Consider the following 415,268-nt stretch of genomic DNA (forward strand, 5'->3'; position numbering starts at 1 on the left):
GCTCACGCTGGCGGTGTCCAAGCAGCTCATGCCCGTCTACGACAAGCCGATGATTTACTACCCCTTGTCGATTCTGATGATGGCTGGCATTAAGGACATCCTCATCATCACTACCCCCCACGACCAGGCTCAATTCCAGAAGCTGCTCGGCGACGGGAAAAATCTGGGGTGCAACTTCCAGTACACCATTCAGGAAGTGCCCAACGGGCTGGCTCAGGCTTTTGTGCTGGGTGCTGATTTCATTGGGGATGACAAGGTAGCCCTCGTATTGGGCGACAATATCTTCCACGGAGAAGGCATGGAGGAACTGCTCAAGGCGAACAACGACCCCGAGGGCGGTGTAGTGTACGCTTACCACGTGCACGACCCGGAGCGCTATGGCGTGGTAGAGTTCGACCAGAACAATAAGGCTCTTAGCATTGAAGAAAAGCCCAAGCAGCCCAAGAGCAACTACGCGGTGCCTGGCCTCTACTTCTACGATAATGAGGTAGTAGAAATTGCCCGCAACCTGCAGCCCTCGGCCCGCGGTGAGTACGAAATCACCGACGTAAACCAGGAGTACCTGCGGCGCGGCAAGCTCAAGGTGGGCATTCTGGGCCGCGGCACGGCCTGGCTGGATACGGGCACGTTCGAGAGCCTGATGCAAGCCGGCGAGTTTGTGCGCGTGATTGAGCAGCGCCAGGGCCTGAAGGTGGGCTCCATCGAGGAAATTGCGTACCGCCAGGGCTTTATCGACGCGGATCAGCTACGTAAAATTGCCGAGCCGCTCCGCAAGAGTGGCTACGGCGACTACCTGCTTCACTTGCCCGAACAGTTGGTAGTAAAAGGATAGCCCTGCTACCAGTAAATACTCGCTGCCCACAGAAAACGCCCGGCTTTCCCTCAGGGAAAGCCGGGCGTTTTCTGTGGGCACGGTGTTTTAGAATAAGATTCCCGCCAGCAAGGCAGTCAGCACAATGAGATAGGACGGAATCTTGTCCCAAAGTAGCACGAGAAAGGTAGCAGCAATAAGCCCCAGATTCACGGGCGTATCCGGCAAGGGATGATACAGCAAAAAGGTGGCCGCACACACCAACCCTGCCGATACAGCATTAATGCCCTCAAGTGAGGCCTTGATAACCCGGTAGCGCTTCAGCTGGTCCCAGAAGCGGATCAGAAAGAAGATAAGCAGTGTGCCTGGCATAAAGATGCCTGCGGCGCCCACTACTGCTCCCAACAGTTGCCCATCCAGCCCATTGCCCTCCCGGCGCATGGCCAGGGCCCCGATATAGGAAGCAAACGAGAAGTTCGGGCCGGGTAGGGCCTGCACCATGCCCAACCCCGAGAGAAACTCCTCGGGTGAGAGGTAGTGCTTAAACTCTACGAACTCCGTGTAGAACAGAGGAGCCAGCACCTGCCCACCCCCGAACACGAGGCTGCCATTGCGGTAAAAGTTCTCGAACAGGCGTACGGGTAGCAGCTGGGTATACTGCCCCAGTACGGCTGCCCCCACAAACACGCCCAGCCACAGCAGAAAGTTCGACCACTCAATGCGCAGGGGTACCTTGGTTTCCTGGGGTAGCTTCCGGTAACGAAACGTGGTTACCAGGCCCCCCAGCAGCAGTAGCAGGGGCATCAGCCAGGGTACCTGAAACTGGTACACCAGCATGGCGGCACTCACCATCAGGGCCACGGACGTTTTAGTGTGAATCACCTTCTCGGCAATCTTGTACGCTGAGTAAGCTACAAAGCCAATGGCCACCGGCTGCACATACTGCACCAGTCGGGCCACCTGAGCCTTGTCCAGGTAGCTGATAGTCAGGCCGGCGCTTGTCATGATGCACACGGCCGGTAGCATCCAGATCAGCAGGGTAAGGTAGGCTAGGTTGGGCCCGCCCAATCGGAACCCGATGGCCGTAATGGTTTGGGTAGAGGTAGGGCCGGGCAGAATCTGACACAGGGCAGTAAGCTCCAGCAGCTCGGCCGCCGTGAGGTAGCGGCGCTTGTCTACCAGCAGGCGCAGCATCATGGCCATGTGCGCCTGCGGCCCCCCAAAGGCCGACAAGCCAAGGGCCGCCACGTCCTTAAGGAAAATAAAGTTGCGCACCCGTTTTACCCGGGCCGAGCGACGCGGGGGCGGGGCCAGCGTAATATCTTCTTGCGGAGTCAAGGGCGAAAGTAAAAGCGGTGGCTACCAGACAAGGACGCGGAAAGTCGGCGAAAAAGCAACCGGCCCCAGCTACACAAGGCAGCCGGGGCCGGAAACACAGTAGCCATAGTATCTTGGCGGCTCAGCAGAACGTTGGGTGGCCCGCAGCTGCGTAACCGGATTCCTGCTGCTGCAAGTAGAAGCGTGAGGAAAGTTACTTCTTCAGCCCTAGCTCAACCAAGCGCTCATTCAGGAACTCGCCAGCGGTAATGTCAGCTTCTTTCTTGGGATTGTCAGGGGTAACGCAGCTTTCCAGCGCGGCCAAGCTCATTTCGGAGCGGGGGTGCATGAAGAAAGGAATGCTGTAGCGCGAGGAGTTCATTTTCTCGCGGGGCGGGTTCACTACGCGGTGAATGGTGCTCTTGAGCACACCGTTGGTCAGGCGCTGGAGCATGTCGCCCACGTTTACCACAATCTGGTCGGGTAGGGCCGTAATCGGAATCCATTTTCCGTCGCGGCGCAGCACTTGCAGGCCATCAGCCGAGGCACCCATCAGCAAGGTAATCAGGTTAATATCCCCGTGCTCGGCGGCGCGCACGGCATCGGCCGGCACCTCATCGGGGTTTTCGATGGGGTAGTAGTGAATGGGCCGCAGGATGCTGTTGCCGTTGCGCACCTTCTCGTCGAAGTAGTTCTCGGGCAACTCCAGGTACAGAGCAATGGCGCGCAGCACGTCCTTGCCAGCTGCCTCCAGCGTTTTGTACGTCGTCAGGGAGGTGTCCTGGAAGCTACCCACTTCCGCGGGCCAGATATTGTCGGGGTACTCCGACTTGATGGGGTCGTTCTGGTCGTCAACCTCCTGGCCCACGTGGTAAAACTCCTTCAAGTCGCCGGTGTTGCGGCCCTTGGCGTGCTCCTTGCCCTTGCTTACGTAGCCGCGCTGGCCCGCCAGCTCCGGCTTTTCGTACTGGCGCTTTACGTCGTCGGGCAGGGCAAAGAAAGACTTAACGTCGGAGTACAGCTTCTCGGTTTGCTCGTCGGTGAGGCCGTGGTTTTTGAGGGCTACAAAGCCGATATTCTGATAGGCTTCGCCGAGTTGTTGAACAAAACGGGCTTTGCGCTCCGGGTCACCAGAGCGGAAGTCAGCCAAATCGAGGGAGGGAATTGCCTCCAGCAGTTTTTCTTCCATCATGAAGAGAAATGTACGTGTGGGGGGACGAGGTACGGAGCTGCAAGGTACTTAAAAATTGCCCGCCATACTTAGCAGCAGGGGCTGAACGGCAGCTGGCAACGCTACGTTTCGGCCGGCGGGCGTTGCCAAAAAAAACAGCAAGCTGGCGGCTTGGAGCCGCTATGACGGATGAATTGAGAGGAAAAGGGCCAGTGGTAATTTTGGCTTTTTTAACTTGCACGTAATGAATGGGCAGCCCAATAGGCGGTACTTTTAGGACGGCTTTTACACGGCCCCGAAACTTACGGCCGGTTCAGGACGTCTTGACAGTTCTGAACTTCCCTTTCGAGAGAAGGTGCCCTCCCAAAAGCTTTAGTTTTGGCCTTGATTGTATGAACGTTACAAAGTTACTGTTGTCGCTGGGGTTGGTAGTAGGGGCAAGTACGCTTGCGAAGGCACAACACGCCGTATGGGCAGCCAAAATCGTGGCCGTGTCGTCGCAGAAGGCAGAGGGCAAAGAGGCCTTCTCACCCGAAAAGGTGTTGGGTGAACCCAATGCTACCCCGCTCGGGCAAGCCAGTAACGAGGCTTGGATTCCGAAAAAGGAAGGGACCAACGAGTTTATCGAAGTGCGCTTTGGTAAGTCGCTCGTAGCTAAGCAGGTGACGGTAGTGGAGAACTTCAACCCTGGCTCCGTCACGAAGATTGAGTTGGTGGACACCCGCGGAGCCAAGCACCAGGTGTATACCAACGACAGCCCCGGCCCGGTGCCGGAGCAGTTTCGCTCCCTGCAGGTAACCTTCTCTCCCGCTACGTACCGCACCATTGGGGTTGTAGTGACGCTGAATACCAAGGCCGTGAACGGTGTCAACCAGATTGACGCCATTGGCATTGCCGACGTGGCCGAAACCATGGTGAAAAAGGAGTTCAAGAACGAGCAGCCCGGCGTCACCTTCGACTCGGCCATGGTAAACCTCGGGCCCAACGTCAACTCCAAGTACGTGGATACCCACCCGGTTATTTCCCCCGACGGCCGCACCCTGTTTTTTGCCCGCCAGGAAAGCCCGCAAAACGTGGGCGGTGCCAAGGATGTGCAGGACGTGTGGTACAGCAACCTAACGAACGCCCAGAAGAAAACCTGGAATCAGGCCAAAAACATCGGTAGCCCCATTAATACGCCCGGCCCCAACGGGTTGGCCTCTGTGTCGTCGGATGGCAATACGGCCGTGCTCATCAATGTGTATAACCCTGATGGCTCTCTGGACCCTAAGGGTCTGAGCTTGGCGCGGCGCACAAAAACGGGGTGGAGCCAGCCGGTGAAGATTGAAATCGAGGATTTCTATAACAACGACGAAGAAAACGTAGACTACTACCTCGCCACTTCGGGCAAAGTGCTGCTCATGGCCGTGGACCGCCGCGACGGGCAGGGGGAGCAGGACATCTTCGTGAGCTTCCTGAAGGCCGACGGCAAAACCTGGAGCAAGCCTAAAAACCTTGGGGCCAACATCAACACCAAGAAGCCGGAGTTTGCGCCCTTTCTGGCGGCCGATGGTAAAACCTTGTATTTCGCCTCGGAGGGTCACGGCGGCTACGGTAAGAGCGACGTATTCTACTCCAAGCGCCTCGACGATACCTGGACCAACTGGAGCAAGCCCCGCAACCTGGGCGCCAGTGTCAACTCCCCCGATTTCGATGCCTACTACACCGTATCGGCGGCGGGTGAGGATGCCTATCTCGTGTCGGCGCGTAACGGCATTGGCGGCTCCAAGGATATTTTCCGCATCAGCCTGACGCCTACCTTCCGGCCGGAAGTAGTAACCCTGGTGCGCGGCAAGGTGCTGGACGCGGCCTCCAAGAAGCCGGTAGCGGCCACCATTCGCTACGAAAACCTGCTGACCGGCGAGGAAATTGGGGTAGCTGAAACTAGCCCCATCGACGGTTCTTATACTATTGTGCTGCCCTCGGGGGCTCACTACGGCTACCGGGCCGAAGCCAAAGACTACTTGGCCGAATCCGACAACCTCGACGTGACGGACCGCCAGAAGTACTCGGAGGTAAACCAGGACTTGTTTCTGGTACCTTTCGCAGTGGGCCAAAGCATCAAGCTCAACAACATCTTCTTTGCCCAGAGCAAGTACTACCTGCGCGAAAATTCCTACCCCGAGCTGCTGCGTCTGGTTCGGATTCTGAAAGATTACCCTCAAGTGGAAATCAAGCTGGAAGGCCACACCGACAACCAGGGCGACCCCCAACTGAACGTGAAGCTTAGCCAGGACCGCGTGAACGAGGTAAAGAAGTACCTGGTAAGCAAAGGCATCAGTGGCAACCGGATTACCACCGAAGGCTTCGGGGGGAGCAAGCCCATTGCCAGCAACGAGCAGGAGGAAACCCGCAAGCTGAACCGCCGCGTAGAGTTCCGGATTACCAAGAAGTAACGCAGTACGCGCGTTACCTATGCCAAAACAAGAGAGCCGGTTTCAGGACGAAACCGGCTCTCTTGTTTTGGCATAGGTAACGTAATGATGCAACTACGATAGTCGGGCTTCGTCGCGGCCGGGCTTGGTGCTGCTGCTTTGGCCGCCGGGGTTGGCAATGGAGTCGCGCATATCGGTGTCGGCCTGCACGTTGCGCATTTTATAGTAGTCCATCACGCCCAGGTTGCCGGAGCGGAAGGCCTCCGCAATGGCCCTGGGAATTTCGGCTTCGGCTTCTACTACCCGTGATTTGGCTTCCTGGGTTTTGGCGCGGTTCTCCTGCTCCATAGCCACGGCCATGGCCCGGCGTTCCTCGGCGCGGGCCTCGGCTACGCGCAGGTCTGCGGAGGCCTGGTCGGTTTGGAGCTTGGCCCCGATGTTTTCCCCAATGTCGACGTCGGCAATGTCAATGGAGAGAATTTCGAATGCCGTGCCGGCATCGAGGCCCTTGCTTAGTACCAGCTTGGAAATTTTGTCGGGGTTTTCGAGCACCTCTTTGTGGGAGCGAGACGAGCCAATGCTGGTTACAATGCCTTCGCCCACGCGGGCCAGAATGGTTTCCTCGCCGGCTCCACCCACCAGCTGGGCAATGTTAGCGCGGACGGTAATACGGGCCTTGGCAATGAGCTGAATGCCATCCTGGGCCACGGCGGCCACGTTGGGGGTGTTAATTACCTTGGGGTTTACGGAGGTAGTCACGGCCTCGAACACGTCGCGCCCGGCCAGGTCAATAGCCGTAGCCTGTTTGAAGCTAAGCGGGATGTTGGCTTTATCGGCCGAAATCAGGGCTTTGATGACGCTGGGAATGTTGCCGCCCGCCAGGTAGTGCGTTTCCAGGTCGTTGGCCGTTAGTTCCAGGCCCGCTTTCGTGGAGGTAATCAGGGAGTTGACAATTAGGGACGGCGGCACCTTGCGCACCCGCATAAACGCCAGCTGAAACAGGCTTACCCGCACCCCCGAGAACAGCGCCGTAATCCAGAGGCTGATGGGGAAAAAGTACAGAAACACCAGCAGCACAATGCCACCGACGATAATCGGGAAAAGGGGGAAGGGAAGATCCATGCAGGAGGTTAAAAAGGATAAAGGGGGTAGGGACAGGGGCGTACGGCCGGCAACTAACAACAAAAAACGAGAACTGCGCCGCTGCTCAGGCCACGCCTTCCACCACAATGCGGTTGTGCTCAATGCCCAGCACCCGCACCTGCGAGCCAGCCGCCACAAACTCGCCCCGCGTCGTTACTTCGCGGCGGTCGTCATCGAAAAGCACAGTGCCGGCCGGGCGCAGGGCCGAGAGGGCGCGGCCCGTGGTGCCGGGCTGCACATCGGGGTGGCGCACATCGTGCACGCGGGCATGGTTGACGTTGGTGAGGGCCACCCGGTTGATGGCCCGGGGCCGCAGCCCCAGGTACACCAGCAGCCCAATAGCCACCGCGGAGCTACCCAGCAGGATATGCCCCGTAGTAGCGCCTAAGTCGCGGTAGCTAAACCAGATGCCGGCCACCAGCAAGCCAAAGCCCACCAGCCCCACCACGGTAGTACCGGGAATAAAAATCACTTCGGCCACCAGGAATAGCAGGCCAAATACAAGCAGCAGCGCAATCGTGAGCCAGTCCATAAGGGTAGGAGGGTTAGTTGAGAAAAGATACGCAGAAGCTGGCTCAGTAGCGCGGGAAGTTCCGGCTCCCGGTTCCCTGACTACCGCAACCCCACCCTGACGGGTGCGTTAGCAGTAGCTATGAGCCGAGCTTTTACCAAGGAAGATGATTCGCTGGAGGCCCCCATTATTCCGCCCCGCGCTGCCCTACCCCCGGGCACACCCAACTACGTTACGCCGGAGGGCCTGGAGCTGCTGCGCCTGGAGTTAGCTGCCCTGGAAGCCGAGCGTACCCAGGCCGAAGCAAACCGGGAAAACGAGGCCGACCGTACCCGCCGCCTGACGGTGCTAAACGGCCAGCTCAGCGCCCTTAACTCGCGCCTGGCCAGCGCCAAAGTGGTGGACCCCCGCAGCCAGCCGGCCAAGGAGGTGCGCTTCGGGGCTACCGTTACGTTGCGGCCGGTGGGAGGGGTAGGGGCCGAGCGCCGCTTTACTATTGTGGGCGTAGATGAAGCCTCGGTGGCCGCGGGCAAGGTAGCGTTTGTGGCTCCTATTGCCCGCGCCGTGCAGGGCGCCAAGCTGGGTCAGCGCGTGCAGGTGAAGCTGGGCCCCAAGGCGGAAGAACTGGAAGTAGCCGCCATTCACTACGACGGGGAGTAGCCGACCGCCAGAGGGAACTTGGCCGCTGCTCCGGCGTACTACCTGGCATGATGACACAACGCGAAGTAACCGACTCTCATAACACCACTTGGACCTGCGTGCAAGCCTATGCCGGCGTAGAAACTGCCGCCACTGCCGAAGCCGTAGAGCGCAGCACCACCGACCAAAGCGGCGTAACCGTAGTATGTACCCCCACTGGCGGCGCCCAAACCGTACGCCTGGAGCTAGCCCCCGACTGGCAGGAAAACCTTTCCGATGAGGAGCTGAAACAGGCCATTGCCGCGGCTCAGTAAAAGTAAAAGCCCGTCATCCTGAGCAGAGCAAAGGATGACGGGCTTTTTAGCTCCCGCTTCAGTACGCCCTAGTAGGCGCGGGCAAAATGGGCGCGACGGGTAGAGGGCTTGCCCGTCACGATGCAGATACCTTCTTCCTCCGGCTCGGCCAGAGCCAGGCAGCGGATGGTAGCCTTAGTTTCCTCTTTGATGCGCTCCTCGGTTTCGGAAGTGCCATCGTAGTGAGCCACCACGAAGCCGCCTTTGCCATCAAGCACCTGCTTGAACTCCTCGTAGCTTTCCACGCGGGTGGTGTGCTCCTCGCGGAAGGTCAGGGCGCGGCGGTAGATGTTCTGCTGAATGTCCTGCAGCAGCTGATCCACGCTGTTCACGATGTCCGAGAGGGGGAGGGTCAGCTTCTCTTTGGTGTCGCGGCGGGCTACTTCCAGGGTGCCATTTTCCAGGTCGCGCATGCCCACGGCAATGCGTACGGGCACACCTTTCAGCTCCCACTCGGCAAACTTGAAGCCGGGGCGCTCCGTGTCCCGGTCGTCTACCTTCACGGAAATGCCGCGCTCAATCAGGCCCATCTGCATGGGCCGGATGCGCTCCATCAGCTCCTCAAGCTGGCCGGTTTTGTAGATGGGCACAATCACTACCTGGATTGGAGCCAGCTTGGGGGGTAGCACTAGGCCTTCATCATCCGAGTGGGCCATCACCAGCGCACCCATCAGGCGGGTGCTTACGCCCCAGCTCGTGCCCCATACATGCTCCAGCTGCCCGGTTTTGTTGGTGAATTGCACATCGAAAGCCTTGGCAAAGTTCTGCCCCAGGAAGTGCGAGGTACCGGCCTGCAAGGCTTTGCCATCCTGCATCAAGCCTTCGATGCAGTAGGTTTCTACGGCCCCGGCAAACCGCTCATTTTCCGTCTTCACACCCTTTACCACGGGTAGAGCCAACCACTCCTCCGCAAACTGGGCGTACACTTCCAGCATCTGACGAGTTTCGGCCAGGGCTTCCTCGGCGGTAGCGTGGGCCGTATGGCCTTCCTGCCACAGGAATTCAGCGGTGCGCAGAAACAGGCGGGTGCGCATCTCCCAGCGTACCACGTTGGCCCACTGGTTGATGAGCAGGGGCAGGTCGCGGTAGCTTTGAATCCAGTTTTTGTAGGTGCTCCAGATAATGGCTTCCGAAGTAGGGCGCACAATCAGCTCCTCTTCGAGCTTGGCATTTGGGTCTACGCGCAACTTGCCCGGCTTATCGGGGTCGTTCTGCAGGCGGTAGTGGGTTACTACGGCGCATTCCTTGGCGAAGCCCTCGGCGTTTTTCTCCTCAGCCTCGAACAAGCTTTTGGGCACGAACAGGGGAAAATACGCGTTCTGGTGTCCCGTGCGCTTGAACATATCGTCGAGGGTGCGCTGCATCTTTTCCCAGATGGCGTAGCCGTAGGGCTTAATCACCATACAGCCCCGCACGGAAGAGTTTTCAGCTAAACCAGCGCGCTTTACCAACTCGTTGTACCACAGCGAGTAATCTTCACTGCGCTTGGGCAAACTTTTGCTCATATTCAGAGTATCTTAGAGGTAGTGAAAAAGTTCCCCTTTTTGGTACAAGATTTGTCGCACAAAATAGGGCACCGTTTCGGGTCCAAATTACGTTATTAAATCCGGAGGTTCAGGCTCGTAGTAGTCCTGGGGCCTCGGCTTACATTCGCTCTTCATCTTCCGAATCATTCCTTACGCGTAAGCAGCCATGAAAAAATTATTTCCATCCGTATTTCCCGCCGTGGCCCTGCTTACGCTAGGAGGCTGCGCCGGCACGTCGGCCCTCACCCAGACTACGGAGAGTGACGGCGTATACTATTCCTCGCAAGATCGGGTAACGGCTCCGGCTGTGGAAACTGCCTCGACAGCCAGCCCCGAAGGCACTACCGAAGACACCGGCGACGTCGCTAACCCGGACTACGCAGGCACCAGCGGCTCCCAGGCCACGGGCAGCCCTGAGTACTATGACGATGACTACTACGCGGCCCGCTTGCGGCGCTTTCACCAGCCCGCCTACCGGGGCTTAGGTCTGGGCTACTACGATTTCGCCTATACGGACCCCTTCTGGTACGGCGGACCGGCTTATTCCTCCTGGGGACCTGCCGCGTATTATGACCCCTTCTATAGCCCATACTGGGGCTTGGGTACTTACGTGAACATTAACATCGGCTTCGGGCGGCCGTGGTACCGGCCGTGGCGTGGCTATTACGGCTATGGCTACAGCCCCTTTGATTATGGTTACGGTTATAGCCCGTACGGCTATGGCAGCCCCTGGGGCGGCTACTATGGCGGCTTAGGTGGCTACTACAGTGGCCTGGGCGGCTACTACGGAGGGGGCTACTATGGTGGCCGCTACACCATTGCCCGACCCCAGCCTTCAGTTGTAACCGGCACGCGCAGCCGCTTGGCGGGCACTTCTGGCAGCTACCCCGAGAATACTCCGCGTGCCGTCACGGGCAGCCGCAGCCGGGGTGTAGTAGAAGGTGGCTTGGTTGCTCCGAGCGGTACCGCTAGTTCCAACGCTACTGTCGTGCCGTCGCCCACGGGCGGTCGGGGCCGTTTCCGCGAGGCTACGCCCGGCGGCGTTCAGCCCGGCACAACTACCACCGGGGAGAGCCGGGTAGCCGAGGCGGTGCCCACTACCCAGCCGGTGCGCCGCTGGCGCGTGCTGAGCGAATCAGGAACGGGTGCGGCTACGGAAGCCGGAGCCGAGCCCACCCGCAGCCGTCGTACCTGGGATAATACCAGTGGCAGCCGCAGTGCGGCTGCCGAAAGCGGCACCACCGCTCAGCCGCGCCGGGAACGGGTGTACGAGCAGCCTACCCGTTCATCCTCCGAGTCTTCAGAGCCTGCCCGTTCGTATTCGCAACCATCCCGCACATACTCGGAGCCTTCCCGCACGTACTCGGCACCTAGCCGTAGCTTTGATGGGGGTGGCAGCAGTGGCGGCGGAGGTGGCAGCCGCAGCAGCAGCGGCGGCGGACGCGGCCGGGGTAATTAATCAGCCTACTCTGGAGTAGGTACTACCTGTTCTATGTGCATCGCCGGCTCTGCCAGGAGCCGGCGCTCCTTTCCCCCTATGAAAAACCTGAAATATTACCTGGCTGCGGCTTTTTTAAGCCCGGCTAGCTACGGCTTTGCCCAAACCGCCGCCGACGCGCTCCGTTTTTCGCAAACCAGCCCGGCCGGTACGGCCCGCTCCCTGGGCATTGGCGGTGCTACCTCCGCCGTGGGGGCCGATTTTGGCGGCCTCGTAACCAACCCCGCCGGACTAGGGCTGTTTCAGCGCTCCGAAATAAGCTTTTCCCCCGGGCTGGGCATCAGCAATACCACCAGTCAGGCCTTTGGCACCAGCACTACCGATTCCCGCAACAACCTACAGGTAAGTAGCCTGGGGGTAGTTTTTTCGGCTCGGCGGCCTGACAGTGACCAGGCTGACTGGCGTGGGGGTACGTTTGCCCTGGGCGTAAACCGGCTCAGTAATTTCAACCAGAATTTCCGCTACTCTGCTACCCCGCGGCTGGAGCAGGATATTCTGCAGCGCCTAAGCGAAGGCCAGGGTAACATTCTGGACGACTTGGCCTACGAGGCTTACCTGACTGAGCGAGATGCCCAGGGTACGTATATCCCGGCTGACTACGAGAATACCGGCCAGCTAACCCAGCGCGAAACCATTCAGCGCAGCGGCGGCCAAACCCAGTTCGACTTTGGCTACGCTAACAACTACCGCGACAAAATCTACATTGGCGGGGCCATCGGCATTGTCTCAACGCGCTATGATGTAGTGTCGACTTTAACGGCCACCGACCCGGCCGCGCCGAGCGGCAATCCGGGTACGGCCTTCGGTAGCCTTACGCTGCGGGAGAATACCCAAACCCGCGGCACCGGCGTGAATGCGCGACTGGGGGTAATTTACCGGCCCGTAGACGTTCTTCGCCTGGGAGCTTCCATCCAAAGCCCTACCTATTCGCAGGTGGTGGAAACCTACAGTGCCTCGCTGAATACGACCTATGACTCGCCGATTACTGTGGATGGCAGCACGCTCAGCTCAGGCGACGCCAACTACCCGGCCGAAGACCTGGCTTATACTATCACCTCTCCGTTTCGAGCGACGGGTGGCGTGGCGGTAGTAGTAGGCAAAAACGGCTTTTTCAGCGCCGATGCGGAGTACGTGAACTACGGACAGGCCCGGCTGGGCTACGACGACAGCAACTCAACGGCTGTGTCGCCCGACGATTTGGGGCCTGCCAACGACAATATCCGGCAGCAATACCAGTCGACGGTGAACCTGCGGGCGGGTGGCGAACTGCGCCTCGACATCTTCCGGGTGCGAGCAGGCTATGCGCGCTATGGCAGTCCATACAAAGTGAGCAGCAGCACCTCTACCAACACCCGCAACTTTTACACGGCCGGGCTGGGCCTGCGGCAGAACAACTTTTTCCTGGATGTAGCCGGCGTTTATTCTTCCGGGCAGCAGGTGTACACGCCCTACGAGTTGGCTTCCCCACAGAATACCCCACGCGTTAGCGTGGATGACAACCGCTTCACCACGACCATCACGGCGGGCTTCCAGTTCTAATATTCCATTTGTGCAGCTACTAACCCAATGGGGCGTCTCAGGCAGAGGCGCCCCGTTGAGTTACTGGGTACTGTCAACGCCATGAGTGCCGCGCGGGTAGCTTATTTGGCTACCCGCACTTGTAGCACCAAGGTGCGGATGCCCGTAGTAATAACGTCCTGCACCAAAATTAACCCGTACCTGCTATCCGGGGCGGGGGTTTGAAAGGCAATAACCTGACCCTTGGTGAGCGGCCCGGTGCTGGTAGCGCGAGGCGTGAATAGATTGCCTTGGGTGAAAGCCGCCGCGAAGCCAGCCTCAGTGGCTACCGCCGCAAACGTAGTAGCATTTAAGGTTGTGGAGCGGATAACCGTAGCCCGCCGCGTCGGCCATTTCAGGGCCAGCGTATCGTCCTGGGCCGTGGCCAGGGTAGGAGCCCCCGTAGCGCGCTGGGGCAGGTATACCACATCAACCAACGCCTGATTTTCGGGAAGGTTATGCACGGAGAACTTCGGGAATACGAGCCCTTCGCGTAAGGCCAGGAAGCTGCGGAGCCCGGGTCCTTGTGGGCTCCGCGCCGAGTCGGGCCGCTGCACGGGCACGGTGTAGCTATGGTAAGCCTGGACAGAATCGGTCCGGCCCAGGCGGAGGCGGAAGCTGCGTACTCCGGTGCGGCCTTCCTCATCAGTAGCCTGGTAGCGCCACACCTCCAGGCCCGCCGTGGTGCGCGCCCCCAGCACATGCTGAAAAGCTATGCGCTCAGCATCAGCGGCGGTCAGGCTGGAGTCCAGGTAGGTGTAGGTGCGCCGGGGCGGATCGTCGAGGTCGTAGGGCGGGTCGTAGAAGACGGGTTCCGGAATGGGTACGTACTCGGTCGTGATGGTCAGGCGCTGCAGGGGGCTGTCGTCGGCTTCGGCATACACTTTGGCCGCCACGGTATCGCCGGGAGTGGTCAGGCGGCGGTCGGCGGTAGTGAAGCGGCTGCTGCCCACCAGCTCAACACGGGGCCCCGACTGCAGGCTGGGCTCACAGGAAGTCAGAAAAAGGATAGGCGAGAAGGCCGGAACAAGAAAACGGAAACGCATAGCCACGTAAAGGTCGGGATATTAGCCGTGATTCATCTAGGAGAATAAACCGCCACCAAGGCCCCGGTAATTATAGGGTTGTGCCGGGCTGGCGGCTGCCGCGTGCAACCATGCTGCCTGCATTTCCTACCTTAACGGTTGATTTCCGCCGACATTTTACTTCCACCTGCATGAATTTTCGCTTCCTGGGCCTGGCCCTGTTTCTGACTACGGCCAGTCCGGCCTTGCTCCCCGGTACCGCTCCGGCTGCTTTTGCCCAGCAAAAGCAAAACATTACCCTCGAAGACATCTGGCAGAAAGGCACCTTCGCGGCCCGCTCCGTGCCGGGCTTCAACTGGATGAAGGATGGCCGCTACTATTCCTCGCTCAGCCAGGGCAACCTGGTGCAGAACGACGTAACCACCGGCCAGCCCGTGCAAACTCTGGTGAGCGGCCAGGATCTGAAGCTGCCCGGCCAAAGCCAGCCTCTGGCGGTGGATGGCTACAGCTTCAATGCCGACGAAACGAAAATCCTGTTCAGCACCGACACCGAGCCGATTTATCGGCGCAGCAGCAAGTCGTACTTTTTCGTGTATGACCGGGGAAGCAAGCAGCTGGTGCCCCTGAGCAAAACGGCCGGCAAGCAGCTCTACGCCACCTTCTCGCCCGATGGCAAGCGCGTAGCCTTCGTGCGCGACAACAACCTGTTTGTGGTGGACCTGGCTACTATGCAGGAAACCGCCGTGACCACCGACGGCGCCCAGAACCGCATCATCAACGGCGGCACCGACTGGGTGTACGAGGAAGAGTTCGAGTTTGCCCAGGGCTTTCAATGGTCGCCCGACTCGCGGCAGGTGGCCTACTACACCTTCGACGAGACGGAAGTGCCCGAGTACAACATGCAGGAGTGGGGCCCGCTCTACCCCAAAGACTACCGCTATAAGTACCCCAAAGCCGGCGAGAAGAACTCCGTAGTGAGCATCTCGACCTACGATGTGGCCGCCGGCAAGAACACCAAGATGGACGTGGGCCCGGAGCGCGACCAGTACATTCCGCGCATCATCTGGACCCAGACGCCCAACCTGCTCAGCATCAGGCGCATGAACCGCCTGCAGAACAAGCTGGAGATTCTGCACGCCGATGCCCGCACCGGCAAAACCCAGGTAGTGCTGACCGACACCGACCCGGCCTACGTAGAGGTGAACGACGATTTGCGCTACCTGGAAGGCGGCAAGGAGTTCCTGTTCAGCAGCGAAAAGGACGGCTACCGCCACCTCTACCTCTACAACCTGAACGGCAAGCTGGTACGCCAGCTCACCAAAGGCAACTGGGAAATTACCAGCATTGATGGCTTCGACGAGAAGAAGGGGGTAGTGTATTTCACCAGCACCGAGGCCTCGCCCCTGGAGCGCCACCTTTACCGCATCGACCTGAAAGGCAAGGGTAAAACCCGCCTCAGCGAAGCCGGCCCCGGCAACGACGTGGTGAACATGAGCGCCGATACCCGTTACTTCCTCAACTACCACTCGCAGGCTGGTGAGCCCCAGGTGGTAAGTCTGCGCAACGGTCAGGATGGCAAGCTGGTGAAAGTGCTGGAAGACAACGCCAAGCTCCGCGAGAAGCTGACGCAGTACAACCTGGGCAAGCTGGAGTTCATCAAGTTCAAAACTGCAGAAGGGGTAGAGCTGAACGCCTCGGTGCTCAAGCCCGCTAACTTCGATGCCAGCAAGAAATACCCCGTGCTGATGTACGTGTACGGTGGCCCCGGCTCCCAGACCGTGAAAGACGACGCGGGTGGGGGAATTGCCTTCACCAACTACCTCTGGCACCAGCTGCTAGCCGAGCAGGGCTACATCATTGTGAGTGTGGATAACCGCGGCACGGGTGCACGTGGGGCAGCGTTCAAGAAAAGCACCTACGCCAACCTGGGCAAGCTGGAAACCATTGACCAAGGCGAAAGCGCCAAATACTTCGCTACCCTGCCCTACGTGGACAAGTCGCGCATTGGCATCTGGGGCTGGAGCTTCGGGGGCTACATGACGGCCCTGGCCCTGACCAAAAACGCCGATGTCTTCAAGATGGGTGTATCGGTGGCGCCCGTCACTAACTGGCGTTACTACGACTCCGTGTACACCGAGCGGTTCCTGAAAACGCCCCAGCAGAACCCCCAGGGCTACGACGACAACTCGCCGGTGCAGTACGCCGATAAGCTGAAAGGCAAGCTCCTGCTGGTGCACGGCACCGGCGACGACAACGTGCACTTCCAGAACTCGGTGGCTTTCACGGAAGCCATGATCAAGGCCAATAAGGACTACGAGACGCTGTACTACCCCAACCGCAACCACGGCATCTACGGGGGCAACACCCGCCTGCACCTCTACCGCCAGATGACCAATTTCGTGCTCCAGAATCTGTAATCGACTTACCCTACAAAAAAGCCCCAACCACTGCGGTTGGGGCCTTTTGTTTTTTATGACAAGGCCTGCGGCGGGGGCGAGCCGGTACCGGCGGGGCGGGTTTTGTCCTGGGGCAGGGGCACGAATTCCGCGTTATCGGTAGGAGGTAGCAGAATCCGGCCGGCTTGCCAGTCGGCCTTGGCTTGCTCAATCCGGTCCTTGCGCGACGACACGAAGTTCCACCAGATGTACCGCTCGCCCAGCGGCTCGCCGCCCAGCAGCATAAGCGTGCTGGCCTCGCGGGCCACCAGCACCGGGTCGAGGCCGGGCGTGAACACCAGCAGCTGGCCGGGGCCGTACATGCGGCCATTTACTTCCACTAGGCCCTTGGCTACGTAGGCCCCGCGCTCAGGGTAGCCCCGGGGTAGGCCGAAGCGGGCGCCCGGCTGCAGAATAACATGCAGATAAAACAGGGGCGAGTGGGTTTTTACCTCATTGCGCAGCCCGAAGGCGTCGCCGGCAATCAGGCGCATCCACACACCGGCATCAGTAAAAATAGGCAGCTCGTGGGGCTGGTAGTTGCTGAAGGCGGGGGCACTTTCCTCGTCCTTCTCGGGTAGGGCCACCCAGGTCTGAATCATTTCCAGCGCGCCGCCGGCCAGCGCGGCCGGGTCCTCGAACCGCTCGGAGTGGGCAATGCCCGAGCCGGCCGTCATCCAGTTTACCTCGCCCGGCCGGATAATCTGCTCCACGCCCAAACTGTCGCGGTGGGTTACCTGCCCGCCGAACAGGTAGCTGACTGTAGAAAGGCCGATGTGCGGATGCGGCAGCACATCCAGTTCCGAAAGTTTTTCCGGTACAGAGCTAACCGGCCCGGCGTGGTCCATGAAAATAAAAGGGCCCAGCATCCGCCGCAGGCGGTAGGGCAGAATGCGGCGCACTTCAAAACCAGGACTGAGGGCCGCCTGTCGGGCGTCTATTACTTGGTCGAGCATAGGCAGAAAGTAGTGGTGGGCAAGGTAGATAAAACCAGGTGACTGGCCGTGACAAACAGCCACCTGGGGAGGGGGAATAGAACTAAATTGATTTTTACTCAACTATTTAGCAGAAAAACGTAACCTTGGGTCAATAAATCTGGTGTTTCCCGCGTAGAGTGGTCCTATGCCAACGTTTACCCCCATTCGTTTTCTGCTTGTAGGCGTAGCTGGTGCGCTGGTGGCTGCCTGCCAACCCGAGCGCGCTGCCCAACAGCCCGAACCATCTGCTACGGCTCCTGCCCTGGCCGACAGCCTTGCGTATGACTCCCTGGCCCAGCCCACGGCCGCTACCCCCGTGCGCCGCGACTGGCACCGGCTGGAGCAGCCTACTAGCCGCCGGGCCCCATTGGTGGTGTACCGGGGAAGCACCCGCCGCCCCGCCAGTTTGGGTGGCGCTACCCCTCCGGCCGAAGCCAGCCTGCAGGACCTCACCTTAAAAGCCAGCGAGTACTTCCAGATTGACCCCACGAAGGCGGCCGAAGTGCGCGGCCGGGAAGGAACCGTGGTGCGGATTCCGGCCGGTTCTTTGGTTGATGAGCAGCAGCGCGTGGCCACCGGCGCAGTATGGGTAGAGCTGAAGGAGTGCTACGCCGCTTCCGATATGCTGCTCTCCAATCTGCTAACCGAAACGCTGGCTGGCGCGCCCCTGGAGCTAACCGGCGCGGTACTCGTGCGAGCTACGGCTGGGGGGCAACAGCTACTGCTGGCGGCTGGCCGTAGCCTGCAGCTGGAGTTGGCCGGCAGCCACACGCCCAAGCCGCTGTTCTATGGCCAGGTGCCTCAGCCGGGCGCGCCCGTGCGGTGGCTGGAAGGAGAGGCCAGCACGGCCGCCTCGGAGCAGGTGTACACTACGGCCCAGCAAATGCCCCGTTACGGCCAGGGCCCTGCCGACATTAACCGCCTGATTCGCTACCCCCGCCAGGCCCAGGAACACCAGACGCAGGGGTTGGTTTTTGCCTCTTTCGTGGTAGATGAAGCCGGCCGTGTGCAAAGTCCCCGTATCCTGCGTGGCCTCGGCGACGGGTGCGACGACGAAGTACTACGCGTGCTGCGCCAAACCTCGGGCCACTGGACGCCCGGCCAGCAGGATGGACGTTTTGTAAAGGTAAAAATGGTGCTGCCCATTCGGTTTAACTTCCAGCCCGGCCTTGCCTCCGCCCCCGACCCGGCTCCGGAATCCGAGCCTGTAGTAGCTTCTGAATCGGGACCAGACGAATTAGCGCCGGCCCCCAACGCGCTGCAACCTACCAAGCTGGGGTGGCTGGCCGTGGGGCAAGCCTGGGCTGGTTCGGCGGCGGCGCTCTACATACCGGCTGCTACCCCTTCCGAGGCTGACCATACGGCAGTACGCCTGCTGGTGCCAGGCCGCCGGATGGTACTGGCCGGCACCCCGCACGCTACGGGCTACCACTTTGCCACTGCTCCTACCGGCGCGGCTGTAGTCGTGCTGGGCTTGCGCTACGAAAACGGTACGCCTTTCCTGGCCCGGCGCGAAGCCACCACCAGCACCCCCTCTGACACCCTGCGCTTCCAGGAAACCACCCTTTCCGACTTAGAAGCGACCCTGGCCCGGCTGGACTAGCTCGGACGAGTAGCTGAATGACTTCTTTTCGGGCCCTCGGACAAGGCCAGGTTGTGCGTGAGGACCTAGCCTAGGGGCACGCTTAGGTTAGCTCCGCCGAGGCTTGAAACCGGCCAGCGGTAAACTCCCTGCCGGATGGGAGTATTGGCCCTGCCGGAGCGGCAACAGACAGGGCCTGGTGCTCCGTTAGCCGAAGTCCGGGCTATAGCGCAAGGTTTTTACCCCGGAGCTGTACCTTTGGTAGGCGAGCTCAACGATACCCGCCTACTAACCCCGTAGGAGGAATAGCTTACTCTAGACTTTCCTCTTAGCACGGCCACAAGAATAGAAGCCTACCGGTACAAGAATACGGTAGTCTACTTCCTGCATCTGCCCGATGGGGGCTCGATGGAAGAGGTTTAGCGCGCGGCCGGTATCAGAGCCTGAAACAGCTACAGGAGACGGCCCTACCCCTGACTACCCTGAACGGAGGAAACTCCTCCCTGTCGGGTTAGGATGTAAATTTCTGGCAAATGACCCTACAGCCAAACGCACACATTCTGCGGCTCGGTGAAGAAGCGTAGAGCTTCCAGCCCACCCTCCCGTCCCAGGCCCGAATTCTTCATCCCGCCGAAGGGCGTGCGCAGGTCGCGGTGCAGCCAGGTATTCACCCATACTACCCCGGCCTGCAGCTGGTGAGCCACCCGGTGGGCGCGGGCCAGGTCGCGGGTCCAGATGGTGGCGGAGAGGCCGTAGTCGGTGCCGTTGGCCCAGACCAGGGCCTGCGCTTCGTCATCGAAGGGCGTGAGCGTAACCACGGGGCCAAAGATTTCTTCCTGGTTTACACGGCAGTCGGGGGCCAGACCTTCAAACACGGTGGGCTGCAGAAAATATCCTTCTGCGCAGCGCCCCGGCAGCTGCACCTGCTCGCCGCCAATCAGCAAACGACCACCTTCCTGGTGTGCCAACTTAATGTAGCCCAGAATTTTGCGTAGGTGCGCCTCGCTAACAATGGCTCCTTGCTGCGTGCCAGCCTCCAGCGGGTCGCCGACGGTCAGCTCCCGGACTTTCGTCAGGAAGGCAGCCTTGAACGGCTCGTAAATAGAGCGCTCCACCAAGATACGGGAACCGCAGAGGCAAATCTGGCCCTGGTTGGCAAAGGAGCTGCGGAGGCTGGTTTGCACGGCCTCCGCCAGGTCGCAGTCGGCGAAGATGATATTGGGATTCTTGCCGCCTAGCTCCAGGGAAAGTTTTTTGAACTGCGGAGCCGCCGTGCGGGCAATGTGGGCTCCGGTGGCCGTACCCCCGGTAAAGCTGATGGCCTTGATGCCCGGGTGCTCTACCAGCGCCTGGCCGGCGCCAGGGCCGGTGCCGTGCACAATGTTGAGCACGCCCGGCGGCAAACCCGCCTCCCGGCTTAACTCGCTGAGCAGATAGGCCGTGTACGGGGTTACTTCCGAAGGCTTGGCCACCACGCAGCAGCCGGCGGCCAGCGCGGGCGCTATCTTCCAGGTGAAGAGGTAGAGCGGCAGGTTCCAGGGCGAAATGCACGCTACTACGCCCAGCGGGTGGCGCACCGTGTAATTAAGCGCCACCCCTTCCTGCAAGTGAGTTTCGGTGGCGAAGTGCTGGGCTGCCGTGCCAAAGAAGGCAAAGTTGCTGGCTGCCCGCGGAATATCCAGGGTGCGGGCCAGGCTCAGGGGCTTGCCGTTATCCTGACTTTCGGCCCGGGCCAGGGTTTCCAGGTTCTGGTCGATCAGCTCCGAGAGCCGAACCAGCCGCCGGCCCCGCTCCTCGGCCGGTACGGCCCGCCACGCGGGGAAGGCCGCCGTGGCTGCCTGCACGGCCAGGTTTACGTCCGCGGCCGCGGAGTCCGGCACTTGCCCAAATACCCGGCCGGTAGCCGGGTTCAGCAGGGGGAGGTAGCAACCCGCGACGGGCGCCCGGAATTCGCCGTTGATGAAGTTCTGCAGCTGTACCATAGGCCGGGGAAGGGGGTGCCCGGCTGCTGGCTTACCGCTGGGGCTGGGCCGGGGGCTCGGGTAGGTTGGAATCTGACACAATATACAAGGGCCGCTGCCGCACGTTGGCGGAAAGGCGGGCAATGTATTCGCCGATGATGCCCACGGCTATCAGCTGCACGCCCCCCAGAAACAGGATGCTTACCATCAGGGAAGGCCAGCCCGGCTCGTACTTCTCCGTTACGAAGCGGGAGTAGAGCGTGTAAAGCATCACTAAAAAGGCAATGCCCGATACGATAAAGCCGCTCACGGTAGCCGCCTTCAGGGGCACGTCGGAAAAGGCCGTGATGCCATCGAGGGCCAGCTTGAGCATTTTGCGGTAGGTGTAGCCGGTAGCCCCGCCCGCCCGCTCGGCCCGGTCGTACTCCAGGTACGTCTGGCGGTAGCCAATCCAGGAAATCTGGCCCCGGATAAATTTGTTCTGTTCCGGCATGCGGCGCAGGGCTTCCACCACCTTGCGGGAAATCACGCGGAAGTCGCCGGTATCCACGGGGATGGAAATGTGCGTAATACTGGCCAGAATGCGGTAGAAGAGCTTAGCCGTGAGCTTTTTGGCGGCGCTTTCGCCCTGGCGGGAGCGGCGTTTGGCGTATACTACCTCGTAGCCTTCCTGGAGCTTTTGCAACAGCTGCGGAATCAGCTCCGGCGGGTCCTGCAAATCGGCATCGATAATGCAGACAGCCTGGCCTTCGGCCCGGTCGAGGCCGGCCGTCACGGCAATCTGGTGCCCGAAGTTGCGGCTGAAATCCAGGTAGCGCACCCGCGGGTCGCGCAGGGCCAGGGTCTGAATCAGGGCCAGCGACTGGTCGCGGGAACCGTCATTGATAAAGATAAACTCGTAGCCACCCGGCAACTGCATGGGGTCCAGAACTCCGCGCAGGCGTTCGTAGAGCGCCGGAATGTTGGCTTCCTCGTTGTAAATCGGGATGATAACGGACAGGTCCACGGGGCGAACGGGTGGAAAAGCGGCCGGCTGCATCAGGCGGCTGGCTTACGGGCCAGGGCGAAAACGCTCACGCCCACTGGCAGGTTGATGTGGCGCAGCAAGCGGTTCTCGGCCTGCAGCAGCCAGATGAGGGAGCGGTTTAGGGGCTGGGGCAGGGCTGCCAGGTCGCCGGTGCCGGCCTCGTCGGCGGGCTTGCTGCCACTGGTTAAGCGCTGGGCCTGCCGAATCAGGTAGGTGGGGAAAAACAGGGCGAAGTTCCAGTACGACTGGCGCAGTACCTGCAGCTGGCTAGCTTGCAGAGCCTGTTTTAGGGTAGCGCCAGTGTAGCGGCGGAAGTGGCGGTTTACCACATCGTGCTGGCTCCAGAGCTGGGGATAGGCTGGTACGTACACCAGCAGCTGTCCGCCGGGGCGCAGCACCCGCCGCCACTCGCGCAGGGCCTGCTGCTCGTCCTCGATGTGCTCCAGCACGTCAGAGGCTACCACTAGGTCAAAAGAAGCATCCGGGAAGTCCAGCCGGGCCCCGTCCATCACCGATACGTTCGGAATCTGGCGCTGGTGAGCCAGGGCAATAGCCGTTTCGCTGATGTCGATGCCCGTCAGGTGGTGAAAGCCCGCTTGGCGTAGCTGCTGCTGCAAGGGGCCACCGGAACACCCAATTTCCAGAATAGCCGCAGTAGTGGGCAGGCGTAGCTGCTTGATCTGATCAAACACACTGTCGCGCCGGCCCCGAAACCACCAGTGATTTTCTTCTAATTGATGGTAGAGTGCTTCGTATTGAACTTGCATACGGCGAAAGTACGGAATGAGAAAACACCATACCTAGTACTTGCGGCCCAGCTAAGCCAGAAGGAGAATAATTGGCTCCGAACACGGGGTTGCCGGAAGCAGTGAACCATGTACTTTTGCGCCAACTGAGCCCGGAAGTCCGGCGCACTCGCCTACGTATGCCATTTCTTTCGGTGCTAAGGGCTCGTCCCTTTCATATTGCAGCCTTATTGTTATTTATTGGGGTAGGGCTGGCTTTCTACGTGCCCTTTCTGGGTACGCTGCCCGTAGGGCCCCACGCCTGGGCCCAAGCCGACCGGCTGGCGCTGGCCGTGAACTTCTACGACTACGGCTTCAACTTTTTCAAACCCCGGACTTCGTCCTTGAATTCTATCGGCGGCATTACGGGGGTAGAGTTTCCGCTCCCGTCCTACCTGGCGGCCCTGTGCGGGCTGGTAGTTGGGCGCGAGAATATCAACGGCGCCTTCCGGGCTATTGATGCGGCCGTAGCCGTGGTCGGGTTTTACTACCTGTTCCGGCTGATTTACGAGCGCACGGGGCACTTTGTGGCGGCGCTGGTGCCGGGGGCGTTTCTGCTGTCCTCTCCGTTTTTTGCGTTTTATGCCGTTAGCTACCTACCCGACCCCGTTAGCCTGAGCCTGAGCTTTGTGGGCTACTACTACTGGCTGCGGTTTTTCGAGCAGCGCACTTTCCGCGACTTGCTGGTGGCCGTGGCCGTACTGACGCTGGCGGGCCTGATCAAAACTACTACCAGTCTGCACTTGGCGGCGCTGGTGGGCCTCACGCTGGGCTGGGAGTATTTGGCCGCTGAGCCCCTGCTTACAGTGCGGCAGCGGCGGCAGCTGCTGGGGGCTGTGTTGGCGGGGGTGGGGCTGATTGTGGCCTTTTTCGTGCACAACCAACACCTGAACGCCACCTACCAGTCGGGGCAGTTTCTGGCCGAAGCCCGGCCCATCACCGATGACGACGTGCGCCAGCAGGTGTGGTTTTACATCCGCCGCGACTGGCTGGCTGAGTATGCCACCAACACTCAGTACCGCGTGCTGGCCGTGTGCGGGGCGCTGCTGCTGGTGTTTGCCTGGCCCAACCTGCGGCGCCACCTGCCCCTCACGCTGCTGCTGCTGGCGACGGCCGCCATCAGCTACCTGTTTTTTCAGCTGATGGGTGCCCAAATGGGCGTGCACGACTACTACTTTATCTGCTCGTTTATTCCGCCGGCGGTGCTGTTGCTGGTGTTGGCCCTGCTCAATATTGCCCGCTACACCGGCTGGGTGCGCTACGCTACCACGGCCGGGCTGGCCGGGCTGGCGGTGGTGTTCGTGGTCCAGGGCTACACCCGCCTGCAGCGCCGCATGAGCGACGAGTACCCACCCTTCAGCCCGTATGCCTACGAGTGGATGCGCGGCGGGGCCGACTTACTGCGCCGTGCCGGCGTGCCGCCGCAGGCCCAAGTGCTTCTCTTTAACGACCCGGCCCCCAACCTCGGGCTGGTGTACTTTGACCGGCGCGGCCGAAACTGGCAGTACGAGGTCGATAAGCTAACGCCCGATAATCTGCTGGATGAAATGGCCACCGACAGCCTGGAATACGTGCTCATGGCCCCGGCCGTGTACGAAAAGCTGGCGCCCCAGCAGGAGGCGCTGAACGCTGCCTTCGAACCCCTGGCCCTGCAGCCGGCTGTGGTACTGCGGCGTCGGGACATGCGGCGGACCTGGTAGCGCTACGGCAAGTAACATCCTGAAATAGAAGGTAGCTAGAGGTATATGGTACGAATGATGCGCGGCGGAATGTGGGTAATGAGCAGTGCGCTAGCTGCCCTGAGTAGCTGCACCGGCGCGCCCGCCCGGCCAGAAGTGCGCGAGCGGGTAATGGTTAGCAGCAGTTTTGAGAATATTCTGGGCTTTGCTGAGCAGGTGCCCCCCTCGCTAACCACCGAAAAAGCGCACACCGGCCGCTACGCCGTGCGCGTCGATGCGCAAAATCAGTACTCGCTTACCTACCACGGCACCCTGGGGCAGCTGTGCACCACCAAGCCCCGCAAGTTCATCTTCAGCGCCTGGGTGTGGGTGCCCCGGCCCGAAGACGAAGCCACCCTCATTCTGGCCCTTACCTCGCCCGACGACCCGGAGCACCCCTTGCTGCACAAAAACGTGTACCTGACCGACCGTGGACCCTACGGCAAGTGGAAACAGGTGCGCCGCGAGATTGATGTACCCGGCACCGTGAACCGCAACACCCGCTTGGCCCTCTACCTCTGGAACGGCACGGCCCAGCAACCCGTGTACGCCGATGACTGGCAGCTGGCAGAGTTAAAATAAGGGTAACGGAGGCCCGCGAAATACCATTACTTTTACATTCTGAACCCCTTAGCACTTCTTTCGCGTGATGAAAAAACTACCCTGGGCCCTGCTGCTGCTGAGCCTGGCCGGCTGTGGTGAAAAGACCCCGGCCAACAGTCCTGACACCCTGGTATCAAATGATTTTGAAAGCTTGGACGGGTGGCTGGGTGACCAAAACACCGCTTCCGTAACGCGCGAGAAAGCGCACTCCGGGCGGTACTCGTTGAAGGTAGACGGTAGCACCGAGTATAGCCGCACGTACTCCAACCTGCTGGGTAAGATGCACGATACGCGCGTCAAGAAAATCAAAGTCAACGCCTGGGTGTTCGTGCCGAGCGCGCAGGCTGGTGCCAAGCTGGTAACGGTTATCAGCGACACGGCCCCCGATGCTAAGCCCGCCGTGTGGGACGGCCTCGACCTGGGCCCGGCCGTGAAAGGCCAGTACGGCAAGTGGATAGAAATTAACAACGAGCTGGCCGTGCCCGAAAATGTGTCGCCGACCAGCAAGTTTGTGATGTACCTGTGGCGCACCGGCGGCCCCCTGCCCGTATACCTCGACGACCTGAACGTGACGGCGGCCGAGTAACTCAACTACTTGTTAGCCCTGGAATAAGAAAAGCGGCTGCTCCGGATAGGGGCAGCCGCTTTTGCTACATGATTTGACCTTGTTTAGCGGGCCAGCGGAAAGCCATCCAGCACAGGCTGCTGACGGGCATCCAGCCAGTACACGTGAGTAGTGCGGGGCCGAATCAGCAGGTCATCGACCACAATATCGTCGCCACCCATTTCCACCACAATGCGGTTGGCGCGGTTCTGCAGGCGGATGGGTAGGGTAAAGCGGACCCAGTCGCCGTGAATTTCCGTGGATTCTTTCAAAGAGCGCTCTACCCGTTCCACCTCTTGGCCGGTAGGGCTAAGCTGGCGGTAGCTGAGGTAGGGCATCCAGTCGGTGGTTTTGGCGTAGGCCCAGATGCTGAGCTCGTAGGAGGTAGTGTCGGCGGCGCCGGGTAGCACCCCGTCAAAAACCGGAAGCATACCCTTGTCGGCGTGGGCCGCCCCGGGGCGGGTAAAGCTGACGCTGCCGGGCGCGGTAGCATCTTGGAAAGTGCGCCACACCACGCCCGGCCCGGCCACCGTGCGCCAGAGCTGCCCTTGGCGGAGCAACTCGTTTTGGTGCGCGGCAAACCAGGCCCGCTCCGCGGCCGGCCGGCTGGTGGCAAAGGCGCGGAGCGGCAGCTCATAGAGCTTTACCAGCGGCGTAGTAGTCAGCAAAACAGCCCCGCGCTGAAGCAGAGCCTTCTCCGCGGGCCGCAGCGAGTCGAGGCGGGAGGCCACTACTAGCAGAGGCTGGCGGGAGGGTAGGCGGCCGGGCCAGGATTTGGGCGTGAGGTCGGAGGAAAACAGCTCCAGTAGCCGCAGCGTCTGCTCCGTGGACGTGCGCGACATCATGGTGGCGGCAATAGGCCGCTGCAGGCTCAGGGCCGCCCGGAAGCTTTCGGCCGTGCCTACCCCTCCGCCGCCCAGGTCAAACTTCTCCGACCCCAGCGAGTAGTAGGGCAGGGGCAGAATAGCCTGGTACTGATCGGGGTAGTGGCCGGCGCGGGCCAGGGTTTCGGCGTAGTTGCCGCCCGGCTGCAAAAAGGTATCGGCCACGCGGTTGGGCAGCAGCGGGGCAGTCAGCTCCTTGAGCTGGTACTTGGCTTCCAGCAACCACACGCCCGCCACAGCCACCAGCAGCAGCTGGCCCAGGCGTGCGGCCCGGCGCTGGCGCAGGAAGCGGTACAGCTGCCAGTACTGCACGGCGGCCAGCACGGCCGCCACGTAATAGAAAATCCAGGCGAAGCGGCCCAGGGAACGAAACTGCTTAAGCGCCGGCAGCCAGTCCAGCAGCCGGTCGAAGCCGGGCAGAATGAACGGCAGGCACATGGAAAATGCCAGCACCAGCCACGCGGCCCACACCGTAGGCTGCAACATCGCAGGCAGGGCCGGGCGCAGCACCCCGCGCCAGCGGCGGTGCACCAGGTGCCAGCCCACGCGCAGCAGCCACAGCCCTACCCCCAGCCCTACCACCAGCCCCACGTAGGCCTTGCCCTCCATAATGGGGTCGGAGGTGTGGAAGATAAACTTGAACACGGCGGCAAACGGCTCAATGGAAGGCCCAAACACGCCCGCCACGTTCGTGTGGTAGACAAAGAAGCCGTAGGGGTTGATGGGCCGGTCGGTGATGGGGTCGAGCAAGCCAATCCAAGTTTGGAACAGCACCGGCGGCAGCAGGCCCGCCGCCAGCAGCCAGGCCGGCTGGGCCCACCACTGGCCCTGGCGGGCTGCCAGGCGCTGCGCGGCCAGCACCAGAGCCGTAGCGGCCGGCAGCAGCAGGGCGTGCAGCAGGTAATACGGGTGTACCAGCGTGACCAGCAGGGTAGTTACCACGTAGAGCACCAGCCACTGCAGGCGGGCTGCCCGGGTTGCGGCCTCCAGCAGCCGCAGCTGCAGGTACCAGAGCAAGGGCACTACAAACGGCAGGGCCAGGGTGTAGTGCCCCGCGCCGATGCGGTGAAACTGCGGGGCCAGAAAGACAATGGCCAGGGTAGCGGCGGCGCCAAACCAGCGCCCCACGCCCCCGCGCCGGAGCAGGGCGAATACCAGCGGCGTGGTGGGTACGGAGGAAAGCAGCACCGTAAGGTTAAAGGCCGCTACTGCTTGGGAAAGAGTAATTCCAAAGGCGTTTTTCCAAGCTTTAAGCGCCCAGGCCAGCAGCGGAAATCCATCGGTAAAAGTCAGCAGCTCGCCGTAGGGGTAGTGCATGCCGGTAAACTGCACCCCGGCATCGGCCTGCAAATAGTAGAGCAGGGCAAAGTACGACTTGATACCGTCGCCGCCGGTGGTGAACAAATACTCGGAAGGGTGGAGCAGAATGGGTCCCACGCGGAACCACAGCACCAGTACGTGCAGCGCCACCAGCCCCAGCAGCCAATACAGGTCGGAGGAAAAGGCGGAGCGGCGGGCCAGCGGCCGGGGCGAAATCATAGGGAAGCGTCAGAAGGAGAGAAAGGAGTACGAGGACGCGGGGCACCGGCGGGGGCCGGCAGTCCGGAGTCCGTTTCGCTGACCAGGTAGGGCGGGCGCTGCTTGGCCTGGATGAAAAGCTTGCCCAGGTATTCGCCCATAATGCCCAGCACGAGCAGCTGAATGCCACCAATGAACAGCACGCTGATCAGCACCGAGGCCCAGCCGGGTACCGCGTCATCAGTGAAAATCAGGATAAACAGCGCGTAGAGGGCGTAGAGAAACGCCAGCCCCGAAACGCCCACGCCGGCCAGGGTGGCAAAATGCAGGGGCCGCACGCTAAAGGACGTAATACCGTTGAGGGCCAGCTTTACCATTTTGCGCACCGTGTACTTGGTGGTGCCCCGGAAGCGGGCATCGGGGGTGTAGGCCACGCGCTTCTGCCGGAAGCCTGCCCAGTGCACGAAGCCCCGCAGAAACAAGTCTACATCGGGGCTGGAGCGCACCACGTCGGCCACGCGCCGGTCGATGAGGCGGTAGTCGGCCGTGCCCGGCTCAAAGTCGACGCTGGACAAGCCGTTCATTACCCGGTAAAAGGCGCTGGAGGTCTGGCGCTTAAGCCAGGGTAGGCGCTCGTCGTCCTGGCGCTGGGTGTACACAATATCGTAGCCGTCCAGCCAGTGGCCCAGCAACTCGGGTAGCAGGCGGGGGGGGTGCTGCAGGTCGGCATCGAGGGAAATAACACAGTCGCCGGTGGCGTAGTCGATACCGGCGCGCAGGGCGCTCTGGTGGCCGAAGTTGCGGGAGAGCAGCACGTAGTGAATTTCCGGGTCCTGGGCGCGCAGCTCGCGCAGCACGCGCTGGGTGCCGTCGCGGCTGCCGTCGTCCACGAAAATTAACTCCCGCTCGTAGCGTCCGGCCAGGTGCTCTTTCACGCGGGCGGCCACTTCTGGCAAGTTCTCCTCTTCATTATAAGCCGGAATAACAACGGATATCTTCATGCAAGGGGAGGGGCCCGGTGGGCGGCTCAGTGGAGTAACGGGCGGAAGGTCTCCGCCCCGGGGCCGCAGCCCCGCCAAAGTTGGCCAAAACTACGGTATTCCAAAAAAGGACGATGGTCAATGGGCGGGTCGCGCGAAATGGATTGGGCAGCTGCGGGTAGCTTCTATCTTTGTCCGGGCTTCTTTCCGAAGCTCACCGACTTCTTATGCTGCCACTTTCTGTTTTCCGGCCGGCCGGTGCCGCGCTGCTGTTAGGGCTCACCGCCTGCTCTACTGCTCCCGCCACCGAAGAAACGGGCCACCGCGTAACCTACAACGACTTCGAGGCCGTGGATGGCTGGGGCCCCGCCGTTCCGTCGCTGACTACCGAGAAAGCGCACTCGGGCCGGTTTGCCGTGAAGGTCGACAACGCCGTGGAGTACAGTTTGGGGTACGCCAACCTGCTGGGGAAGGCCAGCACTGCCCGCATGCGCAAGCTCACGGTACGGGGCTGGGCCCGCCGGGAGGGCCCCGACGGCTCGGCCACGCTGGTTGTGCAGGTCACGGACCCCGCCCAGGGCAACCAGCAGCTGTACTGGGAGCCACTGCACTTCGCCGAGCAGGTGAAAACGCCGGGGCAGTGGGAGCAGATTAGCAAGGAATACACCCTGCCCGCCGGCCTGCAAGCCAGCCACGAGCTAAAGGTGTACCTCTGGCGCAACAGCGCCGCCCAACCTGCCTACCTCGACGACCTAACCATTACGGCTGAGTAAAGCGGGCTACGCGGCTGCGCTACAGGCTGCTGGTGCGCCCCCCATCCACGGGCACGTTGATGCCCGTGATGTAGGCAGCGGCTTCCGAGGCCAGAAAGGCCACGGCCGCCGCTACCTCCCGGGCCTGCCCGAAGCGGCCGGCCGGAATGCCGCGCAGCATGGCCGCCTCCACTTCCTCGGTGGTCTGCCCGGTTTCTTCTACTTTCTTGGCAATGAGGGAGGTATGGCGCTGCGTGACGGTGGCACCGGGCAGCACGTTATTGACGGTGATGCCGTCGGTGGCCAGCTCGTTGGCCAGGGTTTTGGCCCAGTTGCCCACGGCCCCCCGAATGGTGTTCGACACGCCCAGCCCCGGCAGCGGCTGCTTTACGGAGGTGCTGATAATGTTGATAATGCGCCCCCACCGGCGCTGGCGCATGCCCGGCACCAAGGCTTGGGCCAGCAGGTGGTTGCATACCACGTGCTGCTCAAACGCGGCCCGAAATGCTTCCACCGGCGCCTCCACTAGGGGGCCGCCAGCCGGGCCGCCCGTGTTGTTGACCAGAATATCGAAGCCAGATGCATTCTGCTCCAGATACTGCTGCACCCGTTGGGCCAGGGTGGCAGGGGAGCTGAAATCGGCCACAATGAAATCGTGCGGCTGTTGGGCGGGGGTAGGCAGGGCGGCGGCTACCGCGCGCAGGGCATCTTCGTTGCGGGCTACCAGCGTGAGGGTGGCCCCGCGCCGGGCCAGCTCCTCGGCCACGGCCCGGCCAATTCCTTGGGTGCTGCCGCCCACCAGGGCGCGACGAGAAAGTAAGTCCATCGGTGAATAAGGTAAGGGAAGAAGGGAAAGCCGTGAGCTACCGGCCAAATATGCAGGTAAAGTCGGTGGCCCCGATACGCGGGAATGTCGTTATTTGCCGTGAGGCACCCGTTGCCTACCCATGTCTTCACCCCAGCGCCTCGCTTTATGATTCGGCCTTTCAACTTTCAGCAGTGGATTGAGGAGCACCGCCACCTGCTCAAGCCCCCCGTTGGTAACCAGCAGGTATTCAAGGATAACAAGGATTTCATTGTGATGGTAGTGGGCGGCCCCAACGCCCGCAAAGACTACCACGTGGACGAGGGCGAGGAGCTGTTCCTGCAGCTAGAGGGCGACATCGTGGTAAAGGTTATCGAAGACGGTAAGCCGGTCGATATTGAGATTAAAGCCGGCAGCATGTTCCTGCTCCCGGCCGGGGTGCCCCACTCGCCGCGCCGCCCGGCCGGCTCGGTGGGGCTGGTGCTGGAGCGCTACCGCACCCCCGGCGAGCTGGACGGTTTTCAGTGGTACTGCGAGAACTGCGGCCACAAGCTTCACGAGGAGTTTGCCGAAATCACCGACATCGTGGCTCAGCTGCCCCCCATCATGAACCGGTTCTGGGCCTCTGATGCGCTACGCACCTGCTCTGTGTGCGGCACCTACATGGAAGCCCCGCCCCTGTAGTGAAGAATGAGGAATGAAGAGTGAGGAATAGGCTTGCCCAGATGCCGACCACCTATGGACGCTGAAAATACTGTTGCCGTCAAGTCGTTTGCCTTTGCCGTTAGAATCGTGCGATTGTGCCGGCATTTGCGGACCGACCAGCACGAGTATGTTTTGGCTAAACAACTGCTGCGCTCCGGTACCTCCATTGGAGCTAATGTGGAAGAAGCTGTTGGGGCCATTTCCAAAGCTGATTTCTCTCATAAAATCAGTATTGCCTACAAAGAAGCCCGCGAAACAAACTATTGGTTGAAGCTGCTGGCAGCCACCGAAACCCTGACCCCCGTGGCATTCACTAGCATTCAAACGGACTGCGAAGAGCTCTGCCGTATCCTACGCGCCATTCTGAACACCACCCGCATCAAAAAGGAGAAAGACCAGGATACCGAACCATCCTGAGCCCGCTTGCCCAGCACCACTAGCTATGAATCCGCAGCAGAATTCTTCTCTCCTCATTCCTCATTCCTCATTAACAATAGACATTCACACCCACATTCTGCCCGAGCGGTGGCCCGACCTGCGGGAGCGGTACGGGTACGGCGGCTTTATCCGGCTGGAACACCACCGGCCCTGCTGCGCCCGCATGATGCAGGACGACCGGTTTTTTCGCGAAGTTCAGGATAACTGCTGGGACCCCGAGGTACGCCTGCGCGAGTACGACCAGCTAGGTACCCAGGTGCAGGTGCTCAGCACGGTGCCCGTGATGTTCAGCTACTGGGCCCGCCCCCTGGATACGCTGGATTTAAGCCAGCTGCTGAACGACCACCTGGCCGACGTGGTGCGGCGCTACCCTACCCGCTTCGTGGGCTTGGGCACGCTACCCCTGCAAGCCCCCGACCTGGCCGTGCAGGAGCTGGAGCGCTGCATGAAACTGGGACTGGCCGGCGTGCAAATCGGCTCCCACGTCAACGACTGGAACCTGGATGCGCCGGAGCTGTTCCCCGTGTTTCAGGCCGCCGAGGAGCTGGGCGCCTGCGTGTTCATTCATCCCTGGGACATGATGGGCCAGCAGCAGATGCCCAAGTACTGGCTGCCCTGGCTGGTGGGCATGCCCGCCGAAAGCACCCGCGCCCTGTGCTCCCTCATTTTTGGGGGCGTACTGGAGCGGCTGCCGCGCCTGCGGGTGGCCGTGGCCCACGGCGGCGGCACGTTTGCCACTACCATCGGGCGCATTGGCCACGGCTTCGAGGTGCGGCCCGATCTGTGTGCCGTCGATAACCCGGTGCACCCCAGCCACTACCTCGGCCGCTTCTGGGTGGATTCCCTGGTTCACGACCCGCGCCTGCTCGACTACCTGGCCCAAACCATCGGACCCGATAAAATCACGCTCGGCACCGACTACCCCTTCCCCCTGGGCGAGGCCGTGCCCGGCGAGCTGATTCGTTCCCTACCGTACCCCGACGACGTGAAAGCCCGGATGCTGGGCCAGAATGCCCTGGACTGGTTGGGGCTGGAAGCCAGCCGGTTCGGGCCGGGCCTCTCCTTGTAATATTCTCTGCTTGGTACTACCTCTATATGCCATTACGTTCTTTTCAGGGGCTGCTCTGCTTGCTGCTGGGGCTGCTGCCGGGCTGCCAGCCACCCGCCAACGAAGCCTGCGTGCTTATTCAATCTGATTTCGAACAGTTTGAAGGCTGGTTTGATCCTCTGCCGGGCTTCCTGAACGCCGAGCAGGCTCACTCGGGCCGCTACTCCTACCGCCTGGGCAACGGCGCCGAGTACGGCAGCGTCTACCGCACCACCCTGGCTAACACCCGGTGCGAGGGACTACCCCGCCGCCTGCGCCTGAGTGCCTGGGTGTACCTGCCCAGCGGCCGGATTCGCAAAACCAAGCTGGTCGTGCAGGTTGACTGCCACGGCCGGCGTCCCAACATCTGGCGGGCCCTGGAAGTGTCGGAAGTGGTGCGGCGCTACCAGCAGTGGGAGCGAGTGCAGAAAAACATTGCCCTGCCCGCTGACCTCGACCCCTCCGATGAGCTGCAGTTTTACGTGTGGCACGCCGAAGCCAACGGAGAGCCCACCTGGGTTGACGACCTGCTGGTGGAAGGGTGGCAGTAGCTGCGCAATATTCTGATTTGTAGTACTTTACTTTTATTTCGTGGCCGAAACTAGTTTGCCCCCCGGAGGCCTTACCCGCTCGCAAAGCGTCCTGCTCACGGCCCTGCACGTGCTGCTGCTCACGGCGCTGGGCTCTGCCCTCTACAACTTTGGCATCATCCGCTACCTGCCTTCTGCCGCTACCCTCGACCGCTGGGACGTGTACTGGTACGAGCAGATTGCCCGGGAAGGCTACTCCTACTCCACTACCAGCACCAGCAACGTAGCCTTCTTCCCCCTGTTTCCGTACTTCTGGCGCCTCAGCGGGCTTGACCGGCTGGGCATCGGCCTGGTTAACGCCGGGCTCTTTCTGGCCGCGTTTACCTGGCTGACTCACCAGCTGCAGGTACCCGCCCGGCTTAGGCTGCTGCTGGCCTCCACGCCCTCCCTGCTGTTCATGCTCGTGCCCTACACCGAGGCCCTGTTCTTCGTGTTTGCCACCCTGCTGGTGCTAGGGCTGCGGCAGCAGCGGCTGGGCTGGTGGTTTTTGGGTTTGCTGGGCTGCGGGCTGACTCGCTCGGCCAGCACCATGTTCACCCCGGCCCTGCTCTTTATGGTGCTGCTCTGGGCCGCCCAGCCCGGCCAGGCCCGCACGGCCTTGCGCTGGGGCGCGGTGGGGCTGCTGGCCCTCGGGCTGTCGGTGGGGGTGGTGGCTACCGTGCAGTGGCAGCAGGTAGGCGAGCCGTTTGCCTTTGCCCTGGCGCAGCGCTTCTGGGGCCACTTTCTACAGATGCCCGTCTTCCCGCTCACCGACCCCTCCGGCATCAACGTGCTCTGGCTCGATGCCCTGGCCCTGTGGCTGGGCGTGGCGGCGGTGGGCGTGTGCTGCGGACTGGCCTGGCGCTGGCTGCAGCAGGTGCGCGGCGGTGCCGTGGCAGCGGCGCTGCCCCCGGAGGTGGTGTTTGCTCTGGGCTACTGCGTAAGTGTGTTCCTGTTCATTCTGCTTTACCAGGCCGGCAGCGTCTGGAACATCGGGCGCTACATTTTTACTACGCCGTTTTTTGTGGTGCTGGTGGCCTATTTGAGTTCCCGGCCGGCCTGGCCCTGGCGGCGCTACCTGCTGCTAGCAGCCGCCTCTATGCTGCTCTGGCAGGCATTTGGGGCGTACACCCTCGACTTCGATACCTACACTACTGCGCAGGCCCTCTGGTACTTTGGCCTCGTGACGGCCTACTTGCTGGCCTACCTGGCGTGGCGGCAGCTGCGCTGGCAGGCTGAAGTAACGATGCTGCTCTACGTCTTCAACATGGTGATGCTGTTCCACCTGCTAGAAGGGTTTCTCCAGTTCTACGTGGTGCAGTAGGGGAAACGGTGAATGAGTGATGGAGGGAAATGTGTCAGGGCGAGCATGTGGCGCATTAAGCCGGTATCGACACCATTCTTCCGTTGTGCCCAAGCTTGCTACCCCGACAAGCCCTTACCCAGCACGGATGGAAAGAAGCTAGTCACCCTCGAAGGGGTAGCCTGGGGTCGGGAAGGATGGCGTCGTCGTGCTTTCCCGCCCTGATACGCCTCGCTCCTTTACTCAAGCACTCATTCACTATTTTTGCTACCCATGACCTTCGAACCCACCCTCGATTTTGCCCGCCAGCTGGATGCCCAGGACCCACTGCGCGACTTCCGCCAGCAGTTCCTGATTCCGCCCGCCCCGAATGGGCAGGAAAGCCTCTATTTCTGCGGTAACTCCCTGGGCCTGCAGCCCCGCACGGCCCGCGCCGCGGCCGAGCAGCAGTTTCAGAACTGGCAGGAACTGGCCGTTGAGGGGCATTTCCGCGGCGAGACGCCCTGGATGCACTTTCACCAGCGCCTGGAGGCGGCCTCGGCCCGCATTGTGGGAGCCAAGCCCGTGGAGGTGGTCGTGATGAACAACCTCACTACCAACCTGCACCTGCTGCTCATTTCCTTCTACCAGCCCACTGCTACCCGCTACAAGGTGCTGATGGAAGGCGGCGCTTTCCCCTCCGACCAGTATGCCCTGGAAACTCAGGTGCGCATGCGCGGCCTCGACCCCGACGAGGCCCTGGTGGAGCTGACGCCCCGCCCCGGTGAGCATACCCTGCGCACCGAGGACATTCTGGCTAAAATTGAGGAGCTGGGCGACTCGCTCTGCACCGTGCTCATGGGCGGCATCAACTACTACACCGGGCAAGTGTACGATATGGCCGCTATTACCCAAGCGGGGCACGCCGTAGGTGCTATGGTGGGCTTCGACCTGGCCCACGCTGCTGGCAATATCCCGCTGCACCTGCACGACTGGGACGTGGATTTTGCCTGCTGGTGTTCCTATAAATACCTGAACTCCGGCCCCGGCGGCGTATCCGGCGCTTTCGTGCACGAGCGGTTTGCTGACCGGCCCGACTTGGTGCGCCTGGCCGGCTGGTGGGGCTACGACGATAAGGAGCGCTTCAAGATGAAAAAAGGCTTCCGGCCCATGCGCGGGGCCGCCGGCTGGCAGCTTTCCAACGGTGCCATCCTGACCATGGCCGTGCACGAGGCAGCGCTGGCCATCCACGAAGCCGCTGGCGGCATGGCGGCCCTGCGCCAGAAAAGCGAGCGGCTGACGGGCTACCTGGAGTTTCTCATCACCCGCCTGGCGCTGCCCAAAACGCGCCTCGAAATCATTACGCCGGCCGACCCCACCCAGCGCGGGTGCCAGCTGTCCTTGCTGGTGCACCAGCAAGGGCGCGAGTTGTTCGAGCACCTGATGAGCGTGGGCGTTATCGGCGACTGGCGGGAGCCCAACGTGATTCGGCTGGCTCCCGTGCCCCTCTACAACACCTTCGAGGACGTGTACCGGGTCGGGGAGGTGCTGGCCGAGTGGGCCGGCCGGCAGGGGTAGGAGCTAATAGAATATTGGCCCCGGCGGAAAGTTTTTCGCTGGCCGGGGCTGTTCTGCGTAAAGAAAAACAGCGGCGTAGCTGTTTCTTGTTTCTGACTTACCTATCTGTTACTCATGGCCGAAGACTTCGCGGCAAAAATGGGCCGTAAAACCGACGCCGAACTGCTTCTCTACCTGCAGAACCGCGCCGAATACCAGGAGCAGGCCGTGCTGGCTGCCCTGGAGGAGGCGGAGCGCCGGCAGGTGCTGCCCGCGGGCCTGGATGCGGCCCGGCTGCGGGCCGAGCTGGGGCCGGTAGTAGCGCAGCAGCAAGCCGATGAGGCCCAGCGGTACACGGAAGCTCAGGCCGCCGAGGTAACCGCCGACGAGCCGGGCCCCCGCCTGTATTCGCCCGTTACCATCACCCTGTTTTCAGTTTTTTTCTCGATGCTGGCGGGTGGAGCCTTGCTGGCTATCAACTTCCGGACGCTGCACCGGAAAGGAGCCATTGGGCGGCTTATTCTGTTTATCATCGGCTATCTGGTGCTGGTGGGCCTGCTCATGGGACCCCTCGTGCGGGCCGGCATGGTCATGCTGCTGCTGTTTGCCGAGTTGCCCGCCATTATCGCCTACAACTTGTGGTTCTGGCCGCGCTACGTGGGCGTGTACCACTACCAGAGCCGGGGCTGGCTGCTGCCCTTCCTGATTTGCTCCGTCCTGCGCTTTGGGCTGATGTTGCTGCTGGCACCCTTCCTGTCCCAGCAGCTGGAGGCCCTGAAACAGGCCATGTAACGCGGTATGAGCCAAGGTGCTCTTGGTTCCGCGGGCCTACCCTGAGGTAGGCCAGAAGCGTAGGAATGTATGCCTCTACTACCTATTCTGTTGCCGGATGCGGAACTGCTCTTCGATCCGGAGTTTCTGCCCCTTGCCGAAGCGCAGGAACTGCTCGAGGAGTTGACCAATTCACTTGCCTGGCAGCAGGAGGCCATTAAATTGTTCGGGCGCTCCGTGCTGCAGCCCCGCCTCACGGCCTGGTATGGCGACCCAGGGGCCAGCTACCAGTACTCCGGCCTGCGGCTGGAGCCGCTGCCCTGGACGCCTGCGCTGCTCCGCCTGCGCCAGCGGGTAGAAGAGGCCACTGGCACATTCTTCAATAGCGTACTGCTCAACCTCTACCGCACAGGTCAGGATAGCATGGGCTGGCACGCCGACGATGAGCCGGAACTCGGACCCGCTCCCGTTATTGCTTCCGTTACGCTGGGCGCAACTCGCAATTTTCGCCTCAAGCCCCGCGACCCCCACCGCCTGCCACACGCCCCCTTCAGCCTGCCCCTGACGGCTGGCAGCCTGCTGCTCATGCGGGGGGCCACCCAACAGCACTGGCTGCACGCCCTGCCCAAAACGGCGCGGCCTGTTGGCCCTCGTCTTAACCTTACCTTCCGGCAAATAACTAGGTAGCCAGCCCGGTATTGCGCTTTCCTGGCTGCCCCTAAACACGACGAGCCCTTCACCTCCGGGGCGGAGGGAAGGGCTCGTCTGGGTAGTGAGTTTTCCTACCAGAAGGAAAGGCGGCAGAATTCCTTCCGGCTCTGTTAACTCACAAAGCGCAGGCTTTATTGTGGGGCTACTTCACATCTACCCGCAAGCCCAGGTAGGCGAGGCGGCCAATCTGGGGCCCACCGAATACCTGCACGTTGTTGGCGTTGAAGGCGTAGGATACGCCCGCCTGGAAGGTACTGCCCAACTTCGGCACAGCGTAGCCCAGGTAGGCATCGGTGGTGCTGTAGTCGCGGATGGTACCCACGGCGAAGGGCATTTCCTGCAGGTGGCCTTGCACCCAGCGGTAGGTTACGGAGTAGCTCAGGTTGCCGGCCTGGCCGTTGGCGCCTATGTTGTACTTGTGCTTGGGGGTGTTGAAGTAGGTGTGGAAGCCGTCGGGCAAGTAAAAGGGTGACAAACCTACCACTGCGCTACGCACTACTGTGGAGCTTTTCGCTGAACCGCGTATTCTTCAGTATCAACGGCCAGCCTGGCAAAGCCAGTGCTACCAGATAGTGCCCCAGAGAAAAAATATTCCGATAATGGGATAATCGTTCAGGCTTGGTTTGCGCCCGCTGGGTAGGCATTATGGGGTAGGCTGCTGCCTCTTTGCCGGCCGGCAATTTGGCCACGAGGGGAAGTTAGTACCGTATATCGGACGGACCGTAGAGAAAAAGACAATCCTCATCGCCCAGCAGATACCCGCCGTACTTCAGGGTGGGTAGTACGGTGCGCGCTACCGTGCTGGTAGCCGGGGGGCTAGCTGAGTGGTACGTACTTTTGGGCCGCGTGTGGGAATGAGTAGGTACGAAGCGTACCCAACGCCGCGCGGGTGCCCGGTGGTGGCAACGGGGGGAGCAAGACATGAGAAGAGCGGAAAGCCAGCGCGAAAGGCTGGTCAGTTGGGCCAAGAAAATCGTTTAATAGTCCAAATAAAGAGCGGGGTCAGCGTCTATGCTGGGTATTCCGTTCAACTACTACCTGCTGCCAGTTCAACCAATTCCTTTTGCCGGTCAATCGATGCCAACGGAATCGGTTACTTTCGCTGCTTGCTCTGCTGTTTTCTCACCGCCTTTCCTCGCGCGCCCCTATGGCCACTGCTGCTGCTGCTCTCATTTCTGAATCCGAAACGCTTACTGTCATGGGAGGCGGGCTAGTAGGGTCCCTGCTAGCGCTGTACCTGGCCCGGCACGGCCATTCCGTTGAGATGTTCGAGCGCCGCCCCGACATCCGGCAGGCCGGTCCGGTGGAGGCCCGCTCTATCAATCTGGCGTTGTCGGACCGCGGCTGGCGAGCCCTGGAAGGAGTCGGTATTGCCGATTCCGTGCGCGACGTAGCCATTGCCATGCACGGCCGCATGATGCACGACGCGCAGGGCCAACTGACCTACCAAGCCTACGGGCAGGCGGGGCAGTCCATCTATTCCGTGTCACGGGCTGGCCTCAACCGGCGGATGCTGGATCTGGTGGAACAAAGCTCCCGGATTCGGGTAGCATTCAACCAGCACTGCCAGCGCGTACACCTGCGTGAGCAAACGGTGGAAGTGCTGGATACCGAATCGGGCCAGGTGCGCACCGTGCCGTTTCAGCGCCTGTTTGGGGTCGATGGCGCCTACTCGGCTGTGCGTGGGGCCCTGCAGCGCACTGACCGGTTCAACTATTCTCAGCACTACCTCAACTATGGGTACAAAGAGCTGACCATTGCGGCGGCCCCCGGCGGGCAATGGGCCCTGGAGAAACACGCCCTGCACATCTGGCCCCGGGGCCAGTACATGATGATTGCCCTGCCCAACCTCGACGGCTCGTTTAACTGCACCTTATTCTTCCCCTTCGAAGGCCCCGTATCATTCGAGGCCCTGCAGACCCCAGCGCAGGTACGGGCTTTCTTCGAGGAAGTATTCCCGGATGCCGTGCCCCTGATGCCCGAGCTGGAAACCGAGTTTTTCGAGAACCCCACCAGCTCCCTGGTTACGGTGCGCTGCTACCCCTGGACCTATCAGGATGCGGTGCTGCTGCTCGGCGACGCGGCCCACGCTATTGTGCCATTTTACGGACAGGGCATGAACGCGGGCTTCGAGGACTGCACCGTCCTCCACGAGCTGCTCACCCGCCACGGCCACGACTGGACGGCCATCTTTCAGGAGTTTCAGCGGGTGCGCAAGCCTAACGCGGATGCCATGGCCGATCTGGCGGTGTACAACTTCGAGGAAATGCGCGACCGGGTGGCTGACCCCCGGTTTCTGCTCCAGAAGAAAATCGAAAGTAAAATCTCGGCTCAGTACCCCGATAAGTGGCTACCTCTGTACTCCCAGGTAACGTTTTCGCACTTGCCCTACGCCGAGGCCTGGGCCAACGGGCAGCAGCAGGACCAGATTATGCAGCGCCTGATGCCGCATATTCATTCCGAAGCCGACTATCAGCTCCCGAAAGTGCAACGGCTGGTGGCCGAGGAGATGGCCCGCCGCGCTTGAGTAGGACCATTTTGTAGCTTTTGGGAGAGTTCCGAAGCTATTCGGTGGGAAAAGAGCTGTCCTAAAATGAGAAAAGCTATGGGTACCCCGAGCGGAGGTAGCTCGAAAAGCAAAGCGCCCGGCGTGCGCCCGGTTTGGTAACCCGCGGTTTGTCCAAAAACGGGACAATAGGTTTTGTACAATATAATTAACTTGATTACCTACCATAAGTACAGTAGCTTAGCTACTCGGTAAGCCGCCAAATTCCTTGTTCAGTAGGTAGATAGTTGCCATTCTGGCGGGGCTGCGGCTCACGTTCTTCTTTCTTTCCCCGCTCTGTATGGCTACTGCCCCTGTTCTGACTTGTGCTATCATTGATGACGAAGAAATCAATCGGCTGACGCTGGAACACTATATTTCCCTCACGGACTCTCTGCAATTGGTGACCTCTCTGGACGATGCCCTCCAGGGGCTGAACTACTTCCGAGCCGGTAACCGGGTAGATGTGTTGTTCCTGGATGTGCAGATGCCCCAGCTCAACGGGCTGGACCTGCTGCGCGTACTCTCCGATCCGCCCATCGTTATCCTGACCACGGCTCACGAGGATTTTGCCGTCGATGCCTTCGACCTGCGCGTGACCGACTACCTGGTGAAGCCTTTTGACTACGCGCGCTTCAGCCGGGCGGTGCAGCGGGCCTTGCAGCAGCACACGGCTCCCGTAGCCGCGGCTGCCGGGCCGGCTGCGGCCCCCGCTCCACCGGATAACGACTTGTTTGTCAAGGTAAACAACAAGATGGTGCGCATCAACTTCGATGAGGTGCTCTACATCGAAGCGTTGTCGGACTACGTTATCATCGTTACCGATAAGCAGAAGTACATCGTGTATACCACCATGAAGGCCCTGGACGCGCGCCTGCCCTTCGACCACTTCGTGCGCGTGCACCGTTCCTACATCCTGAACATGCGCCGCATTGAGGCCATTGAGGACGGTGCCGCCGTAGTACCTGGCGGCCACCACGTGCCCATCGGCAAATCGTACCAAGAGGCCTTTTTTCGCAAGCTGAACCGTATTTAGGTACTTGGCTCCCACGCTACGCGCCTGCCTAACATCTTGCTTCCTAGTCTAGGCAAGGTGTTGGGCAGGCGCGTGGCGTAGAAGCGTTACTCAATGTGCGCGTTGCCAAGCTGCTCCACGGCCGTTTCCAGCAGGTCCGCCAGCTGTAGGGTCAGCGCGGGCAGGTCGTCGGGAGCCGGGGGCAGGGAGCCGGGGGAGAGGCGAGACAGGGGTTCCAGCGCGGCCACGGCCTGTTGTGTGCCTTGAATGCCAAGTAGTTGCAGGGAGGGCCTCAGCTTATGTACGACCATGCCGATGGTGAGCCAGTCGGCGGCCGCAGCGGCTTCCCGCAGCTGGGCCGTAGCCAGGGGCGTGTGCGTCCGGAAGGAGCCGATGACTTTTTGCATAAAGATGGTGCTGCCGTGAGCCGTGTCGCGGAGCCGGGCCAGGTCGAACACTGGCGGGCAGGTAGGCTCCGCCGGACTGGCTGCCGCAGAAGCTCCGGCGGCAGCCGGGGTAGGGCTTCCTTCACGCCGGGCCTCCAGCTCGTCGGCGGCCACGGGTCGTAGGTTGGCCTCCAGCTTCCGGAACATGTCATCCTCCTCGAAGGGTTTGGAGAGGTAATCCAGCCCGGCGGCGCGGTATATTTCGTCATCGGAGCGCATTACGTTGGCTGTCAGAGCAATAACAGGGGTAGCAGCCCGCAGCGGATCGGGGTGCTGGCGCAGGCGGCGGGTTACGTCGAGGCCGCTCATGCCCGGCATCTGGATGTCCATCAGCACGACATCGTAGAGGCGGGCCTCCAGCTGGGCAAGGGCTTCGTTGCCGTCGGAAGCCACGTGGGTTTCCACCTCCCAGCCTTCCAGAATCAGCATAGCCAGCTGCTGATTTACGGGGTGGTCTTCTACCAGCAGCACCCGCTTGCCGCGCAGCCGGCAGTAGTCGGGCGGCGGGAGTTGGGTGGGCTCGGGCAGGTGGGCCTGCTGGGCCTTGGGCAACGTGAGAGAGAAAAAGAACGAACTGCCCTTGTCCAGCTCACTTTCCACCCACATTTGTCCGCCCAGCTGCTGCACCAAGCTACGGCTGATGGTCAGCCCCAGGCCGGTACCCCCGAAACGGCGGGAAATATCGGCGTAAGCCTGGGAAAAGCTCTCGAAGATAGTTTCCTGCTTGTCGGGCGGAATGCCAATACCGGTGTCGAGCACCTGAAACTCCAGGGTCAGCTCCGTGCTGGTTTCGTGCAGCAGGCGTGAGGTAAGCGCTACCTCGCCGTGGGTAGTAAACTTTACGGCGTTGCTGAGCAGATTTAGTAGGATTTGGTTGATACGGCCCGGGTCGCCGATAACGGCGGGATGCGCCAGCGGCATCAGCTCCAGCCGGAAGCCGATACCTTTCTCCTCGGCCCGGAACGCCAGGCTTTGCACCGCATCCTGAATGGACTGGTTCAGGTCGAAGGCTACCTGTTCCAACTCCAGCTTGCCGGCCTCAATTTTGGCCACGTCCAGCACGTCGTTGATAACGGTAAGCAAGTGGCGGCCCGAGTTGCGCAGAATGCGCAGGTGCTCCTGCTGCGTGGGGGCCAGCGGCGTTTTGGCTAGCAGTCCGGCCATGCCCAGAATGCCATTGATGGGCGTGCGGATTTCGTGGCTCATATTGGCCAGGAAGTTTTCCTTGGCTCGGGCGGTGTTTTCGGCTTCCTCCTTGGCCCGGAGCAGTTCCCGCTCGGCCTGAATCCGCTCCGTAATTTCCTGGCCGTAGGCAATTACGTAGGGCAGCTCGCCGGGCTCCTCCACGCGGTAGTTGTTGTACATTAGATGGTGAGGCCGGCCATCAGGGCCACGTAGGGTCATCAGGCCGGTGAGTTCCTGCTGGTGGCGGGCCTGGTGAAGGTAGGTAGTTAGCTGCGGGTGCAGGTCCGGGGTGAGCACCTCGTGCAGCCGGCGCCCCACCAGTAGCTCAGGCACTACCCCCACCAGCTGGGAGGCGGCCGGGTTCACCGAGAGCAGTACGCCGTCCAGGTCATGGGTACAGATCAGCGCCTGCGAATAGTGCATCAGGTCGCGGTACTGCTTGGCCGTGCGCTCCAGCGTGTCGCCAGCCTGCTTTATCTCCGTGATGTCGGTGCTTACGCCCATCACGTTGATGCTGCCGTCGGCGCGGGGGAGGGGCCGCACCACCGTCTGGAACCAGCGCACGGTGCCGCTGAGCTGGGTGAACGAGCTTTCGTAGGCCAGCTCCTGGCCCGTGCGCAACACCTGCTGAATGCTTTGTTCGTGGGCCCAATTCTCCGTTGATACCGGGTCATCAGGGCTGGAGGAATCGGTAAAGCGGTGGCGGCCGGTGGCTATCAGCTCCTCAAAAGCCCGGTTGGAAAACTGAATGCGGCCCTGCGCATCACACACCCAGATAACAATGGGTGTAGTGTTCACGACCTGCTGCACAAAGTCCTGCTGCTCCTGTAGGCGGGCCTCGCTGCGCCGCACTTGCTCCTCGGCCTCGTGCCGCTCGGTAATGTCCAGGCCATACCCGATAACCATGCGCAGGCTGCCCTCGGGACCGAAGACAGGTTGCATGTGGCGGAGCGAGAGACGCGGGCCTTCGGAAGTAGTCAGGGTTTCTTCCCAGGCTACTACCCGGCGCTGCTGCACGGCCTGCTCGAAAATAGCCCGGCGGGTATGGGCCAGGTCCAGGGGACGCCCCCGGTGTTCGAGGTACTCGAAATCAGTGCGGCCAATAATCCATTCGCGCAGGCTCGCGTCGCGGATGGCCGCCGGGTTCACGAACTGGTAGCGGTGCTCGGTGTCGAAGACGGCCACGTCGGCGGGCAGCTGGTTGAGTACGGTTTCGTAGAATTCCTGCTGCTCCACCAGGCGCTTCTCCGCATCTTTCACCTGGGTAATGTCGGTGAAGTACAGGTTTACGTACTGATCGTGCACGAAGGGCACAATGGCCAGCTGAAAGCAGTGGTGGGCAAAGCCGATTTCGCTTTGGGTGGGCGTTCCGGCCGTCAGAGCCTGGGTAGCGGCCTGGTACAGCTGCTGGGCAAACTCCGGCTCAGTCCGCGGATCAAGGTATTCCTGACGCAGCTCTTCGGCGGCAGGGTTGGCGTAGAGCAGGCGCCCGTTGGCGTGCACTCGCAGCACGGGATTAGGGTTCTGCCCGGGTATGCGCGAGAGAGAATTCAGGTACTGTTCGGCCCGGCGGTTCTGGGTAACGTCGCGGAAGGAAAGCATGTAGCCGGCTGGCACCAAATCCTGGGGGCCACTAAGCGGAATAAAGTCCATTTCCAGCACCGTGCTGTCGCCGAGTTCCAGGTCTTCGCCCAGGGTCCGCTGGTTGGCCGAGCGCATGCTCTCCAGCCGCTGCCGGGTAACGTCCGGCCGGGCCGACTGGTTAATCAGGGCCTCCAGCACTGGCTCGGCTGGCTGCTCCTGCATACCAATAGCGCTTTCTTCCAGCCCGAACAGGTCGCAGAACTCCTGGTTGAGCAGCACTACGTTGCCGTTCTGGTGGGCCACCAGAACCGCTACCCGCAGGTTCTGGGTCAGGCGCGTGATGCTGCCCGTCAGGCGGCCCACTACCCGCTGGGTAGCGGCCAAGTGGCGGCGCAGGGCCTGAACTTGCTGTTCAGCAGCCAGTCGTTCCTGGCGCTCCTGAGCCAGCTGGTCGGCTAGGGCAGTCAGGTCGGGAGTAGGGGTGGGAGAAGACATAAAGCGGCAAAGTCAGAGCGAGTTGTAAAAGAACTACCTATCTGGCTGACAAGAGAGTACAGCCAACCGGCGGGAGTGCGGGTTGGTATAGGAAAGATAGGTAGGAATCGGGCTAGCTCAAGGCTACGCCGGCGCTCAATCCCAGCACCAGGCCTGCGCCCAGGGCCAGCCCAGCCCATACCTGCCCCGAGGTGTGTGCGTTCAGAGCTAGCCGGGCGCTACCCACGGCTCCAGCCAGCACAATTGTGCCCGCCAGCCACCACACGGTTTCCGGCTCAGCTTTCTGGCCCAGGTGCAACACGGCCAGCAGCCCCACGGCCCCGCCCATGCCCACGCCGTGAGCCGAAATTTTCCAGCGCAGGGTAATCAGAAAAGTAAGCCCCACGGCCAGCGTCATGCCGGTCATCATCTGCGGGAGCAACGGATCAAACAGCCCGGGGCGGCGCAACAGCCACGCTGCTGCCCCAAAGCTGACGGCGGCCAGTAGCAAAGGCCAGGCTCGTTGCTGGCGCAGCGGCATTTCCAACGAATCAACCACGCCAAACTTCAGGAGCACAATGGAGCCCAGGGTTGGCAGTATAAATGTGAAGCCCCCTACTACGGCCAGCACCAGCCACCGGTCGGGTGTGGGAGGAAGTACTACCACGCCAGGCAGCTGGTAGCACACCAGATAAAACAAATAAAATGGCACCAGCAGCGGATGGAATAGCGCTGAAAGGGCCATGGCGGGGCCACGCGTCACGAGTAAGCTTAAGAAAAGAGCAGGAGCAAAACGAAGGTATGGCAGCCCTGGGGTGGCAGGGGGCAGCTGCTGCTACTCCCCCGTAAAACCAGCAGAGCCCCCGAAGCTACGCTACGGGAGGCTCTGCTGGTTTTACGGGGGGCTGACAAGCTTATAACTCCTTTCGTAGGCGGGCTACCGGAATGTTGAGCTGCTCCCGGTATTTGGCCACTGTGCGGCGGGCAATGTTGTAGCCGCGGGCGTTGAGCATCTTCTCCAGCTTGTCATCGGAAAGCGGCTTATTTTTCTGCTCTCCCTCAATAATTTCCTTTAGAATGTGCTTTACCTCCCGGCTGGAGGCATCCTCGCCCGAGTCGGTGGCAATGCCCTCCGAGAAAAAGTACTTGAGCGGATAAATACCGAACTCCGTCTGCACCGATTTCGAGTTAGCTACCCGGCTGACGGTACTGATATCCATGCCGATTTCCTGGGCAATGTCCTTCAGAATCATGGGCCGCAGCTTGCTTTCGTCGCCCTCCTGGAAAAACTCGCTCTGGTAGCGGACAATAGCATCCATGGTGCGCAGCAGCGTGTTCTGCCGCTGCCGGATGGCATCAATAAACCACTTGGCCGAGTCCAGCTTCTGCTTCACGAAGGTCACGGCTTCCTTCATCTTTTTGTCTTTCTTCGAAGCCTTATCGTAGGCCCGGAACATTTCCGTGTAAGCCGGTGATACCCGCAGGTCCGGGGCGTTGCGCGAATTCAGGGTGAGGTTGAACTGGCCGTTGTCGTGGGTCAGAATAAAGTCCGGCACGATGTACTGCACCTTGCCCATGCCCACCGGTCCCGTGCCGCCGGGCTTAGGATTGAGCTTGAGGATCAGGGCAATAGCTTCTTTTAGCTCGTCGTCCTCCAGGTCCAGCTTCTGCTGAATACGGGGGTAGTGCTTCTTGGTAAATTCGTCGAAGGTTTCGGTCAGGATCTGCTCGGCGTGCTCGGTGGCCTCATCCTGGGGGCGGCGCTCCAGCTGCAGCAACAGGCACTCCTGCAGGTCGCGGGCCCCAATTCCGGGCGGGTCAAAGCTTTGAATGACGTGCAGCACGCCTTCAATCTCGGCCACCGATGCCTCAATGTTCTGCGAAAACGCCAGGTCGTTGGCAATGGCCGACAGGTCGCGGCGAATGTAGCCGTCCCCGTCAATAGAGCCAATCAGCTGGCGGCCAATGGCTTCCTGTTTTTCGTCGAGGCTGGCGAAGCCCAGCTGGTCGAGCAGGTTGTCCATCAGCGAGCCGCTGGTATCGGCCAGGGGCATTTCCCGGTCGTCCTCTTCCTCGCCGGGCCCGTCGCCCTGCATTTTATAGCCCGCTATTTCGTCGTCGTGGAGGTAGTCGCTCAAATCCAGGTCGTCACTTTCCGACGAGGATTCCTTGCTGTCGGCGGGCTCTTCCTTGGTGGGTAGCTCTATTTCGGGCTGCTCCTCGCTCTGGCCGGTATCGAAGTCCTCATCAAGGGTATTATCCGGGTTGTCAAACTCCGCGTCGGGGTCGTTGTCGAAGTCCTCGTCGCCGTCGTCGCCGGAGTCCTCGTCGCGGTCCTGCTCAAACTCGTCCTCGGGCTCGTCGCCTTCCTCCAGGGCCGGGTTTACTTCCAACTCTTCCTTAATGCGCGCCTCCAGCTCTGCCGTCGGAATTTGCAGCAGCTTAATAAATTGAATCTGTTGGGGCGACAGCTTCTGCGAGAGAAGCTGTTTCATGTCCAGTCGTTGCATACTCTAAAAACGCGTACGCCCCGCCGGTTTGGTAACGGGGTGGTTAGGCCAAATATAGACCTTTCTGTACTGGAGTTGAGGGGAAAATGTTGGGAGTTGCTCCGCCCGTCCTGGCGTCTTACTGCTGAGGAGCAACCGGCAGTACGAGTCCGGAAATCCTGCCCTGCCTACCCCAGTCAGGGCCTTCGGTACCCGGGCTGAGGCAGGGGCCGGCCAAGCGACGGCGGTAGGGTAAGGCCGCAGCCCTCAAAACCTCTACCTTTGCGCTTCTTAACGATTTACTTTTCAGAAGAACAACCTCCCGATGTCCGACCTCCGAAAAACCAGCGTGCAGGACCTGCTCCGCAGCACTGAGCTGGACCGCGAAGTGCTGGTGAAAGGCTGGGTGCGCACCCGCCGCGGCAACAAGTACGTGCAGTTTATTGCCGTGAATGACGGCTCCGGCTTTAATTCCATTCAGGTAGTTGCCAACGCTGAGCAGTTTCCGGAGGAGAAGTTGAAGGCGGACGGGGTGGAAAACGGCGCCGCCGTGCAAGTGCGCGGCCAGCTGGTAGCCTCCCAGGGCAAAGGGCAGTCGGTGGAAATTCAGGCCACCGAAATTACCGTGTACGGCTCGGCCGACCCGGCTACCTACCCCCTGCAAAAGAAAGGGCACTCCCTGGAGTTTCTGCGCGAAATTGCCCACCTGCGCCCGCGCACCAATACCTTCGGGGCAGTGCTGCGCATCCGGCATGCCATGGCTTTTGCCGTGCACCAGTTCTTCAACGACCGGGGCTTCTACTACGTGCACACGCCCATCATCACGGGTTCCGACGCTGAGGGTGCGGGGCAGATGTTCCGGGTAACCACGCTGCCCGACCAGAACCCGCCCCTGACCGAGGATAAGTCGACGGTGGACTACAAGCAGGATTTCTTCGGCAAGCAAACCAACCTAACGGTATCGGGGCAGCTGGAAGGCGAAATAGCCGCCATGGCCCTGGGTAAGGTGTATACCTTTGGCCCCACGTTTCGGGCCGAAAACTCCAACACGGCCCGTCACCTGGCCGAGTTCTGGATGATTGAGCCCGAGGTAGCCTTCAACGACTTGCAGGACAACATGGACCTGGCCGAGGACTTCCTCCGCTACTTGGTGCGCTATGCCCTCGATAATTGCCAGGACGACCTCCGCTTCCTCAACGACCAGTACGACAAGGAGCTTTTGAGCCGCCTGCAATTTGTAGTCGACAATGACTTTCAGCGCCTGAATTACACCGAGGCGGTGGAAATTCTGAAAGTGGCCAAGCAGAAGTTTGAGTTTCCCGTGGACTGGGGCACCGACTTGCAAAGTGAGCATGAGCGCTACCTCGTGGAAAAGCACTTCAAGAAGCCAGTTATCCTGACCAACTACCCCAAGGATATCAAGGCCTTCTACATGAAGCTCAACGACGACGATAAAACCGTACGGGCCATGGACGTGCTCTTCCCCGGCATCGGCGAAATTATCGGCGGCTCAGAGCGGGAGGAAAGCCTGGAGAAGCTCACCAAGCGCATGGCCGAAATGAACGTGCCCGAGCATGAGCTGTGGTGGTACCTGGAGCTACGCAAGTACGGCACCGCCCCCCACTCGGGCTTTGGCCTGGGCTTTGAGCGCCTCATCCTGTTCGTGACCGGCATGGCCAACATCCGCGACGTAATTCCTTTCCCCCGCTTCCCCAAAAGCGCCGAGTTTTAACCAGAATCTGCTTGGCTTTCAAGCACCAAGAGCGGCTCCTTCCCGGAGCCGCTCTTGCTTTATGCGGAGTCTGCACGCCCGGCTGACCTGGCAGCTAAGCTGGCTTTAGAAGCGGAAGTAGATGAAGGGGTTAAAGGAGCTGCCCACAATGTAGCCCATGCTCAAGAGCAGTAGCAGGGCCGTGACGGCGGTGAGCCCGGCGGCGGCCCGGGTGGAGAAATGCGAGGCGGCCAGCGTCCGGATTTCCCACCGCTCGATGCGGGGTAGCGCGGCCATGAAGGAGAAAAGGGCCGCGGCCGCCAACGTAAACCAGAACTCGCGGGTGTAGTAGGGCAGGCCCGCGGCAACATCGGCCCCCAGGCCCAGCATGCGGCTGACATATGCTAATGCGCCCGCCAGTGTCTCGGCCCGGAACAGCACCCAGCCAACTACCGTGATAAGGAAAGTAGGAATTATACTCAGGGCGCCCGCTCTGCGGTAAAGTCGCAGCAGAAACAGCCGGTCCAGCACCAGAAACAGGCCGTGGTAGGCTCCCCAGGCAATAAAATTCCAGGCTGCACCGTGCCAGAAGCCCGAGAGGATAAACACCGTCCAGAGGTTGACGTAGAGACGGGCGGGCTTCACGCGGTTACCGCCCAGCGGAATGTAAAGGTAGTCGCGCATCCAGCGGCCCAGCGTAATGTGCCACCGCTGCCAAAACTCCGTAATGCTGCGCGAGATATAGGGGTTATTAAAGTTTTCGGGAAACTGAAAGCCCATCAGCCGCCCCAGCCCGATGGCCATATCGGAGTAGCCAGAGAAGTCGAAATAAATCTGGAAAGTGTAGGCCACGGCCCCAAGCCAGGCCTGGGCTACCGGCAGTTGCTCGGGCGGCAGGTTGAAAATAGCATCGGCCTGCTCTCCTAGCAGGTTGGCAATGAGCACTTTCTTGGCTAGGCCCACCATAAACCGGAACAAGCCGGCCAGCTTCTGATCCACCGTGTCGAAGGCGGTGCGGTCGGTGAGCTGGTCAGCTATTTCGTGGAAGCGCACAATGGGCCCTGCTATCATCTTGGGAAACAGCATGATGTAGAGCAGGAAGTCCCAGAAACTGCGCAGCGGCTTGTTCACGCCGCGGTACACGTCGATGGTGTAGGTAAGCTTTTCAAAGGTGAAAAACGAAATGCCGATGGGCAGCACCACCTTCTCCCAAGTGAGGGCCGGACCGCCCACGGCCTGCCCCACGGCACTCACGTTTTCGAGAAAGAAGTTGGCATACTTGAAATAAAATAGCATTGCCACGTTCAGGACAATGCTCATAATCAAATAGATGCGCTTCTGCCAGTTCTGGGCCCGATCCATGAACCGAATCAGGACGAAGTTGATGACCACAGAGGCCAGAAACAGGGCTAAAAAGTTGAGCCCGCCCCACGCGTAAAACAGCAGGCTGGCTACCAGGGCTACGGCGTTTTTCAGCCGGGTAGGGGCCAGGAAGTAGGCTAGCAGAAAACCCGGCAGAAAATAAAATAGAAACAGCGTACTGCTAAAAACCATGCGCGGCAACGTAAGAATTCAGCACAAGGTAGTAAGCCGGCCAGTATTCTCGTAAGCACCAGATGCGCAAGCTCCGCACGTTGTTCCAAGACCAGTGCTGAAGCAAACCGGTGAGCAGTAGCCGGGCTAGCAGTAGTTGCGCAGCTCTTTGTCGTCTACGGCCACCAGGGCGTCGAGGCGCAGCTCAAAGCCGTCGGAGAGGCGCAGGTATTCTACTTTGTCCCGGATGAAAAGGTCTTGGATGGTGCCCCGGTACGTGCTCGGGGGCGTGTCCGGCTGGGTGCGGTACGTAAGGGTGCAGGGCTGGCCGGTAGTGGCCCGGGCTTCCAGCTCGTCGTAGAAGGAGCAGCTGATGGGGCGGTAGGCGGAGTCTGACATGGAGTAGGAAAAAGATGCCTTCTTCTTACGGCAAAACCGCCCGGACAGGTTAATGACCAGGGACGCTACGCCGCCAGGCGGTGCCCGTTTACGGCTACCAGCCAGTCGAGGCGCAACTCGCAGCCGCTGGCCAGGCATAGGTAGTCGACCTGCGCCCGCCGGAGTACACCCACTAGGCTGCCGCACACGCTGAACTCGGCGGAGGTGCCGGGCATCCGGTACACCAGCCGGCAATGCTGGTCGGGCCCAATCAGCTCTTGAAGCTCGGTGGGCAACCTGCAGGAAGCAAGGGGCTGAAAGGCAGACATAGCAGGCTGAACGAATTGAGCAGTAAAAAGATGTGCTAGTTCCTATGTTCTTACGATAAGACAATACAGTCTGGTTTGGCTACCGTAACTGCGGTGGGTTGCTTCCCTGCTCACCGCCGCCAGCCCGCGGCACCGGCTGGCTGGCAAAAGATGTCGTAGGCGCTGGCGCTGAAGCCACTATCAAAGGTGCGCAGGTTGTGCTGGGCAAAGAGCAGGAGCACTACCTGCTGCTGCAGTATCTCAGCGCGGCGGTCCAGGGGGCGCTCCACCGGCGGCCCTCCCGGCTGGGTGGGGTTGCCAGGGACCACGGCCTTGTTGTAGTACCAGTAGGGTACCGGACTGCTAAACAAACTGGGCAGGTAGGGGTAAAACCCGATCAGGCTCCAGCCAAAGCTATCGGCCACCAGCAGCAGCCGGGGCTTGCGTTGGCCGGGGGCCGGCGGGGCAAAGCGTACGCGGGGGTAAGCCATCTGAAAGGGAGCTGGCTGCACCAGCAGATTCAGGGCGCTGGCAATATCGGCGTCGGTGACGCGGGCGGTAGGCAGCACGTCGCGGCCTGTTACTGTGTAGGTAGGCAAGTGCAGGTGGCCGCGCTGGGCAATGTAGCGCAGCAGCGTGTCGGCGGCCAGGGTAATACCATAGCCGCTCCAGTGAATACCGCCCCGCGGGAACAGGGGGTAGGCGGCCGTGTCTTTCCACTGCTGAAAGAGGGCGGCCAAATCAACCAGGTTGATGCCCTGAGCGTGCATTTCGCGGGCGTAGGCGGCGTAGTTAGTTTGGCCGCGGGGCTGCTGCCGGAAATAGGCGGGGAGGTAGTCGGGGTAGAAACTGGCTTTATCGGGCGCAATGGCAAACACCAGCAAAATACGCCGGTGGGCCAGCGTATCCTGCACGGCCCGGAGCCGGCGCACGTTGCGGCGCACCTCGGGCCAGCCCCGAAAATCCTGCCCCAGATACGCACGGATGGGCTCCTGGGCAAACAGCATCCCTTCTTCTCCCACCAGCACGTCGCGGGCGTGCCCCGTGCGGAAAAGCGAGTACGCCAGCTGGTTGCGCAGCCGGATAAAGGCCCCCCGAAAGCCCACGTGCCCCGCCGCGTACTGCTCCAGGGCCGGTTGGTAACTGCCCCGCAGCAGGCTGTCAACCGTGAAAATAGGCCGGGGCGGCCTCACCCCGTAGCCCGCCAGCCCAGGAATAGGCACAAGCGTAAAGGCTGTTTGCAGCGCGGGCAGCACCAGGGCCGCCAGCAGCAGCCCCAGTAGTACGCGCTTAAGCGACGGAAAAGCAGCGGGCGTCACGGGCTAGGGGGTAAGGGGTAGGGCCACGGGCGCGGCCAAGGCGCCAGCTAGCTTACCGTTGCCGGTCGTATTCGGCGGCGGCTTGCTCGTGCAGGCGCTGGGTAAAGTGCTCCGGGTCCTTGGCCATTTCCTCCCAGTTAGCGTGCTCCGCTTTCTTTTTAGCCAGCGAATCGATGCGGGCGTTATCCAGGGCCGTGAGCGGGTGGTAGAGGTTGAACACCTGCTCCGTGAAGCCAAACTCCCGGGCCGTAAGGTTGTGCTCCGTCAGCAGCAGCACCACCACCTGGCGGGATTCCAGCTGCTGCCGCAGGTCGAGCTGCTCGCGCTTCACCCCGGGCTCCTCGTGCTGGTAAGAGTCGGGCAGAAACACGGTTTTGTTGTAGTACCAGAACCGGGAGGCCGGGGCAAAGGCGTGCTGCAGAAAGGGGGAGAAAAACATCAGACCCCACGCAAAACTGTCGCCTACCAGCAAGAGGTTCGGGCGCTTTTCGCCGGGCCGGGCGGGGGCAGGCCTCAGCCGCGGGTACACCGAAGCCGCCCCTTCCGGCGGGCTGAGCAGGTTCATGGGCTTGCTCAGGTCATCGTCAAAGCCGATCAGCGAGTCGGTGGTGATGCGCGGCGGCCCAATGGGGCGCAGGCGCGGCACGGGCGCGTGCACGAGGGCTTCCACCCGGCCCAGCAGGGTGTCGGCGGCGAGCTGGGCTCCGTAGGCGCTCCAGTGCGTGCCCCCCCACGGAAACAGGGGGTAGCGGGCCGTGTCTTTCCAGGCGAGAAACAGCGGGGTACAGTTGAGCAGTGCTACCTGCTGGCGCTGCATTTCGGCCATAAACCGCTCGTAGTTAGAGCCGCCCGGGCGCGGGCGCGGTAAATAGTCGGGCAGCAGTTCGGGCAGGTGGCGGGCCTTGTTGGGGGCCATAACAAATAACAGGGGAATGCCCCGGGCCGCTAAGTCTTGCTGCACCTGCCGCAGGCGCCGCACCCGAAAGGCTACCTCTTCCCGGCTGATGGTATCTACGCCGAGGTACGTATTTACCGGCTCGGGCTGAAAAATCATGCCCTGCCGGCCAATCATGGCGTAAGAGTAATGGGAAACCTGAAACAGGGAGTAGGCCAGCTGGTTGCGCACCTGAATAGCCCAGGTTCGTAGGCCCAGCCGGTCTTCCAGGTAACGCTCCAGCTCCGGTTGATAGCTGTTGGCTAGTAAGTTACCCGTACTGAAATTGGGATGAGGCGAGAGGCTGTAATTGCCTGCCAGCGCCGGCTCCGGCAGCACCCTGAATTTAGCCTGCAGGGCCGGCACGAGTAGGAGAAGCAGCAGCGTCCCCAGCAGTAGCAGCTTTACTTGGCGCATAGCAGCAAACGAGAAGCAGCGGGAAAAGCAGGCTGGCACCGGCCGCCCAGGTTTTGCCGCCGACAGGCCAGTAGGAAGCGAGGCGGAAGTAACAGATGGCTGAAAACCATGTAGTGCAACGTAAGCAGGCGGAATAAACGTCCCGAAAATACGGGTTTACCGGCTTACACAACGCGCACTGCCCCCGGCTTCCGGAGTCAGGAAACCGGGGGCAGTACCAGTTGGCCCTACGCGAGGCTACTGCTTGCCGTGGCCGTGGCCCTTGCCGTTGCCCTTGCCGGGGCCGCCGTAGCCCAGCTTTTTGGCCTGGCCGGGGGGTAAGCCCTTGCCATTTTCCAGGCGCTTTACTTGGCCCGGCGGCAGGCTGGCCGGGTATAACTGCCGGTGGCGGCCGATAAGCGTCCAGGGTTGGGCCCCCACGTAATCAATGACTACCGGGTGGAAGGAGTTGGTAGAATACCCGTTGAGCGTAGTTAGCCGCGCCCACTTACCGTCGCGCTGCACCAGGTAGCGCTGGTCGCGCAGGTCGTAGTAGCCCCCCACTTCCGGGATGTAGTAGTACCGGGTGCCAGCGGGGACGGCCGGACCCCAGGAGGGCGGGTTTACGTTGATGGTAACCTGCGCCTCAGCGGAAGGGGCAAGGCCCAGGAGGGAAAGCGCTAGCAAACCCGATAAAGCGAATTTGGGGAGAAGCGTCATGGGGTATGAAAGTTGGTGAACAGGGTAGGAACAGGAACTGCGTGGCAAGAACGGAGCCAAAGCGCGGAGCTACCGGGGCAACTGGTCTGGTGAGGCGTGCACGGGATGCCCCTGTGCGAGGGTGAAGCACCAGCAAAAAGGCCTTCTACGGTAAGTAGAAGGCCTTGTGTTGTACCTCAGAAGCGCTACATCGTCCGACCCCGGCCGCGTCCCCCACCGTTGGGGTTTCCCGCCCCCGGGCTTTGGATGTTACCCGGGCTGGCGGGGCCGTTGTATCCACCCCGATTATCGTTTCGGTCGTAGCCGCCGCGGTTGTCGTTGCGCTCATCCCGGCCGCCGTAGTTGCCCTGGTTGGGGCGGTTGTCGTCGCGGCGACCATCATAGCCACCACCGTAGCTGCCGCGGTAGTCCCGGTTATCCCGGTAGTCGCCGCGGGCGTAGCCCCCGTTGGGATACGGGTGGTTATAGTAGCCGCCGGGGCCGTAGGTGGGGCGGGGCGCTACCACGTACCCGCGACCGGGCCAGTTCGCTCCGTAGTAGCGGCCGGGCTGCACACCCCACCGGTCGCAGTAGGCGCGGTGGTCGCGCAGGTAGCCCCAGGGCTGCCGGCCGATGTACTGCACCACTACGGGGTGGAAGAAGCGCGGGTCGTAGCCAGCGTACATGCGCGGCAACACCGGCGAGCTAACCCAGGCCCCGTACATAGGGTCGAAGAACAAGTACGTCTGGGAGTACAGGTCGTAGTAGCCGTCTATTTCCGGGATATAGTAGTACTGCACGTTAGGGCCCACGGCAGGCCCCCAGGACGGTACGTTCACGTTGATCTGCACTTGCGCCTGCGCGCTGCCACTGTGTAGCAGCAGCCCCAGAGCCAAGACCAGACCCGATTTGAGCAAGGTTTTCATACGAGCAAAAAGCAAAAGGGAGATGCACAGCACTAACGCAAAAGCCGCACCACAATTCACGGCTTAGACGGAAATCGGGCCATTGGTTTAAAAAGAAGTTTCGCCCCGTACGGGACATTTCGCCAGGGGTGCGTGTTATAGCCCATCTGCCTGCTTTTCAGCATCAGCTGCTCCCCACTCATCTGGTTACCAGATCAACTACCCGGGGTAGCCGTTGGGGCCTGATTTGCGTACCTTTGCAGACTTATCCGCTTCGCTGCTGCATGGCTAAAAAAACAACTGCTGCTTCTCTTTCTCCTTCCTCTGCCGCAAACGCTTCGGGGGCTCCTAAAGCTGCCCGCCCGGCCAAAACGGCGAAGGCCCCGGCAGCCTCGGAAGCTCCGGCGGCCAAGCCTAAGAAAGCACCCCGCTCTGCGGCTGCAGCCGTAGCCGATAACGCTGACCGCCACACTACCGCCGCCGTGCAGGCCGTAGCCCTTCTGGGGGAGGTAGCCGAAGCCGTGGTAGAAAGCCGGGTGACTGGCCAGCTCACCGGTCCCGCCGACCTGGAGGCGCCGTATATTGAGGTGTACGGGGCCCGGGAGCATAACCTCAAGAACGTATCCATCCAGATTCCGCGCGGACGGTTGGTGGTATTCACTGGCATTTCCGGCTCGGGCAAGTCGTCGCTGGCGTTTGATACAATTTACGCCGAGGGCCAGCGCCGCTACATGGAGACGTTTTCGGCCTACGCCCGCTCCTTTATGGGCGGGCTGGAGCGCCCCGACGTGGACAAGATTGAGGGCTTGTCGCCGGTAATCAGCATCGAGCAGAAGACCACCTCGCGCAACCCCCGCTCCACCGTCGGCACTATCACCGAGATTTACGACTTCCTGCGCCTGCTCTACGCCCGCACCGCCGAGGCCTTCAGCTACGCCACAGGCCAGAAGATGATCCGGCAGAGCGACGACCAGATCATTAACTACATCCTCAAGGAGTACGACAACCGCAAGCTTATTGTGCTGGCCCCGGTAGTGAAGGGCCGCAAGGGCCACTACCGCGAACTGTTCCAGCAGATTGCCAAGCTGGGCTTTACCAAGGTGCGCGTGGATGGGGAGCTGCTCGACATCACGCCCAAGATGCAGGTGGACCGCTACAAAATCCACGACATCGAAATTGTAATTGACCGGCTGGTGGTGAAGGAGGAAGACCGGTTCCGCCTCTCGGGCTCGGTGCAAAATGCCCTGACCCAGGGCAAAGGCACCATGCTGGTGCTCGACCCCGACAAGAAAAAGGACAACACCCAGTTCTTCTCCCGTTTCCTGATGGACCCGGCTACCGGCATTGCTTACGACGACCCGGCGCCGAATACTTTCTCCTTCAACTCGCCCTACGGGGCTTGCCCTACCTGCAACGGCCTGGGCGAAGTGCAGGAAATCACCGAGGAATCGGTGATGCCGGACAAGAAGTTGAGCATCAGCCGGGGCGGCATTGCACCCCTGGGCGAGTACCGCGACATCTGGATTTTCCAGCAGCTCAGCCTTATCGTGAAAAAGCACAAGGCCAGCCTGAGCACGCCCATTGAGAAGCTGCCCGCCGAGCTGGTGGAGCGCCTGCTCCATGGCGTACCCGAGGACGAGGATGCTGACCCCAAGAAGGCCAACTACGTGGAGCCTTTCGAAGGCATCATCCCCTTCCTGCGCCGCCAGATGGAGTCCGACTCCGAGAACATTCGGGAGTGGATTCAGCAGTATACCCAGGCTCAGGAGTGCCCGGAGTGCCACGGCTACCGCCTCAAAAAGGAGAGCCTGCACTTCAAAATAGATGATAAGCATATCGGAGAGCTGTCGGTGCTGGATTTGAACGAGCTGGCCGGCTGGTTTGAGGGCCTGGAAGACCGCCTCTCGGAGCGCCAAAACCTGATTGCGCGTGAGCTGCTCAAGGAAATTCGCAAGCGCATTGGCTTCCTGCTGGAAGTAGGCCTCGACTACCTCAACTTGCACCGCTCGGTGCGCACGCTCTCGGGCGGCGAGTCGCAGCGCATCCGCCTGGCTACCCAGATTGGTACCCAGCTGGTGGGCGTGCTCTATATCATGGACGAGCCCAGCATAGGCCTGCACCAGCGCGACAATGAGCGGCTGATTAAGGCTTTGCAACACCTGCGCGACCTGGGCAATTCCGTGATTGTGGTGGAGCACGACAAGGATATGATTCTGCACGCCGACTACGTGCTGGACATCGGCCCCGGCGCCGGCATTCACGGCGGTACTATTGTGGCCGAGGGCACACCCACCGAAATTTTTAATTCTGGCTCCCTCACCTCCCAGTACCTCAGCGGGCAGAAGCACATTGAGCTGCGCAAGAAAAAGCGGGCCGGCGAGGGCAACGAGCTGGTGCTCAAGGGTGCTAAGGGGCACAACCTCAAGAACGTTACGGCCAAGTTCCCGCTGGGCAAGCTCATTGCCGTAACGGGCGTGTCAGGTTCGGGCAAGTCCTCGCTCATTCACGATACGCTCTACCCCATCCTGAACCAGCACTTCTTTAACGCCAAGCGCGAGCCGTTGCCCTACGGCACCATCGAAGGTCTGGAGTTTATCGACAAGGTAATCGAGGTGGACCAGTCGCCGATTGGGCGCACGCCGCGCTCCAACCCGGCCACCTACACCGGCGTGTTTACCGAAATCCGCCAGCTGTTTTCGTCCCTGCCCGAGGCCAAAATCCGGGGGTACGGGCCGGGGCGCTTCTCCTTCAACGTGAAGGGCGGGCGCTGCGAAACCTGCGAAGGCGCTGGCATGCGCACCATCGAAATGAACTTCCTGCCCGACGTGCACGTGCCCTGCGAAACCTGCAAAGGCCGCCGCTACAACCGCGAAACGCTGGAGGTGCGCTTTAAAGGCAAGTCCATTACCGATGTGCTGGACATGACGGTGGAAAAGGCCGTGGAGTTCTTCGAGTTCCAGCCCCGCATCCTGCGCAAGATTCAGACTCTGAACGAGGTAGGGCTGGGCTACCTCACCCTGGGCCAGCAAGCTACTACCCTCTCGGGCGGTGAAGCACAGCGGGTGAAGCTGGCTACGGAGCTGAGCAAGAAAGACACGGGCAAGACGTTCTACATCCTCGATGAGCCAACCACCGGACTGCATTTCGAGGACATCAACCACCTGGCCGTGGTGCTGCACAAGCTCGCCGACAAGGGCAACACTGTTCTTATCATTGAGCATAACCTGGACCTGATCAAGGTGGCTGACCACGTCATCGATATCGGGCCCGAGGGTGGGGCCGGCGGCGGTACCATTGTGGCCCAGGGCACGCCGGAGCAGGTCGCTAAGTCGGGCAAAGGCCACACCAGCCGCTTCCTGGCCGAGGAACTGCGCACCAGTAAGTACGCCGAGGAAAAGCCCGGTAAGGCCGAAGCCGCGTAGCCCCGGTGCGCCAGCCAGAACCGCATACATACTAAGAGGCCGCCCCAGCAGTGGGGCGGCCTCTTACCTTATAAAGGAAATGCAGTGTCGCTTACATCGAGCCAGCACCGCCGCCGGCGTGCTGCTTGAACATGGCCAGGTGCGCCTGTACTACGGGGGTAGTTTTGGTGATGAACCCTTGCAGATCAGCATCCTGGGTCATTTGCTTGTGCGCCACCATGGTGTTTACCGTTTTCTGGTGGTCCAGCAGCATTTGCGCCATGTACTTGGTTTCAAACTCCTTGCCCGACAGATTCTGCATCTGGGCAGCAATGGCTTTGTGCTCCGCGTCCATATCAGTAGGCAGCGTCACGCCTTTCTTTTGGGCAATGGGCTTCAGGTCAGCCGTTGACTTGGTGTGGTCGGTAATCATTTTGTTAGCGTGGTCTTTTACCATGCCCGTCACACCTTTTTCCAGCGCCAGCTTGCTCAGCTGAATCTCGTTCTGGTCGCTGTGGGCAGCCGACATCATGAACTCAGGATCAGTGGAGTGCGGCGCCGTAGGGCCGTCCGTGGCCATAGCAGCCGAAGTGTCAGACGAGGGCATGGTAGCCGATGAGGCCATAGCCGTGTCGGACGTGGTGCTGGTGGAGCTTTCGGTGCTGGAGGTAGCGCCTTCCGTGCTTGTGGTTTCGGTGCCGGAGTTGCTGCAGGCTCCCAGGCTTAGCAAGCCAATGCAGGAGGCGGATAACAGAATACGTTTCATCGGAGAAGGGTTGTGAGAGTGGAACAAGTAGGGGAAGGGCTAGTGGGTAGCGCCAGTGGAGTCGGCAGCAGCGGCCGAGTCGGCGTTGGCCGTAACGGTTGGGCCGGCATTGTTGTCGATAACTACGGCATCAGCCTGTACCCCAGCTTCATCGGCGGCTTTGTCCATGTCGCTTACGGCCTCGCCAGCAGTGCCATCGGTGCGTTTTTCGGCGTTGTTACAGCTGGCCAGCAGCAAGCCGGCGCCCAGAGTCAGGAAAGGAAGAAATCGGGTTTTCATCAGTGGTAGGAAAGAATGGAAAGAATAGAGCCGGAACGCTTAGGGCTTAAGCTTGTCTTGCAGCGTTTCCCCGGCATCGTGTTGGGTTTTGAGGATGGAGAGCTGGCGGGCCGCCAAGGCCCGCACGTCGCCGTCGTAAGCATCTTCGCTCATATCGTCGTAGGCCTCGGTATCCTGGTTGAGCAGGTTGCCAAACAGCTCAGTGAATTGCTGATCGAAGGCCGCCCCATTAAGCGCCGTCAGCTCCCCCACTTGCTTGGCTTGGTCTTCCCCGAGGCCGGTAGGCAGCACCAGGTTTTTTTGCTGCGCCAGCGTTTTCAGCTCCTGCAGCAGGGTAGTAAGCTGCGAGGTGGCGTTCTGGGCCAGGTAACGGATGTCGGGAGAGGCGGCTTTCCGCTGGGCAATCTGGCTGATTTCCAGCAGGGCCATCTTACGGCTGGCGGCATCTACCAGAAATTCGGCGTCCTGAAGCTGGCGTTTGGTAATGGCCTCTTCCTGAATCCGTTTCTCGTTCTGAAACTTGGCGCTGAAGATGGGGTCTTTGTTGCTTTCACCCGAGGAGCAAGCGGCTATCAGCGGGAAAAATAGCAGCGCGTACAAACGAGGGGAAAATAGCATAAGATCAGATAATTGGCCCTAAAGGCGGAGGTTTGTAGCCTATACGCGCGTTCATAGTCTAGGTTGGGATTCCCGTTTTAGAAAAAAGTTCCTGACCTGATTAAACTATTTTTCAGCCAGAGTTTCCAAGGGTCGAAATCATCTTCCCATCCTTACTCCCTACTTCCATGAAAGCTTCTCTACGTCGTGCCCTGCGCGTGGTGCTGGTAACCAGTACTGCCTTGTGGTTGAGTGCCTGCGCCAAAACCGCCGACGCGCCGGCCGCGCCTGATGTAACCGTATCGGCGGAGGATCAAAGTCTGGTCGAAGACGAAAGCGCCGTTATTACCGATTTAGTGGAGGCCGCTGCTCCTGCCGATGCCGCCCTTACGGGCAGCGCCACAGCTGAGCCAGCCGACCTGGCTCGGGTAGCCGGCTCCTGCTTTACCCGCACCTACGACGCCGCTACCCGCACCCTTACCCTGGACTTCGGCGCAACTAATTGCCTGGGGCCGAATGGGGTAGCGCGGCGTGGTAAAATTGTGGCTGTCTTCAGTGGCCCCTACCGGCAGGCCGGCGCCCTCACCACCATTACTCTGGTGGACTACTACCGCAACGACAACCGGCATACCGGCACTCGCACCATCACAACCCTGGGCGGGGGCTCTTGGAGGCTGGACGTGCAGAACGCCAGCGTCACCACAGCTGCTGGCACGCACACTTGGGTTTCCCAGCGGCACTATACCCGCACGGCCGGCGCCGCCACCCGCACCATCCTCGATGACGAATACAGCGTAACGGGGGAGGCCAGCGGCACCAACCGTAAGGGCAGCCACTACACGGCTGTCATTCAGCAGCCTTTGCATAAAAAGCTACAGGCCGGCTGTGTCCGCACGTTTGTAGCGGGCACCGTCCAGATCCTGACTTCTAAGGGGAAGGAGCTGCTGCTCAACTACGACCCCACGGGCACCCAGGCCTGCGACAACCTGGCTTCCATCACCGTCAACGGCAGCACCCGTACCATGCGCGTAGGGCGAGGGCTGTAACTGGCGCCGCTCTACGTTACTTAAAAAAACAACAAAGCAAGAGGCGCCGCTGACAGTAGCGGCGCCTCTTGCTTGCTATAAGTGCCTGAGCTAACCTGCGGCCCGGGCCAGAATGGCCTCGGCTAGCAGCAGGTCTTCGGGAGTAGTAATCTTAAGGTTGGTGTAGTCGCCCTCTACCAGATGGATAGGGTGCAGGTCTTCTACCACGCTGGCGTCGTCAGTAAAGGTTGACAGCTCGGGCAACTGGTAGGCGCGGCGTAGCAGGCCAATTTCAAAGCACTGCGGGGTTTGCACCAGCCGCAGTCGGGCACGGTTCAGGGCATAGGAGCCCTGCTGATTAAGGCCCCGCACGGAGTCTTTGGGCACCACGGCGGCCACAGCGGCGCCGTGGTTATGCGCGGCCTGATAGGTAGCCTCCAGCACACTGAGCGGGGTAAGCGGACGGACACCGTCGTGCACGGCTACTACCCCGGTGGTCTGCTCGGCCAAGCTGGCCAGTCCGTTGCGCACCGATGCCCAACGGGTAGCTCCCCCGGCCACCACCGTGTGTGGCAGCGTTACGGTGTATTCCACGCACAACTGCTGCCAAGTTTCAAACTGATCGGGGGGGAGCACCAGCACGCACTGCTGCACGCCCAGCGCCGGCTCTGCAAACCGGCGGAGCGTGTGCAGCAGCACCGGCTGGCCCGCCAGCGGCAGAAACTGCTTGGGCCGGTCGGCACCCATGCGCGTGCCGTTTCCGCCCGCCACCAGAATAGCAAACCGGGGTGGGAGCGAAGAGGGTTGGGGGGGCAGGAGGTGGGCTTCGGTAGGCGAAAGCATCGTGGGTCAGCAAGCAAAGGCTGCAAGTATAACCGAATAAAAAACGCCGGATGCTCCTCGAAAAGAACATCCGGCGTTTTCTCTGTCTAGAAAGGCAGCGGAGCCTCAACGCTTTCCTACAGGATAAGCATGGCGTCGCCGTAGCTGAAGAACTTATATTTCTCTTTGATGGCCGTCTGATAGGCTTCAATCAGCAACTCGTGGCCAGCGAAGGCCGAAGCCATCATCATCAGCGTGCTTTCCGGGGTGTGGAAGTTGGTGAGCAGCGCGTTAGAGATTTTAAAGTCGTAGGGAGGGAAGATAAACTTATCCGTCCAGCCCTCGGTTGGCTTCAGGCGCGAGTGAGCCGAAACCGACGACTCCATGGCGCGCATGGAGGTAGTACCTACGGCGCACACCCGCTTCTTAGCATCCAGAGCCCGGTTTACTACCGTCGCCGATTCGGCCGGCACGATAAAGTTCTCCGAGTCCATTTTGTGTTTGGTCAGGTCCTCTACGTCTACCGGGCGGAAGGTGCCCAGGCCTACGTGCAGGGTTACCGGCACTACATCTACACCTTTGATTTCCAGGCGCTTCAGTACCTCGCGGGTAAAGTGCAGGCCAGCCGAGGGAGCCGCTACAGCGCCGGTGTGCTTGGCGTAGATAGTCTGGTAGCGTTCCTTGTCAGCGGCTTCGGTTTCGCGGGAAATAAACTCCTTCGGAATCGGGGTTTCGCCCAGGTCGTGCAGGGCCTTGTAAAACTCCTCGTCGGAGCCGTCGAACAGAAACTTGATGGTCCGGCCGCGTGAGGTAGTGTTGTCAATCACCTCCGCTACCATATCCGACTCGCCGAAGTACAGCTTGTTACCCACCCGGATTTTGCGCGCCGGGTCCACGAGTACGTCCCAGAGGTGGATTTCCTTATTCAGCTCACGCAGCAGGAATACTTCAATCTGCGCGCCGGTTTTCTCCTTGTTGCCGTAGAGGCGGGCGGGAAACACTTTGGTATCGTTGACCACGAATACGTCGCCGTCATTGAAATACTCAATGATATCCTTGAACACGCGGTGCTCAATCTTGCCACTGTCGCGGTGCAGCACCATCAGGCGCGACTCGTCGCGGTTTTTGGCAGGATGCTGTGCCAGCAGGCTTTCGGGCAAGTCAAATTTGAACTCAGACAGTTTCATGGGCCGGACAGGGCAATAGGAGGGGAACCTAGTGTAAAAAATCGAACCGCAAAAGTACGGAGTTATGCCGGATTAATTGGTATTTTTCGCCCGAAATCTGCTAATTGCCCCCGCTACGCCCTTCGCCGAACCCCCCGCTGCATGAAAGCTCTGCGTCTGACCCTGGAGAGTTTCCGCTTCGCGTGGCAAGCCCTGAAAGCCAACCTCCTCCGTACGGTTCTCTCCCTGCTCGGGGTGACAGTGGGCATCTTCGCCATCATTGCCGTGTTTACCGTCGTCGACTCGCTGGAGGCCAACGTGCGCCAGAGCATGAGCTTCGTGGGCGACAAGGTGATTTACGTGATGAAGATGCCTTGGACCTTCGACCAGCCGGACTACCCGTGGTGGAAGTACTTCGGGCGGCCCGTACCCACTGTGCGCGAGTATTATGCCCTGCGCAAAAGCCTGAGCGACAATAACAAAGGGGTGGCCGTGTTTGCCAGCGCCGGTGGAAACACGCTGCGGGCCGGTAACAACAGCATTGAAAGCGTGGCCTTGCAAGGGGTAAGCTATGATTTCCGTAGCGTTGCGGACCTACCCATTGCCGAGGGCCGCTACTTCACCCAGCGCGAGGTGGAGTCGGCGCGTACCGTGGCTATTGTGGGGGCCGATATTGCCGCCAACCTGTTTCCCAACAGCTCAGCCGTTGGGCGCGAGTTCAAGGCCAAGGGGCAGCGCTTCACCATCATTGGGGTAGTGCAAAAAGAAGGCAAAAAGCTGATTGACACGCCCAGCAACGACAACAACGTGGTGATTCCCTTCGGGGCCTTTACCAAGATATTCACCCTAAACACCGGCAACGGCTTTGGCATCACGCCTACCATTGCCGTTAAGGGCCGCGAAGAAGACCAGGGCCTGCTGGACCTGGAGTATGAGATGCGCGGCCTTATGCGCAATATCCGCAGCCTGCGCCCCCGCGAGGAGGACAATTTCGCCCTCAACCGCCCCGAAATGTTCGCCAACATGATTGGCAAGCTGTTTTCCGTTATTGGCTTTGCCGGTGCCGTTATTGGCTCCTTTGCCATGCTGGTAGGCGGCTTTGGCATTGCCAACATCATGTTCGTGTCGGTGAAGGAGCGCACCAATATCATCGGCATTCAGAAGTCCTTGGGGGCCAAGAACTACTTCGTGCTGTTTCAGTTTCTGTTCGAGGCGGTGTTTCTGTGCTTGCTGGGCGGAGCGGCCGGCATTTTCCTGGTGTGGCTCATTACCCTGATTCCGCAGGATACGCTGCCACTGTTGCTCTCCTGGGGCAACATTACCCTGGGCCTGACGGTATCGGTGGTAATTGGGGTGCTGGCTGGCATTATCCCGGCCGTGCTGGCGGCCAACCTCGACCCGGTTATTGCCATCCGGGCCAAGTAGTGGGCGGGGAATCGGGGTAGCAGCCCGAGCGTGTTACCACTTTACAGCCGGAAAAGCCGGTGCAGAGCACTAACATTCAGGTAGCGTAATGTTAACAAATTGTTAACTTGCCGGTCGCTACCTTGGGTCGCCCTTCCGGAGGGCGGCTTTCTTTTTGTCCTTTTCTTAATTTTTTACCTCGGGTCCGGATTCATTCCCACCTCGGTCGGCGGCCCGTGCGCCAGCCGGCTATCCGCGACCCTTTTTAGCGTAGCTTGTCATGTCGAAGCTCAAAAAAACCAGCAGAACCAAAGCAGCCGATCAGGTGCTGAACGCCGGCAGCGGCCAAACCATCGTTCAGCCCAACGTTAACGATAACAAGGTTAAAACCATTAGTGATATCCGGGAGCAAACCCACGGTGAGCGGACCGTGCAGCTGGATGATGAGCAGCGCATCCGCAAAGCCTTTGTGGATAAGGACTGGAACGAGATTAAGATTGCTGACTCCTGGCAGATCTTCAAGGTAATGGCCGAGTTTGTAGAGGGCTTCGAGAAAATGACCAAGATTGGGCCCTGCGTGTCCATCTTCGGCTCGGCCCGCACCAAGCCCGACAACCCCTACTATCAGATGGCCGAAGAAATTGCAGCCAAGCTGGTACGTCACGGCTACGGCGTAATTACGGGTGGTGGCCCCGGTATTATGGAAGCCGGCAATAAAGGTGCTCACTCCGAAGGTGGCAAATCGGTAGGCCTAAACATTGAACTGCCCTTCGAGCAGTTCCACAACGCCTACATTGACCCCGACAAGGTGATTAACTTCGACTACTTCTTCGTGCGCAAGGTGATGTTCGTGAAGTACGCCCAGGGCTTCATTGGCATGCCCGGCGGCTTCGGCACCCTCGACGAGCTGTTCGAGGCTATTACCCTGATTCAGACCAAGAAAATCGGCCGTTTCCCCATTGTGCTGGTAGGCACGCGCTACTGGCAGGGCATGTTCGACTGGATCAAGCAGGTGATGCTGGAAGACGAGCACAACATCTCGCCCGAGGACATGAACCTGGTGCAGCTGGTTGACGACGCCGAATCGGCGGTGAAAATCATCGACGATTTCTACAGCAAGTACCTGCTCTCACCGAACTTCTAGGCCCTAGGCAGTACCCAGTTCGCCCCTGGTGTCTTCCCCAAGAAGATGCCAGGGGCTTTTTTTATGTAGTAGCTTGAAAAAAGAGTCTTATAATCACTGATAAATACAAATCATGGTGCTTATATTACAGAACTGTTCATTTCAACCGTAGTAGCCCAATACATGCCCGACCTCTCTACCACTCCCACCCGTAAAGACATCCTGATTGTACCACGCTGGGCAGGTGCCCCGCACCACGACTGGTATCCCTGGCTGGAAGAACAGTTGCGCGCCGTGGCTCCCGAAGACGGCGTCGATTATAACGTGCGGACCTTAGCCATGCCGGCCTGGGACCTGCCCGTAATTGAGCAGGCTGTAGACTACCTGATGACCGTGTTGCCACCCGAGAAAGTAGGGCCGCACGTGTACCTGGTAGGCCACAGCGTAGGGTGCCTGGCCATCCTGCACTACTTGGCTCGCCTGGCCGAGCAGTATCCGGAAACCCAGCCGGTAGGCGGCGTGCTGTGCGTAGCAGGCTGGTTTTCCGTGGACAGCCCCTGGCAGGATATCCTGAACTGGATGCAGGCGCCCATCAACTACGAAGCGGCGCGGGCACTGATTCCCGACGACAAGCTCATCGTGCTGCTCTCCGACGATGACCCCTACACCTCCGGCTACCAGGACAATGAGCGGCTGTGGGTAGAGCGCCTGCATTCCCGCGTGAGTATCCTGCACGGCAGGCAGCATTTCAGCGCCCAACTGGATTTCGACGTGCGCGACGCGGTGCGGGATTTAGCCGGTGCCCTGACTTCCTTGCCCAGCTAGCCGGCCTGAAATCAAGCTTTCCGGTTTATCTTGGCGCGGCGGCTCTTCTGAGCCGCCGCTTTGGTATGGATGCACCTTTTGATTTCGACTACCTCATTGTAGGCGGTGGGGCGGCGGGCCTGAGCCTGGCATATCACCTCAGCCAGGAGCCCCGGCTAGCCAGCAAACGGGTGCTGGTGCTGGAACCCGACACCAAAGAACAGAACGATAGAACCTGGTCGTTCTGGGCCGATGAGCCGCTGGCGTTTGATCAGATAGTGGCCCACGAATGGGAGCGGCTGGCTTTCCGGAGCCCAACCTTCGAGAAAGTCTTTCCGCTGCGGCGGCACCGATACAAAATGATTCGGGGGCTGGATTTCTACCAGTTTGTGGGAAGCGCGCTGGCGAAAAACCCGCAGTTCAGCCGGGTGGCTACCGCCGTCGCTACCCTCGAAAACCTGCCGAATGGAGGAGTGCGCGCCATAACCACGGCCGGCGAGCAGTTCACCGGCCGCTACGCCTTCGATAGCCGGCCGCCGGCACTGCGCGAGTTACAGCAGCCCAGCCGCTACCGCTACCTGTTGCAGCACTTTGTGGGGTGGGAGGTAGAAACCGACCACGATGCGTTCGACCCCACCACGCAGGAGTTCATGGACTTTCGAGGGGAGCAGCGCCAGGAGCCTCGCTTTATGTACGTGCTGCCCTTCAGCAAGCGCCAAGCCTTGGTGGAATACACCCTCTTTTCAGCGCAGATACTACCGAAACCCGAATACGAGGCCGAAATTAGGCGCTACCTGCGAGAGCGGGTGGGGATAAGCTCATTTCGCATAACTGCCGAGGAGGTAGGTGCCATTCCGATGACGGACCACCCACTGCCCGCACGTAACGGGCCAGGCATCGTTCATCTGGGCGTTAGGGCTGGGAGGGCCAAGCCCAGTACCGGCTACGCGTTCAAGCGCATTCAGGCCCATTCTGCCCGGCTGGTAACAGGCCTGGCTACCACCGGCCGCCCGCCCCGGGACCTCACCGGCGACAAGTGGCAATTTCGCCTGTTTGACACCCTGCTGCTGGATATTATGCAGCGCCGGGGCGAAATCACGCGCGACATCTTTGCTGACCTGTTCCGGAAAAACCCAGTGGAGCGCATCTTCGATTTTCTGGACGAGCGGACTTCCGCCTGGGAAAATCTCCAGATTATGCATTCCGTCACACCCTGGCCCTTCCTGCGCTCCATTTGGCATGTGCTCCGCGGCCGGCCAGGCAAGCGGGAATAATGTTGAGGCGGTGACGTGATGCAGGAGGGAGCTTTATCATGACCAAGACAAAAAACGAAGCAACCCGTTTGGCACGAAGTCCTAGCCCTGTGGCAATGTGACAAGCGCTTGATACGTGCGTGTCAAGAGCTTATCACATCAGCAAGCTGATCAGGCGGAGAGGGCGGATTGCCTCGCTCACTTACTTATCTACCCCCCGTCTCCCTTCCAGGCTTTCCTCACTTTCCAGGTACTCGCGGGCGGCGCGGATGGTGGCAGAAGTAAGTGGCTCCAGGGTGGGGGTAGGCGCCGAGAGGTTCAGCAGGTAGCCGGCAAGCGACGGTAGGTTGTCCAGGTCGTGGGTGATACAGAGAATGGTTTTCTGCTGCTCCCTTACCCAGGACTGCAGCAGGTCGAAGACGCGGCGACGGTAGTACACGTCGAGCTGTTGGGTGGGCTCGTCGAGCAGGTAGAGGGTAGCGTCCTGAAGGCTAAGCTGAGCCAGCCATACCAGCTGCTGCTCCCCGCCCGAGAGCAGCGTGAAGTCTTGCCGGGCCAGGTGGGCGGCTCCCACGCGGGCCAGGGCTGCGTCGGCCAGGGCGTAGTCCTGGGTGGAGTAGGCGCCCAGAAACTGGTGGTGCCGAAAGCGCCCCATCACTACCAGCTCCCGCACCGGAATAGAAAACTCCACACTACCGCGCTGCGGCAGGTGAGCCAGTAGGCCGCGGGCGGCGGGCTGGCGCAGAGTAGACAGGTCCTGGCCTTGTACCTGCACGGTGCCCTGGTACGGAATCTGACCCGTCAGGACTCGAAACAGGGTGGTTTTGCCGCAGCCGTTGTGGCCGACAACTGCCACAAACGCCGGCCCCGGCACCGTAAAACACAAATTGCGGAGCAGGACGCGCTGTCCATACCCCGCAATCAGGTTTTGAATGGTTAGAATTGAGATGTCAGACATGAGAACTTAGACCCTTTTCATAGGGATTCACCCACTAAGAATGAAGAACACAGTCTGAGTTCTGAACTCTGCTGATCTAGGTGCTACTAGTACTCGTCTTCGTTAAACATGAAGTCCTCCTTGGTCGGGTAGTCCGGCCATACTTCTTCGATGTTCTCGTAGGGCTGACCATCGTCTTCCAGAGCCTGCAGGTTTTCCACTACCTCCATCGGGGCCCCCGAGCGGATAGAATAGTCAATGAGTTCATCCTTGGTGGCCGGCCAGGGGGCATCTTCCAGGTACGAAGCAAGTTCCAGGGTCCAATACATAGTCGTAGGTGCTACTAAAAAAGGTGGTCAAAAAGTAAGTTTCTGTCAGCAAAAACCTAACCGATGGTAAAGGCATGACACCTTTACCGGTCCGGAGTTGCATTTCGCTGTCGACAACGTAAAATACTCAGTAAAGTTGGCCTAACCCGTCACGCGCTGCTGAAACATGGCAATCAGCTCGTTCTTGGTGCGGATTTTCCGGTCGAAGGCTCTGATTTTGCCTTGCAGCATGGTCCGGAAGGCCTCGTTGCCGGGCGAGTCGTTGAGCTTGCCCAAATTTTCTTCCAGCACTTCCTGCTCCTGCTTGTCGAATTTGATAAAGTCGCGCAGGGCTTGAATACGCAGGTTGGCTTGGTCACGGGGCGAACTGCTCTCGGCCGGCGCCCCGGGCTGGCGCTTGCGAATGTAGTGTTCCAGGGCGCTCATCTCAAACACTTTGTCACAGGCCAGAATAAACTGCTCCCATACCCTGTCCGATTCTTCGCCGCGCACGGGGCCGACCTTTTTCCAGGCCGCTTGCAGCTCCTTGGCCCTAGCTACTGCCTGCGACATAGGCTGATTGAGCAGGGCCTGGGCTTCGGCTACCAGGGCGCGCTTGCGGCTGAGGTTGTCCTCGCCGCCCGGCGCTACTACCTGCTGCTCCTGGCGCTTGCTTTCAATGTGCACCTTCAGGCGTTCGAAGAAGTGGTTGTGCGCCGCCCGGAACCGAGTCCACAGGTCGTTGGCTTGCTTGCGGGGTAGCGTGCCGTCGATGTCCTTCCAGGCCTGCTGCAACTGCTTGAGCTTGCGGGTGGTTTCCTCGAAATCGGTGGAATTCTGCAGGGCCTCCGACTTATGGATCAGGTCTTTGTACTGGTCGTACACCCGGTTGGTCATGGCCTTCTTCTCGGCCAGGAATTCCTTTTTGCGGGCAAAAAACGCATCCACGGCGGCTTGAAAGCGGGTTTCCAGCTCGTCGGTGAGGTGCTTTTCCACGGGGCCGGTTTTAATCCAGCCCTGGCGTAGGTCCTTCAGCTTTTCGCTACCTCCCTGCCAGTCAACGGTATCGTGCAGGGATTCCGCTTCCTGAATCAGGCTGATCTTGGTCGCCAGATTCTTCTCGCGGTTGCGGTTAATGGTGACTTTAATGGATTCCTCGGCCTCGGTGAGGCGGCGGTGCAGGCTCTCAAAGTCGCCGAGGGCATCGTAGGAAGCTACCTGCTCCTTGAGGTGCAGGGCCTTCATCAGAAACGAGCCCTTGTTGTCCGACTCCTCAATCTTCTGGAGCAGGTCTTCTACCTTGGTGCGAAAGAGGGTGAAGCGTTGGGCGAAATAAATCAGGGAAGCATCAGCGGATTCCTTTACCTGCCCTACCTGGCGGGCGGGCAAGTCTAATAGGGGGCGAAGCCACACCTGGTCGCCCTCAATGTAGCCATAACGGCGGGCTTCGGCCAGCAAGTGGTCTTGTTGTTCCATAATCAGATAGCGGGGGAGCGAATAGGTGGACAGGTCGGGGATTGAGGCCAAAAAGCTGTACAAGTTTACACGTTGTCGGGTAATTCCGCTGCCTGGCCCCGGCCGCGGAATGTTTGCGTGGGCTGCCTACCTTTGGGATTCCGGCCGCCTACGCAGAAGTTGGCGGTTGGAGCCAGGTGGTAGCAACTCATCGGGAGAAGCTACGAACGGACAGCCAGTGTGGTTATTACGCGTGGAAAATCAGCCGGTAGCCGGGCCCTGAAGGCCCAGGCCGCCGATACGGCCCGCTGCCGTATTGCGGCGCAAAATAGAAACCTCCGCTGAACTCGCAAGCTGCCCAGTGCCCGGCTACCCGAAGTACTTCTGCCCGCCCTTTATAATTGCGCACTTTCTTAACTCTACTATGAGCGACCAACCCACCATTATTTTCTCCATGGCGGGGGTAAGCAAGATCTTCCCTCCCCAGAAGCAGGTTCTTAAAAACATCTACCTCTCGTTTTTCTACGGGGCCAAAATCGGCGTACTCGGCCTCAACGGCTCGGGTAAGTCTTCCTTGCTAAAGATTATTGCCGGGGTAGACAAGCAGATTCAGGGCGACGTGGTATGGTCGCCGGGCTACTCGGTGGGCTACCTCGAACAGGAGCCCCAGCTCGACCCAACCAAAACGGTGCTGGAAGTAGTGCAGGAAGGCACCGCCGAAACCGTGGCTCTGCTGAAGGAATTTGATGAAATCAACGAGGCCTTCGGGGCCGAGGATGCTGACTTCGACAAGCTGCTGGAGCGCCAGGGCACCGTGCAGGAGCGCCTCGACCAGCTCGACGCCTGGAACCTCGACAGCAAGCTGGAGCGCGCCATGGACGCCCTGCGCACGCCCCCGGCCGATGCCATCATCGGCAACCTCTCGGGCGGGGAAAAGCGCCGCGTGGCCCTGTGCCGCCTGCTCCTGCAAGAGCCCGACGTGCTGCTGCTGGACGAACCGACCAACCACCTGGATGCCGAGAGCGTGCTGTGGCTGGAGCAGCACCTGCAGCAGTACAAAGGCACCGTAATAGCCGTAACCCACGACCGGTACTTCCTTGATAACGTGGCCGGCTGGATTCTGGAGCTGGACCGCGGCGAGGGTATTCCGTGGAAGGGCAACTACAGCAGCTGGCTGGAGCAAAAAGCTTCGCGCCTAGCCCAGGAAGAGAAAACCGAGAGCAAGCGCCAGAAAACTCTGCAGCGCGAGCTGGAGTGGGTGCGTATGGCCCCGAAAGCCCGCCAGGCCAAGAGCAAGGCCCGCCTGGCCGGCTACGACAAGCTGGTAAACGAGGATTCCCGCGAGAAAGAGCAGAAGCTGGAGCTGTTCATTCCGGACGGTCCGCGCCTGGGTTCCCAGGTAATTGAGGCCGAGGGGCTGACCAAAGCCTTCGGCGACAAGCTGCTGTTCGAGAACCTCTCGTTCAACCTGCCCCAGGGCGGTATTGTGGGCATCATCGGCCCGAACGGCGCCGGTAAAACCACCCTGTTCCGCCTCATCACCGACCAGGTGCAGCCCGATGCCGGTACGTTCGTGGTGGGCCCCACGGTGCAAACCGCCTACGTGGATCAGCAGCATGATACCCTGGACCCCAACAAATCGGTATTTGAGACGATTTCGGGCGGCACGGAAACCATGCTGCTGGCCGGCCGGCAGGTGAACTCCCGCGCCTATGTGAGCAACTTCAACTTCCGCGGCGGCGACCAGGAAAAGAAAGTTGGCAGCCTGTCGGGTGGGGAGCGGAACCGCGTGCACCTGGCCACTACCCTCAAGCAGGGCGCCAACCTGCTGCTGCTCGACGAACCAACCAACGACCTGGACGTAAATGCCATCCGGGCCCTGGAAGATGCGCTGGAGAACTTCGCCGGTTGTGCCGTTATCATCAGCCACGACCGTTGGTTCCTCGACCGCCTCGCTACCCACATCCTGGCCTTCGAGGGCGACTCGCAGGTAGTGTGGTTTGAAGGCAACTTCTCTGACTACGAAGAAGCCAAGCGCAAGCGCCTCGGCGACGTGGAGCCCAAGCGGGTTCGGTACCGGAGCCTAGGGTAAGCTGCATTTCTCTTTGCATAAACGGGCCGTTGGAAGTACTTCCGGCGGCCCGTTTGTTAGTTAAAAAAGACGAACAGTTATGCATTGGAAAGTGCAAGGCAGCTTATACATTTAGCGCTTATATATCGTTCAATTACTAATCAAAGCAATGAAGGTTTTACTCGATACCAACATTGTCATTCACAGAGAGACTAGCGTTATCATGAAAAATGATATCGGACACTTATTCAAATGGCTGGATGACCTGAAGTATACCAAGTGCATACATCCGGCGACACTGGATGAAATAAAGCGCCACAAAGACCCTCAGGTCGTGAAAACGATGGCGGTAAAGCTATCCAGCTACCACATCCTAAAAACGGTAGCGCCGATGGGGCAGGAAGTACAAGCTGTAAGCGCCAAGTACGATAAAACACCCAATGACACGATTGACACAGCCATTCTAAATGAGGTGTTTAGCGACCGAGTTGACTTGCTGATTACGGAAGACAAGAATATTCACAAAAAGGCCAAGGTGCTTGGCTGTACGGATAAAGTCTTCACGATTACTCAGTTTTTAGAGAAAGTAGTTGCGGAGAATCCAGAGTTAGCTGATTACAAAGTGCTATCGGTTAAAAAGGAGCACTTCGGCAACATTGATGTGACTGACCCCTTCTTTGACAGCTTCCGGGAGGATTATCCTGGCTTTGATAAGTGGTTTAATAAGAAGGCAGACGAATGGGCGTACATCTGCTCGGTGGACGCGGATATCGTAGCCTTCCTCTACCTTAAACAGGAAGGACCGGATGAAAATTACAACGACATCACGCCGCCAATGGGGCGAGCGAAACGGCTTAAAATCGGCACATTTAAGGTCGTCCACAATGGCTATAAGATTGGAGAGCGGTTCCTAAAAATCATCTTCGACAACGCAATGCAGTTCGGCGTTGGGGAGATTTACGTTACCATTTTCGACAAGACGTTGGAGCAAAAGCTGCTTATCAGCATGCTCCAGGAGTGGGGCTTCAAGTACCACGGCCTAAAGGCCAGCGCTACCGGCAACGAGCACGTGTATATCCGCGACTTCCACCCGATGGTCGACAAGGCCAATCCCAAGCTCACTTTTCCCTACGTGGATGCCGACGCGAACGTGTATTTAGTGCCAATCTACCAGGCATACCATACCGAGTTGCTACCCGATTCCATTCTCAATAACGAGTCGCCGGCCGACTTTGTGGAGCATGAGCCGCACCGTAACGCTATCAGCAAGGTGTACATCTCGCGCTCCTTCGAGCGCAGCATGAAGCCGGGCGACCTTATTGTCTTCTACCGGACAGGGGGGTACTATGCCGGAGTGGTGACAACAATCGGGGTGGTGGAGAACGTGACGGTGAATATCCCCGACGAGCAGACGTTTATCAAGCTATGCCGCAAACGAAGTGTATTCGATGATACGGAACTGTCGAAGCACTGGCACCACAAGCGCAGCCCACCGTTCATCGTCAATTTCCTCTCGGTCTACTCCTTTCCGAAGCGGCCTAATCTAGCTGAGTTGATTCGGCTGGGGGTAGTAGCCGACGTGCATTCGGTACCGCAGGGCTTTGCCCGAATCAGCAAAGAAGCACTGAACCTGATTCTGACAGCTAGCCGGTCAGACCGTCGCTTTCTGGTTACAAAGCCAGTGGAAACGGTATGAACACGGCACCCATCCAGCCCAAGACAATTGCTATCTGGTACGAGTCGAGCCAGGGGGGAACAGGTCAAAGCAGCCTCGACCTACACCTGAACCTGTGGAAGTTGCCCATTGGTAGCGGTAGCCGCTACGAGCGGTTCTTAGACATCGGCATCAAGCTGCACGACCCGGCAGAAGTAAGCCAACTGTGCTTATACTTTCCATTTGAAGTACCGGCTGACTGCTTCGTGGACATCGTTGGTAAATTCATCAACGACTCTAGTTTGGTAAGCGCCATCTTCAACGAGAACTACACCGTGTCGTCGAAGGCCGGCTCCAAGTCGCATCTGGTGACTGGGACGAAGGGAGAGCAGTTCGACATTTATGAGACCAGTGGGAAGAACGTGCAGCGCGCGCGCGAGTTTGGGGGTACGGTATTTCGGGTGAGCTTCGAGCATAACGGCCTACCGCTATACCTGCGCTTCCGAGTGAGCGGAAACTACCCAGCCTCGCTTAGCATCACCCAGGAGCCCACCAACACCATCCTACAAAGTGGGTTCTCGCAAACCGAGATGACTGACTTTCGGGTAAACGAGGCACGAGACCTGAACCGTGACTTGCTGGTGGAGATGCGCAAGCAGTCCAGCTTCCAGCTGGCTAAGGTGCATTTCTTCTTTGTCTGCTCCTATGGTGAAGATATCGTGGGGGCACACGAGCGGTATAACAAGTGCCGCAACTTGGAGAACTACCGATGGGCCAGCTATGTGGGCAATGAGAAGCTGAAAGACCAGATTTACTTAGCCTACCAATGGCGAAAATTCAACGGAGAGGACTTCGGTGTGCTATTGCGTACCAAATTTGAGCGTAATAACTGGCGCGTCTTAGGCAAGTACCTGCTCGTACTGTTGGTTATTACGGTGCTGTTCAACGTTATCAGCTCCTATATCTTCAGTTTCCTCCCTTCCCCCACTAGCTCTCCTTCACCGCCATGCGCGTCCTCCTCTCCATCAAGCCCGAGTTTGCCACCAAAATCTTTGACGGCACCAAGAAGTTCGAGTTCCGGCGCTCCATCTTCAAAAACGCCGCCGTCAAAAGCGTTGTAGTCTACGCCTCCTCGCCCATGCAGAAGGTGATTGGCGAGTTCGAAATCAAGCGCATCATCAACGCCGATGTAGAGGCGCTGTGGCACGAAACGAAGGAGCACTCTGGCATCACGGAGGATTACTTCATGGAGTACTTCACAGGCAAAGAGCAAGGCTTTGCGATTGAGATAAAAAAAGTGAAGCTGTACAAGGAGCCTATGTGCATTAAGACTGACTTTCAAGCGACTCCGCCGCAGTCTTTTATCTACATTGATTAAAGCTAGAGCAGGGGGCTTCAATTAGATTGAAGCCCTTTTTTAATATTTAATTTATATGAACTGCTTATTCTGCAAACAGGACAGTAGCGCTTCAAAGAGCGTGGAACATGTCATTCCGGAAAGTTTGGGCAATAAAGAACATGTATTGGCAAAAGGCCTTGTCTGCGACAAATGCAACCAGTATTTTGCTATTAAGGTAGAGAAGCCGCTACTTGAACAACCTTATTTCAGATTTGTAAGAAATAGATTAGGAATAGAAAATAAAAAACAAACTATTCCAGTAGTAGAAATAATTAGTCTGAGTCCAGGCCCCAAGAAGGTTGAACTCATGAATGATGGGGATGGACAATTTAGTATTATTATCCCAGACGGTAAAAGCCCTAGCGAGTATTTCGGTGCCACCTCAGGCCGGCTCATTATTCCCGTTTTAGATGGGCCCGCTAGTGACAATATTGTAATCTCGCGGTTCCTAGCAAAGGCTTCGATTGAAGCATTGATGCTAAAGGTTTATCCAGACGCAGATTTAATGAATGAAGTACTGAACAAACCTGACTTGGAACCAATTAAACAGTACGCCAGATTTGGCAAAATTACTGCCTACTGGCCTTACCACCAGCGTAGGTTATACTCGGAAACATCTCGTTTCAACAATGCGAAACTGGGCGTGGCCAATTATGAGATACTTCATGAATGGCGCTTTCTGTACACTGACGAGTTGCACCTTTATTTCGTTCTGTGCATTCTGGGTATTGAATACGCCATAAACATGGGTGGACCAGGTACTGAAAGTTATAAGAAGTGGCTTAATGAGCACAACCATAAATCAATACTTGACGACTCGGACGAAATACCGGTTTCTTAGTGGGTGTTTGCGCTTACGCTAAGGGAGGCTATAATTTTGGTAATTGCTTCTTTTTTCTTTCGTAGCTCGTCACGAATCTCACGCCCACAAGTCAGGCATAAGTAATCTTCCCAAATCACGGTTCCTGCACAACCCTCTATTGGGCAAGAAACTCTTGATACTTGATTATCATTCGTGCAGTTTATGCATCGTATTAGGCTTGCATTCTTCCCCTCTGGGAATAGGAAAGCCCACTTATAATCATATTTTTTCAACAGGGCTTTATCTTCAGGCAAACAATAAGGGCAGAAGTAGCTTCTTTCTTTTGTGTTAACTGAGAAATGTTTTGAAAATGATGACTTTCCAATTTTTTTCCAGGCATAAGTTAGTCTTTCAATAAAAACAACTGTTTCTAGTTCCCCCTGGTCCATGCCAGCATTAAATGGATGTTCAAAGTAGTAATTTCTTAGACTATCCCACCAAGCATCCAGGCCATCAAAGAATGTGTAGGTATCAAGTATATATGAAATCAAGTCGCGAGCAGTGAGCCTGTTTCTTGATATGCCGTGTACTATTTGATTCCGAAGCTTACGGATGTACTCGATGTGGTCGGCTATTTTATCATCGTAACTATCTCTAGCAGTAGCAAAAAAAACATAAACTAGCGACTCAGAACTAATGGAAAAAAATTCATCGAATCTCTTGTTACCCTGATTTGGAAGGACAGGCCACTCATTCTTCTTGCCCTCAATCAATAGATACGGGCTTGTCGAACAAACAACAGATTTCATGTTTGCTTCAATAGCCTGATGGATAAGCACTACTGATGCGTTGAGCTTATCCTGCAAGTACTCCCATACTATTTCTTCGTCTAACTTTTTTTGATGATTGTCGATGATTTTATCTGTTTCAAAAATGATGTCAAAAGCTTGCGTTAGGCAGCTATCTGCTAATGATTTATAATCGCGCGGTGTAGGTTGATTGGTTATCATAGACTGTCTTGGTGACGGTAGGAGGCAATTAGCTGAGTAAGGTAATATGTCCTGATATAGAGTTCCACATTCTTGTCAATCCCATTTCCCTTCACTCTTCGCATCACATAGAGCTGCTCCTCGCGCTATAGCCTCCACCGCCCCATCAAAACACCCACAGATGGTGCTTCTGGTGTTACTGCGGGGACTTCAAAGCCACCAATCAGCGCCCGCACCTAACCACCGTCGGCAAAATGGACCGGGCTTACCAGGGCCATTTTGCCGACGGGCTGCTCGCCCGCGGCGTGCGTCAAGAAGTAAGCGGCTGGCCGCCTTCCGCCCGGGGCTTCGTCCCGGTGGGCTGCCGCTGGGTAGTGGAACGCACCTTTGCTTGGCTGGACTTCTTCCCCCGCCTCGTGATGGATTATGAGTACACGCCCGAAAGCCACGCGGCGTGGATCCTCTGGGTCAACGTGACACTCTGCCTCAACCGCCTATCTTGATTCCCCAACGGGCTCTAATAACTACTTTCCTTGCCTACCGCTCCCAATTCCTATCTCCACCGCTTTACCCACCTGCGGGTGGCGCGCAGCCGCCAACACGGCGAGGCTCCTTACAAGCCCGCTCTGCTGCTGGCTGTGCTCGATGGTATTGAAGACGGCAGCATTCAGGACAACCGCATTTATATTACTCCGGAACTGCTGGCCGCCTTCCGCAGCCTCTGCCACGACCTGAGCACCTCAGCGCTATTTCGGGCCAACGATTTTTCCCTACCCTTCTACCACCTCACCGGCGACGGGTTCTGGCACCTGCGCACCTTGCCCGGTATGGAGATGGTGCTGACGGCTTCCCGCTCCGTGAAAAGCCTGCGGAGTCTGCGCGAAACTGTGGAGTATGCTACCCTTGATGCCGAACTGTGGGTGCTGCTGCAGGAGCCAGTGGCCCGCGAGGAGCTGCGCCAGGCCCTGCTGCGCCGCTACTTCCCGCAGACGCGTTTCCGCTACCAGCCCCGTGCCGGTACCGAGGTCGTGCAGCAGCTCCGGCGGCAGATGCTGGAGGAACCGGCCGCCACTTACGCGCCCCCGGCCGCCGCTACCGATGAGCTGGATGCAGCCGTGCGAAGCGGACTGTTTAAGCGCGTGGTGCTGGAAACCTACGACCATACATGCGCCATATCAGGTCTGAAGCTGGTCAGCACGAACACGGCGGCGCTTAATCCGCTGCTGGATGCCTGTCACATTGTGCCCTGGGCCCTTACCCACGACGATACCATCGGCAACGGCTTGGCGCTGTGCCCCAACCTGCACCGGGCCTTTGATCGGCACCTCTTCTGGATAGATGAGCAGTACACTGTGCGGTGCAGCACGGGCTTTGCCGAAGCTGCCGGGTCCGCCTACGGTATCCGGCAGTTTGAAGGCCAGCGCCTACAGTTGCCCACGGAACGGGCATGGTGGCCACGGCCGGAAAATCTGCGCGCGAAGCGGGAGGTTTGCTAAAGTAGAAGGGGTAGTGAATTGTGTTGGTAACGCCCAAAACAGAACGTCATGTCGAGCTAGTCGAGACATCTTGCGTGCTGATGTTGTGATAGTAGCTCAACGTCAGCACGCAAAATGTCTCGACCAGCTCGACATGATGTTCTATTTAGGGTCAGTGAGTCCTCTTACACCAGCGCCTGCCCCAGTAAAGCGTGGGCCTTTTTGGAGCCTACCCGGTGCAGCACGGTAATCTCGCCGCCTTTCACGGAGTTGTAGGAGCTGAAAAAGTGCTCTATTTCGTGGAGCATTTCCCGAGAGAGGTCCGTGATTTCGTGTAGGCCTTTGTGCTGACGCGAGTTAGCAGCTACGGCCAGTAGCCGGTCGTTGCGGACGCGGGAGCCGTCATCCTCCAGCTGTTCAATTTCCAGAGCCCCAATGAGGCGGGCTTCTACCACGCAGCCGGCAAAAGTGGGCGCGTCCAGCAGCAAAAGCACATCGAGCGGGTCGCCGTCTTCGGCTTTGGTGGAAGGGATAAAGCCAAAGTCGTAGGGGAAGCTGTGGCCTTCAGGCAGCACGCCTTTCAGCATGAACACGCCCAGGTCGGGCTCGTAGGCCACTTTATTTCGTTCGCCCTTGGGCGTTTCTACTACTACGTGCACATGGGTGCGGGAGTGGGCCGCGTGGGCCGGCAACTTATCGAGGGGAGTGGGCATGAGCGGAGTGCAAGGTTCATCCTGCTTACGGCCCAGGGGAGGGGTAGCGTTATAGTCGGGGTTAAGGAAGCAGAGGCCCAAGGCCACGCTGGTAGGCTCCTGATAAGCTGCTGGCCTCAGTAGCCCGGCTCACCAGGAGCAGTGGAGTTACGCATCTTCGGGCAGCACTTCGGCCTGAAAACCCGCTTCCTGCAGCAGATGAATCAGGCCAAAGGGATGCACCGAGCCCTGGGCGTTTTCCACTCGCAGAATTCGGTCACAGTCCTCCAGGTCAAAGCTGGCCCGATAAGCCCGGAAGGTTTTATGAATCCGGGTGAGGAGCCGCCGGGCGTGGCGCTGGCCCTGCACATTGGTCTTGAAAACTTCTACCATGGCAAACGTGAGCGGAGTAAAGGGATTAGTCATCGCACAGCTGATGAATAGCCAAAGGCGGTCATGCAGAGCAGATGAGAACCATCTCGCGTGCTGACGTTGAACGACTATCCAACGACTCGCACAGGATGTCCAGACCAACTCGACATGACCGTCCTTTGAGAGCAACTGGTAACATCTTGAGCACTAGACCAGGGTAGGAGACCCGCCCATTGCCTCTCTTATGGCCTTGTCCTCGGGGCAAGGGGTAGGCAGAACAGCAAATCAGGCGATGCTAGGAGCGGCGGGGACTGCATCGGTAGCTTCTACCCGCCGACGGTTGAGCTGGTAGGAAGCTGCAATCAGCAGGAAGCCAATCGTCATGGGCAGCCACACGCTGGCCGGTTCGCCCACCGAAATCAGCGAGTACATAGCCCCGCTTAAGTCGAATACGAAGCCGGCGTAGGCCCAATCCCGCAGGCGCGGAAAGCCCGGCACCAGAATGGCCGCTACCCCCAGCAGCTTGGCAATACCAAGAAAGGAAAGCAAATACACCGGATAGCCCAGGTGGCGGAAGGCTTCCACGGATGCGGCGTCTACCATCACGTTCGAAATGCCCGACATCAGCATCAGGGCGGCCAGCAGGCCGGTAGAAATCCAATAGAATATGTTAGTCTTTTTCATAGCGGTGGCGCTTCGCATGGGTTTAGTGGGGTAGTGGGGGAGGAGCGTCAGGACTGAGCTGGCTTGTCGTAGTTCACCATCCAGTCAATGCCGAACCGATCGGTGAACATGCCGAAGAGGGCGCCCCAGAAGGTATCGGCCAGGGGCATGGTCACGGTGCCGCCCTCCGAGAGGACCATGAAGTAGCGCGTAATTTCCTCCTCACTTTTGCAGTCGAGGGACAAGGACACCATGTTGCCTTTCGTGATTTTCTGCATGCCCGCGTCGGAGGCCATCAGGGTAAAACGGTCGGTGCTGAGCACGGAATGCAGCACGCCGTTTTGGGCTTCGGGGGCTACGTGCTCGGCGGCTGGCGTACCGGCGAAGTGTTGCACCATCAACTCGCCGCCCAGGCATTGCTGATAAAAGGTCATGGCTTCCTGGCAGGTGCCATCGAAACAGAGGTAGGGAGTGAGCATGGGCATGTTCATATACAGGATAAAATGAAAGTGGAAAAGACGGAAGAGGAACAGGTTTTAAGCTGAGCTAACATGGGTAGTATTAACGCCCGCTTTTTTGTTACTTGATGCCAACAAAATTAGTATTAGTGCGTTGATATATAGAGGGGCAATTCCGACTAATTCGGGGTTATTTGCGACATCGCACCACGTAAGCGTTACGCCATGAAACATATATCCATTCTGGTGCCCAAGGGCGCTATTCTGGGGAGCATTGAAGGGCCCCGACTGGTGTTTTCGGAAGTGAATGCCCTGCTGCAGCGTATGGGCAAGCCGGCGTTGTTCACCATTCAGCTGGTAGGCCTCGACCACGCCACAGCAGTGTGCGGCGGCCGCTACACCGTAGCCCCCGATGCGCTCCTGCCAGAGGTTACTAACACTGACTTAGTGATTATCCCGGCCGTGGATGGCGACTTGGCGCAGGCGCTGGAAAGCAATCAGGCGTTTCTGCCCTGGATAGTAAAGCAGTACAGAGAAGGGGCCGAAGTAGCCAGCCTGTGTGTAGGAGCTTTCCTACTGGCCGCTACGGGCCTGATAACCGGCCGACAGTGCACCACCCATTGGGCCGCCGCCTCCGATTTTCGCCGGATGTTTCCGGAGGTAGAGCTGCTGGAGGACCGGGTTATCACGGACGAGCACGGCATCTACTCCAGCGGAGGTGCTTTTTCCTACCTCAACCTGGTGCTCTACCTCATTGAGAAGTACGTGAACCGGGAAATGGCTGTGTTCTGCGCCAAAGTATTCCAGATAGATATGGAACGGGTCAGCCAGTCGGCGTTTGTGGTGTTCAACGGGCAGAAAGCGCACGAAGACGAGCCCATTAAAAAGGCTCAGGCCTACATCGAGGAAAACTACCGCGAGAAAATAACCGTGGACCAGCTGGCCTCCATGCTGGCCCTGGGCCGCCGCAACCTGGAGCGGCGCTTCAAAAAAGCTACCTCCAACTCGGTGGTCGAGTACATTCAGCGGGTGAAGATGGAAGTGGCCAAAAGCAGCCTCGAATCGACCCGGGAAAATGTGAATGAGGTGATGTACAACGTGGGCTACACCGACCCCAAAGCCTTCCGCCTCACCTTCAAGCGCGTCACGGGCCTCTCGCCCAAGCAGTACCGCAGCAAGTACCAGCGCGAGGCCGTAGCGGCGGGGTAGTGGCATTGCCTAGCGGGCAGATACATACAACCCACTGTACCTACTTAGCAGTAGATACTACGCAAAAAGCCCCGCAGCTATGTGCAGCGGGGCTTTTGCTTTACGCTCAAGCGGGTTAGGCAGGATTATCCGCGTCGCCGATTTTGCCGCCGTCGTTGGCGGCGCTGGGAGCGGCGTTGCCGGTGCCGTAGTCGGAGCGGTCGGCGGTGGTGTTCTTGGTCTGGTTTTTCCGCTCGTTGTCGGAGCCGCCGCCCGTGTTTTCTGATTCGGCATTGGGCTCGTCGCCGCGGTGGCTGCTGCCTTTCGCGTCGCGGGTGGGCTGGCCGCCGTCGTTGCCGTGGTTGCCCCCGTGCCGGCCGCTGCTGTCGGCTCCTTCCGGGGTTTGCGAGGCTTGCCCCTGCTGCTGGCTGGCCGCGCCGCGGGCGTTTTCGGGGCGGGGCGTATCGGTACCGTCGTTGGCGGCCTGGGCCTGGGTGCGGTTATGCTCGTTTGAACTCATAGCGGGGTGGTTGAAGTGGCGAAAAGAAACTTTCCAGGCTATACGTGCTGTAGCCGAGGTAGTTAATCCGCCAGTATCTGGCGCTGCCCTGCCGTTGAGCTGTAGGGCAGGTCCCGCGGCCCGGCCCAGCGGCTACTGCCCTCCACTACGCTGTACGCCGCCTCGCCAAACACAACGGAGTGCGAGGAGTAAGGCCGCAATGCGTACAGATGCGGACGAGAGATTAGTGCGGCATGTGGCTGATTTTGGCCTCGTCGAGGTCGAGCTGGGCTTCCTGGTGGCGCAGCATTTCCTCCTCGAACACGTCCTCACGGCGGAGCACAAACAGCTCCTCGCGCTGCACGTGCAACACATCCAGCAGCACCTGGTGGTAGCGCTGCAGGGCCCGGCGCTTGGATTCATCGTAGTCCAGGGCTTCAAGCAGATTGCCGGTGCGCTGGGCCTCCGCCTGCATCCGGTGCTGAAGGGCGCTAATCAGCTCATTGGTTTCAATGTCGGCGGCGTACTCCTGAGCCAGGTGAGCCAAGGCCACTCGGCGCAGGCGCAGCCGAATACCGGCTTCCTGCTCCTCGGCCGGCATGCGCTCCTCCAGGCCGGCAATACCCGTAAGGCGGATAAGGGCGGGCAGCGTAAGGCCCTGGAACACCAGCGTGACGAGAATCACCACGAAGGTGATAAACAGAATCAGGTTGCGCTGGGGAAAGGCCTGCCCGTTCTCCAGGAGCAGCGGCACCGACAAGGCCGAAGCCAGGGACACCACCCCGCGCATACCGGCCCAGCCAATAATAACCGGCCCCTGCCAGCCGGGGCTGGTTTCGGTGGTGCGGATGCGGCGGCTCAGCCAGCGCGGCACAAAGGCGGCCGGAAACATCCAGAGCAGCCGAATCAGAATCACGAGGGCGCTGATAACCAGGCCATAGGTAATGGCCTGCCGGAGCGAGTACGTGCCCAGGCCCTGTACCGCTACGGGCAGCTCCAACCCAATCAGAATAAACACCAGCCCGTTCAGGGCAAAGCCCACGCTCGTCCACACGCTGATGGCTTGCAGGCGGGTATCTGCATCGAAAACCCGGTGGGAGAGGTGGGAAAGCAGCAGCCCCCCGCTCACGACGGCCAGCACCCCCGAAAAGTGAAATTCCTCGGCCAGCAGGTACATCACGTAGGGCGCCAGAAACGTGAGCACCGTGTTGATGCTGGGCGTAGTGGGCAGGAAGCGGTGAATGAGGTAGAACCCGTAAGCGACTCCCAGCCCTACCACCAGCCCCATGGCGCTAACCAGCAAAAAGCTGGTCGCGGCTGCGTGCCAGGTAAACGTGCCCGATACTACCGCCGCCAGGGCAAACCGGAAGACGATAAGGCTGCTGGCGTCGTTGATGAGGCTTTCCCCTTCCAGGATGCTCGTCACGCGGCGCGGCACCTTCACGCCCCGCAGCACGGAAGTGGCCGCTACCGCGTCGGGCGGGGAGATGATGCCGCCGAGTAGAAACCCCAGCGCCAGGGTGAAGCCCGGAATCATGGCCCTGGACACGTAGGCTACCAGCGTGGAAGTAAAGAACACCAGCCCGAAGGCCAGCAGGCCAATAGGGCGCTTCCACCGCCAGAAATCCTGCCACGAGGTATCCCAGGCTGCCTGGTAGAGCAGGGGCGGCAGGAAAATCAGAAAGATCAGGTCGGGGTTGATGGTGATGGGTGGCAGCCCCGGCACAAAGCTCAGGGCCAGCCCGGCCAGCACCAGAAAAATAGGGTAGGAGATGCGCAGCTTCTGGCCCAGCATCACGAGCAACAGCATGGCAAATAGCAGCCCTAAAACCAGTAGAATATTTCCGTGTAAGGTGTTTTCGTGCATGAACCGGTATGCTGGGTGAGGTAGCCAAGCCGGATGGCCCGGGGGCGGAAGGTAGGATCTGCCCGGCAAAAAGGCTACCCCCATCCTAGCATGAGCTACCCATACCTCCTGCCTCTACATGGCTTCACCTACCTGCGCGTAGCGCGCAGCCACCAGCCTGGCGAGGCTCCGCGTACAAGCCTGACTGCGCTTGATGGCATCGCAGACGGCAACATGCAGGATACCCCCCTACATTCCCCGGAGCTGCTGGCCGCCTTCCGTGGCCTCGGCCGCGACCTAAGCACCTCAGTGCTGTTCCGGGCCACTGACTTCTCGCTGCACCGGTGCCGGGTTCTGGCACCCGCGCACCGTGCGGGGTAACGTGTTTAGGTGCGTGGCGCTGGAAGCCTACGCCCACACCTGCGCCATTTCCGGGCGCAACGCGGGTAGGCCCCAGCGACCTGTATAGGCCACAGGAGCAAATGCCCTTAAACATAGGGCTTGTGTAGCACTCCTGCTTATACAGAATGGGCAGTGTAGTCAGCTATGCGTAAAGCGAATGGGTAACGGCACTTTGCCTGCGGTGTGGCTATGTTTCGTCAGCACCGGGGCGTGCCACCGCAGCTCCTGCTGGGAGGGCTATAATAGAGCTTCTGAATAGCGGATAAGTTTTATGGAGAAATTTACGTCGTTGGCCAACTACTAGTACCTGGATAATGTAGGCTGTATCACGTTTTACAGTGGTGTACGCACTAAAGCAAGTTGTTTCTGTGGCGGCCAATGAATATTTGTCATCCTTATCAATGTCAGTAATATAGGCAGTATGTGAGTCTTTTAAATTTCCCCTCTGATCATACTGATTAGTGTAAAGCTTAGCAAATCCAGTTGCATGCACTACTTTGTAATGACCGCTTGTCTGAGTGTTGTGTACGTATATTTTTATATCCTCGATTTTCATAGAGGTAGTGGAGCCCTTTGTCAAGTTTATTTTTATTGCTAAATGATCGTTGCTGCTGTCGGGAATAGGCACCCTCGAATACTCAGGCCTTAGCTGCAGGTCTGTAATATCCAGATTGCCAAAGATTTTGTAGAAGAAGTACATGCCAGCAAATATCAGAGCGAATATCTCTATAAAAGTATTTGTAAAAGATAACCTGCTGGGAGTTGATTCCTGGCTAATTAAGTTTATCGGAAAGAACTTGGTGAGCCGGATAAAGAAAAATACAATGAGTAGAGCGGTGGCAGTGTATATAATTATTAAGTTGTTTTTGAATATTCCAATGGCTATAGCAATAAACAATATGCCGTAAATACTAACTGTAGCTTTGCTGCTTAAATTCTGTATAGAGAAAGAAAAACTAGAAGGCTGCTTTTCCATATACATGAATTATTTAAGTGTATTTTGCTGAGCGTATCCAGTGCAAAAGGGGGTAGCAGCTGCCTCCTGCCGCGAGGCATTATTTTAACAAGCCAGCTGTTTCCAGCTCCTGCCGGATTTTGTGAAGTATCTTTTTGTGGACCGTGTCCAGCACTTGGTCTTTGGCCAGCCAGTAGTTGATTCGGCACCACCATTTGGCAGCGCCTTTCCCGGGAAACTCCTTGGGCACCATCCGCAGCAGCCGGTCCAGGCGAGCCCGTAGCAGGCGACCAATTTCCTGATCCAGCACTTGCCGGTCGAGTTGGGCCTTTTCCCACAAATCATTGTCGCCTCCGTGTCAGCACTGAATTTTACGGAAGCTCGCCAGCTTGTGGGGGCGCCCCGTGGGCAATGTAAGCACGGAGCTAAACCAACTCCGGCTGCTGGCCAGAACGTCAAAAAAGACACCCCGGCCCGGAGTGGCTTTTTGGCTGCTTGCAGCAATGCGTGTTCGTTTTGCAGGGCGCTACTGGCGGTAGGCCTGGCCGAAACGTACAATTTGGCCGGCGCGCTTGCCGCTGCGCTTGATGCGGGTACCCTCGGCAAGCTCCAACCCAATGATAGGCGCCTCGCAGCTGGTCATTGGAAGCTCGCGGTCTACGTAGCCAGCGGCAGCAACGCGCAGCTTCTGTCCGCGGTATACTGGCTCGGTGATGATGTACTTGCCTTCGGAGTTTGTGATGTAGGGAATACGGCCGCCCACCAGCGTAACGGTGGCTCCTACCAGCGGCTGCCCTTCGGCGTTGAGTACCTGACCTGTAAAGCGGGAGCATTCCAGCCGGGCAGCAGCCGAAGCCGGTGGGGCCGCTAATGCCAGCCGTTCCGTGGCGGGCACCGGCCGTGCTGATTGGGCGACCCCGGTAAAAGGCAGGGCAAACAGGGCAGAGCAGATAGCAGGTAGTAGTAATGAGTGCATACGCGGTGGGGAAAAGTGTGGGATAGATCGGCTTGCTTTAAACGCAATACATTGCATCTAGTTAATAAATAATATAATCTATGTAAAATAATATGCTTATAAATTGCTGGACCGCCATTACCGGGCTTCACAATTGCCTGCTCCCACCAGAAAACTACCCTTTGCGGCCGTTATACCCAAACCTGAGGCGTACCAATATATTTCTTAGGCGGGGAAGCCCACCGGAGGTATAGCCCAGGGCGTAAGCAACTTAAGCGCTGGTTTCTTCCTCCGCCTGGAGCAGCGCCTACCTCACTAGGGGCCGGCCACGCGGGTAGCAGCGGCCCCACCAGCACTGGCAACAGCATACCGCGCGCCGCCGGTCCGGGCCAAGCGCTGGCGCCCGGCACCGAATCCGGAGAATAGATGGGGATGAAGGAGAAGGCTGGCTGAACTGTTCGCTACGCGGTTAATTTTCTGCCTGCTAGTGTCGTGGCCGGCAGGAGCCAGCGGGTACAGCAGGTGCTTTTTACCGGGCAGAACGCGCCATTGGCTGGGAGGTAGGGAGCGTTGGTCCAATAAAGCTGCGCAGGCCTGGGCTGGTGCCCTACCTTTGACTCAATAAGTATTCAGCGCGTGTAGGGTTTATGGAAAGGAAGGCTCGTACCGCGAAGTGTTGACCACCGGCAAAAGGAGTAGGGTGGATGAATGATATTTGCCGGCCAACGCGACGGAAAAGACCGCTGCCTCGGGCAGCGGTTTTTTTTTGTGCCTACTCCAAGTCAGATCGAATAGATTTCCTACCGGCCGAGACTTGCCCGTTGGAGGGCGCTCGGGGCCCACACAAACGCCCTGCCACGAACCAGGACGCAATACTAAGGCTTTGTGTCAGATTATGATATGGATAATAAATTGACACAGAATGGTGTCAATTTATTCTATGAATTGATATTTGACACAATTCAGACCCGTTGCTCGTTACAGGAGCATGACTGCTCACCCAACTCCTCATCTGCTACTGGCTTTGCGCACCCGCTACGGCCTATCTCAGGCGCAATTAGCGGAATATCTATCGGTTTCCCGCGCGCAGGTTTCTATGGCCGAGCAAGGCCGCCGGGTTCTGCCTACCACCGCCTGGAGCAAGCTGCTGCCGTTGCTGCACGTACTGGAAGCGCCGGCTACCAGCGCGGGCACCCCGACTGCCCTCGACGATGCCAGCCGCACGGCCTTGCAGCGCCGCCTGCGCGACTGCACACACGAGGCTACCCGGCTGCGGCAGGAGCTGGCGCACATGCGCGCAAAGGCCAGCCAGTGTCAAGCCGTGCTCCGCGAGCTGGTACCCCTGTTACGCCCCTTGGCTACTGCCGGGGCGGCGCGGAAAGAGGAGGCGTGGCTGGCCCTGCGCGAGGAAGAAGCGCAGCAGGAAGTAGCCCGGAGCGGCCCGGCCGCGCAGGCCCTGCTGGAGCTGCGCATCGATGCCCTCGACTACGAGGCCGGGCAGGCAGCCCTTCGGCTGGCCCGGGCTCTGGGTTAGCCCCAGCTGACGGAGTTTCTGCTGAAAGAGCACTGGTTGGCTGTTACGGGGCAGTTGCGTGCTTTTGCCTCGCTAGCAATGCCTTATACCTATTTGTTTAGTTATCACGTACCTTTTATTCAGTAGTATGCCTATTCTGTTACCTTACTACCACGGCCGCTGAGTGCGATGCGCTGTTGAGCATGGCCGAAAAAGAGCGGAGCGCCTTGGCTTTTCGCTAGGCTTCCCTTTTCCAGGCGGCTGGACGTGCAGCAGCGTCAATACTGAGGTAGCGCATTCCCGGAGCTATTGTGCACCCTTTACCCGCATCGGCACGGTGTATATGCCCTGGGAGGCAGTAATAAATAAGGTGCGGCGGTCTTTCCCCGCGAAGCATACATTGCCGGTCCATTCTTCAGGAATAGCAATGTGCTCCAGCTGCTGGCCGGTGGGGCTATATACCGTTACACCCTTGCCCGTCAGGTACACGTTGCCTGCACTGTCCAGCGTCATCCCGTCGGAGCCCTGCTCCACGAACAGCTGCCGGTTAGTAAGCTGGCCCCCAGGGCCAATCTGGTAGCGGTAGGTTTTGTTGGCTTCGATGTCGGCAACGTAGAGCAGTCGCCCGTCGGGTGTGCCAATGATGCCATTGGGCTTGCGCAACTGGTCAGCCGCTACAACGGGAGTTGCTTGCCCGTCGGCCAGGTAGTACACATACTGGCCCCTCAGGCCGGGGTCGGGGGCAGTGCGGGTCCAATAGTCACGCTGGTAGTACGGATCCGTGAAATATATGCCTCCAGTCTTGGGGTTGATCCACAGGTCATTGGGTCCGTTGAGGCGGTGGCCCTGCACCTCTTTCACCAGCACCGTAACCCGGCCCCGCGCATCAATAGACCAGAGTTGATTGTCCTCGTCGGCGCAGGCCAGCAGGTTTCCTTTCTTGTCGAAGTACAGGCCATTGGCCCGGCCGGCCTTATCCAGAAAAACCGAGAGTTGCCCATCAGTGCTATACCGCCAGATGTTGTTGTTGGGCTGATCGGTAAAGAATACGTTGCCCGCCTTGTCCACTGCCGGGCCTTCCGTGAACGTAAACTGCCGGGTCACCAGCTTGGGCGTCGCGTGCGGGGCCAGAACGGAGCGAATGGGGCGGTCTTGGGGCGGGGCGGCAAGAGCTTTCCAGCCGAACAGGGTGCCGGCCAGCGCGGCGGCCACGCCCACCACAACCAGACGGCGGAAGGTTACATAATTTTTCATCCTGGTAACAACACGGAAAACATACGCTAGCTGCTCGGGGCAGTCAGCTGATTTAGTACGGAACAAGAGGGTGCCGCGGCTAGCCAAGGAAGGGGGCCGCGAGTCAGCTACCAGAAATTGGGATGCCCGGCGGCGGCCACCCAGCGAGGAGCCCCGTACACCCGAACACGCATCGTCGGTGCCTTGCGTTGCCGGGCCCGCTTCATCTTATGCCTGCTGTTCCGTGTCAAACCCCGTTTCTACTACCGCGCCCGCGCCGCCCTCCTCCAAACTGGCTATTGTGGCTGCGCTGGCAGCCAACCTGGCCATTGCCGTTATTAAGTTTGTGGCGGCCGCTTTCACGGGCAGCTCGGCTATGGTAGCCGAGGGCATTCACTCCGTGGTGGACACGGCCAACGAGTGGTTGCTGCTGCTGGGGCTGCGCCGAAGCCAGCAGCCCGCCTCGGAAACTCGACCCTTTGGCTACGGCAAAGAACTGTACTTCTGGTCGTTTATCGTCTCAATCTGCATCTTTGCCATCGGGGGGGGCATTTCCATGTATGAGGGAATCGAGCACCTGCGCCACCCCGTACCGCCCGGCGACCCGACCTGGAACTACGTGGTGCTGGGGGTGGCCTTCCTCTTTGATGGAGCGTCGTTTCTGGTGGCCCGCCGCACCTTTAATGCGCAGCGGGGTAGCCGCTCCTTTTGGCGGGCGTTCCGCGGCAGCAAAGACCCGTCGACGTTCGTAGTGCTGTTCGAGGATGCGGCCGATTTGCTCGGGTTACTGGTTGCCTTTCTGGGAGTTTTTCTGAGTCATCAGCTGCAAAACCCTTACCTCGACGGAGTAGCTTCCCTGCTTATCGGGGTGATTCTGGTGGTAGTGGCTGGGCTGCTGCTGCGCGAAAACAAGAGCCTGCTGCTTGGCGAGCCGGCTGAGCCGGAGCTACTGGCCGAGGTGGTTCGCCTTGTGCGGGCCAATGCCGCCGTGGTAGCCACTGCCCCACCTCTCTCCTCCTACCTTAGCCCGCATGATATTCTGCTGGTGCTGCCCGTAGAGTTTCAGGACCATCTGGCAGCTGCCCAGCTCAGTGATGTTATCCGCCACTTACAGACAACCATTCAGCAGCAATATCCCGATATCCAGCACCTGTTTATTCAGCCTACTGCTTCGCTGGCGGCACAGGGGGCTCGTGAACTACCCACTTCTCTTCCCTAATGCGCCCAGGATACGCCGGTACCCAGGTGCGCACAACTGGTCTGGCTTCGGGGCGGGCAACGCACACGAGAGCGACTGGCAGCACTTGCCGGTTTCTTTACTGCCCAATAATCAATAGGTTACACGTAGCCTAACGCCTGCTGGGGTCTTACGTATGTATGCATACTATCTCTGTTTTTATGCTTGATTTCGCCACTCTATTTCGCCCGCTGGCCGACCGTAGCCAAGTACTTTACTTTGCGTATCGCTTAGAAACGGGGCAGGTGGAGTACGTCAGTCCGGCTTACGAAGCAGTTATAAAGCGGGCACCGGAAGCAGTCAATGAAGACTTGCCGGAATTGCTGGCCCGCCTGCACCCCGAGGACCAAGAGTTTGCCTCCGCCCGGCTTAATCATGTGCTGCAGGGCAAGTTTGTGGAAGACGTGGAGCTGCGTCTGCTGCCGCCCCGGGGGGTACTGCAGCGTATTCAGTGGCTGTGCCTGACGGTGGGCCGGGTAGAGCAGGCGCCGGGCTACACCTACCTTACTGGCACCGTGCACGATATTACCCGGGCCCGGGAGTACATAGATAATGCTAATCGCTTCAATAAAAAGAAGAATATAACGCTGGAGGTCCTTTCTCACGATTTGGCGGGACCCTTCATTATGATTAAGCAGGTGGCAGGCTATGTGAGCGAGCGGATAGAAAAGCTGCAGGATACTCAACTCACGGAGCTGCTCCTAACTATGCAGACAACTTGCCAGGACAGCGTGAACCTGATTCGGGATTTTGTAGACCACGAGTTTCTGGAATCGTCGAATGTGGAGTTGAAGCTGGAGCGCCTGGATCTGGCCACGGAGTTGCGCACGTTGGTGGCAGAGTACGAGAAATCGGGTGATGAAATTCAGAAGCGCTTTACGTTTGACGGACCGCCTACCTGCTACCTCTACCTCGACGAGAATAAGTTTATGCAGGTGGTTAACAATCTGGTTAGCAACTCTATCAAGTTTACTCCGGATGGCGGCCACATTCACGTCAGTGTGCAGGACTCGGGGGAGCAGGTACTGGTAGCCGTGGCCGATAATGGCATTGGAATTTCTAAAAAGTACGAGAACACGCTTTTTGAACGATTTACGCCCGCCCGCCGCCCGGGTCTGCGGGGCGAAAAAAGTACTGGTCTGGGTATGTCCATTATTAAGGTCATCGTGGAACTGCACCAGGGGACCATCAGCTACGAAAGCGAAGAGGGCCAGGGCACTACCTTCTATATTCGGCTACCCCGACTGCAGCCCGCCTAGCTGGTACGCCGGGGCCCGCCTCTCAGCTACGAGCTATACCACGTAGCGGGCTGGACAGTAGGCCAGGGTGCTTAGAACTAGCAGCTACGCGGTAGTCACCAGGTTTTTATGGCCGTGCCGCCAAAAGATGCGTAAAAGGAGCAGTACTACTTCTGTTTTCTTATGTGCGGCCGATACACCGTTACGCCGCCTGCTGCCGCGCTGGAAGCCCGTTTCGAGGCTTCCTTCGCGGAGTCGCCGGCTCCTCCTACCTATAATGCGGCACCCTCGCAACGGCTGCCCGTCATTCTGAATACCGACCCCGGCCGTATTCGGCTGGTGCAGTGGGGACTGGTGCCCGGGTGGGTGCGCGACCTGCAGAAAGCACCCCGGCCCATTAATGCCCGCGCCGAAACTTTAAGCGAAAAGCCCTCTTTCCGGACGTTGCTGCAGCGTCGGCGGGCTCTGGTACTAGCCGATAGTTTCTATGAGTGGCAAGCTACTGACCACGGCAAGGTGCCGCATCGGATTCTGCTGGCCTCCGAAGAGCCATTTGCCTTTGCGGGTCTTTGGGATGAGTGGCTGGACCGAGAAACGGGAGAAGTGAAACCTACCTTCACCATCATTACCACAGCACCTAACAGCCTGATGGCTCCCATCCATAACCGCATGCCCGTGCTGTTACCGGATCGGGCAGCGGAGTTGGCGTGGCTGGATGATGCCGTAGGAGCCGCCGCCCATCAGCAGTTATTGCAGCCACATACCGCCCGTACCATGCGGGAGTATGTGGTAAGTCCGCTGGTAAATTCCCCAGCCCATAACGACCCGAGCGTACTTGTGCCCGCCGCCTAGTTTGCCCCAGAGCCTTCCGTGCCCTAAGCTAAGTTCCGCACTACCTGTCCGGCGTCAGGTCCTGCTCGGCGCAGGCCTAACTGGCTGTGGTCTGAAGCCTATACTGCTGCTTGTCTATTGTACGGCGGGCCAAGGTGCTCTAAGACCGAAACAACTCGTTGCGGCGTAGGGCTCGTTCGTAGGGCAGCACAGGAGGACGCCGCTTTTTCAGGTGACGGCTAAGCCAGCCATTTTTGGCCCGAGCCCGGCCACTAGGAGCGGGAGCGGCTGCCGCCGTGTCAGGCAGGATGATGGTGCAAGTAACCAGAAGTAGAAAAGCCGGGAGCAGGTGTTTCATGGTATTATAATCACATATAATTAAATTCGAAGGCAAGTATAACTGGTTAGTTTGACTTATCATATATAGGATATTACAATACTATGTCTTGTTGCAGCAATAAGCTTGCTGGTTGCTTACGTAATACTATACACGCCCAAAAGCAGCCCAGCCGACTTCTGCAACGGAGCTGCAGGGAAACCGGCTGGGCTGTTTTTGGGTGCTCAACAAGATAAAAGCGTGCTACCGGTGCCGCATGAGGCGGCGGTAAGCTGGTACAACACGGCGCTTCTTGCGCTTAACCCAGCCACCGTGCTTGTGAGGACGGCTGGCACTCAGAATCGGCACAGCCACAGAAGTTGCCTCCGTTGTTTCGTGGGTGGCGGCAGCGGCATCAACTCCAAGAAATAGCAGGATGCCGAGCAAGGCAGCAGTAGATATTTTCATAACGCAAGTGAGTTTCGTTTGACTACTTGCAAGTATATGATAAATTATTTATTAAAAAAACCATATCAAATATGCCCACAAAAAAAGCTCCCTGGGTCACAGGGAGCTTTCAGTAATACAATGAACAGTGTTATGCCGCTTCGTGCTCAGAGTCGGTAGCCTTCGCTACGGCGAAAACGGCAATACTGGCTACTACTGCAATACCGATAATCAGTTGGGTAGGAGTGAAACGCTGGGAAGCTTTACGGAGTAACTGACCGCTGCTCTTCAGCAGGTCGTCTAGGTGATCATGCTCCCCTTTGAACACCTTGTAGGCACTCTGCAGGGTATCAATGATTTCTTCCGGAGCAATTTTTTCGACTTCTTTTGGCAATTGAGTGCTCATAGCGGGCAAATAAGGACAAGTGAAGGAAGAGGGCTTAGAAACTGATGGCTTAACCACCGAGAGCCTGTACGGAAGATGCTTCCTTTTTGATATGGCTGAGATGGGGTTTGTCGGTCAGCACTGGTTAGCTAGGTTGCTGACTGCTCATGCAATTACGCGGCACAGGAATTTAATCAGCATCGGGGCAAGTAGTTACGCAGTAACAGTGCTTAGCCACAAAAAGCCCCTCCGGGGGAGGGGCTTTTTGTGGCTAAGCACTAACCCGGCATGCCAGCCGGTTAGTCAGGCGTTGTTGTGAGCAACTAAACGGCTTACTCGTATACCTTCACCACGAACACGTAGTCCTGTAGCTTCCGAATCTGCTGGGGTCGGGAAGTGCCGGTGAGCTGGTTGGAGCGGGGCAGGTTGTAGGGCTGACCTGCCCCCGCAGAGCCCAGGGAGTCAACCAGCCGCATCAGGTAGGACGATTTAGTAGCGAAGGCAGCGCTCTGTACATCCATCTGTCGGCCGCTGATTACCCCAATCAGGTTGCCCTTGTCGTCGAGCAGGGGGCCACCGGAGTTGCCGGGGTTAACCGGAATGCTGATCTGGTAGAAGCCCGTGTCGCCCTCGAAGCCGGAGCGGGCGCTGAGCGAGCCATCATTAAACACCAAGTCTTCGCGCGGATAGCCCAGGGTGTATACTTTCTCCCCCAAATCTGACTGTCCGCGCTTGAAGGAGTAGGGCAGACGGCCAAAGCCCTTGAATGCTTTGTCCTTAATTTGGAGAATGGCTAGGTCATGGGCCACATCTGTGAAGACAGGCTCAGCGCGCAGGCGCTGCCGGTCACGGCCTTCAATCAGCAAAGAATCAGCACCTTGAATAACGTGGTAGCTGGTTACCAGGTAGCCATCGGCAGTAAGAGCAAAGCCTGTGCCGCTGAATTTGCCAGGGTTGCTCTTTTCCGGCGCCGACTCAATCTGGTTTAGGGTACGGTTCATGGAGCGCTGGGTCTGCTTAATTCGCTCTACTTCCCGGCGCAGCACCGTGTAGCCGTACAGGGAAGGTCTCTGGGAAGCGCGCCACCATTCCAGACCCAAGAGGGTAGTAAATACGGCCATCACGGCCACGGAGGCTGCCACCATCATGGTGGCGCGGTGGCTGTTCCAGAAGGCGCGCAGTTTTTCTTCGGTGCGCGAGATGCGCAGCAGCGGACGCGGAGCCTGGCCCGTGGCAAACCGCTCGTGGCGCTCGTCTTCCTCGGCTACTTTCGCCAGCGGGGTAAGGCGCACAGCCTGCTCGGCCTCCATATCGGCATGAATGGCGTGGAGCTTGCGCCGCAGGGCCAGACGCCGGCCGTAGGCCGTGAGGGTGCCCGTTAGCTCCTCGAACTCCTGGAGGCGTCGGGCCAGGTCGGCGTCGGCGGCCAGCCGGAGTTCCAGGCCCGCGCGTTCGTCGGCTGGCAGCGTACCAGCGCGGTAGGCATCGAATAAAGCAAAATAGTCAGCTTCGGTTTTCATTTCCGGGGGTGGCGGTAGAGGCCGGAACTAGGCGTGAGCCCATGTTTCCATACTAACCGCCGGGGCTAGGGTTCATGTTCCTGGTACTGACTGAAAAACAGTTTTTTAAGCCGGACCAGGCACTTGTATTTCTGATTCTTGGCGTTGTCGGCGTTGGTATAGCCAAACTCAGCCGTGAGCTGCTGCATCGATTTGTCGAGCAGGTAAAATCCTTCCAAAAGCGAACGGCAAGGCTCCCCAATCCGCTCCAGCGCCTGGCTCATGGTGCCTAGCTGCCGGTCGCGCTCCTCAGCTACCTCCAAATCGGCTTCGGCGCCGGTTTCGAGGTAGGGCTCGTGGTCGTCGAGGCGGCCGCTGAAGCGGGTTTTCTCGGTGAGCCGTTTCAGCCAGAGGCGGCGGCACACGGCGTAGAGGTAGGTTTTGATCTGGCAGCTTAGCTCCAGGGAGCCGTCGCGGACCTTTTCATAGAATACCATCACGCCCTCCTGGTACACGTCCTTGGCCTCGTCGTCGGTGCCGCTGTTTTGCAGCACGTAGTGCGAAATCATGGGAAAGTGTAGCCGGTAGAGCTGCGCCAGCGCCCGGTCGTCGTCGCGGCGAATAGCCGCCACAAATTCCTCGTCGGTGTAGGCAGGTTGTCCCTTACCCATTCGCTTTGTTGCTTAATACATTGAACTCCGCTTCGTAACCCAGGGAAAAAATATTTTCTACAGTTGGGTTACTATTCGCCTTTGCCAGTATGAAGGGCGTTTTTCGGACAAAATTTTTCAAACCTACCAAAAATGAACAACCTCCTGAAGGTATCTGCTCTGGCCGTTGTATTCGCTGCTACCCTCGTATCGTGCGAGTCGAAGAAAGCTGAAGAAACCACCACGTCGACCGAAGCTACGTCGGTAGAAGCTACCGCTCCGGCTACCACCGATTCTACGGCTGCTACCACCGACACCACGGCGGCTGCTACTACCGATGCTGCTACCACGGCTGCTCCCGCTACCACGGAAGCTACCACCACGACTACCACCACCGAGCAGAAGTAATTACGCGCCGGTTTGGCCGGTACGTTATTCCTGGGGCCCGAGTTCCGCACGGCGGAGCCCGGGCCTTTTCGTTGTTATCCCTCTGGGGCGTATAGTAGATGGGGCCAGGCGTTTTACAGCTTTTCCTCCAGCCACAGCAGGCCGGCACCCAGCAGAAACAATAGGTAGCCCCACCAGCGTGGCCAGGCCGTACGGTGAAGCTCTGCCACAGCTGCAGAATGAACGACGGCCTGCGGGCCCAAAGCCGCTGCGGCCTGCTGCCACTGTTGGTAGGCTGGCCCGCGCCACTCGGTGCTGCGGAACACATAAAACCAGTGCCGGGCCGCCCCGCTTTGGGCCTCGTGCCAGCCCGGTGCCGCGGGCCAATAGGGAGCCGTCGCCCACTCGGGAACGTACTCATCCTGGCGTAGCGCCACAGCTTCAGGCGTAGTAGCTGTAGCCGTGGCCGGGCGCACCTGCAGCAAAGAGGCGGGCGACCCGGTCACGCGCAGCAGCAGGGGAGTGTTGGGCCGGGGCCAGAGCGCCAGAGGCTGAATAGTAGCTGCTGCTCCGGTTGTAGGCACCACGGCCGTCAGCAGGTAACTCCAGTACGCATCGTATGCCGCCGCGTGGTTCTGCAGAAGCCAGGGAAACGTTTCGGTGAGTGTGGTTACCGCAACTCGGCCCAGGCCAACGCGGCGGTGGGCCGCTACCAGCTGCTGATGGGCAGTGGTTACCAGGGGCCGGAGGCCGGTAGCCGGCCGAAGCACCGCGGTGAGTGGCGCGCCCAGGCGGGCCGGCGCCTCGGGCCAGGACAGCAGTTGCGGGGCTATAGCGGCAGCAGGTAGGGCCTGTACCTGAAAGGTGCTGCTGGCGGGCAGATTGCGAGGCACGCTGGGCGCGTCTGCCAGCAGGAGCAGGCCACACGTGCCGGCTCGTACGCTTTGCCCTAGGGCTGTCGTTTCGGGGGGCGCCAGACCAGCCAAGGAAGCGGCATCTGCTACTACTACCTCAAACCGGGCCAGCAAGGCCGGTGTGAGACGGGTAAGGTCGGGAGGAGAAGTAGCTACGTTCAAAAACTCTGTTTGAGCTACCCCCTGGCTTACCCCCGTGCGCACGGCCACGGCGTGCTGATGAGAAGCCAGGTAATTCTTTAGAAAGCGAGTTTCAAAAGAAGGGGCTGCCGCCAACAACAGTACCCGCAAGGGCCGGGCCGGCTGAACCTCCAGCGGAATGGGCTCCTGTGCCACCACGCCGCCCGCCTGCCGGGCCACCAGCGTGTAGATTGCCCGCCCTTCAGTGCGCGGAGTAAAGCGCAGCCTGAACCCGCCGCTGCCAGCAGGCAGCCGCACGGAGTCGCGGCCCGCGCCGGCGGCGTATAGGCTAACCCAGGTGGGGCCGCTGATGCCAGTAAGCAATCCTTCTACAAACCAGGGCTTCCCCAGTTCAGGCCGCCGGTGCCAGGCCGCCGCCTGAAAGCCCCCGACTGAGAAATCTTGGTGGGCCACTACGCGCAGGCCGTGCAAGGCAGCCACATCTGCCGCCGCCAAACCTTGTCCTAGCACGTGCAAGGTTTGTAGCTGGGGTAGGCGCTGCCGTAGGGCAGGTAGGTTGGTTAGGGTAGGCGTATCGGCGGCGGGTGTTGCGTAACGCCACACCAGGGTAGCGGCACCCAGCCGGCCTAGCACTTGGCGCAGGGTGTCGGCAGAGTAAGCATCCGTCAGCAGCACGGCCGTGGAAGAGGCAGGTAGCCGCTTGGTGCGAACCGGCGGGAATGCCACCAGCCAGAGCCCGCCAACAGCCGCCAGCCCCGCGCCTATCCGCCACGCCAGCCGCCGCGGGCCGGGCCGGCGCCACGCGGCAAACGTTAGCACCATCGCCAGCAGCAGACAGAAACCAAGAAAGTAAAGCATGCAAAAAATAAGCTGACGGGCGAAGAATAGCAGACAGGTGACTTACCGGGAAAGCTCTTGGAAGTAACGCTGAGCCAAGCGGTTTGCCGGGGCGGGCGCGTGAGTAGGAGACGCTGCCGGAAGCGGGAGCAGGCTGGTGAGGGCGCGCTCCAGCGACGTGGAGGCCAAGGTGGTAACCGGTTGTTGCTGCCGCAGGGCAGCAGTGAGCCGCCGCAGCTCACGCAGGGCGCTCAGATAAGCGCCGGGCTGCTGAAGGGCGGCCCGGGACAGCTCAGGCCCGGCCTGTTCCAGCGTGGCCGCTGCACCCGGCGGCCGCTCCCCGGCGCGTAGTTGCGTGAGCACCCGCAGGGCGGCACGCACCACGGGCTGGCGGGCAGGAGCGGGTAGCTGCTGCTGGCGGCGCGGGGCTGCCGCGCCGGTAAGGTCGCCGGTTAAGCGGGTAGTAGCTTCTGGCATAGGAGGAGGCGTAAAACCGGCTTTTTTAACGTAGGCCCGGGTTTGTTGCTGCACTTGCTTGAGCAGGCGGAGGGCGCGGTACTCAAACGGCAGCGCCTCGCGCGGCCGGCCGGTGCGTAGGCGCAGCTCGGCTTCCCACATCTGACCAAGCACGGCTTGCAGCTTGGCTTTGACGGCCGGCTCCAGGAAATCGGCCGTTTCGGAGTCGTCGTGGTGGTGGATGTACGGGTCCATCAGCTCGGCGGTCAGGGCGGCACCGGGCGCGGCATCGGCCGCAGCTCCGGCGTGCTCGTGGCTGTGGTCGTGTCCATCGGTGGGGGAGTGCTCTTCGGCAGCCGGGGTAGGCGCTTCGGTGTGGTCCTCGGCTACTACGGAGCCGAGACCAGGCGCTTCGGGCGGGGAATCGGCGGCGGGCGCCTGGGGCGCGGCCCCGATGGTCTCATCCGCTTCTTCGCCCAAAAACTTGCCGTAGCGCATCCGCAAGATCTTCTGATCGAAGCCAATGCCGTTGGAACGCTCCAGCAGCGTAGCGGCCGCCAGACTTTTCTGTTCTGCCAGCAGCTTTTCGGTATCAATGATAATCTGGCGCTGGCTGCGGAAGTAGGCGGGTTTGGCACTCACCCCCAACGACACATCCAGGGCACTTTCCTGCACGGTGGTATCTTCCCACTGCACCAGGTAGGTATCGGAACGGGTGAACTGCTGGTGCGTATCCCAGGCCTGCAAGTAGAAATACACCTCGTCGCCGTAGGTCAGCCCCAGGGCGGGCAGGCGCAGCAAGTGCTGCACGCTCACTGTTGCGGGCTGCCCCCGTAGCACGGCGCTCAAGTCGGTAACTACCTCCCGGAACTTTACAGCCTCGCCCTGGCCCTGGGCAATGGTAGCTACCAGGCGGGCCCGGGTCAGGCCGAAGTCGTCGTGGAGCTGCGCACGCACCGCTACCTGTGGTGGCCGCCCGAATTCGACTAAGGTATAGGCTTTCGGGGTAAGCAGGCGGATAGTTGGGGCACGGTCGGGGTACACGTCGATGGCGTATTCGTCGGAAACCTGCTGGCCCAACCGCAGACGGTAGAGGGCAGCGGTGTTCAGCGTCGTTTCGGCAATAAACTCCGTTGGCTGGCCGGCTACCGGGCGCAGGCTCAGCCGGCGGCCCCCCAGTTCCAGCACGGGTGCCGGCTGCCCGGCTCGGCTTACCCGCACCGTCCAGCGTACCTGGCTCCCGCGCAGGCAGCGAAACGAAGCAGCGGAGGGGGAAAAGGCCCCCTGGTGGGTGTAAGCCGGCGGTGCTACCCGCAGGCGGGTTTCCAGAATGCGGGCTGCGGATGGGGGTTGGGTAGCCGGTTGCGTAAACCGCAGCTGAACCGGCTTTCCGGCTGGGGTGCTAGCCGCCTCAGCCGTGGGCCGCAGCCAGTATACGGCCCCCGCGACCAGCAGCAGCAGGCCGCTCAGCAGCAGGGGGCGCCGAAAATCTACGGGTAGCAAGGGCCCGGCCGCGGCCAGCTCCGGCAGGCGCGCGCGCAGGCGCTGCTGCTGGAGCTGCTCCAGCAGGTTCAGGCGCTCCGGGGCGCGGAGCAGCAGGCCGGCACTGTCTTCGAGAATGGGATGCTGGCGGTTAAGACGCCGGGCCAGCTCAGGCAGCGCGACCCGCCAGATGCGCCAGAGCAGCACGGCCAGCCCACCCAGGGCGAGGCAGGCCGCAACTACTACCGTTGGGCGTGCTGCCGGCCACCCGGCGTACCCTGCGGCCAGCAGCACGCCGCCCGCCAGGGCCGGTAGCAGCAGGGCGGCCGTGCGGCGCCGGGCCCACGAGCCCTGCGCTTCCCGCAAAGCGGCATCGGGGGCGGCAACGGTAGCAGTGAGTAAACTCATTTCGGGAGAAATACGAGAAGTCAGGAAGGGTTTAGGCAGCGGGAAGTCTGCCGGGTAAGCGCCGGGCCGCCAGCAGCCGCTCCAGGGCAAAAAGGAGGCCCGCCGCCGCTACCAGCCACGGAGTCAGGTCACGGAGAGGTACTTTATCTTCGGCGGCCGGGGTAGCAGTCTGTGTTGGGAAAGGGTTGCTCAACTGGCGCAAAGGCATAGGGCGCGGGTCGGAGCCCGGGGCAGCCAGGGAAGCGGGCAGGAGCAGGGGCAGGAGCAGAGCTGGCAGCTCGGGGCTGTCGGCCAGCTCGCTCCACTGTGGATCAGGGCGGGTGTGCAGGTAGTAGCGGCTGCCACGACCTTCCGTGCGGGCGGTCAGCAGGGGCCGGTTGGTAGCCGATGCCCAGCGGGGTATCCCGGCCCGGCGGGCGGTATCGAGGCGCAGAAGCCGGATAGGAGCTGTGCTGCCTGGGGGCAGGTAGCTGTCCGCTGCATCCTGCCCCCGACCCCGGGCTTCCTCCCAAATCTGCAGGCCGGCCGAAACCCGCCGGGCCCACTCGGCAGGCAGGGGTGCTTCGCGCAGCCAAAAAAGCCAGTCCAGCGAGTCGGGAATGGTAGAAGTAGTCGTTACCCGGAGCCGGGGGGGCAGGGGCAGCACAGAGCCGGCCGCCCGCAGCGCCGCCGTAAGTGCCTCGGCGGCGGGGGCGTGGGTGGCATCGGTGCTTACGGCCAGGCGAAGCGGCCGGGTCAGTAAGGGAAGCGCCCGGCGGGCGCCGCCGGGTGCCAGGGTCGTGAGCTGCTGGCGCTGCGCGTCGAAATCAACTGTTACGCCCGTTCCCAGGCCAGAAACCAAGCCGCTCGTGGTCGGCCACGCCCGCCGGATACGCCGGAAAACGGTGCTCCTCTCGGCGCCGGCCGCCAGCAGGAGCACGAGGCTATCGGGGTGGGGGCGCCAGGCGGCCACGGGCCACGTCACGGAGTCGGCGGGCGGGAGCGGTACCCAGCGGACAGTGGCCGGCAGGGCCGGACGGCTGCCCCGGAATGCCTCCAGGGTAAGCGGGGCTACCACTACCAGGGGGCGTCCGGGAAGGGAGTCGGCGGCCTGCTGCACGCTGCTCCATAAAGAGAGGGGCGTGGTAGCAGGAGTATGGGCTAGGCTGACCGCGGTAGTATCGGCCGTGCGGGCATCCGCCAGCCCCACTGCGGCCCAGGACGTGGGCAAGCCTGGCCGCGGGCTGCCCAGGTAGCGCAGCTCATAGCCGCGGCGGCGCAGCGAGTCCAGCAGGGGGCGTACAGTGGCCAACTGCGCCGGCGAAGCGGCCGGACTTAGCAGCACCTGTCCTCGCCGGGGCAGCGGGAGCCGGCGTTGGGCTGGGCCGGCTAGGGCCAACGCCAGTAGGCCAAGGATGCCAGCGCGCAGCAGCAGCAGCAGCACTTGTTCGGGCTTAATGCTGCGCAGGCGTTGGTTGGCCGCCGCTTCCAGCCACCGCAGGCTGCCTACTGGCACTACCCGCCCCGGCCGCCGGTTCCAGAGGTAAATAGCCAGCGGCACGGCCAGCCCCAGCAGGGCCAGCCATCCGGCGGAGGCATGGAGGAAAAACAACGAAGGCAAGCAGCGAATCTGGTTTCTGGTGACGAAGTATACGCAACTTCTGCAAGCTACCTCCCGCCGGAAAGTAGGCAAAACAGAAACACAGACACAACTTCAGGTGTCGGCGTTGCGGCTCCTGCGGGAACTACTCCGTAAATTCAGCAGCTGCCGGCTCTTCGCTCACTAACGCGGTCCGACCTGCTCCGGAAGCTCCCCGCCAATTCCGTCCGTTGTTTTTCCTTACGGGTGTGGGCTAGTGAGCTGCTGACCCAGCGAAGCCAGTAGCGTAGTCATGGCCTCCTCAATGCCCTGGCATTGCTGGAGCATGCGCGGTTTGGGCGCTCCTTTCTCCGTGTACTGATCGTAGTTGCGCAGAACTGGCTCCACAGGCTGCCGGTAAGTTTGAGTGGCCGTGGTGCCCAGGCGGGAAAACTCATCCTGGCGGAGCCACCCCACCAAGCCATCGGCCGCCAACCCGCTGCCGGCATCGGCGGCGGCCACCGTAACCGGGTAGCTTGGGTAGCTGATGTCGGTCAGCTCGTAGCGCAACGCCCCGTTCTGCACCCGGAAGCAGAAGCGAAAAAGCACGTTGAACTTACGGGCATCCTGGTTTTTCTGGGCCGGCGCATGGGCCTGCACAATGGCCCGACCTATCAGCACGCCGCGGGTGGCATCGGCAAACTGTACCACCGACCTGTAGTCTTCAAACTGCCGGGCCAGCCACTCCTGCGCACGGCCGTACAGCTCAGCGGCCGGCAGGGTAGGAACCGGCAGGGTCCCGCGGTAGCTGATAAGCTGGGTAGTACTATCGATAGGCACTACTGGTAGCGCCCGGGCGTACTGTGCCCAGCTGGCGTGAGACAAACAACTAAGAGCTGCAGCGAGAAAATAGTGCTTCATAACCAAAGGAATACGGTAGAATATCAGGTAAAGCAACTATTCAGCCGGACTCCCGGATAGCGGCCTATGCCAGACTACGCCGCCGCAGGAACTCGCGCAGGGCGCTGGTTAGGGCCTCTGCGGTGCTGAGCTGGTAGTAATCGAAGCTGTGGGTGCGGGCGCGTTGGGCCGTGTCGCGGAGCCACTGCTGCAGGTGTTGCTGCCAGGTGCGGCGCTGCTGATCGGCATTGAGCTGCAAGGTGCGCCCGGTTTCCAGGTCCTCGAAGGTTATGGCTCCGCGGAAAGTGAATTCCAGCTCATTGCGGGCCAGCAGCTGGAGCAGCAGTACTTCGCCGGAGGCAGCGCGCAGCCGGGTCAGGAGCCGCTCAATCTCCCCGTTTTCCTCGTACAAATCACTCACGCAAATGGTCAGGGCCGGTTGGCGGCGGGCCGTGAGCGGGGCCAGGGTAGCCGCATCGGGGAAAGAGCCGGTGGCTTCGGTAGTTTCCAGGGCGTGGTAGAGGCGCGGCAACTGGCGGGCATCGGCGCGGGGCGGCAGGTGGCGCAGGCCGGCCGGGTGCAGAATGGTAAGCGCCACGGCGTCGCCCTGCTGGCTGGCTACGTAGGCCAGGGCCGCGCACAGCAGCCGGCCATAGTCGAGCTTGGTGAGGCCATTATCGTCGCGGTGGTTCATGCTGGCGGTGGCATCCAGCACCAGGTGTACCACCAGGCTGGTATCTACCTCCGATTCGCGCAGGTAGTACCGGTCGGAACGGGCCGCCAGGCGCCAATCAAGGCGGCGCAGGTCGTCGCCGGGCTGGTAGGGGCGGTACTGGCTGAACTCCAACCCTGCCCCGCGCCGCCGGCTGGCGTGCGCCCCGTGCAGCAGGCCTTCGGCGGCACGCTTGGCGGCTAACGGCAGGTTGTGCAGGGCGTGGAGGTGTTCGGGCGTTAGCATGCTTGTATAGGGTAGGAGGGTGTGAGGGTAGGGGTTAGAGAGGTAGGACAATACAAATACAATAGAGAAGCGCAGTAGAAAGGCCGGTATGCGTCCCGACCCCTGCCCTCACACCTTCCTACCCGCGCACCCTATAAGGAAACTGCCTTCAGTAGCTCCCGCACGGCATCGTCGGGCGTCAGGTTTTCGGCTTCGGCGTTAAAGTTGAGCAGCACGCGGTGGCGCAGTACGGCCGGGGCCAGGGCCTGAATATCTTCCAGGGTAGCAGCAAAGCGGCCGTGAATGAGGGCCCGGGCCTTGGCGCACAGAATCAGGGCCTGACCCGCGCGCGGACCCGCACCCCAGCGGCCATAGTCGCGGATAAACTTCACCTCCGACGTTGCCGGGCGGGTAGCGCGCACCAGCCGGTTTACCAGGCTCAGCAGCTCCTCGCTGATGCTCACCTGGCGCGTAAGCTGCTGCAACTGCCGTACTTCCTCGCCGCCCAGCACCGGCTGCACCTGCTGGCGACTGGTGCCCGTGGTGCCGCTCAGCACAGCCAGTTCCTCCTGCTCGGTGGGGTAGCCAATGCGAACGTAGAGCAGAAATCGGTCGAGTTGGGCCTCGGGTAAGGGGTAGGTGCCGCTCTGCTCAATGGGGTTCTGGGTGGCCAGCAGAAAGAACGGCTTGGGCAGGGCGTGCTCCTGGCCGGCGTACGTTACGTGCCCTTCCTGCATAGCCTCCAGCAAAGCTGCCTGGGTTTTGGGCGGCGTCCGGTTGATTTCATCGGCCAAGACGAGGCTGGCGAAAATAGGCCCCTCATTGAACTTGAACGAGCGGTGCCCGGTGCCGTGGTCTTCCTCCAGAATTTCAGTGCCCAGAATGTCGGTGGGCATCAGGTCAGGGGTGAACTGAATGCGGCGGAAGGGCAGGTCGGTGGCCTGGGCCAGGGTGCGCACTAGCAGGGTTTTGGCCAGGCCGGGCACGCCTTCCAGCAGGGCGTGGCCCCCGGCCAGCAGGGCTACCAGCACTTCATCCAGCACTTGCTGCTGGCCCACAATCACCTTCCCGATTTCCTGTTTAAGCTGCGGTATTTTCTGAAGTAGGCGAGTTACGTCTTGTTCGGTCACGGAAAAGCAAGGTTGAGAAGTCGGGAGAGAAGCTGGGGCACTAGCATAAAGTCAGCTATAGTACCGCAAGGATGCTTGATAAATGAGTTTTGCCTTGTTTTTTATTGGCTTGATAAAGTCTGATTGGGTAGCCGACTGGTTTGCGGGCCCCAGTTGCAAGTATCTATTTCGGCCCATGATACACAACTACCTCCGCAATTTTCAACTGGCCCAACGGGTTTCCCTGGTATTTGTGCCGGGCCTCGTCAGCGGTGCCCTGCCCGCCCAAGCACCCACGGGTTCCCTACTCCCACGTAAGGCTCCAGCCTTTTGTCACGTCCTGCGGCTAGCTATAGGCGGCATTCTGATCCGGAATTATAAGAGCGGTGCGGTATTCGACGGCCGCCGCATCAGCCTGGGGTACCGGGTTTAAGCTCGCTCAATTATTCTTTACTCTATAGCTCTGTTTCGCTTATGCACCATTGCGGCCTTCTTCTCCTGACTACTACGCTTGCTCTAATAGTAAAGGCGTCTCCCTGCCAAGCGCAAGGCCAAGTGCTACTTCCTGCCGACTCTGTTGGGGGTTGCAGCGTAATCCGGCTTGATATAGGGGGGCCGCTTGGGTTTACCGCTGACTATAATTTCATGCGGCGCTATTTCAAGCCAATTGTACCCGTACTGCTGTCCTATGAGCGAGTTGTTGACCCCCACAAAAGCGTAGGAGTTGAGGTATTACTCTGGGGCGGTCGGCCGCAGGATGTCAGGTGGGGCGGTGGCATACAAGGGCGGTACTATTTAGTAAGTCAGCTGCGTCCGGCAGAAGGACTATACCTAGCTGGGGCAGTGCGCTACCGAGCGGTTCGCACCGATTTGGGATACCGCGACTGGTGGCAGCACTGGGCTGGGCCGGGCCTGTCGGTTGGGTGGCAACTGTTTAATCGGAAAGGCCATTGGGGCGTTGATGTGGCCTTAGGAGTGAATTACTGGGGCCCACTTTCCTCTGACGTTCCGCTTGGTAGCTTAACTAATCTCGATGAAAGTATGTACCAGAAAAGCCGCCTGCTACCTGATGGCCGCCTGGGAGTAGCATACCGCTGGGGTAAACTAGGCCGTTAGCGCATACAGGATGATGTTGACCCCGAACTTGGTGTTGTCCTCGGCCAGGAAGCGCTTGTTGCGGAAGTCGTAGTCCCACTCGCAGCCATAATCCTTGTTGGAGTAGAGCACGGCCAGGCGCCCGTTCATCTCGATTCCCTTCAGGTAGTCGTGCACCAGGTCGTCGCCCCAGCCGTTAAGCTCGAAGCCGGTGTTGGGCGGACCTTCCGGAAACTTGAAAAACTGCGAATAGATGGGGTGGGTTTTGGGAAGCTTCTTCAGCGCCCCGGCGCCAAAGCATACGCGCATCTGCTCCTCAAAGGAGCGGGCAAATAGCCCGTCGATATCGTGGTTGCAGTCGTCGACGAACACGAAGCCGCCCCCGCGGACGTACTGCTCGAAGTTCTTTTTTTCCGCCGCCGAGAATTGCACCAGCCGGTGCCCTGAGAGGTAGCAGAAGGGGTAGCGAAACAGCTCCGGCGAGTCGAGAGCCACTACTTTCTCCTTGGCATTGACGGGCACTTTCGTGTATTGGACCAGGGAGTGGAGCAAGTTGGCGGGCATCCGTTCGTCCACGGCATCCCAGTCGCCGGAGCGGTATTGTAGGCGCACAAAGGTGAAGGGAGCAGGCATGCGGAGAGCTAAAAAGAGAAGATGCGGGGCAAAGACACCAGGTATAGAGCCGAGGTGGCTTGCAAGAAGCGAGAAAGTTGGGAAGTTTCGGCGTGCCCAGGGCGCAAGTTCTGCCGAAAATAAAGCGGAGTTTGGCAGGCTCGGGTGTCTGCTGGAAAGCAGCTCGGCAAGTCGTAATTCCGAAAGTCGACCATACCTCAGGCAGAAGGTTTTACGTTACTACCCAGCACCTGCTCGTATAACCACTTCACTACCTGCGCTATGAAACGTACTCTGCTCCTGTTGCTAGTCTTGCTGCTAGCCGCCACCGCCCATGCTCAGCTGGGCCTTAAAGCCGGTATCAACGCGGCTGTTCTCGATGGAGACAACCTCGGGTCTACCTCCACCAAGTACAAAACCTACTACCACGCCGGCATTTTCTACGAAGCCGACCTGATTGGCCCGATTTCGATTCAGCCGGAGTTGCTGTATTCTTTGCAGGGTAGCTCATTTAAGGATGCGCTCGGAAACTACAACGCCAAGCTACACTACCTCAACCTACCGGTGCTGGCGAAGGTAACCGTCGGGCCAGTATTCGTAGAGGCCGGACCGCAGTTTGGGTTTCTGCTCTCCAAAGATGCCAGCGGCGACCTGAGCGTTTCATCCTCCGGAACGGGCCCCTACAGCAGCTACAAGCGCGGCGACCTGAGCCTGTGCGCCGGTGCGGGTCTGAAACTGAGCAACCTTCTGATAGGAGCGCGCTTCAACGCTGGGGTCAACGACATCAACGACGTGCGTAACGTCAGTGGCACCAACGACCCGCGGCTGCGCAACCGCGTGATTCAGGGATACGTGGCCCTACAGCTGGGCAAGTAAACCGACCCAGTGGCCGCTGCTGGATATGTTGCTTTTGTAGCGGTTATAATTGGTTACAATCCTGATTAAATCTTGCGGCTACCTGAGGTTGTAGCTGCCGGCCTGGGCTCAGCTATTGGAACAGCTACTTGTGCCGAGGCAAGAAGGGGAGCTGGCAGAATAGTAGGCAACAGAAGGTATTTCATGCACTACAAAAAAGTGGCTTCTCCCGGCACCCGGGAGAAGCCACAATGCTCTACAGCCCACTTCGCAGGCCTACACCGCGTCGGAGAGGCTGGTGAAGGTAAAGTCGCGGATTTTAAGCGGGGGCACCAGGTTGCCGCCCAGCCGCACGGGCTTACCAATGGCCTCGATGTTGTTGAGCATAATCACCGGGCTTTCGTTGAAGCGGAAGTTTTTCACCGGGTGCTTGATTTTGCCGTTCTCGATGTAAAACGTTCCGTCGCGGGTCAGGCCAGTAAAGAGTAGGGTCTGCGGGTCCACGTCGCGGATGTACCACAGGCGCGTGACCAGAATGCCCTTGGCCGTGCTCTTGATCAGGTCCTGCACGCTTTGGGTGCCGCCTTCCATGATGAAGTTGCCGGAGAAGGCCGTAGGCTGCTTGCCGGTTTTCTGGGCCCAGTAGCGGGTGTAGTACAGGTTCTTTACTACCCCCTTCTCCACCCAATTCATGCGCTTAACCGGCAGCCCTTCCCCATCGAACACGCCGCCGGGCGCCTGAGGATTCAGCGGGTCGGAGTAGATGGTGATGCGCGGGTCAAAGAGCTTTTCGCCGGTGCGGTTGCCGCCCCCTTTCTTGCTCAGGAAGGAGCGGCCCTCGTCGGCCTCGCGGGCCCCGAAGTTGTACACGAGGTTGTTGAGCAACCCTTCGTCGGAAACCAGGGCCGCAGGTTCCAGAATCACGGTGTACTTGCCGGGTTCCAGGGCTTTGGCGTTGCGCGAGCCGGCGGCTTTGTCGGCCGCAATCTGCGTCAGGGCCTTGGCGTTGAACTTGCTGACATCCGTAAAGTCAGCTACGGCATAGCCCGAGCCGGTGCCGTCGGGCGTGCGCACCGTCACCGAGAAATCGAGGGTAGTGCTTTGCTGGTAGGCTTCGAGGCCTTTATTGTTGCGCAGGGCCAGGAAAGAAGCACCGTCTTCGAGGTAGCCAGCGCCGGTCAGCTGCTTGGCAGTACACAAGGCTATACTGTCGCCGGCCGCCTGGGCCCGGAAATCCGGGGTAATGGCGGCCGTGCTGGCGGCGTAGCTTACGGGCGTGAGGTATTGCTGCGGACCCAGCAAGGGCATGTACTCGGGGTCTTCGGGAGCGAGGCGGGCAATTTCCTCGGCTCGCTGCACGCAGCGGCGCAGGGTGGCGTCGTCAAACTGATTGCAGGTGGCTACCCCCGCCCGCTTGCCAAACCGTGCCTCCACTACCAACGACACGTTATCGGCCGCGCCGGCGGTGCTTACAGAGTTGCGGGCGTAGCGCACGTTGCCGCTGGTGCGGCCCTGCAGGGTAGCCTGACATTCGTCGGCGGTAGTGAAACCTACCACTTTCTTCAGGATAGCCTGCGACTCGTCTTTGGAAAGAATGGCCATAGCTTATCCGATTTTGCGGGCGGTGTTGATAACGTTCACGCCGTTGAAACGGGTAGTGCTGGAACCGTGACTTACCGCCGAGCTTTGGCTGGGCTGGCCTTTGCCATCGTTGAAGAAGCCCGCGAACCGGTAATCCGACTGGTCGCAGACGGCCGCGCAGCTGTTCCAGAATTCCAGGGTATTGGTCTGGTAGGCCACGTCTTCGAGCATACCGGCAATTTTGCCTTTCTCAATGGCGTAGAACACCTGGCCGCCGAACTGCGAGTTATAGCGCTGCTGGTCGATGGAGAACGAGCCGTTGCCGGCAATGTAAATGCCCTTATCTACGCCCGCAATCATCTGATCTACGCTCAGCTTCTCCTTGCCGGGCCGCAAGCTCACGTTGGGCATGCGCTGGAACTGCACATCCTGCCACGACTGGGAGTAGCAGCAGCCGTCCGACTCGTTCTGGCCCACGATGTGCGCCTGGTCCCGAATTTTCTCGTAGTCTACCAGCTTGCCCTGGTCAATCAGCATCCACTCCTTCGTTTTCACGCCTTCGTCGTCGTAACCCACGGCACCCAGGGAGCCGGGCTGCAGCTTGTCGGCCACAATGTTGACGTGCTTGGAACCGTAAGGCTGACCCTTGGCCTTCCACTCCAGGGTAGCGAAGGAGGTGCCGGCATAGTTGGCCTCGTAGCCCAGCACGCGGTCCAGCTCCAGCGGGTGACCTACCGACTCGTGAATGGTGAGGCCCAGGTGGTGCGGGTCGAGCACCAGGTCGTACTTGCCCGGCGTTACCGACTTCGCCGTGATTTTCTCCTTGGCTTGTCGGGCGGCGCGGGCGGCATCTTCCAGCATATCGTAGCTGTACTTATAGCCTACCACGTCGGAGCCTTGGGGGCCAGCTACTTTATCCTCGGCCTTGGGCGTGAGGTACTCGTAGCCCATACCCATGGGCGAGCTAAGCGCCTGCCGGCTGCGGAATTTCCCTGAGGCCCGGTCTACTACCGTTACCCCAAACGTGGGGTAGATGCGGTGGATGTCCTGGTCGATGTAGGAACCGTCGGTGGAGGCAAAGTACTTCTGCTCATTCACCTGAAATAGCACCGAATTCACGAAGCTGGCGCCGTTTTCCAGGGCCTTGGCATTGGTGGCCAGCAGCAGGTCTACCTTATCCTTAATGGGAACTTCAAAGGCATTCTGCTTGATGGGGGCCTTCCACGAAACCTCGCCGTAGCCTTTCTGGGGCGCTAGTTTCACTTGCTCTTTCTGCACCTTGGAGTTGGCCTTGGCAATCTGCACGGCCAGCTGCGCCGCCTTGGCCATGCCCGCTTCCGTCACTTGGTTGGTAGCCGCGAAACCCCAGGTACCGTTGGCAATAACGCGCACACCGGCCCCGTAGCTCTCGGAGTTCACAATGTTCTGCACCTGCTTCTCGCGGGTAAACACGCCCTGGTTAAGGTAGCGCCCGATGCGCACATCGGCGTAGGTAGCACCGGCCGATTTAGCCGCGTTCAGGGCTGCGTCGGAAAGGCGTTTTTTCACCGCTACGTCTACCCCTTCCAGAAAGCGGGCCGGGTCAACGGGGTTGCCGCCAAAGCTGGGCAGCGACGGTAGCCAGAGCGCCCCGGCCGCCAGGCCAGTAACGCCCACAAAATCACGTCTGTTCAAAGGAGTAGAGGTTGGAAGTAAGAAGCTTGTTAAGAAAGCACCCAAGAGCGAAACCTAGTAGGTCACCATCAGAGCACTCAGCTGTGTGAAATGAGAAAGCAAAACCCGCCCGGCAAGGGCCAAGCGGGTTTGCACGAACACCGCGGCAGGCGCTAGGCTACACCGCGTCGGAGAGGCTGGTGAAGGTGAAGTCGCGGATTTTGAGCGGGGGCACCAGGTTGCCACCTACCCGTACCGGCTTGCCGATGGCCTCCAGGTTGTTGAGCATGATAATCGGCGACTCGTTGAAGCGGAAGTTCTTCACCGGGTGCTTAATCTTGCCGTTCTCGATATAGAAGGTTCCGTCGCGGGTGAGGCCCGTGTAAAGCAGGGTCTGGGGGTCAACGGGGCGGATGTACCACAGGCGCGTAACCAGGATACCACGCTGGGTGCCTTTGATAAGGTCGGCGGTGCTTTGGGTGCCACCTTCCATAATCCAGCCGCCGGGGCGCGGAATATCTGGAATGCCGGCTTTCTGGGCCCAGTAGCGCGAGGTGTACAGGTTTTTTACTACCCCCTTCTCAATCCAGGTCATTTTCTGCTGAGGACGGCCGTCACCCGAGAAGGTGAGGTCGGCAATTTCGGGGTGGGTAGGGTCGGAGTAGATGGTTACCCGCTCGTCGAACAGCTTTTCGCCCTTGCGGTTACCACCGCCTTTTTTGCTCAGGAAGGAGCGGCCTTCATCGGCGTTGCGGGCGTCGAGGGCACCCATCAGGGCTGCTAGCAGCGAGGCGTCGGTATTAGCCACCAGGGCGGCGGGCTCCAGAATAACGGTGTACTTGCCAGGCTCCAGGGCCTGGGCGTTGCGCGAGCCAGCGGCTTTGTCGGCCGCAATCTGGGTCAGGCGGCGGGCGTCGAACTTGCTGGCGTCGTTATAATCCGCGGTGGCGTAGCCCGAGCCGGTACCATCCGGCGTGCGCACCGTGATGCTAAACTCCAGGCCCGATACCTGCTGGTAGGCTTCGAGGCCCTTGCTGTTGCGCTTGGCCACGAAACCAGCCGAGTCGTTCAGGAAGGCCGCCGAGGTCAGTTTCTTTTCGTCACAGAGCTTCATGCTGGCGCCCACCTGGGTAGCGCGGTAGTCGGGCGTGATGTCGGCGGTAGCTTTGGCGAAGCTCTGAGGCGAAGCCAAGTACTTCTGGGGCCCCAGCAAGGGCATGTACTCGGGGCTTTCCGGGGCGAGGCGGGCAATTTCTTCGGCCCGCTGCACGCAGTTGCGCAGGGTTGCGTCGTCGAACTGGTTGCAGGTGGCTACCCCCGAGCGTTTGCCAAAGCGCGACTCCACGGTGAGGGCCACGTTATCGATGCCGCCGCTGGTGCTGATGGCGTTGCGCGCCGAGCGCACGTTGCCGCCCGTCTGGCCGTTGAGCGTGGCTTCGCACTCGTCGGCTTTGCTGAAGCTCAGCACCTTTTTCAGGATGGCCTGGGCTTCGGTTTGAGAAAGAATTGCCATATGGGTTGATATGCTGATGGTGGGCCAGCCCCCGCGAAGGAGCTAGTGAAGCCACCGTTTATCCAATTTTGCGGGCAGTATTGATGACGTTCACGGCGTTGAAGCGGGTAGTGCTGGAGCCGTGGCTCACGGCCGATACCTGCGGGGGCTGGCCCTTGCCATCGAAGAAGGAGCCGAACAGGCGGTAGTCCGACTGGTCGCAGATGGCGGAGCAGCTATTCCAGAACTCAACTGTGTTAGTCTGGTAGGCCACGTCTTCGAGCATGCCGGCAATCTTGCCTTTCTCGATGGCGTAGAACACCGTGCCGCCGAACTGGGAATTGTAGCGCTGCTGGTCAATAGAGAAAGAGCCGCGGCCAGCAATGTAGATGCCTTTATCCACGTTGCTGATCATCTGATCCACGCTCATTTTCTCGGTGCCAGGCTTGAGGCTGATGTTAGCCATGCGCTGGAACTGCACATCTTCCCACGACTGGGAGTAGCAGCAGCCATCCGATTCGTTCTGGCCCACAATATGGGCTTGGTCCCGAATCTTCTGGTAGTCTACCAGCTTACCATCTTTGATGATGTCCCACTGCTTGGTTTTCACGCCTTCGTCGTCGTAGCCCACCGCGCCCAACGAGCCGGGCTGGGTTTTATCGGCAATGATGTTGACGAGCTTCGAGCCGTAGGGCTGGTTTTTGGCTTTCCATTCCTGAGTCGCGAAGGAGGTACCGGCGTAGTTGGCTTCGTAGCCCAGTACGCGGTCCAGCTCGGTGGCGTGGCCGATGCTTTCGTGAATCGTCAGGCCCAAGTGGTTAGGGTCGAGCACGAGGTCGTACTTGCCCGGCGTTACCGATTTGGCCGTGATTTTCTCCTTGGCTTGCTTGGCGGCCAGGGTGGCATCTTCCAGCATGTCGTAGCTGTACTTGTAACCCACCAGACCGGTGCCGGCGGGGCCGGCGATTTTGTCCTGGGCTTTGGGCTGCATGTACTCGTAGCCCATGCCCATGGGCGAGCTGAGGGCCTCGCGGGTGCGGAACTTGCCGCTGGCCCGGTCAATGGCCGTTACCCCCAGCGTCGGCCAGATGCGGTGAATGTCCTGGTCGATGTAGGAGCCGTCGGTAGAGGCAAAGTACTTCTGCTCGTTGATCTGAAACAGGGCCGAATTCACGAAGTTGGCGCCGTTGTCGAGGGCCTTGGCGTTGGCGGCCAGCAGCAAATCCACCTTGTCTTTGATGGGAACCTCGAAGGCGTTTACCTGAATCGGGGTTTTCCAGGTCACCTCGCCGTAGCCTTTCTGCGGAGCCAGCTTTACGGGCTCTTTCTGCACCTTGGAGTTGGCCTTGGCAATCTGCACGGCCAGTTGGGCGGCCTTCGCCATACCGGCTTCCGTAACGGTATTGGTAGCGGCAAAGCCCCAGGTGCCATTGGCAATAACCCGGATGCCAGCGCCGTAGCTTTCCCCGTTGGCAATGTTCTGCACCTGCTTTTCGCGGGTGAAGATGCTCTGGTTGAGGTAGCGCCCAATGCGCACATCGGCGTAGGTAGCCCCCGCCGATTTGGCCGCGTTCAGGGCCGAGTCGGCCAGGCGCTTTTTGATGGCCGGATCCACTTGCTCCAGCAAGCGGGCGGGGTCTATCAGCTCGCCGCCGAAGCCCGGAACCGAGGGCAGAAACATGGCCCCGGTAGCAAGGCCAGTCAGCCCCACGAAGTCGCGTCGTTTCAAGAAGGTAAAAGTTTGGGTGATGGAGGAATGGAAATCGAAGGAAAGTATTGGCCGGCAGTCCGCCAATTGTAACCAATTGACGCAACTATCGTAGCGAGGCTGCATTATAGGCAAAGAACCTCGGAATTCGTTGCCAATCCCTTAATCAATCAACCGCAAAAGCTCAGCGGCTATCTGTTGCCAGGGCAGGCTCAGGTCCAGCGTAACGATGCGCACCGGGTGCCCGCCCAGGCTGTAGCGCACGTCCAGGGCCTGGGCGGCGGCCGGGTACAGCAGGATGCCCTCCAGCTGCTGCTCAGGGGCTAGGGGCTGGTTTTGCAGGTAGGCGTACAGCTGGTAGAGGTGGGGCGAAATCAGCTTTTGCTGGTTGTAGCGGGGCTTGAGAGCCGCCGCGTAGTACTTGGTATCCAGAATAATTTTGCGCTCCGGGCTTTCCAGCGACGTGTCGGTAATCATGGCGGGCAGCAGGCCGAGCGCGTCAGGCATTTCAGCTTCGGCCTGCCACTGAATCGTCTCGCTCAACACCCGAAACCGGCGCTGCTCCAGGCGGTAAAAGTTGCGCACAAACTGCTCGAAAATGCGGGCCATTAGCGCCTCGTCGCGCCGGAAGTCGCGGAAGCGGGTCGCCCCGGCCGCATCCGGGCTTGGCAGGGCGCTTTGATAAATCAGCTCGCACACGCTTAGTAAGAAGCCGCCCGGGCCGGTGGGCCGCCGCCGGCGTACGGCCCGCAATGTAGCCGCAGTAGGTAGCTCAGGCGCTACCGCCGCCGGGAAGCGGCGCAGCACTACCCGTACTTCCTGACGCAAGGCCGCCGGCAGGCTGCGGGTACGACTGAGCTGCTGCAAAGTGCCCAGCAGCAGGCGCGTAAGCGGCGTGTCGGGGCCCAGTTCATCGAACGCGCACACCACCCGCCCACGGCGGAGCAAGTCGCGGCTGAGGGTAGGAGCCAGCTGCACCCGGCCCCGCAATTCCGGCAGCTCCTCAGTCCGCTCAGCATAGGCTACCGGCAAGCCCTGGCGCAACTGTCGGCGGGTAGCCGAAAGCAGCACGTGGGTGAGCAGCTCCAGGGGGCGATGAAACGCAGTAGCTTCCGTGGCCAGCAATTCTTCCCGCTCCGGCAGCCGGTTCCAGGCGTAGCACAGCAGGTAGTAGAGGTTCTGGATGGGAATCATCGGGCGGGCTACCGGGCCAGTAGCTTTTTCTTTTGCTGTGCAGCTTTAGCCGGCTGGTCGAGCCAGTAGTCGTCCAGCAAGGGCACAATTTCCTGCTCCAGAACCAGCTGCAGCCACTCTGAGGCTGCGGCAGGGGTAGGGGGCGGCTGGCAGAAGTAGCTGTGGCCGAGGCAGAAATCGGGGCCCAGCTCGGGGTCGTCGGCAATAACCTGGTTTAGCTCCGTAAGGCGGGTAGTAAGGCGACTGATGACAGCGGCCGGTACCTGCCGGGTAGCCAGAAACTCCTGCAAGGGCACGCCAAACTCGGGTTCCAGGTTCACGAAGGCAAACCGACGTCGCAGGGCGTAATCCAACGGGGCCAGGCTGCGGTCGGCCAGGTTCATGGTGCCAATCAGGTGCACGTTTTCGGGCACGAAGAAGGGGGGGCTGCCAGCCGGGGCGTAGGGGAGGCGCACGGCGTTGCGGGGTCCGCGCTTGTCGGCTTCCAGCAGGAGCAGCAGCTCCCCAAAAATGCGGGCTACGTTGCCGCGGTTCAGCTCATCAATCAGCAGGAAATAGGGCTGCTCCGGCTCCTGGGCCGCCCGCTGGCAAAAATCCACCAGAATGCCATCCTGAAGCCGAAAGTTGCCGGTCCCATCGGGCCGAAAACCCTGCACGAAGTCCTCGTAGCTGTAGCTTGGGTGAAACTGCACCAGCTCTACCCGCTGAGCATCGGTAGCACCCAGCTCCAGCCAGGCCAGGCGGCGGGCCAGAAACGTTTTACCCGTGCCGGGTGGCCCCTGCAGAATCAGGTTGCGGCGGCGGCGCAAAGCAGCAAGAGTTGTGTCCAGCTTTTCTTCGGAAAGAAAGAGCTCATTCAGCGCCTGCTGCCGGTTGTAGGGCTCTGGTGCGGGCCGCTGATACGTTGGCGCGGGTTCGTGTACTTCAGAGGGGGCAGGCGTTGCTTCCAGCTCGTTTGCGGCATCGGGAGGGGTAGGGCGCCCTTGCTTCTTGCCCTTGGCTGGTGGGGTTTCGCGGGCAGCACCAATGTAAAGCTCTTGCATCTGCTCCTGAGCCGCCACATCGCCATCTAACAAAGGCGAGTTTTCGAGGGTAGGGCGCTTGGTAGCAATGGTGAAATCGAGCTGCTCCAGCACGCGGTTGGTCGGCGCGCCGGCGGGTAGGGGCCAGGGCGCATCAGCAACGCCGGTAGCCAACCGAAACGCCAGCTGCGCCACAGCCCGCGGCGCGTAGCGCTTACCTTTGAAAACCAGGTCGTAGACAGTGCTCAGGGGCATGCGGGGGCCCTCGTGGTCCATCTGACGAAGGGCCGCAATAACCTGGTCGCGGGTAAGGTGGGTAGGGTCGAGGTCGGGAGTCGGCATCCGGTTCTAAAGTACGTTAAAACGCATTCGCCGCCATGTTTGCTCCCTCGGTGGTAAAATAGTACACGGGTGAGGTTGCCCTCTAAACCGGACCCGTTGGGCCGCGAGAAGGTCACCCTCACTTGGTCACGCTCTTACTACTTTACTTCTACCGTCCGCTGAATGCCCAGCTTTTTCATGCGGGCTTCCAGGGTTTTGGGGTTGATGTCGAGCAGCACGGCCGCACCGTTGGGACCACTCACGCGGCCGCCCGTGCGGCGCAGGGCCGCCAGAATATGGTCGCGCTCCTGGTCTTTGAGGGTTTTGAGGGGGCCACCGGCTTCGGGCGCGGCGGGTGCTACCTGCGCAGCGGCCGAGAAGCCGGCAAACTCCAGAAACGGCCCCTGACTGACAATAACGGCTTGCTCCAGTACGTGCTCCAGCTCGCGCACATTGCCGGGCCAGCCGTACTGGCGCAGGGCTTTCAGGTCCCGTTCGCGCAGGCCGCGTACGGGTTTGCCCATTTGCTTGGTAAAGCGTTCCAGGAAGTGCCGCATGAGGGGCTCAATGTCCTCGGGCCGTTCGCGCAGGGGCGGTAGCTTAATTGGAAACACGTTGAGACGGTAGTACAAATCGGCCCGGAAATGGCCGGCGGCTACCTCATCTTCCAACACCCGGTTGGTAGCGGCAATAACCCGCACGTCGGTATGAATAACGCGGCGGCCCCCGATGCGCTCAAACTCCTTTTCCTGCAGCACCCGCAGCAGCTTGGCTTGCAAATCGAGGGGTAGCTCGCCCACTTCGTCCAGGAAAATCGTGCCCCCATCTGCCAGCTCAAACTTGCCAATGCGCCGGTCGTGGGCTCCGGTAAAGGCGCCCTTTTCGTGGCCGAACAGCTCGCTTTCGATGAGTTGGGCGGGTAGAGCGGCGCAGTTAATTTTGATAAGTGCCCGCTCCTTGCGGGGCGAGAGGTTGTGCAGGGCCCGGGCCACTAGCTCCTTACCCGTTCCGGTTTCGCCGGTGATAAGCACGGTAGTATCGGTGGGGGCTACCTGGGCCAGGCGGGTGTACACCTGCTGCATCACGGCGCTACCCCCCACAAAGTCGTCGAGGCGGGCGGCGGCGGTGGTATTGATTTCGTCAATGAGGTAGGTCCGCTCCCGTTCCAACTGGGTACGCAGGGCATCAATCTGCTCGAAAGCCAGCACGTTCTGGATGGCCAGCCGGATTTGGGGCACCAGGGTCTGAATCAGCTCCAGGGTTTCTTCGGTGAAGGCCAGCGGCTGGTGGCTTGCCAGAATCAGGGCCGCGGCGGGCTCCCCGTTCGCATCCAGAGGAGCGCACAGGATGGATTGCGTGCCCCGCTGCTCACGGATGTAGCGCAGCAAATCATACTGCCGCGACAACGATTCAAAATCGGCTCCCACGTACACGGCGGGCTTTGAAAACAGCTCTACCACGGCTTCTTTATTCTGCACCGGATGGGGAAGGTCGTCGTAGCGGTTTTCATCCAACGGAGCGAAGGTGCCATCGGACTGCTTGTTGAATTCAGCCAGCGCCCGCACCGGTGAGTTTGGCTCCCGAACCCGGACCCCAAAGTAGTCGCAAGGCACTACGTGGTTGATTTCGGTGGCAATGGTCCGGAACAGCTCGCCGCGCTCCTTAATACTCAGCAGCGCATTGTTGAGGGCCAGCTGCATGGATTTTTCCTGCTCCCGCCGGGCCATATCCTCAAAAGCAAGGGTATTGGTAACCGCTACCGCCACCAAGCTGCCAATCTTTTCCAGCAGGTCTATATCGTTGGGCGAGAAGTCCGGATGACGGCGGGCTACCAGGGACAGCAACCCAATCAGGTGCCCGCTTGTGCGAAGCGGCACTACCGTGAAATACCGCATGCCGCGCTCCAAGAGTGCGCCGAATGGCTGGTACTGGGGGTAAGTATCGAGCAGCTCGGTCAGATCATATTGGTGTAGGTGGGGCTGACGTACGAACAGCTCGATAGGGGTTCCCTCGATGGGCGTGCGGCCCAGAGGCTTTCGGCCAATCTGGTCGGGTAGGAGCATCTCCCCCAGGTAGTCGCGCAGGAATACGCGGCGGTACTGGTGCTCGGCGTCGAGCGTCAGGATGGTAATAGCATCGAAAGGGAAAATCAGGCGCAGCTTCTCCGTTACGCTCCGAAACAAGTCTTCCTTATTCCGGGTCGTGGCAATGGCATCGTTCAGATACAAAAGTAACGAGTCATCTTGATCTGGCATGGCGGTTCAGTAAAGCTCAGGTGTAACGGAGAAGCAGTAAATAGTCCTTAAATATCAGGAACAATAGTGAGGATATCCTTATATATAAGGAAAAATTAACCCTATCAAGAAAGTGTGCTACTACACCACGGAAAAATATTTTATGCGTTTTCAGGGCTTAAACGGAGTTTCGAGGTCGGATTAAAATGATTTTAACGGATTGGCACGTGGTTAGGTAAGTGGCAGGCATCCATAAGCTGTTTTAGATATGCTTTTCCGACCACATTATACCGCACCACTGCTAGCCACCTTAGGGTTGCTGGTAGGAAATGCGGCCCATGCGCAGGTACCAATTGCCACTGCCACGGCGGGCGACTCCCTGACGCTGGAAACCACTGTCCGCTCAGTGTTGGATGCCAACCCGGCCATCAATGCCCTGCAGGAGGAAGTAAACCAAGCGCAGAGCCGCCTCGACGAATCTCGGACGGCCTTGCGTCCTATCGTGGATGGCACGGCCAGCTACACCCGCGTCGACCCGCAGGTGAAGCTGCAGCTCAGCCCCGACGCACCGGCTTTTCAGCTGGCACCCAATAATAACTACGACGCTCACGTAACGGCCCGCTACACCGTGCTGGATTTCGGGCGGGTAAATGCGGCCATTGAGGCGGCGCGCACCCGCTCCATCACGGCGGCCGACCAAATCAACGTAACCCGCCGCGACCTGGCCTACGCCGCCGCGCAGAGCTACTACAGCATTCTGTTCGCCCGCGAAGCCATTCGGGTGCAGGATGCCCAGATTGCTTCCCTTAAGCAGCACCAGCGCGAAATGGAGAAGCGCGTGCAAGGTGGGGTAAGCACCAATTTTGACGTGACAACCACTCAGGTGCGCATTGCTCAGGCCCAGGACCGCAAAATTGACCTGCAAAACCAGCTGCGCAACCAGGAAATCCAGCTGGCCCGCCTGCTGCACCGTCCCGAATCGGAGGTTGTGCCCGTGCGAGGCCGGTTTGAGTACAATCCGCAGTCGATAGACGTAGCTGCTGCCCTGACGAGAGGCGCCGAAAACCGCCCCGAGGTGAAGCTGGCGAAAGATGCCGAGGCTACGGCCGCCGCCCAGCTGCGGGTAGCCGAAACCAGCAACAAGCCTTCCCTGAGCGTACTGGCCCAGGCCGGGGGCAAAAACGGCTACATCGTGCCTAACCTGGAGCGTTTCCGCTTCAACACGGTAGCGGGCGCCCAGCTCTCTATTCCGATTTACGACGGCGACCGGAACAAGTACCAGCGCGCCGCGGCTCAATCGGCTATTAAAGGAGCCCAGGCCCGCACTCAGGATACCCAGGAGCAAGTACGCGCCGACGTGCTGCAAGCCGTGAACAACATGCAGTCCAGCACCGCCCGCTACGACAACTCCCAGGTGCAGATTACCCAGGCTGCGGACGCCCTCACCCGCGCCCAGGCCCGCTACCGCTACGGCGTCGGCTCGAACCTTGACGTGCTGGATGCGGAAACCCAACTGGCGCAGTCGCGCCTCTCGCGCCTGCAGGCCATCTACAACTATACCCTCGGCCAATACCAGCTCCGCCGGGCCACCGGCGAGCAGATTTGGTAACGGTGAATGAGTAGCTGAGTGAATGAGTGAGTCGTCTCTTCCGGCTGCCTGTTCACTCCATCACTTCGCTCATTCACTCACTTACTCATTCCCCAACATGACCATCCTGTGTCCGATTGATTTTTCTGCCGTGACGGAGGCGGTGGTAAAGTACTCGGCTGCTCTGGCGGCGGGTACGGGCGCGGAGCTGCGGCTGCTACACGTGTTGGAGCCGGAGCCCCGGGCTACCACGGCCCCCCACGATGATGTAGAGCTAGCCCGGCAGCTTGCTCAGCAGCGGGAGGCGGCGCTGGCAGCTGGTGCTCAGGTAACTACCGCCATTATTTCCGGCAATGCAGCCCGTGAAATCGTAGAAGAAGCGCGCCGCCACCCGGCCGACATTATTGTAATTGGAGCGCATGGCCAAACGGGCCTGACGCGCTTTTTGATGGGTAGCACCGCCGAAACTGTCGTGCGAACCGCTCCGTGCGTGACGCTGTTAGTGAAACCCGGCTGCCCGAATGCGTACCGCCAATCGGCGTAATATTTAGAGAGGAGGCGACCCGCTCGCCTGCTCTTCTCAACTCTCGACAACGACAACCAAGTACCCAACATGGCAACTCCCGTTCAACACGATTCGGCCGTAGCGCCTACCCAATCTGCCGCTTACGAGCCGGTAGTGGAGGAACAAGAAGGTCGCTCGAAGCGCCCGATTATTTTTATCATTCTGGCCCTGTTACTGCTCGTAGGGGGGTACTTCGGCTGGCAGCGTTACCAGTTTGGCCAGACCCACGAGGAAACCGACGATGCCCAGGTAGAAGGCGACGTGTACCCCATTCTGCCCCGCGTTTCGGGCCCGGTGCTGGAAGTGAAGGTAGAAGACAACCAGCCGGTGAAAAAAGGCGACGTGCTGGTGACCGTAGACCCGGCCGACTACCAGCAGCGTGTGAATGCCGCTGAAGCCGCCCTGGCCGCCGCCCAGGCCAACGTAGTGGCCGCGCGCGCCGCCGTAGGCACTGCCCAAGCCAACGTAAGCACGGCGCAGGCTACCATCGGGGTAAGCGACGCTAACCGTTCCCGCCTGGAGAAAGACCTGAAGCGCAGCCAGTTCCTGCGCAAGGAAGACATCATTCCGCAAAGCGAGTACGACGCCGTACAAGCCAACCTGAAATCGACGACGGCCCAGCGGGCTACGGCCCAGCAGCAGGTGCGCGTGGCCCAGCAGCAGGTAGAAGCCGCGCGCCAGCAGGTAGCCGTAGCCGAAGCCGTAGTAAAGCAGCGCCAGGCCGACCTCGATAACGCGCGTCTGCAGCTAAGCTATACCACCATCACGGCGCCCGCCAACGGCATCGTGAGCAAGAAAAGTGTGCAGCCCGGCCAGCTCGTGAGCCCTAATCAGCAGCTTATGGGGTTGGTAGCCAGCGGCAACACCTGGATTATCGCCAACTTCAAGGAAACTCAGCTGGAGAATATGAAAATAGGCCAGCCGGTGCAGATTGAGGTAGACGCCTACCCGAACGAAGAATTCTCCGGCCACATCGAGTCGCTGTCAGCGGCTACGGGCGCCCGTTTTGCCCTGCTGCCTCCTGATAATGCCTCGGGCAACTTCGTGAAAGTAACTCAGCGCGTGCCCGTCAAAATTGTGCTCGATAAAGTTGACCCCGAGCACCCCCTCCGCGCCGGTATGAGCGTGGTAGCGACGGTGAAAACCAAGTAATTTTTAGACTGGAGAACCAAGAAGTGAGAACCTAGACTTTTTCGTGAAGCCTCCGCCTAACCAAAAGTCTTCGTTCTCACTTCTCTTTCTCACTTCTCAGCACCTAATGGAAACCGGATTTACCAAGTGGATCATCGTCATTACGGTGGTGATGTGCTGCTTGCTGGAGCTTATCGATACCAGTATTGTAAACGTGGCCCTGACCCAGATGATGGGCAACCTTTCAGCCACGCAGCAGGAAGTAACCTGGGTAGTAGCTTCGTATGGCATTGCCAACGTTATCGTGATTCCGATGACGGGCTTCCTGGCCGAGCAGTTTGGCCGCAAAAACTACTACCTCTTCTCCGTGGTGCTATTCACGCTGGCCTCCATGGCTTGCGGGCAGAGCACGAACATTTGGGAGCTGGTGGCCTTCCGCTTTATCCAGGGGGTAGGCGGCGGGGCGCTGATGGCTACCTCCCAGGCCATTCTGATTGACACCTTCCCGCCCAAGCAGCTGGCTCTGGGTCAGGCCTTGTTCGGCATGGGGGTTATTATTGGGCCCACCATTGGTCCGACGCTGGGCGGCTACATTGTGGATAACTACGACTGGCCCTGGATTTTCTACGTGAACGTACCGGTAGGCGTACTGGCCAGCATCTTCACCATGCTGTTTATCCGCGACCCGGAGCGCATCAAGAATGCCGTCCGCCGGCCGCTTGGTCAGATTGACTGGGCCGGTATCTTCCTGCTGATTCTGGGGGTAGGCTCACTGCAGCTGGTGCTGGAGCAGGGTGAAACCGAGGACTGGTTTGAAAGTGCTTACATCCTGTTTTTCACCACCCTGGCTGTAGTCGGGTTGGTAGGCTTCATTGTGCGGGAGCTGACGGCCAAGGACCCGATTGTGGATTTGCGCGTGCTTACTCGCAGCCGCAACCTGTCCATCGGGGCCTTCCTGTCCTTCGTGCTGGGCTTCGGGCTGTTTGCCTCCGTGTTCGTATTCCCGATTTTCTGTCAGCGCATTCTGGGCTTTACCGCCGCTCAAACCGGGTTTATCCTGCTACCCAGTGCGTTGCTTTCGGGCATGATGATGCCCATTGTGGGTAAGATGATTCAGGCAGGCGTACCGCAGAAATTTATGCTGCCGGTAGGCTTCGGCATCTTCTTCATCTTCTCCTACTGGATGAGCACGCAGCTCTCGCCCACCGCCGGTGAGCACGACTTCTTCTGGCCCCTGATGCTGCGCGGCTTCGGGTTGGCCCTGCTCTTCCTGCCCATCACCACCATGTCGCTTTCCGGCATCAGCGGGAAAGATGCGGGGCAGGCCGCTGGCCTCACCGGCATGATCCGTCAGTTGGGTGGCTCGTTCGGGGTAGCGCTGGTAGGCACTTACCTGGAGCGCTCATTGGCTAAAAACCGGGTGGCCCTGCTGCCTAACATCTCCCTCTACGACCCGGAAACGCAGCAGCGCCTGCAAGCCTTCACGGCTAACTTTATGTCGAAGGGCGCCAGCTTCGTACAGGCCCAGCAGCAGGCCTACGCGGCTCTGGAAGGCACCCTGATGAAGCAGGTATCAATCATTACCTACGGTCAGATCTTCCTGATGATTGGCACCTTCTTCCTGATTTGCGTGCCCTTGGTGCTCATCATTAAGCGTCCTAAACCCGGCGAGAAAGTAGACCTCAACGCTGCTCACTAGCGCAGAGCTACGGAGTTGATGTTTTGTCAGCTCCTGTGAGCTTGCTTCCCAAAACAAACGGCCCCGGCAACTGTAGTTGCCGGGGCCGTTTGTCTTTTAAAAAGGTTGATGACCTCAATGAAATAAGAGCCGTCTGAACGTCGAACTCGCTATTTCACTAACTCATTAGCTCCGCGCTATTGGTACTGAATGTACAGGGGCTTGGGAGTAAGCTCAGCCAACACTTCCTTGGCCGTCATCATGTGGTGAGGAGCCGGCCGGGGGTCGTACTCGTAAAACAGCTTGAAGCCGGTGTACTGCACGGGCTGGGTCTGGATGTAGTCGCGGTACGAGTCCTTCTTCAGCACCGGGTTGCCCCAGCCATCCATGTGCATTACTACCTGCACCCGCGGGTCGAGCTTGATGTTTTTGTAGTTGGTAATCATGCCCTGGGTGAAGCGGTGCACCGTCAGTACCTTGGGCGGGAGCTTGTTTTCGCTCACGATGCGGGCCAGGAAGTTGATGGCGTAGTTCACATCCTTGGCATCGTAGGTCCCGATTTTCTTACCCGGACGCACGCCTTTGGTTTTCATGGCAAACTCCGGGTCGATGCCCATGTGCACGATGGGGTCTTTCAGCCAGGGTTCCAGCTTGTGCAGCTCGTGCTCCAGGTCCGAAAGGCCTACCTGCACGTCCAGAAACACAATGCAGCCGTTGTCCTTGGCCCACTGTATTGTCTCGTCGATAGTGGCCTTGGAGTTCATCAGGCGGTACTTACCGTCTTTGCCGGCCGCCGCCTGGGCCGTAATGGTTACGCTGTGCAGGGCGGGCTGAATGGGGAGCGAGGGGTCGGCGTCCTGCCACTCCTTCTGCACTTTCCGGAACTTAGCCAGCATCTGCTCCTTGGGCTCCCGGCCCAGAATACCCATGCCTTTCGCCCGGATGTTGCCATAGAACGCCACAATGCGGTGGCCCGGCAGGATGGCGCCCGGCAGCTGCCCGTTTTTCTTGGCGATGGAATCGGCCTTGAGCGAGTCGCGCATCATGGCCTGGCGCTTGAGGGCCACGGTGTCAATTACCGCGGGCTTGGCCGTGTCGGCCACGGCCGCGGTATTTTCAGATTCGGTGCCGGAGCGGGAGCCGCAGCCGGGCAAGGTAACCAGGGAAAAAGCGAGGCCCAGGGCGGTAAGGCCAGCGCCAACAAGTGAAAAATGCCGCACGGATGAACGTAAATAAGAGAGAGTTGCCGGAAAGTTACGGTTTTCCCGGTGCAGCTACGGCGGGGCTACCCGTAATTTTTGCGGAGCGTGCTAGCGGCCCGCTTCCCCCTCGGACCTTTCGCAAGTCCCTTGCTTTCCGGCGCGGTAGTCGTTTTCGGCTATTGATACTGAATGTAAAGGGGAGCGGGGGTGAGGGCTACTACCTCGCGCGGAGTCATCAGGCGCGACTCGCCTTTGCGGTCGTTGCGGTAGAAAATCTTGAAGCCGGTGTATTCCACGGGCTCTTTCTTGATAAACTTTCGGTAGGAGCTGCGCTTAATGCGCGGCGTGCCCCAGCCGTCCATGTGCATCACAATCTGCACGCGCGGATCGAGCTTGATGTCCTGGTAGTTCGTGACCATGTCCTGGCGGAAGCGGTGTACTACCAGCACTTTGGGCGGCAAGTGGTTTTCGCTGACCAGGCGGGCCAGAAACTGCCGGGCGTAGTTGATGTCCACGGCATCGAACTCGCCTACCTCCGTGCCCGGCCGTCGCCCCGACTTCATGGAAAATTCCGGGTCGATGCCGAGGTGAACGAAAGGAAGGCGCAGGTAGGGAGCAAGTTTGGGTAGTTCGTGCTGTAGGTCGCTGAGGCCTACCTGCACATCCAGAAACACCAGCGTCTGATGCTCTTGCCCCCAGCGGATAACCCGGCGAATGGTGGTGTCGGGCAGAGCCATGCGGTACTTACCATCGGAGCCGGAGTCGCGCTGGGCAATTACGGCAATCAGGTGCAGGGCCGGGCGCACGGGTAGAGAATCGGCCCGCTGCCACTCGGCGGCCTGCTTGGTAAGGCGCCTGAGCATCTCGTCTTTGGGCAGCTCGCCTAAAATGCCCATGGCTTTGTGCAGGGGGTTGCCATAAAAGGCCACAATGCGGTTGCCGGGCAGAATGGCACCCGGCAACTGTCCGCCCGCCCGTGCCACCGAATCGGCCCGCAATGAGTCGTGGTGCAGCAACTCCCGCCTCTGATAAGCAACCTCGGCAATGCTCAGGTGAGTGGAGCGGGAGGAAGTAGAATCGCAGCTCAGCAGGCAAAAGCCAGGCAACATAAGGCCCAGCAGAATAAGCAGAGAGCTTAAGCGGCCGTAGACAGCAGAGTAGGATACCTTCAGAAATAGACGCATTACAACTCCACAAACAGCTAAACAACAGGGCTTTCTTCTTGCACAACCGGGGTGGCGTGGCGTTAGTTGCCGAGAAGATTAGGCGGCAAGGTACAGTCAGAAGCTAAAAACGCTACCCAGAGTGCTCAGGGTAGCGTTTTTTCATGGTAATGAAAGCTTTATTTCAACGAGAATGAAATAGGCGCCGTGTACATCACGGCTACTGCTTGCCCATCCTGGCGGCCGGGAGTCCATTTGCCGGGCAGGCTGCGGATAGCATTCAGCGCGGCTTCGTTCAAGGCTTGCGCTCCTGGCGTACTGATTTTTGTGGACATCTGCTTTCCGGAGTTGCCCGGATATTTGACGGAGAATTCAATTCCTTTTTTTAGGTGAATCCCCTGAATGGTCCCATCAGCAGCTACTACAAAGCCTACAAATACCCGCCCGCTTAGCTTTTCGGCCTTTGCCGCTGCCGGATACTTTGCCAGTTTACTCAGGTCAGCCACTAATTGCTCTTGCCCTCCGGCATACTCGGGCATCTGCTCAACATAGAAATAGGCAGGCGGCGGCGGGGGCGGCGGTGCGGGAGCTTCTTCAGCTGGGGGTGGAGGTGGTGGGGGAGCCACCAGCTCGTCGTGGGTAGTAGCTGCTGGCGCATTAGGCTCAGCGGCTTTTTCGCAGGCCATGGTCAGCAGCAGCACTGCTCCCAGAGGCAGCGCCAGCCACTGCTTCCAGCGCCGAACGGGTGATTGGGAGGTAAGCATACGGATACGGGTAAGGGTGAAGGATTGCGTAAAAGAATGCCTAAGCGGTAAATCAGGGTGAAGCTGGCGCAGGGCCATGCGAGCCAGCAGCGTAGTATAAGATTCAGCCGTGGCGTGTGCCGAGGAAGGAGCTTGTTCTATGGCTTGGAAGTCGGCCAACAACTCGTGGGTAAGCGCCAGCGCGCGCGGGAACAGGTGCACGAAGGGGCAGGCCCAGAGCAGGGCCCGCACAACTTCCAGCAGTAGCCGCTCCCAGGAGTGACCCTGCTGCACATGCGCTACCTCGTGGGCAAAAATCAACTCTGCTTCGGCTGGCGCGAGAGGAGCTGTTTCGTCCCAGAAGATCCAGCGCCCAAAGGAGCTGACGGGCCGCTGACCAGTGGTGTAGAGTACGGTATAGCCAGCGCGCACCTGGCGGGGCCAGCGGCGGGCCGTAAGCCACAGCTGCAGGAGCTGTCCGGCCAAGCGGGCCAGCAGCAGCAGTACTACCCCCGCGTAAAGCATCGGCAGCAATGCCAGCGCATCCGGCAGGGCGCTGCCTCCAGCCGAGCCGGACGCTACTACCTGCACACTAGGCAATAGTAGGCTACCCCCAAGCAAGCTGCTACCGGCCGGCCTACCCCAGGCCGGTAAAACCGACAAGAGCAGCGGACTCAGGGCCTCCAGCACCGGTGGAAGCACCAGCGCCAGCCAGGGAGCCAGCAGCAGAAAGCAGCGGTTATAATGAAAGCACCGTTCATGGCGCAGCACCAGGTAGTACATCAGCCACCCAGCCCCAAGTAGCAAAGAGCTATGCAGCAGCCAGCTAAGCAGGGTGGCTAGGGTCATGGTCGGGGGCAGCAGGGTTAGCATCGGCGGGTGGGGGTGGAGGTGAGGCCTGCGCGTGACGCAGCAGCTCATCGAGCTGGGCTGCATCGAGGTTTTCTTCTTTGGCGAAAAAGGAAACCAAGCGCGTAAACGAGCCGCCGAAGTAGCCACCCAGCAGCTTGCGCAAGGAAAACCGGCGGTACTCATCCTGGGCAATCAGGGCGTGGTAGCGGTGGGTGCGCCCAAAGGCCTCATGGCTCACAAAGCCCTTTTGCTCCAGAATGCGGATGATGGTAGAAACCGTGGTGTACGCCGGGGTAGGCGGCGGCAGCTCGGGCACCACATCCTTCACGAAGGAAGGGCCGCGCTGCCACAGCACTTGCATTACCTGTTCTTCGGCACGGGTGAGCTCAGGAAAAGAAGGATCAGACATAAGAGAAAGGCGTAAGGTGAAATGAAGATATAACTAATTATTTAGTTTAACAACTATAAAATTAGTAAAGAGAAAAAATGTCAGCAAAAGCACTGCCTGACAATGGTAAAAGGTTGCCGGGCGGAACGGGGGTAGTAAGGAGAGTGTTAAACCACCAGACGCTTTTATTTCCAAAACTTCTTCCTGTGACGTTATCTAACTTCCGCCGCGCATCGGCTGGCTGGGCACTTGGGCTGCTGACGTTGCTTGTGTCGGCGCCCGGCTGCAAAAGCAACTCGCCCGAGCCGACGGCTCCTGCTCCTGCTACTACCCCGGCCCCGGAGCCGACCTCCGTGCTGGTGGGCAGCACTCTCATTGGGGAGTACAGCACCTCCGCACTGGCCGGACGGGTAGCCGATATTCCGCTGGTAGGCTCCTTGGCCCGTTTTTCGATTAAGGTGTATCGGCTCACGTACACTACCCGTAATACCGATGGCAACGCTATTACCGCCTCCGGTGCGCTGCTCGTGCCCGTAACTACGCAGGCGTTGCCCGTTATCAGCTACCAGCACGGCACGCTGCGGCCCGATGATGAGGACCGGGCTCCTTCGCACTATAGCTCGGGTAGCGAATTGTGGTCGGCGGTATCGGTGCTGGCCTCCACGGGCTACGTGGTGTCGGCCCCCGATTACATTGGCTACGGCGCTTCCAAAGCATATCCGCACCCGTATGAGCACGGGCCTTCGCTGGCCTCGGCCTCGGCCGATATGTTGCGGGCGGCCCGCGAGTTCTGTAAAAAGGAAAACGTGGCCGTAAATCAGAAAAACTTCCTGTTGGGTTATTCTGAAGGCGGCTACGCCACTATGTCGCTGCACAAGCTGCTCGAGGAAAAGTACGCCACCGAGTTACCCGTAACGGCCAGTGCTCCCGGCGCCGGTGCTTACCACAAAACGGCTTTCGCTCAGTACATCACGAAATCGGAGCAGCCGCTCAACTTCCTGAGTACTTACGTGTGGGTGCTGAGCACGTATAACCGCGTGTACAACCTGAACCGGCCCCTATCGGCGTACTTTAAGGAGCCATACGCTACCCGCCTGCAGGCTGATCCGTTCAGCTCAGTGCCTAATAAAGCCTCAGAGCTTTTTGCCGAGCCGTTCCGCCAGGCCGTACTTAATAATACGGATGCCGCTCTCACGGCTGCCTTTAAGGATAACGACGTGTACGACTGGAAGCCAACCGCACCCGTGGCCCTGTTCCACGGCACCGCCGACGATTACGTGCCCTACTTCAACTCCCAGGATGCCTACAACGCCATGCGCGCCCGTGGCGCTACGCAAGTGCAGCTGAAGCCCATTCAGGGCGGCAACCACTTCAGCTCGGTGGCTACTTATACGTTGCAGGCTTTTGCCTTCATTTCGCAGTACTAGCCTCCGCTGATTATACGTACACCAAAGTCCCGCTTGCTCCTGGTAGGCGGGACTTTGGCGTTCTAGGAAGCAGGGCTTAGAGGGTGGAGGTGCCCTCTGGGCTTCGGGGCCGCGCGGCCTGCCGAACCCAGGCCCCGCTAAGTGCCGCCAGCCCCCCTACTACCCCGGCCACCAGTCCGCTTACCAGCGCCAGCGTCCAGCCGCTTCCGCCCAACGGCAGCAGGGTTGCCAGCCGGTCGGCCAGGCGGGCGGCCCCGTGGGTGTGCAGCCACAGGGCGGGCAGCCACCAACTCAGGCCTACACCCAGCAGCCCGGCCAGGAAAGCGCGCCCTCCGGTAGCGCCCCACCCTGCCGCTACGGCAAAGGCAACGGGTACTACCACCCACCACGGCAGCAACAGCTGGGCTAATGATGACAAAACAGCAATCAGCAGGGCGAGACGCCAAAACCGGGGCATGGTAGTAGGGATGGAGGTAAGAAGGAAAACAGGCGGTTACTGGTGCGGGGCTTCCAGCCGCCAGGCAACCTGCAGGCGCGGGTGGTTTTCATCGGCGGCGCGCAGAAACACCAACTCATCCAGCTGGCCTACCCGCCAAGTATCAATCATGTCGTCGTAGTAGGCGGAGGCGGGGTTGCCACTCTGACCGCCGGGGAAGATGCCGTAGGCCTTCACCTGCGGCCCCAGGGCCACCACCATGCGCCAGGAGGGGCCGTTGCGCGGGCCGGTGGCATTCACCGAGCCGGGGCTACCCCCGCAGTCAATATCCTGGCGTCCGAAGCCAGCCAGGTTGGCCAGGTGGTTGATGTCGGTGCTTTTCTGGTTGGCCCAGGCCCACTTCGGTCCCAGCGGCCCAAATTTGCGGGTTAGCGAATCCACAGCGAAGTGCAGGGAGGCGGCCACCAGGTCGTGCACGGTTTCGCGCCGGGGAGTGGTGCGGTCATCAATCCAGGCAGATGTCGCCGCTTCCTGCAGCAGTAGTTGATTGGTGCGGGCCCGGGAGGGGTAGCGCATTTCCGCCCCTGTAGCCGGGCCGAAATCATCTTCCCACAGGCGCTTCACCAGGTCAGTGTACCACAGCTCAAAAATGCTGGCGGCCACGGCGGGAGCTTCGTAGCGGTAGTTCCAGGCGGCAAGCACCCGCTGGGCGGCCTGCTCTGGTGCACCGGGCGCAGTGGGGTGAGGGGCACTGTCCGGAGGTAGACTGCCGGCCAGTACACGTAGCATCCAGGGCAGCATCAGCCGGGCATTCACGCCCAGGTTATCGTTCTGGAGTTGGCGCAGGCTGTCGGGGGTGGCGCGCTGCATGCCGGCCAGCCGCTCGTTGATGCGGTGGCCCCGGTCGGAAGGGGCGTAGTCCCAGCCCAGGTAGTAGGGATAGTCGAGGCCGGCGGAGGGCTGGTTGGCCGACGAGACGAAGCCGCGGGCCGGGTTGCGCACGTGGGGGTTCTGGTCCATCGGAATCCAGCCCTGCCAGTCGTGGCGCGCATCGGTGCCATCCAGGATAAACTTGCCCTGGTCGGGCCACTTCAGCGGGAAGCGGCCGTTGGGCTGAATGGTAATGTCGTTGCGGCGGTCGGCGAAGATAAAGTTCTGGGCCGGAGAGGCGTAGGTGCGCAGGGCCTGGCGGTACTCGGGGTAGGAATGAGTGCGGTTGAGACGGTAGAAGGCCAGCACCTCGTTGCCCCCGTCGTGGGCAGTCCAGCGCAGGGCGTGCCGGATGGGCGTCTGCTTGTTGAATACGGTTTCGTTGCGGTCGTACACGATGGGGCCGTGGTGGGTGTAGAGCACCGTATCGAGGCGGTCGGGCTGACCCCGCACCGGAATGCGCTCCACTACCCGGCGCACCGGCTTCCAGCGGCCCGCGTGCCAGTACTCGCGCTGGCTGGCATCCCGGAACCGGAGCTGGTACCAGTCCAGTACGTCGCCGCCCACGTTGGTTACGCCCCAGGCCGCGTCCTCATTAAACCCGATGATGATGGTAGGCGCTCCGGGAATAGTGACGCCGTATACGTTCACGCCGGGCGCGTGCAGCTGGGCCTGGTACCAGATGCTGGGCAGGTTCAGCTGCAAGTGCGGGTCATTGGCCAGCAGGGGCAGGCCCGAGGCGGAGCGGCTGCCCGCCACGGCGAAATTGTTGGAGCCCAGCTCCGGGTCGGGCTGCCGCTGCCACGAGCCTCCCGCCAGGGCCGCGGCAAAGGCTGGCGGAGTAGGCGGCACGGGCACCGGCCGGAAGTCGGGGGCCGTGCCAGGGGGCACAATAGCGTCGGTGCGGTTGGGGTAGTCGGGGAACAAGTCGCGCACGACGGCCGGACCATACTTGCGCAGGATATTGCTCAGGCGCACATCGTCGGAGCGGCCGCTTAAATCCCAGGCCATCAGCTTGAGCAGTAGGGCGCTTTTAAGCGGCTGCCAGGGCTCGGGGGCGTAGTCCAGCAGCTTGTACTCAAAAGGATACTCTGCGGGCGAAAGGCGGCTGATATAGGCATTTACCCCCTGGGAGTAGGCCTCCAGCACCAGCCGGGTAGTATCATTGCGCAGCATAACGCGCAATGAGTTTTCGGCCCCGTAGGGCAGGCCCATGCGCCGCTGAAACCGGTCGTACTCCAGAGCCTTGGGTCCCACTACCTCCGAAATGCGGCCAGCCGCCACCCGGGTCATAAACTCCATCTGCCAGAGCCGGTCGCGGGCCGTGAGGTAGCCCTGGGCGTAGTACAGATCGTGCTCGTTCTGGGCGAAGATGTGGGGTACGCGCCTATCATCGAAGCGCACGCGCACGGGCTGCTGCAGGCCGGGGAGCTGTAAGGTTTGCTGCGGGGCCTGCTCCGGCTCAGCATTTCGCCAGATTCCCCGGTACGGACTCAGCAGGCTGGCCACCGGTGGTACGTCGCCCAACTTTGTGTTCAGAGCCCAGGTAAGGGTAAGCGTAACGAGGAGCACGAGCGTGCCCGGAAGAAATCGAAGCATTGGCTAACCAGTTTCGCGGAGGTGGAAGGTAGCAAATGCTTCGATTTCCAGGACTTGCCTACGTATGGTTTAATTGCCTAAATAAGCGCGCAGTCCGATGTCAACACCAAGGTTGCCTGTGTTAGAAAAGCCTCCCTGGTGGTAAAGCAGCAAGGCTTCTACGCCAACGTTGGGCGTAAGAAAGTACGAATAGCCCGCCCCCAAGCCGGCCAGGTAGCCGAAGTCGGTGTTGCGATATGGCTGTATAGTAGAGTCGAACCCATCATATACAGCTCGTTGGCCCCACGAAGCATCTAAGATGGCTCCTGCTTGTGCTTGCGCAAATACCCGGTGGCGACTTTCTGACGGCAGGTAATAACGCAACCACGGCACAACTCCTACTGCCAGCCCACGGCTACGGTTCCCCGTCTGCTTGGTCTTGGTTGAAGCATAGGCTAGTGGAACTGCCAACCCGACGGCCCAATTGTCGGCGAAAAACTTGCCTACCGATGGAGCAACGGAAATACGCAGGCTGGTAGAGTAATCAGTAGTACTAAAGTAGCTTTGGTCAGTGGCGGCTACGCCCAACGTGCGGGTGCCTTTTGTCGTGAGGCTCTGCGCGTGAGCGGAAAAGAGGGGTAGCAAGCAAGCTACCACCGCTGCGTAGGAGAGTTTCTTCATATAAAAGGAATAGGTGGACTGTTGCCGGATAAAAAAGCGGTAGCCCCTTCGGTCTACTTCTTACTGATGAGTATACAACAGGTCACAAAGACTATACCATAAATATAATAACGCAGCTATATAGAAAAGGCCCACCTTATAGACAAGGTGGGCCTTACGCTTCTGAACGAAAGGTAACTACAGATTCTCGCCCTGCCGCACCAATCCGCTGATGCCTAGCCGGGCCAAACGCTGGCGCACAGCGTCGGCTTCGGCCTGGGTAGCAAACCGGCCTACTACTACCCGGCTGAGGGCCCGGCCTTCGGCGGAGGTAGTAGCTACCGTGGTTACCAGTAGCTTAGGTTCGGTGCTCTGAATTTTGTCCATCACGGCGCGGGCGTTGCGGGCGTCGCCGAAGGTACCGGCCTGAATAACGTAGGTAGCGGTGGGCTCCGGGGTAAGCGTCACGTCCTCAGCCTCGGAAGAACCCGCCCGCACATCGGTTAGCAGGCCCACCGCCACCGTTGAGTCGGCGGCCAGCGTAGCCAGGTCGGCGGGAGCAGCGGTGGGGCCCAGGGGGGTTTCCGGGTTCACGACCTCTGCCACTACCGATACGGCGCCGTGGGTAACAATGCCCAGGGGGCGGGCCGCTACTTCCGATAAATCGAGGATGCGCTGGTGGCGGAAAGGGCCGCGGTCCGTGACGCGCACCACTACCGATTCCCCATTTTCAGGGTTAGAAACGCGCAGCTTGGTGCCGAATGGCAGGGTTTTGTGGGCGCAGGTGTATTTGTTGCGGTCAAACCGCTCGCCGTTGCTGGTGCGGTGGCCTTGATGTTCGCGGCCGTACCAGGAGGCGCGGCCACGCAGTACCGTTGCCTTTTTAGCAGCAGCGGCGGGGGCTTTTTCATCTTCACGTATGCGCAGGGCGCGGGCTGAGGCGGAGAAGGCCGTCAGCAGCACAAGGAGCATGGCCATCATCAAGCCCGAGACATGCAGTCGTAGATGCAACTTCATTCATTCTCTTGGTTGGTGAGTGCGACAAAACTAGGCGCGCCTCCCAAACCCGCCGGCCCAGCAGCCTCGTACACAGCCAGGTGCTGACCCATAAATTGTTCTTTTTGAAGAAATATTGCATTTAAATAATCAGATGCAACGAGGTTAAATTCACGATTGTGTTTCCTTAAGAAGAGTTTTGCACTCTTTTTAGGGTATTACCGGTAGTTACATGAAATAAGACTATCCGCGGGTTAAAAAATTTTGGCCTTCCCGGTGGAAGTTATCCGAAAGGCAGGTTGCAAAAGTCCCGGAAATATGCTAAGCCTAGTAAGCTACACACCGCGGTCAGTCAGCTGCCTGGCTGTGGCAGTAACCCCACTTTCGCCGTACCTTCGGGTATGGATTTTGGCCGTCTTTCCGACCTGCGCTACGTTAACTTTCGCCTCCCCGCCGACCACCCCGAAACGGCGGGTGTGCTGGCGCGGGCCCTGCCTACTCAGCCTGCCCCGCCGGACGTGCGCGTGGGCTGCCCCATCTGGACAAACAAGGCCTGGCTGGGCAACTACTTTCCCCTGGGTATCAGGGAAGCCGACTACCTGCACCATTATGGCCGGCAGTTTAACAGCATTGAGCTGAATACCACCCACTACCGCATTCCCGACGCGTCCACGGTGCGGCGCTGGCGCGAGGCCGTACCGACTACCTTCCGGTTCTGCCCCAAGCTCCCCCAGAGTATCAGCCACGACCGAGCCCTCTACAATGCCGATGAGCTGACGCTGAGCTTTTGCCGGGCCATTGAAGGGCTGGGGCCCACGCTGGGGCACGCTTTCCTGCAACTGCCGCCTACCTTCGGGCCGGAACACCTGCCCCGGCTGGAACGCTACCTACTCGACTTTCCCTCCTACGTGCCCCTGGCCGTGGAGCTACGGCATCCCGCCTGGTTTACCGATAAGGAGCTGCTGGCCTCGGTGACGGCCATGCTGGAAGCCTTGGGCAAGCCGCTGGTGCTCAGCGACGTGGCCGGCCGGCGCGATGTGCTGCACATGCGTCTGACGACGCCCACGGCGTTTATACGCATCAACGGCCACGGCCTCATCGACTCTGACTTCCGCCGGGCCGATGACTGGGCCGCCCGCATCGCCGGCTGGCTGGAAGCCGGCCTGCATACGGCCTACGTGTTCATTCATCAGAAGGACATTATGCACTCCCCCCTGTGGGCCGAGCACTTGCTGCGTCGCCTGCACGAGCTAACGGGAATGGCCGTGCAGCCACCCCGCGTGATTCCGCAGCCCGTGCAGGGTAGTCTGTTTTAGCGCTTTGTACACTCTGTTAATCAGGTGCTTGAAGCGAAATGCTTCGCGGCGTTTAGAGGCAATGCAGAAGCCTTTGCTGCCCACTCTAAGCTCATACCACCCAGGATGCAGCGAGGATAGGGGCGTATTCTCCAATGACTAGGCGTAGGCAGCAGGAAACGGCCCGAGAAAATAATAGACGGAAAGAGACTCGCCTTATAGGCCAGTTGCACGTAGCAGGAGAAAGTAAAAAAAGAGGGTTCCACCTCAACTGTTCGCTTGCCAAAACCACTACCTTGAAACGTGTCCCGCCGGGCCTTTCCTACCCTATGAAATTTCTACCCTTCCTGTGGCTGACTTCAGGGCTGGCTTTCTCCGCCGCTGCTCAGTCGCTGCCTGCTCCTGCTGCCCCAGGCTCTGAGGCGGAAACCCACTGCCTGCTCCTGCCCCTGGACCCTGCCGCGCGTGCGGCCCACGTTCCGCTTATTGTAGAAGCCGAGGTGCTGGATGCGCAGGGGTTCCGGGTGGGCAACGGTCGCATTTACACGCGCCACCGGCTACGAGTGTACAAGAGCCTGAAAGGCAGTGCGGCCGCGGAGCTGACCGTGCTAACGGAAGGCGGCACCGTGGGCCTCGACCGGCAGGAGTTAACCAATACGCTCCGCCTAACCCCAGGGCAGCAAGGAGTTTTCTTTCTGGAGGCGGCAGCCTTTCCCGGAGTTGCAACGGGTAGCGGCTGGGCCGTCTACGCCAGTCAGCAGGGCTTTGTCGGCTATGATTTAAGCAGCGCCACTGCGGCGGAGCCGTTTCGCCGCTACGCCGTCCTCGGCGACGAATTGTATCGGACCCTGGGTGCCACCGGACTGCGGGAGGTAGCGCCCAACGTCGCGTTGCGCGCCGCTCTGGCCCGACGGGCTGCCCCGGCCGTTGCGGCCAAAGGGCAGGCTCCGCTTGTTTCGAGCCTGTCGCCGAGTAGCCTGACGGCCGGCACCGGCGCTGTGCTAACAATTAACGGCTCGGGCTTCGGGGCCGCGCGCGGGAGCGGGTCAGTGCAGTTTCGCAACGCCGACGATGGGGGGGCTACCTACACCCGGGTAAACGATGACGACTACGTCAGCTGGAGCGACACCCGCATTCAGGTGCGTGTGCCCTCTACCAGCGCCACCGGCAACCCCGCCGGTACGGGCCCCGTGCGCGTAACCTCGGCGGATCAACTGGTAGTAACCAGCCTGGCAACAGTGCAGATTATATACGCCGCGACCAACGTGCAGGACTCGCGTACGAGTCAGCGCGGCGTGCCCGGCCACCGCAATCAAAACAGCTCCGGCGGCGTCTCTTTTCGGTTCGAGCCCAACTTTAGCGCCAACGCCGCCGCGAGTGCCGCCTGGCAGCGGGCCCTGGCCACCTGGCGCTGCCAAACGGGCATCAATTGGGAAGTGGGTACTCCCCGCACGGGCCGCGGGGCCGCCGACGACGACGAAAACGCCGTGGGTTTCGACAATGGCGCGGAGCTGCCCACCAACGTGCTGGGCCGCACTACCAGCTACTACCGGGGCTGCTATCTGCCTTCCGGGGGCGTTTCGTTTTACGTGGATGAAATCGACATGCAGTTTGACGACGCCACCAACTGGCAGTTCGGGCCTGCTAACCCCACGGCCTCTCAACTCGATTTTGAATCAGTGGCGGTGCACGAGCTGGGGCATGCCCAGCAACTGTCCCACCTGATTCTGCCCTCGGCCGTGATGCACTACGCCATTGCCCGGGGGCAGCGCAGCCGCACCCTGGCCGCGGCCAGCGACATTGCTGGGGGGCGGTACGTGCTGCGGACCCGCAGCTTTGCCGTGCCCATCTGCAGCATCGAGCCTATGCTTCCAGCCCCACTAACTGGGCAGAGCGCCAGCTTTTTGGCCGGCGCCGGCACTACCGTGCAGTGGACCACCCGCGACGAGTGTTTCGTGAGTGGCTTTGTGGTGGAGCGTGCCTCGGGTGATACTACGGCGGGCTGGCAGGCGGTAGGCACCATGCCAGCCGGCGCTACGGCGGGCCAGTATCGCCTGCTGGACGCTCAGGCCCCGGCCGGCCTCAACTACTACCGCGTGCGGGTGCGCCGCCCCGACAACAGCCTCGACAATGCCCCGCCCGTAGGCGTCACCGACGATGCCAGCGCCCTGAACACGTTGCAGGTATTTCCTAATCCAGTAACAGGCAATGGCGCGCCCCTTGGGCTGCAGTACGTGAGTTCTACCCCCGGCACGCTTACGGTTCGCTTTTTCGATGCCATTGGCCGCTACCTAGGCGGAACGCTAGTGCCGTACCAGGAGGGCTTTAACCGACTGACAGTGGTACCTCCCGTGCTACGGGCCGGCTACTATCTGCTGCGCTGGACGGACTCCAATGGTCCCAAAGGCACTACCCCGTTCGTACGAACTGAGTAGCCTGTAACCCCGCTCGAGCGGAGTAAGTGGCACTTTACGTTATCTGAGAAAGAAGCTACCGCTCTAGCAGCATGGCCCCGTACGAGTAGCCGCCGCCGAATACGGTAACTACTACTTTGTTGCCAGGCTGCAGCCGGTCCCAGGTATCAGCCAGGGCAATGGCGGCTCCGGCGCAGCCCGTGTTGCCTAATTCCTCAATGTTAGAGACGGCGCGGTCGTCGGAGAGGCCTAGCTGCTGAAGCACATTCTTGGTAATGCGCAGGTTGGCCTGGTGGGGAATGAGGTAGCTAATGTCGGCCACCGACAGGGCATTTCGCTCCATCACCTGCTGCGTTACGCGCGTCATGTAGGTGCAGGCATGCAGAAACACGTCTTTGCCGTGGGGCATTACAATACCTTTGGCCACGGGCTTGAGCGTCACGGCGTGGTCGGCCTTGCCCACGTTGCCGGCCCCGCCAGTCAGTACGGTGCGTACGTGCAGGTCGGTAGGAGCCAAGCGCTCCTGGGTGAGCAGCAGGGCCGCGGCTCCGTCGCCCCAAAGATGGCCGGCTACCGTGTCCTGCTCGTTATTGTAGGCCGTGTTATGCTCACTTACCACTACCAGCGCCCGGCGGGCCTTGCCTAACGCAAAGTAGCCTTCCACAATTTCCACGGCATTCAGCAACGATGAGCAGGCCGAGGAAATACTGACCACCGGAATGTCGGATACGTTCAGTTCCCGCTGCACGGCGTGGGCCACGGTGTAAATCGTGTCATGGGGCGTATAGGTGCCGCCCACAATCAAGTCAACTTCCCCTGGCTGTACGGCGCTGGTTTGGGCCAGCACCCGCCGGGTTACTTCCAGGGCCATGGTATTGGTATTCTCTTCGGAAGCCGCTTTGCGGCGGGTCTGAATGCCTGTCCGCTCTGTAATCCACTCGTGCGAAAGGCCATTCAGCCGCGTGAAATGCTCGTTGGTAATGATTTCGGCGGGCAGGTAGGCCGCCACCTGATGAATGTACACGGGAGAAAATACAGAGTGAAGCGAAGCAGAAACAGGGCAGCAAGGTACGCCCTTGCCCGGCAACTTATGGCCTTTTCAGTATGCGAACCGTACTTTGCACTGGCCCTGCTCGTTCAACGCGCTTACGTTGCGCAAGTTCAGCCGGCCTTCTACAAGATTATGACGTTCCGCCTTTCCCCATATTCCCGCCCCTGGGCCGCCCTTTTTGCCCTTGGGGTCCTGCTACTACCCCAAACCGCTCAGGCCCAGAAATACCGTACGGCCGCGGGACTACGCCTCGGAAAAAACAACTATGGGCTCACGGTGCAACAAAAAATCCTCGACAAAACCACCCTGGAGGGCCTCGCCCTGGTGGGCTCGCGCGAGGTGAGTGCTACGGTGCTGGCTGAGCGGCACTTTGGTATTCTGGGGCCCAGCCTGAACTACTATTTCGGGGCCGGAGGCCACCTGGGTACCCACAAAGACAACGGCGGCTTTGGCGGGCTCGACGCGCTGGCCGGGGTGGAATATAAAGTAGCTTTTACGCCTATCGTGCTCAGTCTGGATTTTAAGCCGACTGTAGAATTTAACTCCGAAGACTGGGCGCGCTTTCCTACCGCCTTTTCCGTGCGCTACATCTTTATTAAGGAGAAAAACACTGGGCTATTCGATGGTTTGTTCGGCGACGGGAAGAGTAAGAAGAAGGAAAAGACCAAAACCAAGAGCAATTCCCGGCCCGGCCTGTTCGATTTCTAACGCCCCCGGCTTTTCTTAAAAGCGCCGCTTCTAAGCCGACACCTACCGACTGCCAAGCCCTGCTGTTGCTTCCCTTGCGGGAGTGACAGCAGGGCGTTTCGTTATGCTTGGGCCAGATGTACAGGCCGGGTAACAGCCAGTATAAGTAGTAAAGTTATATATAGTCCGGGGCAAGGAAAGATGTAGGAATTGTAATCTGTTCTTAGGTAATAAAATTTTGGCTTTTATTAAGATCAGAGAAGGTGTTATAGCGTCTGTAGCGCATTTGAAAAGCATTGGTTCGTACGGCTGGCTTAGAATAGTGAAATACGTCTTGCATAATTAATACAATATTAAATAAGAATTCTACAATTAAGAGTTTTGTGTGTACTTTTATCCCTTGAAGTAAGTCAGCTTTGTTATATAAAATCTGCAAATGATGAAAAACTTCTCCGCTTTCAAACGGTGGTGTTGGGTATGGATGTTCCTGTGGATTGCAGGGGGGGCGTCGAGTTATGGAGCGTACGCCCAAGCGGCCTGCTCAGGTACCAGTCCGGATGGGCAGCCTGCTACGAATGGCTTATATGCCGAGTATTTCAGCGGCTATTTCGCCGATGACCCGGGCTTCTTTTCCGATAATGCCAACCCGGCCAGTATCCGCCGGGTGGAGGCCCAGGTAAACTTCCCCAATGCTGCCAGCTTCGGGGAGTTGCGCCCCACCTCCGAAGGTACCGCCCAGGACCCCGACCGCTACAGCCTGCGGTTGCGCGGCAGCCTGAACATTGCCACCGCCGGTACCTACACCTTCTACCTCACGGCCGACGACGCCGCCTACCTCTGGCTGGATAACGCTGCTCTGGCTCTTCCTCCGGACCCCGCCGCAGCCCTGATCAACGTTGGCGGCACCCACCAGGCCCTTACACGCACGGCCACGATAACGCTCACAGCGGGTCGCCACGACGTGCTACTGCTCTACGGCGACGACTGCTGCGAGAACGTGCTGGTGTGGGAGTACGAAGGACCGGGGCTGCCCCGGCAGGTAGTGCCCACCACTGCTTTGTGCACGGCTGTCAGCTCGGCTACCCTGGTTCCTCAGGCCGTACTGTATACCCCCGCCTCGCGGGTACTGCCGGCTGGCACTACCCGCAGCTCCGCGGCCCCTGCAGTCCAGGATGGCGGTGCGGCTGTTACTGGCTTTGCCATTGCCAACACGGCCGAGCTGCCAGCTACTATTACTATCAACGCCAGCACGGGCGTCCTGACGGCCGCGGCGGGGCTGGCCCAGGGCACGTATGATGTGGACGTGGCCGTACGCAACGCTATGGGTACTGCTACGTTCCGGAATGCCTTCCGCTTTACCGTAACGCCGCCCCTGGCGGGCGGGTGCGGCGGCCAAGACCCCGCCGGGCAGCCGGCCTCCGCCGGTCTGTACGCCGAGTACTTTAGTGGCTACTTTGCCGATGACCCCACCTTCTTCGGGGGCCGTACCGCCGGTCTGGTGCGGACCGATGCCGAAGTCAACTTCCCGAACAACGACAGCTTCGGTAATCTGCTGGCCGCGGCTACCGGCTCCCTCACCGACCCCGATGAGTTCAGCCTGCGCCAGCGCGGTAGCCTGTACCTGGCCGCGGCCGGCACCTACACCTTCTACCTCACGGCCGACGACGCCGCTTACCTCTGGCTGGATAACGCCGCCCTGGCCTCGCCGCTGGAACCGGCTGATGCTACCATCAACAACGGCGGCTACCATTTGTCAAAAACAGTGGCCGTAACCCTGGAACTGAGCGCCGGTTTGCACAACATTGCTTTGCTCTACGGCGACAATGGCGGTAACAATGACTTGGTACTGGAGTACGAAAGTGCCGAACTAGGCCTGGCCCGCGCGGTAGTACCCGGGAGCCTGTTCTGCACGGCCACCCAGCCACTGCTACCCCTGGCCTCGGCGCTGGTGTACGCTCCCCGAAGCATGCGGGCCACAGTAGGAATGGCCGCCACCTCGGTAGCCCCCACTGTTACCAGCCCTTCAGCCGTGGTAGAGTACCGGCTGGCCAACGCGGCTACCCTGCCGGCAGGCATCACCATTGATGCTGCCACCGGCCGCCTGTCGGTTGATGCGGGGGTAGCAGTGGGCACGTACACCCTGGATGTGGCCGTGCGAAACGCCGGGGGCCAGGCGGTATTCAGCCGGGCATTTGCGCTGGAAGTAGCCGTGCAGGCGCCGGCGGGCTGCGCCGGCCTGGATGGTAGCGGCACCGTGGCTTCCTCGGGGCTGTATGCCGAGGTATTTCCGGGGTATTTCAACGACGACCCTGCCTTCTTCACTAACACTACCCCAAGCCTACGCCGCGCTACGCAGGCCATTGACTTTGGTACGGCGAGCTGGGGCGACCTGACCGGTGTGGCCGGCGGCACTGCCCAGAACCCGGACCAGTTCAGCGCCCGCCTGCGGGGCCGCATCCAGGTGCCGGCCGCGGGCACCTATACCTTCTACCTCACTTCCGATGATGCTTCCTTCCTGTGGCTGGACGGGGCCGCGCTGGCTACTACGCCCACCGTGGCATCGGCCCTGATCAACAACGGCGGCCTTCATCTCGAAGCTACTCAGTCGGCCACCGTTACGCTCACGGCTGGCCTGCACGACGTGCTGCTGCTCTACGGGGATAATGGCGGACTAAACACGTTGCGCCTGGAATACGAAAGTGCTGCTGCCGGCGTGACCCGCCAACTCGTGCCGGCCGGCGGCTTGTGCACCACGCTTTCCAATGCGCCCCTGCCCGTTACTCTCACCCGCTTTGGGGTGCAGGCTGCCAAGGCCGGCGTCGTGGTCAGTTGGGAAACCAGCCTGGAGCTGAACAGCGCCGCCTTCGTGGTGGAGCGCTCGGCCAACGGCCAGGTGTTTGAGGCCGTAGGACGCGTGGCAGCGGCCGGTACTACCCAACGTCGGCAGCAGTACACCTTCACCGACCGCGCACCCTTCTCCGGCCTGAGCTACTACCGCCTGCGCCAGCTCGACCAGGACAGTACTGCCCACCTCTCGGACGTGGCTCCGGTTCGGTGGAGCAAAGCAAGCAATGGGCTGCAACTGGTGCTGTTTCCTAACCCAACTGCCACGGGTACCTGCACCGTGCGGCTGGAGCAGGCGGCGGCGGTGCCCGCTCAACTGCAGGTGCTGGACCTGACCGGGCGCCTCGTCTACGCGCAGTCGTTGGCTTCCAGCCAAGCCAACCCGGAGCACCGCTTCTCTACTCGGCACCTCCAGAAAGGTGTGTATCTGGTTCGGGTCACTTCGGCCCAGGGCACGGTGACGCAACGGCTGGAAGTACAGTAGGGGCTCCCCCTCGTTAGCGCCTGCTACCAGCAACAACGCCCCGGCTACTTTGGTAGCCGGGGCGTTGTTGCTGGTAGTAGCATGGAAAGGCGTGCTACTCGCGGTGCACGCGGCCACTGCCGACCACGGAGCTTTTCACCTGCGGGTTACCTACCACGTACACGTCGCCGGAGCCCACAATGCTGGCCTGCAACGACTGGCTGGCCCGCACCCGGCAGTCGCCGGAGCCGCTGATGCTTACGCTGCAGGTTTTGCTCTGTAGATTGGTCGCCTTCACATCGCCGGAGCCACTCACGCTGATATTGTGGTCGGGTGCTACGCCGGCCGCTTCAATAGTGCCCGAGCCCGAGAGCGACGAGCTGATTTTATCGGCTGTGACGCTGGCCAACTGAATGCCGCCTGAGCCGCTCACGGCCAAATCCAGGTTGTCGGCTCTGATGCCATCAGCCGCTTTCAGCGTGCCCGAGCCGCTCACGGCCAGCGCCTTGATGGTGGGCATGGTCACGTACACGGTTACGTTGCCCTTGTAGTTATAGGAGCTGAAATAGCCTTCCTTCTTGGTGCCGATGCGCAGGCGGCCGTTCTGCACCACCGTTTCCAGGTGGTTCAGGTCCTCGGCGTCGCCTTCCGCTTCTACTTTCTGGGGGCTGCCCTGACGCAGCACCACCCGCATAGAGCCCCCCAGCCCTACTGAGGTAAAGGCGCCGACGGGACGGGTTTCGCGGGTAGCCGCCACCCGGAAGGCTGAAAGCAGGAGCACGGCCAGCAGCAGGCCCGGGACGAGTAAGCGGAGCATCTTCATAGGAGGCAGGAAGTTAAGGTTGAACATTCGAGGGCAAGATGGCGGACCAGTCGCAACCGTTGCCTGAAATGGGAAATAATTCATGTAGGCTTATATAAGGTAGCAAAATGCTGGGAAGTACGCCATTGTGGAGCAGCAACTTGGTAAGGGCTTGTCATGGAGAGCGGCTTCCGGCGTCCCCTCAACCTGACCGGGAGCCAGCCAGTAGGGTAGACGCTACGCTACGTATCCCATAAAAAAAGCCCTTCTGCCTAGCGCGGAAGGGCTTTTTATGACTTTGAGCTTGGCGGCCTACCAGATTTTCACCCGCGCGGAGTCGGGGCGGTAAAGCTTGTCGCCGGGCTTCACGCCGAAGGCCTCATAGAACTCCGGCACATCGGCAAAGGGGCCGTTGATGCGGAATTGGGCCGGCGAGTGCACGTCGGTAAGGATGGCCTGGGCCAGGCGCTCATCGCGCTGGTGTACCTGCCAGCCCAGGGCGTAGCCCAGGAAGTAGCGTTGGGTAGGCGTGAGGCCGTTAATCTTCTCGCCCTTCTTGTATTGCTCGGTTTTCTTGAAGGCATCCAGGGCAATGACGATGCCGCCCAGGTCGGCAATGTTTTCGCCGGCCGTAGCCTTGCCGTTGATGTGCAGGGAGTCGAGCACGGTGTAGCCATTGAACTGGCGCACGATGCCGTTTACGCGCTGCTGAAACAGCTGCCGGTCCTTCTTGGTCCACCAGTTGCGCAGGTTGCCCCGGTCGTCAAACTGGCTGCCTTCGTCATCGAATCCGTGGGTTAGCTCGTGGCCGATGGTGCTGGCCCCGGCGTAGCCGTAGATAATGGCGTCGTCGGCGTTGGCGTCCAGCAGGCCCGGAATGGCGAAGATGGCAGCCGGCAGCACGATTTCGTTGTTGCTGGGATTGTAGTAGGCGTTGTACGTCTGCGGGGTCATGCCCCACTCGGTACGGTCTACGGGCTTGCCCAGCTTGTTGATATTGTAGCGGTAGGCCCACTGGTTGGCCCGCATCACATTCTGAGCGTAGGAGCTGCGGTCAATCTGCAGCGAGGAGTAGTCCTTCCACTTATCGGGGTAGCCTACTTTGCGGGTGATTTTGGTGAGCTTCACCAGGGCCTTTTGCTTGGTTGAGTCGCTCATCCAGTCCAGCTTCTGAATATGCTCCCGGAAAGAGGCCACCACGTTGGCGGTCAGCTCCTCGTAGCGCTTTTTGGTAGCGGGCGGGAAGTATTCCTGCACGAACAGCTGGCCCAGGGCCTCGCCAATGGCGTTTTCTTCGGCGTCGAGCACGCGCTTCCAGCGGGCCCTCTGCTCCTTGGCCCCTTGCAGCACGGTACCGTAGAAGCGGAAGTTCTCATTATCGAAGTCCTGGCTGAGGGTAGGGGCAAAGGCATGCACCAGCTGCCACTGCAGGTAAGCTTTCCAGTCATCCAGCGGGGCCGACTGGAGCAGGCGGCCGGCTTCGCGGTAGAACTCGGGCTGGCCCACAATAACGGTGTCAGCTTTGCCCAGCTCCATCTGGGCTAGCCAGGGCTTCCAGCTCAGGCCGGGCGTGAGCTTGTCCAGGCCCGAAACGGCCATTTTGTTGTAGTTGGCGTAGGGGTCGCGCAGGGCCTCGAGCTTGCGCGAAGCGCCGGCCAGCTTGGTTTCCAGCTGCACTACCCGCTCGGCGTTGGCTTGGGCGGTAGGCGCATCCTGACCCAGCAGCGTGAACATCTTAACCAAGTGGTTTCTGTACTCCTGGCGGATGTTTTTGGTGCGGGCGTCCTTGTTGAAGTAGTAGTCGCGGTTGGGCAGGCCCAGGCCCGACTGCCACAGCTGCAAGGCCATCTTCTCGCTGTTCTTGGCATCCTGACCCACGTAGCCGCCCACAACGGTGTTCACGCCCAGGGGCTGCAGGTGGGCCATAACGGCCTGCACATCGGCCACCGATTTCATGGCCTGAATGCGGTTCAGCTCGGCTTGCAGCGGGGCCACGCCCTGCTTATTGATAGTAACGCTGTCCATGCCCGTGGCCCAGAAGTCGCCGATTTTCTGCTGCACTGAGCCGGGCGCGGCCTTGGTTTTGGCGGCCTCCTCGTTGAGCTTGCGCAGGCGGGCGTACACCTCGTTCTGCACCTCCTTGCCAATGCCCCAGTTGCTTTCCGAAGCCGGAATAGGATGCTGCTTAAACCAGGTACCGTTGGCGTAGGTGTAAAAGTCGTCGCCGGGGCGCACGGTGGTGTCGAGGTTGGCCTGGATAATATCGGGCTGGTTGCCGGCGGAAGTGCCGCCGGGCTGGCAGGCCGTGAACACCAGGCCCAGCAACGGGGCCGTCAGCAGCCAGGGGCGCAGCGTAGGGGAGAGGTTCATACAGAACGGAATGAGCGGTAAGAAGTAAGCGAATGTAGCGGGAACCAGCTGGTTCACGTAGGCGCAAAGACAGCTCTTTGTCTTTTGCGTTGCCTGCTTATGAATCTGCCCCAGCTTCTCCTGGTTAATTTCCTGTTGGCTGCCTACCTGACGGGCGTTATCTGGACGGTGCAGCTGGTGCACTACCCGGGTTTTGCCCAGGCTGCCCGCGACACTTTTTCTGCTTTTCATGCCCAGCACTCCCGCCGCATCAGCTGGCTGGTGCTGGGCCCGATGGTGCTGGAGCTGCTACTAGGGGTGGCCCTGGCCTGGCAAGGCCACGACTTAGGCGCGGCCCGGTGGTGGCAGCTGCTGCTGGTAGTGCTGGCCTGGGCCGCTACGTTCTTTGTTTCTGTGCCCTTTCACAACCGCTTGGCCGAAGGCTACGACTACGTGGCCATTGACGGGCTGGTGCGCACCAACTGGCCCCGTACCCTGGCCTGGACCCTCCGGACCGCACTGTTAGGATGGCAGCTCTGGAAAATGCTGCATTTTGCGGCCTCGCCCGCGGCGTAGCGTACCGGCCGTGTTACTTTGTACTGGTTTCTTCCTCTCGTTACTACCCCTGCTTCATGCTTCCACCCCCCGAAGCTTTTCTATCCGAACTGTATTTCCAAACCAGCCGCAGCAGCGGCCCGGGCGGACAAAACGTAAACAAAGTAGAGTCTCGGGTGGAATTGCGCTTCCGTATCCCGGATTCCTTGCTGCTGACCGAAGAACAAAAACAGACCCTGCTCCAAAAGCTGGCCTCCAAGCTGACTACTGAGGGCGAGCTGCTGGTAGCGGCCCAGGAAGACCGGAGCCAGCTCCGCAACAAGGAAACGGCCCTGCGCAAGTTCTACGAAACCCTGCAAAAGGCCCTGCACAAGCCCAAAGCCCGCAAAGCCACCAAGCCTAGCCAGGGGGCCGTGCGCCAGCGCCTAGAATCCAAGAAAAAGCACGGCGACAAGAAAGCCAACCGCGGCCGGGTTGATTTTTAGGGATATAGCTAGTTAGTAGCGCTACCTATTAAGGCTTATGTATAAGATAGTAAGAATGCTAGTGTTTAAAGTGGCAAGAATGCTAGGAGTGCTGGTTCTGGCTCTGATACCACTGTGTTTTATATTTCCTTCTCTGGGCTACCTACTAGCCCTCGTGCTCTTCTATGGTGGATTATTTCTGGCGGGTGCAGTAGCGGTGTTAGCCCTAGCCACCGTGTTTCTAGCCTTGCCCCTCATTGTGCGGTGGGCGCTGCTGAAGCTGGCCGACTTGCGGCCCGGGCCCTACCAAGCTGCCCTGAACTGGTGGGTGGCCGGCGCGTACGGGTTGATGGTGCTGGAAATGGCGGGTCTGAGTCTGGCAGTGCGGCCACGCGTACCCCAAGTGGTAGATGCCGTGGTAGACAAGGGGCTGTTGTGCTGTTGTTTGTGGCTGCCCTCTATGCTCGGCGCCCTGCTGCTCGCCCGCATTGGCTTCCGGCGGTATCTCACCCACAGTTCCGGGTAGCAGCTTCTCAGTTCAAGTCCAGGCCAAACAGTACCCCAAACCACGGCTTGCGCTGATAAATCCAGTGGCGGCCGTCGGGGCCCAGCAGTTGGTCAGCCCCGATGGCCAGGCCCAGGTTGAAAATGCGGGCATCATAAATAGCGGCTGCCCCAGCATGCACCACAAAGCCTTCGTACTCGGCTACCTGGCTGCGTTGGCCCGTAACATCAGGGTTGATGATGGTGGAGCCCAGGCCCGTGAACACGCCGTAACCCAGGCCCACCGTCCGGATTTGCGGCTCTTGGCGGCCTGCCAGCAAGGCCCGGCTGTTCACGTGGTAGAAATCAAGGCGGCGGCCAAAGTACAGGGCCGCGTTGAAGTTGGTGTTCAACTGCACCGGCACGGGCCCCTGCGGCGGCCGGGCCTTGAAGGGAATTGTGAAAACGTCGAGGTCGAACTTCCGGTCGACCAGAATGACGTGGTGGCCCCGGTGCAGACCGTAGCCAAAGCGCCGCGGCGCCCCAGTTGAGTCCGGCTGAGAAATAAACGTCAGTGAGTCGTGCGCCTGTTCCACGTAAAAGGTGCGCTCCTTGCCCACGGCAGCCGCCAGGGCGGGGTCGTTGGTGCGAAAAAACTGGTAGTCGCCGGGCTCCAGCGCGGGCAGGCGCCCCACGGCCGCACACCCGGTTACTAACCAGGCGCCTAAGCATGCACAAGGCAGAAAAGGGCGCATAAGAACAACCTGAACGCTGGGCTTACAGCAGCGTGCCACTCAGCACGAACGTGGCCACGGAAAAGTAGATAATCAACCCCGTAACGTCTACCAATGTGGCCACGAACGGGGCCGAAGCGGTAGCCGGGTCCAGGCCCAGGCGTTTGAGCAGCATGGGCAACATGGCCCCTGAGAGGGCCCCCCAGAGCACAATGCCCAGCAGCGAGAAGCCCACCGTCACGGCAATCAGCTGCCAGTATGGCCCGAAGTAGCCGGGGTCTATGGTAGTGGCCCAGAGCACAATGCGCAGAGAGCCCACTACCCCCAGAATACCCCCCAGCAGCAAGCCCGATAGAATTTCGCGCCGCAGCACCAGCCACCAATCCGAGAGGCTGAACTCGCCCAGGCTCATGGCCCGGATGATCAGCGAGGTAGCCTGGGAGCCGGCATTGCCGCCGGCCGAGATAATCAGCGGAATAAACAGCCCCAGCACAGCTGCTTTCTGCAAATCATCCTCGAAGTGGTGCATGGCCGAGGTAGTCAGCATTTCGCCGATCAGCAGAATCACGAGCCAGCCGGCCCGCTTCTTCACCATGCTCCAGATAGAAGTAGCGAGGTAGGGCTCGTCGAGAGCTTCCGAGCCGCCCAGCTTCTGGATGTCCTCGGTATCTTCCTCCTCCCGAATATCCAGGATGTCGTCGATGGTTACGATGCCGAACAGTACACCTTCGTCGTTGACGACGGGTAGCGCTACCCGGTCGTTCTTGCGGAATACGTCAATGGCTTCCTCCTGGTCCTGCATCGTGCTGAGCTTCACGAAGCGGTGGTCCATCAGCTCGCCCACGCGCCGTTGCGGATCAGCCAGCAGAAATTCCCGGATACGAATATCGTCGATGAGCACGCCCCGCTCGTCGGTCACGTAGAGCACGCTCAGCGTTTCCGACTGCCCACCGTGGCGCCGGATGTAGTCCAGCACCTGCTGTACCGTCCAGTTCTCGCGGATGGCAATGTAGTCGGGCGTCATCAGGCGGCCCACCGAGTACTCGGGGTAGCCCAGCAGTTCCAACGTCACGCGGCGCTCCGGCTCCGAGAGGGTCTGGATTAGCTCCCGCACCAACTCGTCGGGCAGAAACTCCAGCAGCGCCGTACGGTCATCAGGCGACATCTCATTGAGAATGTCAGCGATTTTATCCTGGCTTAGGTTGGCCAGAAAGTGCTTCTGAATGTCGAGGTCGAGGTACTCGAACACCTGCGTGGCCAGGCTCAGGGGGAGCAGCCGGAAAATAATCAGCTGCTCGCGCTCCTCCTCCTGTTCCAGCAGCTCTACCACCTCGTTGGGCTCAAAGCGCTTGAGTACTTCCTTGAGCTTGAAAAACTCGCCCTCCTGAATCAGGGACGTGATGTGGTCGGTAGTCGGGTGCTGATTCATGAACTGCAAGAGGGGGTGTTTTTCGCTAGGCAGAAGGGAATTGGTGAAGGAGGGCCGAACCGGCGCGCAAAAGTAGCCTTTTCCTGCCCTGTTTGGTAGCCCGGCGGCCATATTTATCCGGTCAGCCAGCAGTACGTACGCGGGGCTGGCGGCGGCGGCTTGCCCAGCACTACTGCGCCCGGGTCTGCGGGTAATGCAAACTCGACCGTAACCTTCCCGGTCGCCGGGCAGTTCCTTCCGGTGGGCCCGGTCTATTTGGGCCCCTTTCTTCTGCTTTATGCCCCATTCCTCCGCTACTCTGCCCCTGGGCACACTCGTTGCCCTCGGGGGGGGCGACGATGACGCCCTGCTGGTTCTGCTCTGCGACCTGCTGCCGGATTCCGGCACGCCCATCGAAATTATTACCGTTGCCTCCCGCGACGATACCCGCTCGGGGAGGGCCTACGAGCGGGCCATGCGCGAGCTGGGGTGCACCGGCGCCCGGCACCTGCGCATCAGTGAGCATCACCCTGCCGATGCGCCCGATACCCTGCGCCGCCTGCGGCGGGCGGGCTTGGTGTTCTTCTCGGGCGGCGACCAGGAGCGTATCACTGATTTTCTGCAGGGCACCGAGTTTGCGCGCGTTCTGCGCGAGCGATACCAGCAGGAAGCCGATTTCATTATTGCCGGCACCAGCGCCGGTGCCGCCGTGATGCCCGAGTACATGGTGGTGCAGGGCTACGGCTGGCGGGCCCTACGCAAGGGCGGTACGCAAACCAGCGCCGGGCTGGGCCTGCTACCCCAACTGCTCATCGACCAGCACTTTGTGGAACGCGGACGATTCGGGCGGCTAGCTCACGCCCTGCTGGTACACCCTATGTGCCTGGGTATTGGCCTGGCTGAGGAAACCGGCGTGATTATCCGGAGTGGGCGCTACGCGGAGGTATTCGGCGACGGGGTGGTAATGGTGGTGGATGGCCGCCACCTCCACGACAGCAACCTCGGCCAGGTGGGGCGTGGGGAGCCAATTGGGGCGCAAAACCTTCGAGTACACCTGCTGGTAGCCGGCCAACAGCTGGATTTGCTTTCACGGGAGGTGGTGCGTATAAAATAGTGAGTGATTGCTTACTAGAAGTGTAGCAGGATGGGGCAGTGCGAGTTAGAACTGTAAATGGTCGTTGAAGCGGAGAAACAGGCAAAAAAGCTGCTAATAGTGCCAAAATCCTGTATTTAAACTTGTTCGGCACGCCGACTAAACTTCGTTTTTCTCCCTACATTTAGGCCACGAACCCCCAAATTCTCACTCACTTCTTTCGTATGAATCTAAAATCTCTACTCCTCGCGGGAGGGGCGCTGCTTTCGGGTACGGCGGCTTCGGCGGGTGGCTACCAGGTAACCTTGGCCGGCCAGAAGAACAACGGTATGGGCGGCGTAGGCGTAGGCCTGTCGCTGGACCAGGCGGCCATGTTCTACAACCCCGGCGCCCTGGCTATGGTGAAGGACCGTGGCGTGCAAGTAGGCGCTAACTTAACCTTGGCTCGCAACGCCTTCGTAGCGGAGGGGGGCAGCCAGCAGCGCCAGCTGCGTAATTCGTACACTACGCCCCTGAATTTCTATGCCGGCTTTGGCCCCGCCGAAGGCAAGTTCCGTGCGGGCATTGCTGTGTACACGCCGTTCGGCAGCAAGCTTCAGTACGCTGATGGCTGGGAAGGGCGCACGTCCCTGACGGATATCGATCTAAAGTCGGTGTTCGTGCAGCCTACTATCAGCTACGCCATTACCGATCAGCTCAGCGTGGGCGCGGGCTTGGTAGTGCTGGCTTACGGGGCCGTGAACCTGCAACGTGATATTCCCCTACCCGATTCCTACGGCCACGTTGAGCTGGACGGCAAAGCCGATACGAAGTTTGGCTTCAACGCCGGTGTGTTCTTCAAGCCTTCCGATAAACTGTCCTTGGGTATCAACTACCGCTCAAAAATTGATGCAGTAGTAAAAGATGGCGATGTAACCTTCTCGGGCATCTCGGCCACTTTTTCCTCCCGCTTCCAGGCTACGAAATTTGGCGCTACCCTGCCCCTGATTGCGACGACCAGCGTGGGCCTGGGCATTATGCCCAACGAGAAGCTGACCATCGGGTTTGATGCCAGCCTGGCCCAGTGGAGCAAGTACCGGGTGCTGCGCTTCGACTTTGATCAGCAGGTTAACGGTTCTACCACCAGCGAGTCGAAGCGCTACTATCAGGACGCGCTAACGTTCCGCCTCGGTGGGCAGTACAAGCTCACGGAAGGCCTGACGGTGCGTGCCGGAGGCGCTTATGACCAGTCTCCGGTAAAGGAAGGCTACGTAACCCCTGAAACTCCCGACAACGACCGTCTCAGCGGCACGATTGGAGCTTCTTACGCTTTTGGTAAGTTTGGGGTAGACCTTTCGGCGCAGTATGTGGGCATCAAGAAGCGCACCCAAACGCAGTCGGAGTTGCTCAACAACGGCACCACCGACCGGATTGCCGGTACTTATAAGACCAACATCGTTATTCCGGGCATCGGCCTGAACTACGCTTTCTAACCGCGACTCGCTCCCTGATCCATGAATACGTTTCTGTTTCGCAAGTTCACGCCCCTGGTGGCGTTACTGGGGCTGGGCATTACTGCCTGCCAGCCCGACCTGGAGGATGACTTCAAGCCTAGCAAAGGCTCGGTCGACTTCTCCCGCTACATTGCCGTGGGCAACTCCCTGACAGCCGGCTACGGCGATAATGGTCTTTACCGGGAAGGCCAGCTCACTTCTTATCCTTCCATTCTGGCCCAGCAATTCCGCACGGTAGGCGGGGGAGAATTTGCCCAACCCTTGTTTCCGGAAGCTAATGCCAACGGTAGTGGCTACCTGACTATTACTGGGTTCAACGGTGCCAACCCGCTCATTAATCCTGAGGCCCGGGTCAACAACGCATTTGTTCCCATCGGACAGTTTGCGCCTGGCCGCGCCGTCGTGGCTACCGGCTCGCCGCTACTGATTCGGTACACAGCCACCGATAACCAGAATCTGGGGGTGCCGGGTATTCGGGTGGCCGATGTTACGACCACCAGTTACGGCCAACTGACAGCCCAGAGCAACGCGGGTAACTTCAACACTTATTTTGAGCGCCTGCTCACCGGCACCGACTCGCGGACCTACCTGCAGTACGTACAGGAGCGAGTTGCTACGGTAAAGCCTACCTTCTTCACCAACTGGCTGGGCAACAATGATGTGCTAGGCTTTGCCAGTTCTGGCGGAACGGCTGCCCCGCTGACCGCGGTAACTGAGTTTACCACCAAATACAACCAAGTAATTGACGCCCTGACGGTAGATGGGGCTAAAGGTTTGGTGGCTACTATCCCCAGCGTAACCAACGTGCCGCTGTTTACCACGGTGCCCACGGCGTCCGTTATAGCCCAGATCAACGCAACGCCCATCCCGGCTGCTTTGGTACCCCTTATTGCAGCTCAGCTCAAGTTGCCCGCTGGCTCACCGTTACCTGCCGGCACCCGGTTCGGGCTGTACGTGCGTACCAGCAATACCACCACTCCCGTGCGGGAAGCTACTGAAAACGACTTGTTACTGCTGCCTGCCAGTGCCTTCATTAACTCGGCAGCCGTGGCTCCCAACGTTTTCCCGGGCGGCATAGGCATTGTAATCCCCGGCGCACCCGCGGCTACGGCTACTGCCCTGGCGGCCAGTTCTAACGCGGTGCCCAACAACCTTGTGCTTGACGCTTCCGAAGTAGCAGCCGTAACCGCACGTACTACTGAGTTGAATGCCGTTATTACTGCCAGCGCTCAGCGTAAAGGCTTAGCAGTATTCGATGCAAATACCTACTTCAGTAGCATTGCTCGGACCGGAATAGTAACCAACGGCGTAAGCAACAACACCAGCTTCGTGAGTGGCAACCTCTTCTCTCTGGATGGGGTGCATCCTACTCCCCGCGGCTACGCGTTGGTAGCAAATGAAATGATTAAAGCAATCAATGCTAAATTCGGTGCTCAAGTGCCGACGGTAAACCCCAACGACTACCGCGGCGTGCGTTTTCCACAGTAATGCTAACTGAGTGCAGTGCAAAAAAGCCCTTCTGAGTAATCAGAAGGGCTTTTTTTAGTGTTGAGGCAGGTAGTTGAAACTAGGAAAACTGTACGGGTTGAAGTACCTCTGGTAGCTTGGGGGTGGCTTCCCCAGCCAGGCGGGCGGCAATTACCTGGGCGTGGTAGCGGCCGTTTTCAATGAACCAGCGGCTGGTATTCAGGCCCCCGCACACGGTGCCAGCCAGGTACACGCCGGGGCGGTTGGTTTCCAGGGTATCGGCGTCGTGGGTGGGAGTTTGGGCGGCGTCGGTCTGGCAGGTGATGCCCAGGGCCGCCAGAAACGAGAAGTCGGGGTGGTAGCCGGTGAGGGCGTATACGTAGGTAGCCGGCAGGGTTTGTGGGCCTTCGGGCGTCTGGACTTCCACCGTTTCCGGCGTGATGCGACGGATGGTGGTGTTGAAAAGCGCCTTGATGCGGCCTTCCTTGATGCGGTTGATGAGGTCGGGCCGAATCCAGTACTTCACCGACTCGCTGATTTCCGACCCGCGCACGACCAGTGTCACGTCGGCGCCGGCGCGCAGCAGCTGCAGGGCTGCTTTGGCCGAAGAGTTCTTGGCCCCCACTACTACCACCTGTTGGCCGGTGTGAGCGTAGGGCTCCTTGTAGTAGTGCGTTACGTGGGGCAGGTCCTCGCCGGGTACGTGCAGGTAGTTGGGCACGTCGTAGAAACCCGTGGCAATGATGACGTAGCGGCAGCCGATGCGTCCTTTCTCCGTGACGACTTCGTAGCGGCCCGCGTCGCCTTCCAGCCCCAGCACCCGCTCGTAGAGGCGCAACTGCAGGTTTTCGGCGAAGGCTACCCGACGGTAATAATCGAGGCCATCTTCGCGCAGGGGCTTGTAGTGGCTGGTGGGGAAGGGGTGGCCACCGATTTCGAGCAGCTCGGGGGTAGAGAAGAACTCCATGTTGGTGGGGTAGCCGATGATGGAGTTTACCAGCGCGCCCTTGTCCACGGTTACGACGGAAAAACCACGCCGCTGCACCTCAATGGCGCAGGCCAGCCCCACGGGCCCGGCCCCGATTACCACGACGTCAAAAAATGATGAAAGCATATATATTTAATTTCTGCTACACGGAAAGCTGCCGCCCTGTCGTTCAGTAGGTTGAAGGCAATACAACCAACAGTTACGTGGGTTAGCTATGAGCCTATTAAATACCTAACAAATTCATTATGAAAAGTATTCGGAGTGTGCTGCTGGTTGCGGCAATTGGGTTGGGTAGCTGTGCAAAAGAACAGAAGCTGCCTTCACCTTCTCTTACCAAAGAAGAACTAGCTATTGCCGATAGCAACTGGCGGCTGGTGGGGTACCTATATGAGGCAACGCCCAAGGCCGGTGGCCCAACCACTACCATCAATTATTTTCCCCGGCTCACTTGCGAGAAAGACGACCTGTATGGCTTTAAGTCTGATAACCAGCTGATTTGGATTCAGGGCAACGACGTGTGGGCAGGTAATCCGGCCGGTTCCGCACCCTGGGCTACCTGGCAAATAACGGCGAACAATGCTCAACTGCCGCTGAATCGGAACGGAGAGAACTACTTTCATTTTAACCGGAATGGGCGCGCCGGTCTGCTACCCGCCTTCGACATAGTTAGGCTCACTGCCGATGATCTGGTGCTGAAAAACAACGTGGTGCGCGCGGCTGATTCCGTCATTACCATCACGTAGTCGTTTGTGAAAAACTAGCGACTATCAGCTAGGTCTGACCTATTCTACTGCCTTGGTCCCACGTTTCCGCAGTGCTTGCAATGCCCCCGTACTCCATAAGGCCCAACCCATGAGCACAGGCTGGAAGAATAGCCGCCCGAAGCGTTTGGCATCCGTGTCGAGGCCGAAGGCGGAAATATGGTGGGTGTACTGGTGAATGTTGCCCGGAAACACAGCGGCGTAAAAGGCAGCCAGGCCGATGCCCATACGTACGCGGTTCCGGCCCTTCAGCGCCAAAAGCGCCAGCCCCAGCCCGATTTCCACTACCCCCGAGGCCAAGACCACACTGTCTTTATCCAACGGCACGAAATCGGGCACCTGAGCCTGAAACTCCTGGCGGGCGAACGTGAGGTGGCCCGTGCCGGCTACGAGCATGAAAGTGCCCAGCACGCCGCGGGCTATGTTCTGCAGCGTGGTCGTGTGCGTGTTTTCCAGCATAAAGGTTGGTTGCGCCAGGATTAGTCCGGCCGTAGGCTATACGGCCCAGCGGCCGGACCGGATACCCTAGCCTGAAGGAGCCCGAAGGTGAGCCTCCGCTTCTGGCGCAGTTAAGGGGCCTGGTGCCTGAAGCTCCGCGTTAAGGTACCCGGCCGGATATACCACCCGACGCTCCCGGACGAATTAAACCAATAAAAAATCGGACACACAACGCAATGCTAAGCTACCCAGTCAGGGTAAGACAAAGCGACATTCACCTCATTTTTAAACCTAAACCTATGCTAAGAAAAACCAGTATCTACCTTGCCGTATTACTCGGCCTAAGTGCCTGCAATAAAAAAGAAACCGTGCTTAGCCAACGCGAAACGTGGCTTTCAGCGGGTGGCTGGCGAATGACCAACTACACGTACAACACGCGGGCCGCAGCCAATGGAACGCCCATCCAGCTGGAGTTCATAACCGGAAGGGAATGCGAGGCGGATGATGTGTACCGCTTCGAGGCGACCAGCAAGCTGCAATGGGATAAAAGCGGCACGCTCTGCACAACGCCCCAGCCTGCCCTCGTAGAATGGGGCACCTGGCAACTGCTGGACCAAGACACCAAGTTGGCCATAAACCATCAGGGAAATGTGCAGTTTCCCTACACCGGAGCCGTAACCGGCCCGTTGCATATCCGGGAGCTCAATGCTACCACCATGCTGCTGGAAACACCCGAAATTCAGGCCCGGGATTCAATCATGACGTACACGTACCGGTTTGTTCGGCAGTAAGCCTGGGCCCTGCAAAAAGCCCCGCTCCGGTCTGTTTAATCAGTCGGAGCGGGGCTTTTTGCAGTTAAAGAGAGTGTGCTTAGTGGGCCTGCAGCCAGTTGCGGCCGGTGCCTACCTCTACTTCCAGGGGCACGCCGTGGGGTAGGAGCAGGGCGGTAGCCATCAGCTCCTTGATTTTGGGCGTGATGAATTCCACCTCTTCCTGCACCGCATCAAACACCAGTTCGTCGTGCACCTGCAGAATCATCTTGGTGCCGAGCTTCTCCTGAATCAGCCACTCGTGGATGTTGATCATGGCCTTCTTGATGATGTCGGCGGCAGTGCCTTGGATGGGCGCGTTGATGGCGTTGCGCTCGGTGTAGCCGCGCAGGGTAGCGTTGCGCGAGTTGATGTCGCGGAGGTAGCGGCGGCGGCCCAGCAGGGTAGTGGCGTACTCCAGCTCCCGGGCCCGGTTGATGCTGTCGTCCATGAACTTCTTCACCGACGAAAACTCCTCGAAGTAGGTATCGATGATGTCGGTGGCTTCTTTGCGCGAAATGCCGATGCGCTGGGCCAGGCCAAAGGCCGAAATGCCGTAGATGATACCGAAATTGACGGTTTTGGCCTTGCGACGCATCTCACTGTCGACCTGATCCAGAGGCACACGGAATACTTTGCTGGCCGTGCTGGTATGAATGTCGAGGCCCTGGCGGAAGGCCTCAATCATCGTCTCGTCGCCCGAGAAGTCGGCCATGATGCGCAGCTCCACCTGCGAGTAGTCGGCCGCTAGTAGCACGTGCTGCTCGTCGCGCGGCACGAAGGCCTTGCGGATTTCCCGGCCTTTCTCGGTGCGGATAGGAATGTTCTGGAGGTTGGGGTTAGTGGAGCTGAGGCGGCCGGTGGCCGTTACGGCCTGGTTGAAGCTAGTGTGCACCCGGCCATCAGCCTCACAGACCAGCTGGGGTAGGGCCTCTACGTAGGTAGAGCGCAGCTTGGTAAGCTGGCGGTGCTCCAGAATCAGGCCGGCAATGGGGGCGTCGGCGGCCAGCTGGCTTAGGATTTCCTCGCCGGTGGCGTACTGGCCGGTTTTGGTTTTCTTGATTTTACCGCCGCCCAGGCCCATTTTATCGAACAGGACTTCGCCCAACTGCTTCGGCGAGCCAATGTTGAACTCCTGCCCGGCCTCTGAGAAGATCTGCTTCTCGATGTCCTGAATGTAGCCTTGCAACTCGGCCGAGTATTCGCCCATAGCCGAGGAGTCAATCTTCACGCCCTCGTACTCGATGTCGGCCAGCACCGGCACCAGCGGGTTTTCTACCTCGTTCAGCAAGTCGAGCAGGCCTACTTCCCTGAGCATGGGCTCGAATACGTGCTTGAGCTGCAGAGTCACGTCGGCATCCTCACAGGCATAGTCCGACACCTCGGCGGGGGGGAGGTCGGCCATGGTTTTCTGGTTTTTGCCTTTCGGGCCGATCAGCTCCAGAATGCTCACGGGCGTGTAGTGCAGGTAGGTTTCGGCCAGCACATCCATGTTGTGGCGCATGTCGGGCTCCAACAGGTAGTGGGCCAGCATGGTATCGAAGAGGCGGCCGCGCATCCGCACCCCGTAGTGGCGCAGAATGGTGAGGTCGTACTTGATGTTCTGGCCCACTTTCACAATGTGCTCGGCATCAAAGAAGGGGCGGAACTCATCCACCAGGGCCTGGGCCGCAGCCTGGTCGTCGTGGGGCACGGGTACGTAGTAGGCCTCGCCGGGCAGCCAGCAGAAGGAGAGGCCCACCAAGCGGGCCGTCATGGTGTCGAGGCCGGTGGTTTCGGTATCGAAGCTGACTTCGGTTTGCTGGAGCAGAAACTTGAGCAGACTCTGGCGCAGCTCGGGCGTGTCGATGAGGTGGTACTGGTGGGGTACGTCCTGCAGGGTCAGGCGCGGACCGGCGGGTGCCCCGAAGGAGCCGGTTTCGCCTTCTTCGGCGGCCATGCCCACGGCCGCATCGGCCGAGGACGCGAACAGGCTGCCCTGCCCCTCGGCCACACGGGGGCGGCGCGAGCCGGCCCGTGGGTTGGTGCGGTCGGCTACCGGAGCGCCTGCCGCACTACTTCCACCCAACACCCGAGCTGCCAGCTGCCGGAACTCCAACTCCTCGAACAGCTGCTGCAATTGCTCTACGTTGGGCTGTTCCAGGCGCAGGTTTTCCTCGTGAAACTCAATGGGTACGTCGAGGTGGATAGTGGCCAGCTCCTTGCTCAGCAAGCCTTGCTCGGCGAAATTGCGCACGTTTTCCTGCTGCTTGCCCTTGAGCTTATCCACGTTGGCAATCAGGTTTTCGACGGAGCCGAACTCCTGCACCAGCTTCTTGGCCGTTTTCTCCCCGATGCCCGGAATGCCCGGAATGTTGTCGGAGGCGTCGCCCTGCAGGCCCAGAATGTCGATTACCTGCTCCACGCGCTCAATCTCGAAGCGCTCCAGCACGTGCTGCACGTCCAGCACCTCGGCGGCGTTGCCCATGAAGGCGGGCCGGTAAATCTTGATGCAGTCCGTCACGAGCTGGCAGTAGTCTTTGTCGGGCGTCATCATGAACACCTCCCCGAACCCCTGCTTTTCGGCGCGCTGGGCCAGGGTGCCAATTACGTCGTCGGCCTCGAAGCCATCCACCATCAGAATAGGGATGTTGAAGGCCTGAATGATGCGCTTGATGTAAGGAATGGCCAGCCCGATGTCCTCGGGCATAGCCTGGCGCTGGGCCTTGTATTCGGCAAACTGCTCGTGGCGGAACGTCTTTTTCTGGGCATCGAAAGCCACCCCGATGTGAGTCGGCTTTTCCTTCTGCAGCACTTCCACCAGCGTGTTCGTGAAGCCGAGGATAGCGCCGGTATTAAGGCCCTTGGAATTGACGCGCGGGTTTTTGCTGAAGGCAAAGTGGGCGCGGTAAATCAGGGCAAAAGCGTCGAGCAGAAAGAGCTTGTGGGGCTGGGAAGCAGGAGCGTCGGTCATATCTGCGAAGGTACGCAAGGCGGCGGGGTAGAGGTTGGAAGTTTCTGCAAGGTTATGCGCCGGCGGGCCACACCGGCCCTCCGGCGCGGGCAAGCGGGCAACCCGCTAGGCCTCAGCGGCCGGATTTTGTCGGTTGGGGCAGCAGCGTCCTGCTTGCAGCAAGAATTTTAGTTACATAACCGGGGGTGGTGGTCAGGTAGCGTCAAAGCAGCACGGCTACCTTGCACCGTCATACGGGCTGCTGCCCGCCGTATTCCCGTGTTTTCTCGTTTGGCCGGGCTTCTACTGGCCGTTATTCTATTTCCTTCCATCCTCATGCGTACCCTGCTTTGGGCTGCCCTGCTGGGGCCAGTCCTGCCCTGGCCCAGGCGCCTACCCCGGTCCCTGACTTAACGACCACCTACCGACACCAACTGGGCCTAACGGCCAGCCCCGTGCTCGACGGCTTTTTCCGCAACAACCGCTCCCTACCCCTGGGCCCCAGGTAGCAGCTTTTTGGTGTATCCCAACGAGGGCATGGTGTTGAATGCGCATGAAGCAAACTCCCGGGGCCAGGCCTACAGCGGCAACGCTGCCTGGAACTGGGTCGAAACGCCGCTGACCAGTGCCCACCGCGTTTCCACTGCCTCGCCCTACGGCTATCCGGTTCGGGCGCCCGGCTCCGATGGCGGCACCAGCAGATACAGGTGCGGCGCTAGCAGCCCTCCATCTGTACTTCCTAAACCACCCCGCCGGAGCGGTTTTTTCCTGCTTGCCCCCGGCACGCGAGAAGCCGTTGCGGTAGGCGCTACCCTACAACGGCTGTTTCACCTCGAACGTACAGCTGGTGCTACCTGCCAAACCAGTGTTCGATAATCCTTGAACTACTACTACGTAGCGGCCAGCCTGGTCGCCGGTGTAGAACTCCAGTTGCTGTGGGGCGCTGCCCGTAGTGGTTACGCTGGGGTTCCAGTACAAGAGGTTGCGCAGGTCGGGTAGGCGGCTCTGCTGAGCCTGCGGAGTATCGTAGCGGGGCGCGTAGAACTCGCGCGGTACCTGCAGCCCCTCGTACTCTTGCACTAGGGCCCGCGCATCTAAGGGCAGGCCTCCTAGGTTGCCTTTGTAGGTAGTAAAGCTCACAATACCGCTGTACATAGTCCGGCCCTGGAAATACCGGCGGTCCAGCACTTCCAGCTTCTGGATAGTGAGGGGGTCCAGGGCCATCGCGTGGTTGGTATTAAAGACCGGAACCCCATCTACCAGCACCAGGGGCGGATCGGTAAAGATGGAACGGTTGGGATTGTCGAGCACCGTGAAATGAAAGCCGTCTTTCTTCAGGCGCACCTTCACCCCGGGCACATACTCGCGCAGTACTTCTTCTACTGTCTTAAAGCGGGTATAATCGTCGAGCCGGTAACGCTCATCGGGCTGGCCGTAAAAGGCCAGGCTATCGACGGGAGGCGGGGCAAACACGTTGTTGTAGTTGCGGAAATACGTGTTGTGCACCTGAGTCTGCACGTGGCGCTGGGTGAAGTCGTCCCGGAACCGGGCATACGGCGCGAAGACAGGAGCGGCAAGGCCGGTAGCAAAAACCGCCGAGTAGGGCGAGAATATATCCACCCGGTAGGTGCTGTCCTGCCGCGGATTGGTTTGCACTATGATTTCGCGCGGCCCGTAGAAGTCGGTGGTTTCAAACTGAATGTTCCCCGTGGGCCCGCTAATGGAATTGCTTAGCCGGGCCAAGCGGCCAGGGCAAGTCAGGTAGGCTGTGACGTCGGCGGCGGGCTGGTTGGTTGTGCGGTGGGTAATCTGACCCTGTATCAGGTGGCCGTTGAGTTCGGGCAGGTAAGCAAACGCTGGGAGCTGTGGGCGCAGCACATCTTCCCACCGAAACCGTCGCCAGCCGTGGGTGAGCATGAGGTTATCGGTGGCGGCGGCTACCTCGGCCTCGGTGCTAGTCAGGTAGTAGTCCGGGTTTTCTACGGTGCCCCGCAGGTCGGAAGTTAGCCACAGGTAGCTGCTAATGCTAGGGCTGGGCGTGGCCGAAAGCGAATCGAGGCGGTAAACGGCCACCGACAGGCTGGCGGGGGAGGGTTGCTCCGTTGCGCCCGTCGCTATGCGTACGCTCACTTTGGTACGGGTAGGGTAGGTAGGGCGGTCGGTCTGGGCACTCAGGCGCAAGGGCTGGGCGGGGCGCCGGAAATACAGCCGTTCGCACACGGGCTGGCGGCGGCTATTGAAGACGGTGAAGTGAGAAATTCCTTCGGCCAGGGTTTGCGGATCGAGGGCAAACTCGGCCCGCCCGTTTACCAAAGTCCGGCTCGTGGCTACCAACAGGCGTTGCCGGGCGTGAACCAGCAGCAGCACCGGCTCGGTACCGTGGCCAGGGGCTTGCACCACCACGTTCAGCTGGGCCGGGCGGGGGGCCTCCAGCCGCATCACGTAGCCCGCCGGGTGAGCCGCCGGGAGCAGGTGGGATACCACGCGCCCAGTGGGCAGTTTCAGGCGGGCGGTGTAGGCGGCGGCGGTAGAAGGAGTAAACCAGAACGAGCCTAGCCCAAACCGCAGGGTTTTGAAGGTGGTAAGTGGCTGGCCCTGGGCGTTTAGCACAGTGCCCTCCACCGGTACGCTCCGGCCTGCTCGGTCCGTAACCTTAAAGGCCACTTTGCTGCTGATGCCCTGGACCAGATTGCCCCCCTCGGGAAAAAACTGTACGTCGTAGGAAGCAGTATCCAGGGTAGAAACCACCCCGGAGGCGCGGGCGGTATTGACGATGGTGACCGAACTGTGAAAGTAGAAATCCGGACTGAAATTCTTCATCCAGTTGGTGTAAGCCCGCACCGTGTAGCTACCCGAAGGCAGCGAAGACGCCAGTTGAAACGAGCCGCGGCCGGTGGCGTTCTTCAGCGGAATCTTGCCCTGTAGCACAGCCCGCCGGTTTTTATCCAGCACCTCCACGTAGGCTACCGTGCTCAGGGAAAGTGGTTTAGAATAGGTGCCATCGGTGGCGTACACCTTAAACCACATCACCTCCCCACTAAGGTACACGGGCCGGTCCAGGTGCAGAAACAGCTTTTCCTGGAGCGTCTGCTGCTGGTAGCGGGTAAATTGCTGCGGTACGCTTGTCAGTGAGTCGGTTTGTGCCCGGGCTACCCCGGAGCTAGCTAGGCCAAGCCAGAGCCATCCCGTAGCGCGGAGAAAAGCGAAAGCAAAGCGAACAATTGGTGAGAGTAGCATAGAAACGCGGCAGGAAGAGCAACAAACGAAAGGGGGGAGCCCTAGGGCCAGAAGCTGGGCTTAACGTTGGTGCCCAGAACGCGGCAGTCCACGCATTGCGGACTCTGGGCGGTGTACCTGGGGCCTACCCGGCCCACCGGAATGCGCTGCTGAGGATCGGCGAAGTACTCTTGTAACGTCCAGCCCCGCCACGTCTGACTGGGAAAGGTGTCCAGTTCCGTGCACGATTCGTAGCCTTCGTTGCGGGAGTGCCAGTCGGGGGGCAGGCTGTGGCGGTTGATGAACAGGCGCTGGCTAACCTCGGTGGTGGCCCCGACAAAGCCAAGCACGGGCTCGTCAGGGTCGGTGAGCGAGTGCACGTTGCCCTGCACCTGGCTGGGCAGCGGGTCGAAGAGGGTGCCGATGTTTTCCGTGTTTTTCTTGACGGCTTCCCAGTAGTCGAACTCCTCGGCCGAGAGGGCGTACTGGCGCACGCGCAGGCTGTAGAGCGACTGCAGCCGGCCCGAGGAGGCGGGAATGAACAGCAGCCGGTAGTCGCGCACCGCATCCTGGCTCAACCGAACCGTACTGAAGGTGTTGATAGCCATGGAATTTTGCGTCCGCCAACAGTTGTAAATGTTCTCGGTGCGCGGCACTACTCGCTGGCCATCAAAGGTTAGGGTGCTGCGAAAGGCGGAAGTAAAGGCCCAGGTTTCTTCGTACTCCCAGCGGTAGTAGCGGGTCTGGGCCTGCTCATCGTGGGCACTGACGTAAATCTGCAGCCCGTTGGCCTGGATCTGGCCCTCGAACCGGTCGAGGGCGGGCGTGTGCTTGAGCAGGGTGTAGTCGGAGGCGTACTCGCGCCCGCCCGCCGTGCGGATGTGCAGCCGGTACTGCTCGTTGGCGGGTAGCTGCTGGGAAGCAGTGACGTACACCCCCGGCTCGTTTTCAGTGAGCGGGTAGCGCTGCCCACTCTGGCTCTGGATAGCAACCGTAGCTTTCGTTTCCGACGGAAAGCCGTTTTGGGTGGTCAGGTGTACGGTTTTGGACAACCGGATGGTGCTAACGCCCTGGCCGTTGATAAAGCCGTCGACAACCAGGTAGCTCTCGGTGGAGTTAATCACCTCGGGCAAGTATTCCTGCACGCAGCTCCCTACGGCCAAGAGTAGCACCAGATACCCGGAAAGAGGAAATAGAAGGCGACGCATACACCAGTAGGAAAAGAAGATTACGGCCAGAAGCTGGGCTTTTTATTGGTGCCGCGCAGGCGACAATCCACGCAAGCCGTCGACTGATAGCTGAAGCCAATGATGTCGCCAGTACGGGTGCGTATTTCGTTGATAGGGACCCGGTAAGTGGTATCGGCAAACTCTTCGTACATATTCAGGCCGCGGATGCTGTCGTGGGTAATGGACGACGTTTCCGTGCAGGTTTCGTAGCCTTCGTTGCGGGAGTGCCAGTCGGGGGGCAGGCTGTGGCGGTTGATGAACAGGCGCTGGCTGACCTCGGTGGTGGCCCCGACGAAGCCAAGCACGGGCTCGTCAGGGTCAGTGAGCGAGTGCACGTTGCCCTGCACCTGGCTGGGCAGCGGGTCGAAGAGGGTGCCGATGTTTTCCGTGTTTTTCTTGACGGCTTCCCAGTAGTCGAACTCCTCGGCCGAGAGGGCGTACTGGCGCACGCGCAGGCTGTAGAGCGACTGCAGCCGGCCCGAGAAGGCGGGAATGAACAGCAGCCGGTAGTCGCGCACTGCATCCTGGCTCAACCGAACCGTGCTAGTGGTAATAACAGTGGTAGAAGGCTCCGTGCGCCAGCAGTGATAAATGTCTTCCTTGCGGGGGAAATACGTCCGCCGTTGCGGGGTGCCTTTTGAAAAGCGCCAGCGGCTCCAATGGGCCGAGGTAAAGGCCCAGGTTTCTTCGTACTCCCAGCGGTAGTAGCGGGTCTGGGCCTGCTCGTCGTGGGCACTGACGTAAATCTGCAGCCCGTTGGCCTGGATCTGGCCCTCGAACCGGTCGAGGGCGGGCGTGTGCTTAAGCAGGGTGTAGTCGGAGGCGTACTCGCGCCCGCCCGCCGTGCGGATGTGCAGCCGGTACTGCTCGTTGGGGGGCAAGGCCAGCCGCCTCACCGACCGGTAAAGACCCGCCGTGTCGGTTTCCGGCAAGGGGTAGCGTTGGCCGCGCAAACTCTCAACCGTGACAATAGCCCGGGCTTCGGCCGGGAAGGTAGCCGGCGCCGCCAGCTGAACACTGCGCGAGAGGCGAATGGCTGTGCTGCCGTTGCCATTGATAAAGCCACTGACTACTAAATAGTTGTTGGCTGCTGTTGTCACCTCAGGCGCGTATGGCTCCACGCAGCTGTTTACCCCGAGGAGCAGCAGAATGCCAATCAGCCAGCGTTGCATTAGAATCCACAGGGTGCGCATAGTAGCTAATGGTGGTGGCTAGAACTTGAAGTTGTAGGTAACGGTTGGAATGGGCTGGCCGAAGATGGAGAGCTGGTAGCCCCGAATCTGCCCACCCACTGATTTAAAATACACGGAGTAGGGGTTCTTGCGGCCCGTGAGGTTGTATACCCCAAACGTCCAGGAGCCGTGGGCCAGCTTCTTCACCTTGTGGTTGCCTTCCAGGTTGAGGGCAAAGTCGGCGCGGTAGTAATCCGGCACGCGGTAGGCGTTACGCTCCGAGTAGTACACCCGGGTCGCGCTGCCCATGTAGTATTTGGCCAGGGGCAGCGTAATGGGCCGGCCCGTGCTGTAGGTGAAGTTCAGCGAGGAGCTGATGCGGCGGCTAAAGCGGTAGTTGCCGATAAGCGTGAAATCGTGGGGCTTGTCGAAGTTGCTGGGGTAGTACTCGCCTCCGTTTACCTGATCGGCTGGCGTGCCCTGGTTTACTTGCACCAGAGAGCGGGAGTAGGTGTAGCTGACCCACCCGTTAATTTTGCCCGTCAGCTTGCGTAGCATCACTTCTACCCCGTAAGCCTTGCCCACAGCATTCACAATGTCGGTTTCAATGTGTCGGTTCAGGATAAGGGTAGCCCCGCCTTTGTAGTCCACAAAGTCCTTGGTCGACTTGTAGTAGGTTTCCACGGAGGCTTCGATTGTGTTAGCGCGGAAGTTGTGATAGTACCCTACCGAGTACTGGTCGCCTACCTGGGGGCGCACGTTCGCGTCGCTGAGCTTCCAGATGTCGGTCGGCGACATGGCCGTGGTGTTCGACAGCATGTGAATGTACTGACGGGTGCGGTTAAAGCTGGCCTTCACCGAGGAAACGGCCGTAAGCGAGTAGCGGGCCGAGAAACGATACTCGGGGCCGTGGTAGGTGGCCAGCACCCGGCCCGGCCCGTAGGCAACGGTATCGGTGAGGGTGTTGAGGGTTTTCGACTGGCCCGGCACGTAGCGGTACACTTCCCGCGGACCCAGCGCGTTGTAGAGCGAGTAGCGCAGCCCCACTGCTACCGACAGGCGCGGCGAAACATCAATCCGGTCGGAAAGGTAGAGCGCACTTTCCAGGCCCTGCTCCCGGGGCAGTACATCGGTCTTGATCAGCGACTCGCTTCCTACCGGCGTCAGGCCGCCCGGCGACACGTGGTAGAGCACGGAGCTAACGCCAAAATCCACCGTGTGCTTGGCATTGGGCAGGTAGGAAAAATCGGCCTGGGCGTTATACTGCTTGATTTGATAGGTTAGCTCCGAGGCGACAGACGCATCACGCTGGCTGGTGATGTCGTACTGGTAGCGGCTCAGGGCGCCGGTGAGTACACCGTACAACTTGTTGTTGAAAGTGTGCCGCCACTTCAGGCTGGCATTCTGGTTCAGGTACTTGTAGGCCGTGTCGCTGGCTAGGCGGAACTTGTCGGTGCTGAGGTAGCCCGTGGCGTAAACGGTGTTTTTCTCGTTGAACTCGTGGCTGAGGTGGGCACTGACGTCGTAGAACGAGGCCGAGCTTTGCCGGAAGCTTTCATTGGGCAGCAGGTGCAGAATCCAGTCGGAGTAGCTGCTGCGGCCCCCCACCAGAAAGGAGCTTTTATCCTTCACCAAGGGACCTTCCAGGGTAAGGCGACTGGTGAGCGGGCCAATGCCCCCCGAGCCGGAGAATTTCTTCTTGTTGCCGTCGCGGGTGGTAATGTCCAGCACCGACGACAGGCGCCCCCCATATTTGGCCGGAATGGCGCTTTTATACAGCTCTACCGACTTGATAACGTCGGGGTTAAATGCCGAGAAGAAGCCAAACAGGTGGGAGGGATTGTAGATAGTAGCGTCGTTGAATAGGATCAGGTTCTGGTCGGTAGCTCCGCCGCGCACGTTCAGGCCCGTGTTGCCCTCGCCGACTGACTTCACGCCCGGCAGCGTGAGCACCACCCGCAACACGTCCGTCTCGCCGAAGGCCGTGGGTACCTGGCGCATGGTCTTCACATCAAGCCGTTCCACGCCCATCTGCAGGCTGGCCACATTGCGGTCCTTCTCGGCTTCAATGACTACCTCCCGCAGAGTGGTAATGTCTTCTTCCGTTTCAATATCTAGCTTACCATCCCCGCGCAGCAGCACCTGGCGGCGGGTGTTTTTAAAGCCAATGCCGCGAATTTTGACCTCGTGTCGTCCTACCGGCAGCGTAAGCGAGAAGAACCCGAACTGGTCGGTGCTAGTCCCCGCGTTAAGCGCCTCCACGTACACGGTAGCTCCCACCACTGGCTCGCCGGTTTTGGCCTCACGTACGTGGCCCGCCAGGGTAGCCTTACCCGTGGCCGAGCCCGTCCCGATTTCGTAGAGCTTGAAGGCCGACGTGCTGCCGGCCCGGCTGGTGGCCGGAACAGGGTCCGCCGGGTCGGGGGAGGAAGCCAGCGCGTTGGCGGGTTCGGGTTGGAAGAAGCTATCCGGCAGCTCGGTCTGGATGGTAACGCCGCGCGTAACATAAATGCGGTTCTGCGCATCTATGGCGAAGCGCAGGGGCGTGTTTTGGAGGGCTTGGCGGAGCACCTCCGGCAGGGGTTGCTGCTGGGCCCGCACCGTTACTACCACACTGTCTACAGCGGCCGGGTTAAAGAAAAACCGGTAGGGGACCTGGGCTTCTATTTCCCGAACCAGCTCAGCGAAGTGGGCTTGCTGCAAAGAAACGCTCACGCGCTGCGGCTCCGGCTGTTGCCCGCGGGTGGGAGTAGCCATGCCCAGTACCCAGCCCAGAAAAAGAAAGGAGAAGAGATGTTTCATAGGGGGCTTTCGTGCGAAACAGCCGCAGGATAAGATAACAGGGAGAAAGCAAGGCCCTAGCGGGCTGCGCCCGGTGAATTCGCCCCGGGTAGGCCGGCGTAGTAGCTGACCAGCTGGAGGATATCGGCCTCGCGCGTTTCCTTGGTAAAAGCCAGCCTACGGTCGCGGGCAAACTGTTGCAGTGCCTTGCGCTGAGCCGGAAACAAGGAAATAACCGAACCCTTGCTTTTAACGGAGTGGTACGCGTTGTTTAGCTCAATAAAATAGTAGGTATAGGGGTAGAATTCGGCTCTGGTGATGCCTTGACTAGGCTGCGTTTGCATTTTTTTGGTCCGGCGGGCCAGCACCCGAACGCCGCTCTGATCCAGGAGAAGGTCGTAGAACCCCGGCCGAACATCTTGGCTCACGGTGCTGTCCCGGACAAGCCGAACAAACGTGTGGCCGTGTAGCGAGAACTGCCGCACTCGCTCACTGATCAGCTGGAGATAAAAAGAGCTGGTAGGCTGCTTAACTACTACTTGATCCAGCCGAATATCGTAGAGCAGCGGCACGGCCGTGTACACCTGGCCATCATAATCGACGGTGCCATTGGGAGCCTCCTGCGCGGAAATAAAGAACTGGTCGCCCGTAACTTCCTGGTAGTAGCGCGTGTAGTTAAAATACTCACTACCGTTGTAGAGCTTCGATTGGTCCCGGATAGCAGCCGTGTAGCGCTGCTCGGCCAGCGTACGGGCCGTAGCCAGGAAGGCAGAGTCAGGGGCGGCCACCTGGGCGTGCGCGTAGTGGCCAAGGCATACGCCTACTGCGGCTGAGCCGGCTAAAACCCGGAGCGTTTGCATAGCTGGAAAGGAGAAGGATACAGAGCGGTAACCAACAGACAGCCTGGTTGTGGGGCTGGCTGCACGAGCAAGGATAGGGCGGTAAGCTAGTGTAGCAAACATACGCGGAAATCCATATGCTTTTTCGCCCGCTGGCGGTAAATACTTGCCTCTGCCAGCAGGGCTACGTCTAACCCCACTGCGGCCTCGGCGTACAGGCCTACATGCGCTACCTCTCCCTCGACCTCGAAACTTCCGGCGGCAACCCCCAGCGCCATCAGATTCTGGAGTTGGCGGCCGTGGTAGAAGACACCAAGCGCCTGCGGCCCCTGCCGGAGCTGCCGACTTTCCGGCGGGTAGTGCGCCACCCCGAATATGTGGGTACGGCCGGCGCTTTGGCCCTCAATGCCCGGCTGCTACAGGAACTGGCTCGCCAGGACCCCAATCCCGAGCTATGCACCCCCAACGAGCTGCTGTTGCAGCTGCGGGAGTTTCTGCTGGCTCAGGGCTTCAAAACAGATAAGCAGAACTGCGTAACCGTGACCATGGCCGGCAAGAACATTGCCTCCTACGACCTAGGCTTTCTGCGTGTGCTACCGGGCTACGGCACGCTGGTCCGAGCTGAACCGGCCATGCTCGACCCCGCCGCTTTCTACCTCAACTGGCGCAAGGATACCCGCCTCCCGACCATGCAAACCTGCAAGGCCCGCGCCGGCTTTGAGGATGATACCGTGGCCCATGAAGCCCTGGCCGACGCCCTCGACGTAGTGCAGCTGCTGCGCCCGTTCTATGAACTCCCGGTGTATAAGATGGGGCACGCTTCGGGGTCAGAATAACACGGTACTGCTCAGGTAATACAGAGGGAATGCTAAGGAAAAGTTTTGCACTTAAGAGGTACAGCTAGACGGACTTAAGCGTACCTTCGACAAGTTTTTGCCTCTATTTTCCCTAGCCTATGCGTGTTTTTACTTTTGCTTGGTGCCTGGCCCTGCCTACGTTGTTCGTTACGTTGCCCACTACCCTGCGGGCGCAGGTTCAGCCAGACCCCACGTTTCAAGCTCCGGCCATCTACCAACCCGCTACCGTGTATGCCGCCCGGCAGTTCAGCGACGGCAGCCGCATCGTGACCGGAACGTTTCTGCGGGCCGATGGGGTGCCCGCAGCCCGGATGGTGCGCTACCTGCCCAGCGGCGCGCTGGATGTAGCCTTTAATACGGCCGTAGCCAATAACGCCTGGTTTCCCTATATGATTGAGGAGCTGCCGGGTGGGAAAATTCTGGTAAGCTCCAACGGCAATACCATGACGGTAAGCGGCCAGACCCGCGTGGGAATGGTGCGGCTCAATGCCAACGGCACGCTCGATACGTCGTTTACCGGGAGTGTTGCACTGAACAGCGGAGGGTCCCTTAATGACTTGCTCGTGCAGCCCGATGGCAAAATTGTGCTCTGCGGTAACTTTACTCAACTCAATGGTCAAACGGCCAGCTACATTGCCCGTCTGAACGCAGATGGCTCAAGGGATGCCGCCTTTACCGACGCCGGTGCTGGGTTCGATGGAGAGCCATACGCCCTGGCCCGGCAACCCGACGGCAAGCTGCTGGCCGCTGGCGACTTTAACAAAGTAGGCGCTGCCTACCGCAAGAATCTGGCCCGGCTCAATGCTGATGGATCATTGGATACCAATTTTGATATTCATTCCACCTCAGGCACCGCTTCCGCCGTGGCTCTGCAACCCGACGGCAAAATTCTGTTGTCGGGAGGCACTATCTCCGCCAATGGTAACTACGGCAACCTGCTGCGCCTGCTCCCGTCCGGGGCTACCGATACCAACTTTTTAACCAGCAGCCTGACTACCTATGCCTTCAATTACCTGAATACCGACCCTATCCAGGTGCAGCCCGATGGTAAGATTGTGGTATTAGCGTATCATCCCACCATGCAGCTCAATTCCCAGAACGCTGGGCGCGTGGTTCGGCTGCTGGCAAGTGGGCGCGTTGATCCTGACTTCCAGAGCAGCACGGTGCAAGGAGTAGGGGCGTTGTATTCTTTGCAGTTGCTTGCCAACGGACAACTGCTCGTGGGAGGTACTGTGATGCGCTATGCTACTCCCAACAGCAATCCTACCGGGGTAGGGCTGCTGAACTCCGATGGAAGCTACAACTACAACTTTATGCCTACCCTGCTAACGGGAGGCAGCATTGCTGATTTCGTACGACAAGCCGACGGCAAAATAGTTATTGGGGGCTCCTTCACCGAAGTTGGGGGAACTGCCGTGAGCAACTTGGCGCGTCTCAACCCCGACGGCTCCGTGGATCAAACCTATGCGGCCAATGCCCAGCTCACGGGGGGGACAGTCTCCGATTTGCTGCTGCTGCCCAACGGCAACGTGCTGGCGGCGGGCCGGTTTCTGCAGGCCGGTGGCTTCGACCACCGGGGCATAGCCCGCTTGCTGAGCACCGGTGCCCCCGACGCTTCCTTTGCTCCAACGCTACTCCCCCGCCCGGCTACCGGCCTCACGCCTGCTAGTACCGTAGTATCCGTAGTGCGCATGGGGCGACAGTCGTCCGGGGCCATCGTGATTGGCGGCGACTTTGCCGCCGGAAATGGGGGGCCAGAGCTGCTGGCGCGTATTACTGCTGCAGGGCAGGTAGACAATACGTTCAGAATGACGGGTACCTCAGCCACGATCAACGACTTAGTGGTGCACCCCGATGACCGCGTGACAGTGGCAGGCTACTACGCAACCTCGAATACCTCTGGTAGCGTGTGGCGGCTGCTGGCCAATGGTACCTTCGACCAAACCTTTGCCCTAACTCCTGGCAACAGCCTTGTCAATACCCTGCTGCCCCTCCCTAACGGGCAGCTCCTGGCCGGTGGTACGCTGGTAAAATACGGCAACGTAACTACCAGCGGCGTTGTGCGGCTACAAGATAATGGCACTGCTGATGCCTCCTTCGTATCGGGGCTGCCGGTAGGAGTAACGGTTCGGAGCATCGCCTTGCAGCCTGACCAGCGCCTGCTGCTGGGCGGTAACCTACCCGGCGGCGGCACTGGCCGTCTGCTGCCTGATGGAGCTGTTGATCCTACCTATGTGGCCAGCCAAGGACCCGCCGCAACAGTTACAAAGGTGGAGGTGCAGACGGATGGTAAATTCTTGGTGGCTGGCTCGTTTCAAAGTGTGGCTGGCCAGCCCCAACTGGCCATTGCCCGGCTACAGCAGGGCCAGGTGCTGCACCTGCGCAACAGCTCCCAGCAAACAGCCCTCACGGTTGCGCCCAATCCCGTGCATGATGTGCTAACAATTAGCATGGATGTCGCCGCCAAGCCTTCCTCTCTTGCCCTGCGTGATATTACTGGCAAAATACTCGTGAGCCAGCCAGTGACTGCCGCGGAGCACAAGTTACGGTTACCCAACATCAAACCAGGTGTCTATCTGCTGGAGGTAGCCTACGCCACTGGGCCGGTAACTTGCCGGGTTGTAGTGGAGTAGTTATTTTTTTCGATAGCTTAAGTCACACAAAAGCGGCTCCTTCAGTTGAAGAAGCCGCTTTTATTTTGCGCTTGGGTCCGGAAAGTTACCAGTCGCCGGAGGCACCGCCTCCGCCGGAGCTACCTCCGCCGAAGCCGCCAAAACCTCCTCCTCCGCCATCACCCCAGCCGCCACCGCCGCCGAACACGCCGCGGCCACCGCTGAAGTCACCGAAGATAATGGGGGGCATCATGCCGCCTCCAAAGCCTCGGTTGCGCCGCCTGCCGGAACCGCCGCCCCGGTTTCGGAACAGGATAAACAAAATTAGAAGGGCAATAATCACCCAAAAGCCTATGCCCGAGCCGCTAGAATCTTCGCGGCTGCGTTGGGCACGGGGCTGGGTGGCCGGGTCGGCTTTGTACTCGCCTTTAGCCAGGGCAATCAGCTGGTCGGTAGCCCGGTCGAGGCCCGCGTAGTACTGCTCCTGCTGAAAGGCCGGAACAATAGTGTTGGAAATAATGCGTTTAGCCAACGCATCCGGTACGGCCCCTTCCAGTCCATAGCCTGTGTGAATGCGCGCCTTATGCTCCTGTTGGGCTATTAGCAGCAGAATGCCATTGTTGTTACTTTTCTGCCCAATGCCCCAGGTTTGGTAGAGCTGCTGGGCATAGTCGAAAATATCATAGTCGCCGAGGGTAGGTACGGTAACTACCGCAATCTGGGAAGAGGTAGAGTCGTTGTAAGCCACCAGCTTGCGCTCCAGCTGCGCTGCTTCATCGGGGCGCAGCATACCAGCCAGGTCATTAACCAAGCGGGGCGGATTAGGGCGGGGTGGTACGTTCTGGGCCAGCCCGGCCAGCTGCATGAATAGTAGCAGCAGGGGTAGTAGCCAGAGGCGAAGGGTAGGCATTCGATACGGAAAAGAGGAAAACAGGCACCTCATGCGCGTGGGGGCGGGGTGCCGCCAAACGAGATGGAGTCGTCGAGTTCGTTCTGGTCAGTGGCCGCGTTGTAGGGAAAGTAACGGCGCAACTGTTCTCCTACCAACCGAATGCCCTGCTCCAGCCCAGCGACGTAGCGTTCAGCCCGGAAATGTTCAAGCACATGTTCTTTCGCCATTTCCCAGAAATCATCGGGCACGGCGGCATTAATGCCCGCGTCGCCGATGACAGCAAACTGTCGACTCTGCCAAGCCAGATAAAAAAGTACGCCGTTGCGCTGGGCAGTGCGGTGCATTCCCAGCTCGGCAAACACCTGGGCGGCCCGGTCAAGCGGTTCCGGAGTAGGGCAGGTGTCCTCTAGGTGCACACGAATTTCGCCGGAAGTGCGTAGCTCGGCTTGGCGAATGGCGGCTACTAGTGCCGCTTCCTGCTCGGGGGTGAGAGGATTGGTCATAATCAGGTACCAGTTGCCAGGTGCCAGTTGCCGGTCAGCAGCGGCAGCTCATAAACTGGCAACTGGTAACCGACAACTGGTACCGCTATTAAAACTGAACAGTAGGAGCCTTCTGCGAGGCAGCATCGGCTTCGAAGTAGGGCTTTTCCTGGAAGCCAAACATGCCGGCAAACAGGTTATTGGGGAAGCTCTTCACGTAGCCGTTGTAGTCGTTGGTTACGGTGTTAAACTTGTTGCGCTCTACATTGATGCGGTTTTCGGTGCCTTCAATCTGAGCTTGCAACTCCTGGAAGTTGGCATTGGCTTTCAGCTCAGGGTAGTTTTCCGATACGGCCAACAGCCGGCCCAAGCCGCTGCTGAGCTGGCTTTGAGCTTCCTGGAAGCGCTGAATATTTTCGGGCGTCAGCTGGTCGGCGTTCAGCTGCACGCTGGAGGCCTTGGCCCGCGCATTCACCACGTCGGTCAGGGTAGACTTCTCAAAGTTGGCAGCTCCTTTCACGGTGTTCACCAGGTTCGGAATCAGGTCGGAGCGGCGCTGGTAGGCGCTTTGCACGTTAGCCCATTGAGCCTTTACGGCCTGGTCTTTTTGAACCATGGAGTTGTAGCCGCACGAAGACTGCGAAAGAAGCAGTACGAGGCCAGCGAAATAGAGCAGAAAGCGTTTCATGATTGGTTGGGAGAGGGTAAAAATGAAGAAGTAGGTTGGCGAAAGGATAGGCTATCAATGCTGATTTACACGGCTCGGTCATTTTCCCGAAACCAAATCAGGCATTTATGACTTCCCATTGCACCGCAGCAAAGTACGAAATCAAGCCAGTGCGGTTGTCATAGGCGGTGCTCCCGGTTGATTCCGTATTTTGCACGTCGGTGCTCCCCGATTTCTCTCTCGCATGAAAGCAGTTATTCCCGTAGCCGGCATCGGCTCACGTTTACGCCCTCACACACACACCCAGCCTAAAACACTGGTGCCCGTGGCCGGCAATACGATTCTCGGCCACATCATCGACCGATTGGTGGAAGCTGGCGTGCAGGAGTTCGTCTTCATCATCGGCTACCTGGGCGAGAAAGTAGAAAGCTACGTGCGCCGCGAGTATCCGCAGCTGCGCTCCACTTTCGTGATTCAGGAGCCGCGCGAAGGCATTGCGCATGCCCTCTGGCTGGCTCGCGACCAGTTCCGCCACGAGCAGGAAGGGATTCTGATTTTGCTCGGCGACACCATTGTAGATGTTGACCTTCCCGAGATGATGCGCGCACCCGGCAACGTGCTGGCCGTGAAGGAGGTAAAAACACCTTCGCTGTTTGGGTTGGTAGAAACCGGAGGGGGTGGCCGCGTCACGAAAGTGGTCGAGAAGCCCCGCATCCCGAAGTCGAACTACGCGCTGGTGGGTCTGTACAAAATTGCCAACCCCGACTGGCTGGCCTCGGCCCTGGAGCGCATTATTGATCAGGACCAGCGTACCCACGGCGAGTTTCAGCTCACCGACGCCCTCATGCTTATGATTCAGGATGGGGCCGAAATGGTGACGACCTCCGTGGACAACTGGTTTGACTGCGGCCGCAAGGACAGCCTGCTGGAAGCAAATGCCCGTCTGCTCAACCGCCCCGAGTTTCTGAAGCGCCAGGAGTACCCCGAGTTTCCGGATACTATCATCATTCCACCCGTCAGCATCGGCAAAGACTGTCAGATTTCGGGTTCTATCATTGGTCCTAACGTAGCCATCGGCGACCGGACTATTGTCAAGAACACCATTCTGAGCGAATCTATCATTGGCTCTTACTCGGAGTTGCGCTCCGCCGTGATGCACGACTGCATTGTGGGCTCCGACGCGCTGTTCAAGGGTACCCGCCACAGCCTCAACATCGGCGACAACACGGAAATAGATTATAGCTAAAATTAACAATAGCGGATAAATGAGCGGGGCGCTGTTAACTAACAGTGCCCCGCTCATTTATCCGCTATTGTTAATTTTCGTATTGCAACCACATATACCACTTATCATCCAGCTTTTTCCAATAATCCATAGGGGCGTTGTTGTGTATGGGATTTATGCCAGTCTCTGAATACGCTACTCCTCAAACTGAAAAGCTCGATTGTCCTCCTTGTACGAATAAGAAGGTCTGTTTATTCAATACTATATACTCTTTAACGTTTGGTAAAGGGTAGTCTGCCGCCGATACCCGTATCTCATGCGGGTTAGCAGAGCTTTTGAGTTGGCCGACGAATTTTTGGGGGTGCTTTTGTTCACTCTTAAATAAGATATAATCACCCGCTTGCTGTATTACTTCAATACAACCGAAGTATAGAGCCACAGCTATTACTCCTAGGGCAGGGTAAATAATGACTTTGCTACTAAATCGAGAACGATAAGATAAAATAGAAGAAGTAATGATTAAGCACAATAAGAGAGTGAGTCTAGTAATAAAGAATAATTGCGTGGTGAATTAAGGAGTTGAATATAAGGAGCAATGCAACTAGAGAAAAAAACAATTAGAATCTTATTATTTGTCATGGAATAAGAGCTGAAAACAGAACACAGCAAGATGCTATATAGCTAGTAGAAGACTGGTGAAGCGCAACAAGAAAAAGGCTTTCGGCTGTTGGGGTTCACAGGGTGTGCCATAAGTTGTAACCACTCTTCTTGACCTTATGTATCCGCTAAGGATAGATTGTCGTTACTTTAGCCCGATGCGCCACCTCACGCCCTTTTCCCGCCTTCTGCCCGCCCTGGGCCTCTCCCTTGCCCTGTTGCCCGGCTGCTACTCCCGCTCCGATATGAAAACGGAGAAAGGGGCTGTTACCGAAACGCCTGCCACTACGCAGCCCGCAGAACCACCTGCCCCTGGTTCAGCGGCTCCGGCCGCTACCCCCGCGGCAGAGTCGAACCCTCAGCCGCTGCAGGCAGTGAATGTGTTTCTGGAAGTATCGGGCTCGATGGAAGGCTTTATGCCAAAAACCGGAGCCAGCGGCGAGAATACCAAGTTTCAGCAGCACGTAGCCCAGTTTCTGTCGGAAGTAAACCGCAGCAGTGCGGCTCGGCAAAAGACGTTTTTCCGCATTAAGGAGAAGCCATACAAGGACTCCTACCAGGGAATTTCCGGCACCGTGCGCAGCGGTATTCAGCAGCCCGCCAAGAGCACCGATATTCCTTCGGTGCTGGATACGCTGATGAGCCGCTACTACCAGCCCGGCACCGTTAGTGTGCTCATTTCGGACTTCATTTACTCCCCAAGGAACGCTGGCGCCATTCCTTATATCAAAACCGACATTGCCGACGCTCTTTCCCGCAGTGGCGAGCATCCGGATTTGGCCGTGTCGGTGTACGGATACACGTCGGATTTTCGTGGCACGTATTACCCGGCGCTGGTTGCTTCCGGCAAAAAAACCAACTGCTGCGACACTGAAATTCCGTACTATATCTGGGTAGTAGGGCCCGCCGATGCAGTGCGGCAATTTGATAATGCCCTACTGGAAAAACAGCCGGCAAAGCAAGCACATTTCGGGGTTACGTATCCGCAGCCTACGTATTCGTTGCTCAACAAATTCCAGAACAAAGGCAGCTGGTACTACGGCGATGCCGGGGCCAGCAAGCGCAACGCCGATACGTACCGCGTAGTTGCTGTGAGCGAAGCTTCTGCTCAGCAGCCGGTAGAGTTTGTGGTCGGCCTTGATCTGGCGGGCTTACCCGGGCAATACCACGACGTAGCCTACCTCAAGCAAAACCTTAAACTGCAAGGGGTGGATACTGATGCCAAGCTGCTGACTGTTTTTGCTGCCACCGACCAAACCCGTACCAGCAGCGGCCCGGAGAGCCGGTTTACCCACTTTGTGAAGGTAGGCTTAACCCGACAGCCCAAGGCTGCTCGGCCGTTGGTTTTGCGTTTACAGGATCAGCGTCCGGCTTGGGTTGCGCAGTGGACTACTAAGAATGATGCCACGCCAGCCGCCAAAACTTTTGCCCTAAGCTCTTTACTCGATGGGTTGGAGCGGCAAGGAGAAGATAAGCGCCCGATTTTTGAGCTGCCCCTAACGCTGCAACCCGCTGAATAACAGTAAGCAAGCCTTTTGCCTTGCTGTGCCTCTCTTATAAGCCTGTACCAGTTGGAACGATTTTCGTTCAAGTAAGCACCAGAAGTGGCGTAGCCTTAGCCCCGTGAGGCGGCCCTTCGTTCCACAATTTCGCCCTACCCATATCGTTCAACGAGCCGCGGAGCGGAAGCTTCGCGTTACCTCCTTCCATGAAAGCACTCTTCCGCTCCATCTACGAAATCATTGGTGCTCCGCAGCCCCCTGCTGATACGCCCGTGTACCGTGACGTCGTATTCCCCAACATCGGCTTGCTCAACTTGGGCATTTCGCTGGCGCTGGTAGTGATTTTTTACTACGTCATCAACCGGGCGCTAGGGGTAGCTACCTTTAATAAGGGGCGGCACTGGGCTATTTTCCTGGTGCTGAATGCGCTGATTGCCTTCGGGCTAGCCATTGGGCAAGCTCACGCGCAGCAGGTCACCGACCATAGCTACATCTACTGGCTGGCTACCTGGAACGCTATCCTGGGCCTGTTCTGGTTCTTTCTCTTCTCCCTGATTTTGCGTAAAGGCTCCACCAACGCCAGCACTACTCCCTTTTAATGTAGAAGTGAGACTGTGAGAGCTTAGAACTTAGACTCTGTTCTAGTGGCGCTGTTGTCAGCACGCGGTCTAAGTTCTAAGCTCTCACGGTCTAAGCTCTAATTCTCATGGCTAAACTCTTTTTATTCGGTATTGGCGGCACGGGCTCCCGCGTGATTCGCTCGCTCACCATGCTGCTGGCCGCGGGCGTTGACCTGCCCAACTGCGACCGGGTAGTGCCCATCATCATCGACCCCGACGCCCACAACGGCGACATGAACCGTACGGTGCAGCTGCTGCAGAGCTACCAGCAGATCTATAAGCGCCTCGGTCCCCGCGAAGAAGGTTTCTTCAAAACTGATATCAGCACGCTGAGCGGTATTTCGCAAGATGTGAACGGCTCGGTGAAGGATACCTTCATCTTCGACTTCGGTGGCATCAACCAGAGCTTCCGGCAATACCTGAGCTACGATGGGCTGTCGGTGGACTCCAAGGGCCTTGTAGACCTGCTGTTCACCCAGGATAACCTGGAAAGCCCCCTGACCATTGGCTTCCGCGGCTCCCCGAACGTGGGCAGCATTGTGCTCAACAAGCTGGTGGAAAGTCCCGAAATGCGGTTTTTCGCGGATAACTTCCAGGATGGCGACCGGGTGTTCTTCGTGTCGAGTATTTTCGGTGGTACGGGCGCGGCGGGCTTCCCGCTCATGCTCAAGAACCTGAAGGACACCAACACGCGCCTCAGCAACGCCCGCTACCTGCGCGACGCGCCCACTGGCGCCGTGACGGTGATGCCCTACTTCGCCCTCCAAAGCGAAGACAACGCCGTTATCGACTCCAATAACTTCCTGACAAAAACGAAGGCGGCGCTCAGTTACTACGAGCACAACCTTCAAGGCCTCGACGCGCTGTACTACCTCGCCGACACGCCCGATACGCCCTACGAAAACCAGCCCGGCGGCACTCAGCAGAAGAACAAGGCCCACGTAATTGAGCTGCTGGCGGCCCTGAGCATCGTGGATTTCATGCGCTACTCGCCCGCGGAGCTGCGCACCGGTGGCCCGCACTTCCACGAGTATGGCCTGCAGGCCGATGCGCCGGAAATTCAGTTCAGCCACCTGCCCGATGAGTCGCGCGAAATCATTGCCAAGCAACTCACGCAGTTCCTGTACTTCACGCGCTACCACAAGCAGCACCTGCCCACCGACAAGGCGCCGTACGCTGACAACCTGAAGCTGGACTACGCCATGCGCAACGAGCCCATCTTCCGGGAGTTGAATACCTTCCTGCACAGCCCCGACTCCGGCGTAGACCAGTGGCTGCAGGAACTGGCCCAGAACCGTCGTTCCTTCCGCCCCTTCGACCTGCAGACTGACGACTTCAACGCCATGATCCTCGGCAAGCCCGTTGAGAAGAAGTGGAACGACTTCTTTAACAAAGGCCTCAGCCATAACTACCTCCTCGACAACCTCAACAAAACCGAGAAGTCCATCCAGGAACCTGACAACTTCCGCAAGATGCTGGAGCTGTTCTATGATGTGACGGACAAAGCGTTTGAGGAGAAAATCAAAGTCGTGTAACCCTGGCAGCGCGGGTGGCCCAGGGTTGAAACCCTGGGCTAGTCAGTAGGCAAACGAGTGTCAACTGAACGCTACGTAGCCCAGGGCTTCAGCCCTGGGACATCGAGAAATCAACATGAGCCACGTTTTTCAGTCGTTGTGGGTGCACGTTACATGGGCTACCAAAAATCGGCAGCCGTGGCTCACACCAGATCTGAAACCAGTGCTGTTCAATCAGATTCGCCATATCGCGGAGAAGGATAACATTCACCTCGATTTTCTGAATGGCGTGTATGATCATGTGCACTGTTTGCTCTCACTGCGCACTACGAGCCGGTTGGATTTGATTATGCAGCAACTGAAGGGTAAAAGTGCATATTGGGTGAATGAGCAGCAATTAACCGACTTTACCTTCGGCTGGCAGAATGGCTACGGTGCGTTTTCAGTCAGCCCGTCACACGTCGAGCGGGTGCGTAACTACATTCGTAATCAGGAGAAGCATCATCAGGAGCAGGATTACTGGCAGGAAATGGAAATGCTGGAAAAATTAGCTAGGGTGCCATAAGCTATGCAGACGACGCGGGCGTCCTAGTGCTGAAGCCCTGGGCTAGTCAGCGGAAATAGAACGGCCCACTCCATAGCCCAGGGCTTTAGCCCTGGGACACCCGCACCGACCACGCCCCGCACCATCCGCCAAACAAGAACAGAACCGCTAACTAGCCCAGGGTTTCAACCCTGGGAACCCCGGAAAACAACATGGCCAAAGTCCTTCGCTTACATAATAATGGCTCCCAGCAGGTTCAAGGCTGGCAGAAAACGGCGCCGGTAACGAGCACCGAAATCAACACCGTTACGGACCCCGCGGGCGGCAAGTCACGCAACCTAGCCGTGAGCATCCCGACGCCCTTTGCGCGGATGCACCTGTTTGAAACGGCGTTCGACTTCCTGGCCCGCGAAGGGCAGCGCAATCCCGGCTCGGTGTACCACGAGCTGACAACCCACTTCTGGGATCTGCTGGAGCTGCTCTACAACTACCACCTCTACACCCAAGCCGGCCGCAAAATCACGCTGCGCCGCTGGAATGCGGAGGCAGAAATTCGCCGGATGCGGCAGGAGGAGGGCACGCGCCTGCTGGGCGAGACGCTGCAGCTGTACATGCAGGACGAGCGGTTCCGCGACTTCACCGACATGTATCTGGTGTACTATGAGTCGCCGGAGCTGGCGGGCGGCACGCGCCTGCTGGGCGGCACTTCGCCGCTAACCATCCTGTTCACCGGGCCCGAGGTGCAGCCCCTAGACCTAGAGCGCCCGCAGGCACGCGGCCACTACTTCGACAAGCAAACTGTGCTGCTCGAAGACCGTGACCCGCAATTCCGGGAGTTCGTGTACGAACTGTTCCTAGCCTACCCGCAGCTGCAGCGCCGCGAGTTTGCCGGCAGCGTGTACGCAGGCCTCGACCGCAGCAAAATCAACCAGCTCCAGATGCAGGGCGACCGGAGCGCGCAGCAGTTTGCGGCCCGCTACCCCGCCCTAGTGGATGTGCACGGCAACCTAGTGAGCGTGAAAGGCGTGCCGCTGCCTGGCCGCGCTGACCAGTCGGCTGTGACCAGCTCCGACCTGTTCATTCAGCCCACGCGGGAGGCTATTGCTGGCCGGCCTAGGCCACTGGTACTGCGCCCCAACCTGACAATGCCCGGCGCTAACTACCTCAACGGCCAGCCCTGGGACGACCGCACGCCGGTTCCCTACCACGATGAAGTAGCCCTGGAAAACCGGGTACTACCCGGCAAAGGCTTCAAGTACCCCTACCTCACAGTAGGCGACTTGCTGGAGGACTCGCTGGTAGAGCTGCCCTACGAACTGAATACCCAGCGTTTCCACACTGGCAAAGTAACCTTCCAGTATGGGGCCGACGGGCAAGGCCGTGCTCGTTTTCCCTACCTGCTGCCACTAAAGCAAGCCTTCTTCGAGTACTTCACGGAGAATGAGCTAGCCGAGCTGCTCACCTTCACCATCGACCTCAGCCACGTGCGCGTGCAGCTGCGGGTGCCGGTGCAGGCGGGACGCTTCATCACCTTCGAGCGCAGCTATTACACCAATCCGCAGAACCCGAAGGATGCTCAGGGCCGCGAGATTCTGGAGAAGGGCCGCATTGTGAAGGCCACCGTAGGCGTGGGCGTGTTCCCCTTCTACAAGGTGCGCTACCAGCCCGAGTACAACGACCTCTACAAGGTGATGTTGGTGGATGCCGATAACTCGCCCACCATGCTCAGCCGCCGCTACGACCTGCAGTTCTTCGTGAACGGGGAGCGAATCACGGAGCAAGGTGCCGCCCGCCGCGCCACTCGCTACGAGCGTACCCAGAAGAGCATGGCCACTGCCGGCAGCACTTACTATGAGGTAACCGGCACGCACTTCGACTTAGTGGAACTAACCTGCCCGCCGGCCACCATTGGCGCAGAGCCGGCCCGGGGTTTGTTCGTGCCGCGCTGGCGTGAGCTGGACCGAGGCACCCGCCGCTTCACCTTCGCGGTGGACTTTGGTACCACCAACACCCACATTGCCTACGCCGATTCGCCCACGGCGCACCCGCGTCCGCTGACTATTGGGGAGGCCGATGTGCAGGTAGAGTGGCTTCATGCGCCGGTAGCCGATGCTGGCCTCTCGGCAGCCCAGCGCTACCGCACCGGTGCTGGCCAAATCTGGACTTACATTGCTACCCTGCAGAACCGCGAGTTTGTGCCCTCGTTTGTGGGCGAAGGCGGCTCGGTGTATGAGTTTCCGATTCGGACGGCCGTTTGCGAAACAACGTCGTTTGCTAATGAGCCCGCCAAGGTGCTCAGCAACATTAATATCGGCTTCAGCATCAACACCGAAAACGCTTCGGAGCTGCCCCAGAACCGCTTCATTACCAACCTGAAGTGGTCGGCGGAGCTGGACCCACAGGGCGTGTCGCGCATTGAGGCCTTTTTCAAGGAAATCCTGCTGCTGCTCCGTCACAAGGCGGCCCTGCACGGCGGCATCTTGGAAGACACCCGCGTGGTGTGGTTTGCGCCGCTGAGCTTTGATGGCTTCCTGCGCAACCAGTTCCAGCAGGTATGGGACGAGTCGTTCCAGCAGGTATTCAAGACGCGCCGCCCCACCATCTGCCTCACCGAATCGGTAGCGCCGTACTACTACCTCACCGCCACCAACCAGGTAGTCCCCAACCGCGACGAAAACGTGGTGAACATCGACATCGGTGGTGGTACCACTGACTTGCTGCTCTTTGCGGACCAGAAACCCGCCTACAGTACCTCGTTCCGCTTCGCCGGCGACGACCTGTGGGGCGACGGCTACGCCCGTGTACAAGGCGCACCCAAGCAAAACGGTCTGCTCCGCCTCGGCGTAGGTCATGTCGAAAGCCTGCCCGACTCCGAGCAAAACCAGGAATACAAAGGCTACCTGCGTGCCGCGCTCAGCAACACCGATTTTGGTTCTGCTGACGTGACTAGCTTGTTATTCAAATACGATGACGCCCTGCGCTTTACCCAGGCCCTGGGCCTCGGCAAAGGCCGGCAGCTGCGGGTGTTGTTCTACTTGCACTACACCAGCATCATCTACCACACGGCGCAGCTGGTGAAGCACCTCGGCCTGAAAACGCCGCGCTACCTCTGCTTCTCGGGCAAAGGCAGCCTCTACCTGCGTCTGCTGGCCGGTGGCAGCTCCCTGGTGGCCATCGAGAAGATTACGAAGGCCATTTTCCACGCTGTAACCGGCACCGAGCCGCCCCACAACTTCCGCGTTATTCTGGCCGACAACCCCAAAGAAGCTACTACCAACGGCGGCGTGCTGTTCGAGGAAAAGAGCAACACTTCCGACTACGACAACATCAAACCAGTGAAGTACAGCGGCGCTGTGGAAGGAACCGAGCTTAACCAGCAGCGCCTGAAGCTGAATCAGGTAGATGCCGAGCTGAAAAACACGGTGCTCGAAAACGTGCGCAACTATCTCACGCTGGTGCTGGAAGGCGACGAAGTAGCGCCCTACCTGCGCGAAGTAGGCGTAGACGTGGACCGTCAGCGCGTGAAGGATAGTCTGCAGCGTGAAATCGAGGACAGCTTAAGCTTGGGCCTGCACCAGTTTCAGCGCCAGCTTTCCTCCGACGAAACTCTGCCCGAAACCCTGTTCTTCCTGCCGCTGAAACAGGCCCTGTACAACCTGAGCCGCGAGCTGCAGGCCTAGCTACCAACGTCTTGTTAAAGCCAGCAACTGGTTCCCTAGTTCTCCCAAGCAGGAAACCGTAGGAAACCAGTTGCTGGCTTTATATATCAGACCCAGTTTCGCGTTTACCGTTTACTTCTAGCCTCTCCCGAACTTCTACCCAACACCCTATGACCCTTTCCCGTCGCGCTGCTTCTTTGCTTACTGGTCTGCTGCTTCTGGCAGCGGGCAGCCACGCTCAAACTCCCCTCGGCCAGCCTACACTGGATGAGCAAAAGGTGCAAATCTGGTGCGCTACGGCCAAGTTTGTATACGAGGATACCGGTCGTCCTAACCTCAAGAGCAGCCTGCGGTGCGGCAGCTCCCTGAAGGAGTTTGAGAATAGCATTAAGCCGGATAGTCAGCGGGTATACTCAGCGCTCTACCAGCCGTTGGAGGCGCGGGGTACTATGTACAAGGGGCTGGGTTCCAATTCGTCTCGTCTGCAGAAGCTGACCACCGAAATCATTAATCGGCTGAAGTCGTCGCCGGCCCGCCGGGCCAACCCCGCCCGAATGCAGCGCGTAGCCACGCTGGAGGCGGCCCTGAACGGCTATGTGCAAAACGGCACGCCCATCGGGGATTTGGCTTCTACCGAGTCGGCGGCCGAAACGGTTGACACAACAGCCACCACCGACGAAGCTACCGCGGCAGCTGCGCCCGGCGATGCGGGCCTCGATGAAGCCGGCGTTGCTACCCCCACTGCTCAAACAAACAGTGGAGCGGGAGAAAGTCTAATGAACAAGTTTTTCGGACCCCTTGCCCTTATTCTTTCCCTGCTGAGTTTGGTGCTGTATGCCCTGATGCGCAAAAACATCGGAGCCTTTCAGAAGGAGCTGAGTGCCCGCATTGATAAGCGCCGCGACGAAATACTAGCCCTGCAAAACTCACCAGCCAGCGGGGGCCCGCGAGCCGCCGGGCCTCCGCCCGCCGACCGCCTCACACCTGCCCAACAGCGGGAGGTAGAAAAGCTGGTGCAGCAGCGCGTAGAAGAAGAGCTAAAGAAGCTACGCGGTCAGGTTTCTACCGCTGCGCCCGAGCGCAGTGCTACCTCCGATTCATCAAACCCCGTTCAGCCGCTAGTGCAGCCTGCTACCCCGCAGCCTGCGCCCGAAGTATCGGCGCCCGTAGTGCCCGTTGCTCCACCGGTAGCAGCTGTCTATTCCGCGCCAGCTCAACCGGCTGAAATGTCGGCAGTGCCGCCGGTAACGCCAGCAGGACCGCCTTCTGCCTCTCCCCGCGAGGAGTTTGAAAGCCTGGTGCCTCCGGTGCAACTTCCTACCCCGCCCGCTACCCCCCAAGCGGCTCCCAACCTTGCCGCCCTGCCGCAAACGCGCTACGTGAAGGTGCCTGTGAACGGAGCTTTCAGCGAGTATGATTTCAGCGACGAGCCCCAGCACGACAGCATCTACGAAATCTATTTTGACCCCCAGTGGCCCGAGCTGGCTACCTTCAGCGTAACCTCCAACCCGGCGGTGCACGCCTACGCTATCCAGAGTGCTCAGTATTCCTTGCGCGAGGCCTGCAAGTATCAGCAGCCCGCGGGCCCCGTTACCCGTATCGTGACGGAAGAAGAAGGCGTGTTGCGAAAAGTGGGCGGCTCCTGGCAGATTGAGCAGAAGGCGGCTATCCGATTTGAGTAAACTGCGCCCGTCATCCTGACGAAGGAAGGACCTTTTCGCGGCTGAACGAGTATCGTCTGATCGACCCGTTCCAGCGTGATGAGGTCCTTCCTTCGTCAGGATGACCGGCGAAGAATGGCGTTATTTACGATTGTATGCTTGAAATCATTCTCGAAGTAGCCGTAGTGGCCGTGGTAGTTGGGCTGCAGATCCGTACGTTTCTGAAGACGAGGGCCAACGCGCTGCAACTGGCGGCGCTGTATCCGCCCAAGGAAACGTTGCGCGTGGAGCACCGCATTGTGCTGCCCGATGGCCGCGACTTGCCCGAGTACGCCGCCGACGCCCCGCCCGAATCCTTTGCTACCAGCCTGGTAAAGGCCGAAAATGCCTCGCCGCAGTTCCAGGAAATCCTGCTCGATACCAACGACTACCTGCGCCACAATAAAGGCGCCGCGGCCGATTTCGGTATTCTCAAGGACATATCGGAGCGCCAGAGCGAAGTGTTGGACAATGAGGTGCAGGCCACCGTAGCCACGCCCCTGTACCTGGGGCTGCTGGGTACCTTCCTGGGCGTTATTCTAGGTTTGATGGGTATTGCCCGCAACGGCGTATCGGATGAAAATGCCCTGACTCCTTTTCTCACCGGCGTACTCATTGCCATGACGGGTTCCTTCGTGGGCCTGCTTCTGACGCTGCTCGGCAACGGCGTGCTGCGCCAGGCCCGCCAGCAGCTCGACCGGCTCCAGAACCAGTACTACACCTTCCTGCAGGCTCGTTTGCTACCCGTGCTGCACGCCGATATGGCCAGCTCGCTCACCAACCTGAAATCGGTGTTGGATGCGTTTAACCAGCAGTTTGTGGGCCAAGTGGAGCTGTTTAATCCGCTCATGGACAAGGTGACCCAGAACATCCGGGTGCAGAGTGATTTCCTGGAGCGGCTCGATACCATTGGCTACGACAAAATGGCCGCCGCCAATATTCTCGTGTTCGAGAAGGTGCGCGAGTCGGCGGAGATGTTTGCAGCCTTCACCGGCTACCAGCAGCGGCTGAATGAAATGCTACAGAACGGCTACCAGTCGGCGCAGAGCGTGAACAACATCCTAGACCGTTTGCGCGGCTTCGAGAAGGGCATCAACGACCTGGGTCAGTACATCGGCGGCAACAACAACTCGGTGCAGCTTATGCTCGACTTCTTCCAGAAGCACCAGGTAGAGCTGCGCAACCTCAAGGACCGCGCCGAGCAGCACATCGACCAGGCGGGGGTAGGCCTGGCCGAGGTCATGAACCAGCGTTTGGCCTACAATGAGCGGCAGGCCCAGCTGGCCTACGAGAAGTGGCAGCAGTACTTCGACAAGCTCAACGCCGACAACATCTTCGAGAAGCTACTGAAACAGCTGGAGCCCTTCCAGAACCTCAACACCCAGCAAGCCGACCTCAGCCGCGACGTCACGGCCACCCAGCGCGAACTACTGCGCAAAATTGAACTCGACTCGCAGATTCAGGCCAAGCTGCTCTCCGAGCTTTCCAACCTGAACACGGTGCTGGTAAAGGCTACGTCTAAGAACCGTTTTCAGCGGTTTATGGACAAGCTGTTTGGTGGCGTGCGGCCACAGTAATAGAAGCTAAATCTTTGTCATCCTGAGCGGAGCGAAGGACCTCCACCGTTTCGTTGGGGTAGCAAATTAATTACCCTAAGTAGAGGTCCTTTGCTCCGTTCAGGATGACAACTTTGTAAAACATGAACAACTCCACTTTCAACAACCGCCAAAGCAACGACTTCTTCTGGCCCAGCTACGTGGACCTGATGACGTCCTTGTTTGTGGTGATGCTGGTGCTGTTTGTGTACAGCTTCAAGCTGTTCAAAGACCGGGAAGGGGAGTTGAAAAAGGCCAACGGCGAACTGAAGGTAAAAGCCGCCGAGCTGGAGCAGATTACCAAAATCCGCAATTCCTTGCAGCAGCTGGAGGGCCGCTACTTCCGCTACGACCCCGCCAACGAGCGACACGAGCTGCTGGTGCCGGTACAATTCAAGGCCGGCCGCGACGAAATTCAGGAGGCCTACAAACCCGCTTTGCTGCAAGCGGGCCGCCGCCTGCGCACCGTGCTCAAAAACATCAAAACCGACCAGCCCGTGCGCTACCTCGTGATTGTGGAAGGCATGGCCGCGCGCTACCCCCAGGGCGACCCACGGAACGCCCGCGAGGAGCAAACCACCTACCAGCTCAGCTACCGCCGCGCCCTGAACCTACTGAACCTTTGGAAGCAAAACGGGCTGAATTTCAGTCAGGACCGCAGCATTGAGTTGATTATTGGAGGTAGCGGCTTCTACGGTACCGGCCGCTACAGTGGCCGCCGCGAGGGTGACAACAAACGCTTTCTGATTCAGGTAATTCCGAAGGTAGGCCGGTTCTAGAAGCATCAAGCTTGGGTTTGGGAAGTCGGGAGGGGTAGCAAGAATTGCGGCTGGCTGACTCGGCGGCTTCGGCTAGCGTGTTTATCTTGGGCGCATTCCCACCGTATGCCCATGCAAAAACTGTTTGTTCCCGTACTAGCCTTGGCCGCGCTGGCTTCCTGCCGCTCGTCCCAGTCTGGTGCTCCTGCCGCGAAGGCTACTTCCGCCAAAGGGGCCGTTACTTCATCCTCCTCCGCCGTGCTGCAATACCCGCAAACCAAGCAAACAGACCAGAAAGACGATTACTTCGGTACTACCGTAGCCGATCCGTACCGCTGGCTAGAAGACCTCGATTCGCCCGAAACCAAAGCCTGGGTTGAGGCCCAGAATAAAGTCACGTTCGGCTACCTGGAGAAGATTCCGTTCCGCGACAAAATCCGGGACCGGCTTACCACCATCTGGAATTACGAGCGGTTTGGGGTGCCCGAGGAAGAAGGCGGGCAGCTGTACTTCAGCAAAAACGACGGCCTCCAGAACCAGGCCGTGCTGTACGTGCAGCAAAATGGCCAGGAAGGCCAGCCCGACGTGCTCCTCGACCCCAACAAGTTCTCTGCTGATGGCACTACGGCCCTGGCCGGTACCTACTTCTCCACCGACCACCGCTACCTGGCGTACGCTACCTCCGGCGGCGGCTCCGACTGGCAGAAGCTAAAGGTGCTGGACTTGAAAACCCGCCAACCCCTCCCCGATGAATTGCAGTGGGTAAAAGTATCCGGTGCGGCCTGGTACAAGGATGGCTTCTTCTACAGCCGCTACGATGCGCCAAAGAAGGGTGAAAACCAGCTTTCCGGCAAAAACGAGTTCCATAAGGTGTATTACCACCAGCTCGGCAAGCCCCAGAGCGCCGATAAGCTGGTGTACGAGGACCCCAAGATGCCCCTGGGCTTCCGCACCGTGGGCACCACCGAGGATGAGCGGTTTCTGGTGCTCTACCTCACTGATGGCAAAGCCGACGGCAACCGCCTTTCCGTGCGCGACCTCACCGACCCCAAGCAGGCCAACAGCTTCACGTCCCTCATCAGCAACTACGAGTACAACAACTCCGTGGTGGGCAACGTGGGCGGGCAGCTGCTGGTGTACACCAACTACAAGGCCCCGCGCTACCGCGTGGTGCTCATCGACCCCAAAAAGCCTCAGGAAGCCAACTGGAAAGAGGTACTGCCCGAAACGGAAAACAAGCTCGAAGGCGTAGATCAGGTAGGCGGCTACCTGGTGGCTTCCTACCTCAAGGATGCCAGCTCCCTCGTGAAAGTATACACGGAGAAGGGTGAGTTCAAGCACGACGTAGCCCTGCCCGCCATTGGCACGGCGGCCGGTTTCGGGGGGCGCCGCAACGCCAAAACGGTGTACTACGCCTTCACCTCGTTTACCTACCCCACTACCATCTATAAGTACGACCTCGCTACGAACACCAGCACGGTATTTCGTGCGCCTAAGGTGGATGTGAAGCCCGCAGACTACGTAACCATACAGGTGTTTTATAAGAGCAAGGACGGAACGAAGGTGCCCATGTTCATCACGCACAAGAAAGGCGTGAAGCTGGATGGCCAGAACCCTACCTACCTCTATGCCTACGGCGGCTTCAACATTTCCCTGACTCCGAGTTTTAGCGTAGCGCGCATGCTGTGGCTGGAAAATGGCGGGGTGCTGGCCATTCCGAACCTGCGCGGCGGCGGCGAGTACGGCGAGGCCTGGCACCAGGCCGGCATGACGCCGAACAAGCAGAACGTGTTCGACGACTTTATTGCCGCGGCTGAATACCTGAAAGTAACCGGCTACACCAGCACCGAGAAGCTGGCTATGGCCGGCGGCTCCAACGGCGGCCTGCTGGTAGGTGCTACCATGACCCAGCGCCCCGACCTCTGCGGCGTGGCTTTCCCGGCCGTAGGCGTGATGGATATGCTGCGCTACCAGAAGTTTACCATCGGCTGGAACTGGGCCCCCGAGTACGGCACCTCCGACAACTACGCGCAATTCCAGAACCTGTACCGGTTTTCGCCCTTGCACACCCTCAAGCCCGGCACCAGCTACCCCGCTACCCTCATTACCACCGCCGACCACGACGACCGGGTAGTGCCCGCGCACTCCTTTAAGTTTGCCGCCGCCTTGCAGGCTGCCAACGAAGGCTCGCGCCCCCAACTAATTCGGGTGGATGTAAATGCGGGCCACGGCGCCGGCAAAAGCACCAAGCTCCAGATTGAGGAATGGGCCGACATCTGGGCGTTTGCTTACCAGAACATGGGCGTACATCCGTACCGGAAGTAGGGGTAGGGCTTCGGGCCCAGGGCTTGGAGCGGAGCGTGGCTTAGCCAGTAAACCAGCGAAGGCGCCGCGCCCTACGCACCAAGCACTAGGCACTATCAACCCACCGCCGTATCTTCGCGGCCGCAACTCCCGTAATTGCCTCTGTTCTTTTGCTTTCAGATATGAAAAAAACATTCCTGTTCGGTCTGCTGGCCGGTTCGCTGCTGCTCTCCACTACTTCGTGCAGCAACCCCGATATTAAATCGGATGAAGATGTAGCCACCACGCCGCTGCCTCCCATCCCGGCCGCTCCCGACACTACCGGTGGCAAAACGCCTTCGGCCAACGAAGCAACCCGCGAAATCAATGCGGTGAATGCCACCGAGGACATCAAGAAGATGCAGCCTACCATGTAATTCGGCCTTTGTGCCACGTGCTCAACGCCCTTCCGCTGCCTGCGGGAGGGCGTTGGCATTTGTATTCCAGACTTCGTAAGCGCCAGATTCTGCCGTGTATCCGGCGCCGTCTTCCTCTTCCTACCTCTACCTACATGTCCAACCTCACAATCCGCCGCGGCCAGGAGGCCGATTTGCCCCAGGTGCTGGCCCTGATTCAGGAACTGGCTGAGTATGAGCGTGCCCCGCACGAAGTCACGAATACGCTGGCTGACATGCAGCGCGACGGCTTCGGCCCGGAGCCGATTTTTAAGTTTTTCGTGGCCGAGCAGCCCGAGGGCCGCATCATCGGCATTGCGCTTTACTACACGGCCTACTCTACCTGGAAGGGCCGTATGCTTTACCTCGAAGACCTGGTCGTGACGGAAGACCTGCGCGGTACCGGCATTGGCAAGCGGCTTTTTGATGCGGTAGTAGCCGAGGCGCGCCACACGGGCGCCAACCGCATGAAGTGGCAGGTACTGGAGTGGAACGAGCCGGCCATCGGCTTCTACAAGAAAATCGGTGCCAACCTCGACCCCGAGTGGCACAACGGCAACCTCACCGCCGAGCAACTGCTGGCCTACCCCTGCGAGGTGGTTCAGTAAGAAGAGAAGGATGAAATAAGTGACGTGTTCGGGCGAACGGAGCAGCATTGTCCGGGCGGAGCTGCTACCCCTTGAAACGTGACAAGCCCTTACTTCCGCCTAGGAAGTAAGGGCTTGCCTGCAGGTGAGCTTGTCAATGTGAAGAGGGAAAGAATGGCGTCATCCAGCCTTCTCACCAGTTAGTCTACTACCTCTAGCATGGTGCGGAAGGAGGCGTAGCGGCCGCCGAAGTGCTTTTCGATTTCGTTGCGCAGGGCAGGTGCTGCTACCTCCTGATATTCTTCCAACTGTTCGAGGCTCACGCAGTAGTATTGGGCAGCGTAGGTAATGCCGTTATCTTCCTCGTTGAGCAACCGGCACAACTGGCTTTTGAGAAAGAAGCCGGTGGCCATAACATCAGGCATGTGGGTGTCGCGCATATACTCCACCCACTGGTCGGCAATTTCCGGGTCGAGGCTGGTTGTGACGTTGTACAGAATCATGGTAAGGAATGCTTAAAGTAAGGGCCGCTGAAGTAGCCGCTCCGGTGCAACAGAAAGAAGTAACACAAAAGTCGGGCAAAAAATCCAAGACCCTGAGGTTTGTGCGGAAGCCTCCCGGCCACCTCACACCCGCATATGGTCGAAATGAAACTCCTGAATGCGGGCCTGAATGTCTTTCGAGGAAAGCTTTTCGCGGATAGCGGCCTGTACCAGACCGGGCAGTTCAGCATCGCCGGCAAAGCGCAGGGCCAGCAGTTGCTTCAGCTGCAGTTGCTCCTCCAGGGGGCGCAGGCTCTGGCCGGTAATTTCAAAGTAGCGCTGGCGCATTTCCAGCCGAATAAGGCGGTCCTGGAGGGTAAGGGCATAATGCTGCCGGAGCATCACCAGCGCGCCAAGCCCAACTCCGGCCAGTAGCATTACCGTAAACCACAGCCGCGAAATTTCCGAGTCATCACCAGCCACAGCTACGTAGCGACGGATACTGTACAGAAAAAGGATTAAAGCGGCTGGCAGCAACACAAAGTGGTGCAGCGGATAATACATGGGTTTGTTCTGAGTCGGGTGTGCAGACATACAGCAGGTAGGTGAGAAGGTAGAAGTAAGTAAAAAATAAAGGCAGTGTTTGAGTACGGCGCAGCTGGGGCAACTGGTAGCAGCCCCCAACAAAAACTCCGACTACAAGTCGGAGTTTAAGCTAAAAGACGAGATGAGCCTATGCGAAGGTCGCGGTACGGGCCCACTGGGTCGTGTGCGAACCTGTTTCCCTTCTACGCATCTGTGCTAAACCCGGGCATGTGTTTCGTAGAAGGTAGCCGGCTGGCAGTTAGTTTTCTACATAATCCAGGTCCTTACCGAAGCTTTCGGGCAGCGTAGTTACGGCCCAGAACGCAATCAGCAGGGAAACAAACCCTAATACTGCGGCGCTGCCACTGAGGCCCATCGGCCCGCGCAGCGCCTGAAACAGCGGAACCAGCAGCACCACGGAACCCCGGGCAAAGTTGGGAGCAGTGGTAGCCACCGTAGCCCGCAGGTTGGTGCCGAACTGCTCGGCGGCCACCGTCACGAACAAAGCCCAAAACCCTACCGAAATACCCAGCACAAAGCACGCGGCGTAGAACACGGTAGGAGATGCCCCGCGCAGGCCAAACAAGTACACTGCCACCAGCACACCACAAAATACCAGGAACAGCTGCAGCGCCCGGTTGCGGCTCCGCAGCAGTTGGCTGAGCGTGCCGCTGGCGAAGTCGCCGAACACGAGGCCGAAGTAGCACCAGAACACGGCCAGGCCGGCCGTGACGGGGCCCGTAACGCCGAGGCCCGCGCCAAACTCCGGGGCCAGCGTAATTAGGATGCCTACCACAAACCAGAGCGGCACCCCAATCAGCAGACACTTGACGTAGCGCGCCAGCCGGGCTCCGTTCGTGAACAGGGCCAGAAAGTTGCCCCGCTCTACCTCGCTTTTCTTGGTTTGCTCAAACATCCCCGATTCATAGACGCCTACCCGCAACGCCAGCAAGGCCAGACCCAGGCCGCCCCCCACGAAATAAGCGTTGCGCCAGCCCAGCGCCTCGCCTACCCAATACGCCAGCATAGCCCCCGATACGCCCACGGTAGCCACAATCATGGTGCCGTAGCCGCGCTTTTCCTTGGGTAGCGTTTCTGAAACCAGCGTGATGCCGGCCCCCAATTCTCCGGCCAGGCCAATACCGGCAATTAGCCGCAGCCAGGCATGTTGCTCAATGCTTTGCACGAAACCGTTGGCAATATTGGCCAGCGAGTAAATCAGGATGGAGCCGAACAGCACCGACAGCCGGCCCCGTTTGTCGCCCAGAATACCCCACAAAATACCGCCGAGCAGCATGCCGCCCATCTGCATATTAATAAGGTACAGGCCTTGGTTGGTAACGGCCTCGGGGGCTGTAATTCCTAAGTCTTTCAGACTCTGTACCCGCACAATGCTGAACAGGATCAGGTCGTAGATATCAACGAAGTAGCCCAGGGCAGCTACTACTACAATGGCGCTGAGCAGGCCAGCAGCTTTGGGTGGGGTAGGGGAGGTAGCGGGTTTCATGCGGTGGAAATTGACAGGCCGCAGATTACGAGTTTTTTCGCTGCCAACCCGCGCTACCGGCCCGATGCCGCAGGGGCCACCTGTTGGTCGCAGCAGCCGTGGGCACCCATCAGGGGGAGGTCGTCTTCGAGCTGTACGGTGCAGTGGCTGATGTTGAACTCGTGCAGTAAATCGTGCTGTAGCTCGCGCAGAAACACGTTGGCGTTCTGGCCGCCGGGTCGCACAAGGTGAGCCGTAAGGGCCGTATCCTGGGTGCTAAGGGGCCAGATGTGCAAGTCGTGGACGCTGCTGACGCCGGGGCGGGCCAGCAGCCAGCGGCGCACCGCTGCCACATCAATATCGGCGGGAGCGGCTTGCAGGCTTAGCTGCACGGTTTCGCGCAGCAGCCCCCAGGAGCCCACGCCTACCACTGCCAGTATCACGAAGCTGATGGCCGGATCAAGCCAGTGCCAGCCGGTGAAGTACACCAGCGCGCCCCCCACCACTACCCCCACCGACACGAGCATATCGGTAAGCATGTGTAGATAAGCGCCGCGCACGTTCACGTCGCCCTTCTGCCCGTGGCGGAACAGCCACGCAGTAAAGCCATTAACCAAAATTCCTAGCCCGGCCAGGCCCATAACCACAGTGCCATTTACCGGCTCCGGGTGGCGCAGATGATTGATGGTATCCCAGAGGATGAAGCCCAGTGCCAGGTACAGCAACGCCGCGTTCAGCAGTGCCGCCTGAATGGTAGCCCCTTTGTAGCCGTAGGTGTAGCGCTCCGAGGCCCGGCGCTTGGCTAGCAAAGATGCCCCCCAGGCCAGGGCCAGACTTAGCACATCGGAGAGGTTATGGCCCGCGTCGGAAAGCAGCGCCGAAGAGTTGGCCCAGAGTCCGCCGGCTGCTTCGCCGGCCACAAACAATAAGTTCAGCGCAATACCCCAGGCGAAAGCCGGGCCAAAATTACCATCCGCTGGCGGACCGTGGTGATGATGCGAGTGGTCGTGGCCGTGCTGGTGGTTGTGCGCCATGGGAAAGGATGGTTTGCCCGGAGGTCAGAACAGAGAACCGGGGGAGCACGCAAGACAGTTCAACTACCGGCTGCCGGCCCTACCCTCGCTACCCTTGTAAGTTAGTTAAAGCTCAACGGCACAACCAGCTTCACGCTTACCGTGCGGCCCATGTTGAACACCCCCGTACGGCCGGTAGCATAGTTCGCGGCAGTATACTTCAGGCGGCTCAGGTGGTTTTGGTACGCTACATCAAACAGGTTGTTGGCGGCGAGATAAAGCGAAAACAGCGTGCGGTCCTTGGCCGACACCACGTCGGTGCCCAGCCCGGCATTGAACAGCGTGTAGCTTGGGGTAGGTGTCTCGGTATCGAAAGCCGAGAAAATGCGGTTCTGGGCGAAGTTATGCTCCATAGTAGCGCGGGCGTAGAGGTTGTGCAGGCGCGAGCCGCCCAGCTTTCGGAAGTTTACCCGCAACTCCGACTGTAGCCGGTCGGCCGGAATAAAGGGCAGGTTTTTCTGCCCCGCCGGCTGATTGAACTCCATGGCCCGCACCATCGAAAACGAGTTTTCGAAGTGCAGCCAGTCCAGTGGGTGCGGGTGAATGTCGATGCTGGCCTCGCCCCCGGCTAGCCGGGCGTCGCCTTGCCCGTAGCGAAACACCCGGTCCCCTTCCGCCGAAAGGGAGTCGGAGCCATCGGCGGCGGCTAGGCGGCGGGGAAAGATGTAGTTGCTGATGCGGTTCCGGAATACGTCGGCGGAGATGCTTACGTGGTCGGAGGTGAAGTTCAGGCCCCCATCCAGCTGGAAGCTGGTTTCAGCTTTCAGGTCAGGCTCCCCGATTTCATAGCGGGTAGTACCCTCGTGAATGCCATTGGAGCCCAGCTCGGCAATATTCGGCGCCCGGAAGCCGCGGGCGACGTTGGCTTTCACCAGCCACTTTTCGCTTACATTGTAAGCCCCGCCCACACTGCCGCTTACGTTGCGGAAGCTGCTCGTGAAGCCCGAAAATTTCTCTTCGCCAAGGCCGGCCGGTACGGGTTGCTCGTCGTCGTTGAGGTAGAGGGCATCGGCATGAATGCGCCGTAGGTCGTAGCGCAGGCCCCCGCTAAGGTCCAGCTTGCCGAAGCTTTTCTTGGTGATGCCAAACAGGCCGCCATCCCATAAATCGTAGGCCGGAATCAGGAATTCGACGCCTTTATTCTGGTTTTGCTGCTGCATGCCGCTCACGCCCACTGTCGTGTTCCAGCCGCGCATTTCGGGCAAAAACCAGCGCAGGGCGTAGTCTACAGTGCGGAGCTGGAAGTACAACGACTTCTCGTAGTAATCCGCGGGGTTGCCGAACTCGCGGCGCAGGTTCTGCTGCCACCCTACGTTCAGGGTTAGGCGGTGCTGGCCCAGAATGAAGTTGTTATCCGTGCCGATGCGCAGGTGGTTTATTTGCTGGCGCGGCACGTCGAGGTCGTAGCCCGAGAAGCCGTGGCCCGTTACTACCTGCGTTTCGCCCAGGCTATTCGTGCGTAAGAATCGGCCTGACAGTGAGTCCCGCTCGCCCTCAATCAGCCCCAGTAGTTGGTTGAAGCTATTGAAGGTGAGGTGAGAATAGCCCCAGCTTTTGTTGAGGCCCACGTAACCACTGCCGTTCAGCTCCCGGAAGCCGGAGTTATACACGCGCCCGTCGTAGCGGTTGCGGTAGTCGGCGGCTACCTTGCCCGAGCCGCGCACCTGCCAGTTGAAGCCGCCCAGGTTGCCGGCATTCCAGAGAGAGTAGCCCTGCTGGTAATTGTTGGTCTGATAGTTAGCCGTGACGGAGCCCAGGATGCGGCCATCGTCGACGGGGTCGGGGGGGAGGAAGTTGATAACGCCCGCCAATCCGTCGGAGCCGTAGAGCAAGGAGCCGGGGCCTTTAATGATTTCGGCCCTATCAATGCTAAACTCGTCAATCTCGATGCCGTGCTCATCGCCCCACTGCTGGCCTTCCTGCTTGGCGCCATTGTTAAGGGTGATAACGCGGTTGGAGCTTAGGCCCCGAATAACGGGCTTGCTGATGGCAGCTCCGGTGGTAATCTGATTGAGGCCGGGAGTGTGGGCAATGGCATCTACGGCGTTGGTAGCGGCCGTTTGGCGCAGGCGCGTTTGATCTACCACGCTGGTAGGCACCGGCGAGCGGCGCATTTCGGTGCTGGCCGAAACGCCCGTTACCACCACCTGCCCGATTTCTGTTTCGGCGGGCGTAAGGGCCACATCCAGCGCCTGACCAGCGCTGGTATCTACCGTGCGCACTACGGTGGTATAACCCACAAAGCGCACCTGCATCAGGAAGCGCCCGCGCGGCAGATTCACAAATTGAAAGCTGCCATCGGGGCCCGTGGCCGTGGCCTGCCTCAGATCCGGAAATACGATGGTAGCACCAGGTAAAGCCTCACCGCTACTGGCATCGGTAATGCGGCCTGTTACCGGAGTAGCTACCCGGACCGGACGGGGAGGGTTGGGGCTTGGGGCGGGGGTAGGGGTTTGGGCCAGTACACTCCCGGTCAGCAGTAGCAAGCCGGCAGTTAAGGAGAGCTGAGACATAGAAGTGCAAATTACACGAAGCCAATGAACGGAGCGTGAGGCGAAAAGGCTGCATGGGCTCTTATATAAAGAAAACGCCGGCCAAAGGCCGGCGTCTTCCTGGAGTTTCTCCACAACCAAAACGGGAGAAAAGGCGGTGGAAAGGCCAGTTGCAGCCAGCCCTTCCGAAAATTGACGACGTGATGAATTAGTGAGAAGGTGAGTGGCTGCTCGCGCTGGCACCTGCAACAGGTTGCGTGCCCGGAGTCTTGGAGCTGCCCGAGCGTTAAACTCGCCGTTTCACCATCTCACTTCCGCTTAGCGCACCACAGTCGGGAAGTTTACTTCTACATCGGTGCTGCCGGGCGCGAAGGTGCCGTTCTTGGAGCCAGGCTGGTGGCGCAGCGTGATTTTGAGCGTGCCGGTAGTGCCCGTGGCGTTGGCCGCCCCCGTCACGGCCTGCGTCGTAAGGCCAACCGCTAGGTTGTTCTTGTCCTTATCGGTGGGGGTGATGGTGAGGTTCGTGCCCGAAGTTTCGAAGAAGAACAAGTGCTCATCGGCTTTTTCCTGAATTTCCGCCGTGGTGTTTTCGGCGGGAGTCTTCGTTTCGTCCTGCAGAGCGAGCGTACCGGTATAGGTGGTGTTGGCAGCCAGCGTGAGCGTGCCAATGGTAGGGGCAGTGCCACCGTCACCGTCCAGGTCGCGGTACTGCACCAGTACGGGGGTACCGCCGCCAGTTGGCGTGAGCGTATAGGTTACGGTCGTGATTTGCTCGTTGTCTTCGTCGGGCGTGGGGTCTTCGTTATCATCCTTACAGGCCGAGAGCAGGGTAGTAGAAGCCAGCAGTGCTAGCAGAAAAGGACGGAAAACAGACTTGTTCATGAGGAGAGGAAAAAGAGATGGATGAAGTGAAATGAAAAAGAGGTTAGCGCCGCGGACTAAGCTCGAAAGGCACTTGCACGCGCAGCGTCACGTTGCGGCCCATTTCGTCGGCGAAGTAGCGGTAGCGGTTGAGGTAGTCGCGGTAGCGTTGGTTGAGAAGGTTAGAGCCTGCCAGGCTGACGTTCAGCGGGAGGCGGCCCCAGTGCACAGTGGCTCCGGCCTCCAACCCCAGCAGCACGTAGCCAGCGGGAGGCAGCGCATAATCTTTGGCGGCGTAGTCGGCGGGCACCCGGGTCTGGCGGGCTACGGCATAGGACCCTAGCTGCACGTACCGGCTGGTCAGACGCGTCGTTGGCTGCTCGGGCACCGCGTATCGTACCGATAGCTCGGCCCGGTCGGCAGGCATAAAGAAAAGCCACTCATCCTCCTGCGTGTCGCGTCCGCGTACCACGGAGGCTTTGCCGCCTACCTCCCACTGGGAAGCCAACCGGTAAGTAGCGGCCAGGTCCAGGCCCCGCAGCACCGCGTTGGTGCGCAGATACTGCCAGCTAACCAGCGTGCCCCGAATGTTGATAACCGGCGGCAGAATCGGGCGCTGGTAGATGTAGCCGTCAATGGTGGTTTGGTACAAAGTCAGCTCCCCATTCAGGCGCGGATTATCATGCCAGCTAGCAGTTAAGCCCGTGTGGTATGCCGTTTCCGGCCCCAGTGCGCCGTTGCCGGGTACCAGGTCGTAGCCTAGCTCGTACTGCGCATTATGCACGCCGTCGCTGAACCGCTCATTGGCCGCCGGGGCGCGCTGGGTCAGGCTAGTGGTCAGGCTGAGGCTGAGGTGGGGGGTAGCATCGAAAATAGCCCCCAGCGAAGCGGCGGGTGTCACATAAGTAAATTCGCGCCGTTCCACGTAGTACACGCCCAGCGTATCGCGGGTGCCACGGCGGGTTTCCAGGATGCGGTAGTCGGCCCGGAGCCCGGCCTCCAACTGCCAGCGGTTGCGCGTCCACCGCTCGATGGCAAAGGCCCCGGCAATGGTGTTGTTATAAAAGGGAATGAAGCCGCGGGTGCCATCGGCGTAGCGGTTAAACTGATAGGTGCCGGCTACCCCTATGCTGCCAGTAAAGCCTCCTAAGGGCCGGTGTTCCCAGAGCAGCTCCCCGGTAGTAGTCCGGTTAGAGTAGCTTAAAGCAGGCCGATTACGAGCGGCGCGGTCGGCATTGCGGGCACTGTACAGGTCGTACTCGTCGCGGTAGTCGGTTTGTTGGCCTAGGGTAGCTGTCAGCTTGCCCGCCGTGCCTGTCCGCACAAACCCTGTGGCTTTCAGCAGATCGTGGCTGATGTGCTGGTAGGCGCGGTTGATGGCGTAGCTGAAACCAGAAGTTTCCAGCGGCCGGCGCCGGGCAATGGCCGCGTACAAATCCGTAGGACTTTCGGCGTGGGCCGCCGGCAGAATCCCGAGTTTAGTGTTGAACTGACTGTAGAAAACTTCCAGCCCGTAGCCCGGCTTGCGCCAGCCCACGGCCGCCGAGAAGTCAGCTTCCTCAAAGCCAGAATTGCGCAGGTAGTAGCCCGGGGCCCGCATGGTGCCGGCCCGTTTTGCGGTGCCCTGCACCCTCCAGCTCAGGGCCGGTAAGCGTCGGAGGTTGCCTTCTACGGTACCCGAAGCAGCTCCCAGTCCGTTGTTGCTCATCCCTACTAGGTTCAGCTCAGCCCCGGTCCCCGCGGAGTCGTGGAGGGCTTTTGGTTGCACCAACACTACCCCTCCAATAGCATCAGACCCATACCGCACGCTGGCCGCCCCCTTCACTACCGTAAGCTCGGAGGCAATAAACGGGTCGATTTCCGGACCGTGCTCCTGGCCCCACTGCTGCCCTTCCTGCCGCACGCCATTGTTCAGAATGGTCACGCGGTTGGAATGCAGCCCGTGAATCATGGGCTTGAAGATGCTCGGTCCAGTCTGGATAGCGGTTACCCCGGATATTTTCTGCAAGGCCTCGCCCAGCGCCTGCCCGCGGGTTTGCCGCAGCGCCTGTCCGCTCAGGCTGGCGGTAGCCTGGGGGGTAGGGGCGTTTACATGTTGTCCTTCCACTAGTGCGCCTTTTAGCGCAATAGCATCGGGGTGCAGCTGGAAGTCGCGGAGTACCGCGCCTGCTAGGCGCACTTCTACCGTTTCGGAGGTAAAACCCACGAAGGATACCTGCACATGGTATGTACCAGGGCAGAGGTCGAGGTGGTAATGGCCGTCGGGTTCGGTTTGCGTGGCCTGCTGGGTTTCCAGAACCACCACCGTAGCCCCGGCTAGGGCCCCGCGCGACTCATGGTCTTGCACGCGGCCACTTAGCAGCAGGGCGCACCCCCCAGGAGCCACCGACTGGGCTGCTAGTTGTCCGAGGGGTAGCGCGCACAGCAGCGCTACGCCCGGCAACCACCGAGTCAGGCGACTCCAGGAATGGCCCGGAGCGCGGAAAAGCATAAAAACGAAGGGAAGCTGCCGAAGAAAACTAAACTACTCGCAGTAGCATGTAAGGTCAGGGAGACAGCAGGGCTCTAGCCTTACTCAGCACAGAATAGCAACGCCGGCAACGATGCGTTGCTAGGCAAATGCCGCTCCTGCGAGGTGCACACGGTTTAGCCGATGCTGGGCGGGCCTCGTAAATCGGCCGTTGTTATCGGTGCTAGGTGCTCACTTGTTACCAGCGCCTGATTCAGGTCCGGCGCAAAGCCAAACACCGCCGAAACGGTAGTCGGTACGGGCGGTGCAGGCTCGAAGGCCGACTTAAAGAACTGGTCGGCGTCGCAGTGTTGGTGTTTGCCTGATAGCAGCGCTTTACCCTTCGGCCAAGTAGTAGCCCGAGTTGGCTCCTCGGTAGTATGCTCGTGTTGGTGCAGCGCAAGTACCCACGCGTCAGGCAGCAGCACCCGCACAAAGCACAGGAGCAGCACAAGAGCCAGCCGGGACCGAAAAGTATGCATTTGCAACAACGTATCAGGTATTAGCAAATGTAGGGGTAATTGTCAGATATGCTAAGAATGTTCTAATAATAAAATTATGACGTCACAGAAAGGTAAAAATGTAGTGGTATAGACGTAATAATACAAAAGTACATTTGTCAAGTAATATCAATGTGCAAATTGTAATGAAGACCTTCGCCACTCGTTTGCTACACCGAATAGCCCGCGGAATACGTCCTGGTGCAAAACAAGCTACAGCTGATGGCAGTGAGCCGCTATTTGTGTGACACACGAATAGCAGAGCTACCACTTATGCCGTAAAATTCAGATTCAGGGCTGAAATAGTGCGCGTTTCACTGTATAGTTGCGTTGGCCGCCTGTACGTCATGAAGTACATAGGAGGCCGATGCGGCACCTGCCTTTAGGGTTCAAACGGTCGAACTTAGTTATTGGTCGAGCAGAAAGCGGGGGTTGACGAAATATAATTTTACATGGAAAAGCAAAGGCTACTTTTGTAGCTGTTGGCCGAAAGTACGGAGCCAATAACTTGCTTTTTGTTATGTTTTTTGAGTTTGGATGCCTTTGGGTCCATGTTGAGCCCACGCTTCGCTTGTTACGGTGGGAGTGGAAAGAGACAGTCTCGTCGGAGGACTTCCAAGTGGCTTTTAAAAGCCTGCTAGCGTACTCGAACAGTCATCAGGTAAAGAACTGGCTGGCAGATATCTCGCACATGCCTTCTGTTGGGACCGACGAGCAAGCCTGGCTTAGTGAAACTTGGCTGGAACAGTTCGCCGCGTTGGGTATCGAGCACATTGCCTTTATCCAACCCGTCAACCTGCACAACCAACTGGTGCTTGAGAGTGTACTAACGGACGGGCGGCGTTATCTGCGGACGGAGGTGCAGTTTTTTTCCGACATCCTCGCCGCTCTTGACTGGCTAACTCCCTCTCCTTGTCAGGCAGAACACTTAGAGCAACAGTGGAAGGAAGTAAAGAGGTGTCTGCCAAGATATGAATAGCTAGGTCCCTGGTTTGATAAAAGATAAATTAGGATTTTTTATATGATAAAGAGGAGTGTTATACTGTCTCAATATCAAGAAATTACCAAGACCAGCAACGGGTTCTGAGCCTATATAAAAGCTTAGTCCGCTAAATTGTACAATTGATCGGCTACCTAGTAAAGGTGGGCGACTTTTCACTATATATTGCCTGTAGCCCCTGTATTATTGAGGTTCTAAGTAGTAGTTACTTGCTAGAAACTCGCAATAGTACATGCATAACTCACCTGGGGGTGTAATCCCCTCCGACTGTTTTTTTACCTGGTACGAGCCTGAGCACCGGCTGCTGCAGGTACAGTGGCGGCCTCTCTCGTCGCCACATCAGGCCAAAGACTGCCTGCTGGAGGTGCTGCAACAAGTGCAGAACCAGCGTGTTCAGCAACTACTGCTGAATCTGGACGGCATGCCGGAGCTTTCAGCCCTGGACTGCTACTTGCTGGAGACCAGCTATTTGTTAGCCTTGCCCCTGCTGCCTCTGCGTCAGGTAGCGTTGGTGCTTACTTCCTATATGCAGCACCAGTTGCTGCTGGAAATTACACTCCACCAACCGCCCTTCGAGATTCAGGTGTTCGACGACGCCCATACGGCGCGGGAGTGGCTACGGCACCCCTCAGCGCTGGAAACGTCAGTACGATCAGTGCATCACGCCTCATACAAAGCTGCCTAGGGAAAACTTTACTCTAATACGCCAGGGGGCGCCTCTGTCAAGCTGACAGCTGCAACCAAGCTGGAACAAGGTTTGAAACGTGAAAACTGGTGCCTCGGGCCGGCTTACGGTCTGGCAAGGCGTCACGATTTTGTTTTCACTCAACGTTCCTTCCCGTTATGCAAGAAAAAGGCAGCATCTCGATCCATACCGAGAATATCTTCCCTATTATTAAGAAGTTCCTCTACTCTGACCACGAAATCTTCCTGCGTGAGTTGGTAAGCAATGCTGTGGATGCCACTCAAAAGCTGAAAAGCCTGGGGCAATTAGGCGAGTTTAAGGGCGAGCTGGGGGAGCTGAAGGTGAAAGTGAGCGTGGACAAGGAAGCCCGCACCATCACCATTTCGGACCGCGGCTTGGGCATGACGGCCGAGGAAATCAAGAAGTACATCAACCAGATTGCCTTCTCCGGCGCCACGGAATTTGTGGAGAAGTACAAGGAGAAGGACGCGGCAGCCAAAGACCAGATCATTGGACAATTCGGTCTGGGCTTCTATTCGGCCTTTATGGTAGCCAAAGAAGTAGAAATCTTCTCTAAAAGCTACAAAGACGATACCGAAGCTGCCCACTGGATATGCGACGGCAGCACGGAATTTAGCCTCGAGACTATCGACAAGGCCGACCGCGGCACGGACGTAGTGCTGCACGTCGCGGAGGATTCCGACGAATTCCTGGAAGCCGCTCGGCTGAAGGGCATCCTGAATAAGTACTGCAAGTTTCTGCCGGTCGAAATTGAGTTCGAAGGAGAGGTAATCAATCAGACGGCGCCCATCTGGACCAAGCAACCCTCTGAGCTGACGGATGAGGACTACACCAAGTTTTACCAGGAGCTGTATCCTTTCTCGGAAGCCCCCCTGTTCTGGATTCACCTCAACGTCGACTACCCCTTTAACCTGACGGGTATTCTGTACTTCCCCAAAGTGAAGGACGAGCTGCAGTTCCAGCGCAATAAAATTCAGCTCTACTCGCGCCAGGTGTTTATTACCGATGAGGTGAAAGACGTAGTGCCCGAGTTCCTGATGCTGCTGCACGGTGTTATCGACTCCCCGGACATTCCCCTGAACGTGTCGCGCAGCTTCCTGCAGGCTGACTCGAACGTGCGTAAAATCAACACTTACATCACCAAAAAGGTAGCCGATAAGCTGGCGGAGCTGTTCCGCAAAGACCGGGTGGGCTTCGAGGAGAAGTGGTCGGATATTGGCCTGTTCGTAAAGTACGGGATGCTCTCCGACGAGAAGTTCTACGATAAAGCCAAGGAGTTTGCTTTGGTGCAGAATACGGCTGGCAAGTACTTTACCCTGAGTGAGTACCAGGAGTTTGTGCAGGCCAACCAGAAGGATAAAAACGACCAGACCGTGGTGCTCTACACCACCGATGCGGAGTCTCAGCACGCCTACGTGCAAACAGCTACGGAGCGTGGCTATGATGTGCTGAAACTGGATGCCGTACTGGACCCACACTTCATCGGGCAGCTAGAGCAAAAGCTGGAAAAAACGACGTTCAAGCGCGTAGACGCTGATACCGTTAGCAAGCTCATCGAGAAGGATGAAACGACGGAAAGCGTCCTCAGCGACGACGATAAGACCAAGCTACAGGAGGTATTTAAGCAGGCTGTCAGCAATGAGCACATGCATGTGCAGGTAGAAGCTCTTTCACCCCAGGACGCCCCTGTGATTATTACCTTGCCCGAGTTCATGCGCCGCATGAAGGATATGCAGCGCACGGGTGGCGGCGGTATGCAGATGTTCGGCTCTCTGCCAGATTCTTACACGGTAAGCGTGAATGCCAACCACCCGATAGCCCAGCGCGTGTTGCAGGCTCAGGGCGAAGCTGGCGCCAAGCTGGCCCGTCAGGCCTTCGACCTTGCTCTGCTAGCGCAAGGTATGCTGAAAGGTGAGGCCCTGACGGCCTTTGTGAAGCGTAGCGCCGATTTGCTGGCTGCAGAATAGTCTTAGAAAGTCTGTGAAGTTTTAAGAGGTATAAAACCCTGGTGGCTGAAGCTGCCAGGGTTTTCGCTTATAGGCTTGGCTAGAAAGCTAAGAAGATAGGTGTGCTGTGGTAGGCTGGGCTCCCGTTACCCCTCTGTCCCGTTGCGCTCAGGGTGGGCACCAATTCCCTTTATATTTACGTTTGATGCTGCGAATTCTGCTTACTCCTGTTATGCGTCTGTTTCGTTTGTACTCCCTACTGGCATTGCTGGCGGCGGCGGCCTGCTCCAAGAAAACGGTTTCTTTCAGCAGCCGCCCGGACCCAGGACTAGCCACAACTACAGCCGATACCCTTGCCACTGCCCGTGACACTACGGCCGCGCCCTCCCTGGAAGCCAAGCGCGTGGCCATGACCAAGGAGCAGGAGCGTGCCGCCAAGGAAAAGGAAAAAGCAGCTCAGCGCAAACCCCGCAAGAAAAAGAACATCTTCCTGGGGGAGCGAATCAAAAAGGGCTATGTGAAGTCGGGGCCTAAGGGCAAGAATCAAGTAGTGGAAATCTTCTACTACCTGCGCACCTTTCAGCAACCGAACCTGTATGCCCCGGCGCGCTACGCTTTTGACCCCAAGAAACACCGCATCTTTAAAGCCGGGCCCGGTGAACTAGATGGCTCTCAGGTGAAAGTCCTGCACGGACCGTACAAAAGAATGCAGGGAGGCAAAGTAGTTGAAACTGGCTTTTATGCCCTCGGAACGCGGCATCTGCGGTGGGAAAAGTTTACCCGCGACAATATTCTGATCAGCAAAACCCATTACGAAATGGGGTTCCCCCGCGACGCCAACATCACGTATTACGACGCCGGCCAGAAGCAGGTAAAGGAGGTTATTCCCTACGTAAACGGCAAGCTGGAGGGCGACTACGTCCGCTATAACGAAACTGGCCAACTGGAATGGGTTGGTCAGTTCGAGAATGGCAAGCGGGTGGGCACCTGGAACCGGTACTGGGGCTTTCGTAACACCCGTAACCGCCTGCGCTACGAATACGAGTACGGCGAGTCAGGCTACGACCCGGAGGTAGCCGAGCCTACCTTAGTCAAGGAGTATAACCGCAACGGGGTAGCTATTTTCGAGAAAGATAAGTTCGACAACCGTGACAAGCCGGATACTGCCCGGCCGGGCGCCCGGAAGTAGCCGTTTACTTGCGCAGATAACCCACGCTGCTTCTCGCGCTGCTAAAAGAAAGCATCCTCGAAATGCTCCACGCGCAGCCCGGTTGCCGCTGGGGTTAGAGCTATAATGTCGAAGCGGATGTCGCCACGCCACTGCAACTCCTCTTGAACCTGCTCGGAAGCTATACGCAGTAATTGCCGCTTTCGCTCCGTGACAAACTCCTCCGGATAGCCGTACTGCGCTGATGAGCGCGTCTTCACTTCCACAAAAACGAGCAGGTAGGCTCCTTTGCGCACAATAAGATCAACCTCGGCCCGCCGGTAGCGGTAGTTGCGGTGTACTAGTGCATAGCCACGCTCCAATAGGTACTGTAGGGCTGCGTCTTCGCCATCGGAGCCAAGTTGGTGAGCAGGAAATAGCATAGCGTAAGCAAGGATGGCGGAACTCGTATTCTAATCAGATAGACTGGTGTGGACTGAAATCTAGTACCTTTGATTGTTTCTTCACTTAAGGACGAGCTGGTAAAGCGTAGCATTACCCCCCTGAAATAGCACTCGTCAGCTGAAATTAGAAGCTGCTATTTGTGCGAATGCAGGTCTGTGCCGCTGCCTTCTGCTACTTTCGCCCTCATTTTCGCTTGTACGCTATGACGGTATATTCTGCTTGCGTTAATCCTGGGCCTGTAAACCATCCTTCTACTTCTCCTGAAGCAAGCGAAAGCGAAGCAGTTCGCAACGGGCAAAACCGTCGGATTGCAGTGCGGCGCCTGGGAATGGTAGAATACCAGCCTACCTGGGATTTGCAAGAGGAGCTTCTGGCCGGTACACTGGCCGTTAAAGCCCGAAACCGCCAAGCCGCTGAGGCTGGCTTGCCAGCTGAAAGCACCCCCAATTTCTTGCTGCTCTGCGAGCACCCGCACGTATATACGTTGGGCAAAAGTGGTAAGCCTGAGCACTTATTGCTCAACGAAGCGGGGTTGCAGGCCCATGCTGCCACTTTCCACCGTATTAACCGGGGGGGCGACATCACCTACCACGGCCCCGGCCAACTAGTCGGCTACCCTATTCTGGACCTCGAGAACTTCTTTACAGATATTCACCGCTATTTGCGGGTGCTGGAAGAAGCCGTTATCCTTACGCTGGCAGAATACGGAGTACGTGCCGGCCGCATTGCGGGGCTAACCGGAGTGTGGCTCGATTTTGAGGAAGGCGCCGCGACTCCCCGGAAAATCTGCGCCATGGGCGTAAAATGCAGCCGATGGGTAACCATGCACGGATTTGCCCTTAACGTAAACACCGACCTCTCGTACTTCGGGCACATTGTACCCTGCGGCATCAGCGACAAAGCCGTGACGTCTCTGGCGCAGGAGCTGGGGCGGCCCGTGCCGATGGCTGACGTACAGGAGCGTTTACTACCTCATCTGGCCTACCTGCTGGCAGCTGAGTTGCACGAGAATGACTAACTCATGAAGAAGGACATCGTTTTTGACCCCGTAGAGGGAGTTTCCATTAGTGTAGTTCCTGACGATACCACTGACAGCGCCGCCGACAGCCAACTGGGGTGGCAGGTGTATCTGCTCAACCACAATGACTTCCCGCTGCAAAACGTCATTGTAAGCTCCAACGGCTACGGTACTACCGCTGAGGGGGAAGCCATCCGGACCTCTACCCTGCGGCACGTGCTACTGGAGGTAGAGCCCCGCTCGGCTGTGCCTATCGAGCCCATTGACCCCGCCCTGTTTCATCTCAATAATCAATACTGGGTGAGCTACTACCTTGGCGACAAGATTTTTGATAAGAAATTCATCTTCGTCCCCGATTCTATCGTTGCTGACAACCTAACGCACATTGCTCTGCTCGACCGGCCGGGAGTACTGCATAGTTAGCCTTATCTTTGCACCTCAACTCCTTGTCCCAGCTTGGGACATCTTTACCGTAAGAGCCGAACCGCAATGAATGCACTCGGAATTCAGTTGGGCTTGTCCTCCCTATGGGCGTTTCTGGTGGCCTTGTTTGCCGTTCCGTCCATTATTTACATTGCCCACCTGAAAAATATGCTCGATACGCCCAATGTGCGTACTGTGCATGAGTCCCTGACTCCCCGTTTAGGCGGAGTGGCCGTATTTGCTGGCTTCATGTCGGCTCTCACCATCTTCGCCCCTCTCAACAACGGTGTCCAACAACTTCTGGCCGGCTGCATTGTACTGTTCTTTGTTGGGTTGAAAGATGACTTGGTGAGCATTTCTGTTTCCAAGAAGTTTGTTGGACAACTGCTGGCCACGGGCATCGTCATGATTATGGCTGATGTGCGCATCACGAGCTTTCAGGGTATTCTCGGGATTCAGGAATTGCCAGTGGGCATAAGCTACGCCTTCACCTTTTTCGCCATTGTTGGTATTACTAACGCCATCAACCTGATTGACGGCCTGGACGGCTTGGCTGGAACTATTGTGCTAATTATCGTTAGCACCTTCGGCTATTACTTCTACCAGTACGGTGGCGACCAGTTTGGCAACTACGTGTTTGTCTCGGTCTGCGTGATAGGGGGGATGCTTGGCTTCTTGCGGTATAACTTCCATAAAGCCACTATATTCATGGGAGATACGGGCTCCTTGGTGTGCGGCTTTATTGTCTCCATTCTCACCATTCAGTTTATTGAAATGGGTCTGAAGGTAGGCCAGCCATTTGCGTCATCGGCTCCTTCAGTGGCTGCTGGGGTTTTATTCGTGCCCCTGTTTGATACGCTGCGTGTGTTCATCGTACGCATGATGGCCGGCCGCTCGCCTTTTTCCCCCGATAAAAACCACGTGCACCACCGGATTCTGGCCATGGGCTTCCAGCAAATTAGCACAGTACTTCTGCTGGGGCTGCTCAATATTCTGGTCATACTGTTTGTCATCAACTTTGCTTACCTCGGCAATACGCTGCTGATTTGCGCACTAGTGGCTTTCTCCTTAGTGCTGAGCGTGTTCTTAGGCGTGTACCACAGCCGGGCCGAGCGGCAGCGGGTAGCCTCTAATTAGTGCCTTCTAGTTCGTGCGTAGCAGCCACTTTTGTCGGTTTCTGGCGCTGCTCTGGCTAGTTAGCCTGAGCCTGCTTCCGCACTTACTGCTCGCTGCTGAGTACCGGCCCCTGCCTCCCGCACCCCGAGCTGGCCTTACCCAGGATTGGCTAATTCATGACGAGGCCCGTAACCGCTTGGTGCTGTATTTATCCGACTACCATACGCCTACCCATGCCTACTACCAATGGCTCTCCATCCGGCCCGGTAAGGCCCTGCCCATTAGCTTTACGGCTCGCGAGAAACTAAGCCTTTTCCTTGACAACCGGTTGGTGTTCACGGCGCGGGCTCCTGCAACTTATACCGTCGACTTAGCGGCGCTGCTACCGGCCGGCAGTACCGCCGGGCCCCATCTACTATGCGTGTGGCAGCCAGATGCCTTACCTGATCTAGCTTCCTTTGCCAATGCGGTAACTGTGGGTCCAACCCCCGCCGGTAAGGCTGCTCCAAGTGTGCTTGCGGCCCAACCCCGCCCTCGCGGCCACCAAGGCCAGAATGTGTTCGTAGGGTTTCTACTGTTGATTGGCTTATGTTACGGCGGTTTACGCGCCACCTACCAGCCCGGCTTCACCCGAATTTACCAAGTAGAAGGTCTATGGGGCAAAGCCTCCGCCGATCAAGATTTCCTCGTCAAGCCTACCCTTACTTGGCTGAACCTAGTACTGGTGCTGCTGTTTGCCTTGTCGTTTGCTTTGCTGCTGGTTGCCATCCATACCAACATTCAAAGCATTGTTATCCTGCGCCAACTTTTTGATGTGGCTGAGTCTGCCATAGTGGTGCGAGTGCTACTATACACGCTCTTAGTAGCTGGATTCGTACTTGGGAAATACCTGTTCCTGGAGTTAATGGGCTACATCTTCGACGTTACCGAGCTAGTGACCATTCAGTACCGGGAATTTATTCGGACTATTCTCTTCATGGGCCTGTTTTTGCCCATCGTCATGTTACTCTATCTGGGCCTGAATCAGCGCTTGCCTGAAACTGTGCTTTGGATATCCAACGGGGTGGTTTCCTTGCTGTTGGTGGGTACCGTCTTGCGGGTAGCCCGAACGCTGCATCATAAGACTTCCCTACTGAATCTGCATTTGTTTTCGTACCTTTGCGCCACAGAAGTGATTCCCCTGATCATTCTGTTAAAACTGATCGTTTTTACCTACTGACGCACCTTCTGCCGGCCTGCACCGGCGCTGCCCGCAACGCTCCCTTATCGCTTTAGATTTACCCTTTTTCCTACCCTATGGCCGAGAGCAAAGACAAACCGGGGACGGGCCGTCATGCCAAGCGCATCTCCAGCATTCTTGTCACCCAGCCAAAGCCCACGAACGACGTTTCGCCCTACTTTTCCATTGCTGAAAAGTATGGGATTAAAGTAGACTTCCGGGAGTTTATTGAGGTGCAGCCGGTTTCCTATAAGGACTTCCGCAAAGAGAAGGTTAATATTCTGGAACACACGGCTATTATTTTTACGAGCCGTAACGCCGTTGACCATTTCTTTCGCATCTGCCAGGAAGCAAAGATTGAGATGCCTGCCGAAATGAAGTATTTCTGCATTTCGGAGCAAACGGCTAACTACCTGCAGAAGTACATTGTGCTACGCAAGCGTAAGCTGTTCGTAGGCCAGCGCACGGCGGCGGATTTGTTTGACGTAATTAAGAAGCACAAGGGTGAGAAGTTCCTTTACCCTTGCTCTGATATTCGTAAGGACGATATTCCGGAGTTCATGCGAGCCAACAACTTCAAGTTCACGGAAGCTGTTATTTATCGCACGGTTGCCAGCGACCTGTCGGACCTGTCGGACGTGAAGTACGACTGTATTGCTTTCTTCAGTCCCTCTGGTATTAGCTCGCTGTTCATCAACTTCCCTGATTTCGAGCAGAACGGTACGCGCATTGCTGCTTTCGGACCTACCACTGCCAAGGCAGTAGTAGAAGCAGGCCTGGAGCTAGATATTGAAGCGCCTCAGCCCAATGCGCCATCCATGACGGGCGCTATCGAAGCCTACATTCGCCTGCACCACGGCGCTGAGCCAGTGAAGGAGAAAAAAAATAATAAGTAAAGTATCTGAGTAATAGAGTGAGAGGAGCAGCTACTACTGCTCCTCTTGCGTATACGCCGTGAATTGATACAGGCAGTTTTTTCGTTACATTTGAAGACGTCCTGCCTGCCGTTTTTCATCTGTTCCTGGCTTGTCGTTGATTGTTATGAAGAGAAGAATACTCTGTGCCTGCGCAGCTTTGTTAGCGGGCAAAGTGATGGCGCAGCAGCAGCCGCAGTTCAGCCATTATGGGTTTAACGGAATGAACCTAAACCCGGCTTACGCTGGTATTAAGGGTTTCGGTGAACTTACGGCTATTGGCCGCGTGCAGTACTTCGGCTACAATGCAACCTTCGACGATGGAGGCTCTCCCACTACGGCCTCGCTTACGGCTTCTTTGCCGGTACCAGTGCTAGCCGGCGGGATAGGCATTGGTATCTACCGTGACAAAATAGCTGAGTTGAATACAACTAACGTGCAGCTATCCTACTCGCGGCACTTTGCCCTTGGTGAGGGTACGCTGGGTATAGGGGTGCAGGGTGTATTTAATAATATCTACCAGGGTAAGTACCGTTCTAATGATGACACGGACATCTTCGTGCCCAGGGAAGGTTCTGATGGCAAAGCAGATGTAGGAGCGGGTGTTTGGTACGAGAACCCAAAGTTCTACGCAGGCCTAAGCGTTAATAATTTGCTTCGTTCAGAATATAAATTCAGTAGCCAGGTTGCTACCAGCGGACGTTCGGCCCAATATTTGAATGAGAATCATGCCTATCTAACAGCAGGTTGCAATATCGACCTTACTTCATCCGTTGTTCTAACTCCGACTGCTCTTGTGAAGATGGTACTGCCTGGCAAATTCGGTGAAAGTGATAAGTTCTCCTTCCGTAACAACTCGTACGAGGTAGGCGCAAGGGCAACTTTTGATGACCGGTATTGGGGAGGAATAGGGTACCGTTCTGGCGATGCATTTACCGCTTTGGGAGGGGTTAGTTTTGCGAAAGACAACGCGCTGCGCTTGGGATTAGCCTATGACGTAATTGCATTTGGCCAAGATGCCAAAGCCGCCAGCTCGTTTGAGGTGATGTTGGCTTATCGACTGCCTAAACCAGGGCCAAGGCTCAAGCCTGCAATCCACACGCCACGGTACAGCTTCTAAATTTTTAGGTCTGTTTAAATGAAAATAGGCATTCACCTATTGTTTGCCCATCTCATTGAAAGTGCCTTCCAATAAATTGTTTGCCTTCTTCGTTAGGCTAGTTGTGAAAGTGATTCGTAGACAAACTGTTACTGTTGGCCGATTGGCTTGTTTACGAGCAGATGTTTCACTAGATTTGCCAGCTCAGAAAATTGTAATCTTTGGGTATCGCCGCCTAGACAGTCTTTTTCTTTCTCACATGAACAAGTTTCTCGTATTGCCTCTCGTCGCGCTTTCGACGCTTATCCTGGGAGGCTGTGGTTTTAGCAAAGGACCGCAAGGCGACCTGGTCGGAGCGGAAGACCGTCCGGAGTTTAATCCTCAGGAAGTACCGTTCGGCATGGTGCCCTGCCCTGGCGGAACTTTCCACATGGGTCAGACGGACCAGGATATTTCGGCTTCCATGGTGAACATGAACAAGCAGGTAACTATTGCCGGCTTTTACATGGATGAGACGGAAATCACCAATAACGAATACCGTCAGTTTATGAATGCTATCCGTCAGGACTCCATCGATGTGCTCGGCGAGGAGTATGTGATGACGGAGCTCTACCCGGATACTACCGTGTGGGTACGCGACTTTACGTATCACATGGGTGACCCGCTGATGGAATACTACTACACCCACCCGGCTTTCGACGATTATCCGGTGGTAGGGGTAGACTGGTTTGCTGCTAAGTATTTCTGCAACTGGCGTACCAAGAACAAAAATGCGGCTAATGCCGAGGCTGGTTTAGCACCAACTCCGAATTTCCGCTTGCCCTCCGAGGCCGAGTGGGAATACGCTGCCCGCGGTGGTCGTGATTTGGCTACCTATCCCTGGGGCGGTCCGTACCTGCGGAACTCGAAAGGCTGCATGCTCGCAAACTTCAAGCCCGGCCGTGGCGACTATGCCTCCGACGGCTACGCGTATACCTCGCCAGTTGGAGCCTTCTTTCCGAACGATTTTGGCCTGTACGATATGTCGGGCAACGTATCGGAGTGGTGCGATGATGCTTACATGGAAGCTTCTGTTCCGGTAGTGTGGGATATGAACCCGACGAACCCCGACGACAACGAGCCCCGCAAAGTGGTGCGTGGTGGTTCTTGGAAAGATATTGCGTATTTCCTCGAAACTGGTACCCGCAATTTTGAATACCAAGACTCGGCTCGTTCCTACATCGGTTTCCGCACGGCCATGATTCAGATTGGTATGGGTTCCAACGGTAGTCTCAACTAACCGCTGCTTTCCTTCGGTACATCCTCATTTGTTCGCTTTTCGAATTTTCTAAAACACTCCAACTACCTTCTTTTTTCCAACTTTCTACAACATGGCAGCAAAAGGCGGCAACTTTTTCTTCGATGTGGTGATGCCGAAAATCTACGGCATCGGCGCTGCAGTAGTAATTATCGGGGCACTGTTTAAAATTCTTCACTTAGAAGGCGCAGATATTATGCTCATGGTGGGCCTGGGAACTGAGGCTCTGATTTTCTTCCTGAGCGCCTTCCAGCCTAACCCCAAGGAAGTAGACTGGTCGTTGGTATATCCGGAACTGAGCGAGGGCTACGACCCTTCGACTAATTCGAACAGCTTCCGCACCAATGCAATTGATAACGGTGGTACGGGCCTGACCCGCAAGCTGGACGATATGCTGAAGGATGCTAACGTAACTCCTGAAGCCATTGCCTCACTGGGACAGGGCCTGAACCGTCTGAGCACGACTACGCAGCAGCTCTCTACTCTGGGTGATGCTACTAACGCTACGGAAGAGTATACTTCGAAGGTCCGGTCGGCTGCTCAGTCTCTGGAGCGCATCAACGAAGCCTATTCGCACACGGCTCAGGCTATGACGGCTATGGCCGATGCTACTAACGATGCCCGTGAGTATCACGTGCAGGTACAGAACGTCACCAAGAACCTAGGCGCTCTGAACGCAGTGTACGAGATGGAACTGCAGGATGCTAACACGCACCTGAAGTCGATGAATAAATTCTATGGCACCCTGACCCAAGCCATGGAAAACCTGACTGAGGCTGGCAAAGAAACCGAACAGTTCAAGCAGGAAGTAACTAGCCTGACTTCGAACCTCAGCTCGCTCAACCGCGTGTATGGCAACATGCTGAACGCAATGCGCGCCACCAACTAATTTGTCGGTTTGCAACGATAGTGCCCGGGAGTAAGCCGGGCACTTTTCTCCTACACAGTAGTTACAGACACAGAGAGATACGATGGCGGGAGCAAAAGAGACTCCGCGGCAGAAGATGATAGGCATGATGTACTTGGTACTGACTGCTCTTCTGGCCCTACAAGTAAATTCAGCTATTCTGCTGAAGTTTAAATTTCTGGACGACAGCCTAATCGGAGTAAACGATAAGACTGCTAAAACTAACCAGGGTGCCGTAAAGGGTATTCAGGAGACCGTAGCTAAAAACCGTAACCAGGCCCGTGACCTTGCCATCCTAAAGCAGGGCGAAACGGTGCGGGAACGGACGGCTAAAATGGTTGCCTACCTGCGTGATATTCGCACGAAACTGCTGGACGCAACGGAAAACAAGAATAAGAACGAATACAAGAACATGGAGGCCTCTGACAAAGTGGCTAACGTGATGCTTGGTGGCGCTGGCAGCCGCGACGGCCTGGGCTATAAGATGAAGGATGAGCTGAATGCTTATGCTTCGGACCTGCAGAAAATTGTGCCCGGCTTCACGGCTCCGGCCCTAGCGCTGGACGCAAAGGATGACCCGGCCGTAACGCCGGATCAGAAAACCAAAGACTTCGCTCAACTGAACTTCGAGAACACGCCGGTAGTGGCTGCTCTGGCAGTTCTGTCGCAGAAGGAAACAGAGGTACTGAAGTACGAAGCAGATGCCCTAAACAAGCTGGCTGCTCAGGTAGGCGCTACTACCATTGTATTTGACAAGATTGGGGCTTTCGCCAGCGCTGAGTCGAATACGGTAGCGGCTGGTACCAAATACAAAGCTGAACTGTTCCTGACAGCATCGGCTTCGGATCTGCGCCCGACCATGACTTTGAACGGTTCACCCCTGTCGGTTGGTCCGGATGGTAAAGGTAAGGTGGAGTTTACGGCACGTCCGGGCGCATTTGATGCTTCGGGTAATGCTAAAGCTCAGTGGAAAGGCACGATCCGCTTTAAGCAGAACGGCCGCGACACCACGTTTAACGTGACGGTGCCGTATACAGTAACCAAGCCGGTAATGCAGATTCAATCGGCTTCGGTACAGGCACTGTACTTCAAGTGTGGCAACAAGCTGAGTGTACAGGTACCTGCTCTGGGTGCTCAGTATGACCCTAGCTTCTCAGCTTCCGGTGCTTCAGCTATTAAAGGTTCTGCGAAGGGTGAAGTGACACTGGTTCCGAACTCGAAAGAGGTGACGCTAAGTGTAAGCAGTGGTGGCAACCCCATTGGCTCGCAGACTTTCCAAGTGCGCCCGATCCCCAAGCCGGAAATCAAGTGCGTAGTAGGTGGCCGTGAGGCGAATGAAAAGCAGGGTACCCCAATTACGGCTGTTCGCAACATGCAGTTACGGGCTGTGGCTGATGCCGGCTTTGCTAACTTCCTGCCCGATGATGCTCGTTTCCGTGTAACCCGCTACGAAGTAATTCTGGTGCGCGGTAAGCGCCCGGCTATGCCTCCGATGACTTTCAATGGGCCCACTGCTGATCTAAGCAACGTAGTGAACTCGGCTCGGGAAGGCGACCGTTTGTACATCGAAGTAAAAGAAGTACAGCGCATGAACTTCCAAGGGAACACCGAGCAGGTGAATGTTTCCAAGACCTTCAATATTCCGCTGATCTAAGCGTTAACTACCTGAACTAAGTACGGCGCTTTTTTGATTATCACGGTATGAACAAATTCCTCTCCTTCGCCGCTCTGACGGCCGGCCTGACGCTGTCGGTGGCAGCTTCGGCTCAGGAACAAGCTACCACCGCGAGCAGCAATGGCTCGTACCGCCCGATTCCGAACTCGGACATTATGTTCCGCAAGACGATCTGGCGCGCGATTGACCTGCGCGAGAAGCAGAACAAACCTATGTTCGCGGAAGGCAAGGAAATCAGCCGCGTAATCTTAGACGCCGTAAAGCGCGGTGAGCTTCAAGCCTACAAGAACGATTCGTTAACTTCTACCTTTTCGTCCTCGGAAGTAGCATCCAACATGTCGTTTGTAGAAGCTAGTGCTGGCCTCAGTGATGAGGAGAAAGCAGCAGGCTTCTCTGATAGTGACTTAGGCGGTGGCGACGATGGATGGGGCGCCCCAGCAAAGAAAGGCAAGGGTAAAACGGCTGCCAAAGCTGCTCCTGCAGCTCCGCCAAGCTACGAGTACCGGCCTAAGGACATCTACCAGATGGAGATGAAGGAAGATATGATCTTCGACAAGAAACGGTCGCGGATGTATCACGACATCAAGTGCATTACGTTGCTGGTGCCTTCTACGCTTGGCTCGAACACTTCCGGCATTGAAAAGCCCATTGGTACGTTCAAATACAGCGACTTGGTGCGAGTGTTCCGGGCTAATCCGGATAAGGCAATCTGGTTTAATCCCCAGAACGATGCGCAGCACAAGAACCTTGCAGACGCCTTTGAACTGTGGTTGTTCAATTCCTATATCGTGAAGGTGTCGAACCCTAACGATGCTCGTCTGGACGAAATTTATGGCGGTCAGCAGCAAGGAATTTTGGCTTCGCAGCAAGCCGCCGCTGATTTGATTGAGTACGAATACAACTTGTGGAGCTTCTAAAAGGCTTCCTAAGCTCTTAGTTAGGGTTAGCGTAAACAAAAAGCCCCGGCCGTATAGCCGGGGCTTTTTGTTTATACCATAAGGTACAGAGTTAAGCAGTAGTGTCCTGTTGGCTGAAGTAAGCCAGCAGAATGCGCGCTTTCGATTTGCCCACTTCAGCTATCAGTTCATCTTCAGAAAGCTCTTTTATCTTTTTCACGGATTTGAATTTAGTTAATAGCTTATCCGCCGTAACCGGGCCGAGACCTTTTACGTCAGTTAGCTCTGTTTTCAGGGTAGCTGCATCCCGACGGGAACGGTGGAACGTGATACCAAAGCGGTGGGCCTCGTCGCGCATGCGCTGAATCAGACGTAGCGTTTCGCTTTTCTTATCGATGTAAAGGGGAAGTGGATCATTGGGAACGTAGATTTCCTCCAGGCGCTTAGCGATGCCGATGATAGGAATCTGGCCCCACAAGCCGAGATCTTTCAAGGCTTTTACTCCCATTCCGAGTTGGCCTTTACCGCCATCGACAATGATTAGTTGGGGTAGGCTGGTACCTTCATCCAGCAGGCGACGGTAGCGGCGGGTTACGATTTCGTACATTGAGTCGAAGTCATTGGGGCCTACCACCGTTTTGATGTGAAAGTGCCGGTAATCCTTTTTGCTGGGCTTGGCATTGCGAAAGCATACCATGGCCGCTACTGGATTATCCCCCTGAAAGTTCGAGTTATCAAAGCACTCAATATGCTTAGGTAGCTCTGTCAGGCGCAGATCTTTCTTCATGGTCTCCATAATTCGGACCTCATTCAGGTCCTTACTACGGTCATTCATGCTTTCCTTCTCCTTGCGCAGGTAGAGAACGTTCTTGATGCTTAATTCCAGCAGTTTGCGTTTGTCACCAATCTGAGGCTGGGTGATGACTACGCCGGGTAGGGGCAGCTCCGGGAGGGGTACGTTGGTCAGGATTTCTTTAGACTGGCTTTCGAACTCCTCCCGCATCTGCATAATCAGGGGAGCTAAAATCTCATCGTCCGGCTCATCCAGCTTTTTCTGCACCTCAATAGATTGGGTGAGAATGATGCTGCCGTTCATCACTTTGAGGTAGTTGATAAAGGCCGATTTCTCGTTGGAGGCAATGCTGAACACATCAATGTTTGTAAGATTGGCATTGACAATGGTGCTCTTGGCCTGAAATTCATCCAGCTTATCCAGCTTTTGCTTGAGCTGGTGGGCCAGCTCATACTGCTGCTCCTGGGCTGCCTGCATCATCTTGTCCCGGAAGTATTGCTTCGGCAGGCGCAGGTCGCCGTTCAGAATCTGCCGGATTTGTTGGATATACTGGTTGTACGTTTCCTCATCCTGCAAGCCTTCGCAAGGGCCTTTGCAGTTGCCCAGATGATACTCCAGGCACACCTTGAACTTACCGGCCTCCACGTTTTGCGGATACAGGTTGTACGTGCACGTCCGGAGCGGATATAAGGCCCGGATCAGCTCTAGCAGCAGGTTCATACCCGTTACGTTGGCGTAGGGGCCGTAGTAGCGGCCATCGCCAGGGCGCTTGTTGCGGGTAGGAATAAGCCGGGGGAATCGTTCGTTGGTAAGTAGCAGATAGGGGTAGGTCTTTCCGTCTTTCAGCAGGATATTGTACTTAGGCTGGTGCTGCTTGATGAGGTTGTTCTCCAGCAGGAAGGCATCCGACTCCGAGTCAACAATGGTGAACTCAATGCGGCGGATATTCTTGACCAACTGCTGGGTTTTCTTGTTGTGGTCCTGCTTGGTGAAGTAGCTGCTGACCCGTTTGCGGAGGTCGACGGCCTTGCCCACGTAAATAATGGTGTCTTCTTCCCCAAAGTACTTATAAACGCCCGGCCGGTGCGGAAGCTGACGAATCTGGTCTTGTAGGTGGGCGTTGGCAGCCATAGAAAATGCAGTAGAGGCGCCCTGAAAACCGGCGCTACAGTGTGTGTAAGAAGGTACGCAGCCTACGGCCCCTGAGGTTCGGCAGCGGCTGGGGCAGTATATATGACAACAAAAAACGTGGCCAGGAAGTCCCGACCACGTTCTGAAAAGACGCGGGAGGAAGGTTAAATATCTTCTTCGTTTAAGTCTTCCAGTTCCACTTGGTTGAGCTTCTGCTCATAAGGAATCGTGTCGCGGGCACCGGCGCCGTTGTAGTAGCGCGAGCAGTCAATTTCGATGCTCAGGGGTTGGGTAGGTTTGGGAAAGGCCCCTGTGTTGATGCCGATACTCTTATCGGCGTACACTTTGCGCATAAATAAACCGTAGATGGGTAGCGCTAGGCGGGAGCCCTGCCCGTAGGAACCCGTGCGGAAGTGAATGCTCCGGTCTTCGCCGCCTACCCACATACCGCAAACCAGATCGGGCGTGAGGCCCATAAACCACCCGTCGGAGTAGTTGGAGGTAGTACCAGTTTTGGCGCCCATTTCGTAGGGGAACTTGAAGCCACCCTTCAGAATGATGCTGGTGCCGCCTTGCTCCTCCGTTGCACCGCGGAGCATGTAGGTCATCAGGTAGGCGGTTTCTTCGCTCAGGGCCTCGCGGGTTTGCACCACAAATTCGCGCAGCACGTTGCCATTCTTATCCTCAATGCGCGTCACCATCATCGGAGCCGTCCAGATGCCTTTGTTGACGAACGTGCTGTAGGCGCCTGCCAGCTCGTAAATACTCACGTCGGAGGAACCAAAGCCCACGGCTGGTACGGCTTCAATGGGCGAGGTAATGCCTAGGCGCTTGGCGTAGCTCACCACCGTTTCCGGCCCGAGCTTCTGGACTAGCCACGCCGTGATAGAGTTCATGGAGCGGGCCAAGGCCTGACGCAGCGTGAACACCCGACCCGAGTAACCGCCTTCGAAGTTTTTAGGCGTGTAAGCCGGCCGTCCGCGTTCAGCCGGGAAGGTAGTAGCAACGTCGGGGCGCTGATAGCAGGGAGAATAGCCCTGGTCGATGGCCGCTACGTACACAAAGGGTTTGAACGTAGAGCCGGGCTGGCGCTTGCCTTGCTTAACGTGGTCGTACTTGATGTACTTGAAATTGATGCCGCCTACCCAGGCTTTCACTTGCCCGTTCAGGGGGTTCATGGCCATGAATCCCGAATGAAGCAGGCGCTTGTAGTAGGCTAGTGAGTCCATTGGCGACATGAGCACCTCCTTTTCACCGCCGTTCCAAGTAAACACCTTCATGCGGTATTTCTTGTTGAGGTAATACTTGATGGAGTCTTTGTTGCCTTCAAACCGGTTGGTCAGCGACTTATAGCGTTCCGTGCGCTGGATGGAGGTAGAGAGGAAATTAGGTATTACCCGCCCGTTTTCATCGCGCCAGGGCTGCTGGCCCTTCCAGTGGGCATCAAACCACTTCTGCTGGAGCTTCATGTGTTCAGCCACCGCCGACTCAGCGTACTTCTGCATCCGCGAGTCGATGGTGGTATAAATCTTTAGCCCATCGGAGTACAGATCGTGGTCGGTTTCCTTGGCCCACTGGCGCAGCATCTTACTTACTTCCACCCGGAAATAGGGAGCAATGCCTTCGTTCTGGTTTTCAACGTTGTAGCGCAGTACAATGGGCTTAAGCGTATCGGCTTGCAGTTGCTGCGCATCAAGGTAGCCGTACTTCTGCATCTGGCGCAGTACCCAGTTGCGGCGGGCTTTGGAGCGGGCCGGGTTGTACTTGGGGCTGAAGCGCGAAGGTGCGTTGAGTACCCCTACCAGCGTAGCGGCCTCGGGCCGCGTCAGTTGCTTCGGGGTTTTGCTGAAGAAGGTTTTGGCCGCCGTGTTAATGCCGAAAGCGTTGGAGCCGTAGTCGTTGGTGTTGAGGTACATGCGCAAGATTTCGCGCTTGGTGTAGCTCCGTTCCAGCCGCACGGCCAGAATCCATTCCTTAGTCTTGGTGATGAGCATCCGCAAGCCCGGCACATCATTAAGCACTCCGTCGTTGAGGTCGTCGCGGGTGCGGAATAAGACTTTAGCCAGCTGCTGCGTGAGGGTGGAGCCACCGCCGCCACTACCACCCGTCAGCAAACCAGCTGCCACCCGGCCCGTAGCCTTGGGGTCGATACCAGAGTGCTCCGCAAAGCGGGCATCTTCAGTGGCAATCAGCGCGTCTACCAGATGCTGGGGCAGGTCCTCGTATTCCGCCGGAGTGCGGTTCTCGCGGAAGTATTTGCCCATCAGTACCCCATCAGCCGAATAGATTTCCGAGGCCAACTCGCTGCGTGGGTTCTCGAGGGTTTTCAGGTTGGGCATGCGCCCGAACAAGTTCAGGAAGTTGATGCTGACGGCCAGCACATAGAGTACCAAGCCAAGTACGCCCGCGCCAAACAGGGCCCACAGCAGACGGGCCCAGCTGGTATAGCGCCCGGGCTGATTGGTTTTACGCGAGGAAGACTTTGATTTGGCGGCAGGTTGAGCCATTGCAAGAGAAAGTACGGGTGGCGGGTGGCGTGGAGGTTAACAAGGCCGTAGGAGCCTAAAGCTTACGTCGTGACCAGGTTGCCTAACAAGTTATTTAGAATAGCTCTGCTGGTAGAAACGCTGGTATTCCTCCGGATTTTGGCTTTGCAGCAGAAGCGGCAAGTTATCAATACTGATAATGAGTATTTGGTAACCCGCACCGCGCAGCTTACTCAGCGGCGACTGAGGCCCACGCAGCTTTAAGGCGTAGCTCTGGGCAATTTTCGCGCCGGGTAGGGCTTCAATTATCACCATTTCCTGGGGAGTAGTGCCCAGAGGCTGGCGCCGCACCAACAGGCTGCTGGATTTAAAATAGCGGCTGTTATAAGACCCAAGCTGGGCAGCGAGGTCGGCTAACGCGGGAGCATCCTTCGACAGAAGTAGAACCACGGCGTGGGTAGCCGCGGCGTCGGCCTTGTAGGGGGTAGCTGCGGGTGCCGGAGTGGGTACGGGCGGGGCCACTGACGAGGGAGCAGGAGCTAGCGGAGCGGAGGAGGGGGCAGGAAGCGTACTAGCGGGGCTAGCCGTAGACGGCACCGGAGCAACCGGGGTAGGAGCGGCCGTTTTAGCAGGGGCTGGTGCTTTTTTTCCGCGGGCTCGGGCCTGCGCGGCGGCCATGCGGGCGGCCTTGGCTTCGTCTACAACCGGGGCTGGGGCCGCCGGCGCTGCCGGGGTTGGCGACGTCGTGACGGGGGGCAACGTAGGCGCGGGCAAGGAAGCTGGCGCCCCTGGCTGCGGCGCGGGCACAGTAGGCAGCGCGGCCGCAGGAGTAGTTGCTGGAGTAGTAGGGGTAGCAGAAAGTGCGGGACGCGGCGGGGCAGGCGCAGCCGGAGCCTCCTGTTCGCCGTAGAAAATGCGCATTCGGTTTTCTACCTCTCCTGGTTTAAATACGGAGACCACCGGCTTATCCGTCGAGGCCAGCGCCCCGGTAATCTGCCCTTCCGCTTGCTGCTTGTAGGTGTTGAGCAGGGTAGCGGCCTGAGGTGCCAGTGGGCTTGTGGGGTACTCTTTATAGAACTTCTCAACAGCCGCTTTTGCGGTCAACGGGGGCTGAGTTCGGATAGTGAGCAGCGTGCTGATAAACGCTACCCGGTCGTTAAGGTCGTTTTCGGGATACTGCTTTTGGGCCCGGGTTAGTACGGCGCTGGCCTTCTTAAAGTCCTGATTTTTATAGAAGGTAAACGCTGAGTCAACCAGCACGGCTACTTTTGCATTAACCACGGAGGTGCGGCGCAGGTATTCCGGGTCGGCTACCAGGCGGGCATAGGAAGAGTTGGGATAGGCCTGACGTAGGCGCTCGGCATAGCCTTCAGACTTGCCTGTCGCGTTCTGCTCCTTATAAATAAGATATAAAATGTAGAGGGTTTCGGGCGTGTGTGCGCCCTGGGGGAAGCGAGTGAGAAGGGTTTCGTAGGTTTCAGCGGCCCGCAGGGGCTCGCGCAGCTGCTGATTATAAATGCTTCCCAAGGCATACAGGGCCTCTTCCGTCTGCGCGTCGGACTGTTTGCGCTGGGCTTCCGTCAGAGGAATATTCTGCCGATATTGGTCTACCAAGGTGCGCAGTTGCAGGGCCGGGTCAGTGGCAGTAGCAGTTGGCGCTGCGCCGAGGCTGCCAGCCCCGTTGACGCTGGTGCTAGCATTGCCGGCAATGCTCACGGGCACGTTACCCCCGCGGCTAGTAACCGGCGAGCTGCTCATTTGGCTAACCGTGCGCCAGTTATCCTGCAGAGGCCGGTCGCCCCAACGCCGGATAAAGTCGTTGCGGGCCGTGCCCAGGGCAGTCGGGTTATCGAAGTACCATTTCACCCCGGTGTTGCCCGCCAAGAAGTCATCGGTGTTCACCTCCGGTTGCAAATCTCGGGTTCCACTGATGCCCGTTACGGTTTGCTGCCCATTGCGCTGCTCCGCACGGGCTTGCTGAGCTGCTAGTTGCTCTGCCGCCTTGCGCTGGGCATCCAGTTCCAACTGGGCATAGCCCGTCAGGCGGACCCGCAACGTAGCCGAATCGAGCCGGGCCAGGGCCTGCAGGCTGTCCTGGGTTTCTATAATTGTTAGGTGCTGCGTGAAGTCCTTAAGTACTGCCGCACGCTCGGCAATGGCAGCGTACTCCGGGGCCTCCCGGGGCAGAGCCTGCACGGTGCTATCGTAGTAAGCGGCTGCCAAGCGGTAGCGCTGCAGGTTTTCGTAGTAGATACGCCCACTAAGCAGATACACGTAAGACTTCTGGGCCCGATTGGTGGAAGGAGTACGCGCCGATTTCTGCAGCAATGCCAAGGCCTCGGGATAACGCTGCTGCCGGTATTCCAGCCGCGCCATCTCGTAGTAAATCTTGTCGCGATACTCCTTGTTATTAGCGTTCTTGAGGAGCTTGGCGAAATACTTATCGAGCCGGGCCCGGTCCGTTTGGTTCAAGTCCGACACCTGCCCCAGCATGAGCTTGCTGAAAAAGTCCAGCTCGTAGGGCGGATTTTTCCTGAGAATCTGGTTGAGCTGGGCATACGCTTTCTTGTCCTCGCCCTGCGCCTGATAGAGCTGGGCCAGGATGTAACGGGTGCGCGACTGCTCATTCTTAGGCTCAATGTAAGGAATAGCCTTCTCCAGGTTTTCGATGGCCTGAGCCTGTTCGCCCCGCAGTAGGTAGAACTCGGTCCGGGTTAGAAATAGCTCGCGCGCATTGCGCTCCGTACCCTGCTCCTTATCCAAAATATCGGAAACGGCCGCGGCGTTGTCTAGCTCCTTGGTCGCCAGGAATGTGCGCATCAACCAAATCAGGGCCTCGTGGCGGGCGTTGGCGTCTTTGCTAGTAGTGTTAACGTACTTGAATGTCTTGGCGGCGTCCTCGTACTCTTTCTTGTAAAAGCGTGCCTTGCCCACCAGAATGTAGCTGTCATCTGTCCAATCGGAGCCCGGGCGGTGCTGAATGGGTAGGGAGGCCTTTTTGATAATGTCCTCCAAGTCGGCCGTTACGCGGGCTACTGTGGCATCATCGAGGGTAGGGAAGAGGGGCAGCACCCGGTTATAGTCATTGATGCGTGCCTTATAGAGGGTGGCCTCGGTGGCTAACATTTTCTCGCGGGCCAGGAAGTAGGCATTGTCACGCGCCACCACGTTGTCGTAGGCGTGGCCAATCAGGGACGGGCGCTCGGAGGCACAGCCCGCCACACCGGCGGCCAGCAGCAGCGCAGCCGCTGGTGCCGATAGTAAACGCAAAAGCGGGGAGGTAGTCGTCGTCAAAGCAGCAAAAGCTCAGGGCGAAGGGTTCTGGATAGAAAACGTGACAGCGGACCCGAATCGTTCGGCCGGCCCGTGCTTCCCACAACGTAATGAGGTAAGTAAAAGTACAGGTTTCTGCCCGGACCCGTCATTCCACGTCGGCGCAGCCAACTCCTACGAATATGGCGCGTAGTTTTACGGTTTCCACCGTGGCCTTTGCTCTATGTCTACTCCCGCTTCCTCTCCCAGTCCTCGCCCTGGCTCCGATGGCAATTCGGGCCGGCTGCGCGCCGTGGCCCGGTACTCAGGTATTGGCGCGCAAATGCTGGCTACCATCGGCCTGAGCACTTGGGCCGGCTACTGGCTCGACGGGCACTTTCACACCAAAACTCCCTGGTTTACGCTGGGGCTGATGTTGCTAGGGCTATTTGCGGCCCTGTACAATGTCATTCGCTCGGTTACCAGAGAACCGTAATGAGTGGGTACCCAACATCAATTTCTGAACTAGAGCAGGCTCTGTTTCTGGCGATAGAGGCCCCAGGCAGCAGTACGGTCCGCTGGGGTATATCTCACTTGAAGAAGATTTCTATTGGGATATTTTTAGCGGCCAACTCTATACAGAAGAGGAGCCTAATGAACTAACCACAGGTCAACTCAGCGAGGACACTCAAATCGTAAAAGAAAGCCTAGCACGAGGCATAGTAGGGTTTAACTTACTAACGGCTTCGCATCTGCTCCGGTATAGTAGTCCCACTCACCTTATCCTCACTTTGCCTTGAAGCCTTTCCTCCAATCGTACCTCCTTTTTTGCCTGCTGCTGGGCTTTGTGCTGTACGCCGTTTATAGCCAGTTCGGCCCTCGCATTGTGCACCCCTTTACGGGCTACACCTTTGGCTTCTTTTTTTTACTGACCTTGCTGACCTATTGGGTGACGGCAAAGATGGTGCAGCGCAATGCGCAAAATTTTATGGTCGCGTATTTTGGGGGGATGGTTGCACGCCTGCTTTTGTCGCTTACCCTAGTGCTGGTGTACTTATTACTGGGGTATGGCCGTGAAACCTCCTCGCAGTGGGCTTTCCTAGGAAGCTTCTTCGTGTTGTATTTTCTCTTTACTGGGTTTGAAGTCTGGAGCGTTCTGACTAACTTGCGCCCGTTTTCAAAACCGGGTGAAAATCCAAGATGAAGGTTTTGTGAACCCCACCCCAACCCCCTCTGAATGAAGCGCTTACTTTTAGCTCTCTTCTGTTTACTCTCGTTCTCTGTTTACGCCAACGAGCCCACTCCTACCCAGGAGGAAGCCACGGACAAAGAGGCTTTCAGCCCTGGGGAAATGATTCTGCATCACATTGGTGATGCACACGAGTGGCATTTCGCTACTCTCGGTGATGAGAATGAGCACGGTACGCACTTTACTATTCCGCTGCCGGTTATAGCATACCGTCCCTCACAGGGTCTGAGTGTGTTCTCGTCTTCGCAACTGGCGGAGGGCAAAACCTACCAGGGCCTGAAGCTGGAGCATGAGCATCTGGTTTCCGAAGATGGTAGCAAAGTATATGATTTCTCGATTACCAAGAACGTAGCCTCCCTAATACTGAGTGCGGTGCTGTTGCTGCTCGTATTCACGGCCGTAGCCCGGGGCTACGCCAAGCGCGGCAGCGGTGCTCCCAAAGGCATTCAGTCGTTCTTCGAGCCCATTATTGTGTTCGTGCGCGACGAGGTAGCCAAAAAATCCATTGGCCCAAAGTACGAGCGCTATATGCCGTATCTGCTGACGGTGTTCTTCTTTATCTGGTTTAACAACCTGCTTGGCCTGCTACCGGGAGGTGCCAACCTTACTGGCAACATTGCTGTAACTCTGACGCTGGCTGTGCTAACCCTGCTTATCACCCTGTTCAGCTCAAATAAGAACTACTGGCACCACATCTTCGCTACGCCCGGTGTACCGAAGCCCCTGTTGCCCATTATGATTCCGGTAGAAATCATCGGCATCTTTGTAAAGCCCTTTTCCTTGATGGTGCGTTTGTTCGCTAACATTACGGCGGGTCACATTGTAATCCTGAGCTTTATCTCGCTCATCTTCATCTTCCGCAATATCGGAGTAGCCCCTGTAACCCTGGCGTTTGGCTTGTTTATCAACATGCTGGAATTGCTAGTGGCTATCCTGCAAGCGTACATCTTCACCCTGCTGACGGCTATGTATATCGGCGGCGCAGTAGAAGAACACCACGATGCCGATTACCAGATAGGCGGTGGCGACGGCCCGGAGCAGGCTCATGCTCACGCTCACTAAGCCTTACTCACCCCCTGATTTTTTTGTTTTTCACTCCCCACAAACCATTTTTTTATGCTTCTTTCTCTGTTGTTGCAGATTGCTAACTCCGCTGGTCTGGCTGTATTTGGTGCCGCTATTGGTGCCGGTCTGGTTGCTCTAGGCGCTGGTCTGGGTATCGGCCGCATTGGTGGTCAGGCTATGGAAGCCATCGGCCGTCAGCCGGAAGCTTCGGGCCGCATTCAAACCGCTATGCTGATCGTAGCTGCTCTGATTGAAGGTCTGGCTCTGTTCGCAGTAGTAGTCTGCCTGCTGATTTCGTTCAAACTCTAGGGATAGAGGTAGTACAGGAGCAGCCCGCTGCGCGCGTCGCTTCAGCGCACGGCGTAGCGGGCTGTCTTGGCTTTTTCGGTACGGCAGAGCAAGCTACTATCTGGTGGAACATCCCTCCTCGTAGCGTTCCGTTTTTTCCGTACCTATTACTCACTACCCACTAGTTTCTACGATGCAAATTGTAACGCCCGAATTAGGCCTGATTTTCTGGCAGCTGGTGATTTTCGGCATCGTGCTGATTCTTCTCCGCGCGTTTGCCTGGAAGCCAATTCTGAGCTCTCTAAAAGAGCGGGAAAGCTCTATCGAAGGCGCCTTGCGCATGGCTGACCAAGCCAAGCTGGAGATGCAGCAGCTGAAAGCCGGTAACGAAAAGCTGCTGGCCGAAGCTCGCATGGAGCGCGACCGTATTCTGAAAGAGGCCACCGATGTTTCGAACCAACTCATTGAGCAGGCCAAAAACAAGGCAAATGAGGAAGGTGCCCGCATGATTGTGCAGGCCCGCGAAGCCATTCAGAACGAGAAAAACGCGGCTTTGGCTGAGGTGAAAAATACCGCTGCCAAGCTCTCTATCGATATTGCCGAGCGCATCCTGCGCCGCGAACTGGCCGACCAGCCTGCTCAGCAGCAACTCGTAGACTCGTATCTGCAAGAAGTGAAATTGAATTAGTAGTGAGTATCGAGTATTGAGTAATGAGATTCGGCCCCGCTGAATAGAATCAACTCAATACTCACTACCAACTACTCAATACTGAAATCAATGTCTGAACTACGAGTTGCCTCCCGTTACGCAAAGTCGTTGCTGGATTTGGCTGAGGAGCGTGGGACGCTGGAACAGGTAAAACAGGACATGGACTTGTTCACGAAAACGCTGGACGAGAACCGTGAGCTGCGCCTGTTGCTGCGCAACCCCATTGTGAAGCACGACAAGAAGCTTGCTATTCTGAACGCGGTGTTCACGGGCAAGGTGTCGGAGCTGACCGGCAAGTTCTTCACCATTATCACGCAAAAAAACCGCGAAAGCGCGCTGGAGTTTATTGGCAGCGAGTTTCAGCGCCAATATAACCAACTGCGTGGCGTGCAGCTTGCTGAGGTAACTACGGCTACCCCACTGGATGCTCCAACCCGCCTGCAAGTAGTCAATCTGGTCCGCCAGCAAACGGGCCAGCAGCAGGTGACCCTCACCGAGAAAGTAGATCCTTCGTTGATTGGTGGCTTCGTGCTGCGCATCGGCGACCGGCTCATCGACGACTCGGTTAGCTACCGGTTGCGCAAGCTGCGCACCGAATTCTCGAAGAACCCCTACCAATCCCAACTATAACCCACCATGGCAGAAGTACGTCCGGATGAAGTATCCGCCATTCTGCGGGAGCAACTGTCCAACTTCAAAACCGAAGCCGAACTCGAAGAGGTTGGTACGGTTCTGCAAGTAGGCGACGGTGTAGCCCGCATCTACGGCCTGGGCAAAGCCCAGTCGGGGGAATTGCTCGAATTTGAAAATGGGCTGCAGGCCCTGGTGCTGAACCTGGAAGAAGATAACGTAGGTGCCGTAATGCTCGGCGACTACTCTGAAATCCGGGAAGGCGCAACGGTACGTCGTACCAATAAGATTGCTTCTATTCAGGTAGGTGACGGCATCATTGGCCGCGTGGTAAACACGCTCGGCCAGCCCATTGATGGCCGTGGTCCTATCCAGGGTGCTACCTACGATATGCCCCTGGAGCGTAAGGCTCCTGGTGTTATCTACCGCCAGCCGGTAAACGAGCCCATGCAAACGGGTATCAAGGCTATTGACGCCATGATTCCGATTGGCCGGGGCCAGCGCGAACTGATCATCGGCGACCGTCAGACGGGTAAGTCGACGGTAGCCTTGGACGCCATCCTGAACCAGCGTGAATTCTTCGAGCGCGGCGAGCCGGTTTTCTGCATCTACGTAGCCGTAGGCCAGAAAGCTTCGACCGTAGCGCAAGTAGTAAACGCCCTGACTAAAGGTGGCGCTATGGACTACACGGTAGTGGTGTCGGCTTCGGCTTCTGACCCGGCTCCCATGCAGTTCTTTGCTCCCTTCACGGGTGCTGCCATCGGCGAGTTCTTCCGCGACACGGGCCGCCCGGCTCTGGTAGTGTACGACGACTTGTCGAAGCAGGCGGTAGCTTACCGCGAAGTGTCGCTGCTGCTGCGTCGTCCTCCCGGACGTGAGGCGTATCCTGGCGACGTATTCTACCTGCACAGCCGCCTGCTGGAGCGCGCCGCGAAGATCAACGCTTCCGACGCCATTGCCCGCGACATGAACGACCTGCCCGAGAGCATCAAGCCTCTGGTAAAAGGCGGTGGTTCGCTGACGGCTCTGCCCATCATCGAAACCCAGGCTGGTGACGTTTCGGCGTACATCCCGACCAACGTAATTTCGATTACCGACGGCCAGATCTTCCTCGAAACCAACCTCTTCAACTCGGGTGTGCGTCCCGCTATCAACGTAGGTATCTCGGTATCGCGCGTAGGTGGTAACGCCCAGATCAAGTCGATGAAGAAGGTAGCTGGTACGCTGAAGCTCGACCAGGCGCAGTTCCGCGAGCTGGAAGCCTTCGCCAAGTTCGGTTCGGACCTCGACGCCTCGACCAAGCTCACCATTGAGCGCGGCCGTCGTAACCTCGAAATCCTGAAGCAGCCGCAGTTCTCGCCTCAGAAGGTGGAGGATCAGGTAGCCATCATCTACGCCGCTACCAACGGCCTGCTCGACCAAGTTCCGGTGAACCGGGTACGGGAGTTCGAGAAGGAGTTCACGCAGGTGATGAACACTCGCCACCCCGAAGTGCTGAAAGGCCTGAAGGCTGGTAAGTTGGACGACGAAACGACCGGCGCTATTCGTCAGGTTGCCAAAGACCTGTCGGCAGCTTACGCCAACAAATAATTAATAATTAGGAATTAGTAATTAAGAATTGGGAATTGTTGCTCCGAGCTTTCTGAGTCGGATCAGCAATTCCTAATTCTTAATTACTAATTATTAATTCAAAACAAATGGCTAGCTTAAAAGAAGTTCGGAGCCGCATTACGTCGGTGCAGAGCACGCAGCAAATCACCAAAGCCATGAAAATGGTGGCGGCTGCCAAGCTGCGTCGGGCGCAGGATAATATCCTGCGCATGCGCCCGTATGCCCAGCGGCTCAACAGCATTCTGAGCAACCTAACGGCTTTGGCTGGCGAGGATGTGGTAAGTGAGTACGGCGTGGTGCGCGATGTGCGCCGCGTGCTGATCATTGCCATTACTTCCGACCGTGGCTTGGCAGGCGCTTTTAACAGCAACATCTTTAAGGGGGTGAATGCTGTACTGCAGGAGCGCTACGCTACCCAGGCGGCGGCTGGCAACGTCACGGTGCTGGCTATCGGCCGCAAGGCGCACGAGTACTTCGGCAAGCGCCTGCCGCTGCTGGGTAACTACCAGCACGTTTTCGGCAAACTCTCGTTCGATACCGTACGCGAAGCAGCCGAACAGGCTATGGACGGCTTCCGGGCAGGTCAGTACGACGAAGTGGTGATGGTGTATAACGAGTTCAAGAACGTAGCCACGCAAATTGTGCGTACTGAGCAGCTGTTACCCTTGGTGCCCGCTGAACAGCCCGTAGGTGCGCCGGCTGCCTCGAACGCGGACTACATCTTTGAGCCGTCGAAAGAAGAAATCGTGCGTACCCTGATTCCGCAGTCGTTGAAGGTGCAGCTCTACAAGGCGGTGCTGGAAAGCAATGCCTCGGAGCACGGCGCCCGCATGACGGCCATGGACAAGGCTACGGATAACGCCGGTGAGCTGCTGAAGCAGCTGAAGCTAACGTACAACCGTACGCGTCAGGCTGCCATTACCACCGAGATTCTCGAAATTGTGGGTGGCGCTGAGGCGCTGGCTGCCGGTCGGTAAGAATACTACCTCTTCAGAATCGATAAAGGCCCGCTTTCCTTCGAAAGAAAGCGGGCCTTTTTGCGTCATCTGCTGTAAAGGGCATGACAAACGGGAGAAGCAACGGGTATTTAAAGCTCATCCGATGACGCGCACTGCTACTTTTACTCAGAAATTTTATTACAGCTTTTTATGTCAAGAAAATTACGCGCTCAATATCAAGTTTCGCGGCTATTCTTACCTCTGTTTCAGCAAGGAAGCAGGGCTATTGGGTGGTGGTTAGGCTGTATGCTAGCGCTAGCGGTTACCCCCGCTTTTGCAAGTCGCGGGCCCAGCTATGAGAATACTATACTCGGGGAAGGATCTGCCTTAGCCAAAGTACTGAACACCGACGGCACCTTGCGCACGGGCATGGAAGGCTCCTTTGATGCTCGAAATTATACAATGTACGTGGCACCTGATGGTAGACCGGTGTTTCGCCCGCTTGGGGTGACGGGTTCTGCGGGCGCGGGTGACGGAAACTGGCAGGAAGGATTCCAGACGCCTGGTATGCAATATCACGTGAATGCCGTGCTGCAAGCTGGTTCCGACGTCTATGTAGGAGGTGATTTCATTACTGCAGGAAAGGTAAACGCCAACCGAATTGCAAAGTGGAATGGTACCGAATGGGCTTCCTTGGGTACTGGGGCAAACAACGGCGTAAACAACACCGTCAACGCTTTGGCCATGGAGGGAACAACCCTATACGTAGGGGGAAGTTTCAGCCATGCAGGTGGGGTAGCGGCTCGTGGTGTCGCGAAGTGGGACGGCAGCGCGTGGAGTAGCCTGGGCGCAGGGCCTACCCCAGGAGTAGCAGGAGAAGTATTTGCGTTGGCTGTACAGGGCACCACGCTGTACGCCGGGGGTAACTTTTCCTCAGCCGGCGGCGTGACGGCTCCTTCTATAGCGCAATGGGACGGTACGGGCTGGAGTGCTTTGGGGGGAGGAGTAAACAGCACAGTCAGGGCCCTGGCCGTACAAGGTACCACGCTGTACGTTGGCGGCAGCTTTGACAGAGCAAGCGGTATTACGGTTAATCATATTGCCCAGTGGGATGGGGTAGGCTGGAAGGCTGTGGGCACTGGTACCAACGGGGATGTGTTTGCTTTGACTGTGCGCGGCACTCGGCTTTACGCTGGAGGTGAGTTCCTGGAAGCGGGCGGAACAAGCGCCCATTATGTAGCGCAGTGGGATGGGGCCACCTGGTCGGCTCTGGGAGTGGGGGTGAGCAATCGGGTGTACGCGTTGGCGGCCACCGCTACCACGCTATATGTAGGCGGAACTTTTCAACAAGCTGGAGGAACTATATCCAATGCACTAGCACAATGGGATGGCAGTACGTGGAGCACGCTGGGCATGGGGGCGACTAACGGCGTTAACGCTCGTGTAAAAGCCTTATGTGCCTCTGGTAGCATGCTATACGTAGGAGGAGAATTCACTACGGCGGGTGGAAGAGCAGCCTCCTATATGGCCCAGTGGGACGGGGCAGCGTGGGGTTCCGTAGGTCCCGGTAATGGTAGCAGTATTAGTGGTGTGGTATCGGCCGTAGCAGTATCGGGTTCGGATGTGTACGTGGGCGGGTATTTTACTACCATGGGCCGTGTACAAGCGAACCACATAGCCAAGTGGAATGGCACAACGTGGAGTTCTTTGGGAACAGGTACTGCGAACGGCGTGAATGGTACAGTTCTCGCCCTGGTTGCAGCGGGCAGCACAGTGTACGCGGGCGGGCAGTTTACTACCGCGGGCGGCTTGGCCGCCAAGCACGTAGCTAAATGGGATGGGGTGGCATGGAGCCCCCTGGGAGCAGGTACCGATAGGCTAGTGTATGCCCTCGCCCTCGACGGGAAAACACTGTATGCTGGAGGATCCTTTAATACAGCCGATGGGAACAGTGCCAACTCCATTGCTCAGTGGGATGGAACTGCTTGGCGCCCGCTGCTAGCCGGGGCCGTCAATGGCGTAGCGGGCGAGGTAAGAGCCCTGGCCGTGCTGGGCAAAACGCTTTACGTTGGAGGAAACTGTTTTGTCCGGACTCCTGCAGGAGAGCTACTGCAATATTTGGTTCAATGGGACGGCGCAGGGTGGGCAGCCGTCGGCTCGGGCCGAACCCCGGGGGTTAACTACTCGGTAGAGGCGTTAACTGTAGCAGATGCTATGTTGTACGTGGGCGGCTCTTTCACAATGGCTGACGGCGTACCGGCTATTGCGGTGGCCAAGTGGGATGGCACTGCCTGGAGCAGTTTCGGCTTGGGGCAGCGGCTGGCACCCAATGCTGCAGTTAAGGCTATTGCCGTGTCGGGAACAAGTGTGTATGTAGGCGGCGATTTTTATTCCGTTCGGACGTCACCTCCGGCCTCAACCAACTTTATAGCCAAATGGGACGGGCAGCAGTGGAGTAGCCTAGGCTCCGGATTAGATGGAAACGCTCTGGCGCTAGCTATTGGGCCGGGCAGTCAAGTAGTAGTCGGCGGTAATTTTGGTGCGGTAGCTGACGGTAGTAAACTCATGTCGCGGGTTGGTATCTATGCTGATCCGCAGTTGGCAGTCATTAGTAGTATTTCGCCCGGGACTGGCAGGGTAGGTACTAGCCTGACTATTACAGGTACCAATCTAACCGGAACAACGGCCGTTACTTTCGCTGGTACGGCTACCCATGTTGTCACGACGGGCTTTACCGTAAACAGTGCTGGCACACAGGTAAGCGGCATTGTGGTGCCCAGCGGAGCAGCTTCCGGGCCCGTCACGCTAACTACCCCCAACGGTAGCACTAATGCGCTGCCGTTTACCCTTTCCTCCCTGACGCCAACAGTCGCACAGAAACTTCTGGAGGTGCGCATGTATCCTAACCCAGCCCGGAGCAAGCTTTTCGTACGCGTACCCGCGGCGGCAGGAGTTTCTTATGCTACCCTCTCGCTGCTTGATGCGCTGGGTCGGACGGTGCGTACCCAGGTGTTGCCGCTGTCCGCTTCTGGCACTACAGCGCAGGTAGCCCTTACAAGCCTGGCGCCGGGGCTCTACAAGGTGCAGATGCTGATAGGTGCGCAACAGGTAAGCCAAACATTAGCGGTGGAGTAATGACTGCTCGTATGGGGGCGGGAACAGACAAGCACCTGCCGCACCCCTCGGGTATGAAGCAAGTTGACGGTATCCTCAGCAACATGCGCTTCAAGCCGCTCTGGTACGGGGCTGCGCGCCCCGATGCCAGAAGAGTTAACCTCTTGCCTGGAGCAGGTGAAGCAGCCGGAAAGAAGTGTAGCTGAGAGGCAGCGGCTTGCCGCAGGCCCTGTGCTACAGCTGCGTGTACTGCCGTTTAGCCAACTCTTTGTTTGGCTTAGGGGTAACGGGCTGCTGTTCCACTAGTGCCAGAATCTGCTCGGGCGTAATGCCCGTAAAATCGTTGATTACCTTCAGCGGAGCCTGGAACTTCTCCGGCTTTAGGGTCGTGCTAAGAGCAATGCAGCGCATACCGGCTTTGTAAGCCGCTTGTTCGCCCAGAATAGCATCTTCAAATACCACGCACCGCTCGGGCGGAATGCCCAGTTTCTGGGCTGTGGTGGTGTAGGTATCGGCGTGGGGTTTGCCGCGTTCTACGTCGTCTTTGCCTACTACCACGTCGAAATAGCGGCGTAAGTCCAGGTGGTCGATAATATAGCCGATGGTATCGGCGGCGGAACCGGTGCCGAGGCCTATTTTACAGCCGGCATCCCGGGCCGCCTGGAGAAAAGCACGGAGGCCGGCTACTTCTTTGCGCTTATCCCAGTACAGCACCCGGTAGAGGAACTCCCGCTGATCGGCATACTGCTTGAGCGTCTTTTCGGGTACCGGGTTGGCAAAAACAGTTTGTAGAATTTTGGTGGCCGGCATGCCGTTGAGGCGTTCCAGCAGGCGGCGCGCATTGGTGGTCAGGCCTAGGTCGCGAAACAAAAGCTGAAAGGCCCGGGCTTGCACAGCCGTATTGTCGATAAGCACGCCGTCCATGTCAAAAATGAAGGCATAGGGCTGGGAACTGTTGGGCATAGTGAGGGGAGGATGCAGGAGGGGGATAGAGGCAACGCCAACGGACTGCGCAGAAGCTACTGCGCCACCCAGTATGCCTACGCACACCGGGTTGTTTTGGCTGCGGACGAGCTTATTCCCCGGCCGGCTGGATTATCTTTGCGCCCGCCGAAGCCGGCGCTACCCACCAGGTAGTGTCACAACATCTTTCCATTTTGAAGAAAACGAGCCTAAGCTTACTGCTGGCCGCCACGCTGGCCACCCCCACCTTCGCCCAGAAAGCCGGCAAACCCCTCGAGCGCCCGAAGCTGGTAGTTGGGATTGTGGTAGACCAGATGCGCTATGATTACCTCTACCGCTACTGGAGTAAATATGGGGCGGGCGGCTTCCGGCGCTTGCTGGGGGAAGGGTTCAGCTACGAAAACGCCCATTACAACTACGTGCCCACGTACACCGGACCGGGTCACGCCAGCATTTACACCGGCACTACCCCTTCGGTGCACGGCATCGTGGGCAACAACTGGCTGGTGCGCGAGGAAGGCAAAGGAACCTACGTGACCGAAGACAAGACCGTGCAGGCGGTAGGGGGCTCGGCCGCCGCCGGGCAGCAGTCCCCGCGCCACATGCTCACCACTACCATCACCGACGAGCTGCGCCTCGCCAGTAATTTCCAGAGCAAGGTAATTGGCGTCTGCATCAAGGACCGGGGCTCTATTCTGCCGGCCGGGCACGCGGCCAACGCAGCCTACTGGTACGATGGGGGCAATGGCGCCTTTATTACCAGCACCTTTTACGCCCAGCAGCTGCCTGAATGGGTGGCGAAATTCAACGCCGAAAACCGGGCCGCCCAGTACCTCGATCAGGCCTGGAACACGCTGCTGCCCATTGCCCAGTACACCGAAAGCTCCCCCGATGATGTGGCCTGGGAGGGTGCCTTCAAGGGGGAAGCGAAGCCCGTTTTCCCGCACGACCTGCCCGCGCTGAGCGCGGCCCCTACCACGCCGGTTAAGCAAAACATGCAGGCCGCTGGCGAAAAGGCCCCGGTAGCTACGCCCCGCAACCTGGACCTGATTCGCTCCACTCCCTTCGGCAATTCCCTGACCCTGGACTTTGCCCTGGAAGCCATTCGGGCCGAGCAACTGGGCCAGCGGGGCCAGACGGACTTTCTGGCGTTAAGCTTCAGCAGCACCGACTACGTAGGCCACCAGTTTGGCCCCAACTCCATCGAAGCGGAGGATACGTATCTGCGCCTCGACAAGGACCTGGAGCGCCTGTTCGCCTACCTCGACAAGACCGTGGGCAAGAAGCAGGCCCTGGTGTTCCTGAGCGCCGACCACGGGGCGGCCCACTCGCCGAATTTCCTGATTGACAAAAAAATACCGGCCGGCTCAGTGGGGCCCGGTCTCATGCGCGACTCGTTGCAGCAGAAGCTGGTGCGCTTGCACGGCCCTGGCAAGTGGGTACTCAGCTATGAAAACCAGCAGGTGTACCTGAACCGCCCACTCATCGAGGAAAAAAAGCTCGACCTCTACCAGCTGCAGCGCGAGGTAGCGGGCATTATGCTGCAATTTGCGGGCGTAACCCGGGCCCTGGCCGCCGAGGATGTGCAAAAGTCGCACTGGGAAAGTGGGATGCTGATGTACCTGGAAAACGGCTACTTCCCCAAGCGCAGCGGCGACGTGCTGGTGGTGCTGGAACCGGGCTGGCTGGAATCGTACCAGTACCTCATCAACAAGGGCACTACCCACGGCTCCTCCGGAAATTACGACACGCACATTCCGGTGGTATTCTGGGGCTGGCATGTAAAGCACGGGCAGTCGTCAGCTCCGGCAAAGATTACCGATATTGCACCCACGCTAGCCCGCTGGCTGCACATTCAGGAGCCCGACGGCTGCACCGGGCAGCCGCTCCCGGAGGTGCTGGGCTGGTAAGGACCACCGCCGCTCGGTGGCGGACCCGAAGCTCATATCTATTTCAGTAGCTTGCCGTTTAAAGCGCACAAACGTTTATTTACCAACGATTAGCGGGCCAGGATCCATCTGGCCCCGACATTTCTCTCACATGGCTCATTTTAACCCCTGGCACGACGTAGAGCGTGGCGAAGACGCTCCCCGAGTTGTTAATGGTATTATCGAAATTCCGAAAGGCTCGAAAGGCAAATATGAGCTGGACAAGGACAGCGGCCTGCTGAAGCTGGACCGCGTGCTGTTCTCGGCCGTGCACTACCCGGCCGCCTACGGCTTCATCCCGCAAACCTACTGCGACGACAAAGACCCCCTGGATATTCTGGTGCTGTGCTCCGTAGACATTGTGCCCATGTGCCTGGTAGATGCCAAGGTGATTGGGGTGATGCAGATGATTGACCAGGACGAGGAAGACGACAAAATCATTGCCGTGGCCGCCAACGACGTATCGGTCAACCACTACAACGACATTGCCGACCTGCCCCCGCACACCCTGCTGGAAATGCAGCGCTTCTTCGAGGACTACAAAGCCCTGGAACACAAGCAGGTAACCGTGGAGCGTTTTATGGGCCGCGAAGATGCCTACCGCATCATCGAAGACAGCATCAAACTCTACAACGAAACCTTCCCGAAAGGCAACCCCCAGGACGAGGTGGACGTACAAGAGGCTCTGAGCTAACTCTACTACCTCTACACATCCACACCACTGCAGCCCCCGGCCGCCTTTATGGCGCCGGGGGCTGCTGCGTTATACTGGTCCGCGCGGCGGGGGTAGGGGTTCGTTCGAAAGCTCAAGCGTAGCATCTTTTTCCGAGCTAATCTGCGTATGAAGAGCCTATGCCAAACCACCCGCCAAAATCCAAGGTCCTTCGATTTCTTTACGAAAATAGCCTGCTTCTGGTGGGCGTATCCCTGGTGCTGATAACCCTCGTTGGCCAATTCCTCACGGGCTGGCACGACCACAACTCCGACCTAGAGGAAATGGGGCTGCTACCCCTCACGGCCGGGCAGTACTTCGGCTCGGGGCACTTTCTGGAGGCTACCTTCGAAAACTGGGAAAGTGAGTTTCTGCAGATGGGCCTGTATGTTATCCTGACCATCTGGCTACGGCAGCGGGGTTCCTCTGAGTCGAAAAAGCTCTACGAGGAGGAAGAAGTAGACAAGGAGCCGGACCCCACCAAGGAAGACGCGCCGGGCCCGGTGAAGCGGGGTGGGTGGCAGCTGGCCTGGTACCGCCGCTCCCTCAGCCTGGCTTTTTTCGTGCTGTTTTTCGGGTCCGTGTGGCTGCACGCCAAGGGCGGGGCCGAGGTATACAGCCTGGAGCAACTGCAGCAGGGCAAGCCCGCCGTGGATACGCTGGGCTACCTGGCTACCAGCCGGTTTTGGTTTGAGTCGTTTCAGAACTGGCAGAGCGAGTTTTTGTCCATTGTATCCCTGGTGGGCCTGTCCATTTTCCTGCGTCAGCACGGCTCCCCGGAGTCGAAGCCGGTGGATGCGGCCCACAGCGAAACCGGGAAGTAGCGCGGGGCTGTATCTTCGACCTGGGGCCGGGAGCTTGTGCCGTCCTCTTCTCCGCTGTATGGGTACCGCTTTTCATGCCTTCAAGACTGGGTTGCTGCGGCTGCTGGACGCCATCTTGTACAGCAGCACCTGGCTTTCCCTGGCCGCGCTGGGGCTGATGTGGGCCACGTTCCTGTTCTGGCGGGTGCACATTCCGTTGCGGCTGGGCGCGCTGATCTTCACGGCGACTCTATTCCTGTATAACCTCGACAGCGTGCTACCCTACAAGCAGGGGCAGCAGCCGGGCCTCTCTAAGCGCAAGCAGTGGATGCAAACCCACCGCCGCGAGCTGCTGGTAGTGGCCGCGGTAGCGGGTGGGGCGGCCGGTGTGTTGTTTCTGACGGATGCGCGCCTGAGTCTGACGCTTTTTCTGGTGCATTTGGGCGGTATATCGGTCCTGTACTCTATGCCCCTGGTCCGGCGCGGGGGGCGCTGGTGGGCCCTACGTGACTTGCCCCTGCTGAAGGTATTTCTGATTGGCTACGTGTGGGCGGCCGTTACGGTCTGGATTCCGGCGTTGTACCTGGGGCGGGAACTGACGGAGCCCGTGGTGCTGCTGCTGTTTCTGCGGCGTTTCCTGTTCATCCTGGCCCTGGCCTTCGTGTTCGACATCCGGGACTACACCAAGGACCGCCTCACGGATACGCGCACGTTTCCGGGCGTGTTCGGCATTGGGGTCACGAAGGGTATTGCCCTAGCCTCCTTGGTGGTGGCTGCGCTGCTGGTGCCCCCCGGGGCCCCTGCCCACCACGAGCTGGCTCTGGCGGCCCCGTTGCTGCTGGCGGCGGGCGTTATCTGGTTTGCCGAGGAAACTAGGCCCGACTACTACTTTGCCCTGCTGACTGATGGGGTGATGCTGGTACTGTTTCTGGCCGTGTGGTGGGCTACCCAAGGGCAGGCCGTGCTACTTTCGTGAGCGGCGGCTTGGGTGCTGCTGAAAAAAAGACCTATTCTTGTTGAGTCCGTGCGGTGCGGGCCCTACAAACTTGGTCGTATGTCACGTATGTTGCGGGCTGGTGTGGCCCTCTTGCTCGGTCTGATGGTAGGTACGGCGCAGGGTCAGACGCCCGAGCCCGTGGATCTGGTGAACCCCCTGATGGGTACGGATTCCAAGCCCAGCCTCTCCAATGGCAATACCTACCCGGCCATTGCCCTGCCCTGGGGCATGAACTTCTGGCTGCCCCAGACCGGCAAGATGGGTAGTGGCTGGGCCTACCAGTACGCGGCCGATAAGCTCAAGGGCTTCAAGCAAACCCATCAGCCTTCGCCCTGGATGAACGACTACGGACAGTTTGCCCTGATGCCCATTACCGGCAAGCTGCGGTTTGAGGAAGAGGAGCGAGCCAGCTGGTTTTCGCACAAGGCCGAGGTGGCCCAGCCCCACTACTACCGCGTGTACCTAGCCGACCACGACGTGACGGCGGAGCTGACCCCCACTGAGCGGGCCGCCCGCTTCCGTTTCACTTTCCCGCGCACCGACAGCGCCTACGTGGTGCTGGATGCCCTCGACAAAGGCTCCCACGTGCAGGTGCTACCCCAGCAGCGGCGCATCATCGGCTATACTACCCGCAACAGCGGGGGCGTACCCCAGAACTTCCGCAACTACTTCGTCCTGGAGTTCGACCATGCCTTTAGCAGTACCACCATTTACCAGGACAAGGCGCTGGACGGCAACCGGCTGGAAGCTACCGGCAACCACACCGGCGCCGTGGTAGGCTTCAAGACCCGCAAGGGCGAGCAGGTGCAGGTGCGGGTGGCTTCGTCCTTTATCAGCCCGGAGCAGGCCGTGCTGAACCTGGAGCGCGAAATCGGGGCCGACGACTTCGAGACGGTTCGGCGGAAGGGGCGGGCGGCCTGGGCCGAGCAGCTGGGCCGCATTCGGGTGGAAGGCGGCTCCGATGCGCAGCTGCGCACGTTCTACTCTTGCCTGTACCGCAGCCTGCTGTTTCCGCGCAAGTTCTACGAGCTGGACGCCGCCGGGCAGGTAGTGCACTACAGCCCCTACAACGGGCAGGTGCGCCCGGGCTACCTCTACACCGATACCGGCTTCTGGGACACGTTCCGGGCGTTGTTCCCCTTCCTGAACCTGATGTATCCCAGCGTGAACAGCCAGGTGCAGGCCGGACTGGTGAATACCTACCAGGAGGGCGGCTGGCTGCCGGAGTGGGCCAGCCCCGGCTACCGCAACGTGATGGTGGGCAACAACTCGGCCTCGGTGGTGGTCGATGCCTACCTGAAAGGCGTGCGCGGCTACGACATCAACGTGCTCTACGAAGCTCTGCTGAAGGGTGCCAATAACCCCGGCCCGCTGGAGGCCGTGGGCCGTGCTGGCGCCAGCTACTACACCGCGAAAGGCTACGTGCCCTACGACGTCAAAATCAACGAAAACGCGGCCCGCACCCTGGAGTATGCCTACGATGACTTCACGATTTCGCGGCTGGCCGAGGCCCTGGGCCGGCCCAAGAAGGAAGTGAACCTCTACGCTCAGCGCAGCCAGAACTACCGCCACCTGTTCGACAAGCAAACCGGGCTGATGCGGGGCAAAAACCAGAACGGCACCTTTCAAACCCCCTTCAACCCCTTCAAGTGGGGTGACGCCTTCACCGAGGGCAACAGCTGGCACTACACCTGGTCGGTTTTCCACGATGTGCAGGGGCTGATGAACCTGATGGGCGGCCCGAAGCCCTTCGTGGCTACCCTGGATACCGTGTTTAGCCTGGCCCCCGTGTTTGATGCCTCCTACTACGGCTCCGTAATTCACGAAATCCGGGAGATGCAAATTGCGGGCATGGGCAACTACGCCCACGGCAACCAGCCTATTCAGCATATGGTGTACCTCTACAACTACGCTGGCCAGCCCTGGAAAGCGCAGTACTGGACCCGCGAAGTGCTTAACCGCCTTTACCAGCCCACCCCCGACGGCTACTGCGGCGACGAGGATAACGGGCAGACCTCAGCGTGGTACGTGTTTTCGGCCCTGGGATTCTACCCCGTCTGCCCCGGCACCGACCAGTACGTGCTCGGGGCTCCGCTCTTCCCGAAAGTAACCCTACGCCTGGAGAACGGCAAAGAGGTAGTACTGAACGCGCCCAACAACAGCGCCGCCAACCGCTACATCCGCCGCCTCACCCTGAACGGCCGCGAGTACGAACAAAATTGGCTAAGCCACCAGGCCCTGATGCAAGGCGCCACCCTGGACTTCGACATGGCCCCGGAGCCCAACCGCCAGCGCGGCGCTACCCTCAAAGAAGCCCCGTATTCCTTCTCAAAAGCCCGCCGGTAGGGTTGTCAGCTCCTGCAAAGCCGGCCCGATAAAGCGCACGATGTCGCCGGCTACGAGGCCCGCCTGCCCGCTCTGCTGGGCGGCGAGGTCGCCGGCGCGGCCGTGGGCGTACAGGCCCAGCAGGGCTGCATCCAAGGGGGTAAGGCGCTTATCGGCGCGCAGGGCCAGTAGCAGCCCCGTCAGCACGTCGCCACTTCCCCCGGTAGCCATGCCGGGGTTGCCCGTGCTGTTGAAGTAGATGACGCCCTCGGGGGTAGCCAGCGCAGTATACGCTCCCTTCAGCACGCAGTAGCAGCGGTAGTGCTGGGCGAAGTGGCGCAGCTGTTCCAGCCGGTGGTAGTCGTCGCGGGCGGGCTTGCCCACTAGCCGCTCAAACTCCTTCGGGTGGGGGGTAAGCAGCGTATCGGGCGGGAGGAGCTTGAGCAGTTCCGGGTTGGCACCCAGTAGGTTCAGGGCATCGGCGTCGAGCACCAGGGGCAGGCCATTGGCTTTGCGCAGAAGCTGGCGCAGCACCTCCAGGGTAGCACCTTCCTGGCCCAGGCCGGGCCCGATGCCGACGGCGGCGTAGGGTGTCAGATCGGGTAGCTCCGTCACGAAGTCGGTGGCCGGGTCGGTTAGGGCCATGGCTTCGGGGGCGGAGGTTTGCAGGATGTCGTAGCCCACGGCCGGTACGCGTACCGTCAGCAAACCTACCCCACCGTGCAGGCAGGCCCGGGAAGCCAGCACCGCCGCCCCAATTTTTCCCCGGCTGCCCGCCAGCAGCAAGGCGTGCCCAAAGGTGCCTTTATGGCTGAACTTGCTCCGGGCCGGCAGCCGCCCCGCCAAGGAATTCACATCCATGAAAAAGTTATCCACAGGGGCATTGTGGATAAAGTCAGCATTGAGGCCAATCGACACTACCTGCCATTCGCCAACAAACCGAGCATTTTGAGGTAGCAGAAAGGCGAGCTTCGGTAGTTCGAAACTGATGGTGTAGCGCGCCTGCACCACGGCGCTGTCCGGCGGCTGCGGGGCATCGGTGAGCAAGCCCGAGGGCATATCCACGGCCACCAGGGGCGCCCCAGAGCTATTGAGGTGTTGCACGAGCCGGGCGGCTTCATCTGCCAAGGGCCGGCTCAGGCCCGTGCCGAACAGGGCGTCGAGCACGAGAGTGGTGGGGGAGAGGAGGGGTAGCTGTTCAGGGTTCAGTTCCTGGCACGGCACGTCCGCGGGGAGCCGCTGGCGGTTTACCTGGAAGTCGGCGGAGTGCTTGGCTGCCGGCAGCAGCCAGACCTGCACCTCCATGCCCTCCTGAAAAAGCCGCCGCGCAATGGCTAGTCCGTCGCCGCCGTTGTTGCCCGGGCCGCAGAAGATGTGCACCGGCCGCGCTGCCCCGTCTAGGCGCGGGAGCAGCCACTCACAGAACGCAGCGGCGGCCCGCTCCATCAGCTCATCGGAACGGAGGCCCTGGGCGTGCAGAGTGGCCTGGTCGGCAAGGTGAGTCTGGGCGGCGGTCAGGATTTTCATAGTTTGCCTATACTTGAGAGAAGAACAAGAAGGACGATAATGCGGCAAAAAAATTGGATAATGGCCCTCATGCTGGGGGTAGGGGCTTGCACCGAGTCAGCGAAGCAGCCGCCCGCATCCGAACTAGCGGCGCATACCCCACCGGCTTTGGCCGCAGGTACTTTCGATTCCGGCCAGGTGCGCACCCTCACGCGCGGCCAGGTGCCCGCGCCCGAACTGCTTCCGCCCGGCACGCTGCTGGAAGCGCGGCAGTGGCCCGATGGCAATGGCGAAAACCTGCTGGTGGTTACCCGGCGCGGCCCCCTTCCTGAAAAGACGACGCAGTACACCGACGAAGAGTCGTACGTGGAGCTGTTCGCCCGCCAGTACGTGCGCCGGGCCGGGCAGTGGAAGGAGTTGTGGCGCTTGCAGGATGCTATCCGGAACTGCCCCTTCGATATGTGGCTGGGGACCCTGCCCGGCTCTACCCAGATTACCGACCTGGACCAGGACGGGCAGACGGAAACTACGCTGGTGTACCAGCTCACGTGCCGCAGCGACGTGAGTCCGGATAACCTGAAGCTGATTATCCGGGAAGGCAAGAACAAGTACGCGCTTCGGGGGCAGAACGTGGTGCAATACGATTCCGTGCCGATGGCCCAGCGCGTGCCCGCTAACCCTTGTTGCCTTGATACAATCAGTAAGCAGCAACTGGAGGCGCCCCAGGGCTACGAGCTGTACGCGGGTCGCTACGAGAACGAAAAGAGCTTCCAGGGCGCGCCACCTCAGTTCCTGCGCTACGCCCGGCGGCAATGGCGCAAATGGATTGTCTATCATCAGCCCGAACAGCTTTGAGTTCTTAAGGAGAGATAGTGCCGAGGTAAAACTTCCGCGCCAGCCGCCGCGTTTGCATCTTACTGACCCTCGAACTAACTCTTCACAACCCATGCAAACCTGGAATGACGTCATCCGGCTGGCCAACCACGGCAGCCCGGCCCCCGATAAACGAGTAGAAAAAACGGATGCTGAGTGGCGCCAGCAGCTTACGCCCGAGCAGTACCACATCACCCGCCAGCACGGCACCGAGCGCGCCTTCACCGGCGAGTACTGCGAAGCCCACGAGGCGGGCCTCTACGCCTGCGTGTGCTGCGGCACCCCGCTCTACGACTCCCGCACCAAGTTTGAGTCGGGAACGGGCTGGCCGAGCTTTACCCAGCCCGTGCAGGAAAATGCCATTAAGTACAAGAAAGACACCAGCTACGGCATGACGCGCGTGGAAGTGCTGTGCAACGTCTGCGACGCCCACCAAGGGCACGTTTTCCCCGATGGTCCGCCCCCCAGTGGCCTGCGCCTCTGCATCAACTCGGCGGCCATTAAGCTGGTAAGCGAGCCAGAAAAAGTAAGCTAACTCCGCTACCCGTGGGTGCCCATACCAGGCCTCCTTGCCGAACGCAGGGAGGCCTTGTGGTATGCAGCAGCAACAAACAAAGCTTCGCGGTGAGAGCATGAGTAGCACGCCGCGCCTGGAAGCTGCGTATTTTCGCAACCCGCTACCCCGAACTGCTTCCCAAACGGCGGTGTTCTAAACTGTTTCCCACCCATTTTCTACCCACCCCATGTCGTTACTCTTCACTGATTTTGCCAGCTGGCAGGCCCACTGCGCTGCTACCGGCGAACCGCTCTATCAACCCGTGCTAGCCTATGAAGTGGAGCAGAAAGGCCGCACCGAGGAGGAAATCTGGGCGGGCCTGCAGCGCGCCTACGATGTAATGCGCGACGCCGTGCACACCGGCCTGACCCAGAACATGACTTCCCGCTCGGGCATGGTAAACAATGGGGCCAAGAAAATTGCGGCCTCGCCGGTTACGGTGTTGTCGCCGGAGTTTAAGCAGCTCGTGACACGGGCGTTGGGAGCGAAGGAAGTAAACTCGTGCATGGGCCGGGTAGTAGCAGCGCCCACGGCCGGAGCCTCGGGCATCTTGCCCGGGGTGCTCGTTACCCTCCAGGATTTGCACAAGCTCGACGACCGCACCATTCTGGAGGGTTTGCTGGTGGCCGCGGGGGTAGCCCTGATTATCGAGCAAAACGCTTCCTTGGCCGGAGCCGTGGGCGGCTGCCAGGCCGAAACTGGCTCAGCGGCGGCTATGGGCAGCGGAGCCATTGTGTACTGTCTGGGCGGGTCGGTGGAAGAAACGTTTGCCGCCGTCGCCATTACCATCCAGTGCATGCTGGGGCTGGTCTGCGACCCGGTAGCCGGCCTTGTGGAAGTGCCCTGCGTGGTGCGCAATGCTTCGGCAGCGGCTATTGCCTTTAGCTCGGCCCAGATTGCCATTGCCGGCGTCGACCCGGTAATTCCCGTGGACCAGTGCGTAGCGGCCCTCGGCGAAGTGGGCCAGAGCATGGAAACCCGCTACAAGGAAACGGCCCTCGGCGGCTTGGCCAATACCCCACGGGGTAGGGAAATCGAAAAAATGGTGCTGGTGCAGGACGTGCAGATTCTGCCCGATGAAGATTCGCAGTAAGGCGCCACTTGCGTAGCTGGCATGTTGTGCAGCAAAGAGCTTAAAGCGGCTTGATTTGCGGAGCCATGGTCAGGTTGGCCAGGTAGTGAATGGCTGCGGCGTACTCGCCGCGCAGCTTCTGGTACTTGCGCCAGGCAGCTTGTTGGTCTACTTGAAGCGAAATGCCGGCTTCCTGCAGCTCCTGGCAGGCTTTCTGAAAATCCTGGTACTTCGGATCTTCCACGGGCTCTTCGTCACTGGGCGGCTCGGGTTCTTCGGTATCGGCCTCATACTTGAAAAAGCGCGATACCCGGTTGATGGCCAGGCAGCCCGCCTTGAAACACAATACCATGTGCGGGTTGCGCGGGGCATCTATCACGCTGATCAGCAGGGCCGCCGTTTCCAGGATAATGTCGGAGGCCATAATCCAGGAGCGGCCCGGCTGCGGCGACCTGAAAAAGGAAAGAATGGGCAGGGAGGTATGGCTTTCCTCTATTTCCACAAACCATTCTTCCCACTGCTGCCACTGGTCTTTTTCATCGGAGATAGAGCCGGTCTGGTGCATCCATCTCACCAGCCCCACTGTGGAGGTAGAGGTGCCCGTTCGCAGATCGAGGCGGGCTATGACCAGCTCGCGCCGGGAGTAGGCTTGGTAGATGGTGGGCAGGTAGGAAATCAGCAAGGTCATCAGCAGAAGCCCCAGGGTAGCTTCCGAGTACGACATAACGGTAGCCACCACGCCCTCACTGGGTTCCTCCGACCCCAGCGTAAGCAACGAGCTGTTGCTGATGCGGTAGCATCGGTCCAGGTCGCCTTCGCCCAGAGCCCAGAAGATGGCCGTGTACCCAAAACTCACTACCCCCAGCCAGGCAATAGGAAGTGCTACCAGCCCTACCGGAGCGTATAAAGCCATTACCCGGTCGCGCTGCCCGTAGGTGCGCCCCAGGGAAGTCATAAGGGTGAAAACGCGCCGAATACCCGTGAAAATCCAGTTGTTCAGTAATACAGATTCGTTGCGGGGTAGTACAAAGGAGCGAATGGCCGCCAGCACCGTAGTAACCACCATAAATGCGCCACCGGCAAAAGCCAGCGCGCGTAATCCTGTATCCAGCATAGTGCAGTAGCGCCAATGCGGCAACACTGCCGCCTGCATTCTACTGCATTACGCGCATGGAGGTTAATACGCCTGCATGAACCAGCAGGGGTAGGAAGCGCTACAGACCTAGCGCGGGGCCGTTACTTTCGCTCCTTCCAGAGCTGCCGGAAGGTTTTGGGCGCTACCTGCACTGCGTCGCGGCGTTTGCTCCAGCCTACTTCGCCCAGCAGGCGGCTCAACACCCAGTTCTTGGCCGAAGCCGGGGCCACATCCCATACCCAGCGGTGCTTCATGCCGTGCAGCCACAAGCGAATGGCGCGGCGCTCCTCCTTCTCCGCGAGGCCTTCCTGTACGCTCTGCTGGCGGTTTCGGAGCAGGATGTTGTGAATCGGAATCTTAACGGGGCATACGGAGGTGCAGGCCCCGCACAGGCTGCTGGCGTAGCTCAGATGCTTGTTTTCGGCCATGCCCGAAAGGTGGGGCGTGATAACTGAGCCGATGGGGCCGGAGTAGGTAGCCTCGTAGGTATGGCCGCCGATGTTCTTGTACACCGGGCAAATGTTCAGGCAAGCCCCGCACCGAATGCAGTTCAGGGCTTCGCGCTTGTCGGGCTGGGCCAGCAGATTAGTGCGGCCGTTGTCGAGCAGAATCACGAACATTTCCTCCGGGCCGTCCTTTTCCAGGGGCTGGCGCGGGCCGGTATAAATGGTGTTGTACACCGTCACTTGCTGGCCCGTGCCGCTGGTGCTGAGCAGGGGCCAGAACAAATCCAGGTCCTGCAGGCGCGGAATCACCTTCTCAATGCCCACAATAGCAATGTGGGTGTGGGGAAAAGTAGCTGAGAGGCGGGCGTTGCCCTCATTTTCCGTGACGCACACCGCGCCGGTATCGGCCACGAGGAAGTTGCCGCCCGTAATGCCCACTTCGGCCGAGGTGTACTTGTCGCGGAGCAGGTGGCGGGCCGTGAGCACCAGCTTCTGGGCATCGTCGGTGTACTCAATGCCCAGGTGCTTCACGAAAATATCGGCAATATCGAGCTTGCTCAGGTGCATGGCCGGCGTCACGATGTGGTAGGGCCGCTCCCCGTTCAGCTGCACAATGAACTCGCCCAAATCCGTCTCTACCGACTCAATCCCGCGCTTTTCAAGGTACTTGTTCAGGTGGATTTCCTCGGTGGTCATGCTCTTGGCCTTCACTACGGTGCGGGCCTTGCGGCGCTCCATAATCTTACCGACCTCAAACAAGGCTTCCTCCGCGTTCTGAGCCCAGATAACCTTGCCGCCCTTAGCCGTAAACTTCTCCTCGAACTGCAACAGGTATTCATCCAGCCGGTTGATTACCTGCGTTTTGAGGTAGGAAGCCCGGGCCCGCGCCAATTCATGGTCTTGGTAGAAGCCCAGGCCGGTTTGCACGGCGGCGTTGTACTTGCCAATGTTGAAGCGGATTTTGCGCCGGTGCTCCAAATCGAAGGCCTTGCGGTCGGAATCGGTGAGGAACTGGCGGGCTTTGGTAGGAGCGAGGGGAGTGGTCGTCGTCGGGTTCATGGCGGGCAGCAGGTTGACCAAATGGTCTGCAAAGATAAAACCCGCCGCTCCACTTGGGTTCGACGGGTTTTGGAAGGTAGGAAGAAACGGAGAAGAAATTACCTATTTCTTATTCGAGTCGACGATAATACGCTGGTCGCGGTTGGCCAGGTCCCAGGCAGTGTAGAACACGAGGCGGGCGCGCTTCTCCATCTTCGGAAACTCAATTTTCTCCACTTCGTCTCCCGGGCCGTGGTAGTCATCGTGCACGCCGTTGAAGAAGAAAGCCACCGGAATGCGGTGCTTAGCGAAGTTGTAGTGGTCGGAGCGGTAGTAGAAGCGGTTCGGGTCCTCGGGGTCGTTGAAGCGGAAGTCGAGGTCCATTTGGGTGTACTTCTGGTTCTGGTCCAGCAGCACCTGGTGCAGTTGGGAGCTAAGCTTGTCGGAGCCAATCACGTACACGTAGTCGCCCTTGCCCTCGTGGTCTTTGTCGGTGCGGCCCACCATGTCGGTGTTTAGGTCCACCATGGTTTTTTCCAGCGGGAAGATGGGGTGGTCGGTGTAATATTCCGAGCCCAGCAGGCCTTTTTCCTCGCCCGTTACTGTCAGGAACAGCACACTACGGCGCGGGCCGCGGCCTTCGGCTTTGGCCTTGGTGAAGGCTTCGGCCATTTCCAGTACCGTTACCGTGCCCGAGCCGTCGTCGTCGGCGCCGTTGTGTACTTCGCCGTTGATGATGCCGATGTGGTCGAAGTGAGCCGACAGCACCACGATTTCGTCTTTCTTATCGGTGCCCTCCAGGTAGCCTACCACGTTTTCGGTGGTGAAGTCCTCATTCTTTTTGGCCGCCTTCACCATAATTTTGGCTGGCTTGAAGGTGCCTGCTACGGGTTTACCTGCCGCGCCTACGCTAGCGGTGTATTTAGTTACGGCTGCAGCTGTAGTGCCCAGCATCTTGTAGCCAACCGCCGGTGATACGAAGAAAGCCGTGGCGCGCGTCTGGCCGGGCGCAGCATCCTTGAAGGCAATGCTGGGGCGGCTGATGTAGGGCGTCATACGCGCCGCCATTTTCTGGAAGTTGCTGTTGGGGTTGAAATCTACGAAGAACACCGAGCGGGCACCTTTCTGGGTAGCCATCTGCAGCTTGGCCCGGTAGTCTTGGCCCCACTTGCTACCCTGGCCATCCTTGCCGAGCAGGGCTACCCCTTTATCGGTTTGGGGCTCCCCAATAAGGATGAGCAGGTCTTTGCCCTTCACGTCGCCGAGGGCAGCGTAGTCGGAGTAGCCGTCTTGCTCAATACCGTAGCCCGCAAATACCGGCTGAACGGCGGTTTCCTGCGCAAAGCCGGTGCTGCCAACCGCGTAAAAATCGGTTAGCCACTTGTACGCCTGGCCGCCTACTTTCAGGGTAGCGCCGTCGGCCCAGGTGCTGCGCACCATGGTGAAGTGCTGGAGGTAGGGGTTATCGGAGCCTTGCACCGGACCTTGCAAGCCCAGCTCCTTGAAGCGGTTGGCAATGTACTCGGCGGCCATTTCCTGGCCTTTTTCCCCGGTTTCGCGGCCTTCGTAGGCATCGGAGGCGAGTACGGTGAGGTGCTGGCGCAGGTCGGCCTGGGTAATGCTCTCGGCGTAAGTCCGGGCAAAGTCAGTGGCAGCAGGAGCGGCGGCAGCTTGGGCTGGGGCCGCTTCCGTGGCGGCGGGAGCCTCCGTTTTGTTCTTGCGCTTGGTCTTAACCTTGATTTTCTCGGGCGCCTGCTGGGCCACCGCGGAGGTTGCTACGCCAGCCGCCAGCAGGAAAGCCAGAAAGGAAGTTTTTTTCATAAAAAGAAAGAGGATTGGGAACGGTAGAAAGGGTAGGGGAGTGAACCCGGCTGTTTAGTAAAAAGAGCCTTCCGAAGCAGGGGGAAGCAGGAGGACAAGCCGTTTGCAGCGGGGTAGTACGTGTAGGTAGCTAGGTCTGTATCAGCTCACCGCCTCACAAGTTCACCATTTCGCCGCTAGGGTTGCACAATGAGCACGGAAGCGTAAGCCGCCACACCCTCGCGGCGGCCCACGAAGCCGAGCTTTTCGGTAGTGGTGGCTTTGATGCTGATGTCGTCGGGAGGGATATTCATTACCTCCGCCAGCACCCGCTGCATTGCCGGAATATGCGGGTTGACTTTGGGCGCCTCCAGGCAGATAGTGGAATCGATGTTGGAAATGGTGTAGCCGCGCTCCTGCAGCAGGCGCACCACCTCCGCCAGCAGCCGCTTGCTGTCGATGCCTTTATACTGCGGGTCGGTGTCGGGGAAGTGGAAGCCAATGTCGCGCAGGTTAGCCGCGCCTAGTAGGGCGTCGCAGATAACGTGAATGAGCACGTCGGCGTCGGAATGGCCGAGGGCGCCGTGGGTGTGGGGCACCTGAATACCGCCGAGCCAGAAGGGAAGGCCTTCCCGCAATTGGTGAACGTCGTAGCCGAAGCCAGTCCGAATTTTCATGGATGTAAAGGAAAAAAGGAAACGGAACGGCAAGGTACGCCAATGCAGCCGTTGCGTTTCGGCAAAAAATAGTGGGCGCGGGCTAAAGTAAAACGCCCAGTTAAGCGTCGGGTAAAGCAGAGTGCGCGGAAACCTGCAAGAGTATAGCAAAGAATTAATGGAAACTTAGGAATCATTAAAAGTTTCCGTTGTATCTTTGCACCCGCAGTCATGGAAATCAAAGACCGAATCTTACAAGCTGCCCGCGACCTGTTCACTAGCAACGGGATTAAGGGCGTGTCGATGGACGACATTGCTACCCACCTGGGTATCTCGAAGAAAACGCTTTACAAGTGGTTTGAAAACAAGGATCAAATTGTTTCAGCGGTCATCTCCAGCCACCTCAGCGGCGTGCAAGGTGAGTGCGAATGCATCATCGGCCACGCCCGCAACGCCGTCGATGAGATGGTGCAGATGATGGACTGGGCAAAGCGGCAGTTTTCAAACGTGAATCCTAACACCATTCACGATTTGCGCAAGTACTATCCGGCCGCCTGGAACCTGTTCCACGCGCACAAAAACAAGTATATCCTTAATCAGATTCAGGCCAACCTGCGCCGCGGAGTGACGGAAGGCCTTTACCGTTCCGACCTCGACATCGAAGTATTATCGCGCCTGCGCCTGGCTCAGATCGACGTGCTGTTCGACCCCAACATCTTCCCGCACGCCGAGTTCGACCAGCCCCGGGTGCAAATGGCCTGCAACGAACATTTTTTGTTGGGCATGGTGACCCTGAAGGGCCACAAGCTCATTAACGAGTACCGTCACGTGACGGAAGAAGAATAAGCTCCATCACCCGCTTTCCTTATATGAAAAAGAACCTCCGCGTTTTGTTGCTGGCGGCCGGGCCGGGCCTATTGGCCCCCGTCGGGTCAGTCGTGGCGCAGGCACCGACCGCGCGGCCGGCAACGGCTAGCCCCTCGGCGACAGTAGGCAATATGCCGCTGTCCTTGCAACAGGCCGTTGAATACGCCATTCAGAACAAGTCGTCCTTGTTGGCTACCCGCCTGGGCGAGCAAACAGCCCGTGCGCGGGTGGGTGAGATTCGGGCAGCTGGCTTGCCGCAGGTAAGTGTAGCGGCTAACCTGGCCGACAACTTTAAGCTGCAAAAAAGCTTGGTTGACTTTGGCGCCTTTGCCGGCGGCTCAACGGCTACCCAACTGACGCCCACGGACCTGGCGGCTGCCCAGGCCGGGCAATCCGTGAACCTCTCGACGGTTACGGTACCCTCCGATCCGGTGCCTCCGCAGGCATTGGCTTTCGGCTTGCGGCATGCTGGCAACACCAGTGCTTCCGTATCGCAGCTTCTGTTTGATGGCGCGTATCTGATTGGACTGCGCGCGGCCAAGGTGTACGAAGAGCTGGCCAAAAAGCAAACCCAGCAGGCCGAAATTGACGTGGTGGAGCAGGTGAGCAAGGCGTATTACAGCACGCTAGTAGCCCGGGAGCGGCTGCAGCTGCTGGCCCGCAACGTGCAGCGCCTCGACACCATTCTCTACCAGACGAACCAAACCTTTAAGGCTGGTTTTGCTGAGAAGCTGGACGTGCAGCGCCTGCAGGTGCAGCGCAACAACCTGGTGGTGGAGCAGCAAAAGGCGGCGCGCCTGACCGATTTGAGCGTAGCCCTGCTCAAGTTTCAGATGGGCCTTCCCCAGGACCAGGCCGTGCAGCTCACTGACTCGCTCGGAGCGGCTGTGGTTGATGCCGGCGCCTTGCGCCAGCGCCTGGGGGTAGCTAGCTTCGCTACCGGTAGTGGGGTAAGTGGCCTGGGTAGTGTGCCCACGGCTCCGGCTCCTACAACTGATAACGCCGACGCGCAAAACCGCCAGGACCAGCAAACGGCGCTCAGCGGTGCCCGCACGGGGCAGCTGGCCGCGGCTTTTAACTACAATAACCGTATCGAGTTTTCCACGCTGGAAACCCAGCAGGCCTTGGCCGGCCTGGACCTGGCTAACCGCCGGGCTGGGGCCTACCCCCGCCTGCTGGCTACGGCGGCGTACGGTTTCACGGGCTCGGCAAATAACCGCGGTGACCTGTTTGCTTTCCGCGGGCCCGACTCGCGGGCGGCCAACGGCTTCCCCAACCAAAACTGGTTTGGCTTCGGCAACGTGGGCCTGAGCCTGCAGATTCCGGTGTTCGATGGCTTCCGCCGCAAGTACCAGGTGCAGCAGGCGCGCATTCAGCAGCAAACTATTGAGCGGGGCTTCGAAACCCTGCGCCAGAGCATTGACCTGCAGGATGCCCAGAGCCGCACTACCCTCATCAACGCCCTCGATGTGCTGGATAACCAGAAAGCCAACCTGGAGCTGGCCGATGAGGTAGCCCGCGTTTCGCGCATCAAGTTCAAAGAGGGCGTGGGCTCCAACCTGGAGGTAGTAACCGCCGAAACTTCGCTGCGCGAAGCCCAGACCAACTACTACGCTGCCCTCTACGACGTGCTGGTAGCCAAGGTGGACCGCGACAAGGCTACCGGCGAACTGTACAATCAAGCCAAGAAATAAGGAGCTAGGCGTCAGAAGCCAGGAGCTAGAAGCTTCTGACCCAGCCGCATACCTATCCTTTCTAGCTCCTAGCTTCTCCCCATATGAAATACACAACTTCTGCCTTTCTGCTAACTCTGGGTTTGCTATCCGCCTGCGGCGAGAAGGACCCCAAAGCTGAACTGGCTAAGCTTAAACAAGAGCAAGCTGCCAACCAGGCCAAAATTGCCGAATTGGAAGCGAAAGCCGGCACTACCGGCGAGAAAGCGGCCGTGCAGGCTACCCCCGTATCCGTCATCAAAGTAGCGCCCGAAAGCTTCAAGAGCTACCTCGAAGTGCAGGGTCGGGTTGACTTCGACCAGAACGCTACCGTAGCCGCCCGCGCCGCCGGTACGCTCACCAGCCTGCGCGTGCAGCGCGGCGACCGGGTGAGCAAAGGCCAGACTTTGGCTACCGTGGATGCCTCCGTGCTTGATGCCAGTATTGCTGAGCTGCGCACGCGCATGGACCTGGCCCGGGTAGTCTACGAAAAGCAGGACCGCCTCTGGAAACAGGAAATCGGCACTGAAATTCAGTACCTCCAGGCCAAAAACAACTACCAGGCCCTGCAGCGCAACCTGGCCTCCCTGAACCAGCAGCGGGCCCTTTACAGCGTAGTGGCGCCCTTCAGCGGCACCGTAGATGACGTGCTGCCTAAGCTGGGTGAAACCGTAGCTCCCGGTGCGCCGGTAGTGAAGCTGCTCAGCAACAGCGGCAGCGGCAAGATTGTGGTGGACGTGTCGGAAGCCTATGCCTCGCGCATTAAGGCCGGCGACAAGGCGCTGGTGACGATTCCGGACCTCGGCAATGAGGAACTGTCGGCTACCGTGCGGGTAGTCACGAACACCATCAACCCCACCAGCCGCACCTTTACTACCGAGCTACGCCTGGATAACCCTGGCAAAGCCGGCAAGCTGCGCCCCAACATGGTGGTAAATGTGCGCATCCAAAACTACGACCGCCAGAACGCTACCGTGCTACCCGTAGACCTGGTGCAGAAGGACGAGCAAAACAGCTACGTGCTGGTAGTGAGCGACAAGGGCGGACAGAAAGTGGCGGCCAAGCGCATCATTCAGGTTGGCAATACTTACAATGGCAAAGCAGAAGTGACCAGTGGCCTCCAACCCGGCGACCAGGTTATTTCGGCCGGCTACCAGAATTTGAACGAGGGCCAAACGGTTAGCCTGTAGTTGCCCCGCCCTATGGCCGCACCTCATGGGTAGGCTAGGAGCGAGGCTAAAGCAGAACGTCAAAACCAGAACTCATGCAGGATTTAGAGAAAGAGTTCAAGCCGACCTCCTGGTCGATTGACAACAAAACCAGTATTTACATCATTACCCTGCTGCTGTGCGTGGCGGGTATCTTCTCCTACATCAAGCTGGGGAAAGAGAAATTTCCCGACATCGTGATTCCGCGCATCATCGTGGCCACGATTTACCCGGGTACTTCCCCCACTGATATCGAGAACCTGGTAACGCGCCAGCTCGAAAAGGAAATCAAGAGCGTAAACGGGGTGAAGAAGATTTCTTCGACCTCGAACCAGGACTACTGCATCGTGGACGTGGAGTTTAACTCCGGCGTGGACGTGCAGTACGCCAAGCAGCTCATCAAGGACGCCGTGGACAAGGCCAGCAACGAGCTGCCCAACGACTTGCCCTCGCCGCCCACCGTGCAGGAAGTAAACCTCTCGGAGCTGCCCATCATGAACATCAACCTGGCCGGTAACCTCACTACCAGCCAGCTGAAAAAGTACGCCGATGACTTCCAGGATAAGATTGAGGCCCTGCCCGAAATTACCCGCGTGGACATCATCGGGGCCCTGGAGCAGCAGGTAAACGTCGATGTGGACCTGAACCGCCTGCGCGCTTCTCGCCTCAGCTTCACCGACATCAGCGCCGCCATTGCCCGCGAGAACATCACCATTTCGGGGGGCTCGGTAAACGTAGGGGAGCAGAAGCGGGCCGTGCGGGTAGCCGGCCAGTACGTGCGCGCTGCTGATATTGCCAACATTCAGGTGAAAAACCTGAACGGTGCCGCCGTGCGCCTCGGCGACATTGCTACCGTGACGGACGCCTTCAAAGACCGGGAATCCTACGCCCGCCTCGACGGCAAAACCGCCGTTACCCTGAACGTGATTAAGCGCCAGGGCGAAAACCTGATTGACGCTTCCGACAAGATCAAACAGATCATCGATGAGTCGAAGCAGAGCCTGCCCAAGGAGCTGACCATCACCGTGACGGGCGACACCTCGAACGACACCCGCGTAACGCTCCACGATTTGATCAACACCATCATCATCGGCTTTATTCTGGTAACGCTGATCCTGATGTTCTTCATGGGTACTACCAACGCTCTGTTCGTGGGTCTGTCGGTGCCGATTTCCATGTTCCTGGCCTTTGTGCTGCTGCCCGGCTTCGGGTTTGCCCTGAACATGATTGTGCTCTTCGCCTTCCTGCTGGCTTTGGGTATTGTGGTCGATGACGCCATTGTGGTAATCGAAAATACCCACCGCCTCCTGCACGAGCACCCCAACCTGACCACCGCCCAGGCCGCCAAGTACGCCGCCGGTGAGGTGTTCATCCCGGTTCTGGCCGGTACCCTGACTACGGTGGCGCCCTTCGTGCCGCTGATGTTCTGGCCGGGGATAGTAGGTAGCTTCATGTTCTACCTGCCGGTTACCCTGATCTTAACCCTGATGTCGTCGCTGGTCGTGGCCTTCATCATGAACCCGGTGTTTGCCGTGTCGTTCATGGAGCGCGAAGACCACCACAGCGGGGAGAAGCCCAAGCTGACCAAGAACTTCCTGATTGCCATGGGCGTGCTGGCCCTTATTGCCGTGATTGGCTACCTGGCCGGCTCGCCATTTGTGGGCAACCTGACGGTGTTCATCATCCTGTTCTGCTTCCTCGACAAGTTTGTGTTCGTGCACTGGATTGCCGGATTCCAGACCAAGGTGCTGCCCCGCTTCCAGAACGGCTACGCCCGTGTGGTGAACTGGGCCATCAGCCACCCGGCTTTGGTGATGATCAGCATGGTAGTGCTCTTTGTGGTGTCCGTCTTTGCCGTTGGCGCCCGTAGCCCCAAAGTAGAGTTCTTCCCCTCCGGCGACCCCAAGTTCGTGTACACCTACCTGAAGATGCCAGTAGGTACCCGGGTAGAGGTAACCGACTCGGTAGCCCGCGTACTGGAGCGCCGCATTTACAACGTCATCGGCAAAGACAACCCCGACGTGGAATCGGTGATTACCAACGTAGCCATTGGCGCCAGCGACCCGGGCGAAGCTTCGGCTTCGGGTACCTCGCAGTCGAACCTGGCGAAGGTGGCCGTGGCTTTCAAGGAAATGAGCGAACGGACCGGCCCTGCTACCAGCACCTACATGGATAAAATCCGGGAAGCGGTGAAAGGTATTCCAGGTACCGAAATTTCGGTAGACAAGGAAGCTAGTGGCCCGCCCACGGGTAAGGAAATTGCCATTGAAGTAGCCGGCGACGACTACCCTACCCTTATCAAGCTTTCCAAGGACGTAACCCGCTACATCGAGTCGAAGAACATTGGCGGTATTGAGCAGCTGCGCTCCAACCTGGAGGACCGCAACCCCGAAATTGCCGTGGACATCGACCGGATCCGGGCCAACCGCGAAGGCATCAGCACGGCCCAGATCGGCTCAGAAGTTCGTACGGCTATCTACGGCACCGAAGCCAGCAAATTCAAGACTCCCGACGACGAGTATCCCATTCAGGTGCGCTACGCCGAGCCTTACCGCTCCGACGTGGACGCCATCCTGAACTCGCCCCTGACCTTCCGCGACGCTACCGGCGCTATTCGCCAAGTGCCCATTTCCTCGGTGGCTGATGTACGCTACGGTACCACCTACGGCGGCATCAAGCGCAAAGACGTGAAGCGCGTTATCACCATTTCCTCGAACGTGCTCAGCGGCTTCACCGGCCCCGACGTGGTGCGCAACATCGAAACAGCTCTGAAAGCCTACCCCACGCCGCCCGGTTACACTGTGCGTATGGGTGGTGCCCAGGAAGACCAGCAGGAAACCAGCTCCTTCCTTGGCGTAGCTGCCGTGGGTGCTTTTGCCCTGATCTTCTTGGTGTTGGTAATGCAGTTCAACTCCGTGAGCAAGCCGCTGCTCATCCTCACCGAAATTATCTTCTCGGTAATCGGGGTAATGCTGGGCCTGGCCATTACGGGCATGAACATCAGCATTGTAATGACGGGGGTAGGGATTATTGCCTTGGCTGGTATTGTGGTGAAAAACGGCATTCTGCTGGTAGAATTCACCGACATTCTGCGTAGCCAGGGTATGCCCCTGCGGGAGGCCATTGTGCTGGCCGGCCGGACTCGTCTGAACCCGGTAATCCTGACGGCTACGGCCGCTACCCTGGGCCTTATTCCGCTAGCCATCGGCCTGAACGTCGACTTCTACGAGATGTTCAACTCCTTCCAGCCCCACTTCTTCATCGGGGGTGAGTCGGTAACATTCTGGGGTCCGCTGGCCTGGACCATCATCTTCGGACTGGTTTTTGCAACGGTCATCACGCTGGTAGTAGTACCGGTAATGTACCTGATGACGGAAAGCCTAAAGCTGCGTCTGAAGAAGGATTCCGATACGCCGGCTTCGGCCGAAGAAACGGAAGCCGCTCGTCCGCCCGTGCTGGCCGAGTATTAATCTGTAAGCTGGATGAGCCCTGGCCTGGCAGTGTCGTCGTGCAGACGACTCATTTTACCAGGCCGGGGCTCCATCAGCAGTTGGTTTTCTGGTGGCGCTTGCAACTATTCGCTGCCTGTCTGTACTCCTTCGTCCGGATGGACGGGGTGGTGCTCAACCCGGCCCATCAGTAGTAAAGTACCCTTTGTACCCTGTCGTTTCTCCCTATGTTCACCTCAACGACTACCGCCCCTAAATCTATTCAGCAGCAAGTGCTGCGCATCATCAGCAAGCGGAAGGCTATCAAGGCCAACCGCCTGCGTATTAGCAGCCGCCTCAATCAGGAACTCGGCTTCGACACCGTTGACGTTGTGGATATTATCCTGGAATTAGAGCGCAGCTTCCATATCACCATTCCCGACGAAGTTCCCCTGGCTACGGTAGGCGACTTTGTTAACTATGTTGCCTCGCACGCCAAAGCTGCCTAAGCAGTTCCGGCAGTCGTTGCCACATACAAAACCCCGTCGGGGAGCATCCAAATACGTGCTCCTCGACGGGGTTTTGTGTGTAAATACGGATGGTAACCCGAAGCCTACCGAACATTACCGCCCGGGTCGCCGCCGCTGGTGCGGCCGGAGCTGGCGCTTAGGTGGGGCTCGCGGCTGCTGTCGGTGGTATTGGCGGACGTGTCGGCGTGGGGTGTGGCCTCGGCAGCGGGCGCATCGGTGATGCTGGCGGGTGCGGGCTTGCTGCTGTCCGGGGCACTGATGCCGGAATCAGTTTTAGAAGCCGTAGGATTGCGCGCATCTGGCGCTTCTACCGGTGCCATAGACGGAGTGGCTGCGGCTTTGTCCTCCACTATTTCGGCGTCGCTGACGAGGGTAGGACGGGTTTTTTCCCACTCCAGAAACTTTTCCATCTCTTCCTTGATAGTGGTGCTGAACCACGCTACCAGTGCTACGTCGTCGAGCAGGCCCAGTACCGGAATAAAGTCGGGAACCAAGTCAATGGGGCTCAGGAAATAGATAGTTACGGCTACTGCTCCAATAATGGTGGAGGTGGGCAGGCCCGTATACTCACCGGATACCGACGAGCGAATCAGTCGGAACAAGGTCTGCAAGGTTTCCCAGGCTTCGTGGGCAATGGTGCCTACGTCGTTTTTCTCGCTGGCCTTCTGGTACGCGTCGTTGAGCAGCTGCTTCATGCGCGTAGGCTTCTGAATGTACTCTTCAGCCTTGCTAACAAACTTTTTGAAGAGGGGGGAGGAGGCAATATGTTCGCCTTTGGGGTTTTGCTTGTCCATAGAGCGGTAGAGAGAAAGTTGAACAGAAAGGGGGCAGGGCCCCGGCGGTGTGCTATACTCCGTTGGAACAAAATGGTTTTCGCCGCCAAGGTCGGGGTAGAAAACAGCAAACGCCTCGTTCCGCGGAACGAGGCGTTTGCAATAACTGGAGATAAGACCAGGTGCGAGCCGAAGCTTAGCGCTCCACGCGGCCGGCGGCGTAGAAATTACGGTTGTAATAGGCCTGGTTCAGGGAGCTTACCATCACGCCGCCGTTGGTGGCGGAATGCACAAACTTGCCATCTTTCAGGTAGATGCCCACGTGATAGATGGGCTGGCCCGGGCCCCGGCGGAAGAATACCAGGTCGCCGGTCTGCATTTCATCTTTCTGCACGTGCTTTACGCTGCTAAACATGGAGCGGGAGCTGCGCTGCAGGGTAATGCCGTAGGCTTCTTTGAACACGCGGGTCACGAAACCAGAGCAGTCGGTACCGCTTTTGCTGTTGCTGCCGTAGCGGTAGGGGGTGCCCAGCCAGGAGGCTACCGTTTCCAGCAGAGACTGATCTTCGGTGTAGCTGGCATCAATGCCTAGGCGGTGAGCTACTTTATCGTAGGCTACTGAGTCGGAGGCGGTCAGCAGGCGGGGCGTATCATCGTCGCCGGAAAATAAGCCGCTGAGCAGGGAGGCTTCCTGCGTAGAGGCTACGGAGGCTGCCGGGTAGGCGGAGGGAGATTTTTCGAAGAAAAAAGAGAGGACCATCGAGGCCGCGGCGAGGCAATACAGAATGCTGTTTTTCATTGTCCGTCGGGAGGTGGTAAAAGAGCCGCCGGGGTCAGCCGGGCAGCGGAAGCGTACTTCTTTTTTCGATAGGCAACCGGCCAAACCGGCAAGCAAAAAGGGGGATGAAAGAAACCTTTTCAGTCGCCGAAGCCAGCTAGTGGTTCGACGGCCATTGGTTAAAGCTAGCCCCAAAATTCCGGAACTGCCAAGCTTTCCTCCCGAAACAGGATAAAATTCTTTTAATCGGACAGTAGATTATATGAAAAATCATGTCACCGGGCCCAACTGCTTCAAAGGAGTATGCGTATACTCCGGCCATTTTTTACCTATCCATGGAGCTACCTCGCATCGTTGAAAACTCGCCGTTTGCCCGGCTGGCCCGCCTCAAGTTGGGGGCGGCTAATGTGGCAATGGTATTGGGTACTAGTATCCACTTGAGCGGAGTAAGCCGGGAGGATTTTCTGCGTGACCCCTTCTGGGTAGCCCACGAAATGGAGCATATCCGGCAGTTTCAGGAGCACGGCCGACTAGGGTTCCTGGCCCGCTACCTCCGTGACTGGGTGCGTCATGGCTACTATAATATTCCGTTTGAAGTAGCCGCGCGGGAAGCTGCCGAGCTAAATGCGCATCTGTATGCCCAGGGACGCCCGTTACCCGGCAGCGAAGAGCGGCACCCCACACCAAAAGCAAAAGGGTAAGCTGGCATAGTCCCCCGGCTCAGGGGTGGGGCCCTGCGCTTTACTCCGGATAAGGCAGGCTTGCCGTAGCTTTTATCCTAAATATAGAATAGCGAAAGGGTTGCCAAGCGGCCCCCGCCAACTACCAGGGCAGTGCCATTAATAAAGCTGGCTTCGATGGAAACCATATAGCAAAATGTGGTGGTCATTTCTTCTGGGGTGCCTATCTGACCCGTACTCTTTTCCTTGCCGCTCTTCACGTTGGGACTGTCCCAGAGCATGGGCGTGTCCACGGCTCCGGGTGCGACGGTAGTAATGCGCGCGTGGGTGTGGGGCACTTCCCTAGCTCAGGCCGCGTACAAACGCCTCAGTAGTGCCCTTACTGACTGCGTAGGGTATCACATTGGTAGCGGCTTGCTGGACGTGTACCGAGCTGACGGCCCTAATAGCTCCCTGCTTCGAGTGCGGCAGGCACAGCTGGGGTAGCCGGAGCAAGGGGCCCAGATTTACTTGCATTACTTGGTCTCAGGCTTTCGGGTCGAGCCGTTGAACAGGCTCGAAGGTCATCATGCCCGCGTCGTTGATGAGCACGTCAATGCGGCCCTACTCCTTTACCGTGCGCTCCACAGCGTGTACCAGCCGGCTACTCCAAACGCAGGATTCTGGGGAGGGTTGAGCTAAGCCAGGGCAAGCGCTTTGGCGCGTACAGGCCGGGCCGCTCCGTCCAAGCTTGGCGCTAGCAGGGCCCGCGCTGCCGCACGAAGTGGTTGACTGGTAGAGAGGCACTTGGCGCCTTGCCGCGCCAAGCAAGAAACCAGGTGAGGTACTGGCGCTACGAGCCGATAAAATTGCGTAGCGGGCATAACCTTCCAGTAACTTTTCACGAATAGGGGGAAGAATCAGCCTTGGGCCGATTCACTTAGATCTACTACTAACCCTTTCCATCATGAGCACGCAAAAATCTAATCAGCCTGGCGCCCCCGCCCATAAGCACATAACGTTCACCCCCGCCAGCGAAACGTCGCAGGAAGCAAGCGATTCGTCGAGCGACAATAATGGCTCGGCTTCTTCTGCCTACAACGAGCCCACTGCCGGTAGCTCCTCTCAAAAGCAGCAGTCGTGGCTGGACCAGCAGCAATGGCTGAAAAACGTGGATGTGCAGCAACTGAAAGACTTGGGAACCAAAGCTCTGGATCAGGTAAACAAGATGAGCCCCACCCAGAAGGTAATTGGTGGCGCCCTGTTGGCTGGTGGTCTGAGCTGGCTGGCACTGCGTTCCAAGAGCAGCAGCGCCAAAGGCGAAACCTACCGTGCCTACCGCGGCTCCTCGGAAGGCTCTGCCAGCGGTTCATCCTCGAAGTGGGACAGCTCCAGCGACTCGGTATACCGCGGGGCTACCCGCAGCTACGGCGAAGACGATTACGCCGCTGATTTGTAAGCCTCTCCCGTAACCAACCACAAAACGCAACAGCGGCTGGGGAAACTGTCTCCCCAGCCGCTGTTGCGTTTTGCATTGAAAACAAAAAACGCCGCTTCCTAGACGAGGAAGCGGCGTTTGCTGAGCCCCTTATTGGACTCGAACCAACGACCTGCTCATTACGAATGAGCTGCTCTACCAGCTGAGCTAAAGAGGCATTTCCCTAGCGGCGTATCCGGTAGGGGCAGCAAAGATAGAAAGCCCGGCGAACAAGACGCAAACTCTGGACCTAATTTTTTAGAAAGTGTCAGTAGGCATTACCATCTGTTTTCACCCCATTGCTTGTATATGAGTAGTTCTTCTTCCCCTTTGGTTCAGGCCCTCGGTAGTGGTCTGGCGGGTGCCGTGGTACTGAATGCCGTGCACGAAACGGTGCGTCACCTGCGCCCCGTAGATGCACCCCGTATGGATATTCTCGGCGAGCGGGGCTTGCGGCGGCTGCTCTTCAACGTCAACGCGCCGCAACCTGACCAAGATACTGCCTATGTCCTAACACTAGCTGGCGACGTAGTCAGCAACGGGCTGTACTACAGCCTAGTTGGCACGGGCCGGGGCGTTTGGTGGCGCGGAGCGGCCCTGGGCCTTGCGGCGGGGGTTGGGGGGGTGCTCCTGCCTGGCCCCCTGGGTTTAGGCAACGGCCCCAGTAACCGCACTCCTCAAACCAAGGCCATGACGGTAGCGTGGTACTTATTGGGCGGGATAGTAGCCGCGGCTGCCTCGGCAGGGTGGAGCAAGGCCGGCAGCAGGCGGAGCATGTAAGCAGAAAAGCTGGCAGGCAGGTTTGCCGGCTTTCTGGCATCTTTGCGCCGCTATGATGAAACAACTGCGCAAGCTGCTGGTCCGCACGCTGGGTTTTGAGCGCTACATTCGGCTGGTAAGCCGGGTGTACCTGCGACTGGTAGAAGCGGGCTGGGGCCGGCAGAAGTACCCGGAACTCTTTTTCCTGGAGCAGCTCGTTAAGCCCGGGTTTGTGTGCCTGGATATTGGCGCCAACCTGGGCTACTACTCCGTAGCCCTCTCGCGCCTCGTAGGACCGCAGGGGCGCGTATTGGCCGTGGAGCCTATCCCCGATTTTCAGGCTATCTGGCAGGATAACGTGCGCCTAAGCGGCCACCAGAACCTGACGCTGCTGCCCTACGCGCTTGGTGGAGAAAACACCACGGTGCAGATGGGCACCCCGGAGCGCGACGGGCTGCTACACCACGGCATGACCAAAGTAGCAGCCAGCAACACCCAGGAGCACTACGCCCGCACCTACGAGGTACCCATGCGCGTGCCCGACGAACTGTTTCTGGACCTGCCTCGCCTTGACTTTGTGAAGTGCGACGTGGAAGGCTTCGAGTACGAAGTGTTCCGCCACATGCAAGCCACGCTGCGCCGGTTTCAGCCCCTGATCCAGACCGAACTGAACGGGCTGGAAAACCGCCGGGCCGTGGCGGCGCTGCTGGCTGGGCTGGGCTATAAACCATTTGTATTATCCGAGCGTTTTGAACTGGTGCCGTGTTCCGAAGCACAGTTGAGCAGCGCTGTCACGGCTGATTTTTACTTTAAACCCGATTCCGCAGCTCCTAGCCCGGTGCTTTCCTGATGATAAAATTCCTGCTCGTTCTGCTGCTGCTCTGGCTGCTCATGCGCTTCGTGATGCCCCTGATCCTGCGCCTGGTAGTTGGCAACCTGGTTAAAAAGCAAGCCCAGCGGTTTGGGCAGCAATTTGGCGGTTCGCCGTTTGAAGCACCCCGCCCCGGCCCGCGCGGTTCCGGGGCCGCGCCCGGGGAAGTACACGTCGATTACGTGCCGCCCCGCACCAAGCCCCGGCCGCCCCAGGAGTTTAAAGGCGGCGAGTACGTCGACTTCGAGGAAGTAAAATAAGCTGCCATACGCGAGGGTGCCCTTGTGAGGTAAATTTCTCACAAGGGCACCCTCGCGTATTACTCTTACCTCTTTCCTTAGAATCCGATGCCTACCCGTACGCCGGTGCCGGCCCGCTGCCCGGATTGCAGACTGGTGTAGAAGTCGGCCCGCAGGATTTTGAATACGTGCTCTACGCCCACGCCTACCTCTACGTAGTGGTTGGCCGTAGGGGTCGTCAGATAATTCAGCGAGGCTACTTCCTGCCAGTGCAGGCGCCGTAGCAGCGGGACTTTGTTTAGCAGGAAGCCGTTGAAATGGTGGTTGTAGTGAGCTTCCAGAAACTTATCGGCTGTGCTAAAGCGGTAGTAATCCAAGAGTTGGAACTTGCTGAAGTCCTCCGTAAGATAGGTGCGGTTGCCGCTAAAATGTCGGAAATCCATGAAGGATAGCTGCGTGCCTGACCCCGGGAAAATACCCGCCGCCACCCGGTAGGTGCTGGTACCCAGCAGCCCCAGGCTCACGGAATGCCGCACGCCCGCTTCCAGTAAGGTATAGCGCACATCGGAGCCCAGCACCCCGCCAAAACCCTGTCGCCAGGTTAAGGACAATAAAGGGTACTTGGAGCCCAGGTTGAACTTGCCATCGGGGCGGGTGATGTAGCGCTGTCCCGGCCGCCACGAGGCAACTACCTCCGTGGTCAGGGCCTGGTTGCGGCCGAAGCGGGTGCCGTCGGGGCGCTCGGCATTGATGGGCTCATTCGGCGTGAAAGCCCGGTTTTCCCGGTCGCGCAGTAGCTTAAAAGTAGTATTCTGCAACTCGTGCCGACTGAAGTAGCTGGCCGTAGTCTGCACCGTCAGGCCGTTGAGGGGCTCCCACTGGTAACCGAGCTGCACTCCTTCGCGGCGGTAAAGCTTGGCGTAGTTACGGTTTTCCAGCAGGGTGTAGTACGTATTGATAAACGGCGTGAGCTGGCTAGTAGGGTCGAAGTTTTCCACCGTGCGTCCGGCCAGGATGCTCAGCCGCGAGAGTTTTACGGCGTCTAGCTGCCAGGAAGCTGCCACGCTCGGGCTAAGCAGTTCGTTGCTAAAGCCGTAGCGCAGAGCCGGCGTCACGGACCAGGTGCGCCGGTCATCCGTACGCTGGGTATAAGTGGCCTGCGGGTTGACGACCAATCCCTCCACCGTGTTATAATTCACAATGTTAAACACTGGCGCTACATACCACTGGCGCTTGCGGAAGCTGTTGCTGTATACGTAGCCCGTCAGCAGCAGCTTGCTGACGCTAAGCTCGTTGCGCTTGCGGTCCAGGGAGTCCTGGTAGGGGCGGGAGTTGCGGATGACCTCGGTGCTGTCTTTTACCTGGTAATCTTTCTGCTCCTCCTCCGTTAGAGGCACGGGCCGGATGGTAGCCCAGTAGCTGGTGTCCCGCTCGTTGACGCCCTTTTCCACTAGCATCACCTCCCCGCGCTTGAGCTGGCCCAGCCCTAACCCGCTGGTGTCGCGGGTGGCGGCCTGACGGCTTTGGCGACGTGCGGTACGGGTCAGGCCCTCAAGCCTGGGCTTTTGCTTTTTCACCTGCGCTACCGTTTCGCGGGTAACGGGGGCATCTTCCGGGGCCTCCGGAGTGGCGGCGGGAGCGGGGGTAGTGGGAGCAGGGCGGTTGGGGAAGGTAGGCGTCACCTGGTAGTTGGAGAGGATGGCCGTGATGTAGCCGTTGCCCTTAAATCCAAACGCGGTAAAGCCCATCGTCACTTTCTGCGACTGCATTACCCACACGTCCGAAGGGCCAGGAGCCGGCGCAAAAATCTGCTCAATGTGCAGATTTTCCACGTAGTCGAGCTGAGCATCCTTGCTTAGGTCCAGGCTCACGGAGTGCAGGCGCCAGGTGCCGTCCACGATGTAGATGTGACCGGCAAACACGGGGTCGGTGCGGCGGCGCGGCGTTACCCTGATTTTGTGGATAAGCAGCGCGCCCTGGCGGGTGCTGCCTTCCAGCTCGTAGCGGTAGAACAAGGGTGCATTGGCGGCAATGGGCGACACGAAACCTCGTTCCGAAAAGCCACTTTTCAGCACATTCTGGTAGAAGTTCAGGCCCCGGCCCGCGCTGGCCCGGTTGAAGCTGATGCCCTTGGTGTCGCCGCTCACGCGGGAGGAAATCATGCGCTCCTGCACCACGTTGGGCTGGCGGAAGCTCATTTCCGACACCGTTTCCGACAAGTAAAAAATGCCCGGCTTGATGTCGGGCCCTACCTTCACCAAGCCCAGAATCTTGCCCGGCACATCGGTAAAGCGGCCCAGCGTTTTAATGTAGGTTCGGGCCTTGAAGGCGGCTACCTCACGTTGGTGGTAGCGCCGCCACTGCATGGCCTGCTGTACAATGGTATAAGCAGGGTCCTTGTCGGTAGAGCGCACAATTACCTCCCGCAGCTGATAGCTTTCCGGAGTTAGAGAAATGTTGAGCACCGTGGCCGTGTCGCCGCCGGCTACGCGCACGGTTTCCAGGTGGGGCTTGAAGCCTACGTACTGAAATACTAGCTCGTAGCGGCCCGCCGGCAGGCGCAGCTGGTAGTTGCCCTGCTCGTTGGAGGCAGTGCTGGTGGTTGTCGTGCGCACGGCCACGTTGGCAAAGGCCAGGCCCTCGCCTTTCACATCGGTGATACGGCCCCGGACAATGCCCGCGGCGGCCGGCAATACGGTACTCAGCAGGAGAAGTAATAGCAGGAAAGTGCGGGGCATCAGGGCAGTAGTCACAGGTGGTATCAAGATAGAGGAAATAGCCACGGGAATGGTTGGCTGGCAGTTAAAATTTGCTGCTTTACTACCCCATCCTGCTTGGGGCAAGCCGACGAGAATCTCGGCGGGGGCCGTAGCTTGCAGCCCGGCTGTATTTACCCGCGCCGAGCGGAATCAAGCCTGGCGCCGAGCTGTTACCGTAATTACTAGCCCTGTTCTTGCGCCCTCCGGCGCTTTCTCTCCCCGCATGAATCAGCCCAAAAAGAAGTTTTACACCCCAGCCGAGGCCCTGCAGAAAATTGCCGCCTTCTGTACCTACCAGGAGCGCACGTTCAAGGAAACCGAGAGCAAGCTTCGCGACTACGGCCTGACCGAAGAGGAAGCCGGCGAAATCATGATCCGGCTGAGCCGGGAGAATTTTTTGGATGAGGAGCGCTACGCCAAAAGCTTTGTACGCGGCCATGTGCGCCAGAAAAAGTGGGGCCGACGCCGTATTCAGCAGGAACTGAAGCAGAAAGGCCTGTCGGATTACTGTATCAAGGCCGGCATGAAGGAAATTGACGGCGACGAGTACTACCAGAACCTGCTGGACGTGCTGGAGAAAAAGGACCGGCAGGAAAAGGAGCGTAATCCTCGCCTGCGCCGTCAGAAAATCCAGCTTTTTCTCACGGCCAAGGGCTACGAGTCGGATTTGATCAAAATGGCCCTCGACGACTTCGGCAAGGAAAAAGAGCCTGAGGATGAGGACTAGCCCGGCGAAGCCCCGCTCCGGCTCATAGAACCCCGTTATTCCTTTCGCACCGAGTGACAGGATTCTGGCAGACAGGGATTGAGCTTGGAGGCACCCAGGCTTACAGCGTTACCGCCGGGCGGGCAGGAGCGGATTCTCCAGGCGGCGGGTCAGGATGACGCGGCGGCCGGTCATGGTCTCGAGCAGGGGCCGCAGGATTTGCTCGGCGTTTTGCTCGGTTTGGGCCAGAATCCCCGATTGCAGGGCGGCCGTGCGCACATTGGCCTCGGCATACTTATAGCCTGCATCTACCAATTCAGCGTCCTGAAAAAAGCCGTTTTCTACGCTGTACACCTTGCTTTTACTGTGGTCGACCTGCCAAGTGCACAGCTCCGGAGCCGGCAGGGCCAGGCGCACCACCGAGTCGCCTTCCAGCACCACGTCCTGGGGGCGGACTTTGCGCAAATCGAGGCAGCCTATGGCATTACCGGCCACAATTAGGGCCACTTTAGCGTCGGGCAGAAAGCGGTACGTGCTCTTCTTGTACTCTACTACGTCTTTGAATTGGTAGCGAACCAGCTCCATGCGGCCCAGGCCCTCCACCTTTTCCAGCACGGTATTGTGCGTGACAGTAATCTGAGGGGTAGGAGCCAGGGGATTCTCGAACCCACTTAGCGCGGGGCGAACTTTCGTCCAGAGAAACCACCCCAGGCCCAGCAGAAAAGCAAGGGGGAGCAAGCGACGTAGTAAACGGGGCATAGAAACAGAACAGTAGAAAACGGGTATACGCGGCGCGCAAACAGGATGGCCGGGGTAGGCCGTGCAATTCCGCTTCCCTCGCTAGCTTTGAAGCTTACTGAACTGGTTGAATGGCGGCTACGGTGCTTGGTTTTATTCGGTCGGGCGGGGTGGCTTGGGCCCGGCGGCTGCCCCGCTACCACGGCAGCCTGCTGGCGGTGGCCTGGCTGCTGGCGCAGGCCGTGAGCTGGCATCTGAACCGCAGCCCTCGTACCTACGGCGACAGTGTGCACTACCTCGACTACGCGCGCCAGATTGCTGAGCAGGGAAACTTTGTGAAGGTACACTACACCCGCTACCTGGGCTACCCGCTGTATCTGAGCGCCTTCCTCAAGCTCGGGCTGGGGCGCACGGCCATGGCGCTGGGGCAGTATGCCGTGGCGGGGCTGGCCACGGTGGCCCTCTACCGGGCCGTGCGTCGCCTGGCTCAGGGTGCCTGGGAGCCGGCGTTTCTGGCCACGCTGCTGTATATCGGGTGGGCCGAGATTCAGCGGTTCAATGCCTTTCTGCTCACGGAATCATTATTTACCAGCCTGCTGCTGCTCTCGTTCTGGGCCGTAGGACGGGCCCGTACGGCCGGAAGCTGGACCCTGGCTCTGCTGGTCCTGCTGGCTACGGTGAGCATCCGGCCCAACGGCTTTGTGGCCCTGGCCGGGGCCGCTCTGGCCGGGACGGTGGCGCTCCGGCAGCGGGCCTCGCGGCGGGTACAGTGGCTGGTAGCGGTTGGAGCGCTGCTTCTGCTGCCCCTGGCCTGGATAGCGCTCAACCAGCTGCTGCTCACGTTTCGGCTGATCAAAACCTATCAGGAAGGCATGGTTATGTTCATGTACGATGGATTGCTGGTGCACCCGGCGGCCCCCCTGGACTTACCGCCGGAGGAGGCTTCGCCGGTGGGGCGGCTGGCATACTTTATCTTGCACAACCCGCGCTACTTCGGTCAGCTAGCCATCTGGAAGCTGACGTTCTTTATGGGATTTCCTAAGCCGTACTTCTCGGCCCTGCATATCCTCTGGCAGCTGATTGTGCTGCCGCTGGTATACTGGCTAGCCGTGCGTGGGTTGGCGGCCCGGTGGGTTGCCCGCCCCATGCGGGTGTTTCTGGGAGCCGTTATTGTGCTGCAGGCTGGCATCGTCGCGCTTACCGTTGAGGACTACGACGTGCGCTTTTCGGGCCCTATTCTACCGTATGTGTTCGTACTAGCTGCGCTGGGGGCTATGCCGGGCTGGCACCGGGTGCAGCGGTGGCTGGGCGACCAAGCAAGCAAACCTCAGACCTGAGGCAGGTTAAGGAGCGACGCCTCGCTCCTGCCAAACCCAGCCCAGGCTTGCAAGCCGCCTGTGTGAATGGCTACCACCGTACTACCCCGCGCGAAGTAGCCCCGCGCCAGCAAATCCAGGATGCCCACCATCATCTTGCTGGTATAAATGGGGTCCAGTAACACTCCGTGTCGGCCCTGAAACTCCCAGCAGAACTTTTGCAATTCCGGGCTCAGGCGGGCGTAGCCGCCCCCGTGGTAACCCGTTTGCAGGGACCAGTTCTGGTACTGGCGGCCGGTGGCTTGCCGGGTTAGGGCGTTGATGTCGGCCCGCAGGAAATCGGCGCCCTTGAGGGCGGCAAAGCCCAGCGCCTCCCGCTGCCCATCCAGCCCCACTAGTAGCCCGGCCAAGGTGCCGCCGGTGCCGCAGGCCACGCAAAGCGTATCAAAATCGGTGAGGGCCAGCAGTTCCGGAACTAACTCAGCGCAGCCCGGCAGAGCCAAAGCATTGGAGCCGCCTTCAGGCAGCACGTAGGCCGGGCCCAGCTGCTGCAGCAACGCATCCACTACGGTCGGCTCGTGCTTGCGGCGGTAGGTGGGGCGGTCAAGAAAGTGCAGCACCATTCCGTTGGCGCGGGCCTGAGTGAGGGTAGGATTGAGCGGCTGGCCTTGCAGCTCGTCGCCGCGCACTACCCCCACGGTGGACAACCCGGTCAGGCGGCCGGCGGCGGCCACGGCCGCCAGGTGGTTGGAGTAGGCCCCGCCAAACGTAAGTAGCGCCCGGTAGCCCAGCCGCTCGGCCTCCTGCAGATTATACTTGAGCTTGCGCCACTTGTTGCCCGGCAGCTCCGGGTGGTTCAGGTCGTCGCGAAGCAGCAGCAGCCGTACGCCGGCCCGGTCAGCAACAGGCTCATCAAGGGGCTGAAGCAGCATAGGCGTAAGTGGTGAGTCGGTGAATGAGTAAATGAGTGGTGAAGTAGGCGGTCAGGGCGAGGAGGCACGACAACGGCAGCTGTCCTGGCCACCGTGCTACCCCTCCGAAATGTAACAAGCCCTTAACGTATGGTGGCGTCAAGGGCTTGTCATAGTAGTAGGCTTATCACTGAGAGAGGAAGGATGCGTCGTCGGGTCTCCCCGCCCTGACCGCCTACTTCACTACTCATTTACTCATTCACCGGCTCACCACTTACGCCAGCATGGTCTCCTGGATAGTATGGGGCTCGGGGCGCTGTTTCAGGGCGTAGAACAGGGCGCCCAGCAGCGCAGCAATCAGCAAGACGGAAGATACCAGGGAAACAGTGTTGCCCAGGGCGTACTCCGTGGGCTCGAACTTGAACTCGATGGTGTGCGCGCCAGCCGGCACGGGCAGGGCCCGCAGCACGTAGTTGGCCCGGAGGTGGGGCACTAGCTTGCCGTCGAGGTAGGCGTTCCAGCCATCTTGGTAGTAGATTTCTGAGAAGACCACCAGGCCCTCCTGGGCGGCGTTGGCGCGGTAGGTCAGCTCATTGGGCGAATACTTGGTCAGGCCGATGCTGGAGCCGGCGGTGGGGTAGGAGGCCTTCACCTGCGGGAATTTCGAGGCATCCACTACGGCCGTGGTAGCGGCATTAAGCGTAGTAAGGGCGCTGATTTCCTGGTCGGGGTTCTGCACCTTCTGCACCTGGCTTACAAACCAGGCGTTGCCCAGGGCGCCGGGGTTGCGCTGCACCTGCTGGGGCTGGCCCTGCTGACCCGGCACAATCACGTAGCGCGTGTTCAGCATATTGAGCACCTGAGTGTTATTCTGCGAAATCTGCCGCTCAATCAAATCCTGGTAGCGGCGCAGCTTGGCTCCGTGGTAGCCCCCTATGCTCTTGTGGAAATAGGAGGTCTGGGCCTCGTTGAAGGGGTTCTGTACGTTGAGCACCCGGTAGCTCAGGTCTTTGTCCTGCAGAATCTGCTGGTCGGCGGGGCTGGGCACGAACTGCTCGGCAATGGTTTCCTGCTGAAAGTTGCCGTCGTTGAGGTAGCGCTTGTCCACGCCCCAGAGGTCAATAAGCGTCAGTAAGCCCACCAGGGTAGCCGTGAGGCCGGCCGAGAGCTTGCGCTGCAGGAAAAACCACAACGCTCCGCCGGCCGCCGCCACGAAGAACAGGGAGCGGAACACGTCGGTGCGGAGCAACGAGGCCCGGTCAGCGCGCAGCGCATCCAGCGGGAAGCCCTGCTGTTGCAACTGCGCATCAATGGGAGCGGCAAAATCCGACACCAGCCCCACCAGGAAAGCCAGGGCGCACAGCCCGGCGGTAATAGCCAACGCCCGCAGCACATGCTTTTTCAAAGCGGCCGTATCGGCGTCATCGACGGGCTTGCCGGCCAGGGCTGCCAGGCTCGGGTGGGTGCTAGGGGTAGCCGTTGCGGCTACTGGGCGTCCGCGCAGCACCCGGGCCAAGGCCAGCACGGCCAGCAGGGGCATGGCCAGCTGAGCGATAACCAAGGCCATGCTCACGGCCCGGAACTTATTGTAGCCCGGGAAGTAGTCGAACATGAGGTAGTTGAACGTCTCGAAGTTCTTGCCCCAGGCCAGCAGCACCGACAGCAAGGTGCCGGTCAGCAGCCAGATGCGCGTACGGCGGTCGGCCACCATCAGGCCCAGCACAAACAGGAAGAACACCACCGCGCCCACGTACACCGGGCCGCTGGTAATGGGCTGGTCGCCCCAGTAGGTGGGCATCTGGGCCAGGTAGTCGGCGAGCTGCACGGGCGGCACGCCGGCCGCGGCCAGGGCTTTGCCGGTTTCCGAGTTGTCGCTGAGCTTCATCTGCGAAGCGCCGCCGTAGAAGTTAGGGATGAGCAGGGTTGCCGTTTCGCCAATGCCGTAGCTGTAGCTGAACGCGTACTCCTTGCCCAGGCCGGAGCCTTCCGCATCATCGGCGGGGGTAGCGGCCTGGCCGGGCGCGGTGGGGGCCGGCGTCTTCAGCTCCGACTTGCCTCGGATGCTGTACTTGCTGTACTCCAGGGTGGTGTAGAGGCGGCCGAAGCTGACGCCCACGGCCAGCAAGGCGGCTACCGCCAGCAGCGCCGTACGGCTGAAAAAGTCGGGCAAACGCTTCTCGCGGGCCGCGAAAATCAGCTCTACTACCCCAAACACCAGTACCAGCAGCAGCAGGTAGTAGGTAATCTGAAGGTGGTTGGAGCGCACGTTCATGGCCAAACCCAGGGCAAAGAGGGCCGTACCCAGCCACTTGTTACGCCGGAAGGCTACCAGCAAACCCGCCAGCACCAGCGGGGCGTAGGCCAGGGCCAGGCTTTTGGTGTTGTGGCCGGCGGCCAGAATAATCAGGTTGTAGCTGGTGAAGCCCAGGGCCACGGCTCCTACCACGCTCACCAGCGGCGAGAGGCCCAGGGCCACGCACAGGGCGTAGCCGCATACCAGGGCCAGAAACAGGTTGGCTACCACGGCCGGCAACCCCAGCGTAAACAGCTGGTGCAGGTACACGCTCAGGTCGCCGGGGAAGCGGGTGCTGATGAGGTAGGTCGGCATCCCCGAGAACATGGAGTTGGTCCAGAGCGCCTCCTGGCCGGTTTGCTCCCGGAACTGGGCCGCCTCGTGGGCTCCACCGTTAAACTGCACGATGTCGTGCTGGGCCAGGGTTTTGCCATCGAAGAGGATGGGGGAGAAGTACACGGCGGCCAGCACCAGGAAGAACAGGACGGCCAGCAGGTGCGGCAGCACCCGCCGCCAGAGCGGCACGGTGGCCGGACGGAAAGGAGTGGTCATTCGGCTTACTACAAATCGGAAAACGGCCCACCGGCGCCCCACGGCCCGGCCTGGCAGCCCGAAGGTACCCGTTTTTAGGGGTTTGTTGACGCGGAGCGAGGCTGGAAGGCAAGATTATACAGCACCACCGACAGTAAAATTACGCCGTAAGCCACCACCTGCGTAGTAGTGGCCTGCTCGCCGAAATACAGAAAGGCCAGCGCAAAACTCACCAGCGGGTTCAGGTACATCATGATGCCCACGGCCCCGGAGGGTAGCACGTTTAGGGCGTACAGATTCAGGAACAGCGGCACCACGGTAAAGCCCAGGCTTAGCAGGCCGGTCACCAGCAGCAGCCGCCCATCCTGCAGGCCGACCAGCGGCTCGGCACCCAGTAGCGGAGCTACCGGCAGCACCAGCGCAGCCGCCAGCAGCAGCTGCACCGTCAGGAGCACCAGCCGGTCGTAGCCCTGCAGGCTGCGCTGGCTGATAAGGTAGGCTGCGTAAGTAGAGGCTACCACCAGGCTCATCAGCAGCATCCGGATTTCACCTACCCCCAGCAAGGCGCAGCTTAGGGCGCTCAGGCCAATGGCGGCCCACTGGTTGGGCCGGAGCTTTTCGCCCAGCACCACGAAGCCCAGCAAGGCCGTCAGGATGGGGCAGATGAGGTAGGCAAACGAGCCAGCCTGCACACTCACCTGGTTTACTACATAAATAAAGAGCAGCCAGTTGGAAGTCAGCAGCAGTCCGCCCAGGCCAGTACTCAGGGCCACCCGGCGCCGCTCGGCGGGGGCGGCGGTTTGCCACTGCGCCCACACGCCGCGCACGGCCGCCCGCCGCCCCAGGCTGTGTAGAAGCAGCAGAATCAAGAGAGAAATCAGGATGCGGAAGAAGAGAATCTGTCCGCTGGCGTAGCCCGCCAGCCAGCGCAGCGGAATCGGGAAAAAGCCCCAAATGAGAAAGGCCGCCAAAGCGGCCAGGTGATGACGCGAAAGTTTCAACAACAAAAAAGTAAGGGTACTGCCTGGCAAAGATACTGCCCAACTTGCTTTCACCCCATCCCAGAGCCGGTAGGCTTCAGATTGTTGGTAGATCTGAATAGGTAGGGAGCCCGGCCGTTTTGGCGCAGCGGGGCCAGACAAATGTAGGGCTGCCTTGTTAAGGCACGTATACAGCTCCGGCTTACGGATAGCCTCCGCCTGAACGCCTTTTAAGCGGTAACACCTCTTAGTAGCTGCGGACGCTATGGGCGGTATTGTAAGCGGGCCCCGTTCTACCTTTACGCCGCTATGCTTCAGTTTTCCGACTTGCCCGCCCTTACCGGCGGCACCCTGCTTCAGCTTTCTTCCGCGCCCGCGCCGGTACACCGTCTGCTACTCGACAGCCGCCAGGTAACCATGCCGGCGGGCAGCGTGTTTTTTGCCCTGCGCGGTCCTCAGCACGACGGTCATCGCTACCTGCCGGAGTTGTACCAGGCTGGCGTGCGGCTGTTTGTGGTGGCGGAGGCGGCGGTTCCGGGTGGGGTAGGGGCCTACCCCGACGCTGGGTTTCTGCTGGTGCCCGACACGCTGGCGGCGCTGCAAGCGGTGGCGGCCGACCACCGTCGGCGCTTTCAGTTGCCGGTATTCGGCATTACGGGCTCCAACGGCAAAACCATCGTGAAGGAGTGGCTGGCGCAGCTGCTGAGCCCCGACGAGCTAATTTGCAAGAGTCCGCGCTCCTACAATTCCCAGGTGGGCGTGCCCCTAAGCGTGTGGGAGCTAAACGAAACGCACACGTTGGGCATTTTCGAGGCTGGTATTTCGGAGCCTGGCGAAATGGAGCGCCTCACCCGCATCATCCAGCCAACCCTGGGTATTTTCACCAATCTGGGCACGGCCCACGACGCGGGTTTCGCGTCGGCCGCTGAGAAAGTAACCGAGAAAATGCACCTGTTCGAGGACGTAGACACGCTGTTCTATTGCGCCGACCACGCCCTGGTGCACGCGGCGGCCCGCCAGCAGCTACGGCCCGCGCGCACTATTCTCAGCGCCTGGACCCGGCAGCGAGCCCGCTTCGACGCCCAGGAGGCCGATTTGTTCGTGGCTATCCACGAAGCCTCCGCCGACCGGACTGTGGTGCGGGTAGAACGCGCCCGGCCCCGCCCCCAGGAGTATACCTTCACGCTGCCTTTTGCTGATGAGCCTTCGGTAGAAAACGCTCTGCACGGCCTGGCAGTGCTGCTATGGCGCCAGGTGCCGCCCGCCGAAATTCAGCGCCGCCTCGACCGGCTCCAGCCCGTGGCCATGCGCCTGGAAATGAAGCAGGCCCTCAACGACTGCTACGTCCTCGACGACACCTATAACAACGACCTGGCCGGCCTGCGCCTCGCCCTCGATGCCCTCACGCGCCAGCCCCGCCGCGGCCGCCGGACCCTCATCCTCTCTGATGTGCTGGAATCGGGGTTGGGTGGGGCCGAGCTATACGCCCGGGCTGCGGCCCTGCTGCCAGCTCACGGCGTCGACCGGCTCATCGGCATCGGGCCCGACATTAGCCAGCACGGTGCCGCCTTCCAGGGCTTGGCTACCGAGTTTTACCCCGATACCCAGACGTTTCTGGACGCTTTCCAGCCCGACCAGTTCCGGCGCGAAACCATTCTGGTAAAGGGGGCCCGCCGCTACGGCTTCGAGCGGATTGTGGCCGCGTTTCAGCAGAAGATTCACGGTACGGTGCTGGAAGTCAACCTCGATGCTTTGGTGCACAACCTCAACTTCTACCGGCGGCGCCTGCAGCCGGGCGTGAAGCTGATGGTAATGGTCAAGGCCTTCGCCTACGGTAGCGGCTCTTATGAAGTGGCCAATCTGCTGGAGTTTCACCGCGTCGATTACGTGGCCGTGGCCTATGCCGACGAAGGCGTGGAGCTGCGCCAGCACGGTATCAGTCTGCCTATCATGGTGATGAACCCCTCGCCCGATGCCTTTCAGAAGCTGCGCCAATATCACTTAGAGCCTGAAATCTACTCTTTCGAGCGTCTCCACGACTACCTCCGGGCGGCCCAGGAGCAAGCCTTGCCCGCCATTCACCTCAAACTCGATACGGGTATGCGCCGGCTGGGCTTCGCCGAAGAAGACTTGCCGCAGCTGTGTCAGGTGCTGCGCGAACATGCTGCGCACGTGCGCGTAGCTAGTGCCCTCACCCACCTGGCTGGCGCCGACGAAGCCCAGCACAACGATTTTTCGCGTCAGCAACTAGCCGCTTTCCAGCGCATGGCACCCCGGCTGGAAGCTGCCCTGGGTTACCCCATTCTGCTGCACGCCCTCAATTCGGCGGGGATTGTGCGCTTTCCGGAAGCCCAGCACAGCATGGTGCGCCTCGGCATCGGGCTCTACGGGGTAGAAGCCAGCGGGCAGCAGCCCGACGCGCTGCGGCCCGTGAGCAGCCTGCGCACCACTATTTCCCAAATCAAGACGCTGCCTGCCGGCGCCACCGTGGGCTACGGCCGCCGCGGCCAGGCCGCCGACTACGAGCGGCGCATTGCTACGCTGGCCATCGGCTACGCCGATGGCTACGACCGTCGCTTTGGCAATGGGGTAGGGGAAGTAGTCATCCGGGGGCAACGGGCCCCGCTGGTGGGCAATGTCTGCATGGACATGTGCATGGTGGACGTAACGGGCATTCCGCAGGCCCAGGCTGGCGACTCAGCAGTAGTATTTGGCGAAGAACTACCCCTTACGGAGCTGGCCGGCCGCATCGGCACTATCCCGTATGAGCTGTTAACTAATGTGAGTGAGCGGGTAAAACGGATATTTATTGCCGAATAGCTCGAAAACAGTGAGAAAACAAATTGGATTTATAGAAGCAAGGAGCATGATATATCATCTAATTGCTGGAATCTGTTGTGCTATTTGTGGATTTTGAATTTATATAATACAAATGTAACTTATTAATATACGATATAAGCAGATTCTGTCTAGATTTGAAACTCTGTGTACCATTTTCGGATTACAGGACTTTTTCATTCTATACAGTTTTTCTATGCACGCATTTTTTACCCGATTACTTCTTCTTACGAGTTGGTTAGTATGGCTGAGCTGGACGCCCGCCCAGGCTCAGGTAGCGGGACCCACCGCTGAAATCAGCGGCGCCGTTACCTCCGATAAAAACGAGGTGCTGCCAAACACCACGGTAGTCGCTATCCACCTGCCGACGGGTATCCGCCGCACTACCACCACCGACGCGCAAGGGGCATTCAGCATCCCGGCCATGCTGGTAGGCGGACCCTACACCATTCAGATTGCTCAGTCGGGCTACCGGACCCAACTGCTCACCAACGTATTTCTGGTAGCTGACAAGCCAAGCCGCTTTGTTACCGTAATGCCTACCGCTACCGTAGCCGTGGGTACGCGCCGGGCTGACCGTACGCTGCTGGAGTCGACTGTGCCGGTGGACGTGATTGACGTGCGCGACCTGCTACCCCTCGTGCCGCAGACTGACCTTACGCAGGTGCTCACCCACGTGGTGCCCTCCTTTAACGCCACCCGTCAAACCTCAGCCGACGGCGCCGACCACGTCGACCCCATCAGCCTGCGCGGCCTGGCCCCGGACCAGACGCTGGTGCTAGTCAACGGCAAGCGCCGCCATACCACCAGCCTGATTAACCTGCTCGGGAGCCGGGGTGTGGGTAGTGTGGGCTACGACCTGAACACCCTGTCGACCAATGCTATTGAGCGGGTGGAAGTGCTGCGCGATGGGGCCGCCGCCCAGTACGGTTCCGACGCCATTGCCGGGGTAATCAATATCAACCTCAAGTCGGAGAACCACGGCGGCAACGCCCTGCTGAGCACCGGCATCACCAGCGCCGGCGACGGCCTGACGGGGCTGCTGAGCCTGAACCGGGGCCTGAAGCTGGGCAAGAAGGGCTTTCTGAACCTGACGGCTGATGCTGACTACCGCGGGGCCACTACCCGCCGCCCCCAGCGCGATATTGCCTCTTGGCCCGTGTTTTCGTACGATGCCGAAGAAGAGCGCCAGATGATGGCCGCGTCGGGCAAAAGCTACGCTGATTTCGAGCAGCAGAACGGCGACGCCAAAATGCGCAACCTGCGCGGCCTCTATAACCTGGCCGTGCCGCTCACCGAGAAAATCCGCTTGTACTCCTTCGGGGGCTACAACTTCCGCCGCGGCGAGGCGGTAGCGCCCTGGGTACTGCCCGCTTCCGCCGCTGCCGATATTGTAGACAACATCTTCCCCCTCGGCTACCAGCCCCACATCAACACCCGCATTCACGATGCCTCGGCCGTGGGTGGGCTGGCCTTCACCCTGGGCCAGTGGGCCCTGGACGTAAGCCACGTAGTAGGCCGCAACCAGATGCGCTACGACTTGAGCAACACGCTCAACAGCACGCTGGGTGCCGCTTCGCCCACCACGTTTGAGGCCGGAGGCCTGCGCTTTACTCAAAACGTAACCAACGCCACCTTTAGCCGCCTATTCTCCAAGGCGCTGGCAGGTACCAACGTTGCCTTCGGGGCCGAGCTGCGCCACGACCAGTACTCGATTCTGGCAGGCGAAGAGGCTTCGTACTTCGACTACGGGCGCGGTAAGGCCGACGCCTCAGCGGGCTCCCAAGGCTTTATTGGCTTTGACCCATCCACAACTATTAGCGGCACCCGCCGCAACGTGGGCGCCTTCGCCGACGTGGAAGCCGACATTACCAAAAAGTGGATGGCAGAGGCCGCGCTGCGCTTCGAAAATTATAACTCCTTTGGCTCGGCTTTTACATACAAGGTAGCCTCGCGCCTGCAGCTGGCGAAGTCTGTGGCCCTGCGCACGGCCTTTAACTCGGGCTTCCGGGCGCCGGCTCTGCAGCAGGTATTGTACCGGCAGCTGACGCTGCTGCCCACTTCCTCGGGGCCCAAGTACAGCGGCATCTTCAACAACCAGAGCGAGGTAGCCGCCGCCGCGGGCATAGGCCAGCTGCAGCCGGAACGCTCCCGCAACATCAGCGCCGGCCTGATTCTGACGCCTACTTCGTCTCTGACGCTGACCTTGGATGCCTACCAGATTGACATCGACGACCGGATTCTGCTTTCCGGGCAGTTTGGGCAGGACACTACCGGCGGACGGGCTGCGCTCAATCAGGCCCTGACTGCCGCCAATGCCGATAACGCGCAGTTCTTTACCAACGCCGCCGATACCCGCACCCGCGGCCTCGACGTAGTGGCTACCTACCGAAATGCCGTTGGCCGTGGTACGCTGAATCTGAGCTTGGCCGCCAACTTCAACAAAACCACCATCCGCGCCCTGCACGTGCCGGCTCAGTTTCAGAGCCTGCAGACCGATGACAAGCCTGGCAACGACTACATCGACCAGCGCCAGCTTTCCCTGGTTACTACGGGCAACCCCGCCAGCAAGCTGATTCTGAGCACGGGTTACGACATTGGCAGGTTCAGCGCCCTTATGCGCAACTTCTACTTCGGTCGGGTACAGACCTACGACTTCAACTTCGACGGGCTGGATGAGGGTAGCGTGTTTATGGATTTTCATCCCAAGCTCACTACCGACCTGACGGTGGCTTTCCGCCCTACCAAAGGTCTGCAGTTGACAACCGGGGTCAACAACGTGTTCAACGTGTACCCCGACAACACGAGTAAGGCCGCCCGTCAGGGCCGCGCCCCCGATGGATTTGCTTCCTTGGATCAGTACGCGCAGTACTTCCAGCAAACCTACGGCCGCCCTATCAACGTGCCCTACGACTTCGATATTCTGCCTTACCAGTCGCAGCAGATGCCGCTTACCGGGCGCTATTTCTACCTGAAGGCCGCCTATACCCTGGGCCTCTAGCCGTCATCCCCAACGAGCTGCTCTAGCCATTATGAACTATCCACTTCGTTTGGGGCGCCTGCTGCTGGCCCTGTTATTCTGTTGCGCGGTTGCCAGCGGGCATGCCGCCAACGCTGCTAGCCTGGAAGGTTTCTGGAAAGGACCGTTGAAGGTGCCGGGAGGGCAGTTGGAGGTTGTGTTCCGGTTGGTCAGCCTCACCAACGGCTCCTACTTCGCTACTCTGGACGTGCCCCTGCAAAAAATCAGCCGCCTGCCCGTTACGGTCACTACCCACGGCGACACGGTTGTGTTTGAAGCCGAGGACGTAGGAAGCCGCTTTACCGGCCAACTGATGGCGAGCGGCAAGGAGGTGCAAGGCACTTGGAAGCAGCCCGGCTACTCCGTGCCCATGACCCTGCAGTACGCGCCCCCACCCATCAGCACCGCACCCAAGGCCCGCCTGACCCCGCCCTACCGCGAAGAAGACGTGCAGTACATCAACTCGGCGGCCAACTTACGCTTCGGGGGCCAGCTGACAGTGCCCGCCGGCGAGGGGCCGTTCCCGGCCGTGGTGCTGGTAGCTGATGACGCCGGCTACGACCGGGACGGCACCGTGGGCGACTACCGGCTGCTAGGCATTCTGGGCGACTACCTGACGCGGCGGGGCATTGCCGTGCTGCGCTTCGACAGCCGCGGGGCTGGGCAGACGGGCGGGACGCTGGCTACCGTAGATGAAACCATCATGGACGTGCAGGCCGCGCTGACTTACCTGCGCACCCGGCCGGAGGTAAACATGAGTCAGCTCGGCGTAATTGGCCACGGCCTGGGGGGCAATGTGGCCCTGCTGACGGCCACCCAGCCCCTGCCGCCCAACTTTGTGGTGGCGCTGGCGGCCCACGGGCAGCGCGGGGACGCGCTTGCCGTGGAGCAGCAGGCGAATACGCTCAAATCATTGGGAGCTGATGAAGCTCAGGTAGAGGCCGCCGTAAAACGGCAGCAGTCTATGATGGAAATCATTCAGAATACTGCTGATGTCGCCCAGTCCCGCGCCATCGTAGCCAATATGATCCGGCAAACCAACCCCTCCGTCGACTCGGTAACGGCCCGGGCGGGCGCCGTGGAGCTAACTACCCGCCGTTACCGCAGCTACTTGGCTTTCAATCCCCTCTCGGGCTTATCCGGAGTAAAGTGCCCTGTACTGCTGCTCAATGGCACTGCCGACCTTAACGTAACCCCCGAAACCAACCTTACTGCCCTCAATAAAGCCCTGAAGGCGAACAACGCCGTAACGACACGCAAGCTTCCGGGCGTCAATCACCTATTCCAGGGTGACCCTGCTACCTGGCCCATTGTTAATGGGGTGCAGCGCGAGAGTTTCTCGCCAGAAGCCGAGGAGATTATCCGCCAGTGGATAGTAGGCCAGTTGAAGAAACCCTAAAATTTTCTTGGAGCGCCACCATGTTGAGCTAATCTACGTATCCCTACATCTCTCCCACTTATTTCCGACTTTCCATGAAAAAACACCTGTTTTCTGTGCTGGCAGCCGCAACCCTGCTGGCCTCCTGCTCTGACCTAAAGAAGCCCGAAGAAAAAGACCAGCCCCAGGAAGCTACCGCCGATACGGCCGTAGTTTACCGCGACGGGCAAACGGCAGGTGCCGCAGCTGAAAATGCAGCCGATGCTGCCGGTAATGTCGCCGACAAAGCCGGCAACGCCGTAAGCAATGCCTGGGATATGACCAAAGCCAAGCTGGCCGATGTGAAGCTCGAGGAAATCGACCTGCCCGAAGTTAGCGTCCGCGGCGACGACCAATATAACGTGTACAGCCTCGAAGAGAAAGTACTGTTTGACACCGATAAAGCCGAAATTAAGCCCTCAGCTACCCGAGCCCTGTCAGAAATCAGCGCCTCTATTGCTCGTCGCTACCGCGGCAAGGAAGTGCAGGTAATGGGCTTTGCTGACTCACGCGGCGACAAAAACTACAACCGTGAGCTAAGCGCCAAGCGGGCCGCCGCCGTGAAAGACTGGCTGGTGAAAAACGGCCAAGTAGCCGCCGATAAGCTAAGCCTGGAGCCTATGGGCGAAGCTGCTCCGGTAGCCTCCAACGCCACGGCCGCTGGCCGCCAGGAAAACCGCCGGGTTGAAATTGCCGTGCGTAAATAATCTAACAGATTTTCTCCGAGAAGACTAACCAGTCGGATCTTGTAGCCGATTCTGGTTGGTCCCGGAACATCTGAAGAAATCAAAGCAAAAAGGCTTGCCATCTGGCAAGCCTTTTTTGTTGGAGAAGTGAGAAATCGGCTACAAAATCCGACCACTCCGTCAACTCCGAGAAAACCCGTAATTAGTCTTTGATCTGGTCTACCTCGGCGCGAATCATGGCGTTGTAGCGCATACCGTTGTTAGCCAAAGTAATCAGGCTCCAGCCCCGGCCGATGGTGTAGTTCCAGGTGCGGCTTTCTTTGAATTCGAAAGTCGGACGTAGAATCTGACCGTAAGGCGTGTAGTTGTCCATAAAGTTGGTAGTGTAGAACTTGTCGCCGCTTACAATCCACTCCATGGCCACAAAGAAGCCTTCCGTTGGCGCTTCAATGTTATACTGGGTCAGGTCAATGGTGTACCACTCGCCGCCTTTGGGGGCCGAAACCACGATATTCTCGGTCAGCAAGTCGGTATTGGGCGAGTTGTAGTTGCCATCGGCTTTGTAGAGGCGCACCCGGAACGGTTCCCGTGGGAAGCCGTTTTCTCCAATGTAGAAGGAAACCGAGCGCACGTTGCCCAGCTTCTTGCCCTTGTCATTCTTCACGAAGAAGGCGTACTGGCTGCCAGGCATGCCCTGAATCATGCCCTCGCCCGGCGTGTTCGACTTCGAACCCAGGTCCAGGTTTTTGATTTTGGCGCTACTCACCACCTTTACTTCCTTCAGCTCAATGGCGCGCTTGGGAACCTCGATGATCATGTCCTGAATCTTGATGCCCGGCTTAATGAGCACCGCCTTGTGGAAGTAGCCCAGGGCGACTACTACCAGCGAGTCCTGCGGGTTTTTCTCCGGCATGGGAATCTGGAAGTAGCCGTACTCGTTGGTCAGAGCCCCGGTTTGTTCTTCCTTCAGCCCGATAGAGGCGAATGGAATGGGCTCCTTGGTCTTTTCATCGACTACGCGGCCCGAAATCTTGTTCTCCTGAGCGAAACTCAGTGCCGGAAGGAGCAAAGCAAAAAAGAGAAGAGAAAGTACGCGTTGGAGCATATACAGACAATATGTGATATGCCAAAATTACAATGAATTCGAGCACTTAATGCAAGTGTTCTGAGAATATTTATACAAATGCAATTTGTCTTCGGAATAATTACAAATCAGCAGGTTAGGAAGCTGTGAGCGAAGCCGAAAGGACGAACTATCTGAAAAAGCTGGTTTTGGCCGAAACCTAAAAGGGTGGTACCTTTGTTTGAAGTAAATCTAAATAAATCCACCCGTGTCCAAGCGCTCCACTCTTACCTCAACGCCGGCCACGCCTCGCAGCGTGAAAGACCTCCAGCTGGGGGAGAGCGGCACCATTTGCTGTCTGAAGGACCCGGAAATGGCGCTAAAACTGTTGGAGATGGGGTGTATTCCGGGCACGCAGGTGCGGCTGAATAGCCGGGCTCCGTTGGGCTGCCCCATCACAGTAGTAATTGGCGACACGGCGGACTACACCTTATCGTTGCGGGTTAGCGAAGCCGCAACTATTCTTTTGAAATAACCTGAGTACATGGCAGGCGGGCAAATACTTTCCGGCCGGGCCGGCGCGGGGGTAGCAGCCCAACTGGAACCCGAAGTACTGCGCCACCCCGGCTCCCTCACGCGCATTGCGCTGGTGGGCAATCCAAATTCCGGTAAATCCTCGCTGTTTAACCAGCTGACAGGCCTTAACCAGAAGGTAGGCAACTTTCCGGGCGTAACGGTGGACCGCAAAACGGGTATTAGCCAGCTCACATCCCAGCACCGAGCCGAAATCATCGACTTGCCGGGCACCTACTCACTCTACCCCAAGAGCCTCGATGAGAAGGTAATTACCGACCTGTTCTACGACAAGACCAGCGCCCAGTATCCCGATTTCGTGGTGGTAACGGCCGATGCCAGCAACCTGCGGCGGAACCTGCTGCTGTTCACCCAGCTTGCCGATATGGGCCTGCCTACGGTGTTGGCTCTGAACATGATGGACGTAGCCGAGCAGCACGGCATACACATCGATATTACTACCCTGCAGGAAGAGTTGGGCGTGCCCATCATTCCGATGAATGCCCGCAAAGGGGTAGGCATTGCAGCCCTCAAGATTGTGATGGCCCAGACGCTGGGCGCCCCCAAGGCCCACTTCTACGAGCCGGAGGAAGAGCTGCTACCCATGATTCGGCAGATTCGCTACTACTTCAATCTGCATAACGACTACCTGGCTCTGCACTATGCCCATCAGTACCGCCACATCAGCTTCCTGACGACCGACGACCGGGCCTACATTCAGGAGCTGACCGAGCAGTACGGCTTCGAGCCCATGGCGCGGCAGGCCCAGGAAACCATCAACCGCTACCAGCGCATCAATGAGATTCTGCTCAACTGCGTTTCGGTAACCCGGACGGAGAAAAACGAGCCGTACAGCAACCGCCTCGACCGGATTCTGACCCACAAAGTCTGGGGCTACCTGATTTTCTTCGGGGTGCTGTTCCTGATGTTTCAGGCCGTGTTTGCTTGGGCCAGCTACCCCATGGACCTGATTGATCAGGGTGTAGCCTGGATTAACAGCCTGATTCAGTCAAATTTCGACGGGCCGCTCGTTAACCTGCTCACCGAAGGGGTGCTGGCGGGTCTGGGCGGCGTGCTGATTTTCATTCCGCAAATTGCCCTGCTCTTTGCCTTTATTGCGGTGCTGGAGGAAACCGGCTACATGGCCCGTGTGACCTTCATGATGGACCGGATTATGCGGCGGTTCGGGCTGAACGGCAAAAGCATTGTGCCCCTGATTTCGGGGGTAGCTTGCGCCGTGCCGGCCATTATGAGCGCGCGCACCATCGAAAACCGGAAGGACCGGCTCATTACCATCTTTGTGACCCCGCTCATGTCGTGCTCGGCGCGCATCCCGGTATATACCGTGCTCATTGGGCTGGTAGTGCCCGACGAGCCGGTGCTGGGCATTTTCAATCTGCGCGGGGTAGCCCTGATGGGGTTATACTTGCTGGGCTTCTTTGCGGCCATTCTCTCGGCCTGGGCTATGAAGCTGCTGCTGAAAACCACTGAGCGCAGCTACTTCATCATGGAGTTTCCAGTGTACCGCTGGCCGCGCTGGAAAAACGTGGGTATCACTATTGTAGAGAAGGTGAAAGCCTTTGTGTTTCAGGCAGGAAAGGTTATTCTGGCTATATCTATTCTGCTGTGGGTGCTGGCTTCGTACGGGCCAGGTGATGCGCTGGACCGGGCTGAAACGCACGCACGTACCACAGCCGCTACCCGTGGCCTGACTCCGGAACAAACGGAAGCCCACGTGGCCTCCGAGAAGCTCGAAAACTCCTATGCCGGCCTATTCGGCCACCTCATTGAACCCGGGATTCGACCCTTGGGCTTCGACTGGAAAGTGGGTATCTCGCTGATTACTTCGTTTGCGGCCCGGGAGGTATTCGTGGGCACGATGTCGACTATCTACAGCGTAGGCCAGGATGCCGACCAGCAAACGGTGCAGCAAAAGCTCGCCGCCGAGAAAGACGACAATGGCCAGCCCTTCTTTACCCCGGCCCGGGCCTTCTCCCTGCTCGTATTCTACGTGTTTGCCATGCAGTGCATGAGCACCCTGGCCGCTACCTACCGCGAAACCAAGGGCTGGAAATGGCCTATTCTGCAAATGCTCTACATGACGGGCCTGGCCTACGTCTCGTCCTTGGTGGTATACCAGCTGTTGAAGTAGGATACTGTGTTTTTATCTGAAAGGCCCGCGAAATTTGGTTTCGCGGGCCTTCTGATGTTAATGGCCGATAAGAAACACGGCGGGTTGCTTATGGATATCAGGTAGGCCCGATTTTTTCCAGCCTGCCACAGTATCGGTTCGCACCAGCTCGTTTGCGGCCGTGAGGCTGGCTGCTATGCACAGGCGGGTACCGGGGTGCAGAGTCTGGAGCAGATCTTCCAGCAAAGGCAGGTTGCGATAGGGCGTTTCAATGAAGAGCTGGGTTTGGTGTTGCTGCAGGGCTTGTTGCTCCAACTTTTTCAGGGTAGCAACGCGTTTGGCCCGCTCAATGGGCAAGTAGCCGTGGAAGGCAAAGCTCTGCCCGTTCATCCCCGAAGCCATCAGGGCCAGCAACAGGGAAGACGGTCCAACCAACGGCACTACCCGGATGCCTAGTTGATGGGCCCGGCGGGCCAGCTCGGCGCCGGGGTCAGCAATACCGGGGCAGCCCGCCTCGGAGAGGACACCCGCATCCTGGCCCGCAGCAACGGGAGCTAGCGCCGCCTGAATCTGGGCTTCGGTGCTGTCTTTGTCGATAACGCCGATGCGCAACTCCTCCATTACCTGCTGCGGGGCTACGCTTTTAATGAAGCGCCGCGCCGTGCGGGCATTTTCCACCAGAAAATAGCGTAGGGCGGCTATCTGCGCTGCTACCTGGGGGGGGAGAACCTGGGCCGCTGTGTCCTCAGCCAGGACCGTTGGAATAAGATACAGGGTGCCTTTCACGAGCTAGCCACGGGTTACTGTTTAACAAACGCCTTCACTAGCCCGAATACCTCTTCCGGCTTTTCGGCATGCACCCAGTGGCCGGCATCCACCACGGTTTCCACCTGGGAATTGGGGAACAGGGCCGGGATGCCGTAGCGCTTGTCCTCAGTCGTGACGTAATCCGATTTACCGCCCCGGATAAACAGGGCAGGTTTCAGAAAGGGCTGTTCGGCGGTAATCTCAGCGCCAATGTCCTCCATTTCGGCCGTCAGGGTCGCTAGGTTGGGGCGCCAGGCAAAGGAGTTATCGTCGCGGCGGTACAGGTTTTTGAGCAGGAACTGCCGCACATCCACTTGGCGGATGTAGCGGGACAGAGCCTCGTCGGCCTGCTGCCGGTTTTCCAGGGTAGCCAGCGGCACGGCGTTCAGGCCCGCCACAATTTCATCCTGATGGCGCATGTCGGAAAAGCGCGGGGCAATATCCACCACGACGAGCTTGCCCAGGCGCTGTGGGTAATCCAAGGCGAAGCGCATGGCTACCTTACCCCCCATGCTGTGGCCCATCAGGGTCGTCTCGGGGCCCAGCTGCAACTGCTCGAAGAGGCCCAGTACATCCTGGCTCATGAGGCTGTAAGTGTGTTCTGGGGCGTGGGGCGAGCGGCCGTGGTTACGCAAGTCCACCACAATAACGCGGTGGCCAGCCTCCGCCCAGCGCCGGGCCAGCGTCTGCCAGTTGTCGAGGGTTCCGAAGAGACCATGCAGAATGACCAGCGGGGCACCCTGCCCCATTTCGCGGAAGTGAAGTTGTAGCATAGCCCCGCAAAGATGCGGACTTTGCTCATAGGACCAGCAGTTCGCTGCCGCTGCGCCCGCGCGCCGCTGGCAGCGTGACCGACACGGTGGTGCCCTGCCCGGGCGCACTCTTGATGTCGAGGCTGCCACCTTGCCGGTGCATAAAGGCGCGACACAGCAGCAGCCCTAATCCTGTACCCGAGCCCGGCTCCCGCTTGAGCGGTCGGCTGGGGCCGGTGTCGGTCAGCACCGCCGCCACTTGGCTGGCGGCCATGCCGGTACCGGAGTCGGCCACGCTTAGCTGAACGCCTGAGCCAGGTAGGGCTTTGGCCCGCAGGCAGATGGTTCCTCCGGAGGGTGTAAACTTGAGGGCATTACCCACTAGGTTGCGCAGCACCGTCTGGGTCATGTGCGCATCAGCCCAGACGGCCAGCTCCGGGGGCGCCTCCAGTTGCAAGGTAATCTGCTTGGCCTCGGCGGTGTTGGCGTATAGCTCCAAGGCCTGCACCAGCAACTCAATGGCCGACAGCCGCTCGGGGCGAAAGGCTAGCTCGCCGGTTTGATTTACGGCCCAGTTCAGCAAGTTGTCGAGCAAGTGGTTAAGCTGGTGCGCTGACTGCCGTACTAGGTTGGGTAGGCGCCGCAGCCCTTTCTCATCACCCTGTTTGAGGTAAAAGTCGATCAGCTCCGTGACGCCGGCAAACGAGGTGACTGGCCCGCGCAAATCGTGCGCCACAATGGCGTACAGCCGGTCTTTGGAAGCGGCCAGTTGCCGCAGCTCCTGAGTAGCTTCTTCCAGGATGCGGTGGTTGGTAGCCAGCGCGGCCCGGCTGCGCCGCAGTTTGCCGTACAGCAAGCCCATCCCACTGAGTCCTAGCAACAATGCCGCAATAGCTCCCCATAGGGCCCGGTTGCGCTGCTGCGAGACGACGCTCCGCTCAGTCAGCTGCCGGATCTGGCTTTCTTTTTCCGCCGTTTCGTAGCGGGTTTGCAGGGCGGTAAGGGTTTGCACCCGGGAGCGGCTATTGAGGCTGTCATTCAAGTCCCGGAATCGGTTCTGCCAGACGTACGCCTGCTCGAAATTGCGCTGGCTGGCATTAATTTCAGCCATCAGGCTGTAGGCATCTAATACCCGCTCCCGGTACTGAATGCGGCGGGAAAGCGCCAACGCCCGCCGGGTCAGCTCCTCCGCCTCCTCAATTTCGCCTTTGATGAGCAGGGCCGTGGCCAGCAGCTCCAAGTGGCCCGCCTCGAAGCGGGGCGTATTCAGTGGCTCTACCAGGGTAACGGCCTGGCGTAAGAGCCCCTCCGCGGTTTCAAGCTGGTCCATCTGAAGGTAGAAGGAGCCCAGATCAGCCAGGTAGAGCGATTCGCCGGCCCGGTCGCCGGTACGGCGCGCCAGCTGCAAGGCCCGGCGGGTAAACACTAACGCCTCTTGGCGACGACCCAGGTAGAAATAGAGGTTGCCTAAGTTGCCGAACAGCATTAGCTGCGTGCGTACGCGCACTCCTGGCTGGTACACCCGCTCCAGGGCCCGGCGGTAATTCACCAGGGCGGCGGCCGTGTCATTGCGCTCGTGGTAGACCCCGCCCATGCCCGCGTAGCTACGCACAATTCCATCGGCGCTGTTAAGCCGGCGGGCCAGGTGTAAGGCTTCCTGCTGCAGCTGCAGCGCGTGCGGTCCGTCGGCTAGGTTGGCGTAGCAACTGCCCAGGTTCAGGAGCCCCTGTAGCAGCCCGGACTGGTCCCGAAGGCTGCGGGCCAGCGCAACGCCCTGCTCTCCGTAGGTCAGGGCCCGGGTAGGGGCGCTGTCGTGCAGCTCGTAGCATAGGGCGTTGAGCAGCCGCACCCGGCCGGTATCGGACGGGTGCGTGCGAAGCTGGCCAAGCAGGGCCGCCTCCGTAGCCGATTGAGCAGCTAGGCGGCCGCACGCAAGGCACAGTAATAAAAGGATAGGAAGCAGGCGCTGCATCAGCAACGAATAGGCAATAGATGGGGGGGTGGCACCCAGCAAGGGAACCCAAAGGAGAGGCGGTTAGATTCCGTAATATAGCAGAGATGCTATGAAATAGAAAGCATTGAGTGCCTTCTCTGCGTGCGTTCCGCTTAGTTTTTTTAAGTGGAATCTGCTGGTCTTGCTAGGCCCAGCAAAACCACCGCTGCTTTCTTTCCAAAGGCGTATTGCGCAAAAACTCCGTAACGGGCTCCAGATTAGTAAGCAGGGAGGTGAGGGTAAGTACTTCACCGGTTTGCAGGTGCAACTTAAGGTACGTGTACTTGCTCCAAAACACCCGCTCCGACTGGCAGGTAACCCGTTCTACCCGCACCAGGTCCTTTTTGCCGAACGGAACCCGCACCCGTCCTTCGTACACCTCCAGCACATTTTGCTTGGCGTCGAACACCAGGGTAGTGTGCAGATTACGGGCGTAGTACTGGCTGTGTAGTACAAAGGCGGGCATAGAAAAGCCTAATACCACGGCAGCCAGGGCCGTAAGCAAGACTAGTTCGTGGGGGGCTAGGGTATCGGCGTAGAAAAACGAGCCCAGAAACGGCAGCCCTACACCCAGGCACAGCAGCGGCCAGAACAGCAGAGCAAACTGCCGCAGAAAGGTAGGACGGTAAATGCGGCTCTTACGAGTAAAAAAGCTGGTGATGATACGCAAGCCTACTACCATAAGCGTAATGGCGGCCCCGGCCTCCAGCAATGGCCGCAGAAACGGGAGAAGCTTCATGGAGGCCACCCTAGCGCACCAGAATCCATGGCTCACCGGCGGCGTGCGCCCGCAGCGTCCCGAAGGGCTCCAGCGCCAGCCCGTGCTCCGCGAATACGGCCTGGACCGCCGCCCGGCCCGTCGGCTCCACGCACACGAGCAGGCCGCCGGAGGTTTGCGGGTCGCACAGCCACTGGCGCTGCTCCTCGGTAGTCTCCCCGATTTTGTGCCCGTAGGAATCCCAGTTGCGCACGGTGCCCCCCGGAACGGATTTCTGCAGGCGGTATTCTTCGGCCTCGGGCAGGCGCGGCACCCGGCTGAAGTCCACCTCTGCCGTAAGGTTGCTCCCCTCGCATACTTCGGCCAAGTGCCCCAGCAGGCCAAAGCCCGTGACGTCGGTCATGGCCCGCACGGCCTCCAGCTGGCCCAGATCCTGCCCGATGCGGTTGAGCTGCATCATGCTGCGAGGGGCAATGTGGGCGTGCTCGGGCCGCAGGATACCGCGCTTTTGGGCGGTAGTGAGCATACCTACCCCCAGCGGCTTGGTCAGGTACAGCTCGCAGCCGGCCGTAGCCGTATCGTTCTGCTTTAAATGGGCAATGTCGAGCAAGCCGGTAACCGCCAGCCCGAAGATGGGCTCCGGGGAGTCAATGCTGTGGCCGCCGGCCAGCGGAATGCCTGCTTCAGCGCAAATGCTGCGGCTGCCCTCAATCACGCGGCGTGCTACCTCGGGCGGCAGCTTATCCACAGGCCAGCCCAGCACGGCAATAGCCAGTACCGGCCGCCCACCCATGGCATACACGTCGCTGATGGCATTGGCCGAGGCGATGCGCCCGAAGTCATAGGCGTCGTCGACGATGGGCATGAAGAAGTCGGTAGTACTAATTAGGGCCTGCCCGCCGCCAATGTCGTACACGGCCGCGTCGTCACGGGAGGAGTTGCCCACCAGCAGCTTGTCGTTGTGGGGCTGTGGAATGCTGGTGTGCAGAATCTGGTCCAGCACCTTAGGCGCAATTTTACAGCCGCAGCCCGCGCCGTGGCTGTACTGAGTAAGACGAATCTGGTCGGTGGTGGGTTCGGCGGAGAAAGACATAAGAAAGTGCGCGTGATTAGTAATTCCAAGCGGCGTGTTGCAACACCACCCGATACCCGTCCGGGTCCTCAAAAGTAAGCCCCAATTGGTCCCAGTAAAGATTGTAGGCTGGCACCGGAAGGTAGCCGCGTGCCCTCATCCGGCCGACGGCGGCTTGCCATTCCGTAGGGTCAGGAAGGTAGAACACCAGGAGGTGGTCTTGGGTTGGCGCCCGCCCGGCAGTATGCCCTGGTTGGTGCGTAAATTCAAGGTGATAAGGTGCTTGTGGATGGCCCAGCATTACCCCATCGAAGCCGTGGTGGGCTTTAAAAGAAGCTAGCTCAAGCAGGCCCAACCCGTCGCGGTAAAAACGAACCACCGCCGCCAGCTGATCGGTGGGGCGGGCTACCCGCAGCTTAGGAACCATGCCCAATCGGCTGACTGAAGGTAAGAAAGTTCGCTTTCAGCGCCGCCCGCTGTACCAGCTCGGCGTTTATCAGTGGGTCGGCGGTGTCGGAAACTACGCGCACGACAGGCCGCTCAGATAGGCCGTGGCTGTAGGTCCGGTCGTAGTAGTCCAGTACCAAGCTCACCATCTTTTCCATGTCATCCTCGCCAATGGCGGCCAAGGCTTCCTTGGTAGCCAGCCCGCCCAGGCGCTTACGAATCTTCAGGACGCTAGCGGCCAACGCGGCGGGGTCGTGGCGCCCGTACTCCTCGGCCAGCTTGCGCACCCGCACCTGGCGCGGAATTTCCAGGGTCAGTAGCGGGGCCGTGTGCAGCTGGGCAAACAGCGGCGGCGGCACGTGCACGCTTCCGATGGTACGGCTTTCGTCCTCCACCCAGGTTGGCACCTCGGCATGCAGGGTAGCCAGCACCGCCGCTAGGTTGTTTTCGAATTGCTCCTGGGTAGGCTGAGCCGGCAACCCAATGCTCCCGAAAGCGGAGCCTTTGTGGGTAGCCAGGTGCTCTAAATCCAGCACGGGCTGTTGCGCCGCCGCCAGAGCCTGTAGTACATCCGTCTTGCCCGAGCCGGTGAGGCCGCCCAGCACTACCAGGGAGCGAGGCTGAGCAAACTGTGCCAGAGCCCAGTGGCGGTAGTCTTTGTAGCCCTTGTTGAGCAGGTGCACCTGAAAGCCCGCCAGCTCCAGCAGCCACAACACCGCCCCGCTGCGCATGCCGCCCCGCCAGCAGTGCACACGCACCTGCTTGTGTGGGGCTAGCTTTTGGGCTTGCTTCACCATCTGGCTCATGCGCGGACCAAAAAAATCCAGGCCCAGCAGCACGGCCTTTTCCTGGCTCATCTGCTTGTAGGTTGTGCCGATGCGGGCCCGCTCCTCATCCGAAAATAAAGGAAAGCTGATGGCCCCGGGAATGTGGCCTTGCGCGTACTCAACCGGCGCGCGCACATCCAGAATAGGCGCTTGAGTGGGGCCTTGTAGAAAATCGGGGAGGGGCAGGCGAGGCATAAGAAATACGAAGGGGTAATAAACAGCTAGGCAGCAGGTACCGGATTGCGCCGCGCCGCGGCTTAGGATCTTACGGTAGCGCGGCCGCTAGGTAAGTTGGCGGCGGTACAGCTGAATCGTGTTTTCCAGCCCTAGGTACAGGGCATCACAAATTAGGGCGTGCCCAATGCTGACTTCGGCCAAGCCCGGCAAGTTCTGGTGCAGGTACGCCAGGTTGTCTAGGTCGAGGTCGTGGCCGGCATTGAGCCCCAGCCCGAGCTGCTGCGCCACTACGGCTGCCTCCCGGTAGGGCCGGATGGCCTGCTCCCGGCCCGCGTGGTAGTGGCGGGCGTAGTCCTCGGTATAAAGCTCAATCCGGTCGGTACCAGTAGTAGCAGCAGCGTGCACCAACTCTACCAAGGGGTCAAGGAAAATACTGACGCGGGCACCCAGGCTTTTCAATTCGGCCACAACATCCTGCAAGTACGATTGGTGCCGCACCGTGTCCCAGCCGGCATTGGAGGTAATAGCGTCGGGTGCGTCCGGAACCAGGGTTACCTGCTCGGGGCGCACTTCCCGCACCAGTTCCAGAAAATCGGGGGTCGGATTACCCTCCACGTTCAGCTCCGTGGCGACCACGCGCTTCAGGTCGCGCACATCCTGGTAGCGGATATGGCGCTCATCGGGGCGGGGATGCACCGTAATGCCTTGGGCGCCAAACCGCTCACAGTCATGGGCAGCCTGCAGCAGATCGGGGCGGTTGTGGCCGCGGGCATTCCGCAGGGTGGCAATTTTATTTATGTTTACGCTAAGCTTCGTCATATCGGGGGCAGCCGGTTGAGGAGTAGGAAACCAAAGATACAACCTCAAACAGCGGGCCTCGCTTTCCGGTTGCCTCCGCAGCCCAGACTACGGGCTTGCGCTGCCACCTGCTGTGTGGCAAGGCTTGCTACCGTGCAGCGTAGCACTAGAGTAGAGGTACTGATAATCCGGCAACCTGATGCCGCTTCGCCGCTCGCTCCACCCCCGTTTGCCGGCTTCCATGAACTGAGCCCCGCCGTAGCTGTTGGGCAGATCAGCCGGATGCTGTCCTGCGTACTGTATCCGGTACCCGGCCCTGATGGACCGGAAACGGCCTAGTATCCGGAATAAGCCGTAATCTTGTATTTCCATTATTCCCCCTAGCTATGGCTCTGAAAGAAACCATCGACGCCGATATTAAGAAGGCCATGTTGGCCAAAGATAAAGTTCGTCTCACGGCCCTGCGCAGCATTAAGTCGCAGATTTTGCTGGCTGAAACAGCGGAGGGCCAGCACGGCGCTGCGCTTACCCCCGACGCCGAAATCAAGCTGCTGACCAAGGCTGCCAAGCAGCGCCGCGAAGCCGCTGAAACCTATCAGAAGCAGTTCCGCTCCGACTTGGAAGAGGTAGAGTTGGCGGAGTTGGCCATCATTGAGGAGTACCTGCCCCAGCAGCTCTCGGAGGCTGATCTGGTGGAAAAGCTAGTAGCCATTATCCAGCGCGTGGGGGCTACCGGCCCCTCCGACTTGGGTAAGGTAATGGGCGTAGCAGCCCGCGAGCTGTCCGGCCAGGCCGATGGCCGCCAGATTTCTCAGGTGGTGAACAATCTGCTGAATAACACGAACGTGTAAGGGGCACGGTAGCCGGCCGGTGCGCGTCTCCGAGGGGTTTGGGGCAGTACTTCTCCCTGTAGTTATGCTGCCCCTAATCTTCTCGGCCGCTTGCCTGCCCGCTACTGGCCCACCCTCCCCACATGTCGGCCTTTGATATTCTGTTGCTTATTCCGCTGGGCATTGGAGCGGTGCAGGGCTTTCGCCGCGGCCTGCTGCTGGAGGTAGCTTCGTTGCTGGCACTCGTGCTAGGCGTAGTAGGTGGGCTGGCCTTGCTCAACGACGCTATTCCCGTAGTTCGTCAGTACGTAGGAGAGGCCTTCGGGCTGCTGCCGCTGGTATCATTTCTGCTCGTATTCGCCGGTATCGGCTGGGGCATCCACCTGCTGGGCGGCTTCCTGCGCTCGGCCGTGCACCTGACTCCGCTGGGCATGCTCGACAGCCTGGGCGGGGCTCTAAGCGGGGTGCTGAAGTGGATATTGGGCCTGAGCTTGCTGCTGCACGGCATTGGCATGGCTGGGTTGGAGCTGATTTCTCCTGGGTTACTAGCCGAGTCTCAGGTATTGCCCGTGGTACGTGAAGCTACCCCCTTGGCACTCAGTATAGTAAGCTTTGTGCTTCCTTTTGCAGGTAGTCTGCTCGATAAGGTGCGTCAGGTATTTTAGCCTTGCCCGCCGGTGTAGTCGGCAACCAGTAGGGTACCTAAGCAGTTACTATGCTCTACCTATATTCTGTATCCTATGCGTCTGCTGCTGCTAGACAACTTCGATTCGTTTACCTACAACTTGCTGGATTACCTTCAGCAATTGGGGTGTGAGGTAGTAGTGCGCCGCAACGATGTACCCTTGTCGGCCCTGCGGGAGCTGGCGTTTGATGGTATTGTGCTGTCACCGGGGCCGGGCACTCCTGGCGCGGCTGGGATACTGCCGGCAGTCATTCAGGAGTATCACCACCAGGTGCCCATGCTGGGGGTCTGCCTCGGGCACCAGGCCCTGGGCGAGTTTTTTGGGGCGGAGCTGCGGCGCGCCGCGCAGCCCATGCACGGAAAGGTTTCGGAGGTAAAGTGGCTGACTCCAAATCCGCTCAGCGCGGGGCTGCCGTCGTGCATGCCCGTCACACGCTACCATTCGCTGGTCCTCGGTACGGTACCGCCGCCCCTGGAAGTTCTGGCTCGCACCACCGGCGAGGGCGAAATAATGGCCTTGCGCCACCGTACGCTGCCGTTGTACGGGGTACAGTTTCATCCCGAGGCGCTGCTGACCCCCAATGGCCTAGCTCTGCTGGGCAACTGGGTTCAGAATTGTATCATTGCATCACCTGCCGCAGTCTTCCCGGCTGCGCAGCATATTTCCTGAGACGATGGAGTTGCAGATCAAGGAAAAAAATGGATTTCAGTACGTAGACGAGGGTACCGGCGAGGTGCTGCTACTGCTGCACGGCTTGTTCGGAGCCCTTAGCAATTGGCAGCAGGTAGTAGCTGAGTTCGAGACCCGCTACCGCGTAGTTATTCCTTTACTGCCGATTTACGACATGCCGCTAACCAAAGCTGGCGTGCCAGGGCTGGTAAACTTTGTGGAGGATTTCCTGGCCGAGGTAGGCCTCGCGGAACCCTGTACCGTGCTGGGTAACTCCCTCGGCGGCCACATTGCGCTGGTGTATACCCTGCGCAACGCTCCCCGCGTTTCCCGCCTGGTCCTGACGGGAAGCAGCGGCCTGTTCGAAGACAGCATGGGCGGCTCATTTCCTAAGCGGGGCAACTACGCCTACGTGCAGGAACGGGTAGCGTATACCTTCTACGACCCGGCCGTGGCTACTCCTGAACTGGTAGATGAGGTGTTTAGTGTGACCAACTCTAATGCTAAATGCTTGCGTATCATCAGCATTGCCCGCTCTGCTCAACGGCATAACCTGGCCAAGGAGTTGCAGCGCATCCAGGTTCCTACCCTGCTGGTGTGGGGGCTGAATGACACCATTACCCCGCCGGTAGTAGCCCACGAGTTCAACCGGCTAATCAGAAACTCGGAGCTGCGCTTTCTCGACCACTGCGGCCATGCCCCCATGATGGAGCGTCCGCACGAGTTTAATCAGTTGCTGCAGCAGTTCCTGAGCCGTACTACTGCAGCCGTAGCGGATTAACTGTGCTCGTCGCTTTTAGTGGGTGGTGCAACTCTTCGCTTGGTCGCGCCACTCTTTTAGCTAGCTTCGTACGTATGTATGCTTGCCAGCCGTTCCTTTCGTAGCGCTTCTGCCTTCTTTGCTTCCAGCTAGCCCCGCCCTATGAACTCCATTATTGCCGAGGATTTATTAAATCAAATGATTCCGCCCCTTAAAGTGACGGACTCTATGGAGAAGGCAGCTCGCTGGCTGGAGGAATTCCACGTAAGCCAGCTTCCAGTACTCGATAACCGCAGCTACCGCGGCCTGGTCACGGAGTCGGACCTACTGGACCAAGAAGCCAACGATAAGCTGCTGGGTAACCTAGACTTGAGCTACGCCAATGTGCATGTGCAGCGCGACCAGCACTTCTACCACATCATTGAGTTAGCAGTACAGAATAAGGTGCAGCTAGTGCCGGTTCTGGACGACCAGCACGAGTATCTGGGGGTAGTGACCGTGAGCGATACGCTGGCGGCGTTTGGCAAAATGCCCGTAGCCAGCAGCCAGCAGGGCATCATTGTGCTGGCCATGGAAGAGCGGGACTATTCCCTCACGCAGATTAGCCGCTACGTGGAGGAAAACAATGCCAAAATCATCAGTGCCCACGTCGCTCAAGATGAGCACGACCCCTACCGCATCCGTCTGACTCTAAAGCTCAATACCCCTAATATTACCCGCATCATTGCTACACTGGAGCGGTTTGGGTACTCCATCACGGCGCAGTTTAGTGGTACGGAAGAAGTGAGCGAGGACGAGCAGCAGCGTTATGACGCTCTGCTGCGCTACCTCAACATTTGAGCTGGTCAGGAAGGTGCTGCTGTATGTATTGACGTTACTGCTGGGCTTGCTGTCATCGGCACCCGCGGCAGCGTCGGCTACTCGTTCCAATTGGTTTCCGCCGGATTCTCTGCGCCGCACGGCTACTGATAGTCTGGTACAGGCACAATGCCCCGGATATTCCACGTTGCGGGTAGCGAGTATCCTCTTCGTAGGCCATAAGGTTACTAAAGAACCCGTCCTCCGGGCCGAGCTGGATTTTCGGGAGGGGGACACCTTACAGGCGACTACACTGAGCAAACGCCTGGAAGCCAACCGGCGCCGGGTGTTTAATCTGCAACTCTTTCATCAGGTACTGATGCAAGCTGTGTGCCGCGACGGCGAGCTTACTATCCTTTACAGTGTGCAAGAGCGGTGGTACACCTTCCCCGTGCCTATTTTCTCCTTGGCTGACCGCAACTTTCGCTCATGGCTTAACCGTCCCGACCGTTGGCAGCGGGTTGATTACGGCCTGCACCTGGTCCGGCGCAACTTCCGCGGCCGCAATGAGCAATTACTGGGAAATCTGCAGCTGGGCTTTAACCGCAAATACGAGCTGTTTTACGAAGCGCCTGGGTATGGTCGGCGTCGGCGCATTGGGTTTGGGACCGGCTTCTCTTACTACCGCAGCCATGCGCTGGACTACATTACCATGCGGGATAAGCTGGTGAATTTGCGCCAGGAGTCCAATTTTCCTATCCAGCGCCAATACGCCACGGTGGGGGTGCGGTGGCGCCGTACGGTCCAGCATCTGACCGCCTTCGACGTCTCGTACCATCACGAGCAAGTATCCGATTCAGTGCTGTACTACAACCCTGCTTACTTTCTGCACGGGCCTGAACGAAAGTACTTGGAATTCATCCTGGTCAGCACCCTGAATCAGCGGAACACCTTTGCCTACCCCCTCACCGGGCAGTACGTGCAAGTGTCTTTATCTTATCGGTCGTTTCTCGCCAGCGGCGGTTCTGATATTCTGACTTTGCGCGGGCGCTACGCCCGCTACGTTGCCCTTGGCGGACCGTTCTACTACAGTGTTGGCGCACTAACTCAACTCCGTCTAGCAGCCCATACGCTAGCCTACGCCGATAACCGGGCGCTGGGCTACGAAGCTTTGGTGCGGGGGTATGATGCGTACGTAGTAGATGGACGCCACTATGGCTTGCTCCAACAGGGGCTCACGTATCGGTTGTTGGATGTTGGACAGCTCCAACTCAAGGGGCTTCGGACAGCAAAGTTTAACACAATTCCGCTGGTCGTCTACGCCAATGCGTTTGCCGATGTGGGGTACGTGCGTCAACCCACGGAACTGTCAACGAATCGTCTGCCTAATCGGTTGCTGGCTTCTGGTGGGGCCGCGCTTCACTTGGTTACGTACTACGACTGGGTGTTTACGTTAGAGTATGCACGCACCCGGGAGCGGCAAGGTGGCCTCTTTTTCCGTACTCAGTTCCCCATCTAGCCATCTTGCGTACCAATAGCTAGGTTAAGTTTTTATTATGAAAATTGCCATTCTAGGGAAGCCTTTCAACGACGACCTCACGCCGTTCATGCGCGAGATGGTAGAAGAGCTAACCCGGCGCCAAGCTGAAGTTTGCATTCTTGAATCGTTCCATGCCTATTTAAGCGAGCGGGTAGAGTTGCCGGTGGGCATCAGCACCTTCCGCCGCGGTGACTCTCTGCAGGGAATGCGCTTCGTGCTCAGTATAGGCGGCGACGGAACCCTGCTGGATACGGTGACCTACGTGGGCCCGCTCCAAATTCCTATCCTCGGCATCAATACCGGACGGCTTGGCTTTTTGGCCACTATCTCACCCGATAAAATCACTCCTGCCCTTGATTCTCTCTTTAAAGGGCACTTCGTTCTGGAAGACCGGAGTCTGATCCGGGTAGATACTGATCCGGATACGTTTGGCTCTATCAACTTCGGCCTCAACGAGTTTAGTATCCTTAAGAGGGATACCTCCTCCATGATTGTAGTACACACCTACATAGACGGAGAATACCTGAACTCTTACTGGGCCGATGGTCTCATTGTCGCTACGCCCACGGGCTCCACAGGCTACTCACTAAGCTGTGGCGGGCCAGTTATGCTGCCACAAACAAACAATTTCATTATTGCTCCCGTATGCCCCCACAATCTGAATGTACGCCCTCTTATCGTCTCAGACCGGAGCGTTATTTCTTTTGAAATAGAAGGCCGGAGTAATAATTTTTTGCTCTCGCTCGACTCCCGTTCCGAAACAGTAGAGGCCGGAATTCAGATTGCTGTTCGCCGAGAAAACTTTAACGCTCGACTGGTAAAGCTGAATCATGTTAACTTCCTGAGTACCTTGCGCAGTAAGTTGAATTGGGGTCTTGACCGTCGGAACCCCGCCGGCATACCTATTTAAGAATAGAGATTTTACGGTAATAGTTTTTAAAGTTCACATCATCTTCTACTTTTGTCGCTGACTGCGACCGTGTCCGTACGATTTTCGCATCCCTCAACTTGAATATTTCTAACCTTCGCTTAATATGAAGCAACTCTTCACCTACACTACGGCCTTGCTGCTGGCCCTCGCACTGGTAGCAACGGAAGCGAGTGCGCAGCAATTCAGCAAGCGGAAGCAGTACAACTCCGTTGGCGTGAGCCTAAATGCGATGAACTACTTTGGGGACATCACCCCCAAGCCGAGCATTCCAAGCTTCCGGGCCGGCGCTACGCGTCCTAACTTGGGCCTGACCTTTACCCGTCGCTTCGCGCCGCGTATTTCGGGTCGGGCTTCGTTAGCCTACGGTCGCATCACCGGCGACGACTCCAAAGCTGCTGATCAGAACGATGGCGACGCTAAATACCGTTACAACCGGAACATGAACTTCCGGAATGATATTCTGGAGTTCGCCGCAACCGGCGTATTCGACCTGATCGAGAACCGTAATAACTACATTCGTCGTCCTGATTTCGTTCCCTACGTATTTGCTGGGGTAGGCGTAATTCACCATAACCCAAAGGGCCTGATAGGACCCAACAGCAATAATATTTCTGAAGGCTCGTACGTTGCTCTGCAGCCGCTGAGAACGGAAGGCCAAGCTGATGCGTATTCTCTTACGCAGTTTGTAATTCCTTTCGGTGCTGGTGCTCGCTACAAGCTGAACAAGCAGTTCGACGTTGGCTTGGAACTTGGCTTCCGCAAAACGTTTACTGACTATCTTGACGATGTAAGCGGTAACTATGTGTCTGATCGTACTGCTTTGTCCAGCGGTGCTGCCCAATACTTCGGCTGGGACATTACTAAAGAAGTAGCTAATACGTACACAAAGTCCGTTCAGGGCGGCGAGATGCGTGGCAAGAGCAACGAAAAAGACTGGTACACCACGCTGGGCGTATCAGTGAATTACATCCTTGCTCCACGAGTAAGAAGCCCCAAATTCCGGTAGCCAGTCAACTGGCTGTCGATTTCACCAACAGCCAGTCTAATGACCCATCCGAAACTCCCTACAACACTCCTTATCGGCTTATTGCCGGTAGGGAGTGTTTTTTTTGCCCAAGCGGCCGTCGCACAGAATACCAGTGAGGTAGGTCTTGGAATTGGAGGCCTGACGTACAAAGGCGAACTGTCCCCCGCTTATCAGTTTCGCAATAATCGTCCAGCTCTGACAGCCTTTTATCGGAAAGATGTTTCTGCCCCTGTTACACTCCGGGCTGGTCTTACGGCCGGTATGCTGCGGGCTGCCGATGGTAGCGTAAAAGACGTAAACAATAGGAATGCACCGCTAGCTGCGTATCGGCAGGCAAATATGAAAGGCAGTTTGTTGGAAGCCTCCGGAGTGTTGGAGTATAATTTCTTCGACTACCATGACCGGCACGATAAGGTTCATTTCACGCCCTACGTATTTGTAGGCCTAGCAGGCTTCTACGCTCATACTGCGGCCGAAGGCCAAGGAATAGCAAATAGCAAATACCAAAACCTGTTGGGAATAGCCGTACCAGCAGGAGTTGGAATTAAGTATGCTTTATCAACACATTGGAACCTGGGCTTGGAAGCTGGGGCCCGTAAAGCATTCACCGACAAGCTAGATGGCTATAATGGCTCCGATCTGCCTGCAGGTAGTGGCTCAAAAGCTACGAACGAGTTATTGGGCAACCCGCACGACCAAGATTGGTACTTCTACAACGGGTTGAGCGTTTCATACACCTTTTACAAGATCCGGTGCCCCGACGATAGCCAAGATAAAGGAAGAAGCAAAAAGTAACCCAATGCTGCTTCCTGCCTCCTAATGACCACCGAAAACCCTGGCATACTAAACGCCAGGGTTTGTTCGTATAAAGGCCTCAGGCTGCAACTTGTTCTTGAGCAGAGGGGAATGCAACCATTTGCGTAACTTGCAGCCTCTTTACGCAAAAAGTACTGATGGCCGTCCGGTCCGAAATAGATTCCCAGAATATTCCCGCCCACGTCGCCGTCATCATGGATGGTAATGGCCGGTGGGCCAAGCAGAAAGGTGGCTTGCGCATTTTCGGGCACCAAAGTGCCATTACGGCCGTGCGCGAAACCGTAGAAGCTGCGGCTGAAGTAGGTGTACGCTATCTAACGCTTTATGCCTTCTCGACAGAGAACTGGTCACGGCCGGCGCATGAGGTGATGGCACTGATGCAACTGCTGGTGCATACCATTCGGCAGGAGACGCCTACTCTGCTAAAGAACAGCATTCGGCTGCAAGCAATTGGTCAGATTGAAAACTTGCCGGCTTCCTGTCAAAAGGAGTTAGCAGAAGCAATTGAGCTGACTAAGGAGGGTAACCGGATGACGCTGCTCCTCGCTTTAAGCTACAGCGGCCGGTGGGATATCACTCAAGCAACCCAGCGTATGGCCGCGGAGGTAGCCGCAGGCCGCCTGCAGCCTACACAGATAACGGAACAAACCGTAACCAGCTTTCTGTCAACTGCGGGTATGCCGGATCCAGAGCTGCTGATCCGTACCAGTGGTGAACAGCGGATCAGTAATTTTTTGTTATGGCAACTGGCCTACACGGAACTGTTCATAACCCATTTGCTGTGGCCTGATTTCCGGCGGGAGCATTTCTACGACGCACTGCGAGCTTATCAGCAGCGGGAGCGGCGTTTCGGAAAAACCAGTGAGCAGTTAACTGTTTCGTAATTACAGAACATGAGTTCTTCTTACCATAAGCTTATCCCGGCTGCTGCGCTGGCCCTGACATTGGGCGCCATACCGGTTGGTACCGCTACGGCGCAAACCCAGGCTCCTGCCGTAACCGGTGAGCAGCCTCAGCGCTATACGCTGGGCGGCATCACCATCAGCGGTGCCCGATACTTAGATCCTAATACGCTGATTGGGCTGACAGGGTTAAAGGTCGGCGACCCGATTACTATTCCTGGGGAAGAAATTGGGAAAGCTATCCGCAGGCTATGGGACCAGGGCATCCTAGGTGATGTGAGCGTGAGCATTGCGCGCACGGAAGGCAGTCGTATTTTTCTGGACTTTAACCTGAAGGAACGGCCACGCCTATCTAAATTTGAGTTCTCCGGCATCGGTAAAAGCCAGGCCGATGAGCTGAAAAACAAAATCAAGCTTATTCGCGGTAAGGTCGTTACGGATGCGCTGCTGAGTAACACGCGCGCCCAGGTCCGGAAGTTCTATACCAATAAGGGCTTTCTCGACAGCAAGGTTACCATTACGCAGACGCCCGACTCCTCGCTTTCTAACAGCGTCGTGCTGAACATCAACGTTGAGAAAGGCTCCAAAGTCAAAATCAACGACATTCAGTTCGAGGGTAATACGGCTTTTTCAGATGGTAAGCTGAAAGGCAAACTCAAGAAAACCAAGGAGAAGAAATTTCCTAAGCTCTTCAACTCGGGCAAGTTTCAGAGCAAGGAGTTTGCCGAGGATAAAGCTAAACTCCTGGAGTTTTATAACGGGGAAGGCTACCGCGACGCCGTAGTAGTTTCCGATACACTGGAGCGGATTGATGACGGGCTGAGACTCACCATCCGGGTGGATGAGGGCCCTAAATATTACTTCCGCAACATTACGTGGAAGGGCAATTACCTCTACGACGACAGAACCCTGGCCTCCGTTCTGGGGATTAAGGAAGGCAGCGTGTACAGCAAAGAAACGCTGGACAAGCGCCTGAACTACAACCCAACCGGGCAGGATGTAACGTCGCTCTATATGAATGATGGCTACCTGTTTTTTCAGATTGAGCCGGTAGAAACCAAGGTAGTAGGTGACTCGATTGATATTGAGATGCGCATCACGGAAGGGGTGCAGGCTCGAATCAAAGACGTTAACATTGCGGGGAATACCAAAACGTCGGACCACGTGGTGCGCCGCTCGCTCTACACGCTGCCGGGCGACAAATTCAGCCGGGAGCAGCTTATCCGTAGCCAGCGTGAAATTGCCAACCTGGGTTACTTCGACCCCGAAAAAATCGGGTTGAATCCGGTTCCTAACCAAGCTGACGGTACGGTAGACATTAACTATACAGTGGAGGAGAAGCCTTCCGACCAAATTACGCTTTCGGGCGGCTGGGGCGGTTATGCGGGCTTTATCGGCACGGTGGGCTTGGTGTTCAACAACTTCTCCCTGCGGAAAGCAGGCACTCTGCGTAACTGGACGCCGGTGCCGGCCGGCGACGGTCAGCGCCTGGCCCTGAACGTGCAAGCCAACGGGTTGCAGTATCAGGCTTACTCCTTCTCCTTCACGGAGCCGTGGTTGGGCGGGCGCAAGCCAAACTCGCTGTCAGTAAGCCTAACTAAGACTATATACCGGTTAGGAACCAACTTCGACGCCGAAACAGGTAGTTTCCTGAAAACAAACGGGGCGAGCATAAGCCTGGGCCGTCGTTTGCGCTGGCCCGACGACTACTTCACGCTTAGCAATGCACTGTCCCTCACTCAGTACAAGCTGAACAACTATACGGCATTAGGCTCGGAGTTCTTTCCTAGTGGGACTGGTAATGCAAACAACATAACGTTTAATACTACCCTTTCCCGCAACAGCATCGACAACCCCACCTTCACGCGACGGGGCTCCTCGCTGGCCCTGAGCGTGAACCTGACGCCGCCGTACTCCCTGTTTCCTGGCTCGCACCCCAGCGTAGGCGAGTGGGTAGAGTTTCACAAGTGGATGTTCGATGCTTCCTGGTTCTCGCCAGTAGTAGGTAAATTAGTACTAAACACCCGCGCCCACTTCGGTTTCATTGGCACCTACAACAGCAGCCGTCCGATCGGACCGTTTGAACGCTTCAAGTTGGGTGGCTCTGGCCTGGGATACGGAGGGTCGTCAAACTTTATAGCCGGTACTGAATATATTGGTCTGCGAGGCTACAACGACCCAGGAGATGCTTCCACCTCTCCCTTGCCTACCTCGGTAAGCGGCACAAATGGCTCTAGTGGGGGCGTTGTTTACAACAAGTTTGTGTTGGAAATGCGGTATCCCGTGAGCCTTAATCCGGCCGCCACTGTGTACGTGTTGAGCTTTGCTGAAGCAGGTAATGCTTTTGAGCGTTATTCCAACTATAACCCCTACAAGCTGTACCGTTCCGCTGGGGTAGGGGCCCGTATTTTCATGTCGGCATTTGGTTTGCTAGGCTTTGATTACGGTTGGGGCTTCGACAAAGTGCCGATCTATACCCCGGGTCAGAAACAGGACAAAGGCATCTTCCACTTTATCATTGGTCAGCAGCTCCGCTAAACCCGGCGGTGCGGCCGGCGATACTTCATCTTCTTTTAGCGTATGAACAAGATGTTTTCGTGGATAGCGGCCGCAGTGCTAGCACTCCTCCTTTCAGTTCCACAAGGCGCACAGGCGCAGAAGTTTGGCTACGTCGACTCGGAGTTTATTATGGGTAAACTACCGGCCTACGCCCAGGCCCAGCAGGAACTCAATACTCTTTCCAGTAACTGGCAAAAAGATATTGAGACGCAAAAAAAAGAGTTGGACAAACTCTATCGGAATTATCAGGCCGAAGAAGTCGTTCTAACAGAGCCGATGAAGAAAAAGCGGCAGGACGAGATACTGAAGAAGGAGCAGGATATTAAAGCCTACTCGAACAATATCTTCGGTTTTGAGGGCCAGCTTTTTAAGAAGCGGCAGGAACTGACCAAGCCAGTGCAGGATCAGGTGTTTGAGGCAATTGAGAAAGTCGCCAAAAAGAAACAGTTGGCCATTGTTTTCGATAAGTCTGGCGACCTGACCATGCTCTACACCAATCCTGTCCACGATTACACGGAGTTTGTTTTGGAGGAGTTGGGCCTGGCTTCCGAGGAGCGTAATCAGCCCGGACAGAAAGGCGCCGTACGTTCCGTAACTACCCCACAAGCTCCGGGCGGGGAAGCCACCGTAGAGGATGAGCCGGTTCCAACCCGTACCAAGCAGCCGACCCGTACCACTACGCGGCCGGCAACCCGAAAAAATTAACTTTGCGCATCTAACTCTCTGACACTTCTCTTTTTAATGACCATCATGAACAAATTTCGCGTTGCACTGGCTGTTGCCGCCCTTACCTTCACCACGGCTACGGCTACTATGGCACAGACGGCCGCACCGCTGAAAATCGGGTATACCAGCGTGCAATACGTCCTGAGCCAGATGCCCGAGAGCAAGCAGATTGAGTCTCAGTTGAAAGACTACAGCACCCAACTTAAGGGCCAACTGGATGCCAAAAGCACTGAATTCCGTACCAAAGTGGAAGCTTACCAAAAAGGTGGCGCTACCATGACGGATGTAGTGAAGGCAGATAAGGAGAAAGAGTTGCAGAATTTGCAGCAGTCGATTCAGGAGTTCCAGCAAAACGCCGAGGTATCGCTGCAGCAGAAGCAGCAGACCCTGCTGAAGCCGGCGCTGGACAAGCTCCAGAAGAACATCGATGCTGTGGCCGACGAGAATGGGTACACCTACATTCTGAACTCTGATGGTGACAGCCCTCTGTTGTTGCATGGCCCGAAGGACGGCGACGTATCGGACCTGATCCTGAAGAAAATGGGCATTACGCCAGGTGCCGCCGCCGCTGCGCCCAAAGTAACTACCCCGGCTGCTAGCACTGCTGCCGCTACGCCTGCAGGTAGCTCGACTAAGACCAAAACCAAAACCAAAAAGTAAGCGCTTAAACAGCCGCGTACATCACGTATACCACACAGCCGGGGCTTTGCTCCGGCTGTGCTTGTTTATGTAGATGCTGGGTTATCAATTCGACGTAACGTACACCTGGATGCTACACGCTTCGAACCAACCGGATACTTCCAGCCACAGCCAGATTATCATATGCAGCACGACGACCCGGAGGAGTTCACAGATGAATTTGCAAGTCCCATTCCGTTGGGGGAGGATGAGCCAGAGGAAGAAGATGAGGACGAGTTATATGAGCATCACCGCATCCGGGCTGACCGGCGGCAGGAGTTGCTACGCCTCGATAAATTCCTGCTGAACCGCCTGCCTAGTACTTCGCGTACCCGCATTCAGAATGCCATTCGGGCCGAAGCAGTACAGGTAAATGACCGGCCGGTAAAATCAAACTACCGCGTGAAGCCGCTCGACGTCATCACCATTACGTTGCCTGAGCCGCCGCGCGAGTTTAAGGTTGTGCCCGAGCCTATGGAACTGGATATACGCTACGAGGACGCAGAACTGCTATTGGTAAACAAGCCCGCCGGTATGGTAGTGCACCCAGCCTACGGCAACTGGAACGGCACCCTGGTTAACGGGCTGGCTTATCATCTGCAGAACCTGCCAACTGGACGTAATGGCGAAATCCGGCCCGGGCTGGTGCACCGCATCGATAAAGATACTTCCGGACTACTGGTGATTGGAAAGACTGAGTGGGCCATGACTCATCTTTCCAATCAGTTTTTTCACCATACCATTGAGCGAACTTACTTGGCGTTGGTATGGGGAGTGCCTAAGGAAGCGGAAGGCACTATTCGGGGGCATATAGGTCGCAGCCTAAAGGACCGCAAGGTCCAGGCCGTGTATCCCGACGGTGACTATGGCAAGCATGCCGTAACGCGCTATAAAGTGCTTCGCTCTTTCGGGAGTAAAGTGGCGCTGCTCCAGTGCAACCTGGAAACAGGCCGTACGCACCAAATCCGAGTTCACATGAAACACATCGGCCACCCGCTGTTTGGCGACGCTACGTACGGGGGAGATAAGATTGTGTATGGCCAACGGACGGGTGCTTACAAAGCCTTTGCTGAGAAGATGCTGGCCCTGATGCCCCGGCAAGCCTTACACGCGAAGTCGTTGGGCTTTCAGCACCCAGTTACGCAGGAGCATATGCAGTTTGAGGTAGAGCTACCCCTGGATTTTGAACGCCTGTTGGAAGCGTGGGAGCAATATGCACAAACCGCAGAGTAGGCCACCTACAATAAAAAAGCCCGCTACCATGGTAGCGGGCTTTTTTATTGTAGGTGGCTATTACTTGCGCTTTACGGGCGCTTTAGCCGGAGCCTTGGGCTTAGTGATTTCAGCTACGGCCGTTTTAGCCTGCTGGTCGTTCGGGTCCAGCGCCAGCGCCTGCTGCCAGTAAGGCAAGGAAGCGGTTTTGTCACCTTTTTGGTAGTAGTAATACCCCAGGTACTTATTGGCCTCGATCAGGCCGGTCTTGTACTTGGCCGCATCAGTTGCCGCTCCTGCTACCTCGATGTACTTCTCGTAGTAGGGCTTAGCCAAGCCTTGCTTCGAGTCCTTATCGATGTTGGCATTAGCGCGGGCCCGCATCTGATAGCCCGGGATGTAGTTCGGACGCTCGGTCAGTACTACCCCGTAGAGGCTATCAGCCTGGGTGTATTGGCCGTTTAACTCGTAGGCCCGGCCCAAGTATACCTTATCCGTCAGCTCACCACCTTTGGTAGCCGCCATCCGGGCTTTCAGGGTAGTAATAGCATTTGGGTAATCCTTGGCTGCCAGATAAGCTTGAGCTAGCTCGTTCTGCAACTCGGCTGCTTTCTTCGGATCAGCGTCAATAGCCTTCTTGATAATAGCTGCACCTTCCGACGTCTTACCGCCTTTGATCAGCATCTTACCGTAGTAGACGTTGTCTTCAGTAATCACCTTATTGCTGGCAGTAGCTAGCTGCATATATTTCTGCATGGCTGCCAACGCCTCATCGTTCTTGCCCGTCTCGTAGAGCGAGTAAGCCCGCAGACGATTCATGGTGAGGTTGTTTGGATCTTTCGCCAGCACCTTATCTACCTCCGTTAGCGCTTCCGGATACTTCTTGGTCAGGTACAGGAAAGAAGCATACTTAGCGTCCGTATCCGAAGACTTTTCGGCCAGCGAAGAATATTTCTGGAACTGCGCCAAGGCATCATCGTAACGGCCAGCAAAGTAGTACGTTTCAGCCAAGGAGTTATAGGCCGGAGCGTAGTTCGGATCGATGCTGATAGCCTTGTCGAAATTGGTCTTGGCTTCGTTGTAGGTACGGGCCCGCATGTTTAGCTGGCCTTTGCGCACGTAGGCCTGCACATTGTTTGGGTCAGCCAGCGTAGCACGCTCGTAGCTGTTCATCGCCTCACCGCCGCCCTGCTCCGTTTTCAGGTACAAGTCGCCGCGGGCAATCATCAATGCCGGGTCATCCTTGCCCTTCGCCAGCTTCTCGCCAGCACTCACGTAAGTAAGCGCTTTGGTAACGTCCTTAACATTCGACTCCGCGTATGCCTGAGCAATCATGGCATACACCTTGGGGTCTTTGCCCTTGGAGGTTTTTACGGCATTATCAAATTGAATTTCCGCCTCTGCCGTTTTGCCCTGCGCCAGCGCGGCACGGCCGGCGGCAATCTGGGTCATGGCATCTTTCGGATTTAAGGCAATGCGGTTAAAATAATACGCGGCCGAATCGGGCATATCGCGCAACTGGTACAGGCGGCCAAGTTCAAACGACGTCTCGTTCGACTGGCCTTGCCGCAGCAAAGCAGCACGGGCTTCGCTGTAACGCTCCAGCTCAATAGCTTTTTGAACGCCCGACGTTTGGGCCAGGGCAGCAGAACCCGAAACAGACAAAGCAGCGAGGAGCGTAAGCTTCCAGGGCTTGAGATTCATGAGCAAAAGGTTTAGTGAAAATGCGTGGGGAAAGGAGACAAAAAGTGTGTTAGCGTGGCTTTACCTCAATGAGGCGAACCTGGCCGGTTGCAGGCATCAGCCCCGCTTTTAGCATAATGAGCTGGCCTTTATTTCCAGCAACAAAGGATGCAAAACCGGTGCCAAGTCCGGCGCGGGCTTCGCGGCTGATGACGTAGAGCTCACGCCGCAGAGGATAGGTCTTCTGCGCCAAATACCCTTGGTAGGGCTGCACATAATCCTCGGGGGTAGAGCCAGTAGCCTTGGGGCTGACTCCTACTACCCGCACCCGTTTCAGGAATTTCTGAACGGCCGCGTCGTCCCGGTCACTGATCCAGTTAACCCCAATCACGCCAATAGCGTTTGGATGAGTAGCAACGTAATCAAGCAGCGCTGGGTTCGATTTGGAGGCGAAAGCCTTTTTAGTCAAGGCAGTTCCCCGGGTTACTGAATCCTGAACAAAGCGGGCCGTACTGGAGTTGTTGTTGTCAAACACAACGGTAATATCACCCAGCTTGTTCTTGCCACTGAGCTGCGCCCATTGCTGCTGCTGCCCAGTGAAGATACCTCGTAACTGGGCCAGCGTCAAGAGCGAGTCAGGGTTACTGGGATGCACAATAATGGCTACCCCGTCTACCCCAATCCGAATAGAGCGGGGCACCAGCTTTAAACGCTCGAAAGTACCGCGCTCTTGGGCCGTTAAATCCCTTGATACAATAGCTAGGCGTAAGCTATCAGCTAGAAAGGCCTGCATTACATTCTGCTCCGGCTGGTATACAGCCTGAACTTTTGCACCAGGGTACAGTTTCTGAAAGGTGTCTACCTGCGACTTGAGAATGGGCTCAAACGTTTCGTCAACTCCAATTCGGATGGTTCCACTGGTAGGCGTATCAGTGGATTGAGTACCAGGGGTGCTGTTATTTTCGCAACCCATTAGTCCCATGCTGGCGCATAAGGCAAGGCCCAAACCCCAAAAATTAGCGCGCATCATCCTTACTTTTCTTGAAATGTTGCTGGTAGGTGCGAACAAATCTAATGATTCCGTAAAATACAAAGACAGCCGCCAGTAAACGACGTGGGGTATTACCTAGTATAAGCGTGCCAGCGGGAGCAAACCATAGGTATAGCCCCAAGCCCGCATACACTAGCGACATAAGCAGGGTGAAGTACCGTACTAAAGACTGTGACTTTTGGTTGCCCAGTCGTTCTTCGGTAGTGGGTAAGTCAAGCATAAAACCAAGATGCGGTGTGTAGGGGCATAACGTCAAATTAGGATGCGTTTGTTCGTTTTGCTGCGTCAGCGCTATGGCTGATAAGGTGCAGAGGAGTGGCAAAAGCGCTCCGAAGCGGCCAGCAATGTATTGCCAGCCGCTTCGGAGCGCCCAAATATCAATCTAAAATTGAATATATAGCCAGAAGCTACTTACTCATATTGAAAGGTAATGGGCAGCGTATAGCGCACTGGTACGGCATGGTGGTTCTGATAGCCAGGTTTCCAAGCAGGCATTTGCCGAATCACGCGGGAAGCCTCTTCATCGGTTCCGTAGCCCAAGCCTTTTAAAACCGATACATCAGTGATACTGCCGTCGGCATTTACGACAAAGGAGATGTAAACCTTACCCTCTACGCCAGCACGTAAGGCCTGCGAAGGGTAGTGAAGCTGACGTTGCAAATATTTAGTGAGAGCTGCATTACCACCCATGAATTCCGGCATGTTCTCTACGTGCACGAAGGGTTCGGTTACAGCCGGAGCAGCTGGTTTAGCAGCTGTATCTTTGCCGCCTACAGTGCCTGGAACAAGCACGTCTCCATCTCCTACTGCTGCAACAGGACCTTCAATAGCGGGCCCATCGAGGGGTGTTACTACCTCCGTCGCAGGATCGGGCGTTTTGACGAGTTCGTCCCGAACCACCCGCGTTGGGGTAGCAGCCGCCGCTGGCCGAACCGTAACGGCCGCGGCGGGAGGAGTAGACGGTAGAAGCTTACTAGTGGGATCAGCCATTACTTCTATGATTTTATCGTTGGAAGTAATGGGAGGCACCACAATGACAGTGGGCCATAACCGCTGCACAAGCAAAGGAATAGCAATCAACAGCACTGCTAAGGCTGTGGCAATGGCCACTGCTGTACTGATGTGACGTCCATACACTTGGCGCAGTACATAGGCACCGTACGCTTTGTTTCTCCCTTCAAACACAATATCGTCAAGGGATGGAAGGGTGGTGTGTGCGGTCGTGGTCATGAGCTTATAGAATTAAGTGAACAATGAATGGATACTATCTAATCATCCCAAGCCTGCACCGTACTTCAACTTGCCCATTACTAGCTGGCTTGCAGGGAGTAAACGCAGGTAGCAGCCGAGCTAGTATGCGTGCCTACTATACTTTTTTATACAAATTCTTTAATGCAAAAAACCCGAACCAGACCAAGGTCTGATTCGGGTTCTTATACTAGCGCTGGTTGCCCAGCAGCAATACGCTTACTTGATAGCGAAAGTCACCGGTACAGTGTAGTACACTGATACAGCGCGGCCGTTCTGCTTACCAGGAGTGAAGCGGGGTAGGTTCTTGATAACCCGCAGCGACTCCTCGTCGCAACCGGCACCAATGCCTTTCTGCACTTCAGCGTTCGTAACGGCTCCATCGGGGCCTACTACGAACTTAATGAAAACGCGACCTTCTACTTGGTTGCGCAGTGCCATGGCGGGGTACTTGATGTTCTTGGCGATGTACGCCAGTAGAGCTTCTTGCCCACCGGGGAAAACCGGCATCTGTTCAACGTAGGTGTAGGGCTTGGTTTCCACTACCTCCTCAACTGCTTTTGTGCCTTCACCGGGTTCCAAACCAGCCAAGTCGGCGGGGTTATCGGTGTTGCCTTTCACAGTTTCGTTTGCTACCACCTTGTCTTTCAGCTCTGCCTGATCCGGAATTTCTTCCTGCTTCTGTACTTCCTCGTCCTTTTTCACGACGGGAGGCACGAACTTGATCGTGGAGAGCTTTGGTGGGGGTGGTGGCGGCGCCTCTGGGGGTGGCGGCGGCGGCGGTGGCGGCTTGGTGGCATCCAGCGGCGGGGCTTCCATCAGCTCGTTCGCCTTCAGCATCTTATCGTCCACTACTACCTCTTCTTTTTTCAGCATGCGTGCCACCAAAGGGAAGGCAATCATGATGGAGAAGAGAGCAATGGCAATAAGCACTGCACGGGTTACGTGCTTGCCATACACGCGCCGGATTACGTAGGCTCCATAGGCCTTATTGCGCCCCTCGAAGACAATATCATCGAGAGATGCTTTGGCCAACTGTGCGTTGTCCATCATAATCCAGAAGATTTAATCAGTTCCTGGTCGGGCTTTGAGATGTCAACCAACGCGTATTTCTTCGTGTCAGTGATGTTCATCTCGTCAAGAATATCGACCATGTTCTTGTAGTTGGACTTATCATCTGGCTTGATGAGCACTACTAGCTGCGGATTGCTTTTATGCTGCAACAGCACTTTGCGAATTCCGTCGGCTCCGTAGTTGGAGAGTTTCAACTCCGGTTTAGTGTTGCCATCTAATAAGCCGTCATAATAATACAGCTTGTTGCCTTCACCCAGAAGCAGTGTTAAGGCGTTAGAAGCCTTAATTGGGGGCTGCTCATCTCCGGGCTTTGGCTTCACTGGCATCGCAACCTCCATTACGGTAGGCTTGCTGAAGGTCGTCGTGAGCATGAAGAAGGTCAGAAGGAGGAAGGCCAAGTCCACCATCGGGGTCATGTCGATTTTGGTCGACATTTTCTTGGCCCGCTTCTTTCCGCCTTTTCCGCCTGAGTCGGCTTGTTGTTGGATTTCTGCCATGTCTGTGCGGATTACTTACCGGCTACTGGTTTGGTTTCCAGATCGGTAATCAGATTGAACCGGTTAATGTTCTTATCCTGCATCAGTTTGATGACTCTCTTCACGGTCGGCACGTCTGCGTTACCGTCACCTTTGATAGCAACGTACGAAGGCTTGCCATACTGCTTACGGCTGAGAGCTTGTGCGGCAACCACCCATTCAATGAACTGGTTATTCACAGAGTCGGCGGGAATGCCTTCCTGCTTAACCAGTTTACGCTGCTCGCCATCCAAGTTCAGGAGAGCAGGAAGCTTTTCAATGGGGGTACCGAAGCTAGATGCTACCGCATGGAAGTTTTTAGCCTGGGTAGGAGTGAAGCTCACTCCGTACTTAGCACCAACCTGCGTCAGCAAATCCGACTTGATTTCGTCATCATCCAAGCCGAAGAATACGCGCTTGTCTTTGTCAACCGAGATGGTAATCACGTGTGACTCCGGCAGGCGGATTTCGGAAGTGGAGGAAGGCGTATCAACCACCACAGCCTCTTCCGGGGCAAACTTGGTGGTGAGCATGAAGAAGGTCACCAGCAGGAAGGCCAAGTCCACCATCGGGGTCATATCCAGCGACGGTGACGTTCTATGGGGCTTTACTTTGGGCATTGCTGGTGTTGATTAAGTAGCGTGATTCAGAAACGAAGTTACCTGCGCTTTAGTGCGGGAAAGCACTAAAATTAGGCAACGTGCTCGGTTTCGCCGTGCTGAGCAGCGAAGGTCTGAATGATGCTGAAGCCAGCCTCGTCGATGCTGTAGGTCAGCTCGTCAATTTTGCTGGTGAAGAAGTTGTACGCTACGATGGCAATAGCTGAGGTACCGATACCCAGAGCCGTGTTGATCAGAGCTTCCGAGATACCGTTAGCCAGACCTACTGCGTCAGGAGCACCACCTTGTGCCAGAGCCGAGAAGGCCTTGATCATACCAAATACTGTACCCAGCAGACCTACCAGCGTAGCGATAGAAGCCAGGGTCGAGAGGATAACGAGGTTTTTCTCCAGCATGGGCAGTTCCAAAGCCGTCGATTCCTCGATTTCTTTCTGGATGGCCAGAATTTTCTGGTCTTTCTCCATGCCACGCTCACGAGCCATCTCCTGGTATTTGCCCAAGCCAGCTTTCACTACGTTAGCTACCGAGCCTTTCTGCTGGTCGCAGGCGGCAATAGCACCCGTGATGTCGTTCACGTTCAGCTTCTGACGGATGGTGCGTACGAACGATTCAATGCTCTTGCTGCCTTTAGCACGGCTAATAGTCAGGGCGCGCTCAATCGAGAAGATGATTACGCACAGGAACATGGTCATCAGCAACGGTACAATAGGACCGCCTTTGTACACTACGCCGAAATAGTCACCACCAATGGGGTTATTTTCATTGTTACCACCTTGGAAGTGGCTGGGGTCACCCATTACAAATTTGTAGATGATCACGCTTACAATAAACGCCAACACGATGGCGAGAATGGCAAACAGGGACGAACCACCGCCCTTGGCTTCGCCTTTCGGCGCTGCAGCAGCGGCGGGCCGAGCCGCGGGCTTGTTCATGGCATTCTTTTGTTCCATTGTTCCGGAGAATTAGGGGGTTGTTGGTGAAAGGTTGAAGTACGAGTAAAAAAGTGAAAAACAGCTGACTAGTCTATAGACGGGAAACCCCGCTCACCCACACGCATAGATCCGAAAAGGGTGGATAGCGTGGGTCTGCTCGTGCGCGGGGCTTGGTTAGAAAATAGATCTAGCCTTGGCAAACCTAACTAAAAACCTGTGTGTGGCCAAATGAAAAATGGGTTTAAACGCTTTAAAGCACTATGGGCATGCCTCAAAATGGCGTACTCTACTTCGTTTCAGAGGCGGTAACGGCTTGTTGCTTGGCTTGTTCCCAATAAGTATCCATCTGAGCTAGAGTGAGGTCTCGGAGCTGATGACCGTCGTGAGCTGCTGCTGTTTCGAGATACTGGAAGCGGTAAATGAACTTGCGGTTAGTGCGCTCCAAAGCTTCTTCTGGATTTATACCAGCGTGCCGGGCAAAGTTTATTAGGGAAAACAGCAGGTCGCCGAATTCGGCGGCGGCCCGGGTCTGCGTATCTTCTGTGGGAGCAGCAGCAAACTCGGCTTGGAATTCCTGTAGTTCTTCCTGCACTTTTTCCCAGACTTGTTCAGGACGTTCCCAATCAAAACCAGCGCCTCTGGCTTTTTCCTGGATTCGCATGGCTTTTACCAAGGCGGGTAGTGACGTAGGTACGCCGCCTAGGACCGATGAGTTCCCCTTTTCCTGCAATTTTAGCTGTTCCCAGTTCCGCTTTACATCTTCCTCCGTGTCAGCTTGCGTAGTGCCGTAGATATGAGGGTGGCGAAAGATAAGCTTCTCGCACTGCGCATTCAGTACATCAGCAATATCAAAAGCCCCTTGTTCACTGGCAATTTTGGCGTAGAAGGTGAGGTGAAGCATTACGTCGCCCAACTCCTTTTTCAGGTCCGGTAAGTCGCCACGGATAATAGCGTCGCTTAGCTCATACGTCTCTTCAATAGTGAGATGACGCAGGCTTTCCAAAGTCTGTTTTTTGTCCCAGGGGCATTCCGCCCGTAAGCGGTCTAGCACGTCGAGCAGGCGGCTGAAGGCTTCTAGCTGAGCCGTGCGGCGAGCAGCAGTATCGTATTCCATTAGCTCAAATATACGATGACACGCGTCATCCGGTGGAAGGGCAGAGTTTCGATTATTGGGCAATTACCCTTAGCCTACATTTCCGCGTAGGGAAAGCAGGGGTAGTTTAGCTACTTTTGCCTCTGTTTATCCGTCCTTCAGAGTACTTCAACATACAGACAGCACAGTGGCACTGATTAAATCCATTTCGGGCATCCGAGGAACCATAGGAGGAGCAGCCGGTGACGGCCTGACCCCCATAGACGTGGTAAAATACGCCGCCGCCTTTGGCACATGGGTGCTGCAAAAAACGCAAAACAATACCATCGTCATTGGCCGGGATGCCCGCCTGTCGGGTGATATGGTGAGCCGTTTGGTGGCGGCAACCTTGCAAGGATTAGGCATTAATGTACTCGATCTGGGATTAAGTACAACGCCAACGGTAGAAATGGCGGTTCCGGCTAAACAAGCGGGTGGCGGCATTATCCTTACGGCTTCGCACAATCCTAAACAGTGGAACGCTCTGAAGCTGCTTAATGCGAAGGGCGAGTTCATTTCCGACGAAGATGGGAAGCAGGTACTAGCCTTAGGCGATGCAGAGGCATTCGATTTTGCCCCCGTCACTAAGCTAGGCAAATACTCTACTGATACTACCTTCCTGCAGGAGCACATCGACGCTATTCTGGCGCTACCCCTGGTCGATAAGGAGGCTATCAAGGCCAAGAATTTCCGGGTGGTAGTAGATGCGGTAAACTCCACCGGTGGTTTTGCTGTGCCAATGCTGCTGGAGCAGCTTGGGGTAGAAACGATTGAAAAGCTGTTTTGTGAACCGACTGGTGACTTTGCCCACAACCCCGAGCCCCTACCCGAAAACCTGCGTGACATTGCGCGGGTGCTAGAAAAAGGTTCTTTTGACTTGGGGATTGTGGTAGACCCGGACGTTGACCGGTTGGCGCTGGTGAACGAGGATGGCACTATGTTCGGCGAGGAGTATACGCTGGTAGCCGTGGCCGACTACGTGCTACAGCAACATGGCGGTGGCAACACGGTCAGTAACCTTAGCAGCACCCGGGCTCTGCGCGACGTAACCGAAAAGCAGGGGGGAAGCTACGCCGCCGCGGCAGTAGGCGAGGTAAACGTGGTTAATAAGATGAAAGAAACCGGCGCCATCATTGGGGGCGAAGGCAATGGGGGCATCATTTACCCGGAGTTGCACTACGGGCGCGACTCGCTGGTAGGCATTGCCCTGTTTTTAAGCCATCTGGCTAAATCCGGTATGACGATGACCCGACTGCGGGCCTCGTATCCAAATTACTTTATCTCGAAGAATAAGATTGAGCTGACTCCCGAAATCAATACCGATGAGGTGTTGGTGCGGATGCAGGAGCGCTACTCCAAACACCCCATTAACACCATCGACGGGGTGAAAATTGAGTTCGATAAAGAATGGGTGCATCTGCGCAAGTCCAATACGGAGCCTATTATCCGCATCTATGCAGAGTCGGATTCCAACGCTACCGCTGACCATCTTGCCAACAAGATTATTGGTGATATAAAGGAGATTATCAGCAAATAAGCCCCGGCGCTTATTCTACCACAGCGCACGCCAATTCGGCCTATCTAATGGCCGAATCGGCGTGCGTTTTGTTTTTACTACCTGCCGGTGCAGCTAGTGAAATGTACAGAATTCCGGCTACCCCGTTGGAATCCTGTATTTTTGCCCTGACTTTCTTTCCAGTACTCACGATTACGCCTCTGTCTTGCCCATGAACGTGTATTTCGATAATGCCGCTACCACGCCACTCGACCCCGAAGTGCTGGATGCCATGCTGCCCTTTATGCGCGACCATTTTGGTAACCCCAGCAGCATCCACGGTCATGGCCGGCAAGTGCGCGCGGCCGTTGAGAATGCGCGCAAGACCATTGCGCACCTGATCAATGCTGCTCCCGCCGAAATCGTATTCACTTCCTGCGGTACCGAGGCCGATAATTACGCCGCCTTTGGCAGCGTACGGACACTGGGGCTTAAGCACGCCGTGACGTCGACGCTGGAACATCATGCAGTGCTGCATACTATGCAAGCACTGGAAAAAGCCGGCGACATCACGCTAAGCTACCTTCGGCATGATGCCCAGGGCCGCCTGGATCTGGAGCACCTGGACGAACTGCTGGCCGCCCACCCGCGTACCTTCGTGAGCCTGATGCACGCCAACAATGAGATTGGCAACCTGAATGACATTGTAGCCATCGGGGAAATTTGTGCCCGTCATAACGCCGTGTTCCACACGGATACGGTGCAGACGATGGGGCATTATCGCCACGATGTGCAACAGCTGAAAGCAAACTTCCTCGTAGGGTCGGCGCATAAGTTTCACGGCCCGAAAGGGGTAGGGTTTTTATACCGCCGCTCGGGTCTGCTCGTGGACGCACTGATTCACGGGGGGGGGCAGGAGCGAAACCAACGGGCTGGCACCGAGAACGTCTACGGCATCATCGGCCTGGCTAAGGCCCTGGAAATTGCCTACCGGGATATGGCTGAGCATCAGCGCTATATCCAAGGCCTAAAAGATAGGTTTATTACTCTGTTGCGGTCTGAGATAGAGGGGGTAGAGTTTAACGGTACTTCAGCCGAGGCGGACCAGAGCCTGTACACAGTGCTCAGCGTGAGCCTGCCGCCTTCCGAGCTAAACGAAATGCTGCTGTTTAACCTGGATATCAACAAAGTGTCAGTGTCGGGCGGCTCGGCCTGTACCAGCGGCGCCAATGCTGGTTCCCATGTTCTTAATGCGCTAGGCGCTGATCCGAACCGGGGGACCATTCGTTTTTCAATGAGCAAGTACAACACAACGGAGGAGGTAGACTACGCCGTGGCCCAACTGGCCAAAATGTATCGGAAAGAGCCTCAGAAGGTGTAAACAGATGCTTAGGCCCAGTACCGACAGCGGCCTGCTACCCTGGGGTAGCAGGCCGCTGTCGGTACTAGGCCTAGGCGAAACTACTCCAGCGGTTTGCGCTGGTGCACGGCCCGTTGCTTGATGTAGAAGATTAGCAGCCCGAGCACTAGCACAAACCCAACGTCAATTAGAAAACGAGTGAGCCCTTCCATGGCGAGGTGCGACTGTCCTACGGCTATTCCGCACCCCACGAGCGCGGCAGCAGGCATCAGAATCAGGGCAATGAGGGCGCCCGCAATAACGCTACGGCGGTATGCCGCAATAATGACAATCCCCGCCGCGGCACCACACGCTGATAGCAGAAATTCTTTCAGGCTCGGATTCGCAATGTTCTTCACTTCCGGGTTAGCCGCTAGGGCCGAGGCCGAAGCTTCGCCAGCACCGACCAACCAGAGCATCGTAAGGCCCGCTGTGAGCATAAACAAAGCATACCCAATCAGTACGGACCGTAGTCCGCGTCCTACTACGTGCCAACGCCGCAGTACCGTGCCCATGGGGATAGAGGCTATCGGCTCGAAACCTGGCGAAATAATACTGGAAGCAATAAAGGCCACGGCCTGCGGTACTGGCTCAGAAACTAGACCTACGGCGGCAATTACCCCGCCTAGTGCCATGAGGGCGGCGTAGTTGGGGGTCGGGCGCCCTTGATGGCGCAGGCCGGCCTCTACTTCTTCCCAGATAGCCTCATCCTTATCATTCATGATTCGCTCCCCATCAGCGGGAGCAATAATGCTGCTCAACTCGGCCGTGGCAACCGACAGCGCCTCGGGCTCCGGTACAGCTGCCTGGGCTCGGCGTAACACTTCATCGGCGCCCCGATTTAGCACGTGCACGGTAATAACATCGCCGGGCGGTTTAAGCGAGGCGCCAGGCTGGACGCTCAGGCCAATTACGTCTTCGAGAGGAAGCAACTGCTGACACAAGTCGCTGGTGACGGTTGCTGGAACGCTTAGCGCTAGACTACGATGCATAGAATGGAAATAAGTGAAAGCCGGTATACGCAAAAGTTAGCGTAGGCTGGAGAGATAAAATTAAATATGTCATAAAGTACTTTGAAATACAAAGTTGATGGTGCTATTTGCCCCACCTCACCGCTATACTCCTACCTTCCTATGCACGTCAAATTTATCCTGCCTGCCCTTACGGAAGCCACTAATCCTTATTGGCGGCCTATTAAGTATTCCTTGTTTCCGCCGTTAGGCTTGGCTACGCTGGCTGCATTCGTGCCTGCTGAGTGGGAGGTAAGCTTGCAGGATGAACACGTAGAAGAGCTGTATCTGGATGATACCCCCGACCTCGTACTTATTCAAGTATACATTACCAATGCCTACCGCGCTTATGCTTTGGCTGATTTGTACCGGGCGCGGGGAAGCTACGTATGCTTGGGCGGGCTGCACGTGACCAGTTTACCCGCAGAGGCCGCCCCTCATGCTGACAGCATTTTCCTGGGACCCGGAGAAGATACCTTTCCCGAGTTTCTGAGCGACTGGCGCCGCGGGCAGGCGCGGCCGTGCTACATAGCGCCACCCCGCCGGACGCTGGTAGGCATGCCACCCATCCGGCGCGACCTTATCCGGCGGGAGCTTTATCTGGTTCCCAACTCTATAGTAGTAACGCGGGGCTGTCCGCACCACTGCGACTTTTGCTATAAGGATGCTTTTTTCGAGGGCGGTACTACCTTTTACACCCAGCCCGTAGAAGACGCTCTAGCCGAAATCGACCGGCTTCCGGGTCGGCACCTGTACTTTCTCGACGACCATCTGCTGGGGCACCAGCGGTTTGCCGGGGCCCTGTTCGACGGGATGCAGGGGATGAACCGCCTGTTTCAGGGCGCGGCCACCGTGGATAGCATTCTGCGGGACAACGGTCTGCTGGAAAAAGCCGCTGCGGCTGGCCTTCGGAGCCTGTTTGTGGGGTTCGAGACGCTGAGTACGGTTAACCTGCGAGCCAGTAACAAACGGCAGAACCTGGGCCGCGACTACGCCCGCGCTATTGCCCGCCTCCACGACTTGGGCATCATGATCAACGGCAGCTTTGTATTTGGGCTGGATGACGACGGGCCCGACGTGTTTCCGCGCACCGTGGAGTGGGCTGTTTCCCACGGCATCACCACTGCCACCTTCCACATTGCTACTCCGTACCCGGGCACGGAGTATTATAAGCGAATAGAGGCGGAAGGTCGCCTGCTGCACCGTCGCTGGAACGAATATGATACGCGCACGGTCGTGCATCGGCCCGGCCCTGGGCTCACGGCTGCTCAGCTTAAGCAGGGTTACGACTGGGCCTACCGCGAGTTCTATTCCTGGGCCAATATTACTAAGGCCAGCCTGACGCACCAGACTATCAGGCATCAACTCAAGCACTTTGCCTACGCCGGGGGCTGGAAGCGGTTCGAGCCACTCTGGAATTTTATGATCAAGACCCGCCACCTGCATTCCATGAGGCCGCTACTGGAAGCTATTCTAAGCAAAGTGCAGGGCGTCCGCTCCGTAGCTCACCCCGCCCCTGCCGACTTTATTCCGCTGCCGGTACTCCCGTAGGCAGGTGATGATGCATCGTATCCTGGCCATCCTGCGTAAGAACGGGCTCTCACCTGCTGCGCACCCGTATGGCCGATATCAATATCCAACGCAAAAAATCTTCTCCCAACCCCTGGCTGCTTGTGCTGCTTGTGCTGGCGGTTATTGCCGGGGCAGCGTATTTCCTGCTGCGGGCCGATACTGACGCCCCCGCCCCGGACCCCACGCCGACAGAAGCTGGTGTGCCTGCGCCCCCGGATAGCACCACCGGCGCCGAAACGGGGCCACGCCCAACCGCCGATGCCCTGGGCGACATGGCCGCCGAGCCCATGCCCGCAACACCCGAAGTGCTGACCACCTTTGCCGAAAGCGACGCGTCCCAGCCACAGTACGGCCGGGAAGGTTTGCGCCTGCTGACGTCATACTTGGTTGACTTGGCCGACCGAGACGACCTGCGGGATGCTACTGTGGCCGGCCGGCGCGACGAACTGACCAGTGCCACCGCGCGGTTAGACGAGGCAGGCAGCAGTCTACGACCCGGCTACGTGGCTGCTACTGCTCTTATACAGGCCATGCAGCAGAAAGCCTACCCCGGGCTTGAGGCTGAAGTAAATCAGCTGACTATCCAGGCGGCGGCGCTTAGCGGGCGCGCAACCACACCGCAGGACCAGCAGCAGCTGCGCGAGTACCTCACGCGGGCTGCCGGGATAGCAAAAACTCTCAACCAGTCTCCAACCCGCTAAGTGGCACCAGCCTTTATTCTCGTATGGAATCTACCATGGACCCCATTCCTTCCGGCCAGGGCCTGCACCTACGCCGCCTCCACGACCTAACTGAGTTTGAAGTAGCCGATGGCAGCCCCGATGTGCGGGGGTGGTCGGTGCGTGGGGCAGATGGCCGGCAGTTTGGGCAGGTGCACGAGTTGATTGTGGACGTAGACGCACTTAAAGTTCGCTACCTCGATGTGGAGCTGGATAACAGCCTGCGTATCAACGAGCGGGACCGCCACATCCTGCTACCAATTGGCGTAGCTGCCCTCGATGAAGACGGGGATAATGTGTTTGTTCCCTCCCTTACGAGCCAAGCCGTACTAAACTACCCACCCTACGCCGAAATTCAGATTACCCGTGAGTACGAGGAAGCCATGTTGCGGGCCCTGAACCTACCCCTGCCCGCGGCCACGGCCTCCGACTTTTACGGCCAGCCTAGCTACGATGACCACGCCTTCTACCAACGCCGGCGGTTGAGTTAGTCGCTAAAACATAAAAAGGGAGCTACCTCACACTGAAGTAGCTCCCTTTTTTACTGCCAGAAACTGTTAGTTTCGCCGGATCATCTCAGTAACAGCCTGCACCCACTCGGGGCGGGAGTTCAGGGACGGCACCAGCTGCCAGTGGCTGCCTCCGGCCTCTTCGAACATTTCCTTGAACTCTTCGCCTACCTCAATGGTCGTTTCCAGGCAGTCAGCTACGAAAGCAGGAGAGAAGGCCAGCACGTTTTTAATGCCTTTGGCGGGCATTTCCTTCAGCACCTCGTCGGTGTAGGGCTGCAACCACGGGTCGCGCAGGCGGCTTTGCAGGCGGCTCTGGAAAGAGGTAGTGTACTGCTCGGGCGCGAGGCCCAGGGCCTTGGCCAACTGCCGCGAAGTTTCAAAGCATTGAGCCCGGTAGCAGTAGCGGTTGTTTTTGTTGTAGCTGTTGCAGCAGTTGCCCAGCTTGCAGTAGCCCTTATGGCTGCCCTTCAGCACATGGCGCTCGGGAATACCGTGGTAGCTAAACACAACGTGGTCGTAGTTGCGCTGGGCCATTTCCGCCTTGCCCAGCGTAGCAAAGCTGTTGATAAAGCCTGGGTCATCGACGAAGGTGCTGATAAAGCTGATGCTGGGTACTACCCACCACTTGCTGACCAGCTCCATCACCTTTTCCTGCACCGAGCCCGTGCTGGCCGCCGCATACTGCGGAAACAAGGGTAGCACGATGATGCGGTCCACGGCCGCGTCGCGCAACTCCTGCAGGGCGCTTTCGATGCTGGGTTTCTGGTAGCGCATGCCAAAGGCTACCAGGTAATCTTTGCCCAGTTGCTCCTGCACTAGCTTCTGCAGGTCTAGGCCGTGGTAGAGCAGGGGAGAGCCCCGCTCAGTCCAGAGTTGCTGGTACACTTTCGCCGACTTTGGGGCGCGTAAAGGCACAATCAGACCCCGAAACAGCGGATAGCGCACGGCCGCCGGCATATCAATCACGCGGGCATCCGTCAGAAATTCGTTGAGGTAGCGGCGCACGTCGCCGGTCTGGGGCGAGTCGGGAGTGCCGAGGTTTACAAGTAGTACGCCGATGCGGCCTTTAGATGAGGTGGGAGTAGAGGGCATAAAAAAGTAGGGCGCCAGAGGAGCCGGTAAGTCATCGAAGCCGCGAACTGCCGCTGGCCGTAACCAGCGGCAAAGGTCGCACAATGAGCACTGAACAAAAACCTGATGTACATCATCTTTTCGCTCGGCATACAGACAAATTTTGGTGGCCCGTTGTTTCCAGTTCGGCTGGTTTACGGCTCAGCCGGCAGCCAGGGTAACGGATTTGCTTAAACCGGCGCCAGTAGCTATAATATATACCGAGCGTGTGCGCCTCGTTTTAAAGCTGTACTTTTGCAGGCCAAATTTCAGATTCTGAAATGAATACCGACCCAACCCCGCACCGCGCTGGCTTTGTGAGCATTATCGGCAAGCCCAATGTGGGCAAGTCGACGTTGATGAACGCCCTGATGGGTGAGCGACTCAGCATCGTCACGAGCAAGGCCCAAACCACGCGCCACCGCATCCTGGGCATTCTCAACGGCGACGACTTTCAGCTTGTCTACTCTGATACGCCTGGCATCATCCAGCCTAAGTACGAGCTGCACAATGCCATGATGTCGTTCGTGTACTCTTCCCTCGAAGACGCCGACGTAATCCTGTTCGTGACGGACATTTACGAGAAGCACGACGAGGAGCCGGTGGTAGAGCGCCTGCGCAAGATGCAGGATACGCCTATTCTGCTGCTGGTGAATAAAATTGACCAGGCCGACCAGGCCGAGGTAGAAGCCAAAGTGGAGTACTGGCGTGAGCACCTGCCCAATGCGGCCCGGGTGCTACCCATTTCGGCGCTGGAGAAATTTGGAACCGGCGAGCTGCTGGATTTGGTTCTAAGCTATCTGCCCATTCACCCGCCGTACTACCCCAAGGACGAGCTGACGGATAAGCCCGAACGGTTTTTTGCCGCCGAAATGATCCGGGAAAAAATCTTCAAGCTCTACAAGAAAGAAGTTCCTTACTCCTGTGAGGTAGCTATTGATGAGTTTAAAGAAGAGGAAGACATCATCCGAATGCGCTCTACTATCTACGTAGAGCGCGCCAGCCAGAAAGGCATCATCATTGGTCAGCAAGGCACTGCTTTAAAGAAAGTGGGTACGTGGGCCCGCGAGGAAATGGAGAAGTTTTTCCAGAAGAAAGTCTTTCTCGAAATCCACGTCAAAGTCAACGAAAACTGGCGTACTGACCCGAAGGCCCTGAGCCGGTTCGGGTACAATCAATAAGTGAATGGGTAGGGTAGGGAACAAGCGGCCTTTATTCTGCGGCACTCATTCCCTACCCTACTCATTCGCTATTTTCCTTCCGACCAACCTTCACTTAACTACTCCGGGCACTGCCGAAACTGGTCGGGCCGGCGGCTGGAGTCAGACCCAATGAAAAATACTATTGCCATTGTGGGCCGCCCGAACGTGGGCAAATCCACTTTGTTCAACCGTCTGGTAGGCCAGCGCAAGGCTATCATGGACAACGAATCGGGCGTTACCCGGGACCGGCACTACGGCTACGGCGACTGGACCGGTAAGTACTTTACTGTCATCGATACGGGCGGGTACGTACACAACTCGGAGGACATATTCGAGGGTGAAATCAACAAGCAGGTCAAGCTGGCCATCGACGAGGCCGACGTGGTCCTGTTCATGGTGGATGTTGACGCGGGCCTGCACTCCCTGGATGAGGAGTTTGCCAACGTGCTGCGCCGCTACCAGGGTAAAAAGCCGATTTACATTGTGGCCAACAAGGCCGATACCAACGCCCGCGCCCACGCGGCCGGAGAGTTTTACGCCCTGGGCGTCGGCGACGGTGAAATTTACCCCATCAGCTCCCAGAGCGGCTCTGGCACCGGCGACCTGCTGGATGCAGTGGTAAGCCACTTTGAGGAAGAAGGGGTAGAAGAACCGGATGCCGGTGTACCAAAAATTGCCGTGGTGGGCCGCCCGAATGTTGGCAAATCGTCGTTCGTGAACCTGCTGCTGGGCACCGAGCGCAGCATCGTGACGGACATTGCCGGTACCACCCGCGACTCGATTCAGGCCCGCTACAATGCGTTTGGCAAGGAGTTCATTCTGGTAGATACGGCCGGTTTGCGCCGCAAAACCAAGGTGCACGAAGACGTGGAGTTCTACTCCGTGCTGCGCTCCATTCGGGCCCTGGAAGAGTCGGACGTCTGCATCGTGATTCTGGATGCTACCCGCGGCATTGAGGCCCAGGATCTGAACATCATCGGGCTGGCCGATAAGAACCGCAAGGGCATTGTGATTCTGGTCAACAAATGGGACCTCATCGAAAACAAGGAAACCAACACGGCCAAGGAATTCGAGGAGACGATTCGAGAGAAGATTGCGCCCATCAGCTACCCGCCCATCATTTTTACCTCGGTGCTCACCAAGCAGCGCATTCACAAGGCCATTGAAACGGCCATTGATGTGTACGAGAACAAGCGCCGCAAAATTCCAACTTCGGAGCTGAACGAGGTAATGCTCAAGGAAATTGAGAAATACCCGCCGCCCATCCAGAAGGGAAAGATGGTGCGCATCAAGTACGCTACCCAATTGCCCACACACAACCCGGTGTTTGCCTTCTTCTGCAACCTGCCCCAGTACGTGAAGGAAAGCTACGCCCGCTACCTGGAAAACCGCCTGCGCGAGCATTTCGACTTTACCGGCGTGCCCATTGGCATCGTGTTCCGGAAGAAGTAAACGGGTGGTAGTAGGGTAGAGTGGAAAAAGTTCTCTACTGGTTGGGTTACCTTCTTACGGATGAGATATAAAGCCCCGATTACCGAGTAAACTCGGCAGTCGCTCTGGTTTTGAATCTTCATTTTTACATTACCCTTACCATGAAAAAAGTACTGTTCCTCGCCCTGGCTGCCGCTTCGTTCACCTTCGCTTCCTGCGACAGCAAAACTGAAAACGCTACCGAAGCTCAGGCTGAGCAAGTAGAAGATGCTGGCGAAGCTAAAGCTGACGCTATGGAAAACGCTGGCAACGAAGCTGGGGCTGACTCGGTAGAAAACGCTACCGAAGCTCAGGCTGACGCCATCGAAAACGCTGCTGACTCGACCGACGCTAAGTAAGCGGCTGTCTAATCAGAACACGAAAAAGGCTACTCCGGATAGGGGTAGCCTTTTTTGTGTTCGGCTGGCACTATTGCGCTGAATGAGCAGGTAGGCTACTTTGCGGCCTGTGCAGTATACGTAGCACACACGAATAGCTGCCGGATAGCCCTTTAGCTAAATAGGTGATTTTAAAATGTAACCTCCCACCCGATGAAGAAAGTACTGGTCATGTTCTTGGCTGCCGCTTCGTTCTCTCTGGTCTCCTGCCAAGGTAAAGAGCACGATACCCAGAAGCAGGCCATCGACAGTGAGGAGAGGTCCGGTGATGCTGAGGTGGACGCGCTAGAGGAAAAAGTGGACGCCGTTCGAGACTCCGTAGACGCCAAAGCCAATGCTCTTGATAACGCGGCTGATTCGATGGATGCCCCGTAAACAGCCCACAGCAGCATCTAGCATACTTAAGCAAAAAGCCGCCTTGCAAGGAGCAGCTTTTTAGTAGAGGGTAGTTCAACGCTCTGAGATGCCAGCTGAGCGTAGCGCAGAACGTTAAACGGCCGGGGCCTTTTTGAGCAAGTCAGCCCAGGCGGCGCTGCAAGAGGCTGTCTACTACTTCAAACAGCTTGCGGGGCGGGTAGGTACGCCAGGGTAACTCATCGAGCTGGCCCCCAAAGTTGACATAGTTGTCAATGTTATACTGACGCATTTCGCGGATGACGTGCTCCTGGAAATTAACGCCGGCAATCCAGCCCTCTTCCACGTCTTCAAACCACTCCTCGTAGTAAGAATCATCGGAGCCGTGAAAGTTGAACACGTTTTCCCCGATAAGGATAAACTTGCGGATGCCCTCGTGGGTCATCAAGTCAATGATGTTCCGCTTCAGCTGCATGATGTCGTTCTCAATGGCGTCGTTCCACTCGCCAATGAATTCAATAATCCCGATGCCCAGGTCATAATCCACGAACAGGATTTTCAGGTACAGCGTATCGGAATCCAGGCTGTCCCATTGCGGGTGGATGTAGTAGCCATAAATGGTGTTTACGTAGCTGTCAAGGCTGTTTTCAGCCTCGAAAAGGGGAGAGCGGGGGTCTTCGGAGGCAGCGTACTGCTCCAGCCAGGCGTAATGAGGTTCGATGGTATGCACGGCACGAATCAGGCAGAAAGTAGCAAAACAGGCGGCTCGTCCCGGGCACTACCGGCCGGGGCGGCTGCTTGGTTTAACGGGTTTGCAGCGTAAACCGTTCGGCGCGGGGTGGGAGGCTTACGTTAGAAACACCCGAGAAAATAAGCCAGCCAACAGGAGCCCGGGCAGGCAGCCCAGACCGGCTACAAGTGCAGTTCCCCACTGCTGCCGATGGGCGGCTACCAGTCCTAGCCACAGCAGTAGTACACTAAGTGGAAAAATAAGTAGCGCCCCACTGATTAGGCCCAGCAGCCCGTCGCCGTACATCAGAATCAAGCAGCATAACCACAACTGCAAGGCAGCGAGCCCCCAGGTGATATAGCGCGTAGCCACTTTAGCCGTTGTAGTAAGCCATTCTATGATGGGCGAGCTGCCAGCGCTGCCCGTACGGAGCCGTGCTGACGCAGCAAGTCCGCCGCTTCGTCCTGCGAAATCTGTAGCTCATCCATAAGCATACGTTCCCCCCGGTCTACCAGCTTGGCGTTGGAGAGCTGCATATCCACCATCTTGTTGCCTTTCACCCGGCCTAGGCGAATAAACGTGGCGGTGGTGAGCATATTGAGCACCAGTTTTTGCGCGGTGCCGGCCTTCAGGCGTGTACTGCCCGTCACGAACTCCGGACCCGTTACCACTTCAACCGGAAACTCGGCCACAGCGGCCACGGCAGAGCCAGCATTGCACACAATGCACCCGGTGGCTACCCCGTGATGACGGGCCTGCTCCAGCCCGCCAATTACGTACGGAGTGCGGCCGGATGCTGCAATACCTACCACAATATCTTGCGCCGTAATATCGTACTCCTGCAGGTCGCGCCAGGCCTGCTGGGGGTTGTCCTCCGCGTTTTCTACGGCCTTGCGGATGGCCGTGTCACCGCCGGCAATCAGCCCTACCACCACTCCGTGCGGTACCCCGAAGGTGGGCGGGCACTCCGAGGCATCCAGAACTCCGAGCCGGCCGCTGGTTCCTGCCCCGATGTAAAACAAGCGCCCGCCCGCGCCGAGGCGAGCTACTGTTGCTTCTACCAGCGCCTCAATTTGCGGCAACGCTTGAGCTACGGCCAGGGGTACGGTCTGGTCTACGCTGTTCATGCCGGTGAGCAGTTCGCGGGTCGAGAGACTTTCGAGGTTATTGAACAGGGAAGAGCTTTCGGTAGTACTCATGAGTAGGAAGTGGGTAGGGAACAGGGCAGATACGCAGAAAAGACAACGGGGCTGAAAAACCACCGAACCGGTTGGCAGGGCTAGGTTAGTCGGCCAATGACGACGAATTTATCAAAGACGTTCGGGGTATGCGGAGCGTCGTGGTCAAGCTCCTGGGTCAGGTCCTGCCCAGCCCAGTGCTCATAGTGGTTGCCGCGCTTCCAGAGGCGGGAGCGGGTCACGTCGTAAATCAAGCCCCGGTAGCCTACCCAGATTTCGTCCCGGTCTTGCCCATTGCGCAGGGCCAACTGGGCTTTGGTGTAAGTAGGTAGGTTGGCAAGGTCAGGATCAGAACTCATGTACGGCGTTACTATTTCAGCGACCCCCGGGGCAAACTGCACGGTGCTACCCCAACAGGGCCTGGGTGAGAATCCAGCGGTTGGGCAAATCGCCCTGGGCGGCGCGCAGGTAGTCTTGGTAGCTGCAAGGAACAATGCGCTTGATGTCACTGTCGGCCAGGCTTTCCACTTCCAGCCACCATTTTTCAGTTCGTTTGCTTTTGTAGAACACCAGCTTGGCCGGCGTGCCCGGCAGCCCCACGGCGTAGCGCATAAAGCGCCGGCTCTGAAAATCAGTTTCCTGGCGGCGGTGGTAGTAGCCTTCCACGAAGTACCAGAGCATGGTGGCCAGGGTAGCGGCGGCTAGTCCGTTGGGGTCGTACTCGGGGCGGTAGCCATAAAGGCCAAAGGACGTGAGCGTGTCATTATGGCCTGCGTACCAAGCTAGTTGGGCAGCTTCCTCGCTGGTCAGGCCGAAGGGGTTAGCGGGCCAGTAGGCCGGTGCATCGTTCCAGCGCAGAGCTGCCACGTCAAAACTCACGAAGTCGGCTTGGCGGAGCAGGGGCTCGGCCTGGCGTACATCGGCGTGAATAGCCCCGAGGCGCAGCGTTTCGAAGTGCAGCTTTTCCAGGGCCGCCAGCACATCCGGGGCTACTAGGTACTGCTGGTGGGCGAGCTGGGCGAAATTGAACAGAAAACTGGGTTCGTGCAGAAGCATGCGGCGCAAGTGGCTGTCCTCGGGGCGGGCACCCACTGGCTCCGCCATATCTACGCGGGCATCCACGGTAGCAAAGCTTACGGTCCGGTCCAGGGTTTCGTAGGCCAGAAACTGCCCGTAGTCCAGGTCGTGCGAACCGCCGAGCAACAGAGGAACCGTGTTGTGCTCTAGCAAGGCAGCAATAATTTCGCGCAGCCGCTGGTACGTATCCTCCAGCGTCAGGCCCGGGCGCAGGTTGCCCAGGTCCACCAGGCGCACGGAGCCCGTGCCTTTCTGCAAGTGGTAGAAGCGGCGGCGTACCGCATCGGCTCCGTGGCCGGCGGGTGCTCCGGCGGCGCTACCGCGCCACTCATCCAAGCCTATTAAGGCCAAGTCGGCTGCCCGCCAGTCCGGGAAATTGTCCAGAAAGGGCGTAGCGTAGGCAGCCAGCATGGTCGGGGCGGTAGCCGGACCGGCCAGCTCTTCGGGGAGCGGATCAAAAAAGATGGCCAGATTCATCGTGCGCAAAGGAGGCGTACTCGGACAAAGCTACGCAAAAGCCTGCCACGGCCCTACCGAGTTTTCGCCGCAGATAGAAGCTTTCCGCGGAAAAAAACGTTATTTAAGCAGCGCTTTCTGTCGGGGTTGCCAACTTGGCCGTCGGCAGCGCGCAATTGCTCCCGTAACTGGCCCAACCCACCATAGTGCCTTCTCTCTGAATGGATATTCGCCGCACCTTCGACATTCTGCCCCATCTGCAGCAGAAGTACAACAAACCTGACTGTTTTGCCGCCAAAGTCAACGGCCACTACACCCCCATCAGCACCGATGCCGTAGTAGAACAGGTAAATCAGGTCAGCCTGGGCCTACGCAGCCTGGGTATCGGCAAGGATGATAAGGTGGCCCTGATTTCGATGAACCGCCCCGAGTGGATGCTCTCCGATTTCGGGATTGCGCAGCTAGGCGCTACCAGCGTACCCATGTATCCCAGCATTACGGTGGAAGACTACAAGTATATCTTCTCCGATGCGGGCGTGAAAGCCGTACTAGTGTCGGATAAGAAGCTGCTGGACAAAGTACGCGAAGCTACCCAGGGCCTGAACATTCCGGCTGAGAACATCTTCACCTTCGACAAAATAGAAGGTGCCCGGCACTTCTCAGAGCTGCTGGAGTTAGGCAAACAAGGCAACCCTGCTGCTCTGGAGCCCCTGAAAGCCGCCGTACAACCCGACGACCTGCTGACCCTTATCTACACCAGTGGTACTACCGGGCAGCCCAAGGGCGTGATGCTCACGCACAATAATATCCTGAGCAACTGCCGTAGCGCCCAGCGCTTTGTGCCCGTTACCCGCGACGACAAAGCCCTGAGCTTCCTGCCGCTCTGCCACATCTTCGAGCGGATGGTAACCCACCTCTACCTTATCAACGGCGTGAGTATTTACTACGCCGAGAGCATGGAAACCATTGCCGACAACTTACGAGAAGTGAAGCCCGAAATCTTCACCACCGTGCCGCGCCTGCTGGAAAAGGTGTATGACAAGATTGTCGCGAAAGGCCACGAGTTGGAAGGAGTGAAAAAGCAGCTCTTCTTCTGGGCCTTAAACCTGGGTCTGAAGTACGATAACCAGAAGGACAACGGGTTTCTTTATAACACCCAGTTGGCTTTGGCCAATAAGCTGATTTTCAATAAGTGGCGTGAGGCCCTAGGCGGTAACCTGCGTTGTATTGTAAGCGGAGGCGGAGCCCTGCAGCCGCGTTTGGCGCGCGTATTCTGGGCCGCGGGTATTCGGGTGATGGAAGGCTACGGCCTAACGGAAACCTCACCGGTTATTGCTGTAGGCGGTTACGAGCCCGAAAACAATATGATTGGCACCGTGGGCCCGCTCATCGACGATGTACAGGTAAAAATTGCTCCGGATGGCGAAATCCTGACCAAATCGGCGTCGGTGATGAAGGGCTACTACAACAAGCCCGAGCTGACCGCCAAGGAATTCGACGAAGAGGGCTGGTTCCATACCGGCGACATCGGGGAAATGGTAAACGGCAAATTCCTGAAAATCACGGACCGGAAGAAGGAGATGTTCAAGACCTCGGGCGGCAAATACATTGCTCCGCAGGTAATTGAAGGCAAACTCAAGGAGTCGCCGCTGGTGGAGCAGTGCATGGTAGTTGGCGACGGGCAAAAATTCCCTTCGGCTCTTGTCATTCCGTCCTTCGATGATTTGAAAGGCTGGTGCAAACGCAATGGTGTGGATTGCAATGCCTCGCCCGAAGAGTTGGTTAAGAACGAGAAGGTAGTGAAGATGTACGAAGACCTTGTGCACAAGTACAACAATGGCTTTGCTCAGTGGGAGCAAGTCAAAAAAATTGTGCTACTACCTACCCATTGGACGGTTGAAAGCGGCGAGATGACGCCCACTATGAAAGTAAAGCGAAAGGTCATCACCGAAAACAACAAGGAACTGATTGAAAGCCTGTATCAGCACGCTGAGAAGCACTAAGCCAAACGGCCCCGCAACATGACATTGCGGGGCCGTTTGGTTTTGGGCCTGCCCGATGGATGGATGGGTAGGAATAGCTTAGAAGGTTGCTTAGAGGTAGAGTGAAAGCGGGTAGTGAGTGGGCTCAAGTGCCGGAAAGCGGGAGCATCACGAGTAGCATTCTTGCTAAAAAAGGGGCGAGTGAAAGCTAGGTAGTGCGCGTCTTAGGCAAAACTTTTTTTGCGTAACTTAGTATGCAAGCATAACATATTTCAGTATGTTTACCGGACTCGCCTTCCGTACCCATGAAACCCGAAGAAACTGTCGATTACAATATCAAAGTTGCCTGGCATGCCATTTCTCGCATGTATAATACGCAGGCAGCCAAGCACGATATCACTACGAGCATAGGCTTCGTACTGTTGAACATCGATCAGGAGAATGGTACGCCTGCCACGAAAATAGCCCCGTTGCTGGGGCTGGAAACTCGCAGCCTCACCCGCATTCTGCGCTCAATGGAAGAGAAGGGGCTCATTTACAAGCAGGCCGACACGCAGGATAAGCGCTCCGTGCGAATTTTCCTGACGGAAGAAGGGCTCCGAGGCAAGGAAATTTCCCGCCAAACGGTGCGCCACTTCAACCAAAAGGTGCGCGAGAAAATCCCGCAGAATCAACTGGATGTGTTCTTTAAAGTAGTAGGGCAAATCACGGGTATGATTGAGGGGAAAACTCTTTATGAGGACTTCAAGCCCAAGCCTTTACGCTCTGAGTCGCCAGCTTGATGAGGTGTTTAGCTATTAGCTTTCGGCTGATAGCTTTTGCATTTTGTGCCAAACCGGTCAGGCGCTTTATGTTTTTATAAGCGCTGCATGACGAACAATTTGAATGAAAAGCTGACTGCTACCTGCCGGCGGCTTCTACCTTAACTTTCCATCTCTCACCCACTCATTCCTCCCCACGAATGAATCGTACCATCAAAAAAGTAGCCGTGCTGGGCTCCGGTGTGATGGGCTCGCGCATTGCGTGCCACTTCGCCAACATTGGTGTGCAAGTGCTGCTGCTCGACATCGCACCCAAAGAGCTGCTACCCGCCGAAGAAGCCAAAGGCCTGAAGCTGGACAACCCGGCGGTGAAAAACCGCATCGTGAACAGCTCCTTGCAGGCCGCTATTGCCAGCAACCCCTCGCCATTGTACCGCAAGTCGGACGCTGCGCGCATTAAAACCGGCAACTTCGACGACAACCTCAAGGACATTGCCGGCTGCGACTGGACGATTGAGGTAGTGGTAGAGCGCCTCGACATTAAGAAAAGCTTGTTTGAGCGCGTGGAGCAGTACCGCAAGCCTGGCACGCTCATTACCAGCAACACCAGCGGCATCCCGATTCACATGATGATGGAGGGCCGCTCCGACGATTTTAAGAAATACTTCTGCGGCACGCACTTCTTCAACCCACCGCGCTACCTGAAGCTGCTCGAAATCATCCCGAGCCCGGACACGGACCAAGCGGTAGTAGATTTCCTGATGCACTACGGCGACCTGTACCTGGGTAAAACCACGGTGCTGGCCAAAGACACGCCGGCTTTCATCGCCAACCGCGTGGGCGTATTCGCCATCATGGACGTGGTGCAGGTGATGAGCCAGCTCGGCTTGTCGGTAGAGGAAGTAGACAAGCTGACGGGGCCCGTTATCGGCCACGCCAAATCGGCCACGTTCCGTACTTCCGATGTGGTAGGCCTGGATACGATGATTAACGTAGCCAACGGCCTGGCCCAGAACCTGCCGAACGACGAAGCCAAAGCAGTGTTTCAGCTGCCGGACTTCATCAAGAAGATGGCCGAGAATAAATGGCTGGGCGACAAAACCGGCCAGGGCTTCTACAAGAAAGTGAAGGGCGAAGGTGGCAAGTCGGAAATCCAGGCCCTCGACCTTGCTACCCTGGAGTACAAGCCGAGCGCCAAGGTGAAGTTTGCCACCCTGGAAACCACTAAGCCGATTGAGAAGCTGGCTGACCGCTTCAAAGTGCTGGTATCGGGCAAAGACAAAGCCGCCGACTTCTACCGCAAAACCTTCGCCGGCCTCTTCGCCTACGTGAGCAACCGGATTCCGGAAATTACCGATTCGCTTTATAAGATTGACGACGCCCTGCGTGCTGGCTTCGGCTGGGAAATGGGCCCGTTTGAAACCTGGGACGCGCTGGGTGTGCAGAAAGGCCTAGAGCTAGCCCAGGCCGAAGGCAAAACGGTAGCGCCGTGGGTAGAAGAGATGCTGGCTGCCGGTAACGCTACCTTCTACAAGGTCAGCGAGCAGGGCGTGAAGCAATTCTATGACATCGAATCGAAGGCTTACAAAGCTATTCCGGGGGTAGAGAACTTCATCATCCTCGACAACCTGCGCGCCACTGGCAAAGTGCTGTGGAAAAATGCGGGTGCATCGGTGCTCGACCTCGGCGACGGTATCCTGAACGTGGAGTTCCACAGCAAGATGAACGCCCTGGGCTCCGACGTAATTCAGGGCCTGCTGAAAGGCGTAGAATTGGCCGAAAAGGACTTCCGCGGTCTGGTGGTCGGCAACGACGCCCCCAACTTCTCGGCCGGCGCTAACCTGGGCCTAGTGTACATGTTTGCCCTGGATCAGGAGTACGACGAGCTGAACCTGATGATTGCCCAGTTCCAGCAGGCCATGATGCGAATGCGCTACAGCAGCATTCCGGTGGTAGGCGCTCCGCACGGCCTCGCGCTGGGCGGCGGCTGCGAGCTGAACCTCCACTGCGACCGGGTAGTAGCTGGCGCTGAAACCTACATGGGCCTCGTGGAATTTGGGGTGGGCCTGATTCCGGGCGGTGGCGGCACCAAGGAAATGACGTTGCGCACCGCGGCCAAGTACGAAGAAGGGGAGCCCGAGTATAACCTGCTCCGCAACACCTTCATGACCATCAGCACCGCCAAGGTGTCGACCTCTGCGGCCGAAGCCTTCGACCTGGGCTTCCTGCGCCGCGGCGACGAGGTAGTGGTAAACAGCAACCGCGTCATCGCGCAAGCTAAAGCTGCTGCCATTGAGCTAGCCGAAGACGGCTACACCCAGCCAGTGCAGAAAACCAACATCAAGGTGCAAGGCAAGGGCGCCCTCGGCATGTTCCTGACCGGCGTGCACGCCATGAAGGAAGGCCGCTACATCTCCGACCACGACGTGAAGATTGCCAACAAGCTGGCCTACATCATGTGCGGCGGCGATCTGAGCAGCCCCACCGAAGTATCGGAGCAGTACCTGCTGGACCTGGAGCGCGAAGCCTTCCTCAGCCTCTGCGGGGAACGGAAAACGCTGGAGCGTATTCAGTCGATTCTGACCACGGGTAAACCACTGCGGAACTAGTATTGAGTAGTCGGTAGTGAGTATTGAGACTTTCTTCCCATGCACCAATACAAAGAGCTAAAGGTTTGGCAGAGAGCGATGAGTATCACTAGATCTACTTATCAGCTTTGCGCTGGCTTCCCGGATAACGAGCGGTATGGATTGGTTTCGCAGATGCGGCGGGCAGCTGTTTCCCTACCTTCCAACATTGCAGAGGGAGCTGGGCGAAACTCAAAGCTCGAATTTCGCCAGTTTTTAGCCATTGCTAACGGATCAGCTTATGAGTTGGAAACTCAACTCCTACCAGCTGCCTCATTCGGCTACATCACGGAAGAAAGTCTCAATACCATTTCCGCAGAACTCACGGAATTGCAGAAAATGTTGTTTGGCTTACAAAAGTCTTTGACTGAAAAGCAGTAGCTCTGGAATAGCATCTAACTACTCCCATCTCACTACTCAGTACTAAAAACATGAACGCATATATCGTAGCTGGTTACCGCACGGCCGTTGGCAAAGCCACCCGTGGCGGTTTCCGCTTCACCCGCCCCGATGACCTCGCCGCCGACGTCATCAAACACTTAGTAGCCTCCGTGCCTGCCCTCGACCCTGCCCGTATTGACGACGTAATGGTCGGCAACGCCGTACCAGAAGCGGAGCAAGGCCTGCAGATGGGTCGCCTGATTTCGCTGCTGGCTCTGCCCATGAACGTATCGGGCCTTATCGTGAACCGCTACTGCGGCTCCGGTGTGGAAACTATTGCTATGGCCGCCAGCAAAATTACGGCCGGCATGGCCGACTGCATCGTGGCCGGGGGTACTGAAAGCATGAGCATGGTGCCTACCGTCGGCTGGAAAACCGTACCCAACTACAAGCTCGCCCAGCAGCATCCCGACTATTACCTCGGCATGGGCCTCACGGCCGAAGCCGTAGCGCAGGACTACAAAGTGTCGCGCGAGGATCAGGACCAGTTTGCGTACAACTCCCACCAGAAGGCCATTAAGGCTATTCAGGCTGGTAAGTTCAAAGAGCAGATTGTGCCCATCACGGTAGAGGAAACCTACCTCGACCAAGCCACCGGCAAGAAGAAAACCCGTTCCTACGTGGTCGATACCGACGAAGGACCCCGCGCGGATACCTCCTTGGAAGCTCTGGCTAAGCTGCGTCCGGTATTTGCCGCCAACGGCTCCGTAACGGCTGGTAACTCCTCCCAGACTTCCGACGGAGCTGCCTTCGTGCTGGTGATGTCGGAGCGCATGGTGAAGGAGCTGAACCTGGAGCCCATTGCCCGCATGATTACCTACGCCACCGAAGGCATCGACCCGCGCATCATGGGCATGGGCCCCATTAAGGCCATTCCCAAGGCGCTGAAGCAGGCCGGCATGAAGCTCGATGACATCGACCTGATTGAGCTAAACGAGGCCTTTGCCTCCCAATCTATTGCCATTACCCGCGAGCTGAACATCGACGAGAGCAAGCTGAATGTGAACGGTGGCGCCATTGCCCTCGGCCACCCGCTGGGCTGTTCCGGTGCTAAGCTCAGCATTCAGCTGTTCCACGAGCTGCGCGAGCGAGGTAAGAAGTACGGCATGGTAACCGCCTGCGTGGGCGGCGGCCAGGGCGTAGCCGGCATTTATGAGCTGCTGAAGTAACAGCAGGCTTTAGCTCGTGCCATATGTGGCCTCGAAAGCGTGGCAGCGCTTTCATCGGAAAACTCAGGCAGCATGTGGCACGAGCTGAGGCTAGTAAGAACGAAGCAGAGACGCAGCGTTTTGCGTCACGGCATCAATTGGGGTTGTTTACCTCGTTCTAAGCACGTAGCTCAACAGAGAGGCAGAGTGCATAGCTTCTTTATTTGCTCAATGAAAAGAGATTCCCCGCATCAAACGGGGTTTTCTTTTCGTTAAGTACTCGGCAAGCATACCATATTTTCTTATATTTCGGTACCACAAACAACTGGGCTTGCTACCCTCATAATACTCGGCAAGCCGAATAGTTTGTCTTTCTTTTTCGACATCAACCTCCCACATTACTACCTCACCCTAGCCATGGAAGTAACCAACAAGCTCGTGAAAGGCGGCGAGTTCATCATTAAGGAAACCGACGCCCAGGACGTATTCACGCCCGCCGATTTTTCGGAGGAGCAGAACATGATGCATCAAACCGCCCTCGACTTTGTGGAGAAGGAGGTACAGCCTTTGCTGGAGCGCCTCGATAACCACGAGGAAGGTCTGATGCGCAACCTGATGGAAAAGGCTGGCGAGCTGGGCTTGTTCGGGGTGAGCATTCCGGAAGAGTATGGCGGGCTGAACATGGACTTTACTACCTCCCTGCGCGTAACGGAAGGGGTAGGCGGCGGCCATTCGTTCCCGGTGGCATTTGCGGCGCATACCGGCATTGCCATGCTACCCATTCTGTACTTCGGCAACGAAGAGCAGAAGAACAAGTACCTGCCTGGCCTGACCAGCGGGGAGTTAATGGGTGCTTACTGTCTCACGGAGCCCGGTTCCGGCTCCGACGCCCTTGGTGCTAAAACCAAGGCCATTCCGACTGAAGACGGCGAGTTCTACGTGCTCAATGGGCAGAAAATGTGGATTACGAACGGCGGATTTGCCGACGTGTTCATCGTGTTTGCTCAAGTTGACGGCGACAAGTTCACCGGCTTCATTGTGGAGCGCAACACGCCCGGTCTGAGCCTCGGCAACGAGGAGCACAAGATGGGCATCAAAGGCTCCTCTACGCGGCAGGTATTCCTCTCGGACGTGAAAGTGCCGAAGTCGGCCGTGCTGGGTGAGATTGGTAAGGGCCACCTCATTGCTTTCAACATCCTGAACATCGGCCGCATTAAGCTGGCTGCTGCTTGCCTGGGTGCTACTAAAATGGCTTCTACGCTGAGCGTGAAGTATGCCAACGAGCGGGTGCAGTTCAAGCTGCCCATCAGCAAGTTCGGCGCCATCAAGCACAAGCTGGCTGAGCAGGCCGTGCGCATCTACGCCGTAGAATCGGCGATTTACCGCGCCGGTATGGACATTGCCCGCATGGAGCAGGAACTGCTGGCCAAAGGCCAGAGCCACAATGAAGCGCTGCTGGGCGCGGCCCGCGAGTTTGCCGTGGAGTGCGCCATGCTAAAAGTAGAAGGCTCGGAAGTGCTCGACTACGTGGTGGACGAAGGCGTGCAGGTGTACGGCGGCTACGGCTTCTCAGCCGACTACCCCATGGACCGTGCCTACCGCGACTCACGCATCAACCGCATCTTCGAGGGTACCAACGAAATCAACCGCATGCTGGCCGTGGATATGATCCTGAAAAAGGCCATGAAAGGCGAGCTAGACCTGATGGGCCCGGCCCAGGCGGTGCAGCAGGAGCTGATGGCCATTCCGGACTTCAACCTGGAAGAAGAAACTGGTCTGTTCGCTGCCGAGAAAAAGACGATTCAGAAGCTGAAAAAGGCTATTCTGATGGTAGCAGGCACGGCCGTGCAGAAGTACATGAACTCCCTGGCCAAGGAGCAGGAAGTACTCATGAACATTGCCGATATGGCCATCAAAGTGTACACCGCTGAAAGCACGCTGCTGCGCGTAGAGAAAGAAGCTGCGGCAAAAGGTGAAGAAGCTTTGTCGGCCCAAATCGACATTGTCCGTGTGTACCTCGCTGATACCGTGGACAACGTGAACAAGTTCGGCAAAGACGCCATTGCCTCCATGACCGAGGGCGACGAGCAGCGCCTGCTGGCTATGGGCCTGAAGCGCTTCACCAAAGCCGACCTCTATAACGCCAAAGATGCCCGCCGCCGCATTGCCGACGTGCTGATTCAGGCCAACGAGTACGCTTTCTAAAGCAAGGTGTTTGCTGACACCTTTCTCCTTCATCAAAAAGGGCTTGCCTAATGGCAAGCCCTTTTGTTTTACGCCCCATTCATAAAGCCAAATGCTGGCAATACAATCCGTCCAATCCGACAAGTGTGTGCTTTACTTAATGACGATTTTGTTCAGCATTAGGGCCGCTGATTTTTTGCTGGGGCGGCTTACTCCAATGATGGTTTTCGGATCAAGCCAAGTAGTAAAGTCCTTAACATAGGAAGGATTTTGGTCGGAGGCTACGTTCAGCCCAAGTCCTTTTGGCTCCTGTACTGTGCCGTTTTGCGCATTTACGCGGCGGATATACAGGTCTGACTTGTTCTTGATTTTCTCCCAGGTTACTACCTGCACTTCCGGGCCAAACAAGGCAGCCCGGTAGCTAATGCTGCTAAATCCCTCGGCGGCGGGTGCTACCTGGTCCTTAGCGATGATACGGTGCCAAGTTGGCGTTTGAAATTCGTTGTAGCCAAACAGGTGCAGCTCGCGGGTATGACCCGGCGACTCGTCACCGCCCTCCTCATATTTCTTTTCGCCAATGACTACCACCTGCTTCTCGTCGGTGAGGAGCAGATCGGTGAGGTATACATCCTCCACCCGTTTAGCGGTAGCGCCCGTGGCTTTGTTAACTTCGGCTAGGTAGTCAGAAGTAAACTTCACCTCCGGGGCGAACTTCATATCGCCCTCGGCTGAAAAGTCGAATTTCACCAGCTTCAGGCTATAGTAAAGGCCAGTTTCTCGTTCATTGCAAATAGCTGCCGCGTACAGGGTATTGTCGGGCTGCAGGGCAAAGCGGGAGTCAAACACGTTTACTTCTTTCCCACCAAAGGTGCCACCTACTGAAACCGACATCACCTTTACTTCCGGCGAATCGTTGCGGTAGCGGCGTGCCGTAAGCTTTTTCATTCCGTCGCTAACGAGAGTAACAAACTGTGACCCATCGTTGCCAACCTGCACCGTAGTGGAGAAAAAGCCGCCCTGGTCGTGAAAGTCGTAGGTGCGGTCTTTCAGCTTCTGCAGTTTCTCGTCGTACACGGTAGCGCTAATGGCCCGGATCTGTTCGTCGCGGGTGAGGTAGCGCCACGCTACCAACTTGGTACCATCTGGAGAAAAACTGGCTGCTAGGCGACGTTCGCGCGGGCCAGCCTCAATGAGCTTTTTGGCGGGCGATTTCTGGCCATTGGTTAGCTCAAAGGTGTAAGCGCTAAGCTGCTGCGCTGCTCCTGCCGAGTGAAGCACTACTGTAGCCTGGTTGGCGCTGCGGGCGAAGGCATCAACTGATTCGCCGGCAGCCAGCGGTAGGGTAGTACTCCACAGGCGTTTCAGATCGGCATCGTAGCGCTCTACGGCATACTCGGTGGCCGATTTATGCGCCAGGATTACGAAGCCACCCGTCGATAAAGCCAATGCTTTACTCGTTACGCGCTGGTTGTAGCGGTCATCGGCTCGCTCGGGCAGGTAACTGAACGGAGTCGATTTAACCCGTTGAGCCTGGAGCGAGGCTGGTACCATCAGGAAGCTAGTTAGCGTAAGGCCAGCTGCCAACAAGAAGGGAAAGCGCACGGAGGAAGACAGTTAAGTGAAACAGAAGGCCATAGCCGAAAACTGTATTCTCCAAAGGTACCTAACTTCAGCTGTTCTACGCCAATATGCAGCCCCAATGCAATAGGCTGCTATACGGAAAGGAAATCATACTTTATTAATGTCTATGGAATAGACTTTCAAGGATATATAGCGACCTTTGCAGCGCGAATTCAAAAGCTGGCTGTGGTCAACGCAATGCGCACCTGTTGTGGAAGGAATATCTAAATATAAGAATTTTAAATGTTGCCTTCAGAAGGGGTCGATGCGTTGTTCTGGCAGCTTAGCCGTGGATGAACAACTTTTTGCTCTTTCTATTTATTGCCCGTAATCCAACTTCGGTACTCACCGAAATGGCTTGAAATTTGCCTAGCCCCCAGGCCAGCATAACCAGATAGTTCCTTATGAAATCTTTACTTCGCTTTGTGCTTATGATTTCGCTCGTGGTAGCGGGTAAGTTAACTCGACAGAGTACCCCTCTAACGGCCGAAGCTACAGCTGTTCAGACCACCTGGCAGGTGCCAACTCAAAGCTCTTCACTTTTCCAGTTCCTGACCCCAGTTAAGCGAAAGACAACCCAGGGTGGAGGTGGCCGCTTTTGGCAGGCTACTGCTCCCGCTCCGGTACACACTGCTTCTTTAGAGTAGCTCCGCTGTAAGCGCCTTTTATACAAAGGCGCTTTTTTTATGTTTCCTCAATACCCGGCGTTACCCAGCGGCTACAAGCGGCCGGGTAACGCCGGGTTCACGTTAAGTAGAGCGCTGCTTAGCTAATGCGGCTCCAGTTTACGGCTGTTGCGGGAAGGCTTTCAATATGGTGCCTGATGGGCTGATTTTCAGGTTTAGCCAAGTTAGGGTCCTCGTTGAGGAGTTGCTGAGCGGCAGCGCGGCTTTCCGTCAGGATACGTCCGTCCTTAGCCAAATCGGCAATTAGCAAATCCAGCACGCCGCTTTGTTGGGTACCCATCAGGTCGCCGGGGCCACGGAGCTTCAGGTCGATGTCGGCAATTTCGAAGCCGTTGTTCGTGCGCACCATGGTTTCTATGCGGGTGCGTGAGTCCTTGCTGAGCTTGTAGCCACTCATCAGAATGCAGTAGCTCTGCTCAGCTCCCCGGCCCACGCGCCCGCGCAGTTGGTGTAGCTGGGAAAGCCCGAACCGCTCAGTGCTTTCAATTACCATCACCGAGGCGTTGGGCACGTTTACCCCTACCTCGATTACGGTAGTGGCCACCATAATCTGAGTCTCGTTCTTCAGGAAGCGCTGCATTTCAGCGTCTTTCTCCCCGGCCGTCATACGTCCGTGCACGATACTGATTTGAAACTCGGGGAAGGCGCGGGCCACGCTCTCATAGCCATCCATGAGGTCCTTATAGTCGCTCATGGTTTCACTTTCTTCGATGAGGGGGTAAACAATGTATACCTGCCGCCCGAGCCTGATTTGGTCGCGCAGAAACCCGAATACCTTCAGGCGGTTGGAGTCGAAGCGGTGCACCGTGACGATGGGCTTGCGGCCGGCCGGCAGCTCGTCAATTACCGATACGTCCAAGTCGCCGTAGAGCGTCATGGCCAGCGTGCGCGGAATCGGGGTGGCCGTCATGACCAGCACGTGCGGGATGATATGTGGGTTTTTTTGCCAGAGCTTGGAGCGCTGCGCTACCCCGAAGCGGTGTTGCTCGTCCATAATCGTCAGGCCCAGGTTGCGGAACTGCACCACGTCTTCCAGCAGGGCGTGGGTACCCACCAGCATGTGCATCTCGCCGGAGCGGAGCTGCTCGTGCAGCACCCGGCGCTCGGCCGTGCGGGTGCTGCCCGTGAGCTTCCCAATTTTCAGGCCCAGCAGATCGGCAAACTGCTTGAGGCCGGTGTAGTGCTGGTCGGCCAGGATTTCGGTAGGCGCCATCAAGCAGCTCTGCGCCCCGTTGTCGGCGGCCATAAGCATGCTGATGAACGCCACAATCGTTTTGCCCGAGCCCACGTCGCCCTGGAGCAAGCGGTTCATTTGCTGGCCCGAGCAGAAGTCCTTGTAGATGTCGTGAATCACCCGCTTTTGGGCTCCCGTCAGGTCGAAGGGCATCACGTTTTTATAGAAATGCACCAGGGTTGGCACCTCCTTGAAGATCTGCCCCGCCAGCGTCACCTTGCGCTGGTCTTTCTGCCGTAACAGCTTGAGCTGTACGTAAAACAACTCCTCGAATTTAAGCCGGAACCGCGCGGCCTGCAACAGCTCTGTGCTTTGCGGGAAGTGTACCTGCTGCAGGGCCGTGGCCTTGTCCATGAGTCCGTACTGCCGGATAATATCCGCCGACAGGTTTTCGTGAACGTGGGGGAGGGCAATCTTGAGCAGATCGGCCACCATGCGAGCAATGGCCTTGCTATCGACGCGGTGGTAATTTTTGAGCTTTTCAGTGGTGTTATACACTGGTTGCAGGTAGCTCTGGCCGGGCTTCTGCTCCGTTACTTCCTCTAGCTCAGGATGAGCCATCTGCGGGCGGCCCTGGAATAAGGTAGGTTTGCCGAAGACGATGTACTCCTGGTGGTTCTTGATTATTTTTTCGAGGTAGTTCACCCCTTTAAACCACACCACCTCCAACTCTCCACTGGGGTCGGCTACTTTGGCCACCATGCGTTTCTTGGGGCCTTCACCCAGTACCTCACGCCCGCGCAGAATGCCTTTTACCTGCACGTAGGGCAGGTCGTCGTGCAGGTCGCAGATATTATAGAACTGGGTGCGGTCGAGGTAGCGGAAAGGGTAGCGCTGAATTAAGTCGCCGTAGGTGAACAGGTTCAGCTCCTTCTGCAGGAGTTGGGCCCGCTGTAACCCCACGCCGCGCAGGTACTCAAGTTTTGTTTGAAAGAAATTGCTCATAAATCAATGAAGAATGAAGAATGAGGAATGAGGAATGAAGAACGGTCGGGCCGTAGGGGCTCCCACCTTTCTTCATTCCCCATTCTTCACTGCTCATTGATACTTTAGCGTGTTCAGCATCCGGACAATATCCTGCTTCACGTACTCAATGACCGGCGCCAGCGAGTCGTTGGCCGTGGCTGTGCGGAAGTAGAGGGCTCCCCGGAAAAAGTGCGTGGTGCTGTCGGTGGTATAGAATTGAAATTGGCTGGGTACTTCCCCCTGCAACTCAAACACGGACACTCGCAGGCCACCGGGCGTTTTCAACACGTTCTCGTCGATGGCCGTGGCCTTGATTTCGTGCTTGCTGGTAAGCTTGCGCGCATCCTCCAGCATTTTGTGGTAGAGTTGGGGTTTACCCGCAATGTTGGAGTATGTAATCTGGATGTTGGCCTGCAGGGCCGGATAATACACATTAATCCAGTGCGGCCGGGCCAGGTAAGAAGAGTCGCGGAGCACTTTCGCGTAGCGCGAATACTCAAACTGATACGGGTGCCCCGGGCCCAGCGGCTGGTAAGCGTGGGCCGGCAGGTCGATGCGGTTGTAGCCTTTGGGCTTGGGCGTGAAATCGGGGGTAGAGGTGCAGCCTGCCGTCAGAGCCAGCAAAACGAAAACCGCGCCTCCGGCGCGCAGCAGTGGAAAAACGGGCATGAGAAGCAAAAGCAAATGAAGTATCAAAGGTAGTTAAGAAACAGGCGCTTTCACGCCGGAGCAGCAGGGCTTTCGCGTGGCAGGCTCGCACGCAAAAAGCCCCGGTATAACCGGGGCTTTACGTTAAAACAAGACCAAGCCCGTTTAGAACGGTAGTTGATCTAACTCAGGTTCCTGGCGAAAGGTAGTAGGAGCTTCCAGTGCGGCTGCCGGGTGTGCGCTTGTGCTTTCGGCAGCCTGGGGCCGGCCCCCAAGCATGGAAATTTCGTCGGCAATGATTTCCGTAATGTAACGGGTCTGATTGTCCTTGTCCTGGTACTGTCGGGTCCGGATTTTGCCTTCTACGTATACCTGTTGGCCTTTACGCAGATACTTTTCGGCCAGCTCGGCCAGGCCGCGCCACGCCGCAATGTTATGCCATTCGGTGCGCTCTACCCGGTTGCCTTGCTTGTCCTTGTAGTACTCATTGGTCGCCAGCGTGAAATGAGCCACGCTGGTGCCGCCTTCAAGGTGCCGTACTTCTGGGTCCTTGCCCAGGTTGCCAACTAAAATGACTTTGTTTACGCCTGCCATATGCTTGTTAAGTAGTGAATTAGGGAAAAAGAGTAAGGAGGTAGTTACTTCCATAAATATAGGAAATAAAAATCATATTTGCCAATATAATTGGTAATCAAGCCCGGCTTGTACTAATATAATTAGTTATAAGTACAGGCTTGGGGAGGGCCTCTATTTCCTCCGCTCGGTACGCTGCTAACCCGCTTCGCGCCAAGGCGGCATCTGGTAGTGGCTCAGCTAACCGGACGGCATGAAATTGAGCTTCTACCTTCTGATGACTCAGGATGTGGCGTAGGCTGCGCACTGGTTCCGCTACCTGCGCGCTTGCAAACCGGCCACCCAGTGCCTCTACGGCGTCTACAATGTGCCCGGCCGGTAACTCCGCCGTATCGGCTTCGTGCAAAGCGAAATCATATAGGCCCTCCCAGATGTCTTTGGGACCACGCTTGCGCATGTACAGCATGTCCTCGTGGCGGAGCACCAGGTAGTGGAAGTAGCGCGTCCGGGAGGCCTTGGCTTTGCTTTTTACTGGTAGCTCCTGCACCATACCGTGCTGGAAAGCGTAGCACTGGCTTTGCAGGGGGCAGAATAAGCAGTCGGGCTTTACGGGGGTGCATTGGATAGCCCCGAATTCCATGATGGCCTGATTGAACTCGGCCGGTTGCTCGCGCGGAATGAGAGTGTCAGCGAGTTGCTGAAACACCTTGCGGCTGGCCGGCGCGGCAATATCTTGGGATAGTCCGAATACGCGGGCCAGCACCCGAAACACGTTGCCATCCAGCACGGCCACTGGCTCGTCGTAGGCGAAGGAGGCAATGGCTGCTGCCGTGTACTGGCCTACTCCCCGCAGCTTAAGCAACGCGGCATAGGAGCCCGGAAATACGCCCCCGTACTCCTGCACTACCTGCTGGGCCGTGTGGTGCATGTTGCGGGCCCGGGAGTAGTAGCCCAGGCCCTGCCAGTGCCGCAGTACTTCGTCCTGAGGGGCAGCGGCCAAGTCCTGCACGGTAGGGTAAGTAGAAATGAAGTCCAGATAATAGGGCAGACCCTGCTTGACACGGGTTTGCTGCAGAATTACTTCTGATAACCAGATGGCGTACGGGTCACGGGTGTGGCGCCAGGGTAGGTCGCGACGGTGACGGGGATACCAGTTTAATAAAGCAGAAGCGAACCAAGGAGCAGGTGCAGCGGTTAGAGAAAAAGTCAAGGCTTTGAGAAAGAATAAGTTGGATGCAACCGGGGAAGCAGAATGGATTGCACAAAAACCGTTTGTAAAACCGAAAAAGGGGGCTACCTTTGTGCCCCTCAAAACGTAGGCAAACTCTTACCGGGCAAGTGCTTACGTTCTGAGGTCGGCATAATTTGCCAACACAATTTTTTTCACTCCCTAGTACACTTACCAGCGTGACTAAAGCAGAAGTAATCGCCGAAATTGCCGACAAGACCGGCATTGAGAAGGCAGACGTTTCGGCTACCGTAGAAGCCTTCTTCAAAGTTGTGAAGGATTCCATGGCCGACGGCAACAACATCTACGTGCGCGGTTTTGGCTCCTTCGTGAACAAAAAGCGCGCGAAGAAAGTAGCCCGTAACATCTCGAAAAACACGTCGATCATCATCGACGAGCACTTCATTCCGAGCTTCAAGCCGTCGAAAACCTTCATCGGCAAAATCAAGAACAGCAAGAAGATCAAGGAAACGGCCAACGCCTAACCTGCTCTCGTTGTAATATTGCCGGCTGAGCCGCCGGGAATTCCAGGTACGGAACCCCGGCGGCCGGCTTTTTTTCTCGCTGATGACCAACAGTACTTCCAAGCACCAACTTCTACTTCTGGCCCTGGCGGTTGCGCTGGTGGCCGGTTTGTTTTTGTTGCCGAAGGTAATTGTCAAGCCCAAAGAGGGCAAAGGCGACCTGGCCGGAACGGCCGCCCGCACGGCTACCCGCGACAATGGCGCGGCTGCTCCTTCTACAGCCTCCGTGGATGCCATGGGCAAGCCTGAAGGGGCAACAGCGGAACAGCCCCACATGGTAGTGCCCGCTGCGCAGCGGCAGGAAATCAATGGGCTGCTGACCAAGTACAACGCCGCGGGGGCCGATCTGACGGGCCGGCTCCGGCTGGCTCAGGAGCTGGCGGCTAAGTACAAGGCCGTGGAGAAGTTCGACAGCGCCGGCTACTATTTCGAGCAGATTGCCTTGGTACGACCCGGTGAGCAAGCCTGGAAACGGGCCGCCGATGAGTACTTCGAAGCCTACAGCTTCGCGGCTACGGAGGAACGCCAGAAACTGCTCGGGGCCAAGTGCCAGGAACTGTACGGGAAAGTGCTGAAAAACAATCCCGACAACCTCGACGCGAAAACCAATCTGGGCATGGCCTACATGGCCAGCGACAATCCGGTGCAGGGCATCACCCTGATACGGGAAGTTCTGGCCGCAGACCCGCGCAACGAAAAAGCCCTGTATAACCTTGGTTTCCTGGCAATTCAGAGCAGCCAGTTTGATCGGGCCGTGGAGCGTTTCCGGGAATTGATCAAGATAAACGCCGAAAACGTCAACGGACAGTTTTATCTTGGCGTCGCCTTAGCCCAAACCGGGGCCAAGGAAGAAGCCCGCAAAGCCTTTGAAAAGGCAAAAAGCCTCAGCACTGATCCGGCCCTAGCTGCCTCGGTGGATGAGCAACTCCAGAAGCTGAACTAAGTATTTTTTACACCCTTAACCATCTCAACTCATGCCCTGCGGTAAAAAGAGAAAGCGTCATAAGATTGCCACTCACAAGCGGAAGAAGCGTCTGCGCAAGAACCGTCACAAGAAGAAGTAAGCCCACCTGGGGTTCGCTGGCGGGCTTTTCCTCGTAGGAAGACAACCCGTCTATCTCTCACTTAGGTTCTCTGAGAGTGGCCAGAAGCTTACTTTCCCCGTGGCTTAAAAGGGAAGCTGGTGCCTTGCGCGCTGGCTTCCCTTTACGGGTTTCGGGGGCCGGAGCTTGCCAACTGGTACACTTCGCCGGAGATTCTATTCTAACCGCTTAATCCATTGAGTAACGAATTAATCATTAATTCTACTCAGGACGGAGAACGGATTGCCCTGCTACAGGACAAGCGGCTCATCGAATATCATTTCGACCGCAACGACACCGCCTACTCAGTCGGTGACATCTTCCTGGGCACGGTCAAGAAAGTTATGCCCGGTCTGAACGCCGCGTTCATTGACATTGGGTACCAAAAAGATGCCTTTCTGCACTACGGCGACTTGGGGGAAAACTTTCCTTCCCTGGTAAAGTGGGGCAAAGGCGTCCAATCGCAGAAAATACCCGTCGGAGCCCTGAAAACTTTCCAGTTTGATGGGACGCTCGACAAAGTCGGTAAAATCGACAACACGCTCAAGAAGGGCCAGCAACTGTTGGTTCAGATTGTGAAGGAGCCAATTTCCACCAAGGGCCCGCGCCTGTCCACGGATATTTCCATGGCTGGCCGCTACCTCGTGCTGGTTCCGTTTTCGAACACCATCAGCGTATCCAAGAAGATTGTCAGCAAGACGGAGCGGGAGCGGCTCAAGCGGCTCATTGCCTCTATTAAGCCCGACAACTTTGGCGTGATTATCCGGACCGTGGCCGAAGGTCGCGAGGTGGCTGAGCTCGACAAGGATATGCAGAGCATGGTAAGCAAGTGGGAAACCCTTTTCCAGAACCTGCGCACCGGCAAGCCCAACGACAAGGTATTGGGCGAGCTGGGTCGTACTTCCTCCATGCTGCGCGACATGCTCAACGAGTCGTTCGATGCCATTACCGTGGACTCGACGCCGATGTACGAGGAAATGCGCAGCTACCTGCAGCAGATTGCGCCCGATAAGCTGGGCCTGTTGAAGCTGCACACCGGCAAAGTCAAAGTCTTCGAGCAGTACGGAATTGAAAAACAGCTGAAAACACTGTTCGGCAAAACCGTAACGGTGCCTGGTGGAGGTTACCTCGTCATTGAGCACACGGAGGCCCTGCACGTCATCGACGTGAACTCCGGCAACAAGAGCAACCAGGAAGGCGACCAGGAGGCCACGGCCCTGCACGTGAACCTCGCGGCCGCCAAAGAGGTAGCCCGCCAGCTGCGGCTGCGCGACATGGGCGGCATCATCGTCGTCGATTTCATCGATATGAAGTCGGGCGAGAGCCGGAAAAAGGTGGAAGACGCGGTGCATAGCATCATGAAGCAGGACAAGGCCCGCTACACCATCCTCCCAATAACTAAGTTTGGCCTGCTTCAGATTACCCGGCAGCGTGTGCGGCCGGCCGAAGCCATTGTCACCGGTGAGGTGTGCCCTACCTGCGGTGGCACGGGCAAGATTTCGGCTTCCATCCTCGTGACGGACGAAATTGACAACAGCATTGACGACCTGCTGGTAGCTCAAAACCAGTCGGGCATTACGCTTTACGTACACCCCTTCCTGCATGCCTACTATACCAAAGGGTTAGTAAGCCGGCAGATGAAGTGGTACCTGAAGTATTACAAGTGGGTGAAGGTGATGAAGGACACTAGTCTGGGCCTCACCGAGTACCGCATCGAGGACGAGAACGGCGAGGAAATCGAGCTGCACTCGGCCGCTGCGGCCATGAGCCGGTTGCAGGACCGGGAAGTGGAAATAACGGATTAACGACGGATTTTTTCTGCGAGAAAACTCCTCCTGATAGAAGGAAAGCCCGGGCTGCCAGCGGTAGGCCGGGCTTTTTTGCGTCTGTACTGCCGGGGTAGTAGCGGGGGTAGCTCTGCAGTTCGCTTGCTTGAAGTGCTTTTTTACCGGCTGAAAGCAGCTGTTCGCCCAGAGTTTGGAACCGTTGGGCGAGGTTGCTAGTACCTTCGGTAACGCTCTACTTCCCTCACTATGCACGCTCCCTCACCTGTTCCCACAGATTTACCCGGTACTCTGGAAGAAGCCCAGCACCGCATTCAGGAGCTGGAAGCTGCTTTGCGAGGGGCACATGCCCGCGCCGAGCAGTTGGTAAGTCATTTGCAGGAAGGCATTCTGTTAACTAACGAGGCGGGCAACATTGCCATTATCAATGAGCGGTTTTGTGAGCTTTGGGACATAGAGGAAACGGCTGATTACTGGCTGGGCCGACCGTGGCAGGACCTGGCCAAGGTGCTCGCGCCTCTGACTATCGACTCGGTACACTTCGAGCGGAGTGTGTACAGCAAGCGCGAGTCGGGGCAGCCGGTCTTTAATGACCCGGTAGAATTGGTTGACGGGCGGATGCTGGAGCGGGATTTTGTGCCTATTCCAGTAGCTGGAACCTCCGCGACCAACGTGCTGATCCGGCTGCGCGACGTGACGGAATATCACCGCGCCACGGAGCAGCTACGAGCTGTGGCCAGCATTCCGGGCCAGAACCCGAACCCCATTTTTCGACTGGATGCAACCGGGCAGTTGCTCTACACCAACTCCGCCGCCAATGCTTTATTCCACTCCCTGGACGAGGCAGATCAGAACCGCTTACTGACCAAGGCCCAGCGGCTGGCCGCCACAGCACTGGCCCACAGCCAACCCTGGCAGGTAGATGTGCCCATAGGAGAGGGGTTTTACGCGACGTTTGTAGCTCCGTTTCCGGAGGAAGGCTACGCAAACCTCTACCTGGTTAACATCACGAAGCGCATTCTGGTGGAGCAGGAACTGAACCGGGCCAAGGAAGAGGCCGAAGCGGCCGTGCGTGCCCGGGAGAACTTCCTGGCCAACATGAGCCACGAAATCCGCACGCCCATGAACGGGGTGCTGGGCATGGCCGGTCAGTTGGCCAAAACCCGTCTGGATGCCCGGCAGCAAGAATTCGTTCGTATCATCCGCAATTCCGGGCAGCACCTGCTCAGCATCATCAATGATGTGCTGGACATGGCCAAGATAACCTCGGGCAAGCTGGAATTTGAGCAAACGGCTTTCAACTTGTGCGATTCGCTGTCGGGGGCTCTGCAGCCGCTGGTGCTGCAAGCCGTAGAGAAGGGCCTCACTGTGTCGGCTACCCCTTTGCGCGACTCCTGCCCCCTGCCCTGGGTGACGGGCGACCAGTACCGCATCAACCAGGTGATGATTAACCTGGTGGCTAATGCCGTAAAGTTTACGGAGCCCGGCGGGCATATTACCATTATTGGCCGTCAGCTGGATTCCTCTGACCAAACGCTCACGGCAGAATTTGTCGTTTCCGATACGGGTATTGGAATTCCTCCCGAGCAGCAGGAACGCATCTTTGAGGACTTCACCCAGGCCTACGCCGACACCACGCGGCGCTTCGGCGGTACCGGGCTAGGGTTAAGCATTTCCCGGGCCATTGTGGAAGAACTGGGTGGTACCTTGACGCTGGAGAGTGAGGTAGGCAAAGGCAGTACCTTTCGGTTCGTGCTTACCCTGCCCCGTACCCTCGCTGTAGCGGCCGAAACCAGCGTCTCCTCCTTCGATACAGGGGTGCTGCGCGGCCGTAGCGTACTGCTGGTGGAAGACAACGAAATTAACCGCGACGTGGCCCGCATGCTGTTGGAAGAATGGGGCGTGCAGGTTGATGAGGCAGAAAACGGGCAAATCGGGTTGGAAATGCTGCAGCACCGGCTCTACGACGCCGTGCTGATGGATATTCAGATGCCCGGCATGAGCGGGCTGGAGGCTACCGCTATTATCCGGCAGCTACCCGACCCGGCCCGCGCCGGTGTGCCCATCCTGGCCCTGACGGCCAACGCATTTCGGGCCGATAATGCCCGCTACCTCGCCGCCGGGATGAATGCCTGCCTGACTAAGCCTTTCGAGGAGGAGGAATTGTACCACCACCTGCAAGTGTTGCTGCAGCCAAGTGGGCCGGCAGAGCCCCTGGCCAGTTATGATCTGACCAAGCTGCGGAGCCTGGCCCACGGCCGTCCTGCCTTCATCACCAAAATTGTTACCTCATTTCTAACGCACATGCCCGCCAGTGTTGCCCAGCTCGAGGCGGCCGCCGGCGCGGACGACTGGGCGCAGGTAGCCACCCTGGCCCACCACATCAAGCCGAGCGTTGAGTCCCTGGGCATCCGGGAAATAGGGCCTTTAGTGCAGCAGCTGGAGCAGCCTCTGCCTACTCAGGCGGTAGAAACCGCCGCCAGGCAGCGGGCCGTGGCGCAACTTGTTGCTCAGCTCCGGCGGGCGTTGGCCGAGTTACCCCGGGAGGTATCCCCGGGCCCGGTCGCATAATTGCCGCTTCGCCCTAATGCGAGAAAACACTGCGGCCCGTCACTATTAGATAGCTGACGGGCCGCAGTGTTTCTTAGAACTTAATGCCCAGGTCCAGGGCGAACTCACTGTTCTTAAGCTCTATATCCGTGAAGCCGCGTTCCTTGTCAAAGTACCGGTCGATGTTGAACAGGCCGCGGTGGTAGCTCACGCCGGCTATCATCTTCGTGCTTTGGCCCAGTTGGTATTCTACCCCCGCCCCGGCGCGTAAGGCCGCATCCGGAATAATAACGTGCTTGGAGCCTTTGGTTTCCTGGCCGGTAGCGGGGTCGAGGTAGCGCTTGTCGCCGTTGATGCGCCCGGCAATGGCCGCGTTGAGCGAGCCACCCAGCTGGAAATATACCTTCGTGTCGGTGGCCACATCGTTGGTGAACAGCTTCACCGTTACGGGCACCTGCAGGTACTGCAGGCTAATTTTCTGCTCAATGCGCTGCTGCTGACCCGTGGTGGTGGTTTCTAGGTAGCTGATTTTACCGCCCTTGCCTGTCAGTTCCAGGCCCGTGCCGAAGGCATAGTTCTCCCCGAAGAAATAGTCGACGATCAGGCCGCCGCCAATGCTGGCCTTGGCCGATTCGTTCACGAAGCTGTAGGCTGAGGGCGAGTCGACGCGCAGGTTGGTTACGGAAGGGGAAACTTTCAGGCCGATTTCAACCTGAGCAGAGGCCGCGCCAATGGTGGCACCACTGATCAACAGGGCAAGCAGAGCTTTTTTCATGGCAATTGCGGAATTACAAGTAGAGGAAACACGAAGCCGCGGCGGTAGGCCGTTTCGTTTTGGCTAATTTCGCCTTAAAGATAGAAGCGTGATGCATATTCCTGCCCGTATGCGGGCTCTGCTGGCAGCCGTACTGGCTACCGGCCTGGGCCTGGCCGCCTGTAGTAGCGGTCAAGAAACCTGTGAGTTGAGCCCTGAGGTAGCCAAGGTGGCGGCACCAGTGAAGCTGGAGCGACTGGAAAAATCCTTTTTCCAGATTAAAAGCCCTGCTGAGGCAGAGCGGTTTCTGCAAGAGCATAAGCTCTTCGCGCGGCAATTTTTGCAGAGTCGCCAGTATCCGGCCGGGGTGCTGGGCGCTACCCTTACGCGCCTGGCCACCAACTCGGGCCTGCAGAAGCTGGGCGCGCAAGCCGACACCACCTTCCGCACAGAGCAGCTCCGGCCACAGTTGCAGCTGCTGTTCCAGCACATTCGTTACTACTTCCCCGATTTCCGGGTGCCGCCAGTTAACACCTTCGTGAGCGGGCTCAGCCAGGATTTGTTTGTCAACGACAGCCTGCTGGTTATCAGCACCGATTTTTTTGTGGGCCCGAAAGCAGCCTACCTGCCCAACGTACCCGGGTACATTCAGCGGCGCTACACTAAGGAACACGTGCTGCCAGGCGTGGCCCTGGCCATCAGTAGCAAGTACAACCAGAAGCAGCTTACTAACCAAACCATGCTGGGCGAGATGGTGCAGTTCGGCAAGGCACTCTATTTTGCTGAGAAGGTACTGCCCTGCACCCCGGACTCCTTGCTGATGGGCTATACCAGCCAGGAAATGGCTGGCGTCAGCTTCAATGAAGGCAAAATATGGGCTCACTTCATCGATAAAAACCTGCTCTACAATACGGCGCCTTTTACTATCCAGAAGTATATCGGGGAGCGGCCCAACATCCCGGAAATTGATAAAACCTGCCCCGGCAGGGTAGGAGCCTGGGTAGGGTGGCAGATTGTGCGCAAGTACATGGCCGACCACCCCAACGTAACGCTCAAGCAGCTCATGGCCGAAAAGAACGCCCAGCGTATTCTCAACGAGTCGCGCTACCGGCCCAAGCAGAACCGGGGCCGCCTCAGCTAGCCATGCACATTGCCGTCTTCAGCCAGTACCACAGTAACCCCGACTGCCCCGCCACTAGTCGGCACTACTCGCTGCTGGCGCAGATGGCCCGCCAGCACCGTATTACGCTCATCACCACCCGCACCTGGGAGCGGCAGCGCCTGACCCGGGCTTTTCCGTGGCTGCCCGAGGGAGTGGAAATGCGTGCGGCCGCCGTGCCGTATGAAAACAAAATGGGGGTAGCGCGCCGGGTGCTCGCCTTCGGCCAGTACGCGGCCTACGCCCTGCGCGAAGGACTGCGCATTGAGAAGCCCGACGTTATCTGGGGTATCAGCACCCCGCTCACGGCGGCCTGGGCGGCGGCCCAGGTGGCCCGGTTGCGCCGGGTGCCGTGGGTGTTTGAGGTGCAGGACCTGTGGCCGGCTTTTCCTATTGCTATGGGAGCGGTGCCCAGCCCAATAGCGCAACGTCAGCTGTACGCTCTGGAGCAGAACCTGTACCAGTCGGCGCGGGCCATCATGACTTTGTCGCCCGACATGACTGGCTATGTGCGAGAAATTGGCCGGCGGGCAAAGCCCCCAGGTGCTTTCGGCCCTGAGAAAGTGCACACCGTGCTCAACGGCACCGACCTGGAGCTGGCCGCGGCGGCAACTGACGAGGCCGTGGCCAACCTACGACGGCAGCAAAACCTGGAGGGGCGGCGCGTAATTCTGTACGCTGGCACCTTTGGCCGCGCCAATGATATTCCTACCCTTATAACCGCGGCTGAGCAGTTGGCCGTGCAGTGTCCGGAGGCAGTGTGGCTGTTTATGGGCCATGGCTACGACGAGCCGCTCTTGCGGGCTGCCGCGGACCGTTGCTCGGCCATTCGGCTAGTGCCCCCGCAGCCACGCCATGCTGTGTTTATATGGTTTAAGCTGGCCGATATATCCGTGGTTTCCTTTCTGGGCCTACCCGTTCTGGATACCAACTCCCCCGCCAAGTTCTACGACAGCTTGGCGGTTGGTACGCCGGTCATTGTCACTAATCAGGGCTGGACGAAAGCCTTGGTTGAGCAGCGCGGCTGCGGCTGGTTTACGCCGGCCGGGGATGCCATAAAGCTAGCCGATTGCTTAACGGGGTTGTTTCAGCACCCAACGCTTCTGCGCGCCGCCGGACAAGCAGGTCAGCAGGTAGCACAGGAAAAGTTCGACCGGCAGCACATTGGTATGGTGATAGAACGCATACTAGAAACCGCTAAGCTCCAGAGCAGCGGGCTTTAGAACCTCCTAATACTACTTATGTACTAAGTTGTGCCCAGATCTGTCGGTTTTCCACTTGTCCCGCGTTTTACAGCCTTTTTATCAACGGGTGCAGTTTGCTTGGCGACGACTTCAGCGTAGTACTTGCACCAACCCTTTAGAGGACAAATAGCACACTTTGGCTGGCGGGCTACGCAGATATAGCGCCCGTGCAGAATCAGCCAGTGGTGAGCCTTGGGTACTAATTCCTGCGGTATATAGCGCACCAGCTCTTTCTCAACGGCTAGGGGAGTGGTAGCCGTGCGCGAAACCAGTCCCAGCCGATGGGAAACGCGAAACACGTGCGTATCTACGGCCATGGCAGGCTGGTTGTAAATTACTGATACTACTACGTTGGCCGTTTTGCGTCCTACGCCGGGCAAGCGTTGCAATTCCTCAATGGTGCTGGGTACTTCGCCGCCGAAATCCTGGACTAGCAAGCGACCCAGCCCAGCGAGGTGCTTGGCTTTGTTGTTGGGGTAGGAAACACTTCGGATAAACGGGAATATCTCCTCGGCAGAGGCTGCTGCCAGGTGCTCCGGGGTTGGGAACTGCTCGAGCAGTGCCGGCATAATCTGGTTGACGCGCTTGTCGGTGCACTGCGCACTGAGTACTACAGCCACGATCAGCTCGTAGGGATTAGAGTACACCAGCTCCGTTTTAGGCTCGGGAAAGTTGGTGGTGAAGTAGTCAAGGAAGTGGCGGAACCGCTCGGGCTTACGCATACGGCAGAAGTGAAGTACCCTGCAAAGTACAGGCAAAAAAAGTCCTTGCGGGTGGAAGCTGTACGGCTCCTACCCGCAAGGACTACACTGTTCCCCTAAGAAATTGCTTACCCGGCCTTAAGAAAAGTGCGCGAGTACTGCAGAATAGCGTCGGTAGTGCGCTGGCTGGGTGAGCGACGCACGCCGTTGAGGGCGCGCTGGGCCAGCAGCAAATCGGCGCAGGTAGCGGCCAGATCGGCGTCGTGCGCCAGGGCCTGTTCTACCTCTTGGTGTTCCTTAGCCGGCAATTCGTTGTACACGTACCGGAGCAGCTTCTCGTGGGTAAAGGTTTTGATCATAGAAAACGGGTTGCGCGGCCATTTTTTTCCGCAGGTTAATCAGCGCGTAGCGCATCCGCCCCAGCGCCGTATTAATGCTGACCCCCGTCGCGTCGGCAATTTCCTGAAAGCTCATGTCGCCGTAGTGGCGCATAACCAGGACTTCTTTCTGCGCCGCGGGCAGCTCCTGAATCAGTTCCCGAAGCCGCGCGTGGGTTTCCTCCCGGGTAAGCGCAGCCTCGGCTCCTTCTTCTGCCAACGACAACGAGTTAAATGCATGACTTGTTGTGTCAAGATTCAATAAAGGACTGCGTTTTTCCCGCCGGAAGCAGTCAATAGCCAAATTATGCGCAATTCGGCAAATCCAGGACGAGAACTTACCTTCTTCATTATAGCGCCCACCCTTCATGGTATGGATGGCCTTAATAAAAGTATCCTGAAGCAGATCTTCGGCCACGTCTTCGTCGCGCACAATCAGCAGGATAGTGGTAAAGACGCGGGCTTTGTGCCGCTCAAGCAACTGAGCGAAGGCCTCTTCCTGGCCGGCAATGTAAAGTGCGATGAGAGCGGAATCGCTCGGCTGCATGGTTTCCATAAAGACTACGAGAGTTAGGGGACGTAGAGCTTTAGGCCATAGAGTGCAGTTGCCGGTGAGAAGAGGAGAAGTGAAGGGAGAATGAAGGACCCGATGAAATCAAATGTAGAGAACCCTTTGCCCAAACACAATGGCTGACCCTCGCAAGGGCCAAAATTTTTTTCTGCTATATCTGAAACTAAAATATAAAGTATTTATAATACTTCATTCGCTAGTGTGGCCTGGCGCTTAAGCTATTGAGCATAAAGCAAAACCGGAGTCCTCTTAAGTTAAGAAGAACTCCGGTTTAGTTTACAAAACCTTAACAGCAAAAATAGTGCGCTACGGCCGAAGCTGTTGGCTTAGCTCTTGAATGCGCTGTTCGGTATTGCCAGTTTCGGTAGCGCCGGCGGCGGCGCTGGCAGCTCGCTCGGCCAGCAGATTGGTAAGCTGGCGGAGCTGGGTCAGGCGTTGCGAGGTACGTTGCAACTCCGCCGCAAGAGCCGTAAGATTAGCCGATGCCGGAATTGCTACTACCGTTGGCTTCGAGCCGGTTGTCACCTCATCGTGGCGCTCGATGGCTTGCGCGCTCATCATATCGTCGCGGTAGATAACCACGTCGCCTTGCATGTTCACGGCCCGGCCTTCCGGCAGTTGGCGACGGCTACCGTTCTTCCCGGTCAGCGTGCCGGTGGGGGTGAGGGTAGCCCCGTTGCTAAAGCGCATGGAAGTAGTAAGGGGCGTTGCGCGACCGGCTTGTAGCCGGTAAACTGTGCCGTTGCGCCGAAAAGCGCCGTCTTTGAGCGGGGAGGGCGTAGTTGCGGCTGAAGCCTTAGGGGTGGTCTGCGCCAGTATCGGCGCCTGGACTGCGCCGAGCAGCCCGGCCAGGGCGAACAAGCGAATAACAAAAACAGGAGAAGCCATACAGTAGGAGTGTAACATCTGGGGTGGGGAGGTAGGCTGCATACGGGCGAAAGCCCCGCTACGGTTATGGCGGGCGCTGGTGGTTACGTGCTGTCGTGGTGCTGGCGGCGGCTAAGCCAGTACAGGGCGCTGGCTTCCGTAGCGAAAAGCCGCACGTGCGCCGTATCGGTCAGTACCATGGGCGCGCCGGCTTCCTGCTCCTCGGGGGTAAGCTGGCCGGCCGGCACCAGAAAAGCCAGGTACACGGGGCCCCGGAGGCGGGTGGCAAGCGTGGGCACGAACTGCGTAAGCACCCAGTGGGTATCGTCTTCGCTGGCGGGGCCGCGGCTACGAAGGTCAACCAGCCAGTATCGGGTGCGGGTAGGCCGCGCGGCAGCAAGCGCCGCCGCATAGCTTTGCTGTAGCTCAGCTGCCGAAACGGGGCGCTGCCACCGTATAACCAAAATGCCTAACTCGTCGCGGTGCTGCAAGGAAACAAAGTCGGGCGCAGAAGCGGAGGTTGGAGGCATGGGACAGAACAAACAGGTGAAACAAACAACAGGGGCGTAGGTGCAGGTTGGCGTTGCTGCCTACCCGGGAGCTTTCGGCAGAAAGTGCCGTTGCTTTGCTTGAAGCATACGGTAACGCGGGTAAAAGCAGCCTATACCGGAGAAGCTCCGCTGCGGCCAACGGCAAAAGTAAGGAGATTCGTCCGCCAGGGTCCCGGGCAGGGGGCTACCTTTGCGCCACCGGGCACTTTCCGGTATACCCGTCTTATGTCTGCTCCTGCTGCCACTCCCGCGCACGACCCCTATGCGGCCCTGCGTATCCCTGATTTTCGTCGACTAGTATCTGCCCGCGTGTGCCTTACGGTTGCCACCCGTGTTCAGGGGCTGGTGGTGGGCTGGCAGATTTTCCGGCTCACCAACGACCCGCTAGCCCTCGGCCTCATTGGCTTGGCCGAGGCTATTCCCAGCATTGGCGTATCGCTCTACGCCGGGCACGTGGCCGACTCAGTGCGCCGCAAGAACATCATTGTGGCCACGGTAGCAATGCAGGTGCTGTGTGCCGTGGCGCTAGCTTTTTTTGCATCACCAGCGGGGTTGGAGCAGCTTAAGCACTACACGCTTCATATAAAGGGCTACACCATTCCACTGCCGCTCTACAGCATAATATTCGTGAGCGGCATTGCGCGCGGCTTCCTGGGGCCGGCCTTATTTTCCTTTATGCCCCAACTGCTGCCCGACCGGGAACGGCTGGCCAACGCCGTTACCTGGAACAGTACTACCTATCAGGGGGCGGCGGTACTGGGGCCGGCTATTGGGGGGTATCTGGTGGCGCATCTGGAGGTGGCCAACTCCTACGTGGTAGCTACTGTGCTGCTAGTAGTGGCGCTGGTGCAGTTTAGCGCCATTGCCTCGCGGCCCCTGCCTCCTACCGAGGGGGAAAAGCTGGGCCTGCAGGATAGTATTCTCAGCGGCTTGCGCTTTATCTGGGGCAATCAGCTGGTACTAGCAGCCCTCTCGCTGGATTTGTTTGCGGTTCTGTTTGGCGGCGCAGTGGCTCTATTGCCCGTGTATGCGGTAGATATTCTGAAGGTAGGCGCCCCCGGACTGGGGCACCTGGAATCGGCGCCGGCCATTGGCTCGGTGCTCATGGCTGCCTTGCTAACGTACTTTCCCCTGCGCCGGCACGCGGGCCGCAAGCTGCTGTGGGCCGTAGCCGGGTTCGGTTTGGTGACCATCCTGTTCGGTATTTCTACCAACTACCACCTCTCCCTATTCCTCTTGTTCCTAACCGGAGTATTCGACTCTGTATCGGTGATTGTGCGCTCCACGCTGCTGCACACTTTCACGCCCGAGCATATGAAAGGCCGCGTTTCTGCCGTGAACAACATCTTTATCGGCTCATCCAACGAAATCGGTTCCTTTGAGTCGGGGGTAGCAGCGCGGGTGCTCGGGGTAGTTAACGCCGTAGTATTCGGCGGGTGTATGACCTTAGGCGTGGTGGGGCTTACAGCTGTGCTGGCCGACAAGCTACGCCAACTGGACATGACGCCGGAAAAGCAAAAGGCCTAACCTGTGCTCAAACGCCAAGAGCCCACCAGACGACAGTGTCAGTGGGCTCTTGGCGTTCAGAAGAAGCAATTGGGTTACTGTTGAAAGGCCTGCTTCTGGGCCTGCGGGCAAATTGGGTCGGGCTTCATTTCCAGAATTTTTTCAACGGCTAATGCCTCCCCACTGCTGCCCGGTTGCACCGTAGCCTGCACGCGCACGAATACGGGTTGGCCGGCCTGCTTGCGGGTAGTGCCGTAGCGTTGCTGTAATTCCGCACCCGGGCCGGCGTCTGCCAGCGTATAGCGCTTATCGGTGCCGCACTCAACGAAGGTAGCGCCGGAGGTCTGGTAAGTATACTTACCCGTAAATTCGCGGCGGGTGCCCGTTTCACTTAAGTTGGCAGCGGAAAGCCGGTCAAGCGTGTAGTCCTGCCCAGCGTCCTGCATGGGTTTACCCGTAGCATCCAACAGCCGTAGTGCCTGGTCGGTGGCCTCCACTTTGTAGCGCCGCACAGGGTCGTTGCCGCTGGGCTCCAGCGTAACCACCTGCCCGCGCACGCGCCAGGGCCCCCGGCGGTAGTTAACCGGCGAGGTGCGGCCCAGGTAAGTTTCCTGCAACTCATAGAGGCTATCAGGCTTCAGCGTCAGGCGGGTGGCAATGCCCTGGCAGTCGTTGCACGGCATCGTGTCGGCGTAGATGCCCGCCAGTGGCCGGGCAGCCGCCCCGGCATCTTTGTCGGCGGCCGGGTTTTCCGGACCAGTGCCAAACCCCTGCTCACGGCCCTGGCAGGCCGCCAGTAAGCCCAGGCTCAGGAGGGCGGGTAAAAGGGAGCGGGAAGTAGTCATAAGCGCAGTGATAGGAAGTCAAATTCCTACGTAGCTCCTGACTAATGGATGCAGAAAGCCTGACGAGACCTGGATAATTCTGAAAATGTGGATAAGTATGTGGATAACCTGGGGTTTATGCACATATTCCAGCGTACCCAGATGCTGATTTTAGGCTGCTGCCAGTAGGTACTGTTCCAGGGTGGTTCGTTTCACCCCTGCCCTTTCCTACCTTATAGAAAGCAAAAGCACCGAAGTAGAACTCCGGTGCTTTATACCATAAGGACCATAGATAAAACCTTATCGGCTAGCCTGAGCTGACTTCGCCGCTTTTCCGGCTGGTTTCGGCGTGGTAGATGCTGGTTTGGTTTCGGAGGTAGGCAGGGGCTTCGGCTGCTCCGTGTGCTCGAATATCCACTCCCGAACCACAGTCAGGGCTTTGGGTGAAAAGGCTGGCTGCTGCTCCCCGTTTACCAGGGGCCAATCCTTCATTTCGGGCTGGTACCAGTGGTTTACGCCCGCCAGCTTCTGGGAAGTGACATCGGCATTTTTCAAGCCCTTTTTCAGGGGAGGAATATTCTGCGCCGGGTCTACCTGTAAGTCGTTGGAGCCACCCAGCAGCAGCACAGGGCACTTCACGGCGGGCAGGCTGCGGGTAGGATCGAAGTCGAGGAAGTAGCGGGACCAGGGTGAGGTCAGCTGCACGGCCCGGGCCCGGGCCATGTGGGGGTCCAAATCGGTGTTGTTGAAGCGCAGGGTAGCGGCTACTTTGCCGCGGGCCTGGTTGTCGTTGGGCGTTTGCCGGATGATTTCCACCATTTCCTTATGCAACTCCAGGGCGGCTTTTACCTGGGCGGGGTTGGAGCCAATCAGGCGCATAATCTCCATTTGCTGGTGCATGATAACGTCGCGCCCCGGCACGCCGTAGCCCGAGAGCGACACTACGAAAGCCGGCGTGGCAGGCTGCTGCTCCGCGGCGGCCAGCAAGGCCACATTGCCCCCCTCTCCGTGGCCAACCAGCCCAATGTAGCGCTGATCGATGAGGGGCTTGGCCCGCAGATACACCATGGCGGCCTGCGCGTCGCTTACCAAATCGGCGGTAGTGGCCGTAAAGTGGTTGCCCTGCGACTTGCCCACCCCTCGGTCATCAAAGCGCAGCACGGCAATTCCCCGGCGAGTCAGATGGTCGGCCAGCGCCCCGAACATGCGGTAATCCTGCTGCTCTACGTCGCGGTTCTGGGGCCCATTGTCCGACAGCAGTACTACTGCCGGAAAAGGCCCGGGCCCGGCCGGAATCGTAAGCGTACCGGCCAGCGCCAGGTCCGCTTTGGTGTTAACAAACTTCACTTCTTCCTCGCGGTAGGGAGGCGTCAGGCGGGGCTTGCCGGCAGCCACTGGCGCCTGCGTAGGCTTCATACGCGTTAGGGTAAGGGGAGCCGTCAGGCCGGGCTGCGACCAAGTGCCCTGAAAGGTGGATCCTCCGTCCTTCACCTTGCCAACAAACTTGCTGCCCGCCTGCTCAATACTGATGGTAATATCAGTGCCCTTTAGCGTTACTTCGGCAGGCATACGGCTGATGCGCTGCTGTGGCGCATCGAGGGCAGCATAGTACGTGCCATTGGAAAGGGGAACCACCGTGATAATCAACGTTAGCTGACCACCGGGCACCTTGAGCGGACCCTTCCACTGCCCATTGAGGCCAGGCGTCTGAGCGCTACTAGCCGAAGCCAGTAGTGGTAAGCAGTATAGCAGCCACAAAAGGAGGAGCGCGGGTAAAGTTTTCTTCATAAAATGAAAGTCAACAATGGTATTCTACCGCTTTGCGAAAGGGTTGAGGATGAAAATATTAAACTTGGGGTAGAGTTGCCAGTTAAATGATTTATCTAACCGCGGAAGGTGGGGATAGGATACGAGAAAGCCGAAAAAAATATCAATGGTATCTGCTACTGATCAGCTTGTAAGCATTATACATGATATATATAATAAAAAGCTAATGCCGGTGTTTTATTTCTGTGGCTGCTATAGGTAGCTGATGCTCTGGTGGCAGGAGGGAGTAAGCAGGAGAATCTGAGTGGCGCTGGCATTAGCCGACGCTACCTTGTATACTGCGCCTCTGCTTCTCTCCCCAATATGCTTCCTTCTGCTTTCCGGCGGCTGCGCGTCAGCCTTATTCTGCTCCTGACGGCGGCTGGTGCGCACGCCCAGACCACGCCGCCCATCAATCCTGGTCAGTGGGCTGGGGAACTGCGCGCCTTTGCTCGGCAGGACAGCCTTACGCCCCCGCCCAAACGGCCCATCCTGTTCTACGGCAGTTCGTCTATCCGCAAGTGGGAGACTTTAACACCTGATTTTGCCGGTCGGCCGGTGCTCAACCGTGGCTTCGGCGGCTCCCGCTTCCCCGATGCCCTTTACTTCTTCGATAAACTGGTAGCAGCCTACCACCCGCGGCAGGTAGTGCTCTATGAAGGCGACAATGACATCGGATCGGGTGCTACCCCGCAGGAGGTGTTGCAGTCGTTTCTGGCCTTCGAGAAGCTGATGCAGCAGAAGCTGCCCAAGGTGCCGCTGGTCTTCCTGGCCATCAAGCCCAGCCCTTCGCGCTGGGCACTCTACCCCAAGGTGCAGGAAGCTAACCGCCTCATCCGGGAGTACATTGCCTCTCACCCCAAGCGCCTGCGCTACGTAGACACGGCTACTCCCTTGCTCGGCCCCAACGGCCGGCCCCAACCGCAGTTCTACGTCTCGGACAGCCTGCACATGACCCCGGCAGGTTACGAGGTATGGAAGGGGGTAGTGGGGAAGGCGTTGAAGCGGTAGGGGGTAAAAGGCTACTGCTGGAGTGTAGTGCTTTTCATGATCCAAGGCGTTAGCCAAGCAAGATAGCGCGCTGTAAGTAGTATAAATGTATAAGGGTCGGCTCTGGTAAGTAGGCGTGTGGCTACTTCCTTTTTGTGGCTTCTGCCAAGAAAACAAAGCTGTTTTTTGCCTGATTTATCCGCCAAGGGTAATCAGATGGTCGTGTTTTTCTGGAGGAGTAGCAGGCTTGCGAATACGGTTTGCACTTTGAATCCGAGGGCATAGCCCAGCACTTTGCTTACTTAGCCGTGCTTATCAAGGCTCGCGCCCAGACATTTAGCTTCTGCAACCACATGAGGGTTGCCTGCAGCTTGTGTAGCAAATAATCCACTCGCAAATCGCCGCCTATAGTTGTTTCTGGCTCTACCATCTGCACGTTAAAGCCCGCAGTATGGGGCCAATAAGGGCGGCGCGGGTAGCAGCTTCGTTTTTGCGTAGGAGTGGGCCATTGGTTTCCGCACTGGCGCGAACGGTTTGCAGAACAGTATAAAGAGAAGTGAGCGGACTAGAAAAAGGCATTGGAGCTAATAAAATAAGCGGCACTACAGTGTTAATGATTTGCGGACACGAGGCAGTGATTATCAACAGGGCGTTTCCTACCCCCATCCGTCTGCCGTACCTTCGCCTACCCAAACTACCCCGGCCGGAAACCACAGGAAACCAAACCCTAGCTCCGGGCTGTTTAACAACCTATGGCCGATAACTCCGCTTTGCAAGTGGCTGCTCCCGCAGCTGACCCCATTGACCAGCTCGACCCGCGCGAGTTCATTCTGATAAAAAATGCCCGGGTTCATAACCTCAAGAACCTGAGTGTAGCGCTGCCGCGCAATAAATTCATTGTGGTAACGGGCCTGTCGGGCTCGGGCAAGTCGAGTCTGGCGTTCGACACGCTCTACGCTGAGGGGCAGCGCATGTACGTGGAAAGCCTTTCCTCGTACGCCCGCCAGTTTCTGGGCCGTATGGACAAGCCCGATGTGGACTACATCCGGGGCATTTCGCCGGCTATTGCCATTGAGCAGAAGGTCAGCATCAAGAACAACCGCTCCACGGTAGGTACCAGCACCGAAATCTACGACTACCTCAAGCTGCTCTTCGCCCGGGTAGGCCGCACCTACTCGCCGGTGAGCGGGGAGCAGGTGCGCAAAGACAACGTGGCCGACGTAGTGGACTACCTCTTTCGCTTGCCCGAAGGTACCCGCGCCATGGTGCTGGCCCCGCTGCTACCCTCCGAGGACGGCCGGCCCATGAGCAAGGAGCTGGATTTGCTCTTGCAAAAAGGCTACAGCCGCGTGGTAGTAAATGGCGAAACTGCCTTCATTGAGGAGCTGATTGCCGAGGGCCAGCCCGAGGTGCAGGGCGACGTGTTTATTATGATTGACCGCGCCGTAATTCAGCCCGGCGACGAGGACCTGATGTTCCGCCTTTCCGACTCAGTGCAGACCGCTTTCTTTGAAGGCCACGGCACCTGCCTGGTGAAGCTCGATGAGGAAACCCGCACCTTCTCCGACCGGTTCGAGCTGGACGACCTAGTGTTCGAGGAGCCCAGCGTCAACTTTTTCTCTTTCAATAACCCCTACGGCGCTTGCCAGACCTGCGAAGGCTTCGGCTCGGTGCTGGGTATTGACGAGGATCTGGTAATTCCAGACAAGAGCCTGACCGTGTACGAAGGCGCTATTGCTCCCTGGCGTACTGATAAGCAAAGCGAGTGGCTGAAGCCGCTGCTCAAAAACGGTATCCGGTTCGATTTCCCCATTCACCGGCCCTACAATGAGCTGAGCGAAGCCGAGCGCCAACTGCTCTGGAAAGGCAACAAGTACTTTGAGGGCCTCGACGCTTACTTCCGCTGGGTAGCTACGCAAACGCACAAAATCCAGTACCGGGTGCTGCAAAGCCGCTACCGGGGCCGCACTACCTGCCCCGACTGCCGCGGCACCCGCCTGCGCAAAGACGCCCAGTACGTTAAAATCAGTGGCCAAAGCATTACCGACTTGGTGCTGCTACCCGTGAGCCGGGCCCTGGAGTTTTTCCAGAACCTGGATCTGCCCGAGCATGAAGCCAAAGTAGCCGAGCGCCTCGTGACGGAAGTAACCAACCGCCTGGAGTACCTAAACCGGGTAGGCTTGGGCTACCTCACCCTCAACCGCCTGAGCAGTACGCTGTCGGGCGGGGAGAGCCAGCGGATTTCGTTGGCTACCTCCCTGGGTTCGGCGCTGGTAGGCTCCATGTACATTCTGGATGAGCCCAGCATTGGCCTGCACCCCAAGGATGCCGAGCAGCTCATTGGCGTGCTGCGCTCCTTGCAGCAGCTGGGCAACACCGTGATTGTGGTAGAGCACGAGGACAAGATGATGGAGCAGGCCGACCAGATTATCGACATCGGGCCCGAAGCTGGTAGCGGTGGCGGTATCCTGCAATTCCAAGGCACCTACGCCGAGGTCCTGACCTCCGACACCTATACCGGTCAGTATCTGAGCGGCCGCATGGAGGTAGCGGTGCCCAAAACGCGGCGGCCCTGGCGCAACGCCCTGGAGCTGACCGGCGCCCGCGAAAACAACCTCAAAAACGTATCGGTGAAGTTTCCGCTGAACGTGATGACGGTGGTAACGGGCGTATCCGGCTCGGGCAAATCCACTCTGATTCGGCGGATTCTGGCCCCGGCCCTGCTCAAGCAGCTCGGCGGCGGAGCCGGCGAAGCTACCGGCAAGTTCGACCGCCTCATGGGCGTAAATGGGCAGGTGACGCATGTCGAGTTCGTGGATCAGAACCCCATCGGCAAGAGCAGCCGCTCGAACCCCGTGACCTACGTGAAAGCCTACGACGCCATCCGCAGCCTGTTTGCCGATCAGCAGCTGGCCAAAGCCCGCGGTTTCAAACCCTCGCACTTCTCCTTCAATATTGACGGCGGACGCTGCGAGGTGTGCCAGGGCGAAGGCCAGGTGAAAATCGAAATGCAGTTCATGGCCGATATCTACCTAACTTGCGAAGCCTGCGAGGGCCGCAAGTTCAAGCAGGATATTCTGGACGTGAAATACCAGGAGAAGAGCATCAACGAGGTGCTGGAAATGACCATCGAGGACAGCATCGAGTTCTTCAAGGACCAGCCCAAAATTGTGGAAAGGTTGAAGCCGCTCGACGACGTAGGGCTGGGCTACATCCGGCTGGGGCAGTCGGCCAACACGCTTTCCGGGGGCGAGGCCCAGCGCGTGAAGCTGGCCTCCTTCCTAACCAAGGGCAACACCCTGCAGAACGATAAAATCCTGTTCATCTTCGATGAGCCCAGCACCGGTCTGCACTTCCACGATATCAACAAGCTGATGACGGCCCTGAATGCGCTGGTGGAGCAAGGCAACTCCGTGCTCATCATCGAGCACAACATGGACATCATCAAGTGCGCCGACTGGGTTATTGACCTGGGCCCTGAGGGCGGTATCAATGGCGGCCACCTGCTGTTCGAAGGCACGCCCGAGGAAATGGTGAAGCTCAAGGACTCCAACCACACCGCCCGTTTCCTGGCCGAAAAGCTGTAAGCTGGCGTCCGTATTCTACCGTATAACGAAGAGCCACCCAAAGGTGGCTCTTCTTCTATAGTACTACCATGATTCTGGGGATTGAAGAAAAATTCAGGGTAGGCCAGCCCGCGCCCGGCGAGGAAAACCTCCTGATAAGCAGCACCGCGGCCAACAAGGAGTTTCAGGTGGTGTTCGAGGATGATGGTACCACTGGTTATTTCTATGCCCTGCGCGACGCGGCGGAGCTGGAAATCCTGGATGCCCTGCACATCTATAACGTAGCGGATGTGGCCGACCGGCACCTACCCGTTACGGCCCAGATTATGTGGGATGAAGCCCAAACCGCGGCCGTGTTGCTGCTGAACGGGCGGAGTCACGCCTTGTATGACTTCCAGCGACAGGCCGGATTCTGCCGAAACGCCTTCCCGCCCGCTAGAAATGGCCAGTTTGGCTCGCGGGAGCTCACCGACGAGCTGGTAGAAAAATATGTGGCTGCCTGAGCGCAGTGGGGGTAGGAAGGAAGAGTGCCCGATTTCTCGGTTATTCGTTCCATGAACTCTTCTGCTACCTCCCAAGCCGCCTTCGATGCCCTGACGGCCCCCACCGAAAGTCGTGCTTGGCGCTGGGCTGCCTCGGCGGCTATTGTTGGCAACATTGCCATGAACTATGTCTCGCAGCGCTACCCCTTCAATGGGCAAACCAACGGGCAAGTATCGTACAAATACCCCACGCCGCTAACGCCCGCGGGCTATGCCTTCAGCATTTGGGGGCTGATTTTTCTGAGTCTGGCGGCGTACGCCATCTGGCAGTTGCTCCCTGGCCAGCGTCGTAACCCGCTACCCGATGCCATTGCCCGAGCCCTGGTGGTAGCCAATCTGCTGACGTGCGCGTGGCTGGTGGTGTTTGCTTACGAGTTGCTGGTTCCGAGTGCGCTTATCATGCTGCTGTTGCTAGGCAGCTTGGCGGTAATGTATGGGCGGGCCCGCCACTATGTTCAGCGGGACGAGGCACCGTGGTACACCAGCGTGCCCTTTGGTTTGTACTTAGGCTGGATTTCGGTAGCCACCATGGTGAACGTGACACTTGCCCTTGGTACCAGATGGCAAACCAGCCCCGCGCGAAGTATTGAAATAGCCATTGTGCTGTTGGGTGTTACCGCCGGACTGGCCCTGAATGTAACCAAGCGCTTCCGAGAGGTTGCCTACCCGGCTGCCGTAGTGTGGGGCCTGCTGGGTATTTGGGCCGCCCGCCGCTTCCAAGCCGATACGCTGGTTCTCTCCTGGATGGCATTGGGCGTAGCTATCCTGGTAGTAGTGGTAGGGCTGGGGCTGGTATGGTGGGGTAGCAGAAAGGCAGTGATAAAGGCCGGCCGCTGAGGAATGAGAAAATGTCTCTATTGCTCATTCCCCTAACTTGCGCCCTCACTCCCAACCTCAACCCTTTCCGCTATGCGTAAGAATATTGTGGCCGGCAACTGGAAAATGAACACCACGCTCCAGGATGGTCAGGCGCTGATTTCCGAAATCGTGCACATGGTGCAGGACGAAGTCACTGGCTCCCAGGTGGAGGTAGTCGTGTGCCCGCCCTTTCCGTTTCTGTCGGCTATTGGCAAGCAATTGCCCAGCGGCGGCCGTTTCCACCTCGGCGCTCAAAACTGCCACCAAAAAGAAAGCGGTGCTTTTACTGGCGAAGTATCGGCCAAGATGCTGCAGTCAGTAGGCGCCGAGTATGTAATTCTGGGGCACTCAGAGCGCCGTCAGTATTTCCGCGAGGACGATGAGCTGCTGAGCCAGAAGCTAAAAGCGGCTCTGGCGGCCGGTCTGAAGCCAATTTTCTGCGTGGGCGAGAGCCTGGAAACCCGCGAGAATGAAGAAACCTTCCAGTTTATTGGCAAGCAGCTGAAAGATGGCCTGTTCCACCTTTCGAATGAGGAGTTCGACCAGGTAGTTATTGCCTATGAGCCCATCTGGGCCATCGGGACCGGCAAAACCGCTACCAGCGCGCAAGCACAGGAAGTACACGCCTTTATCCGCGAGCAAATTGCCCGTGCTTATGATGCTGAAGCTGCCGAAAACACCACTATTCTCTACGGCGGCTCGGCTAACGCGCAGAACGCCCGGGAGCTGTTCAGCCAGCCCGATGTAGACGGTGGCCTGATTGGTGGCGCTTCTCTCAAGTCGCGGGACTTTACCGAAATTATTAAGTCGTTCTAAGTATCCGGCAGCAAGTTTGCTCTTGTCATCCTGAACCCCGCCCCGGGCCTGTGCAGAAGGTAGCTTCGATAGCCAAAGGTCCTGGGCGAGGTTTAGGATAACAACCGGTTTTTAGGCCGCCAGCTTCAGCCCGTACATGCTCACTACTTTTCTCCTTTCCGGCTTGCTTGCGCTGAACCCGTTTCGGTCGGTGCCGGTCGTTCCGTTAGCCGTGCCGGCCGCCCTGAGTTCCGTGGACCCCTGCCGCCTCTACGGCTCTGTGTACCTCGAAACCGATTCGCGCCGCCGCAGCCAGTGCTTTGGGGTAGTGTACCAGGAGCCGGATGAGGGCTTTGCCGACCTAATGGTATTTCAGGAAACCAACAAGCTTTTCGCCGACAAGGTAGGCCTGTGGTACCTCACCGACTCCCGCGACTTCGCCGACTATGTGCTCCTGGTGACGGATAACCGCAACTTGGCCGACTTCTCATTCCATTATACCAAGGTGCGTTCCTACGCGGGCTGCCGCAGGCAATAGTATGCCTCGTTTTTTCCCCGACCTTTGCCGTCCCGTTCCTGTCAGGTGCGGGACGGTTTTTTGTTGATTGACCCCTAGTAGGTATAGTATGGATTACATTGAACTGCGCGTGCAGGCCCCCCGCGAACTGTCAGATATTCTGGTGGCCGAACTAGCTGAGGTAGGCTTTAACACCTTCGAAGACAATGAAGAAGGTTTCTGCGCTTACATTGACGAAGACCAGTTCTCAGCCGATGCCGTAGCCGAAGTCATGAGCCGCTACGAAGGTTTGGGCGAGCTGGAGTTCTCGCACCGCGTAATTACCCGCCAGAACTGGAACGCCGAATGGGAAAAGAACTTCCAGCCCTTGGTTATTGCCGATAAGGTATCGGTGCGGGCGCCGTTCCACGAAGCCCGGCCCGACCTGGAGCACGAAATTGTGATTATGCCGCGCATGTCCTTCGGCACCGGCCACCACGATACAACGGCCCTGATGATTACCAACCAGCTAGGCATCGACCACCAGGGCAAACGGGTACTGGACATGGGCTGCGGTACCGGTATTCTGGCCGTGATGGCCGTGCAACTGGGTGCCGACTATGTGCTAGCCGTGGACGTGGAGCCCTGGACCGCCGAAAATGCCGCCGATAACGCTGCTGAAAACAACGTGCAGGATAAAGTGGAGGCTCGCCTCGGCGACGTGACGGCCCTGGAAGGGGAGGAGCCCTTCGATATTATCCTGGCCAACATCAACCGCAACGTGCTGCTGGAAGACATGGGTGCCTACGCCCGGTACCTGAAGCCTGGCGGCCCCATCCTGTTCTCCGGATTCTATGAAGATGACCTGCCCTTGATCCGGGAAGCCGCCGAAAAAGCAGGGTTTCAGTACGAAAATCATCGCACGCAAAATCATTGGGTTTCGGCCGTGTTTCGGCAGTCAGCCTAAGCGAGTAGTATTTTACCGAAAACCTGCCCCGCCGCCCGAGCAACAATTTTGCTTGGGCGGCGTCGTTTTTGGAGTTCGGTCTGCGCACTGAGCCGCACCTATTCAGGCGGAGTAAACAAAGCTGAGCCTCAGAATGGTACAAAAAAAGGGTGGCTTATGATTGTGGCGTGGGCGGGGGAAATACGGCGCGAAAAGTGCTGGGTTTTGCCGAAATTGTAGGCGATTAATCAGGCTTTGACGAATTTGATATGAAGCGTACTCTACTTGGATGGGTTTGCGCGCTGCTGTTGGGAATGAGTGCTCCGGCCTGGGCACAGCAGAAGCCGCAACCTGCCAAACAACCGGCTGGCACCGCGCCAACTGCCGCTCCGGCGTTGCCCAAGTTCACGGGCAAGCTCAGCTCGGAGCCCGAGCAGTTTATGGTGGATGTGCAGTCGATGATGGCTACCACCAACATGGCCTCAGCTAAAGCTGCTGGCGCCCGGATGCAGCAACTGTGGGCCAGCAACAAGCTCACGGCTACCCAACAGCGTTACATTGTGTCGCTGAGCCAGTACATGCTGGCGCGTAAGTTTCGGCCGCGGCCCCACTTCGAGCACTTTTACACCGCCATTGCGGCCGGGGCGCTGGTGCAGAATTTCTCCGATCAGCAAATGACGGAGTTTCTGAGTGTGGCAGGCAAAACTTTGGAAAAGGAGTTGCCCGCGGAATCGGAAAAGTTCTTGGCCAGCGCGGCGCAGTTCCTGGATACCAAGTTTCTATACCGCTCCCGCTACAGCACCTTGCGGGTAGTGGGGGGCACGTTCAGCTTCGCTTACAACGAGACGGACATGCCCTCTCTGGCGCCCGCGCCCGTAGCCGCACCTGCTCCGGCCCCTGCCACAGTATCTACCAAAAAGCTGGATACCAAAGCCACTGCCACCAAAAAGAACAGCGGCTGGGGCGACGAAGACCCCTGGGGCTCCGACAACGGCTGGGATACGCCTAAGAAATCGGGCACTGGTACTGCCGCAGCCAAACCCGCTGATACTGGCTGGGCCAACCAGGCGCCCTCGTACAGTTCCTACATGGCCCCGTCTACCCGCGGGCCGGTGCTGTTGCTGAAGGATGCCGACTTGTTTATGGCCTCCTCCGGTGATTCAGTCTACATCCGCAAAACCGGCGGGGCCGTTGTGCCCACCCGCAACCGCTTTGTGGGCTACGGTGGGCAGTTTGCCTGGCAGGTGAACACCAGCCCCGTTACGGCCGACCTGACCACCTACGATTTCGATATTACCCGCCCGGAATTCACGGCTAACCCCGTAACGCTTACCTACCCCGCCGTGCTGGAACAGCCCGTGCAGGGCTGGCTGGCCTACCGTAGCCTCAAGCGCAAAACCCCGACTACCGATACTGGCTACCCCCGCTTTATTTCCACCACCAACGATGCGCGGGTAAAAAACATCGGTGAGAACATTCGCTACTTCGGGGGCTTCTCGCTGTCGGGCAATCGGGCCTTGTCCTCGTCCCTGGACGGGGCGTTGTCGCGCATTATCGTGGACGTGGACGGCAAGCCCAAGTTCCGGGCCGCCTCGCGGGTGTATGAGCTGGGCGACTCCATCATTACGGCCGCTCACGCCTCCGTTACCATCTTCCAGGACAAGCAGGACTCCCTGACCCACCCCGGCGTAAAGCTTAAGTACAACAAGCCCAAGCAGGTGCTGCAGCTGGCCCGCGAGAGTGGCCTCTACAAAACCACGCCCTTCTACGACTCCTACCACCAGATGGAAGTGACGGCCGAGCTGCTAACCTGGCCTGTACGCACCCCCTACATCGACTTTTCCATCCTCACGGCCAAGAATCAGGTAACGGCCAACTTCGAGTCCAAGGAGTTCTACACCAACACCCGCTACCAGCAAATCAAGGCCATCAACAAGCTGCACCCCTTGCAGATGGTGGTGGGTTACAGCATGGAAAACGGCAATAAGAAGCTGTTTACCATCCAGGACGTGGCCACTTTCCGCCAGCTCAAGCCCGACAACGTGCGCACGGCGGTGGCCGGTTTGGCCCGCGACGGGTACGTGGCCTGGTATCCGCAGACCGACCAGGTAGTGCTGCTACCCAAGGCCCTGCACTACGTGAACTCCTCGCGCGGCAAAAAGGACTACGACCACATTGCCATCAAGAGCCTCTCGCCCTCGGGCAAAAACGCTACCCTTGATCTGAATTCCAACGACCTGATTGTGCGGGGCGTGGACCGCTTCAACTTCTCCGACGACTCCGTAACCGTGTTTGTGAAGCCCGATTCCTCGGTGATTCGGATTCAGAAAAACCGCGGCGTGCTGTTCAACGGCACCGTGGTAGCTTCGGCTTTCGTGTTTAAGGGCAAAGAGTTTAAGTTCGACTACGACGGCTTCTACATCGACCTGGTGAAGATTGACTCCATCATTGTGAAGGGGAAAGGCTCCAAGGGCTCGGTGATGAAGGCCCGCAAGGATGTGGACTGGACCCTGACCAACAAGAAGAAGAACTCGGCCGGCCGCCTCTACATCAACGCGCCCAACAACAAGTCGGGCCGCAAGAAGCTGGGCGCCTACCCCACCTTCGACGCCAGCACCGGGGCCTACGTGTACTTCGACAAGCCCGAAGTGCTGGGTGGGGCCTATGACACCACCATGTACTTCGACATCCCGCCCTTCAAGCTCGACTCCCTGAACAACAAAAACCGGGTGGCCGTGGGCTTCAAGGGTACGTTCGTGTCGGGCGGCATTATGCCCGACTTCCAGACCAAACTGAGTATGCAGGAAGATGGCTCCCTGGGCTTCGTATACAACGTGCCCAAGGAAGGATTTCCGCTGTATGGAGGGAAGGGGCGCCTGTTCAACAAGGTGCGCATGAACAACCAGGGCCTGCAAGGCGTCGGGAACGTGAAGTACCTCACCGGCGACTTCCAGAGCGACCAGTTCGTGTTCTACCGCGACTCGGTGGTGACCGTGGGCAAGAGTGGGACCATTCTGCCGGGGCCGCTCAGCGGGACGGAGTTTGCCAAGGTGAACTTCCTGCCCGGCTACCAGATGAAGTGGGCTGTGAAGCAGGACTCGATGTACCTGACGACTCAGACCCAGGGCGAAGCATTCAAGCTCTACGACAACAACAACGGCTTCAAGGGTACGCTCACCTACACACCTGGCGGCCTCTACGGCGACGGCCGCATGGACGGGCCGCAGTCGTTTATCCGCTCCACGCAGTTTGCCTTCAAGCCTACCCGCTACACGGGTAAGAAATCAACCCTGAACATCAAATCGGCTGAGGTAAACAAGCCGGCCCTCACGGCCAACAACGTAAACTTCACCTTTGATTTGAAGGCTGGTAACACGGAGTTTGCCCGCGAGGAAGGCGACAACAAATCCAGCATTGAGCTACCCTACTCCCAATACCGCACTACGCTGTCGGGGGGGAAGTGGGACTTCAAGAAGAAGCTGGTGCAGCTGCGCGTGGCGCCCGGTGCCGACTCCTCCCGCTCCTTCTTCTACAGCACCAAGCCCGAGCAGAAGGGCCTGAAGTTCCAGGCCGCTACCGGCCAGTACGATTTGAGCCGCTACCGCCTGGTGGCCGGCGGCGTGCCGCGCATTTCCTCGGCCGATGCCTGGATTACCCCCGATTCCAGCAAGGTGTACATTCTACCCAACGCCGAGATGCGCGCCTTCCAGAACGCCGGCGTGGTGATGGACACCCTGCGCAAGTACCACCAGCTCTACAAGGGCGAAATTCGGGTGTTGTCGCGCACGGCCTTCACGGGCAATGCCCTCTACAACTACAAAAACGCCTCCGCCGACTCGTTTGCCATTAAGTTTGCCAATTTCCACGTCGATTCGCTGGCAACCATGACGGCTTCGCTGGGCAAGAACGGGAGCGGCAAGGGCGGTATGAAAGGCCTGCTCAAGCGCGGACCCGCCGAGGACGAAGCGCCGGTATCACCACCTACCATTGCCGTGGCTACCCTGCAAGCTACCGACAAGTTTCACCTGGCTCCGCGCATTGCCTACCGGGGCGGCGTCACGATGAACTCCCAGAAGAAAGGCTTCACCTTCGACGGGCAGGCCAAGCTCAATTTCGTGAAGTCAACGACGGCCTCCGGGTGGTTTGCCGTGCAGGACACCATCGACCCCAAGGGAATTCGCATCAAGCTCCACGAGCCGAAGTCGGACGACGGCACGCCCATGCTCTCGGGCCTGTTTATGTCGGAAGGCACGGGCAAGATTTACCCCTTGTTTGTGGCCCCCAAGCCCGGCGTAACGGACATGAACCTGTTTGAGGTAGACGGCGACCTGCGCTTCAACCAGAAACGCGGCCAGTACACCATCAGCCGCCACGACCCCGCCGACCCCGACGTGTACGAAGGCTCGGTGCTGACCCTGACCGACTCTACGGGGCAGCTGGACTTCCGTGGCAAGCTCAACCTGATCAACTCCAACAAGGACTACACCCTCACGGCCGCCGGCCTGGGCACGGCCAAGCCCGATAGCGCCCTCTACGACCTGAACACGTTCATGACCTTCGACATTAACCTGCCGGAGAAGGCCGTAGAAGCCATGGCCGCCGACCTGGCCACCAACGCTAAAGGTGCGCCCGAGGCCCTGGATGGCTCCCCGGCCCAGCTCTACAAGATGGGCGAGTTCATTGGCAACAAGGCCGTGCAGGACTACAGCACCCGCAAGGGCGGGTACGTGCCCCTGCAAAAAGTATCGGCCAAGTTCCTGCACACGGTAGTGCTGAGCCAGGTAAACCTGCGCTGGAATGAGAAGTTCAAGGCCTGGTACTCGGTAGGGAAAATTGGCTTGGTGAGCGTGGGCAAGAAGGACATCAACGCTCTGATTGATGGCTACATTGAGGTGAAGAAAGAAAGCACCGGCGACGCCGTGGAACTGTACCTGGAAGCCGAGCCCCAGACCTGGTACTACCTCAAGTATTCCAACAACGTGCTGCTGGCCAAAGCCCAGCACGGCTCCTTCGACGAAATCATTGGCCTGAAAGCTAAGGGCGACTACAACACGGCCACCGAGTACGGTTTCTACCTCGGCGACGACATGGAGGTGCAAACCTTCCTCAACCACTTCCGCAAAGACTACCTGAAAGAAACCGGCAAGCGCAAAGTCAACACGACGCAGCCGCAGAGCACCGGCAACTTCGACTTCATGGAAGAGGGTAGCAAAAAGAAAAAGAAGAAAAAGGATGCCGTAGACGAAGCTCTGGAAGCTGACCCCAATGCTACCCCGCCCGTCGAGGAAGAGCCGGCTGCCAAGAAAAAGAAGAAGAAAGACGAGCCGGTAGAAGCTGCTCCCGCCGCGGCAGATGCCCCGGTTGAGGACACTGCCAAGAAAAAGAAGAAAAAGGATGAGGCAGTAGAAGCCACTCCGCCCGCCGACACCCCGCCGGCCGAGGAGCCGAAAAAGGAATCCAAGAAGAAAAAGAAGAAGGACGCCAACGACCCCTTCGGCGACGAGTAGCCTCAAAAGCCCCGGCAGATTATCTGCCGGGGCTTTTTGCTGCGCAGTAGGGTAGTAACGCCCCGGTTATCATCCTGAGCCGGAGCGGAGGGCCTCTGCCGTGAGTAATTACTAGTACAACGAAGCGGTAGCGGTTCTTCGCGCTGCTCAGGATGACAAACGAGAGGGTAAGATGACTACCGCTTGGGGCAATGGCTTTGCTTCCACCTTGCTACTCTATCCTTCATCCCCTAACATCGCCTCACTCCGCTCGTATCTTTACCTCATCGACGAATTGCTACCCCATCCTTCCTCATGAATCTCCCTTTAGTGCTTGGCCTGTTGGTGGCCGCTTACCTCATTGGCTCCATCCCAACGGCATTATGGGTAGGGCGCGCTTTTTTTGGGTTGGATATTCGGGAGCATGGTTCCGGCAACTCCGGCGCCACCAATACCTTCCGGGTGCTGGGCAAGAAGCCGGGATCCTTCGTGATGGCCGTGGATGTACTGAAGGGCTGGGCCGCTACCTCCCTAGCCCAGGTTATGCTTAACCAAGGCGCCATCCTGCCCGAGCAGCTCTTGTACTACCAACTGGCCTGTGGGGTGCTGGCCGTAGTCGGCCATATTTATCCTATTTGGGCGGGGTTCCGGGGCGGCAAGGGGGTAGCCACGGTGCTGGGCATGATGCTGGCCATTGCCCCCGCCACGGTGGGCGTGTGCATTCTGGTGTTCATCACCATGCTGCTGATTTCGCGCTACGTGTCCCTGTCCTCCATGACAGCCGGGGTAGTGTTTGCCCTGCTCCAGTTGCTACCCCAGTTCCGGCCGGATAACTCGTTGCTGCTGTGGTTTGGCTTCGTACTGGCTGCCCTGCTCGTGTACACCCACCGCGCCAACATCGGGCGCCTCCGCGCCGGCACCGAAAGCCGCGTGCCTATGCCGTGGGATAAGAAGTAGTATTGCGAAACAGATTAAATAGTATTGATATGCTTTTCGATTTAGCTACTGAAGTAAATGGCTCTTGGCGTGTTAACGGCGAGAATAAAGATGATGATGTGGATAATTATCTTGAAGCTATTATGCAATTACAAACACCTACTAAAATATGTCCTTATTGCAATAGCTATTTGAAAAACATTGTCTTTGAAGATGTTGCTGAAGATAACGATAGATGGCATAATAATAGATGGCATACTTTAATATTCTGTCAAAGATGCGCATATTGGGAATTTAAAGGCTCTGAGTGTGGCAATGCATGCGACCCTAGCCAATCAGTCATTGCAACAGCTATTTCGGCTAGATTTTCAGATGAGATTCCGGCTATATGTAATGAAGAGTTAGCTCAGCAATTAAGAAGAAATGATAAATTGTGGCATACTATAAATCCTCGTCAAATGGAGTTATTAGTAGCAGATATATTTAAATATAATTATAAAAATAGTGAGGTAATGCATGTTGGTGGACCTGGTGATAAAGGAATTGATGTAATTTTTGTTGATGGGGAAGGCGAGAAATGGTTAATACAGGTTAAAAGAAGAGAGAATCCCAAAAAAGCCGAAGCATTTAGCACGCTGCAAAGTATTCTTGGAACTCTTGCTCTAGAAGGTGAGAGAAATGGTATAATTGTTTCTACTTCTGATTCTTTTTCTTATCAAGCAAGAAAGCAAAATGAAAGAGCGCTTAAACAAGGATATAGGATAGAATTGATTGATAAAGGAAAGATAGATAGAATGTTAGGTAATATTTTGCCTTATGCTCCTTGGAAAGAGCTGTTTGCGCACCCTGATGTAAACTGGCTAATAGGTGATTTAAAAGACTATTTTTTGCGTTCAAAGTTGTATCCTAATGGTCAACTCAATTTTTTGACAGAGTTATATAAACACTAGCTTTAAATGCTGAGGTGATTTAGAAATTGTTATCTGGTTTTAAAAGTATTAGTTAGTATTGAGGGCTTGTTGGCCAAATCATACCTTTACCCCCAGCATTTCCAACCAACCCCACCGCCGCATGGCTTCCTACCTCGAGCAGAATCAGGAGCGTTTCCTGAGTGAGCTGATTGACTGGCTCCGCATCCCTTCCGTATCCGCCGACCCTAAGTTTCATGGCGACGTGCTGCGCGCCGCCGAGTACCTGAAAGCCCGTTTCGAGGAAGTGGGCCTGCAGAACGTGGAGCTGTGCCCCACGGCCGGCAACCCCATCGTCTACGGCGAGAAAATCATTGACCCCAGCCTGCCCACGGTGCTGGTGTACGGCCACTACGACGTGCAGCCCGCCGACCCCTACGAACTGTGGACCTCTGGCCCGTTTGAGCCCGTCATCAAGGATGGCAACATCTACGCCCGCGGGGCCTGCGACGACAAAGGCCAGGTGTACATGCACGTGAAAGCCCTGGAGCTGATGAACCAGGAAGGCGGCGTGCCCTGCAACGTAAAGGTGATGATTGAGGGCGAGGAGGAAATCGGCTCCAATAACCTGAGCATCTTCGTGCGCCAGAACCGCGAGAAGCTCCGAGCCGATGTCATCCTGATTTCCGACACCGGCATCCTCTCCAACGACCAGCCCAGCATTGAGGTGGGCCTGCGCGGCCTGAGCTACCACGAGGTGGAAGTAACCGGCCCCAACCGCGACCTGCACTCCGGCCTCTACGGCGGGGCCGTGGCCAACCCCATCAACGTGCTCTGCAAGATGATTGCCTCCCTGCACGATGAAAACAACCACATTACCATCCCCGGCTTCTACGATAAGGTAGCGGTGCTCAGCGAAGAGGAACGCGCCGAGCTGAACCGCGTGCCGCATTCTGACGAGGAGTTCAAGCAAAGCATTGGTCTGCCCGCTACCTACGGCGAGGAAGGTTATACTACCGTAGAGCGCATCGGCATCCGGCCCACGCTGGACGTGAACGGCATCTGGGGCGGCTACACCGGCGAAGGAGCCAAAACCGTTATTGCCTCCAAGGCCTACGCCAAAATTTCCATGCGCCTGGTGCCCCACCAGACCTCCGAGGAAATCACGGAAATCTTCCAGCGTCACTTCGAAAGCATTGCCCCGGCTGGCGTAACGGTAGTGGTAAAGCCCCACCACGGCGGCGAGCCGGTGGTAACGCCCACCGACTCGGTGGCCTACCAAGCCGCGGCCGATGCCATGGAAACCACCTTCGGCAAGCGCCCCATCCCTACCCGCGGCGGCGGCTCCATCCCGATTGTAGCCATGTTCAAGACGGAACTGGGCCTCGATTCGGTGCTGCTCGGTTTCGGCCTCGATTCCGACGCCATTCACTCGCCCAATGAGCACTACGGCGTCTTCAACTTCCTGAAGGGCATCGAAACCATTCCGCACTTCTACCGCAACTACGCGGCCCGTATGAAGTAGGTAGTAGTAGCTTTGTAAGAACACAAAAAAGCCCGTTCCTGACCAGGAACGGGCTTTTTACATAACCGAAAGGAAGCCGGCTTACTTGCCGCCAAACAGGTAGCCTACCGAAAACTGGAACACTTGGTGCGTGATTTTGCTGTCTTTGTCGCTGTCTTCGTCAATGGAGGTAAAGTTGCCATTGTAGCGAATGGTGAAGTTCGGACCTGAGGACAGCTGGTAGCCCACGCCGGCAGCGTAACCCACCTGGAACTTGTTCATGCCATCCGTATCAGACTCCTCATTGCTTTGTCCGCCAACTTCTACTTTGGTTTTGGAGCTTAGCAGCAGGCTGGCCTGCGGACCCAGCTCGAAAATGAAGCCACCGGCGTTGATGCGCGCCAGCACCGGCAGATCCAGGTAGCTCTGACGGAAGGTGATTTTGTCGCCATCTTCTTCCAGGCGGCCGCCCTTCTGGGAATAGAGCAACTCGGGCTGAATAGCAAAGAACCCGTCGCTGCTCAGGGGGGCGTTCAGCATGACACCACCGTGGAAACCAACGAGAGACTTCACATCTGTACCGAACGTATCTTCAATAAGTTTCTTACCATCGCCACCGTAGTTAGCCAGGTTAACCCCTGCTTTCACGCCCAGCTTTACGCCCTGCGCGTGACCTGCCGTAGCCAAACCAGCCGTACCTAGTAGAACAAGAATAAGTTTTTTCATGGTAAATGAAAGAAGTTATATAAATGAATAATCAAAAGTAGCTGAAAAGTACAAGCCCAATGCTAAAGTCACAAAAGTATTTGGCTCGCCAAGCAGACAGGTTACACCCCGTTACCGGCCAATCCGATAGCCCAACTGAAACTGGAAGGCCGAGTTATACTGCTTGATTGTGGTGCCGAGAATATCTTTATAGAGGGGGGCAAAGCCCATATTGTAGCGCACGCCAATGCTGGGGCCGCTGCTAAATTGGTAGCCGATGCCCGCTACCCCGCCCAGGTCGACGGTATGGTACAGGTCTTTGCTGGTGCTGGAAACCGAGGCGGAGCCGCTTTTCAGCTCATTCTTTACCGCCAGCAGGAACCCTACCTGCGGACCCAGCTCAAAAAACGGACCGTCGGCGTTGATGCGTAGCAGCACTGGTACCTCGAGGTAGTGGAGCGTGGAGGTAGCCTCGGCCGCCCCATTCTCGCTGCGGGCTCCCTTCATAGAGTACAAGATTTCAGGCTGAAGGGCAATGAAGTTCTTCGGGGCCAGGCCAACCTGCAGGGCTACCCCGGCATTGAGGCCTACTTTGTATTTGTTGTTATTGTCCGCGTCGTCGCCGGTGATGGTAGCCAGATTAGCGCCAGCTTTGAGGCCAGCCTGCACCGATTGGGCCCGCGCCAGACCCGTAAGGCCAGCCACTAGCAGCAGGGAGAAAGAGAGTTTTTTCATAGAAAGCAAAGGGTAAGCACCGGCATAAAAGTAGCCCCAATCAGCAAACAAGCCCCGGCTGCCGGGAAGAGGCAGGCCGGGGCTTGTACCCTAGCAGGGAGGTAGCAGGACTTACTTGCTCGGAATCAGGTAGCCCAGCGAGAGCTGAAAAGCCGAGTGACGGGCGTTGGCCAGGTCGCCGTTGAAGTAGCTGCCGTTGTCGCTCTTTACAAAGTCGCTGAAAGCGCCTGTATAGCGCAGGTTCAAGCTCAGGCCGTTGTCGGCCTGATAGCCCACGCCAGCTACGTAGCCCAGTTCGCTGCGGTTAAAACCGCTGACGTCTTTCTTGTTCTGAGCCTCCGATACAGTGGGCGTGCCGTTGGGCTGGCGCGTGCGGGTTACCTTGGTTTCGTCGTTGGCGCTGAGCAGGTAGGAGTACTGGGGACCGGCCTCCAAGATCAGGCCCCCGGCGTTTACCTTCAGCAGCACGGGCACATCGAGGTAGTTATAGTTGACTTTGCCTTCGCGCTTTTCGGTGTAGCCTACTCCCAGCAGGGTGCTGGTGTACTCCGTAGGCTTGTTTTCAAAGCCTTTCTGAGAGTAGAGAATTTCCGGCTGAATGGAAAAGAATCCGTCGCCGGTTACATCAGCATTCAGCATCACGCCGCCCAGAAAGCCAAATTTGTTGTTGTAGGTATTCTCGTTCTGGATATTGCCAGCCAGGTTGGAGTAGTTGGCACCGGCGCGCAGACCCAGGCGCACGCCCTGGGCATAGGAAGAAGTGGAAACAGCAGCTACACCCAGCAGGGCAGCGGCAAAAAAGACGGTCTTTTTCATGGTGCAAATAGGGTTGAGTGAGAGATGCACAACCGGGCTAGCTTCGAAAAGTGTGCCAGCCTTGCAGTTTCATCACGAAAAAGTTCCACGCTGTTCCTGGCTTTCTGCTGAGCAATCTGTTTATCAGCTAGGTAGAGGGGGTTCTGCTTGGCGCCAGAGTGGGGTAGCAGAAGCGCAACGACAACAAAAAAGGCTACCCCACGCGGGAGCAGCCTTTTTGTTAAGTAAGCCGGGCAGCCTACTTGGTCGGAATCAGGTAGCCCAGTTGCAGCGTGAAAGCGTTGTTGAAAGCCTTCGGCTCGTTGTCCTGGTCTTTGGTGTCGATCAGGGAGTTGAAGCCGCGGGCGTAGCGCAGGCCCAGGCTGATGCCGCCGTCGGTCATGTAGCCAATGCCAGCTACCCCGCTGATGTCGAATTGCGCCAAGTCAGACTTGTAAGCGTCGTCGCGGCTGATACCGGTGTAATCCAGGAACTCGCCGTTGTTATCCACCTTGTTTTTGGTGCCGTCCGTGTACTTCGTGGTCGTTTGCTGCTTGTTCTTCGAGCCAAACAAGTAGCTTACCTGCGGGCCTAGCTCAAAGAACAGACCGCCAGCGTTAATTTTGGCAAGCAGCGGTACATCCAGGTAGTGCAGCACGCGCTTCTGCTCTAGCTCGCGGCTCTCAACCGTCTTGCCATTTTCGGTACCCAGATTACCCGTTTGCTTCGACTGGATTTCGTAGCCTTTGCGGTTGTAGAGCAATTCCGGCGCGAAGGAGAAGAACCCGTCGCTGCTCAGTGGGATGCTCAGCCCAATGCCGGCATTATAGCCCAGCTTGTAGTCACCCAAATCAGTGCTGTAGTTGGCACCGGTAATCTGGCTGACATTGTCGCCGGAGATGTTCGAATACGTTCCGCCGACTTTCACGCCGATACGGAATCCGCCGGCATCCTGCGCGTGTGCTACAGAAGCGGCCGAGATGAGTGCGAGCGAAAGAGCTGCAATTTTTTTCATAACCAAAGAGGGGGGGAAGGAAGGAGTCGACACCACTAAACCAAGCAACACAACCACGTTTTTCGTGGATTTCTGGGCTTCATAGCGCAAACCAGAGGCGGAAGGTTGCGGCTGAGTTTAGATTTTACGTAGAAGTAACTGTAAGTTTACTAGTCCGTTCCCGGCAAACCTCAACAGCAGTAGCGCGTTAGCGCACCTGGTTTTTATTCAAGTTTCCACGAGCGTACCGAGCGGGTTTGCCTACTTTTGGCTTGATTTGCCGCGTGTATCAGATGAAGATTCGGGACGGACTGCTGCTGGCTGGTCTCTTAGGCAGCGCCGCTGTGAGCTACGGACAAAGCGAAGCTTTGCCGTTGGTGCCAACGGGGCCGCTGGTGCTCGGGGCCTACGCTCAGGGCAGCTTTATCATTGCCCACACCCCCGCGGTAAAGCACCTAGCCGTCTCGCACCCTACGGGGCTGGAGCTTAATCTGCAGCGTCAGACCAACGGCGCCGAGCCCTGGCACGCTTGGTACCGCTACCCCAAGGTAGGGCTGGCCCTAGTGTATTACGATTACCACAACCCGGTGCTGGGCCGCTCCTACGCAGCCAGCGTGTACCTCAACAAAGCCTTCTGGCGTACTCAGCGGCAGGAGCTTAGCTTCCGCGTCGGTACTGGGGTAGGCTACTTCCCAAGCCGTTTCGATCAGGCCACCAACCACAAGAACACCATCATCAGCTCCCGGCTGAATGCTACCCTGCAAACCCGTCTGGAATACGATGTAGCCCTGACGGAGCACCTGGGGCTGCTGCTGGGGGTAGGCCTAAACCACTACTCCAACGGGGCGACTACCAAGCCTAATTTCGGCATCAATCTGCCCACGGTGCTGCTGGGCCTTAATTACCATCAGCAGCGCCCCTTACGGCCCCTGAACGCCCCCCCGGCTCCCGCCCCCGCCGATATTGGCCAAAACTACCTGAACCTGAGCACATCTGTGGGCTGGAAGCAGCGTAATGAAACGGACTCCCGGCGTTATCTGGTAAACTCGGTAACGTTGGCCGTGGGGCGGCGCGTGAATCGCAAGAGTAGCCTGGTAGCCGGCCTGGAAGGCTTCTATGACCGGAGCCTGGCTGCCCAGCTTCAGGATACGGCCCGCGTCGGAGAGCGGCTGCCCGATGTAAAAAAGGCCGGGGTATACGTAGGTCACGAGCTGCTGTTTGGCCGGATGGCTGTCGTTTCGCACCTGGGGTTCTACCTCTATAATCCCTATAAGTCCAACAACTTCTACTACGAGCGGCTTGGCCTGAAGTATCACTTCACCGACCGCCTGTTTGGGAATGTAGACCTGAAAGTACACCGTGGCGCCGCCGACGTAATAGAGTGCCGAATAGGTGTGAAGCTGTGAGAAAAGTACCGGGGTAGGCAGCCCGGAAAGTAGGTTGGGATGAATCTATAGACGCTTCGGAAGCCACTATGCACACTTGAGCAGGTCTGATTTCTCCGCAGTCCGTGAGTAAAGCATCTTTCGCTACCTGTCCACGCCTTACTGGCTGCTCCTATGGAAACCTTCTTGCTGCTTAACCGCTGGCTCCACATTACGGCTGGCTTCACCGGGTTCTTGGTGGCTCCCGTAGCCTTGCTCGTGCGAAAGGGTGGGGCCGCGCACCGCTTTTGGGGACGAGTGTTCCTCTGGGCGATGGTAGTGGCTGGCACTACCGCTATTCTGGCGGCCAGCATAAAAGGCCTAACGTTTCTGCTGCTGACGGGTGTATTCAGCCTCTACCTGGCGCAATTTGGGTACCGTTCCCTGGCCCACCAACGCCTCGGGCGGGGGCAGCGCCTCGGCCTCTACGATTGGGGTAGCGTGCTGCTGGGGCTAGGGCTGTTTGCCGGCACACTGGCCTATGGCCTCTGGCACCGGCCTTTCAACCTGGCCATGGTAGTGTTTGGAGCAATTGGGCTCCTGACCACACTGCGGCAGCTCCGCGCTTTTCGCCGCCCCGGTCCCTGGCCCGCCGGGCAGTGGCTGCGCAACCATATTGCGGGATTTGTAGGCGCCTATATTGCTGCCGTGTCGGCCTTTTCGGCTACCAGCCTCCGGTTTATTTCCTTCCCCTTTAATTTCCTCTGGCCCACGCTGGTGCTGGTGCCTCTGCTGGTGTGGCTGCAGCGCCACTATGTACCCGCCGGGAGCGGGCTGGCATCCAGCAATAAAAAGCCCCGAGCGGCCGGCCCGGGGCAGTAATGCTACTTCTTATCTGCGGATTTAACGGCGGGAGTTTTAGGCGTCTGCTTTTTCTTGCGGTGCACGCCAAAGCTGCCGTTTGTGCGCTTGCCGCGCTTGGTCTTGATATCTCCTTTGCCCATGATGGTAGTGGTTAAAAGTGAATACAGGCTACTTCTTACGCTCTAATGAGCGGGCAAGGTTTCACGTAGTATTACAAGGACGCGAGGCTATGATTGATCTGCCGCACTAGGCCCGGCCCTTCGTAAATAAAGCCGGAATACAGCTGTACCAAGGCGGCCCCCGCCGCCAGCTTTTCCTGCGCATCACGCGCGGAGTGAATTCCGCCCACCCCAATGATGGGCAACTGTCCCCGGCTGCGCTGGCTTAGGTACCGGATTACTTCGGTGGCCCGCCGGCGCAGGGGGCGGCCACTGAGCCCACCGGCTCCCAGCGCTTCTACCGCGGCGGCAGGGGTAGTCAGGTCCGCCCGGCTGATGGTGGTATTGGTGGCTACCAGGCCGCTCAGCTCTGTTTCGCGGGCAATAAGCAGAATGTCGTCGAGTTGCGAGTCGGTCAGGTCAGGCGCTATCTTCAGGAGTAGGGGCCGCGGCGTGGGTAGCATCTGGTTGCGCTCCTGCACCTGCTGGAGCAGGGCAATCAGGGGCTCCCGTTCCTGCAACTGCCGCAGATTGGGCGTGTTGGGCGAAGAAACATTGACCACGAAGTAATCCACTACCTCATGCAGGGCTTCCACGCAGGCTACGTAGTCCTGGGCAGCCAGCTCGTTGGGCGTATCCTTGTTCTTTCCAATGTTGCCCCCAATGATGAGGCCGTGGGTGCGGCGCTGCCGCAGGCGCACGGCCGCCGCCTCGGCTCCGGCATTGTTGAAGCCCATGCGGTTTACCAGCGCCTCATCCTGGGGTAGCCGAAACAAGCGCGGCTGTGGATTGCCCGGCTGGGGCCGGGGCGTGACGGTACCAATTTCCACAAACCCAAACCCCAGGGCCCCTAGCTCATCCGTCAGCTCGGCATTTTTGTCGAAGCCCGCCGCCAGCCCCACTGGGTTGCGGAACGGTAGCCCGAACACCTCCCGCTCCAGGCTCGGATGCTGGTAGTCATAGAGGCCACGCAGCACGGCAGGCATGCCCGGCAGACGGTAGGCCCGCCTCAGGTTATTAAACACCAAATGGTGAGCTTCTTCCGCATCAAGCCGAAAGAACAGGGGTTTGAGCAGCGCTTTATACATGGCGCTGCAAAGGTGGTAAAATTGTGAGATGGTAGGATGGCGAAACCGTAAGTTTACAGCTCTGTCTGCGCGCAATTACGGCAGTTAACCAGCAAGCTCACTAGTTCACTGCTACCCCGCCCAGCCTTCCCGGTCCAGGCTACGGTACTGGATGGCCTCTGCCAAGTGCTGAATCTGAATTTCCTCAGTGCCAGCCAGGTCGGCAATAGTGCGCGCTACTTTCAGAATCCGGTCGTAGGCCCGCGCCGAAAGGCCCAGGCGCTCCATGGCAGTTTTGAGCAGGGTTAGGCCGGCCTGGTTTACGCGGCAGATGTCCTTGACCATCTGGGAGGGCATCATGGCGTTGGAGTGAATATCGGGGAAGGCGCGGAACCGCTCGGCTTGGCGCTGCCGGGCCTGCTCTACCCGCTCCTGAATGGAGCGGCTATCCTCGGAGCGGCGCGTTTCCGTCATCTGGTCGAACGTAACGGGGGTTACCTCCACGTGCAGGTCAATGCGGTCCAGCAAGGGGCCGCTTACCTTGTTGAGGTAGCGCTGTACTACCCCGGGGCCGCACACGCACTCCTTCTCCGGGTGGTTGTAGTAACCGCAGGGGCAGGGGTTCATGCTGGCAATGAGCATGAAGTTGGCTGGGAAATCAATGCTGACCTTGGCCCGCGAAATGCTGACGCGGCGCTCCTCCAGGGGCTGGCGCATTACCTCCAGCACCGTGCGCTTAAATTCCGGCAGCTCATCCAGAAACAGTACTCCGTTGTGCGCCAGCGAGATTTCACCCGGCTGCGGATTACCCCCGCCGCCTACCAGCGCCACGTCCGAAATAGTATGATGCGGAGCCCGGAACGGGCGGGTGTTAAGCAGCGAAGCATCGGCGCCCAGCTTGCCGGCCACCGAATGTATCTTGGTGGTTTCCAGGGCTTCCTGCATGTTCAGGGCCGGCAGGATGCTGGGCAGGCGCTTGGCCAGCATGGTTTTGCCTGCGCCGGGCGGCCCAATCATGATGACGTTGTGCCCGCCGGCCGCCGCAATTTCCAGGGCCCGCTTGATGTTCTCCTGGCCCTGTACGTCGGCAAAATCGGCGGCGTACTGGTTGGCTGTGTGCTGAAACACGTCCCGCGTGTCAACTACCAATGGCGTAATCTGCACCCGACCTTCCAGGAAATCCACGGCCTCTTGCATCGTGTCCACCGGAATGACGTCAAGGTTGTTGACGATGGCCGCTTCCTGGGCATTGCCACGGGGAAGGATAAACCCCTTGAAGCCCTCCTTGCGCGCCTGGATGGCAATGGGCAGCACCCCGCGCACTGGCCGCAGCTCCCCATCCAGGGCCAGTTCACCCATAATGATGTACTCGCCCAGCTTTTCGGTGGTAAGCTGCTGGGAAGCGTGCAGAATCCCCACGGCAATGGGCAGGTCGTAGGCCGAGCCCTCCTTGCGGATGTCGGCCGGGGCCATGTTCACCACCACTTTCGTGCGCGGCATGCGGTAGCCCCGAAACTTCAGGGCCGCCTCCACTCGCTGCTGGCTTTCCTTGATGGCATTATCCGGCAGGCCTACCACGAAAAATCCGGTGCCCTGTGATACAACTACTTCAATGGTAATGGTATAAGCGTTAACCCCTTGCACGGCCGAGCCGAAGGTTTTGGTAAGCATAGATGGAACGGTGGGAATGTATAAACGATACGAGTATGAAGGTACTACGCCGAAAGGTTTTAATCGTAAGCCGCTACCTCTATTTCTGGTAGAGAAACCACATTGCCGCTGGCATCTGTCTTAACCCCGCTCACATACTTTTGATGCAGAACCAGCCACACCCTTCCGGCAAGCTGCACACGTAATGTACCTCGTGTCTGAAGCTGTAATGCCAGAGATAAGCAGTAATAGGCCTCCCGACTACACACGCCGCAAAGCTGCCGGAAGAGGATAGGGCCGCCACCGCTTTGGCCGAGCAGCGTAGCAGCGAGGTAGCCTGCTCCGCTACTGCCTGCTGGTACAGCGCGTCCAGGGCCTTTTCCTTTAGGTCATAGAACCGGTGAGAAGCAGCTTAGGCTACCAGCTGCTCAATGAGCAGAATCATGATGTGGATGGCCTTGATGTGGATTTCCTGAATCCGGTCGGCATACCCAGAGTGCGGGGCCCGGATTTCCACGTTGCTGAGCCCGGCCAGCTGGCCGCCGTCCTTGCCCGTCAGGCTTACCACCTGCATCCCCACCGTGCGGGCAGCTTCGGCGGCCCGCAAAATGTTAGGCGAGTTGCCACTGGTGCTGATGGCCAGTAGCACGTCGCCGGGGCGGCCCAAGGCTTCCACAAAGCGGCTGAACACGTAGTCGTACCCGAAATCATTAGCCACGCAGCTCATGTGCGAGGCTTCGGTGAGGGCAATAGCAGCTAGTGCACGGCGGTCCTGGCGGTAACGGCCGCTAAGCTCCTCGGCAAAGTGCTGGGCATCGCAGAGCGAGCCGCCATTGCCACAGGTCAGGATTTTGCCGCCCTGCTGGAGGGTAGCGGCCATCAGTCGGGCAGCCTGCTCAATGGCGCGGAGCTGGGCGGGGTCCTGCAGAAAACGGTCGAGCACCGACTGCGCCTCGGTCAGCTCAGCCCGGATAAGGTCGGAAAGCGGAAGAGAATTCACGCCCCAAAGATACTACGCCGGCCGACTCGGCGCATCGGGCGGAATGGTAGAGCTGGGCGCGCTGCTCAGGGTAGGGTTTTGGGGCGGAAACGCGGGGCGCGACTCGTTATCGGGGTAGGTAGTAGTGCCTGTGCGGGGTGCCCCGGGGACGCCTCGCTCCGCCGTAACGCGCTGCTCCATCTGATAATCGTAGAGGCGGGCTTTCAGCTCATTAATCTTCAGTTCCCGGGCCGTCACTTCGCGGCGCAGCAGTACGCTGTCTACGTTTTCAGTAATCAGCTGCAGCCCTAGCAGCACTACCGCCGCTATCAACAGCCCAAAGTACAACGCTTCCGGAGTGCCGGCCATGCCCACAAAGCTGGCCCGCACGGAAGGCAGAAGCAGCACCAGCAGCGCCAGCAGCAAAAACACCATTACCAGAATTGTAACCAGACGTTTGAGAGCAAGCATGGGTGTAACAGGTTGTAATGGAGTACAGGATTAGCCCTCATACGGGCGAGTTCCATTCGCGGACTAAATATAGGTTTTTAGCAATGGAAATTGGATGAGCGGTTGAGCTCAGGGGCTGGAGCCGTTGGTACCGGTAAAAACAGGCCCCCTACTCTGCCGTTGCGGAGCGAGCAAGAGAAGAGGAGCCCACTGCTAAAGCTAGGCCTTTCTCCCGCGTACCTTCTCTTCACCGCGGCCCACACGGCGGCTGCTTTAAGCCAGAGCCGCGTTGGTGGTTTGCATCAGGCTCAGGCGCTGGTAGAGGCCACCAGGGCGCCGCTGCAGCTCCTCATGGGTGCCGCGCTCCACAATGCGGCCATGCTGAAGCACAATAATCTCGTCGGCGTGCTGCACGGTGCTCAGGCGGTGGGCAATAACCAGGGAAGTGCGGTTCTGCATCAGGCGCGTCAGGGCTTCCTGCACCAGTTTCTCGCTTTCCGTATCCAGGGCTGAGGTAGCCTCATCCAGAATCAGGATGGGTGGGTTGCGCAGAATGGCCCGGGCGATGCTGAGGCGCTGGCGCTGCCCCCCCGAAAGCCGGCTGCCCCGGTCACCGATTACCGTCTGGTAGCCTTCGGGCGCGGCCATAATGAAGTCGTGGGCGTTGGCAATGCGGGCGGCTTCCATCACCTCCTGCTCGGTGGCCTCGGTATTGAAGCGGATGTTGTTGAAGATGGTGTCGTTGAACAGAATGCTTTCTTGGGTGACGATGCCCATCTGGTCGCGCACGGAGTGAATGGTGCAGTCGCGCACGTCGTGGCCGTCGATGAGGAGCTGCCCGCCGGTGGGGTCGTAGAAACGGGGCAGGAGGTCGGCCAGCGTGCTTTTGCCGCCCCCGCTGGGGCCCACCAGGGCCACCGTTTTGCCCTTCGGAATGGTCAGGTTGATATCCTGGAGTACGGGCGTATCGCCGTAGCTGAACTGCAGGTTGCGCAGCTCAATCTGCTGCCTAAAGGGAGGTAGCACCTGTGCGCCGGGCTTGTCCCGAATGATGGGTTCGGTGTCAATTATGCTCAGCACCCGCTCGCCGGCCACCAGTCCGCGCTGGATGTTGCCAAACGATGAGGATAGGGCCTTAGCCGGCGTGAGCACCTGCGAGAATAGAGCTACGTAGCCAAGAAACGTTTCGCCATCGAGACCAGACTGACCACCCAATACGAGGATGCCGCCGAAATACATTAATCCCGCTACCACTGACACGCCCGCAAATTCTGAGAAGGGCGAGGCCAGGTCGCGGGTGTTATCAATGGCGCGGGAGGTGCGAGCGTACTGGTCGTTCTGGTCCTCAAACTTGCCTTTGATGTAGTCCTGGGCATTGAACGCCTTGATAACCCGGATGCCGCCCAGGGTTTCATCAATTACTGAGAGCATACTGCCCAGCGTACTCTGGCTCTGCTTAGCTTGGGTGCGCAGCCGCTTAGCAATAGTGGCTATAATACCTCCTGAAATAGGTAGCAGAACCAAGGTAAACAGCGTAAGCGGTGTGGAAATGTGAAACAACACCGCGAAGTAAGCAATGATTGTAAGCGGCTCTTTAATAACGGCCGTCATAGTATTGACCACGGACGTTTCTACCTCTTGGACATCAGCAGTAAAGCGCGACATTAAGTCGCCCTTTCGCTCTCCGCCAAAAAAGCTCAACTGCAGACTGATGATGCGGTGGTATAAATCACGGCGCAGATTGCGGATAACGCGGGCGCGCACCGTAGCCAGTAAGCGTAAGCTCAGGTAGCGAAACACGTTACTTAATAGTACTGACATCACTACCACCCCACATACGAAGGCCAGTGCCCCCAGCTTGCCACGCTGCTCCAGTACCTGGGCAAAGAAGTAATTGAATGTGTCCGTTACCCATTGGATTGTAGGCACAAAATCCGGGATACGGCTGGGTGCTTTGAGCGGTACCTTATCCGTTTTATCGAACAGCACTCTCATCAGCGGAATGATGAGGGTAAAATTACCGATGCTGAAAAAGATAGTCAGCACGGTGTACAGCAAGTATTGGGGCAGAAATACGGCCCACGGCCGGGCGTACTGCAGAATGCGGAGGTAGGTCTTCATCGGAAAGACAAAGGTATGGCATTCAGTGTGGCTCCAAACGGTGCAGAGCCGGACAGCCTCCTGCGGCGGGAAGCCTACCGCTAGGGGGCACCAAATGCCCTACCCCTTGCAAAAGCCAAAAGCCGTGTCTCCATTTCCGGAGCAGGGCTTTTGTGCGAGTTACCTCAAGTATAGGACGGAAGTCTTATTCGGCTTTGAATACGCCTACCACCTCAATCTGGCCCATGATATTCTGGTTGAATTCTGCCAGTTCCTCGGCCGGCACCCAAAGCTCGTCGTGCTCAGGGCCGCCTACGTTCTGCACCGGAAACTGCGCCGCATAGTCGGCATCCACGGCAAAGCGTAGCACGTAGCCCACGCCGTAGTACGGTACGTTCCAGTCGCGGGCAATCTGGGCGGCGTACAACTCATTCAGTACAGGGTAAAAGATGGGCTGCTCCGGCAGGCGGGGCGGAAACGCCAGCCACCCGGAAGCAGCAATCAAATCCAGCTCCGCCTGATTTACGGGGCGGTAGAGGAGCAAGGCAGCGGGTTCGTGGCGCATAAGGAGGGTAGGAAAGTAGCTGCTGCTGCCGAAGGGCGGTTAAAACTCGTGCAGGCGCTGGGCAAGGTTCCAGCGCAGGGACACGGAGGCCAGGGCATCGGTGCCGGCGGTGGCGTAGGGTACGGGCAGCTCCAGGGTGCGGTGGCGCAGAATAAACTTGCCGTCGAGCCAGAGGTTGTGGGCCGCCTGCCAAGAGGCCGTGAAGTCGCCGTGGAAGAGGTAGGAGTTCACGCCCGAGCCCACGTAAAAGCCGTACTCGCGCACCTGCCCGCTGCTGTCGCGAGGGCGCTCATCGTAGGGCAGCAGCACATTGGAGCCGTAGTTCTGGCCCGCGGGGTCTAGGCCCTGCTTCACGAAAAAGCCCTTGGCTACCACGTTCAGGCGGGGTAGGGGCTGGTAGCTGGCAATGCCAATCAGTTCCCAGAGGTTGGCGCCCATGGGGTGAGCCAGGGGCTGGGCCGCGTGCTGGTAGTCGCGGTACTTGTCGAGGGCTTGGTAGGTGTAGGGGCGGATGAAGTTGAATTCGCCCTGCAGGTCGAAGTTCCGGATGCCGGCCACGTCGATGTACTTGGCGCCGAGCTGAATGGCCTGCTTGTTGCCGCGCCAGCCGTTGCCGGCCCGAATTTCGCTGAGCACGAACTCATCCAGCACCAGCTGGCCGTAGAGCTGCACGCGCTTCCACAGATTCCACTTGAAATCCAGGCCCAGCAGGGCGTTGCCATCGGAGGAACCGGTGCTCTGCTCAATGGTGCGGTAGAAGATGATAGGGTTCAGGTACTGAATATCGAAGGTATTGCGCCGCTGCACCCGCACCTGCCCGTTGCTAATCACCGAGTCCCGCCGCGAGGAGGCCGACAGTACGCTTTCAAAGATGCCGATGTTGAGGTTGGGCAGCACATCAAGGCTCAGGTGATGCAGGGCCAGAAACTTCCGGTCGTAGGAGGCGTCCAGGTTGCCGGGGTCGGTGATAAGCTGGGCAAACAGGTTCTGGTACTGAAATTTCCAAATGCGGGTCTGGGCCTTCAGAAACAGGTAGGGGGAGGAGTAGTCCGACAGAATCAGGCTGCGGTAGCCGTTGCCAATCTGGTTCCGGTCGTGGCCCAGCTGCAGATTCACGTGCTTGCCGGCGGCGTAGGTGAGGTAGCCGCGGGCCGAGAGGAAGTCGTACTGACCAGCCTGGTTTTTAAATGGCTTCCAGAATCCTTCGTGCGGCACAGCTTGGTCGCGCTCCACGCGCTGCTGCACGTACAGCGGCACGGCCATCTGATTATCGGCCAAAAATGTGTAGAAGCCCAGCCGCTGGTCAATGGTGCCCTCAACCTGCACGCCGCGGGTATTGAGGTAGGCGTAGCTTTTCGAGCCATCGGAGTTGCCCAGACTCAGGCCCAGCACCGGGTTCACGCGTAAGGAGAAGTCGGGCGTCTCGATGCTGTACAAATCCGAAGGGCGCTCATAGAACCGGTTGAAAATCGGTTTTTCGCGCAGGTTCACGGCCGAGTCCTGGCGGGCATTGTGCCAATTGTCGCGCAGCAGGTAACGGATGTTAAACCGATCTTGGCGCGAGAAGCCCGCCGATGAATCCTGCAGCATGCGCTCAGCCAGCCGGGCTACGGCCGCCCGGGTGTAGGGCCGCACCGCGGTGTGTGGGTCCGTGAGGGAATCGGGGCCAAATTTGATGACGTACCGATCAATCAGGCGGTATATATCGGCATCCAAGGGCACGTAGGTGGTGCCCATGGTGGTTTTAGTGGTACGCAGCGGCTGAGGCGAATCGGCGGCCGAATTGTTGGGGCGCGGCGGCTGAGGCGGCTTGTCGTAAGTCAGCCAGTTGCCTTGCCCATCGGTAGGGCGGGTAGGCGTATCCTGGGCGGCCGCGGAGGTGGCCAGCAGACCGGTAAACGCCAAGGGTAGGAGGTAGGGTTTTCTCATAAGCAGAGCCGTTTACGCCAAAGCCGGCGCGCGGGTGGGCAAACCTACGGAGTTTAGGCAGTATTGGACGAGGTAGCACGGGGTATAACGCCGCAAGTTACGCCGCAGTACCTTTGCCTCATGCCCACGCGCCTGCTCCGCCACCACGAAATCGACCTGACCGCCTGGGATGCCTGCGTTGATTCGGCCCGGCAGGTGGTCCCCTACGCCTGCTCGTGGTGGCTACAAGCCACGGCGGGCCGCTGGGATGCGCTGGTGGAGCTGGAAGAAGAAACCGGTCGTTACCTGACTGTGTGGCCCCTGCCCGTAAAGTGGCGGCCCTGGGGCCGGGAAGTGCATCAGCCCCCGTTTACGCAACAGCTCGGAGTTCTGGAAACGACAGCTACAACAGAGTTGCTACGGTTGCTGCAGCCCGTCAACCAGTACTCCCGATTCTATACCCAGCTCAACACTGGCAACGCGCTGCCCCATTGCCTTGCCCTAGGCGCTGAGGTGGAGCAGCGCCGTACCTACCAGCTGCCCCTCCACAAGCCCTACTCGCAGGTGCAAGCCGCGTATACCGCCGACTACCGCCGCCGCCTGCGTCTCAATGAATCGGCGGCTACTCCGTTGGGCGTGGTTGAAGCCGTCAGCGCCGAGCCACTGCTCACCTTGTTTCAGCAAACCAAGGGGCCGCAGGCCGGTCTGAAGCAACAGCACTACGCCCGACTGCGGCGGCTGGTGGCAGCCTTGCAGCAGCGCCAACTGCTGGAGTTGCGGGAAGTGCGGCACCCCGAAACCAATACGCTGCTGGCTGGGGCCCTATTTGTACACTATCGTACGCAGCTGATTTATTTGTTTGCCGCGGCCTCCGAGACGGGCAAGAAAGCCGGGGCGCCCCTGCTGTTGCTCGACGATGCCATCCGCCGGCATGCCGGCACGCCCGAGCTGATTCTGGATTTTGAAGGTGGCATGATACCGTCAATTGCCCGTTTTTTCGCCAATTTCGGGGCCGAGCCCGTAGCCTACGCGGCCCTATCGTTCACCCAACGCCCTTGGTATCTGAAATGGATGCGCTGACGCCTACCCCCGCCGACTCTTCCGCTTCGGCGGCTACTTCTTCCGCCCCCGACCTCAGCCGCGTGCACGTGGTCTGCGCCGAACCGTCCATTGCCAACCACTTTCTGGCGGAACTGCGCGATGTGACCGTGCAGCAGGATTCCTTACGCTTCCGCCGCAACCTCCAGCGCCTGGGCGAAATCATTGCCTATAAAATCAGCTCCCAGCTCAGCTATACGAACCAGACCGTGCGCACACCACTGGGCGAATCCAGCGGCAAGCTGCTCCACGATTTTCCGGTGCTGGCTACCGTGTTGCGGGCCGGCCTGCCCTTCCACCAGGGGTTCCTGAATTACTTCGACCAGTCGCCTTCCGCTTTTGCCGCCGCCTACCGCATCGAGGGCACGGCTCAGGTACAGGTGCAGGTTGACTACCTCTCGGCCCCCAGCCTCGACGAGCGGGTGCTGATTCTGGCCGACCCTATGCTGGCTTCCGGCAAGTCGTTGGTGCAAACCTACCGGGCCATGCTGCGCTTCGGCACGCCCCGGCAGGTGCACATTGCTGCCGTTATTGCCAGCCCCCAGGGGGTAGAATACGTGACGCGCGAAGTGCCGGAGGCCACGCTCTGGGTAGCCGCCATCGACCAGGGCCTTAACGACCAGGCCTATATTATTCCTGGCCTTGGCGATGCCGGCGACCTGTCATACGGCAGCAAGCTCTAGCCCCGCTTAGTAACATAACCCTAACGGGGCGGCGGGTAACTTCCCTACCCGAAACCTGTTATCTTCAACACAGCGTTTACGCCTGTTTTCTTCCTTACTGCTCTTTTCCACTGTGCTGCCTGTCCTGCTGAAATACGCCTCCGTTTTTGCCATTGGCATGTTTAAGTTCGTGGCTGCGCCTATTGCCGGGGTAGCCGCGGGCTTGCAGCCGAGCGTCATCTGGGGGTTGTCGGTGGCGGGGATGATGACGACGGTTGTGCTGATTTCGGGGCTGGGCCGGGCCTGGGCCCTGCACCAGCGCCGCAAGCGGGAAGAAAAAGGAAAACCTTTATTTAGCCGCCGTAGCCGCACTATTGTGGGTATTTACCGGCGGTTCGGCATGGTAGGTATTGCCTTCCTCACGCCTATTCTGTTCAGCCCCGTGGGCGGTACCGTTATTGCTACCCAACTGCACGTACCGCGCTGGCGCATCTTGGTGCATATGCTCTGGAGTGCTGCTCTGTGGGGCGTTACCTTCACGCTGCTGGCCGTCAAGTTCAGTCACCTGCCCATCTTCGACCATTATCGGTGAGTCGCGGGCTAAGCACGCAATAAGGAGTAGACGGGTTGTGGTGACAAGCTGTCTGACCGTGAAAACTACTTCAGTATCGTTAAAAAGAGAGGCCTGCTGTACAGCAAGCCTCTCTTTTTAACGATATCAAAATACTTGGCAATCTACTTTTTCCGCCGGTGCTCAGCGCGGCCTTTGGCCGCTTTAGCCGCTTTGGCGGCGGGTGAAGAGGCTTTGCCTTTGGACGGGTTTACTTTTTTGCCCTTCTGGCTGCGGTTTGGACCCGCTACGAACTCCCGGCCGGTGCGCTTATCAATAGTCACACCGGGCTTGATCCACTCTTTGCGCTCGTGGAAAGCACCCTGGAAGGTAGGATCCTCGCGCTTGCGTCGTTCGTCCTTCTCGCGGTCCATGCTTTGCTGCTCATCAAAGCTGGTCTTGGCAACCTCTACCTCGGGCGGAAGGGGTAGTACCGGAATCTGCTGCCGAATCAATTCCTCGATGCGGTGCATGTGGTGCATTTCGGCCTCGTTGGCGAAAGTAATGGCGGCGCCCGTGTGCTGGGCCCGCCCCGTGCGGCCAATGCGGTGCACATAGTCGTCGTACACCAGCGGCACGTCGAAGTTGATGACGTGCGACACCTGAGGCACGTCAATGCCGCGGGCGGCTACGTCGGTTGCCACCAGAAACCGTATGTCGCCGGCTTTAAAGGCTTCCATGGCATTGATGCGCACATTCTGACCCTTATTGCCATGGATGGCTCGCACTTCGCCGTGGGCTTTGCGCTGCAGGAAGCTGGCCACATTCTCAGCGTGCTCTTTGGTACGCGTGAAAATCATGACCCGGTGAAAAGTATCCCAGTCCAGGAATAGGTACTCCAAAAGATTGATCTTGGTAACTAGGTTCGGTACCTCATACAAGCTCTGGCTGACATTCTGGGCCGAGGTAGCAGCGGGTGTTACTTCTACCCGCACCGGAAACTCCAGAAACTCCTCGCTCAGGGTGGTCACCTTTTCCGGCATGGTGGCCGAGAACAGTACGTTCTGGCGCTTGCGCGGAATAACCTCCAAAATGCGCCGAATCTGGGGCATGAAACCCATATCCATCATCTTGTCGGCCTCATCCAGCACCAAGGTCTTTAGCTCCTTCAGCACCAAGTCGCCGCGCAGATAAATCTCCATGAGGCGGCCAGGGGTAGCAATCAGAATATCAACTCCTTTTGCAACGGTTTCAATCTGCGTTTTAGGGCCCAGGCCACCGTAAATAGCAAAAATGCGCAGGTCAGTATAGGTAGCCAACTTTTTTAGGTGGGCCTCCAGCTGCATAGCCAGCTCCCGGGTAGGCGCCAGAACAAGTGCACGCGGATGAATACCTTGAGCATACTTTACCTTCATCAGGAGGGGTAGGCCGAAGGCAGCCGTTTTGCCCGTGCCGGTCTGGGCTATACCGAGCACGTCGTGGCCTGCCAGCAGCAGCGGAATGGTCTGCTCCTGCACGGGAGTAGGCTGCTCAAAGCCGGCCTCCTCCACGGCCATGAGGAGTTGCTTGTTGAGCTTAAAATCGGCAAAGGACAGCGGCTGCGGCGTATCGGACATGGTACTCTAACTTCTGATGAAAGCGTAAAGGTACAGCTTCCGCCCTCCATAATTTTTTCGCTTCCAGCTTGGGCCTGAATTATATCGGGGACTTGCCGACCCATAGGAGGCTTCATTTTCAACGGCTTACTACCGCTAGCAGTTCCTTATTTCAGGTAGAATGCCTCCCTGGGGCGCTGGCAGTAGCCAGTGGTGTGCTTGCCACTGGGCGGTGTTCTTAGAAGCCCAGATGCCATGCTGAATGGGCGTCTGTGGTGTAGTGAGCGGCTGCTAGTCACTTAGCTCTTGGCAGCGGGCGGAGCCAGTCAGGCGGGTATTTTAATGTAGTTGCTGCCGGTTCGGGTTGCGTATTCAGCGCTAGGTAGTTAGATCAATGCGTGGTTGAGCTGGTGAAAAAAGTCGGCTAAACGTTTGCAAATTCGCTGCCGGCCCCTACTTTTGTGGCTCCAATACCCAACACGGTAGGTATAGCTCAGCTGGTTAGAGCGTCGGATTGTGATTCCGAAGGTCGTGGGTTCGAGCCCCATTACTTACCCACCTCAAAAAGGTCTCTCCGCTACGGTAGAGACCTTTTTTATTTGCCCAAATTGCTCATCCAGCCTCTTTTTCCGGCCCAGGCGGAAGGATTTAAGGCCGAGCCGTGTTGCGGAGCAGTAATAGTAGAACATGAACCACTTTTTCTCTTCTAATCTATGAGTCTGGTTGTTATCGGCACGGTGGCCTTCGACGCCCTGGAAACGCCCTTCGGCAAAACCGACAAAATTGTAGGTGGTGCCGCCACTTATATTGGCCTGTCGGCCTCGTACTCCGTGAAACCGGTAAAGGTAGTTGCGGTAGTTGGCGACGATTTTCCCCAGTCGGATATTCTGCTGTTGCAGGAACACGGAGTGGATACCGAAGGCCTACAGATTAAAGAAGGAGAAAAGTCGTTCTTCTGGTCGGGCAAGTACTCGAACGACCTGAACTCGCGCGAGACCCTAGTGACGGAGCTGAACGTGCTGGCTGATTTCGACCCCATCATTCCGGACTCTTACCAGGATTGCAAGTATCTGATGCTGGGCAATCTGACGCCCCAGATTCAGCGCTTGGTAATTCAGCGCCTCGTGAACCGGCCCAAGCTCATCGTAATGGACACGATGAACTTCTGGATGGACGTAGCCCTGGATGAGCTAAAAACCACTATTGAAATGGTGGACGTGCTCAGCATCAACGACGAAGAAGCCCGGCAGCTGTCTGGGGTGCACTCGTTGGTGAAGGCAGCCAAAATCATCATGGCAATGGGCCCGAAGTACCTCATCATCAAGAAGGGAGAGCATGGTGCCCTGCTCTTCCATAAAAACAAAGTGTTCTACGCTCCGGCACTACCCCTGGAGGAAGTATTTGACCCCACCGGGGCCGGCGACACGTTTGCAGGTGGTTTCATTGGGCACCTGGCTGCTACTGACGATATCAGCTTCGACAATATGAAACGCGCCGTTATTCACGGCTCGGCTATGGCTTCGTTCTGCGTGGAGAAGTTTGGTACGGAGCGTCTATTGAACCTGAGCCAAGAGGAAATTGAAGCCCGCGAGCAGCAGTTCGCCGACCTGGTAGCCGTAGTACCGGCTTCGGCTGTAGCGCAGTAAAAGTCTCTAACAAAACAAGAAGCCCTGGCTGCCACGAGCAGCCAGGGCTTTTGCGTGGCCCGAATTTTACCATAACCCCCCAGCTACGGACGAGGTACAAGCTCTATCCATCCACCCGTAACCCCCCTACGGCCATGAGCATGAGCAAAAAAGAAACGGACCTGACCAACGAGCAAACCTCCGTCAATCCGGCAGCCAATACCAAGAAGAAAAGCACGCAGGTGCAGAACCCAAATGTGAGCAACGTATCTACGCACGGCAACACTACGGATGGGAACTCCGCTGGCAACGAGCCCCGCAAGACCACACCCATCCGCAATAATCCGCAGGGCAATCAGCCCATGTCCGTAGATGGCAATCAGCGGGGAACAGGCAAAAAAGCCGATTAGTCTACCTGCCTCCGTTGAGCACGAAGCGGACTTTTACCAAGCTAAACGGTAGTGGAAGATAGAGCTTACAGTTCTGTTTAGCCACGGATTAGCTTGATAAAAGTCTGCTTGTTTTTTACAACCTTAAGGCTGTTGGAGGGGTAAAACAAGAAAGACTGTTCGCTCACCCTTAAGCTCTACTACCATGTCTAAGCATAAAAAAGATTCTCCGATTTCGAATCAAAAAAGCGACTCGGTTATGGGCCCCGACGCCCTGAACCATACGCCTTCGGTTGACCCCGACACGCGCGGTAACGGCACTACGGTACAGAACGATAACCAGAATGGTCTTAACCAGGCCGGCAACCACACCCGGAGCAATGCCCCGGGGGGCGGCGACAGTGAACAGGAGCGGACCACGCAGGCCAACAAGCCCCGCCATAATCCTAACCCAAGCCAGCAAAAGCTGAAATAGATTCTGATAAAAAGTAAAAGGCCTCTCGCAAGCTACTGCGAGGGGCCTTTTGGCATAGCACAGGGTGAGAAGCTAGGGAACTACTTTGAGCCGCACTACGCGCGTGTCAACGTCGCCTTTATCAAAGAAATCCTGCTCGAAGAGAATAGTTTTATTGTCGAGCCAGCGGGGTTGAGTGCACCCCCACTCCGTTTGTCGTTCCCACAGCAGGTGCGGTTTGCCCCCATCCATGGCCCACAGCTGCAAACCGCTGGGCTCAAAACGGGCCAGCACGTCGGAGTTACCGCACACAAAGTGTTGGCCATCAGGTGATACAACAGGCGGGGCCATAAGCTGCGTCCGGTGCCCGGTGCGCTGGTCTACAAGTACATAGTACCCCCCTTCATACAAGTGCACGGAAACCAGCCATTGCTTGATTTCTGGTAAGTTGGCTAGGTACTCGTAAGCTACATTACGTTCGTCTTCCGCCGGATTATTTACCAGGCGTACCTCGGCCGCCGCAGTGGGGCGTAGGCGTAGGGCACGGCCTGTCCGTAGCACCCGGGGGCCAGCGTGCGCTAGCCGGCGCTTTTCCTGGGCTGCAAAATCTAAAAACGATTCTTCTTCTGCCGCCGAAGCCGGCTCACTTACTACCCACTCAGGGCTAGGTAGCCGCTCATATACTGGGCGCGCGGCCGGATAGATGCGCAGCACCCGACCTGGTACCTGCACCAAAGTATCTAGGTGCTCTAATCGGTAGATACGCGGGGGCTTCGGAGCAGGAAGAGGTTGTACAGCTATGCCGGGACGCGGCTTTTCCGCTGGCTGCATGCGCAACGAACAAGCCGGCAAAGCCATGGCCAGCGGCAAAACGGCCGCTACGGTACGAAACCGAGACATGATAGGGGTAGGCTTGATTCGAAATGCGCGACGTCTAGGAGACAGGGAGCGAAAAGAAAAGGGCATGCAGCGGGTTCCGCGAATCAGGGATTCAGCCGGAAATTCAAGATGAAATACGCAGTTGGCGTGCCAAGGGTGCAGCCATAAAACGTACTACGGGTAAGAGGAGCAAAGAACAGCCAGCCGGCAAAGCGGGAGCCAGATGCAGGCGTACCAGCCGCCGTTCCCGTAGGTCTGGGCAGTGAGACTGGCCGGCTAGAAATCCTGTTGCATCCACTGTCGGAAGCTGGCCTGCTGCTCTGGAGTAGGCGAGGCGAGCTTCTCCACCGTAATTTTCTGCCAGAACCGGTGGGCTGCGTCAGCCACTAACGGAACAGTGAGCAGGCGGTTCTGGCGGAAAACAGTTACCTCGTGGCGGTCGGCTCCATCGCTGAGCAGGGTTTGCAGGTTCATGTCCACCCGGCGGCCATTCACGGCCACTACCTCATCGTCCACGGTCAGGCTCAGGGCCGCCGGCGCATCGGGCAGAATATCCGTGACTTCCGTACGCTCGTTCTTGACCGTTGTCCGGAAGCCGTAGATGCCTTCGGAAACTGAGAGGTTCTCATCAATGCGCAGCCGGCAGCCCACAAAGCCCAGCACCCGGTTCAGCGGCTCTTCCAGCGGGGCCGTACCGTAGATGAACTTATCAAAATAGGCCTGCATGTCGCGGCCGGCTACTTCTTTCACGATGCGTAGGTAGTCTTCCTCCGTGTAGCCTACACCAGTCTGGCCGAACTCTTCCCACAGCCGACGCATCACGTCGTCGAGGCTGCGCTTGTGGCCTGACAGTTGCCGCAGGGTAAGGTCCAGCAGCAGGGCTACCAGGGCGCCCTTGTGATACACCGATACTTTGCGGTCGGGCACGCCCGGCTTGTAGCCATCCAGCCACAGGTCCATGCTGGCGTCGGCCACGGAAAGGTGGTAGCGGCCGTAGTCGTCGTAGTGCTTGCGCAGCACCGTATTCAACTCCTGGAAATACTGCTCGGCGGTGCGCACCCCGGCGCGGGCCAGCAGGTATTCGCCGTAGTAAGTGGTAATGCCCTCGGCTATAAAGCAGGTACGGAAGTAATTTTCTCGGGCGTAGTCGTAGGGCTGCATTTCGGCGGGCCGAATGCTTTTGATATTCCAGGCATGGAATAGCTCGTGGCAACTCACGCCCAGCAACTCCTTGTAGAGGCCTTCCGTCATGAGCAACTCGGCCGGACCCAGGGTAATAACGGTGGAGTTTAGGTGCTCTACCCCGTGGTAGTGCTTGTAAGGCAGAACCTGGTTGAGGAAGTGGTAGTCCTGGGCCGGAAACGAGCCAAATACCGTCAGCTGCTCTTGGCTGAAGCGGCGGAAGTCCTCTACCAGCCGCGCCCAGTCCACGGGACACTCGCCCTGAATCCAGATGTAGAAGGGCAACCCGTTTACCTCGTAGTTGCGGTACTGCAGGGTAGGGCTGGCAATCAGGGGCGAGTCGGCGAGGTGGTCGAAGCTCTGAGCTTGCAGGGTATTCGGTCCGCTTTGGGGCAGGCCACAGGCAATCTGCCAGCCCTCGGGCAACTCCAGCAGCAGCTGGCAGGGCTCCTGCTGGCGGCCTTCCACGTACATAAAGCCCTGCACGGGGTTCAGGTAAAGCTGGGTTTCATCGAGCCAGGAGCCGCCAGCATCCATCTGGTGAGCGTAGAAGTTGTAGCGCACCCGCACGGTGCGGCCAGCCGCGCCGGTTACCTGCCACCGGTCCTTGGTAATCTTGCGGGAGGAAAGAAGCTCTCCGCTGGCCGCATCCTCTAGTACCACGTGCTGGAGCTTCTGGGCGAAATTCTGCAGCTCGTAGCGGCCGGGCCGCCAGGCCGGAAGCTGCAACTCCACTGGGCCGGTGGCGTCCGGGGCCACGGCAAAGGTCATTTGAATTTGGACGTAGAAGGTAAGCGGGTTCTCGAACGAGACGTGGTAGTGAATCATGGAAGCGCGGGCGGCGGCAAAGGCCGGTACATCTTGGACGTAAAGCTACGAATTTGCGGGGCCGTACGCCCGGGTTTTCATACGACCGTCACGGGAAAATAACCACCGGATTGTGACGGAGTTTTCACCGAAATCCAGATAAAGCGCCGGGAAAAAGCCGCGGGAGGCATTGCCTTTTCCAACTCAACCTGTTACCTTTGCCGGCCTTACCTGTCACTGAGTCACTTAACCATACCATGAAACGTACTTTTCAGCCCTCGCAGCGCAAGCGCCGCAACAAGCACGGTTTCCGCTCGCGCATGGAAACCGCTAACGGCCGCAGCGTAATCGCTCGTCGTCGTGCCAAAGGCCGCAAGCGCCTGACCGTATCCGACGAAGGTCGTCATAAGCGCTAAGCCGCTGCCGGCTTCTGTGCAGCTGCCGCTCTCTGGGCCAATGAACCCTGCCTCGGGCGTGCGCTCCTACTCGTTTCCAAAAGAAGAACATCTGTGCCGCAAAAAGCTCATTGACGAGCTTTTCGGCCGGGGTTCTTCTTTTGGTTTATACCCCCTGCGGCTGGTGTGGCTCCCTACGGGTGCTTCAACTACCGCGCCGCCGCAAGTGCTGGTGAGCGTGAGTAAGCGCAATTTCAAGCGTGCCGTTGACCGCAACTACCTCAAGCGCGTCCTGCGCGAAGCTTACCGGCTAAATAAGTACCGGCTGGTAGAAGCAGAAGGCGGCCACCACCTCGGGTACTTGGCTATTATCTACACGGGCAAGGAAAAAAAGCCTTTCACGCTGGTTGAAAAAAAATTAATTTCAGGGCTAGAGCGTTTGCTCACTGAAGCCGGTGCCACTCCCCCGCGAGCCGCCGGTTCTTAGTATACATAGCCTGCCGCCCGGCTGCTCATCCGCCCAGGAAGGCCGGTAACGAGGTGCACTGTAGGGTCGTATAGTTGTTTTCAGCCCCGTTTATGCGTAAAAAATCCTTGGCCGCTGCTGCTTTGCTTGGTGGTGCCGCCCTGCTCGTATCCTTCCGCTCGGCCTCCGATAATGAGCGGTATTTCGAAATTGCCAAAAACCTCGACATTTTCGCTACCCTGTTCAAGGAAGTGAATACGTATTACGTGGACGAGGTGCCACCCGCCAAACTGGTGAAAACGGGCATTGACGCAATGCTTAAGTCGCTGGACCCGTACACCAACTATATCCCGGAAGACGACATTGAGGACTTTCGCACCATGACCACCGGCCAGTACGGCGGCATTGGGGCAGTGGTCATTAAGCGCAGCGGCCGTACGGTGGTGCAGTCCGCCTACGAAGGCTACCCGGCCCAAAAGGCGGGCCTGCTTCCCGGCGACGAAATCCTGAGCATTAACGGCGTAAACGTCGATAAAAAGAGCAACTCTGATATCAGTAAGCTGCTCAAGGGCCAGGCTAACTCTCAGGTGAAGCTGATGGTAACGCGCTACGGCCAGGAGGCGCCGGTGGAAATCAACATCACCCGCGACAAGATTCAGGTCGACAATGTACCCTACTACGGCATGCTTACGCCGGAAATCGGCTATTTTCAGCTAACGGGCTTCACCGTGGACGCCAGTAAGGAAGTGCGGCTAGCTGTGGCTAAACTCAAGGAGCAGGGAGCCAAAAAGCTGGTGTTCGACATCCGCGACAACCCGGGCGGCTTGCTCAATGAGGCTGTGAACATCTCCAACCTGTTCGTGGACAAGGGCAAGGACATCGTCAGCACCAAAGGCAAGGTGTCGGACTGGAATAAAACCTACAAAGCCCTGGATGCTCCGCTCGACACGCAGATTCCGGTGGTAGTCATTACCAGCAACCGCTCGGCTTCGGCCTCGGAAATTGTATCGGGGGTGCTGCAGGACTACGACCGAGCCGTGCTGGTGGGGGAGCGGACCTTCGGTAAGGGGCTGGTGCAGGCTACCCGCCCGTTGAGCTACAACTCCCAGCTGAAGGTTACCACCGCCAAGTACTACATCCCCAGTGGCCGGTGCATTCAGGAAATCGACTACACCCACCGCGCCGACGACGGGACGCTGGGCAAAGTGCCCGACTCGTTGCGCACGGCGTTTAAAACGCTGGCCGGCCGCACCGTGTACGATGGGGGAGGGGTAGCGCCCGACGTGGAAGTGCAGGACCGCGAAATTGCCGACATCACCCGCGTGCTGCTCCAGAAAAGCTACCTGTTTGACTACGCCACCCGCTACCGGGCTGAGCACGCCAGCATTGCGCCGGCGCGGCAGTTCAAGCTCTCGGATGCCGACTACCAGAAGTTCGTGGACTACCTCAAGGGCAAGGATATCAACTACAGCACCGACGCCGAAAAAGCCCTGGCCGACCTCACCAAGAAGGTGAAAGAGGAAAAGCACTACGACGACGTGAAAGCAGAATTGGAAGGCATGCGCAAGAAAGTCACGACCAACAAGGCCAATGACCTGATGCGCTTCAAGCCCGAAATCCGGGAGTTGCTGGAGCAGGAAATTGTCTCGCGCTACTACTTCCAGAAGGGCAGCGTAGAAGCCAGCTTCGACGACGACCCCAATATTCTGATGGCCCTGAATGTACTCAACGACCAGCCCCGCTACGCGGCCCTGCTCAAGCCCGGCACCGTGGAAGCCAAAACCCGCCCCGAAGCCAAGCGCAGTACGGCCGGCGGTAAGTAGATAACCCAAAATTGCGAATTAAGGAAAGCAGCCTCATCTTGGGGCTGCTTTTTCTGTTTCCAGTGAGTCCCCAAGATCTTATCAGTAAGTTAAATTCAGAGTATAGCGTAGCCGTTCGAGCAAAGCTCTCAGCAGAAGATGCTGTTACGGCTTGGTCTACCTGGATGATAGCACCCGTTGAGGGCTATGTAGAAGGACAACACTTCGGTCCGTGTCCTACGCGGGAAGTGGAATGGTTGGAAGTGAATCCCTTTGTGGTGGAACCTGTAGGACGATTGGTTAGGCCACGGATGCATAATTATGAGCAGCAGATACGTGAGGCTCTAGAAGCTGAGAGTATTCTATTCGAAGCACTGGAGTTGGTGTTTCGGGTGTACTTGCGCTAGCGGCTTGGAATAACAGCCGAAACCAAATGGTACCTTTGCGCTATGCCTACCTTGCTACTGTCCCTGGAAACCTCCTCGCCGGTTTGTTCCGTTGCCCTGCACCGTCTAAACGACGGCGAACTGGTGGGGCAGTCGGAGCTGCGGCTGGAAAAGTCGCACTCTTCCCACCTGAGCATACTAATCCACCAGTTGCTAGAAAATACGCTGCATACTTTGCAGGATGTGGCAGGGGTAGCCGTGTCGGATGGGCCTGGCTCCTACACGGGGCTGCGGATTGGCACTGCCGCCGCTAAAGGACTGTGCTACGCCCTGGATGTTCCGCTGCTGGCCGTGAGTACCTTGCGCAGCCTAGCCTACCAAGTAGCAAGCCGCACACCCCGGCCGGAGCAGTACCTGTATTGCCCTATGCTGGATGCCCGCCGCATGGAAGTGTACGCGGCCATGTACCGCTCCGATATTACCGAAGTGCTGGCGCCTACCCCCCTGATTCTGGAAGAGTCCACACTGGCCGAACATTTATCCCACCACTCCTTGTTATTCTTTGGTGGCGGGGCCAGAAAGTTTCAGCCACTGGTAGCCAGCAACGCACGGGCTGAGTTTCTGCCGGGTATTGAGCCTTCGGCAGTGGCAGTTGGGGCGTTGGGAGTTGCTGCCTACCATCAACAGGAATTTCAGAGTGTAGCTTACTATGAGCCTTTTTACTTGAAGGAAGTACATACCACCACGCCCAAAAACAAGGCATGATGGTCGCCTTGCTCGGGGGCCGACAGCTAGCAAGTAACAGCATTTGTAAAACGGCTACCCTGCGGTAGCATGCAGTATGGAAGAATTCATCAACCGCGTGGCGCAAAGCGCCCTGACTACCCTCAACCTCGAAGAATTTATTCATCCGGGGGAGCGGGTAGTGTATGATATCAAGGACAACCTGTTCCACGGCCTGATGCTGCGCGAAAAGGATTTCCGGGAATTCATCAAAACCCACGACTGGAGCCAGTACGACGGCAAGAACGTGGCCATCATCTGCTCCACCGATGCCATCGTGCCGACTTGGGCCTACATGCTGCTGGCATCTAAGCTGCAGAACCACGCCCACCGCTACGTATTCGGTAACCTGGATGCCCTGGAGCAGGAGCTGTTTCACGAAGCCATTGCCGCCATCAGCCCCGAGCAGTATCAGGATGCCAAGCTGGTCATCAAAGGATGCGGCGACAAGCCGGTGCCAACTTACGCTTACGTGGCCATTATGCAGAAGCTGCTACCCGTAGCCAGCAGCATTATGTATGGCGAGCCCTGCAGTACCGTCCCGCTCTATAAGCGCCCGAAAGCATAAGTATCCTGATCTTATAAGCAAGGAAACGCCCGGAAACACCTCTTCCTGGGCGTTTTCTTGCTTGTTGGGAGGTAGTATAAAGCCTTGTGGATAAGGCAAAATGAGCCGGCCCGGGCCACGCGGCGCCCGGCAGCGGGCAAGTGCGAGCGACGCAGGTAGCCATAAGCGCGGCAGCTTCCGGAAGGACCGGTATCCTAGGAGCCCCGGCAGAATGTGCATCTTTAGTTCTCCAATCTTCTGCGCATGACTCAAGCAACCCCGGCTCCTATCTATAAAATAAGTCTGCTGACGGGCATTGCCATTGTGGTGGCGAACATGGTGGGTACCGGCGTGTTTACCAGCTTAGGATTTCAGGTAGTGGACATTCAAGGTGGCTTTGCCCTGCTCATGCTCTGGGTAGTGGGCGGGGTAATTGCCTTGTGCGGGGCCCTGAGCTACGGTGAGCTAGCCGCCGCCATGCCCCGCTCCGGCGGCGAGTATCACTACCTCTCCCGCATCTATCATCCCGCGGTTGGGTTTTTGTCGGGCTGGGTATCGGCTACGGTCGGCTTTGCTGCTCCTACTGCGCTGGCTGCCATGGCCCTGGGCCGCTACGCCCAGAGCGTCTGGCCGGGCCTGTCGCCGCTTTGGCTGTCGGTGGGGGTAGTGCTGGGGCTGGCGGTAGTGCATAGCACGAGCCGGCGGGCGGGCAGCCGGCTCCAGCTGCTGGTTACCAGCGTAAAAGTGTTGGTGCTGGCTGGCCTAATTGGAGTCGGGCTGCTAGTAGCTACCCCGCAGCCTATTTCCTTCGTGCCTCATGTTGTGGCCGATTGGCAGCAATTAGTGAGTCCGGCCTTTGCTGTGTCGTTGGTGTATGTGTCGTACGCATATTCGGGCTGGAACGCGGCCGTGTACCTGACTGGCGAGGTGGCGGAGCCCCAACGCAATCTGCCGCGCATTCTGGTGCTGGGCACTGGTCTGGTGCTGCTGGTATACGTAGGTCTGAACTTTGTTTTCCTGTACTCTACGCCCCTAGCTAAAATCAGTGGCCAACTGGAAGTGGGCTTCGTGGTAGCTACCGCGCTGTTCGGCCCCGTGGCCGGCCGGGTAATGGGCGGCGCTATTGCCGTACTGCTCGTGTCCACGGTTAGCTCCATGCTGTTCGCGGGCCCGCGCATTGTGCAGGTAATGGGCGAAGACCTACCCGTTCTGCGGCCCTTGGCGCAGCTAAGTCCAGCGGGCATACCGGTGCGGGCAACGATGTTTCAGACGGCTCTCACCCTACTGTTTGTCTTCACTGGCACCTTCGAGCAGATATTGCTTTACGCTGGGTTTGTGCTGAGCCTATTCACTTTCCTGACCGTGCTGGGTCTCTTTGTGCTGCGCTTCCGCCAGCCGGAACTGCCGCGACCGTACCGGACCTGGGGCTATCCGCTCACCCCCCTGCTATTTCTGCTGCTCAATGGCTGGACGCTCCGCTTCATTGCCCAGAGTAAGCCCCATGAAACCCTTTACGGCCTCGCTACCCTGGCTATCGGCTTGCTTCTGTACTTGGCCGGGCAACGGCTGTTCCGTCAACCTTCCCCCGCATCCCGGTCGTAGTGCAAGTTCTCCGTGTATGGAAGCTCCCCGTTCACAACCTGGCTGGAAACAAAAGGCCTACAGCATCATCTTCGAATCGGACACCCCCGCGGGCCGCGCATTCGACATTGCCTTGCTCTGGGCTATTTTGCTGAGTGTGCTGGCCGTCATGCTGGAAAGTGTCCGCAGCATCAACGCCCAGTATGGCACGTATCTGCGGGCCATAGAATGGCTGTTTACTGCGCTGTTTATGGTGGAGTATATAGCCCGGTTAGTGGTAGTGCGGCGTCCGCTCACCTACGCCCTAAGCTTGCTGGGCATCATCGATTTTCTCGCTATTGCGCCTACACTAGTCAGCTTGGTCGTAGCCGGCAGCCAGTACCTACTGGTAATCCGGACGCTGCGGCTGCTGCGCGTGTTTCGCATTTTTAAGCTGGGCCGGTTTGTGGGCGAAGGCGAGTTCATTGTGCGGGCCCTGAAGGCCAGCCGCTTCAAAATTCTGGTGTTCCTGACGGCTGTGCTCACGCTGGTCGTGGTTATCGGCACCCTGATGTACGTAGTAGAAGGTGGGCAAAACGGCTTTACCAGCATACCCAAAAGCATCTACTGGGCTATTGTCACGCTTACCACGGTCGGCTACGGCGACATCTCACCCGTGACGGTGCTGGGCCAGAGCTTAGCGTCGGTGTTGATGATTCTGGGCTACGCCATCATTGCCGTGCCCACAGGAATCGTTTCGGCCCAGATGGCCACGCCCGCTACCCCCGCTACCCCTGCCCCGACTTACAAGCAGGTTATCTGCCACGTGTGTCAAGCGACGGAGCACCGGCCCGAAGCGGAGTTTTGCTGGCGCTGCGGCGAGAAACTATAGGGAAGGGGAGGCTCCGCCGTACATTTTTTACTTTCGCCTCTCCCAATCCGTTTTCGTATGCGTTTTCTTTCCGTTCGGCAGCTGCTGCCCGCTATGGCAGTACTGCTAGCCGCGTGTTCCGAGCAGAACTCCAAGCGTCCGGAGCAAGCCGCCGCCCCAACGCCGGCTGATACTATTGGTCGGCCGCCGGTGCCGGCTGCCCCCGTCGCCCCCGATACCACCGCCCTGCATAACGCCGCCGCGTACCTGGCTGGGTTGCCCGTGAGCCGGACGAGCGAGTTGCGGCCTCTGACAGCGCAGCCCGCCTGGCAGGCCTACGCCACCGACGCCAACAAGAGCTGGACCACCTACCACGCCACGCGCACCGCTAAAATAGAGGACTGGGCCCGTACGGAGCTGGACTCGGTCCGCTCAGCCAGCCCCACTGTTTTCTACCCCTTCAGCGGCCCCGACTTTCTTAACGTAACTACCATGTTTCCCACCAGCCAAACCTACGTGCTGATGGGCCTGGAGCCGGTGGGTAGCCTGCCCCAGCAGGCTACCCTGGAAAATCCGAAGCTATTCCCAGCCCTAAAAGCTTCTCTGTGGTCGGTGCTCAACTTTAGTTTCTTCCGTACCAACGATATGGCGGTAGACCTCAAGTCGGTGGAGCTGGATGGGGCCCTGCCGCTACTGCTTTTATTTGCTGCGCGCACTAACCACCAAGTAGAGGCTGTTCGTTACCTGCAGCTTACTCCCGAGGGAGAAGTTACAGACGCTGATACTGCCGTTATTCGTCGCCCCGGGCCAAAGGTAGTCCCGGGGGTTGAGCTTAAGCTGCGTACCCCCACCGGCCAACAAAAGACCGTGCTGTACTTTTCCGCTGACCTCAGCGACTGGAAGCTGGGTACTACCAAGGAAGCTGCCCTGAAGTATGTTCGCAGCCTAGGCCCGCTGAGCACCTATGTCAAGTCGGCCACCTACCTGATGCATAAAAGCTACTTCAGCAAGGTGCGCAACCTAATCCTGGAGCAGAGCGCCTATGTCCTGCAGGATGACTCGGGCATTGCCATGAAGTATTTTCAGCCCGCCACTTGGCACTTCACCTACTACGGCACCTACAAGCGGCCAATCAACCTCTTCGCCAAGCATTATCAGCCCGCCCTGACGGCCGCCTATTCTGACTCTACCCGCCCGCCGCGCCCTTTGCCCTTCGGCACCGGGTATAATTGGCGCCAGAACGACTCCAACTTGCTGCTTGCCCGCCGAACGGCAGCTGTGCCGTAAGCGGGAACCGATTCTATGCTAACACCAAGAGCTGCTTTAGTCCAAAGCAGCTCTTGGTGTTACTAGGAGTAGAGGCCGTGTAGCGCCGCTAGAAAAGGTACAAGCGCTTTTTAGTATGTTGCCAGAGATGATGCGCACTTCATTGCTCTTGCTCGTTCCCACACTGCTAAGCTTGTTCTCGGATACAACCGAGCTGCCGGCTGCCAACGAGCGTTCCAGTAAGGAAAGTTCTGGCCCTTCAACTAGCCGTTTGCTCGATAGTTTACTGCGCACCTCGCCCCGCTTGGCTCCTGTTGTGGCACGTGCTGCCGACTATGAGTTACAAATTATCTACACCCAAATCAACCGCGACGCCCAACAGCGGCCCCACTTCGTCCAGCACAATTTCCGGCTCGATGCTCGTCAGTATTTCAACCCCGCAAGTCTAGTCAAGCTGCCAGTAGCTGTCTTGGCCCTAGAAAAGCTCAACAAGCTAGACCAACCCTGCTTAACCCGTCGCTCCCCAATGGCCACCGGGGCTGCTTTCCGCTGCCAAACGGCAGTGCCCTACGTGGCTTCCCCCGATTCTGACCGCATCAATACGGTCGGCAACTACATCAAGCGCATGTTGCTGGTCAGCGACAATCAGGCGTATAACCGTCTCTACGAGTTTCTGGGGCAGCGTCCCCTCAACGAGCGGCTAGCAGAGCTTGGGTATCCCAGTGCCCGCATCGTCCGGCGTTTCGCCCCCTGCGATACCGGCGCTAACCGCTACACTAATCCCATTACGTTTTATAACCCCGCTACCAAACAAATCTGCTACCAGCAGCCTGCCGCTGTCAACCCAATCCCCTTTTCCTACCCCTTAGGCCAAGTTAGAAAGGGCCGTGCCTACCAAAGCGGAGGGCACCTAGTGCAACGCCCCTACGATTTTACGACGGCTAACTATCTGCCCTTGCAGCATAGTACCGACATTCTAAAAGCCCTTCTCTTCCCTGCCGCTGTTCCTGTCCAGCAGCGCTTCAATCTTACTGCCAACGACTATGCCTTTCTCCGCTACTACCTGCATCATACCCCGCACAGCTCAAGTTTCTCTGCCTTTGCCTCTGCCAAATACTTCGACGCGTACAAGAAGTATCTGTACTACGGCCGCCGCAAAAGTCCTGAACGTTCTACCCTGCGTATTTACAACGTAGTAGGTATGTCGCACGGCTACCTTTCCGACGTAGCCTACTTCTCTGACGCAGCCCACCACACCGAGTTTTTGCTTAGTGCCGTGCTCTACGTCAACCAAGATGGCATTATTAACGACGGGGTCTACGAATACGAAACTATTGGCTTACCATTCCTTGAATCGCTGGGGCAGCTAATAAGTGAATACGAAGCCCAGCGTCCCCATACGGTTGCGCCTACCCTAACCGACTTCCTCATCCCTGAAAACATAAAGTAAGAAGAAGCTCTTTGCCGGCTAGGTGTAGCCGGCCTCAAACGAAAAACTGAAAGTGGGTTTGGAAACTCTAAATAAATACCTCACCTTTGCACTCCCAATCCGAATCGTGGGTGGGACAATGCCTTTTGTTGTTGCAGAGTTGTCTTACTACAATAAAAGAGCAGGCGAGTGCTTGCAAAGCTAAACAAGTTGTTTTATCTTTGCAGCCCGTTCTAAATTAAAGAGTTGGGTTCTGCAGGTTAAATTATTTTTTTCTTGCACTTGCTCTTTTAAAATACAGCTCTTACTTTTGTAACCCGCTTTTGTCTAAAAGGCTGTGAAATCAAAAGTTGCCTTTCTCTGTAGAGGGGTCAAGATATAGTGCAACGGCATTGTATAGTCGTTCTTTGAATGATTGGAAAAGACAAATAGGTAAGGCAGCGCGGGCGAGAGCTCGGGCTGCGTATAAGCAGTGTTCCCGGGCATGACTCGGGCATACACTACAGAGTCGGATCAGCACTTGACATCGGCCCTACTGCGGTAGGTGCTACGTAATTTATACAATGGAGAGTTTGATCCTGGCTCAGGATGA

Annotated in this window: 354 protein-coding genes, 2 tRNA genes and 1 pseudogene (1 of these 357 only partly in view); 192 read left to right on the forward strand and 165 right to left on the reverse strand. The window is 58.3% G+C overall.

Annotation, left to right across the window (positions count from 1 at the left end; all coding sequences use genetic code 11):
- Window positions 1-832, forward strand: partial view of a glucose-1-phosphate thymidylyltransferase RfbA gene (gene rfbA, locus K3G63_RS18965; RefSeq protein WP_220615712.1) — the 3' portion only. Its footprint begins 47 nt before the window's first position; 832 of the gene's 879 nt are visible here — the last part of the coding sequence; its start codon lies beyond the left edge, outside the window; it ends in the stop codon at window positions 830-832.
- Window positions 833-919: 87 nt separating this feature from the next.
- Here rfbA and chrA read toward each other — a convergent pair whose 3' ends face one another.
- Together chrA and K3G63_RS18975 are read right to left on the reverse strand one after the other, a co-directional pair.
- Window positions 920-2,149: a chromate efflux transporter gene (gene chrA, locus K3G63_RS18970; RefSeq protein WP_259404571.1), complete on the reverse strand. Its 1,230-nt coding sequence runs from the start codon at window positions 2,147-2,149 to the stop codon at window positions 920-922.
- A gap of 193 nt (window positions 2,150-2,342) precedes the next feature.
- The gene (locus K3G63_RS18975; RefSeq protein WP_220616043.1) at window positions 2,343-3,317 is read right to left on the reverse strand and encodes an isopenicillin N synthase family oxygenase; all 975 of its coding nucleotides are present in this window, start codon (window positions 3,315-3,317) and stop codon (window positions 2,343-2,345) included.
- 374 nt (window positions 3,318-3,691) lie between these two features.
- Here K3G63_RS18975 and K3G63_RS18980 point away from each other — a divergent pair, with 374 nt between their 5' ends.
- Window positions 3,692-5,734: an OmpA family protein gene (locus tag K3G63_RS18980; protein ID WP_220615713.1), complete on the forward strand. Its 2,043-nt coding sequence runs from the start codon at window positions 3,692-3,694 to the stop codon at window positions 5,732-5,734.
- Between the two features lie 93 nt (window positions 5,735-5,827).
- Here K3G63_RS18980 and floA read toward each other — a convergent pair whose 3' ends face one another.
- Together floA and K3G63_RS18990 are read right to left on the reverse strand one after the other, a co-directional pair.
- On the reverse strand, window positions 5,828-6,835 hold the full coding sequence (gene floA / locus K3G63_RS18985; protein WP_220615714.1) for a flotillin-like protein FloA: 1,008 nt from the start codon (window positions 6,833-6,835) through the stop codon (window positions 5,828-5,830).
- Window positions 6,836-6,920: 85 nt separating this feature from the next.
- Window positions 6,921-7,388 carry an NfeD family protein gene (locus K3G63_RS18990; RefSeq protein WP_220615715.1) on the reverse strand — a complete coding sequence of 156 codons (468 nt, stop codon included), beginning with the start codon at window positions 7,386-7,388 and terminating at the stop codon, window positions 6,921-6,923.
- 120 nt (window positions 7,389-7,508) lie between these two features.
- Between K3G63_RS18990 and K3G63_RS18995 the strand changes: the two genes are divergently transcribed.
- Together K3G63_RS18995 and K3G63_RS19000 are read left to right on the forward strand one after the other, a co-directional pair.
- On the forward strand, window positions 7,509-8,027 hold the full coding sequence (locus K3G63_RS18995; RefSeq protein ID WP_220615716.1) for a GreA/GreB family elongation factor: 519 nt from the start codon (window positions 7,509-7,511) through the stop codon (window positions 8,025-8,027).
- Between the two features lie 47 nt (window positions 8,028-8,074).
- The gene (locus K3G63_RS19000; RefSeq protein ID WP_259404572.1) at window positions 8,075-8,320 is read left to right on the forward strand and encodes a hypothetical protein; all 246 of its coding nucleotides are present in this window, start codon (window positions 8,075-8,077) and stop codon (window positions 8,318-8,320) included.
- Window positions 8,321-8,388: 68 nt separating this feature from the next.
- Here the strand turns inward: K3G63_RS19000 and proS are convergent, their stop codons facing one another.
- The gene (proS, locus tag K3G63_RS19005) at window positions 8,389-9,864 is read right to left on the reverse strand and encodes a proline--tRNA ligase (RefSeq protein ID WP_220615717.1); all 1,476 of its coding nucleotides are present in this window, start codon (window positions 9,862-9,864) and stop codon (window positions 8,389-8,391) included.
- A 187-nt stretch (window positions 9,865-10,051) separates the two neighbouring features.
- Here proS and K3G63_RS19010 point away from each other — a divergent pair, with 187 nt between their 5' ends.
- Window positions 10,052-11,344, forward strand: a complete 1,293-nt coding sequence (locus K3G63_RS19010) for a hypothetical protein (protein WP_220615718.1) — start codon at window positions 10,052-10,054, stop codon at window positions 11,342-11,344.
- A 78-nt stretch (window positions 11,345-11,422) separates the two neighbouring features.
- Window positions 11,423-12,922 carry an OmpP1/FadL family transporter gene (locus K3G63_RS19015; RefSeq protein WP_220615719.1) on the forward strand — a complete coding sequence of 500 codons (1,500 nt, stop codon included), beginning with the start codon at window positions 11,423-11,425 and terminating at the stop codon, window positions 12,920-12,922.
- Between the two features lie 101 nt (window positions 12,923-13,023).
- Here the strand turns inward: K3G63_RS19015 and K3G63_RS19020 are convergent, their stop codons facing one another.
- Window positions 13,024-13,986, reverse strand: a complete 963-nt coding sequence (locus K3G63_RS19020; protein WP_220615720.1) for a hypothetical protein — start codon at window positions 13,984-13,986, stop codon at window positions 13,024-13,026.
- Window positions 13,987-14,156: 170 nt separating this feature from the next.
- Here K3G63_RS19020 and K3G63_RS19025 point away from each other — a divergent pair, with 170 nt between their 5' ends.
- A complete protein-coding gene (locus tag K3G63_RS19025) occupies window positions 14,157-16,382 on the forward strand; it encodes a S9 family peptidase (RefSeq protein WP_220615721.1) in 2,226 nt (741 codons plus the stop codon).
- Between the two features lie 53 nt (window positions 16,383-16,435).
- Here the strand turns inward: K3G63_RS19025 and K3G63_RS19030 are convergent, their stop codons facing one another.
- Entirely contained in the window at window positions 16,436-17,356 is a 921-nt protein-coding gene (locus K3G63_RS19030; protein WP_220615722.1) for a pirin family protein, read from the reverse strand.
- A gap of 166 nt (window positions 17,357-17,522) precedes the next feature.
- Here K3G63_RS19030 and K3G63_RS19035 point away from each other — a divergent pair, with 166 nt between their 5' ends.
- Window positions 17,523-18,980: an energy transducer TonB gene (locus tag K3G63_RS19035; protein ID WP_220615723.1), complete on the forward strand. Its 1,458-nt coding sequence runs from the start codon at window positions 17,523-17,525 to the stop codon at window positions 18,978-18,980.
- 518 nt (window positions 18,981-19,498) lie between these two features.
- Here K3G63_RS19035 and K3G63_RS19040 read toward each other — a convergent pair.
- From K3G63_RS19040 to K3G63_RS19050, 3 genes are read right to left on the reverse strand one after another with little or no spacing between them, the layout of a single operon-like run.
- A complete protein-coding gene (locus tag K3G63_RS19040; protein WP_220615724.1) occupies window positions 19,499-20,941 on the reverse strand; it encodes an aldehyde dehydrogenase in 1,443 nt (480 codons plus the stop codon).
- 31 nt (window positions 20,942-20,972) lie between these two features.
- Window positions 20,973-21,926: a glycosyltransferase family 2 protein gene (locus tag K3G63_RS19045; RefSeq protein ID WP_220615725.1), complete on the reverse strand. Its 954-nt coding sequence runs from the start codon at window positions 21,924-21,926 to the stop codon at window positions 20,973-20,975.
- Window positions 21,927-21,958: 32 nt separating this feature from the next.
- Complete coding sequence (locus K3G63_RS19050; RefSeq protein WP_220615726.1) at window positions 21,959-22,714, reverse strand: class I SAM-dependent methyltransferase; 756 nt, start codon at window positions 22,712-22,714, stop codon at window positions 21,959-21,961.
- A 158-nt stretch (window positions 22,715-22,872) separates the two neighbouring features.
- Between K3G63_RS19050 and K3G63_RS19055 the strand changes: the two genes are divergently transcribed.
- From K3G63_RS19055 to K3G63_RS19065, 3 genes are all read left to right on the forward strand, one after another.
- Window positions 22,873-24,432 (forward strand): glycosyltransferase family 39 protein, encoded by a 1,560-nt coding sequence (locus tag K3G63_RS19055; RefSeq protein ID WP_220615727.1) that lies wholly within the window; start codon window positions 22,873-22,875, stop codon window positions 24,430-24,432.
- A gap of 45 nt (window positions 24,433-24,477) precedes the next feature.
- The gene (locus tag K3G63_RS19060; protein ID WP_220615728.1) at window positions 24,478-25,032 is read left to right on the forward strand and encodes a hypothetical protein; all 555 of its coding nucleotides are present in this window, start codon (window positions 24,478-24,480) and stop codon (window positions 25,030-25,032) included.
- A 67-nt stretch (window positions 25,033-25,099) separates the two neighbouring features.
- Window positions 25,100-25,639, forward strand: coding sequence for a hypothetical protein (locus tag K3G63_RS19065; protein ID WP_220615729.1), 540 nt, complete (start codon window positions 25,100-25,102; stop codon window positions 25,637-25,639).
- 83 nt (window positions 25,640-25,722) lie between these two features.
- Here the strand turns inward: K3G63_RS19065 and K3G63_RS19070 are convergent, their stop codons facing one another.
- Both K3G63_RS19070 and K3G63_RS19075 read right to left on the reverse strand, forming a co-directional pair.
- On the reverse strand, window positions 25,723-28,080 hold the full coding sequence (locus K3G63_RS19070) for a hypothetical protein (protein ID WP_220615730.1): 2,358 nt from the start codon (window positions 28,078-28,080) through the stop codon (window positions 25,723-25,725).
- Window positions 28,077-29,060 (reverse strand): glycosyltransferase family 2 protein, encoded by a 984-nt coding sequence (locus K3G63_RS19075; RefSeq protein WP_220615731.1) that lies wholly within the window; start codon window positions 29,058-29,060, stop codon window positions 28,077-28,079. The genes K3G63_RS19070 and K3G63_RS19075 overlap by 4 nt, the downstream gene beginning before the upstream one ends.
- Window positions 29,061-29,266: 206 nt before the next feature.
- Here K3G63_RS19075 and K3G63_RS19080 point away from each other — a divergent pair, with 206 nt between their 5' ends.
- Complete coding sequence (locus K3G63_RS19080) at window positions 29,267-29,812, forward strand: carbohydrate binding domain-containing protein (RefSeq protein WP_220615732.1); 546 nt, start codon at window positions 29,267-29,269, stop codon at window positions 29,810-29,812.
- Window positions 29,813-29,831: 19 nt separating this feature from the next.
- Here the strand turns inward: K3G63_RS19080 and K3G63_RS19085 are convergent, their stop codons facing one another.
- Complete coding sequence (locus K3G63_RS19085; protein ID WP_220615733.1) at window positions 29,832-30,617, reverse strand: SDR family oxidoreductase; 786 nt, start codon at window positions 30,615-30,617, stop codon at window positions 29,832-29,834.
- Between the two features lie 147 nt (window positions 30,618-30,764).
- Here K3G63_RS19085 and K3G63_RS19090 point away from each other — a divergent pair, with 147 nt between their 5' ends.
- The 8 genes from K3G63_RS19090 to K3G63_RS19125 all read left to right on the forward strand — a co-directional run bounded on the left by K3G63_RS19090 (window position 30,765) and on the right by K3G63_RS19125 (window position 37,692).
- Window positions 30,765-31,280: a 3-hydroxyanthranilate 3,4-dioxygenase gene (locus tag K3G63_RS19090; protein ID WP_220615734.1), complete on the forward strand. Its 516-nt coding sequence runs from the start codon at window positions 30,765-30,767 to the stop codon at window positions 31,278-31,280.
- A gap of 54 nt (window positions 31,281-31,334) precedes the next feature.
- A complete protein-coding gene (locus K3G63_RS19095; RefSeq protein WP_220615735.1) occupies window positions 31,335-31,718 on the forward strand; it encodes a four helix bundle protein in 384 nt (127 codons plus the stop codon).
- A 25-nt stretch (window positions 31,719-31,743) separates the two neighbouring features.
- Window positions 31,744-32,808 (forward strand): amidohydrolase family protein, encoded by a 1,065-nt coding sequence (locus K3G63_RS19100; RefSeq protein ID WP_220615736.1) that lies wholly within the window; start codon window positions 31,744-31,746, stop codon window positions 32,806-32,808.
- Window positions 32,809-32,834: 26 nt separating this feature from the next.
- Window positions 32,835-33,377, forward strand: a complete 543-nt coding sequence (locus K3G63_RS19105; protein ID WP_220615737.1) for a hypothetical protein — start codon at window positions 32,835-32,837, stop codon at window positions 33,375-33,377.
- 40 nt (window positions 33,378-33,417) lie between these two features.
- A complete protein-coding gene (locus K3G63_RS19110; protein WP_220615738.1) occupies window positions 33,418-34,719 on the forward strand; it encodes a hypothetical protein in 1,302 nt (433 codons plus the stop codon).
- Window positions 34,720-34,971: 252 nt separating this feature from the next.
- On the forward strand, window positions 34,972-36,255 hold the full coding sequence (gene kynU / locus K3G63_RS19115; protein ID WP_220615739.1) for a kynureninase: 1,284 nt from the start codon (window positions 34,972-34,974) through the stop codon (window positions 36,253-36,255).
- A gap of 114 nt (window positions 36,256-36,369) precedes the next feature.
- Window positions 36,370-37,026, forward strand: a complete 657-nt coding sequence (locus K3G63_RS19120; protein ID WP_220615740.1) for a hypothetical protein — start codon at window positions 36,370-36,372, stop codon at window positions 37,024-37,026.
- A gap of 69 nt (window positions 37,027-37,095) precedes the next feature.
- Complete coding sequence (locus K3G63_RS19125; protein ID WP_220615741.1) at window positions 37,096-37,692, forward strand: alpha-ketoglutarate-dependent dioxygenase AlkB; 597 nt, start codon at window positions 37,096-37,098, stop codon at window positions 37,690-37,692.
- Window positions 37,693-37,858: 166 nt separating this feature from the next.
- Here K3G63_RS19125 and K3G63_RS19130 read toward each other — a convergent pair whose 3' ends face one another.
- Entirely contained in the window at window positions 37,859-38,191 is a 333-nt protein-coding gene (locus tag K3G63_RS19130) for a hypothetical protein (protein ID WP_220615742.1), read from the reverse strand.
- Window positions 38,192-38,863: 672 nt separating this feature from the next.
- Between K3G63_RS19130 and K3G63_RS19135 the strand changes: the two genes are divergently transcribed.
- Both K3G63_RS19135 and K3G63_RS19140 read left to right on the forward strand, forming a co-directional pair.
- Complete coding sequence (locus K3G63_RS19135; protein ID WP_220615743.1) at window positions 38,864-40,243, forward strand: NAD(P)/FAD-dependent oxidoreductase; 1,380 nt, start codon at window positions 38,864-38,866, stop codon at window positions 40,241-40,243.
- A gap of 319 nt (window positions 40,244-40,562) precedes the next feature.
- Window positions 40,563-41,297, forward strand: coding sequence for a LytTR family DNA-binding domain-containing protein (locus K3G63_RS19140; RefSeq protein WP_220615744.1), 735 nt, complete (start codon window positions 40,563-40,565; stop codon window positions 41,295-41,297).
- A gap of 86 nt (window positions 41,298-41,383) precedes the next feature.
- Here K3G63_RS19140 and K3G63_RS19145 read toward each other — a convergent pair whose 3' ends face one another.
- The 3 genes from K3G63_RS19145 to rpoN all read right to left on the reverse strand — a co-directional run bounded on the left by K3G63_RS19145 (window position 41,384) and on the right by rpoN (window position 47,475).
- Entirely contained in the window at window positions 41,384-44,986 is a 3,603-nt protein-coding gene (locus K3G63_RS19145; protein WP_220615745.1) for a PAS domain S-box protein, read from the reverse strand.
- Between the two features lie 112 nt (window positions 44,987-45,098).
- Window positions 45,099-45,710 carry a hypothetical protein gene (locus tag K3G63_RS19150; protein ID WP_220615746.1) on the reverse strand — a complete coding sequence of 204 codons (612 nt, stop codon included), beginning with the start codon at window positions 45,708-45,710 and terminating at the stop codon, window positions 45,099-45,101.
- Window positions 45,711-45,879: 169 nt separating this feature from the next.
- A complete protein-coding gene (gene rpoN, locus K3G63_RS19155; RefSeq protein WP_220615747.1) occupies window positions 45,880-47,475 on the reverse strand; it encodes an RNA polymerase factor sigma-54 in 1,596 nt (531 codons plus the stop codon).
- A 304-nt stretch (window positions 47,476-47,779) separates the two neighbouring features.
- Here rpoN and asnS point away from each other — a divergent pair, with 304 nt between their 5' ends.
- Window positions 47,780-49,186 carry an asparagine--tRNA ligase gene (gene asnS / locus K3G63_RS19160; protein WP_220615748.1) on the forward strand — a complete coding sequence of 469 codons (1,407 nt, stop codon included), beginning with the start codon at window positions 47,780-47,782 and terminating at the stop codon, window positions 49,184-49,186.
- Between the two features lie 105 nt (window positions 49,187-49,291).
- Here the strand turns inward: asnS and K3G63_RS19165 are convergent, their stop codons facing one another.
- The 7 genes from K3G63_RS19165 to K3G63_RS19195 form a co-directional block, all read right to left on the reverse strand.
- Window positions 49,292-50,719, reverse strand: a complete 1,428-nt coding sequence (locus tag K3G63_RS19165; protein WP_220615749.1) for an MBOAT family protein — start codon at window positions 50,717-50,719, stop codon at window positions 49,292-49,294.
- A 126-nt stretch (window positions 50,720-50,845) separates the two neighbouring features.
- A complete protein-coding gene (locus K3G63_RS19170) occupies window positions 50,846-51,097 on the reverse strand; it encodes a hypothetical protein (RefSeq protein WP_220615750.1) in 252 nt (83 codons plus the stop codon).
- Between the two features lie 65 nt (window positions 51,098-51,162).
- Window positions 51,163-51,405, reverse strand: a complete 243-nt coding sequence (locus K3G63_RS19175) for a hypothetical protein (protein WP_220615751.1) — start codon at window positions 51,403-51,405, stop codon at window positions 51,163-51,165.
- A 110-nt stretch (window positions 51,406-51,515) separates the two neighbouring features.
- On the reverse strand, window positions 51,516-52,703 hold the full coding sequence (locus K3G63_RS19180) for an alginate O-acetyltransferase AlgX-related protein (protein ID WP_220615752.1): 1,188 nt from the start codon (window positions 52,701-52,703) through the stop codon (window positions 51,516-51,518).
- 52 nt (window positions 52,704-52,755) lie between these two features.
- A complete protein-coding gene (locus tag K3G63_RS19185; RefSeq protein ID WP_220615753.1) occupies window positions 52,756-54,054 on the reverse strand; it encodes an alginate O-acetyltransferase AlgX-related protein in 1,299 nt (432 codons plus the stop codon).
- Window positions 54,055-54,291: 237 nt separating this feature from the next.
- Window positions 54,292-54,753, reverse strand: a complete 462-nt coding sequence (locus K3G63_RS19190) for a hypothetical protein (RefSeq protein ID WP_220615754.1) — start codon at window positions 54,751-54,753, stop codon at window positions 54,292-54,294.
- 185 nt (window positions 54,754-54,938) lie between these two features.
- The gene (locus K3G63_RS19195) at window positions 54,939-55,658 is read right to left on the reverse strand and encodes a hypothetical protein (protein ID WP_220615755.1); all 720 of its coding nucleotides are present in this window, start codon (window positions 55,656-55,658) and stop codon (window positions 54,939-54,941) included.
- A gap of 263 nt (window positions 55,659-55,921) precedes the next feature.
- On the opposite strand from K3G63_RS19195, the gene uvrA (K3G63_RS19200) reads away from it, so the two are divergent.
- A complete protein-coding gene (gene uvrA / locus K3G63_RS19200; RefSeq protein WP_259404575.1) occupies window positions 55,922-59,059 on the forward strand; it encodes an excinuclease ABC subunit UvrA in 3,138 nt (1,045 codons plus the stop codon).
- Window positions 59,060-59,150: 91 nt separating this feature from the next.
- Here uvrA (K3G63_RS19200) and K3G63_RS19205 read toward each other — a convergent pair whose 3' ends face one another.
- From K3G63_RS19205 to K3G63_RS19215, 3 genes are read right to left on the reverse strand one after another with little or no spacing between them, the layout of a single operon-like run.
- Window positions 59,151-59,804 (reverse strand): DUF4142 domain-containing protein, encoded by a 654-nt coding sequence (locus K3G63_RS19205; protein WP_220615756.1) that lies wholly within the window; start codon window positions 59,802-59,804, stop codon window positions 59,151-59,153.
- Window positions 59,805-59,843: 39 nt separating this feature from the next.
- Window positions 59,844-60,083 (reverse strand): hypothetical protein, encoded by a 240-nt coding sequence (locus tag K3G63_RS19210; RefSeq protein ID WP_220615757.1) that lies wholly within the window; start codon window positions 60,081-60,083, stop codon window positions 59,844-59,846.
- Window positions 60,084-60,122: 39 nt separating this feature from the next.
- Window positions 60,123-60,701, reverse strand: coding sequence for a DUF4142 domain-containing protein (locus K3G63_RS19215; protein ID WP_220615758.1), 579 nt, complete (start codon window positions 60,699-60,701; stop codon window positions 60,123-60,125).
- Window positions 60,702-60,868: 167 nt separating this feature from the next.
- Between K3G63_RS19215 and K3G63_RS19220 the strand changes: the two genes are divergently transcribed.
- Entirely contained in the window at window positions 60,869-61,726 is an 858-nt protein-coding gene (locus K3G63_RS19220; RefSeq protein ID WP_220615759.1) for a hypothetical protein, read from the forward strand.
- A gap of 90 nt (window positions 61,727-61,816) precedes the next feature.
- Here the strand turns inward: K3G63_RS19220 and K3G63_RS19225 are convergent, their stop codons facing one another.
- Both K3G63_RS19225 and queA read right to left on the reverse strand, forming a co-directional pair.
- A complete protein-coding gene (locus K3G63_RS19225; RefSeq protein ID WP_220615760.1) occupies window positions 61,817-62,548 on the reverse strand; it encodes a 2-C-methyl-D-erythritol 4-phosphate cytidylyltransferase in 732 nt (243 codons plus the stop codon).
- Window positions 62,549-62,664: 116 nt separating this feature from the next.
- Window positions 62,665-63,714: a tRNA preQ1(34) S-adenosylmethionine ribosyltransferase-isomerase QueA gene (gene queA / locus K3G63_RS19230; RefSeq protein WP_220615761.1), complete on the reverse strand. Its 1,050-nt coding sequence runs from the start codon at window positions 63,712-63,714 to the stop codon at window positions 62,665-62,667.
- A 141-nt stretch (window positions 63,715-63,855) separates the two neighbouring features.
- On the opposite strand from queA, the gene K3G63_RS19235 reads away from it, so the two are divergent.
- The 4 genes from K3G63_RS19235 to K3G63_RS19250 all read left to right on the forward strand — a co-directional run bounded on the left by K3G63_RS19235 (window position 63,856) and on the right by K3G63_RS19250 (window position 68,298).
- Complete coding sequence (locus K3G63_RS19235) at window positions 63,856-65,118, forward strand: ABC transporter permease (protein ID WP_220615762.1); 1,263 nt, start codon at window positions 63,856-63,858, stop codon at window positions 65,116-65,118.
- 259 nt (window positions 65,119-65,377) lie between these two features.
- Window positions 65,378-66,241, forward strand: coding sequence for a TIGR00730 family Rossman fold protein (locus tag K3G63_RS19240; protein WP_220615763.1), 864 nt, complete (start codon window positions 65,378-65,380; stop codon window positions 66,239-66,241).
- 162 nt (window positions 66,242-66,403) lie between these two features.
- Complete coding sequence (locus K3G63_RS19245) at window positions 66,404-67,045, forward strand: alpha/beta hydrolase (RefSeq protein WP_220615764.1); 642 nt, start codon at window positions 66,404-66,406, stop codon at window positions 67,043-67,045.
- Window positions 67,046-67,110: 65 nt separating this feature from the next.
- Window positions 67,111-68,298: a lycopene cyclase family protein gene (locus K3G63_RS19250; protein ID WP_220615765.1), complete on the forward strand. Its 1,188-nt coding sequence runs from the start codon at window positions 67,111-67,113 to the stop codon at window positions 68,296-68,298.
- A 181-nt stretch (window positions 68,299-68,479) separates the two neighbouring features.
- Here the strand turns inward: K3G63_RS19250 and K3G63_RS19255 are convergent, their stop codons facing one another.
- The 3 genes from K3G63_RS19255 to K3G63_RS19265 all read right to left on the reverse strand — a co-directional run bounded on the left by K3G63_RS19255 (window position 68,480) and on the right by K3G63_RS19265 (window position 70,998).
- Window positions 68,480-69,235 carry an ABC transporter ATP-binding protein gene (locus K3G63_RS19255; protein ID WP_259404576.1) on the reverse strand — a complete coding sequence of 252 codons (756 nt, stop codon included), beginning with the start codon at window positions 69,233-69,235 and terminating at the stop codon, window positions 68,480-68,482.
- Window positions 69,236-69,321: 86 nt separating this feature from the next.
- On the reverse strand, window positions 69,322-69,543 hold the full coding sequence (locus K3G63_RS19260; RefSeq protein WP_019948259.1) for a DUF2795 domain-containing protein: 222 nt from the start codon (window positions 69,541-69,543) through the stop codon (window positions 69,322-69,324).
- A 141-nt stretch (window positions 69,544-69,684) separates the two neighbouring features.
- Window positions 69,685-70,998 carry a DUF349 domain-containing protein gene (locus tag K3G63_RS19265; protein ID WP_220615766.1) on the reverse strand — a complete coding sequence of 438 codons (1,314 nt, stop codon included), beginning with the start codon at window positions 70,996-70,998 and terminating at the stop codon, window positions 69,685-69,687.
- A gap of 403 nt (window positions 70,999-71,401) precedes the next feature.
- Here K3G63_RS19265 and ettA point away from each other — a divergent pair, with 403 nt between their 5' ends.
- The 5 genes from ettA (at window position 71,402) to K3G63_RS19290 (ending at window position 76,942) form a co-directional block, all read left to right on the forward strand.
- Window positions 71,402-73,069 carry an energy-dependent translational throttle protein EttA gene (ettA, locus tag K3G63_RS19270; RefSeq protein WP_220615767.1) on the forward strand — a complete coding sequence of 556 codons (1,668 nt, stop codon included), beginning with the start codon at window positions 71,402-71,404 and terminating at the stop codon, window positions 73,067-73,069.
- A 202-nt stretch (window positions 73,070-73,271) separates the two neighbouring features.
- A complete protein-coding gene (locus K3G63_RS19275) occupies window positions 73,272-74,744 on the forward strand; it encodes a hypothetical protein (RefSeq protein ID WP_220615768.1) in 1,473 nt (490 codons plus the stop codon).
- The gene (locus K3G63_RS19280; protein WP_220615769.1) at window positions 74,741-75,823 is read left to right on the forward strand and encodes a hypothetical protein; all 1,083 of its coding nucleotides are present in this window, start codon (window positions 74,741-74,743) and stop codon (window positions 75,821-75,823) included. The genes K3G63_RS19275 and K3G63_RS19280 overlap by 4 nt, the downstream gene beginning before the upstream one ends.
- Window positions 75,709-76,080, forward strand: coding sequence for an ASCH domain-containing protein (locus K3G63_RS19285; protein WP_220615770.1), 372 nt, complete (start codon window positions 75,709-75,711; stop codon window positions 76,078-76,080). The genes K3G63_RS19280 and K3G63_RS19285 overlap by 115 nt, the downstream gene beginning before the upstream one ends.
- Before the next feature lie 55 nt (window positions 76,081-76,135).
- A complete protein-coding gene (locus K3G63_RS19290; protein ID WP_259404577.1) occupies window positions 76,136-76,942 on the forward strand; it encodes an HNH endonuclease in 807 nt (268 codons plus the stop codon).
- On the opposite strand, the gene K3G63_RS19295 is transcribed toward K3G63_RS19290, so the two are convergent.
- Window positions 76,939-77,913, reverse strand: coding sequence for a hypothetical protein (locus K3G63_RS19295; protein WP_220615772.1), 975 nt, complete (start codon window positions 77,911-77,913; stop codon window positions 76,939-76,941). The genes K3G63_RS19290 and K3G63_RS19295 overlap by 4 nt on opposite strands.
- A gap of 233 nt (window positions 77,914-78,146) precedes the next feature.
- On the opposite strand from K3G63_RS19295, the gene K3G63_RS19300 reads away from it, so the two are divergent.
- Complete coding sequence (locus K3G63_RS19300) at window positions 78,147-78,395, forward strand: hypothetical protein (RefSeq protein WP_220615773.1); 249 nt, start codon at window positions 78,147-78,149, stop codon at window positions 78,393-78,395.
- Window positions 78,396-78,425: 30 nt separating this feature from the next.
- Window positions 78,426-79,388 (forward strand): HNH endonuclease, encoded by a 963-nt coding sequence (locus K3G63_RS19305; RefSeq protein WP_220615774.1) that lies wholly within the window; start codon window positions 78,426-78,428, stop codon window positions 79,386-79,388.
- A gap of 164 nt (window positions 79,389-79,552) precedes the next feature.
- Here K3G63_RS19305 and K3G63_RS19310 read toward each other — a convergent pair whose 3' ends face one another.
- The 4 genes from K3G63_RS19310 to K3G63_RS19325 all read right to left on the reverse strand — a co-directional run bounded on the left by K3G63_RS19310 (window position 79,553) and on the right by K3G63_RS19325 (window position 81,585).
- Window positions 79,553-80,161 carry an inorganic diphosphatase gene (locus tag K3G63_RS19310; protein ID WP_220615775.1) on the reverse strand — a complete coding sequence of 203 codons (609 nt, stop codon included), beginning with the start codon at window positions 80,159-80,161 and terminating at the stop codon, window positions 79,553-79,555.
- A 66-nt stretch (window positions 80,162-80,227) separates the two neighbouring features.
- Window positions 80,228-80,485, reverse strand: a complete 258-nt coding sequence (locus K3G63_RS19315) for a hypothetical protein (protein ID WP_259404578.1) — start codon at window positions 80,483-80,485, stop codon at window positions 80,228-80,230.
- Window positions 80,486-80,716: 231 nt separating this feature from the next.
- On the reverse strand, window positions 80,717-81,115 hold the full coding sequence (locus K3G63_RS19320) for a DoxX family protein (RefSeq protein WP_220615776.1): 399 nt from the start codon (window positions 81,113-81,115) through the stop codon (window positions 80,717-80,719).
- A 47-nt stretch (window positions 81,116-81,162) separates the two neighbouring features.
- Window positions 81,163-81,585 (reverse strand): VOC family protein, encoded by a 423-nt coding sequence (locus K3G63_RS19325; RefSeq protein WP_220615777.1) that lies wholly within the window; start codon window positions 81,583-81,585, stop codon window positions 81,163-81,165.
- Between the two features lie 192 nt (window positions 81,586-81,777).
- Here K3G63_RS19325 and K3G63_RS19330 point away from each other — a divergent pair, with 192 nt between their 5' ends.
- Window positions 81,778-82,761 carry a GlxA family transcriptional regulator gene (locus K3G63_RS19330; RefSeq protein WP_220615778.1) on the forward strand — a complete coding sequence of 328 codons (984 nt, stop codon included), beginning with the start codon at window positions 81,778-81,780 and terminating at the stop codon, window positions 82,759-82,761.
- A 115-nt stretch (window positions 82,762-82,876) separates the two neighbouring features.
- Here K3G63_RS19330 and K3G63_RS19335 read toward each other — a convergent pair whose 3' ends face one another.
- Entirely contained in the window at window positions 82,877-83,260 is a 384-nt protein-coding gene (locus tag K3G63_RS19335; RefSeq protein ID WP_220615779.1) for a hypothetical protein, read from the reverse strand.
- 223 nt (window positions 83,261-83,483) lie between these two features.
- Window positions 83,484-85,106, reverse strand: coding sequence for a Na+/H+ antiporter (locus tag K3G63_RS19340; protein ID WP_220615780.1), 1,623 nt, complete (start codon window positions 85,104-85,106; stop codon window positions 83,484-83,486).
- Between the two features lie 90 nt (window positions 85,107-85,196).
- Here K3G63_RS19340 and K3G63_RS19345 point away from each other — a divergent pair, with 90 nt between their 5' ends.
- Window positions 85,197-85,466 (forward strand): hypothetical protein, encoded by a 270-nt coding sequence (locus K3G63_RS19345; RefSeq protein ID WP_220615781.1) that lies wholly within the window; start codon window positions 85,197-85,199, stop codon window positions 85,464-85,466.
- Between the two features lie 208 nt (window positions 85,467-85,674).
- Here K3G63_RS19345 and K3G63_RS19350 read toward each other — a convergent pair whose 3' ends face one another.
- From K3G63_RS19350 to K3G63_RS19360, 3 genes are all read right to left on the reverse strand, one after another.
- Window positions 85,675-86,463, reverse strand: a complete 789-nt coding sequence (locus K3G63_RS19350; RefSeq protein ID WP_220615782.1) for a hypothetical protein — start codon at window positions 86,461-86,463, stop codon at window positions 85,675-85,677.
- Between the two features lie 79 nt (window positions 86,464-86,542).
- Entirely contained in the window at window positions 86,543-86,782 is a 240-nt protein-coding gene (locus K3G63_RS19355; protein WP_220615783.1) for a hypothetical protein, read from the reverse strand.
- Window positions 86,783-86,968: 186 nt separating this feature from the next.
- Entirely contained in the window at window positions 86,969-87,418 is a 450-nt protein-coding gene (locus K3G63_RS19360; protein WP_220615784.1) for a carboxypeptidase-like regulatory domain-containing protein, read from the reverse strand.
- Between the two features lie 967 nt (window positions 87,419-88,385).
- Here K3G63_RS19360 and K3G63_RS19365 point away from each other — a divergent pair.
- On the forward strand, window positions 88,386-88,931 hold the full coding sequence (locus K3G63_RS19365; protein WP_220615785.1) for a DNA-binding transcriptional regulator: 546 nt from the start codon (window positions 88,386-88,388) through the stop codon (window positions 88,929-88,931).
- Window positions 88,932-89,216: 285 nt separating this feature from the next.
- On the opposite strand, the gene K3G63_RS19370 is transcribed toward K3G63_RS19365, so the two are convergent.
- On the reverse strand, window positions 89,217-90,164 hold the full coding sequence (locus K3G63_RS19370; protein WP_220615786.1) for an SMP-30/gluconolactonase/LRE family protein: 948 nt from the start codon (window positions 90,162-90,164) through the stop codon (window positions 89,217-89,219).
- A 223-nt stretch (window positions 90,165-90,387) separates the two neighbouring features.
- Here K3G63_RS19370 and K3G63_RS19375 point away from each other — a divergent pair, with 223 nt between their 5' ends.
- The 3 genes from K3G63_RS19375 to K3G63_RS19385 all read left to right on the forward strand — a co-directional run bounded on the left by K3G63_RS19375 (window position 90,388) and on the right by K3G63_RS19385 (window position 93,470).
- Complete coding sequence (locus tag K3G63_RS19375) at window positions 90,388-91,362, forward strand: cation diffusion facilitator family transporter (protein ID WP_220615787.1); 975 nt, start codon at window positions 90,388-90,390, stop codon at window positions 91,360-91,362.
- Window positions 91,363-91,541: 179 nt separating this feature from the next.
- Entirely contained in the window at window positions 91,542-92,639 is a 1,098-nt protein-coding gene (locus K3G63_RS19380; protein ID WP_220615788.1) for a PAS domain-containing sensor histidine kinase, read from the forward strand.
- 162 nt (window positions 92,640-92,801) lie between these two features.
- Window positions 92,802-93,470, forward strand: a complete 669-nt coding sequence (locus K3G63_RS19385) for an SOS response-associated peptidase (RefSeq protein ID WP_220615789.1) — start codon at window positions 92,802-92,804, stop codon at window positions 93,468-93,470.
- A 139-nt stretch (window positions 93,471-93,609) separates the two neighbouring features.
- On the opposite strand, the gene K3G63_RS19390 is transcribed toward K3G63_RS19385, so the two are convergent.
- The 5 genes from K3G63_RS19390 to K3G63_RS19410 form a co-directional block, all read right to left on the reverse strand.
- On the reverse strand, window positions 93,610-93,807 hold the full coding sequence (locus K3G63_RS19390; RefSeq protein WP_220615790.1) for a hypothetical protein: 198 nt from the start codon (window positions 93,805-93,807) through the stop codon (window positions 93,610-93,612).
- Window positions 93,808-94,029: 222 nt separating this feature from the next.
- Complete coding sequence (locus K3G63_RS19395) at window positions 94,030-94,233, reverse strand: hypothetical protein (protein ID WP_220615791.1); 204 nt, start codon at window positions 94,231-94,233, stop codon at window positions 94,030-94,032.
- Between the two features lie 130 nt (window positions 94,234-94,363).
- Window positions 94,364-94,618: a hypothetical protein gene (locus K3G63_RS19400; protein ID WP_220615792.1), complete on the reverse strand. Its 255-nt coding sequence runs from the start codon at window positions 94,616-94,618 to the stop codon at window positions 94,364-94,366.
- 311 nt (window positions 94,619-94,929) lie between these two features.
- Window positions 94,930-96,117 carry a serine protease gene (locus tag K3G63_RS19405; protein WP_220615793.1) on the reverse strand — a complete coding sequence of 396 codons (1,188 nt, stop codon included), beginning with the start codon at window positions 96,115-96,117 and terminating at the stop codon, window positions 94,930-94,932.
- Window positions 96,118-96,182: 65 nt separating this feature from the next.
- Complete coding sequence (locus K3G63_RS19410; RefSeq protein WP_220615794.1) at window positions 96,183-96,767, reverse strand: RNA polymerase sigma factor; 585 nt, start codon at window positions 96,765-96,767, stop codon at window positions 96,183-96,185.
- A 132-nt stretch (window positions 96,768-96,899) separates the two neighbouring features.
- Here K3G63_RS19410 and K3G63_RS19415 point away from each other — a divergent pair, with 132 nt between their 5' ends.
- Complete coding sequence (locus K3G63_RS19415; protein ID WP_220615795.1) at window positions 96,900-97,154, forward strand: hypothetical protein; 255 nt, start codon at window positions 96,900-96,902, stop codon at window positions 97,152-97,154.
- Between the two features lie 113 nt (window positions 97,155-97,267).
- Here K3G63_RS19415 and K3G63_RS19420 read toward each other — a convergent pair whose 3' ends face one another.
- The 6 genes from K3G63_RS19420 to K3G63_RS19445 all read right to left on the reverse strand — a co-directional run bounded on the left by K3G63_RS19420 (window position 97,268) and on the right by K3G63_RS19445 (window position 105,896).
- Window positions 97,268-99,046, reverse strand: coding sequence for a hypothetical protein (locus K3G63_RS19420; protein WP_220615796.1), 1,779 nt, complete (start codon window positions 99,044-99,046; stop codon window positions 97,268-97,270).
- 42 nt (window positions 99,047-99,088) lie between these two features.
- Window positions 99,089-101,371, reverse strand: coding sequence for a DUF4175 domain-containing protein (locus tag K3G63_RS19425; protein WP_220615797.1), 2,283 nt, complete (start codon window positions 101,369-101,371; stop codon window positions 99,089-99,091).
- A 31-nt stretch (window positions 101,372-101,402) separates the two neighbouring features.
- Window positions 101,403-102,971, reverse strand: a complete 1,569-nt coding sequence (locus tag K3G63_RS19430) for a BatA domain-containing protein (RefSeq protein WP_220615798.1) — start codon at window positions 102,969-102,971, stop codon at window positions 101,403-101,405.
- A 219-nt stretch (window positions 102,972-103,190) separates the two neighbouring features.
- A complete protein-coding gene (locus K3G63_RS19435) occupies window positions 103,191-103,814 on the reverse strand; it encodes a DUF4468 domain-containing protein (protein ID WP_220615799.1) in 624 nt (207 codons plus the stop codon).
- A gap of 100 nt (window positions 103,815-103,914) precedes the next feature.
- Complete coding sequence (locus K3G63_RS19440) at window positions 103,915-104,787, reverse strand: DUF58 domain-containing protein (RefSeq protein ID WP_220615800.1); 873 nt, start codon at window positions 104,785-104,787, stop codon at window positions 103,915-103,917.
- 131 nt (window positions 104,788-104,918) lie between these two features.
- Window positions 104,919-105,896, reverse strand: coding sequence for a MoxR family ATPase (locus tag K3G63_RS19445; RefSeq protein WP_220615801.1), 978 nt, complete (start codon window positions 105,894-105,896; stop codon window positions 104,919-104,921).
- 175 nt (window positions 105,897-106,071) lie between these two features.
- Between K3G63_RS19445 and K3G63_RS19450 the strand changes: the two genes are divergently transcribed.
- Window positions 106,072-106,308, forward strand: a complete 237-nt coding sequence (locus K3G63_RS19450; RefSeq protein ID WP_220615802.1) for a hypothetical protein — start codon at window positions 106,072-106,074, stop codon at window positions 106,306-106,308.
- Window positions 106,309-106,979: 671 nt separating this feature from the next.
- Here K3G63_RS19450 and K3G63_RS19455 read toward each other — a convergent pair.
- Window positions 106,980-107,603, reverse strand: a complete 624-nt coding sequence (locus tag K3G63_RS19455; protein ID WP_220615803.1) for a DUF4159 domain-containing protein — start codon at window positions 107,601-107,603, stop codon at window positions 106,980-106,982.
- 261 nt (window positions 107,604-107,864) lie between these two features.
- Here K3G63_RS19455 and K3G63_RS19460 point away from each other — a divergent pair, with 261 nt between their 5' ends.
- Window positions 107,865-108,458 carry a porin family protein gene (locus K3G63_RS19460; RefSeq protein ID WP_220615804.1) on the forward strand — a complete coding sequence of 198 codons (594 nt, stop codon included), beginning with the start codon at window positions 107,865-107,867 and terminating at the stop codon, window positions 108,456-108,458.
- A 255-nt stretch (window positions 108,459-108,713) separates the two neighbouring features.
- On the opposite strand, the gene K3G63_RS19465 is transcribed toward K3G63_RS19460, so the two are convergent.
- The 7 genes from K3G63_RS19465 to K3G63_RS19495 all read right to left on the reverse strand — a co-directional run bounded on the left by K3G63_RS19465 (window position 108,714) and on the right by K3G63_RS19495 (window position 119,663).
- Window positions 108,714-110,039 (reverse strand): TldD/PmbA family protein, encoded by a 1,326-nt coding sequence (locus K3G63_RS19465; RefSeq protein ID WP_220615805.1) that lies wholly within the window; start codon window positions 110,037-110,039, stop codon window positions 108,714-108,716.
- Between the two features lie 3 nt (window positions 110,040-110,042).
- Complete coding sequence (locus K3G63_RS19470; protein WP_220615806.1) at window positions 110,043-111,692, reverse strand: TldD/PmbA family protein; 1,650 nt, start codon at window positions 111,690-111,692, stop codon at window positions 110,043-110,045.
- Between the two features lie 157 nt (window positions 111,693-111,849).
- Window positions 111,850-113,184: a TldD/PmbA family protein gene (locus K3G63_RS19475; RefSeq protein WP_220615807.1), complete on the reverse strand. Its 1,335-nt coding sequence runs from the start codon at window positions 113,182-113,184 to the stop codon at window positions 111,850-111,852.
- A gap of 58 nt (window positions 113,185-113,242) precedes the next feature.
- Window positions 113,243-114,892, reverse strand: coding sequence for a TldD/PmbA family protein (locus K3G63_RS19480; RefSeq protein ID WP_220615808.1), 1,650 nt, complete (start codon window positions 114,890-114,892; stop codon window positions 113,243-113,245).
- A 141-nt stretch (window positions 114,893-115,033) separates the two neighbouring features.
- On the reverse strand, window positions 115,034-116,065 hold the full coding sequence (locus K3G63_RS19485; RefSeq protein WP_220615809.1) for a 5-methylcytosine restriction system specificity protein McrC: 1,032 nt from the start codon (window positions 116,063-116,065) through the stop codon (window positions 115,034-115,036).
- A gap of 8 nt (window positions 116,066-116,073) precedes the next feature.
- A complete protein-coding gene (locus K3G63_RS19490; protein ID WP_220615810.1) occupies window positions 116,074-117,429 on the reverse strand; it encodes an AAA family ATPase in 1,356 nt (451 codons plus the stop codon).
- A 137-nt stretch (window positions 117,430-117,566) separates the two neighbouring features.
- Window positions 117,567-119,663, reverse strand: a complete 2,097-nt coding sequence (locus K3G63_RS19495; RefSeq protein WP_220615811.1) for a sigma 54-interacting transcriptional regulator — start codon at window positions 119,661-119,663, stop codon at window positions 117,567-117,569.
- Window positions 119,664-119,910: 247 nt separating this feature from the next.
- On the opposite strand from K3G63_RS19495, the gene K3G63_RS19500 reads away from it, so the two are divergent.
- The 4 genes from K3G63_RS19500 (at window position 119,911) to K3G63_RS19515 (ending at window position 124,625) form a co-directional block, all read left to right on the forward strand.
- The gene (locus tag K3G63_RS19500; RefSeq protein ID WP_220615812.1) at window positions 119,911-121,251 is read left to right on the forward strand and encodes a TolC family protein; all 1,341 of its coding nucleotides are present in this window, start codon (window positions 119,911-119,913) and stop codon (window positions 121,249-121,251) included.
- A gap of 97 nt (window positions 121,252-121,348) precedes the next feature.
- On the forward strand, window positions 121,349-121,774 hold the full coding sequence (locus tag K3G63_RS19505; RefSeq protein ID WP_220615813.1) for a universal stress protein: 426 nt from the start codon (window positions 121,349-121,351) through the stop codon (window positions 121,772-121,774).
- A gap of 69 nt (window positions 121,775-121,843) precedes the next feature.
- Entirely contained in the window at window positions 121,844-122,947 is a 1,104-nt protein-coding gene (locus K3G63_RS19510; protein ID WP_220615814.1) for an HlyD family secretion protein, read from the forward strand.
- Between the two features lie 106 nt (window positions 122,948-123,053).
- On the forward strand, window positions 123,054-124,625 hold the full coding sequence (locus K3G63_RS19515; protein ID WP_220615815.1) for a DHA2 family efflux MFS transporter permease subunit: 1,572 nt from the start codon (window positions 123,054-123,056) through the stop codon (window positions 124,623-124,625).
- 176 nt (window positions 124,626-124,801) lie between these two features.
- Here the strand turns inward: K3G63_RS19515 and K3G63_RS19520 are convergent, their stop codons facing one another.
- From K3G63_RS19520 to K3G63_RS19535, 4 genes are all read right to left on the reverse strand, one after another.
- Entirely contained in the window at window positions 124,802-125,824 is a 1,023-nt protein-coding gene (locus K3G63_RS19520; protein WP_310794612.1) for a hypothetical protein, read from the reverse strand.
- A 158-nt stretch (window positions 125,825-125,982) separates the two neighbouring features.
- Entirely contained in the window at window positions 125,983-126,915 is a 933-nt protein-coding gene (locus K3G63_RS19525; protein WP_220615816.1) for a hypothetical protein, read from the reverse strand.
- A gap of 233 nt (window positions 126,916-127,148) precedes the next feature.
- Window positions 127,149-128,585, reverse strand: a complete 1,437-nt coding sequence (locus K3G63_RS19530; RefSeq protein ID WP_220615817.1) for an energy transducer TonB — start codon at window positions 128,583-128,585, stop codon at window positions 127,149-127,151.
- Window positions 128,539-128,973: a BlaI/MecI/CopY family transcriptional regulator gene (locus tag K3G63_RS19535; protein ID WP_220615818.1), complete on the reverse strand. Its 435-nt coding sequence runs from the start codon at window positions 128,971-128,973 to the stop codon at window positions 128,539-128,541. Before K3G63_RS19535 ends, K3G63_RS19530 begins: the two co-directional genes overlap by 47 nt.
- A gap of 185 nt (window positions 128,974-129,158) precedes the next feature.
- Here K3G63_RS19535 and K3G63_RS19540 point away from each other — a divergent pair, with 185 nt between their 5' ends.
- On the forward strand, window positions 129,159-130,379 hold the full coding sequence (locus tag K3G63_RS19540; protein ID WP_310794613.1) for an alpha/beta fold hydrolase: 1,221 nt from the start codon (window positions 129,159-129,161) through the stop codon (window positions 130,377-130,379).
- Between the two features lie 76 nt (window positions 130,380-130,455).
- Here the strand turns inward: K3G63_RS19540 and K3G63_RS19545 are convergent, their stop codons facing one another.
- The 4 genes from K3G63_RS19545 to K3G63_RS19560 form a co-directional block, all read right to left on the reverse strand.
- Window positions 130,456-130,836, reverse strand: coding sequence for a hypothetical protein (locus tag K3G63_RS19545; RefSeq protein WP_220615820.1), 381 nt, complete (start codon window positions 130,834-130,836; stop codon window positions 130,456-130,458).
- A gap of 36 nt (window positions 130,837-130,872) precedes the next feature.
- On the reverse strand, window positions 130,873-133,344 hold the full coding sequence (locus K3G63_RS19550; RefSeq protein WP_220615821.1) for a penicillin acylase family protein: 2,472 nt from the start codon (window positions 133,342-133,344) through the stop codon (window positions 130,873-130,875).
- A gap of 69 nt (window positions 133,345-133,413) precedes the next feature.
- On the reverse strand, window positions 133,414-134,004 hold the full coding sequence (locus K3G63_RS19555) for a PorT family protein (RefSeq protein WP_220615822.1): 591 nt from the start codon (window positions 134,002-134,004) through the stop codon (window positions 133,414-133,416).
- 177 nt (window positions 134,005-134,181) lie between these two features.
- Window positions 134,182-135,000, reverse strand: a complete 819-nt coding sequence (locus K3G63_RS19560) for a septal ring lytic transglycosylase RlpA family protein (protein ID WP_220615823.1) — start codon at window positions 134,998-135,000, stop codon at window positions 134,182-134,184.
- A 380-nt stretch (window positions 135,001-135,380) separates the two neighbouring features.
- Between K3G63_RS19560 and K3G63_RS19565 the strand changes: the two genes are divergently transcribed.
- Both K3G63_RS19565 and K3G63_RS19570 read left to right on the forward strand, forming a co-directional pair.
- Window positions 135,381-136,295 carry a DUF72 domain-containing protein gene (locus K3G63_RS19565; RefSeq protein WP_220615824.1) on the forward strand — a complete coding sequence of 305 codons (915 nt, stop codon included), beginning with the start codon at window positions 135,381-135,383 and terminating at the stop codon, window positions 136,293-136,295.
- Window positions 136,296-136,603: 308 nt separating this feature from the next.
- Window positions 136,604-138,709: a matrixin family metalloprotease gene (locus K3G63_RS19570; RefSeq protein WP_220615825.1), complete on the forward strand. Its 2,106-nt coding sequence runs from the start codon at window positions 136,604-136,606 to the stop codon at window positions 138,707-138,709.
- Window positions 138,710-138,764: 55 nt separating this feature from the next.
- Here K3G63_RS19570 and K3G63_RS19575 read toward each other — a convergent pair whose 3' ends face one another.
- Entirely contained in the window at window positions 138,765-139,712 is a 948-nt protein-coding gene (locus K3G63_RS19575; protein WP_220615826.1) for a 3-oxoacyl-ACP synthase III family protein, read from the reverse strand.
- Window positions 139,713-139,871: 159 nt separating this feature from the next.
- On the opposite strand from K3G63_RS19575, the gene K3G63_RS19580 reads away from it, so the two are divergent.
- Window positions 139,872-140,447 (forward strand): hypothetical protein, encoded by a 576-nt coding sequence (locus tag K3G63_RS19580; protein ID WP_220615827.1) that lies wholly within the window; start codon window positions 139,872-139,874, stop codon window positions 140,445-140,447.
- A gap of 415 nt (window positions 140,448-140,862) precedes the next feature.
- Window positions 140,863-143,754 carry a PA14 domain-containing protein gene (locus tag K3G63_RS19585; protein ID WP_220615828.1) on the forward strand — a complete coding sequence of 964 codons (2,892 nt, stop codon included), beginning with the start codon at window positions 140,863-140,865 and terminating at the stop codon, window positions 143,752-143,754.
- Window positions 143,755-143,848: 94 nt separating this feature from the next.
- Here K3G63_RS19585 and K3G63_RS19590 read toward each other — a convergent pair whose 3' ends face one another.
- Together K3G63_RS19590 and K3G63_RS19595 are read right to left on the reverse strand one after the other, a co-directional pair.
- Complete coding sequence (locus K3G63_RS19590; RefSeq protein ID WP_220615829.1) at window positions 143,849-144,556, reverse strand: head GIN domain-containing protein; 708 nt, start codon at window positions 144,554-144,556, stop codon at window positions 143,849-143,851.
- Between the two features lie 291 nt (window positions 144,557-144,847).
- On the reverse strand, window positions 144,848-146,905 hold the full coding sequence (locus K3G63_RS19595; protein ID WP_220615830.1) for a M13 family metallopeptidase: 2,058 nt from the start codon (window positions 146,903-146,905) through the stop codon (window positions 144,848-144,850).
- Between the two features lie 99 nt (window positions 146,906-147,004).
- Between K3G63_RS19595 and K3G63_RS19600 the strand changes: the two genes are divergently transcribed.
- The 3 genes from K3G63_RS19600 to K3G63_RS19610 all read left to right on the forward strand — a co-directional run bounded on the left by K3G63_RS19600 (window position 147,005) and on the right by K3G63_RS19610 (window position 148,429).
- Window positions 147,005-147,460, forward strand: a complete 456-nt coding sequence (locus K3G63_RS19600) for a hypothetical protein (protein WP_220615831.1) — start codon at window positions 147,005-147,007, stop codon at window positions 147,458-147,460.
- 56 nt (window positions 147,461-147,516) lie between these two features.
- Window positions 147,517-147,924 carry an alternative ribosome rescue aminoacyl-tRNA hydrolase ArfB gene (gene arfB / locus K3G63_RS19605; RefSeq protein ID WP_220615832.1) on the forward strand — a complete coding sequence of 136 codons (408 nt, stop codon included), beginning with the start codon at window positions 147,517-147,519 and terminating at the stop codon, window positions 147,922-147,924.
- Window positions 147,925-148,150: 226 nt separating this feature from the next.
- Complete coding sequence (locus K3G63_RS19610) at window positions 148,151-148,429, forward strand: hypothetical protein (RefSeq protein WP_220615833.1); 279 nt, start codon at window positions 148,151-148,153, stop codon at window positions 148,427-148,429.
- Window positions 148,430-148,436: 7 nt separating this feature from the next.
- On the opposite strand, the gene K3G63_RS19615 is transcribed toward K3G63_RS19610, so the two are convergent.
- Entirely contained in the window at window positions 148,437-149,081 is a 645-nt protein-coding gene (locus K3G63_RS19615) for a hypothetical protein (RefSeq protein ID WP_220615834.1), read from the reverse strand.
- Window positions 149,082-149,163: 82 nt separating this feature from the next.
- A complete protein-coding gene (mgtE, locus tag K3G63_RS19620; protein WP_220615835.1) occupies window positions 149,164-150,549 on the reverse strand; it encodes a magnesium transporter in 1,386 nt (461 codons plus the stop codon).
- Window positions 150,550-150,826: 277 nt separating this feature from the next.
- On the opposite strand from mgtE, the gene K3G63_RS19625 reads away from it, so the two are divergent.
- From K3G63_RS19625 to K3G63_RS19635, 3 genes are all read left to right on the forward strand, one after another.
- Window positions 150,827-151,642 carry a cyanophycinase gene (locus K3G63_RS19625; protein ID WP_220615836.1) on the forward strand — a complete coding sequence of 272 codons (816 nt, stop codon included), beginning with the start codon at window positions 150,827-150,829 and terminating at the stop codon, window positions 151,640-151,642.
- A 203-nt stretch (window positions 151,643-151,845) separates the two neighbouring features.
- Complete coding sequence (locus tag K3G63_RS19630; protein ID WP_220615837.1) at window positions 151,846-153,093, forward strand: OmpP1/FadL family transporter; 1,248 nt, start codon at window positions 151,846-151,848, stop codon at window positions 153,091-153,093.
- A 21-nt stretch (window positions 153,094-153,114) separates the two neighbouring features.
- Complete coding sequence (locus K3G63_RS19635) at window positions 153,115-154,602, forward strand: SGNH/GDSL hydrolase family protein (protein ID WP_220615838.1); 1,488 nt, start codon at window positions 153,115-153,117, stop codon at window positions 154,600-154,602.
- A 79-nt stretch (window positions 154,603-154,681) separates the two neighbouring features.
- Here the strand turns inward: K3G63_RS19635 and K3G63_RS19640 are convergent, their stop codons facing one another.
- Window positions 154,682-155,695 (reverse strand): YpdA family putative bacillithiol disulfide reductase, encoded by a 1,014-nt coding sequence (locus K3G63_RS19640; RefSeq protein WP_220615839.1) that lies wholly within the window; start codon window positions 155,693-155,695, stop codon window positions 154,682-154,684.
- Between the two features lie 119 nt (window positions 155,696-155,814).
- Between K3G63_RS19640 and K3G63_RS19645 the strand changes: the two genes are divergently transcribed.
- On the forward strand, window positions 155,815-156,312 hold the full coding sequence (locus K3G63_RS19645) for a hypothetical protein (protein ID WP_220615840.1): 498 nt from the start codon (window positions 155,815-155,817) through the stop codon (window positions 156,310-156,312).
- A 39-nt stretch (window positions 156,313-156,351) separates the two neighbouring features.
- Here K3G63_RS19645 and K3G63_RS19650 read toward each other — a convergent pair whose 3' ends face one another.
- A complete protein-coding gene (locus K3G63_RS19650; protein ID WP_220615841.1) occupies window positions 156,352-156,789 on the reverse strand; it encodes a hypothetical protein in 438 nt (145 codons plus the stop codon).
- A gap of 392 nt (window positions 156,790-157,181) precedes the next feature.
- Between K3G63_RS19650 and K3G63_RS19655 the strand changes: the two genes are divergently transcribed.
- Window positions 157,182-157,559: a hypothetical protein gene (locus K3G63_RS19655; protein ID WP_220615842.1), complete on the forward strand. Its 378-nt coding sequence runs from the start codon at window positions 157,182-157,184 to the stop codon at window positions 157,557-157,559.
- A gap of 79 nt (window positions 157,560-157,638) precedes the next feature.
- Here the strand turns inward: K3G63_RS19655 and polA are convergent, their stop codons facing one another.
- The gene (polA, locus tag K3G63_RS19660; RefSeq protein WP_220616049.1) at window positions 157,639-160,530 is read right to left on the reverse strand and encodes a DNA polymerase I; all 2,892 of its coding nucleotides are present in this window, start codon (window positions 160,528-160,530) and stop codon (window positions 157,639-157,641) included.
- A 329-nt stretch (window positions 160,531-160,859) separates the two neighbouring features.
- Here polA and K3G63_RS19665 point away from each other — a divergent pair, with 329 nt between their 5' ends.
- Window positions 160,860-161,018, forward strand: a complete 159-nt coding sequence (locus tag K3G63_RS19665; protein WP_220615843.1) for a hypothetical protein — start codon at window positions 160,860-160,862, stop codon at window positions 161,016-161,018.
- 304 nt (window positions 161,019-161,322) lie between these two features.
- On the opposite strand, the gene K3G63_RS19670 is transcribed toward K3G63_RS19665, so the two are convergent.
- Genes K3G63_RS19670 through K3G63_RS19690 form a run of 5 tightly spaced genes read right to left on the reverse strand, consistent with a single transcriptional unit; the run spans window position 161,323 to window position 169,767 of the window.
- Window positions 161,323-163,746, reverse strand: coding sequence for a hypothetical protein (locus tag K3G63_RS19670; RefSeq protein WP_220615844.1), 2,424 nt, complete (start codon window positions 163,744-163,746; stop codon window positions 161,323-161,325).
- A gap of 41 nt (window positions 163,747-163,787) precedes the next feature.
- Window positions 163,788-164,933 carry a DUF4249 domain-containing protein gene (locus tag K3G63_RS19675; RefSeq protein ID WP_220615845.1) on the reverse strand — a complete coding sequence of 382 codons (1,146 nt, stop codon included), beginning with the start codon at window positions 164,931-164,933 and terminating at the stop codon, window positions 163,788-163,790.
- A gap of 20 nt (window positions 164,934-164,953) precedes the next feature.
- Window positions 164,954-166,147 (reverse strand): DUF4249 domain-containing protein, encoded by a 1,194-nt coding sequence (locus K3G63_RS19680; RefSeq protein ID WP_220615846.1) that lies wholly within the window; start codon window positions 166,145-166,147, stop codon window positions 164,954-164,956.
- Window positions 166,148-166,165: 18 nt separating this feature from the next.
- Complete coding sequence (locus tag K3G63_RS19685; RefSeq protein WP_220615847.1) at window positions 166,166-168,928, reverse strand: TonB-dependent receptor; 2,763 nt, start codon at window positions 168,926-168,928, stop codon at window positions 166,166-166,168.
- Between the two features lie 56 nt (window positions 168,929-168,984).
- Complete coding sequence (locus K3G63_RS19690; RefSeq protein WP_220615848.1) at window positions 168,985-169,767, reverse strand: hypothetical protein; 783 nt, start codon at window positions 169,765-169,767, stop codon at window positions 168,985-168,987.
- A 203-nt stretch (window positions 169,768-169,970) separates the two neighbouring features.
- On the opposite strand from K3G63_RS19690, the gene K3G63_RS19695 reads away from it, so the two are divergent.
- On the forward strand, window positions 169,971-170,582 hold the full coding sequence (locus K3G63_RS19695; protein ID WP_220615849.1) for a 3'-5' exonuclease: 612 nt from the start codon (window positions 169,971-169,973) through the stop codon (window positions 170,580-170,582).
- 119 nt (window positions 170,583-170,701) lie between these two features.
- The gene (locus tag K3G63_RS19700; RefSeq protein ID WP_220615850.1) at window positions 170,702-173,236 is read left to right on the forward strand and encodes a T9SS type A sorting domain-containing protein; all 2,535 of its coding nucleotides are present in this window, start codon (window positions 170,702-170,704) and stop codon (window positions 173,234-173,236) included.
- 85 nt (window positions 173,237-173,321) lie between these two features.
- On the opposite strand, the gene K3G63_RS19705 is transcribed toward K3G63_RS19700, so the two are convergent.
- The 3 genes from K3G63_RS19705 to K3G63_RS19715 all read right to left on the reverse strand — a co-directional run bounded on the left by K3G63_RS19705 (window position 173,322) and on the right by K3G63_RS19715 (window position 175,277).
- Complete coding sequence (locus K3G63_RS19705; RefSeq protein WP_220615851.1) at window positions 173,322-174,125, reverse strand: YgcG family protein; 804 nt, start codon at window positions 174,123-174,125, stop codon at window positions 173,322-173,324.
- A 29-nt stretch (window positions 174,126-174,154) separates the two neighbouring features.
- The gene (locus K3G63_RS19710) at window positions 174,155-174,610 is read right to left on the reverse strand and encodes a TPM domain-containing protein (protein WP_220615852.1); all 456 of its coding nucleotides are present in this window, start codon (window positions 174,608-174,610) and stop codon (window positions 174,155-174,157) included.
- Window positions 174,611-174,698: 88 nt separating this feature from the next.
- Complete coding sequence (locus K3G63_RS19715) at window positions 174,699-175,277, reverse strand: LemA family protein (protein ID WP_220615853.1); 579 nt, start codon at window positions 175,275-175,277, stop codon at window positions 174,699-174,701.
- A gap of 223 nt (window positions 175,278-175,500) precedes the next feature.
- Between K3G63_RS19715 and K3G63_RS19720 the strand changes: the two genes are divergently transcribed.
- The 12 genes from K3G63_RS19720 (at window position 175,501) to K3G63_RS19775 (ending at window position 192,376) form a co-directional block, all read left to right on the forward strand.
- Window positions 175,501-176,502 carry a sugar phosphate nucleotidyltransferase gene (locus tag K3G63_RS19720; protein ID WP_220615854.1) on the forward strand — a complete coding sequence of 334 codons (1,002 nt, stop codon included), beginning with the start codon at window positions 175,501-175,503 and terminating at the stop codon, window positions 176,500-176,502.
- Between the two features lie 794 nt (window positions 176,503-177,296).
- On the forward strand, window positions 177,297-178,658 hold the full coding sequence (locus K3G63_RS19725; protein WP_220615855.1) for a hypothetical protein: 1,362 nt from the start codon (window positions 177,297-177,299) through the stop codon (window positions 178,656-178,658).
- A gap of 188 nt (window positions 178,659-178,846) precedes the next feature.
- The gene (locus K3G63_RS19730) at window positions 178,847-179,239 is read left to right on the forward strand and encodes a hypothetical protein (RefSeq protein ID WP_220615856.1); all 393 of its coding nucleotides are present in this window, start codon (window positions 178,847-178,849) and stop codon (window positions 179,237-179,239) included.
- Between the two features lie 107 nt (window positions 179,240-179,346).
- Window positions 179,347-180,795, forward strand: coding sequence for a hypothetical protein (locus K3G63_RS19735; protein WP_220615857.1), 1,449 nt, complete (start codon window positions 179,347-179,349; stop codon window positions 180,793-180,795).
- A gap of 115 nt (window positions 180,796-180,910) precedes the next feature.
- Window positions 180,911-181,339: an IS200/IS605 family transposase gene (gene tnpA, locus K3G63_RS19740; RefSeq protein WP_220615858.1), complete on the forward strand. Its 429-nt coding sequence runs from the start codon at window positions 180,911-180,913 to the stop codon at window positions 181,337-181,339.
- Window positions 181,340-181,530: 191 nt separating this feature from the next.
- A complete protein-coding gene (locus tag K3G63_RS19745; protein ID WP_220615859.1) occupies window positions 181,531-184,998 on the forward strand; it encodes a hypothetical protein in 3,468 nt (1,155 codons plus the stop codon).
- A gap of 149 nt (window positions 184,999-185,147) precedes the next feature.
- Window positions 185,148-186,659: a hypothetical protein gene (locus K3G63_RS19750; RefSeq protein WP_220615860.1), complete on the forward strand. Its 1,512-nt coding sequence runs from the start codon at window positions 185,148-185,150 to the stop codon at window positions 186,657-186,659.
- A gap of 134 nt (window positions 186,660-186,793) precedes the next feature.
- Window positions 186,794-188,254 carry a hypothetical protein gene (locus K3G63_RS19755; protein WP_220615861.1) on the forward strand — a complete coding sequence of 487 codons (1,461 nt, stop codon included), beginning with the start codon at window positions 186,794-186,796 and terminating at the stop codon, window positions 188,252-188,254.
- A 122-nt stretch (window positions 188,255-188,376) separates the two neighbouring features.
- Entirely contained in the window at window positions 188,377-189,051 is a 675-nt protein-coding gene (locus K3G63_RS19760) for a hypothetical protein (protein WP_220615862.1), read from the forward strand.
- Between the two features lie 111 nt (window positions 189,052-189,162).
- Entirely contained in the window at window positions 189,163-191,355 is a 2,193-nt protein-coding gene (locus K3G63_RS19765) for a prolyl oligopeptidase family protein (protein ID WP_220615863.1), read from the forward strand.
- Window positions 191,356-191,516: 161 nt separating this feature from the next.
- A complete protein-coding gene (locus K3G63_RS19770) occupies window positions 191,517-191,750 on the forward strand; it encodes a hypothetical protein (protein ID WP_220615864.1) in 234 nt (77 codons plus the stop codon).
- Between the two features lie 134 nt (window positions 191,751-191,884).
- The gene (locus tag K3G63_RS19775; protein WP_220615865.1) at window positions 191,885-192,376 is read left to right on the forward strand and encodes a GNAT family N-acetyltransferase; all 492 of its coding nucleotides are present in this window, start codon (window positions 191,885-191,887) and stop codon (window positions 192,374-192,376) included.
- A 179-nt stretch (window positions 192,377-192,555) separates the two neighbouring features.
- Here the strand turns inward: K3G63_RS19775 and K3G63_RS19780 are convergent, their stop codons facing one another.
- The 8 genes from K3G63_RS19780 to K3G63_RS19815 all read right to left on the reverse strand — a co-directional run bounded on the left by K3G63_RS19780 (window position 192,556) and on the right by K3G63_RS19815 (window position 202,325).
- Window positions 192,556-192,858, reverse strand: a complete 303-nt coding sequence (locus tag K3G63_RS19780; protein WP_220615866.1) for a DUF4286 family protein — start codon at window positions 192,856-192,858, stop codon at window positions 192,556-192,558.
- Window positions 192,859-192,981: 123 nt separating this feature from the next.
- Window positions 192,982-193,431: a DUF6526 family protein gene (locus K3G63_RS19785; RefSeq protein WP_220615867.1), complete on the reverse strand. Its 450-nt coding sequence runs from the start codon at window positions 193,429-193,431 to the stop codon at window positions 192,982-192,984.
- A 250-nt stretch (window positions 193,432-193,681) separates the two neighbouring features.
- Complete coding sequence (locus tag K3G63_RS19790) at window positions 193,682-194,929, reverse strand: MFS transporter (protein ID WP_220615868.1); 1,248 nt, start codon at window positions 194,927-194,929, stop codon at window positions 193,682-193,684.
- A gap of 53 nt (window positions 194,930-194,982) precedes the next feature.
- Complete coding sequence (locus K3G63_RS19795; RefSeq protein WP_220615869.1) at window positions 194,983-195,942, reverse strand: cation diffusion facilitator family transporter; 960 nt, start codon at window positions 195,940-195,942, stop codon at window positions 194,983-194,985.
- Between the two features lie 101 nt (window positions 195,943-196,043).
- Complete coding sequence (locus K3G63_RS19800; protein ID WP_220615870.1) at window positions 196,044-198,494, reverse strand: TonB-dependent receptor; 2,451 nt, start codon at window positions 198,492-198,494, stop codon at window positions 196,044-196,046.
- Between the two features lie 297 nt (window positions 198,495-198,791).
- On the reverse strand, window positions 198,792-199,355 hold the full coding sequence (locus K3G63_RS19805) for a hypothetical protein (RefSeq protein ID WP_220615871.1): 564 nt from the start codon (window positions 199,353-199,355) through the stop codon (window positions 198,792-198,794).
- A 43-nt stretch (window positions 199,356-199,398) separates the two neighbouring features.
- Window positions 199,399-201,825, reverse strand: a complete 2,427-nt coding sequence (locus K3G63_RS19810; protein WP_220615872.1) for a TonB-dependent receptor — start codon at window positions 201,823-201,825, stop codon at window positions 199,399-199,401.
- A 155-nt stretch (window positions 201,826-201,980) separates the two neighbouring features.
- Window positions 201,981-202,325 (reverse strand): hypothetical protein, encoded by a 345-nt coding sequence (locus tag K3G63_RS19815; RefSeq protein WP_220615873.1) that lies wholly within the window; start codon window positions 202,323-202,325, stop codon window positions 201,981-201,983.
- 538 nt (window positions 202,326-202,863) lie between these two features.
- On the opposite strand from K3G63_RS19815, the gene K3G63_RS19820 reads away from it, so the two are divergent.
- The 4 genes from K3G63_RS19820 (at window position 202,864) to K3G63_RS19835 (ending at window position 207,184) form a co-directional block, all read left to right on the forward strand.
- Window positions 202,864-203,322 (forward strand): STAS/SEC14 domain-containing protein, encoded by a 459-nt coding sequence (locus tag K3G63_RS19820; RefSeq protein ID WP_220615874.1) that lies wholly within the window; start codon window positions 202,864-202,866, stop codon window positions 203,320-203,322.
- 253 nt (window positions 203,323-203,575) lie between these two features.
- The gene (locus K3G63_RS19825; protein WP_220615875.1) at window positions 203,576-204,028 is read left to right on the forward strand and encodes a hypothetical protein; all 453 of its coding nucleotides are present in this window, start codon (window positions 203,576-203,578) and stop codon (window positions 204,026-204,028) included.
- A 158-nt stretch (window positions 204,029-204,186) separates the two neighbouring features.
- Window positions 204,187-206,016: a molecular chaperone HtpG gene (gene htpG / locus K3G63_RS19830; RefSeq protein ID WP_220615876.1), complete on the forward strand. Its 1,830-nt coding sequence runs from the start codon at window positions 204,187-204,189 to the stop codon at window positions 206,014-206,016.
- Between the two features lie 211 nt (window positions 206,017-206,227).
- Window positions 206,228-207,184: a toxin-antitoxin system YwqK family antitoxin gene (locus K3G63_RS19835; RefSeq protein ID WP_220615877.1), complete on the forward strand. Its 957-nt coding sequence runs from the start codon at window positions 206,228-206,230 to the stop codon at window positions 207,182-207,184.
- Window positions 207,185-207,225: 41 nt separating this feature from the next.
- Here the strand turns inward: K3G63_RS19835 and K3G63_RS19840 are convergent, their stop codons facing one another.
- On the reverse strand, window positions 207,226-207,585 hold the full coding sequence (locus tag K3G63_RS19840; RefSeq protein ID WP_220615878.1) for a YraN family protein: 360 nt from the start codon (window positions 207,583-207,585) through the stop codon (window positions 207,226-207,228).
- A gap of 224 nt (window positions 207,586-207,809) precedes the next feature.
- Here K3G63_RS19840 and lipB point away from each other — a divergent pair, with 224 nt between their 5' ends.
- The 10 genes from lipB (at window position 207,810) to gldN (ending at window position 218,192) form a co-directional block, all read left to right on the forward strand.
- Window positions 207,810-208,625 (forward strand): lipoyl(octanoyl) transferase LipB, encoded by an 816-nt coding sequence (gene lipB, locus K3G63_RS19845; RefSeq protein ID WP_220615879.1) that lies wholly within the window; start codon window positions 207,810-207,812, stop codon window positions 208,623-208,625.
- Window positions 208,626-208,628: 3 nt separating this feature from the next.
- A complete protein-coding gene (locus tag K3G63_RS19850) occupies window positions 208,629-209,048 on the forward strand; it encodes a hypothetical protein (protein ID WP_220615880.1) in 420 nt (139 codons plus the stop codon).
- A 66-nt stretch (window positions 209,049-209,114) separates the two neighbouring features.
- The gene (locus K3G63_RS19855; protein ID WP_259404581.1) at window positions 209,115-210,185 is read left to right on the forward strand and encodes an MraY family glycosyltransferase; all 1,071 of its coding nucleotides are present in this window, start codon (window positions 209,115-209,117) and stop codon (window positions 210,183-210,185) included.
- Window positions 210,186-210,198: 13 nt separating this feature from the next.
- Entirely contained in the window at window positions 210,199-211,383 is a 1,185-nt protein-coding gene (locus tag K3G63_RS23110; RefSeq protein WP_220615881.1) for a DUF4271 domain-containing protein, read from the forward strand.
- A gap of 77 nt (window positions 211,384-211,460) precedes the next feature.
- A complete protein-coding gene (locus tag K3G63_RS19865; RefSeq protein WP_220615882.1) occupies window positions 211,461-212,279 on the forward strand; it encodes a uroporphyrinogen-III synthase in 819 nt (272 codons plus the stop codon).
- Window positions 212,280-212,409: 130 nt separating this feature from the next.
- Window positions 212,410-213,417: a PorP/SprF family type IX secretion system membrane protein gene (locus K3G63_RS19870; RefSeq protein WP_259404582.1), complete on the forward strand. Its 1,008-nt coding sequence runs from the start codon at window positions 212,410-212,412 to the stop codon at window positions 213,415-213,417.
- 238 nt (window positions 213,418-213,655) lie between these two features.
- Complete coding sequence (locus K3G63_RS19875; RefSeq protein WP_220615883.1) at window positions 213,656-214,675, forward strand: SUMF1/EgtB/PvdO family nonheme iron enzyme; 1,020 nt, start codon at window positions 213,656-213,658, stop codon at window positions 214,673-214,675.
- A gap of 91 nt (window positions 214,676-214,766) precedes the next feature.
- Entirely contained in the window at window positions 214,767-215,582 is an 816-nt protein-coding gene (gldL, locus tag K3G63_RS19880) for a gliding motility protein GldL (protein ID WP_259404583.1), read from the forward strand.
- Window positions 215,583-215,664: 82 nt separating this feature from the next.
- Window positions 215,665-217,254: a gliding motility protein GldM gene (gene gldM / locus K3G63_RS19885; protein ID WP_220615884.1), complete on the forward strand. Its 1,590-nt coding sequence runs from the start codon at window positions 215,665-215,667 to the stop codon at window positions 217,252-217,254.
- Window positions 217,255-217,301: 47 nt separating this feature from the next.
- Complete coding sequence (gene gldN, locus K3G63_RS19890; protein ID WP_220615885.1) at window positions 217,302-218,192, forward strand: gliding motility protein GldN; 891 nt, start codon at window positions 217,302-217,304, stop codon at window positions 218,190-218,192.
- A 91-nt stretch (window positions 218,193-218,283) separates the two neighbouring features.
- On the opposite strand, the gene uvrC is transcribed toward gldN, so the two are convergent.
- The 3 genes from uvrC to K3G63_RS19905 all read right to left on the reverse strand — a co-directional run bounded on the left by uvrC (window position 218,284) and on the right by K3G63_RS19905 (window position 225,851).
- Window positions 218,284-220,095, reverse strand: a complete 1,812-nt coding sequence (gene uvrC, locus K3G63_RS19895; protein WP_220615886.1) for an excinuclease ABC subunit UvrC — start codon at window positions 220,093-220,095, stop codon at window positions 218,284-218,286.
- 164 nt (window positions 220,096-220,259) lie between these two features.
- On the reverse strand, window positions 220,260-222,602 hold the full coding sequence (locus K3G63_RS19900; RefSeq protein WP_220615887.1) for a transglycosylase domain-containing protein: 2,343 nt from the start codon (window positions 222,600-222,602) through the stop codon (window positions 220,260-220,262).
- Between the two features lie 90 nt (window positions 222,603-222,692).
- On the reverse strand, window positions 222,693-225,851 hold the full coding sequence (locus K3G63_RS19905; protein WP_220615888.1) for a hypothetical protein: 3,159 nt from the start codon (window positions 225,849-225,851) through the stop codon (window positions 222,693-222,695).
- A 226-nt stretch (window positions 225,852-226,077) separates the two neighbouring features.
- Between K3G63_RS19905 and K3G63_RS19910 the strand changes: the two genes are divergently transcribed.
- The 9 genes from K3G63_RS19910 to K3G63_RS19950 all read left to right on the forward strand — a co-directional run bounded on the left by K3G63_RS19910 (window position 226,078) and on the right by K3G63_RS19950 (window position 235,458).
- Window positions 226,078-226,329: an AtpZ/AtpI family protein gene (locus K3G63_RS19910; RefSeq protein ID WP_220615889.1), complete on the forward strand. Its 252-nt coding sequence runs from the start codon at window positions 226,078-226,080 to the stop codon at window positions 226,327-226,329.
- A 300-nt stretch (window positions 226,330-226,629) separates the two neighbouring features.
- Window positions 226,630-227,037, forward strand: a complete 408-nt coding sequence (locus tag K3G63_RS19915; RefSeq protein ID WP_220615890.1) for a hypothetical protein — start codon at window positions 226,630-226,632, stop codon at window positions 227,035-227,037.
- Between the two features lie 33 nt (window positions 227,038-227,070).
- Window positions 227,071-228,144, forward strand: coding sequence for a F0F1 ATP synthase subunit A (atpB, locus tag K3G63_RS19920; RefSeq protein WP_220615891.1), 1,074 nt, complete (start codon window positions 227,071-227,073; stop codon window positions 228,142-228,144).
- A gap of 54 nt (window positions 228,145-228,198) precedes the next feature.
- Window positions 228,199-228,456, forward strand: a complete 258-nt coding sequence (gene atpE, locus K3G63_RS19925; protein WP_220615892.1) for an ATP synthase F0 subunit C — start codon at window positions 228,199-228,201, stop codon at window positions 228,454-228,456.
- Window positions 228,457-228,628: 172 nt separating this feature from the next.
- Window positions 228,629-229,123 (forward strand): F0F1 ATP synthase subunit B, encoded by a 495-nt coding sequence (locus K3G63_RS19930; protein WP_220615893.1) that lies wholly within the window; start codon window positions 228,629-228,631, stop codon window positions 229,121-229,123.
- A 90-nt stretch (window positions 229,124-229,213) separates the two neighbouring features.
- Window positions 229,214-229,774 (forward strand): ATP synthase F1 subunit delta, encoded by a 561-nt coding sequence (gene atpH, locus K3G63_RS19935; protein ID WP_220615894.1) that lies wholly within the window; start codon window positions 229,214-229,216, stop codon window positions 229,772-229,774.
- Between the two features lie 6 nt (window positions 229,775-229,780).
- Complete coding sequence (atpA, locus tag K3G63_RS19940) at window positions 229,781-231,364, forward strand: F0F1 ATP synthase subunit alpha (protein WP_220615895.1); 1,584 nt, start codon at window positions 229,781-229,783, stop codon at window positions 231,362-231,364.
- Window positions 231,365-231,471: 107 nt separating this feature from the next.
- Window positions 231,472-232,362, forward strand: a complete 891-nt coding sequence (gene atpG, locus K3G63_RS19945) for an ATP synthase F1 subunit gamma (protein WP_220615896.1) — start codon at window positions 231,472-231,474, stop codon at window positions 232,360-232,362.
- 2,202 nt (window positions 232,363-234,564) lie between these two features.
- Window positions 234,565-235,458 carry a T9SS type A sorting domain-containing protein gene (locus tag K3G63_RS19950; RefSeq protein WP_220615897.1) on the forward strand — a complete coding sequence of 298 codons (894 nt, stop codon included), beginning with the start codon at window positions 234,565-234,567 and terminating at the stop codon, window positions 235,456-235,458.
- A 213-nt stretch (window positions 235,459-235,671) separates the two neighbouring features.
- Here the strand turns inward: K3G63_RS19950 and K3G63_RS19955 are convergent, their stop codons facing one another.
- The gene (locus K3G63_RS19955) at window positions 235,672-236,400 is read right to left on the reverse strand and encodes an HAD family phosphatase (RefSeq protein ID WP_220615898.1); all 729 of its coding nucleotides are present in this window, start codon (window positions 236,398-236,400) and stop codon (window positions 235,672-235,674) included.
- A gap of 194 nt (window positions 236,401-236,594) precedes the next feature.
- On the opposite strand from K3G63_RS19955, the gene pafA reads away from it, so the two are divergent.
- The 5 genes from pafA to K3G63_RS19980 all read left to right on the forward strand — a co-directional run bounded on the left by pafA (window position 236,595) and on the right by K3G63_RS19980 (window position 243,186).
- Window positions 236,595-238,310, forward strand: a complete 1,716-nt coding sequence (gene pafA / locus K3G63_RS19960; RefSeq protein ID WP_259404586.1) for an alkaline phosphatase PafA — start codon at window positions 236,595-236,597, stop codon at window positions 238,308-238,310.
- Window positions 238,311-238,440: 130 nt separating this feature from the next.
- Window positions 238,441-239,022, forward strand: coding sequence for an inorganic diphosphatase (locus tag K3G63_RS19965; protein ID WP_220615899.1), 582 nt, complete (start codon window positions 238,441-238,443; stop codon window positions 239,020-239,022).
- Window positions 239,023-239,180: 158 nt separating this feature from the next.
- Window positions 239,181-239,864, forward strand: coding sequence for a DUF6766 family protein (locus K3G63_RS19970; RefSeq protein ID WP_220615900.1), 684 nt, complete (start codon window positions 239,181-239,183; stop codon window positions 239,862-239,864).
- A 58-nt stretch (window positions 239,865-239,922) separates the two neighbouring features.
- Window positions 239,923-240,819, forward strand: coding sequence for a UbiA family prenyltransferase (locus tag K3G63_RS19975; RefSeq protein ID WP_220615901.1), 897 nt, complete (start codon window positions 239,923-239,925; stop codon window positions 240,817-240,819).
- Window positions 240,820-240,897: 78 nt separating this feature from the next.
- Window positions 240,898-243,186: a GH92 family glycosyl hydrolase gene (locus K3G63_RS19980; RefSeq protein WP_220615902.1), complete on the forward strand. Its 2,289-nt coding sequence runs from the start codon at window positions 240,898-240,900 to the stop codon at window positions 243,184-243,186.
- On the opposite strand, the gene K3G63_RS19985 is transcribed toward K3G63_RS19980, so the two are convergent.
- Complete coding sequence (locus K3G63_RS19985) at window positions 243,169-244,692, reverse strand: NAD(P)H-hydrate dehydratase (RefSeq protein ID WP_220615903.1); 1,524 nt, start codon at window positions 244,690-244,692, stop codon at window positions 243,169-243,171. The genes K3G63_RS19980 and K3G63_RS19985 overlap by 18 nt on opposite strands.
- Before the next feature lie 39 nt (window positions 244,693-244,731).
- Between K3G63_RS19985 and K3G63_RS19990 the strand changes: the two genes are divergently transcribed.
- The 3 genes from K3G63_RS19990 (at window position 244,732) to sdaAA (ending at window position 247,193) form a co-directional block, all read left to right on the forward strand.
- On the forward strand, window positions 244,732-245,526 hold the full coding sequence (locus K3G63_RS19990; RefSeq protein WP_409070875.1) for a M949_RS01915 family surface polysaccharide biosynthesis protein: 795 nt from the start codon (window positions 244,732-244,734) through the stop codon (window positions 245,524-245,526).
- A 91-nt stretch (window positions 245,527-245,617) separates the two neighbouring features.
- Window positions 245,618-246,079 carry a peptide-methionine (R)-S-oxide reductase MsrB gene (gene msrB, locus K3G63_RS19995; RefSeq protein WP_220615905.1) on the forward strand — a complete coding sequence of 154 codons (462 nt, stop codon included), beginning with the start codon at window positions 245,618-245,620 and terminating at the stop codon, window positions 246,077-246,079.
- Window positions 246,080-246,287: 208 nt separating this feature from the next.
- The gene (gene sdaAA / locus K3G63_RS20000) at window positions 246,288-247,193 is read left to right on the forward strand and encodes an L-serine ammonia-lyase, iron-sulfur-dependent, subunit alpha (protein ID WP_220615906.1); all 906 of its coding nucleotides are present in this window, start codon (window positions 246,288-246,290) and stop codon (window positions 247,191-247,193) included.
- A 40-nt stretch (window positions 247,194-247,233) separates the two neighbouring features.
- On the opposite strand, the gene K3G63_RS20005 is transcribed toward sdaAA, so the two are convergent.
- The 4 genes from K3G63_RS20005 to ispF form a co-directional block, all read right to left on the reverse strand.
- Window positions 247,234-248,286, reverse strand: coding sequence for a hypothetical protein (locus K3G63_RS20005; protein WP_220615907.1), 1,053 nt, complete (start codon window positions 248,284-248,286; stop codon window positions 247,234-247,236).
- Window positions 248,287-248,408: 122 nt separating this feature from the next.
- Window positions 248,409-249,833, reverse strand: coding sequence for a LutB/LldF family L-lactate oxidation iron-sulfur protein (locus K3G63_RS20010; protein ID WP_259404587.1), 1,425 nt, complete (start codon window positions 249,831-249,833; stop codon window positions 248,409-248,411).
- A gap of 81 nt (window positions 249,834-249,914) precedes the next feature.
- The gene (locus tag K3G63_RS20015; protein ID WP_220615908.1) at window positions 249,915-251,612 is read right to left on the reverse strand and encodes a M28 family peptidase; all 1,698 of its coding nucleotides are present in this window, start codon (window positions 251,610-251,612) and stop codon (window positions 249,915-249,917) included.
- Window positions 251,613-251,788: 176 nt separating this feature from the next.
- Window positions 251,789-252,268: a 2-C-methyl-D-erythritol 2,4-cyclodiphosphate synthase gene (gene ispF / locus K3G63_RS20020; protein WP_220615909.1), complete on the reverse strand. Its 480-nt coding sequence runs from the start codon at window positions 252,266-252,268 to the stop codon at window positions 251,789-251,791.
- Window positions 252,269-252,478: 210 nt separating this feature from the next.
- Here ispF and K3G63_RS20025 point away from each other — a divergent pair, with 210 nt between their 5' ends.
- The 5 genes from K3G63_RS20025 to K3G63_RS20045 all read left to right on the forward strand — a co-directional run bounded on the left by K3G63_RS20025 (window position 252,479) and on the right by K3G63_RS20045 (window position 259,971).
- Entirely contained in the window at window positions 252,479-253,093 is a 615-nt protein-coding gene (locus K3G63_RS20025; protein WP_220615910.1) for a TetR/AcrR family transcriptional regulator, read from the forward strand.
- 23 nt (window positions 253,094-253,116) lie between these two features.
- Window positions 253,117-254,808, forward strand: a complete 1,692-nt coding sequence (locus K3G63_RS20030; protein ID WP_220615911.1) for a TolC family protein — start codon at window positions 253,117-253,119, stop codon at window positions 254,806-254,808.
- A gap of 83 nt (window positions 254,809-254,891) precedes the next feature.
- A complete protein-coding gene (locus tag K3G63_RS20035; protein WP_220615912.1) occupies window positions 254,892-256,016 on the forward strand; it encodes an efflux RND transporter periplasmic adaptor subunit in 1,125 nt (374 codons plus the stop codon).
- Between the two features lie 74 nt (window positions 256,017-256,090).
- Window positions 256,091-259,504 carry an efflux RND transporter permease subunit gene (locus tag K3G63_RS20040; RefSeq protein ID WP_220615913.1) on the forward strand — a complete coding sequence of 1,138 codons (3,414 nt, stop codon included), beginning with the start codon at window positions 256,091-256,093 and terminating at the stop codon, window positions 259,502-259,504.
- A 206-nt stretch (window positions 259,505-259,710) separates the two neighbouring features.
- Window positions 259,711-259,971 (forward strand): acyl carrier protein, encoded by a 261-nt coding sequence (locus K3G63_RS20045; protein WP_220615914.1) that lies wholly within the window; start codon window positions 259,711-259,713, stop codon window positions 259,969-259,971.
- A 461-nt stretch (window positions 259,972-260,432) separates the two neighbouring features.
- Here K3G63_RS20045 and K3G63_RS22930 read toward each other — a convergent pair.
- Window positions 260,433-260,786 (reverse strand): annotated as a pseudogene (locus K3G63_RS22930) (YkvA family protein); the annotation flags it as partial.
- 175 nt (window positions 260,787-260,961) lie between these two features.
- Complete coding sequence (locus tag K3G63_RS20055; RefSeq protein WP_220615915.1) at window positions 260,962-261,564, reverse strand: C40 family peptidase; 603 nt, start codon at window positions 261,562-261,564, stop codon at window positions 260,962-260,964.
- Window positions 261,565-261,878: 314 nt separating this feature from the next.
- Here K3G63_RS20055 and K3G63_RS20060 point away from each other — a divergent pair, with 314 nt between their 5' ends.
- A complete protein-coding gene (locus K3G63_RS20060) occupies window positions 261,879-262,244 on the forward strand; it encodes a hypothetical protein (RefSeq protein WP_220615916.1) in 366 nt (121 codons plus the stop codon).
- A 77-nt stretch (window positions 262,245-262,321) separates the two neighbouring features.
- Here K3G63_RS20060 and K3G63_RS22935 read toward each other — a convergent pair whose 3' ends face one another.
- The gene (locus K3G63_RS22935; protein WP_310794614.1) at window positions 262,322-262,561 is read right to left on the reverse strand and encodes an SDR family oxidoreductase; all 240 of its coding nucleotides are present in this window, start codon (window positions 262,559-262,561) and stop codon (window positions 262,322-262,324) included.
- Between the two features lie 4 nt (window positions 262,562-262,565).
- A complete protein-coding gene (locus K3G63_RS22940; RefSeq protein WP_259404588.1) occupies window positions 262,566-262,739 on the reverse strand; it encodes a hypothetical protein in 174 nt (57 codons plus the stop codon).
- 430 nt (window positions 262,740-263,169) lie between these two features.
- Here K3G63_RS22940 and K3G63_RS20070 point away from each other — a divergent pair, with 430 nt between their 5' ends.
- Window positions 263,170-263,661 (forward strand): hypothetical protein, encoded by a 492-nt coding sequence (locus K3G63_RS20070; protein WP_220615917.1) that lies wholly within the window; start codon window positions 263,170-263,172, stop codon window positions 263,659-263,661.
- A gap of 123 nt (window positions 263,662-263,784) precedes the next feature.
- Here the strand turns inward: K3G63_RS20070 and K3G63_RS20075 are convergent.
- A tRNA-Thr gene (locus tag K3G63_RS20075) sits at window positions 263,785-263,857 on the reverse strand.
- Between the two features lie 131 nt (window positions 263,858-263,988).
- Between K3G63_RS20075 and K3G63_RS20080 the strand changes: the two genes are divergently transcribed.
- From K3G63_RS20080 to K3G63_RS20090, 3 genes are read left to right on the forward strand one after another with little or no spacing between them, the layout of a single operon-like run.
- Window positions 263,989-264,459: a hypothetical protein gene (locus tag K3G63_RS20080; RefSeq protein WP_220615918.1), complete on the forward strand. Its 471-nt coding sequence runs from the start codon at window positions 263,989-263,991 to the stop codon at window positions 264,457-264,459.
- 52 nt (window positions 264,460-264,511) lie between these two features.
- Entirely contained in the window at window positions 264,512-265,288 is a 777-nt protein-coding gene (locus K3G63_RS20085) for an FkbM family methyltransferase (RefSeq protein WP_220615919.1), read from the forward strand.
- The gene (locus K3G63_RS20090) at window positions 265,288-265,569 is read left to right on the forward strand and encodes a DUF4834 family protein (protein ID WP_220615920.1); all 282 of its coding nucleotides are present in this window, start codon (window positions 265,288-265,290) and stop codon (window positions 265,567-265,569) included. Before K3G63_RS20085 ends, K3G63_RS20090 begins: the two co-directional genes overlap by 1 nt.
- A 77-nt stretch (window positions 265,570-265,646) precedes the next feature.
- Here the strand turns inward: K3G63_RS20090 and K3G63_RS20095 are convergent, their stop codons facing one another.
- Window positions 265,647-268,301, reverse strand: a complete 2,655-nt coding sequence (locus tag K3G63_RS20095; protein ID WP_220615921.1) for a DUF5686 and carboxypeptidase regulatory-like domain-containing protein — start codon at window positions 268,299-268,301, stop codon at window positions 265,647-265,649.
- A 229-nt stretch (window positions 268,302-268,530) separates the two neighbouring features.
- Here K3G63_RS20095 and K3G63_RS20100 point away from each other — a divergent pair, with 229 nt between their 5' ends.
- Complete coding sequence (locus tag K3G63_RS20100; RefSeq protein WP_220615922.1) at window positions 268,531-269,034, forward strand: regulatory protein RecX; 504 nt, start codon at window positions 268,531-268,533, stop codon at window positions 269,032-269,034.
- Between the two features lie 108 nt (window positions 269,035-269,142).
- On the opposite strand, the gene K3G63_RS20105 is transcribed toward K3G63_RS20100, so the two are convergent.
- Window positions 269,143-269,772 carry a DUF4230 domain-containing protein gene (locus K3G63_RS20105; protein WP_220615923.1) on the reverse strand — a complete coding sequence of 210 codons (630 nt, stop codon included), beginning with the start codon at window positions 269,770-269,772 and terminating at the stop codon, window positions 269,143-269,145.
- Between the two features lie 110 nt (window positions 269,773-269,882).
- On the opposite strand from K3G63_RS20105, the gene K3G63_RS20110 reads away from it, so the two are divergent.
- Window positions 269,883-271,088, forward strand: a complete 1,206-nt coding sequence (locus K3G63_RS20110; protein ID WP_220615924.1) for a hypothetical protein — start codon at window positions 269,883-269,885, stop codon at window positions 271,086-271,088.
- On the opposite strand, the gene K3G63_RS20115 is transcribed toward K3G63_RS20110, so the two are convergent.
- The 3 genes from K3G63_RS20115 to K3G63_RS20125 all read right to left on the reverse strand — a co-directional run bounded on the left by K3G63_RS20115 (window position 271,079) and on the right by K3G63_RS20125 (window position 275,803).
- On the reverse strand, window positions 271,079-271,999 hold the full coding sequence (locus K3G63_RS20115; protein WP_220615925.1) for a 1-aminocyclopropane-1-carboxylate deaminase/D-cysteine desulfhydrase: 921 nt from the start codon (window positions 271,997-271,999) through the stop codon (window positions 271,079-271,081). The genes K3G63_RS20110 and K3G63_RS20115 overlap by 10 nt on opposite strands.
- Window positions 272,000-272,252: 253 nt before the next feature.
- Window positions 272,253-274,823, reverse strand: a complete 2,571-nt coding sequence (locus K3G63_RS20120) for a YfhO family protein (protein ID WP_220615926.1) — start codon at window positions 274,821-274,823, stop codon at window positions 272,253-272,255.
- A 74-nt stretch (window positions 274,824-274,897) separates the two neighbouring features.
- Window positions 274,898-275,803 carry an EamA family transporter gene (locus K3G63_RS20125; RefSeq protein ID WP_220615927.1) on the reverse strand — a complete coding sequence of 302 codons (906 nt, stop codon included), beginning with the start codon at window positions 275,801-275,803 and terminating at the stop codon, window positions 274,898-274,900.
- Between the two features lie 288 nt (window positions 275,804-276,091).
- Between K3G63_RS20125 and K3G63_RS20130 the strand changes: the two genes are divergently transcribed.
- The 4 genes from K3G63_RS20130 (at window position 276,092) to K3G63_RS20145 (ending at window position 283,763) form a co-directional block, all read left to right on the forward strand.
- Entirely contained in the window at window positions 276,092-278,602 is a 2,511-nt protein-coding gene (locus K3G63_RS20130; protein WP_220615928.1) for a bifunctional UDP-N-acetylmuramoyl-tripeptide:D-alanyl-D-alanine ligase/alanine racemase, read from the forward strand.
- Between the two features lie 214 nt (window positions 278,603-278,816).
- Window positions 278,817-281,621, forward strand: coding sequence for a TonB-dependent receptor (locus K3G63_RS20135; protein WP_220615929.1), 2,805 nt, complete (start codon window positions 278,817-278,819; stop codon window positions 281,619-281,621).
- Window positions 281,622-281,652: 31 nt separating this feature from the next.
- A complete protein-coding gene (locus K3G63_RS20140) occupies window positions 281,653-283,038 on the forward strand; it encodes a S9 family peptidase (protein WP_220615930.1) in 1,386 nt (461 codons plus the stop codon).
- 74 nt (window positions 283,039-283,112) lie between these two features.
- Window positions 283,113-283,763 carry an OmpA family protein gene (locus K3G63_RS20145; protein WP_220615931.1) on the forward strand — a complete coding sequence of 217 codons (651 nt, stop codon included), beginning with the start codon at window positions 283,113-283,115 and terminating at the stop codon, window positions 283,761-283,763.
- Between the two features lie 181 nt (window positions 283,764-283,944).
- On the opposite strand, the gene K3G63_RS20150 is transcribed toward K3G63_RS20145, so the two are convergent.
- A complete protein-coding gene (locus K3G63_RS20150) occupies window positions 283,945-284,811 on the reverse strand; it encodes a carboxypeptidase-like regulatory domain-containing protein (protein WP_220615932.1) in 867 nt (288 codons plus the stop codon).
- A gap of 262 nt (window positions 284,812-285,073) precedes the next feature.
- Here K3G63_RS20150 and K3G63_RS20155 point away from each other — a divergent pair, with 262 nt between their 5' ends.
- Together K3G63_RS20155 and feoB are read left to right on the forward strand one after the other, a co-directional pair.
- On the forward strand, window positions 285,074-285,340 hold the full coding sequence (locus K3G63_RS20155) for a FeoA family protein (RefSeq protein WP_220615933.1): 267 nt from the start codon (window positions 285,074-285,076) through the stop codon (window positions 285,338-285,340).
- Between the two features lie 9 nt (window positions 285,341-285,349).
- A complete protein-coding gene (feoB, locus tag K3G63_RS20160) occupies window positions 285,350-287,530 on the forward strand; it encodes a ferrous iron transport protein B (RefSeq protein WP_220615934.1) in 2,181 nt (726 codons plus the stop codon).
- 57 nt (window positions 287,531-287,587) lie between these two features.
- Here feoB and K3G63_RS20165 read toward each other — a convergent pair whose 3' ends face one another.
- The 8 genes from K3G63_RS20165 to K3G63_RS20200 all read right to left on the reverse strand — a co-directional run bounded on the left by K3G63_RS20165 (window position 287,588) and on the right by K3G63_RS20200 (window position 295,121).
- Window positions 287,588-288,295, reverse strand: coding sequence for an SAM-dependent methyltransferase (locus K3G63_RS20165; RefSeq protein ID WP_220615935.1), 708 nt, complete (start codon window positions 288,293-288,295; stop codon window positions 287,588-287,590).
- Window positions 288,296-288,309: 14 nt separating this feature from the next.
- The gene (locus K3G63_RS20170; protein WP_220615936.1) at window positions 288,310-289,089 is read right to left on the reverse strand and encodes an alpha/beta fold hydrolase; all 780 of its coding nucleotides are present in this window, start codon (window positions 289,087-289,089) and stop codon (window positions 288,310-288,312) included.
- Between the two features lie 25 nt (window positions 289,090-289,114).
- Window positions 289,115-291,040 carry an ATP-binding protein gene (locus K3G63_RS20175; protein ID WP_220615937.1) on the reverse strand — a complete coding sequence of 642 codons (1,926 nt, stop codon included), beginning with the start codon at window positions 291,038-291,040 and terminating at the stop codon, window positions 289,115-289,117.
- A 166-nt stretch (window positions 291,041-291,206) separates the two neighbouring features.
- Complete coding sequence (locus tag K3G63_RS20180) at window positions 291,207-291,800, reverse strand: hypothetical protein (RefSeq protein ID WP_220615938.1); 594 nt, start codon at window positions 291,798-291,800, stop codon at window positions 291,207-291,209.
- A gap of 10 nt (window positions 291,801-291,810) precedes the next feature.
- The gene (gene selD, locus K3G63_RS20185; protein WP_220615939.1) at window positions 291,811-292,872 is read right to left on the reverse strand and encodes a selenide, water dikinase SelD; all 1,062 of its coding nucleotides are present in this window, start codon (window positions 292,870-292,872) and stop codon (window positions 291,811-291,813) included.
- A gap of 16 nt (window positions 292,873-292,888) precedes the next feature.
- On the reverse strand, window positions 292,889-293,278 hold the full coding sequence (locus K3G63_RS20190) for a VOC family protein (RefSeq protein ID WP_220615940.1): 390 nt from the start codon (window positions 293,276-293,278) through the stop codon (window positions 292,889-292,891).
- Window positions 293,268-294,320 (reverse strand): tRNA 2-selenouridine(34) synthase MnmH, encoded by a 1,053-nt coding sequence (gene mnmH / locus K3G63_RS20195; RefSeq protein WP_220615941.1) that lies wholly within the window; start codon window positions 294,318-294,320, stop codon window positions 293,268-293,270. Before mnmH ends, K3G63_RS20190 begins: the two co-directional genes overlap by 11 nt.
- Before the next feature lie 87 nt (window positions 294,321-294,407).
- Window positions 294,408-295,121: a pyridoxine 5'-phosphate synthase gene (locus tag K3G63_RS20200; protein ID WP_220615942.1), complete on the reverse strand. Its 714-nt coding sequence runs from the start codon at window positions 295,119-295,121 to the stop codon at window positions 294,408-294,410.
- 365 nt (window positions 295,122-295,486) lie between these two features.
- On the opposite strand from K3G63_RS20200, the gene K3G63_RS20205 reads away from it, so the two are divergent.
- The 14 genes from K3G63_RS20205 (at window position 295,487) to K3G63_RS20270 (ending at window position 309,255) form a co-directional block, all read left to right on the forward strand.
- A complete protein-coding gene (locus K3G63_RS20205; protein ID WP_220615943.1) occupies window positions 295,487-295,951 on the forward strand; it encodes a GatB/YqeY domain-containing protein in 465 nt (154 codons plus the stop codon).
- 122 nt (window positions 295,952-296,073) lie between these two features.
- Window positions 296,074-296,595 (forward strand): CvpA family protein, encoded by a 522-nt coding sequence (locus tag K3G63_RS20210; protein WP_220615944.1) that lies wholly within the window; start codon window positions 296,074-296,076, stop codon window positions 296,593-296,595.
- Window positions 296,596-296,670: 75 nt separating this feature from the next.
- Window positions 296,671-297,285, forward strand: coding sequence for an aminodeoxychorismate/anthranilate synthase component II (locus K3G63_RS20215; protein WP_220615945.1), 615 nt, complete (start codon window positions 296,671-296,673; stop codon window positions 297,283-297,285).
- A 4-nt stretch (window positions 297,286-297,289) separates the two neighbouring features.
- Entirely contained in the window at window positions 297,290-298,066 is a 777-nt protein-coding gene (locus K3G63_RS20220) for an alpha/beta fold hydrolase (protein ID WP_220615946.1), read from the forward strand.
- 141 nt (window positions 298,067-298,207) lie between these two features.
- The gene (locus tag K3G63_RS20225) at window positions 298,208-298,885 is read left to right on the forward strand and encodes a CBS domain-containing protein (protein WP_220615947.1); all 678 of its coding nucleotides are present in this window, start codon (window positions 298,208-298,210) and stop codon (window positions 298,883-298,885) included.
- Window positions 298,854-300,362: a POTRA domain-containing protein gene (locus K3G63_RS20230; protein WP_220615948.1), complete on the forward strand. Its 1,509-nt coding sequence runs from the start codon at window positions 298,854-298,856 to the stop codon at window positions 300,360-300,362. Before K3G63_RS20225 ends, K3G63_RS20230 begins: the two co-directional genes overlap by 32 nt.
- 37 nt (window positions 300,363-300,399) lie before the next feature.
- Window positions 300,400-301,293: an NAD kinase gene (locus K3G63_RS20235; protein ID WP_220615949.1), complete on the forward strand. Its 894-nt coding sequence runs from the start codon at window positions 300,400-300,402 to the stop codon at window positions 301,291-301,293.
- A 124-nt stretch (window positions 301,294-301,417) separates the two neighbouring features.
- Window positions 301,418-302,320: a DUF6089 family protein gene (locus K3G63_RS20240; RefSeq protein WP_220615950.1), complete on the forward strand. Its 903-nt coding sequence runs from the start codon at window positions 301,418-301,420 to the stop codon at window positions 302,318-302,320.
- A 39-nt stretch (window positions 302,321-302,359) separates the two neighbouring features.
- Window positions 302,360-303,136, forward strand: coding sequence for a DUF6089 family protein (locus K3G63_RS20245; RefSeq protein ID WP_220615951.1), 777 nt, complete (start codon window positions 302,360-302,362; stop codon window positions 303,134-303,136).
- A gap of 158 nt (window positions 303,137-303,294) precedes the next feature.
- The gene (locus tag K3G63_RS20250; protein WP_220615952.1) at window positions 303,295-304,041 is read left to right on the forward strand and encodes an isoprenyl transferase; all 747 of its coding nucleotides are present in this window, start codon (window positions 303,295-303,297) and stop codon (window positions 304,039-304,041) included.
- Between the two features lie 9 nt (window positions 304,042-304,050).
- Complete coding sequence (gene bamA / locus K3G63_RS20255) at window positions 304,051-306,597, forward strand: outer membrane protein assembly factor BamA (RefSeq protein WP_220615953.1); 2,547 nt, start codon at window positions 304,051-304,053, stop codon at window positions 306,595-306,597.
- 42 nt (window positions 306,598-306,639) lie between these two features.
- Window positions 306,640-307,323 (forward strand): OmpH family outer membrane protein, encoded by a 684-nt coding sequence (locus K3G63_RS20260; protein ID WP_220615954.1) that lies wholly within the window; start codon window positions 306,640-306,642, stop codon window positions 307,321-307,323.
- A 45-nt stretch (window positions 307,324-307,368) separates the two neighbouring features.
- The gene (locus K3G63_RS20265) at window positions 307,369-308,004 is read left to right on the forward strand and encodes an OmpH family outer membrane protein (protein WP_259404590.1); all 636 of its coding nucleotides are present in this window, start codon (window positions 307,369-307,371) and stop codon (window positions 308,002-308,004) included.
- Between the two features lie 162 nt (window positions 308,005-308,166).
- Window positions 308,167-309,255, forward strand: a complete 1,089-nt coding sequence (locus tag K3G63_RS20270; RefSeq protein WP_220615956.1) for an RluA family pseudouridine synthase — start codon at window positions 308,167-308,169, stop codon at window positions 309,253-309,255.
- A 60-nt stretch (window positions 309,256-309,315) separates the two neighbouring features.
- Here K3G63_RS20270 and K3G63_RS20275 read toward each other — a convergent pair whose 3' ends face one another.
- From K3G63_RS20275 to mazG, 8 genes are all read right to left on the reverse strand, one after another.
- The gene (locus tag K3G63_RS20275) at window positions 309,316-310,938 is read right to left on the reverse strand and encodes a tetratricopeptide repeat protein (protein ID WP_220615957.1); all 1,623 of its coding nucleotides are present in this window, start codon (window positions 310,936-310,938) and stop codon (window positions 309,316-309,318) included.
- 49 nt (window positions 310,939-310,987) lie between these two features.
- Window positions 310,988-311,899: a PstS family phosphate ABC transporter substrate-binding protein gene (locus K3G63_RS20280; protein ID WP_259404591.1), complete on the reverse strand. Its 912-nt coding sequence runs from the start codon at window positions 311,897-311,899 to the stop codon at window positions 310,988-310,990.
- A 480-nt stretch (window positions 311,900-312,379) separates the two neighbouring features.
- Window positions 312,380-313,198: an energy transducer TonB gene (locus K3G63_RS20285; RefSeq protein ID WP_220615959.1), complete on the reverse strand. Its 819-nt coding sequence runs from the start codon at window positions 313,196-313,198 to the stop codon at window positions 312,380-312,382.
- 237 nt (window positions 313,199-313,435) lie between these two features.
- Window positions 313,436-314,269 carry an energy transducer TonB gene (locus tag K3G63_RS20290; RefSeq protein WP_259404592.1) on the reverse strand — a complete coding sequence of 278 codons (834 nt, stop codon included), beginning with the start codon at window positions 314,267-314,269 and terminating at the stop codon, window positions 313,436-313,438.
- Window positions 314,266-314,787, reverse strand: coding sequence for a biopolymer transporter ExbD (locus tag K3G63_RS20295; RefSeq protein WP_220615960.1), 522 nt, complete (start codon window positions 314,785-314,787; stop codon window positions 314,266-314,268). Before K3G63_RS20295 ends, K3G63_RS20290 begins: the two co-directional genes overlap by 4 nt.
- Before the next feature lie 11 nt (window positions 314,788-314,798).
- Window positions 314,799-315,425, reverse strand: coding sequence for a biopolymer transporter ExbD (locus tag K3G63_RS20300; RefSeq protein ID WP_220615961.1), 627 nt, complete (start codon window positions 315,423-315,425; stop codon window positions 314,799-314,801).
- A 71-nt stretch (window positions 315,426-315,496) separates the two neighbouring features.
- Window positions 315,497-316,357: a MotA/TolQ/ExbB proton channel family protein gene (locus tag K3G63_RS20305; RefSeq protein ID WP_409070877.1), complete on the reverse strand. Its 861-nt coding sequence runs from the start codon at window positions 316,355-316,357 to the stop codon at window positions 315,497-315,499.
- A 286-nt stretch (window positions 316,358-316,643) separates the two neighbouring features.
- Window positions 316,644-317,471, reverse strand: coding sequence for a nucleoside triphosphate pyrophosphohydrolase (gene mazG, locus K3G63_RS20310; RefSeq protein ID WP_220615963.1), 828 nt, complete (start codon window positions 317,469-317,471; stop codon window positions 316,644-316,646).
- Between the two features lie 166 nt (window positions 317,472-317,637).
- Here mazG and glmM point away from each other — a divergent pair, with 166 nt between their 5' ends.
- Window positions 317,638-319,026, forward strand: coding sequence for a phosphoglucosamine mutase (glmM, locus tag K3G63_RS20315; RefSeq protein ID WP_220615964.1), 1,389 nt, complete (start codon window positions 317,638-317,640; stop codon window positions 319,024-319,026).
- 190 nt (window positions 319,027-319,216) lie between these two features.
- The gene (locus tag K3G63_RS20320; protein ID WP_220615965.1) at window positions 319,217-320,365 is read left to right on the forward strand and encodes a cysteine desulfurase family protein; all 1,149 of its coding nucleotides are present in this window, start codon (window positions 319,217-319,219) and stop codon (window positions 320,363-320,365) included.
- An 80-nt stretch (window positions 320,366-320,445) separates the two neighbouring features.
- Here K3G63_RS20320 and K3G63_RS20325 read toward each other — a convergent pair whose 3' ends face one another.
- Window positions 320,446-321,375 (reverse strand): DUF389 domain-containing protein, encoded by a 930-nt coding sequence (locus K3G63_RS20325; protein WP_220615966.1) that lies wholly within the window; start codon window positions 321,373-321,375, stop codon window positions 320,446-320,448.
- Window positions 321,376-321,516: 141 nt separating this feature from the next.
- Here K3G63_RS20325 and K3G63_RS20330 point away from each other — a divergent pair, with 141 nt between their 5' ends.
- The 3 genes from K3G63_RS20330 to K3G63_RS20340 all read left to right on the forward strand — a co-directional run bounded on the left by K3G63_RS20330 (window position 321,517) and on the right by K3G63_RS20340 (window position 324,175).
- Window positions 321,517-322,944, forward strand: a complete 1,428-nt coding sequence (locus K3G63_RS20330; protein WP_220615967.1) for a B12-binding domain-containing radical SAM protein — start codon at window positions 321,517-321,519, stop codon at window positions 322,942-322,944.
- Window positions 322,945-323,012: 68 nt separating this feature from the next.
- Complete coding sequence (locus K3G63_RS20335) at window positions 323,013-323,666, forward strand: hypothetical protein (RefSeq protein ID WP_220615968.1); 654 nt, start codon at window positions 323,013-323,015, stop codon at window positions 323,664-323,666.
- A 23-nt stretch (window positions 323,667-323,689) separates the two neighbouring features.
- Window positions 323,690-324,175, forward strand: a complete 486-nt coding sequence (locus tag K3G63_RS20340; protein ID WP_220615969.1) for a PRC-barrel domain-containing protein — start codon at window positions 323,690-323,692, stop codon at window positions 324,173-324,175.
- 66 nt (window positions 324,176-324,241) lie between these two features.
- Here the strand turns inward: K3G63_RS20340 and hemH are convergent, their stop codons facing one another.
- Entirely contained in the window at window positions 324,242-325,288 is a 1,047-nt protein-coding gene (gene hemH, locus K3G63_RS20345) for a ferrochelatase (RefSeq protein ID WP_220615970.1), read from the reverse strand.
- 299 nt (window positions 325,289-325,587) lie between these two features.
- Between hemH and era the strand changes: the two genes are divergently transcribed.
- The 4 genes from era to K3G63_RS20365 all read left to right on the forward strand — a co-directional run bounded on the left by era (window position 325,588) and on the right by K3G63_RS20365 (window position 328,751).
- Entirely contained in the window at window positions 325,588-326,487 is a 900-nt protein-coding gene (gene era, locus K3G63_RS20350) for a GTPase Era (protein WP_220615971.1), read from the forward strand.
- A gap of 150 nt (window positions 326,488-326,637) precedes the next feature.
- Complete coding sequence (gene der, locus K3G63_RS20355; protein WP_220615972.1) at window positions 326,638-327,960, forward strand: ribosome biogenesis GTPase Der; 1,323 nt, start codon at window positions 326,638-326,640, stop codon at window positions 327,958-327,960.
- Window positions 327,961-328,100: 140 nt separating this feature from the next.
- Entirely contained in the window at window positions 328,101-328,337 is a 237-nt protein-coding gene (locus K3G63_RS20360; RefSeq protein WP_220615973.1) for a hypothetical protein, read from the forward strand.
- A 192-nt stretch (window positions 328,338-328,529) separates the two neighbouring features.
- Window positions 328,530-328,751, forward strand: coding sequence for a hypothetical protein (locus K3G63_RS20365; RefSeq protein ID WP_220615974.1), 222 nt, complete (start codon window positions 328,530-328,532; stop codon window positions 328,749-328,751).
- A gap of 142 nt (window positions 328,752-328,893) precedes the next feature.
- Here the strand turns inward: K3G63_RS20365 and K3G63_RS20370 are convergent, their stop codons facing one another.
- The 4 genes from K3G63_RS20370 to K3G63_RS20385 form a co-directional block, all read right to left on the reverse strand.
- Entirely contained in the window at window positions 328,894-329,460 is a 567-nt protein-coding gene (locus K3G63_RS20370) for a hypothetical protein (protein ID WP_220615975.1), read from the reverse strand.
- A 395-nt stretch (window positions 329,461-329,855) separates the two neighbouring features.
- Window positions 329,856-330,659, reverse strand: a complete 804-nt coding sequence (gene murQ / locus K3G63_RS20375; RefSeq protein WP_220615976.1) for an N-acetylmuramic acid 6-phosphate etherase — start codon at window positions 330,657-330,659, stop codon at window positions 329,856-329,858.
- 80 nt (window positions 330,660-330,739) lie between these two features.
- Window positions 330,740-330,997: a cytochrome b5 domain-containing protein gene (locus K3G63_RS20380; RefSeq protein ID WP_220615977.1), complete on the reverse strand. Its 258-nt coding sequence runs from the start codon at window positions 330,995-330,997 to the stop codon at window positions 330,740-330,742.
- Between the two features lie 46 nt (window positions 330,998-331,043).
- A complete protein-coding gene (locus K3G63_RS20385; RefSeq protein WP_220615978.1) occupies window positions 331,044-332,192 on the reverse strand; it encodes a formimidoylglutamase in 1,149 nt (382 codons plus the stop codon).
- Between the two features lie 200 nt (window positions 332,193-332,392).
- Here K3G63_RS20385 and K3G63_RS20390 point away from each other — a divergent pair, with 200 nt between their 5' ends.
- From K3G63_RS20390 to K3G63_RS20415, 6 genes are all read left to right on the forward strand, one after another.
- Window positions 332,393-334,174 (forward strand): long-chain fatty acid--CoA ligase, encoded by a 1,782-nt coding sequence (locus K3G63_RS20390; protein WP_220615979.1) that lies wholly within the window; start codon window positions 332,393-332,395, stop codon window positions 334,172-334,174.
- A gap of 284 nt (window positions 334,175-334,458) precedes the next feature.
- On the forward strand, window positions 334,459-334,935 hold the full coding sequence (locus tag K3G63_RS20395; protein ID WP_220615980.1) for a MarR family winged helix-turn-helix transcriptional regulator: 477 nt from the start codon (window positions 334,459-334,461) through the stop codon (window positions 334,933-334,935).
- A gap of 179 nt (window positions 334,936-335,114) precedes the next feature.
- A complete protein-coding gene (locus K3G63_RS20400) occupies window positions 335,115-337,523 on the forward strand; it encodes a 3-hydroxyacyl-CoA dehydrogenase/enoyl-CoA hydratase family protein (protein WP_220615981.1) in 2,409 nt (802 codons plus the stop codon).
- A 39-nt stretch (window positions 337,524-337,562) separates the two neighbouring features.
- A complete protein-coding gene (locus tag K3G63_RS20405) occupies window positions 337,563-337,922 on the forward strand; it encodes a four helix bundle protein (RefSeq protein ID WP_220615982.1) in 360 nt (119 codons plus the stop codon).
- A 50-nt stretch (window positions 337,923-337,972) separates the two neighbouring features.
- Window positions 337,973-339,151: an acetyl-CoA C-acyltransferase gene (locus K3G63_RS20410; RefSeq protein ID WP_220615983.1), complete on the forward strand. Its 1,179-nt coding sequence runs from the start codon at window positions 337,973-337,975 to the stop codon at window positions 339,149-339,151.
- 396 nt (window positions 339,152-339,547) lie between these two features.
- Complete coding sequence (locus K3G63_RS20415) at window positions 339,548-341,335, forward strand: acyl-CoA dehydrogenase family protein (protein WP_220616056.1); 1,788 nt, start codon at window positions 339,548-339,550, stop codon at window positions 341,333-341,335.
- 132 nt (window positions 341,336-341,467) lie between these two features.
- Here the strand turns inward: K3G63_RS20415 and K3G63_RS20420 are convergent, their stop codons facing one another.
- From K3G63_RS20420 to mutY, 5 genes are all read right to left on the reverse strand, one after another.
- On the reverse strand, window positions 341,468-342,916 hold the full coding sequence (locus K3G63_RS20420; RefSeq protein WP_220615984.1) for a hypothetical protein: 1,449 nt from the start codon (window positions 342,914-342,916) through the stop codon (window positions 341,468-341,470).
- Window positions 342,917-343,699: 783 nt separating this feature from the next.
- Window positions 343,700-345,799, reverse strand: a complete 2,100-nt coding sequence (gene recG, locus K3G63_RS20425) for an ATP-dependent DNA helicase RecG (RefSeq protein WP_220615985.1) — start codon at window positions 345,797-345,799, stop codon at window positions 343,700-343,702.
- A gap of 93 nt (window positions 345,800-345,892) precedes the next feature.
- Window positions 345,893-346,489, reverse strand: a complete 597-nt coding sequence (gldD, locus tag K3G63_RS20430) for a gliding motility lipoprotein GldD (RefSeq protein WP_220615986.1) — start codon at window positions 346,487-346,489, stop codon at window positions 345,893-345,895.
- Window positions 346,490-346,633: 144 nt separating this feature from the next.
- Entirely contained in the window at window positions 346,634-347,062 is a 429-nt protein-coding gene (locus tag K3G63_RS20435; protein ID WP_220615987.1) for a single-stranded DNA-binding protein, read from the reverse strand.
- A 97-nt stretch (window positions 347,063-347,159) separates the two neighbouring features.
- Window positions 347,160-348,251: an A/G-specific adenine glycosylase gene (mutY, locus tag K3G63_RS20440; RefSeq protein ID WP_220615988.1), complete on the reverse strand. Its 1,092-nt coding sequence runs from the start codon at window positions 348,249-348,251 to the stop codon at window positions 347,160-347,162.
- 197 nt (window positions 348,252-348,448) lie between these two features.
- Between mutY and K3G63_RS20445 the strand changes: the two genes are divergently transcribed.
- From K3G63_RS20445 to K3G63_RS20460, 4 genes are all read left to right on the forward strand, one after another.
- Window positions 348,449-348,754: an HU family DNA-binding protein gene (locus K3G63_RS20445; protein WP_045690055.1), complete on the forward strand. Its 306-nt coding sequence runs from the start codon at window positions 348,449-348,451 to the stop codon at window positions 348,752-348,754.
- Window positions 348,755-348,836: 82 nt separating this feature from the next.
- Complete coding sequence (locus tag K3G63_RS20450) at window positions 348,837-349,736, forward strand: tetratricopeptide repeat protein (protein ID WP_259404594.1); 900 nt, start codon at window positions 348,837-348,839, stop codon at window positions 349,734-349,736.
- A gap of 336 nt (window positions 349,737-350,072) precedes the next feature.
- Window positions 350,073-351,680, forward strand: coding sequence for an Rne/Rng family ribonuclease (locus tag K3G63_RS20455; RefSeq protein ID WP_220615989.1), 1,608 nt, complete (start codon window positions 350,073-350,075; stop codon window positions 351,678-351,680).
- A 228-nt stretch (window positions 351,681-351,908) separates the two neighbouring features.
- Entirely contained in the window at window positions 351,909-354,230 is a 2,322-nt protein-coding gene (locus K3G63_RS20460; protein ID WP_220615990.1) for an ATP-binding protein, read from the forward strand.
- A gap of 73 nt (window positions 354,231-354,303) precedes the next feature.
- On the opposite strand, the gene K3G63_RS20465 is transcribed toward K3G63_RS20460, so the two are convergent.
- Window positions 354,304-354,984 (reverse strand): porin family protein, encoded by a 681-nt coding sequence (locus tag K3G63_RS20465; protein ID WP_220615991.1) that lies wholly within the window; start codon window positions 354,982-354,984, stop codon window positions 354,304-354,306.
- 109 nt (window positions 354,985-355,093) lie between these two features.
- On the opposite strand from K3G63_RS20465, the gene K3G63_RS20470 reads away from it, so the two are divergent.
- Together K3G63_RS20470 and K3G63_RS20475 are read left to right on the forward strand one after the other, a co-directional pair.
- Complete coding sequence (locus K3G63_RS20470; protein WP_259404595.1) at window positions 355,094-356,104, forward strand: gliding motility lipoprotein GldB; 1,011 nt, start codon at window positions 355,094-355,096, stop codon at window positions 356,102-356,104.
- Window positions 356,105-356,106: 2 nt separating this feature from the next.
- Window positions 356,107-357,345 carry a glycosyltransferase family 4 protein gene (locus K3G63_RS20475; RefSeq protein WP_220615992.1) on the forward strand — a complete coding sequence of 413 codons (1,239 nt, stop codon included), beginning with the start codon at window positions 356,107-356,109 and terminating at the stop codon, window positions 357,343-357,345.
- Between the two features lie 23 nt (window positions 357,346-357,368).
- Here the strand turns inward: K3G63_RS20475 and nth are convergent, their stop codons facing one another.
- The 5 genes from nth to K3G63_RS20500 form a co-directional block, all read right to left on the reverse strand.
- Window positions 357,369-358,088, reverse strand: coding sequence for an endonuclease III (gene nth / locus K3G63_RS20480; protein WP_220615993.1), 720 nt, complete (start codon window positions 358,086-358,088; stop codon window positions 357,369-357,371).
- A gap of 107 nt (window positions 358,089-358,195) precedes the next feature.
- Window positions 358,196-358,426, reverse strand: a complete 231-nt coding sequence (locus tag K3G63_RS20485; RefSeq protein WP_220615994.1) for a hypothetical protein — start codon at window positions 358,424-358,426, stop codon at window positions 358,196-358,198.
- Window positions 358,365-359,000: an RNA polymerase sigma factor gene (locus K3G63_RS20490; protein ID WP_220615995.1), complete on the reverse strand. Its 636-nt coding sequence runs from the start codon at window positions 358,998-359,000 to the stop codon at window positions 358,365-358,367. The genes K3G63_RS20485 and K3G63_RS20490 overlap by 62 nt, the downstream gene beginning before the upstream one ends.
- 321 nt (window positions 359,001-359,321) lie before the next feature.
- On the reverse strand, window positions 359,322-359,903 hold the full coding sequence (locus tag K3G63_RS20495; RefSeq protein ID WP_220615996.1) for a DUF6799 domain-containing protein: 582 nt from the start codon (window positions 359,901-359,903) through the stop codon (window positions 359,322-359,324).
- 83 nt (window positions 359,904-359,986) lie between these two features.
- Window positions 359,987-360,412, reverse strand: coding sequence for a hypothetical protein (locus K3G63_RS20500; RefSeq protein WP_220615997.1), 426 nt, complete (start codon window positions 360,410-360,412; stop codon window positions 359,987-359,989).
- 246 nt (window positions 360,413-360,658) lie between these two features.
- Here K3G63_RS20500 and K3G63_RS20505 point away from each other — a divergent pair, with 246 nt between their 5' ends.
- On the forward strand, window positions 360,659-361,960 hold the full coding sequence (locus K3G63_RS20505; protein ID WP_220615998.1) for an MFS transporter: 1,302 nt from the start codon (window positions 360,659-360,661) through the stop codon (window positions 361,958-361,960).
- Window positions 361,961-362,034: 74 nt separating this feature from the next.
- On the opposite strand, the gene K3G63_RS20510 is transcribed toward K3G63_RS20505, so the two are convergent.
- A complete protein-coding gene (locus K3G63_RS20510) occupies window positions 362,035-362,784 on the reverse strand; it encodes a copper resistance protein NlpE (protein WP_220615999.1) in 750 nt (249 codons plus the stop codon).
- Between the two features lie 279 nt (window positions 362,785-363,063).
- On the reverse strand, window positions 363,064-364,551 hold the full coding sequence (locus K3G63_RS20515; RefSeq protein ID WP_220616000.1) for a S9 family peptidase: 1,488 nt from the start codon (window positions 364,549-364,551) through the stop codon (window positions 363,064-363,066).
- A gap of 342 nt (window positions 364,552-364,893) precedes the next feature.
- Between K3G63_RS20515 and K3G63_RS20520 the strand changes: the two genes are divergently transcribed.
- The 11 genes from K3G63_RS20520 (at window position 364,894) to K3G63_RS20570 (ending at window position 381,617) form a co-directional block, all read left to right on the forward strand.
- A complete protein-coding gene (locus K3G63_RS20520; protein WP_220616001.1) occupies window positions 364,894-365,580 on the forward strand; it encodes an SGNH/GDSL hydrolase family protein in 687 nt (228 codons plus the stop codon).
- A gap of 731 nt (window positions 365,581-366,311) precedes the next feature.
- Window positions 366,312-369,146 (forward strand): excinuclease ABC subunit UvrA, encoded by a 2,835-nt coding sequence (gene uvrA, locus K3G63_RS20525; protein ID WP_220616002.1) that lies wholly within the window; start codon window positions 366,312-366,314, stop codon window positions 369,144-369,146.
- Window positions 369,147-369,214: 68 nt separating this feature from the next.
- Window positions 369,215-369,628, forward strand: coding sequence for a DUF2251 domain-containing protein (locus K3G63_RS20530; RefSeq protein WP_220616003.1), 414 nt, complete (start codon window positions 369,215-369,217; stop codon window positions 369,626-369,628).
- 51 nt (window positions 369,629-369,679) lie between these two features.
- Window positions 369,680-370,504 (forward strand): tryptophan-rich sensory protein, encoded by an 825-nt coding sequence (locus tag K3G63_RS20535; RefSeq protein ID WP_220616004.1) that lies wholly within the window; start codon window positions 369,680-369,682, stop codon window positions 370,502-370,504.
- Between the two features lie 72 nt (window positions 370,505-370,576).
- Window positions 370,577-371,341, forward strand: a complete 765-nt coding sequence (gene tpiA / locus K3G63_RS20540; protein ID WP_220616005.1) for a triose-phosphate isomerase — start codon at window positions 370,577-370,579, stop codon at window positions 371,339-371,341.
- A 136-nt stretch (window positions 371,342-371,477) separates the two neighbouring features.
- Window positions 371,478-371,858 carry a DUF6150 family protein gene (locus K3G63_RS20545; protein WP_220616006.1) on the forward strand — a complete coding sequence of 127 codons (381 nt, stop codon included), beginning with the start codon at window positions 371,478-371,480 and terminating at the stop codon, window positions 371,856-371,858.
- Between the two features lie 88 nt (window positions 371,859-371,946).
- Window positions 371,947-372,783, forward strand: a complete 837-nt coding sequence (prmA, locus tag K3G63_RS20550; protein WP_220616007.1) for a 50S ribosomal protein L11 methyltransferase — start codon at window positions 371,947-371,949, stop codon at window positions 372,781-372,783.
- Between the two features lie 293 nt (window positions 372,784-373,076).
- Entirely contained in the window at window positions 373,077-378,269 is a 5,193-nt protein-coding gene (locus K3G63_RS20555; protein WP_220616008.1) for a hypothetical protein, read from the forward strand.
- A 294-nt stretch (window positions 378,270-378,563) separates the two neighbouring features.
- Window positions 378,564-379,205 (forward strand): glycerol-3-phosphate 1-O-acyltransferase PlsY, encoded by a 642-nt coding sequence (plsY, locus tag K3G63_RS20560; protein ID WP_220616009.1) that lies wholly within the window; start codon window positions 378,564-378,566, stop codon window positions 379,203-379,205.
- Window positions 379,206-379,234: 29 nt separating this feature from the next.
- Entirely contained in the window at window positions 379,235-380,134 is a 900-nt protein-coding gene (locus K3G63_RS20565; protein ID WP_220616010.1) for a restriction endonuclease, read from the forward strand.
- A gap of 121 nt (window positions 380,135-380,255) precedes the next feature.
- Window positions 380,256-381,617 (forward strand): dipeptidase, encoded by a 1,362-nt coding sequence (locus K3G63_RS20570; RefSeq protein ID WP_220616011.1) that lies wholly within the window; start codon window positions 380,256-380,258, stop codon window positions 381,615-381,617.
- Between the two features lie 81 nt (window positions 381,618-381,698).
- Here K3G63_RS20570 and K3G63_RS20575 read toward each other — a convergent pair whose 3' ends face one another.
- From K3G63_RS20575 to K3G63_RS20590, 4 genes are all read right to left on the reverse strand, one after another.
- On the reverse strand, window positions 381,699-382,322 hold the full coding sequence (locus K3G63_RS20575) for a porin family protein (RefSeq protein ID WP_220616012.1): 624 nt from the start codon (window positions 382,320-382,322) through the stop codon (window positions 381,699-381,701).
- Window positions 382,323-382,433: 111 nt separating this feature from the next.
- Window positions 382,434-383,036, reverse strand: coding sequence for a porin family protein (locus K3G63_RS20580; protein WP_220616013.1), 603 nt, complete (start codon window positions 383,034-383,036; stop codon window positions 382,434-382,436).
- A 111-nt stretch (window positions 383,037-383,147) separates the two neighbouring features.
- The gene (locus K3G63_RS20585) at window positions 383,148-383,852 is read right to left on the reverse strand and encodes a porin family protein (protein ID WP_259404596.1); all 705 of its coding nucleotides are present in this window, start codon (window positions 383,850-383,852) and stop codon (window positions 383,148-383,150) included.
- 238 nt (window positions 383,853-384,090) lie between these two features.
- Complete coding sequence (locus K3G63_RS20590) at window positions 384,091-384,846, reverse strand: porin family protein (RefSeq protein WP_220616014.1); 756 nt, start codon at window positions 384,844-384,846, stop codon at window positions 384,091-384,093.
- Window positions 384,847-385,082: 236 nt separating this feature from the next.
- Between K3G63_RS20590 and K3G63_RS20595 the strand changes: the two genes are divergently transcribed.
- Window positions 385,083-386,231 (forward strand): acyloxyacyl hydrolase, encoded by a 1,149-nt coding sequence (locus K3G63_RS20595; RefSeq protein ID WP_220616015.1) that lies wholly within the window; start codon window positions 385,083-385,085, stop codon window positions 386,229-386,231.
- Window positions 386,232-386,384: 153 nt separating this feature from the next.
- Window positions 386,385-387,071, forward strand: a complete 687-nt coding sequence (locus K3G63_RS20600; protein ID WP_220616016.1) for a hypothetical protein — start codon at window positions 386,385-386,387, stop codon at window positions 387,069-387,071.
- Between the two features lie 2 nt (window positions 387,072-387,073).
- Here the strand turns inward: K3G63_RS20600 and K3G63_RS20605 are convergent, their stop codons facing one another.
- The 8 genes from K3G63_RS20605 to K3G63_RS20640 all read right to left on the reverse strand — a co-directional run bounded on the left by K3G63_RS20605 (window position 387,074) and on the right by K3G63_RS20640 (window position 395,951).
- Window positions 387,074-387,193 (reverse strand): 30S ribosomal protein THX, encoded by a 120-nt coding sequence (locus K3G63_RS20605; RefSeq protein ID WP_220616017.1) that lies wholly within the window; start codon window positions 387,191-387,193, stop codon window positions 387,074-387,076.
- A 71-nt stretch (window positions 387,194-387,264) separates the two neighbouring features.
- Window positions 387,265-388,299, reverse strand: a complete 1,035-nt coding sequence (locus tag K3G63_RS20610; protein ID WP_220616018.1) for a quinone-dependent dihydroorotate dehydrogenase — start codon at window positions 388,297-388,299, stop codon at window positions 387,265-387,267.
- Between the two features lie 111 nt (window positions 388,300-388,410).
- Window positions 388,411-389,949 carry a YifB family Mg chelatase-like AAA ATPase gene (locus K3G63_RS20615; protein WP_220616019.1) on the reverse strand — a complete coding sequence of 513 codons (1,539 nt, stop codon included), beginning with the start codon at window positions 389,947-389,949 and terminating at the stop codon, window positions 388,411-388,413.
- A 391-nt stretch (window positions 389,950-390,340) separates the two neighbouring features.
- A complete protein-coding gene (lpcA, locus tag K3G63_RS20620; protein ID WP_220616020.1) occupies window positions 390,341-390,928 on the reverse strand; it encodes a D-sedoheptulose 7-phosphate isomerase in 588 nt (195 codons plus the stop codon).
- A 12-nt stretch (window positions 390,929-390,940) separates the two neighbouring features.
- Window positions 390,941-391,378 (reverse strand): hypothetical protein, encoded by a 438-nt coding sequence (locus K3G63_RS20625; RefSeq protein WP_220616021.1) that lies wholly within the window; start codon window positions 391,376-391,378, stop codon window positions 390,941-390,943.
- A gap of 252 nt (window positions 391,379-391,630) precedes the next feature.
- A complete protein-coding gene (locus tag K3G63_RS20630) occupies window positions 391,631-393,478 on the reverse strand; it encodes an ABC transporter ATP-binding protein (protein ID WP_220616022.1) in 1,848 nt (615 codons plus the stop codon).
- Between the two features lie 184 nt (window positions 393,479-393,662).
- Entirely contained in the window at window positions 393,663-394,022 is a 360-nt protein-coding gene (locus tag K3G63_RS20635; RefSeq protein WP_220616023.1) for a hypothetical protein, read from the reverse strand.
- 39 nt (window positions 394,023-394,061) lie between these two features.
- Window positions 394,062-395,951, reverse strand: a complete 1,890-nt coding sequence (locus K3G63_RS20640; protein ID WP_220616024.1) for a hypothetical protein — start codon at window positions 395,949-395,951, stop codon at window positions 394,062-394,064.
- A 120-nt stretch (window positions 395,952-396,071) separates the two neighbouring features.
- On the opposite strand from K3G63_RS20640, the gene K3G63_RS20645 reads away from it, so the two are divergent.
- From K3G63_RS20645 to K3G63_RS20655, 3 genes are all read left to right on the forward strand, one after another.
- Entirely contained in the window at window positions 396,072-397,010 is a 939-nt protein-coding gene (locus K3G63_RS20645; protein ID WP_220616025.1) for a GNAT family N-acetyltransferase, read from the forward strand.
- Window positions 396,986-397,711, forward strand: coding sequence for a uracil phosphoribosyltransferase (gene upp / locus K3G63_RS20650; RefSeq protein WP_310794615.1), 726 nt, complete (start codon window positions 396,986-396,988; stop codon window positions 397,709-397,711). Before K3G63_RS20645 ends, upp begins: the two co-directional genes overlap by 25 nt.
- Before the next feature lie 112 nt (window positions 397,712-397,823).
- Window positions 397,824-398,282, forward strand: a complete 459-nt coding sequence (locus K3G63_RS20655) for a hypothetical protein (protein WP_220616026.1) — start codon at window positions 397,824-397,826, stop codon at window positions 398,280-398,282.
- 143 nt (window positions 398,283-398,425) lie between these two features.
- Here K3G63_RS20655 and K3G63_RS20660 read toward each other — a convergent pair whose 3' ends face one another.
- A complete protein-coding gene (locus K3G63_RS20660; protein WP_220616027.1) occupies window positions 398,426-399,856 on the reverse strand; it encodes a DEAD/DEAH box helicase in 1,431 nt (476 codons plus the stop codon).
- Window positions 399,857-400,317: 461 nt separating this feature from the next.
- On the opposite strand from K3G63_RS20660, the gene K3G63_RS20665 reads away from it, so the two are divergent.
- The 4 genes from K3G63_RS20665 (at window position 400,318) to K3G63_RS20680 (ending at window position 402,324) form a co-directional block, all read left to right on the forward strand.
- Window positions 400,318-400,391, forward strand: a tRNA-His gene (locus K3G63_RS20665).
- Between the two features lie 157 nt (window positions 400,392-400,548).
- Complete coding sequence (locus K3G63_RS20670; protein WP_220616028.1) at window positions 400,549-401,481, forward strand: PfkB family carbohydrate kinase; 933 nt, start codon at window positions 400,549-400,551, stop codon at window positions 401,479-401,481.
- Window positions 401,482-401,615: 134 nt separating this feature from the next.
- Window positions 401,616-401,870 carry a hypothetical protein gene (locus K3G63_RS20675; RefSeq protein WP_220616029.1) on the forward strand — a complete coding sequence of 85 codons (255 nt, stop codon included), beginning with the start codon at window positions 401,616-401,618 and terminating at the stop codon, window positions 401,868-401,870.
- Between the two features lie 184 nt (window positions 401,871-402,054).
- Window positions 402,055-402,324, forward strand: a complete 270-nt coding sequence (locus K3G63_RS20680; protein WP_220616030.1) for a hypothetical protein — start codon at window positions 402,055-402,057, stop codon at window positions 402,322-402,324.
- A 72-nt stretch (window positions 402,325-402,396) separates the two neighbouring features.
- On the opposite strand, the gene K3G63_RS20685 is transcribed toward K3G63_RS20680, so the two are convergent.
- Window positions 402,397-403,203, reverse strand: a complete 807-nt coding sequence (locus K3G63_RS20685; protein ID WP_220616031.1) for a hypothetical protein — start codon at window positions 403,201-403,203, stop codon at window positions 402,397-402,399.
- A gap of 255 nt (window positions 403,204-403,458) precedes the next feature.
- A complete protein-coding gene (locus tag K3G63_RS20690; protein WP_220616032.1) occupies window positions 403,459-405,192 on the reverse strand; it encodes a M61 family metallopeptidase in 1,734 nt (577 codons plus the stop codon).
- Window positions 405,193-405,428: 236 nt separating this feature from the next.
- Between K3G63_RS20690 and rpmH the strand changes: the two genes are divergently transcribed.
- The 10 genes from rpmH (at window position 405,429) to K3G63_RS20735 (ending at window position 414,697) form a co-directional block, all read left to right on the forward strand.
- Complete coding sequence (gene rpmH / locus K3G63_RS20695; protein ID WP_045689549.1) at window positions 405,429-405,587, forward strand: 50S ribosomal protein L34; 159 nt, start codon at window positions 405,429-405,431, stop codon at window positions 405,585-405,587.
- Between the two features lie 40 nt (window positions 405,588-405,627).
- Entirely contained in the window at window positions 405,628-406,053 is a 426-nt protein-coding gene (locus K3G63_RS20700) for a ribonuclease P protein component (protein WP_220616033.1), read from the forward strand.
- A gap of 92 nt (window positions 406,054-406,145) precedes the next feature.
- Entirely contained in the window at window positions 406,146-407,855 is a 1,710-nt protein-coding gene (locus K3G63_RS20705; RefSeq protein WP_220616034.1) for a S41 family peptidase, read from the forward strand.
- A gap of 62 nt (window positions 407,856-407,917) precedes the next feature.
- Window positions 407,918-408,241, forward strand: coding sequence for a DUF6678 family protein (locus K3G63_RS23195; RefSeq protein WP_409070876.1), 324 nt, complete (start codon window positions 407,918-407,920; stop codon window positions 408,239-408,241).
- 42 nt (window positions 408,242-408,283) lie between these two features.
- Window positions 408,284-408,985, forward strand: coding sequence for a tRNA (adenosine(37)-N6)-threonylcarbamoyltransferase complex dimerization subunit type 1 TsaB (gene tsaB / locus K3G63_RS20710; protein ID WP_220616035.1), 702 nt, complete (start codon window positions 408,284-408,286; stop codon window positions 408,983-408,985).
- 76 nt (window positions 408,986-409,061) lie between these two features.
- The gene (locus K3G63_RS20715; protein ID WP_220616036.1) at window positions 409,062-409,571 is read left to right on the forward strand and encodes a DUF2480 family protein; all 510 of its coding nucleotides are present in this window, start codon (window positions 409,062-409,064) and stop codon (window positions 409,569-409,571) included.
- A 243-nt stretch (window positions 409,572-409,814) separates the two neighbouring features.
- Window positions 409,815-411,152, forward strand: coding sequence for an APC family permease (locus K3G63_RS20720; RefSeq protein WP_220616037.1), 1,338 nt, complete (start codon window positions 409,815-409,817; stop codon window positions 411,150-411,152).
- A 16-nt stretch (window positions 411,153-411,168) separates the two neighbouring features.
- Window positions 411,169-412,002 (forward strand): ion transporter, encoded by an 834-nt coding sequence (locus K3G63_RS20725; protein WP_220616038.1) that lies wholly within the window; start codon window positions 411,169-411,171, stop codon window positions 412,000-412,002.
- A gap of 57 nt (window positions 412,003-412,059) precedes the next feature.
- Window positions 412,060-413,268 carry a hypothetical protein gene (locus K3G63_RS20730; protein WP_220616039.1) on the forward strand — a complete coding sequence of 403 codons (1,209 nt, stop codon included), beginning with the start codon at window positions 412,060-412,062 and terminating at the stop codon, window positions 413,266-413,268.
- A gap of 250 nt (window positions 413,269-413,518) precedes the next feature.
- Window positions 413,519-414,697, forward strand: coding sequence for a serine hydrolase (locus K3G63_RS20735; RefSeq protein ID WP_220616040.1), 1,179 nt, complete (start codon window positions 413,519-413,521; stop codon window positions 414,695-414,697).
- Window positions 414,698-415,268: the final 571 nt, after the last annotated feature.

This window comes from Hymenobacter sp. HSC-4F20, assembly GCF_019599275.1.
In the GTDB taxonomy this organism is placed as follows: domain Bacteria; phylum Bacteroidota; class Bacteroidia; order Cytophagales; family Hymenobacteraceae; genus Hymenobacter.

Bases quoted from the DNA above. Each gene is read 5' to 3' on its own strand.
- K3G63_RS18975 (WP_220616043.1), bottom strand. From the start codon at position 3,317: ATGGAAGAAAAACTGCTGGAGGCAATTCCCTCCCTCGATTTGGCTGAC.
- K3G63_RS18980 (WP_220615713.1), top strand. From the start codon at position 3,692: ATGAACGTTACAAAGTTACTGTTGTCGCTGGGGTTGGTAGTAGGGGCA.
- floA (WP_220615714.1), bottom strand. From the start codon at position 6,835: ATGGATCTTCCCTTCCCCCTTTTCCCGATTATCGTCGGTGGCATTGTG.
- K3G63_RS18990 (WP_220615715.1), bottom strand. From the start codon at position 7,388: ATGGACTGGCTCACGATTGCGCTGCTGCTTGTATTTGGCCTGCTATTC.
- K3G63_RS18995 (WP_220615716.1), top strand. From the start codon at position 7,509: ATGAGCCGAGCTTTTACCAAGGAAGATGATTCGCTGGAGGCCCCCATT.
- K3G63_RS19000 (WP_259404572.1), top strand. From the start codon at position 8,075: ATGATGACACAACGCGAAGTAACCGACTCTCATAACACCACTTGGACC.
- proS (WP_220615717.1), bottom strand. From the start codon at position 9,864: ATGAGCAAAAGTTTGCCCAAGCGCAGTGAAGATTACTCGCTGTGGTAC.
- K3G63_RS19010 (WP_220615718.1), top strand. From the start codon at position 10,052: ATGAAAAAATTATTTCCATCCGTATTTCCCGCCGTGGCCCTGCTTACG.
- K3G63_RS19015 (WP_220615719.1), top strand. From the start codon at position 11,423: ATGAAAAACCTGAAATATTACCTGGCTGCGGCTTTTTTAAGCCCGGCT.
- K3G63_RS19020 (WP_220615720.1), bottom strand. From the start codon at position 13,986: ATGCGTTTCCGTTTTCTTGTTCCGGCCTTCTCGCCTATCCTTTTTCTG.
- K3G63_RS19025 (WP_220615721.1), top strand. From the start codon at position 14,157: ATGAATTTTCGCTTCCTGGGCCTGGCCCTGTTTCTGACTACGGCCAGT.
- K3G63_RS19030 (WP_220615722.1), bottom strand. From the start codon at position 17,356: ATGCTCGACCAAGTAATAGACGCCCGACAGGCGGCCCTCAGTCCTGGT.
- K3G63_RS19035 (WP_220615723.1), top strand. From the start codon at position 17,523: ATGCCAACGTTTACCCCCATTCGTTTTCTGCTTGTAGGCGTAGCTGGT.
- K3G63_RS19040 (WP_220615724.1), bottom strand. From the start codon at position 20,941: ATGGTACAGCTGCAGAACTTCATCAACGGCGAATTCCGGGCGCCCGTC.
- K3G63_RS19050 (WP_220615726.1), bottom strand. From the start codon at position 22,714: ATGCAAGTTCAATACGAAGCACTCTACCATCAATTAGAAGAAAATCAC.
- K3G63_RS19055 (WP_220615727.1), top strand. From the start codon at position 22,873: ATGCCATTTCTTTCGGTGCTAAGGGCTCGTCCCTTTCATATTGCAGCC.
- K3G63_RS19060 (WP_220615728.1), top strand. From the start codon at position 24,478: ATGGTACGAATGATGCGCGGCGGAATGTGGGTAATGAGCAGTGCGCTA.
- K3G63_RS19065 (WP_220615729.1), top strand. From the start codon at position 25,100: ATGAAAAAACTACCCTGGGCCCTGCTGCTGCTGAGCCTGGCCGGCTGT.
- K3G63_RS19070 (WP_220615730.1), bottom strand. From the start codon at position 28,080: ATGATTTCGCCCCGGCCGCTGGCCCGCCGCTCCGCCTTTTCCTCCGAC.
- K3G63_RS19075 (WP_220615731.1), bottom strand. From the start codon at position 29,060: ATGAAGATATCCGTTGTTATTCCGGCTTATAATGAAGAGGAGAACTTG.
- K3G63_RS19080 (WP_220615732.1), top strand. From the start codon at position 29,267: ATGCTGCCACTTTCTGTTTTCCGGCCGGCCGGTGCCGCGCTGCTGTTA.
- K3G63_RS19085 (WP_220615733.1), bottom strand. From the start codon at position 30,617: ATGGACTTACTTTCTCGTCGCGCCCTGGTGGGCGGCAGCACCCAAGGA.
- K3G63_RS19090 (WP_220615734.1), top strand. From the start codon at position 30,765: ATGATTCGGCCTTTCAACTTTCAGCAGTGGATTGAGGAGCACCGCCAC.
- K3G63_RS19095 (WP_220615735.1), top strand. From the start codon at position 31,335: ATGGACGCTGAAAATACTGTTGCCGTCAAGTCGTTTGCCTTTGCCGTT.
- K3G63_RS19100 (WP_220615736.1), top strand. From the start codon at position 31,744: ATGAATCCGCAGCAGAATTCTTCTCTCCTCATTCCTCATTCCTCATTA.
- K3G63_RS19105 (WP_220615737.1), top strand. From the start codon at position 32,835: ATGCCATTACGTTCTTTTCAGGGGCTGCTCTGCTTGCTGCTGGGGCTG.
- kynU (WP_220615739.1), top strand. From the start codon at position 34,972: ATGACCTTCGAACCCACCCTCGATTTTGCCCGCCAGCTGGATGCCCAG.
- K3G63_RS19120 (WP_220615740.1), top strand. From the start codon at position 36,370: ATGGCCGAAGACTTCGCGGCAAAAATGGGCCGTAAAACCGACGCCGAA.
- K3G63_RS19125 (WP_220615741.1), top strand. From the start codon at position 37,096: ATGCCTCTACTACCTATTCTGTTGCCGGATGCGGAACTGCTCTTCGAT.
- K3G63_RS19135 (WP_220615743.1), top strand. From the start codon at position 38,864: ATGGCCACTGCTGCTGCTGCTCTCATTTCTGAATCCGAAACGCTTACT.
- K3G63_RS19140 (WP_220615744.1), top strand. From the start codon at position 40,563: ATGGCTACTGCCCCTGTTCTGACTTGTGCTATCATTGATGACGAAGAA.
- K3G63_RS19145 (WP_220615745.1), bottom strand. From the start codon at position 44,986: ATGTCTTCTCCCACCCCTACTCCCGACCTGACTGCCCTAGCCGACCAG.
- K3G63_RS19150 (WP_220615746.1), bottom strand. From the start codon at position 45,710: ATGGCCCTTTCAGCGCTATTCCATCCGCTGCTGGTGCCATTTTATTTG.
- rpoN (WP_220615747.1), bottom strand. From the start codon at position 47,475: ATGCAACGACTGGACATGAAACAGCTTCTCTCGCAGAAGCTGTCGCCC.
- asnS (WP_220615748.1), top strand. From the start codon at position 47,780: ATGTCCGACCTCCGAAAAACCAGCGTGCAGGACCTGCTCCGCAGCACT.
- K3G63_RS19165 (WP_220615749.1), bottom strand. From the start codon at position 50,719: ATGGTTTTTAGCAGTACGCTGTTTCTATTTTATTTTCTGCCGGGTTTT.
- K3G63_RS19170 (WP_220615750.1), bottom strand. From the start codon at position 51,097: ATGTCAGACTCCGCCTACCGCCCCATCAGCTGCTCCTTCTACGACGAG.
- K3G63_RS19175 (WP_220615751.1), bottom strand. From the start codon at position 51,405: ATGTCTGCCTTTCAGCCCCTTGCTTCCTGCAGGTTGCCCACCGAGCTT.
- K3G63_RS19185 (WP_220615753.1), bottom strand. From the start codon at position 54,054: ATGCGCCAAGTAAAGCTGCTACTGCTGGGGACGCTGCTGCTTCTCCTA.
- K3G63_RS19190 (WP_220615754.1), bottom strand. From the start codon at position 54,753: ATGACGCTTCTCCCCAAATTCGCTTTATCGGGTTTGCTAGCGCTTTCC.
- K3G63_RS19195 (WP_220615755.1), bottom strand. From the start codon at position 55,658: ATGAAAACCTTGCTCAAATCGGGTCTGGTCTTGGCTCTGGGGCTGCTG.
- uvrA (WP_259404575.1), top strand. From the start codon at position 55,922: ATGGCTAAAAAAACAACTGCTGCTTCTCTTTCTCCTTCCTCTGCCGCA.
- K3G63_RS19205 (WP_220615756.1), bottom strand. From the start codon at position 59,804: ATGAAACGTATTCTGTTATCCGCCTCCTGCATTGGCTTGCTAAGCCTG.
- K3G63_RS19210 (WP_220615757.1), bottom strand. From the start codon at position 60,083: ATGAAAACCCGATTTCTTCCTTTCCTGACTCTGGGCGCCGGCTTGCTG.
- K3G63_RS19215 (WP_220615758.1), bottom strand. From the start codon at position 60,701: ATGCTATTTTCCCCTCGTTTGTACGCGCTGCTATTTTTCCCGCTGATA.
- K3G63_RS19220 (WP_220615759.1), top strand. From the start codon at position 60,869: ATGAAAGCTTCTCTACGTCGTGCCCTGCGCGTGGTGCTGGTAACCAGT.
- K3G63_RS19225 (WP_220615760.1), bottom strand. From the start codon at position 62,548: ATGCTTTCGCCTACCGAAGCCCACCTCCTGCCCCCCCAACCCTCTTCG.
- queA (WP_220615761.1), bottom strand. From the start codon at position 63,714: ATGAAACTGTCTGAGTTCAAATTTGACTTGCCCGAAAGCCTGCTGGCA.
- K3G63_RS19235 (WP_220615762.1), top strand. From the start codon at position 63,856: ATGAAAGCTCTGCGTCTGACCCTGGAGAGTTTCCGCTTCGCGTGGCAA.
- K3G63_RS19240 (WP_220615763.1), top strand. From the start codon at position 65,378: ATGTCGAAGCTCAAAAAAACCAGCAGAACCAAAGCAGCCGATCAGGTG.
- K3G63_RS19245 (WP_220615764.1), top strand. From the start codon at position 66,404: ATGCCCGACCTCTCTACCACTCCCACCCGTAAAGACATCCTGATTGTA.
- K3G63_RS19250 (WP_220615765.1), top strand. From the start codon at position 67,111: ATGGATGCACCTTTTGATTTCGACTACCTCATTGTAGGCGGTGGGGCG.
- K3G63_RS19255 (WP_259404576.1), bottom strand. From the start codon at position 69,235: ATGTCTGACATCTCAATTCTAACCATTCAAAACCTGATTGCGGGGTAT.
- K3G63_RS19260 (WP_019948259.1), bottom strand. From the start codon at position 69,543: ATGTATTGGACCCTGGAACTTGCTTCGTACCTGGAAGATGCCCCCTGG.
- K3G63_RS19265 (WP_220615766.1), bottom strand. From the start codon at position 70,998: ATGGAACAACAAGACCACTTGCTGGCCGAAGCCCGCCGTTATGGCTAC.
- ettA (WP_220615767.1), top strand. From the start codon at position 71,402: ATGAGCGACCAACCCACCATTATTTTCTCCATGGCGGGGGTAAGCAAG.
- K3G63_RS19275 (WP_220615768.1), top strand. From the start codon at position 73,272: ATGAAAAATGATATCGGACACTTATTCAAATGGCTGGATGACCTGAAG.
- K3G63_RS19280 (WP_220615769.1), top strand. From the start codon at position 74,741: ATGAACACGGCACCCATCCAGCCCAAGACAATTGCTATCTGGTACGAG.
- K3G63_RS19285 (WP_220615770.1), top strand. From the start codon at position 75,709: ATGCGCGTCCTCCTCTCCATCAAGCCCGAGTTTGCCACCAAAATCTTT.
- K3G63_RS19290 (WP_259404577.1), top strand. From the start codon at position 76,136: ATGAACTGCTTATTCTGCAAACAGGACAGTAGCGCTTCAAAGAGCGTG.
- K3G63_RS19295 (WP_220615772.1), bottom strand. From the start codon at position 77,913: ATGATAACCAATCAACCTACACCGCGCGATTATAAATCATTAGCAGAT.
- K3G63_RS19300 (WP_220615773.1), top strand. From the start codon at position 78,147: ATGGACCGGGCTTACCAGGGCCATTTTGCCGACGGGCTGCTCGCCCGC.
- K3G63_RS19315 (WP_259404578.1), bottom strand. From the start codon at position 80,485: ATGACTAATCCCTTTACTCCGCTCACGTTTGCCATGGTAGAAGTTTTC.
- K3G63_RS19320 (WP_220615776.1), bottom strand. From the start codon at position 81,115: ATGAAAAAGACTAACATATTCTATTGGATTTCTACCGGCCTGCTGGCC.
- K3G63_RS19325 (WP_220615777.1), bottom strand. From the start codon at position 81,585: ATGAACATGCCCATGCTCACTCCCTACCTCTGTTTCGATGGCACCTGC.
- K3G63_RS19330 (WP_220615778.1), top strand. From the start codon at position 81,778: ATGAAACATATATCCATTCTGGTGCCCAAGGGCGCTATTCTGGGGAGC.
- K3G63_RS19335 (WP_220615779.1), bottom strand. From the start codon at position 83,260: ATGAGTTCAAACGAGCATAACCGCACCCAGGCCCAGGCCGCCAACGAC.
- K3G63_RS19340 (WP_220615780.1), bottom strand. From the start codon at position 85,106: ATGCACGAAAACACCTTACACGGAAATATTCTACTGGTTTTAGGGCTG.
- K3G63_RS19345 (WP_220615781.1), top strand. From the start codon at position 85,197: ATGAGCTACCCATACCTCCTGCCTCTACATGGCTTCACCTACCTGCGC.
- K3G63_RS19350 (WP_220615782.1), bottom strand. From the start codon at position 86,463: ATGGAAAAGCAGCCTTCTAGTTTTTCTTTCTCTATACAGAATTTAAGC.
- K3G63_RS19360 (WP_220615784.1), bottom strand. From the start codon at position 87,418: ATGCACTCATTACTACTACCTGCTATCTGCTCTGCCCTGTTTGCCCTG.
- K3G63_RS19365 (WP_220615785.1), top strand. From the start codon at position 88,386: ATGACTGCTCACCCAACTCCTCATCTGCTACTGGCTTTGCGCACCCGC.
- K3G63_RS19370 (WP_220615786.1), bottom strand. From the start codon at position 90,164: ATGAAAAATTATGTAACCTTCCGCCGTCTGGTTGTGGTGGGCGTGGCC.
- K3G63_RS19380 (WP_220615788.1), top strand. From the start codon at position 91,542: ATGCTTGATTTCGCCACTCTATTTCGCCCGCTGGCCGACCGTAGCCAA.
- K3G63_RS19385 (WP_220615789.1), top strand. From the start codon at position 92,802: ATGTGCGGCCGATACACCGTTACGCCGCCTGCTGCCGCGCTGGAAGCC.
- K3G63_RS19390 (WP_220615790.1), bottom strand. From the start codon at position 93,807: ATGAAACACCTGCTCCCGGCTTTTCTACTTCTGGTTACTTGCACCATC.
- K3G63_RS19395 (WP_220615791.1), bottom strand. From the start codon at position 94,233: ATGAAAATATCTACTGCTGCCTTGCTCGGCATCCTGCTATTTCTTGGA.
- K3G63_RS19400 (WP_220615792.1), bottom strand. From the start codon at position 94,618: ATGAGCACTCAATTGCCAAAAGAAGTCGAAAAAATTGCTCCGGAAGAA.
- K3G63_RS19405 (WP_220615793.1), bottom strand. From the start codon at position 96,117: ATGAAAACCGAAGCTGACTATTTTGCTTTATTCGATGCCTACCGCGCT.
- K3G63_RS19410 (WP_220615794.1), bottom strand. From the start codon at position 96,767: ATGGGTAAGGGACAACCTGCCTACACCGACGAGGAATTTGTGGCGGCT.
- K3G63_RS19415 (WP_220615795.1), top strand. From the start codon at position 96,900: ATGAACAACCTCCTGAAGGTATCTGCTCTGGCCGTTGTATTCGCTGCT.
- K3G63_RS19420 (WP_220615796.1), bottom strand. From the start codon at position 99,046: ATGCTTTACTTTCTTGGTTTCTGTCTGCTGCTGGCGATGGTGCTAACG.
- K3G63_RS19425 (WP_220615797.1), bottom strand. From the start codon at position 101,371: ATGAGTTTACTCACTGCTACCGTTGCCGCCCCCGATGCCGCTTTGCGG.
- K3G63_RS19440 (WP_220615800.1), bottom strand. From the start codon at position 104,787: ATGCTAACGCCCGAACACCTCCACGCCCTGCACAACCTGCCGTTAGCC.
- K3G63_RS19450 (WP_220615802.1), top strand. From the start codon at position 106,072: ATGATACACAACTACCTCCGCAATTTTCAACTGGCCCAACGGGTTTCC.
- K3G63_RS19455 (WP_220615803.1), bottom strand. From the start codon at position 107,603: ATGCCTGCTCCCTTCACCTTTGTGCGCCTACAATACCGCTCCGGCGAC.
- K3G63_RS19460 (WP_220615804.1), top strand. From the start codon at position 107,865: ATGAAACGTACTCTGCTCCTGTTGCTAGTCTTGCTGCTAGCCGCCACC.
- K3G63_RS19465 (WP_220615805.1), bottom strand. From the start codon at position 110,039: ATGGCCATTCTTTCCAAAGACGAGTCGCAGGCTATCCTGAAGAAAGTG.
- K3G63_RS19475 (WP_220615807.1), bottom strand. From the start codon at position 113,184: ATGGCAATTCTTTCTCAAACCGAAGCCCAGGCCATCCTGAAAAAGGTG.
- K3G63_RS19485 (WP_220615809.1), bottom strand. From the start codon at position 116,065: ATGATTCCCATCCAGAACCTCTACTACCTGCTGTGCTACGCCTGGAAC.
- K3G63_RS19490 (WP_220615810.1), bottom strand. From the start codon at position 117,429: ATGCCGACTCCCGACCTCGACCCTACCCACCTTACCCGCGACCAGGTT.
- K3G63_RS19495 (WP_220615811.1), bottom strand. From the start codon at position 119,663: ATGCCAGATCAAGATGACTCGTTACTTTTGTATCTGAACGATGCCATT.
- K3G63_RS19500 (WP_220615812.1), top strand. From the start codon at position 119,911: ATGCTTTTCCGACCACATTATACCGCACCACTGCTAGCCACCTTAGGG.
- K3G63_RS19505 (WP_220615813.1), top strand. From the start codon at position 121,349: ATGACCATCCTGTGTCCGATTGATTTTTCTGCCGTGACGGAGGCGGTG.
- K3G63_RS19510 (WP_220615814.1), top strand. From the start codon at position 121,844: ATGGCAACTCCCGTTCAACACGATTCGGCCGTAGCGCCTACCCAATCT.
- K3G63_RS19515 (WP_220615815.1), top strand. From the start codon at position 123,054: ATGGAAACCGGATTTACCAAGTGGATCATCGTCATTACGGTGGTGATG.
- K3G63_RS19525 (WP_220615816.1), bottom strand. From the start codon at position 126,915: ATGTTGCCTGGCTTTTGCCTGCTGAGCTGCGATTCTACTTCCTCCCGC.
- K3G63_RS19530 (WP_220615817.1), bottom strand. From the start codon at position 128,585: ATGCTAACCCTGCTGCCCCCGACCATGACCCTAGCCACCCTGCTTAGC.
- K3G63_RS19535 (WP_220615818.1), bottom strand. From the start codon at position 128,973: ATGTCTGATCCTTCTTTTCCTGAGCTCACCCGTGCCGAAGAACAGGTA.
- K3G63_RS19545 (WP_220615820.1), bottom strand. From the start codon at position 130,836: ATGCCCCGGTTTTGGCGTCTCGCCCTGCTGATTGCTGTTTTGTCATCA.
- K3G63_RS19550 (WP_220615821.1), bottom strand. From the start codon at position 133,344: ATGCTTCGATTTCTTCCGGGCACGCTCGTGCTCCTCGTTACGCTTACC.
- K3G63_RS19555 (WP_220615822.1), bottom strand. From the start codon at position 134,004: ATGAAGAAACTCTCCTACGCAGCGGTGGTAGCTTGCTTGCTACCCCTC.
- K3G63_RS19560 (WP_220615823.1), bottom strand. From the start codon at position 135,000: ATGAAGTTGCATCTACGACTGCATGTCTCGGGCTTGATGATGGCCATG.
- K3G63_RS19565 (WP_220615824.1), top strand. From the start codon at position 135,381: ATGGATTTTGGCCGTCTTTCCGACCTGCGCTACGTTAACTTTCGCCTC.
- K3G63_RS19570 (WP_220615825.1), top strand. From the start codon at position 136,604: ATGAAATTTCTACCCTTCCTGTGGCTGACTTCAGGGCTGGCTTTCTCC.
- K3G63_RS19580 (WP_220615827.1), top strand. From the start codon at position 139,872: ATGACGTTCCGCCTTTCCCCATATTCCCGCCCCTGGGCCGCCCTTTTT.
- K3G63_RS19585 (WP_220615828.1), top strand. From the start codon at position 140,863: ATGATGAAAAACTTCTCCGCTTTCAAACGGTGGTGTTGGGTATGGATG.
- K3G63_RS19590 (WP_220615829.1), bottom strand. From the start codon at position 144,556: ATGAAGATGCTCCGCTTACTCGTCCCGGGCCTGCTGCTGGCCGTGCTC.
- K3G63_RS19595 (WP_220615830.1), bottom strand. From the start codon at position 146,905: ATGAACCTCTCCCCTACGCTGCGCCCCTGGCTGCTGACGGCCCCGTTG.
- K3G63_RS19600 (WP_220615831.1), top strand. From the start codon at position 147,005: ATGAATCTGCCCCAGCTTCTCCTGGTTAATTTCCTGTTGGCTGCCTAC.
- arfB (WP_220615832.1), top strand. From the start codon at position 147,517: ATGCTTCCACCCCCCGAAGCTTTTCTATCCGAACTGTATTTCCAAACC.
- mgtE (WP_220615835.1), bottom strand. From the start codon at position 150,549: ATGAATCAGCACCCGACTACCGACCACATCACGTCCCTGATTCAGGAG.
- K3G63_RS19625 (WP_220615836.1), top strand. From the start codon at position 150,827: ATGCCCCATTCCTCCGCTACTCTGCCCCTGGGCACACTCGTTGCCCTC.
- K3G63_RS19630 (WP_220615837.1), top strand. From the start codon at position 151,846: ATGAATCTAAAATCTCTACTCCTCGCGGGAGGGGCGCTGCTTTCGGGT.
- K3G63_RS19635 (WP_220615838.1), top strand. From the start codon at position 153,115: ATGAATACGTTTCTGTTTCGCAAGTTCACGCCCCTGGTGGCGTTACTG.
- K3G63_RS19640 (WP_220615839.1), bottom strand. From the start codon at position 155,695: ATGCTTTCATCATTTTTTGACGTCGTGGTAATCGGGGCCGGGCCCGTG.
- K3G63_RS19645 (WP_220615840.1), top strand. From the start codon at position 155,815: ATGAAAAGTATTCGGAGTGTGCTGCTGGTTGCGGCAATTGGGTTGGGT.
- K3G63_RS19650 (WP_220615841.1), bottom strand. From the start codon at position 156,789: ATGCTGGAAAACACGCACACGACCACGCTGCAGAACATAGCCCGCGGC.
- K3G63_RS19655 (WP_220615842.1), top strand. From the start codon at position 157,182: ATGACCAACTACACGTACAACACGCGGGCCGCAGCCAATGGAACGCCC.
- polA (WP_220616049.1), bottom strand. From the start codon at position 160,530: ATGACCGACGCTCCTGCTTCCCAGCCCCACAAGCTCTTTCTGCTCGAC.
- K3G63_RS19670 (WP_220615844.1), bottom strand. From the start codon at position 163,746: ATGCTACTCTCACCAATTGTTCGCTTTGCTTTCGCTTTTCTCCGCGCT.
- K3G63_RS19675 (WP_220615845.1), bottom strand. From the start codon at position 164,933: ATGCGTCGCCTTCTATTTCCTCTTTCCGGGTATCTGGTGCTACTCTTG.
- K3G63_RS19680 (WP_220615846.1), bottom strand. From the start codon at position 166,147: ATGCGCACCCTGTGGATTCTAATGCAACGCTGGCTGATTGGCATTCTG.
- K3G63_RS19685 (WP_220615847.1), bottom strand. From the start codon at position 168,928: ATGAAACATCTCTTCTCCTTTCTTTTTCTGGGCTGGGTACTGGGCATG.
- K3G63_RS19690 (WP_220615848.1), bottom strand. From the start codon at position 169,767: ATGCAAACGCTCCGGGTTTTAGCCGGCTCAGCCGCAGTAGGCGTATGC.
- K3G63_RS19695 (WP_220615849.1), top strand. From the start codon at position 169,971: ATGCGCTACCTCTCCCTCGACCTCGAAACTTCCGGCGGCAACCCCCAG.
- K3G63_RS19700 (WP_220615850.1), top strand. From the start codon at position 170,702: ATGCGTGTTTTTACTTTTGCTTGGTGCCTGGCCCTGCCTACGTTGTTC.
- K3G63_RS19705 (WP_220615851.1), bottom strand. From the start codon at position 174,125: ATGCCTACCCTTCGCCTCTGGCTACTACCCCTGCTGCTACTATTCATG.
- K3G63_RS19710 (WP_220615852.1), bottom strand. From the start codon at position 174,610: ATGACCAATCCTCTCACCCCCGAGCAGGAAGCGGCACTAGTAGCCGCC.
- K3G63_RS19715 (WP_220615853.1), bottom strand. From the start codon at position 175,277: ATGAAACGCTTTCTGCTCTATTTCGCTGGCCTCGTACTGCTTCTTTCG.
- K3G63_RS19720 (WP_220615854.1), top strand. From the start codon at position 175,501: ATGAAAGCAGTTATTCCCGTAGCCGGCATCGGCTCACGTTTACGCCCT.
- K3G63_RS19725 (WP_220615855.1), top strand. From the start codon at position 177,297: ATGCGCCACCTCACGCCCTTTTCCCGCCTTCTGCCCGCCCTGGGCCTC.
- K3G63_RS19730 (WP_220615856.1), top strand. From the start codon at position 178,847: ATGAAAGCACTCTTCCGCTCCATCTACGAAATCATTGGTGCTCCGCAG.
- K3G63_RS19735 (WP_220615857.1), top strand. From the start codon at position 179,347: ATGGCTAAACTCTTTTTATTCGGTATTGGCGGCACGGGCTCCCGCGTG.
- tnpA (WP_220615858.1), top strand. From the start codon at position 180,911: ATGAGCCACGTTTTTCAGTCGTTGTGGGTGCACGTTACATGGGCTACC.
- K3G63_RS19745 (WP_220615859.1), top strand. From the start codon at position 181,531: ATGGCCAAAGTCCTTCGCTTACATAATAATGGCTCCCAGCAGGTTCAA.
- K3G63_RS19750 (WP_220615860.1), top strand. From the start codon at position 185,148: ATGACCCTTTCCCGTCGCGCTGCTTCTTTGCTTACTGGTCTGCTGCTT.
- K3G63_RS19755 (WP_220615861.1), top strand. From the start codon at position 186,794: ATGCTTGAAATCATTCTCGAAGTAGCCGTAGTGGCCGTGGTAGTTGGG.
- K3G63_RS19760 (WP_220615862.1), top strand. From the start codon at position 188,377: ATGAACAACTCCACTTTCAACAACCGCCAAAGCAACGACTTCTTCTGG.
- K3G63_RS19765 (WP_220615863.1), top strand. From the start codon at position 189,163: ATGCAAAAACTGTTTGTTCCCGTACTAGCCTTGGCCGCGCTGGCTTCC.
- K3G63_RS19770 (WP_220615864.1), top strand. From the start codon at position 191,517: ATGAAAAAAACATTCCTGTTCGGTCTGCTGGCCGGTTCGCTGCTGCTC.
- K3G63_RS19775 (WP_220615865.1), top strand. From the start codon at position 191,885: ATGTCCAACCTCACAATCCGCCGCGGCCAGGAGGCCGATTTGCCCCAG.
- K3G63_RS19780 (WP_220615866.1), bottom strand. From the start codon at position 192,858: ATGATTCTGTACAACGTCACAACCAGCCTCGACCCGGAAATTGCCGAC.
- K3G63_RS19785 (WP_220615867.1), bottom strand. From the start codon at position 193,431: ATGTCTGCACACCCGACTCAGAACAAACCCATGTATTATCCGCTGCAC.
- K3G63_RS19790 (WP_220615868.1), bottom strand. From the start codon at position 194,929: ATGAAACCCGCTACCTCCCCTACCCCACCCAAAGCTGCTGGCCTGCTC.
- K3G63_RS19795 (WP_220615869.1), bottom strand. From the start codon at position 195,942: ATGGCGCACAACCACCAGCACGGCCACGACCACTCGCATCATCACCAC.
- K3G63_RS19800 (WP_220615870.1), bottom strand. From the start codon at position 198,494: ATGTCTCAGCTCTCCTTAACTGCCGGCTTGCTACTGCTGACCGGGAGT.
- K3G63_RS19805 (WP_220615871.1), bottom strand. From the start codon at position 199,355: ATGAACAAGTCTGTTTTCCGTCCTTTTCTGCTAGCACTGCTGGCTTCT.
- K3G63_RS19810 (WP_220615872.1), bottom strand. From the start codon at position 201,825: ATGCTTTTCCGCGCTCCGGGCCATTCCTGGAGTCGCCTGACTCGGTGG.
- K3G63_RS19815 (WP_220615873.1), bottom strand. From the start codon at position 202,325: ATGCATACTTTTCGGTCCCGGCTGGCTCTTGTGCTGCTCCTGTGCTTT.
- K3G63_RS19820 (WP_220615874.1), top strand. From the start codon at position 202,864: ATGTTTTTTGAGTTTGGATGCCTTTGGGTCCATGTTGAGCCCACGCTT.
- K3G63_RS19825 (WP_220615875.1), top strand. From the start codon at position 203,576: ATGCATAACTCACCTGGGGGTGTAATCCCCTCCGACTGTTTTTTTACC.
- htpG (WP_220615876.1), top strand. From the start codon at position 204,187: ATGCAAGAAAAAGGCAGCATCTCGATCCATACCGAGAATATCTTCCCT.
- K3G63_RS19835 (WP_220615877.1), top strand. From the start codon at position 206,228: ATGCGTCTGTTTCGTTTGTACTCCCTACTGGCATTGCTGGCGGCGGCG.
- K3G63_RS19840 (WP_220615878.1), bottom strand. From the start codon at position 207,585: ATGCTATTTCCTGCTCACCAACTTGGCTCCGATGGCGAAGACGCAGCC.
- lipB (WP_220615879.1), top strand. From the start codon at position 207,810: ATGACGGTATATTCTGCTTGCGTTAATCCTGGGCCTGTAAACCATCCT.
- K3G63_RS19850 (WP_220615880.1), top strand. From the start codon at position 208,629: ATGAAGAAGGACATCGTTTTTGACCCCGTAGAGGGAGTTTCCATTAGT.
- K3G63_RS19855 (WP_259404581.1), top strand. From the start codon at position 209,115: ATGAATGCACTCGGAATTCAGTTGGGCTTGTCCTCCCTATGGGCGTTT.
- K3G63_RS19865 (WP_220615882.1), top strand. From the start codon at position 211,461: ATGGCCGAGAGCAAAGACAAACCGGGGACGGGCCGTCATGCCAAGCGC.
- K3G63_RS19875 (WP_220615883.1), top strand. From the start codon at position 213,656: ATGAACAAGTTTCTCGTATTGCCTCTCGTCGCGCTTTCGACGCTTATC.
- gldL (WP_259404583.1), top strand. From the start codon at position 214,767: ATGGCAGCAAAAGGCGGCAACTTTTTCTTCGATGTGGTGATGCCGAAA.
- gldM (WP_220615884.1), top strand. From the start codon at position 215,665: ATGGCGGGAGCAAAAGAGACTCCGCGGCAGAAGATGATAGGCATGATG.
- gldN (WP_220615885.1), top strand. From the start codon at position 217,302: ATGAACAAATTCCTCTCCTTCGCCGCTCTGACGGCCGGCCTGACGCTG.
- uvrC (WP_220615886.1), bottom strand. From the start codon at position 220,095: ATGGCTGCCAACGCCCACCTACAAGACCAGATTCGTCAGCTTCCGCAC.
- K3G63_RS19900 (WP_220615887.1), bottom strand. From the start codon at position 222,602: ATGGCTCAACCTGCCGCCAAATCAAAGTCTTCCTCGCGTAAAACCAAT.
- K3G63_RS19910 (WP_220615889.1), top strand. From the start codon at position 226,078: ATGTCTACTCCCGCTTCCTCTCCCAGTCCTCGCCCTGGCTCCGATGGC.
- atpB (WP_220615891.1), top strand. From the start codon at position 227,071: ATGAAGCGCTTACTTTTAGCTCTCTTCTGTTTACTCTCGTTCTCTGTT.
- atpE (WP_220615892.1), top strand. From the start codon at position 228,199: ATGCTTCTTTCTCTGTTGTTGCAGATTGCTAACTCCGCTGGTCTGGCT.
- K3G63_RS19930 (WP_220615893.1), top strand. From the start codon at position 228,629: ATGCAAATTGTAACGCCCGAATTAGGCCTGATTTTCTGGCAGCTGGTG.
- atpH (WP_220615894.1), top strand. From the start codon at position 229,214: ATGTCTGAACTACGAGTTGCCTCCCGTTACGCAAAGTCGTTGCTGGAT.
- atpA (WP_220615895.1), top strand. From the start codon at position 229,781: ATGGCAGAAGTACGTCCGGATGAAGTATCCGCCATTCTGCGGGAGCAA.
- atpG (WP_220615896.1), top strand. From the start codon at position 231,472: ATGGCTAGCTTAAAAGAAGTTCGGAGCCGCATTACGTCGGTGCAGAGC.
- K3G63_RS19950 (WP_220615897.1), top strand. From the start codon at position 234,565: ATGGCTGACGGCGTACCGGCTATTGCGGTGGCCAAGTGGGATGGCACT.
- K3G63_RS19955 (WP_220615898.1), bottom strand. From the start codon at position 236,400: ATGCCCAACAGTTCCCAGCCCTATGCCTTCATTTTTGACATGGACGGC.
- K3G63_RS19965 (WP_220615899.1), top strand. From the start codon at position 238,441: ATGGCTCATTTTAACCCCTGGCACGACGTAGAGCGTGGCGAAGACGCT.
- K3G63_RS19970 (WP_220615900.1), top strand. From the start codon at position 239,181: ATGCCAAACCACCCGCCAAAATCCAAGGTCCTTCGATTTCTTTACGAA.
- K3G63_RS19975 (WP_220615901.1), top strand. From the start codon at position 239,923: ATGGGTACCGCTTTTCATGCCTTCAAGACTGGGTTGCTGCGGCTGCTG.
- K3G63_RS19980 (WP_220615902.1), top strand. From the start codon at position 240,898: ATGTCACGTATGTTGCGGGCTGGTGTGGCCCTCTTGCTCGGTCTGATG.
- K3G63_RS19985 (WP_220615903.1), bottom strand. From the start codon at position 244,692: ATGAAAATCCTGACCGCCGCCCAGACTCACCTTGCCGACCAGGCCACT.
- K3G63_RS19990 (WP_409070875.1), top strand. From the start codon at position 244,732: ATGCGGCAAAAAAATTGGATAATGGCCCTCATGCTGGGGGTAGGGGCT.
- msrB (WP_220615905.1), top strand. From the start codon at position 245,618: ATGCAAACCTGGAATGACGTCATCCGGCTGGCCAACCACGGCAGCCCG.
- sdaAA (WP_220615906.1), top strand. From the start codon at position 246,288: ATGTCGTTACTCTTCACTGATTTTGCCAGCTGGCAGGCCCACTGCGCT.
- K3G63_RS20005 (WP_220615907.1), bottom strand. From the start codon at position 248,286: ATGCTGGATACAGGATTACGCGCGCTGGCTTTTGCCGGTGGCGCATTT.
- K3G63_RS20015 (WP_220615908.1), bottom strand. From the start codon at position 251,612: ATGAAAAAAACTTCCTTTCTGGCTTTCCTGCTGGCGGCTGGCGTAGCA.
- ispF (WP_220615909.1), bottom strand. From the start codon at position 252,268: ATGAAAATTCGGACTGGCTTCGGCTACGACGTTCACCAATTGCGGGAA.
- K3G63_RS20025 (WP_220615910.1), top strand. From the start codon at position 252,479: ATGGAAATCAAAGACCGAATCTTACAAGCTGCCCGCGACCTGTTCACT.
- K3G63_RS20030 (WP_220615911.1), top strand. From the start codon at position 253,117: ATGAAAAAGAACCTCCGCGTTTTGTTGCTGGCGGCCGGGCCGGGCCTA.
- K3G63_RS20035 (WP_220615912.1), top strand. From the start codon at position 254,892: ATGAAATACACAACTTCTGCCTTTCTGCTAACTCTGGGTTTGCTATCC.
- K3G63_RS20040 (WP_220615913.1), top strand. From the start codon at position 256,091: ATGCAGGATTTAGAGAAAGAGTTCAAGCCGACCTCCTGGTCGATTGAC.
- K3G63_RS20045 (WP_220615914.1), top strand. From the start codon at position 259,711: ATGTTCACCTCAACGACTACCGCCCCTAAATCTATTCAGCAGCAAGTG.
- K3G63_RS20055 (WP_220615915.1), bottom strand. From the start codon at position 261,564: ATGAAAAACAGCATTCTGTATTGCCTCGCCGCGGCCTCGATGGTCCTC.
- K3G63_RS20060 (WP_220615916.1), top strand. From the start codon at position 261,879: ATGGAGCTACCTCGCATCGTTGAAAACTCGCCGTTTGCCCGGCTGGCC.
- K3G63_RS22940 (WP_259404588.1), bottom strand. From the start codon at position 262,739: ATGCAAGTAAATCTGGGCCCCTTGCTCCGGCTACCCCAGCTGTGCCTG.
- K3G63_RS20070 (WP_220615917.1), top strand. From the start codon at position 263,170: ATGAGCACGCAAAAATCTAATCAGCCTGGCGCCCCCGCCCATAAGCAC.
- K3G63_RS20080 (WP_220615918.1), top strand. From the start codon at position 263,989: ATGAGTAGTTCTTCTTCCCCTTTGGTTCAGGCCCTCGGTAGTGGTCTG.
- K3G63_RS20085 (WP_220615919.1), top strand. From the start codon at position 264,512: ATGATGAAACAACTGCGCAAGCTGCTGGTCCGCACGCTGGGTTTTGAG.
- K3G63_RS20090 (WP_220615920.1), top strand. From the start codon at position 265,288: ATGATAAAATTCCTGCTCGTTCTGCTGCTGCTCTGGCTGCTCATGCGC.
- K3G63_RS20100 (WP_220615922.1), top strand. From the start codon at position 268,531: ATGAATCAGCCCAAAAAGAAGTTTTACACCCCAGCCGAGGCCCTGCAG.
- K3G63_RS20105 (WP_220615923.1), bottom strand. From the start codon at position 269,772: ATGCCCCGTTTACTACGTCGCTTGCTCCCCCTTGCTTTTCTGCTGGGC.
- K3G63_RS20110 (WP_220615924.1), top strand. From the start codon at position 269,883: ATGGCGGCTACGGTGCTTGGTTTTATTCGGTCGGGCGGGGTGGCTTGG.
- K3G63_RS20115 (WP_220615925.1), bottom strand. From the start codon at position 271,999: ATGCTGCTTCAGCCCCTTGATGAGCCTGTTGCTGACCGGGCCGGCGTA.
- K3G63_RS20120 (WP_220615926.1), bottom strand. From the start codon at position 274,823: ATGACCACTCCTTTCCGTCCGGCCACCGTGCCGCTCTGGCGGCGGGTG.
- K3G63_RS20130 (WP_220615928.1), top strand. From the start codon at position 276,092: ATGCTTCAGTTTTCCGACTTGCCCGCCCTTACCGGCGGCACCCTGCTT.
- K3G63_RS20135 (WP_220615929.1), top strand. From the start codon at position 278,817: ATGCACGCATTTTTTACCCGATTACTTCTTCTTACGAGTTGGTTAGTA.
- K3G63_RS20140 (WP_220615930.1), top strand. From the start codon at position 281,653: ATGAACTATCCACTTCGTTTGGGGCGCCTGCTGCTGGCCCTGTTATTC.
- K3G63_RS20145 (WP_220615931.1), top strand. From the start codon at position 283,113: ATGAAAAAACACCTGTTTTCTGTGCTGGCAGCCGCAACCCTGCTGGCC.
- feoB (WP_220615934.1), top strand. From the start codon at position 285,350: ATGGCAGGCGGGCAAATACTTTCCGGCCGGGCCGGCGCGGGGGTAGCA.
- K3G63_RS20170 (WP_220615936.1), bottom strand. From the start codon at position 289,089: ATGCTACAACTTCACTTCCGCGAAATGGGGCAGGGTGCCCCGCTGGTC.
- K3G63_RS20175 (WP_220615937.1), bottom strand. From the start codon at position 291,040: ATGCAGCGCCTGCTTCCTATCCTTTTATTACTGTGCCTTGCGTGCGGC.
- K3G63_RS20180 (WP_220615938.1), bottom strand. From the start codon at position 291,800: ATGAAGCTTCTCCCGTTTCTGCGGCCATTGCTGGAGGCCGGGGCCGCC.
- selD (WP_220615939.1), bottom strand. From the start codon at position 292,872: ATGTCTTTCTCCGCCGAACCCACCACCGACCAGATTCGTCTTACTCAG.
- K3G63_RS20190 (WP_220615940.1), bottom strand. From the start codon at position 293,278: ATGGTTCCTAAGCTGCGGGTAGCCCGCCCCACCGATCAGCTGGCGGCG.
- mnmH (WP_220615941.1), bottom strand. From the start codon at position 294,320: ATGCCTCGCCTGCCCCTCCCCGATTTTCTACAAGGCCCCACTCAAGCG.
- K3G63_RS20200 (WP_220615942.1), bottom strand. From the start codon at position 295,121: ATGACGAAGCTTAGCGTAAACATAAATAAAATTGCCACCCTGCGGAAT.
- K3G63_RS20205 (WP_220615943.1), top strand. From the start codon at position 295,487: ATGGCTCTGAAAGAAACCATCGACGCCGATATTAAGAAGGCCATGTTG.
- K3G63_RS20210 (WP_220615944.1), top strand. From the start codon at position 296,074: ATGTCGGCCTTTGATATTCTGTTGCTTATTCCGCTGGGCATTGGAGCG.
- K3G63_RS20215 (WP_220615945.1), top strand. From the start codon at position 296,671: ATGCGTCTGCTGCTGCTAGACAACTTCGATTCGTTTACCTACAACTTG.
- K3G63_RS20220 (WP_220615946.1), top strand. From the start codon at position 297,290: ATGGAGTTGCAGATCAAGGAAAAAAATGGATTTCAGTACGTAGACGAG.
- K3G63_RS20225 (WP_220615947.1), top strand. From the start codon at position 298,208: ATGAACTCCATTATTGCCGAGGATTTATTAAATCAAATGATTCCGCCC.
- K3G63_RS20230 (WP_220615948.1), top strand. From the start codon at position 298,854: ATGACGCTCTGCTGCGCTACCTCAACATTTGAGCTGGTCAGGAAGGTG.
- K3G63_RS20235 (WP_220615949.1), top strand. From the start codon at position 300,400: ATGAAAATTGCCATTCTAGGGAAGCCTTTCAACGACGACCTCACGCCG.
- K3G63_RS20240 (WP_220615950.1), top strand. From the start codon at position 301,418: ATGAAGCAACTCTTCACCTACACTACGGCCTTGCTGCTGGCCCTCGCA.
- K3G63_RS20245 (WP_220615951.1), top strand. From the start codon at position 302,360: ATGACCCATCCGAAACTCCCTACAACACTCCTTATCGGCTTATTGCCG.
- K3G63_RS20250 (WP_220615952.1), top strand. From the start codon at position 303,295: ATGGCCGTCCGGTCCGAAATAGATTCCCAGAATATTCCCGCCCACGTC.
- bamA (WP_220615953.1), top strand. From the start codon at position 304,051: ATGAGTTCTTCTTACCATAAGCTTATCCCGGCTGCTGCGCTGGCCCTG.
- K3G63_RS20260 (WP_220615954.1), top strand. From the start codon at position 306,640: ATGAACAAGATGTTTTCGTGGATAGCGGCCGCAGTGCTAGCACTCCTC.
- K3G63_RS20265 (WP_259404590.1), top strand. From the start codon at position 307,369: ATGAACAAATTTCGCGTTGCACTGGCTGTTGCCGCCCTTACCTTCACC.
- K3G63_RS20270 (WP_220615956.1), top strand. From the start codon at position 308,167: ATGCAGCACGACGACCCGGAGGAGTTCACAGATGAATTTGCAAGTCCC.
- K3G63_RS20275 (WP_220615957.1), bottom strand. From the start codon at position 310,938: ATGAATCTCAAGCCCTGGAAGCTTACGCTCCTCGCTGCTTTGTCTGTT.
- K3G63_RS20280 (WP_259404591.1), bottom strand. From the start codon at position 311,899: ATGGGACTAATGGGTTGCGAAAATAACAGCACCCCTGGTACTCAATCC.
- K3G63_RS20285 (WP_220615959.1), bottom strand. From the start codon at position 313,198: ATGACCACGACCGCACACACCACCCTTCCATCCCTTGACGATATTGTG.
- K3G63_RS20290 (WP_259404592.1), bottom strand. From the start codon at position 314,269: ATGATGGACAACGCACAGTTGGCCAAAGCATCTCTCGATGATATTGTC.
- K3G63_RS20295 (WP_220615960.1), bottom strand. From the start codon at position 314,787: ATGGCAGAAATCCAACAACAAGCCGACTCAGGCGGAAAAGGCGGAAAG.
- K3G63_RS20300 (WP_220615961.1), bottom strand. From the start codon at position 315,425: ATGCCCAAAGTAAAGCCCCATAGAACGTCACCGTCGCTGGATATGACC.
- K3G63_RS20305 (WP_409070877.1), bottom strand. From the start codon at position 316,357: ATGAACAAGCCCGCGGCTCGGCCCGCCGCTGCTGCAGCGCCGAAAGGC.
- mazG (WP_220615963.1), bottom strand. From the start codon at position 317,471: ATGGAATACGATACTGCTGCTCGCCGCACGGCTCAGCTAGAAGCCTTC.
- K3G63_RS20320 (WP_220615965.1), top strand. From the start codon at position 319,217: ATGAACGTGTATTTCGATAATGCCGCTACCACGCCACTCGACCCCGAA.
- K3G63_RS20325 (WP_220615966.1), bottom strand. From the start codon at position 321,375: ATGCATCGTAGTCTAGCGCTAAGCGTTCCAGCAACCGTCACCAGCGAC.
- K3G63_RS20330 (WP_220615967.1), top strand. From the start codon at position 321,517: ATGCACGTCAAATTTATCCTGCCTGCCCTTACGGAAGCCACTAATCCT.
- K3G63_RS20335 (WP_220615968.1), top strand. From the start codon at position 323,013: ATGGCCGATATCAATATCCAACGCAAAAAATCTTCTCCCAACCCCTGG.
- K3G63_RS20340 (WP_220615969.1), top strand. From the start codon at position 323,690: ATGGAATCTACCATGGACCCCATTCCTTCCGGCCAGGGCCTGCACCTA.
- hemH (WP_220615970.1), bottom strand. From the start codon at position 325,288: ATGCCCTCTACTCCCACCTCATCTAAAGGCCGCATCGGCGTACTACTT.
- era (WP_220615971.1), top strand. From the start codon at position 325,588: ATGAATACCGACCCAACCCCGCACCGCGCTGGCTTTGTGAGCATTATC.
- der (WP_220615972.1), top strand. From the start codon at position 326,638: ATGAAAAATACTATTGCCATTGTGGGCCGCCCGAACGTGGGCAAATCC.
- K3G63_RS20360 (WP_220615973.1), top strand. From the start codon at position 328,101: ATGAAAAAAGTACTGTTCCTCGCCCTGGCTGCCGCTTCGTTCACCTTC.
- K3G63_RS20365 (WP_220615974.1), top strand. From the start codon at position 328,530: ATGAAGAAAGTACTGGTCATGTTCTTGGCTGCCGCTTCGTTCTCTCTG.
- murQ (WP_220615976.1), bottom strand. From the start codon at position 330,659: ATGAGTACTACCGAAAGCTCTTCCCTGTTCAATAACCTCGAAAGTCTC.
- K3G63_RS20380 (WP_220615977.1), bottom strand. From the start codon at position 330,997: ATGAGTTCTGATCCTGACCTTGCCAACCTACCTACTTACACCAAAGCC.
- K3G63_RS20385 (WP_220615978.1), bottom strand. From the start codon at position 332,192: ATGAATCTGGCCATCTTTTTTGATCCGCTCCCCGAAGAGCTGGCCGGT.
- K3G63_RS20390 (WP_220615979.1), top strand. From the start codon at position 332,393: ATGGATATTCGCCGCACCTTCGACATTCTGCCCCATCTGCAGCAGAAG.
- K3G63_RS20395 (WP_220615980.1), top strand. From the start codon at position 334,459: ATGAAACCCGAAGAAACTGTCGATTACAATATCAAAGTTGCCTGGCAT.
- K3G63_RS20400 (WP_220615981.1), top strand. From the start codon at position 335,115: ATGAATCGTACCATCAAAAAAGTAGCCGTGCTGGGCTCCGGTGTGATG.
- K3G63_RS20405 (WP_220615982.1), top strand. From the start codon at position 337,563: ATGCACCAATACAAAGAGCTAAAGGTTTGGCAGAGAGCGATGAGTATC.
- K3G63_RS20410 (WP_220615983.1), top strand. From the start codon at position 337,973: ATGAACGCATATATCGTAGCTGGTTACCGCACGGCCGTTGGCAAAGCC.
- K3G63_RS20415 (WP_220616056.1), top strand. From the start codon at position 339,548: ATGGAAGTAACCAACAAGCTCGTGAAAGGCGGCGAGTTCATCATTAAG.
- recG (WP_220615985.1), bottom strand. From the start codon at position 345,799: ATGAGCAATTTCTTTCAAACAAAACTTGAGTACCTGCGCGGCGTGGGG.
- gldD (WP_220615986.1), bottom strand. From the start codon at position 346,489: ATGCCCGTTTTTCCACTGCTGCGCGCCGGAGGCGCGGTTTTCGTTTTG.
- K3G63_RS20435 (WP_220615987.1), bottom strand. From the start codon at position 347,062: ATGGCAGGCGTAAACAAAGTCATTTTAGTTGGCAACCTGGGCAAGGAC.
- K3G63_RS20450 (WP_259404594.1), top strand. From the start codon at position 348,837: ATGACCAACAGTACTTCCAAGCACCAACTTCTACTTCTGGCCCTGGCG.
- K3G63_RS20460 (WP_220615990.1), top strand. From the start codon at position 351,909: ATGCACGCTCCCTCACCTGTTCCCACAGATTTACCCGGTACTCTGGAA.
- K3G63_RS20465 (WP_220615991.1), bottom strand. From the start codon at position 354,984: ATGAAAAAAGCTCTGCTTGCCCTGTTGATCAGTGGTGCCACCATTGGC.
- K3G63_RS20470 (WP_259404595.1), top strand. From the start codon at position 355,094: ATGCGGGCTCTGCTGGCAGCCGTACTGGCTACCGGCCTGGGCCTGGCC.
- K3G63_RS20475 (WP_220615992.1), top strand. From the start codon at position 356,107: ATGCACATTGCCGTCTTCAGCCAGTACCACAGTAACCCCGACTGCCCC.
- nth (WP_220615993.1), bottom strand. From the start codon at position 358,088: ATGCGTAAGCCCGAGCGGTTCCGCCACTTCCTTGACTACTTCACCACC.
- K3G63_RS20485 (WP_220615994.1), bottom strand. From the start codon at position 358,426: ATGATCAAAACCTTTACCCACGAGAAGCTGCTCCGGTACGTGTACAAC.
- K3G63_RS20490 (WP_220615995.1), bottom strand. From the start codon at position 359,000: ATGGAAACCATGCAGCCGAGCGATTCCGCTCTCATCGCACTTTACATT.
- K3G63_RS20495 (WP_220615996.1), bottom strand. From the start codon at position 359,903: ATGGCTTCTCCTGTTTTTGTTATTCGCTTGTTCGCCCTGGCCGGGCTG.
- K3G63_RS20500 (WP_220615997.1), bottom strand. From the start codon at position 360,412: ATGCCTCCAACCTCCGCTTCTGCGCCCGACTTTGTTTCCTTGCAGCAC.
- K3G63_RS20505 (WP_220615998.1), top strand. From the start codon at position 360,659: ATGTCTGCTCCTGCTGCCACTCCCGCGCACGACCCCTATGCGGCCCTG.
- K3G63_RS20510 (WP_220615999.1), bottom strand. From the start codon at position 362,784: ATGACTACTTCCCGCTCCCTTTTACCCGCCCTCCTGAGCCTGGGCTTA.
- K3G63_RS20515 (WP_220616000.1), bottom strand. From the start codon at position 364,551: ATGAAGAAAACTTTACCCGCGCTCCTCCTTTTGTGGCTGCTATACTGC.
- K3G63_RS20520 (WP_220616001.1), top strand. From the start codon at position 364,894: ATGCTTCCTTCTGCTTTCCGGCGGCTGCGCGTCAGCCTTATTCTGCTC.
- uvrA (WP_220616002.1), top strand. From the start codon at position 366,312: ATGGCCGATAACTCCGCTTTGCAAGTGGCTGCTCCCGCAGCTGACCCC.
- K3G63_RS20530 (WP_220616003.1), top strand. From the start codon at position 369,215: ATGATTCTGGGGATTGAAGAAAAATTCAGGGTAGGCCAGCCCGCGCCC.
- K3G63_RS20535 (WP_220616004.1), top strand. From the start codon at position 369,680: ATGAACTCTTCTGCTACCTCCCAAGCCGCCTTCGATGCCCTGACGGCC.
- tpiA (WP_220616005.1), top strand. From the start codon at position 370,577: ATGCGTAAGAATATTGTGGCCGGCAACTGGAAAATGAACACCACGCTC.
- K3G63_RS20545 (WP_220616006.1), top strand. From the start codon at position 371,478: ATGCTCACTACTTTTCTCCTTTCCGGCTTGCTTGCGCTGAACCCGTTT.
- prmA (WP_220616007.1), top strand. From the start codon at position 371,947: ATGGATTACATTGAACTGCGCGTGCAGGCCCCCCGCGAACTGTCAGAT.
- K3G63_RS20555 (WP_220616008.1), top strand. From the start codon at position 373,077: ATGAGTGCTCCGGCCTGGGCACAGCAGAAGCCGCAACCTGCCAAACAA.
- plsY (WP_220616009.1), top strand. From the start codon at position 378,564: ATGAATCTCCCTTTAGTGCTTGGCCTGTTGGTGGCCGCTTACCTCATT.
- K3G63_RS20565 (WP_220616010.1), top strand. From the start codon at position 379,235: ATGCTTTTCGATTTAGCTACTGAAGTAAATGGCTCTTGGCGTGTTAAC.
- K3G63_RS20570 (WP_220616011.1), top strand. From the start codon at position 380,256: ATGGCTTCCTACCTCGAGCAGAATCAGGAGCGTTTCCTGAGTGAGCTG.
- K3G63_RS20575 (WP_220616012.1), bottom strand. From the start codon at position 382,322: ATGAAAAAACTTATTCTTGTTCTACTAGGTACGGCTGGTTTGGCTACG.
- K3G63_RS20580 (WP_220616013.1), bottom strand. From the start codon at position 383,036: ATGAAAAAACTCTCTTTCTCCCTGCTGCTAGTGGCTGGCCTTACGGGT.
- K3G63_RS20585 (WP_259404596.1), bottom strand. From the start codon at position 383,852: ATGAAAAAGACCGTCTTTTTTGCCGCTGCCCTGCTGGGTGTAGCTGCT.
- K3G63_RS20590 (WP_220616014.1), bottom strand. From the start codon at position 384,846: ATGAAAAAAATTGCAGCTCTTTCGCTCGCACTCATCTCGGCCGCTTCT.
- K3G63_RS20600 (WP_220616016.1), top strand. From the start codon at position 386,385: ATGGAAACCTTCTTGCTGCTTAACCGCTGGCTCCACATTACGGCTGGC.
- K3G63_RS20605 (WP_220616017.1), bottom strand. From the start codon at position 387,193: ATGGGCAAAGGAGATATCAAGACCAAGCGCGGCAAGCGCACAAACGGC.
- K3G63_RS20610 (WP_220616018.1), bottom strand. From the start codon at position 388,299: ATGTATAAAGCGCTGCTCAAACCCCTGTTCTTTCGGCTTGATGCGGAA.
- K3G63_RS20615 (WP_220616019.1), bottom strand. From the start codon at position 389,949: ATGCTTACCAAAACCTTCGGCTCGGCCGTGCAAGGGGTTAACGCTTAT.
- K3G63_RS20625 (WP_220616021.1), bottom strand. From the start codon at position 391,378: ATGCTTGCTCTCAAACGTCTGGTTACAATTCTGGTAATGGTGTTTTTG.
- K3G63_RS20630 (WP_220616022.1), bottom strand. From the start codon at position 393,478: ATGAAGACCTACCTCCGCATTCTGCAGTACGCCCGGCCGTGGGCCGTA.
- K3G63_RS20635 (WP_220616023.1), bottom strand. From the start codon at position 394,022: ATGCGCCACGAACCCGCTGCCTTGCTCCTCTACCGCCCCGTAAATCAG.
- K3G63_RS20640 (WP_220616024.1), bottom strand. From the start codon at position 395,951: ATGAGAAAACCCTACCTCCTACCCTTGGCGTTTACCGGTCTGCTGGCC.
- K3G63_RS20645 (WP_220616025.1), top strand. From the start codon at position 396,072: ATGCCCACGCGCCTGCTCCGCCACCACGAAATCGACCTGACCGCCTGG.
- K3G63_RS20660 (WP_220616027.1), bottom strand. From the start codon at position 399,856: ATGTCCGATACGCCGCAGCCGCTGTCCTTTGCCGATTTTAAGCTCAAC.
- K3G63_RS20670 (WP_220616028.1), top strand. From the start codon at position 400,549: ATGAGTCTGGTTGTTATCGGCACGGTGGCCTTCGACGCCCTGGAAACG.
- K3G63_RS20675 (WP_220616029.1), top strand. From the start codon at position 401,616: ATGAGCATGAGCAAAAAAGAAACGGACCTGACCAACGAGCAAACCTCC.
- K3G63_RS20680 (WP_220616030.1), top strand. From the start codon at position 402,055: ATGTCTAAGCATAAAAAAGATTCTCCGATTTCGAATCAAAAAAGCGAC.
- K3G63_RS20685 (WP_220616031.1), bottom strand. From the start codon at position 403,203: ATGTCTCGGTTTCGTACCGTAGCGGCCGTTTTGCCGCTGGCCATGGCT.
- K3G63_RS20690 (WP_220616032.1), bottom strand. From the start codon at position 405,192: ATGATTCACTACCACGTCTCGTTCGAGAACCCGCTTACCTTCTACGTC.
- rpmH (WP_045689549.1), top strand. From the start codon at position 405,429: ATGAAACGTACTTTTCAGCCCTCGCAGCGCAAGCGCCGCAACAAGCAC.
- K3G63_RS20700 (WP_220616033.1), top strand. From the start codon at position 405,628: ATGAACCCTGCCTCGGGCGTGCGCTCCTACTCGTTTCCAAAAGAAGAA.
- K3G63_RS20705 (WP_220616034.1), top strand. From the start codon at position 406,146: ATGCGTAAAAAATCCTTGGCCGCTGCTGCTTTGCTTGGTGGTGCCGCC.
- tsaB (WP_220616035.1), top strand. From the start codon at position 408,284: ATGCCTACCTTGCTACTGTCCCTGGAAACCTCCTCGCCGGTTTGTTCC.
- K3G63_RS20715 (WP_220616036.1), top strand. From the start codon at position 409,062: ATGGAAGAATTCATCAACCGCGTGGCGCAAAGCGCCCTGACTACCCTC.
- K3G63_RS20720 (WP_220616037.1), top strand. From the start codon at position 409,815: ATGACTCAAGCAACCCCGGCTCCTATCTATAAAATAAGTCTGCTGACG.
- K3G63_RS20725 (WP_220616038.1), top strand. From the start codon at position 411,169: ATGGAAGCTCCCCGTTCACAACCTGGCTGGAAACAAAAGGCCTACAGC.
- K3G63_RS20730 (WP_220616039.1), top strand. From the start codon at position 412,060: ATGCGTTTTCTTTCCGTTCGGCAGCTGCTGCCCGCTATGGCAGTACTG.